Below are 461,373 nucleotides of genomic sequence, written 5' to 3' on the forward strand. Positions count from 1 at the left end.
GCCAACGATACAGAAGAAGGCCGTCAGCGAAATCGACGGGTTGAGTTTATGATTATCAATAAATAGGCAGACGTAGTGTTTTGCTACGTCAGTGGAGACGGGTCAGTCCAGACCGGGCCGTTTAAAGGCGCGTGCGTCGGGGAAAAATGTTTCCCACTCGCGACGTTGCCGGCTTAGCAAGGCCATTAGCTCCAGTAGCCCGTCGGTTTTTTCGGGTACGTATTGAATAATCGTCTGCCAGGCAAGTAATGATCGATCGATACTGACTAATATCAGCTTTATTTTGCCCAGGTAATAGTTCTGCAGCTGAGTATCATCCACAGGGTCCTGTAAAGCCCGAACAACTGATTGTGCTTTAACTGGAATTAGCGTCCGATACCACCGAATCATATCCCAGGCATCTTTTAACGCTAATAGCAGCGGCATAACGTTTTCCTGAGTGCGTAAGCCTAATTCTACTTCACGTATCTGCTGCTGCCCGATCTGCTCCAACAGATTCTTCTCTTCTTTTAGCCAGAGTCCACTTTGCTGCAAATAGTCTTTAGCCAAGTTCGTAAGCGCGTGATGCTTATTGGCAGGGAAGCCAATGGCGTTATACTCTAGCTGTTGAGCCTGATCCTCGGTTGGCCGTTCAGTACCGGAGAAATCCTGCTTGCGGCTTAAATTCTCTACGTATTGCTTGGTCAGGTTCAAGGCTTCGGTTAATTGCTGAATCAGTTTGTCGCCCGGATTCTGTGAGTTGGCCAAACTTGCTTCTTGTTGTAGCTGAAAGCTTCGGCATCGGCGTGTTAACAAACAACGCTCACACCATGCATCACAAAAATTATAAATTCCAGCAATTAACTCCGGTTGCGTATTCATTTGCCGACTGGCATAATAGGTTATTGTTAACCAGTAAATATACGCTATAATACTGGATAAATGAAGACGTTACGCTACGTTGCAAAGAATATATGGTTAGCTAACCTTAGGCTTTAATCGGAAAAAGGATGCGTGCCGGTTGGTATTAGGCCATAATTAGCAGCAGGTGTAGGTAGGAGCCTCGGAAATTTGTTATTTGTACTTCATATCAAATGAAGAAAAGAATGACGCGTTTATATGTATGCATCCTATTTATGCTCTCGATGGGAATTTCTCTGGCACAATCACTGCCGAACCAGCCAGCTCCTCCATTAGATTCTTTGGCTAGACTATCGCAGCGATATATGAATAGTAATCAGGCCGATTCGCTCTATAGCTTAATGGGAGCTGGTTTTAAGCAGCAAATTTCTTTGGATAAATTGAAAGAGGTGCTGGGACAGCTCGGTGGTCAGGTTGGAAAATGGGTATCTATGGAGCCAAGAGGAGTTGAAGGGGAAGTCGCCCGTTACAAAGCAGTCTTTGCTTTGATGCCATTGGATTTTTACATCAGCCAGGATAAAGAAGGTAAAATTGCAACGTTTTTGTTCAAACCGTTGCAAGAATAATACCGAAATTCCCGTAGAACGGGGGATTTTACTGTAATTTTGCCAAAAACAGCGTTTATATGACGAATCCACAACAAAACCCTGACGGCTCCATTGACGTTGAACTGAGCGAAGAAATAGCCGAGGGTGTATATGCCAATCTGGCGATGATTGCCCATTCAAATAGTGAGTTTATTCTGGACTTTATCCGGTTGATGCCGGGCGTACCTAAAGCCAAGGTAAAAGCCCGTATTATTTTAACACCAGAACATGCGAAACGACTTTTAGAAGCCCTTCGGGAGAACATTAGCCGGTATGAAGAAGCATACGGTGACATTAACAGCCCTACCGATACATTTAAATTTCCAAGTGGCGGTTTTAGTGGGCCAGTAGGACAGGCATAAAGAGAGTAAGAAGAGCGCAAAAACGCTCTTTTTCTTTGCCCATTTTTGAGAAATACTTCGGAATTAGAGCTTGATGTTCAAAGAGTTTTCTGTATCTTTGCACCTCAAAATTCGGGAAGACTGTTTTTGTAAACAATTTAAAGAATGCCTACTATACAACAATTAGTGCGTAAAGGCCGCGAGAAGCTTGAATTCAAGTCGAAATCGCCTGCTTTGGACGCATGCCCACAACGTCGTGGCGTATGTACACGTGTGTACACCACGACACCGAAGAAGCCTAACTCGGCTCTTCGTAAAGTTGCCCGGGTTCGCCTGAGCAACAACAAAGAAGTTAACGCCTACATCCCAGGTGAAGGTCACAACCTGCAAGAGCACTCAATCGTTCTGATTCGGGGTGGTCGGGTAAAAGACTTACCAGGTGTTCGTTACCACATCGTTCGGGGTGCTCTGGATACGGCTGGTGTAAATGGTCGTCTGCAAAGCCGCTCGAAATATGGTGCGAAACGTCCGAAACCAGGTCAGGCTCCAGTAAAAGGAGGCAAAGGCGCGCCTGCAAAAGGTAAAAAGAAGTAAGAATTAAGTATGGTGTATGATATATGACGTGTTTTTAACGATACATCATACATTATAGATCATAGATTAAAAAACTGACTGGACGTTGGAAAGGCTACGTTCAGAGTAAGACTAAAAATCTGAAGAAATCATGAGAAAGGCGAAACCGCCCAAGCGTTACGTATTACCTGATCCTAAATTTAAGGAGGTTCTCGTAACCAAATTTGTTAACAACCTGATGTACGAAGGCAAAAAGAGCCTGGCGTACTCCATTTTCTATGACGCGCTGGACGTAGTAGCAAAACGCACGAACGAAAACGGTCTGGACACATGGAAAAAGGCATTGAATAACGTAATGCCTTCGGTTGAAGTAAAAAGCCGTCGCGTAGGTGGTGCTACCTTCCAGGTGCCAACCGAAGTACGGGCTGATCGGAAAGTCGCGGTAGGCATGAAATGGCTTATCCGGTACGCTCGTTCGCGGGGTGAAAAAACAATGGTAGACCGTTTAGCAGCTGAAATCGTTGCCGCATCGAAAGGTGAAGGAGCAGCTGTGAAAAAGAAAGATGATACGCACCGCATGGCCGAAGCCAACAAGGCGTTCTCTCACTTCCGGTTCTAAACCAATTCATAACCACATTCCCGGTGGTTACCAAATACACGAAAAGCCGCTCAACATTGAGCGGCTTTCTTAGTTTTGCAGGATATGACGACTTTAGAAAACGACCACCTTCGCGTCTCTATCCGTGCCAAGGGAGCAGAGTTAACGTCCATCTACCATAAAACAAGTGGTATCGAGCACCTTTGGCAGGCCGATCCGGGTGTTTGGGGCTGGCATGCTCCTAATTTGTTTCCCGTAGTAGGCGGTTGCCTAAACAATCAATTGCTGATCGACGGTAAGACGTATCCCATTGAGCGACACGGGTTTGTGCGGCAGTCAATTTTTGAGACAACTGAATCTACGCAAACGCACGCCGTCTTTTCGCTTACGTCCAGCGACGTAACACGTGTTCACTTTCCGTATGATTTCGAATTTCAGATCATCTATGAACTCGATGGGCCTGCGTTACGTGTTACGTATCGGGTCGTAAATGAAGATGAGAAAACGGTCTTCTTTTCGGTGGGCGCTCATCCTGCTTTTGCGATTCCTTTCCTAAAGGGAGAAGACTATGAAGATTATTACGTTGAGTTTGAGAAACAGGAGCAATTAGTAACGCATATGCTGTCGGCTTCCGGTTACTTTTCTGGTGAAACGAAACAGGTGATGACCGATGGAAACCGATTGCCATTAACCAAGCATCTGTTTAATCAGGATGCCCTAGTATTTAAAAATCTGGAATCGCGTCGGGTGGCGGTTCGGAGCAGTAAAAACAGCCATGCTGTTACGGTGGACTTTCCTGCATTTCCCTATTTGGGTATATGGGCAAAGCCGGGTGCTCCCTTCGTCTGCATTGAACCCTGGCTAGGATGCGCTGATAGCGAAGGCCCTCAAAAACCAATCGAAGAAAAAGAAGCGATTCAACACGTAGGGGAAGGAAAAGTATTTACCGCATCATTTACCATTACGATTTCATAAGAAACACTACGTAGCATAGCAATGAAAAAGCCGGGCTCAAATTCTGAGCCCGGCTTTTTCATTAATGATGCAAGAAACTCTTACCGGCTACCACCAGCCTGACCGCTCGACAACAGATTGAAGAACTGGTCCAGTTTTGGCGTAATGATGATTTCCGTACGGCGATTCTGCTGACGGCCAACCGACGTAGTGTTATCGTCTTTAGGGGCGAATTCTGAGCGTCCGCCAGCTGTCAAACGTTCTGGCGAAACACCAAATTTGGTTTGCAGCGACCGAACAACCGACGTAGCACGCAGGGCGCTCAGATCCCAGTTATCTTTAATGAAGTTCGTTGAAATAGGGACAACGTCCGTATGACCTTCAACCAGAATATCCAGCTCTTTGTGGTCATTTACGACTTTAGCCACTTTGCCCAGAACCGTTTCGGCTTTAGGCGTGATGTCGTAGCTACCTGATTTAAACAGGAGTTTGTCGGAGATCGATACGTAAACAACACCTTTTTTCACCTCAACCTGTACGTCCTGGTCGTTGATATCGTCCAGTGAGCGTTTCAGGCTCATAACCAGCGCCAGGTTAAGCGAATCTTTCCGCTGAATGCTGGCATTCAGGTTATTGGTATATTTTGTTTGCTCGTTCAGGGTTTCCAGCGATTTCTTGATGCTTTCTGCGCCTGATTTACTGACAATCGACAAATCCGACATCCGATCGAGGAGGTTGGTATTTGTCTTTTTCAGATAGTCGATCTGAGCCTGCAAATCCGATACTTGTTTGTCTTTGCCTTGCAGGTCATTGTCTTTCGCCGATAACTGAGTGCGGAGGTCAGCAGTACGCTGATCGCAGTCATTTAAAGAAGCAACAGCCTTATCTCGGGCTTCTTGTAGGGATTTGATTTCTGCCAGCCGCTTTTTACTGTTACAGGAAGAAAGCATTGCCACAGCCGCGAAAACAATCAGAACACGTTTCATACAGATGATTGTAATATTGAAGGGTAACGAAAAGTTAGGTTTCAACGAAAGACGCAGCTTACAAACGTCAATCGTTTTGCAAAAGTAATTGATTCTATCGAACGGTTTCAATACCATTATCTATGTAACACGATTCTTTTTGTATTATTTCCCGGTTAATAAAGAAATAGTGCAAAAAATGGCCGATTTTGCCTGGATAAAAAAGAATTATGAAGAAGCATTCTATAGGTAAATCCGACGTTGTTGTCAGCGAAATCAGCTTCGGCTGTATGTCGTTAACGGGCGAACCAGAGCCGCATGTGTCGTTGCTTCACAAAGCTTTTGATGGCGGTATTACGTTCTTTGACACGGCTGATCTTTACGAACATGGAGAAAATGAAAAACTGCTTGGGCGGGCATTTTCCGGGATGCGGCAACAGGTTGTAATAGCTACAAAAGTCGGTAATCAATGGCGGCCCGATGGATCGGGCTGGGACTGGAATCCAACAAAAGCCTATATTCTGACAGCGGTTGAAGAAAGTCTGAAACGGTTAAAAACCGACTACATTGATTTATATCAGCTTCACGGCGGTACGTTGGAGGATCCAATCGATGAAACAATAGAAGCCTTTGAGTTATTAAAACAGCAGGGTAAAATTCGGGAATACGGTATTTCGTCTATTCGTCCTGGCGTTATTCGAGAATGGATTCGTCGCTCGAACATCGTGAGTGTAATGATGCAGTATAGCCTACTTGATCGGCGACCAGAAGAATCCTGCCTGGCTAGTTTACACCAAAATCAGATCAGTGTATTGGCGCGGGGAAGTCTGGCAAAAGGCTTACTGGTCAATAAGCCAGCTACGGCTTATCTGAATTATACAGCTGATGACGTGCGCGAAGCTGCTAAAGCGGTAGCGCTGGTTTCAGACGAAACTCGTACCGAAACGGCTACGGCTATTCAGTTTGCATTGTACCCGCCTGTCGTAGCGTCGGCCGTTGTGGGTATACGTACCGATAAACAATTAGCTGACGCTATACGTAGTAGCAAGAGCCAACCGTTGTCTCAATCGGAATGGGAGCAATTAACCACAGCGCTTTCCCCGAACTTCTACGACCAGCATCGGTAGTTTGTTTCGGCTTCCTCCTTATTAAACAGATCTATTTATTGCTTTTATGAATAAGCTACTCACAAGTATTTTGGTCGGATTAGGTATCGCTTCCCAGGTTCAGGCGCAAAAAGAAATTATGTACATCGGTACGTATTCGCTTCGGGGCAGTGAAGGAATTTATGTATTCGAATTTGACCGAAAGGCGGGAACAATGCAACAGATACAGGCTGTTTCGAACGCGAAAAGCCCGTCTTTTCTGGCGCTGCATCCGTCCGGGAACTATCTGTATTCGGTGAATGAAGGGGCCGATAAACTAGGTGGCGTTAGTTCGTATGCAGTTGATAAAGCAACGGGTAAGCTCAATTACATGAACGGTCAGTCGTCGCTTGGTGCAGGACCTTGTCACATAAGCGTCGATAAGACCGGAAAAACGGCCTTTGTGTCTAATTATGGAGGAGGTAGTCTGGCCGTGTTGCCCATTGACGCAAACGGTAAATTAGCTGCGCCAACAGATAGCGTTCAGGATGCTGGTTCTGGGCCTAGTAAACAACGTCAGGAGAAAGCGCACGTTCACTCGGCAACGCTGGCTCCCGATAATCGGTACGTATACGTAGCAGACTTGGGCCTCGACAAGCTGAATATTTTTGAAATCGATACAAAAAATAGTACGGTTAAACCTGCTTCAACGCCTTATGCGTCGGTATCACCTGGCTCCGGGCCTCGCCATTTCACGTTTCACCCGAACGGTAAATACGCTTATCTAGTCGAAGAGCTCACGTCAACGGTGGCTGCCTTTTCCCGTAATCCTAAAACTGGTGCGTTGACAATGATACAGGATAATGTAAAAACCCTGCCCGATGATTTCACGGATAAGAATACCAGCGCCGATATTCACATTGATCCGAGCGGCAAGTTTCTGTATCAATCGAATCGGGGATATAACGCATTGGCAATTTTTGCGATTGGTAACGATGGCAAACTCACAAAAGTGGGCGATCAGCCAACGGAAGGCAAAACACCCCGCAATTTCCTGATCGATCCTAAAGGCGAGTTTGTTTTTGTGGCTCATCAGGATTCGGACAACATTACCATTTTTAAGCGGGATCAAAAAACAGGCAAGCTGACTTATACGGGGCAGTCCATTAAGGTTCCGGCTCCCGTTTGTATCATTATGGCCGCTCGGTAAGCGCGTAAGTCAGCACTGGTTTTTCGGGCGGTTTGCCAAAGAAATAACGACATCAGTGTATTTTTAGCCCAAAATCATTTAGTTATTCACCTTAAATCATAGTACTCAATGAGATATTTTCTGGCCTTTGGCCTGCTATTTACTGTGTTGGCTTTTACAGCGCCAACAAAAACGGTGAAACTCTTTAATGGTAAAGATCTAAGTGGCTGGAAAGTCTACGGTACCGAAAAATGGTACGTTGATGGCGGAGAGCTTATTTGTGAAAGTGGTCCCGACAAAGGATATGGTTATCTGGCAACCGACAAATTTTACAAGAACTTCGATTTATCACTGGAATTCAAACAAGAAGCCAATGGCAACAGTGGTGTGTTTTTTCGGTCTACGATAGAAGGCACTAAGGTTAGCGGCTGGCAGGTAGAAGTGGCTCCACCAAATCATGACACCGGCGGTATTTACGAGTCATACGGTCGGGGCTGGCTGCTCCAGATTCCCGACGAAAAAGAAAACATTCTAAAGCCCGGCGAATGGAACAAAATGCGCATTCGGGTTGAAGGCGATCATGTGCAGACATATCTGAATGGTCAGCAAATGGTTGACATGCGCGATGAGAAAATTGGCGCTGCCGATGGTTCCATTGCGTTGCAAATTCATGATGGGGGTGGTATTAAGGTCCGCTGGCGGAATCTGCAACTGAAAACTTTGTAAAAAAATGAGGCCATCATTCTATATGATGGCCTTATTCGTACAGATAAATAAAAATAGCGTGATTCTCGGCCGAGAATCACGCTATTTTTATTTATCTGTACACTATTATTTCGCTGAGTCGGCAGCAGGAACCATTTTAGTTGTATCAGAAACAACCAGCGTAGTGTCGCCACTCGTCAGGGTTTCGCTTTCAACAACGGTTGTAGTATCACCGGCAGTTGATTCAGTTTCAGCTTTTTTAGACTGGCAACCTACAGCCAACGTAAGCATGGCTGCAAAAAAGAATGCAGATTTTACGATATTCTTCATGGTAGATATGTGTGTTGGTTAACATTTTCGTCTATTAATACATTGTTGGTAATTAGGTAACCCAACTTTTATATGCAATTTTTTTTATTGTTGCCTAGACCACCGAGCTATGATGGATAGTGCATTTATGAAAGCAAATAATGGCTAAATTGAGGCTCCTGTTCTTGTACAGAATCACCTCAATACTGGAAAAGCACTCATCAATCCGTATGTCTGTTACTAGTTTACTTAGACTTTCCTTTCTATTTATCCTGGGTACTTATTCAGCCCAGTCACAGCCTACCTCGCCTGCACCCGCATTCGCTTTTGCCGAACCGAGCTTATCGCCCGATGGTGCTGAAATCACCTTCGTGTCGGGGGGCGACATCTGGACCGTACCGGCTACTGGCGGAGAAGCTCGGTTACTGGTTTCCCATCCTGATAATGAATCCCGGCCACTGTACTCGCCCGATGGAAAATACCTGGCTTTTGTGTCCTCTCGTACCGGTAATGGAGATGTGTATTTGTTAACCATCGAAACAGGAGCCATTAAGCGGCTGACGTATGACGATGGGGCTGAGATGCTCAGTGGATGGTCGAGGGATGGGAAAATGCTCTATTTTCAGTCAACCAGCCGAGACATTGCGGGCATGAATGATATCTACCGGGTATCGATTTCGGGTGGAACACCGATGGCAGTTACGGCCGATCGTTACGCGAATGAATTCTACGGGGTACCGTCGCCCGATGGAAAAACATTGGCTTTTTCGGCACGTGGCATTGCATCGAACCAGTGGTGGCGTAAAGGGCATAGTCATCTCGACGAAGCCGAGATATGGCTTTATCATATGGATTCGAAAAAAGCAGCAACGGCTTACGAGCGTGTAACGGAACCCGGTGCTAAAGAGCTATGGCCCATGTGGAGTCCCGACGGAAAAAATATCTACTACGTATCAGATCGTAACCAGGCCCAGAATTTGTGGATGCAGCCCATTGGCGGAAAACCCACAGTGCTTACTACGTTTACGAAAGGACGCGTACTGTGGCCATCCATAGCTTATGATGGGAAAACAATTGTGTTTGAGCGAGATTTCCAGCTCTGGAAATACGACGTAACCAGCCGTCAGGCGGCACCACTGTCAGTCCGTCTTCGGGGCGTAGCGGCCAGCCCGGCTGTGGAACGCCTGAAGTTATCGAACCAATTTCGGGAATTAACGCTGTCGCCGGATGGTAAAAAAGTGGCTTTCGTTGCCCACGGCGATGTGTTTGCGGCATCGTCGAAAGAGGGAGGTGAAGCAATCCGTATCAGTCATACAGCCGCCAATGAATCGCAACCTGCGTGGCTGCCCAATAGCCGTAGCCTTGTATACGTATCAACGCGCGATGGCGTAGCACATATTTATCAGTATGACGTTGCCACCCGCAACGAAACTCAATTGACAGATGGTGCCCTGGACGATGGGTCGCCCGTTTTTTCACCCGATGGCAAGTCGATGGCTTTTATTCGAAATGGACAGGAGTTACGTGTGCTGGATCTGTCAACGAAGAAAGATCGACTCCTAAAAAAGGCATACCTGGGCCGTCCGCCATTTGCCGCCAGCGGCTCGGTCGTGTGGTCGCCCGATGGGAAATGGATTGCTTTTGCCTCTTTTGGGGCAAAGACATTCCGTAATATTTCCGTGATTCCATCGACTGGTGGCGACAGTAAGCCCGTTAGTTTTCTGGCCAACACGTTCGGTGGTAATGTAAGCTGGAGCCCTGATGGAAAATATATTCTGTTTAGCACCACCCAACGTACTGAAACGGCCCAGATTGCCCGGATTGATCTTATTCCTCGTCCTCCAAAATTCCGGGAAGATCAGTTTCGCGATCTATTCAACGAAGAAATTCCGAAAACGCTAAAACCCTCGCCAGCTACAACTGCTACGTCTAAATCCCGTGATACAACGGCGCGGGCACTGGGCGATACAGCCAAATTGGGTAAGGGTGGAGCAACAACGATTGTGTTCGAGGATATCCGCCAGCGGCTTAGCCTGTTGCCGGTTGGGGTTGATGTCGATGCTCATTCGATCAGTAAAGATGGTAAAACACTGTTGATTACGGCTACGGTGGCTGGTCAGCAAAATTTATATACCTATTCGCTCGATGAGCTTGGCCGGGAGCAGAGCGTAGCGCGTCAGTTAACCTCAACAGCAGGCAGCAAAAACAGTGCTCAGTTTTCGCCGGATGGAAAAGAGATTTTTTATCTGGAACAAGGCCGTATTCAGTCTATTGCACTAGACAAACGGGAAGCGAAACCGCTGGCCGTAACGGCTGAAATGGACGTCGATTTCGGTAATGAGAAACTGGAAGTGTTCCGCCAGGCATGGGATATTCAGAACAAAGGATTTTATGACTCGACCTTTCATGGCGTTGACTGGAAAGCGATACGGGCTGACTATGAGCCCCTGGCGGCTGGCGCCCGTACACCCGATGAACTACGTCGATTGATTAGTTTAATGCTGGGTGAACTAAATGCATCTCACTCAGGCATTTCGGCTCCGGCTGGCTCCAATCAAACCACAACCGGACGTATTGGCCTGCGCTTTGACCGGGACGAGTATGAACGTAACGGCAAGCTGAAAATTACGGAAATCGTGGCGTTGAGTCCGGCGGCCCTGACTGGCTCGATCAAACCCGGCGATTACCTGCTGGCGGTGGATGGTACAGAAATCACGTCGGCTACCAACCTCGACCAGTTATTGGAAAATCAGATTAACCGTCGGATTTCGCTGATGGTAGCCTCAACAGCCACCGGTACGCCCCGCGAAATAGTGGTACGTCCTGTGAATCTGACGACTGAAAAAGGGCTTTTATACAAACAGTGGGTGCAGCAACAACGACAATACGTTGATAAAGTGAGCGGAGGACGATTGGGCTACGTCCACATGTACGATATGTCGGCTGAGTCGCTGGCGCAGTTAAGTATCGATCTGGATGCCGACAACCACGCTCGCGAAGGTGTTGTGGTTGATGTACGTAACAACAATGGCGGCTTTGTCAATGCGTATGCGCTGGACGTATTTACGCGGAAAGGGTATATGACAATGACTCCACGCGGTTTACCCGCAGCCCCGGCCCGGACACAGTTAGGGCAACGGGCGCTGGAAAGTCCCACCATTCTCGTGACGAATCAACACTCTCTGTCCGATGCAGAAGATTTCACAGAAGGCTATCGTTCGCTTAAGCTAGGTAAGGTGGTAGGCGAACCCACGGGTGGATGGATTATTTACACATCGGCGGCTCAACTAATTGATGGGTCCAGTGTACGATTGCCCTTTATCAAGATTACGGACAATGCGGGCAAAAACATGGAATTGGCTCCTCGTCCGGTTGATATTGCTGTAACGCGGCCAATAGGAGAGAGCTACTCGGAAAAAAATAGCCAGTTGGATAGGGCTGTGGCTGAATTGCTCAAAGACATAAACGAAGCAAAAGCGTCGAAGCTTAGCAGTGGGAAATAATAAAAAAGGAGAGGTGAAAACCTCTCCTTTTTTATTGATCAAGAGCCATCAGAAAGTAATTACCGTCTGCCGATTGTCCCGCACTTTTTATAGCCCAACCCTGAGCCCGATAAAAGGAGAGTGCGTTCTGGTTTTGCTGTAAGCATTTCAACGTAGCCGGCCGCCCAATTTGTGTTAAACACTGGCTTAACAAGGCTTTCCCAATACCCAATCGGGCGAAGTTGACATCAACGTATAGATTATGTACGAAATCGTCGGGAGCCCACCAGGATATAAAGCCAACAGGTTGCCCGTCGATTAGGGCAATCAATAGCCCTTCCCCCTGTGTGGCCGTGTCAAAATTGTTGAGCTGGAATATAGAAGGATCAATCCAGGTAAATGTCTGAATGCGTGTTTCCAGGTATAGTTGACGTAACGCTGGCAGAAAACTTGGTTGAATGTCGCAAATTTGCCAGTTCATAGCCTCCTGTTAGTTGCGAACACGATTGAACACGAACAGATCGCTAAAAGCCCATTTCCCATCTTTGGACTGGCCACGTTGAATAACCAATTGATCTTTTGAACGCTTTTCGTAGATAATTCGGATTGAGCCATCTTCTTTTTCGTAGAGTGCGTAATCTTTCTTGGCTTCCAGAAATTTGTAGCGATCCTGCTTATCTTTCTCTTCCTGCCCAATCAAACCAGGTTTAAAGTGTTTGACCAGCGCAATTGGGCCATTATCGGTTTGTTCAAAGATCAACATTTCGTACATAGTTACTTTGTTGTCTTTCATCATTCGAATAAACCCGGTCAGGTTGTCGCCAGCCGGCGCTATCCATACAGCATCGATTGGCCCGCCGTTAAACGTACCACGCCAATGGCCTTCTAGAAAGCTCATATCGGTTAACGTTCCGGTTTTCGATTGTGCGTTGACGCTCAGTAAGCAGAACGTAATAAACGTAAAGGTCAGAAAGAGTTTTTTCATGGGATTCGTATAAAACCATACGTTGTGGAAAGAACGAACCCGGAAGGATTTACCCGGAAGTCGCTGGTTGTTGCAAACAATACAGGAGACTCATAACTTTCCCCGCTTATTCTGTGTTATTTAGTTGACCAGTATTCAGGACATCCCGCCCAAAATATACCATGGATTTTGTAGACTATTATGCTGTGCTGGGCGTACCCAAAACAGCATCTGACGACGATATAAAAAAAGCGTATCGAAAGCTGGCCCGGAAACTTCATCCGGACCTGAACCCTAACGACCCAGAGGCTAGTAAGAAGTTTCAGCAACTCAACGAAGCCAATGAAGTATTAAGCGATCCCGAAAAACGGAAGAAATACGATCAGTACGGTAAAGACTGGCAACACGCCGAGCAGTTCGAAGAAGCCCGGCGACAACAGCAGCAGTCGCGTCAGCAGTATGCCCGGAGCGATGCAGGCGATTACGATTTTTCAGACGGATTTGGTGGAGCCGATTTCTCAGATTTTCTGTCATCCATGTTTGGGCAGGAGGGCGGTTTCCGGGGCGGTCGTCAGACTACCTTCCGTGGTCAGGATTATCAGGCCGAGCTACAGCTTACTCTGCGGGATGCGTATACCACGCATAAACAGACAATGACGGTCGATGGCAAAAACATACGTATCACCGTACCGGCAGGTATAGAAAATGGTCAGAAAATAAAGCTGGCTGGTTACGGTTCGCCGGGTGTAAACGGGGGACCAAATGGAGACTTATACATTACGTTCGTTATTGCCGACGATAGTCGTTATAAGCGTAAAGACAACGATCTGTACGTTAACGAAGAAATTGACTTGTACACGGCGCTACTAGGTGGCGAAAAGGTTATTGAAACCCTGGATGGTAAAGTGAAGGTAACCGTACCGCCAGAAACACAGAATGGGGCTAAAGTTCGTTTGAAAGGAAAAGGGTTTCCAGTTTACAAAAAAGAAGGCTCTTTTGGCGATCTGTACGTGCAATGGCAAATAAAGCTGCCGACTAATCTCACCGATGAGCAAAAAGAGCTGTTCCGAAAACTGGCGAGTATGTAATTGGTTTATGCGTGCTATTCGAAAAACCATAAACCCAAAACGATAAAACCACATTTCCATGCAACCCGACCACCTAATTGCTGTTGCCGATTTTTGCATCTATCATCATATTGAAGTCTCGTTCGTGCATTTGCTGGAGCAGCAGGGACTCGTTGAAATTATTACTATTGAACAATCCACGTACGTTCAGCCCGAGCAGTTGGGTAGGCTCGAAAAGCTGGTTCGTCTGCATCAGGATTTGTCTATTCATCCAGAAGATCTGGACGTAGTGTTTGGGTTGGTAGAACGGCTTGAAGAACTACAGGGGCAACTACAACAGCTTCAAAATCGGCTGTTTTTCTACGAGCAACTCGAACGGTAAGAATCCTAGCCATTCATAGGCGTATTGTTTTGCGAGAAAGTTGGCATGGATATGCTACGCTACGTAGTAAATTAGCGAGTTAAGTAATTTGCAGCTGCTACTATGACCTTCTTCTACAAACTAACACTGTTAACTATTCCATTTTTTTTCGTATACTCTTCCCTAATGGCTCAGTCTGTGAAGCGCACACGTGATTATGGGATTAAGCTGGGCGTGTTACCTACCGGGCAAAACAATGCCATCACTGATGTGCCGGGTGTTCGCGTAGGTCACGTAACGATCAGGCAGGGGACTACTATTCGTACGGGCGTTACGGCCATTTTGCCACATACAGGCAATCTGTTCCAGCAAAAGAGCCCAGCCGCAATTTATATCGGCAATGGATTTGGTAAACTAACGGGGTATAGTCAGATTGACGAACTCGGTACGCTGGAAACCCCAATTGTACTGACTAATACGCTAAGTGTGCCTACTGCTGCTGATGCCGTAATTGACTATACATTATCGCAAAAAGGGAATGAGGAAGTACGTTCTGTCAATACTGTTGTTGGTGAGACAAACGATGGTTTCCTGAATGATATTCGTGGGCGTCATGTGACTAAGCAACACGTTCTGGAAGCCATTCGTGCGGCTAAAACAGGCCCTGTTGAAGAAGGGAATGTGGGAGCTGGGACCGGAACGGTATGCTTTGGTTTCAAAGGCGGCATTGGTACGGCTTCCCGTAAACTACCGACGTCGCTGGGTGGCTACACGGTAGGCGCGTTGGTCCAGACCAATTTTGGCGGTGTTCTACAAATTGGTGGTGTACCAGTTGGCGTAGCGTTGGGCAAATACTCCTTCAAAGAAAAGCTCGACGGGTCTTGTATGATGGTTATACTAACGGATGCGCCACTCGATGCCCGAAACCTCAAGCGACTGGCGAAACGGGCCTTTATGGGACTGGCGCAAACGGGCGGTATTGCGTCGAACGGTAGTGGCGATTACGTCATTGCTGTCTCGACGGCGTATCAGATTCCGCACGAAACGACGAATTCATTCGATGAAATGAAACTGTTACGTAACGATAACGTGTCGCCTTTATTTATGGCTGCCATTGAAGCTACCGAAGAGGCTATCATCAATTCATTATTTGCTGCCCAGACAATGTCTGGTGATCAGGGGCATCAGATTGAACAACTCCCGGTCGATAAAGTCGTAGAACTCCTGAAAAAAGCTGGACAGGTTCGTTAATCGCCAACTCTATTCATGTTTGCTTTCTGCCACTCGCCACAAAATACCCGCTAAGGCTGCGAAGGCAAGAGCGCCCAGAAGCATATAACCTTCTTCGCCGAGCGATTCGGCCAGAGCGGGTTCCAGCGTCAAAGAAGCCAATCCATTATAAATGGATTCGTTGACGGATAATAGAGCTACTGCTACGCCGGCTAGCGCTCCACCCGCCACTAAGCCTGTCGCAAACAGGCTACCTTTACCCAGATCGGCATCTTCTTCGACAATACCTTTTCGTTTCGCATCCACCGGGGCGACGTTTCGCTCAACAATGGATTTGACTAGGCCGCCCGCAAAAATTGGTAACGTAGTAGATAAAGGTAAATATAACCCTACAGCGAACGCCAGGGCACTCACTCCGCAGAGTTCAAAAACGAACGCCATAAAAGCTCCAACCAAAACAAACTGCCAATCGAGGTTAAATGAGAGTAAGCCTTTGATAAGTGTAGCCATGAGCGTACCCTGTGGAGCCGGGAATTTGTCGGAGCCAATGGCATGCGTAATGCCTTGGGCCACCAGATCAGGGGTTGGCGTGTCCAGAATTTTGACCGTAGCACCAACGACCAATGAGGATACGATAACGCCAATAAACAGCGCCATCTGCTGATATTTAGGCGTTGCGCCTACTAAATAACCCGTTTTTAAATCCTGCGACGTTCCGCCGGCATTCGCAGCCGCTACGCAAATCATACTGCCCACCACCAATACAGCCGGTTCATAGGCTTTTCCGGTGAGGCCAAACGCAATAAAAACCAGTGCAGTGCCCATGATCGTAGCAATGGTCATTCCTGAAACTGGCGAAGAACTGGATCCGATCAGACCAACAATACGGCTGGCAACAGTCACAAAAAAGAAGCCGAACACAATGACCAGAACGGCAATTAATAGCTTGGTGATGAGGGAGTCGCCCGGAATTTGAGGTAGTATCACCATCAACGCAGCCAGAACAATACTACCAATAACCACGATACGTACGCTCAGATCCTGCTCAGTGCGGGGAGTACGGTTGCTTTCGCTTAGTGCATCTTCAGTTTCAATAGCATTAATCGATGACTTACTGAAGCTTTGCCGGAATGAAGAGACAATAGTTGGAATGGTTTTGATGAGCGTCATAAAGCCACCAGCCGTAACGGCGCCAGCGCCAATCTGCCGAATATAAGCCCGATAAATGGCTGCGGCCGTATCGGAAAAGGTATGAGTCTGCGGGTTCCAGCCGCCGGGGCCTCCAGCCGTCTGCAGATTATCCAGATAACCGAGTTTCTGGAGCTGAAGAGCTATGGTGTCGCCCGGTACCACAGACGCTAATAACGGAATCAAGCCCAGCCAGGCCAGAATGCCACCACCAACCAAAACCGCTGAAATTCGGAAGCCGATAATATAACCTACGCCTAAATATTCCGGCGTAATTTCTCCAGATACTTGAGCGGACGGGAAATAACGATTGGCTTGTTTGGTAGCCCAGACCGGGACTTCGGCCACTACGTGTAATACCTTTTGCAGAAAGGCGTAGAGTAGCGCGACCCCTAAGCCCTGATAAGCCGTTTTTGCAAAATCTCCCCCTTTTTCTCCCGCAATCAGTACCGATGCGCAAGCTGTCCCTTCGGGATACGGAAGCGTACCATGTTCCTGGACAATCAATGATCTACGTAGTGGAATCATCATCAGCGTTCCAATCAGACCGCCGAGAATAGCCAACGTTAGGATAGTCCAATAGTTAAAGAAGTCGGCTCCGCTTCCTCCCGTCAGAAACAAAAAGCCTGGCATAGTAAAGACAACTCCCGAAGCGATACTTTCGCCAGCTGATCCGGTTGTCTGGATAATATTATTTTCAAGAATGGTGGTGTTCAGGAACCGGCGTCCTAGTGAAATGGCCAGGACGGCGATAGGTATAGAAGCTGATACGGAGAGACCTGCTTTAAGAGACAGATAAACAGTGGCAGCGCCAAACAAAACGCCGAAGACTGCGCCGGTAATGATTGCCTTAAGTGTAAATTCGGCTGGCGACTCATTGGCTGACGTAAACGGTTTATGGGTGGGCGTAGGATTAGGTGTCATAACAGATCAAATTTCCTCGAAAGAAAGGAAAAAATACCGTCTGCCCCAAAGTATTGACAAAGTCTACTAGTTGGGTGTATGTTTGTAGCACAACTAGTAAGCGGGAGTAGCTCAGTTGGTAGAGCGGCAGCTTCCCAAGCTGCAGGCCGTGGGTTCGAGACCCATTTCCCGCTCATGTAAAAGCACTTCACAGTTTTCCTGTAAGTGCTTTTTGCTTTTAAACGCTGCGAGGTTTACATAGCTCCATTCAACGCTCTTCGTCTAAGGGGCAGGAATTAGTGGTGAAGCGGTTAGCAGGTTTTCAAAAAGTAAGCTTAAATCATGGCCTAACAGGTGTAGGATGGCGATTGATTTCTTTTGAGAACGATTGTCCATCCCTAATGATGAATGTGACCTTCAGCTGGACATTACTTCCTCTGGGGAAGCCGAGGTTGAACTCGTATACTAATGCCCACCACAATTGGATGAATGATCAACTGTTGCTGTTCGCTCATTAATCGCGTGAGGCCATATTCAGCCATTAATCCCGTTTGTAACTCAAATAGCTGGCTTACGGGAAGTGGTAGTCGTCGGCCGACCCCTCCCCGCAGACTGGCCAGGGTCTGACCGCTTGTTGGTGAATATAGCACCTGACTACCCAGTTCGACCATGTAACGGCCCTGTCCCAATAAGCGATACTGGCTTATACCACCACCAATCATAGACAACGCTACATTCTCAGCTACTACGTGCTTTTCCCGCACCATCTGGTACGAGTTAGATGGGGTAGACTCCATGCGGTACCGGTTCTCGTTAACTGTGTAATAGGCCCAGCGCCGAAGCTGCCCTATGGATAGGTAAGCCTGCCAGTGTTGCCAACGGACACCCCCATTAATCTGGTATCCCCAGGTAGCTGGTGAAAATGCCGCCGGGGCGTTGACTTGTGTGAGATAAGCGGTTGACGTAGATGATGTACTCATCCATTGGAAGCTGCTCAGTGGTACGGCCTCGACAAACCACTGGTTGTACTGGCGGCTGGGATGTTCGGCACCAGCAGCCGAAAGAATCACTAATTCTTCAACCGGGAGTCGGTTGGGTAATGTACGTATAGAAGAAGGTAGAGCAGAAAGTGCCCGGACTTGAAGCTGCGCAAATATTAGGGGAGAAAAAGAGGTTGCTGGCCGACTACTCAATACGTGGTTTTCGACAGTAGAATCGCTAGCAGCCTTATCCACATGTTCCACCAGATCCGCTACCCCCTGGCGATTGCTTATACCAACCACGGGAGGCAACGTAATGGGGGAGCGAGTGCCTGAAAAAGGAGCTGATTCGACGAAAGGCCGACCTGGGCGATAGAAATCTGTCAGCGGCAGGTTTGATTTAGCGCGTAAACGAAACCGGTTGGTTGGCGTCCCGTGGCGTTTGGATTGACCTTTCGCAACGTCGGATTCTGTATTGGATATAATTGGTTGATGATTCATCAGCCGCTGCTCGGCCAAAATCCCGTTAACCCGTGGGACAGTTTCGAATTTATCTAGTGACGTAGCATGCTTGGCCGGAATGGTAGGTCGACGAGCGGTAGCCCGTTCAGTATGAGTGGGGGAGGTAAGCTGAACATTGGCACTACTACTCTGGACCGACGCAGAACGGTCACTTCGGCGAATCGTATAAACCAAGACGAAGCTGAATAGCAACAACAGTACGATCCCTACTAGCCAAGTCGTCGATTTGGGCTGGTTCTGGGCTGTTAGCTGACCAAAAATACGTCGGCGTACTGAAGGCCGGGACTGAACCTCAAATTCAGCGAACGTCTGCTGCCAACGCTGGCGCAGCAGCTCATCGGGGTCTTCACCCCAAGAATTCATGTCGTTGGAGGCCATGGTGATTAATGAGTGTCAAGAGTAATTGGCGGGCCCGGCTGAAACGGGAACGGGCTGTAGCTTCGGGAACATTGATGAGCTGAGCAATCTCAGCGTGCGTATAACCTTCGATCAGGTACAAATTAACGACAAGTCGATATGCATCGGGCAGACGGGCCAGTAGACCCAGGATAGCTTCCTGATCGTAACCTGCCAGTAGCTTTAGATGATCATCGCTGCTGGGCGACTCGCTGAGGGCCTCGTAGCTAGTTAGATTTTCCTGCGGGCGGGTAACGCGGTGGTAATAATTGATCGCTGTGCGCACCACGACTGCCTTCACCCAACTGTCAGCCGACTCGGGTTTGTCCAGTTCTTCGATGTGGGCAAACACTTTAACAAAAGCTTCCTGAAAAATATCCTCGGCTTCGGCCACCGTCCGGGCGTATCGTACGCATACTCCCAGCATCCTAGCCTGGTAGCGTTCGTAGAAGGCCCGCTGTGCCCGTGGTTGCCCCTGTTGACAGCCCACGACCAGTTCGGTAAGAGTTCGGTAAGACTTATGGCCGAATAGCGCCATATAGGAGACGGGTCAGAGATGAGGGCTTCTATATATGGATGTGGAGCCGATTGTCAGTAGCTGATTGTCATAAAAGATCGACTGATAAGTTGGCCATTTTCCGAAAATAAAAACAGCCAGCCCTGGTTTTCCTTTATTAGACTCACCCGATACGTATTCAACACGCCATAAGTATGGCGAGTGGTGTAGCCGTACAAGGCTCCCGTCCGACTCAAGTCGAAACCTGCCAGTTCGGGGCGTTGCAGATACGTCTGAATAGCGGATGGTAATTGATTGACCTGCTGAATAGGTTGCGCTGTACCAGCGCTGACTGCGGCTACTAATTGCTCCGCATTATTATAGGTGAGTTCCCAGGTTTGGTTTTGTTGGCTGATCCATACCGTGTACTGCTGTTTATTATAACCCTCAACGGATATTATAGCGTAAACAAATGTTAACCCTTGATCTCGTATGGTTGACTGTATCGATTCCGGTAGATCGGTCAGCGCATTAGTTTCATAGCTGGCCTGCTGGAATGGCAGTAGTTCGGTGTAATAGAAAGGTAGACCTGAGTTCGACCGATCAATGTACCAGCGTGTCGTGTAAGTCTGTTGCTGCCAGGTGTAATCAGCGTATACGTACGAGGGCGGGCCGCTCAGGCGAGGAGTTGTGTACCATCCGGTATATTGGCGAAAACGAGGGTTGCTGAACGTACCGCCCGCGACCGCAGTTGACCTTAGAATGCGCGTGAGCGAATCGGGAAGCGATCCTTCGACTAGTTGATCAACGGTTATCAACCGCGCGGGTCCGACCAGCGCCTGGTAACGCTGTCGCTGCTGGGTAAAGGTAGACTGCCAGAGCTGATTGGCAACGAGAGTGGTAAATACGATGTTCTCCGCTTGTGGGTATTGCTGGATAAGGGCCTGACCCGTGCCTGGCGTAGGGCCAGTGTCGGGCGTTGGCTGCCGATCGGTATAGCGATTACAACTACTGGCCCAGCCGAGTAATAAGCCAATCCAGACGTATTGTTTGACAAAATTCATAGGTAATAGTCGTATCAGCGTATTCGGGCTTGACTGTTCCTAACCGCTGGCATGACTACAGACACAAAAAGTGTGTTTAACTGTTGCAGTACTCGTCCTATTTTTTTAGAAGAAATTCGCTAAGTAAAAAAATCAGTGGCGTGCAACACTTTGTTAGCCCTGGCGTGTCTATGGCCTCGACAAACAGCCGACAGCGCCTACTGACGGGCGCAGTTTTCAGTCAACATTGCCTTGGTTACTCAATTCAAGTTTTAACACGCTAAACGTTATGCGTCTACGACCTATTCCTGCTTGTCTAAGCACAGTGCTTGCTTGTACGCTACTGGCTTGCCAGTCGCCTGAGCCAGTTGACGACCTGATTACAACAGCCAAGATAGGTGCTGTTACCCAGACTAGTTCTTACCTGTTTACCGGCGCACCAGGTGTTCGTAACAGTACACTTGATGATATTACTGGTACGATGGTCGGTTCAATTGATGGGAGCCCTATTGCCTTTGGACCCGATAAATCCTTCCCATTGGAAGCCTTAACCAGCTTTACTCCCAACGAAGGTAAATCGAAGTCTATCAAACTGCATGCCCAGAATGCTCAGTACAACATCTCGATGTACTTCAACGGCCCTTTCGAAGCTGGGCGAAACTATAGAGTCTATGACCCTTCCGTTGACAATGGAGAGTCTAAGGACGATCCTTATCTTGTCATACCTTACATCCGCGTTCCAGAAGGGCAGAATGGCCGGGATATTCTCAACATAGCCGATCCCAATAATCAGCTCCGGATCAGTGCCATTACGCCTGAATACGTGGACATCGAATTCTTTTTTACGCTTAAAAAGACGGGGGCCGCTCAGGAGCGGCTGAACATACGCGTCAAAAATTTGCTTAATGAGAACATGAACCTGCGGGCGCAATCAGAGGGGGAGCCTTTCTGGGATTATACAAACATGACCCGTAAGATCGAAGCCCTGGCGTATATTCCCTGGCCAGCCGACGGTCTGAGTAATTACCTGACTCCGACGACGACACGAGTGCAGATTAATCAAACGCCCCTCAATGCGCCTATTAGCAATTTTACGTACGAAAGAGCCACTAAGCCGGTCGACTGGCAAACAATTTCGTTGTACCAAACCCGGCCGCCCCAGGAACAGGTCTACGTCGAATATGCTGCTGGAACCAATTATGCGGCTGCGGGCTGGAATCAGATTTCTATAGCCTGGCCGAACTTCACGGGGGTGGGTATCTACACGGGTGATCAGGTCAAACTTTCGTTTACCAATGCCCTCAATAATCTACAAGATAGTGACTATTGGCGGATTGCGCCTTATGCACTGGCCAGCACAACGACGAAATGGCAGGTCAACGTACAAAGCGTTACACCCGACTTGATCGAAGGCACTTACACTATTGTTGACGCACCGCTGTATGAGAAAAAAGGAGCGAACCTGCCCGCTTCGGCGAGCGTAAGCGGCCGTTTCAAAGTTGTGTATCCGCGTTAATGACTGAGCTTAAACTAGTTTTAGGATAACCCTGCTTAGCAGACAGTTCAATATTATATTATAATTGAGTTGTTGCTACGACTACAACAAGTCGATGAGTTAGGCGCTTTGAGAGCCCATCGTTGCTGGCTTAGTTCCATTTGGCCGTCCAGCAGCCTAGTGTCGTTGTAGAGGGATGGGCCGGATTCCGAATTTGAGCCCAAAACGCCAGATATAAGCCAAAAAAAGCGTATCTGTTTGTTTATCAACTACTTGAAGGCTAAAATGATCTACTAATAAATAAGCTGAACATCGTATGACGTTCAGCTTATTTATTAGTAGATCATTTTAGCCTATTTTCTCTCCATTAGTTGTTTGACTAACTCTTCCAAGTGATTGAGCTTACTTTGTTGTCGCTGTAATTCCTGTTTCATTTGAAGCTTATCCTTCTCCAACTCAATACTATACAGCGTCAACTCCTCGATCTTCTCTAGTAGCTTGGCGTCCATCTTAGCCGCATCAATACCTTGCTCGACAACCTCAGCCGCAGAAGGCAGGCCTGGTAAATGCTGATGTTTCTGTATGTATTGCTCCACCTCTGAAAGCGAACGTAGCGTGTAGTCACTCATAAACACCTTATCCGACCAGTCAGCTACGCTACGTACTGAGTAATGACCTGCAGAGGTTAACACTAGTTTACCTGTGGCGTCAACGGTGAGTAGCTTGTCTGTCGTAGTAAACTGAACAGGACTATTAGCAGTAAGTCGACTTAAGCGAACCCCGGACTCATTCTCCGTACCGCTGTTCACTTCCAGACGAGCAGTTGGTGCTGAGGTACCAATCCCGACGCTAGCCTGATTGCCTAGGATAACGGCATTACTGACGGCAACCGTAGCGCCTGCACCGATCGCCGTAGCATTCGTCAGGTTCTGCGCAATGGCATCGGCTCCGGTACCAAGCAGCGTATTGCGGGAACCACTGTCATGATTGCCCGTATTGAAGCCAATGTAAACGTTATCGTCGGTGTTGCTACTGGCTGGGCCTGCCCCATTACCGACAAACGTATTATTATTGCCAGTCGTATTCCCTCGGCCTGATGACGTACCGAAGAAGGTGTTGCCTTTGCCAGTGGTCGTTATATAGCCCGAGCGGTAGCCTACAAATGTGTTGGAATCAGCAAGGGCGTTATAGCCGGATTGATAGCCTAGGAATGTATTTCCTCCGCCGTTTATATTGCTGAAGCCTGATTTGGAGCCGATGAAGATATTATTTGAGGTTATGTTATTATAACCCGATGAATCGCCTAGCGCTATATTATAGTAACCAATTTGATTCAAAAAACCAGATTTAACTCCCAAGTAAATATTGCTGTTTCCATTTTGATTTGTGAAACCAGCATCAGTGCCTATCGACACATTATAGAAACTATATTTAGTGTTTGCGCCGGCCCTATCTCCGATATATACATTATGACCACCCGTAAAATTATTTAGACCTGCCTGAGAACCAAGGAAGACATTACTGTATCCATAGATATTCTTATTTCCAGATTGATAACCCATAAAAACATTCGAGCTTCCTGCGTTATTGTTTGCCCCCGCTTCAGCGCCAACAATTGTATTGTTTCCACCATAGTAATAATTTACACCTCCCGCCTTAGGTCCAACGAAAGTATTATTTTGTCCAGGCGTCATAGAGTTAGGAATATTGACTACATAATTAGTTTGTGCATTTATTAGTGAACTAGTAACTAACAACAAAAAAATAGCCGAGTAGAATAATTTCATATAGTAATAGATGGGATTGATTAAGTCAAAAAAAATAGCTCGCTAAGATAAGTAAATGATGAGCTCCAACCATTAATGACGCAAATCAATGATTCGGCAAGTGGTTAAACAGCCCTTAGTATAGTACGCATTCCATACAGCTAATAGCCGGGACCAACCAAAAAAACAGCCGCTTGTACCAATCCACTCCTCTGCAGTTCTTTCACTCACTTCCTTTGGATCATCAATTCACAACGATAATGATGCTTCATACCCTGATCCGATATTCTATTCTGTTCGCTATTGCTGTAGTTGTCCTTGTGCTGGCAGTACTGCTCATCAAATTGCTTGCTCATGCTATGTTGCTAGTAGCGGGCGTAGTAATGGCGTTGTACGTCTGGAAGAAATACGGCACTAAAAGCTATATGAATAACACCTTCAAGCTGTAATACTCCTTGGGTAAATGAAGATCTGACTGGCGAAATCAGCTTGCCAACTATCTTCCTGATTGGGAAAACAATTCTCTATTTTGGGTACTTATTCATTAGGGACTCCAATTAAAAGCCATATTCAAATGAGTGCGACCAACAAAGCAATTTTAGAAAAGGCAAATCAGGCTATACGTGAGGGCGACAATGAGGGTTTTCTGGCTCATTGTACCGATGATACTGAATGGATATTTATAGGTGACAGAATCTTACAAGGTAAGGAAGCGGTTCGACAATACATGGTAGAAGTCTACGCCGAGCCGCCAACATTCATGGCCGAGAATTTGATTGCCGAGGGGGATTTTGTGACTGCAATTGGTAAAATCACCCTGAAAGACGAAACGGGTGAAGCTGCTAGCTATTCATATTGTGATGTATGGCGATTTCGCGATGGTAAAATGGCTGCGTTGAAAGCATTTGTTATCAAAGACTAGTTAATCCGGTGTTCAGGCGATAGTGATCCAGGTCTAACGACGTATCAATTGATTCGTGACAGAGTAACCCAAGTCAGATTGCTATCCAACACTTAATTTGTAATCCAGGTTTTGCCTCGCTCCAAACTCTGGTTAACTGTTCAGAGTTTGCTTCCCTATTTTTCTGAAGTTAAATAAGTCTTGCTGTCGGATGGGGCTCTCCCTTCTAATTTTTGTATCTTATCGGCTGGGATTTATTGACAAGCTATGCGCGTTTTAATGACGAGCTTACATGAGAGTAAACAGGCGAAGCTTATTGATATGGGTAGCGTTGCTTATAGGCGGCTTCAAGCCCATATCCGACTTGGAAGACAACTATTATCTCCAGGCTACAGTGAATGATGATACCTATACGTTTGATGATGCAACCCTTAAAGTCTTTCGATTTACGAGAACAAAAGGGAAATTCATGTTTGAGGTGGTGGGGCCTCTCGAAATGACGGCTAAGGGGCAACGGCCCCTTACTCTCTATATGCAGTCAGTCCGTCATGACCTTGTTGGACCAGACACCATTGCTCTGACACAAGGCCGTTTTGTCAACAGCCAATCCAAAGTTTTCTCCAGAACAGATCAGCAGGGTGGAGCAGGGCGTTTAATGATCCAAAAAATTAACGACAAGAGCGTAGAAGGGGCTTTTTATATGGTACTGGACGCTAAAGACTCTGCAATAACCCGGATCAAAGGCAAGTTTAGAGCGAAACATAGTGTAATGAGACATTAGGTTAGCTGGGCCAGGTGCGGAAAACTCAGCAGGGCTTTGTTTGCACTTGACATTCATGCCTTGTAATAGTAAAGCTCAATTGTATCAGCTGTTCCATATCTGCGAAATAAAGCTGATATCCAATGGCTTTTCAGCTATTCCTCCTCTGACAGAAAGTTGGTAGTATCGATGTTAGCCTCCCCGTTCGCTTACTTTAGCCATTAGTTTGTACCTGAAGTAAGACATTGTTCAACTAAACAGGAAGGGTATAGTTGACTTCATGAACAACGGTCAATTGACCCCTAACATCTCAAGGTTATGATTCTGAAAATAGATCAACTACCCATTGAGCTCCCTCGCCCTAAAAATCCTTCGCCCAACGATGCTGCTGCTGTTCAGGAGTTGCTGGGCGGCAAGTTTGGGGAGATGTCAACCTTAATGAACTATACGTATCAATCGTTCAATTTTCGAGGACGAAAAAAACTGCGGCCTTTCTATGATCTGATCTGTAGTATCGCTGGTGAAGAATACGGTCATATTGAAGTCGTCGCGTACACAACAAACTTGTTACTGACCGGAACCAGTAAGAGAGGGTTCGATCCAACAACTACCCCGTTGGCGAATGGCGTCGATGCCCGTAATACAAGCCATTTTATTGCCAGTGGCCAGTCGGCTCTTCCCATGGATTCTATGGGCCGTTTCTGGAGCGGAGACAATGTGTTCAACAGTGGCAATTTAAAACTTGATCTGTTGCATAACTTCTTTCTGGAATGCGGAGCACGGGCTAACAAGATGCGCGTATACGAGATGGTTGATGACCCTACGGCACGTACCATGGTTGGTTATCTACTGGTGCGGGGTGGCCTTCATGTTGTGGCTTACGCAAAAGCTTTGGAGAAACTAACTGGTGTGGAAGTGACAAAGTTGTTGCCTATTCCTGATCTGAGTAATGAGGCTTTCCCCGAAGCCAAAAAGTTTATGGAGCAGAAATTGCACCTTCAGTTATATACGTTTAGTCAGGAAGACTATAAGCAGGCTGGCTTGATCTGGAATGGTCCGCATCCGGAAGACGGGCAGGAGTGTGTGGTTATAGAAGGGGCTATTCCGGGACATACGCCACCAGACCTGGATGAAGAACCTCAGTTAAATGCGCCTGGGGCGGATGACTTTGATCCTCAGATGTTTGCCGACATGGCTAAGAAGATGGGCATCAAGTACGAATATTGATTGAAAACTATTTCTTAATACCTCAAGGCCAACCCAGTATTAGGTTGGCTTTTTGGTACTCTTTTCAGCACTCGATTCATTTGCGTTAAACTCCGTAACTAAGTTTATCTAAACTCTGTTTTTGCGTTGTTTGTGAGTGCTTTATCTACTGGTAGAAGACTAAGGTTAACATCGTTAGCCTGGTTCCGAAACTAGGTTGACCGTTCGCTCAGATAATTAATCATTTCATATCTGTCATAGTTCTACTGCTCAGTTTTAGCCATCGGCATAAGCTGCAAGAGACTCCGTCAGGGTTCGCATAGCTGGCGGAGCTTTTGCTCATTCGATCACTAATTAAGACAGTTACTACTGCTATGAAACGAAAATTAATCTACTCGTTAACCCCCTTGTTTTGGGCGATTTCACTGATCTGCCTGGGCCAATATAATCCTTTCAAGGGCGCAAATCGAATAGTTATCACCACGAGCATGGCCGACAAGGAAACGTATTTGCTTATTGCTGATCAGTTAACTCAGGCGGGTATTGCTTTTACTGCAGCCGACAATGGATTACTAATACGTTCGGAGCAGCCTACATCACTTGGTAAACAACAGGCTGTATTTGAAGGTAAGCTTATGGTGAATGCAGGCTTGGTTAGCCTTTCGGGATGGGTTAGAAGAAAAGAAGAAGGAAAAAACTCCGCTACTTCTGATCGAGTTGCGCCTGTTACGTATGACACAGCGAAAAATTCGCTGCAGGGAATAGGCTTCAACTACATGGATGCTTTGGCAAAGCGATTGCAGGTTGCTTTGCACGGCGTTACGATGTATAAATACCAAAAGGAAATTTAAGCAATCTATTCGTCACCCTGACCCGGAGCTGCCTTTGCCGATGCATCGTCCAGCCCTTCAACTTGAATCCCTGTTTCTCCCCGGGTGATTTTAATGGTTGAAATGTCAGCCATTGGATTAGCCAGGAGTATAGCGTTGATTATTTGTTGACGTTGAGCATCCGTAACAGCGTCATCTGAGCCATACTGAGGGTCGATTCCTTCCATAGTAACCGGGCTTATTTATTTTTCTTCGCTTCAATCAGCTTACCAAAAACCTCCCGCTGAAAACAAACATAGTTTCGTATTTTCTGTCGTTTCTCGGGGGTCGATTCAATCCGGTGGATCTGCTCCGAGATTCGTTCGAACTCACTTTCGTACTTATCGGCCCGCTCCTGCCAAAACTCTTTTTTAGTCGTTCTCATGGTTTCTTGTTAATTAGGCAGATAAGGATACACGAATGCGATGGTATCTGCAAAGCGATTTAGTAAACGCACTCGAAGATACTATTCTTTCGTCAATATTGCAGTAAGGTTCGTCACTTGGTAATACTACGTTGAAACAAAGAAGCCAGACTCAACCCGAGTCTGGCTTACTAATAACTTCGAAAATTCCCTAAACTATACCTGCTATCAATAACCAGTACCGGCAACAGGTGTTGATTTTGCTTATTTAATGGCTATTGATGAAAACGATTACATTCGTTAGGGGAGCCTCCAATTCTTAGGCTGGAGGCATATAATGATCTTCGTGAGTATAGCCATATTCAGCCACTTTCTGGGCCCGGTAACGATATAGTTCGGGGTTTTCAGGGGCCCGCGTGTCCAGGCCATCAACGTAGCGGTTGAACATACAGAATGCTGCCGCAATCAATATCGTATCGTGAATATCGCGGTCGGTCGCGCCTTCAGCTCTGGCTTTGTCGATCTGATCTGTTGTTACGTGCTTCCCGCCCTGCTGTACGCTTCCGGCAATAGTCAATAATGCCTTCAGTTTTTCCGAAATGTCGGCATGAATATAGTCTTGTTTGACGGACTGAATCAGCGACCAGTCTGTATCGCCCAGGTGATGGCTGGCCACGGCACCATGAATGGTTTGACAGAAAAAACAGTCGTTGCGGGACGATACGTACGTACCAATCAGCTCTCGCTCTCCTTCGCTGAGGGTAGAGTCGGGATGAGTGGCGTTGCTACGTAGCAGTACGTTAACGAGATCGTTGAGCGGTCGGGCCGTTTCGGGGCTGAAGGCCATTGGTCCGCGAATACCAGGCAGACCAGGTACAAAATCAATATGAGGCATAGTGTCGTCAGGTTTAGTTCGATTTGGGTAATACGTATCCGATTGTTCCCATGCGTTCGCCCATGGCGACATAGGCATCTGGGTCGTCGGGCGTTACGGTTGCCAGACCGTCAACGTAGCGGTTATACATTGAAAAGGAAGCGGCAATAAGTACCGTATCGTGAATGTCGCCATCAGTAGCGCCTTCCGCTCGGGCAGCTGTTACTACGTCGTTGGTTACGGTCCGGGCGTCGGCCGTTACACGCTCGGCAATAGTCAGTAAGGCTCGAAGTTTAGCTGAAATGGGAGCTGTTTCTGGATTTTGCAGGGTCTGGTCAACAACAGAAGCCTGTTCACCAAATAAATAGCGTGAAGCAGCTGCGTGGCTATTTCGGCAAAAATCAGTGCAGTTCTGGTTTGATACAAACGCAGCAATTAACTCGCGTTCGGCATCCAGGAGGGTACTATCCGGAGATCCTGCACGTAGTAGGGCCTGAGCTAGTTCATAAAGCGGCTTTCCTGTGTCGGGTCGGTATATAACCAGGCTACGAATACCTGGTGCATCATTATTGAGTTGTATATGTGGCATTTTGGTATTTTTTTAATTGAGTGAAATTACCTCGCAGCATTGGCCGACGGGTTGGGAGCGGTTGGTCTGTATCGGACGAATACAGCCATCCAGGCAATCAGAAAGGCGATAGAAAAGATAAGTAACGCATTCCCGAAACCACCCAGTCCGGCTACCATCGTACCGACAAAAAAGACAGCCGTTGCCGTAAAGAAACGGCCAATATTAAAGCTGATGCCAGCCGCTGTGGCCCGAATGCGAACGGGAAACAACGCTGGGATAATACTCGATAAAGCGCCCTGGCTGATACCAAAGAACAGCGCAACCAGAGCCGTTTCGGCATAAATAACCGGCGAGAACTGACGGTTCGAGAGAAAGAGCAAAGCACAGCCACCGGCACAGCCTGCGAACGTGAGCAGGAGTGTGGTTCGAGTACCGAGACGACCAATGAGTACGCCCGACAACATACCGCCGATGATACCGCCTATACCAAGCAACATCATCGTCAGTCCGCGCTCCCGCCCACCAGCCTGACCTGCGGGCAAAAGCGACTGTACCCAGGTTGGAATCCAGGAGAACGTACCCCACAGCCCAATCAGAACCGCGCCGAAAATCACTACGCCCGTCAGCAGATTAGTCCGATCGGCAGGTGTCCAGGCTTTTTCAGAATTTGGTCGCTGACGTAGGCGTATCCAATTATCGGATTCCGGTAAGCGCACGAACATCAGTAAAGAGACCAATACCGGAATTATTCCTAGCCAGAACGCTTGACGCCACGGTACCAGGCCTGCATTGAGGCCGCCAGTGGCCACAATACCTACCGGAAACATAACGGCCAGAATACCTAGGACCACCGCCCGGCTCTTTTCTGGCCAGATTTCTGACAGATAGACGGTAGTCAGTAGCAATACACCACCTACGCCAGCGCCTGTCAAAAATCGGCAGAGTAGCATGATAGGCCAGCTAGGCGCAAAAACGGTCAGTACCATAGCTATACCGTAAAGGAACGTAACGAAAGCAACGGCCCGCGCCCTTCCTATCCGATCGCCCACTAGACCAAACAAAAGTCCACCGGCCATCCAGCCGTACAAAAAAGCAGCACTGATATAGGCTCCCACGTCGCCCAACTGAGCTTCAGAAACCGATTTTCCAAGCAGTTCCGGTATCGCAACCGGCAAAAACGTTGCCATGAGCGTAGAGGCTGTCCCGCCCAGCAAGTAGGAAAGAGAGCACAAACTAAAGGCGAACCAGTCGGCACGTAGTGTTTCCGGTTTTGTTAAGGTTGCTTCCATGGTTTTAGTGATAGACTGTGTGAATAAAAAATCACCGATAAGCGATTCACTCATTCTATCATTCACACAGTCTATCATTATTTAAGTCCCTGATCAAACACGAGTGATACGTAGTAGAGGCCGCCTACTGCCGGAGAACCATACGACTGCACGACGTACTGATTCGTCAGGTTGTTGGCGCCAAGTTTGAGCACCGTTTTTAGCGATGGCATCCGATAGTTTACCTGCGCATCGAGTAGGTGATAAGCTGGTACGGGACCCGGAATAAGCGAGTTAAACGAACCTACCCACTCAAAGCTTTCCTGCCAGTGCCACGCTACGTTAAAGCCGATATTTGGGGCAATGTTGCGATGGCCAATCGTTACGTTGGTTTTAAACCGGGGCGTGTTGAAAGCCGCTACGTTGTTAGGATCAGCGTTGCGAATATCAAACGCTGACCAGGTTCCGTTGGCCCCAATTTGATACCCACCTGTAGTCCGATACGTCAGGCCGAGTGTTGCTCCCTGGGCTGCTACTTTATCAGGAGCGTTGGTGTAAAGCTGGAAGGCCTGCACCCGACCGCTTAAAATATCCTGCGCGGCTGCCGGATTGGGTTTGCCATCTGAACCTAGCACGGGACTTTGGGGACGTAACACGACCGTGTTGAGAATGAAGTTGTTATAAACGCCGTAATAGTAATTGGCGTCAATCGACAGATTACTGCTAAGGAGTCCGCGATAACCAACTTCGAAACTATTGACGCGTTCGGGAGCAATGTACGGTACGTTCGATTTCTGCAATTTGTCCTTATTGTTCAGTACTGCCTGCTGCGGGCCTACCTTATTAACATCGGCGCCAAAGCCCGCTCCGAACTGATTTACGCTCGCGGCTGTATAGGAATTTTCATACACATCCATGCCCGCGCTGTTGCTGGGAGCCCCGCCCAAAATCGTGATAGGGCCAACATTGAGTTTGATGAATTGATCGGATGGGGTAGGGTTGCGGAAACCTGTCTGGTAACTCGCCCGGAAATGATGCCGGTCGGTTGCCGAAAATACAGCTGAAGCTCGTGGCGTGAAATAACCCGCGAAGTTCTGGTTTTTATCGTACCGGCCTGATACGGTTAGTTTAAGCTTATCGGCTAAAAACGCCTTGCTGATCTGGGCAAACGCTCCGTATTCATGATAGAGAATCCGTCCGCCTTTGTCGTCGAACAACGTACCGTTAGTGAACAGGCTATATTGTCGGAAATTGCCACCAACCAGCACTTCGGCTACGTTGTTGAGGGCTGAGGTGAGATTGTATTGACCATCGGCATGCCACATGCTTGTTTGGCTCAGAATACCAGCGCCGGCCAGCCCCTGAATAGCAGTTAGCCGGTTTTTTTGTGCTTCGTATTCGGTCGTACCGGGGAGTAGTCGACCCTGGTCAGCAAAAGAGCGGGCGGCTGTATGGTTGTTGCCTGCCACATTGGCTATGGTGCCGCCGTAAGCCGCAGCGTACCGGCTAAACCACGTATCGTCGGCTTTATCGGGTGTTACTACGTTGCCGTTCAGGTCACGAACCCATGTCCGGTTAATCTGCTGACCCAACGACCGCGTGTTATATGAGTCGTGTGAATCCTCAGCGTTGCTATACCAGCGTACAAAAAACTGCTTGCCCCGTAATTCTAGTCGGTGTTGTGTGAGCGAAAACCCATTGACCGAAAAGCGGTTAGAACCTGTATAGTTGGCGGTGCCTTTTGCGTAATTAAAGGCATAAATGGCTTCCAAGGCTGGAGTGATTCGGTAATGAAGCGCGCCATTTAGTTTTAGGCTGTACACATTATAATCAGTCAAGTCCTTCTCCAAGTATCCGGTTCGCGACACTTGTCCGGCACCCGTCAGTGTTCTGACCACCTCGTCGCCGTAAATATTCAGTCCATTACGAGCTGGATTTTGTCTCCCACGCTGCTCGACGGGCGTGGACTGGTTTACGTCGGTATAATGGGTTGCAAACCAGTCGAGCCCCCACATGTAAGACGCATTCAGTTTGAAAGCCAGCTTGTTGTTGAAGGCTTTGGCATAGCGAATCGCATGATCGTTATAAATAGCGGCTCCTGTCGGTCCGGCGTTCCGGTTGGGGTCATTGAGGTGGTTTACACCGACTTTTGCCTGAACGCTCAACCCCTGATACGTAAATGGATCTTTGCTGGTCATCAGCAACGCGCCGTTGAAAGCGGCTGGACCATACAACGCCGATGCTGCACCCGGTACAAGTTCTACACTTTCGGCATCTAAATCGCTCAGTCCGAACATATTTCCCACGGAGAATCCGAATCCGGCGGGCTGATTATCGACACCGTCAATGAGTTGCAGAAAACGGCTATTCCCGGTGCTGGCAAAACCCCGCGTGTTAATCTGTCGATAGGTCAGACCGCTCGTTACCATATCAACGCCTTTGAGGTTATTAATGCCCTCGTAGAACGTAGCGGACGGCGTTTCACGAATGCTGCGACTATCCATTTTTTCAATCGTTACGGGGGCTCTGACCAGTCGTTCTTCAACGCGTGAGGCTCCAACCACCACTTCGTCTAATTCACTGACCGATGGGTTCAGGTAAATACTGAGCGGAGCATTTGTGTCGGTTACGGTAACTGTCTGTGGTTCATAACCAATCATCGAGATACGTAGCGTAATGGGTCCTTTACGATTAGCGGAGACAGAGAAATGGCCATTGTTGTCTGTAACCGTACCCGAGGTCTGGCCTTTGGCGGTAATGGTGGCGCCAGCGAGTGGCTTGTGCGAAACAGGGTCCATAATTGATCCCGTTACGTTCACCGATTGGGCTAGTGTAAGGGTACTAATAAGCCAGAACCATGCGCAAAGCAAGGCGTACTTCTTTATGTTCATGAGTTGAAATGCTTGGTATAATTTCCGTAGCTCACACCGCGGGTAGGGCTACGTATCGATTTTATGGTAAATGATTGATCACTTTTGCGGAGCCGGATAGCCTCCTGGCGGACGATTGTAGCCCCGATTGACGATGCGGTCGCCCAGCGTGTCGTAATAGGCCGGATCGGTCGGCGTAACGGTAGCCATGCCATCTACGTACTTGTTATACAGACAAAACAGCGCGGCAATCAGTACCGTATCGTGAATTTCGCGGTCGGTAGCACCAGCGGTATGGGCACGATCAACGGCTTCCGACGTAACGGCGCGGCCAGACTTTTGCGTCTGTGCGGCAATTTGTAATAGCGCTTTCATCTTCTCGCTGATGGGAGCCGTTTCAATATCCGCTTTTACGGCAGCCGCTGTTTGGTCTTCACCCAGCAGTAAATCGGCGGCTTTGGTGTGAGCAGCGTTGCAAAAGTTAGTGCAGTTGCGCGACGAGACGAGGGCCGCAATTAATTCTCGTTCGCCCTGCGTCAACGTCGATTCGCCACGTAGCAGAATTTGGGTTAGTTCCCGAATCGGCATAGCCGTATCGAGTCGGTATTCGAGCAAGCCCGTGATGCCCGGTAAATGATCTGGTAGAGGAATATGAGGCATGATATAAGTCAATATTGGGGCAGCCATAACCGCTACGTCTGTATGGGCTGTGGTTGCCGTGGTGGTTGTTAACAAATGGAGCACACGCCGTTTTTAAACGCTTATACAGCGCTCGGAAACGGCCAGAATGATTCTGGAACCGTTCTTTTCAGAACAAGAGATGTTATTGGAGAGTGTAGGAATTCTGTTCGTTGCCGGGTGAGTGTGGAGGCATAACGCAGCTGTCTTTGGCTAAATTGAGTTTTGTAGGCCATAGCGCGTTCCTGTCGTTACGTATAGCGTTACGACAGTACGTCCAGACGCTACGTAGCGACAGACTGCGATTGCTCAAAACAAACAGTAAATCCGAATCAGGCTTCGGGCGGTGGCGATGTGACCCGTGTGGCTAGTTGACGGAGCAGAAACGGTCTTTCAGGAATGCGACTATTGTTCTGCCAGTTGGGCGAATAGAAACTGAAAGCCAGTCGTGGAGTTGGAGAATATTCTTTCAGCAGCAATTTCAGCAACGTATTGGCTTTCTTGGGGGAGTCGCTTGAGCTCGTTACGTGCTCCTGCATAAATGCCAATAAATCACTCTGCCAGAATGAATTACTTTCTGTTTGGAAACCGGCAATGTGCAACGTATCACCCTGAATGCTCATGCTTATTACCGAATAGTATTGGCCTCGGTATGTAAACCCATCCGACGTAGTGCGGCTGATTGCGTTGACATCGGGCTTGTCTTTGAGCGGGATCTGAAAATCGACGATACTATCGACAGAGCGGTATACCAGTAGTCGTTGCGAAAGGTCGTGTTCAGCCTGCCACCACGTGCCTACACATACCAGTACGTACGCTAACGTATGGTATAGGAGTAGGACCGACAAACCGATTGATATCGCTTTCTTCACGAGGATGGTTCAGGGAAAAATTTTCCAATAATAATACTAAATTCAAAACAAAGCTACGGCTCTGTCCGCTCGCCGAAACATTGATCGGTTCGAGGCCAGTTGTAGAAGATGCATTTGGTTTGAAAACAGTACGTGTAGCCTGATGCTGGTTATCGGTTAAAACGGCCTTGCTAGCCAGGAAATTGGGCTTGCTTCCCTGAAACTCCTATGTCTTCCGCCGGGTCTGTATGGCTTTGACCCACTCCTTTTCTTGGCAACGGGGGCAGGTCGCCTGTTCGGCGCTAAGCTCTTCAACCTGACCGCAATTGGTACAGGCATACTGGCCCGGTTGTGTAATGAGTAATGATTTTTGTCGGTATAATTTCGGCAGGATAGGAAGCCCCGGTTTGACTTCCTCATCCTCAAAGTAAAAGAAACTAACCTGGCCGTTAGTTTCCAAAATGGCCGTCTGCACCTGACCAACGTGCTCAATATTTTGCTGACGCATTTCGGCAAAAAACTCATCTTTGGCATATGTGTGGTCACTGGTTGCAATCAGTACAAATTGTCCGTCCTCAATAATATAGAGCGGATCGCCTTCCAGTACACTCTCAAAGCGTTCATTTTTGGCAGCTATGTACGTAATGAGCCGATAAAAGGAAAGAATAGTAATGAAGACGATAACAGCCGGCAGAATAGCATTGTCGGCGTTCACCATCGGGTCGCCCGCTGCCGAGCCTAACCCGATAATAATGGCTACTTCGAAGATAGATAGCTGTCGGATACCTTTCTTCCCTGATAATCGCAAGAACACCAGAATCAGGGTAAACATGACCAGCGTTCTCAGGACAATTTCAATGGCTAAGCTCCAGTCTAAGTCGTTAATAAAAATAGTATTCCAGTTAAAATCCATGATGCATGCGTCTGGCTGTTTGGCTGAAAGAGTGGGTAAAATAGGACTGTCGTATCATGAATTTTACGTAAAACGTAGACCAGTGAGTTTCAGTACAATATAGACTACCGAATAAACAGATTAATGTTTGTTAAAGTCTATATTCCGTGAAATTGAGATATATTTTCGAGCGGAATGGCTGATAAAGAATTTATGGATACGGGATAGGATAGAAGCTTAAACATAACTACCCGCAATCTGATTTTCCTTGGCTTAGCTGAGTCGGCGCATAGAATTAGTTGATATGACAATACGTCTATTTATTAGTCTCATACTTCTTTACAGTCATACGGCATTAGCGCAGTTTCTGCCGGGGTGGAAGCATTCGGTCGAGTCTGCCAGTATCATTGCGCCCTCAGCCAATATTCCATTTTTCTTACGTGCGAATCAAAACGGGACAATTCCCTTAAGTGGTTCGTTTAGTTCGCTGAGATTGGCTACTGTAAAAGATTATCAGACTCAAACCGATACGTTACCACATCAAAAAAAACGGTTCGACTGGGGCGTTGGGATCAAAGGTATTGCTACAATTAGTGCTCCTTCCTTGTATAAAATCCCTACCCTTCTACTGCCCGAAGCTTACCTGAAAATCAAGTGGGGCAAGGTCGAATTATTGGCTGGCAAACGTCAGGAAGTGGTTGGGTTGGGCGATACGTTGCTAACCTCCGGTTTTGTGGTTTGGTCCGGTAATGCGCTTCCTATTCCCAAAATCCAGATTCACACCCCCGATTTTGTTGAACTAGGCTTTACAAAAAAGTTACTGGCCTTTCGGGCGGGCTATGCGCATGGATGGTTTGCCAATAGCTACATACGCGGTAGTTATCTGCATCAGAAGTATCTATATGTTCGGTTGGGTAAGCCAAACTGGCGGGTGCGGGTAGTGGCTGGTCTGAATCATCAGGTGCAGTGGGGTGGCCATGCCGACTATCTGGTTGGAACTCCGTTGGCTGTTAACGGACACCTGCCAACATCGTTTCAGGATTATCTGTCGCTCATAACCGGACGTTATCCAGAGGCCTTACAAAATGACCGATTTACCGATTTTGATGGCACCAATCGAATTGGCAATCACATTGGCAGCTATGATATTGCGGTTGAGTGGCGGCAATCCGATCAAAACTGGTTATTATACCACCAGCATATATACGAAGATGCCTCTGGTCTTGCGCTACAAAATGTACCCGATGGTTTGACAGGACTTCGTTTTCAAAAGACAAAGTTGTCGTCGGCTAAGTTTCAGTTGAAACGCTGGGTTCTGGAGTGGCTTCAGACCACCAATCAGAGTGGTGATACGTTCGATCAAACGGCTCGTTATCAGGGGGCAGATAATTACTTCAATCATAGCCAATATCGCGAAGGATGGACGTATCAGGGGCGTACGATTGGGACGCCGTTTATAGCGCCCTATACCGAAATGGCGCCGGATGTTGCGAATCTGGGGGGCAGTTTTTTTCCGAATAATCGACTTACTGCCTGGTACACGGCCCTGGAAGCCGCTTTTTATAAGGGACCTACCATTCAAACCCGGCTGGCATACAGCCGAAATCTAGGGACATTCAGCAAGCCATATCCGCATCCTTTTGATCAATTTTCTGCTTCGGTAGCGGTCCGATGGGCGGTTTTGCCCGTAAAAGGTTTAGCGATAACGGTAGCTGGGGCCGTAGATGAGGGCACGCTTTTAACCCGCTCGGCAGGTAGTTGGATAAGCCTCCAAAAAACCTGGTGAGCCGTTCTCTGGTTATGACTAAATTATGCTCTGATCCAGAAAATAAAGCAATTAGCTTCTGAGACAAATCTTCAGATACTTTGTAGAAATTATCCTCTTCTTTGGTGAAGGTTGCAGATCGTGACTTTTACCACTTAACCAATTTATAGCGCTGACGATGACTGCTTTAATGACTGCGATCAACAGAAATAATTTGCCCCTTGTTGAAGAACTGATTCAGAACGGAGCCGATGTTAATGAACTGGATGGAAATCAGGATGCGCCATTAGTGATGGCGGCTTATAAGGGGTACGATAAAATTGTCAAAGCGTTATTAGAAGCCGGGGCCGACGTAACGGCGGTTGATCCGGGTATGAAAGCTACCGCTCTCCATGCCGCTGCCTATGCTGGTCGAACAGATGCGGCTAAACTCCTGATCGAACATAATATCGATATCAACAAACAGGGGCCTTATAACGGATATACGGCCTTACACGATGCCATCTGGCAGGATAATATCGACATCGTTAAATTACTGTTAGCCGCTAATGCCAATTTAAATTTGCTGTCGCACGATGGACAATCGCCCTTAGAGTTTGCTAAGGCAAAGAAGCGGAAAGAGATCATTGCCTTGATTCAGAATAAGTTAATTGGTTAGCTAACCTGCAAAATAGTACGTAGTAGCTAGGTTTAGCCGCCGAGAAATTAATTGTCGATGGCTACCGGGTTAAATTGATCTACTCTGATCAATGAGGCAAACAATGCTTTCTTTTCGGTCTGGTCACCGTGATTGAAAACTCGAAAGCTATTCCAGCCGACATAAGCTGTGTTGCTGTTGATTTCCAGATACCCCGCCGAGGACTGCCCATCCAGTTTGGGTAAATAGATAACCGTGAGCGTAACAGCAGGCTGTTGTTTAGGGTAAAATGTCCAGGTTAGCCGCATCGCATTCAGGATTACGTAACAAGATACTGTATTTACTAGTCCAGCAAACATTTTACGCTGCCGCCCTATCCTATTCTCCCAAACAAATTTGCTCGGATAGTTATTACTACTTGAAATGGGACACGGAGATATAAGTAAGTGAACGCTTGCTGCTAGGCCAGGTACTTATAAACGCGAGTCTCTGCGACAAAGGATTAAATAATCATATTTTAAGGGTAGAGAAGATCGATAGACTTACTTTTACAGGCAGATGCGTAAACTCTTTCCTCTTTTTTTTATTTGTCTGTTCGTAATCAGAGTAGAGGCCCAGAAACCGGCAGATAGCACTGTCAGTTTTTGGTCGGCCGTAACGCCAACGAAGCGTCAACCTGCTGATCCAGGCAATATTAAAGAGTTAGTTGGTTGGTGTCAGCTGCATATGAAACAGGCAGTGATTTCCTGTCCTGAGCATATCATTAACGTTGAAAAAACGAACCCGGCGCAGTGGTTTTATCCAGTCTTCAGCAACCAGTATATAAGTACACCTGCCTGTATTGAAAAGCAGCTTCGGTCAATAAACACTACGTCGGTTAACGTCTATGAGGGTAGTAATCTGGCTGCACTTATTCTGAAAGCTGCTTACTACGTGCAGCAAACTAAATATGGTACGGCACGGGAATATAGTGAGCGAGCTGTCCGACTGGCTGATTCATTACAGATTTTCCAGGGCTGGTCAAAGCTGATCTTATCACGGGCACTGTTCGGCCAGGAGACAAACTTTTCGAGGGCTTATTCGCTCCTGAATCAATCGCTGGCGCTGGCCAGGAAAGAGAACGATCCGGCTCTGGAAGCGCATGCGTTATCGGTGCTGGGCATGATTAACCGGCGCGTTTATTTTGGTGCTTCACTGAAAGCGATTCCCTATCATCAGGCCGCTCTGAAAATCGGCTTTGCGCAAAAAGATACCATTCTGATAGCGCAGGAATTGCTGGCTCTATCATTAAACTACGACGATGCCGGTCGAATTGATAAACACGTCGATTATTTGCTGCAACTGATTCCGCTGGCTAATAACAAATCGCTTCCCCGAATAAAAGCCAGGCTTTTTCTGATGACTAGCCGTTTATTACCGACGTCATTAGCGGAATTTCATGAGCCATTTGTCCGGGAAAGTATACGGTTGAGCCAGTTAGCGGGCGAACTGTTTTACGTTGAGTATGGCTACCAGGAGCTATTTGAGATACTCATGGCAAAAAATCAGACGCAGGAAGCTACTCAGGTTCTGGAGAAAATAGATTCGCTAGGTCAATTTCTGACACCACACCGATCCTATGCCACATCAACAAATCTGCTGTGGTATCAGCTGGCGAAACGTAACGGAAACGTAACAAATGCCCTGACATCACTGGAAAAAGAATATCAGACCGTAAGCCAGCGCTATCAAACGCAGAATGCTGCCGCCTTATCTCAATGGGAGGCTATTTTTCATAACCAGGAGCAAAACTTACTGCTGAAACAACAGGAAGAACAGCAGCACTTTTTAGTTATCGTTATTGTGCTGGTAACGCTGTTGTTACTAACGGCCGCCGTAGCACTCTATTTTCAGGGGCAAAGCCAACGGGCTACCCGCCATCAAATGGCCCTAACCGCTGAACAGGCCGATCAGTTGCGACAGCTCGATACGTTGAAGAGTCAGTTTTTCGCCAACGTATCCCACGAACTACGGACGCCTTTAACGCTGATTCTTGGCCCGCTCGGTAGCCTTTTAAAGCAAACTCCGCCGGTTACGCACCAGGCAGAACTTCTTCGAACAGCTGATCAGAATGCCCGTCGTTTGCTTGAGCTGGTAAACGAAATTATGGATCTGACAAAACTCGATGCCGGTAAACTGGATGTTGTCTATGACGCCGTACGAGTAAATCAGCTGATGAGTCAGATCGTGGCTAATTTTGAGTCACTTGCCCAACAGTCGGCGGTTCACTTAAAACGGCAGTTTGACACTAAACCGAATCTGCAAATTGCACTTGACGTCAATAAGTTTCAGAAGATTATTGATAACCTGCTGATCAATGCGTTTCGGTTTACGCCCTCTAACGGACAGATTACCGTAAAAACCAGCGAAACCGCAGATTGGATTCTTGTGGAGGTTCAGGATACCGGGCGAGGAATTCATCCGGGCGATCTTCCACACGTATTTGATCGGTATTTTCAAACCCAGCAGCCAGGGGCGCCCAGCGAAGGGGGCACGGGCATCGGACTGGCGCTGGCCGCCGAATTTACCAGATTGTTGGGTGGGAAAATATGGGTAGAAAGCCAATGGCAGCAGGGCGCTTGCTTCTACGTAGAAATTCCTAAGCGTATTGTAACACCATTGGTAGCTCAATTGGATCGGGATAGAGCAGACACCGATTCAGAGGCTTTACAGGGTAATTACCTTGTTGAAAAACAGATAGAAACCAGTAGAGAAAGCGTATTGCTGGTGGAGGACGATCAGAGTCTACGCCAGTATCTGACAACTATTCTTCAGCCCGCTTATACGGTGCTGACAGTTCAGAACGGTCGGGAAGCGCTTGACCTGTTGGCGTCGCAACTGCAATTGCCTGCTCTGATCATATCTGATCTGATGATGCCTGTTATGGATGGATTTCAATTATTAACCGCCCTGAAAAGTGCTGATACGTATCGACACATTCCGGTGCTGATGCTGACGGCCCGAACCGATAAGTCGGACAAATTACAGGCGTTACGTATAGGTGTAGACGATTATATCGTGAAGCCCTTTGATGAGGATGAACTGATGGCGCGTGTAACCAATCTGGTTACGCAGCTATCGCTTCGCCTGCAATCAACGACTGATAACGTACCTGAACCGATAGCGCTACCCGTAATCACATCAAGTAACGATATAAACTGGCTGGAACGGCTGGAGCGTTACGTAGAGCAGGAGCTGGGCAATTTTGATCTTACCGCCGATCTGCTGGCCGACCTGCTGTCGGTGAGTCGAAGTACGTTGTTTCGGGAAGTAAAACGGCTTACGGGGTTAACACCGGCTCAGTACATAATGGAGTCGCGGTTGCAACAAGCCCGCTTTCTTCTGGAGAATCGGAAGGTAAGTACGGTTAAAGAAGTCGCTCAGCGAGTTGGACTGCGGCAGGTGAAACATTTTTCACTTACGTTCAAAAATCGTTTCGGAAAGCTACCGTCGGAGTACCTGAAAACGGATTAGAACTAGGGTGCTGATACGATAATATACCTAATATGATACGCTGATGGGCTACATGATACGTTTGTGCCCCTAAGTTGACACAATGATCATTGAATCATGGAATAATTTTGTTGTTATAAATTCATAAAGAACAACAAGCGCGCTTCCGCTTTTATCCACATCATGGTAGTAATCTGCTACGCTACAGGCCTAATAGCCTGAGCAATGCAAACGAATCAGGAATTTTCTCTCCTCTTTTATAACTGATCCACAACTTTCCGGGAATTGCTTATGTCAACTTTACATGCTGCTGGTGTACGACACCGATTAACATTGGACGACATTGTTGTCATCACAGCAGACATCAATTACAGTTTTGTCCATCGCGTATCGGGTGTAACTCAGCTTCAGAGCCGAACCTTAAAATGGTATGCTGATCGATTCCCTGGTTTACTCCGTATTCATAAAGCTAGTTTGATCAATACCCGCCACGTTCACCATTATTTCATTGTGGGAGGTAAGCGCCCATACGGCTACCTGATTATGAAAAATGGCATGCGGTTAGACATATCGCGCCGAAACATAAGTCTGGTAAAGCAGCGGCTGGATGAAGAAAGTGCTAAACGGGATCTTTTGCTGGCTGAAGCCATAAAAGGAATAAGTTGCCCTATTATTGGCACGATGTCCCTAAGTGTTCAGGGTGTTGGCCTGCATAGTATGTAACGTTCTTGCTGATTAATAAGATTATCCACAGTCGTGTATCATGACTGTGGATTTTTTGTGGGTAATACAATCAAAATCCTCTTCGTTTGATCATTTCGTTCAACATGGAGCGTTATCTAAACATAGTCCTGTTGCGTTCCTGTAGATTAATTACGTAAAGGGAAACCTAATTTACCCCCTAGAATGAAGAAAATTGCCTTTGTTGTTCAGCGTTATGGAGTAGAAGTAAATGGAGGAGCGGAATATTTCTGTCGCATTCTGGCCGAACGGTTAACCGCTACGTATGAGGTCGATGTACTGACCAGTTGCGCACTGGATTACGTTACGTGGGCTAACTGGTACAGAGAAGAAACAACCCTGATTAATAACGTTCGAGTGCATCGCTTTGCAACAGAATATGAACGGCAGGATAAAGCAGAAGAGTATTCAAAAGTTGAAACCAAAATAAAAAAATGGTCGCGGCCGGAGGAGTGGCAGGGCTTGGGTTGGTTAAGGATGTGGGGTCGGGCACTTGTTGGAAAAACGGTTCGCCAGTATAGTAAACGATGGGCGCAGTATCAGGGCCCCTATGCACCTGGGCTGGTCGATTATCTCAAACACAACCATAAGCAGTACGATGCGTTGATTTTTATTACGTATCTCTACTACCCTACCGTAATCGGGCTGAATGTAGCACCGGAAAAGTCTATTTTTATTCCCACTGCCCACGACGAGATCCCTATTTATCTGCCTTTTTTCCAATCTGTCTTTCGAAAGCCACGCGCTATTTTATTCCTGACACCAGCAGAAAAGGACTTTGTGCATAAGCAGTTTAAGAACAGTACTATCTACAACGACATCATTGGGGTTGGCATTGAATCGCCGGAAGCGGTGTCGGAGAAATCACCCGCAGACATACTTGGCCAGAACGCCGACTACGTACTCTACATTGGCCGAATCGACGTAGCAAAAGGGTGCGACCTGCTCTTTGATCTGTTCCGACGCTACAAAGAAGCCAATCCATCCGGGCTGAAACTGGTGCTGGTAGGGCAGGCGTTTATGCCAATTCCTGATCATCCCGACGTAGTGACTGCGGGTTTTGTTGATGAGCCAACAAAAGCAACGCTGTTGGCTGGTGCTAAAGCCCTGGTGATGCCATCGCCCTACGAAAGTTTGTCGATGGTAACGCTGGAAAGCTTTGCCGCTGGTATTCCGGTTATTGCCAACGCCGATTGTGCCGTACTACGTGATCACATTGAGGGCAGCCAGGGCGGATTGTCGTACCGGAATTATGCTGATTTTGAAAAAGCCATCAATCAAATACTCACCCAGGATACGTCTATCATGGCCCAAAATGGCCGTGCGTATGTTCAGCAGTATTACACCTGGAATACCGTCTTGTCGACGTTCGACAAGACCATCGACTACGTAGTAAAAAGGCGATAAGTAGCGTTATTGCAGCACTTCGTGCATCGTGTTTAGTCGTCGATAAACGCTGTCTTTATTGCTGAGCAGCTCGAAATGGTTGCCGCGTTCAATAATTTTGCCGCCTTCCATAATCAGGATTTCGTCGGCTTCTTTGATTGTACTTAACCGATGGGCAATAACCAACGTAGTGCGGCCTTCCATCAAATTGTCCAGTGCATCCTGAACCGATTTTTCCGATTCAATATCGAGTGCCGACGTCGCTTCGTCCAGAATCAAAATAGATGGTTTTTTGAAAACGGCTCGGGCAATACTTAACCGCTGGCGCTGGCCACCACTCAGGCGAATACCCCGGTCGCCGATATTGGTATTGTAGCCATCTTCGGTTTCCATAATGAAGCTATGGGCATTGGCTATTTTGGCGGCTTCAATAACATCCTCCAGTCGGGCATCTGGTTGGCCAAGCGCTATATTATTGAAAATAGTATCGTTGAACAGAATAATCTCCTGGGTTACGAAACTCATCTGCTTGCGTAACGACTCCATCGTGAAGTCTCTTACGTCTGTACCGTCGATGGTAACGCGGCCTTTTGTTGCTTCGTAAAAACGGGGAATCAGATCGGCAATTGTTGATTTACCAACGCCGGATGGGCCTACCAGCGCTATTTTCTTTCCTTTTTCAAGCCGGAAACTGATGTTTTTAAGAACGGGCTTATCCGAATAGTTGAAGCTGACATTCTCAAAAACAATGTCGCGGTGGAAACCATTCAGCGTTTTAGCATCTGGTTTATCCTGAATGTCGACGGGTTTGTCGAGCAGTTCGAGAATCCGTTCGCCCGCAGCCTGGCCTTGCTGAATGTTGGTCAGCGCTACAACAATGGCTTTGGCGGGACGTATCACCTGCGAAAAAATGGCAATGAAGGCAATAAACGAACTGGCCTGTAAATTACTATCGCTGTTCAGAACCAGGCTACCGCCATACACAAGAATACAGGCCACCACGAATACACCGGAAGCTTCGGAAAAAGCAGGAGCTAACTCCCGCCGTTTAAAGCCTTCCAGACTCGCCTTGCGGTGGAAATCATTTTCCTGGCTGAATCGATCAACAACAAACCGGGTAGCGTTAAACGAGCGGATGATGCGCATGCCAAGCAATGTTTCGTCCATAAGCGTCAGCATCCGGCCCATGGATGCCTGTACATCCTGAGCTTCTTTTTTCAGCTTTTTCGTGACAGCGGCAATCCCAACGGCCGAAATCGGAATGATGATCAGCGTGAAGACCATTAGCTTGGCCGAAATCAGAAAGAGCGCCACGAAGTAGCCGATCAGCATATAGGGCTCCTTAAACACGACTTCAATGGAACTGCCCGCTACGCTTTCAATGGCATAAACGTCGCCATTGAGTCGGGATAGCAAATCACCTTTGTGTTCTTTCGTGAAATAACCCAGATGCAGGTGGTTGATCTTGTCGAACAGGGCTTCTCGCAACCGTTTGACCAGCAGCGTTCTGGCCTTAAGCAGGCATTGTTGGGCCAGAAACCGGAACGTATTGGTAAATACCACCGCCACCACAATCATGCCCGCCAGAAAGTAGAGCGCATGAATAGGGTTCGTGGTTTTGAAGTAATAGATAAGATGATAAAATGAATCTTTAAAATAATCGGGCGAAAACCGGAATGCTGGCATTGATTCATATTTGACAGCATCGGCCGTATTGACCGGATCGAATAAAAAATTAAGCAACGGTATGATCAACGCAAATTGAAATACGTTGAAAAAAACACTGATCAGTGTGAAAATGAAAAAAGGAATTACAAATCGTCCGTAAGGCTGGGCATACACCATCAGCCGTTTATAAATCTTCATTGGTTGAAGTTACAGTAAATAAACAAGCAAAGTACCATCACTACGTTGTCAGGCCAGCGCTCGGTAGACATCGAGGTATTTTCGGGCCGAATCTTCCCAGTTAAACGTAGCGCTGTAGGCTTTCATTGCTTCTTTTATTCGGTTACCCGCGTTGTTGTAATATTGCATTCCGGCCATGAAGTCTTCCTGCATATTCTCAAAGTCCTGGAAATAAAAGGCCATATCCTTCCCTATTTCGGGCAGGGCCGTGTGTTTCGACAGGAATACCGGTTTGCCGATCGACATGGCCTCGGTAACCGGCAGGCCAAAACCTTCGGCCAGGGATGGCATCACAACGGCCTGGCAGTTATGATAATACCAGGATTTTTCGCCTTCGGTAATTTCATTCACCAGATGCATCCGATCGTCGACCCGTAAGTCCGACGCCTGTTGTCTTAAAAAACGAGCATAGTCTTTATCCTCGTGCCGACCGGCCAGAATTAATTCGAGTTTTGGATTGGAACGTAGCAGGGGCAGAATTCGGTGCTGGTTCTTTTTGCGGGCAATAACCCCAATGTTAAACAGAAAGGGGGTTCGTGGGCGGTAGGATTCTGGCTCCAGCGCCGGTTTGGGCAAGCCATTGGTGCCATTATAGATGACATGTACCGGCTTCCCATTTGTATCACAATGGCTCAGCAGATCGTTTTTACTAAACTCGGAGATGCAGACAATAGCATCACTTCGGTCAACATTACATTGCAGATGTTTCAGACAGCGCGCTTTCTTCTCCTCCGTTTTGTCTTCGTGCAAAAAGTTAAGATCGTGAATGGTAAGCAGGACTTTTATCTTCTTATTTCGTTGTGGAATGTATTGCGAATTCTGATACGTGCTGTGCCAAACATCAAATTTGTTTAGCGAGGGCATAAAGAACTTCTGTAATGAATGTTGAGTAATGGCGGAGAGTGAAGGATCGAAGGTCGATCGTACATGCTCGGGAATAAATAACGATAACTGCTCCTGGGACGCGTTTTGCTGGATGGCTCGCCCTAAATTGAGGCAATAATAGTACAGTCCGGTATTGATGTACTTCATTCGCTCACAATCAAACACAATACGAATCATAAGGCTCTAGTTTAACATGTTGGATAAAGAAGTCTTGAAACATACCCCTATCAAAAAAGGTAACTTCTATTACAACGGTTCAAGTCTAAAACGAACCATTGTTTAGTACTAGGATACTTTATGATGAATAAGGGTTGGAGTGATCAAGGACTTCTCTGTAAAGAATACTGGTTATAGAGGGTTAATGTTGCGCAACCCCATAAAATACGATTGTAAGGTCCTGGCGTATAAATGTCTGATTTGCTGTATGTCCCGTATTATTCTTGACTGCGATCTAATGAAGTTTCCCCATTCGGGACTCTATCATTATTGCCAGAATTTAGCTCAGCATATAAATAGCGTGCTGTTGGAAGAGGAGCAGGAGTTGATGCGTATGTATCTTCCGCCAAATAAAAAATTGACGCTTACGGATGAACCCTGGCATCTGGTAGAGCGTAAGTGGCATAAGTTTTTGCAACCTTTTTTAAACGATTGCCAAGTGTGGCATGCGCCGTTTCAATCGGGACGAATTTTGCCGAACAAACGCAAATTCCCGCACCTGAAAGTGGTTCTCACCGTTCATGATTTGAATGTACTCCACGAAGGAAAACCAGAACAGGAGCAACAAAAAAGTATTGCCCGGACACAGACATTAATTGACCAGAGCGATGCGATTGTCTGTATTTCTGAATTCACGAAAAATGATCTGCTAAGCCATTGTCATACAAACGGGAAGCCGGTACATGTCATCTATAATGGACTCAATAGGAGCCCGACGTCCGTTGGAGACGTAGCGGCTTATAAACCCAATAGAGAGTTTTTATTGGGTATTGGATACCTAAACAAAAAGAAAAATTTTCATGTGCTACTCCCTTTATTACAAAGCAATCCTGATCTTGAGTTGATTATTATCGGCCATCACGACGACCCGGCTTATGTAAGCCAGATGAAGGAATGGGCGCAAAACGAAGACGTTGCTGAGCGATTACACTTGTTGGGGACCGTATCGGAAGCGGATAAGATGTGGTATCTGAGTCACTGCAAAGCCTTAGTGCACCCTTCGCTTGCCGAAGGATTTGGTTTGCCTGTCATCGAAGCGATGCAATTTGGCAAACCGGTTTTTTTATCGGATCGTACGTCGCTGCCAGAAGTAGGGGGGAAAGTGGCTTTTTATTTCACGGATTTTGAGGCTAGCACCATCCAGAATGTGTTTAAGAAGGGTATGAGTGCCTACCAGGAACAGGCATTGGCAACGGCTATAATTGATAATGCCAAACGCTTCAATTGGGATAAGAGCGCCAGGGAATACGTATCGGTGTATCGGTCGCTTATGCAATAGCCAAAAGGTAGCCTAGGGCCTGGTGTAGGCCCTCTTTGTCAATGATTGATCTTTTGTCTATCCATAATAGTCAGTATCTTGTTGTTTTTATAACCTGGCGTGCACCAATCTTGCATTGAGATAGAAATCAAAGTAGCTGATTGGGTATAAATGGTCGCTTGTTTGTCGCTCAGCTTCTACAACAGACTTATAGATTCTGTCTCTCTATGAAAATCCGCTATTGGCTCGTTGGTTGCATTTTTTGGGTAGCCTTACTAACCAGCCAATCTACGTTTGCTCAGAACAAACTAATCGATAGCTTAAAATTGACGCTTACAAAGCGATTGCACGATACAACCCGGGCTAATACGCTTTATGATATAGCCAACGCTTTTTATAAGCAGAATAAGTTCGATTCAACGACTCAGTATTTAAAACTGATGCGGTCAGTTTGTATACGTAGTCGATACGTAGCGGGTCTTGGTAACTACAATCGTCTTCAGGGAGCTATGCACATGCGCAAGGGGATGTTTGAGGAAGCGTTGGCATTTGATCAGGCTGCAATTACAGCATTTACAAAAAGTGGTAAGCTCAGACTGGTTGGGCAGGTGCATCATAACATGGGATGGCTTTATAAGACCATGGGCGAGAGTCAAAACGTAGCGGCCTATACTCGGCAGGGACTTGAGCATATGCAACAGGCTATTGCTATCAACCAGCGCCTGAATTCACTCCAGGATTTAGCCGACAACTATGTCAACCTGGGTATTCTTTATGAAGATCTTGGCGAATTCAAACAAGGTAGGGAGTGCTTTTTTAAAGCATTGGTGCTGGGTGACCAGGCGAATATTAATCCTGATGAAAATCGGGTCATTTATAATAATTTAGGTCGGAATTTCAATGCAGAAGGCGAATATCAGCAAGCTATTGCGTATCTGAACAAATCACTTCCTATTAATCTGAAACTGGACCGTAGCAGCAGTCTGGCTCATAATTATCGGAATCTGGCAACGGCTTATCTTGGATTAAAACAATCAGATAAGGCACTGCTCTATGCCGAAAAAGCCTTATTTGAGGTCAAGCGTAGCAAAGAGGTGCCCCTGTCCCGATCGGTCTATGGTGTGCTTTCGCAAGCTTACGAAGCGGCTGGGCAGTATGATAAAGCCTATAGATCGGTACTGGAGCAGAAACGGATTGAAGATACGTTGATGAGTCTGGAAAAAACGCGGACCATTACGCAGCTACAGGGTAAGTATGAGCTACAGCAGGCTCAGGAACTGGCCAAAATCAAGGCTGAACTAGAATTGGCCAAAGCAGAGCAGATTGCCAGTATTGAAGCCAATAAGACGAAACAAATTGCGGCTGTCCAACGGGAAGAAAGGCATCGGCTGGCGCAAATCAAAGCCCGGGCTGACGTAGAAAAAGCCCGCGAATTGGCCGAAATTGAGACGAAATACGAGACCCAGAAGCGATTAGAGCAGATTGCCAGCCTCGACAAGGAGAACCAGAATCGTTCTCAGCAAATTAAGTTAATGACGGGTGGCGTAGGTATATTGGTGATTCTGGTGAGTATCCTCCTGGGGCAGTACTACGTCATTCGTCGGGCTAATCGTCGGCTTTCGGTTCAGAATGAGGTTATTACGCAGCATAGCCGTGATCTGTCAAGCCAGTCGGATCAGCTACGTACGCTGATGAAGGAGCTGCACCACCGGGTGAAAAATAATCTGGCTATCGTATCCAGCTTGCTGAATTTGCAGGTAAACAGCCTCCACGATGAAAAGGCGATTCAGGCAGTTCGGATTGGGCAGCAGCGGGTTGAAGCCATGTCGTTGATTCATCAGCAATTGTACCGGACCGACCAACTGACAGTTATCAACATGGACGAATACCTGACTAGCCTGGCTGAGAGCCTGATACGGGCTTATGGCTATGACCCTGCTACGTTCAAGCTGCAGATTGATATTGAAAAACAGGAGCTAGATGTCGATATCGCTATTCCAATAGGTCTGATTGTTAATGAGTTAATAACAAATGCTTTCAAATACGCCTATCTGGAGCAGCAGGAGCCTTTGCTACGTATCGCCCTGCACGGCGATAACAGTCCCGCTCCTTCCGGGCTTGTGCTGGAGGTGCAGGATAATGGTCCCGGTATTGAAGTCAGTGATTGGCGAAAGCCTGATTCCCGGCCATCGTTTGGGAAGCGTCTGATTATGTCGCTGAGCCAGCAATTAGATGGCCATTTCGATCTGCTCAATGAAAAAGGGACCTTGTTCCGGCTGCACATTCCCACCAGCCGTTTAGTGGCCTAAATGCCTTCTGTTGTTATCCGAACGTGAGATTTTGCAAAGTACAAGACCATAAATCACTACTTTCGTGATTCGCCCCAGTTCATCAACCATGAGCCAGATCTGGCTTTTGCTGTTTACTTAGTTTTATGAAACTATTCCTTACGAGCCTGTTTGCCTGCCTGTTGATCCGGTCAGGCGTTGCTCAGACAATACGTTATGAGTTATCATTCCCCAATGCCATTCACCACGAAGCACAGATTAGTTTAACGGTCAGCCAATTGCCTGCTAAACCGGCCGTGTTCCGGATGAGCCGGTCATCACCAGGGCGGTATGCTACACACGAGTTTGGAAAAAATGTATATGATGTGCGGGCTTATGACCAGCAGGGCAAACCGCTGACAATCAATCGGACGGATGGCGATGTATACGAAGTGCCTACCCATACTGGAACCATTAACGTTATCTATACGCTGTTCGGAAACTACGCCGATGGTACGTATCTGGGTATCGATCCGCAAAGCATTCACCTCAACATGCCTGCGACTTTTTTATGGATCAAAGGATTTGATCAGTTGCCTATTGAAGTGAAATTCAATTTGCCGGACGGCAATAAGGGAGTTGTGGCTACGCAACTGATTCCTACATCGGATCGCTATACGTTTAAAGCCCCAACGTTGCAGTATTTTATGGATTCGCCCACTAAAATTGGTCAGCTGGCTATCAAGGAGTGGCAACGGACCAACGCTAATGGAAAACCTGTTACGTTCCGGGTGGCGCTGGAAGCCGACGTAGCCGATTCCGTAGCCGGTAGCTTTGCACAGAAAATAGCGCGAATCGTTGATCAGACCAAAGCAGTGTATGGCGAATTTCCCGATTATGATTATGGTAGCTATACATTTCTGGCGAGCCTGAACCCATACGTTCGGGGTGACGGAATGGAACATCGAAACTCAACTATGATTGCCCGGCCTATGGTTTTCACTGGCTCCGAAAACGTATTTGAGGTATTTGCCCATGAATTTTTTCATGGCTGGAACGTAGAGCGCATTCGCCCCAAAACGCTGGAACCGTTCAATTTTGAGAAAAGCAACATGAGCCATGAGCTTTGGTTTGCCGAAGGGTTTACGCAGTATTACGGGCAATTGCTGCTGGTTCGGGCTGGCTTTACGTCGTTAGAGGAGTACACCCGCACGCTGTCGAGCCTGTTGAATACGAAACAAAATACGCCAGGTGCGACTCGTTATTCACCCATTGATGCCAGTCATCATGCTGTTTTTGTCGATGCCGGGGTGTCGATTGATCGGACTAATTATCCGAACATGTTTACCTCATACTATACCTACGGAGCTTCGTTGGCACTGGCGCTGGATCTGGAATTACGTCAGCGTTTCAATCAATCATTAGATACGTATATGCAGGCCGTCTGGAAGCAATTCGGGAAAACAGAAGTTCCCTATACCATTGATGGTTTACAATCCGTGTTAAGCAAACTAACGAATGATGAGTTTGGCCGGTCGTTTTTTAGCCGATACATCTACGGACATGAACGGATCGATTATGCGCCCTTATTGGCTAAAGCTGGGTTTGTCGTTAAAAAAGCAAATGCTGGCCAGGCCTGGGTTGGGACAGTACGGTACACGGAGACCGATAAAGGGTTGCAGATTAGTAGCAATACTATAGTAGGAACGCCCCTATATGACGCAGGCCTGGATATTGACGACCTGATTACGGCTTTAGATGGTCAGCCAGTTACTAAAGTGGATGGGCTACGTAGCTGGCTCAGTCAGCATAAACCGGGCGATATGGGTAAAATCACGTACATCCATCGAGGACAGGAAAAAGTTGCGTCGGTGAAGTTCCTGGAAGATCCGCTACCTGCCGTCGATTTGCTGGAGAAGGCAGTCAGTGGCCTCCCGGCTGATATGCAAACGTTTCGTACTAATTGGCTGGCAACAAAAACAACCAAATAAAGTGGCGTATTTTATGTACACGGATCATGTATGAGGCAACTGGCTGCCACAAAAAAAGCCAGCCTACATGGTAGGCTGGCTTTCTATCTAGTCAGTTTCAACCTCACTCCCTATATTGAGGTATATTAGTAGTACGATAAAAGCCGCTGATGAGATTTATTTGTACTGCTTTATTGATTAGAAGGTAGGTAAAGCTTCTTGATAAGCCACGTAGTGCTATAGATTACGGACGGGTTGAGCTATGTTCCCAGAAGCTCAATAATCATGCTAGTTGTTTGCGATGAGCTATTTTGGTTCTTACGACAAGCAGTTTTATGTTAAGAAAAAGGGAAATTAAAACACCTGTCCACTATTTGTTGATACGGTAATAGTTTTGGTAAACTATTGGCCTGGGAATTGTGACGTATTGATCGAAGTGGACAATGAATCGGAGGTGGAGATACGTAAATTTAATTTCTGCCTTCATTAAACCTCTTCCTGCAACAATTGTCTGGATTAATAGGGTTGTTCAGCTGAGTGTTCTCATTAATAAAAAACATGCATCGGTCTAAGCTAATCGTAGCCTTTGTTCTAGGAAGCCTCGTGTCGTTCTCCTGGTATTTTATAGCCCTTGCTGATTGGGTACAGGATTTCAAAACGGGTATATACCATCAAAATTACATAGAATTGGCTCTAGAAACGGGTGCAATCTTACTCTATAATCTGGCCGGAATTTTCTTTTTGCGGAGGAAGACAAACCTGCTGTAAGAAAGTGAAAATGTTCGAGTCGATTCCTTTGCCTGTTTAGGAATTAACCCGAACACCTGTTAAGCTCGCGCGATCTGTTCCTGCTGCTGTTGACGAACCTGCTGGCCAATAGGTACATAATCGACCTCGCAGGGGTAACCGAACAGGCAGTTGTCTTTAATCTGCTTTGCCACACGCTCGGGCACCATCTGCTCCCAACCGTCTTCGCCAGCCTGAATCATTTCCAGTACGTGATCGGTAGAAATGTGCAGATTCTGCTCGTTGTAGTCCCGAATATCCTCAATCTTATCGTTGCGGAACAGATAGTGAAACAAAGGCTCCAGCGTTGGAGGGAGCTGGAATTCATTGCAGGTATAAATCTTGTTGTCGCGAAGGGTCGGATAAACGAAGAGTTTCACCTTTCGGCTAAACAACGTAGCAAATGATTCCAGAATACCGCCCGGCAGAAACTCGTAGTGGCCTTCTTCAAAAATGTATTCGAGGTTAGGAATACCGACTACCAGACCAATTTTTAGCCGCGTCAGTTTAGCCAGATAAGCAACCAGTTTATAATACTCCAGATAATTGGAAATCATAACTGTCTGACCCATCGAGCACAAAATATCTACCCGGTCCAGGAAGTCTTTTTCGTCAATTCCCTGATCGTTGGCTTTTAGATTATGAAGCGTAAGCTCAGCCATCGAAACCACCCGGTTCTCGTCTACATCGGGCTCCGCTTTGAACTGTTTCAAGCCATTTTCGATCATGTCCATCTGAACGTTGGTAACCGGGCGTAGCCGTCCGCGCATGACCAGAATATTCTTTTTATAAAGCGCTTCCGATGGTTGCAGTACCTGGCCATCTGGACCAAACAGGGCAGCATCCGTAAAACCATTTTTTACCAGATGCAAACTCATAAGCCGATTATCGACATCCGTGAAATCGGGGCCCATAAACCGAATCATATCAATCTGAATACGTTCTGGTGTTAAATCGTCCATCAACGACAGCACCAGCGTTTCGGGCGATTTCGCATAGTAGTAACAGCCATAAATCAGATTGACGCCAATAACGCCCAGCGCCTGCTGCTGCAGAATGTTTTCGTTATCCAGCATTTTAACGTGAATAATCACGTCGTTATAACCTCCTTGGGGGGTTAGCTGAAAACGACAGCCAATCCAACCGTGTGCATCGTTGGTTTTCTGGTAATTAAGGGCAACAACCGTATTGGCAAAAGCAAAGAACGTAGTGTCGGGGCCACGTTTTTCGGCTAATCGTTTTTCAAGAAGGCTGTATTCTTTGCTGAGCATTTTGACGAGCCGTGATTCCACTACGTAGCGGCCACTTTCTTCAACGCCATAGATCGAATCACTGAACGTCATGTCGTAGGCCGACATGGTTTTGGCAATTGTACCCGATGAACCACCAGCCTTAAAAAACATGGCTGCCGTTTCCTGACCAGCACCGATTTCGGCAAACGAGCCATAAATACGGCGGTCAAGATTGATTCGTAATGCTTTCTGCTTCGTGCCTACATTCTTCTCGTACATGGTGGTAAAAGCTTGCTTGCTGATGCTAAAATTACAGACACAAAGCTACAAAAGCCATGCCTCCGCTAGTCAAAAACGTATGTTATGGAATTGTTGTTCGCTTTTTAGATAGTATTTGTTAGACCAACGTTTAGTTTGACAAATAAAAAAGCAACCCCCTGGATTGCCTTTTTGTACTGACCGGCGAATAAGTATTACTTAACTGGTTTATCGGTCATATCGACAAACATATTACCGCCACCTGCTTTCTGATCGAGCGATGAACCAGCTTCAATAAAATTTTCATTCGTAATTACGCCACGACGGGCCGTGGTACGTGTTCCGCTGATTTGGTAGATGGCTTCGCCCAGTAAAGGCTCACTCAAGTCGCCAAAGGCTTTCATGGCATAGGCTGGCTCGCGCACCTCAACCGCAGGAGCAAAGCCGGTTGGGTAATCCGTAAAACCCTGCGAATTGGCCGACTTAAACGTTAATGGCTGCATACCCCATTTGATACGTCCGTTTGCATCAGAAATGGTGATGGAGCCAACGTTCTTACCTACCGTAGTGTTGCCGATGGTAGTTACGGTCATAAACGGCCGTAAGCCATTGATAACTAATTCGCTGGCCGATGCTGTGCTGCCTGTAGTCAGGATAAAAACGCGGTTCAGATTGCCGCCAATATTGGTCGCTTTGGTTATAAAATTCTGCGTGTTCCAGCCTGGATTATATTTTTTGTCATAATCGGCAGTAACCTTAGGATTCCATAGCTGAGTGTAGTACACTTTACCGGCTATGTTTTTGCCCACCAAACTCGCCAGATTGTTGGATGAGCTGACGTAACCGCCTGGATTATAGCGAAAGTCCAGAACTAATTCGTTAACGCCCTGCTGTTTGAACTCGCCAAATACGTTGTCGAGTTTGTTGTCGTAGGTTTTATCCGTTGGGCCGCTGCTTTTGTAAACGCCCGGATTGAATTGATTATAAACAACGTAGCCAATTTTTTTGGCCCCAATTGTATAAACGGTGTCGAGCAATACCGGATCTTCCTGAAAAACTACTTTCGTGACCTGTCTGGTTTGATTGGCATCGGTAGGAACGCCATTGACCAGGGTGCCCATCGTGAACGTCAGTACGTCGCCCGCTAACAGGCTGGAGTATGTATCTGTGGTTAGAGCCTGCCCATTCACTTTCGTGAAAATATCTCCGCGCTTGAATCCAGCCGCTGCGGCAGGTGAGCCTGGAAGTACATAAATCACTGACCCCGCAATGGTCGTTCTGGCCTGATCGAAATAATAGAGCTTGTAATCCATACCCGTTGTTTTCGATTGCCCGCCCAGCGATGCTTTCAACTCATCGGCGCTGGCCTGAATCCACGAAAAACGGTCGCGATCCCTATTCGCCGAGTTGTTACGATCGTAGAGAAGCGACAAAAAGTATTTGTCGGGCGTAAGGGTCGTATCGGTGTTGGCCGGGATTTTATCGTTCCAGAGGTAGTAATACCTCATGTTCGTTAAAATCCAGTTATTGACCTCCTGATTCGTGGCTGGTAAGTTACTTAAGGGAACAGTATCTGGGTTGTACTCTTTTTCACAGGATGTGAACAAACAAGCCGAAACTAACGTAACGAGCAAAGCAGGACGTAACGCAAGAGGGATGGTCATAAGTAATTGTTGATGCCAATGGACGTGTGCATTTATAACGTAAATACGCTAGAAATGATTTGCTAAAAGGCTGTTAATCTAAAATTTGTCGCCGAATGACTAAGCCGGAAGCATAGGTATAAATCATTACTGGTTTGCCCACTGAGGCACAACGTATACAGAGGTTTTAATCCTATACAATCTTTGTTCGCGATGCCACTAGTTGATACGTTGACTTAGGCAAAAGCGTCTTCGATATGGTTGATTCGCAGATTAGCTCCGGCTAACGTAACAGCTACAATATCGAAGCGAATATCGTGTAGCCAGTCATGGGCGAAAACGTAGTGTTCAGCGGCTTTCATAACTAGTTTGGCCTTGGTATACGAGACAAATTCTTCGGGTTGGCCGTAGCTCAGATTGCTACGTGTTTTGACTTCTACAAAAACGAGTAGTTTGCCTTTTTTAGCGATGAGATCGATTTCGGCATGTTGATACCGATAGTTTGTCGCGACAATTTCGTAGCCGTTTTCCTGTAGAAAGCGAACGGCGGCCGCTTCGCCTTGCTTGCCGGTTTCGTTGTGTTGGGCCATTGGTCGATAAGGTTACAAGTTACGAACCGAACGAAACCGGCCGTTTCCCTTGTTATAAAAGGAGCGGGAGTTCCGTGGTTTTTGGTAAAACAATGAATAGTCGAATCAATAAACAAGTTGACATTCAGGAATTAGGATTGATTGAGTACCAGGCTGCCTGGGATATGCAGGAACGCTTGTTTTCTACTATTGTTAATCAGAAACTACAGAATCGGGCTGTAGCGGTCGAAGAGCAACAGCTAACGCCAAACTATCTGCTGTTTTGTGAGCACCCACATGTCTATACGCTCGGGACTAGCGGCCATGAAAATAACCTGCTGGTTGACGAAGAACGCCTGACAACGGAACTGGGTGCTACGTTCTTTAAAATCCGGCGCGGTGGCGACATTACGTATCATGGACCAGGACAACTGGTTGGCTATCCGATTCTGGATCTGGATAATTTCTTTACCGACATTCACCGCTATATGCGATTGCTGGAAGAGTCCATTATTCTAACCCTGGCCGATTATGGTATCAGTGCTGGCCGGATTGATGGATTAACCGGCGTTTGGCTCGATCACGAAGGTGGACCAAACCCTCGCAAAATCTGTGCTATGGGCGTCAAAGCCAGCCGTTGGGTAACGATGCACGGATTTGCGCTGAACGTAAATACAGATTTGAGTTATTTTGGGCATATTGTTCCCTGTGGCATTTCCGACAAGGCCGTTACGTCGATGTCGCTCGAACTAGGACGTAACATACCGCTGCAGGAGGTGTCGGGTCGTGTTCAGCACCACATGGCCCATTTATTTGATATGATAGTAACAGAGAGGAAAGAAACCGAAGTTAAACTATTGCCTGTCGTATAGACTTTGTTTATCTTTTGCTGTTCTTCCCATCCTCTGTCGGATTTCGATTATGAAAAAAGACATTAATTTTTTGCCCGTTGAGGGCGTACAGATAGTTATTGCGCGTAAAGAAAATGAAGCCGGTGAATACGACTGGCAGGTCTTTCTGATCAACCAGAACGACGTACCGATCAAAACCGTATTTGTTACGTCGAAAGGCTATGGCCAGAAAAATGAGCAGGAGCAAAAAACGTCGACGCTCCGGCACTTTTTCACGGAAATAAATCCAGGTGCCTACGAAGTCGTTGAATCGATTATGCCCGACGTTTTTCATCTGAATAATGAATACTGGGTGAGCTATTTCATTGGCGATCAGATTTTCGACAAAAAGTTTATATTCGTGCCAGACAGTATTGTCGAAGAAAATCTCGTTACCGTACCTGCATTAGGATTGGAAGGGATTTTGCACGATTAGTTCTGCACTACTAGCTAAACCTTCCTCCAAAAGGAGAGAAGAACGATTGCCTAAAATCCTATGCCTCAAGCCGTCTCCTGGAAACGCCGACTAAAAAATTTCCTGTTTATCGATATCAAAACAGTGGCTGGAGAGCCGTCGCTGACGGCTGTAGAACCACGACTACAGCGTCAGTGGGAAGAGAAAAGCCGCTACTTCAAAAGTGAGGATGAGCTGTCGGCCGCTGGCTGGTACGACCGAAGAGCTTCTTACTACGCGGAGTTTGGTAAAATTATCTGTATCGGCGTAGGTGGTTTGTTTTTTGATGATGATGATAAGCCACATCTGAAAGTAAAGCTGCTCAGCAGTGATGATGAGGAAGCCATTCTGCAAGAATTCCTGACCATCGTGAACCGGTACCCACCCGGTGAACTGACGCTTTGCGCACATAATGGCAAGGAATTTGATTTTCCTTATCTGTCCCGGCGGTTAATGGCAAATGGGTTGCCGCTGCCACCTGCCTTACAAATTGCGGGTAAAAAACCCTGGGAGATTCCCCACAAGGATACGCTCGAACAATGGCAGTTTGGCGATAAACGTCATTTTGTTCCCCTGGATCTGCTGGCCGCCGTACTGAACATCCCGTCTCGCCCGCTCGAATGGACAGGCGACCGAACCAGTGAGGTCTATTACCGGGAACATGACTGGCCGCGCATCGAACAATATGCCCGCGACTCGATGGTTATGCTCGTGCAGGTGTATATGCGCATGGTGGGTGCCCCGCTCGTGGCCGACGAGCATATAGTCTTGAGTGACTAACGGATTACAATACACAGAGAGAAAGTGTGAGCAGGGATCACCATTATTTCTGAAACTGTGTGATATCCTTAGCTTGCTCTGTGTTTTAACCATTTTAGCTCACTTATATAGTTGAGCAATAGTATGAAAAACGGAAAACAAAATAAATATAACCGACCCGCCACCGGCAAGTCGAGTTCGGCTCGTCCGCGTGAGAAAGGTCTGGACAAACAGCAGAAAGGGCGACCTGTTCAGGAGGCAAACTCTTTTTTGGATGAATTGAAAAACGATCTGATGGCGTTTTTTCAGATTAATGATGACGATTCGTTTACCCAGGAGCAGGTTCTGGAGCATTTCGATATCTACGACCGTAAAATGAAACTGATCATTCACGGTCTTATTGGAGAACTGGTTGACGAAGGAACGCTGATCCGGCAAGCCGATGGAAGTTTCCGCGCTGATGCAGATGCTAATCTGATCGAGGGCGTCGTCGATCACGTCAATTCCCGGTTTGCCTTCGTTGTGCCTACCTCCCCGCTTGGCGGACGTGCTGATCGAGACGACGACATTTGGGTGTCGACCGAGGATCTGGCCGGTGCTGTTGATGGCGATAAGGTTCGAGTAGTTCGTTTTACGGACTCACGGAACCGAGGCCGCCGGATTGAGGGCAAAGTGGCCAGTATTATTGAACGGGGACGTACTGAGCTGGTTGGACGTATTGAAGTCTGGCCAACCTACGGATTCGTTATTGCTGATAGCAAAAAGATCTACGACGATATTTTTATTCCTAAGGAGAAATTGGGCGATGCTAACGATGGCGACAAGGTCATTGTGCGGCTAACCAAATATCCGGAAGCTTATAGCAGCAAGCAACGCTTTGAGGGCGAAGTGGTTACGGTGTTGGGCCTGGCTGGTGAAAACAATACCGAAATGCACGCTATTCTGGCGGAGTTCGGATTGCCGATCCATTTCCCGGAGGAAGTGGATCGGGAGGCAGAGGCTATTCCGACTACCATTCAGGAAAGTGAGCTGAGCCGTCGGCGCGACATGCGTAACGTAACGACGTTCACCATCGACCCCGTTGATGCGAAAGACTTTGATGATGCCTTATCGGTAGAAGTCCTGGAAAATGGAAACTATGAGATTGGGGTTCACATTGCCGACGTAACACACTACGTCAGACCTGGTTCCAGATTAGAGGAGGAAGCCTACAAGCGTGCTACGTCGGTTTATCTGGTTGATCGCGTAGTGCCAATGCTGCCTGAGAAACTGTCTAATAACCTGTGTTCACTACGTCCGAACGAAGATAAATTGACCTTTTCGGCGGTTTTTGAACTAACTCCCGACGCGAAAATTGTGGGCGAATGGTTTGGTCGGACAATCATTCACTCCGATCGGCGGTTTTCGTATGAGGAAGCGCAGGAAATCCTGAACAATAATCAGGGCGATTATCTGGCCGAACTTCAATTGCTGAACGAGCTAGCCTATAAGCTACGCGCTGAACGGTTTAAAAACGGAGCTATCAACTTCGAAACCGTTGAAGTTCGGTTTAAGCTGGATGAAAATGGGGTGCCGCTATCGGTTTACCCGAAAATACGGCAGGATACGAACAAACTCATTGAAGAGTTTATGCTGCTGGCGAATAAGCAGGTGGCTGAGTTCGTACACTCGTTGTCGAAACGGAACAAAAACGGCGAGGAGAATACGATGGTTTACCGGGTTCACGAAGGACCGGACGATCAGAAGTTACAGCAGTTTGCCGACTTTGCGGGCCGTTTGGGCTATCGACTTAAGCTTGGCGAAGGCCAATTGTCGAATTCCCTGAACCGATTCATGGATAGTATCGAAGGGAAACCCGAAGCAAATATGCTTCAGCAACTGGCGGTCCGAACCATGTCGAAAGCGCGATACAGTACTGATGATATTGGCCATTTTGGCCTGGCTTTCCGCCGATATTCTCATTTTACGTCGCCAATTCGTCGCTATCCCGATATGATGGCGCATCGTCTGCTACAACACTACCTGGACAGAGGTAAACCTGCCGAACGCGACCCGCTGGAAGAGCAGTGTAAACATGCATCGGCACGCGAGAAAATGGCAGCCGATGCTGAACGGGCCAGCATTAAGTATAAGCAGGTCGAATTCATGAGTCGGATGGAAACCGACCGTACGTTTGAAGGGGTTATTTCCGGCGTTACTGAATTTGGAATTTTTGTCGAGATCACCGAGAATAGTTGTGAAGGCCTGGTACGTATGCAGGACTTGAGCGATGACTTTTATGAGTTCGATAAAGACAATTATCGGATTATCGGGAATCGGCACAAGAAAATGTACACCTTCGGCGATCAGGTGGAGGTGAAAGTGAAAGAAACCAATCTGGCACGCCGGAGTATGGATTTTGTGCTGGTCAGCGATAAAGCTGGTCGAGTGGTGGAGTCCAAACCAAGCCGTCGGTCAGGACGACGTAGCGAAGAGCGATCATCAACCAACGCTTCATCAAAACGAAGCGGGTCATCCAGCCGCAAGGAAGGACCAGCTGCCAAAGGCCAAAACCGACGAGGAGGTCGGGGACGACGATAAAGAAACAGAAGTGGCCAATCATCAAGTTGATTGGCCACTTCTGTTTAAATACGGATTAGCCGTAAAGAAAAATTGTCATTGCGACGCAGAAGCAATCTTCGGGAGAGTGTGAATAATGTTATCTCCGAAGATTGCTCCTGCGTCGCAATGACAAAAACGTTGCATAAAAAGTAGAAGGCTCACCGTTTACTCTGATTGTCCAGGACAATGAGCGGCAGATAACTATTCCAACTCGGTTTCAGGCCTACTTCGTTTAGAAATCCCTGGGCGTAATTACCCAGTACAATGTCGACGTCGCCATCCTGATCCCAGTCCCTGGCATCCATACAAATCCAGCGGCCGTATTCCTGTATGGGAACTGTATGAGGCAGAAATTGTAGAGGCTTCTGCTGTTCGAAATAAATGAACGTCTCGGCTGGGTTATTTTTCAGGTCGCCGAAAAAGGCGATGGTTGCTACGTCCAGATCGCCATCCAAGTCAAAATCTGCCGCTACGGCTTTGCTACAGCCATTGATCGTGTAAAAGAACCGTTGCTTATACTGGTAATTTCCCTGATTCAGGAAAAGATAAAGGCCGTGAAACGGTTTTAGGATACGTGAATAATCGCTGTTATCACCACAGGTATACAGAATATCAAGCTGGCCGTCTTTATCAAAATCAATCAATTGGAAGCTTGTTGATCCATAAACCGGCGGAAAACGCAAGATGTTACGTTCCGAAAAACCACCTTTCTGATCGTTAGTGAATAGCCAGATTCCTTCGTCGGCGTGGGCAAATAAAGCCATAAAATCTAGCCAGCCATCCTTGTTGAAATCACCCGGAATAACCTGCGTAGCGCCCGGAACGGCCTTGATTACTACGTTGTCGAAGGTATGGTCTGGGCGTTGTTTAAGCCAGTATAGCCCGCCCGTATTGTGGCCAAATCCGCAAACGATCCAGTCCATTAGTCCATCCTTATTGAAATCGCCCGGCACTGATTGAACAGGGCGAGGCAGTTGTTGGGCTAACGTAGTGAGCTGGCCTTTGGGCTTATTAGCGTCAAATGCAATGACTTCGCCCACCGGCCGGTCAACGGCCTGCATGGTACCGATGCAGGTTAAGACGGTTTGCGGCATGCCTGATGCATTACGTGTAAACGTAGCCTGAACCGCAGGTGATGGTAGCTTTCTGACGAGTGTGGACTGTAATGACGAATTCCAGCGATAAAGACCTGCGCCTGTTTCGTCGCTGCTGTAGATAGTGTGAGAAACAGAATCGAAAGCAACCAGCGTTGTCGTCGCGATCTGGCTTCTGGCTTCGGCTGGTTTTATCAGGTTGAAAATAGACCAGTCATTGACTGGCTTGACCGACTGGGCTGGCTTATTAGGCTTTTCGGGGGCTAGCTCCTGATAATAAGCGACCAGTTTCGTCCACTCTTCCAGCGTGATAGCCGCATTGGCAGGCCGGTAATAGTGCGTTTTTTGCCAGACTTCCAGCCCTAACTTAGGAGCCATAGCCGGTAAAACGCGTTTGCTCCAGGTTTCTTTATCCAATGCCTCGGGTAATACCGGCAAATGGCAGGAGCCACAGTATTGCTGGGCTAATTTTTCTCCATCAGCTATGGTTGGGTCCTTCGATTTATCAGACGAACTGGTTGACGATTGACAATTCATCAATACGCTTCCGGCGCTGATGAGGAGGAGTAGGGAGCCCAAAGAAAACTTCCACATTCGGATCGATTGCTACTAAAAAGGGGCAGCATAACGACTGCCCCCTTTGTTACGATAACGTGTCAATTAATTGTACCCAGGGTTCTGTGTCAACGACGACTTACCACTTGAGGTACTCAGGTCAATTTGCCGCTGCGGAATCGGGAAATACTCGTTTTTACCCGTAAGAAATTGCCCACCCCGAATGTCAGTAGTGATGGTGCTTTCATAAGAGAAGTAAGCATTCAGCACCGTTGAGGCTGTTCCCCAGCGAACCAGATCAAAGAACCGATGGCCTTCCATAGCTAGCTCCAGCTTACGCTCGAAGTAGATGGCTTTCAGCGCACCGTCTTTGCCCAGGCTGGCAAACTTGCCCGTTGGGTATGGCACAATCTTGTAATTGGCGGCTGGTGTTGCCGTATAGCCCGCCAGCGGATCGGTTGCACTGGCGTAAGTATAAACGAAATTGACTGGGTCGGCAGCCCGCGCACGTACCAGATTAACATAAGTCTGTGCCTGTTCCAGATTGCCCAACTGAGCTTCTGCTTCAGCGGCCATAAGTAGTACGTCGGCGTAGCGGATAATATTCAGGTTTATAGCCGTGCCGGGTGCCCACGAGTGATTGTCGGCGTACTGGTCCTGGGTAGCCTGCATGTAGATATTCTTCTTCGGTGAATATGGTCCCGCATAGGTCTGACCTGGGCTCCGAACCCAGTCGGCACCCGGATGGTTGCCCCAATCCAGATAAGGAATACCCCGACGGCCAATCGTCCAGTCGATACGTGGGTCCAGATTACCGGCATCCGGCGTAAATGGCTGATTCGAAGCAACACCCTGGTCGCTTTTAACGGCGTGGCTATTGTAGTCGTCCAGATAAGGTAGCCCCGTAGCGTCGGTACGGTAGGAGTTAGCCAGATCCTGCGAGGGCTGGAAGAAACCGCAGCAACGGAACGGACTATTCCCGTAGGGGAAGTTCAGCATATCGCCCTGATTCGCACTGGCAATGGTTCCGGTTCCATCGTTAGCAACCATCTGAATCGCGAAAACAGACTCTGAGTTATTCTCGGTAGCCGCGTCGAAATTATTGTGGAATTTCGTGACTAACGCGTATTTGAGGCCATTGCTTGTAACACCCTGACTAATAATCTGATCGAACAACGCCTTCGCTTCCGAATACTTGTGCTCGTACATGTATGCTTTGGCCAGATACGAAGCTGCCGCCCATTTGTTGACCCGGCCCACATCTGATTGCGTCGTAGGCAGGTTGTCCATCGCATACTTGAAATCGGCTTCAATGTTGGGCCAGATGTCCTCCGTATTCGCTTTTGAACTGGCCGCTGTGGTTTCAACCGTTTCGTCGATCCAGGGCACCTTGTTCCACATCTTTTTCAATTCGAAATAGTAGTGGGCACGCAGGAATCGGGCCTGAGCTGTGAAGCTGGTCCGTTCGGCATCCGTTACGTCCGTAGTCTGGGCCAGGATTCGTAAGGTGGAATTGGCACGATTGACTCCTTCGTAAACGGTACGCCATTTGCCATTAAAAAAACCATTGCTCGCATCCGCCGTGAATTTAGCAATAGCGTCGATGGCGGGCTGGTCACTACCGTCACTGCCTTTGTGTGCTTCGCCACCGGCAATGCTTCCATACGTCCAGTTACTGGGCGAAGCCTGCCAGGCGTCTGATCCGGCAAGATTTAATGCCGAACCGTTGTTGTACTGACCATCCAGAGCGGCATATGCACCCGTCAATAGCGCATCGACGCCACTTTTGGTCGTTAGTGTCTGATCGCTAAGCGCACCTTGAGCCGGAATATCGAGGGTACTCTGGCAAGAATCAAAAGTTAGTCCGACGGCCGTAACTGCCAGAACTGCTATATAATGAGGAATTTTCATTGTATGTCGAGTTAAGAGAAATTAGAACGTCACATTCAGGCCAAACAGGAACTGGCGTTGGTTTGGGTAAACGCCTTCATCGATACCAAACGACGTATTGTTCGAGAAAGACTGGTTTAAACTGCCGCCCGAACTGTTGTTGGTATTCGCTGTGGTTCCAATTTCGGGGTCCAGCCCTGAATATTTGGTGATCGTGAACAGGTTGGCCGCCTGAACGTAAACGCGTAGCCGTTCAACACCCAGTTTTTTCAGTGTATTGCCGGGAAGCGTATAACCAAGCTGCGCGTTTTTAGCCCGCAAGTACGATCCATTCTCTACGAAATACGAGTTTGGTACGTTGGCTGAGCTGAACGATCCAACCGTTTCCTGGATAGGAGCCTTTGCGTTATGGTTTTCGGGCGTCCAGGAATCATATAGAGCGGTTTTACTTTTGGCACCCTGGAAATTGGCGTTGAAATCAGTCCACCACCGTACGTTGTTCCAGATGTCGTTACCCTGCGTTCCGTAGAAGAAAATGCTGAAATCAAACTGTTTGTAATTTGCCCCCAGATTCAAACCATAACTGAATTTTGGGTTCGGGTTACCCAGATACGTCCGGTCAGCGTCCGTGATCTGGCCATCACCGTTGGTATCGGCGTAACGGAAACGGCCAACTGCTACGTCGTTCTGGTAGACGGCGTTCGGATTTCCTGTAGCCTGCCGGGCCTGCGTATTGGCAGCATCGATCTCTTCCTGTGAATTCCAGAAACCGGTTGTTTTGTAGCCGTAGAACTGCCCGATAGAATGACCAACAGCGTTACGGACAATATAACTACCGTTAAACCGGCGACCTTCCTGATCGAAATAGTCGATGCCTTCGGCCAGCGAAACAATTTTGTTGTTATACGTAGTGAACGTCAACGTAGCGTTCAGTTTCAGATCGCTGGTGATGTTGAAATTGCTGGATGCAGCCAGATCAATTCCCTGGTTGCGCATTTTTGCTACGTTCACGGCCGGTGCAGTACCCAGACCGGCAGTTCCCGCCAGCTCAAGTGTGTAGAGCAGATCACGAACCTCTTTGTGGTAATAATCGACAGTCAGGTCGAGCTTCCCTTTCCACAGGCTAGCATCGAAACCGATGTTTGCATTGATGTTCTTTTCCCATTTAGCGTCAGGATTCCCAATTCGCGTACGCTGGAAGCCCAAAACGTTTGATGAATTAGAGCCTGTGACCGAGTAATAGGAGGAAGTCCGATCGCCACCATAGGTCGTGTATGCGTTGGCTGGATCAACATTCAACTGGTTCCCCATGATACCATAACCTCCACGAATTTTTAAATCATTCACCCAGGTTAAGCCGCCCATGAAACTTTCCTGCGAAACCCGCCAGCCTGCGCTGATCGCCGGAAACCAACCATATTGATAGGTCTGGAAGCGAGAAGAACCATCGCGTCGGATCGTTGCTCCCAATAAGTACTTATCTTTCAACGAGTAATCGACGCGGCCGATCAGGGAAAACAGGGCATCCGAATACCGGTTGCTGTAGTTGGTGGGTGTTCCCGCCCCGGTAGACAGATTAGTGAAATTAGGATCGAACGAAAAATAACCCTGTGTTGATCCCCCTACATTCTGACCACGGTTCTGATACGCTTCGGTACCTACGACGACCTTAAGATCGTGGGTATTGTTGAAGTTGTGCTGGTATTGAATCGTGTTGGTCCAGGTCCAGTTATAGCCACTGAATGTGTTTTCGGTATACGTGTTCGTTGTGGTGTTTTCCTGGTTTTCGTACGTAGGATACGAAAACGATCGGAAATTGCCCATGAACAATTCGCCCCCAAAACTAGAGCGAGCCGTGAAGTCTTTCAGGAAATCGATCTCCGCATACATGTTCCCAAACAATCGATTGCTGAGCCCCCGGTTATTACTAGTCCGTTGCTGAATCGCTACGGGGTTGTTCGCATTCCCAAGTCCCTGTCCATAGCCGCCCGCGTAATTTCCCATAATATCATAAACGGGAATGATGGGTTGTTCGCGGAAAGCCATACCGATGGCACTTCCTTCGGTCAGGGCGTTGATCCGTGGGTTGTCGGTCACTGAAAAAGCCAGGTTTTCGCCCACCCGAATATTTTCCCGGATATTGTACTGACTGTTTGAGCGTATCGTATAGCGTTTTAGGTACGTATTGATCAGCGTACCCTGTTGATTGAAGTAGTTAAACGAGAACAGATAGTTTCCCTGTGGGCCGCCACCGCTAACGGCCAGGTTATGGCTCGTAATGGGGGCAGGCTTGAAAATCTCATGGAACCAGTCGGTACCTGCTTTATTGGCTCTCGTAATCCGATAAAACGAGTTGTATTGATCAGCGCTGTTATAGGTTGGGTTAACATTATACAGCGAAGGGTTCACGGATGGATCGCCTTCTTTAGCGCCCTGAGGGGCTATATAATCCGGTAAGACGGGCGTTGCTCCGCTACCATACAATGGATCGTTGATAACCGCATTTGGGTCCGAATTTCGAATGGCATTGAATTTCAGTTGAGCGGTTTCCTGCGGGTTCAGCAAATTCCAGACGTTTCCGCTTTTAGGTGTTTGCACACCGTAGTAGGCGTCATACTGAACTTTCACTTTGCCGGTACCACGGCGGGTGGTGATGATAATAACGCCGTTAGCTGCCCGTGAACCGTAGATAGACGCTGAGCCGGCATCTTTCAGTACCTGCATCGACGCTACGTCGTTCGGGTTGATGTCGTTGATGTTTTGCGTAGGTACGCCATCTACAACATAGAGTGGCTGGTTATTGCCGAACGTGTTTAACCCCCGAATCCGAACCTGAGGAGCTTCACCCGGCTGGCCTGATCCCAAAACCGTTACGCCCGATGCCCGGCCTTGTAGCTGGTTCGTAATCTGAGCCGTAGGTTGTTGCTGTAATTCGGCTACGTTAACTACGGCAACCGCGCCAGTTAAGTCTTTCTTGCGCTGCGTACCGTACCCTACAACGACAACTTCGGTCAGTGATTTTACATCCGGAGCCAGTTTAATGTCGGGCAACGTAGTGCGATTGTTGATGGCAATTTCCTGCGACGTGTAGCTAATGGAGGAGATAACCAGCGTACCATTACCATCCGGTACGTTCAGCGTGAATTTTCCGTCGCCATCCGTTGCTGTTCCAACATTGTTTGAACCTTTCACCAGTACCGTCGCTCCGGGCAGACCATCGCCCTTTTCATCAAGAACCCGACCTGTGACGGTAATGGGAGGAACGGGTTTTTCGGCGTTTGGGCCGACAGACTGCGTACGTTTTAGTATGATATTCTTTCCTCCGAGTTCGTAGCTGATAGACGCTGGGCCCAGCACAGCTTCCAGTACGTCGGCCAGGCGTTCGTTCGTAAATGTAAGAGGGGCAATACGTTGCTGAGTGAAGATGCGAGGGTTATACATAAACTTCACATCGGCTTCTTTGCTAATACGATTGATGGCTTGTTCAACGGTCAGGTTAGAAAGTTGCAGGCTTACCCGCCGATTGAGTAGTTCCTGACCATACGTATCGCTCGCCTGTGCTATGGAAGCAAAGACGGTTACTACGCAAAACAGGTAAAAACTAACTCGCATAATTTTGAGCAGCCTTTGCTGCATTTGTATTCGAATTGTCATACTTTTGAATTGGTTGTCGGTTTGAATCGGCAATAAAATTCCCTTACCCTGCTTCAGGGTGCTTTTTGGAAGAGAGCAAGTGGGGAATTACTTCAGGAGTCAGTGGTGTTGCAGCATCGCTGACTCTTTTTTGTAATAGGCGCTTAGAGGTGTTTTTCGGGCATAGGCTAGAAAATTGGTTTAAGTATTTCTATTGGCATCCTTTACTAGTAATTAAGATTTTTCCATCCATCTGTTCGTACTCCGCGTCCAGCGTCTGACAGATCATATGCAGTTTTTCGAAAAGCGGTTCGTCGTCTAAAGAGGCTGTCAGATAGCAGTTTTTCATAACCTCCGAATCAAAAACAATCTCGATTCCGTACGCCTTTTCCAGCGATGAGAATACCTGCAACATGGGAGCGCCAGTAAACTCGAACATCGAACGCTGGATGGGCATGTCGAGCAGCGTAGGCGATTCAACTAATGTACGTAGCAGATGATCGGTATCCCGGTTGAAATGAACGCGCTGATTGGGGGTAAGAACAAGCCCGGTTAGTGTGTGTGATTCTTGTTTCTGAGTTCGTTCGCTGTCGGAACGTGAAAAAACAGACACCCGCCCCGTCTTGACTGTTACGTCTACCGTATGTTTCTCATACGCCCGAACGGTGAAACTGGTGCCTAATACTTTCGTGATCAGATTATCGGCGTAGACAAAAAATGGTTTGTGAGGATTCTTGGCGACTTCAAAAAAGGCCTCTCCAATCAGATACACTTCGCGCTTCGTATGGCTGTTAAAATTGCTCGGATAACTGATGCGGCTGTTGGGCTGCAGCAACACCGAACTACCATCGGCCAATAATACCAGATGAGTTTTAGTTCCTGTATTAACCACTTCCTTCATAGGAAGCTGAGCGGACGAGACCAGTTTTTTATACGTAGCGGCAGGTCTATCCTGGTACGTTGTCCAGGCGAACCAGCCTGCTAAGCATAGCACGAGCGAAGCGGCTACTAACCAGCTTGCCCGCCGATATGTCCAGAACGAGAGTTGGGATGGCTGGCCAGGTTCAGTGTCCAGCATGATTTGCTGGATGCGCTGGCCCATACTAGCCGGTGTAGGCACGAGTGGTTCGTCGTAAATAGCCAATAGCGTTTCCCTGGCCTGCATCATCAGCAGGGCTTTTGCAGGAAACATGGCTGGAAACTGATCCCACCATTCCGTGATGGACGGCGAGGCTCGTTCAAATACCCACGATCGGAATGATTCGTCTTCCAGGAAATCATGTAGCTCGAAATGATCAAATGATTTCATAGAAAAGGTCTATTTTGGGCTGTTTATATTGATATAATTAGCCGAACCTCATCCCATACCCTGTATTTGCGTTTTTTTTATTGAAATACTGCAAAAGTATTACCAGTGTTCCCGCAGAAAGTTCAGGGCTTTGTGCAGATGATTGGATACCGACTGGCGATTAATGCTCATTACCTGGGCAATGGTATCAATATCGAGCTCTTCGAAGTAACGGAGATGGAGCGCTTCCTGCTGGCGTTGAGGCAGGAGATCGATCAGGGTTTTTATCTTTCGGGCAGAGAGCTGTTCGGTTTCGATAAGAACAACAAACTCTTCGAAGTTCTGCTCAGGGGCATGGTCGAGCGCTTCGTCTTCGTCGACCCAGCCCCGGCGCTGGGTGCGCTGTAATTCCAGCAGGATTTTATGCCGAAATGACTTAAGGAGGTACTTTTTGATACTATCGGTGCCGCTAATGTGTGTTCGTCGTTCCCATATATAGACGAACATATCGTGCAGGCAATCCTCAATCAGGCCGGTGTCTTTGCTGTAGCGAGAGCCGAAACGAAACAGGGATGCATAATGAAGCGAGATGATTTGTTCAAACGCTTTGCGGTCACCAGTTTTGAATCGCTCCCAGAGCGATTCATCAGAAGAGAAGTTTGTTGATAATAATTCATTCATGACGCGCCGAGCAAATAAACCCCAAAACAACGCTTTTTTGGCTTTATTCGGTTAATAAATGCCTATGGAATGTTAAATATTAGCGTTTTATTACGTGGTTCGATTAAAATAGCGTTAGTCTTACGATTTTAAACAAATTTCTGAAGTTGTTCAGTTAGCCGATATTAACCATACATACGCAACTTATGGACGAATTTATGCAGGAGGCTATCCGTCAGGCCCAAAAAAGTTTACGTGAAGGTGGAATTCCAATCGGTTCCGCATTAATCAAGAATGGCGAGTTGGTGGCTTCGGGCCATAACAAGCGGGTTCAGGAGAACAACCCCATTCTGCACGGGGAAATGGATTGTCTGAACAACGCCGGACGAGTGGGATCGTTTAAAAATACGGTGATTTATTCGACGCTGATGCCCTGCTACATGTGTGCGGGGACTATTGTTCAGTTTAAGATTCCGAAAGTGATTGTGGGCGAGTCGCGGACATTTGCCGGAGCACGGGAGTTTATGGAGCAGCACGGTGTAGAAGTTATTGATCTGGATTTACCCGAGTGTGTTGAGATGATGAATCAGTTTATTGCTGATAAGCCGACGCTCTGGAATGAAGATATTGGCGAGCTTTAGTTTAGTAAATAAAATAAATTAAATTAGGTACATATCATTTGTTGGGTAGATTAGTTACCTTGTTTCAAAAAATAACACCGTAACGTCTACCTAATGAGATACTTCCGAATTCAATTGTTGATGGCAATAGCCATTTGCCTGTCGTTTTTAAAGACGTTTGCTCAACGCTCTGAGTATTGGCGTGAAAGACCGGGATCGTGGCTGTTAAATACCGGTGTAGGGACAACTCGCTACCTGGGTGATCTGAACGAAAGAGGTAATCTGGGACATTTGCGGCTGGGAGTCTCAGTCGGTGTTGCAGCAGCTTATCGGTTCTCCAACCGGCTGACGTTTCGGGCTGAAACACAGCTATATTTCCTGCGGGGGAGCCAGGCCGATACGTATCTGTCCTATAATAATCTATCGTTTCGTAGTCTGAATCCTGAAGTCTGGGCGGGTGTCCAGTTCGACTTTTGGCATCCCGAAGACAAAAATCATATCATCGTTCCCTATGCTATAGCTGGCTTTGGCCTGACATATCTGACGCCCAAAACCACCTATAAAGGACAAACCTACAGTCTGGCTCCGCTACGTACCGAAGGCGTTACGTATAATCGTCTGCCGCTGATTCTTCGGTACGGTATTGGTGTGCCTATTTTGGCCGGAGAACGATTCAAGTGGCATCTCGAAGGTATCTATACCCACGTAATGAGCGATTATCTCGATGATGTCAGTACTGTCTATCCAGATCGCAGCACTATGCTGCCGATCGCTGCGGCTCTGTCGGATCGGCGTTCAGAACTTGGGCTACCGCTCAATGCGGCTGGTGCCAAGCGTGGCAATAGCACGAAGCGGGATGGTTATTTCATTTTGTCGGGACGATTGATCTGGGTGATCAGTACAGCCAGGCAGCAACATTATCGTAGGAGTATTCGGGGTTAGGGTTTTGGGGCTATTTGCCTTATTTTTGACCCAAAACCCGGCAAATGCTGCCCTATCGAATGAGTCCAGCTGTATTTATTGAGGCCCTTCAACAAGAACTTCAACTTACCCAGTACGGTCAATATCCACCCGAACTTTACGATCCGATCCGGTACATTATGAGTCTGGGCGGCAAGCGAATGCGTCCGCTAATGACACTGATGTCGGCCTATCTCTTCACTGACGATTGGAAAAAAGCCGTTCGGCCCGCGCTGGCGGTCGAGGTTTTCCATAATTTCACGTTAATGCACGACGATATTATGGATCAGGCGCCACTACGTAGGGGCCAGCCAACGGTGCATGAAAAATGGAATCCAAACATTGCCATTTTATCGGGCGATGTTATGCTGGTGCGTGCCTATGAATTGATGCTGAACGTAGATGCTGATCAGTTGAAACCAGCCATGGCTCGCTTCACCCAAACAGCGGCTGAGGTTTGCGAAGGGCAGCAGATGGATATGAATTTCGAAACACGTTGGGACGTAACGGAAGCCGAATACATCGATATGATCCGGTTGAAAACCTCTGTGTTACTAGGTTACGCCCTTGAACTCGGTGGTTTGATTGGCAAGGCCGATGCCGAATCGGTCGCCCATCTTTATGAAGGTGGCGTAAATATTGGTCTTGGTTTTCAATTAAAAGACGATTTGCTGGATGTATATGGCGATCCGGCGAAATTCGGCAAACAAGTTGGGGGCGATATTATCGCAAATAAAAAAACGTTCCTACTCATAGAAGCGCTTGAGCAGGCCAGCGGCTCTGTTAAAGAAGAACTGACCGATTGGCTCAATCGCTCCGAGTTCGATAAAGCCGAAAAGGTAAAGGCCGTTACAACCATTTACGACCAATTGGGAATCCGACAAATTACAGAAGCGCGTATAAACAGCTACTTTGCAAAAGGATTGAAGAATTTCGACCAAATCAAGGCTGATGCCGCCCGCAAGGATTTTTTAATACAATTTACCCAACAGTTAATTGAACGGGAAAGCTAAAATAGTGAGTATGATATAGGATGTATGGAGTAGGATATAAATGTATACCATACATCATACATTATACGTCATATTCCATACATCATTTCTTCCATTTATGAGTATTACATTAGTTATCATATTGGTCACCGTTGGCATTAGTTTGTGGGCCTGGAACGATTACAGTATCATGGATCGCTGGGTCATGAACCCATATAAAGTGGCTAAACGGAATGAATATTACCGTTTTCTGACGTCTGGCTTCCTGCATGCCGACTGGATGCACCTGATCTTTAACATGATTAGCCTCTATGCGTTCGGGCAGTTGATGGAGCAGGTATTCGATCAGTTGTTTGGTGTGAGTGGAGCCTTGTATTACGTTGGTTTTTATCTGACTGCTATTGTCATATCAGACATTCCTACCTTTTTGAAAAACCGAAAGGATTCAGGCTATAATTCACTGGGAGCATCGGGGGGCGTATCGGCTATAATTTTTGCCGCTATTTTAATTAGCCCATTAACCAAACTATACCTGTTCATTATTCCGATCGGTATTCCCGGATTTATCTTTGGGCCAATATACCTGATGTACTCTTATTACGAGTCGCGCCGGGGTATGGGCAACGTCAACCACGATGCTCACATCTATGGCGCTTTATTTGGCATTGCCTTTATTATATTAGTTTACCCACCCGTATTACCGCAGTTTTTCGAGCAAATTGCCGGTTGGCGATTATTCTAATGCTTAGCTGAAAAAAGGCTATGTTTACTGTATTTAATCAGCCTTTTCCGGTTGAAGATTCGTTCGGGCGGCATTTCCTGAGGGCGGCATTGATAGGCCTGTTCATTGGCCTGTTTCTAATTGCCTTTCAGCCTTTTGGGCTAAATGATTGGACGACACCCCATAAACTTTGGAAACTGCTCGGTTTTGGGGGCGTTACGTTTATAGTGACAGCCTTTAACTTTATTGCTTGGCCCCGTTTATTGCCTGATCTATTCTCGGATAAACGTTGGACTGTTGGGCGTGAGATCTTAATGGCGATGCTGAACGTATTGCTGATTGCCATTGCCAACCGCTTTTATCTGGAATTTCTGATAGCGGGGGGCAAAAGCGGTATTGGCTGGGGCGGTATGCTTATTGCGACCTTCCTGATTGGTATATTTCCGGTTACGGGTGCCGTATTGTTCAGCTATATTCGCCAGCTTAAAAAGTATACTGCTGCGGCTGCGGAATTGCCAGTTCATTTACCGGAGCCTATAAGAAGTAACGGAACAGATACTGAGATTGGTGATGGCCCGGCAGCTACCATTACGTTGCTGGCTGACAACGAAAAAGATGCCATTACGTTTGCCGCAGCCGATCTCCTCTTCATCGAATCGAGCGATAATTACTGCACGGTCGTTTATCTGAAAGACGGCCCAGCCGGGCCTCGCCAACCGGTGAAACCGTTGCTACGTAGCAGTTTGAGTCGGTTGGAGAGCCAGATTGCACGGGCTCATATTGTTAGATGCCACCGCTCATACATCGTTAATCTGGATCGGGTTGAGCGAGTAACCGGTAATGCGCAGGGGTATAAACTACACTTGCTGGGCGGTCAGTTTCAAGTACCCGTAGCCCGAAAATACAACGATACGTTAGTGGCCGAACTAAAATCTTTGTAAATCGTCCCAGAGCCGGGGATAAACAGCATTTCTGTTTGTCAAACGTCCCAAAGCCTGTTCCTGGCCCCATTAACTAGCATACAATGAGTTTGTTGCCGTAGGTTTGTCTCAGTCAAACGCAACCGACATACGGTCATGAAAACGCTCATTTTTACTCTGCTGATTACGCACATCCTTACTGGTTTTACGGCTTTGCTCGTTGGTCTTGTACCCATGTTTGCCAAAAAAGGAAGCCGCCTTCATAATCTTACTGGTCTGGTCTATGTGTATTGCATGATTACCGTGGCTATCACCGCTTTGTTGCTATGCGTACTTCAGCCATTTAAAATGATGCGCCTTTTCCTGACAGGGATCGCTGTATTTAGCTTTTACCTGAGCATGTCGGGCTGGCGGGCTACCAAACAGAAAGACGGGAGAGTGACAATTCTCGATAAAGCCCTGATTTACGTAACAGCTTTGGTGAGCGTAGCGATGGTTGGCTTCGGTATCTATCTGCTGGTGTTAAACGGGCCATCCTTTTTTCCCATTCTGTTTTCGTTCTTTGGTGTGTTGACATTCACCTTTGCTGGCCGGGATATTAAGGCCATAAATCAGCCAATGGAAAAAATGCACTGGTTCTTTCAGCACTTTACCCGAATGGGAGGTTCTTATATTGCTACGTTTACGGCCGCTTTAGTAACCAATATTAGTCGAGTGCTACCCGCCAATTCACCTGAGTGGACAGCAATCGCCAGCTGGATTGCTCCGGGGATTATTGGGGGCATGCTGATTGGCCGTACTGTCACTTATTACAAGAAGAAATTTGCAGAGAAAGAAGCCAAGCAAGCGACTCCGCAATCGTTGGTTGCCTAAGTAAACTAAGCGCTACGGTTGTTCCAGATAGCAAAATATTGGCAGGAACAACCGCAGCGCTCAATACAATTAAGGTGTAGCCAGGAGAGACGTAGCCGTTGGGAGAGCAATCTCAGCCCATTGGCGCATTTGTTTCCCGGAATAATGAAGCCCGTCAGAAGCAAATTGCGATTCATCACCAGCGGCTTGGCGAGTCAGTGGTGTGATATCGACGTAAGAAACGCCTGCCGACTTGCATTCCTGCTGAGCAATAGCATTGAACGCATTTATCTCATCCGCGATTTGGTTGCGATTCCGGCCACGGGCATATGGAGAAGCACCCCAATCCGGGATCGATAACACAAAAACCCGCCCTGGCCTGCCATTGGCGAATTTGATGGCGGTTTGTAATAGATCACGAAACTCTGTCCGATAACGTTCCTGGCTTTGGCCTCTGTACTGATTATTAACACCAATCAGCAGGGAAACCAGGTCGTAGGTTTTTCGATTACCACTCGCTTTTATGGCATCCTGCAACTCAGCCGTTGTCCAGCCAGTGCGGGCAATAATATCGGGGTTTGTTACGTCGACGTTGGATTGACGTAGCAGATCTGCCAGTTGTACACTCCATCGAGCTGACTCGTCGACACTTTCTCCAATTGTATAAGAGTCGCCAAGGGAAAGGAACGAGAATTTAGCTTTTTCCGCGTCAGGGTTTGTGAGCATTGCAGAGTTATCAAGGGGTTGAACGCAGGCAAGGAAAAGCCCTGAAGTGATCGCCGTCAGAATTGGTAAGATTAAGTTTAGCATTTCATCAATATGTTGAATCCAGATTGACATAAACGGGATTTATATCAATCTGGATTCTGGCAAATCAGTGTAAGTCAGGCTAATCTTATTCTTGTTCAAGCAGAAACGCTTTGATAAACGGATCAATATCGCCATCCAGAACGGCATCGGTATTGGACGTCTGATGACCAGTACGGTGATCTTTGACGCGTCGGTCGTCCAGTACGTACGAGCGAATTTGTGAGCCCCATTCGATTTTCTGCTTACCAGCTTCTACTTCAGCGCGGGCTGCATTACGTTTCTGAACCTCAATTTCATAGAGTTTCGATTTCAGCAAACGCATAGCCACTTCCTTATTCTGGAGCTGACTACGTTCCTGCTGGCACTCAATAATTAATCCTGACGGGCGGTGACGTAAACGAACGGCTGTTTCGACCTTGTTTACGTTCTGGCCACCTGCACCACCCGATCGGAAGGTATCCCAATCGATATCGGCCGGATTAACCTCAATTTCGATAGTATCGTCCACTAATGGATAAGCAAAAACAGAGGCAAATGATGTATGCCGACGAGCGTTTGAGTCGAAAGGCGATATACGAACCAGTCGATGCACGCCATTTTCGGATTTCAGGAACCCATAGGCCAGCGGTCCATCCACTTCGATGGTTGCTGATTTGATACCAGCCGTATCTCCTTCCTGATAATCAACCTGTTTTAGGCTGTAGCCGTGTTTTTCGGCCCAACGCATATACATCCGGTACAGCATGTCGGCCCAGTCCTGGCTTTCGGTACCACCAGCACCAGCATTTATTTCGAGAACGGCGCTGAGTTGATCCTCTTCATTACCCAGCATTTTTTTAAGTTCAAGGTCTTCGAGCGTTGCTTTTACGTTCTCACCTTCCTCATCGACTTCTTCTTCGGTTACGTCGCCAGCTTCGTAGAATTCGAACAGCGTTTCAAGATCACCGAATTGGCCCATTAATTTATCGTAACCGGCGATCCAGCCTTTCAACGCCCGAACTTGTTTCATTACGCCCTCAGCACGGGCTGCATCGCTCCAGAATTCGGGTTGGAAGGTTTGTTGTTCCAGCTCGGTTAGTTGCTCTTTCTTGGAATCGTAGTCAAAGATACCCCCTCAGGGCCTCTACTCTGGCCCTCAAGTCGCTCAACTGATCAGTTGTCATGAACTTGTCGTAATGGTTAAATATTGGTTTGCTGTCTGCCAATACTGGCTAGTTACTAGTCAGTATTGGCAGACAATTCCTACAAAGATACAACAAAAGAAAGTGGGTCTGTGGTTTTGGTACTTGACCAAACGCAGGCTTAATTCGTTGAGGCTATAAAACCAAAAAACGTTGTCTTGTCTGTGAAGAGCTTCTGCAACTCACAGGAAACTAACCGAAAGTATAACGAGAGACGTTATACCCTGTCTCAACTTTTCGACCTACCTTTGCGTTCTCAAAACAGAAAGGTAGATGGGTTTAGACGTACCAGTTGTGGTCTACTGCTAAACCCATCTGCGAAATCCTGACATAACTCCAATACATAGAAAATGGCTTCACAGTACGATGTAATCGTTGTGGGTAGCGGACCGGGCGGTTATGTAGCCGCCATCCGGGCTTCGCAGTTGGGTCTAAAAACGGCCGTCATTGAGCGTGAAAACCTCGGCGGTATCTGTCTGAACTGGGGCTGTATCCCAACCAAAGCGCTGTTAAAATCAGCACAGGTTTTTGAATACATTAAGCACTCGGCCGATTATGGGATTACCATCTCGGGCGAGTCGCAGGCCGATTTTGGGGCCGTCATCAAACGGAGTCGGGGCGTTGCCGATAGCATGAGCAAGGGCGTCCAGTTCCTGATGAAGAAAAATAAAATCGATGTTATCAATGGCGTCGGTAAAGTGAAGCCTGGCAAAAAAATCGACGTAACGGCTGCCGATGGTAAAGTTACCGAATACGAAGCCAAGCATATCATTATTGCTACGGGCGGACGGGCTCGTCAGTTACCAGCCGTTCCATTCGATGGAACTAAAGTAATCGAATACCGTAAGGCAATGACGCTCGAAAAGCGTCCTGACTCGATGTTGGTTATCGGTTCAGGTGCGATCGGCGTTGAGTTTGCCTACGTGTACGCCAGCATGGGCACGAAAGTGACGATTGTTGAGTTCATGCCGAATGTAGTGCCGGTTGAAGACGAGGATATCTCGAAAGAACTCGCCAAGCAGTACAAGAAATTGGGTATCGATATCTACACCAAGTCGGAGGTGACGAAGGTAGATACGAGCGGCAAAGGCTGCAAAGTGTTTGTCAAAACGCCGGATGGCGAGAAAACCTTCGAAGCTGACGTAGTACTATCGGCGGCAGGTGTTGTGGCCAACATCGAGAACATCGGCCTGGAAGAAGTCGGTATTTCGGTTGACCGGGGCAAAATCGTAACGGACGACTATTACCGTACGAACGTTGAAGGGTACTACGCTATTGGCGACGTAACGAAAGGCCAGGCGCTGGCACACGTAGCGTCGGCGGAAGCGATCATCTGTATCGAAAAAATTGCCGGATTGCCACACGTTGAGCCACTGAATTATAACAATATTCCAGGCTGTACGTACTGTACTCCCGAAATTGCGTCGGTTGGCTATACGGAGAAAGCAGCCCGTGAAGCTGGTTATGAGCTGAAAGTGGGTAAATTTCCCTTTACGGCATCGGGCAAAGCGAAAGCCGCTGGTGCGCCTGAAGGTTTCGTGAAAGTTATTTTCGACGCTAAATATGGTGAGTTCCTGGGCGCTCACTTCATCGGTAACAACGTAACGGAAATGATTGCCGAAGTCGTGGCAGCCCGCAAGCTGGAAACAACCGGTGAAGAAATTCTGAAGGCTGTTCACCCGCACCCAACCATGTCGGAAGCCATCAAGGATGCCACCGAAGCTGCCTACGGTGAAGCGATCCATTTGTAAAAAGTTTTGAGTTTATAGTGGTTGGCGCATTAGCAAGTATCTCGCGCCAGCCATTATAAACTGAAAACTATAAACTCAAAACGTCAAAAGCCCCTGTTCTTCGTAAAAAAGCGTTGGACGGGGGCTTTTTTTAGGGCTAATTTTGTTGTATCTTGTATAGACCCGGTAAACAACTACAACGGAGAGACCTTCTGTCATGTTAAATGTTATTCAGCTATTACCCGATTCGATTGCCAATCAGATTGCTGCCGGTGAAGTGGTACAGCGCCCGGCATCGGTTGTGAAAGAATTGCTTGAAAACTCCGTAGATGCGAAGGCCAAATCCATACAGGTTATTATTCGTGAAGCCGGCCGAAATCTGATTCAGATTGTGGATGATGGCGTGGGCATGACCGAAACCGATGCCCGAATGAGTTTCGAGCGTCACGCTACGTCGAAAATTCGCTCGTCTGACGATCTGTTTCGCATTCGGACGATGGGTTTTCGGGGCGAAGCGCTGGCTTCGATTGCGGCCGTCGCGCAGGTCGAAATGCGAACCCGCCGGGCCGAGGATGAATTGGGTACGTTGATACGTATCGAAGGGTCTGATATAAAAGCTCAGGAATCCATTTCCTGTTTGCCAGGGACCAATCTGTTGATCAAAAATCTCTTCTTTAACGTTCCTGCCCGACGTAACTTCCTGAAATCGAATTCCGTTGAGATGCGTCATATTATCGACGAATTTCAGAGGGTGGCGTTGGCAAACCCTGAGGTTGGTTTTTCGCTCTTCCATAACGATCAGGAAATATATAACCTGCCTGCCGGAAAGCTCAGCCGCCGGATCATCGACATGTTTGGCAAGAGTTATCGGGAACAACTCAACTACTGTGAAGAGCAGACTCCCTACGTAACAGTACGTGGGTATATAGGCAAGCCCGAATCAGCGAAGAAAGCACGTAATGAACAGTTTTTCTTCGTTAATAATCGATATATAAAGCACAATTACCTGCATCATGCTGTTGTGGGGGCCTATGAAGGAATGCTGCCCGAAGGAAGTCATCCGTTCTATGTGCTTTTTGTCGATATAGATCCATCGCATATTGACATCAATATTCACCCAACAAAAACAGAAATAAAGTTCGATGACGAGCGATCCGTATATGCCATTATGATGGCGGCTGTTCGGAAAGCGGTTGGAATGTATAACCTGGCCCCCTCCCTCGACTTCGACTCTGACGTCAATTTTCTATCGGGCGGGCGATCATCGGGCAGCAAATCGTCAGACGATTCCAAGTCAGGCGATGTACCGTCGAGCGTTCCGCGCCCAGTTACGCCGTCCTGGATGATGGGTAGTCGTCTGGATGATAAGCCTAAAAGTGAGCGTGCTACGTTTCGAAGTGATTCGCTTGATAAAGCGGCTGGCAGTAGCTTCGATATTCCTAAAAAGCCAAGTACCGAAAACTGGCAGGCCCTATTTGACGGGTTAAGCAGTTCTCAAGACGCAAAACCCGCTGCCGAACCCGGCGACTGGCTGAATTCCGTTAAACCAGCCCCATCGACAGCATCTAATGAGGGTGCTGAAAACGAAGCGGTTACCATCGGTAGTCGGGCTAATCAGTTAGAAGCAGCGACTGTGGTTGAAGACGAAAACATTGTTCAGATTCAGAACCGTTACTTATTGGCCCCGATCAAGTCAGGAATAATGCTGATTGATCAGAAGCGGGCTCATGAGCGAATTTTGTACGAGCAGTTTCATGCCGCGCTAACGAAACGGAATGGTGTATCGCAGCAATTATTGTTTCCGAAAACCGTTACGTTAACTCCGGTTGATTTTCAACTCGCTTTGGATTTGCGGGAGGATCTCACCAATCTGGGTTTTCAATTCGATGAGCTGGGGCAGAATACGTTTGTGATTCGGGGCGTTCCTACACTAACCATGGGCGAAAACGAAGAGGAATTATTCGCAAACCTGCTGGCGCAACTTCGTGCTGAAACAGGGCGGTTAAAGTTGGATCGGGCAGAGTCGTTAGCAAGGTCATTGGCTCGCCGATCGGCCCAACGATACGTTACCCGCCTGAGCTCGACTGAACGTAAAGCCCTGGTCGATCAGTTATTTGCGTCATCGAATCCAAGTTATACGCCAGGTGGCGAACCCGTTACAACGCTCTTGACGTTGGATAAAATTGCGGGACTTTTTCGATAACAAATTAGTTAAAGAAGTAAATTGTAAAATTAAATCAGATGTTTTCTTTAACCCCCGTAGTTCGTGTTATATTGATTTTAAACGTATTAGTCTTTTTTGTTACAAATGATGCCATTATAGGACAATTTGGGCTGCATTCGTTTTTGTCGGATCGATTTAATCCGATTCAATTACTGACTCATATGTTTCTGCACGGTGGCTTTGGCCACATTTTCAGTAATATGATCGGTTTAATTGTTTTCGGACCAATGCTCGAACAATTCTGGGGTTCACGTCGATTTACGTTCTTTTACCTCTTTTGTGGGATAGGGGCCGCTTTGTTATTCTCGGGTGTAAATTACTGGGAGATGAAAGATGTAGTGGATGCTGTTCAGAATTATCGGCTGGAGCCTGGCTATGACGCGTTTTCGGCGTTTATAGATCAGCATGCCAGTTCGTATTATGATCAGTTGGTCCCTTTTATGGAAAAATTCAAGAGCTATCCGAACGATCCTAAAACGGTTCAGGACAGCCTCACTATTGTAAACCAAATAGTTGGAAGCCAGGTTAATGAGCCAATGGTCGGTGCCTCAGGAGCTATTTTTGGGGTAATTATGGCATTTGGTTTACTGTTTCCGAACACTCAGCTATTTTTATTGTTTCCTCCTATACCGATTAAAGCTAAGTACCTCGTTATTTTTTACGGAGCCTATGAACTGTACTCTGGCGTTTATAGAGCACAGACCGACAACGTAGCCCATTTTGCCCATATTGGCGGTATGTTGTTTGCATTCATTTTAGTTAAATACTGGAATTCACAGCGGAAAACTTTTTATTAGTAATGAGCGGGTTGTTCGATGACTTTCGGAACGAATTCAGTAAGCCCAACAATACGTTGGTGCAACTGATACTTGTTAACACGGTTGTATATCTGGCCGTGGTTATCCTATACGTAGTGTCGCACATAGCGAAGACTACGGATATTTACAATACGGTCATCGGTTACCTGGCTATACCGTCCTCTGTGAATGCTTTTCTACATAGGCCCTGGACGCTGCTGACGCATATTTTTGCCCATGAGGAGATCTTTCATATTCTGTTCAATATGCTGTTCCTGTACTGGTTCGGTCGGTTGATCGATGAGTATCTGGGAAGTCGGCGATTAGTAGGTCTTTATATTACGGGTGGTATTGCCGGTGGTTTATTCTTTTTGGCCATGTATAATCTGGTGCCTTATTTTCAGGAACAGGTTGGTGGACCTCCTATGCTGGGCGCGTCGGCAGCCGCTTTGTCAGTAGCCGTTGGTGCCGCTACTTTATTACCTAACTACACGTTTCATCTGCTATTCTTTGGTCCGGTTCGGATCAAATACATTGTTTTCTTCTTTGTTGTATTGTCGTTTGCCCAATCTGTTGGTCCTAATGCTGGCGGTAACCTCGCTCATCTGGGAGGTGCTTTAATGGGATTCGTTTATGTAAAACTCCTTCAGAACGGTACCGACATAGGGCGGCCTATCTACTGGGTAGTTGATACATGGAGTAATTTGTTCAAGCCAAAACCAGCCGTAAAAGTGTCGTACCGGCAACGTAGCAGTACGAGTGCTCAGGGTAGTGTGTATGCATCGGCAGGAAGCGCTTCGACGTCTATATCTACACCCGATCAGGATGAAGTAGACACGATCCTGGATAAGATTTCCCGCTCTGGTTATGAAAGTTTAACCCGTGAAGAAAAACAGAAGCTTTTCCGGGCGAGTCAACGAAATTAATAGCCCGTCTACTAAATTTTTTCTTAGCCAGAAATGATTTTAAAATCATCTACAAGCAAAGATTTATGATTTAGCCAATACCGGTTAGACTAAAAAGTAGTTACGCCTACTTATGGAATCTTTTGAAAATCTAAGCCTCTGACTCGTACGTATATGTTCCGGCGATCAGAGGCTTAGTTTATTTATAAATCTGATAAAAATACAGTACCTTCGCCCCCTGAATCAACGGGTCAACCGCCGAAGAAAAACATTGCATTGTGTACGTTTGTTAGTGTCTAACAGACGATTTACTGCTCTCTACCATGCTGATTACCCCTGGCAGTCTTCTGGCCACCATCAACACGCCTGACGATCTTCGTAAACTCGATAAATCCCGCCTGCCCCAACTCGCCGACGAATTACGCCAATTTATTATTGACGATGTATCTGTCTATGGTGGGCACTTTGGTGCCAGCCTTGGCGTGGTGGAGCTGACCGTGGCGTTACATTACGTGTTTAATACGCCCGACGATCAATTAATCTGGGACGTAGGCCACCAGGCTTATGGGCACAAGATCTTAACGGGTCGTCGCGATCGTTTTCATACCAACCGGTTCTATAAAGGACTGTCTGGTTTTCCGAAGCGGAAAGAAAGTGTGTACGACTCATTTGGTGTCGGCCACTCATCAACATCGATTTCGGCCGCATTAGGGATGGCTGTAGCCTCGAAACTTCAGGGTAAAATGCAACGGAACCACATTGCTGTGATTGGCGATGGGGCTATGACTGCTGGCGAAGCTTTTGAAGGAATGAACCATGCTGGCGCAACAGACAGTAATCTGCTGATTGTGCTAAATGATAACTGCATGAGTATCGACCCCAACGTGGGGGCTTTACGTGAGTACCTGACTGATATCACTACGTCGCAAACCTACAATAAGGTTAAAGACGAGGTGTGGAATTTGCTCGGTAAGATGAGCAAGTTTGGTAAAAGCGCTCAGGATATTGTATCCAAGATTGAGTCGGGTATCAAATCATCGTTGTTAGACCAGAGTAATCTGTTTGAATCGCTCAACCTGCGTTATTTTGGTCCAATTGATGGGCATGATATCGATCATCTGGTCAGTGTGCTGGATGATCTTAAAAATATTCCCGGCCCCAAGCTTTTACACGTACTGACCGTGAAAGGGAAAGGATACGGGCCTGCCGAAAAGGACCAGACCAAATGGCATGCACCCGGTTTGTTCGACAAGGTAACCGGTGTTATTAAGAAAAAGGTTTACGATACGCCACAGCCGCCTAAATATCAGGACGTTTTCGGTAATACGTTGGTAGAACTGGCTGAACAGAATCCACGTATTGTGGGTGTTACGCCTGCCATGCCCTCGGGATCATCAATGAATATCATGATGAAGGCAATGCCTGAACGAGCTTTCGACGTAGGCATTGCGGAACAACACGCTGTTACGTTCTCGGCTGGAATGGCTACGCAGGGCGAGGTTGTCTTCTGCAATATATACTCTACGTTCATGCAGCGGGCTTATGATCAGGTCATTCACGACGTTTGTATTCAGGAGCTTCCGGTTGTTTTCTGTCTGGATCGGGCTGGTTTCGCCGGAGCCGATGGACCTACCCACCACGGTGCGTATGATCTGGCCTTCATGCGGTGTATTCCAAACATGATTGTGGCGGCACCCATGAACGAACAGGAGCTACGTAACATGATGTTTACAGCCCAGTCTGACGAGGTGCAGCGCGGAAAACAGGCCTTCACGATTCGGTATCCGAGAGGAGAGGGTACGATGCCTAACTGGCGCACGCCCCTGGAAAAACAGGAGATTGGAAAAGGTCGCCTGATTTCTGATGGAGAAGACGTAGCGATTCTGACAATTGGCCATATCGGTAATTATGCAGTGGAAGCTACTCGGATGCTGGCTAAAGAAGGCGTGCAGCCTGCTCATTTCGATATGCGTTACGTTAAACCGCTGGACGAAGAATTGCTTCATCGGATTTTTAGCCGGTTCGATCGGATACTCACCGTTGAGGATGGTTGCTTAATGGGCGGTTTTGGTAGTGCGGTGCTGGAATTTATGGCCAATCATGGCTACATGGCCCGCGTAAAACGATTAGGCATTCCAGATGCCATTGTAGAGCATGGCGAGCAGATTGAGCTACACCATGAGTGTGGTTTCGATCCGCAAGGTATTGCCGATGCCGTTCGAGAACTACTTTTTACCGGCCGAGCAATAACGGTTTAAGATTTTTTTTTGACAGGATTACAGAATTGACAGGATTTTTCTAATCTTGTTGAGGCTGTAATCCTGTCTTTTTTATTTGTTATGAACGTATTCAAGTTTGGTGGAGCTTCCGTAAAAGATTCAGCTGGCGTAAAAAATCTGGTAGATATTGTCCGTACACAAGGGCAAGGCGCCGTGGTGGTTATATCGGCAATGGGTAAAACAACCAATTCGCTCGAAGAATTGGTACGGGCTTATATGACGCTGAAGACCACTACGTGCAAAGCCCGGTTAGAAGACATCCGTACGTATCATGAGACTATCATGAGCGAATTGATGGGCAATTTTGAACAGGCTAAGCAGACATTACGCGATCTGGACGAGATCATAAAGCAACCGCTGACAGGTACGTATGATGAAGTGTACGATCAGATTGTTTCCTTAGGGGAGGTGTTGTCGACTCAGATCGTTGCTGCCTATATGAACGCAGTGGGCGTAACGGCACAATGGACTGATGCCCGTCAGTTAATTAGTACCGATGCTACGTTTCGGGAAGGTCGTGTTGATTGGAAAGAAACGGCTAAACGCGTAACGCAAACGATCAAAAGAGGGGGCATTACGATAACCCAGGGTTTTCTAGGACAGGCGCCCAACGGGCGGACTACGACGCTCGGACGGGAAGGTTCTGATTATACAGCGGCTATTTTGGCTTATTGTCTTAACGCCGATAGTGTTACCATTTGGAAAGATGTACCGGGGGTATTGAATGCTGATCCTAAATGGTTTGATGAAACGGTGTTGCTGGAGAAAATAACGTATCAGGATGCTATTGAGTTGGCTTATTATGGGGCTACGGTCATTCATCCTAAAACAATAAAGCCGCTACAGAATAAAGGCATTCCGCTCTTCGTACGCTCGTTTCTGAAGCCTGAGGCTCCGGGCACTGTTATCGGCAACTATGAGCATCACCTGATGATTCCTTCCTTTATATTCAAGGTAAATCAGGTACTGGTGTCGTTGCATCCGAACGACTTTTCTTTTATTGCAGAAGATAATCTGAGCCGGATTTTCGGCCGATTCGCGCAGGCTGGGGTTAAGATCAATCTGATGCAGAATACAGCAATTAGCTTTTCGGTCGTAATCGATAACAACCCCGACCGTGTTCCGGCACTATTGGACCAGTTAAAGCAGGATTTTCGGGTCAACTATAATAACAATCTGGAATTGATTACGATACGTTATTACGATCAGAGTACAATTGATCGGGTGTTGGTCAACAAGAAATTATTGCTGGAGCAGAAAAGCCGTTATACCGTACAGCTAGTCGTAAAGGACTTGGGATAAACAGAAGTCTGACTTTCACAAACGCACAAAGGACACGGAGAAAAGATCATTAGCTATCCGTGTCCTTTGTGCGTTTGTGAGCGTTAAAAGCTAACTACGTAACGAATTTAAAACTTAGGGCAAGGAAGTTTTTTATCCCGCTTACGCACACCGGGCCGCCGGCCTTCTGGCTTTTCAAAGATGTAGGAAAGCGACAATTCGTGCGATCCACCACTGTTTCCGAGAGTCGAGATGGTGAAATCGTAGCTATACCCGATAGAGAATTTGTCCATTCGCCAACCGGCCAGTAAAGCAACAGCATCGTGGTTATTGATCGTTTGCTCGTATTTTTTGAAGGGAATACCCCGATAATAAGCGCCCACCGTTAGCGGAGCATAGGTCAAATAAGCGCCAATATCTAACTGATCGTATTTCCCCTGAAATTTATAGAGTACAACGGGCGAAAAACTGATTTCCCGGTCCATCTCGTCGGCCAGACCCGTGAAGCCGCCCAACGGAATACGTAGCCCGGCTTGAATCCCACCTTTAATAGGCAATCGATTTTGACCACTCACAAAGAAGCCCTGATCAGGCCGGTTAATGTGATGAGCCGAGGCTCCCAGCCAGAACCAGTCCGAATAAAACAAAGCCCCTGTCGAGAAATCCAAATATTTATTTACTGGTGAGCCACCTAACAGCATAGGGTCCTGCGAAACGCTGCCCGTAATAAACCCTTGCTCAGTGAACTGATCACCAGTAGTTAAACCAAAATAATTTACGTTCCGATTAACGTATGACCCCTGCAAACCTAAACGAATAAAAGAGGATTCGCTCACCTGAAACTGGTATGCATATTGCAACCCTATTTCGGTAGATTGAATCCTTCCTTGACCCTGGTTATCATTCTGGATCAATAAACCAACACCACTGTTAACACGATCAAAATAATGGTCTAAACCAATCATCGTTGTAACGTAGTTCGTAATGGCGGGCCATTGGTTTCGATAGTTGGCCGTAATGCGTGGAGCCAGCGCCGACCCGGCAAACGCTGGGTTCAGATAAAGCGGGGCGGCATAAAACTGGGTAAACTGTGGGTCTTGGGCGAAGGCCAGTCGACTGACCGCCAACAACAAAACCGACATCACGTATTTCTTACTCATAACGACGATATGATGGCAAAGACTAGGCCAACTTTATGATTGCAACATTCTTAACGTAAAAAGAGTATTTATTTACATAATACAATCGCTAAAATTAGCCGTATTTAAAGCGATTTTTACGGTTGGCAGACGATAAAATTTTAATGGATTGACTTCGTTTATACTAACGTAATGCCCCCGTTGTCTGTTATGCCAGGGGTCGAAATTGTGCAGGAGGGCTTATTCAGCGTTTTTCATGATAACTTTTATTAACCGTCTTCGTGTCGTTGGGCTTTGGGCCGTGCTACTGCTGCTGGCGGGAGTAACTACGTCTTGGGCACAAGCGATCAAAATTAGCGGCAAGGCATGTGTGCCTGATGTAGAGTGTGATCCTGATAGTGTAGTATTTACTGATAGTATTAGGACCGGAATAACAACTCGTGTCTGGAATTTTGGTGATGGTAACACTCTTACAACGCAAAATGATTCCATCGCAAAACATGTTTATCAACAGGCCACTACGCTTACTCCATTTACAGTCACGTTAACACGGACAATTAATGGCGTGAGTGTAGTATCCACAAGATCAATCAGAGTTGGTAATAGGCCACAATCATTCTCAAACTGGCGGACGGATACAACAATTTGTAAAGGAGAAGTAATAACCCTGGACCCTTACAACGGTAGTGAGCAAACCCGATATAATTATTTATGGTACCCCAAAGGCGATACCACACAAAGTATAAAAGTAGATAGCTCAGGATGTTATTCGGTAGAAGCTATTGACCCTATAACGGGCTGTACGTATCAGGATCGGATTAATGTTGATGTGTGCGGGGAGCAGAAACAATCGCAGGGGTCAAAGTGGTACTTTGGGGCGAACGCTGGTCTTGATTTTAGTGGGGGAGGTTCTCCGCAACCCATCACAGACGGCAAGCTGAATACGATAGAAGGATCATCGTCTATTTCAAATACCAAAGGGGTTTTGTTGTTCTATACCGACGGGATCACGATTTATGATAAAGATGGCGAACCGATGAAGTCGCTGGTTCCGGGCGATACAGGGGCTGTCCAGATTCCATTAAAAGGGAATAAAAACTCTACGCAATCGGCGCTTATTGTACCCAAGCCAACCTGCCGGGGATGTGAATACTTGTATTACGTCTATACTACGTCCGAAATTCGTGGGCAGAAAACACTGACGTATAGTGTAGTCGATATGCGTCAGAATGCAGGTAAAGGCGCTGTTGTTGAGAAAAATATTCCTTTATCTGATAAGGCAACCGAGCAATCGGCATCAGTACGTAATGACCGCGATTCAACCTATTGGGTCATATCCCGGATTTATGGAACAAACACGTTCGAAATTCGCCACCTGACTACCAGTGAAACGCCAACCGTAACGACCTACAGCGGAGGGCAGACGCTGGATTCGTTAACGAACGGAGAAGGATATATTAAAATCGGGCCTGCCGATACCACTGGTGGCAATACGGGTAATCGGCCAATGGCGGTAGTGATTCCGGGACCACCTAAAAACTCCATTGATTTGTATACGTTCAACGACTCTACGGGAGTGATGAAATTTGAACGAACGCTCGATCTGGGAGCGGCTCCGCCCAAGGCCTATGGGGTTGAATTTTCGCCCGATGGTAATAATCTATACGTAACGATGCTGGCTGATACCAATTCCGATGGCAGTCAGAAGGGCTCATCCTATATTCTCAAGTACGATCTGACGCAAAGCGATTCATTGCTGGCCTCATCCCGAACGGTAGTCGATAGCAGTACTACCCGCCAATATGGTTCGGTTCAGATCGGGCCCGATGGTAGGGTGTATGTTGCCATAAAAGGAAGTAGTACGCTAGGCGTAATCGAAAACCCAAACGGTGGGTTACTGGATAGCTTACGTTTCAATCCCGAAGGCCAAACGCTGGGCGGCAAGACAAGCCAGTTAGGTTTACCGAACCTGGTGACCAACTTTAATGAACCGTCGAGCGGGCCGGGTATTACGTATTCCGATACCTGTACTAATGCGCCAACCGTATTCCAGATCAGCCCGAACTGTCCGAAATTGAAAGAAACGTATACCGTTACGTTCGGCGATGGAAGTGCGCCTGTATCGACAACGTCTACCCAGCCTATCACCCATGCGTACGCTAATCCGGGTCAATATCCGATTAGTTTGCACATTGTTACCAGAACCAGCTCTGGTGGTATTTGTAAAGACACGCTCATTAAAGATACACTGACAATTCTCGAAACGCCCCCCGATATAAAGCTAGGAGCCGACACGGCCATCTGTAACCGGAAAGGGATTACGCTGGATATGAAAGTAAATGCTAAGCTTTACGCCTGGGTGGTTAACGGAGCCGTAAGGGGTAGGCAGCGAACCATAAAGCTGGAATTGCCGGGCTTTTACACTGTCATCGCCCTGGCCGCTAATGGAGAATGTTTTAAGAGCGATACCATCAATGTTCAGATAAAACCAGTTCCGTCGCTTAATCTGGGTCCCGATACGGTATTTTGCTATCGCACATCGGTCAATCTGACTGTGCCTCAACAAACCTGGCGGGAGTTTCAGTGGAGTAACGGCGGCAATACACGGACAATTACCGTATCGAACGCGGGAACGTACATTGTAACGGCCCGTTCTGCAGAAATTGACGGCGCTGTTTGTGAAAACTCGGATACAATCAACGTAGCAGAATTGCCCAAGGTACGGGTAGCTGCTAACCTGACGCAACCACGGTCCTGTACATCGGCTGATGGCGCTATTCTCTTAACGCCGACGCCTGCCGGCGTTTACAACTACGCCTGGACACGATCGGATGGAGCCGTTTTGCCGGGAACAACCAATCAGCAGACTGGTTTGCTGGAAGGAGGCTATAGAATCTCCGTGACCGATACATTGCATGGGTGTAAACTCGACACGGCTTTTACATTAAAATCAGCCGCCAACCAATTGGTACTGTCACCTATTGTCCGAGATGCTTTGTGTAGTACGCCTAACAGCGGAACAATCAGTCTGAACATATCCGGTGGAACTGCGGTGAGTTATATATGGCTCGATCTCAATAATAATCAGCTGGCAAATACGCCCGTGTTTGGTGCAGCTGCGCCCGGTTTGTATAACGTACAGGTAACCGATGCGAATGGATGTAAGGCGCTGGAAGATAGTATAAAAGTAGGGTTGGATAGCTCCGGCTTTGCTCGACTTGCCCCGCAGTACCTTAAGTGCATAGGCGCTAACGTAACGTTAGCGCCGGAGGATGCCCAGCAGCCCGGTAATACGTATCAATGGAGTACCGGCGACTCGTCGCCGTCCATCGTCGTAACACAGCCTGGTACGTATAGTCTGGTAGTACGTAACACGCAAACGGGCTGCGTTGGACGTAGCAGAACGCAGGTGGGCGACAGGGCGGCTCCGCCATTCTCATTACCAGCCGAAGCCGTCTTATGCGAAGGCGATCGGGGAGTGATTCAGCTTGTTGCCAACGGAGCCGCTAATTTGCGTTATTTATGGTTGAATAGGGGGGATACCACGAGGGCAATTACCGTAGATCGGATTGGTCAGTATCAGGTTGTGGTTACTGATCCGCAGGGGTGTACAGCCACTGGCGTGTCGCTCGTCATTAACAAATGCGAACCACGCGTGAACGTACCGGATGCTTTTACGCCGAACAACGACGGAGTTAACGATATGCTTCAGGTATTCTCGTCCTACGTAACCGACTATCAGCTGCGCGTCTATAATCGATGGGGGGAGGTAATATTTACGGCGCATCATCCCGACGAAAAATGGGATGGAACCTACAAGGGAATGCTGTATCCGCCCATGCTTTACCCCTACGTAATTACCTACAAAAGTGAGTCATATCCAGAGCGGGGAACGGTTGTAAAACGAGGGTCTGTCCTACTGGTCAGATAGTGTTTTTCTGCGTTTTTTTTCGTATTTTTGAAGTAAACGGTATGGCTAAAAACACGCAAAATAATGTGTGATTTTAGCCATAAACGCACTAAAACAAAACCATGCGAAACGACTTTCTGAAAGGAACGGGCGAGGGAATGTCGGCTACCGACAAAGAAATCGAACGGGCACTTCGACCGCTTTCATTCGAAGACTTTACCGGGCAGGCTAAAGTTCTCGACAATCTCGAAGTATTCGTTCGGGCTGCTATGCAGCGAGGTGATGCCCTTGATCATGTACTACTACATGGTCCTCCGGGACTGGGTAAAACAACCCTATCACATATTATCGCCAATGAACTCAATGCCAATATCAAGATGACTTCTGGTCCGGTTCTGGATAAACCCAGTGACCTGGCTGGTCTGCTGACCAATTTGCAGCCAAACGACGTACTGTTTATTGACGAGATTCATCGACTGAATCCAATTGTAGAAGAGTATCTGTATTCGGCAATGGAAGATTATAAAATCGATATTATGCTCGATTCTGGTCCCAATGCCCGAACCGTACAGATCAAACTAAATCCCTTTACGCTGATCGGCGCCACTACTCGGGCCGGAATGTTGACATCGCCATTGCGGGCGCGTTTTGGCATTAGCTGCCGTCTGGAGTATTACGACGCTAAATTGTTGACCAGCATCATTCAGCGCTCGTCGGCTATTCTGGGAACGCCTATCGACGAGCAGGGGGCTTATGAGATTGCCCGTCGTAGTCGCGGGACACCACGTATTGCTAATAACCTGTTGCGCCGGACGCGCGATTTTGCCCAGGTGAAGGGAAATGGTTATATCAACGTTGACATTGCAGAGATTGCGCTAAGTGCGCTTGATGTTGACCAGAATGGACTTGATGATATGGACAATCGAATTTTATCGACGATCATTGAGAAGTTTAAAGGCGGTCCGGTTGGCCTTTCGACAATTGCTACTGCCTGTGGCGAGGAGTCCGAAACAATTGAAGAAGTATATGAGCCTTTTTTGATTCAGGAAGGCTTTCTGAAGCGTACTTCACGTGGCCGTGAAGCCACCGAGAAAGCCTATATACACTTGGGCGTCATTCCGAATTATAAGACTGGGGAGCTATTTGGCTGATCAGGCGAGCAAAATGGAGCAAGGCCATTGAATTTGTCTGGCCTTGCTCTATAATACTAATTCAAAATTTTGCTTTTGTAGATACAGTCAATGACGTCAGAGACAGCTGAATCTACTAGGAAATAGTAAATGTTTTTTCCGCTACGTCGGATGTCTAAGATACCTTTGTCGCGCATGTTGATCAGATGATGTGAAATGAGAGACTGTTCGGCATTTAAATTTTTGTAGATTGTTGATACGTTCAGCTCTTTACTATCATTCAGCATCTGAATAATTCGTATGCGCAAAGGGTGAGCGACAGCCTTTAGCACATAGGCTGCTTTGTCTACTCGTCTTTCATCTTCTGTAGTCATTTCGGTAGCCATACAAGGACTCAATGGTTAGGTGTGCTTTATCTAAGTTAAGTTATTGAGATAATATTACTGCGGGTTAACAGGTCGTGAATGAGATATTATTTATTCAAAGGTAAAAATTGTATCCTATTATCGAATGAGGATTGGTTTATGGGCCTTTTGAATAAACACAAAGACAAATATTAATAAATATAGCCTACCTACCAAAAAGTATTTTTTGGGAAATTATACTCGCAGGCCATTATTTTCTTGTTTGCCCGCGCCAGCCAATCAGAAACACACCTATTAAAACGAATACGGTTCCCGCAACCTGCTGCCAGCTGATTTGCTCATGGAGAATCGTTGTTGCCAGGATAATAGTAAAGATGGGCCCAATGCTAGCAATGATTGATGCGTTTCCAGACCCCACTCTCTTAATCCCTTCAGCGATCATAAACGTAGGAATTACGGTAACAAAAATTCCCATACTTACCCCAAGTACATAAACAGGCAGAGGATAGCCACCAAGCTGAAGTCCGTTCTGTAAGGCGCAATGTAAAACGGTTGGAACAGTGGCTGCTATCATTGCATAGCATGTAAACTGTTGAGACCCAACTTTAGTTATCATTTGATCGCTGCCAACAAGATAAACGGCATATACCAGGCCACTTAAAAGAACCCAAAAGGCACCCAGATAGATATCTTTTTGCTGTCCTGTTTCCACATTACCCAGAAAAGCCAGCAGAATTCCGGCGTAGGTGAGCAACAGAGCTATAATCTGCAGTCGAGTTACGCGACGACCGAACCCCAGGGCGTTCATCAATAGGACAAAGGTGGGATACACAAACAATAGAATCCGCTCCAGACCTGCGGTTACATAAACAAGCCCCAAAAAATTAAAATAACTGGCCAGATAGTAGCCAGTAATACCCAATAAAGCCAGTATGATCCACTGTTTAGGGGTCAGGTGGTTAATTGGCTTTGTGCGCGAAAGACGTAACGCTATAATCACATAAAATGGGAGGGCAAACAGCATACGTAACGTCAGCAGCGAGATCGAATCAATGGGATATTGATAGGCCAGCTTTATTAGAACGCCTTTCATCGCAAAGCAAAAAGCTGCCAGAAAGACTAGAAAAGCCCCAAGCCAGTAGCGAACGCGCGAGGATTGCGGAGTCATGTAGTGAATGAATACTAACAGGGCCTGGTTATTACTACCAGGCCCTGTTGAACTTACTTCTGCCGAAAGAATAGCGTAATCGGTACGCCCGTAAAGTCAAAGTGGGCGCGAAGTTTATTCTCAAGGAATCGCTGGTATGATTCCTGAACGTACTGAGGCAGGTTACAGAAAAATACAAATGTTGGCGATGGCGTAGGAACCTGCAGCATGTATTTAATTTTTATCTGTTTCCCTTTTAGCGAGGGAGGAGGGTAGGCCTCAATTTCAGGCTGCATAGCTTCATTGAGCTTCGACGTCGTAATTTTTTTGCTCTTGTTCTCATAGACTTCCATGGCTTTTTCCATTACCTGGAAAATTCGTTGTTTTTCATGGACAGAAGCAAAAATGATTGGCACATAATCAATCGGCATCATTCGCTGAATCATTTCCTTACGGAGAACATCGGCTGTGCGGTGGTCTTTTTCAACAGCATCCCATTTATTGACCATGATAACAACGCCCTTTTTAGCCTTAACCGCCTGGCCAATAATGTTTAAGTCCTGCGCTTCGAGTCCTCGCGTAGCATCGAGCATGATAATACACACGTCCGACTCTTCCATGGCCTTAAGCGAACGTAGCGTCGAATAAAATTCGATGTTGTCAGTTATTCTGGCTTTACGCCGGATGCCTGCCGTATCGGTCAGAATAAAATCTTTTCCGTAGGCTTTATAGCGTGTATTAATAGCATCGCGCGTTGTTCCGGCAATATCCGTAACAATGCTACGATCCTGGCCGGTTAATACGTTCAGGAACGACGATTTGCCTACGTTCGGACGGCCCAGAATAGCTATTCTGGGAATACCAGCATCTGGATCAGCAACGCCATCGATCTGAAAGTGTTTGACAACTTCGTCCAGCAGGTCACCGGTACCGGTACCTGTCATTGACGAGATAGGGTAAGGGTCCCCCAGCCCCAATGAATAAAATTCAGCAGCTGCGTGCGCTCTTTCTGACGTTTCAGCTTTATTGGCAACTACGTAAACCGGTTTTTTGGAACGGCGTAACACATTCGCAAAATCCTCATCGAGTCCGGTCGGTCCGGTTTGTGTATCGACAACGAAGAGCAGAAGAGTTGATTCCTGAATGGCAATTTCAACCTGTTCCCGAATTGATTCTTCAAAAACATCTTCCGAGCCAACAACGTATCCACCCGTATCGATAACCGTAAAATATTTATCGTTCCACTCCGCCGTTCCGTAATGACGATCGCGGGTAACACCACTTTGGTTATCCATTATGGCCTGTCGCTGTTCCGTCAGGCGATTAAACAGCGTAGACTTACCCACATTTGGGCGGCCAACAATTGCAACAATATTTGCCATTTTTTGAGATGAGAAAGGGAGTAAGTAGAAAGCGATGAGTGGAAGAGTTGGTCAAACTTCCGGCTTTTCCGGTGCTTACTCCTGTAAGAATTATTCGTCGTATCCTAACCGCTTAAGCATTCGCTCTTTCTGGCGCCAATCAGGCTCTACTTTAACGAATTGTTCTAAAAATACTTTTTTGCCAAAGAAGCGTTCAAGTTCCTCGCGGGCCATAATCCCCGTCTTCTTAATCATTTTGCCGCCTTCGCCCAGCAGAATAGCTCGTTGAGTGGCTCGTTCAACCAGAATTTCAGCCTGGATAACAATTATATCTTCCTTTTCCTTAAACCCAATGATAATGACCTCACTACTATAAGGAACTTCTTTTTTGTAGTTGAGGAAAATTTTTTCCCGGATAATTTCTGACGCAAAGAAACGCTCAGGTTTATCGGTGAGTTCGTCTTTAGGAAAATAGGGCGGATGCTGGGGCAGACGACTGATGATGGCTTCGAAGACCCGGTCAATATTGAAGGCGTTGAGCGCAGAGATTGGAATAATTTCCTGGGCCTTAAAGTGTTGTTGCCAGTAGGCAATCTTTTCGTCGACCTGCTCCTGAGTAGCCTGATCAATTTTGTTGATCAGTAGCAGAATGGGGACTTCTGATTTCTGTAGACGTGCTATTACGTCGTTTTCATCATGTTGCTCGAAAATGTCGGTCACAAATAACACTACGTCCGCATCCTCAATAGAACCGCGCACAAAACTCATCATGGACTCATGAAGTTTATACTGCGGTTTGATAATTCCCGGTGTATCAGAATAAACAATCTGGAATTCCTGACCATTGTGAGTACCGTTCAGGATACCCATAATTCTGTGCCGGGTTGTTTGGGCTTTGGAAGTAATGATGGATAAACGCTCACCAACGAGCTGATTCATCAGGGTAGATTTTCCGACGTTGGGTTTTCCAACGATACTGATGAAGCCGGCCTTATGATCGGCCGGAAAATTTTGTATTAATTCTGTATTCATATCTAGGTGATCCCGCTGACTGATTTACAGCGGCTTTAGGGAACAACTATGTCGTGAGAAAAAACGTTTCCTGAAAAGAATAAACTTTTTTTGCAAAGGTACTTGTAAAAGTAAAAAGTGTTCGTACCTTTGCAGTCCCAACATCGCGGGATGGAGCAGTTGGTAGCTCGTTGGGCTCATAACCCAAAGGTCGCTGGTTCGAGTCCAGCTCCCGCTACTAAGTAAAACGCCTGATTAGCCGATAGAAAGCTGATCAGGCGTTTTTGATTTTATTCGTGGAAGTAATTGGGGATGGAAACAGATCTCCTTTGGACCAGTTGCAAAAGCTATGAAGTGTGATCCATTTCGTGCGTTACGTCAAATAATAAGATCCGTAGTTAATCGAGTGTAATACGGAGCAATCAGATCAGGTGTTGAGGTTCGAACGGCCCGCGTCGGATATAAACAGACAGCCTGAACCCCAGCCCGAGAAGCCAACATTACCAATTGATACAGCTACTTGAACTTAGCCAAAAAAGTCAAACTGTTGGCCTGCATGCCTAATCCTGCGCTCCGATCGTAGCGTCCATAGCGTAATTCAACGCTTTGCCAATGACCAATCCCCAACACGCCACCCGGAGGAGCCAACCGGATACCCATCCCGAAAAACTGACTGTGAAAGCCTGAGATATCGTAATCGCTGGTGTAATAGCGGTCAGTTGTAGCATGTTGGCCGTATGGAGCAAAATACCTCACTGCTGTCTGATTACTATAGCGGTAGAATGGACTGAGCGAGATAAATGAGGTCAGTTTAACGGGCATTTCCAGATTTACAGTATGGGCTTTCATGCCCCAGTCATCCAGATAGTAGCGGTAAAAGGTGCGAAAAATGAAGCGATCGCCGAGAAAATAGTGCAGCCGCATGCCCAGAGGCAGCTTGAATCGAGAACCAGGTAATCGTTCGACTGTCTCGGAGCCGTCGCTGAAATAAATTCGGTGAAAAGGCGTACTTAACAACCCCTGCTGAAAAGCGGGCTCTATGGTGAAAAAAGCCTGCAACCGTTTATTGATTACCTGAGAAAGCGATAACCCCAGATTATAGGAGTTACGCGGTTTGTAATCGACCGGGTCGCGGTCTCCGTGGGCTCCCGAGCCGTACCCTTCTGGTCGAAGTTCGGCGGGTAAAATCACCGTCCACGTATCAAAAAAGGCACCCGCCTTTACGCTAAACTCCCGATTGTTATCAGCCGATAATTTACTGAAGTTCAAATTGACGCCATAGGATTTGTAATCGTATTCCGTTGAATAGGCAACTGAAATTCCTTTGGTCGTACGCCGTGCATCATCGCGCATACTCCAGGAAATAGACGGATATATGTGCGTATCACTACGGGAAGCAGACGAAACAGTTAGTGGGTCGATTTGGTCGGAGGAGGCTGATGTGTAATGATCTAGGTTAAAATCAAAAACAAGACTATGCTCCCGATTCCGGCGATCGGTTGTTTTGAGTACTAAATCGAAGGATTGAGCGTAGTCGCGCAAATATTCTGAGCCGATACCACCCGTAACAGCAGAGTTTTGTCCTCCCTGTTCGTAATAGCTCGACACCAAATTCACTTCAGCGACCTGTAGTTTACGTTTTTCGTAGGTGGGTGTTTGCTGGGCTTGTCCGGCTCGCCACAAACTTAGTAGCAGCCCAACTGATAGGCAGATCTTCTTCATGCTGATAAGTACTTAATTACAGCCACAGCCGCCCCCACTTTTACCGCCGTTGGCACCTGCTGCCCCTTCGCGATAGAGATAAAAATTCTGCTCAAATTTCTCCGATTTGCGAGCCGACAATTCCATGTCAGCGTCGTTAATACGGCTTTTCTGGTATTCCTTAACGGAAACACAGCCCGACAAACCTGCCCCTAGCAGAGACATGGTGAGTAGTGTTAGGCAGGCGATTCGTTTCATCATAGATCAATCAGTACTAGTTACGGTTTTAAACTGATGCCGGTGTTATCGTTCGGATGTTGCTGGATGTGTGAATTTGGTCCTCCTCATCGATAATAATACAAGCGATGTGGTGCATTTGATTGATGAGGTGAAGGCCAACATCAACACCCATCACCATTACGGGAGTTGCCAGGGCATCTGCCAGTTCAGTATTGGGAGCAATGACTGTTACGCTCTTAATGCCTGATACGGGATAGCCTGTTTTGGGGTCAATCGTATGCGAATAGCGTTTACCGTTGATTAAAACGTATTTCTCGTAATTACCCGACGTAGCAACCGCCATATCACTGATGGTCAGGTAAGAAAATGCACGGATAGCCCCGCCCTGATTGTCAGGGTCAGCAATGCCAATTGTCCAGGGTTGACCGTTCGGTTGTTTGCCCCAGGTTGTGAGGTCACCAGCTGCGTTGACAATGCCGCTTTCTACTCCCAGCGATTGGAGGAGTCGTTTAGCCTGTTCGGCCGCATATCCCTTACCAATACCGCCAAATCCAATCCGCATCCCTTTTTCCTTCAGGAATACGGTCAAAGCGGATTCGTCCAGCACAACATGGCGGTAATTGATGAGCCGTACCAGGCGCCGAGCAGTTTTGGCGTCGGGCAACGCTGTCATGGTTGTATCGAAGTTCCAGAATCGTTTATCCAGAGAGCCATACGTAATATCAAATGCTCCCTGGGTAAGCGCTGAAAGTCGTAGTGAGCGGCTTATAAGGGCAAATACTTCCGCATCGACTTGCACTGGTCGAATACCCGCGTTTGCATTGATTTGATTCGTCTGACTCGTATCGTCGAACGTAGTGAGTAGCCGCTCAATCCGTCTGATTTCAGCCACGGCGTCAGCGAGTCGGGTATTGGCCCAATCGGTGTCTGAACTTACAACGCTAATCTCAAAACGGTTGCCCATGAGCCGTCCAAACCAGCGATGAATTCGTGTGGCTGATTCCATCTACTTCCTGTTCGATGTTACGGCCTGAATAGAAGCCATAAACGAACCTGCCGTCATCGATTGTGGATACCCATCCCATTCCTTTAGTACACGACCATCTGGTTCGAGTAATACTGTAAAAGGGAATTTCCCCTGCTTATTGTATTTCTCCGCCAGGGCTTCATTATGTGCTTCCTGAGTAGCAGCCAGTTTATTTTTGGAAAGTCTTGGAAAATCGGCCCGAACCAAGATAAGATGCTCTGAGGAAAACTCCTTAAATTCTGCCGATTCAAAAATATCCTTTTTCAATTTGATACAAGGCCCACACCAATCGGAGCCCGAAAAGTTGAGCAGTATCAATTTATGACTTTGTTCTGCCTCGGCTTTGGCCTGATCGAAGTTAACTTGCCAGCCTGGAGCTGTTGCTGTTAGTAGCGCAAGTAGCGATAACACGAAAATTTTCATTGACTTCTTATAGCTGGATTAGTGTTGATTTTTTGGTTCGTCTTAGCTGTATACGACGAGTGTAGTACCGTCAGTAGCGGTTTTGTAGACGGTTAGTCCCTTGCTACCAAAGCTATTTTTGCCCTTGCCCGTCAAATCGAACCGAGCGCCATGCTGCGTACAATAGAATTCTGTTTTGTTGAAAATGATGGCCTTTTTAGGCTCATGACTACAGGTTTGGGTAACGGCTACGTAAACGTCCGTACTAACCTGTGCTACAACAATGCCGCTTTGAGCTATGTAGCCACCTACGGTTTTTAGAGCAGTCGTTGTTGTCAGGTTGATGGTCAGCAGACGATTGGTAATCTTGCTTAAGTCAACCCCCGAACCAGCTGTCGTTGTATTCGAGGCTGGCGATGTTGTTGTGCCACTAGCAACTGTAGATGTTGTTGGTGCTGTGCTTTGCGAGCCGGGGATTGTCAGCGCATTAACAACCGTATCCTCTTCATGAATACAGGACGTCATGGCGGCCATTAGGGCAGCGCCTGTAAGCCCAAGGGATTTTAAAAAGTCAAATCGGTTCATTAGAAGAAATATAGCCAAAAGAATGTCTATTTCTCTAATACGTAATTCTACTTATCTGTGTTTCTGGGTAGACATAAAAATTCGATTAAAAATAGTTCGGTGGCTAATCCCGATAGAAGACTAAATGAAATCGTTGAATTCAATTAAGCTGAACGGCAATTTATTGAAAAGTTACCCGGTGCTGAAGAGGGGAGATAAATGCCATCTTATCTGAGAGTTTTCTACACCATCTGCCCTCAGTAACATAAAGTCTGAGCTACTTCAGTTCACAGTTAGGCATGTTAGGATAATGGGGTGGGGAGAAATCCAACATCTATCAAATTGTGTCTACTTTCGGTTGGTGGTACAATAGTAAGTAATGGATACCATGTTAGCCCCTGAATTTGTTAATACTACTTAGTTTTGAAATCGCAGTTTTTTTATGATCATTTATCTATGGGATTGATCGGGTTATCCATGTAGAGCTACAGTCAAAATCATTGCCTTATGTATATTAAGTAAAAATAGTCTGATTTATTTTTTCGAATTCTGTTTATTGTTTTCATGATAAGTAAATATATTTTCAGGGTTCACAATAAGGCTATATGGTATAAATACTTATGAGTTTATTGCCTTTTTGTAAGATTTTTAAGAGTTTTAATCTATGATTAGTCCTATTTTTGGTTTAATAAGGTAAAAAAAAGCTCTATACTCATTAATATAGAGTCAGTAGATAATTAGTGCTTTTTACTTTATCCAATTGAACAAAAACAGGATGATTTCATGAAAAGACGATTTACCGAAAAGGGGCCTCTTTGCGGACAAAGGGAGCCTTTGGGGAATAATGGAAGGCGAGTCCGACCATATACCACAGGTATACTGATTGTTTTCTGCTTATTAACGTCGATTTATTCATTTGCACAATCGAAAATTTCAGGGAAAGTTACTGACGCTCAGGGGATGTCCCTGCCAGGGGTGAGTATTCTGGTGAAAGGAACAACAACTGGTACGGTTTCATCGGCAGATGGTGGGTACACGCTGAATGTGCCTTCTAAAACTACCACGCTGGTATTCTCCTACATTGGGTTTTTAACCCAGGAAATAGGGGTTGATGGAAAAACAGAAATCAACGTAACAATGGCATCGGACGACAAAATGTTGAATGAGGTTGTTGTTGTGGGGTATGGCGAACAGAAGAAAGAAACCGTAACCGGGTCGGTTGTATCTGTTAAAGGAACTGATCTGGTAAAGTCACCGGCTGTTAACCTGACCAATTCTATTGCGGGGCGAATGCCGGGCGTTATTGCTACCAACCGTAGTGGTGAGCCTGGCTATGATGGATCGGCAATCCGTATTCGTGGATCGAACACGCTGGGTAACAATGATGCGTTGATCGTTATTGACGGAGTACCAGCCCGGGCCGGGGGTATCGATCGTCTGAACCCAGCCGATATCGAAAGTATTTCGGTCCTGAAAGATGCGTCGGCGGCTATCTATGGTTCGCGGGCGGCTAACGGCGTAATCCTGGTAACGACCAAGCGCGGTAAGACAGGCAAGCCTGAATTGTCGTATACCTTCAACCAGGGATGGGCACAGCCGACTGTTATTCCTAAAATGGCGTCAGCCGCTGAATACGCACAGTTGAACAACGAAATCAACGCCTATAACCTGCCCTCACAGTATTGGAAGCCGGCACTCGATGCGTTCAACACAACAGGGACATACACCCGCCCAGACAATGGAGCTGTGGCCAAAGCGGCCTATACGCCTGATGAAATCAAGAAGTATCAGGATGGTTCCGATCCCTGGAAATATCCCAACACGGATTGGTTCGGCGCTGCCCTGAAAAACTGGTCGCCACAGTCACGCCACACATTGCAGCTCAACGGTGGTGGTGAAAACATTAAATATCTGGTTTCTGCCAACTATCAGAATCAGGATGCTTATTACAAGAACTCGGCAACGGGCTATAAGCAGTATGATTTCCGCCTGAATCTCGATGCCAAGGTCAGCAAGCACATCAGTCTGGTAACGGGTGTCGTTGGTCGTCAGGAAAACCGCTTTTTCCCAACGGTAGGGGCAGGTGATATTTTCCGAATGCTGATGCGGGGATATCCAAATAAGCCAGCTTACTGGCCTAATGGCTTACCAGCTCCCGATATTGAAAATGGGCAGCAACCAGTACTGGTAACGACGAGTGCCACGGGTTACGATCGCGATACACGGTACTACCTGCAAAGCAATGCCACGGTGAATGTCACAAACCCCTGGGTGCCTGGTTTGAAATTTAGCGGTAGCGTTGCCCTGGACAAATATATTCAGCAGGGGAAACGCTGGCAGACCCCCTGGTACGTTTACAGCTGGGACTACACCTCCTATGATGCGAATAACCAGCCTCTTTTACAGCGCGTAGCTAAGGGGCCGGCTCAGGCTGAACTGAACCAGTACACCAACGATCAGTTCAATTCGCTGTTGTCGGGGATTTTGTCGTACGATCGGAACTTCTCGGGTGATCATGCCATTACGTTGCTGGCCGGTATCACGAAAGAGCAGGGGAACTCAAACGGTTTCTTTGCCTTCCGGAAATACTTTGCTTCAACGGCTATCGATCAACTCTTTGCCGGTGGTAGTGCCGAGAAAAACTCGGGAAATAGCCCTACGCAAACCCCACTCTGGCAGCGTGCGCGCATGAGTTATTTTGGTCGTGCTGCGTACAACTACAAAGAACGTTATCTGGTCGAGTTCCTGGGACGCTATGATGGGTCGTACATGTTCCCTGCGTCGAGCCGGTGGGGCTTCTTCCCTGGTATATCGGCAGGCTGGCGTATTTCTGAAGAAAGTTTCTTCAAGAAAGCCCTTCCAGTCGTTAGCAACCTGAAACTGCGTGCATCATGGGGGCAGTTGGGTAACGACCAGGTTTACTTCAACAATACGCTGCGGGAATATGATTACTTACCAACCTATGCTTATGGCGACGTTGTTAACGCCAACTGGGGCTACGTAATTGGTAATCAGGTAGCGCAGACGCTGTACGAAAACGGTGTGCCTAATACGTCCTTAACGTGGGAGGTGGCAAACAATGCCAACATAGGTCTGGAAGGATCGCTGCTGAACGGTAAGATTTTCTTCGAATTTGATGTGTTCCAGAATAAGCGGTCGAACATTTTATGGCGGAAAAGCGCATCTATTCCTCAAACCACGGGTGCTACGTTGCCTGCTACCAACATTGGGAAGGTTACCAATAGCGGATATGAGTTTAACGTTGGCTACAATGGTCAGGCGGGTGATTTCAAATACAGTGTAAGCGTCAATGGTGGTTACGCAAAGAACACCATTACGTTCTGGGACGAAACACCGGGAGCACCTGAATGGCAACGGTCGACCGGTAAACCCATCCCGACGGATGTCAATGACCCGAACCAGCAAAATGGAACACTGATGTACCAGTACGATGGTATTTTCTCTACACAGGCTGATATCGACGCTAACAAAATTGATTACAGCGGAGTAGGGGCCAGCACGCTACGTCCTGGCGACATGCGACTCAAGGATATCGACGGTAACGGCAAAATTGATGCTAATGACCGGGTACGGGCCGATCGGAATAACCTGCCTCGCTTCCAGGGGGGTATCAACGGAAACCTGCGCTGGAAAAACTTCGACCTGACGATTTTGTTCCAGGCGGCAACAGGCGGACAGATCTTCCTGCAAACAGAGTCGGGTACGATTGGTAACTTCCTTCAGTACAGCTACGATAACCGATGGACGGTTGATAATCCAAGCACGGTTCATCCTCGTATCGTTGACCGTAGTAACCAGTACTTCTCCAACGGAACTACCTACTGGCTCAAGAGTACGGACTACATCCGTCTGAAAAACCTGGAGCTGGGTTATACGCTGCCTGCAACGGTGGGCAATCGGATCGGATTGAGCAACCTACGGGTTTACGTGAACGCGCTGAACTTGGCAACGTACGCACCAGCTATGAAAGGATTGTTCGATCCAGAGTCGGCTGGCGGTAACGCGCAGTACTACCCGCAGTCGCGCATCATCAACACGGGTCTGTCTCTGAGCTTCTAATCAATGTGTTTAACGGCTGAGAGTCGGGGATTGATTGTGTTCGTATTGACGTAACAACTGCTGACCCTCAACCTTCAAATAAGAATCAAATGAATTATACTTTAAAAAGCCTGATTGGGGGAGTGCTGTTGGGGGCAACGCTAATCAGCTGTAACCATGACTTCCTGAACACGCAGCCCGTCGATAAAGTGTCGGGTAGCGCTGTCTGGGCAGATGCATCCTTGTCGGACGCCTTTGTAACAGATGTGTACAATGGCTTGCGGGATGGTATTCTGGATCAGATGAGCTTTGACTGCCAGACCGATAACGCCCTATACAGTTTCGGTAAGCAGGATGTAAACGAAGCCAACGTGAGCCCCTCTAATGTAGGGACTATTAAAAACACGATGGAATGGAGCCCTATGTATCAGCGTATCCGGGCCGCCAACATCGCGCTGGCTAACCTGGCTAAGCCGAAATTTGATAATTCGAACGGCATTGCTGATCGGATGAAAGGGGAGATGTATTTCCTGCGCGCCTATTATCACAATCAATTGCTACGTTATTATGGCGGTATTCCGATCATCAAAACTGCATATACGTTAAACGAAGCGGATTTTAACATTCCTCGTAATACGTATGAAGAGTGTGTAAACGCTATCGTAAGCGATCTGGATTCAGCGGCTATTCTGCTCAAAGGCAGAACAATGGCGGCTGGTCGGGCTACAATGGGAGCTGCTATGGCTTTGAAAGCCCGCGTACTGCTCTACGCAGCCAGTGATTTGCACGACATTCCAACCGCTAAAACTAAATCGAGTGTAATCGCTAGCGCTACTAATCCGGAGTTGCTGGGTTACGTTAGTGGAGACCGGGCTGCTCGCTGGCAGAAAGCAAAGGCTGCCGCCAAAGCGGTTATGGATCTGAACCAGTACGGCTACAAACTCAACCTGTCGGCCCCGGTTTCTCCGACCGAAGGCCAGCAGAACTACCTCAACTTGTCGCTGTCACGTAATGGAGGAGAAGCCGACGGTATTTTCCTGAAATACTACATCCGGGCTTCGTTCGACGATTGGGGCTCCTGGTATCCTCGTAACAACATGCCGAACGGTTACCACGGCTGGACATCCAGCCAACCGACGCAGCAACTCGTTGATAGCTACGAGATGATGGACGGTACGAAGTTCGACTGGAAAAATCCGACGCATGCGGCTGCTCCTTACGAAAACCGTGATCCTCGTTTCTACCAGTCGATTCTGTACGACGGTGCGCAGTGGAAACCACGCACGCCCGATGGCGCAGGTATCGACCCCGCCGGTCAGATTCAGATGGGCTTCTACGAAACCGGAACAGGCGGTGGAACCGTGACTGCCTATGCCGGACTTGATACACGTAACAGTACGATCGAGAACTGGAATGGTACCTGGACCGGTTACGGCATCCGTCGGTTCATGGACCCTGATCCGACGCTGGTGGATATGAATATCCGTCAGGAAGTTCCATCGATTCAAATCCGGTATACGGAAGTGGTTCTCAACTATGCCGAGGCTTGCATGGCCTTAGGCCAGGATGAAGAAGCTCGCACCTGGATCAACCGGGTTCGTTTCCGGGCGGGTATGCCAGCCATGACGGAATCAGGTGCTGCGCTGATGGCCCGTTATCAGAACGAGCGGAATGTTGAGATGCTGTTCGAAGATCAACGCTTCTACGATGTCCGTCGCTGGATGATTGCGCCAACCGCGTTGGGTAGCCAGGCCAAGATTATTGTGATTACGGGTAAGCTCAAACCGGGTAAGTCGGTAACGACCTACAAATACAGTAAGGATAACTATAGCTATACCTATAGCGTACAGGATCTGGGTGTTGGTAAGGAGAACCGCAAGTGGAATGATAAGCTTTACTTCCTGCCCATCAACCGGGATGAGATCAATCGGAACAGTAAGCTTATTCAGAATCCGGGCTACTAGTACTTGTTTATATAAGGGTTGATTCGAAATGCCAGCGCTATGTGCGCTGGCATTTTTTGACTTATTTTTCGCCAATTTATATCCTTTATTAAGCTGTGAGAACGTTTTTGTGCTGCTCCCTTTTGGTCTGTATTTTTTGGTTAAGTGCCTGTCAGAATGCTGAAAAATCGGCTGGCCCTCCTGAAGCTCCTTTATTCACGTCGTTAACGCCGGAGCAGACAGGGATTACGTTTGCCAACAATCTGACTGAAGGGTTGAATACGAACGTACTGATGTATGAATACTTCTACAACGGTGGCGGAGTGGCAGTAGGCGATCTGAACGGCGATGGCTTTGAGGATATTTATTTCAGTGGCAATATGGTGCCCAACCAGTTGTATCTGAACAAAGGCCAAACAGGATTAATGCAATTTACAGACGTAACGGCTGCTGCCGGCGTGGCTGGTCGGGAAGGCCCCTGGCGAACGGGCGTATCAATGGCCGACGTAAACGGCGATGGGCGACTTGATTTATTCGTTTGTTATTCGGGAAGTTTGCCACCATTTAAGCGAGTTCCTCAGTTATTTATCAATGAAGGCGTCGATCAACAGGGCGTTCCGCATTTTTCCGATCAGGCAGCACAGTATGGCCTCGCGAATCCGCAACAGTGTACGCAGGGCACCTTTTTTGACTATGATCTCGACGGTGATCTGGATTTGTTTTTGCTGAATCATAATCCGCGTCTTTTGCCCGTTCTCGATCCCGGCCCAACAGCTGCCTTGTTGCAGCAGAGTAACCCAGAAATTGGCGTACGGCTACTACGTAACGTAGGTAATCGCTTTGAGGACGTAACGGAGCGGTCGGGGATTAGCAGTTCGGTGTTGAGTTATGGGCTTGGGTTAGGCGTTTCTGACTTAAACGGCGATGGATGGCCTGATTTGTACATATCGAATGATTACACGATTCCTGATTATCTCTACCTGAATAATCATGATGACCGTGGCAACGGACCGACCTTTACCAACCAACTGAAAAACAGCGTTCGGCATACGTCGCATTTTTCAATGGGTAACGATGTGGCTGATGTGAATAATGATGCCCGTCCGGATATTCTGACTCTCGATATGTTGCCCGAAGATAACCGGCGGCAGAAGCTTCTGATGGCGCCCGATAACTACGAAAAGTTCAATCTAGCAGTAGAATCAGGCTTTCATTATCAGCACATGCGGAATATGTTGCAGCTGAATATGGGCGTTGAGCAGGGTATAACGGGAAACAATCAAACTGGCAAGGCCGTGCCCATCTTCTCGGAAGTGGGTCAACTGGCTGGCATATCCAATACCGATTGGAGTTGGGCTCCGTTGCTGGCCGATTATGACAATGATGGCTGGAAAGATCTATACGTAACAAACGGGTATGTTCGGGACTATACGAACCAGGACTTTTTAAAGTTTATGACCGATTACATGCGCAATCGCCCCGCTAACTTTCGGCGGGAAGACGTTTTGGAACTCGTTCATAAAATCCCATCCTCCAACGTAATGAACTATATGTTTCGGAATCGGGGGGGCGATTCGGCGGGTGACGTTACGTTCGCCAATGTTGGGTCTGCCTGGGGATTAGCTCAAGCATCGAACAGTACAGGCGCGGCTTATGCGGATCTGGACAACGATGGCGACCTGGATTTGGTGGTGAACAACACTAATCAGCCTGCCTTTATTTTCCAGAATGAAGCTCGTTCGAAATCCGCGAACCACTATCTATCTGTTCAATTGGTCGGATCAGGAGCTAACACAAAAGGGGTGGGCGCAAAGCTAACACTCTACCAGTCTGGTAAACAGCAGTATCTGGAGCAAATGCCAATACGTGGTTATCAATCGAGTGTATCGCCCCGCTTGCATTTTGGATTAGGTAAGAACGCAACAATTGATTCACTACGTATTGTTTGGCCGAAGGGTAGACAACAGGTACTTAGAGCTGTAAAAGCAGATCAATTGCTTACAATTGAGGAAAAAAACGCCCAATCGACTTATTCGCCGACCCCGAATACACCGGCTATTTTTAAAGAAGTAAAAGCGCCAATTGCATTTGCCGATCCGATCAGCTCCGTCAATGACTTTAAACGGCAGACGTTATTGGTTAATGCTCAATCGTTCAATGGCCCGTGTCTGGTAAAAGCTGATGTCAATGGCGATGGTCGCGAGGATATTTATGCGGGAGGTAGTGGCGATCAGGCGGGTGTTTTATTTATTCAGCAGGCAAATCAGCAGTTTAGCCGCTCGGCACAACCTGCCTTTGAGGCCGATAACGCCTACAGCGATGCTGACGCTACGTTCTTCGATGCCAATGGTGATGGCTTCCCTGATCTGTATGTGTGTAGCGGTTATTATGGTGATCTGTCGCTGGGCGATTCGCGTTTGCAGGATCGTCTGTATCTGAACGATGGGAAAGGGCATTTTACAAAAACTGCAGGAGCCTTGCCTGCTATGAGCACCAGTGCGGGATGCGTTCGGGCTACCGATATCAATGGCGATGGTAAGCCTGATTTGTTTGTAGGTGGGCGTGTAGTGCCGGGTCGTTATCCTGAAACACCGACCAGTTATTTACTCATCAATGAGACAACGAACGGAATTCCTCGTTTTACGGATAAAACAGCGGCACTTGCCCCTATGCTCTCGCAACTGGGTATGGTTACCGACGCGGCCTGGATAGATCTTAACAAAGACCGAAAGCCGGAACTGGTTGTTGTTGGCGAATGGATGCCGATTACCATACTCAGTTCCGACAATGGCCGCTTAACGGATCAGACCAAAACATACTTAGATAAAGACTATCGCGGCTGGTGGAATAAGGTATTAATTGATGATTTCAACAACGACGGTCGCCCAGACCTGATTGTAGGTAATCAGGGGATGAATACACAATGCCGGGCCAGCGACCAGGAGCCAGCCGAATTGTATTACAAAGATTTCGACAATAATGGCAAAATAGACCCTATCCTGTGCCTATATGTGCAGGGGAAAAGCTACCCGCATGCCACGCGCGATGAGTTGCTGGAACAGCTCGGTATGCTACGTCATCGGTTTACTAATTACGACAGCTACTCAAACGCTACGTTGACGGATGTATTCAAGAAAGAAGAAATACAGGATGCTAAACGGTTGACGGCTAATTGCTTGACAACAACAGCGTTTATGAGTACACCGAGCGGAAAACTAACTGAAAAAACGTTGCCGTTATCAGCACAGACCTCACCCGTTTTTACAATCACTTCGTTAGACTATAATCAGGATGGGCGCAAGGATTTGTTGCTATGTGGAAACACGACGCAGGTTCGTTTACGATTCGGCCGTTCCGATGCAAACAATGGGCTCCTGATGAAAGGAGACGGTAAAGGCAATTTTCAGGCTTTGCCGCAAACCCAGTCTGGCTTTGGCGTTGAGGGCGATGTCCGTTCTGTTGTATCGGTGGGAAATAACCTATTGTTTGGTATTAATCAGCGACCGCTACAGGCTTACTCTGTCCAGAAACCGTGAGTGATAAACGAGCTGGCTAAAGCGCAGTTAAAAAAGAACACTGAACCCAGTGTTCTTTTTTAACATAATCCCTTATCGTGTAGTTTACATCCATCAGTACGTTTATTCTTATCACGTATATAGGTGGTCTCCATTCGAACTACATTTACAAAAATTTGTCTATTCCTTGGGGTGCTTGCGTCTGTAACTACTGTTTCAGTTGCGCAATTGCCTGCCTCTGAATGGCCCGAACAACCAGAAATTTATTTCCCTCAGGCTCCTTTGCCGGGGCAGTGGCGCAAATCGATTGGCGCTGTTTTTACAACGACTCCGCCCGAACTGACCGAGGAAGTACGGGTTAGCGTTCCGGCTATCGACTTTCATGTTCAGCGAGGCTTAACGGAGCATTTGTTTCTGGTTGGTCGATTGCAGACGCAGATTGTTCAGAGTAATCTGGCTGTAGGATTACGTTGGGCAACCCCACTTACAAATCGATTGCATATGGCCGTTGGTTATGATCTGACCGGCTGGTTTGGCGCGCTAAAAATCAAAGACGTGTTTAACAGTCAGGCTTTTGGCGCACAAAGCTTTCCCAATCTGTCTGTTGGTTACCGATTGACAAGAGATCTGGAGTTAACCGTTAAAGGCGAAGCCATTATGGATCTCTATTATCGATCAAAGGTCGGTAACCTGGCTGTTGTGTATGATCGGCGGCAGGTAAATGGCGTTGCAGTTACGTTTATCCTCGAACAGCCATTTTATAAAGAACGTCACGTATCAGTTGGCTTCCGTGCAGCATATTCCAATTTTAACTGGCAGCTCTGGTCACTCTATGATACGTTTGACCGCAATCTGTTTTATCCTCAACTAATTTTCGGATTCATTCTGTGAAACAATACGGCATCATCGGTATCGGGTTCTTGTTGCTGCTTTTCTGGGGATGCCGGAAAGAGTACGAAGCCCCTGTGCCTTATACATTTACGAATCAGCCAGGATCGGGAAAATTCACACCCGCTATTCGCCAGGCTATGAACGGTGTTTATGGCGTAACAGATGGGGCTGGCGTGTTTGGCGATCAGGTCGTTTTAAAGTGGACTTATACGCTGGAAGGGACTGACACGACTCATTACCTTTCCGTATTTTCGGGCGTAGATGTAGCCTATTTCAACCTGGAAATTAACACAAAAGCCGATAGTCTGGCCTTATCGGGCTACTGGCGTAAGTTGACGAACACGCAAAAGGGACAGACTCGTCTTACAGTGCGGGAAAAACGGAACGGGCAGCTACAGCCTTTTTCTGGTAGTCTAACAGATGGTGATACGCTAGTGATCGATGGCGCATATGGTAATGATGATGCTGAGCCAGCTCAAAAAGTAACCTTTACGTATCGTAGGCCACTGAATTCGCGACCGTTTGCTATAATGGCACATCGTAGTGGAGGCCGAACATCCGATTTACTGCCAGCTTCCGAAAATTCGGTCGATATGATCAAGTTAGCGTCCAGGCTGGGGGCTAACGGGATTGAGATTGATGTGCGTTATACGAAAGATGGTGTGCCCATTCTGTACCACGACAATACGTTGAACTTGCGACTTGTTCAGAAAAACGGCCTGCTCGGTCCCATCGAAAATTATACGTATCAGCAGCTAAATAATCTGGTGCGGCTCATCAATGGCGAAAAAATACCGACACTGGAAGAAGCCTTGGACGCCGTTCTTAACAATACGTCGTTGGAGTTTGTCTGGCTCGATACCAAGTACATTGGGCCGATGGATAAAGTACAGGCTATTCAGCAAAAATACCGGCAGCGAGCTATTTTGGCCCGCCGGAATCTACGTATCGTAATTGGCTTACCGTCAACAGATGCTGTTGCTTCCTATCAGGCTCTAAGTGATAAAGAAAACACGCCGATTCTGTGCGAATTGGACACGGCAACTACCCGAAGCTTGAACGCCAGAATCTGGGCTCCCCGCTGGACCTTAGGTCCGCAAACGGCTGAAGTTGCGGCCATGCAGGCAGAGGGCCGGACCGTATTCGTCTGGACGCTCGATGAGCCAGAGTTTATCCGGGAGTTTATTGCGCAAAACACCTTCGACGGTATTCTGTCTAATTATTCGTCCGTTGTGGCTTATTATCACTACTCAAGCCAATAATTATGAAAAATATTTCCCACTGTATTGGCCTGATTGTTCTGCTGCTCCTGATCAATAACGTAGCAAGTGCACAGAGACGCCAACGTAGCACCGATTCGACCCGAATCCGACGTAGCTGGCGATTGGCGAATGACACAACCCGTTTTCGACGGCGATTGCCAGACTCTATTCGTACCCGACGATGGGATTATGCCCTGGTGGTTACGGCTGGAGGAGGACTTTCTTATTATGCTACTCATCTGGGCATTCCATCCAATCTGGAGCGACCCCGTATTAGCCGATTTGGTTCGCCTGCATCGCTACGGGTGATGTGGTATCCTGATCATCGGTTGCGGGTAGGCCTTGAAAGCGGTTGGACCACGATGTATAATTATCGGGGAACCGTAGCGGGCGAACGCACGCATGTCTATGTGTCAGCAGTACCTATTCTATTGGTATTTTCAATGCCTTTGGCCTGGATTAGAGGGATCGAACGAAATCTGGTTCGGCGTATGGCCGTTACGGTCGGAACGGGTGCTTACGTTAATCATTCTCAACTGGATTATGGTGGGCGCGTTCTTTCGAGTACGGTTAGTCCGGGCTGGATGGCAGGCGTTTCATACACATATCCGATTGGCCGTCGTTTTAGAGTAGCTGGGGAACTGAAATGGTTTGATGCTGTGGCAGTTAAAAACGCAGCCTTCACCGCCGAAGCACAATTGGTATGGCGAGCGTTTTCCTGGTAGATAATTGTTCATTACGATTTGCCGTTATTAGCTATAAATAGAGCGTTATGGATCAGGAAAGTCATAAAAAGGAAATTCTATTTTTGAGCGATACGCAAGCTCCTATGTGGGTTGAGCGCTTGGTATTACGTACGCATCAGAACACAAAAGCCACCACAACAATCTTTGCCGAAATTATTCGTCTGAAGCCCGACGTACTGTATTGGCTGGGCGACATTGTATCATTAGGCTATCGAAACAATAAGTGGCGAATCATTGACGAATTTCTGGCTAAATGTACAGCCGTTGGAACGGCCGTATATGCCATTATGGGTAACCACGACGTAATGGGACGGCCTAAAAAAGGTGCCCGAAATTTCCAGAAGCGTTTCCCCGAACACATTCCAACGGGTTACGTGAAAATAACGGATTCGATTGCCGTCGTGATGCTGAACTCTAACTTCAGTACACTATCCATTGCGGAGCTGGTAAAGCAGCAAACCTGGTACGAAAAGACCCTGAAAGATCTGGATGAAGACCCGGCGGTTAATGTTGCTATTGTTACGTGTCATCACGCACCTTATTCAAACAGTAAGCTGGTTGGATCATCGAAACTGGTGCAACAACGATTTGTGCCAGCCTACACGAAAGCCCGTAAAACGAAGCTGTTTATTACGGGACATTCGCACGCCTTTGAACGCTATCAGTTTGATGGAAAAGAGTTTCTGGTAATCGGGGGCGGAGGAGGGCTACGTCAGCCGCTGAACATGTCGCCCACGCGACTCCCTGACCTAGCCACTACGTATAAACCATTGTTCCATTATCTGGCGGTTCGGCGCGAAGGCGATGGACTGCGTTTAACGTCCTATTGTCTGCGAAGTGATTTTTCTGGCTTCGATCAGGGTTATCAGTTCGAGATTCCCTCCGAAGTTGAGGTGGAAGAAACGCCACTGGCCGATTAAATTCGATACGTAGCGTAGCTTCCTCAACAAAACGAAGTCCTCCAAAGATGATAAGCATTTGGGAGGACTTCGTTTTGTTGAGGAAGTATTTTCTGTTACTTATTCTTCTGCTACGTTCCCGGCACCCAGTTCCGAAAAAAGCGTTTGCCAGTATTGCGTAACCGCCGGGTTATTTTCTTTAACTGAAGCGTTGGGTTCGAAAGGTAGAACCATCGTGATTTCTGGACTGCCAATCTCATATTTTTTTAACTGTGCAGCATCGGTTTTGGCCCATTCGTCGGCCTGAGCGTTATCTTTTGGCGGTTTCACCTGAAAATCGCGCCGGGTAGCCCCTTTTACGCTCTCAATCATATCGCTCAGGTAATACACTTTCACGGTTGCACCTGTTTCATTGGCTTTGGCAATGACCGGAAGGCTGGCCCATATATCGGTTTCCTGATTCGATGAGCCCGCATTTTGAGTGACCAGCTGCTGTAAGACACGCTGACGTATCTGCGTTTTTTCGCGAGAGAGCGACATGGCGAATTCGGTTTCTGCAGTTTCTCGGTCAGTTGGACTGGCTGCCGATACGTCTTCCATTTCAGAACGTACCGTTACGTTTAGCGATCGGGCTTTCGATGTATTTTCGTGAATGAAGTAGACCTCAAGCCTGTCGCCTTTCTGGCGGATATTCTGCTCGATAATATCATTTATAGCCTGCTGATACTTCTGAGCAACAAAGGCTTTGTTGATATTGACGCTACGTGTTTTATCGAGAAAAATCAGGGTATAAATCGGCCCTTCCGTATCAACTTTAGGTTTATCGCTATCGCTGGAGCAGGCTAGTAGGGCTATCGTAAAAAAGCAGAATAAAGCCCAGTTCAGTGTGAACGTTCGTTTCATAGTATGGTGGTGCTCCATCTTACTGGTTCAAGAGTAATGTTTTCCGTAGCGTGCTATCGGCGGGAGCGTTGTGATTCCAATAATCGGTTGTTATGCTTTTCTGTAAAACGGCTCTGGTGGTCAGAAGGTTATCCCGAGTTTTATAGGTTTCTTCCCACCCCACAATTTTATGCGGGAATTGACCTTCAAAAATGATGATCAGCGTTCGGTCGTCGGTAGGGTATTCAATGGTGTATGATTTGAGAAACTTACCCGGATAAAGCACTCCTTCATAGTTGTCGATTTTGAGTTTGGCCGGTAGCGGATCAAGGCGGGCATGGCGCAGTCGAGCCGTCATTGTTCCCGGAATCAACTGAGTTTCGCCCCTGGGCAGCGCTTCGGGGTTTAAACGAATTCGGTTCCAGAGTTCGTCTTCCAGGGTTGCTTTGCTGACGGTATAGTCTTCATCGACTTCATGCTCAAAATAGGAATTGCCTTGTACGCGGTAGCTGCTATTCCTGTAGTTAAGCTGGAGATAGGTATGGCCAAGCCAATCCTGACTGGTTGTGCTGACTTTCAGTGTATTGGCGAAAGGGCCTGACCGACTATCGCCGGTGTTAATTGGGGTAAAGACGGAGGTTAGAAGCGAATGGTCGTGAAGACCCGTTGTGAATTTTTTGATGATGTTCGTTTTCAGGACCGGTATTGCTTTGTCCTTGTCCGTTACGCTTAAGGCCGTATCGAGTTCTACCTGTTTATCGGTCCGAAAGTTTACGGTTGCAAAAACCATAACGACATCGCCCGGATTTAAAACGCCATAGTCAGCCTGCTCAAGTCGATACGTATTGACTTCAGCCTTATTCGCGAACCAGTAATCCGCAAAATTGGTGGCTATTCCATTCGTTGGTGGTGGCGTGCTAGTCGTTTGCTGCTGAAAAATGGTTGCTCGCATCGCAAACGCGAATACAACAGCCAGAGCAAGGACGATCAGCAGAAAATTTTTTTGAATGAACATAGAATGCTTTCAGGTTCAACTCGGCAAAAATCAGGCAGTTTCGCTTATCTTACAACTCTTTACCAAACAATTGCCCAATCATGATACAACCTTACTCACGACTCCTGCTAATTGTTTACATTACCCTTTCTATTTTTCATTCGCTGAGGGCTCAGGTTCCCAAAGCGCCAGCGCGACACGAAGGTGATGGTCCCTTCGGAAAGCTAATTATCAGAGGTGTTACACTCGTCAACAGTACTGGGGCTCCTCCGGTGGGCCCGATGGATATTGTCGTTGAAAAAAATCGAATTGTTCAGATTCAGTCAGTTGGCCATCCAGGCGTTCCCATTGAAGAACGAAGACGCCCGAAAGCGGCTCCCGGGGACAAGGAGCTGAACTGCGAAGGAATGTATTTGATGCCGGGCTTTGTGGATATGCACGGTCATATTGGTGGGCAGGCGCAGGGCGCCAATGCGGAGTACGTTTTCAAACTCTGGCTGGCTCATGGCATCACAACCATTCGTGACCCATCGTGTGGTAATGGGCTTGATTGGGTACTTGAACATCGCGCCAAAAGTGAACGTAACGAAATTACGGCGCCACGTATCAAAGCCTACACTGTTTTTGGGCAGGGAGCTAAGGAGGCAATCAGTACGCCCGAACAGGCACGGGCCTGGGTACAACTGAACGCCAAGCGCGGAGCCGATGGTATTAAGTTCTTTGGGGCAGAGCCTGCTATATTTCGGGCCGCTCTGGAGGAAAATAAGAAACTTGGCCTTCGGTCGGCCTGCCACCATGCGCAGCTGGAAGTGGCCCGTATGAATGCGCTGGCTACGGCAAAAGCTGGTCTGACGTCATTGGAGCACTGGTATGGTTTACCGGAAGCGTTGTTCGAAGACAAAACCATTCAGAATTATCCGGCAACTTATAACTACGGTAACGAGCAGAACCGATTTGAAGAAGCGGGTAATCTTTGGCAACAAGCCGCCAAGCCCGGTACCGAACGGTGGAATAAAGTAATGGATGAGCTGATTGCCCTGGATTTCACGCTTGACCCTACATTCAATATCTACGAAGCCAACCGCGAACTGATGCTTGCCCGGCGGGCTGAATGGCATGATGACTATACAATGCCGAGTTTATGGCGTTTTTACGGTCCCAGCCGGATTTCGCATGGATCGTACTGGCACAATTGGGGAACCGAGCAGGAAGTAGCCTGGAAGAAGAATTACCAGCTGTGGATGCAATTTATCAACGAATATAAAAATCGGGGTGGGCGCGTAACAGCAGGCTCTGATTCTGGATTCATTTATCAACTCTACGGATTTGCTTATATCCGTGAGCTGGAGTTATTACGTGAAGCTGGCTTTCATCCGCTGGAGGTGATCCGTGCCGCTACATTGAAAGGAGCCGAAGCACTCGGGATGACTGATCAGATTGGCTCGGTTGAAGTGGGTAAGCTGGCCGATTTTGTAATTGTTGATCAGAACCCACTCGCCAATCTGAAAGTCTTGTACGGTACCGGCGCCATCCATCTGAACGAAAAGAACGAAGTGGAGCGTGTTGGTGGCGTAACATATACGGTGAAAGATGGTGTTGTTTATGACGCTAAAAAACTATTGGCCGATGTTCGCCAGATGGTTGCCGACGCTAAAGAGAAAGAAAATTTCGAAATAACTCAGCCAGGCGTAGCACCGAAACCTAGTAAAGTATCGGGCGGGAAGAATTAAGTTTATATATCTATTGCCTATCGCCTGAACTCATCAGAAGATGAGTTCAGGCGATTTTTAGTATAGTTGGGTAAGTAAGAGCTATTGATATTTGTGTTTTTAGGGAGAATAAAAAAGATAGGATCTATGGAAGAAATCGCATTCGCCATGAAATTGAAGCCAGGAAATGAAGCCGAGTATAAACGCCGTCACGACGAAATATGGCCCGAACTTTCGGCTGCCCTGACGGAAGCGGGTATTCGCGATTACTCTATTTTTCTGGACCGGTCGAGTGGTACGTTATTCGGCGTTCAAAAACGGCTGGAAGGCCATACTGCCGACCTGCTGCCTAGTTTGCCCGTAATGAAGCGCTGGTGGGCCTATATGGCTGACCTGATGGACACCAATCCCGATAACTCCCCCGTGGCTGTTCGGTTGGAATCGGTCTTTCATATGGATTGATTGGAGAGTAAAGAGTCATTAGCAGGGTTTTTCTTTTGTTTGATCAGTATCGGTACAATCAAGAAACTAAGACTGCTGAATAGAAGCGAAAAAGCGGTCTGGGCGGCATGTAGGAAGGTGGCCATTACTACGCTGGCAGTTTCATCCATACCATAAAGCATAAGAACCCTGCTAACCAGAAAGTGGTATGTACCGATGCCGCCTTGCGTTGGCACCGCAATACCTCCCAATGAACTCACGGTCAGAATGGTTAAAGCGGCCGAAGGTGGCAGCGACACGGTTTGGGATGATGCGAAAAATAACAGATATGTTGTTAAAAAGGCAACTACATAACTGGTTACGGTTAAAACGACAAACAGAACAGGCTTCTTTACTTTTTTAATGGACATAAAGCCCTTCGCTACGTTGTGAAGAACACCATTGATTCGCTGGACCAGTGGATGCTGGCGGTAGGCTTGGTTCTGTACTAGCGAGTAGATGAAGGCAATCCCTGCCAATACTATTCCGGCAGAACCAGCTAAAAGTAGGGTATAGCTGCCGCTCGTGTAGGCGTCAGGCAACAAGGGACTGAGTAGGTTGGTCAGGAATTGCCCTACTCGTTTAAATTCCAGAAAAAACGTTAGTGCAATCAGAATAAACAGCATTAAAATATCGATCACCCGTTCGGCAACAACCGATCCTAATCCTTGAGCTATAGGAACATTGTCAGTACGTTGCAGGGTGCCGCACCGGGTGAGTTCACCGGCACCGGGAATGATCATACTGGCCATTGCGCCCGCCAGTAATGCTATGACAGTCCTGAACAAAGAAGGGGTATAGTCCATCGCCTGAAGAGTGAGCTGCCAGCGGGAAGCCCGAACGAGATGATAGATGGCAATAGTTACGCCTGCCATGAACAACCACTGGTAATTGGCTTGCTGGAACTGGGCTGAAAGCTCGGCAATTGGAACATCTTTCAGGACGTACCACAGCAGGCCAACCGCTACTACAATCGGCACTACTTGCCGTATAAATGGGCTATTCATGTTGGCAAATTAGTGAATTTCATAAACACATTACTGAATTTTGGCAGACTGGCACGGTATTGGTAAGTTTGATTAGGTAATAGAAAGAGTACCCATAGCCCAATCAGATAGATAGTATTCTCTCATGTCAAAGAAAAGGAAAGTCCCTAATCCTATCAATGCGACCAGTCAGGTAGTTAAACCGTCTAAAACACAATCAAATTCTATTCCAGTAGAATCAACACCAACCATTCCTACCGCAATTGATGAGTCAGACCGGCCTTTTGAATTAATACGTTTCGATAAACGGGTCAAGTGGTCTATTGGCCTCTGTATCGGCCTGTTTCTGGTGTTAACACTGGCGAAGATCAACTATTCGTCGATCGGTATGTGGAACACCATTATGCCCGATGGGTCGGATGCCAAACGGGGTATTATCTCGGGTAATCCCAAACCGATACGTATGGACGAGTGGGCCATTCTAGCGCCGTTCATGCTGTCGCAGGCCAATCAGGGGTTCCCGCTCGAAAATCCAGCCATTGGTGGCGAAAAAGTAGCGCTGGTAGGCTATTTTCCTATTAATCACTTTATTTCATTCTTTAGACCCGACTATTGGGGGTTTTATCTGTTTGATGTTGATCATGGGTTTGCCTGGCGCTGGAATTTTATTTTGTGCTTTGGGCTGATTTCTGTCATGCTGGCTTTTATGCTTCTGACCCGAAATCAGTTCTGGTTATCAGTTTTAGGAGCCATCTGGCTCATTTTCTCCCCTGGGCTGGCCTGGTGGTCGTTTTTCTTACTGACTAGTATTTATTCCGGGTTTGGAATGCTGATTGCCTCGGCATACATGTTTTTTGCTACGAAAACCAGAACTATTCTGATTGCCGGTATTTTGTTTTTCTGGTGCTTCTCGATGTTCGCACTGACCTTATACCCGCCTTACCAGGTTCCGCTAGGGTATTTGCTGGTGTTTTTGCTAGTCGGTTATACCTGGCAGCATTTTAATAAAGAGTTGTTGTTCAGTAAGATTTGGCTCAAGCTAGGCGTTTTTGCAGTGGCTTTTGCCAGTATGGGGTTCATTTTCTATATGTATTACCTGGATGCCAAGTCAACGATCGACGTAATGTCCAATACGGTTTATCCGGGTAAACGTAGCGAAACGGGTGGGACAGGATTTGTGGCAAACTGGTTTTCGGAATACTACGCCGGATGGTTGCTATCTGATCAGAAATTTCCTCAGACCTGGTTGAATATCTGCGAATTATCGCATTTCATTACGTTCACACCCGTTATTGCGGTAAGTACGCTAATTTACTTTATCCGGACTAAAAAGATAGATCCTCTGCTGGCCATTATTCTGGGATACGTATTGGTTTTGCTGATCTGGATTGAAATAGGCTTTCCCGCTTTTCTGGCAAAAGCAACGTTATTAGATGTCAGTCCAACCCGTCGAACACAAATCCCCTTCGGTATCGCTAACGTGGTGCTGGCCGTACTCTACATGGGGTATATCCATGCAAAGAAGATAAAAGTAGAGGGTTCGTTAGTGGCAGCACTTTCAGTGGCGGTCATTGGCTTTATGGTTTACGCGGCCTGGCTGAATCTGGACGATGCGCAGGGCGTTTACAAATCGTATCAGTTGTTCTTACCCACGCTGTTCTTCATCGTGCTCAATTGGCTGTTGCTGCCCGTTGTCAATTTCCCGAGTAAAGAAATTGCGGTGGTTGGAGCCGTGGTTTTCTTTACTTTACCCAACCTGAAAATCAACCCGGTTGGCAAAGGAATGACGCCAATAACCGATAATGCGCTCTACAAAAAAGTACGGGAAATTCATCTTCAGGAGCCTGAGGCTCGCTGGGTTGTGCTTGGTAATCAGTATATTACGTATATCGTTACGGCAACTGGTGTTAATCAGCTCAGTGGCGTAAAAAACCAGCCCGACTTTAAAACAATGCGAGTATTAGACCCTACGGCTAAGCGAGACTCTGCCTACAACCGCTATGCTCATGCCATCTACAATACGTATATCGACCCGGTTCATCCGGATACCGTTATCATGCAGAGCAATTTTGAAGACGGTTATCAGGTAGCGCTCGATCCTTGTTCGCCTAAACTCAGAAAGCTAAACGTACGGTATATTATTTTTGATCGTACGCCACAGCCGGTAGAAATTCGATGCATGAAGCAAGTTGCAAAAATGGGTAATCTTGAAATCTATCGAACCAATGACTGACCAGATCTATGTCATAATACCAGCCTTCAATGAAGGAAAGGTTATTCGCCAGACGATACGATCGCTGGGAAATCAGTACCACATTGTTCTGGTCGATGATGCTTCGACCGACGATACGGCCAACGCTGTTCGTGATTTACCGATCTACTACGTTCGGCACGACATCAATCTTGGCCAGGGGGCAGCTTTGCAAACTGGGATGGATTTTGCTCTGCAACAAGGGGCCGATATTGTCGTTCATTTCGATGCGGATGGACAGCACAATCCAGCTGATATTGATCGGTTTATTGAAGTCCTCAAAACTCAGAAAACTGATGTGGTTCTGGGCTCAAGATTCATGCGGCAGGAGGATCTTCTGGCTATACCACGCCTAAGGCGTTTTTTGTTGCGAGTAGCCAGGGTGGTAAATGGACTGCTGACAGGTTTGTGGCTTTCTGATGCACATAATGGATTTCGGGTTATGAACAGACAAGCGCTACGTTCTATTCAGCTCAAGGAAAACCGCATGGCTCATGCCACCGAAATTCTGATGCAGGTTCGTAGAAATCGACTTCACTACATAGAATCGCCAACTCATATTATTTATACTGAATATTCTCAGGTGAAAGGGCAACGCTGGCAGGGTGCAATTGATATATTGATCGATGTGTTCATTAATAAATATTTCCGCTAATGCAGGCTGATATTCAACTTCATTTCACGCCCATACAATTACTGCTGTCTTTATTGCTGATGGTGGTCGCTGTGGCTTCATTACGGTTGTTTCGGAACCGTCTGCTATACCGTTTGTTCTTCGTTGCTATCGTTCTGACAGGTATTTTGTTTGTGACTGTGCCTGAGCTGCCTTATTACATTGCCAACCGGCTGGGTGTAGGACGGGGCGTCGATTTGGTCTTTTATTTACTGTTTACGGGGTTTCTTCTGCTAATTGCCGTATTGTACCGCCGACTGCTGCAGCATGATATTATTTTAACCCAGATTATCCGACAGAACGCTATCAAAAACTGCCGAAACAATCACGCACGCAAAGGAAGAGAAAATGTGCACTAAACATACTACAGTCGATGCCAATAAGTCGGAGTAATTCGCTCATTAGCAATGGGTTGGTTGGCAAACCACTGTTTAGGGGCAATAACGATTCGATTCGTTTCGCCATTTAACCAGGCACCCCACCAACTGAACGAACTGTTGGCAACGATGCCATGTCGGCACAGGCTCATCAGATACATATCCTGCCAGCTATCAGTGGTTTTGTTGTGATCAATGAACGTAGCGGATCCCAGTACATTCGCTAACTCCTGCCTAACCCAGGCCTGGTCGTCGGAAAACACAAAAAGATGGGCATTGGCTACCTGATCACGTAGTGATTTGACAGCCTGTCGATAATACGATACGTCGCACACTCCATGATGTTGATTTGCGGTGGCATTGGAAACATAATCGCCACGACGTATATGCACAAACGTAGCATTGCTGTGAGCCCTGATTGAATCCGCTATCCGTCTTGTTTGTTCAGAAACTGGCTTTCGAAAAATTAACTGGTTACGTAAAGCTGCTGAGACTGGCTGGAAATAAGAGTCCGACTGCCAATAGCCCAAACAAACTACATCGCTGATGTTAGGAGTAATCACATCTAACGACGTTTGAGCATTCTCCCGTAAAAAAATAGCGCTGAAACCCGGAATAAGCGCTTTACCCAAGCCGCCTAACGTATCAGCTAACGAGGCTTCACGTTGCTCGATGCCAAATACATCGAGTTCGTACTGGCGAGCCGTGTACTGACGAACTCGGGCCAGCAACCGGCTATCGAGTAAATGCCGTTCAAGTCGGAGTGGGGTTTGGAGCTGGCAGGCTAGTCTAAAGCCAAATGAATACTGGAAAAGCTGATTCCCTAATCCACCTGCAAGGATAGAAATTACCATATGTCAGACCTGCCCGAAAAAGGAATCGTTTATTTACGTTCTGCCAGAAAATTAACGGTAACGAATATCTCCAGGAACTCCGAGTAAGAGTTAATCCGGCGCAGGCCATTGCCCACAATCCGGTATAGCGTGTAGTTCGGGGAGAGAAGATGCCAGAAATCGCGGAAATACGTACGTGAGTCGATACTGGTGCCCCCAAATTCGAACTGGATAAACCGAACCCGCTGTTCGCTAATCATCTGTCTGGCTCCCTTTAAAACTGCTAATTCGTGCCCTTCAACATCAATTTTCAGTAAATCGATTTGCGTAATGCAGTTAGCAAGAGAAAACTCATCGACTGTGCTGAACGTAGAAATTTCCTGTTGAGCAAACGCTACGTTAATGTGTTGTAAGTCACGTTCATAGACGGAAGCCATTCCTGACTGTTCGGCGTCGGTAAATAGTGCTAATTCGCCACTGTGATCACTTAGACCGATGTTATGCTTTTGAACCGTTGGCTCCGGTAAATTGGTCGTCAGGGTTTGATAAGTAGCCCTCGAGGGTTCAAAACAATGTATTAAAATGGTAGATTCAATCTCGTTAAGCCACATACGGGCATATGTGCCTACGTTTGCACCTACATCGAAGATAATAGCCCTCCTGTTGTCGGAAGCTATTTTACGGCTAACATAACGAACAACGTAACGTTCGCCACTTTCATCGGTAAACGATCCTCCGCCATAATTCATGGCATAGAGTGTGAACAGATACAGCTTTTCGTAAACGGGCTGGAGCAACGTAACACGAATCGGGGCTAATAGCCATTGTAGAAATTTCTTCATTGCTTACTCTGATCGTCGGGTCATTTCAAAAATTCCGCAGCCGTAAGAACAACCAAAGTTTGTTTGTGCGGCCTCTGAATACCAGTCGGCATTTTCGACAAGTATCTCATTGTCATCAATATACGAAAAGCGATTGATAACGTAGTGAGGTTCAAATAAGTTAAGCAGGTAACGAATTGAAAAGACTCGGTGGGCGTTGTAAACGATACCCTGCGGCCCAATAGGCGATGAAAAATAAAACGTGCCGCCGGGTTTAATAATCTGCCGAATGTTGTCGAGGGCTTTGAGGTGACCATTGGCATCAATTGGGTCGCCATATCGTCCCAGCCCAAAATGTTCAATAGCGTGAAGGGCCGAGATTGAGTCGGTTGAGTGAACAAGGTCGGGCGGAAGATTCATTAAATCGGCCTGCCGAAAACTAACATTAGGAATGGCCCGGTTTAGCGGACGAATGTCAATAATTTCGATGGGTCGGAAAGTAGCCACATGCCCCACAAAGCCATCAATCCGCGACCCAATGTCCATGTGTTTAACGGGATTGTTTTTAAAGATCCGCTGTGCTACGTATAAGTCCTGCAGGAAATAATGTTTTATCAGTTCGCCACTTTCTGCATATCGGTCAAAAATAGCTGGGTAGTAGCTACGTATCGGAAAGTCGGAATGGCCGTTTAGTTGCTTTTTTAACGTAAAATAATCGTTAACATAAGCGGGAACGGCTTTAACTCCTCCCCACACGAGTTGCGAGCCAAGTTTAAGAATGCGTCCTATCATAATCTATTATGCTTTTAATACCTGACGAGCCTGGTTCATTATGCTGGTTAGAAATCGTTCGGGCAGCAGGTTAATGGCCCAGGTGATCATTACCAGTTTGATTTGGTGTGTTTTGGAAGCCTTGTAGCCAAATTCACGAACAAAACTTTCCTTTATTGCCATATTACTACGCCATTTAGCTCTCAGGTTCGTGAAAACGGTATTGGCGGTATGGATTCGGTAAGCCGTTAATGGCTCGGGCAAATTATGCATACGATATCCGTTACGTATCAGTAAAAATAAGCTGTAATAATCATTAAAATGCGGAAACCGAATCTGATACAGATCGTCTTGTAGTATGTTTCGATACATGACGGCTGGATTGGCCATCGGGAACCTCAGATAAAACTCATTGTAGATAGCATCGTGGTCGGTGGGGTACGCTCTGGAACCCGTTACGTTACCGGCTTCGTCGATGAGTGTCAACTGGCTGCCTACCATAAAAATGTCTGGATGAGCAAGCAGAAAGGTAACCTGTTTCGCTAGTCGATCGGGCGTTGCTACGTCATCGGCATCAAGTTTGGCAATGAATAGGCCGTTTGCCTGCCGGGCTGCTACGTTGCTGGCCACTTCGCCCCCATAACCCAACGGCTTCGATTCCAGAATAATCCGAATCCGATTATCGAGCCGGGCAAAATTGGCCAGTATATCCTGCGTTTTGTCGGTTGACCCATTGTCAAGGACGAGGACTTCAAAATTGGTATAGGATTGATTTAAAATGCTTTGTATGGATTCACTAATGAAACGTTCCCCATTGTAGACGGGTATAATAACCGATACTAAAGGATTGGTTTGCGTATTCATCAAGCCTGGTTCTACAATTATCGGGCCATCACTACGTTTGCCGGGGGCAGATTTTGATTTCAGGCAATCGGGGCCGCAACTAATCAGTAATGACGTAGTGAGTTTGGGTCAAGTTATAAAAATACTATGATGCCCGGCTAAACCGGGTTTTGTTTCCTGGCCTCAGTGCATCCTATACCCCTTACTCAAAATTACCCAGCAGTTTACGCTTTTTTTATATTTTTGGGCATTAATCGTAGTCCCATCTCACTATGAATCTGCTATGAAAGAGCAGATGAGGGATTATTATTGCGTTGTATGTCAGATAAAAAATCGCTGCGATTTATTGGATTGGCCATTGGTTTTGGCATCTTCCTGCTTTTACCGTTTGCCGATCAGTTTTTAGGTTTATCGTCTGGCGTCAGGCAGTCCGAAAATCGGAGGCTTGAAGGATTTCCTCGTTTTCACTGGCCGCATGTAGGTACGTTTGCTAAACAGTTTGATCGATATTACAAAGAGAATTTTGGCTTCCGTAATGCGCTATTTTACACCTATAGCCGCTGGAAATTACGGGTGCTTAACGAATCTCCCTTACCCGAAAAAGTAATAGTGGGCCACGACAATTGGCTCTATCTGGGCAACAGTTATAATAGAGTAATTGATCAGCATCGCGGCTTAATCCCTCTTTCTGCTGATTCAGCACAGATTATTGGTCAGAATCTGGTAGGTTACCAAAATCAGCTGGCCAGCCAGGGGCGAAAGTTGTATGTATTTATTGCGCCAGATTCGCACACGATTTATCCCGAATATTTGCCGAGCGAAATGCAGGTGAGCGACAGGCCATCCCGGCTTGATGTGCTGAGTCAATACGTTACACGTAATACAAACTTACCGTTTATTGATGTGCGTGATACCTTGCGGAAAGCTAAGGCTAAGCATGTCGTATATTACCAGACCGATACGCATTGGAACGACTATGGTACGCTGGTAGGCTGTGCTAGTTTGCTAAATCGCATTCATCATGATTTTGGGAATGTGCCAGCCGCTCAATTGGCTAATTACCAAATTGCTCGTACGAAAGGAGTGGGCGGGGATTTGGTACAGATGCTGATGCTGGAAAATGTTATAAAAGATAAGGTTTTTTATGACATAAAACCGCTTATATCCGTAGCCGCTCGCCAACTAGCTGAGGTGCCTGATACGGTCACGGGCCGCGCCCGTTCCGGATTCCCATCGTTGCGGTTTGCAGGGGCCAATGCCAAGGGTCCTAAATTGCTATTGATTGGTGATTCGTTCTCTCACAGCATGACACAGTTTCTGCCGGGTTATTTTCGCGAATCGTATTTTGTCCGTACGAGCCGATTCGATCCTGCCCTGGTGCAGGCAGAGCAACCTGATATTGTTGTCATCGAAATTGTTGAACGGAATCTGGACTGGCTGGCTCGGTTTTAAACACACCTGTAAATATGTTATTCAGTTCAGCGACTTTTCTCTTTTTTTATTTACCTATCTTTTTAATTGTCTATTACTGTTTGCCCCGGCGATGGCATAATGCCTTTTTATTTGGTGCCAGCCTTATTTTCTACGCCTGGGGAGAGGGAGTCGTTGTTGCCATCTTATTGTTATCGGCCGGAATTAACTACGTAGCGGGAAGCCTTATTGAACATGGGAATCGTCGGGCTGGGTTATGGCTTTCGCTGGTCGGTAGTTTATCGCTTCTTTTCTATTTCAAATACTCAAACTTCGCCATGGATACCGCCCAGGGACTGGCTAAGGCATTGGGTGTATCGGTCGCTGATAGTATGTCGCTGGCTCATATCGCGTTACCGATTGGTATCAGTTTTTATACGTTTCAGGGGATTTCATACACACTGGATATTTATTGGGGCCGAATTCGGGCTAATAAGAGTTTTTTAGATTTCGGTACGTACGTAGCTATGTTTCCGCATCAGATAGCAGGACCCATTGTTCGCTATGCCGATATTGCCCCAGAACTGGTCGAACGGTACGTTACTATTGAGAAGTTTGGCGTCGGGGCCGAGCGGTTTATCATCGGATTGGGTAAAAAGGTTCTGCTTGCCAATACGTTTGCCAAGCTTGCCGATACCATTTTTAACGCTCCCTCTGACAGCTATTCTACCTCGACAGCCTGGTTAGGAATAATTGCTTATTCCCTACAAATTTATTTCGATTTCTCGGGCTACTCCGACATGGCGATAGGCCTGGGAAAAATGGTTGGGTTCGATTTTAAGGAGAACTTCAATTATCCATACATTGCCCGGTCAATTCAGGATTTCTGGCGACGCTGGCATATTTCGCTGTCGAGCTGGTTTCGGGATTATTTATACATACCACTTGGTGGCAACCGAGGTAGCAAAGTTCGCACGTATCGCAACCTGCTGATTGTCTTTTTCGTGACCGGACTTTGGCACGGAGCCAGCTGGAATTTTATTGTCTGGGGTCTCTATCATGGCGTTTTTCAGTTGGCTGAACGAGCGGGGCTTAGCAAGCAGCTTGAGCGGGTTTGGGCACCATTGGCTCATGTGTATACCCTGCTGGTTGTTCTGATTGGATGGGTTTTCTTCCGGGCCGAAACATTGGAGGATGCTATTATTTATCTTCAAAAGATGGCGGGTGCACTGCCCGTGCCTGCGCAATCGACCATTCCTTTAGCTTATCCGATTACGTACTTCCTGAGCCAGGAGGTCGTTGGCTCGTTACTGCTGGGGTTTTTATTTGCCATGCCGGTTTATCATTCTTTTCAGCAGTTTTGGCAGCGAATCCAAATTCGTGCTGGTCTACCCATCATACGGTACGTAATGGACATGGGGTATATTATCGGCCTCTTCGGATTGTTTATTATGGCGGTTATGTATCTGGCTGCTGATACGTATAATCCATTCATTTATTTCAGGTTCTGATGCCTGCTATAGCTTCATCATACAAATTTTACCATACTGTTATGTAAATTTGCATCTTATACAGAAGCTATATTTCAATGAAGTTGAACCTTCGTTACCAGGAGTCATTCGAAGATCGTCACCACGGTCAGACTGATGCGGCTCAGTCCGAAATGCTCCAGACCATTGCAGCGACCGGCCTCTCGGTCCAATCCATCGACGAACTGATAGAACAAACGGTACCGGCAGCAATTCGGCTTTCTCGCCCACTTAATCTGCCTGAGCCTAAATCTGAAACTCAGTTCCTGACTGATTTTAAAAAGCTCGCCAGTCAAAATAAACTATTTAAATCATATATCGGCACGGGTTATTACGACACTATTACGCCTAACGTAATACTACGTAACATTCTCGAAAATCCGGGTTGGTATACGGCTTATACGCCTTATCAGGCCGAGATTGCGCAGGGGCGTCTGGAGGCATTGCTGAATTTCCAAACCGTTGTTTCTGATCTGACCGGTATGGATTTGGCCAATGCGTCGTTACTCGACGAAGGAACGGCAGCCGCTGAAGCGATGCATATGCTCTATGCCATGCGTCCCGCTTCAAAGAAGACAGCTACTACGTTCTTTGTTTCGGAGCGGTCTCATCCTCAAACCATCGACGTAGTACTGACCCGTGCTACGCCCCTTGGAATCAACGTATTGATCGGTGATCACCGTACTGTTGATTTAACGAATGGCGATATTTTTGGTCTGCTGCTTCAGTATCCAGCCTCCGATGGCGAAGTGTTTGATTATACCGATCTGTTTGCGGCTGCTCATGAACTAGGTATTACGACGGCTGTGGCTGCCGATTTGCTGGCGTTAACATTGCTGACTCCCCCGGGCGAAATGGGGGCCGATGTAGTGGTTGGTTCGGCGCAACGGTTCGGCGTGCCTATGGGCTATGGTGGACCACATGCGGCTTATTTTGCTACCCGTGATGCGTTCAAACGCCAGATTCCCGGACGTATTATCGGCGTATCGCAGGATGCCGAAGGGAAGCCTGCTCTGCGGATGGCTCTGCAAACGCGTGAACAGCACATCCGTCGGGAAAAAGCTACGTCTAATATTTGTACGGCACAGGTGCTGTTGGCGGTTATGGCTGGTAGCTATGCGGTCTATCATGGCCCAAAGCGGCTCCGGACAATTGCGGAGAAGGTGCATGGGTTGACCAACGTATTTACGACCGCGCTGCGCTGGAGTGCTCATGAGGTTTGTACCGAAAATTATTTCGATACAGTAACGGTAAAAGTTGGCGATGTTGAATCGCTCAAGAAATCGGCCCGGGCTACTCACATCAATTTACGTTACTGGCCCGATGGTGAGCGTGTTAGTGTTTCATTTGACGAAGTGAAGACGTTGGAGGACGTAACAGAACTTCTAACCGTTTTTGGCGCTAAGTGCGATTTGGAGGCCATTCTGGCTGATCTGAAAATTACCTGGCCAGAACGTCTTGTTCGGCAATCCGACTATCTGACTCATCCGGTATTCAATACGCATCATACCGAGCATGAAATGCTACGTTACCTGAAATCATTGGAGGAAAAAGACCTTTCGCTGGTTCATTCCATGATTTCGCTCGGTAGCTGTACCATGAAGCTGAATGCTACGGCTGAAATGATACCAGTTACGTGGCCTGAGATTGGTAAGCTGCATCCCTTTGTACCCAAAGACCAGGTTGCCGGATATCAGCAGATTTTTAGCGATCTCAATGATTGGCTTTGCGAAATCACGGGTTTTGCTGCCATGTCGTTGCAGCCAAATTCGGGAGCGCAGGGTGAATATGCGGGTCTGATGGTTATTCGGGCGTATCACGAAAGCCGCGGAGATCAGCACCGTACGGTTTCGTTGATTCCTCAGTCGGCACACGGTACCAACCCGGCCAGTGCCGTGATGGCCGGTATGAAAGTTGTTATCGTTAAATGCGATGAGCGCGGTAACATCGACGTAGCGGATCTGAAAGCGAAAGCTGAGCAATACAGCAACGAACTGTCTTGTCTGATGGTGACCTATCCATCAACGCACGGCGTTTTCGAAGAAAGTATTAAGGAAATCTGCGAAATCATCCATACCAACGGCGGGCAGGTTTATATGGACGGTGCTAATATGAATGCTCAGGTCGGCCTGACATCGCCTGCTACTATTGGCGCTGATGTTTGCCACCTGAATCTGCACAAAACATTCTGTATACCTCATGGTGGTGGTGGCCCTGGTATGGGGCCTATTGGTGTAGCGGCCCATCTGGCTCCTTTTCTGCCAGGGCACGCACTTGTACACACCGGTGGCGATCAGGCTATCCATGCGGTATCGGCGGCTCCATATGGATCGGCCAGCATTTTAACGATTTCGTACGCCTATATCGCGATGATGGGTGGCGAAGGGTTAACAAATGCGACGAAGCGTGCTATCCTGAACGCGAATTATATTAAGGCTCGCTTAAACGGGCATTACGAAACACTGTACTCGGGTGCCAATGGTCGGGCTGCCCACGAAATGATCGTGGAGTGTCGGCCATTTAAGGCAGCCGCTGGCGTTGAGGTTGAAGATATTGCCAAGCGTTTGATGGATTATGGTTTCCATGCGCCAACCGTCTCATTCCCGGTTGCTGGTACGTTAATGATTGAGCCAACCGAATCGGAATCGAAATCGGAACTGGATCGATTCTGCGATGCTATGATTGCCATTCGGGAAGAAATTCGGGAGATCGAAACCGGCGCGGCAGATCGGATAAATAACGTATTGAAGAATGCACCACACACCGCAACGGTGGCCCTTTCTGATACATGGGATCGACCTTATAGCCGGGAGAAAGCGGTTTATCCGTTACCTTACCTGCGAGCCCGCAAGTTCTGGCCGAGCGTAAGCCGTATCGATTCTGCATATGGGGATCGTAACCTGGTGTGCGCTTGTGTTCCGACAGAAGCATATGCTACTGAAGCTGCTGAAGAGGCTGTCGCTACACAGCAGGCATAAGCTAAACGAGCTTTCTGCTCTTAACGAAAAACCCGCCATGCAACAGTATGACGGGTTTTTTATTACTGATTTATGGAAAAAGATTGTATTCGCTGATAGCTACGCGTAGTGACTATGCACGTTGGTGAGTGGAATCTCTATCAGCAATAAAATTGCATCGTTCGATAAGGCCTCAAATTCGATAATCCCATCTTTAGGATTCACCAAAGATAACCCGTCCCGGTCGTGGAGTAATCGGTTCTGCACTTCAAAAACACCGCTAAGAACAAACACAAAAACTCCAGTTTCGGCCTGCGTTGATAACTGAAAAAAGCCCTCCTGCCGACCGCCATATTTACCTATAAGCCCCTGACTACGTTGATTCGTGAAAACAGGTACAAGCTTGTTGGTATTGTTAATGTCAAAATTGGTTTGACGTAACGTAGGGGTGAATGAAGATGTATCGGCAGCTATCCAGATGTCGAGGAAGTTAATACGTTCGTTTTCGTATGGATTGATGATCTGATAATTCATACCCGCTGCCAGTGAGACGATTTCTGCCTGTCCGGCTTCCAGAAACCCGTTACCTACGCTGCTGGTATATTCAAGACCTCCTATCAATGGAATGATGATAACATCCGTATGTTGCTCAACTCTCATATGGAGGCTGTGACCGGCCTTCAGAGTCGTGTCATTGATGAGTTGAAGCGTACCGAAAGGTTTCCGGCTTTCATCAAAATAACTCCCAAAGTTGAAGCTGTGAAAGCTCTGGAACGAGTCGAGCTGCGAACTTCCTCGCTGATCGGATAGGTAAATCTGGGCTTCTGTTTGCGTATCCATGTTTTTACGATGGTCTGGTTGCTTGTAATGACGAAATGCTCAGAAAAGGTTGTAAGTAAAGTGTGTCGGTTTCAACCTCATCACCATTCGACAAGGATTCCCGTTTGTCGCCATACGCAATCAGCAGTGCGTCGCCCAACGTATCAATCCAGGTTATCGGCTCACTATAAAAAGTAAGAGCAATTTTGTGCATGTCCTTATTGCTAACGTGTGAGCGCAGAATCTCAAATGTAAACTGCGTAAAAGGCAGGCATACTTTCCCCGAGCTATTGAGAACATCAGGTATAACTCCGTTTAACTGGCGTATATAGCCAACAGCAGCCCGGCTTGTCAGATAATGGAGCTTTTCGGCCTGCGGAACATTGTCGATGAGTTCCTGAAATGTATTGTACTTATCGTCTTTGTTATAAAGCTGAGCTTGCATATAAAACTCCATGTGCGTATCGTCGAATACATATTTATCCCAGAGCTTCTGGGACGAGGCATCGATGATTTTTCGATAACTCAGACGAATGAGGCCCTTTGTCATATGAAACTCACCCCGTTCAGAGTATGTCTCTAAACGGAGCCTTTGTTCTGTTAAGCGCTAACAACAATGGTGTGGGTTAATGTATAACCGCCCGATAAGCTGCCGGATACCGTAGCGAGTTCGTTTGTATATCCGTCGCCAAATACGTTATCGCGTTCGTTAGTCGTGTCTTGTGCCCCTTTGGTGTATCCATACGACTGGCCAGTTGTGTAGACCGTATTGCAGATGTCGTACGGAAAGGCAATCTGTGTCACCAACAATGATTTGCCTGATGCATTATAAATGTGTACATGGATGTGTGGCGCCCGTCCTGAATACCAGCCAGGAAAAATAGAAGTGAACGTAACGAGGCCATTTGAATCGGTCGTCTGACGTCCACGCAGAAAGTCAACGGATGTATAATTCGTGCTCTGCATGCCTGTCCCGCCATACTCCGAATAATTACCATCCTTATCACAATGCCATACATCAATCAGAGCGCCGGAAAGAGCCGCGCAACTTGCATTGGCATTTTTGATCGTAATATTCATCGTAAAGGCAACACCTGTACGGTCGTCGCGAATGTCTTTACGAACAAAATTAGCGGGCGATTTGGTTGGAAAGGGGCCTTCCGTTTCCGTTGGCGTAACCGTACAATTACTGGATGAGCTACCATTGGTTGATCCGGTCGACGTACTGGTGCCCGTCGATGTAGTAGGGTCAACGTCTGTACTTTTGCAGGCATTAATAGCGGCAATTCCGAGCAGGCTACCGAACCCTCTTTTCAAAAACTCTTTGCGTTCCATATCTTTTTACGATACACGTTTTGGTATTTAGTAGCTAATACGCAGAGACAAACAGGATCGTTGTATTGAATGGGCTATTTGAGGTAAATGAGAGGATTGTGCCGGTAAAATAGCCGGGCTCATAAGCTGACCAGTAGCATTGTTTAGACTTACGATCTGAATTGTTGAAAGAATTCGGTTTCGTAACTGGCACCGATGGGAATTTCGCGTCCGGCCAGAAGGATTGTTTTGTTTTGCACCGCTTCAATTCGATGTAGCGGTACAATAAAGGAGCGATGGACCCGAATAAAGCCTTCTGCTGATCGGACCGTATCAGGCAATTGTTGCAATATGGCTTTCATGGTCATCCGGCAAACTACGGGTTTGTCTTGCTGGCGGTGAATTTTTATATAATCGTCGAGCCCTTCAATGAATAGAATATCGGCTAAAGGAATCTGATAAAGCCGATAATCAGCTCGAACGTATAGGAAGGTAGGTTTACTTTCTTCTGCTTGTTGCTGCCTGAATCGATAGGCGTCCTGGGCTTTATGGACAGCCTGATCGAATCGCTCGAACGTGAAAGGCTTGAGCAGATAATCAACCGCATTAAGCGTGAAACCATCAACGGCATATTCAGAATAAGCCGTCGTGAAAATAACCAGTATAGGCCGTGGCAGAAGCTTATGAAAATCGAGACCCGACAACGCAGGCATGTTGATGTCGAGAAACAAAAGATCAACCGGAAAGTTGGTCAGATAATCTAATGCCTCATCCATGCGAACAAACGTCTTCTGTAAGTCAATAAAATCGAGCCGGCCACAAAAGCTGGCGAGTACCCGGAGGGCAGGGGGCTCATCGTCTAGGGCAATAGCGCGAATCATGTCAGCGTAAGATACAGATCGACCGTAAAGCTGGCAGGCTGGTCATTGATGACTAAACGATGCTGATTTGGATAAACCAGATCCAGACGCGTTTTCGTATTCGTCAGACCAATACCACTGCCGTTTGTAGGTAAGGTGTTTTGCGAAATATGCACTTTTTTGTTGAAAACATGGCAATGAAGTTCATCGTGTTCTACCACTAATGTGACTATAATATGAGAATCTTCGCTTGGGTTGATGCCGTATTTAAAGGCATTTTCAATGAACGAAATCAGAATCAGCGGGGCAATTTGAAAACCATTGGGCGTTCCTGTAATAGAAAAATCGACTCGGGCAGTATCATCGATACGTAGCTTTTGCAACGTAACGTAATGCGTGATATACTCCAGTTCTTTTCTTAAAGGAACCTGATTGCCGTTTGCATCCTGAATAACGTAGCGCATTAGCGCTGAGAGACGGGCAATGGCCTCAGCTGTTTTATCGGATTGCTCAATAGCCAGCGAATAAACACTGTTGAGCGTATTGAACAGAAAATGAGGGTTGATCTGCGCTTTTAAATAAGACAGTTCCGTGTTCAAACGTGCTCGTTCTGTTTCGCGCCACCGATTATTGACCCGAATCGCCAGCGACAGCAGGAAACCCGTTAAGAAAAGGAAAAAAGTCTGGCTGATTTCGGGAGGTCGGTCGGGGTGAGGGTACTTTGGCATCCGCTCAGGAAAGTGGCCTGGTGGCATGGGTGGCCGTTGGTCTGACGCAAACGGCGAGTGATGCTCCATTCGATCCGGCGGTGGCATTGACGAAGACGTAGTAAAACCTTGCCTGTTGACAATAGCGAGTGTTTGCTGAATGAGTAGAAAGCTAATCAGAATACATAGACCATAAACGACGTAGTGTTTTGCGAAGAAAAATCGGGGAATTAATACGTAATAGTTGAGGTAGAAGAAGAGAATCGTAAATACGTACGAAAGAAAAGTACGCTGTTCGTGTGAATTGTACGAAAGTTGATCTAATCGGGCAAAACCTTCATCTACAAAAAGGTAGGGCAGTGCTAAAAAAAGCAGGCAGCCAAGAACATGAATGGCGATGAGGGATAGTTTCCTGTTCATATACAATTCTGGAGGCAGAAAGGTAATGAACCCTACTCGTTCCTGAAACAGAACTCGGTAAACGGGTACTATTTGTCGGTAAACTCAGTCATAGAAAAAGCGCTCAGTTTATGACAACCGAACGCTCTAAAAGAAATGTCGTTGGAAATCTACACGACTACTGCTTCGGCAAGAACCAGTACCTTGTTTTGTAGAATTTCAACAACGCCACCGTCAACGGTGAAGGTTTGCTGACCAGACGATGACTGTACGACAATAGGTCCACGAGCCAACGTACTAACCATAGGGGCGTGATCATTCAAAACCTGAAACTGCCCTTCGCTCCCCGGAAACGTAACAGCGCTGGCTTCTCCAGAAAAGACCTTCCGGTCGGGTGTGATAATATCTAAGGTCATACTGTTCAATGATGAGTTATAAATGATGAATGATGAATAGACGTCTAAAAATCATTTATAATTCATCATTCATTTTATTACAAAGCTCCTTTTACGAAGTTGAGTACGCTAGTAAGTTGTGTTTTTGCAGCGGGCTCCGCAGCCTTGGCAACCAATCCACCCTGATCTAGTTTGCCAACTGTTCCCAGAGCAGTTGAAATCAGCGACTGGCCAGTTGACTGGGTGCCGCCACCGAGTGCCGACAAAGCACTACCGATTCCACTTAAGCCGCTGGTTAACTGGCTACCTTTGCCAAGGAGTGATCCTGCTGCCAGAATCCCTTCCAGTTTATTCCCGCCCGAAGCCAGCTTTGCCAGACTAACCGCCTTTGCTAAGGCGCCGTTGCCTAAAGCCCCAGTTGGAATCAAAGGAAGTAGCGCTTTTAGCTTGCTGGCCTGAGACAGGAGTTTATCTTTAAAGGAGGTTGGCTTTTGCTGTGCTTCGGCTTCTAGTCCGGCGATGCCAGCTTTCAACTCCTGTGTGGTTGCTGCTTTGTCTCCTTTTTCCAGAGCCGCTACTGCATTATCCAGATGGGTCGTTGATGCACTGTCCTGAAAAGAATCAGGAACAATAGAAACCTCGTTAATAGCTCCTCCTGTCAACCCCATCTCCACAAAGGACATCTCGGGTTGGGCAAAAGCCCCCGTTCCTAATACTAGGCAGAAAGGTACTATAGTGGCTGCCAGACTCAATCTAATGTGCATTTTCATAAAAACCAGACTTGTTTTTGTTGTAGCTATTAGACTTGAGAACAGAAGGTTGGTTTCTGGCATACGGTTAATAAAGCGTTAAATTATGAACCGTATGCCAGATTTATGTTTATCGCTGACCAGCTTCGCGAAGCATTTTTTCGCCTTTAGCTACTGCATCCTCAATTGTACCAACGAGGTTGAAAGCTGCTTCTGGCAGATAATCGTGCTTGCCGTCAATGATTTCGTTAAATCCTTTGATCGTGTCTTCGATCGGAACAAGTACACCTTTCAGACCCGTGAATTGCTCAGCAACGAAGAATGGCTGCGACAGGAAGCGTTGTACACGACGAGCGCGGGCAACAACCAGCTTATCTTCTTCTGATAATTCTTCCAGACCAAGAATAGCGATAATGTCCTGCAATTCTTTGTAACGCTGCAGAATCTCTTTTACGCGCTGAGCCGTGTTGTAGTGCTCATCGCCAAGGATTTCTGCTGTCAGAATCCGCGATGTAGAATCGAGTGGGTCCACTGCGGGGTAGATACCAAGCTCAGAAATTTTACGGCTCAATACCGTTGTTGCATCAAGGTGAGCAAACGTAGTAGCCGGAGCGGGGTCAGTTAAGTCATCGGCAGGTACGTAAACGGCCTGTACCGACGTAATAGAACCACGTTTGGTCGACGTAATACGTTCCTGCATGATACCCATTTCGGTAGCCAGTGTTGGCTGGTAACCTACGGCTGAGGGCATCCGGCCCAGCAGAGCTGATACTTCAGAACCTGCCTGGGTAAACCGGAAGATGTTATCAACGAAGAACAGAATGTCGCGACCGGCGCCTTCACCGTCGCCATCGCGGAAGTGTTCAGCAATAGTCAGACCTGACAAGGCCACGCGGGCACGGGCTCCAGGAGGCTCGTTCATCTGACCGAAAACGAATGTAGCCTGGCTTTTAGTTAACTCGTCAGAATCAACTTTCGACAAATCCCAGCCACCTTCTTCCATCGAGTGTTTGAACGCTTCACCGTATTTGATGATACCCGCTTCAATCATTTCGCGAAGCAGGTCATTTCCTTCACGAGTACGCTCACCAACACCGGCGAATACTGACAGACCTGAGTAGGCCTTAGCGATGTTGTTGATCAACTCCTGAATCAATACCGTTTTACCAACACCAGCACCGCCGAAAAGACCGATTTTACCACCTTTCGCATAGGGTTCGAGGAGGTCAATTACCTTAATACCAGTAAATAGTACTTCGGTTGATGTGGCCAGATCCTCAAATTTTGGTGCTGCCCGGTGAATCGGCAAGCCTGCGCCAGTGCTCTTTGGCTGAGGAATACCGTCAATCGCCTGACCTACTACGTTGAAAAGGCGTCCGCGAATTCCGTCGCCTGTTGGCATGGTGATTTGAGCTCCAAGGTCAACGACGTCTAAGCCGCGAAACAGCCCGTCGGTCGAATCCATGGCGATGGCGCGAACACGGTCTTCGCCAAGGTGCTGCTGAACTTCCAGAATTACCTCTTGACCATTCGCTTTCGTTACTTTGAGGGCGTCCAGAATAGCCGGAATCCGAGTGCCTTCGCCTTCGAAACTCACGTCTACAACTGGCCCGATTATTTGCGTAATCTTACCCGTATTGACTGCCGTTGCCGTACTCATTTATCTATGATGTAACTTATTAAAATATTGCCCATTGTTTGGGACTGCAAAAGTAGGAGAAAAACAGCGTAAGGTCAAGGCAGTGCCTAGTCATTTTCCGGTTATTTAGGTATGGAATGCATTTGGTAGTTAGGTTTTTATCCTAAGGCGCAAACAAAATGACCGTTGAGCGGATTTGTACAAAAGCTAGTTGTTACTATGTTGACCACTAATGATTAGGTAATAAATAAATAACTATTGGGTCATGACTCAGAGTTATTTATTTAAAATCGCCAATCACTCTAACTGCTACTCATTCATGCTTCAACAACGTTCCAGTGGACTTCTACTTCATATCACATCACTTCCTTCAGCCCACGGCGTGGGCGATCTGGGACCAGAAGCGTACCGCTTCGCCGATTTCCTGCATGCGTCCGGGCAAACCTACTGGCAGATACTCCCGCTGACTCCCGTAGACCCTGGGGCTGGCTTTTCGCCCTATAGCAGTCCGTCCGCTTTTGCTGGTAATACATTACTGATTAGCCTGGAAATGCTGGCCGAAGAAGGGTTATTGAGTAAGGAAGACTTGGCCGTGTTTAATGAACAGCCCGTTCAGGATGTTACCGTTAGTGAAGCCCCTTCTTCATCGGGCGACTCCGCTCCGGCTGTATTGGCCGGTCCGCTAATACTGGCGCCTTCTACGCTTCATGCTGCCTGGATCAAAAAAAGACCGCTTTTGCAGCAGGCAGCCGAAAACTTTCTACGCGATGCAACAGCAGGGCAACGTAGTGATTATGAACGATTTTGTGGCTGGCAGGCCGACTGGCTCGACGATTATGCTTTATTTACGGCTTTGCAGGAAGCCACCGGCGAACCTACCTGGATTCGCTGGGATGAAGCCATCGTTCGACGGGACCCGGCTGCGTTGGCAGAACAAAAGGAGTTATTACAGGAGCGGATAGAACTTGTGAAAGTGCTCCAATATTTCTTTTTGCGGCAGTGGAATGAGCTTATTGCTTATTGCTATAGCCGTAAAATTCATATCATTGGCGATATTCCCATTTACGTTCAGTTTAACAGTGCTGATGTATGGGCAAACCCAACCCTGTTCAAACTCGATGAAAACTTTCAGCCTCTATCGGTAGCGGGCGCTCCTCCCGACTATTTTAGTGAATATGGTCAGCGCTGGGGCAACCCAATTTACGATTGGAGTGAGCATAAACGTACTGGGTTTGCCTGGTGGATGCACCGTCTGCGCCATCAGATGTCCTTGTATAGCCTTACCCGCCTGGACCATTTTCTGGGTTTTGCTATATATTGGGAAATTCCGGCCAGCGAGCCAACGGCTAAAGTTGGCGAATGGGTAAAGGCCCCAATTGAAGATTTTATGCACGCTATGTATCGTCAGTTTGTGCATCTGCCGGTCGTTGCCGAAGACTTGGGAGCACGGACGGCCGATATGCAGCCACATCTGCGTCATTACGGAATTCCGGGAATGCGGGTGATTCAGTTTGGCTTTGGCGACGATCTGCCGACCTCGTCTCATGGGGTGCATAACCATACAGAGAACGTAGTGGCCTACTCGGGTACGCACGACAATAATACAACACTGGGCTGGTTCCGGGAATCTGATGAAGAAGTGAGGCAGCGACTGGATGACTACATCGGATTTCCTATTACCGAGGAAAACGTTGTTGATCAGATTTGCCGCCTGACCATGCAGTCGGTCGCCCGCCTGGCAATCATGCCCGTTCAGGATGTGCTGAATCTGGATGAAACGAACCGAATGAACACGCCCGGTCTGGGTGGGCGAAGCTGGCAATGGCGTCTGCAACCAGGACAGCTAACTGATGAAGCTGGCGAGAAGTTGCTTAAGTTGACGAAGATGACAGGGCGTATTGAAGGCGTTTAATAACCTATTCGCTCAAACGGCAATACTGCCGTTTGAGCGAATGACATGTAATTATACCAACTCCAGTTGTTGAATGTGCTGATCAATGAAAGCCAGTTCATCAGTGGAAAGCTTCACGGCAATGGCTTTGGCATTCTGAGTGGCCTGTTCGGCATTTCGGGCGCCTACCAAAGCTGCTGTAATGCCGGGTTGCTCAATGGTCCACCGAACAACCAGCTGGCCCAACGTGGCATTTTTCTCATCGGCGAGTGGTTTTATTTTTTCCATGAGAAGGTCAGCCTGAACGATATTCTGCTCCTTGAAGAACCGGTAACCAGCCCGATGATCACCTGCCGAAAACTGATGCCCTGGTTTGATTTTGCCCGTTAGCAATCCCCGTTCCATAGGGCTATAAGCCAAAATTCCTTTTTTATGCTCAAGGCAGTACGGAACGACGGTTTCCTTTATGGCCTGGTTAAGCATACTGAATGGAACCTGGTTGGATGCGAGTTTTACCACGGCTTCCGCTTGCTGCATCTGCTCGGCGTCATAGTTGCTGACACCCGCCTGGCGAACTTTTCCCTGTTCAATTAGTCGGACAACGGCTTCCATGCTTTCGTCAATGGGCGTCGTCTTGTCCGGCCAATGAATTTGGTAGAGATCGATATAGTCTGTACCCAGGCGTCTCAGGCTGTCTTCGCATTCTTTTATGATGCTGTCTTTTGCCGAGTATTTGTAGACATCAATGGGCTTGCCTGAATTGTCCTGACTTTTAAAGGCAAAATCACCCTTTGCCAAGTCCCATCGCATACCGTATTTAGTCAGGATCTGTATTTTATCGCGGGGAATGCCTTTGATTGCCTTACCAACTAGTTCTTCGCTTGCCCCTTGTCCATAAATCGGAGCCGTATCGATAGACGTAACGCCTAAATCATACGATGCTTTGATGGCTTCAATGGCTCCTTTGGTTTCGGTTCCGCCCCACATCCAGCCTCCGGCGGCCCAGGCTCCGAACGTAATGGCCGATACGGTCAATTCTGAATCGCCAACTTGTCTATATTCCATATGCTATACTAAAATTGAATGATACGTATCTGTAACCGGGTCTTACTAGTGGTACAAAAAAATGGTAGGGAGGTTTGGCAAAGAGAGCAGGAATTCGGATTCTGGCCGATTTTCTTAGGCAAGAATAGTCCAGGTAGTTTGCGGTCCTAGAATTCCCTTCTTACTATTATCGTTTTTGGGAGTAGTGATGATGCCACAAGGCACTAACTACCCGCTAAGCACGTTTCTGTTTCATGTCATCCTTATTTTTTTGGTCTGCGTGGCGTCGTAATTATCGGCTCACATACGTAGTAAGTCTTCTTTTGTTTGCTATTAGTCTGATTCTGTTTGCTTTATCGTGGGCTCGTGGATTGTCTAACGTTGTTCACTGGGACGTATTAAGCGAACTCAATGAGCTTCCTGTTACGTTTCAAACGTTCTCTGATGGGCTGTTGAATTATGCGGTCAACGGGAAAGCCTACACCGTATCGGAGCAATTTGTAGCATCTGCTATGGAAATCAGGCCCGCCCATGCCACTACGTTTCTGGTCGGTATTTGCTGTGCTTTCGTTTTGTTGCTGAGTGCCATAACCCGTTTTGATCGCATACGGTATTTGATCAGTATGGCCCTGCTGATTATAGGACTGGCTTTTTTTCGGTGGGAAATGCTCGAAATTCCGGGGCTTGGCGGCAATTACTTATTTCTTATCCTGGCGTTCCTGTTTGGATCGGTCAGTTATTACTTCCATGCGTTTCGGTCCGATTACCCTATCTCAGTGCGACTCCTGGCGTTTGGGAGCGTAGTGGGCCTGGTCGCTATCGGACTAGGCTTGTTGTCGCCCGTGGCATTTCCGGCCATGATTGTTGTGAGTTACGGTCTACCGGTGTTGCTGGCTATAGGAACTGGTTTTATTTTCTTTATTGCTCCGGAAATAATTGCGGGGCTGGTATGGATAACATCAGCGGGAAGATCGGAGGGTAATGCTCCGCAGATCAGCCCGCGCCGAACATTGGGAATTAATAACCTTTTGTTTATCAGCTTTCTTTATCTGCTGAATCTGGGACTGATCTGGTTGAAAAATACGCGTTCTATTGATTGGGACGTATTGGCAATCAGTCCGTTCGTGCTCTACCTGATTTCGGTCATTATTGGTATCTGGGGATTTCGTCGGTTGGTTGAACAGCAGGAGTCGATTGCCTTCCACGATTCGGGGGCGTATCTGTATCTTGGTCTGGCTTTACTCACGACGCTTACTATGGTCTATGCGTTTGTTACAGCCAACGACCCTCTGGTTGAGATGTTTGAAGACATCATCGTCTACACCCACTTGGGCATGGGCTTATGTTTTGTGGCATACGTAGTGCTGAACTTTCTGCCCATCTACCAGCAGCATTTACCGGTTTATAGAATTCTCTACAAACCAAAACGTCTTGAATTAAGCCTGTTCCGAATTGTTGGTATTGTGGTAGTAGTCGCGTTGCTGGGTTCGGGTGGACTCATTACGTTTCGACAGGCTGTTGCCAGTTATTATAACGGTCTGGGCGATTATTACACAGTTAGCAAAGAGCCTACGTCGGCTAATGCGTTTTATCAGTTGGCGCTGGAGCAGGAGTTCCAGAACCATAAATCGAACTATGCGATGGCTTCAATGGCCTTATCGCAGAATAATCAGACAGCGGCTGCTTTTTATTTCCAGCAGGCACTTTTAAAACAGCCTAATCCACAGGATTATGCAGGGCTGAGCCAGACTTATTTGCAGGCTGACCTATTTTTTGAAGCCGTTAAAACGTTGCAGCGGGGTCTCCGGGCTTTTCCCGGTAGTGGCGAACTGCAGAATAACCTCGGTTATCTCTATACTCGCACGAGTGTAGCCGATTCGGCTTATTATTACCTGAAATCGGCCGCCGACAATGCTGGTCGGGGCGAAGTGCCAGAATCGAATCTACTGGGTTTTTATGCCCGGAATCCCGCCGTTTTGCTGGCTGATTCAACGTTGGCGCAGTCGGTTAAACCATCAGGTTATGAATCGTATCAGGCGAACGCACTGGTGTTGAAAATGATTGCGCGTTCAGATACCGTATCGCCAGCCAAACCGGATTGGTTAACTACTGATGCCGTTGGCCAGGGACTAAGTGTTGGGCGATTTGCCAGCTTGTATAATTATGCGCTTAGCAATCAGCAGGCCGACACGGCGTTAACCAACGCTATCAAACGGTTAACTACCGATCCTAGCAATCAGGACTTTACAGACGATTTGTTATTGGCTCGGGCCGTAACGGAATATAATCAGCATAATTACCCCAATGCCTTCAATTTAGTCAGCCAGTTGGCAGAGGGTGATCCGAAAAGTAGTCCAACGTATCATTCGATTGCGGGTTTATGGCTGTTGGAGCAGGGATTGTATCGCCGGGCAGCCGAGCAGTTTGGCTATAACACCGATACGACGTCGATTTACTATCGGGCGATGGCATTGACTAAAGCCAGGGATTTGGCCGTAGCACAATCATTTTGGGAAGCAGCCTCTGCCAGTGATCCGACCGTATCGGCTTTAAAACAGGTACTTTACCAGGAGCGAAAACCGCAAACTGATCCAGAAAAAGCATTTTATGCCATCTACCGGATCGATGATCTGAATCGGGGTGCGTATTGGGAAACCATTCAGGACCCTAGCCTGAAAACGGTGGCTGGTGTCGCGTTGGCCGACGATTATCTTGATCAGCTTCAATGGCGAAATGCGCAGTTGGTTTTGTCGGGCCTGCCTGATTCCAGCCAGATCAGCCCTATCGCCGTTTCGGAACGGACCATTGCGGCTCTACGATTATCGGCTTTTCGCCGAAGTGTAGGGTCGGCTGAAACAATGGCCACAAAACCTATACTGCCTCAGTTTCAGGCTGAAAAAAATTACTGGTTAGCGCAAACCTACGAACGTACTCACCAGTTAGGTAAGGCGAATCAATTGTATCGTAGTGCCTTAGCCTTAGCTCCGCTGAATGCACGTATTGTTACGTCGGCAGCTCAGCTGGGCGCTCAACAGCAACGTAGCAAAGAAGCCTATGACCTGGTGATAAGAGCGCTGCCTTATAATGAAGACAATCCTGAATTACTCAAAACATACATCAGTTTGTGTCTCGATTTGCATTTATCCGACTATGCTGAGGCCGGATTGGCCAAATTGCAGCCAATTACGACGCCTGCCGATTATCAGGCGTTTCGGATAACTTATCAGGAAAAACTAGCGTCAATCGAAAAGAGTCGGCAAAAATTCCTGCAATAAGTTAGCTTTGTTAACTGCAAGCGTTTGATTGCCAGTAATTGTACAATCGATTTGTGGGAAATAGTAATAATGCTGGTATCAACGGCGAACTTCTTCTCAGATAGTATTATTTTAACGAGTCATTTTAGTACTTCCTACCGAATGGTAGCCGCTGCTACTACGTCCTAACTTCATCATACATGAATATTATCGAAACCCACAATATTGCCAGACGTTACGTAATGGGTACCGAAGTAATTGACGCTCTGAAGTCGATTACGATTAGTATTCAGAAAGGGGAGTACGTAGCATTTATGGGACCATCAGGGTCCGGTAAATCGACGTTGATGAATATTGTTGGCTGTCTGGACTCGCCTTCATCCGGGCATTATATTCTGAATGGGCAGGATGTGAGTCAGATGGGTGAAAACGATCTGGCCGAAGTACGTAACAAAGAAATTGGCTTTGTTTTCCAGACATTCAATCTGCTGCCCCGCCAAACGTCGCTGGAGAACGTAGCACTACCGCTCATTTATGCAGGATATAATAAAGCCGACCGGATTGAAAAGGCGATGTTAGCCCTTAAAAATGTGGGTCTGGAGCACCGGGCTGGTCACCGGCCCAACGAGTTATCGGGGGGGCAGCGCCAACGCGTAGCCGTTGCGCGGGCGTTGGTGAATGATCCCAGCATTTTGCTGGCCGATGAGCCAACTGGAAACCTGGATACGAAAACGTCCTATGAGATCATGGATCTGTTCGATCAGATTCACAGTAAGGGAAATACGGTGATCATGGTAACGCACGAAGAAGATATTGCCGAATATGCGCACCGTATTATTCGACTCCGTGATGGCCTGATTGAAACGGATCGAATTAATACAAACATCCGTAAAGCACATGCGTTGATGCAATCGTCAGAAGAGTGATCTTTTTTGTGCTGTATTTCTTAATATAAGCGTAGTATATTGGCCTAAAATTCCTAAAACGTATGCTCCGTAAAGTACTCATCGGCCTGTTAGCGATCTTCGTGCTTATCCAGTTTTTCCGGCCCGAAAAAAATCAGTCAGAGGGCATTTCGCCCAACGATATTTCGACAAAGTATGCCGTACCCGCTAGCGTACAGACTGTTCTAAAACGCTCCTGTTTCGATTGCCATTCGAACAACACAGTATATCCCTGGTACGATAATATTCAGCCCGTTTCCTGGTGGCTGGCCAATCACATCGAAGAAGGGAAGTCGGAGCTTAACTTCTCGGAGTTTACTACGTATCCTCCCAAAAAAGCCAGACATAAGCTGGAAGAAGTCGCTGAGGCTGTTACGGATGGCTGGATGCCTTTATCGTCTTACCTCCGAATCCATCAGGACGCAAAGCTGAAGCCTGAAGAAGCAAAACTGATTGCCGACTGGGCTAATCAACTACGTAGTCAGATACAGCTTCCTGCTGGCGAAACGGAAGAACATCATCATTAATAAATACAGCTAATTGGTACGCCATATCTTGGAGATATGGCGTACCAATTAGCTGTATTTATTAATGACTAAGCAGAAATAACGTCAGCAATGACATCGCGCCATTGCTGCATTTCTGGTACGCCGGGCTTACGTTTGCCAAAAATCAACGCAATACTATTCCCCTTTTTATCAAATAGATCGAGGCCAGTTACGATACCGTCTTTGGTGGGCTTTCGGGTTACCCAGATGCTATTAATCTGATCTTCGCGCAGATGCATATTGAAGGCTGGGTCCAGTACGTTATACCAGGGCCCCATGCTGACCAGTTTTTTAACGGTACCCGTATGAATCTGGATACAACCAGGGCTTGAGGCAAAAATCATAATCGGTAGTTCGCGTTCGGCGACCAGTTCAAATACCTTTTTCAGCTGATTGACCGAAATCTGCTCCGAATAGCCAGCCGGAGCCAGCCGTATTCCTTCTTCCCGATCCAACTTATATTTCCGGAGCAGGCCGAAAAACTCGTGTGTGTCCTGCATCGCTAACCAGGCATCCTGAAATGCCTGAACATCAACCGTCTCGTTAGCTGACTCTGCTTCTTTTTCGGGATAAGGCACCGTAACAATGGCTTCCGTTTGATCGGCGGCCAGGTATTTCTGAACAAGCGCTTCGTAGGCCGTTTCGTCAGATTGATCAGTCAGGTAGATTTTGTGTACTGCCAGACCGTCCTGATCGAAGAACTGTAAGCTCTTGCGACCATTTTCATCGACAGCAAAACCGAAATGCCAGCGCGACATAAACAGCCGCAGATCAATATCCGGACCCAGCACCAGGCCTGTCTGGTCGTTGAATGATACGTTCTCGTACACGCCTTTCCGCTCATGAACGATGTTGTCGTTACGTGTCAAGGCCATCACATAGGCCAACGTCGGTACTTCTTTAAGCAACTCACGAAAATCGCCTTCCAGTCGTTGAACGGTTTCGCCTAGTTGCGTCGCAAGCAGATCGGCTTCGCTGACACCCAGTTGTTTAGCCGCATCGCGGATTCTTGTTTTAGGGTTCTCTTCCAGGAACGTAGCCCAGCGTTCTTTGAGGCTCTGTGCTGTAATCATTGGATAATACTAGTTTGGTTAGTGACGATTAGAAAACTGATGTTGCTGTGGAATCACCATTGGGCAGTCTAGTTCGGGATGCTCAACGAGCCACACATTTAAGTTGAATACGTGCTTAATAGTCTCGACGGTGATGACTTCCTGCGGACGACCGATGGCCTCAATCCGGCCAGAACGTAGCATAACAATCTGATCGGCATACTGAGCCGCCAGATTTAGATCGTGCAGAATTACGACGGCGCAGAAGCCTTTCTGCGTGAACTCACGGGCTAATTCCAGCATCTGATGCTGGTGAAGCAGGTCCAGGCCGGTAGTCGGCTCGTCCAGAAATAAAATACCTTTGGGGACATCCCATATCTGGGCCAGCACTCGGGCTAACTGAACGCGCTGTTGCTCTCCGCCCGATAACGTAGTAAAAACGCGAGACGCAAATTCCCACATCCCCACTTTCTTAAGAGCCGTTTCGGCAACGTAGTAATCGTGGTCGGAGGGGTGAAAATCGAAGTGTGGATACCGGCCCATCAGCACTAATTCGCTGACCAGAAACGGAAAGACAACCGAATTTTGCTGCGGCAGAACGGCCCGCACCAGGGCTAGTTCTTTATCGGAATAGGCAGTAAGACTTTTTTTGTCGAGCCGTACTTCGCCAGATAAAGTGGTTAGCTCTCGTGTACAGAGTTTGAGTAATGTGGATTTCCCGGCACCATTCGCCCCAACAATGGCCAGCAGTTCGCCCGCTTTGGCCTGGAACGAAACGCCATCAAGGAGTTTTCGGTTACGTATCTGGTACGAGATGTTTCTTACTTCCAGCATATGGCTTCGTATTTAGGCGGCTGCTCGACGGCGTTCGCGGAATAAAATCCATAAAAACACAGGTGTTCCCAGTAAAGCGGTCAGGATGCCAATGGGCAGTTCGGCCGGGGCAACAATGGTCCGGGCCAGTGAATCGGCCAAGGTCAGCACAATAGCCCCGCCCAGCGCCGAACCCGTCAGGACACGGCGATGGTCAGAACCCACACCCATACGTATCAGATGAGGAATAACTAGCCCAATGAAGCCAATAATACCCGCCACAGCAACCGACGTACCGACGGCCATTGTTGAAAAAATAATGACCTGCCGTTTAATGCTTTTCAGGTTTACACCCAGCATACTAGCCTGACTCTCACCCAGCGCCAGCAAATTGAGCGACTTGGCTAATCTTGGAATACCCACCAAAGCCGCGGCCGTAAAGGGTAAAATGCTTAGCACCGATGTCCAACTGGCTCCACCTAGGCTTCCCAGGCTCCAGAACGTAATGTTACGTAGTTGTTCGTCGGTTGCCAGATAAGTCATGATGCCCGTCAAAGCACCTGATAAGGCATTAATGGCGATACCCGTAAGCAGCATTGTTGTGATCACATCTTTACCGGCCATGCGCGCTATGCGATAAACAAGGAAAGCAGTAGCACAGGCACCTGCGAAAGCAACAATAGATAGGGCATACATACCCAGCAATCCCGTCAGGGTTTGAAAAAGCTTTACTTCCAGAACAATCATCATTACCGCTGCCAAAGAAGCACCTGACGAAATACCGATCAGTCCGGGATCGGCGAGCGGATTACGGAAAAGCCCTTGAATAGCCGCTCCTGAAACCGCGAGTCCAGCACCAATCAGGAGGGCCAGACAAACACGCGGTAGGCGGATGGCCAATAAAATGGCTTCTTTAGTAGCGTCGACAGCGGCAGAATACCCCAGCGATTTGGCGAGAATCAGCCAAATTTCGTACGGACTAACGTATAAAGCTCCAATACCCACTGATACGACAATAGTAACCAGCAACGTAATAACCAGAACCGGCATAAGCCACGGATTCACAACTGTTCTGATAGCTGACGTCGGTGGCTTTTTGATCGTGGTACGAGCGTTAATTGTGGCGGCAGTGGTATTCATCAGACTCAGGCTTTGGGTTTCTGGGCTATTTTCTGGGTCAACTCCTGTAGGGCTTTTCCCAATCGGGGAGAAAAACCGGTCAGTAAGTGTCCATCCATCGTAATAATTCGGCCGTTTTTGCCCGCGTTTGTTTGAGCAATACCCTGAACTTTAGCTAGTCCCTGCGCTCCGCCCAGGCTTTCAAGCCCACTGTCGAACAGGAGAATAACATCGGGGTTGGCCGTAACGAGGGCTTCAGCGGTGAGGGGTTTATAGTTTTCGAAGCTAGACGTAGCATTGACGCCACCGGCCAGCTCAATCATTTTGTCGACCTGCGTGCCTTTGCCCGAAACCATCATCGTACCCGTACCGCGAGCGTAGATAAAAAGGACTTTCGGACTATTGATTGCTTTTTTTACCTGGGCCAGGTCGGCATCTAGTTTTTTGAGAATTGGTTTAGCCCGTGAGGGGACCTGACACGTATTGGCCACATCCTGTATCAGTTTTTTGGTGCCTGCTACGCTATATTCCTGCTGAAACGTAATGACGGCAATGCCCGCCGATTTGATCTGTTCAATGACTTCTGGCTTGGTGCCCGCATTAACGGATGTCAGCACGAGGGTTGGTTTTAGCGAAATAACACCTTCGGCCGAAATAGTCCGGTTGTGTCCTACTTTGGGCAGTTTTTGTAACGATTCTGGATATGTACTCGTCACATCAACACCAATCAGGTGCGACTGTAGACCCAGATCACATAAAATTTCGCTCACTGTACCGTCCAGCGATACAATTCGGACGGGTTCATCCTTAGGCGCTTTTGTCGCAAAAATAGCCTGGCTACTCAATAGAAGCCCGAGAATCAGACCGCCAATCCACGCTTTTAAAACAGGTATTGTTTTCATGCCTATTGTTGTTTGATGGAAAATGCACTGCCAGCATGGCTAGCAGTGCGATAAGTTGTTACGTTGTTAGGCGCCCTGCTTAACCAGTTTGAATTCGAGTTTAGGCTTACCCCGTTCGCCACCATCCTGGGTAGTGAAGCTGATAAACTTGAGTTTGTAGACGTTGCCCGCAGCATCTTTAATGACGTAGAACCGATCGGTTTTGACGCCAATAGTGCCCGTTGTGGCCCGCCAGTTTGAGCCTATTACGTGCTTATCGTTCTTGAAGGTGGTTGTGGCGATGTTGCTTTCGCCATACGCATCATACGATACCGTGCTGGTCAGAATTTCGGCTGCGGTTACTCCACCGAGGTGATTGATATAAACCTGATCGGAGAAGTAGTAGGGAATATCGTTGGCGCCATCGCTGGTTTTGTAAAGACCGCCCGTCCATTCAATGTCCCAGCGGGTTTTGGCGGGTTCTACGTCAACTACAGTGCCCGAGTCGAACGATACGTAGTTGAAGTTATAGGCAGCGTCTTTCGAAATAGAAACCGTTTTAAAGGTAGTTTCTTTAATGCCTGCGTATTGAAGGGTGTAGCCAGTGGTTCCATTACGTAATACTCTGATTTTGATCCATCCTTTGGCCGCTACGGAGCCGCCGGTGCCCCGATTAATGATAAACACTTTATTATCCGTGTCCGTAACCGAAATACCAGCTATTACGGTTTTGGTAATATCGCCTGATACGTCGTCGATTAATTTCAATCCCGCTGGGTCGAAGTTGCTGGTACTCAGCACCAGGCCAACGGTGTCGGCCGCCGTTACCTGCGTTAAATCGTTTTTAGCCAGGGCAATAGCCGCTGCTCCTGTTGTGTTGTTGATGATGACTCGGAAATCAGTCCCCGAATAGAAACCCAAATCCCAGGCTGCCCGACGTACCGACGTAGCGGAGTTATTACTCAAATCGGCAAATACAGAGTTGACAGCGCTGGAGCCGCCCGTTCCGCCATCGAGCGTTAACGTAGTGCCAGCCGAAACAATCGACGTGAACTTAACCTTGAGATCTTTGGTCGTACCAACCAGAACCGGACTCGTCGCAGACGTGATGGCAAAATCAATCGTTTCGCTACCGCTGAGGAAAAGATTATCGGCTTTGGTCAACGTAAAGGAAGCTTCGTTGCTACCAGCGGGCACCGTCAACGAAAGCGTATTGCGGGTGGTGGCTGGTGTGGTGGAAAACTGAGTTCCATACGTAATGCCGGTAGGCGTAACCTGAATCGTTACGGGCGTAGCTGCATCAACCGCCCGCGATAATTTCAGTTTAATGGTCGATGCTTTAGTGGCCGCATCCATACCTTGTTCGGCACTCTCGAACTGCACTACGTTGTCTGGTAATGGTGGATCACTTTCCTTACAGGCATTTAATGTACTGACTGCCAGAATGAGCATGCATACGATAACTCGTTTCATATAATTCAACTATTTGGGAGTGAGGTATTGATAATGAGTAATTTATGGGTTAGGTATAGCCAGTCGTAATTAGTTTTTGTACCATTGGAAGTTCAGCCCCAGAAAATAAGAGCGTCCGTAACTGACGGGCGAAGGGCCACTGGCGTTATGGGCTCCACCCGTATCGGTTGAGTTATTGGCCAGCCGGGTAATATTGAATAGATTTTTAGCCCCAGCCGTGAGCGTCAGGAATTTCGCAATGGGCTTCGTAACGGTTAAGTCGGCCCAGTGGAAAGCGGCAATCTCTGTTAACGTAGCGGTAACCTGCCCATCTGAATTGACGGTTGCCAGATAATTGGGGCGTTTGCCTGAGTACTTATAGAACAGGCTGACTTTTGTATCGATTGCTCGGAGGGTATAGGTCAGGTTGGTATTGACCTCCGGCGACCACATGAACGTAGTAAGCTGTCCGTTTGCGTAGGAGACAGTGTCGGGTGTAGCGAGCAGGTTATTGTATCGGCCAATGTAGGAGAAGCCAATCGTGGCACTCAGATCTTTCCAGTTGAATACGTTTTCTAACGTAGCGCCCGTTGTTTTAAACTTATCGATGTTAATAGTCATCGAAATTCGTGGGTCGTTTGGGTCTATGCCGTAGCTGATCAGGTTATTGAAGCTATTGTAAAAGAAGCCGAGTGTTGATTTGAACGTACGGGTTGGTTGCCAGGCCAGCGATCCGTTGAAACTGTTTGAGTTTTCTGCTTTTAGGTTAGGGTTGCCTTTAATGGAATGGCTGGCATCGAAGAAGTTAAAGTATAATTCGCGCAGGGCTGGTGAGCGGAAACCACGGGCATAGGTTAGCCTCAAATCCAGGGTAGAGGTAAGAGCAAACTTGGTGTTAAGGGAAGGAATAACCGGTGGCGCGTCGTAAACGGAGTTTTTGATAAATCGCAGACCCGGACGAATACTGATGCGAGAAGTTGGATTAAGCGTTGATGAAACAAAGAAAGCAAAGTCGTTGATGGTTGGTGAACCCTGAATTCGTGCGCCAGTAGCGCCATCCAGATTGATGTCGAGACCCGGTTGCACGGAAACGATCGATGAGGCTTTATACGAAGCCGTAACCCGATACGTCTGACTGGAAAATTTCGATACGTCCTGTTCGCCTTCGCCCAGCGATAGGGTCCGACGCCCAGTTGTTACGTCCAGAATGGTCGTTTGTGTGCGTCGCTGGTAGTCCGTGTAGGACGCCTGTGTATTTAATTGAAAACGGTCGCTTGTTTTCCAGTCGCCCTGAAGCTGATGAACGTATCGATAGGTGATGTATTTCTGGTCGCGGGCCTGGTTCGTATTGACGTTAGCAGGTCCCTCGCTTAGCAAGTTTTCTTTTAGGGCATCCAGCCGGTAGTAGATAGTTGCGTTATCGGTACGATAGCCAAGTTTACCATGTCCAAATAATTGATCTTTAGGAAGCCATTCTTTTGCACGTCCTATCGATTGCCCCTGCCAGCCGCCAAATGTATTGTTGGTAATACCCGCCGATGCGTTCCAGCCTTTTTTCTGCCACGTAACGCCTACGTTCTGAATATGCAGCCCCTGATTGGTCAGGAAGTTATAGTCCTGATTAGCCGTTTCTTCCTGAATCCGGGCAGTAATGCCTAGCTGTTCAGATCCGGGCTTTTTAGTAATAATATTGATAACGCCAGCCAACGCATCGGAGCCATACGAAACCGACATTGGCCCTTCAACAATTTCAATACGGTCAATACTATTGATATCGATCTGATTAAGACTTTCCCGAGTATCGCCCCGGTCGACCATCGGAAGGCCGTCCAGCAGAATCTTTACGTTACGTCCCGACATGCCCATCAACTGAACATCGGTTGTACCGAGAGTGAGATCGTTAGAAAAGCGAAAGCCCAGCTCGTTGTTCAGTACGCCCATTACGTTCACGGGAGCCCGTAGGCGAATGCGCTCACTATCAATTACGCGGACGTTATAAACCGACTTTTTAAGCGACTGGGGTTCATACTGACCGGTTACGACCACTTCATTTAGTTGATTGTGGCCCGGTTTCAGTTGAACCACTACTTGGGCTGGTTTGCCTTTTTCTATAGTGACTGACTGGCTATTGGTTTCATAGCCCATCATTGAGATCTGTATGTCGTGCTTGCCGGGTAGCAGGTTAGTTAGCATGAAATGCCCGTTTTTATCCGCTGCTGTTACGTTCTTGCTTCCTTTAACCCGGATTGTGGCAAATGCTGCCGGTGATCCATCAGCTACTGTTACGTTACCTTCTACAGTAGAGCCTGCCAATGATTGCGCGTTAAGTCCATTGATAGCAGGAAGTATCATTAAGCCTATATGCAGAAGAAGCCAGATAAACGTATTTTTCATAGTGATTTCTGTACAGTCACGTAAATGGGCAGATGGCTGGGTAGGCCAACATTTATTGATTTATAGTCAGTTTGTTAAGTAGGAATTCGAGCACTAATAGCACCTTTAATGAGTATGATTTATTATTTAGACTTATTAAAAATAATAGCAAAAGTAATGATTGAAGCTTTTATTGCAATATTTATTAAGACAAAATCTAAATAAATTGTGTGAGAGGCTGGGTATAACTTGCAGAAGCACCCAACAAAAAAAGTCCTGCGGGGGCAGGACTTCCTAGAAAATAAACTTTTTGGGTTTGATTGTCAGGCCTTCAACGAGATTTTACGCCCTGTTTCAGCAGCCTGATAAATTGCCTGTAGAAGTTTGACATCCCAAAGACCCTCGGCGCCAGTTATATGGTCACGGAGTGTTTTACCATCAAGAAGGTCCTTGCAGACACCATCCATATGCGTAGCCTGGTGGTTAACAACGGGCTGTTCAATAGGACCTTTGCTGGTACGTCCTTTCAGTGGGCCATAACCAAAAGCGGGTGCCAGCTCAAACCATCCTTTCTCGCAGGATGCGTATAGACGCTCAACACCAGCCGCATAGCTGGTTGTCGAATTAGAAACCGCACCGCTTGGAAACTCAAACTGCCAGAACATGGTCTCTTCGACGTCTTTGAATTTTTGTGGATCGGTTTTCGGTGCAAACTGAGCCGTCACCGAAATCGGCTCTTCGCCCGTTACGTAGCGAGCGCCCTGAATGGCATAAATGCCAACGTCCATCAGGGGACCACCGCCAGCCATACTTTTCTTTAACCGCCACTGATTCGGATCTCCACTTCGGAATCCGTCGCTGCTCTCTACGAACTTAACGGCACCAAAGACTTTTTCGCGACCTAGTCGCATCACCTCTTTCGTGAATGGTTCATAATGAAGCCGGTAACCAATAGCTAGTTGTTTATTGGCCTTTTTACAGGCATCAATCATGTTCTGGCATTCTTTTGGTGTAATAGCCATCGGCTTTTCACAGATGACGTGTTTGCCTGCTTTTGCCGCCCGTACTACGTATTCTTCGTGCATCGAGTTGGGTAATACGACGTATACTACGTCAATATCCTTGTTATCTGCAATTCGATCGAAGGTTTTGTAATCGTAAATGTTGGCTTGCGGAATGTTATACTTCTGTTTCCATTCTTCAGCTTTGGTGGGCGTACCCGTCACAATACCGGCCAGGCGGCAATATTGGGTTTCCTGCAGGGCGGGTGCCAGAAGGTTTTTGCTGTAATAGCCAAGACCAACAAGAGCAATACCGAGTTTACGTCCAGGCTGGGCCAGGTCTTTAAGATTCTTATCTAGCGTGTAGAGCCCGTTGTTCTCATGTCGAACAAATTCATTGTCGGCATACCCTAGAAAGGGAAGCGACAAGGCAGAGGCACCTGCACCCAGATTACGAAGGAATTTTCGTCGGGAGTTTAGCGGTTGATTTTTCATGAATAGCCTATGGTTGAACGCAATCATTTACTGACTCTCAAAAGGGAGCAACGATAACTTTCTACCAGTTAAGCTATTTTAAGTCGGTTTTTACAACGTTTTTCTGAATTAACGGATCGTATATAGGCTAGGGTGAGCGAGCGTTGTCTGATTCGTTGTTCATCCGTTACTATAGTCTTTCTAAATCCCTTATCTGTTATCATGAAAAACCTTTCACTAGTTGCCATTTTACTTATTTTCAATCTGCCTGTGTTTGCTCAGGTTCCATCATTTGAATTCGGACTGAAGGGAGGGCTGAATCTGTCCCGTCTGGCTCTGGAAAACAAGGACGTTCCTCAGAGCGTCAAGCCAGGGGTTAATGTAGGCGTAACGGCTACATACAACGTTACTCAGCATCTTTTTCTGCAATCTGGACTGGCTTTTTCGATGAAAGGTACAAGGGTCGAAGGGGCAGCCCCACTAGGGTTTTCAGAACGTATACTATATCCCGGTAAAGAAGCTGTTTTAACAAGTAACCAACTCTATTTGCAAGTGCCTGTTTATGTTGGCTATAAAATTGGAATATCCTCATCAACTAAACTTGTTTTGACGGGCGGTCCTTATTTTGCTCATGGCATAGGTGGCAAATCCCAACTAACGGGCGATATTATTTATGGGGATATGATTGAATATAGTACGCTGAAGGAGCCAACATTCGGTAGTCGTGGCCTTCAGTCATTCGATTATGGAATCGGTTCGGGTATTGGCGTTGAGATAGGGAGGACTATAATAGGCGTTAGCTACGAACTGGGTCTGAAGAATATTGCTCCCACAGGCCTTGTTTATTTCCCTTTTTACAATGGCAGTTATAAAAATAGAAATGCCTCACTATCTCTGGAGTACAAGTTCTAGTGGGGCACGTTTGGTACGTCAATAACTTTGTAAGGAGCTACTGGTAGGCATGTTGCTGATGAGACTGAGTCTCATCAGCAACACAAAAAAAGCTATGCGATACCAATCTGAATGTCAGTTATACAGTTTTCCTGGTTCTCAAAATCAATGACAGTATATACCTCACGAACGTTGCCAGTGCCCTGATAACCTTCCCGGTAAAGCTGAGAAAACAGGATACTATAGACCTCCTTAAAATCGCTCCAGGGGCCGGCATATGTATAAGATGCACAACGAAAGGAAGGAAATGTTTTATAGGAAAACTCGCTTGATGCTTCCCTTTCCTGAGCAATAGGCAAGGCAATTTCCAGTTGAAATTCCTGATTTTCGTCGCCACTGGCCCCTGTATAAACCCAATAAATAGGCCCCGATACGTCTAAATTAAGTCGATTGGCTTCGGCATACAGGTCTTCGGCAACCGTACGTACGTGTTGCGAGAGCGTACTTAATGTAGTCCGTGTAGTGAATGTAAGCGCCGTAAATGAATTGGTTTCCTGAACAGATAAAGCGTTTTCTGGAATCGACAGTTGCGTTGTCATAAGTATTGGAGATTGATGAATGACCACAACAAAGGTCGCCCAACGTGGTGACAGCCGTATGTCAGCAGAAAACGGGTTAGGTGTGAATTTTACCGGCTATTCGAACTGAAACAGGCGAACCATCGGCGTAGAAAACTGAAACCGGGTCTTTAGCTAAAAAAGGCACAAAGGCTTCGCCATATAAATCGGCTACGTCGGCATCCAGGTAAGCATTACGTACGTCGGCAATCTGCCAGGATACGTGTTCGACCTGATATTCATGGACTGTGGTCTCGCTCAGTTTATTATATCCCCAGTAGTGCTCAAAAATAAAGGATTCGGGGCCATCAGGTGGCATGGTTTGTAGCGTAGTGCTAACTGTTCCTCCCAGCGAATTCCAGCGGCCTTTGTGTTTCCACTCATACCGCAAGGATAACTGCTCATTATCGACTGGTACTTTTCTATGCCGCATGGGAAGCGACCGATACCGCTCGTTATATAGGGTGTTGGCAATAATGGCAATCATTGGCTTCGGTACGATCTCACTAACGAATACAACTCCGCGTTTCCAGACTTTACCATCGAAGTGTCGCACGTAAAAGCGCAGATTGACTTCTTCAAAATTGACATGCCAGGGCCACTGAATACCCAGTACGCTTGTTTCCAGGAAATTGAAACCTACCATGCTGACCAGCGCCTTTCCCTGCCATAAGTCCAGTTCAGTAGCAGGGGGTAAATGAGGTATCAATACGTAGGGACTAACTTCGTAATTCAACATCAGCAAGTTGCGCCATTGAGCGCTCAGGAATGTCCGTTTACTCATAACGTAGCATGGAGTTTTCAGGAAAACAAATTAGCCAGCCTCAAGATAAGGCTGGCTACATTAAACTAGTTGTTGATGATTATTAAAAAATGTATTTATTCTCGGCAATCATAGCATCGGCTAGTTGACGGCGGGCATCTTTGAGATTCATAGGCTCAATCTTGGTAAACCGTTTGAGCCCCATCAGCATGCCACGCAGTTCATCACCATCAGCGAATGAGGTGATGGCTGAGCGTCCGGAATTATTTACTTTTTCGACGGCTTCGTGCAGATAAACCTGGGCCATTAACTTCTGTAACGCAGCAGCGTCTTCGCCTTTTAGGCCTATTAGCTTTTCGACACGTAACAAGACAGATTCGGCCGCGTAGATTTCGATAACCATATCGGCAATGTTCATAATGATTTCCTGTTCGTCTGACAGCGTCATCATGAATTTCTGAACGGCAGCACCGGCCACCATCAGGGCGGCCTTTTTCAGATTTCGAAGCACTTTTTTCTCAGCGATGAAAAGCCCTTCTTCCTCGTCCATGTTGAAGTCAGGAATCGACATGATTTCTTTCGCAACGGCCATGGCTGGACCCATCAGATCTAGTTCGCCTTTCATGGCTCGTTTAATCAGCATGTCGACAACGAGCATACGGTTTATCTCGTTGGTGCCTTCGAATATTCGATTGATGCGGGCATCCCGGTAAGCGCGGTCCATGGGTGCATCGGCTGAGTAGCCCATACCGCCATACACCTGAACGCCTTCATCGACCACGTAATCCAATGTTTCGGAACCGTGAACTTTCATGATGGCACATTCGATAGCGAATTGTTCCAGCGCTTTGAGTTTGGCAGGACCATCTTCAGTACCTTTCGCTTTGAGGTCTTCGATCAGATCGTCGATGTTCTGGCCAGCCCGGTAGCAGGAGGTTTCGGTCGCATATACTTTTATGGCCATTTCAGCCAGTTTGTGCTTGATAGCACCAAACTGCGAAATCGATGTTTTGAACTGTTTCCGTTCATTGGCGTAGCGAACGGCATTGTTGATAACTTCTTTGGAGCCACCCACTGCTGCTATGCCAAGCTTGATACGGCCAATATTCAGAATATTGACTGCAATCTTAAATCCGTTACCTCGTTCCGACAGAAGGTTTTCAACGGGAACCTGTACATCGTTAAAGAAAATCTGACGTGTATCGGAGCCTTTGATACCCATTTTATGCTCCGGCTCGTTCATCGTGATACCCTCATACGAACGTTCTACAATGAAGGCCGAGAGGTTTTTGTCAGTCTGTCCCTGCTCTTCAATTTTGGCGAAGACAATATACACATCGGCAAAGCCACCATTGGTAATCCACATCTTCTGGCCATTCAGAACGTAGTGTTTACCATCTTCAGTGAGCTTGGCCTTCGTTTTACCCGAGTTGGCATCCGATCCAGAGTCTGGCTCAGTCAGACAGTAGGCCGCTTTCCATTCGCCGGTAGCCAGCTTAGGCAGGTATTTTGCTTTTTGGGCTTCATTACCGTAGTAAACAATCGGTAATGTGCCAATACCTGTATGAGCAGATAGCGCTACGGAAAACGAATGGCCCGCACCGGTCGTCTCGGCTACCAGCATCGATGTATTAAAGTTCATGCCGAAACCGCCGTATTCTTCTGGTACCGACGTACCCAGCAGGCCTAGTTCTCCCGCTTTATCCATTAGCGATGAGATTAGCTCTGGTGATTTGGCATTATCTATCTCATTGAGCCGTGGCCAGATTTCCCGCTCCAGAAACTCCCGGCTGCTGGCGGAAATCATTAGCTGCTCTTCAGTAAATTCTTCAGGAATAAAGACTTGTGACGCTTCAGTTTCTTTGATCAAAAATTCGCCACCTTTAATGGAAGCTTTAGGCTCTGTCGCAATCATGTCAGAAGGGGGTTTATTATGCTTGCATACTAATTTACTAACAAAGAAAGTGATTTTTTTGATAGTATGCAAGCATACTATTTTATGTTTTTTTCCAGAACAAACCGATTAATAGCTGAATTATTTTCAGTCTGTTTTGGTATATAAAGCAAATGCTGGCTAATAGACATCGCTATCAGCCAGCATCATATAGCTACTATAAATGAATTAATTTAAACGCTCAAAGATACCTGCAACGCCCTGGCCTCCACCTACACAGGCCGAAACCATGCCGTATTTCTGATCACGTCGGCGCATTTCGTTAAGAAGCTGTACCGATAATCGGGCACCCGTTGAACCGAGCGCATGGCCCAGGGCAATAGCACCGCCGTTTGGATTAATCTTATCAGGATTAAGTCCTAGTTCCTGGATCACTGCCAGCGATTGGGCCGCAAAAGCTTCGTTTAATTCAATCTGATCAATATCATCCTGTTGCAAACCTGCCTTCTTTAGCGCAATAGGTATGGCGGCTACCGGACCAATTCCCATGATTTTGGGTTCGACACCAGCCGTAGCATAGGACACCATGCGAGCCACTGGCTGTAGGTTAAGTTCATTCACCAAGCGCTCTGACATCACGATGACGAAGGCGGCTCCATCAGAAGTTTGCGATGAATTACCCGCCGTTACCGACCCGCCTGCCGCGAAAACAGGTTTTAATTTGGCCAATGCTTCAGCGTTGGTATCGGCGCGGGGACCTTCATCCTGAGAAACCGTCCAGTTGCGGGTTTTCTTTTTACCGCTTGCTGCGTCAAAATAAGTTTCACTTACATTAATAGGCACTATTTCGTTCGCAAATCGTCCTTCCTTCTGGGCTGCTAAGGCTTTCTGATGCGACTCATACGCAAACTGATCCTGGGCATCACGACTAATCTTAAATTGTTGGGCTACCTGTTCGGCAGTTAAGCCCATGCCGATGTAATAATCAGGATTCGTTTTGGCGATCTCATAGTTTAGTGCCGTTTTCCAGCCCATCACGGGCACTAGTGACATCGACTCTGTTCCACCAGCTATGATGCAGTCAGCAAGACCAGCATGGATTTTTGCCGAAGCGATGGCTATAGCTTCCAGGCCCGAGCCACAATAGCGGTTGATGGTCATGCCCGGTACGCTCTTAGGTAATGACAAAAGGGCAATGTATCGAGCAATCTGCATGCCTTGTTCGGCTTCCGGAACGGCGTTCCCAACAATGAGGTCTTCAACCTGGGCAGGGTCCAGATTGGGAACTTGCCCTAACAAATGCTTGATAACTTCAGCCGCCATATCGTCGGGGCGAGTTAGGCGGAGGCCGCCCCGAGGGGCTTTTCCTACAGCCGTGCGATATCCGGCTACAATATATGCGTCCATAAAACAGACTGTTGATTACTGGTTAAGCAGGAAACTCATTGCAATAACTCATTTTTTACGTGAATAATTACAGAATTGATCGAAAATATTATGCAAGCATACTATTATGTGGCCTGTTTAGTACGTCATAAAAGTAAATGGAATACGCCCGAATTAGTAAAATAGGAATCCCGTTCCCTTTTTGTAGTCAAAACTGATATGGTAGTGATACCTGAAACGGCTGTATGAATCGTAGAGAATTCACAAAGAATATGGGGGTAGTGATGACAGCGCTCAATCTGCCAATTTTGAAAACAACTGTCTCGGCGAAGCCTTTTGTTCGGTTGGGAGCGCCCTTGCTGGAGCGTTTCGATGGGCCAGATGAGTGGATCGCTTTGTTGAAGAAAGATCGGTACCGGGCTGCTTATTGCCCTTTGAAAACGGATGCTCCTGCCGATCAGATTAAAGCCTATCAAACAGCTGCCAAACGAGCCGATATTGTTATTGCCGAAGTTGGAGCCTGGAGTAATCCGATTAGCCCCGATGCGGATATGGCCCGTACAGCTATCAAAAAATGCATTGATTCATTAGCTCTGTCAGAAGCGATAGGCGCCAACTGCTGCGTTAATATCAGTGGGTCAAAAAACCCGGCGCAGTGGGCCGGCCCTCATAAAGACAACTTTTCTACAGCAACCTTTGATCAAATTGTAGAGGTTACCCGACGTATTATTGATGAGGTTAAACCTACACAGACCTATTTTGCGTTGGAATTAATGCCCTGGAGTTATCCAGATTCGCCGGATTCGTATTTACGGCTGATTAAGGCCATCGACCGGAAGCGGTTTGCCGTTCATCTGGACCCAATGAATATTATCGATAGTCCACGAAGTTTCTTTTCGAACAGTGCTTTAATCAAAGAGTGCTTTGCCAAGCTAGGGTCGTATATCCGAAGCTGCCATGGGAAAGACATTATCCTCAAAGAAGATGTATACACTCCACAACTGGTTGAATGTCGGCCTGGATTAGGGCAATTAGATTACACCATGTTTCTGACAGAGCTTAGCAAACTGAAAAATATTCCCCTCATGTTAGAACATTTGTCTACTATGGAAGCCTATCAGCAGGCCGCTACGTATATTCGATCAGTGGGTGATAAAGTCGGAATCGACGTTTAGCGTTTGAATTGCTAAGGCTTCAGTTGCCGTTTGAAGAAATCCCAGGATTCCAGATATACATTAATATCGTTAGGATAATCGTGTTTTCCGCCTAATACTTTTAGAAGTGTAATTTCAGGTTTTCCCTTCTGCTTGTAGGTATAGCGTTCAATAATCTTACCATCGTTGGGATCGGTATCGGGTAAGAGTTGTTTTACGGGGTCGTTTTTATAGCCTGCTAGCTCCGACCAGTAATGAAATGTTCTGTCGGTTGACCGCACCAGTCCCAGGCTGATAGCACCAGTAATTACCTCGCCACCCTGATAGGGGTTTACGGTATCATCGGTACCGTTGGTAATCATTACGGGAATTGCCAGTCGTTTTTCGGGGCAATCCAGATTATTGGTGTCGGGTAGGTTTGCGACAATGGCTGATATGGCCCGAAACCGTTCGGGTGCTGTTAACGCAAGTTTATAAGCCATATGGCCACCCCCCGACGTACCGACTACGAATATCTGTTTCGGATTGATCTGATATTTTTTTTCGAAGTAACGTATCATTTCCTCGAAAAAGGCATTGTCGTTGATATTCTTCAGGTTTGCTTCTGAGTTCGCTGTTTTACGGCATTCGTTCCAAAAGTGCTTGTAGCCATCCGGATAGACCAGCAGTATATTCTCTTTAGGTACGATCTCTTCCAGCTTTCCTGCACCCCGTCTGATACCTACTCCGTCACCACCTGAACCATGTAGGACAAACAATAATGATGCTTTTGGGCGCGCTGGCGTTAAAAAATGAAACGTGCGCTGATTTCCCTCAATCAGCAGGGAATCATTGATGAGCTGTCCTTTAACGGTATATATCCCGCTGGTCAGTAGTAGGAATAGTAGGCAAAGTCGCATATCGTAAAAATAAGTAAGCCGCTCGTTGAGCGGCTTAGTAGTCAACTAAAAGAACCATAGGTTAGAAATGGCGATCACCCGCTTCGCGCTTCCCGAGCATCACGGCTCCTACCATTGCTACCAGAAATAGTACGGATACCAACTCGAAGGGTAATATGTAGTCGCTATAGAGAAGGCCACCAAGGTGTTCAACTAAACCCGTATTTGGATTAAATGACGTATTTGAACTAACCGTGGTAACCTGCGCATTTTTGGCTCGGAAAATCGTAATCAGCATGACCATTAGCAGTCCGCCAACTACAACCGAAGCCATTTTGGTCAGGTTTGTTTTCGACTCTTCGTCTTCCCGGCGAAGGTTCAGGAACATGATGGTAAACAGGAAAAGTACCATAATAGCCCCCGCGTAGACGATGATATTAACAGCTGCCAGAAACTGCGCATTAAGCAAAATGTAATGACCAGACAGGCAAAAGAACGTAGCAATCAACGCCAGTACGCTATAGATTGGGTTACGAGCTGTTACAACACCAATTGCACTAAAAAGCGTAAGAGCCGTTAGAACAAGAAACAGATAGCCGGTTGGCGTTAATGTCTTAAAGAAATTTAGAAATTCAGTCATAGCTCAGGTAAATGTAGGACGATAGGAGGTAGGCTCGTCTACGTAGCGGCCCGTGTCAGACTCGGTTCAGTTGGGGTTGCTTTTACTTCAGAATTGTTGGCGCGAACGTAGCGATCGTCCATTTTTTCAACGAGCCGTTCTTTTCCATAAACAACTTCATCGCGTTCCATAAACACAGGAACCATGCGGTCGTGACGGAGATAAACCGCCTGCTTCGGACAAGCTTCTTCACACAGACCGCAGAAGATGCAACGTAGCATGTTGATTTCGTACACCGCTGCGTATTTCTCTTCGCGATAGAGGTTTTCTTCGCCTTTTTTGCGCTCGGCCGCTACCATCGAAATAGCTTCGGCAGGACAGGCAACCGCGCATAGACCGCAGGCTGTACAACGTTCACGGCCTTGCTCGTCGCGTTTCAGTACGTGGTGACCCCGGTAAACAGGACCCAGGTATTTCTTTACTTCTGGATATTGTATCGTTACCTTCTTTTTGAAAAGGTGGCTTATCGTGATGCCCAGACCGCTAAAAAAAGCAGGTAAGTACATCTTCTCCGCCAGCGTCATTTCTTTATTGCTGACTTGTTTGGCTCTATTCGTTAGTTGCATACGATGTGTTTGAAGATTGTGGTTTGCGGTTTGAAACGATACGTAGCGGATTCAAACCGCAAACTTCAAACATGATTTATTACGACTGTTGCGTGAGCATTTCCCGTTTGGGTGCCTTCACCGTTGTTGTTATTGCCAATACGATCATGACGATCGCAATCAACCAGCTTGCGTACTTGAAATTGAATAACAATCCGGCACCGGTAATAACAATATTCAGAATCGACAGTGGAATCAACGATTTCCAACCCAGGTTCATTAGTTGGTCGTAGCGGAAACGTGGAACCGTCCAGCGAACCCACATAAAGAAGAAAATAAAGAAGAAAATCTTCCCGAAGAAGAGAATGAACTGGATGGCCGTAGCAATATTATGGCCTGTGATGGCTCCCATCGACTTCTCTAAAGCACTTCCTACTTCATTCATGAATGGGTAATGGAAACCACCGAAGTATAGTGTCGAAATGAAGGCAGACGACACGAACATGTTGATGTATTCGGCAAACAGATAGAAACCGAGTTTCATCGAGCTATATTCAGTGTGATAACCACCAACCAGTTCCGTTTCGCACTCGGGTAAGTCGAACGGTGTACGGTTACATTCCGCAAAGGCACAGGTCAGGAATATAATGAATCCCAATGGCTGTGTAAATACGTTCCACTCAAAGAAACTAGCCTGTTCGTTCACAATAGAACGTAGCGACAGCGAGCCCGTCATCATCAGAATAGCAATGATGGACAAACCTAGCGCAATTTCGTAGCTGATATTCTGCGATGCGGCACGTATCGCACCGAGTAGTGAGAATTTGTTGTTCGAAGCCCAGCCACCGACCATAACGCCATACACGCCCAGCGATACAACGCCGAAAATGTAAAGTACGCCAATGTTTAGTTCTGTGCCCTGAAGCGGCACTTCATAACTGACTTTATCCCACATGAATCGAATGCTGTCGCCAAATGGAATAACAGCACTCGACATCAGAGCGGTCAGCATGGCTAAGCACGGGCCGAGAATAAACAGCCACTTGCTGGCCTGCGCCGGAATGAAGTCTTCTTTAAAGAACATTTTACCCGCATCTGCCAAAGGCTGCATGAGTCCCCAAACACCTGCGCGGTTAGGTCCCAGACGGTCTTGTAAAAAAGCAGCCGCTTTACGTTCTCCCCAGGTTGAGTAAGCCGCAATCAGGAGCGTTATGACGAAAAGAACCAGAATGATAATCCCTTTCGCAGATAATATGACTAGGTCCATTTTTTTAAGTTTTCAATTTTCAGTTTTCAGTTTTCAGTTTTCAGTCAGTTTATGCAACTCTTCCTGAAAACTATAAACTGCAAACTCATTTACTGTAACTTACTTAAGGTTCTGGTTCCAATGCCGAAGGTAACACTTTCGCAAAGCGTTCGGGAGCTAATTGCTCGATTTGCAACTGTGACGTATCGCGCTCATCGTGAATCTGCTTGTACTCTGCTGCGGCCAGCCGCTGACCAAACGAAGGTTTGATTGTATCGGCCCGGTACTTATTGGCTGAGATAACCGAACTGCGCGATATTTTGGTTGGACCCTCAATCGTCCAGTCGCTGGTTTTCTTCGTCTCAAAGCGGCACGTATTACAAATGAACTCAGTAACCTCGTTCCATTCATTTTTACGGGCCGTAACACGTATCACCTCTTCTCCCCGATACCAGAGCGTTACGTTGCCCGAGCAGGTTGGGCAATCGCGGTGAGCATCGACGGGCTTCGAGAACCAAACCCGACTTTTGAACCGATACGTCTTGTCGGTCAATGCACCTACCGGACATACGTCGATTACGTTGCCTGAGAAATCATTATCGATCGCTTTCTCAATGTACGTACCAATTTCAGCCGCGTCGCCACGCCCCAATACGCCGTGAACCCGCTTGTTCGTAATCTGATCGGCCGTAAATACACAGCGATAGCACAGGATGCAGCGCGTCATGTGCAACTGAATATATGGGCCTAGATCATGCTTTTCGAACGTGCGACGGTCTTCTTCATAACGTGTTGTAACCTTGCCATGATCGAATGCGAAGTTCTGCAGGTCGCACTCGCCAGCCTGATCGCAAACGGGGCAATCGAGTGGGTGATTCAACAGCAGGAACTCAACGATTCCGTTGCGAGCATCTACTACCTGCGGATTAGTCGTATTTTCTACGATCATCCCATCCTGAACGGCGGTTAAGCAGGAAGCTACCAGTTTTGGCATAGGCCGTGGGTCTTTCGCCGACCCGGCGGCAACACGTACCAGACAGGCCCGGCATTTGCCGCCACTGCCTTTCAATGGCTGATAGTAACACATGGCCGGAGGAGCCACCTCCGGACCAATTTTGCGGGCGGCCTGCAAAATGGTCGTTCCCGGCTCCACTTCGACTTCAATACCGTCGATGGTAACTTTCAACAATTGCGGCTTTACGTCTTCCATTCGCTGCTACAGCTCAAATTTTGTAATTAATAATTCGGTCGAAGGCTTCCTGCTTAATTTGCTCAGCATCGATCATCGCTGCTAGTTGTTCTGCATTGTATGCTCCTCCGAATGCCTCTTCTGCGGCTTCCTTTAGTGAAAAAGAGAATGACTCATCAATGGCAGCTTTCATTTCCTCTGGTTTTAAATAAAAGCCACCTGCGGTACGTCGTTTATTCGCTTTAAAAATACCAAATAACGCATGGTTGATAGATCGCTTCCATGAGCTTGTTATTCGGGATTCTGCTTTTTGTTTAATTAAATGAATGAGTAAAACGGCTAAAAAACTTTCAACTTTGGCAATCTTATCATCTTTAGCCATTTCATCCATTTCATCAATCAGAGTCAATGCGCCAGTATAATCCTGCTCCTCTATCAGTTTTCGCAATGTCTCTAATTCTTCCATAAAAATTTTATGGTTATACCAATGCCATTTCGCCCCGGTATACGGCACCGGGTTGAGTAGCTTCGGCTGGATGGTCAATGTGCCACTGGAACTCATCGCGGAAGTGCCGGATAGCGCTGGCTACCGGCCATGCTGCTGCGTCGCCCAATGGACAGATGGTATTTCCTTCGATTTTTTTCGCTACATCGACCAGCAAATCAATGTCTTGCTGGTGGCCGTGGCCGTATTCAATGCGATGGAGAACTTTCTCCATCCATCCAGTTCCTTCGCGGCAGGGACTACACTGACCACAGGATTCGTGATGGTAGAATCGGGAGAAATTCCAGGTGTTACGTACGATACAGGCCGTTTCGTCGAAAACAATGAAACCACCCGAGCCTAGCATGGTACCCGTTGCAAAACCACCATCCGACAGCGATTCGTAGCTCATCAGGCGTTTTTCACCATTAGCTAAGGTAAGCGCAAGGTTTGATGGCAAAATGGGTACTGATGAACCACCTGCTACGAGGGCTTTGAACTTATGACCGGGACGGATACCGCCACACCATTCATCGGCAAAAATGAAATCTTCAACTGGAACACCAAGCTCAATTTCGTAAACACCTGGCTTCCGGATATGACCCGATGCCGAAATCAATTTCGTGCCAGTGCTACGTCCGATGCCAATGGCCGCATACGCATCACCACCGTTATTGACAATCCACGACGTAGTAGCAATTGATTCTACGTTGTTAACCACCGTTGGAGACTGGTAAAGTCCTTTCACAGCAGGAAACGGTGGTTTGTTACGTGGGTTTCCGCGTTTACCTTCCAGCGATTCGAGTAACGCTGTTTCTTCACCGCAGATATAGGCACCGCCACCGGGTTGTACAACCAGTTCAAGGTCGTAACCCGAACCAAGAATATTTTTCCCCAGGAAACCTTTTGCTTTTGCTTCGGCAATGGCTTTTTCAAGGATATGAATGACATACATCAATTCACCCCGAACGTAGATGAACGATTTGTTGGCTCCCAGCGCATATGATGAAACAATCATCCCCTCAATAAGTAAGTGAGGAATCATCTTCATCAAATAGTGGTCTTTAAACGTACCGGGCTCCGATTCGTCGGCGTTGCAGACCAGATACCGTGGAACACCTTCGGGTTTGGCCAGGAAGCTCCATTTCATGCCCATTGGGAAGCCTGCTCCACCACGACCACGAACGCCAGCTTTCTTGACTTCTTCAACAATGGCGTCGGGCGTCATCGTTTTCAGGGCTTTTTCAACAGCGGTGTAGCCGCCATGTTTCCGGTAAACGTCGAATGTTTCGATGCCGGGAACGTTAATATGCTCGGTTAAAATTTTGGTAGCCATTCCTTACTTCGACAGTTCGTCAATGATTTCGTCTACGCGCTCGTTAGTCAGATTCATGTAGTATTTTTCCCGAATCTGGAAAACGGGTCCCATACCGCAGGCAGCCAGACATTCTACTTCTTTAAGTGTAAATTGCCCGTCTACTGTAGTTTGGCCTGTCTCGATGCCAAGGCGCTGCTTCAGGTGAGCCAGTACGTCTTCTCCACCCATCAGGCAGCAAGGGCCTGTGCGGCAATATTCGATGACGTGTTTACCAACCGGCTCAATATGATACATGGTGTAGAACGTAGCTACCTCATATACTTCAATTGGTTGAATATCGAGAAGTCGTGCTACGTAGTCCATACCTTCGGGGCTGGTCCAGCCTTCCTGCTCCTGTAGCAGATGAAGCAATGGCAATAAAGCCGATTTCTGCCGACCTTCGGGGTAACGTGCAATAATTTCCTCGGCTTTGGCTAACCGTTCGGGGGTGAAAACTACCGCCTTATTTTCAAGAGTCTTACTCATAGTTTAAAACTATAAACCGCTCGTTTTGCGGCCAGTGAAAACTGTGTTACGCATCCAGTTCGCCTGCAATAACATTCATGCTACTCATGATGATAATGGCATCTGACAGAGTCAGTCCCTTACACATTTCCGGATAAGCCTGGTAATAAATAAAGCATGGCCGACGGAAATGCAGACGATACGGCGCACGGCCACCATCACTAATCAAATAGAAGCCTAATTCACCATTACCACCCTCAACAGCGTGGTACACTTCGCCAACTGGAGCATCAATTTCACCCATCACAATTTTAAAGTGATAGATGAGCGCTTCCATGTTTTTGTACACTTCCTGTTTAGGCGGCAAATAATATTGTGGGGCATCAGCGTAATAGGAACCTTCGGGCAGGTTGTCCATTGCCTGCTTGATGATCCGTAAGCTCTGCCACATTTCTTCACTACGTACCATATAGCGGTCATACGTATCACCGTTCTGACCGATGGGAATATCGAACTCGAAATCATCATAAGACGAATACGGATTCATAACCCGTACGTCGTAATCGACACCAGCAGCCCGCAGGTTTGGGCCCGTGAAACCGTAGCTAAGCGCGCGTTCGGCCGTAATGCTTCCTACGTTGATCACGCGGTCCATGAAAATCCGGTTACGATTAAACAGATTTTCGAACTCCTGCAACACTTTCGGGAAACGTACCAGAAACTCACGAATCTTGCGGATGGCTGTTGGCGATAAATCACGCTCCATACCACCGATACGTCCCATATTGGTAGTCAGACGCGCACCGCAGATCTCTTCGTAGATATCGTAGATTTTTTCGCGTTCCTGGAAAACGTAGGTAAAACCGGTGAGTGCCCCAGCATCGGCACCCAAAATACCGTTACAAACGATGTGGTCGGCAATACGAGCCAACTCCATCATAATAACCCGGATATATTGTGCCCGTTTCGGAATATCGATTCCCAACAGTTTCTCCACCGTCATGTGCCATCCCATGTTGTTGATGGGGGAGGAGCAATAATTCATCCGGTCGGTAAGCGTCGTGATCTGGTAGAACGGACGACGTTCGGCGATTTTTTCGAACGCCCGGTGAATGTAGCCAACCGTTTGCTCGCCCGACACAATTTTCTCCCCATCCATCTGCAGGATGTTCTGGAAAATACCGTGTGTAGCCGGGTGAGTTGGCCCAAGGTTAAGCGTCGTGAGTTCGTTGACGTACTGAACTGGACCTTGTTCGGCTGGTAGGTTTTTGTTCGCTATATCGAGATCTTCAGAAACCATGTTAAAAGAGTTTATAGTTTTCAATTTTCAGTTTGTAGTTCGCAGAGCAGATAGAGCCGCTGAAAACGACAAGCTGGGAACCGAAAACTCTTTATCGTCCAAACAACGCGTCAATTTTATCTTCCCGAGTTGAATCTTCCAGCGGATATTCTTTGCGCATAGGGTGGTAATCCATTTCCTCCATATTCAGAATGCGACGAAGATCGGGGTGACCGTCAAAAATTACGCCAAACAGATCAAAGGTTTCCCGCTCCATCCAGTTGGCGCTGGCATACAACGTAGTGGCTGTTGGAATATGAATGTCTTCTGCTGTTAGGTAGACTTTGATCCGTAGCCGGAAATTATTGATCAGACTGTGCAGGTGATAAACAACGCAGAATTCTTTACCCGGCGAATCTGGATAATGAATGGCTGTAATGTCTGTCAAAAAACTAACCTGATACGTAGTGTGATCTTTCAGGTACGTTATCAACGGAATAATGTTCTCCCGCGTCGTTGAAAAGGTTAGCAGATTGTATGGATCATCAAAATCACGAACGGATTCGCCAAACTGATTAATTATGGTCTGCGCAACTTCCTCGTTGGTCAGCATACTGGTGGGGTGAACTAATGATTGACTAATTAGCTATTAAATACGGATTCTCGTTTATATGAGAACCCGTATTCTATACATTATTGAATATTATAGGAATTCAATAAGTGCTGATATTCTTCGGTATTACGGCGACGTAATGACTCATTTTTTGCCAGCTCCTGAATTTGCATAACCCCTTCAATGATCTGCTCGGGACGGGGAGGGCAACCGGGAACATAAACATCAACCGGAATAATTCGATCAATGCCCTGCAAAACGCTATACGTATCGAAAATACCACCGCTGGATGCACAGGCACCAATTGCCACCACCCAACGGGGCTCCGCCATTTGGAGATATACCTGTTTCACAACCGGGGCCATTTTTTTGGCAATCGTTCCAGCTACCAGCAGCATATCGGCCTGCCGGGGCGAAAAACTATTGCGTTCTGACCCAAAGCGGCCCAGATCCCAGTCGGATGCCAGCGTTGCCATGAATTCAATGCCACAGCAGGACGTAGCAAATGGTAATGGCCAGAGCGAATTTGCCCGGGCCAGCCCTATGATTTTATCGAATGAAGTGGCTGAGAAACCGGGGCCATCGTAACTCGCCGGGGCTTTCGCCAATTTAATGTCAGTTGCCATAAGAAACACGGTCCGCCGTTGCGGTTGTAGTTACCTACTAAAACAACGAATAAATATGCTCAAAGATTCATTTGTTAGGCCTTACTCCCACTTCAGTACACCCTTGCGGATAATGTAGTAGAAGCCTGCCAGTAGCAATCCCATAAACAGGACCATTTCAATAAAGCCAGTCATACCCAGCCCTTTGAAATTGACTGCCCAGGGATACAAGAAAATAACCTCTACGTCGAATAGAACGAACAGGATGGCAATCAGGAAATACTTGATCGAGATTGGTGTACGAGCATCGCCCTGAACCGGAATACCACACTCAAAAGGGTCATCTTTTTTCTGGCTATTGCGCTTGGGCCCAATCGCGTGTGTAACCACCATCGTAGTAACGATGAAACCAATGGCTAAACCTAGTTGAATGAGAACCGGCAGATAGTCGGCAGGAACGTAAGTTGCGTTCATATCACAAAGTCTGAATATCGGGGGCAAATGTAACGATAAAACCAATAGCCCATTTGTCAGCAACGGGTTCTTATCCCGAACATCATTCAAATATACGGCATAACCGTTGGTTAATCAAGATTCAACCAATTGAGCCGAAGTAGATTGCGTATTTTATACAAGAAGACCTTCTCATACGAGAAGGTCTTCTTGGCATTCCAGCGTTTTGAAAACTTTGATTAGGGGGCTACTATAATCCGTCTGGCAACATCGAACCCGGCGGCACGAACCCGAACAATATAGACACCTTGTGTAAGGCCAGATAGATCAATAGACTTCCGCTCGTTAAATAAAGGCACTGTGTATGAAGCTATTTGCTGGCCAGTGAGTGAGTAAACGTCAACCAGGGCATCCTTTAAATTTTCGATTGTTTCAACAGTTACAGTACCTGTTGTCGTTGGGTTTGGATAGACACTAACTCCGCCAGTTGTTTGATCAAATACAAATGGTTGAGGTACGCTATAGTCAGAATAGCAAGTTAAATTAGAACCGTTATTAATTGTAAACGTAGCCTTTGTCCGGGCAGAATAGTTGCCGCTTACAATCACTTTTATGACAGAGCTATTTTGAGGAATAACTTCATTGGCACGTCGCCAGTCAAATTGGTTGGTTTGTGCTCCTGTAGATGTTGGTACGGTAGCTTCGAGTGAGTAGGTCCCTACCTGCTGAACGGTTGGTGCCTGCAGTTTAGGACGTACTGTTAACGTAATAGCTGACGATTGAGCCGATTTACAACCATACACATTAATAGCCTGTACAGAATAGGTACCGGAGGTGGTCAGCGAAATAGTTTTGGTAGACACACCTGTACTCCAAAGTGGAAAGCTGCCTGCCGATGTTGTGGCTCCCAAACTTAATACAGAATCAGCGCATATTTGTTGCTGACTGGCCGCTGCCTGATTTGGTTGACTATTGAGTGTAATAGTAGGAACCGTAGGTTGAACAACTCCCTGAACGTCAATCGAAGGAGACAAATAAGTATTACCTGTGTTGTCCTTTAGCGTTGCCCGGTAAACGCCGGGTTGGGTGATCGTAATATTTTGCGTTGTCTGGCCACTACTCCATGTGTAGCTTTTGTAGGCATTGGGTAAGCTGACAGTCAGGCTATTATTAGATCCAGAGCAGACAACCCGAACAGAGGGTTGAGCAAGCGGAGTTAGCGGGCGCGAGGTGGCAAAGAAGATCGAATTTAAGCTGTTAAACCAGGCCTGGCCTAATTGTTTTAAGCCATCGCCACCAAAATGCACTTCGCCTTCGTAGCGAGGTATTTGGATATTGTCCGTAAATGGACCTGCAAAAACGTTGTTGTTATACGTATTGATCACATCGTTCTGAGCCTGAATAATGTCTTGGCTCACCTGCCCTGTATTGTAGGAGGATCGTGCTAAAACCCACGCAGGATAACGATCAGTATCGGAGCGGGTTTTATTCACCAGGTACTGCATATCATTAGCATAGGCCGTACGGGTAGAGTGAAGCGGTACGTTGTCATTTTCCCCCTGTTGCCATAAAACGGCGCGTAAACCTTGGAGAGAGCAGTAATAACGTAGAGCAATCAGAAGGTTGGCATACGGCATACCAGCTGGAAAATTTTCATTGGGAGTACCCATGGCGAAAATATTCTTCGTAACTATACCATCAGCGCTCTCCCGCCAATTTTTAATAACCGTAGCCTGCCATGCTGTATTGATGAACAATACAGGAACATTGTATTGCTTAGCAATCAGGTCGCCTAAAACACCCCAGCACCAGGCGCTTTGGCCACGGGGGCCAATCAGAGAGTTAGCGCTAAGTTGCTGGAAGCTTGGGGCCGGGGGATCGGCAAGTGAATTAGCCGCAATATTATCGTACGTAACACAATTCACACGATCATCAGCAGCGCCCACGGCCCCAAATCCCTGGAAGCCCTGTGCGTTTGATTGACCTGTTACAATAAATACCTCACCAACACCAACTTTTCGAATAACATCGCTACCAATTACAGTGCCTCCCGAAAAAGCCTGAACTTCGAGCCGGTACCAACCACCCTGTGCCCGTATTGAGCTTTGAAAAATACCGCCCTGAGGATTTCTTTGTATAGTTGCCCAATCTGTGTTTAATCCTTGTCCCGTTACTTCTGCAACAACTCTGGCCTGGACGCTATCGATGGGTTGGTAGAAGTTCCCTGATAAATAAATGGTACTAATATTATCGTTTCCTCTCTGAAATACGGCCCGACTTTCGGGATACGTAATTTTGATGACCGGAGTAGTTTGTGCCTGAACACGAAAAGATATTATTGCTACCAGCGATAGTAGAAATAATAATAATGAATAGTTGTTTCTCATGTGTCGCTTTAAATCGGTCTTGTTGTTGACAATACATTGATGATCGCAAATTGTGCAGGCACCAATGCAACAATCAGACCTTACTCAACCCTACGGTTCTAGTCTTGCACTATTTTGTTATATAGGGCGGGTAGAGCGTAGTTTTTTTGATTGAACGGTAGGTTGAGCTATAATATTATAAACCTAACAAAATTCGTTTTGAGCGGGAAAAATTCGTTCCCTGTACTTGTAGAATATAAACGCCCGCCGGAATTTCACGTAGGATGAGTTGTTTACGCTCATCGAAAATGCTGACAGTTCGGGTCGTTACCAACTGTCCATTTAGGGTATAAATTGACACTGTCGCGTTCGCGATATTTTCCTGCGTTTCAATAGTAACAACTTTGTCGGGGTTGGGGTTGGGATAGATACTTAAGCCGTTAACACTCGGGTCAATCGTGAGTGTATAAGGGACTGAGGGAAGAGAGTAACAAACAAGCGTATTGGAATAAACCTGCGACGATCTTGCCGTATAGGCTCCAGATGTTCCCGCTTTTATGATTGCTGTCTGGACAGTTAGCGAATCACTATCTCTACGCCATCTGAATAAATCGCTATTTGTTGAGCTAACAGCCTGGAGTGTAAACGTTCCTATGGCGTTGACAGAGGGTGCAGGGGGCAAAGCTCTAACTGTTACCGTTGTTGTAGTGGATTGAGGAGAAATACAGCTATTCTGATCGCGCACCTTTGCTGAGTAACCACCGGCCGTGCCCGTTGTAATACTACGTGTAGAATCTCCAGTAGACCAAAAAACAGTATAAGGTCCTTCAACGGTGAAGGTCACTCGGTCGCCATCGCAAATTTCTGGCGAACGGTTCGATAAAATCGTTGGAGCGTTTGGCAGAGGATTAACCCGAACATTTATGACTGTCGAAAAAACAGACAGGCATCCATTCTGGTCAAGCGACTGGGCTGCGTAGTTACCTGATTGAGTAACTGAGATTGTCTTTGTTGTTTGACCGTCTGACCACACGATGTTCAGTGGAGTTGTTGCGGATAGGGCTACGCTATTACCGGCGCAGAACGTAGTAGCTCCAGCAGCAGCTACAGACGGGGTTGCTGGAAGTGGATTAACCTTAACAGATACTACGTCAGATAAGACAGATGTACAACCATACACATTCTGAGTTTTAACCGAAAAGTCGCCTGATTGACTAATCGTCAGGCTTTGCACCGTTTGACCACTAGTCCATAAATAGGCTGCATCAGTGGGAGCTGAGAGCACTACGTTACGGTCTGCACAGAAGGTTGTTGAGCCACTGGCAGTGATAACTGGTTTTGCGGGAACCGGGTTCGCAACTACTGGAATCACGTTAGAAGGAGCCGAGGTACAACCGTTTTGGTCTGTTACAGTAAGACTGTATGAGCCTGACCCCGTTACGGTAATTTGTTTGGCTTTTTGGCCGTCGCTCCAGTTATACGTAACATTATTACTGGAGGCTATCAGCACCGTATTATCGCCCTGGCAAAAGGTTGTTGGTCTACTATTGGTAACTACTGGTGTGGCTGGTAGAGGATTAACAGACAGTTGCAGCGTATTTGAAATAAAGTCGCAGCCGCTCACATCTCGATACCGAACCGCATACCCGCCGGCAGTGGTCGCATTGAATGCCCGGCCAGAAGCCAGGCTTGTATTGCCCGGTTGACTAATCCATGTTACGTTATCATAGTTACTGGTCAATGCCAGTGCGCTACCTTCACAAATCGCTGGGAGACCATTATTGGCTACGCTAGCTACTGGAGTCGCTGATACGCGCACATATCCTGTAAAGCTTGTGTTACCTTTAGCGTCTTTCACTTTTGCCCGGTATAAACCAGGGCCTTTCGTAATGCTTTGTGTTGTTTCGCCAGACTCCCATTGAAAGGACGAATAGCTGCCATTAACGGTGAAGGTTAGATTATTTCCTGAACAAGCAACCGAAACAGTAGGAGCTAAAGCAGGCGGCTGAGGGGTTGAGTTTTGGAAAAAGGCATCGTTTAAACTACTATTCCACAGATTAGATACGGAAACTAACCCGTTGTAGTCAAAATGCACACCGTCGGGATCATTCAATGGAGGACGGTTTCTGGGTACTTGAACGGTATCTGTTGCCGGGCCAGCAAAAACGTTTGTTGTGGTTGAAATTACTTGGTTCTGAGCTGCAATAATATTTTGATTTGAGCCGAGTGGATCATAGTGCGAAGCTCTGGCAACCATCCAGCTAAGGGGTTTTCCGTAATCGTCCCGAGTTTGATTAATAACAAATTTTAAGTCTGCTACGTAGCTGGCCGTGCTCGTATTAAATAAATTATCGGCTTCACCCTGATGCCATAATATGGCTCTAATGCCAAGCATATTGGCATAATACTGTAAAGCCAGCTTTAGGTTTATATAGGGTTGACGAGCTGGATACGGCGAACCTCCGTAACCATAAGCTTGGCCGCCTTCGGGGGCACTATCGCTCCAGTTTCTAACCGATGTACCTTGAAAAGCAGCATTGAAAAATAAAATCGGGACATTTAAACGGCTGGCCAGCAAATCGCCAAGTCGGCCCCAGCACCAGCTTCCTGTTCCACGAGGGGCAATAAAGGAGTTGTCGTTATTATCCAGATGAGAGAACTGCGGAGTGGGAGGGTCATTAGGGAAGCCACCATCTGGAAACCTATAATTTACGCTATTGACGCGATCGTCAGTAGAAGGGGGGGCGCTTCTGTGTACACCCTGAGCGTTTGATTGTCCGGCTATGACAAAAACTTCGCCTACACCTACGCGTTCAATTGTTAGAATATCACCCACCTGCTGATCGCCATTTAGCCCTCTGACCTGAAGATCATACCAACCACCTGTGGCTGTTATGTCGCCAGCAAATATTCCCCCTGTGGGGTTTGCCTGTATGGTTGCCCATTCGGTTGAAGTGCCCTGATTATTTCTGGCTTGAACGCGAGCCTGGACGCCTGTGATCGCCGTCGTATAATAACCTGTAATGCGGAATGTGGCCTGGTTAGCACTATTTCGCTGAAAAACCGCTCGACTCGTCGGGAAGGAAACTTGAAGCTGGGCCATCGTTAATGTCGGCAGTAGGATGCTGAGAACAATACTGCAGGCCAACGAAATATTTTTCATAGCGTTTTAAGTGCGGCCAGGTTGTACCGTAAAGGCCAAATGGATCGATCTGTTTATTCAGTCGGTTCAGCAGTCGTATTTAAACACTGCCAAATGCTATCTTTTAATTCATTTAATCCTTGTTGACTGACTGCCGAAACAAATGTTACTGGTAATTTTTTGGGTAACGATTCTTTAATACGTACTAATTCGTCCGGGTCAACTAAGTCAATTTTTGAAATGGCTAATAACCGATCTTTATCCATGAGTTCGGGATTGTACTCACGCAGTTCGTTTAAAAGCGTATTATATTCTTGGCGGATATCTGCACTATTAGCTGGTATTAGAAATAGTAATACAGAGTTTCGTTCAATGTGTCTCAGGAACCGAAGTCCTAATCCTTTACCCTGTGAAGCTCCTTCTATAATACCTGGAATATCAGCCATTACGAATGACTTATACTCTCTATAGGCAACGACTCCTAAATTGGGTACAAGGGTTGTAAACGGATAATCAGCAATTTCGGGTTTGGCTGCTGAGAGAACAGATAAGAGCGTTGATTTTCCCGCGTTAGGAAATCCAACCAGGCCTACATCCGCTAAAAGCTTCAACTCTAGTACTACCCATTCTTCCATACCCGCTTCGCCAGGCTGGGCATAATCGGGTGCTTGTTGTGTCGATGACTTAAAATGAGTATTCCCTAAACCTCCGCGACCTCCTGGGAACAGAATCAGCTCTTGACCATCCTCGGTAATTTCAGCTAGTTGCTGGCCAGTATCAGGGTGTTTGGCGATTGTTCCTAGAGGAACCTCAAGAATAACATCTTCCCCTTGTGCCCCACTTCTGCGGCCACCTTCTCCTGCAACGCCATTTCCGGCTTTTACGTGTTTCCGATATTTTAAATGTAGTAATGTCCAGAGTTGGGCATTGCCCTTCAAAATAATATGTCCTCCTCGTCCACCATCGCCACCGTCAGGCCCCCCTTTCGGCGTATGTTTTTCTCGCCTAAAGTGTACCGAGCCCGCTCCGCCCGCTCCTGAACGACAATTTATTTTTACGTAGTCAATGAAATTAGATGAAGCCATATGTTTTACAGTGCCATACAGCTATCATACATACACAGAGTAGCTGTTAACGATGGAATGACCTAATTGCTTGCTTGCTGAATTTCAGCGCAGATATGGTCAAATATTGTTTCAATATTGCCGATGCCATCGATAGCGGCAAATTTTCCTTGTTGATTATAATAGCCGGCAACCGGAGCCGTCTTGTCATTGTACTCTTTTACTCGGCGACGTATTAATTCTTCATTTTGGTCGTCTGGCCGGCCAGACGTTTGTCCACGTAACAATAAGCGACGTGTTAATTCCTCATCATCGACAACCAATGCAACCATTGTTGTGATTTGAGTATTATGCTGTGCTAATAGTTGATCTAAGGCTTCCGCCTGAGGAACAGTACGTGGAAAACCGTCAAAAATAAAGCCTGCAGCAGACTGATTTTCCTGCAGCTTATTTTCAATCATGCCAATAACAACCTCATCCGGTACTAATAAGCCTTGATCCATCAGTTGCTTTGCCCGTAGGCCTAGCTCCGTGCCTGCCGCTATTTGTGAACGTAACAAATCGCCCGTAGATAAATGAACTAAGTTGTATTTAAGGATCAGTTTCTCGCTTTGGGTTCCTTTGCCGGCTCCTGGAGGGCCAAACAGTACAAGGTTAAGCATACGGCTTTTTTTAGTAGTGTCGTCTGGGTGAAAATTTGCGCCCGCAAAGTTACGATTACACTCGAAAAATAATATAAGGATTGTTGGCTAGCTAGCGCTTTTTATTAACTGGAAATCAAATAAAAAAGCGTAGATGGATCATCTACGCTTTTTTACAAACTAATCAGTTGTTTTTATTTACCTGCTGTACTTTTCTTCGCTGCTGGTTTAGCCGCTGGCTTACCTGCAGGTTTTGTCGCTTGCACAGGGGTTTCTTTAGGCCCTTCTAACGCTTTCTTAACATCGGCATCGTTCGGGCTTATTTCCAAAACTTTGTTGAAATACTCTTTGGCTTTGGCATCGTCTTTTTTCGCAATACTGAAGCCTGCGAGTGTTTTATAGGCCGTTACCTGGTAGCGAGAATAATCGGTTTTGTCGTTTGGATCTTTCTTATCCGTGGTCTGCTCAATGAACTTCAGGAAGATAGGCGTAGCTGCTTCACTAGCTTTTTCTGGGTCTTTAGAATAAGCGTAGTAGTTAGCCATTCCACTGTAGTAATAAGCAAGTGGGTATGTTTTACCATCCGCTTCGATTTTCTGAGCCATTTGCTGGAAAGCAGAGTCGGCAGTAAGATAATACTGTTGCTTCAACTGAGCTGTTTGAGCTGAATCCATTGGTGCAGCTGTACTATCGCGACCAACGCGTGGAGCATATTGGTAACTAGCCAGACCTAACCACAAATAATCGTTATTCTGCGGTTTTTTATCATGCTTAATTGTTTTGTCGTAGTAAGCTGCTGCTTTGTCAAACCGCTTCAAGTCATAATATTTCTTAGCGATTTCACGATACAAATTATCAACTGTATCTTCTGCAGCTGCTTTCTCCAGATTAATAACGCTCAGAGAGTCTCCTTCAGGAGTTGCTAACTGGCCATAAGCACGACCCAGGTATTTGTAATCATCATAGATTACTTTTTGGGGTGCTGTAGTGATAAATTTGTTCAAAGACTCAACAGCTTCGTTGTTTTTATTCAATGCCGTATAAGCCCATCCATACATCCGATCAATAATTGGGTTGTTAATTTTGCCCTTTAATTGATCAAGATATGTAATAGCACCTTGGTAATCTTCTGCAAGGAACTTATAGCGTGCTACGTCCAGTAACTGCTCTGGATCTGTTGTACCGCTTTTCTGAACGTATAGCTCATAGTTTTGGGCAGCCGATTTGTAGGCCCGAGAGTTGGCAAGAGCATCAGCGTAGGCGCGATACGTAGGGGCAAACTCTGGATCATTCTGAATCGCTAACTTGAAATATTCCTGTGCCTTGGTGTAGTTTTTACCACGTAGATAAAGACGACCAATTTTGTAGTTAGCTTCTGCCAGATTTGGCGTGATTGCTAATGCATTTTCATATTTGGAAATAGCGTTACCTCCGTCGTTTTTCAAGAAGTATGCATCACCAAGAAGCATTTCAATCTCAGCGTTCTCATTCTTTTTGTCTTTCTCATCGGCAATAGTGAGCAGACGTATTGCTTCAGCTGGATCATTTGTTTCTTCCAGAGTGTACATTTCCCCGGCGCGGATCAGAACATCCTGATTTTTGCTCTTGGTAGCTGCAACGGCGTTATCAATCAATGTTTTAGCCGCAGCACGGTCTTTTTTTGCTAATGCTACGCCGGCCAAGCCTACATTGTTTAGCTGATTTTTTGCATCTGCAGCTGCGCCTTTTTCAAAAGCTGCTTTAGCCTGATCAATTTGTCCGCTTCTGAGATAATAATAGCCTAAATAAAACTGGTTCTCAGCTGATGGTGAACTGGAGGCTAACTGGGTAAGAGTTTGGCCTGCTTTGGTAAATCGCTCAGCCTCCACGTCTTTCAGAGCGGTTTGGAGATCCTGTGCTACTAATGGAGTAGTCAGGGTAGCCCCCATGAACAGGATGGTCAACAGCGATTTTCTCTGGTTGTTCATCATGTATTTCAGGTTGGAAATTGAAAAAAAGGTTTTATGAATACTAAACAATTGACAAAACTAAAAAATTGCGGTGAAACCTAAAAACTTCCCTATTTTCTTAGATTAACCTCTCGATTATATGGTACAGAGGGCCAAAGGCCTAACTTATAGATTATAAGCGATCCGGCATCCCGAATAACGTAATTTACTAATCCACCAGCCAACCCCGGATGAGCCTCTCGACTTAGAGCGTATACCGGCCGACGTAATGGGTAACGTTGCATACCTAAGTCTTCCTGAAAAGGCTGAAAATAGTCAGCCCGCCCTGTTGGGTTATCTTTTGGTGAAACACCCATTACTCGAAGGTCTTTTGAGAGTTCTCCAGTTAGTGGTTCATCACCATCGCTAATCCAGTTAACTCCTATAAAACCTAAAGCTGATGGGTTATCACGGACAAAGTCAATAACCTCGCGATTCGACTTGGTTGTAAATATCCGTAGGTTATTTACGTCTGTAATGCCAAAGGTATTTAATACAAACTCTAAATTTGACGAATTGTTATTGTCAAATACAAGGGTTATAGGATTCGATTGACTACCGCCTGGTAACTGTGACCAGTTTTTGATTTTGCCAGAAAAAATATTTTTTAGCTCACTCATTGTAATCAAACTGTCAGTATTTGTCCGATTAATAATGAGTGCCACCCCGTCCGTCGCTAATTTAGTTGCTGATCCTACAATTTTACTCTTGTCTAAAACAGCTTGCTCTCCCTTTGTTAGGGTTCTGGTCGTAAAAGCAACTCGCGCACTATCTTGGAGCATAAGATTTATAGCTTCCTTTTCAGGACGATATACAATCTTAAAATGGGCATCAGGGTAAATACCTGAGTAAGCGGAGGTAAGCTGAGTGACTAAAGGTTTAAACGATTCGTCGGCTGCTATTACAATGGTACCTCTGGATGGGTTGTCTAATTTGGGCTTTCCATTGTCACAGCTAACAAACAATCCCGTAATCAGAACTGCCCACCAAATTCTAAATTTAGTCATTGCTTCGAAAACCTTGGTAAGCTCTATAAGCTCTGAAACTTCCATAAAGTAATAGCAGTGTTGCTAATCCATATCGGAGAAATCCTGGATCAGGAAACACTCCAAAAGACTGAGAGGAGGCTATCAGTGCGATGCCTCCTCCCAAGTATGCCAGCGAAGCTAGTACTGAAATGAATAGTGTTAGCTTCGCTGGACCTCGATTTTGTCCGCGCATAGAGTGATTTATTCCAGCGTGAAGTTGATCGGCAGGTTGTATTTTACCCGAACCGGACGGCCTGATTGTTTACCAGGACGCCATTTTGGCATGCTTTTTACAACGCGTTGCGCTTCTTCATCCGTACCAAATCCTAAGCCTTTCAGTACCTGTACGTCCTGGATACTACCATCCGTATTTACGACAAAGCTTACGAATACGCGGCCAGATATGTTAGCACGCTGTGCTGCTGCTGGATACCGGAGGTTTTTACCAAGGTACTGACCTAAAGCGGCCATACCACCTGGAAACTCTGGCTGTTGCTCAACCACCGTAAAGATTTCTTCTTCTTTAGGGGCGGCTTCTACGGCAGCTTCTACTTTAGTTGGAGCGGCTGTAGCTTCAGGAGCGGCAATTACTTCTTCTGCATTAGGATCCCCTTCCTGCGTTTTCTCAGCAGCAACAGCTTCTTTGAGTTCCTCTACAGCTGGTGGAGGAGTTTCTTCCGGCACCTCTTCATCCGGCTTTACTTCCGGTGGAAGGAATTTCACCGTGTTCACTTTTGGTACTTCTACCGGTGGTGGTGGCGGTGGTGGTGGCTCGTTCGGGTCGATAGGTGGTGGTGGAAGTTTCATTAAATCCACTTCTACCATTGCCTGTTCTTCCGGTTCTGGGGTCAAAGCTGTGATGATGGTCGGTGTTAGAACACCTAGTGTAAATAAAATACCACCAATAACTAGGGCACGAGTAACGGTCTTGGGATAGGTTTTCCGCAGATCGTAGGCACCATATGCTTTGTTCCGATTGGCAAACACGATATCATCGAGTGTTGCCTTTGCGTCTAATTCTGCCATGGTGTTATGCGTCTAATTTTACTTTGTCCTTGAGAAGCTTTTTCTCGTCTGGTGTTAACTGATCCACCAGAGCATACCGCTTCGTTTTCGTGATAGCCATTTCGTCAAGTACATCTACCATATTTTTGTAAGATGACTCTTTTGTTGGCTTAATAACTACTACGAACTTATCTGCTGGTACTTTTCTTGCATTCTCCTGAATGGCCTGACGAAAGTCATACCCATATCCAACGGTCTTTACTTCTGGTTCTTCGTTTGCGGCCTTACCGAAAATGTAATGCGCTTTATTGTCTTTCCCCAGGAAGATCGTCATTACGTTCGAAGCCTTGATAGGCTCTGTTTCCTCTTTTTGAGTTTTATCCGGCACGTTGAGCGTCATCGAAGATGGTTTGCTCAAGGTGGTGGCTAAGATGAAAAAGGTGATGAGAAGGAAGCCTAAGTCAACCATTGGCGTCATATCCACACGGGTTGACGCTTTCTTTGACCGTACCTTACCACCGTCATGCTTACCACCACCACCACCGGTGTTAATTTCTGCCATGTTTTCTTAACAGATTCGCGTGGTGAAAAATCGTTTTTGTGCAATCAATCAGGTTTCCACCCAGCAGGAGGGGCTTCTGTACCTGTAATCAGGTTGAACTTGTTGATATTTTGCGCCTGAAGCGTAGCTAATACATTTTTAAACTCAGGAAACTTAGCCAGGTTGTCACCTTTTAAAGCAATCCGAAGAGCGTTATTAGCTTTACGAGCGTTAAATACCCAATCTTTAAGTTCATTCGTTGCTCCGGCTCCGGTTGAATCTGTTGGAATACCTGGCTGTTTAATTTTTGCCTGTTGCTCCTTAGGTAGATTCAAGTATGATTTCAGCTGGCTGATAGGAAGTCCAAAGTTTGACATGAGCGCAAACTCACTTTTCTCTTTAGGAGAGAAAGTGATGCCTTTTGCTGCTGCGATGTTGTCAAGCATGGCCAGGCGGTGCTGCTGGTTATCAATACCGAAATAAACTTTTCCATCTCTGCCAAGACCAATGGTCATGATGTCGCTATCGGGAACTTTGATGCCGGAAATAGACGAGGGCGTTTCAATTGCTGCTGCATCCTGAGAGCGGAATTGCGCTGTCAGAATAAAGAATGTTAACAGCAGGAATGCCACGTCGGTCATTGCCGTCATGTCCACCGAAGAACTGGCACGTTTAATTTTAACTGCTGGCATGAGTTATTTTGTTTGCTACCTGCCCAGCCTAAGCTAAGCAGGTGATTAATTATACACTATCGACTAGTAGTGAGCAGCGAAGTTCTGCTGAATGCTCAGACCAATTTCGTCGATGTTGTAGGTCAGAACGTCAATACGGCTAGTGAAGTAGCTATACATGATCGTTGCAATAGCAGCTGTACCAATGCCAAGAGCGGTGTTTACAAGAGCTTCAGAAATACCGGTCGATAGAGCACCTGTGTCAGGCTGACCCGTAGCACCCATAGCTGCGAAAGCACGGATCATACCAAGTACCGTTCCAAGTAGGGCGATCAGTGTAGAAACCGAAGCAAGCGTAGCAATAATCGTCAGGTTCTTTTCCAGCATTGGTAGCTCAAGCGTAGTAGCTTCTTCCACTTCCTTCTGCAGAGCTACTAGTTTCTGTTCTTTGTCCAACTGCGTATCAGTAGCTAACTGTTGGTATTTTACCAGGGCTGTTTTAACAACGTTACCGATTGAACCCTTTTGCTTATCACAAGCCTGGATAGCAGATGCTACGTCATTGCGGTCAAGCGCAGCTTTTACTTTTTGTACGAAATCGTCGATTGATCCTGTACCGTTAGCGCGGCCGATCGTGATAAACCGTTCGATAGAGAACACAAGTACGGTTAAGAAACAGGTAAACAGAATTGGTACAATAAATCCACCTTTATAGACAGTACCGAAGTAATCGCCTGGTAGAGGTTCTTTTGTGTTGTCACCTTCCTGGAAGTGGCTGCCATCACCAAAGACGAACATGTACGTCAGGATACCAATCAGCAGCAAAACTGGAATTACTAATGCGGGGTTCAAGCCACCTGACTTCTTTTTTGGTGCCGCTGCTTTGGCTGGTGCTGGAGAAGGAGTTTGTGTTTTCATTGGAACTAGACTGTAGGGTTAAATTTGAAAGTTGGTTTGCCCGGTAAAAAAAGCAAAAAATTTAGACTCTTTCGGTTTGTTCAGTTAAAAATTTGAGTGAAAGCCTTCGAAACCTCTACAAAACTAAGGTTTTTCCGACGAATACAATGCAAACGTATTAGCCAAATTTTCTTTGCTCTTTACAATTTATCGACAATTAACATCATACTCCTTGTTTTATAATTCCAGTATTTTATAGATGAATTGTCCGGTAAAACCTTGTTTTTCAAGTGCCAACAGCCAAACTTCCCGATAGCTGATGTTGAGTCGCTTACGAATAGGAGGGGCCTTGTTCATAAAATAATTGTTAAGAAAGTCTTAGCAAAAAATTGTTGAATTGCTTTTAGTCTATTGATGCATCAACTTTCTGGATTCCATAAAGCAGAACAAAATTTTTTTGTTTACTGAAATCTACAGGAAGTATCTAATCGTATATAATATACGTATTGGTTGATACTAATAAAAAATTATACTTAAATAGGTTAGGGTTATCAAATAACTTAGATTATTTATACGTTTTATTTGATCAGCCCAGGTTCTTTGTAGTTTGGCAGGACACCATTCAAGATGATGATATACTTATACTGCTTTAGATTTATAACCGTATTTGCTACGTTAGGTGTAACTACGTTTGATTTTTTTCAGAAGCTTACTAGCCTATCAGAAAAATGGCCATTTGCTGGCTGGCTAACTTTTTCTATTTTACTCGATATTGTTGCCTTGACTTGTGGAGCGCTTACGACACATGCCTTATTATCACTATGGCGAGGAACCTCGTTCTGGAAGGACTTGGTCGACTATGAACCCAATCAGGCAATTATGAATTAGCTATACTTTGCTTGTAAATAACAAAAAACGGCCGAAAGGCCGTTTTTTGTTATAAAAAAAGACGCATTACTGCGTCTTAATGATTTAGTCGGGAAGGCGGGATTCGAACCCACGACCTCTTGCACCCCATGCAAGCACGCTACCGGACTGCGCTACATCCCGAATCGGAGCGCAAAAATAGCAAAGAGAGTAGAATGAACAATACTGGATGTGAAATTTCTTTCTTGTATTGCGTTCATTCTACTCTCGATCCGTTAGTTTTTACTACTTCCCTGAGTGGCAGGGGGCTGATTGGTCCGGCGCTGTTGCTGCATCGGATTCAACCCCTGCGGTCCGAAGCGCTGCTGTTTATACAGCTGGAAGCGAGTCGGTTGTGCTACACGAGGAAAGGAATTGTTTTCCGTATCAATATCTGCTATCTCCTGATAAGGATCGAGTGTCCACTGCTTTACCTTTTTAGGTGTTGCAATAACTTTTTTGATTGCTACGTCATTGAAACGCCAAATCTCGGCTGGAAACCGGGCCACTGAATCCGTGCCATCTTCAAACTCCATCCGAATAATGACGGGCATCGGTACTCCCCCTTTATTTTTCAGGGATAAGGTATAATAATTGGTACCTGCGCTCTTTTCTAAAGCACTACGTTCGCTTTCACTGAGTGAGGCCAGATAGTCCTGATATTTTTTCTTGTCGGTGTCTGTAACCGCATAAGGATCGTAGCTGTTGTAGAAGTCACGCATACTGCTATCCTGTGCCACTACTGTTTCAGCCTTTGTAGCTGCATCACGCTGTTTGCTGATAGTTCCGGCCCGACGTAGCGCTTCAGCTTTCGCTGCCGCTTTGGTTGCTACTGGATCGCCCGAGTCTACCTGAAACCAGTCCACTTCTACCAGATCCTGATCAACTGGCTCTACGCCATAAAACCAGCCTTTCCAGAACCAATCCAGGTCAACCCCTGATGCATCTTCCATGGTGCGGAAAAAGTCAGCCGGTTCGGGCGATTTGAATGCCCAGCGCCGAGCGTATTCTTTGAACGCATAATCGAATAACTCGCGACCCATTACCGTTTCCCGAAGAATATTTAGGGCTGTCGCTGGTTTAGCGTAGGCATTCGGACCAAGACTTATTACGTTGTCGGAGGAGGTCATGATAGGCGACAGTACTGATTTGTCAGACTTCATGTAGTCGACAATGTATTGAGGCTCGCCACGACGGCTTGGGAAGTTATAGTCCCATTCTTTTTCTGCAAGGTATTGGCAGAACGTATTAAGGCCTTCATCCATCCATGTCCACTGGCGTTCGTCGGAATTGACGATCATGGGAAAAAAGTTATGACCAACTTCATGAATAATGACGCCGATCATGCCCGCTTTGGTTTGCTCTGAATACGTACCGTCTGGCTCAGGACGACCACCATTAAATGAAATCATCGGATATTCCATTCCGCCACCAGACGTAGCATGACAGGAAATGGCTACTGGATAGGGATATTTAATAGTCCGATTGCCGTACGATTTTAGTGTATGTTCAACGACGCGAGTTGAGTACTGCCCCCAAAGCGGGTTGCCTTCTTTAGAATAAAAAGACATACTCCAGATTTTATGGCCATCGCCGTACACATCTGTTTGCATAGCATCCCAGATAAATTTGCGGCTGCTGGCGAAGGCAAAGTCGCGAACATTCTGGGCGTTGAACAACCAGGTTTTCTTCCCTTTTGTATCGCCAGGCTTTGCTTTTTCTGCGGCCTCTGCTTCTGCCTGTGTTACGATGACAACCGGGGTTTTCGACGTAGCGGCTTGAGCCAAACGTTTTTGCTGCGTTGCCGATAATACCTGTTTGTAGTTTTGGCATTCTCCGGTAGAGCCTACAACGTGATCGGCAGGGGCGGTAATTGCTACTTTATAGTTGCCGAAGATCAATGTGAATTCACCCTGTCCCAGGAACTGCTTGTTTTGCCAGCCGTTTACGTCATTGTAAGCGCACAAACGAGGAAACCAGTGAGCAATAAAGTAGTTGTAGTTACCATCCTTTGGAAAAAACTCCATACCGCTACGTCCGTAATACTCCGTAACGTAGTAGTTCCAGTCAACATTGAACGAATAGCTGGTACCTGGCTTCAGAGGAGCCGGTAAATCAATTCGCATCATTGTCTGATTAATGGTGTATTTCAGCGGGTTGTTCGATTTCGCATCTTTAACCGCTGTAATATTATACCCATATTTATCGCTGGCCTGCTGTTGGCTACGTTCCCGAACGGAAGTTAGATTTTGTAATTGAGTGAAACTCATTCCGTTCTCATTCACTCCTCCTGTACGTGTTACGCTCCCAATCGAACCTTTCGCAAACAGATTCTGATCGAGCTGTAACCAGATAAAACGCAGCTCGTCGGTCGAGTTGTTGTGGTATGTAACGGTTTCAGAACCTATAATTTTTTGATTCGCATCATCGAGTTCAACCTTGATGTCATAATCAGCCCGATTCTGAAAATAATCCTTCCCAGGAGCGCCAGCCGCTGTTCTGAACGTATTTGGCGTAGGGAGCATGGGGCCGAGCTGTTCAAAACGCGTATTGGCGTTTTGCGTCGGAGCGGTTGGTGCCTGAGCCAGTAAGGCAGATGACCACAGGGCCAAACCAGCTAGTAACACTGTTTTTCTCATAGTCTATTGGAAGTTAAATGCTTGGGTTAATTTTTACCAGTACCTTGTCGGGCAGGAGCCTGTTGCCGTTGTTGCTGCATCGGGTTAGGAGCACTGCTTCTTCCCTGCTGCTTAAATAATTGGAATCGAGTCGGTTTAGCCACAGGAGGAAATGAATTATCCTCCGTATTTATATCGGCTATTTCGTAGAATGGGTCGAGTGTCCATTGCTTTACTTTCTTAGGTGTTGCAATAACTTTTTTGACTGCTACGTCGTTGAAACGCCAGATTTCGGCTGGAAACCGGGCTACCGAATCGGTGCCATCTTCAAATTCCATTCGGATAATAACGGGCATCGGAATGCCTCCCTTGCTTTGTAGCGACAGCGTATAAAAGTTAGTGCCCGCTTCGGCCAGCAACCGTTCTTCGGCCGTTAGCGAAGCCAGATAGTCCTGATATTTTTTCTTGTCGTTATCAGTTACTGCGTAGGGATCGTAGCGATTATAGAAGTCGCGCATGGTGCTGTCCTGAGCTACTACCGTTTCATCTTTACTCAGCGCATCCCGCTGCTTACTGATTGTATTCATTTTACGCTGGGCTTCAGCGCGAGCGTCGGCTTTGGTAATGTCGGGGTTTTGAGAGCTGGCCTGGAACCAGTCTACTTTCACCAATGCCTGATCAACGGGTTGTACGGTATAGAACCAGCCTTTCCAGAACCAATCCAGGTCAACGCCTGATGCATCTTCCATGGTACGGAAAAAGTCAGCCGGTTCGGGCGATTTAAAGGCCCAGCGCCGGGCATACTCCTTGAAGGCATAATCAAACAACTCGCGGCCCATCACTGTTTCCCGAAGAATATTCAAGGCCGTACCTGGCTTGGTATAGGCATTTGGCCCAAAGGTATTCCCCGGAATATTGTCTGAGCTACTCATGATGGGCACCTGCTGGGTCGAATCCAGTCGCATATAATCAACGATATACTGAGGATCGATGCCATGAGCTGGGAAATCAGCATCCCATTCGAGACACGCTAGCCCTTCCAGGAACGTATTTAACCCTTCGTCCATCCACGACCATTGCCGTTCGTCGGAGTTCACAATCATGGGGAAAAAATTGTGGCCGACTTCGTGAATCACTACCGAAATCAGGAAGTTCTTGGTTCCGACCGAATACGTACCATCGGCCTCTGGACGGGCGCCGTTGAAACTCATCATTGGATATTCCATGCCACCAACGGGACCATGTACCGAGTAGGCTACCGGATATGGATAAGCAATTGTCCGGCGTGAGTAGGAACGTAGCGTGTGGGCTACCAACCGGGTTGAGTACTGGCCCCAAAGCGGATTCGCTTCTTTAGGATAGAGCGACATGGCCCAAACTCGTTTGCCTTCTACGTTTGGCTGAAGAGCGTCCCAGATAAATTTGCGACTACTGGCAAATGCGAAATCACGGACGTTATCGGCCTTATAGATCCAGGTTTTTGTTCCGGTTGGTTTGCCCTTTTCGGCCGCTTCGGCTTCGGCCTGGGTCACAATCAGAACAGGGTTTTCACCCGCTTTATCACCCTTGTTCTTCGCTTCATTCCAGCGTTTTTGCTGAGTGGGAGTTAACACCTGCGTTGCGTTTTGAAGCTCACCTGTTGCGCCAACAATATGGTCGTTCGGTGCGGTAATAGCCACTTTATAATTACCAAAAATCAGTGTGAACTCGCCACGACCCAGGAATTGCTTGTTCTGCCAGCCCGTTACGTCGTTATAGGCACATAAACGAGGAAACCACTGAGCCATTTCGTAGATGTAATTACCATCTTTCGGGAAAAACTCATAGCCAGACCGTGCTCCTACGTTTCTAACATCAACAATATTGAAATTCCAGTCTATCGAGAACGTAGCCGATTTACCTGGTGATACGGGTTGGGGCAGATCAATCCGCATCATGGTTTCATTGATGGTATATTTTATTGGTTTTCCGGCCTGATCACGGACGGAGGTAATTTTATAGCCATAATCTTTCTCGGCTAGACTTTTAGTCGCGTTTAGTTGCTGCAGGGAGGCTCCTCGTTCGGCATTGATACCACCCGTCTGCGATGTTTTGCTGATAACATCAGGACGAAACAGGTTCTGATCTAATTGTATCCACACGTAGGGGAGTATGTCGGTTGAGTTGTTGTGATACGTAATCGTTTCCGAAGCTGTAATCTTTTGATGCGCATCGTCCAGCGCTACCTTGATGTCATAATCAGCACGGTTCTGGAAATAGTCTTTTCCAGGAGCACCAGAGGCTGTTCTGAACGTATTCGGTGTTGGTAGCATGGGGCCGAGCTGCTCAAATCGCGTATTAGCTCGTTGCGACGGTGGGGTGGGAGACTGAGCCCAGGCAGACCATGTTGAAATGGTTAAACTTGTTACCAGCAAAATTATCTTTTGCATAAACAGATTTGTAGTTGTTGACTAAAGTGCTAAAAATACAAAAAAAAGAAGTTTGCTAGAATCGTATTCTGATGAATACAAAGAACATACACAGGAACGGTATATCGTTACTGCATCAACTCGCCCAAATACTCATTGTTGATGATCAATGAGAGCGCCATTCCGGCTACGATTCCAGAGATAATAAGGGTCCAGCGAAGCCTACTGCTTTGTATTACGTTAAGAATAAGGTAGGCTAGGGCTAAAACAATACTAACAATAATGAGCTGACCAACTTCCAGACCAATATTGAAGGCCAACAGCGGTTTTATAATATTGGCTTCCCGGCCCAGAAGACTACGTAGGTAATTGGAAAACCCCATTCCGTGAATCAATCCAAAGGCCATTGCCAACCCGTAACGCCATGATTGATGCGATGGTTTGGCCGTGTTACTTCGGGTTTTAGGCTCCTGAAAAAAGAAGTTGGTAATGGCGGTAATAAGAATAGTGATTGGAATGAGTAACTCAATCAGGTCCGTTTTATACGTAATGAGCTGCAATGTTGCCAGCGCCAGTGTGATAGAATGCCCGATGGTAAAAGCAGTGACCAGAATGAGCACCTGCCGCCACTGTTGTAACGTGTAAACAGCGCAGAGAGCAATCACAAAAAGAATATGGTCGTAGCCACTGGGGTCTGTAATATGATCAAATCCAAGTCTGAGGTAAATAAGAAAATCATCCATTTGCCGAAAGAAGCGTTTCGTTTGCCATGTATTGTCTTTGTCAACGTGACAATAGGCTAGTCTTTGAACCAGCCTGCATACATGACGTAGTTATTGGCTGTTCGCATAAATATCTCTTCTTGCTCAGCGGAAACCGGTTTGAGCAGTCTGGCCGGATTACCAGCATAGATAGAACCGGGGGGAACAATGGTGTTCTGGGTCACAATAGCGCCAGCCGCAATAATACTTCCAGTTCCGATTACCGCCCCGTCCATAACAATAGCGCCCATGCCAATCAGCACTTTATCTTCGATTGTGCATCCATGCACCACCGCATTATGCGCAATAGAAACGTAGTTGCCAATGGTAGTCTTATGACGTTGATACGTACAATGAATGACTGCGCCATCCTGAACATTGCAGCGATCACCAAACGTAATGGAATTGACATCGCCACGAACGACCGCATTGAACCAAACGGTGCAGTCGCGGCCCATAGTGACCTGACCAACAATGGTAGCGTTTTCAGCGAACCAGCAATTGTCGCCAAATGAAGGATGAATGCCGTTGACCGGTTTGAGTAGTGCCATACTGCAAATATATGGCCGTGGCTTGTCTTTATGGTTGATCATATACCCGGACAAGAAAAAAGGCTGACCTAAACGGCCAGCCTCTCGAGGGAAGGTTCAAAAACAACTATTTTTTATCAACCTTATCCATCATTTTATCAATAGCGTCTCCGATATCGTCAATAGTCCGATTCGTTTCGCGTTTTACCTTTTTAAAGTCATCTTCACCGGAGCGCTGTACTTTATAGTATGCGTCTGACAACTGACGACGTTTATCTTCCAGATCTTTGATACGATCCTCTCGATCTCTGCGGGCCTTGCGGCTTTCGTTTTTCACTTCTTCCTTGGCATCGTCGAGTTGATCGTCTATTTTATCCATCTGTTCCGAAATTCGATCCGAAAGATCTTTACGGTCATTGGCCAAAGGATCATTGTTCCGACTGTTGCGGTCGTTATCCCGATCCCGGCGGTCGCTACGGTCATCCCGGCGACTGTCGCGATTTTCATCCTGGCGATCGCGGTCATCCATTCGACGTTCGTCTCGCCGATTATCCCGATTGTCGTCTCTCATATTATCGCGATTATTGTCCCGATCCCGGTCGTTGTTATCCCGGTCCCGATCATTGTTGTCGCGATCCCGGTTACGTCCATCGAACAGGTTAGAAAGAACGCCCCGGTTATCCCGGTCGCGGTCATCATCCCGACGATCGCGATCGTCATAACGCCGATCTGAGTCCCGGCGGTCGTCGCGACGATCATATCTATCGGATCTGTCGTCGTCCCGGCGACTGTCGCGATTGTAATTATCGTATCTGGAATCGCGATTGTCTCTGGAATCCCGATCGTCGTAACGTCGGCTGTCTGACCGATAACCGTATGTATCGCGCGAGTCGCGGTAGTCACGGTCGTTGTAATCGTCCCGGCGGCTGTAAGACTCACGATAGTCAGAAGAACGGTCGCGATCATCGTTGCGGCTATACGAATCCCGATCGTTATAGCGATCATCGTCGTAGTTGCTTCCCGACATACGGTTTGGCCGATCGTCCCGATCCATTGAAGAGCGATATGAGTTCCGGTAAGAACCCGCTGAGTTGTAGTCGCGTGAATCGTTGCGACTCATACGATTGTCGCGAGATTCATCCCGATCCTGACGGTTACGATTTGAATAACTGTCTCGGTCATTGTCGTCATAGGTCGACCGGTCACGAGAGTCGCGGGTATTGCTCGTGCGATCTCGCTGTACCATATCCTGTCTACTATTTTTAGAATCGCCGTAGAGCCAGCTCTCAAACGAAGCGCAGGATGTTAAACTAGTAGTGGCTGCCAGCATAGCCGCTACAACCCAGGTTCTCCTTTCCATAACGTTACTGTTATTTGCGTTGGTAATGTTATACAAAGACGGTTCAAAAAACGTACCATGCCGCTTTTTGAACCGTAAGACCTCATTTAGCCGACCATTGTGGACACTATTTCCCCAAAAACTGTGGAAATAAATGACCAGTTTTATTTTGAAAAGTATATCAATGGGGAAATATAGACACACTAGTTGACTGAAAGAAAGCCAGCCCCATTGTAGCTTCTATACTCACTATTATACATCGCATCCGCTGAAACTGGTCCCAGAACGAACCGTCCTTTTGAAATTGCCCGAGCCTGATAATAGAACGTTCGCTGTGTTCCGGTCGCCTTAGTATAAAAGTTAATTCGGTCGTCACGTAAGTCAAAATGATCGGGCTGAGTGGGGTTTTTAATCCATGGCATATCACGTGCTTCGGTTAGGCGAGGGTTTTCTACTTCGAGTCCGGCGGGTAATAAATCAGTAATCACCACATTGTCTATGGTCAAACCGTTCGTGCTTGCCAGCGTTATTTTTACAACAACTAGGTCGTTTTGCCGGATCTCATGGATGGGTTTCCCATCTCGGCTTAGGAATTCCCTGCGCACGATCAGATCGTTATCTTCTTCTTTTACTTTCCCATCATCCGGAACGCCTTCGCTTTGCGTAAAATAGTAGACTGTTCCAGAACCTTTTGCCGATACGGTTAGTGGGACATTGGTCGGAACGCGTTTGATCGACAGAAAGGCGTCCTTCATCGTGCCTAACACCTGATTGCCAGCCGAAAGCGTGGCTGTGGCTGTGTTAGACGCGTTTTGCCGGGCTAGTTTTCCCAGCGACAGAAAAGCGAAAGCCGATTCCTGTGTATTCAGGTATCGGGACTGACGTACTGCGGTCGATAATTGACGGGCCAATGATGGGATTTGTAAATTATCCCGGTCGGTGTCGACCAGTGCATCCACAACAAGCGCCAGATTGCGGAGTGGCGACGCGTAGCTTCCGCCTGTCTCCCGGCTGGTTGTGTTATCGACGTATCGGTTAGGCAGTAACGTAGCAAAACTTCGGGTATCGCCAACGCGAAAGAAAGCGGCTGCCAGCAGATAACGACTGTCTGTTGTGAGTGACGCACTATTTTGCTTGTAATAGTTCATGGCCGACCGGTTCGGTTTACCCGCAATGGCCAGTGTATATAACGAATAAATAGCGGTTCGGCTGGCAATTTTCCTGACGCTACGTCCCCCCGATTCATCGTACGACGTTACGTTCTCCGTAGCCGGATTATTAGTAAAGTTGGTTAGATGGTCGATGGCCGAGCTAAGGACTGAACTTCGAACTTCGTAGCCTGCCTCCTGCGATTCCGCCAGGAAGTGGACAGCATAGGCGGTGGCCCATTCATCGACTTCGGTTTGACCGGGCCACATGGCAAATCCGCCATTCTGAGCCTGTAGTCCTTCTATTTTCTGAATAGCCTGACGAACATTGGTAGCAGGGTTCAGATCGCTGTCATTGGCGCGGACAAAATACGTAGTGGAGCCAATCTGTTTGGTCAGGTCGGCAAAATAGATTTGGGGGAATGCTTTGGATATCGTTTGTTCCAGGCAGCCGTGCGGATAACCGAGCAGATAGGATAGCTCCTTACCATATTGAGCGGCTGGAGACCGGCTTAGTGTAACGCTGGCTCGAGTTGTTCCAGGAAGAAAGCGTGTTGCGGCATCCGTTAGAGACAGTGTTTGGGTTTTTCCGCCAGCCACGCTGCCTGACAAGGTACTTTTCTGTAGCGAAGCCGCCGGGCGAACTGTAATGTCCGTTTTTTCGGTAAACGTTTCCCCAAGTCCATTAACGGTTACGGTAATAGCCCCTGGGCCTATGGCTTGCTTAGCCGAAATCCGGAACGTAGTGCGGCTTTCCCGGCCCGGCTGAATAGTTAGCTTTTGGGTTGTCAGGCTGTCAGTCGCTAACGGGCCCGTCAAACTCAGTCGGGCGGTTATGCTGGCTGGCTGCTTGGTCGTGTTGCTCAGATTTACCGGCAGCTCTACCTGATCGCCGGGCGTCAGGAAGCGTGGTACGCCCGTGCTGATCACGATCGGATCGGCTACTTTCATATTGCTGTTCGCCGACCCAAAACTGTTGTCTTTATAGGCCACGGCCATAACCCGCAGATCGCCCGAGAACTGGGGAATATCTACCGAAAATTCAGCTTCTCCGTCCGAGCCTGTATCTAGAATACCACTCCAGAGCGCTACCAGTTTCACCCGGCCGTTGCTCAGCGGATTGACCCGCCGTTCGAGATCGTAACCATCACCCCCCACGCTCGAAGAAGAACGTAGTGACAGTTCGGGATACAGAAGCGCATACAGATCGTGACTGCCAACTTCCAGCGCCCGTTTCTGATAATAAAAGCCGTGCGGATCAGGCGTTTTGAAGTTTTTGAGCTGAAGAATGCCTTCGTCAACAACGGCTACCGTGACCTGAGCATTACGAACCGTTTTAATACGTATCGTTTGTTTCGTTTTCGAGCGTGATTGTGTTGCCGCTGTAATAGCTACCGGGATTTTGGTGTCGGCGTTCTGAACCATAACGGGCGTAAAACCGTGGGCAACCGTAAGAGGAAGATTGGTGCCGTCGATTGCCCGAATGAGCGTAGCCGTTACGTAAACATTGGGCAAGTGTTCATTGCCTACCGAAAAGCTCCATTCGGCTGATTTATTGTTGGTGGTGAGCCAGTGCGATTCCAGAACGCGATTCCGTTCAATGGTTAGTAGCAACTTACCGTCAAATGGGGCTTTGACCAGTATTTTGGCTTTATCGCCAGTCTGGTAAGCAGGTTTGTCGAGGGTCATGAGTACCTGCCCTTCCTGGCTGACCTCAAACGATGACGCAGATGTACTGCCGTACCCATAGGCGTAAAAACCGGTAGCTGCGTAGTGGCTGATGGCCTCATTACTTGTTCCCGAACGACGAATCCGGATTTGATATTCGCCCGAAACTGTGGGGACGTAGCGAAATGCAGCCCGGCCCGATTTAAACAACAACGTGTTGGTATAGACCGTTTTCTCGTGTCGTTTCGTGGTGTATTTGATTTGCTCGTTCTTCTTTTCGATGACTGTCTGATAATCGTAGCGAACCACCTCAACCAGCGCCGATGCGGAGGAACGTAGCGCTCCCACCGGGTCAAGAGCAACCAGCTCAGCGGTAACGGGAGCGTTTGTCGTAACGTAACGATCGGGTAGCCGTACGCCATAAAACGTGTCCTGCGTCAAGATATCGAACCGTCGGAGTCGGTTAACAGGACGCCCGTTTTCGTCAAATACCGTAACGAAAAGTTTACCTTCCAGAATGCCTATATCCTGATAAAGAGCAGGAATCGCAAATCGTTCGGTCGCCTGCCCGTTTGCATTGGTACGTCCCTGGCGTACTTCTTTCGGGAAGGTAGTTTCATTGGGAATATCGAACGAGTAGTCCTCAAATCCTTTAGGTGCGAATACTTTCCGCTTTACCTGCAACTCCATCTCATAGGAGCGATCCGACGCTGGTGGCCCGAATAGATTCAGGGCCGTAGCCGACAACGTAATGGTTTGCCCGGCTTTGTACTGACTCCGATCTGTAAGAACATCTACTTTGATGCGATCAGGAATAAATTCCTCGACGCTGACAGGTTGCGAAGCCAGTAGTACGTTATTGGCATTCAGAATCTCGATCGTATAACTCCCTGTCACGGCTGCCGGGTCCAACGCTACGTCGGTCGTAACGGCTCCCTGCGCATTGGTCATTTTGCGAAAAGCCCGCCATTCGCGGCCATTGGGCATCAGTAAGCGGATAATTACCGGAATCTCGCCGACGCTCTGCCAGGTTTGGGAACGAATGATGGTATTGAAGTGAATCGTTTCGCCCGGTCGATAAATGTCCCGATCGCCATAGACAAAGGCATCAAAGCCAGATTCATTATCGCGTTTTCCGTCAACCTCAAATCGGGATGTTTCTACTTGCGTATCGGGCAGAAACAGGAAATTAAAATCGTCGCTGTCGGTGCTCTCCTGTCGGGCAGTGATCAGGGCAATCCTAAAGCCTGGTGCTTTTTCGGTTACTTTATCGAATCGGGCAAATCCTGTTCCGTCAGTTTTGAGCGTATAGACCGACTGATTGTTACTGCTGACGAGCGTCAATTCTACGCCTTGCAGCGGTTCGGCAGTCCGAATGGAATTGGCCCAGACCAGAACTTCCTCTTTTGTCTGATGAGCGATCAGGCCAATGTCAGAGACTGAAACGAGCTGACTGGCTTGTAGATAGGCTTCTTCTTTCGAGCCGACCGATACCAGATAAACGCCTTTGAAATTTTTGTTCTGACTGGGTAGCGCCAGATTCAGTGCCGAAACACCCCGGACTTTGGGTAGGTCAGTTGTTTCGACTGTTTTATTAACCAACACATCGCTCAAATCGCCCGATTCATCATCGCTATAACTGAACGTACCAGAAGGCCGCCATTCGCCCTGGCTGTTTTCGGCGTATTCTTCGTAACGGCCCGAACGAAGGTAGTTCAGGATGTTATTTTCATAAACCTTGGCAATTTTGATCTGTACTTTAGGGACATTTACAATCTTCAGACCAACATTTTGGGCTCCTTTCGACGAGAGATACAACGCCTTTTTAGTCGCAAACTGAATGCTGGCGGGCATTTTTCCAAAAAACAAATCCCGACTGACGGGTTCTGCCAGTTTTGTCCCCAACGTTCCCCGGATCTGATCTGTGAGCGTCAGTACGTACGTATCGGTTTCCGTAAAGTCTCCCCGAATAATAAAACCGTTTTCTGTTAATTCGGCGGTTGTTTGCACGGATGGCTGGATGGTGTAATATTGAGTCAGGTCTCCGGGTTGAAGTTCCTGCGTCGTAATTACGCGGACAACACCTTGTGATCCACCGTTGCCGCTGCTTTCAAAACTGGTTACTACGTCGGCTATGTCAATCGTGTACCGCGATGGTAGTATACCCGTTTCTTCAATAGGGTCTTTGCTCACATAAGCCGAGTTGGGGACTTTTATTCCTTTGTCTACTTTTATTAGTAAGGGCTGCTCATTTTTCTGCGCTGGTGCATTCGCTAACGTAACAGCGATAGTACTCTGCGCATCACTTTGCCCAATTTGGGTAGCTACGGCCTTATCGTCTGCCGATACGTTCAGTTTTCCTGATACCTCTGCCGAACTGACTGGATAGTTAAAATTCAGCCGAAGCTTTGCCACAGGCTGACCTGTTTCCCGCGATTTAGTCCACCAGGTTTCGGTATTGGTTAGTTGCAGATAAGGCGTGTGAAACGTAATGTCGTCACCCGACACTTTCAGATCCTTGTCTGCTGATTTTGTCAGGATAGTAGCCGTTAGCTCCGCTCGGTAATCGGTTGCCGGTTCAAAAGCAACAGCGGGTGAGAAGACCAGTTCATTAGGGGCTGTCCATTTGAATTTACCGCGAACGGCCGGAATAAAGCGAACGTATTGTGTGGAGTCCCATTGGTCCAACTGACTGGCAGGGCCAACGTTTTTATTGAAGGAGAACGTTAGATTCTGAGTCTGCTGAATTTCATCGTCAAAATTGCGCCCGACCACATTAACCTCATTGAACGACAAGCGAGAGCAGTTGAGCAGCAGAGTTGCGCAGAGTAGAGTAACTAACAGCCTGTTGGGAAGTATCAGGGAAGGGCGAGTTGTCATACGAAAAGTGGGGAATAGTCTATTCTAGACGAAAAAACCCACTCAAAATTGGTGAGCGGGTTTATATTTCGGAGAATGACTTATTGAGCGGTTGTTAACGTATCGGCGTGAATTGAATATTGACAATTTTCCAGCTTCCGTTTTGCTTGGCTGAGACAACGGAAAAGGTTACGGTATTATCAAAAGATTGGCCCTGAACATTACCCTTCGCTTTCCAGGTGCCTGTCATTACAGCCGCATCGTTGTTGTATTGCCGTATACGCGTATCAGAAACAGTGGCCGCATCAACTACTACGTATCCGCCACTAACACCCTGCATCAGCATATCGCTTTCTACGGAATGTCCGTCAAAACTGGTCAAACTAAAATCACTGGCAACGAGCTTGCCAAGTGTTGCTCCGTCTTCATCCAGGAGAGCTTTGAAGAACGCATTGCCAAGGGTCGTTGGGTCCTGATTGACATCCGCTTGCTGAGCGAACGTTGCCGTATTTAGTAAGAGGGCTACAATAAATAGTATTAGTTTCATTAGAATATGGTTGGTTTTCGGGTAGAAATGTGTTGATAACTAGTTGAAAAGCAAAATGAAGAAACTACTACTCATTCCTGATCATTACCCGCAAATCGCTGTATCGTCCTTTGTCGTCGGCGCAGGAAATTTTGAGTGGGCCGGGACGAGGTCTGAAAAAAACAGATTCAGTTGCGCTGGCTTTTCGATAGAGTTTATCATTCAGATACCAGAAAACGGTCTGCACATCGCTGGCGGTCTGGCAGCCTAATTCCAGATCAGCGGGTTGCTTGGGGTTTATAAAATAATCGCTTCCATCGTTTAGACTGGTAATGAGCGGTGCTGTTCCGCCTTGTCCGAAGACTCGCTCGCAGGCTGGGTTATGAGGAGGTACGGATTCAAATGGAATATGCTTGCTTTTGTAAAATGCGGCTATTTCGGGTGCCAGATTTGGATAAGCACGACGTATGGCACCACTATCGGGTTTGCAATGGGGGCAATAGGAAAGTGTACCTGCTACGTTGGTAAAAACAGCTTTCAGGTGCTGGCAACGCCGATAGCGCGACACGCCCATGATGCAATAGTCCGTAACAGGTTTCGTACAGAATTCGCCTGGTACGTCGCCCGTTTCGGGGCAAATTAATCGCATTGACAGATTTTGCGCTGGTTTTCGAAACCAACCGCGTGGCGAATTATAGTCAAGAGCATTAAATAGTTGAAACAGCAACGGCGTGGCTGTGTTGGCTCCGCTCAGTTCGGCCACGCCAACCCCCGAAAAGTTACCAACCCAAACCCCAATCGTATATCGTTGGTTATAGCCAATGCTCCAGGCATCCCGGCGGCCATACGACGTACCAGTTTTCCAGGCAATTCGGGGTAGATGATAGCTGTTATCGAAATTGTTGGGTAAGTCGGGGCGGGTAATTTGCGAGAGTGTATTCGTGATCAGATAAGCGGCTTCTGGGGAAAGAATGCGGAACCCTTTTTCCTGAAGTAGCTTCGTTGCTGGTTCATCACTGGTTTTCGGTACTACCGAACGTAGTGAACGTACTTCTCCGCCACTAGCCATGCCAACATATAAGCGGGTCATTTCTTCGAGCGAAACTCCGCATCCGCCCAGAATCATGGATAAGCCAAGTTCTTTTGCCTGCTTTTTGATGGTCGAAAAACCGGATTTTTGTAAGGCAGACACTAGCGTAGGCGTACCGATTTCCTTTAACAAAAATACGGCCGGAATATTTAATGAATTGGCCAGAGCAAACTCCGCTGTAACTGAACCATTGAATCGGCGGTCGTAATTGTCAGGTTCGTAGCCGCTAAAATTGGTTAGTACGTCGTTGAGCTTTGTTTTGGGCGTAATGAGTCCGGCATCGAATGCCAGACCGTACAGCAACGGTTTTAAGGCGCTGCCCGGCGAACGTATCGCCCGAACGCCATCTACCTGCCCGCCATCGAACGTATTACCAAAGTCAGTAGAGCCAACGTACGCAACGACTTCACGGGTTTGGTTATCCACAACCAGTACGGCCGAATTGTGGATATTATACGCTCTGATCCGATTTGCATAATTCTGAACCAGTCTTTCGGCTGTAGCCTGCAAGGCTGGTTGTAGTGTTGACTGAACGATTGGGCTGGTCGGATTGTCGGTCCGTAAACGTCGGGCCAGATGCGGAGCCTGTTGGGGCGCTGGGCGTCGGTAGGCGTTCAACGGTTCGTTTAGGGCGTCGTCGATAGCAGCCTCATCAAACAACTTGCTACGTCGAAAGCGATTCAGCCAGCGGTTACGCTCCTGCACAATCAGGCCATTTTTACTGCCTAACCGTAAACTCGACGGGCGGTTGGGAATAATGGTCAGCGTTGTTATTTCAGCAAGACTAAGCACTTTGGGCGGTTTCCCGAAATACAACAGCGAGGCTGATTTTAAACCTTCAATGTTGCTGCCGTACGGAATCAGATTCAGATATAACTGAAGAATCTCATCTTTCGAGAAATGAATCTCCAGCTGAACGGCCCGGAACAATTCCAGGGTTTTATTCCAGTACGTTCGTTCGCGAGGTTCAAGCAGTCGGACGGTTTGCATCGTAATGGTTGATGCCCCAGATGTTCGTCGTCCCGACAGCATATTTCGCCCAGCGGCCCGTAGCATCGCCACCGGATTGAAGCCAAAATGGTAGCGAAAGTATTTATCTTCCTTAAACAAAATAGCCTCCCGAAGAGTAGGTGTAATCTCAGTTAGTTCGGTATACATACGCCACTTATCGTCGCGGCTCAGGAAAGCGTGTAAAATAGTTCCGTCGCGGGCTGTGATTAACGTAGCGTAGGGAACATTTACGTTGACAGGAAATAAAAAATCGATGGCCAAAAATAGCCCAGAAGCCACCAAAAGAACTTTCGTTACATGGAGTTGCCAGATTCGTTTGGTGATGATGCGAACGTTTCCCAATATTGACCTACTCATCGCCTGTACTACGTAACGTATCTGCGTGCTTTGTGTGCAGAAAGTAACAACAAAAATCCAATAAATCCCTTAATCTGAGAAATATCGATTTAGACAATGATCGTTCAATTTTTTGGCGCTGCCCGCACCGTAACAGGCAGTAAACATCTAATTACCACCAATGGCGGTCGGCAGATTCTGCTCGACTGTGGCCTTTTTCAGGGGATCAATACCGACGAGCTTAATCAACAATTTGGTTTTAATCCGACCGAGGTAGATTATATGGTATTATCCCATGCTCACATCGATCATACAGGATTGATCCCCCGCCTGGTGCGTCAGGGATTCAAGGGGCCGATTTATACTACGTCGGCAACCATCGATCTGTGTGAGGTGATGCTGATGGATAGTGCTCGTATTCAGGAGCGCGATCTTGAGCGTGTGAACGAGCGACGACGGCGTCGAGGACAGCCTGAACTGGAAGCCCTATACGACGAGGAAGATGTGCAACAGGCGCTGGATCAGATGGTAGCGGTTCACTACAACGCACCGTTCGTTGTTTGTGATGAGGTGATTGGCTTATTGACGGATGCTGCTCATTTATTAGGCAGTGCGTCGGTAAGCTTAACAATTCGTGAAAAAGAGGCTGACGGAGAAATGGTGGAAAAGCATCTTTTCTTCAGTGGCGATATTGGCCGCCCTGACGATAAAATACTACGTTCGCCAGATAAATTTCCGCAGGCCGACTACATTATATGTGAATCGACGTACGGCGATAAACTCCACGAAGCAGAGCCCGATATGAAAGCGCATTTGTTACGTATCGTCCAGCAAACCTGCGTTGAAGGCCGTGGTAAGCTTATCATCCCCGCTTTTGCCGTCGACCGGACGCAGGAGTTAATTTATGCGCTGGATCAATTGTCGAGTGAAGGCCGTCTTCCGAGGCTCCCTGTTTATATCGATAGCCCGATGTCGGTGAAAGCTACGCAGGTAATTCGGGATCATGAGGAAGATTTTAACCCCGAAATACTGGCGTATATCAAAAAGGATGGTGATGCCTTTAATTTCCCAAACCTACACTACATAGCGGATGTAGAGCGTTCAAAAGCTATTAACGACAGCCGCGAACCGTGTATTATTATTGCTCCGTCGGGGATGGCCGAAGCGGGTCGGATTAAGCATCATATTAAAAACAACGTTGAAAATCCCAGTACCACTATTCTGCTGGTTGGCTACGCATCGCCGACTAGTTTGGGTGGAGCGCTGAAGCGTGGTGACAAAGAAGTTACTATTTTTGGGGATCGTTATCGGGTAGAAGCTCGTATTGAGGTTATGGACTCGTTTTCGGCGCATGGCGATTATCGGGAAATGCTTCAGTTTTTGAGTTGCCAAGACCCGGCCAGGGTTAAACGAGTATTTCTAGTGCATGGCGAATATGACAGGCAACTTATCTGGAAAGAAAAGTTGCAGGCCGCTGGATTCAGCCATGTCGACATTCCTGATATGAAAGAAAAAGTAGTCTTATAGTTGGCAGACAGATCGTTTCTGGATGCAGACATAAAAAATACCCCGGTCGTTCGGGCCGGGGTATGTAATCTTTAAAGCAATAAAAGCGTTGTCAGGTGAAGCGGACGCGCGGAACTCGTGTAAAACAACGATTTAGTACAACACGATAAACTTTGCCAAATTGGGCATAACACCAGCGTTTTAGCTGTTTTATTTCTTTAGGAATAAGCAATTTAATGGCTTTAGCCAATTCCTTTTCAAATAGGGCTTTATCAAAACTGACCTTCTGAAGGATGGTCTTGATATACTCAAGCATAGATAGCATGGTACGTCATTGTTTGGTTAAAGAAGCTTATGGACATCGAAAGAGGCTGCCTGGTACATTCTTAAACGAGCGTATAGTATCGTAACGGCTTCGCTTGTAAAATTGTTGCTCAAAAATAATAATGTTATTTGGAATATTCCGAAATTTTTTTGTATTATTTTATATTATTTCAGTTGCTGCGCTTGGGCAAGCAACTGAAAATGAAATAACTATAGAATTAGGGCAAACTAATTTTCCGATTGAACGGCCATTTACTATCTCGGTCATCATTCCGAACAGTGAAAGCCGCCCAACCATTAATTTCCCTGAGCTAACTGGCTTCATAAAAAGAGGTATATCGGCTAGCGTGACGCCAAGTGAAATTAATGGCAAAACAATTACAAATCAAGTTATTACGCAAAATTACCAGGCACAGGCACCTGGCCGATTTCGGGTTCCTGCCTTCTCCATTCAGGTAAATGACGAAACCATTCAGTCGGAAGGAACGCTGCTGGTGGTTCGCCCATCGCCCACGGCCTCGGCTCCAGCTACGTTGACTGCCATTACTCCGCCACCCAATGGATCTGCTTTCTTGTCGTTACGGACATCAAAATCGGCTATATATGCCGGTGAAAGCCTGGCTATGACCTTGTCGTTTTTTGTGGCCGACAACTATCCATACCAGCTACAGTTTATGGCGCTCGAAAAACAATTACAGGCCATTACCAAGAAGATTCATCCGGCCAATGCGTGGGAAGAGAACCTGACTATTAATGAGCTGAATCCAGTTCCCGTTGTTGTGGGCGGGAAAAAATTTCGCGAATACCGACTATATCAGTCCGTGTTCTTCCCGTTATCCAAACAAACAATAAACATACCTGCCGTATCGCTTTGGCTGGGCCGCCAGCCTGTTATTGGCCCGCCCTCATCAAAGCCCGAAACGCTTGTTCTGACCAGTAAACCCATTACTGTAACAGTACGTACTTTACCCGCCCATCCGCTACGGGGGCGAGTGCCTGTGGGAAGCTTTCGGTTAGAAGAAGGTTTGGAACGGCAACGGGTTCAGATAGGGCAAAGCGTACGCTACACATTTGGGATAACCGGTGAGGGGAATATTGCTACGTTACCCGCACCGGCTTTATTAAGTGATACAACCAGTATTGATGTGTTTCCGCCGAAGGAACGACATACTGTTTCGAACGATGGTAATACCGTGACGGGCCGAAAAGTATTCTCGTATTTTCTGGTTCCTCATCAAAATGGCTCGGTTTCGTTGATAAATCGATTCCAATGGATTTATTTCGATCCACAAACTGCCCGATACGATACGTTACGTCCAAAACTACAGCTACGTGTAGGTGGACAGGGAGAGTCGGTAACGGCCAGTTTGCCAGCCAATGATGCTTTGTCTGGCTCCATAGGCGCTGAGCAGGGAAAGCCGATGGGCGATTCCCTGTACGCTGGTATAGAATTGATGGATAGCACGGAGCAGCCAGTCAGTATTCCTGGTTTAATTCGTTCAATTGCCAATGTGTTGATTGTATTGATGCTATTAGGAATGATCTTTGTATTTTTTAAGAAGTGATGCAATCGATTTTGGGCCCTTTATTACTGAGTATGTCCAGAATCTGATGTGTAATGGTCGTTAAAGCACATGAGTAGTACCTACGGAACATTATTTAAAATTTCCACTTTTGGTGAATCGCACGGCCCGGCAATAGGCGTTGTTATTGATGGCTGTCCTGCTGGACTGGTTTTTGATACTGACTTTATTCAGAACGAACTGGATCGCCGTAAGCCAGGCCAGTCCCGAATTACAACCCAGCGCCGAGAAGCTGATGAGTTTGACGTACTGTCGGGCGTTTTTGAGGGAAAGACACAGGGGACGCCCATTGCGTTGGTGATACGTAACACCGACCAGCGTAGCAAGGATTACGGCCATATTGCTGAGCAATTTCGCCCTTCTCATGCCGATTATACGTATCAAACCAAATATGGATCGCGTGATTATCGGGGCGGAGGTCGTTCGTCGGCGCGGGAAACAGCCGCTCGGGTTGCGGCAGGAGCAGTGGCTAAACTACTGTTAGCGCAACAAGGGGTTCAGATACAGGCATACGTATCGCAGGTCGGTTCCTTGAAGCTCGATAAACCTTACACGGAGTTAAATTTAGCGCAGACCGAAGATAATGCTGTACGCTGTCCTGACCCCGAAACGGCAGAACAGATGTTCCAGTATATCGATGAAACCCGAAAAAAAGGGGATTCTATTGGTGGAATTGTCGATTGCGTTGTAACTGGTGTTCCGGTGGGTTGGGGAGAGCCGGTGTTCGATAAACTTCATGCTGAATTAGGGAAAGCCATGTTGAGTATCAACGCCGTGAAAGGGTTTGAATATGGTAGCGGTTTTGCCGGTGTAGCCCTATTCGGCTCAGAGCATAACGATGAGTTTTATACTGATGAAGAAGGTCGGGTTAGAACCAGAACTAATAAGTCGGGCGGTATTCAGGGCGGAATCAGCAACGGTGAGGCTATTTATTTCCGAACGGCTTTTAAGCCAGTAGCCACCATTATGCAGGATCAGAATAGCGTCGATATTCACGGGCAACCCGCAACGGTTTCAGGAAAAGGACGTCATGATCCGTGCGTAGTACCGCGTGCCGTACCCATTGTTGAAGCAATGGCTGCGCTGGTGCTGGTCGATATGTATCTACGTAATAAAGTTGCGCAGCTTTAAAGCAATCTTACTTTTTCTTCAGGACAGCCTGCATAATGGCATAGCCAAGGAAGCCGAAGCCAAGAGCCTGCCCCAAAATACCGAAGCTTAGCAATGAGCCAGCTATGTCTGGTTTATTGGTTTTAGCCCAGGCACCTACTAAAAGGAGAACAATGCCGATGATCCAGAATCCGGCAGCCAGCAGAACGAATTTATTTTTAATCGTGACCATAGCAGAATTAATTGATAAAGTTACTAGCTAAAATTACTTTCTGGCTCAAATTGTCTCTGGGTTTTGTAACCCCTCAAATGGTAGTCAATTTATTGCTGCCATTTTTTGTTGCTGCTCAGCCTGGCAAACTAACCCGTTTTGAGTTCCATCGGGGCTTAATGGGCACCCAGTTCGATGTCGTGTTTTATGCATCCGACAGTTTGCTGGCTCAACAGGCGTATGCTGCCGTTTCGGCCCGAATGGATTCGCTAAATCAGGTAATGAGCGATTATCTGGAAGGGTCTGAAATCAATCGTCTTTCGGCAGCGAGCGGCTCCGGACAATGGATACACGTATCGGCTGATTTGTTTCATGTTCTCCAGAAAGCTCAGACTATGGCGCGGTTGTCGCAAGGGCGGTTCGATCCAACAGTTGGCCCGTTATCTCAGCTATGGCGTCGGGCCGTTCGACGGAACGAATTTCCGACGAAAGCAACGCTACGTCAGGCCCGGCGAACAGTTGGGTATCGGCTAATGGAACTGGATAGTTTGAGCCGATCAGTACGTCTTATAAAAGCAAACATGCGATTAGATGTTGGCGGCATAGGGCAGGGGTTTGCCAATGATGAAGCAATACTGGTTTTGCGCAAATTTGGTATTCGGTCGGCGCTGCTGGATATCGGTGGCGACATTCTGGTTGGCGACCCTCCGCCCGACAATTCGGAAGGATGGCGTATTGGCATTGGCGCGGAAGAAACGGGCAAGTCCGATACGATTATTTTCCTGAAAAACTCGGCCATCACTACGTCTGGCGATACGCACCGATTCCTGAATTATAAGGGTCGGCGGTATTCACATATTATGGACCCTCGTTCTGGTTTAGGGCTCAGGCGTTTTGTCCGTGCTACGGTTATGGCGCCTGATGGCTATCAGGCCGACGCTCTGACAAAGGTGTTTAGCGTGGCAGGGATTCGGAGAAGCCGCCATTTGTTGAAAAAATTCCCTGGAGCTACACTCCTTATTCTGGAAAATAAAAACGGCCGGGCGTATACGTGGCAGTCCGCTACGTTCTAACTAATGCTGTTAAAAAAACTGTCCGCAACTGAACGTAGCATGTCCAGTTGCGGACAGTTTTTTGTTATTCATCTTTTGTAATGTGTTGATAATCAATAATCGGCTCAATTGGCACATCATTTGGCTTACTATAATCGAACAAGTGAACAACAGAAACAGAACATAACAACGATCTATAACACTAAACACAAATACTGCCATGTTAACCTTAATTAGTAAAGTAGCCGCTTCGATCCTGATTAGTGCAACAACATTCGCTAACCCTACCACGCCCAAGGCCTTACCTTTCGGAGCTAGTGCGTTCGTAACGATTGATAATCAAATTCGGGTGTCGGTTGATAAAACAGCGGAAGTGCCAGTAGTGGTACTACTACGTAATGCCGACAATAAAATCGTATTTAGCCAAAAGATTAATAAAAAAGAGGCTAAATATGCGATGAAACTAAATGTCGACGAATTAGCGGATGGAAAATATGAATTGGAAGTGAAGTCAGAAGAAGGAAGTATTCGCAAAGAGTTGAATCTGTCGACGCAACCTGCTCAAAAGACAAGCCGCTTAGTGGCGATGGAATAACCGTTATGCTTGGAAGACAAGAAAGCCTGGCCAATGTGCCGGGCTTTCTTGTCTTTAGGACGTAGCATTTGCTGGTAAGTAGATGGTAAAGATTGACCCTTCTCCCGGCTTGCTGCTGGCTGTTATGGCTCCACCATGATTGGCTACCACTTTGTCGCTGATAGCCAGCCCGATCCCCGTACCTGCAAATTGATTTTTGCCGTGTAATCGTTGAAAGACCTGAAAGATCCGATCGAGATACTTTTCGTCGAAGCCGATGCCATTGTCTGATACATTTATCTGATAATAAGTAGCCACCTTACGAGAAGGCTTAACTGAAGCGGGGAGGGTTTCAGCAGCCACTATCTGGCTCGTTACGTTAACAAAAGGCGGTACGTTGGGGCGACGAAACTTAAGCGCGTTAGTCAATAAATTCTGGAATAGCTGCTCCAGCTGCGACCGATCACCCGAAACGGTTGGTAGCGTATCGATGTTTACCGTGGCATTTACATCCTGAATTATCAGTTCTAAATCGACCAGAACATCGTTGACGATCTGATTCAGCGATACAGGACCTATGCTTTTTCGCTGGGTAGAAATGCGGGAGAAGCTCAACAGGTCTTTGATCAGCATCGACATTCGGTTGGCGGCTCCCTGCATTCTGTTGAGGTGATCAACACCGTCACCTAATCTGACTGCGTACTGATTTTTTAGTAAATCGCTGAAAGCAACAATCTTACGTAGTGGTTCCTGCAAATCATGGGAAGCAACGTAGGCGAATTGTTCCAGATTATGATTTGATCGACGTAAGTCCAGATTAGCATCTTCCAGAGCTTGCGTACGTTGTTTAACGCGGGAGTCTAATTCAGAAGCTAACTCCCGATACCGTAGTTCGTTCTCCTGGGCTAGCTGTGTAATCTTTACCAAATCAGTAACTTCAGTAACTACCTGCAAAACTCCTGTTCGTTGATCGCCTTCATAATAGGGCGTATAACTCAGATTAAAATTAGCGTTTTCAATACGTCCATTCCGATACAGATTAACGGTTTCGGCTACGCCATAATACGGTTCCCCGGTTTGGTACACGTGTCGACATCGATCAACAACTTCTTGTCCATCCAGTTCTGGCATTATTCTAAGCAGCGGTTTTCCCAGTACGTCCATCTCGCGGTTTATTAACCGTAGCATGGCCTGGTTGAGAAGTTCAATTTTTAGGTCGTCGCCTTTTACCAGTAGCATCGCTACCGGTGCCTGCTGAACCAGATTGCGCAGGCGATCTTCTGCCTGCCGGCGAGACTGCGTGAGCTGCACCTGATTGCGGACTTTGGTTAATAATTCCTGGCCTGAGAATGGTTTTACCAGATAGTCGTCGGCACCTGCTTCGAGTCCGTCAATCCGGGCTTCCTGCCCGGCCCGGGCCGATAAAAATATGAGCGGAATCTGGCTGGTGGCTGCGTTCTCTTTCAGCTGCTGCAGTAAGGCTTTCCCGTCCATAACGGGCATCATAATATCGCTCAGAATTAGCTGAGGTGTGGTGGTCTGGAGTTGCTGCCAGGCATCAGCGCCATTGACGGCAGTTTTTATAGTAAAGTATGGGTCGAGCAAGCGAGTCAGATAAGCTCGCATATCTGCATTATCATCAACAATCAGAATCGTTGTTGCTTTGTCGGTCGGTAACTCATGACTTGCCAGGGTAGATGACTCAGACGTTTGCTTTTCGTCTGACAGCATGGAACGGGCTTCCTGAAGGAATGTGTAGGCCAGACTACTAATTTCCTGGCTATGTTCAGCTTCCAGGACTTGATTAGCTGGTAAGTGAGATTTCCCAAGAGGAATACGTACGGTAAACGTACTTCCTTTGCCTTCTTCACTGTCTACCCTGATACGTCCATGATGTAAATTGACCAGTTCACTAATTAATGACAGGCCAATTCCGGTTCCTTCATAGGAGCGTCCTCCCGCATTTTCTACCCGGTGGAATCGTTCGAACATGTGGGGTAACTCCTGTTTGGGTATACCTACTCCCGAATCAGATACACGCAGAACCGCTTCTTCACTTTCGGCTGTTAACTGGACCCGAATCGTACCCTGAAGTGTGAACTTAAATGCGTTGGAAAGAAGGTTAAGCACAATCTTTTCCCACATTTCAGCGTCAGCGTAGACTGCTTCCGAAAAAGGTTTGCAATCCACAATAAACTCCAGTCCGGCTTTTTCAATTAATGATCGAAAACTGCTGGTAAGGTCAATGGTTAGTTTAACCAGGTCAACCGGACGGAACGTAGCTTTTACCCGATTGGCTTCAATACGACTGAAATCGAGCAGGTTGTTGACTAGCTTCAGTAAGCGTAAGGCATTGCGATGCGTTGTTTCAATAGGATCTTTGTAAGCCCAATTCTGGTCCTGAACAGCATTCATCAGCTCCTCCAGTGGACCTAGCATTAAGGTTAAAGGAGTACGGAATTCGTGGCTTATATTGCTGAAAAAAGCGGTTTTAGCCCGATCGATAGCCGCTAATGCTTCGGCTCGCTTTTGCTCTTCCTGATACGCATTAACGTTGGAGAAAGCCGTGCTAATGGTATTGGCCAGGAGTTCATAAAAATTAAGATAATCGTTGTCGAGAGCACGATGCGGACTGACTCCTGCCAGCAAAAAGCCATATGGTTTCTCTCTGGCTGAAATCAGAATCGGGAGAAGTAGGGCTGTATGAGGATTGTTGTCATACGGTCCGGCCTCTATGCTGCCAATCGTCTGATTGAGATTATCGATAATGACTGACGTACTGTGGTTGGAGACCCAATTTGTGCTCGAAACATCTAAGACCTGTAAGTTGTCAGGAAGAGAGGAGCCAGGTTTTAAGCCAACTGCTTGCAAGAGATGGGCTTGTTTACCATCATCCTGAAATTCATAGAATAGTAAAAAAGGCAAGTCCAGGCTAAAATCGGTCTGATCAGTGCCAAGGCTGTCATAAATAGCCTGATTGGTTTTAGCCTGACCGGTCAGGGCTGCTACATCGCGCAATACCTGTGTGCGACGGGCGCTCAGCATTTTGTCTGTTGTTTCGGTAATAGGGTGGAAAATACCGCCCACTTCGCCCGACTCATCCCGGATGGGAGCAAACGAGAAGGTCATAAAGGCTTCTTCCAGATACCCAAATCGATCGAGGAACATACGCTGATCTTTAATATAGGTACCTTCGCCCTGTTGGCCTCTGGTAAAAGCGTCGCCAACGACCGGAAGGGCAGTTTCCCAACAAATACGGAAGTTTTGCCCCATTGATTCAGGGTGTTTAGCACCGCAGATAGGGCGGTAACTGTCGTTATAGATCTGGATCGTTTCAGGACCCCAGGCGATTAGAATCGGGAAGGTGGATGATAAACAGAGGCTCACAGAAGTCCGTAAACTTTGTGGCCAGGATGAAACCGGACCCAGTGGTGTTTTAGACCAATCCATAGATCGGATTAGCTTACCCATCTCCCCTCCGCCAGCCAGAAACTGTTCTGGGGATTCTTTCTCAATCGCAATAGACATTCTATAAAAACAATCATATATTGAGTGGCATAAGGACTATGTCACTCAATGGTCTGCAAACAACCATTTCCTATCAAGATATTCAGGTAAGCAAGCTCAAAAATAAGGTTAAATATGAGATTGTTTTTATGTGATGGCTAATTCTTAGGCATTGAGAACATAAACCTGATGTACTGGTTAAAGTGATTGTAGTAAACAAAAGCAAAACCACACCTATGTTTTCACAGATGTGGTTTTGCTTTGTGCGAACCAGGTTTAGCCGCTAGGCTTGTCATGCCCCTACGTTATCCCCTATACGGTAATCGTTTTACCAGGTACCGCAATTTGGTAGAAGCCATCTTTATCGGGTAGGCTCTTAGGCATCGCATCCCAGGCCAACTTGTCGGGGAAGAGATCAATTTGCGAGTTTAGGGCTTCGTCCCACTTCACTACCTTTCCTGAATAGGTAGCCATTCGACCCATAATAGCGGTCATGGTGCTTTTAGCACCATTTTCGGCATCGGCAAATTTATATTCGCCTTTGGCAATGGCGTCGAACAACTCATCGTGCTCAATTTGATACGGGTTACCATCGCTTTTTCCATTATGCGTATAAATCGGCTGACCTTTATAATCCATCAGTATACTCTTCTGACCAAAAGAATCGACCCGGCCTTTCGTACCCAGAAACATTTCGTCAACCTTGCTGTAGGTCCCTTCGTAATGGCGGCATTGACTGTTGATAGTCGTGCCGTCGGCGTAGGTGAAGTCAACAATATGATGGTCGAAGATTTCGCCGTCGTCTTTGCCATTACGTACTTGTCGGCCACCCGTGCCCTGGCAGGAAACGGGATATCCTTTTTTCACCCAGTTTGCTACGTCGATATTATGGATGTGCTGCTCGTTAATATGGTCGCCACAGAGCCAATTGAAGTAATACCAGTTCCGCATCTGGTAGTCCATTTCGGTCTGGTTCGGCTTGCGCGGTTTATGCCAGACACCACCACTGATCCAGTACACTTGGCCGCCTACAATATCGCCCAGGGCTCCATCATGAATACGTTTAATCATTTCACGATAATTAGGCTGATAATGACGCTGTAGGCCAACTACTACGTTAAGCTTTTTCTTTTTGGCTTCTTCAGCGGCTGCCAGAACACGACGAACACCGGGCGCATCGGTAGCAACGGGCTTTTCCATGAAAATTTGCTTACCCTGCCGAACTGCTTCTTCGAAATGGCTTGGCCGGAAACCGGGAGGAGTAGCCAGAATCACTACGTCGGCCAGGGCCATTGCCTGTTTATAGGCATCAAAGCCTACAAATTTATTAGCGTCTGGTACGTTTAGTTTTGATGTTCCATCGGCTGCCTTTAAATTTTTGGCTGTCAGGAAGTTGGTGATATTTTTATAGGATTCGTCGAGACGATCGCGAAAGGCATCGGCCATCGCAACGATCTGCACGTTTTGCTTTGTACTCAAGGCCTGCTGAGCCGCACCTGTTCCACGACCTCCACAGCCAATCAGTGCTACCTTAATAGTATCGTTTACCGAAAAATGGTAGCCCGATTTACCCGTAGCTGCCTTAGAGGCAAAAGGTAGGCTACCTAGTATAGCTCCCCCTGTCAGCAGGCTGGAGGTTTTGAGGAAATCACGTCGGTTCGATTCGTTTGCCATAATTGTATGTTATATCGGTTGAAAGCTATTTACGAAAAGGCACGACTGGTGTGGATTTACTATTTGTTTGGTGGCTATCTGCTTATTACTGAATGGAGGACGTATTAAGTTTTAGAGAAGTAACAGATAAGGCTTAGTTTATTGGCTATTATTACAAATTGATAAGTCATACTTTTTGTAAAATAAATAATAGTAACGATGATGCCGGCGGAGTAGAATCCTACATACGCGAAGAAAATTTATTAATGTCAAGATTTTTTTGCACAAAAAGACTACTTATCCGTATGTTTATCGTCAAAGTAAATGTGTTGACACATTAGCCATTTCTTACCAAATTACCTATGCAAAAATCGATTACGTATTCCTTATGTTTAATAGGGCTTTTCTTTTTATGGAGTGTTAGTGCTAAAGCTCAAACACGTATTGCGGGTAAAGTAACCGCCGACGATACCAAAGAAGCCCTGGCTGGTATAAGCATTGCCGTTAAAGGCAAGGTCGTAGGTACCATTACCGACCAGAAAGGTAATTTTTCATTGACAACGAATACTCCTATTCCTTTTACAATTGCTGTTTCCTCGGTGGGGTTTCAGACGCAGGAGTTTGTCGTTAACGGCGATCGGACCGATTTCGCAATCGCTCTGAAAGAGCAGGTTACGTTAGGTCAGGAAGTAGTAGTTGCTGCGTCGCGCGTTGAGGAGAGCGTACTGAAATCGCCGGTGTCTGTCGAACGGCTGGATATCCGTTCGTTTCAGTCTACGCCATCAGCCTCGTTTTATGATGCTATTCAGAACATCAAAGGGGTTGATATGAACACGCAAAGCCTTACGTTCAAGTCGGTTAACGTGCGTGGTTTCGGCTCAAATGGTAATACGCGGGTTGTGCAAATGCTGGATGGCATGGATAACCAGGCGCCAGGCCTGAATTTTTCGGTAGGGAATATCGCTGGTGTGTCGGAGCTTGATCTGGAGAGCGTAGAACTCCTGCCCGGTGCATCGTCGGCCCTATACGGCCCTAATGCAATTAACGGGTTACTGCTCATGACATCGAAGAGTCCGTTCCAGTATCAGGGGCTTAGTGCTTACGTAAAAGGAGGGGTGATGAATGCCAGTAACCGCTCCACAGCAACGACACCTTTTTATGATGCTGCTTTTCGGTATGCAAAGGCTTTTAACAACCGGCTGGCGTTTAAAGTGGGCGTATCGTACTTGTCTGCTAAAGACTGGCAGGCTACAGACTATCGTGATCAGAGCTTTTCGAATGGCTACACGCTGGATAACGGAACGCGATCTAACAATCCCGGATACGATGGTATCAATATTTATGGCGATGCCAGTGCTAATCTTTACTCCAATCTGTTTGGCAATGGTCAGCCCGGAACGGGAGCAAATGGTACGTCACAGGTATTGGGATTGATTGCTTCTACACCGATTCCACAGGCCGGAAACCGAACTCTGCCTCAGCTAACCGGACTTACGCCACAGCAAATCTTCGACGCCATGATTCCCCGCCTGGACATTTCCAGAACGGGTTACCTGGAGAATGAACTGGTGAATTACGACGCTAAGAACCTTAAACTCAACGGAGCCCTGCACTATCGGTTAAATGATAACGTAGAGGCTATTTTGCAGGCGAACTGGGGAACGGGCACTACGGTATACACAGGAGCCGATCGCTATTATATCAAAGGCTTCAAACTGGGTCAGTACAAATTGGAGCTACGTGGTTCTAATTTCTTTGTTCGGGCCTATACGACTCAGGAACGCTCGGGCGATGCGTATGCAACCGGAACGCTTGGGCAAGGTATCAACGAAGCCTGGAGTGGCAGTGCCGCCAAGTGGTTTCCCACATTTTTTGGCACCTACGCCCAAACCGCTTTCCAGGGATATGCAGGTGCATTTCTACAAGCACTTGGTGCCGGACAAACACAGGCCGCTGCGGCTACTGCGGCACAGGCATATGCTTCCAGCCAGCAGTCAGCCTGGTTAAATTTAGCGCGTGGTACGGCTGATCAGGGCCGTTTGGTGCCGGGAACAGCAGGCTTCCAGCAGGCATTCGACGCTGTAGCGGCCAAACCAATTCCGGGCGATGCCAATGGTGTAGGAGCGCGTTTCCTCGACAAAACCAATTTGTATCATGTGGAGGGTATGTATAACTTCAACAAGCTGATTGATCCTAAACTGGTTGAGTTAATTGTTGGAGCCAACTTCCGCCGGTATGCGCTGAATTCAGAAGGGACGCTTTTTGCCCGTGACGAAAACGGGAAAGAGTTTACCATTGACGAATATGGTGCTTATGCACAGGTATCTAAAACACTCGCTGACATCTTAAAGCTGACTGGATCGCTACGTTACGATAAAAACCAGAATTTTAAGGCGCAGGTTAGCCCCCGTTTATCGGCGGTATTAACCCTGGCCAAGGTGCATAACGTTCGGGCATCGTTCCAGCGCGGATTCCGCATTCCAACAACGCAGGATCAATACATTGATTTGAACACGCCAAGTGCGCATTTGATTGGTGGTCTACCTTTATTTAAGCAGCGCTATAATTTCAGTGGCAGCCCGGTTTATACGCTTCAGTCTGTTCAGTCATTCGGAGCAGCTCTGCAAACGGGTGGTGCAGCAGCACTTCCGCAGGCGCTCGGTTTGCTAAAACCTGCTGTTGATCCTGGCTATGATCCTGAGCGTGTAGAAACGTATGAGGTCGGTTATAAAGGCTTGATCGGTAATAAGCTGTTTATCGATGCCTATTACTACTACAACCGCTTCCTGAATTTCCTGGGAACCCAGACCGTAGTGCAGGGCAAACAGCCCGTTTCGTTAACTGATCCTACGTCTACCTTGCAATTGATCAGTTCTGCAACCCGAAACGTGTATTTCTATCCAGTCAATTCAACCACTCAGATCAAAAATGCTGGTTGGGCCATTGGTCTGGATTATCTGTTACCAGGTAATTACACGATTGGGGCCAACGTATCGTCAAACTATCTGATGGACAAAGAGCAGATCCCGGTTGGTTTTGTTACGTTCTTCAACACGCCAAAATATCGTTATAACGTATCGTTTGGGAATCGGAATATTGCCGGAAGCAATTTTGGTTTCAACGTCGTTTATCGCCGTCAGGATTCATTCCTGTGGGAGGGTAGTTTTGGTAATGCCGTGGCTACGGCCCGCCAGCAGACAATCATCCCGGCCTATGGTACGCTTGATGCCCAAATCAGTAAGAAAGTACCAGCGATCAAGTCTATCCTGAAAGTAGGCGGAACCAACTTACTAGGTACGTTATACACACAATCGTGGGGGAATCCGCTGGTTGGCTCGATGTACTACGTTAGTCTGAATTTTGATCAACTATTGAACTAAGCGGTTCCTGATAACTATCAATTGGGTGGTTGCTAGCTAAAACTGGCAACCACTTTTTTTTACGCTATTCCTGATTGAAGAACGACGACGGAAAATGAAGAGTAGAATCGAACTTTTACAGCGACACTAACCGTTGCCTGTGAGTTAGGTAGGCTTTTTCCTTTACGCCATTGGTTGATTCGACATCTTCTCATCCCTCTTCGGACTCATCAGCGTCAACGGGTGATAATCTGACTTTGCCACGACGTCTTAATCTGCTTCAGGGAACCGCCCTGAACATGATCGATATGGTTGGTATTGGTCCATTTGTGGTATTGCCGCTGGTAATAAAAACACTCGGCGGGCCCCAGTTTTTGTGGGCGTGGATATTAGGAGCCGTTGTATCTGTGGTGGATGCTTTTGTCTGGTCGGAACTGGGGGCTGCTTTTCCGCAGGCTGGGGGGAGTTATAAGTTTCTCAAAATATCGTATGGCGAGCAACGTTGGGGGCGTTTACTCTCCTTTCTATATGTTTGGCAAACGCTGATTCAGGCTCCATTGGTTGTAGCGTCGGGAGCAATTGGTTTCGCTCAATATATGTCGTACCTAATGCCGCTGGATGATTGGCAGCGTAGAGCCGTTTCAGGGGGCGTTGTCATTCTGATTATTATCTTATTATACCGAAAGATTGACTCGATTGGGAAAATTGGCCTGATCATGTGGGGGGCCGTACTAATTACGCTGGGCTGGATTATTATTGGTGGATTAAGTAATCCCCAAATTCCATTATCCGAAACGTTAGGGTCGATGGGGACGGTCAGTGGGGGACTTATTGCCGCTGGGCTAGGGCAGGCATCAGTGAAGACAATTTATTGTTATTTAGGCTATTACAATGTTTGCCATCTGGGCGGTGAAATTAAAAATCCGACCCGGAATATTCCGGCGAGTATGTTCATTTCAATTGCGGGTATCGCGGGTTTGTATCTCCTGATGAATATCAGCGTTGTTAGCGTAGTGCCCTGGCAGCAGGCTCAGAATAGTGACTTTATCGTTAGTACGTTCGTAGAAACGTTATACGGGCCATCGGCCGCTAAACTGGCTACCATTTTAGTCCTGCTGGTCGCGTTTTCTTCGTTATTTGCTGTCTTACTTGGCTATTCGCGCGTTCCTTATGCCGCAGCTGCCGATGGGCAGTTCTTCCGTATTTTTGCCCGACTTCATCCTACCCGCCAATTCCCCTACGTATCGTTGTTGTTTCTGGGTGGGCTCGGCTTTGTATTCAGCCTGTTATTCAGGCTGGGCGATGTGATTACCGCTATTCTCGCCATGCGAATTGTTATCCAGTTTGTTGGACAGGCTGTAGGGTTATTGCTACTGCATCGCCGGCGAAAAGCGTCAGAGTTCCCGTTTCGAATGCCGTTATATCCATTACCTGTGTTATTGGCAATCGGCATATGGCTCTTTATTTTCTTTTCTACCGGCACTACGTTCATGCTATCGGGTTTGACCGTAATAGGCCTGGGTGTGGTGGCTTTTCTGGTATCTGCTGGCGTACGTCGCCAATGGCCGTTCAATTAACAGGATTTTGATAAAAGCTCATCAGGGAGTAATTCTCAGATCAATCCAGGCCGTATCGTCTTCTCCATTAAAATTATTGCCTGTTGGCGTAACGGATCCCGGTCTTGAATCAGGGTCGGGCGTTGGTGTTGACCAGATTTGCGCCCTGCTAACTACAGAACCACTGATGGTTGGTGTTGCGCTGAAAAGGATGAATGCTGAATTGCCAGCGTTAATCGTATTAACTGTTGCTTCAAGAATAGTGTAGCCGCTTCCGCTACCAACTATAGTTGCGCCTGACGGAGAACTGAGAAACGTAAAGCCACGTAACGTATCCCTGACCACTACAGCACTAGCTGAAGAGCCGCCCGCATTAGAAATAACAATCGTAAATGTTACCGGCTGTCCAAGTTGGGCCGTTCGTTTATCGACCATCATGGCTAAAGATAGATCGGCTTTATTAGGATCGGTTGGAGGCTGACTGGACAAAACCGCTGGTAGTGGGGTTTGATTCGGATTGGGCGAAGTAAAAACGCTACCAGCCGCACTGGATATGGTTCGAATGTCTATGGTTGCTGCATCGTCCTGCCCATCACCGGTGCCCGAATTCGGTTCTGAGTCAGGATCCAGTTGGTTACTGGCGATGATTTGGGCAGCATTGATATACGTGCCTGGTTGGGTTGGTCGCACCTGATAAACAAATGTTGCTGATGCTCCACTATTGATGGATATACCACTGCCACTGACAGCCGACCCAGAGCTAACAACACCGGCATCTGCACTGACGAAGCTTACATTTGGCGGCAATCGATTTTGCCAACTAACTCCGGTTGCCTGATTAGGGCCATCGTTTTGGATCGTAACTGAAAAATTAACTGGCTGATTGACGAGCAACGTGCGAGTGCTTGTCTGCATAGTCAGACTTAAATCGGCGGAAGCGGGTTGGGCTACCAGTAGCTGGTAATCTTCGGTTTCACCGTATAGATAAATACCGCAAGGGTCGTTCGGAACTGTATTATAGGCAACAACAACGCGTATCGTTATGGGACCAGCTGATAGACTGGATGGAAAACTGATACTTCCCGAAAAAGGCTGGTTAATTGTGGTTGGCGTTTGATATACCAGTTCATCTGACGTAAAGGCTCCATTTCGGTTAAAATCAGCCCAAATCGAAACGCCTTCCTGATACGTTGATGATAATAACGTACCGTTAAAAGAATACGATTGCCCCTGCGTAACAGTTGTTGTTACTATCGTACTGGAATTATACCCTCCAGTTGAGCAACCTAAATTCTGGCTTAGCGTAGTCCCGTTGAAAACAAAACTGCTTAGTCCATCCCCTTCTGTACAATTGGATGGGCCGTAGATGGGACGGCAACCGGGTGAAAAAACACTGGCTACACCGCTAACTCCCTGAGTGGTACTATTGGAAGGACGGACTCTGTAATAATAGGTCATCACAGCAGCTGCCGTTACGTCAGTATACGTAGTAACATTTGTACCTACACCGCCAATCGGTACAAATCCACTAGTAGATGAGGTAGAACGCTCGATGAAATACCCCATTTCGCTACTACCATTGTCCTGCCAGGTGATTACTATACTTCCATTGCTAGCAACTGCTGTTACGTTAGTTGGAGCCGCAACAGTTGTTGGCGGACAATTTAGTGTATAGGCGGTATGACTCTGACGTAGCGCTAGCCCAGCCTGTATTCGTTCATATTGACCGGGAGTGAAATCGTGTGTACAGGGAAAATAATAGGACATGATGTTCGTCATGGAAGGGACGTAGCGCTGGCCCTGAGCGTCTACCGCGCCATCGTCTTTGTAGACGTCGCAACCATTGATTCTAATAATGCTGGCTCCCGTTTTTCCATAAGGGTCGGCTGGCGTATCGCATAGCTCATCACCGGCAGTGAGGCAGTTAGCGCCGGGTCCCCGTGTCACCAATTCGTTTGTGCTTGAATTTGAATTACCGAATGTATGGTACAGACTAAAATTGTGCCCAATTTCATGGGGTAACAGTCGGTTTGCCAGGTCTACTTCATCAGCTTCGTTCAAAATAAAGGAGCGTGTCGACTGGATTGTATTATTGGGGAAATAAGCATACCCACCTAATCCGCTTTGACTGAATGCATTAACGTAGTATAAGTTCATTGCATTCAACGCATCACGGCCATTTGCCGACGTTTCAACGTAAGCCTGAAAACTGTTATAGAGCGCGTCGTTATCTATGTAATCAGGCGTTGTGCCGCAAAAATAGAACTGGATTCCACTACCGTTAAGCATATAATAGCTATTTGTTATAGCCATTACGTTGTTGAGTTTGTTTAATGTCATACCGCCTGTTCCATTGCTTCGGCGGTAGATATGTGGCTTTATCGGAACATAGGTAATCCCCGAAACAGCTGTTCCCGATGCTTGTTTCATGGTCAACGCGAACGTAGCAGCGGCATTTAAAGCCCTCAGCTCATCTCTGGTCAGATCGGGTGTAGCACAAAGGGGTGGGTCTGCTGGCGGAGTTCGTTGAGCTGATACCGTCACGCTGACTAAAAAACAGGCGCTTAGAACGAGGAGACGTATAAAGTTTACCATTACCTTTATTAAGGTTCTCAAGTATGGTATTTATTTGCCAAAATTTAATTTTTATAAATTATAAACCAATAGAAGTAAAAAGTTTCTATACTAATAATAGCTAATTTTATTTAGTTGACATTGTTAGAAAACACAATCGCTTTGGCCGTTCATGAGTTTGAATCAGAACAACCAAAGCGATACGTAATGGAATAAGCTGCTTATTTCAGCGCTTCAAACAAAATTTCGGCAGGGTGTTGAGCTTTACGTGATGTGCCATCTTTAATTTGATGGCGGCATGATGTGCCCGGAGCTGCAATAAGTACATCGGCAGGTTGCTGACGTACGGTGGGGAACAATACCAGTTCGCCAACCTGCATAGAAACCTCATAATGTTCGGCTTCATAGCCAAATGAGCCCGCCATACCGCAGCATCCTGAAGGAATCAATTGCGTTGTGTAGTTTACAGGGAGAGAAAGTGCCTTTTTACCTGGCACCAGCGATGAGACTGCTTTTTGCTGACAATGCCCATGCAGTTTAATAAGCCTTTTTTCTGACGTAAACTGATTAGACGTAATATGCCCGGCATCTGCTTCGCGAGCAATAAACTCCTCAAATGTCAACGTATTGGCGGCTAACTGTCTGGCTTCGGCCACCATCGATTCGTCGACCAGGTCGGGGTATTCATCGCGGAATGTTAGAATTGCCGATGGTTCCAGACCAACAAGCGGTGATTCGGACGTAACAATATCTTTCAGTAGCTGAATGTTACGTTCGGCCAGCGTTTTGGCGTATTTGAGCATGCCTTTCGACAGAGCCGCCCGGCCGCTTTCGCCATGCTCTGGAATGACGACGGAATAGCCCAGCCGCTCAAACAATTGAATCGCTTTCTGCCCGACTTCAACATCGTTATAATTCGTGAATTCGTCGCAGAAGAGCAGAACGGTCCTTGTTGCGTTGGTATTTTTTTCTCGGCGTTTGGCCCAGTTTTTTAACGTTGTATTACTCAAAAGCGGCATAGTACGCTCTGGATGGAAACCAACCATACGATTGGCTAGTCGCCGGAGCGAAGGCGTGCCTAGTACGCCGTTCCAGACCCAGGGAACCAACGATGCCAGCCCCGATAGCCGGGCGAAGTTGGCAATCAGTCGTGATCGAATCGGTATACCATTGCTATCGTAATACTGTTGCAGGAATTCGGCTTTAAGCTTTGCTACGTCTACGTTTGAAGGGCATTCACTCTTACAACCTTTGCAGGATAGGCACAGATCGTAGACTTCTTTGATTTCCTGATGATCGAATCGGTTTTCCTTTGGAGAGCGCGTGAGCATTTCACGTAAGATATTGGCCCGGGCGCGGGTAGTATCTTTTTCGTTACGTGTCGCCATATAGCTCGGGCACATCGTTCCACCCGATATCTGCGTTTTGCGGCAGTCTCCCGATCCATTACACTGCTCAGCATGTTGCAGAACGTTCTGGTCTTTATAGCGGAAATACGTCTTAAACTCCGGCGTTTTTTGACCGGCCTCATACCGAAGAAACGTATCCATTGGCGGAGTTTCAACGATCTTGTTGGGATTGAAGATGCCTTCCGGGTCCCAAACGTGTTTGATCTGCCGCATTAACTGATAGTTATGCGGACCAACCATCTGCGGGATAAACTCACCTCGTAGTCGACCATCGCCATGTTCTCCAGAAAGCGAGCCATCGTATTTTTTTACGAGCGTTGCGATCTCTTCGGCAATGGTTCGGTATTGTTTGTGTCCCTCTTCGGTTTTGAGGTTAATAATCGGCCGTAAGTGTATTTCTCCCGAACCAGCATGCGCATAATGCACAGCGTGCATGTTATGCTTCTGAAGAATTTCGTTGAAATCCCGAATAAAGTCGGGTAGGTCATGCACGTCAACGGCTGTGTCTTCAATAACGGCCACGGCTTTTTCATCGCCGGGCAGATTGCCTAACAAACCAAGCCCGGCTTTACGTAGCGCCCATATTTTCTTGGTGTCGTCTCCAAATAGCAATGGATAATGGTAGCCTAGTTCGGCAGTTCGTAGCTCCGACTCCATCTGCGTGGCCAGTGCTTCTATCTCAGCCCGTGTGTCACGCGAGAGATCAACCACCAGAATAATAGGAAAATGATCGGTTGGTGTTTTTTGAACGAAGAAGCTGTTCTTCCGTTGCTCGGGATTAGAATCCGCTCGTTCAAGAATAATGTCGTCAATTAATTCGACAGCGTACGGTTTGTATTTCAAAGCCACCAGCGTTGTCCGCAAGGCTTCATCAATGGAATGGCAATGAATACAAACAAGCCCACCTTCTTTGGGTGGTAAAGGCACCAGGTTTAATTTAATTTCAGTCAGGAAGCAAAGCGTACCTTCTGATCCGGCAATAAATTTAGCCATATTGAATGGCTCGCCCTCAGCAGTAAATGGCTCCATATCGAGTAGAGCATCCAGCGCATACCCAGTATTGCGCCGTTCTATTGTCCGTTTCGGGAAATTCTTTCTGATTTCCTGCTGATTGGCTGGATCGACTAAAATGGAGTTAGTTTTTAGAAGAATTTGCTCAAACAACGTAGCAGATCCATTTTTCCGACTGGCTTCACTGATCAGTTTTGTGTAATCCCAGTTGCTGGTACTACCAAATTCAACTTCAGACCCATCGGCCAGTAATGCTTTAACGGATAATGTATGTTCGCGAGTGGCCCGGTAAACGACAGAATTGGAACCGCAGGAATTATTCCCAACCATTCCTCCGATCATGGCGCGGTTGGCCGTTGATGTTTCTGGCCCGAAATAAAGGCCATATGGCTTCAGGAAAACATTCAGCTCATCGCGAACAACGCCTGGCTGAACACGTACCCATCGTTCTTCAGGGTTAATTTCCAGAATTTTCGTAAAATGCTTTGATACATCAACTATAATTCCATTTCCCACTACCTGACCCGCCAGCGACGTACCGGCGGTACGTGGTATGAGGGAGGTTTTATGCTCACGCGCGAACGCAATCAGTGTTTTGAGATCCTCAATCGTTTTGGGAATGGCTACTGCAGTAGGTACCTCACGGTAAGCTGAAGCATCGGTTGCGTAGAGGGTACGATACGTATTATCATCGTAAATATCCCCTGATAGTTGATCGGCCAGGCGCCGTATAACTTCTGAATCCATAAATGCAGAACGGTGGCAATTGCCAGAATACAGGCAAAATTAGTTTTATTCCCTCAATATTATCAGGGGCCCTTCATGAAATTACTGGGTATCTCAATTTCGGGGAAATTATATTTAGTGGTACTGTTACACTAAGGAATGGTTCTTATAATCAGATATTTATGTGAAAAATGCTTAGTCTATAAGATTGCAATAAGCGTATTTTAATAGGTATTTTAACAGTTGTTATGATACAAAATTGACCGCCAATAAGCTAATTTTAACATACCATACTTGTATTTTAGCAGGTGTATTTAGTAATTTGCCAGCTGGTTCAGGTATATGTTCTATAAATTCTGACTAAGTTTCTACAGACAAATTGACTAAGAGTCTGTTAGGTACATACTCCTATATGTTTTGGAGGTAAGGCAGAATATAGCGTACAATCTTTAACCTAAAACAACATACCATATTTTAAACTTTTTACGATAAACCTATGATGGACAAATCCTACACAAGTAGCCATTTGCGTGGCTACGTAGGTCAGGTTGAGACTTCTCAACCCCAGTCATTTAGATGGAAAGCTCTATCTGGCTTTTTGACAGTGCTGGCTATGATGTTCCTGGCGAATCAGATTGCATGGGCGCAAGGACGTACCGTAACAGGTACTGTATCGGATGCTACCGGCTCGACTTTGCCTGGAGTAAGTGTACAGGTTAAAGGAACGCAGCGCGGGACAACTACTGACGTATCGGGTAAATACACGTTGGCTAATGTTCCTGATAACGGCACATTGATATTTAGTTTCATTGGGTATACCACCCAGGAAATTGCTGTTGGGAATCAGGCTACCATTGATGTAAAATTAGCAGATGATACCAAGGCGTTACAGGAAGTAGTGGTCGTAGGGTACGGTACCCAAAAAGTGAAAGATGCAACGGGATCTGTTGCATCGCTTGGGCCTAAGGACTTCAACAAAGGTGTAATTGCTTCCCCTGAGCAGTTATTACAAGGTCGCGTATCGGGCGTACAAATTACTCCGGCAAGCGGTGAGCCAGGAGCTGGGATCAACGTATCGATTCGGGGTGCTGTATCGCTGCGGGCAGGTAATAACCCACTGTTTGTTGTCGATGGTGTTCCTCTGGATGGTGGTGATGCCGGTACGTCAACTGACTTTGGTGGTGGTACGTCACCAGCCCGTAACCCATTGAGTTTCTTGAATCCGTCAGATATTGAAAACATTTCAGTATTGAAGGATGCATCGGCCGCTGCTATCTATGGTGCTCGTGGCGCTAACGGTGTTGTGTTGATCACAACAAGAAAAGGCCGAGTTGGTCAAAGCGATCTATCATTCTCAGCGTCGTCCAGCGTAGCTTCAGCTTACAAGCGCTATGATCTGCTGACTGCTCCGCAATTTCTGGCCGGTGTTCAGGCGGCAGGTGGCGATCTGTCTGTTGTTGACCAAAAAGCGAATACGAACTGGCAGGATGAAATTTTGCGGACCAGTGTAACCCAGAATTATAACTTAGGTTTCGGTGGCGGTAACGAAAATACGCGTTACCGTTTCTCATTCGGTTACCAGGACCAGCCAGGTATCATTAAAAAAGCGGGTCAGAAGCGTATTACAGGTCGTGTCAATGCCAGCCATGATTTGTTCGATCATAAAGTGACACTGGCAGTTAATGCTACGACATCCAATGTTCAGGATGTATACGTACTGAATACGACGAACGCTGGTGCACAGGGTAACCTGATTGGAGCCGCTATCCAGGCCAACCCAACCTATCCGGTTCGGAATGCCGATGGTACCTTCTATCAACCCGGTGGTGACTTCCGGAACCCGGCAGCTCTTTTGGATTACATTAGAGACCGGGGTGTAACTAACCGTACATTGGCTAATGCAAGCATCACCTGGCAAATTCTGGATGGATTGCAGGCTAAGGCTAATTTTGCTATTGATAATTCCACTGCCGTACGGCGGACAGAAGTAGATTCTAGACTTGGCGGTAACTTTAGTATAGGAATCAGTAATAACCAGGTCAATATTCTGGGTGCTGGGGCTGCCATTATCAATAACCAATACCGGACGTCTAAACTGGTCGAATATACCCTCAACTATAATAAGAAGATAGGTAACAGTACCCTGGACGCTTTGGCTGGTTTCTCCTACCAGAACTTTAATAATCAGCAGAATACAAGTCTAGCTGCTTATTTTGGGTATAACCTGGATCTGATTAGCTATACGGATAATTTGGGGGGAGCTAACGGTTTGACTTACAAAGCGTTTGGAGCGACCTCAGATCATAGCAAAAATGATCTGCAGTCTTATTTTGGCCGGGTTAACTATAACATTCAGGATAAATATTTGTTAACGGCAACCCTGCGGGCTGATGGTTCATCACGATTCGGTATTAACAACAAATACGGTTTCTTCCCATCGTTGGCAGGTGCCTGGCGTTTGTCGCAGGAAAGCTTTGTGCCGAAGAGCATTTTCGATGATCTGAAACTACGTGCTAACTACGGTATAACAGGTAATCAGGACTTTGCTGGTGGCGTATCAAAAATCATCTTTATCCGAAATTCAGATGGTTCAACTACGCAGGATAATAACCCAAATCCAGACATCAAATGGGAGCAAAACACAACCTACGGAGCTGGTCTTGATTTCACGGTGATGAAAGGGAAGCTGAGCGGATCGATAGACTACTTCAATAAAACCACCACAAACCTGCTGTTCCAGGTGTTTTACGCACAGCCTGCTCCGGTTAACTACAGATGGGTAAACCTGCCAGGCTCAGTAATTAACAAAGGGGTTGAAGTCGTATTAAACTATCAAGCTGTTCAGAAACAAAACTTCAGCTGGGATGTATCGGCCAACGCTACCATCCTGAAGCCTATTGTGAAAGGCATTGGTACAATTGTGCCTACAGGCCCAATCAACGGCCAGGGACTATCAGGTGCCTACGCCCAAACGGTTCGCGATGGCTATGCTCCGTTCTCGTTTTACATTCCAACGTTTACTGGATTTGACTCAAATGGGTATTCTACCTATGCAGGTGGAGAAGCTGCTCCATCTTCCATTCAGGGCGATCCATTTCCTCGGCTCCGTATTGGCTTGACCAACAATTTTACGTTCGGTAAGTTTAATGCCAGCCTGTTTTTCAACAGCCAGTTTGGTGGCTATGTATACAACAACACCGCCAACGCGTTATTCTTGAAAGGAATTTTGAAAAATGGTCGTAACGTAACGAAGGACGTAGCTAGTAGCTCCGAGAATCCATTGAACTCAGGGGCTGTATCGACGCGGTTCCTGGAGAAAAGCGATTTTGTACGGTTAGCGAATGCATCGATTGGATACACGTTTACTTTACCACAGGGTGGATTTGCTAAAACCTTGAATCTATCACTCACAGGCCAAAACCTGTTATTGATTACGAAGTACACGGGGTTAGATCCTGAGGTGAACTCAATTAAAACATTGAATAACATTCCATCGTTAGCTATCGACTACACGCCATTCCCTGTACCGCGTACCGTAACGTTAGGGCTTAATGTTGGATTCTAAAAAACTGATAGTTCGAACCTTTTGTATGGCTTGTGTGGAGTAGATAGCAGCTAGAAGAAAAGGCATACATAAGGTTCGTGATTAGTCAACAACTTTTAATAAGTCAACTCATGAATTTCTCAAAATATCAAACAATCACGCTGCTGTGCACTGGCATGTTGCTCGGTACGGCAGGTTGTTCCAATCTGGATGATACGGTGCTTGGAAAGCTATCCTCTACGGAGGCTACAGGCACAGGGGGAGTGGCCATTGACCCTGCCAGTTCCTTGCAAGGTGTATACTCGGCTCTGAATTCATTTGCGGACCAGGCAAACCAGTATGCTTTGGAAGAACACTCGTCTGACGAAATGCAGGGACCGACACGGGGAACTGACTGGGACGACTTTGGGACCTGGCGTAAACTACACCAGCATACCTGGGATTCGCAGCACAACCAGATTATTGATGCCTGGAACAACCTGAATAGTGGTGTCTTTAAGGCAACGCAGACGATATCTGTAGCAAGCAACAATGCTGCTATTAAGGCAGAAGCACAATTCCTGCGCGCATTCTTCATGTTTTATGTAGTTGACCTGTATGGTCAGGTGCCTGTTCGTGAAGCTACGGATGCAGCTGATGCCAATCCAAAAGTATTGGATCGATCAGCTGCTACCGATTATATTCTTGCGGACTTAGCGGCTGCTATACCTGTATTACCTTCTGTTACGGCATCTACCAACAACAAAGCATCTAAAGAAGCAGCACAGTTCTTGTTAGCTAAAGTACTGCTCAACAAAGCTGTGTATAAGCAATCTCCTGCTACACCAGCCGGTCCATTTACATTTGCTAAGGCGGATATGGATGCTGCTATCGTTGCTTGTAATACGATTATGTCGTCAGGTAAGTTTTCGATCCAGCCTAAGGGAGGCTACTTCGATATGTTTGCGCCCGACAATACAGCCCTGTCGAAGGAGAATATCTTTGTTATCGCGAATGACAATTCATCTCAGCCTGGTAACGTGCGTAACCGTTATTACATGGGACTGCACTATAGCCAGCAACCCAGCGGCTGGAATGGCTTTACAACTTTAGCTGATTTCTACAACAGCTTCGATAAAGCGGATGAGCGTCTAGGGAAGGCGTATCCAGGCGTTACCGATAAAATTGGTACACGCGCTGGCTTCCTGGTTGGGCAGCAGTACGATGAAAAAGGTGTTGCCCTGAAAGATCGTAGTGGTAATCCGCTGGTATTTACGCCTGATGTGAATCTGTCGTATGCAACCGAAGCGAAAGGTATCCGGGTTATGAAATACGTTCCTCAGCCTGGCTTCCTGGACAACCCTTCTAATGACTATGTTTTCTTCCGTTATGCAGACGTAGTATTGATGAAGGCAGAAGCTATTCTTCGGGGAGGTACAGATCCAATGGGTCAAACGGCTGAAAAACTTGTCAATGACCTTCGGGCAAATCGTAGCGTAGCCGCTAAAACGCCAATCGATCTGAAAGCCATTCTGGCCGAACGCGGTTTTGAGCTGTATTACGAAGGCTGGCGCCGGAACGACCAGATTCGCTTTGGTACATTCCTGGACCCTGTTGACAACCGTCCTACCAAGTCAGCTGATACGAAAGTGGTTTATCCAATTCCACAACGGGCACTTGACAGTAATCCAAATCTGAAGCAAAACCCTGGTTACTAAGAGTTGCTTCCTGATATCCATTGCAAACAGCAGCCCCAGAAGGCTGCTGTTTGTTTTCCAGATGGTGGAATGAGGAGCGATACTTTTACGTTTATTCATGGATGAAACTTATTTTTTGCCTATTCTTTTTGCTTGCTTTGGCTGGCTGCCATTCAGAAAAAGCACGATTTACCCGTACAGACCCTGTTGAAACAGGCGTTACGTTTATCAATCAGCTACAGGAAACGGAACAGGAAAACGTCCTTGCTTTTGAGTATCTCTATAATGGTGGCGGTGTTGCTGTTGGCGACCTGAACAACGATGGCCTGGCTGATGTATATTTTACCGGAAATCAGGTTCCAAATAAGTTATTCATCAATAAAGGAGAGCTTCATTTTACCGATATCACAACAAAAGCGGGCGTAGCAGGCCGTGCCGGAGGGTGGAAAACGGGCGTTACGTTAGCTGACGTAAATGCTGATGGCTGGCTGGATATCTACGTTTGTTATTCTGGTTTGCGAACCGATTCGTTACGTCGCAATCAATTATTCATCAACAACCATAACCTGACATTTACAGACCGGGCTGCAGAATACGGGCTGGCCGATAGCGGCTATTCAGTACAGGCTACTTTTTTTGATTACGATCTGGATGGCGATCTCGACTGTTTTCTGATCAACCATAATCTCAAAGAGTACCAGCGCAAAGAAGCCGCAATCATGCGAACCGAGCGAGACTATAACGCAGGGGACAAACTATTTAAAAACGATAACGGCCATTTTGTGGATGTATCGGCTGAAGCTGGTGTCAAAAGTAATCCGTTGGGTTTTGGCCTGGGCGTTTCGATATCGGATCTTAACGACGATGGGTACCCTGACGTCTATGTAACGAACGATTACGTAGAGGACGATTACTGCTATATAAACCAACGTAATGGTACGTTTCGGGATGAACTGCGTGAGCGAGTAGCCCATACATCTTATTCAGCGATGGGGGCCGATGTGGCTGATCTGAATAATGATACTCGCCCGGACATCATGACGCTCGATATGTTGCCTGAAAGCAACGCGCGTCAAAAAACACTACCCTGGCCTGATAGCTGGAATGTGTATCAAGCCCAGTTACGTAATGGGTTCTGGCATCAGAATATGCGTAATATGCTTCAGATCCAGCAACCCAATGGACAGTTTGCTGAAATAGGGCAGTTAGCGGGTGTGGCCGGAACGGACTGGAGCTGGGGGGTATTACTAGCTGATTTCGATCTGGACGGCTATAAGGACATTTTTGTGAGCAACGGTATTCTGCGGGATTTCACAGATGCCGATTTTATTAAGTTTTCGGATAATTCAGCGAATTTGCCTGTGCTTGAGCAAATCAGGCAAATGCCCTCAACGCCTACTAAAAATTACATCTTCCAGAATAACCGAAACCTAACCTTTACTAATCAGCAGGTTGGCTGGGGCTTCGATGAACCGGCTATTTCAAACGGTTGTGCCTATGCTGATGTGGATAATGATGGCGATTTAGAAATCATAACCAATAACCTAAACGAACCGGCTCGCCTGTATAAAAATAACACTCAGGAAACAGCCCATGCCAACTACTTAAGTATTGCCTTGAAAGGGCCTTCTTCTAACCCATTTGGTATTGGTACTAAGCTCACCGTTACGTTCGATACACTAACACAGGTGCAGGAATATTTCCCCACGCGAGGTTTTGAGTCGTGCAGTCATGGCCATTCATTATTTGGTCTGAATGAGACCTCAAAAGCGGGACGTATTACGGTACGTTGGCCAGATGGAAAAATCCAGGTCATTGACCATGTTACACCTAACCAGCGCCTGGTAATCGATTACCGGAACGCGCATCAAGGGCAGGAACTGAGAAAAGAATCCTCGCGGACTATATTCACAGAGGTGAGTAATGCCGTCGATTTTAGTCATCAGATCGATTCGGTCAATAATTTTGATCGGCAAATTCTGTTGCCGATGCAGTATTCAGCCACTGGGCCTCGTATTGCCGTTGGTGACGTAAATAAGGATAACCTGCCTGATTTCTTTATCTGTGGAAGCGTAGTCAAGAAGGGCCAGTTATTCACACAAAAGGCTGCTGGAACTTTTGCCCAAGAGCCCATTGCCGGGCTGACGGCCCGACCTAACCAGGATGCTGTGCTGGCTGATTTCAACGGTGACAAACAGGCCGACTTATACCTAGTAAACGGCGGTTACGATGTTCGGGATGCTGCGCAAAAACAGGATCAACTTTGGTTAATGGAGAAAGGAGGGTGGATTGAAAAAGCACTACCAGCCGAAGCTGAGAATGGAAGTTGCGTAAAAACGATTGATGTGGATCGTGATGGTGATTTGGATTTGTTCGTTGGTGGCGGTATTAAATCCTTTCGTTTCCCAGCGGCCGATGAGAGTTTTCTATTGATCAACGATGGGAAAGCCAATTTCACGAAGCAGTCCTTGGGAACGCTCGGCATTGTATCCGATGCGGCTGTACTGGATGTTGACCGGGATGGCTGGCCTGAGGTGGTAGTGGTGGGCGAATGGATGCCCGTAACCGTACTGCTGAACCAGAAGGGCCAACTATCGGCCAAAAAGACAAGCGTGTATGATCAGTTGGCCGGTTGGTGGAACCGTATCGAAAAGGCGGATCTGGATGGAGATGGAGACCTCGATTTGATTCTGGGAAATCTGGGGCAGAATACCCAGATCACTGCCAGCGCCGAACAACCGGCTACGTTGACTTATGACGATTTTGATCAGAATGGCACGCTCGATTTTTTTATGAGCTATGCCATTGGAGGTAAAATGTATCCGGCCTATTCTCGGGATGAAATCTGTGAGCAAGTCCCTTCACTACGTAAGCGATTCACAAGTTACAAGGCATATGCTAATGCCAGTATCGAAAATTGCTTTGATGAACAGCAGCTCCGGCAGGCTAAAACAAGGCAGATCAATGAACTACGGACGCTGGTTCTGGAAAATAAAGACGGTACCTTTGTGCCGCATCCATTACCCCTGTCTGCCCAATATGCTCCGGTTTATGGTATTCTGGCTGATGATTTTGATCACAATGGTACAACGGATTTGCTGCTAATGGGCAATAATTCCTGCATGAGACTTCGTATTGGTAAAGTGGATGCTAATAATGGATTGTTGCTGACCAATCTGGGAAACTGGCGTTTTGCCGAACGCTCATCAGACCAAACGGGCTTATTTGTACGGGGCGATGTACGGGACATTAAAAAAGTCGGGAAGTCTATAGTGATTGGTCGCGTGAGTGAAAAAGCCATGATGTTCAAGTTAAGATAGTTGGTTGGATAAGCAAGCTAGGGGTTGCTACTGCCTAGTAATGAAAATACCGTAACAAATGAAAACAAAACTAGGCCTGATCGTAATTGCTGCATGGAGCGTATGGGCTTGTAATGGACATACGGATGAGGAGCATAAGCTATTCGAATCCCTGCCGGCTTCCGAAACAGGCGTTGACTTTATTAATCGCAGTCTAGACCGGAAAGACTTCAACATATTTAGCTACCGCAATTTCTATAATGGAGGTGGGGTGTCCATCGGTGATGTTAATAACGATGGCTTACCTGATATTTTTCTGACATCGAATTTCGAAAACAACAAGCTTTATCTTAACAAAGGCGGGCTAACGTTTGAAGACGTTACTGAGAAGGCAGGTATTACGGGCAAAAAGTTCTGGTCTACAGGCGTAACGATGGCTGATGTGAATGGTGATGGCCTGTTAGATATCTACGTCTGTAATTCCGGTAGCCGCGATGCCCGTGGTAATCAATTGTACATTAATCAGGGGGTACAGAAACGAGGCAGTGCGCCCGCTATGCCTACCTTCGTAGAAAAAGCCAAAGAGTTTGGTCTGGAAGACGGTGGTTTCTCTACTCACGCGGCTTTCTTTGATTACGATCGTGATGGTGATCTCGATATGTATTTGCTAAATAATAGCTTTACTCCGATGGATCGGCTGGGCTATGCCAATATGCGCGATACACGAGATAAACTAGGTGGCGATAAACTCTTTCGAAACAATGGCCCCAATCAGAAATTTACGGATGTCAGCGAACAGGCAGGTATTTATGGAAGCCTGATTGGATTCGGCTTGGGCATTACTATTGGAGACGTTAACAACGACAACTGGCTCGATATCTATATCTCAAACGATTTTTACGAGCGAGACTATCTCTATATCAATCAGAAAGACGGTACGTTCAAAGAAGATATCAAAAACCAGATGGGCCACATCAGCCTGTCGTCAATGGGGGCTGACGTAGCCGATATCAACAACGATGGTAATCTCGACATTTTTGTGACAGATATGCTGCCTGACGACGATTACCGGCTAAAAACCACTGGATCTTTCGATAGTTATGAGTTGGTTCAACTGAAAGAATCGCGCGATTTTTATCATCAGGATTCGCGCAATATGCTTCATTTGAACAATGGAAACGGTACCTTTTCTGAAATCGGCCGGATGGCTGGAACAAGTGCTACCGACTGGAGTTGGGGCGCCTTGCTGTTCGACATGGACATGGATGGCAACAAGGATATTTTCGTTGCGAATGGAATCTTGAAAGACCTGACCGATCAGGATTTTGTCGCGTTTCTGGCCGACAATTCCGATTTGCAATCGATGATCGAAGGAACAAGGAAGTTCGATTACAAAGAGTATGTCAATAAAATGAGTTCCAATCCGTTGCCGAACTATGCGTTCCGAAATGCAGGCGGTGGAATGAAATTTGAAAATAAGGCAGCCGAGTGGGGCTTGGGAGAGCCAAATTTCTCCAATGGTTCTGCATACGGCGACCTCGACAATGATGGGGATATGGACTTGGTCGTCAATAATAACGATTCCCCAGTGTCGATCTACAAAAACCTGTCAGTCGAGAAAGAGAAAAAGAATTTTCTACGGGTTCAACTGCACGGTGCGAGTCAGAACCTGAATGCGATAGGAGCTAAAGTTTATGTTCACCAGGGCAAGGAAACGCAGTATCTGCAACAAATGCCGAACCGGGGATTTCAGTCGTCGGTCGATTTATCGCTGATTTTCGGTTTGGGGGGCGACGTGAATGGTAAAAAGCCAGTAATTGATTCGCTGACCGTTATCTGGCCGGGCCTGGTGAGTGGATTAGACAAAAAGCAGGTAATACGTACTCCTCAAATCAACACTACGCTACAGCTCTACGCAAAAAATGCCGATCAGACTGTAGTGCAGATGCCAAAAGTACCCCAGACTCCACGGTTGTTTACCGACGTAACGGCTTCTTCCAAGCTTGATTTTACGCATCATGAGAATGACTTCGTGGATTATAATCGCGATGGTCTACTCAAGCAGATGCTGTCTCGTGAGGGTCCTGCCCTGGCTGTCGGGGATATCAATGGTGATGGATTGGACGATGTTTTTCTGGGTGGAGCGGCTGATATGCCTCGTTCGCTTTACATCCAGCAACCAGGTGGTACGTTTACCCTACAGAAACAGCCATTTTTACTGGATGCCAATTATATGGAAGACGTAGCCGCTACGTTCTTCGACGCCGATGGCGATAAGGATCTGGATCTATACATCGCTACCGGTGGTAATGAGTTCGAGGACCCAACGTATCTGGCCGATCGCTTTTACAGAAACGATGGTAAGGGAAATTTTACCTGGGATAAGAACATGCCCCGTACACTGGAAAATAACTCCTGCGTGAAAGCAGCTGATTTTGACCTCGATGGTGATCTGGATCTATTTGTCGGTAGTCGAATGGTATCGGGACAATACGGGCAGAATCCTGACCAGGTGTTATTGGTCAACAATGGTAATGGTACGTTCAGAAAAGCCACGCAGGAGCTCATGCCGTTTTCGAAAGAAATAGGGATGGTAAAAGATGCCGTTTGGGCTGATATTGACAACGATCGTTATCCTGACCTGGTGCTGGTGGGCGATTGGATGCCCATCACTATCCTGAAGAACAAAAAAGGTAAAGGCTTTGAGCGGATGGATGCTGAAACACTGGCTAATACAGGAGGTTGGTGGAATACCATTCAGGCCGCTGACCTGGATAAGGATGGCGATATCGATTTTGTGGTTGGCAATATGGGGATGAATAGCCGGATGGTAGCCAGCGAAAGCGCACCTGCCCATTTGTACGGCAACGATTTTGATCGTAACGGATCATACGAACAAATCATAACCTGTTATCGGCCCGGACCTGATGGCGAACCCCGGGAGTGCGTGATGGTGCAAAAGCCTGATCTACAGAAACGGTTGCCGTCTATCAAAACAAAATATATCAAGCACGTCGATTATGCAAAAGCTGGCTTTGAGGATATTTTTTCGGCTCAGCAACGCGAAGGAATGACCGTAAAAACCGTACAAACCGCTGAGACATCCATATTGATTAATAATGGCAATGGTACGTTTACGCGCAAAGCGTTACCAATTCAGGCGCAGACATCGCCAATTCATACCATTCTAACGGGCGACTATAATCAGGATGGCCATCTGGACATTCTACTGGCCGGAAACTTCTTCGACGTTTTGACGGAAGTAGGCCGTTATGATGCCAATTACGGGTTGTTGCTGCTAGGTGATGGGAAGCTACGTTTTACCGGGACCAAACCTGAAGAAACCGGATTTTTCGTAAAAGGCCAGGTCAGGCGCATGCAGATGGCAAAGGGTGCTAATGGAGGGCAGTTTATTATACTAGCCAAAAATAACGACCGGGCACAGATTTTTTCGGTCGCTAAAGGAAGAAAACCATGATACGTTACGTCATGCTTTTTCTGATTGGGGGCGCATGGCTGGCATCTTGTCAGAATAGCGCCAGTTCTTCGGAAAAGCCGTTGTTTCAGGTAGTCGATTCTACGAAAACTGGTATCGGGTTTGTCAACAAATTGCACAATACGGATAGCCTGTCTATTCTGGATTATCTGTATTTCTACAATGGTGGCGGGGTGGCGGCTGGCGATTTGAACAACGACGGCCTGACCGATTTATATTTTGTGTCTAATCAAGGACAGAACAAACTCTATTTGAATAAAGGAGGTCTTGCTTTCGCTGATATTACCCGCCAATCGAACGCAGGCGGCCATGCTGACTGGCAGACAGGCGTAACGATGGCCGATGTAAACGGCGACGGTTTGCTCGATATTTATGTGTGTGCTGTCAGTAAGTTTAAAGGGTTAAAAGGGACCAACGAACTCTATATAAACAACGGACCTGGTCCTGATGGGATTCCTACGTTTACGGAGCGAGCGGCTGAGTACGGACTCAATTTCGCTGGTTTCTCAACGCAGGCCGCTTTTTTTGATTATGACCATGATGGCGATCTGGACTGTTTTTTACTGAACCACGCCGTTCATACATCCCGAAGTTTTGACAAAGTGTCTACCCGTACCATTCGTGATCGAGAATCAGGCGACTACCTGTTTCGGAATATGAGCGTGGAAAAAAAGGCATTAGTCGGAGGAAATGCTATTCCTTTTGAGGATGTCAGCGAAAAGGCGGGCATTTTCGGAGCCGTGATGGGTTATGGATTAGGAGTAGCCGTAGCCGATATCAACAACGATGGTTGGGAGGATATTTACGTATCGAATGATTTCCACGAAGACGATTATTACTACGTAAATGATCACAAAGGAGGCTTCAACGAAAGTGTTCGGGAGGCATTTGCGCATACAAGCCGGTTTTCGATGGGAAATGACGTAGCAGATGTGAATAATGACGGATACCCTGATGTAGTAACGCTGGATATGTATCCGGCTGACGAGAGCGTAGAAAAGGCATCGCAGGGAGAAGATCCGCTCGATATTTACCAATACAAACTTTCCTACGGCTATATGAACCAGTATAGCCGTAACTGCCTGCAGATAAACGTAGGTGGCAAGAAATTTATGGATGTCGGGATGCTGTCGGGTGTTGCTGCAACGGACTGGAGCTGGGCACCCCTATTGGCTGATTACGATAATGACGGTATAAAGGACCTGTTCGTTGCTAATGGCATTGCCCGTCGTCCTAATAACCTGGATTACATTAAATATATCTCTGACGGTTTGCTACAGAGGCAACTGGGAACGTCATCGAAGCTGGATGAAGCTGCAATTCAGCGAATGCCTGAGGGAAAAGTCCACAATTATTTATACCGGGGTACCCCGGATATGAAGTTCGAAGATAAGTCAGAAGCCTGGGGTTTTAGTGCTCCTTCCTTATCAAACGGAGCTGCCTACGCCGATCTGGATAATGATGGCGACCTGGATTTGGTAACGAACAATATCGATGAACCGGCCAGTATCTACCAGAACGATGCGACAGTGCTATTTCCTGATAATAAACATCTGACAGTAAAATTGAAAGGAAACGCACCGAACACATTTGGCGTAGGAGCAAAGGTTATTCTAAAATATGCTGATTCACGTGGCACTACGTTGATACAACAGCTAATGCCAACCCGTGGCTTCGAGTCGTCGGTGGCTCCGGAATTGTTGTTTGGGCTTGGTAGACGTAGCACGATAGATTCGTTAATCGTTATCTGGCCGAACCAGCAGATGGAGGTTCGGAGAAACGTAAAAGCAAACCAATCCATTGTGCTGAATCAGAAGGATGCACAGCTTGACGGCAAAAATTATACGTACGCTACGTCGAACCAGATTCCGCTTTTCGCCGACGTAACGAAAACTGATTCAATCCCTTATACCCATAAAGAAAATAAGGAGTATTTTGATTTTGTGCGTGAGCCCTTAATGCCGTTTCAGGTCTCTTCAGAAGGGCCGCATCTGGCTATAGGCGACGTAAATGGGGATGGCCTGGACGATATCTACGCAGGAGGAGCCAAATGGCAAGCCGGTAGCTTACTTCTTCAACAGCCTGATGGGCGATTCCGTGCAATTCTGCAACCCGCATTTACCATCGATTCTACGTATGAGGATGTCGATGCCGTCTTTTTCGACGCTGATGGGGATAAGGATCTGGATTTATACGTAGTGTCGGGTGGTAACGAATTTTATAAACAGATGCCAGAGTTGATGGACCGTCTGTACCTGAATGATGGAAAAGGTAATTTCAGCCGTTCTGCCAATGCACTGCCGCCGATGTATGATAATAAAAGCTGTGTTCGGCCCTTTGATATTGACCAGGATGGCGACCTCGATTTGTTTGTGGGGGGACGGGTTGTAGCCTTTTCCTATGGTAAATCTCCGAACTCTTATCTGCTAATTAATGATGGGAAGGGCCATTTTTCGGATCAGACCGATAAGCTGGCGGCCGGTCTGCGGAAAGCGGGTATGGTTACTGATGCTGTCTGGGCTGATTATGATGGCGATAAAGATGCCGACTTAATTTTGGCAGGCGATTGGATGCCGATACGCATCTTCGCTAATAACAAAGGTCGATTTGAAGAAGTTGCGCCAATTACGGCCAACGACACCCCGTTGAATGGTTTTTACCAACGTATCATCGCTGCCGACTTCGATCGCGATGGGGATATTGATTTGATCGCTGGTAATTTGGGGACAAATACCAAGCTCCGTAAAACGCCCGATTCACAGTTACGGATGTGGGTGAAAGATATTGACAACAATCAGACAACTGAGCAGATTCTCGCTTATAATCGAGGAAAGCAATGGTATCCGTTAGCGTTTAAGGATGAACTGGGCAAACAAATGCCGGGCATTATCAATAAACGATTTACTGACTACGTAACGTTTGCCGGAAAACCCCTGGATGAAGTTGTAAAAGACGATGAATTAAAAGGGGCTGAAGAGTTTTCTGTCAATCAGTTTGCATCGGTTTATCTGGAAAATCAAAACGGGAAGTTTGTCGTGCACGAGTTGCCCATGCTAGCACAGGTATCTAAACTGTTTGCGCTACAGGCAATCGATATTGACCATGATGGTGATCTGGATGTGTTGGGCGGAGGCAATCAGTATGGAGTCAGTACGTATCAGGGGCGGTACGATGCCAGTTATGGACTTGTTCTTCAGAACAATGGAAAAGGTAATTTCGTGGCCCTATCTCCAATCGCTACAGGCTTCCTGCTCAATGGCGAAATTAGAGACATTCGCCCGCTCAAAACCAGTCAGGGATTGCTAATTGCTGTAGCGAGAAATGCTTCAGGTTTACAGCTATTTAAACCATTATTGATTAAATAACAACCGAGCAATTTTAGACGCATAGCTAGGAAGACCACGGTTATAATTACTCGGTTTTTTGCCGTGTTTTTCCTTAATTTTGTAGATGCCAATTGGGGATAATTCACTAAAGACCCAATTTAACTTGGTATTTGATCGTATGAAAATAATGCTTCGAGCCAGCCTGTTGCTGGCTGGCTTTATGATTTTGATTGCCGGTTGTCAGAAATCTACTTCGCCAGCCGAATACAACGCTAAAACCTCTAATCCTGAATACTATAACTCTGCGCTCAACAAACTGACCGAGGTTGTTATTCACGATATTTTTTCTCCTCCCGTTGCCAGCCGAATTTATAGTTACGCTAATCTGGCTGGTTATGAAGCACTGGTTCCATTCGATTCTCAGTATGAGTCACTGGGTGGAAAGTTAAAGCGATTTGAGGCTAGTCCGAAGCCAGACGCAGGCAAAGAATATTGTTTCCCACTATCTAGTACGCATGCGTTTTTGACGGTTGCCCGTGCGTTGACATTCTCCGTTGAATTCTACGATGAATTCGAAAAGAAATTCTACGAGCAATATAAAAAAGACGGTGTATCAGATGAGGTTTATGAGCGGTCAATGGCCTATGGCGAAGCCGTAGCCAAGCACATTCTCGATTATGCTGCCAAGGATAGCTACAAGCAAACTCGTGGGTTTAAACATACCGTAACGAACGAAGAAGGAAGCTGGGTGCCAACGCCACCGGCTTACATGGATGCGGCAGAGCCACAATGGAACAAGCTACGTTGCTGGGCAATGGATACGTGTAGCCAGTTTATGCCTCCTCGTCCACCGGCCTATAGCTTACAGAAGGGTAGCCCCTATGAAAAAGAACTGGAAGAGGTTTATCAGATCGGTAAGAATCTTGATAAGCAGAAACAGGATATTGCCTATTTCTGGGACGATAATGCGTTCGTGATGAACGTAGCAGGGCACGTTATGTATGCTAGTAAGAAAATGACGCCGGGCGGACACTGGCTGGGCATTGCCCAAACGGTAGCCCGTCAGAAAAAGCTAAACATGATGCAAACCGTTGAAGCGTATGCGCTTACATCGTTTGCCCTGAGTGATGGTTTTATTTCCTGCTGGGATGAAAAATACCGTACCAAGACGGTTCGGCCCGAAACAGTTATCAATAAACACATTGATCCTAAATGGACGCCGTTTTTGCAGACGCCACCCTTTCCAGAGTATCCAAGTGGCCATAGTGTAATCTCAACGGCAGCGGCAACGGTATTGACCCAACTCATTGGCGATAATATTGCCTTCACGGATTCTACGGAATTCCAGTATGGGCATGGTGTTCGATCGTTTAAATCATTTCAAAATGCTGCCGATGAAGCATCAGTCAGCCGGATGTATGGTGGGATTCACTACCGGGCAGCCGTGGAAAATGGGCAGGGAGAAGGCAAACAGGTTGGTGAATGGGTTATCCAAAAAATACGTACCCGGAAATCGGCAGTAGCCAGCCGATAGAGACAATTAAACAGATCGCTAAATAACCGCTCATTGAGGGCGGTTATTTTTTTTGTAACTCGTGTTAAGTTTCTGATGCGCTATGGGAAAACATGTACGAATACTGGCCGTTTGGGTCTTATTGTTTATCTGTTCCTGTGTTTATGGCCAGTCTATAAAAAACGATACGACGAAAAGGCGATTGGATAGGGAGCAATATTATCGGATAAGTCGATCTTCTGAAGACTCAGCCCGATCGATTTTTAATTTCAAGGCAGCCCCTATCTATGTTCGCACAACGCCTTTCTCAATTTATACGGGGGCCGGTAAGCCGCGTGATCGTATTGCTCAAAGCATCGAAATCGGAAAATCATTTAACGTAATCGATTTAGGTATTGCTTTTGGTCGCAATTCGCTACGTCCGGATACAACACTTTTTCTGGAGGGGCGCGTTACAATGGACGTAGCGAATTACGGGATTTTCGCGAATGAGATGACTATTGGAGCTGGTCGGGTTTTTGATAGTCAAGGGAGCTTAATGCTGGAATTAACGTATAGCATTATTGCGCAGGTTGCTCCTCGTCTGGGTATCGGTCTCACAACCGGCTACTATGATTTCAGTAACGAAATCACCGATAGCTCTAAAACATTTTATGGGATTTATCTTCGATTCGGGATAATGAGAACCGATTCGGGGGGCTTGCTGGGAGCAATCGCTCGGGGTAGAGGAAGACCCGTACGAGTAGGACGACCACATAGGCACGGACGCTAATGATTATCGTCTAGTTGCTGTTGAATCGTTTTTAGATTATCGATAATGCTCATCAGCCGGCCATTTTCTTTGCGAAGTGCGCGTTTCCCCAGAACAAAATAGGCAAACAGCATCCACGCTACGTATAGGCTAAGGGCAACTAGCTGGCCTATCAGGGGAAAGTAGCCGAGCATTTCAATGAAATATAAGCCAAAGGCTCCATTCAACAGGACGTAGTAGACCGGTAAATTAATGCGGACCATTTTTTGCCGGAAAGCATAGTACTGCTCCCACTGCGATAAGTGTTCGGTAACTGGTGCGGTTACGTCTATACGTCGCAATCGATTATACACAGTTAGGCTAATAACGCCCTGGATGGCAGGCACTAGTGATAATAAGGCCAGTGCTACGTAGGTAAGTCTTGACTGGAACGTAATAGAGCTAAAAAAGCCCATCCAGAGAATAAAGGCTGACGTAAGAAAGAGGGAGATCGCCGAAAAAAGCTGCGGGCGCTCTAACTTACGCTGATGATCGGCATTGCTTTGTTTTAATAGATCCAGATCGGGCTTGGTAACAGGAACGGCCTGTTGTTGCCAAACTTGTTTAAGTTTATCAAAATCGTCCATAGCGGTGATAAATGTCGGTTAGTTGCTGCTTGATGCGATGAATCTTTAGTCGTAGGTTTCCCTCCGAAATACCGGCAATCTGGGCGATTTCTGGGTAGGGAGTATCTTCCAGAACCAGCGAGATAATAAGGCGGTCAGTTTCCGCGAGTTGGCTGATGCAGGTGTATAGCAGACGTACCTGCTGGTCCAGTTCATTGGTTTCGTCGGTAGTCTGCTGTTCGTGATGGGGCTGAAGTTGATCTGTTGGCTGCGTACGGGCTGTTCGTAAGTGATTGAGGCAGGTGTTTACCGCAATCCGATACAGCCACGTACTCACTAGCGACTCTCCTTTGAATTTGCTTCTATTTTGCCACGCCTTTACAAACGTTTCTTGGGCTAAATCCTGGGCCTGGGCATAGTCGCCAGTGTACCCCAAACAAAGCTTTAACACCTTCGGATAATACGTTTGATAGAGTGTGTTGAAATCAGAATGTACAGTCATAATTCGCGCTGTCATTAATTTGATTCTGACAGGAAGCCATCAATCTGCCGATAAAACCATGCTGGGTCATCGTACATAATGAAGTGCTTTGTGTGTGCTACAGCGATTTTTTTATGAGGTAGTTGTTTGTATTGATCGTTCAGAATTTGCTGTGTTCTAGCTTCGCTGTTAAAATATAAGCTACCCAAGACGAGTGTAGGAGCCTCCATACTCGCGATGTCGTTACGTAGGTCTGTCGTGCTCATTTCAACAATTGTGTAGCCCAGTGTTTTTCGGTCGCTCAAGGCCGACCAATGAGCAATCTGACGGGCTCTGGTGGTATCGCTAACCTGAGAGAGCATCGACTTGGCCATATTGGCTTCATACGTATCGTTGGGTAGATTCACGAAATTCTGAGCAACCATATCAGCATTATACATAGGACTCTTACGTAACGAATCGGCTTTAACGTTTGGATTCATCATCGACGAAATGAAGGGAACACCGTCGATGCAAATAATTTTACCGGCTAAGGCTGGATGTGTACTACTAACCCAAAGGCTCATAAACGCTCCCAGGCTGTGGCCCATTAGTATGGGCTTCTTCAGGTTATGGTTCTTTATATACTGAATAATCTGGTCCCGAACGGTTTGCAATATAGGTTTCTGAATCGGTGCTACGCCCGCATAACCAGGCAACGTTAAGACATGACATTCATAACGATCTTTCAGATGGGCAACCGTCTCATTCCAGACTTCTCCACTGCAGGAATACCCTGGAATCAGGATAATGGGCTGCCCTTTACCCGTCACCGAAACGTTAAAGGAGGTTGGTTGAGCCAGCGATAAACCAACCATAGATACACATAGTAGAGCTGCAAACAAAAAAGTTTTCATGGCAATAAACACGAAGAAATGAGGTGATAAATTGCCGCGTTGGCGCCGTTGCGGTGTTAACAATCATTGGAAACGTGATTGGCTGATTTGTTACACCGAATGGCAAATTTTTTTAAATAAACTTGTAAAAGGCTGTTTATTAGGGTTGTATAATCTAATTAGCCAATTTTGTGATAATTATTTACATCCAGGAGCGTAGGAGTAATACATTGCTTTGTGAAATGGTATTATTTTTAGGGTTTATTTGATTGGAAAAACCTATGACTAGAAATCTATTTCTGTTGAGTTGCTTACTAAGCTGCTTTGTGAGCATCCATAACGCAGACGGACAGACTGACAATTCTGCCTGGCAAATTGTTGGGCAGAATATTAATCCTGCTACTTATTACGGGATCACGGTGGCTAATGGAATGATTGGGCTTGTATCGTCGCCTGAGCCGATGAAAGTAAAGGACGTTGTATTGAATGGGGCTTTCGATACGTATGGGCGAGGTCGTGTATCGAATATTCTGAAAGTGTTCAACTTCGCTAATATGAACCTGGAAGTTGATGGGCAACGTATTGGTGCCAAGGATATTAATGATTATCGCCAGACGCTTGATATGCAGAAAGCAGCTCTGACTACTACGTTTAATTACAAAGATAAAGTCAGTGTAAAGCAAACAATGCTGGCACTACGTCATCTGCCGTTTTCAGAGTTAACAATGGTTGAAATAACGGCCAGGAAGGATTGTGAGATCAGTCCGATGAGCGTTATCGAAACACCGGAAAATCTTAGAGAGGTTAAGAATTTTTATTCTGAAATAGATCGTTCGCACGTAACGATACGGTTACTGACATCAGTTGCAAAAAGCCCAACTGGCAGACATACAGTAGCGGCATCGACCAGTTTCATTTTTGAAGAGCCACACGGGCAGGAACCAGATGTTATTCACGAAGACTGGGATTATAATATGCACCTGGCCAAGTTCAAAAAGCGGCTGAAAGCAGGAGAGACGTATCGGTTTAGTGTAGTAGGTTCCGTGTCGTCTACCGCCCATACGGCTGACCCGCACAATGAAGCTGAGCGACTCACCTTGTTTGCTGCGCTTGAGCGAACAGAACGCTTATTGATGCGCCATAATGCAGAATGGACAAAGCTCTGGCAGAGTGATATTATCATAGATGGTGATCCAGATGCGCAGCGTGCTGTTCGCTCGGCTCTATATCATCTGTACTCGTTTGTTCGCGAAGGTACAGGATATAGCCTATCTCCAATGGGTTTATCAGGGCTAGGCTACAATGGGCATGTGTTTTGGGATACCGAGCTATGGATGTATCCGCCAATTCTGGTATTGAAGCCCGAAATGGCTAAGTCTATTCTGGAATATCGGTTTGAACGAATGCCAATGGCTCGTCAGAATGCTTTTAGTCATGGTTACGCGGGGGTAATGTTTCCCTGGGAGTCCGATGCCGATGGGCAGGAAGCTACTCCTGTCTGGGCGCTAACAGGCCCATTTCAGCATCATATTACAGGTTGTGTTGGCTGGGCCTTCTGGAAATATTTTGAGGTTACAAAAGATAAGGAGTGGCTTCGGACGCGTGGCTACCCTATGTTAAAAGAAGTAGCTGATTTCTGGAGTAGCCGGGTGGAACGAGAAGGCCCTGGTAAATTCCATATCAACAATGTTATTGGGGCCAATGAATGGCAGGAAAATATTGACGATAACGCCTTCACGAATGGTATGGCTAAAACGTCATTATATTATGCCATTCAGGCTGCTCAGGATTTAGGCATTGTTCCTAATCCCGACTGGAAAGTGGTTGCTGACAATATTCCGATTTTAAAATTTCCGGATGGCGTAACGAAAGAAAACCGCACATACGATGGAGTTATGATCAAGCAGGCTGATGTTAACTTATTGTCTTATCCACTTCGGATTGTAAACGACGAAAACGCTGTACGTAAAGATTTGTCTTATTACGAATCCCGTTATTCGCCTGAAGGCCCTGCCATGGGATGGTCTGTATTATCGACACTTCATGCTCGACTGAACGAGCCCGAGAAAGCTTATGATTGGTTTGTTAAGAGCTATAAGCCCAACGAAGTGCCTCCTTTTGGCGTATTGGCTGAAACCGCCGGTGGTACAAATCCCTACTTTGCAACTGGGGCAGGAGGAATGCTACAGGCAGTACTGAATGGATTTGGTGGGATTGATATCAATGAAAAGGGAATCAGTCAGCTAAAAACGAAGCTGCCATCGAAGTGGAAATCGTTAACGATTAAAGGCGTAGGGCCAGATAAAAAGACCATAGTGGTTAAATAAAGTTGGTCCTAAAAAAGCGGCAGGGTATTAAACTCATCATTTGATGAGTTTAATACCCTGCCGCTTTTTTAGGACGAAATATTATAAGATTACCATTGTGCCATCGGTAGATTAGCCGACTGTAGCTCCAGATTAACCTCTTTAGATTGAATGGCCATTTTGTTAAGAGCGATGTAAATCGTCTTAACCGCATTTTCGATACGTTTCCAACCATCTTCGCTACGTAGATCGATGCTGATCATTGTACGGTCGTTCTGAGCCATAATTGTCAAATACGTCATTGCTCCCAGAACAACGGCCGAAATCGCTTGTGTATCGGCCCCTTTCACGAACGAAAGTTGCTCAACAAGGCGTGTCATTTCTTCATCCTGAGCCTTAGCAGTTGTTTCAGCAATTGAATCGTTTTCAATAACCGTTGCTTTTAAGATCTCGCGGGCTGCTTTAAACGTGCGGAAGTAACGGTAGGTCTGAATGACTTGGCGATACCAGATACGAGCCACATCTGACTCCTGCAAAGGACGAATTTGATCAAGGACGGCTGGATTGAATACTGGGAATAATTTCCCCATTTTAACGTAGTACTCCAATAGTCCTTCCATACCGCCAAAATAACGGTAGATAAGTACTTTACTTACGTTAGCCTTTTCTGCTACACGATTGACGCCTACTCCTTCTAAACCTCGCTCAGAAATTACTTCTTCTAACGCTTCAACGATGCGCTGAGTGGTTTTAGCGCGATTACGTCTGACCTTTTCGTCCTTCTCCATGTATCTAAAATGCATTAAAATCCAAAATATTATATCAGTCTGACGAAAATAAAAAGGTATGGTCACATCAAGACCGTATAATCAATAAAAATGTAGTGAAATGAATAGTTTTTAAATACTAATAGAAGTCAAATGTTGAGTATAGATAACAAAACGTAGATAAATTATATACCGCTATTGTCTTTAGTAAAGTTGTTACGCACTGCCGAAAAGAAAAGCTTTTCTACGAGAATTAGTTACTATCTTGGCAATAATAATTATATTTTGTTTATTATACAAATAAAAGTAATATAAATGTGCTCACAGGCAGCGTATTACGTCCTGGCTATGGTACACACGAATGCATACAAAAAAAGCTGCCTAATATACATTAAGCAGCTTTTTTTGTTGCCCGAGAAGGATTCGAACCTCCACAAACAGAACCAAAATCTGTCGTCCTACCCTTAGACGATCGGGCAATTGCGAGTGCAAAGGTAATAGTTCTGATAAGTCAAAAGCAAGTGTATGCCTTAAAAAAATGTTGTTTTTTGTGGTGAAAACTTCTTTCTCGCTGACTATCAGGGTTATTATTTTTTTACACTGCGCCTACCTCAACCGATGGAGCGATCTTTTTGACCAGACCCTGCAGTACTTTACCCGGTCCACACTCAATAAATTGAGTTGCTCCGGCTGCAACCATGTTCTCCACCGACTGTGTCCAGCGTACAGGTGCCGTTAGTTGAGTAATCAGATTTTCCTTAATTGTGTACGGATCTGTTGTTGCCTGAGCATTTACGTTTTGGTAAATAGGGTAACGTGGCTCGGCAAATGTCATTGCTTCAACGGCTTTGGCAAATTCATCGCGCGCTGGCTTCATAAAGGGAGAGTGAAAGGCTCCGCCCACGGCCAGAGGAAGTACTCGTTTCGCTCCCGCTGCTTTAAGTTTCTCCCCAGCGAGCGCAATACCGGCTACGCTGCCTGAAATAACTACCTGACCAGGGCAGTTATAATTGGCTGGTACAACGACCTCTTCGGTGATTTCGGCGCAAATCTGCTCAATAACGTCGTCTGCAACGCCTAAAACGGCTGCCATGGTCGATGGCTCAATCTCGCAGGCTTTTTGCATGGCTGTAGCTCGGATAGAAGCTAGCTTCAGCCCATTTTCAAATGATAGGACGCCGGCAGCTGTCAAAGCCGATAATTCGCCTAGTGAATGTCCGGCTACCATATCGGGTGCGAATGATTCAGTTGTCAGCGCAAGAACAACACCGTGCAGCAACACCGCGGGCTGTGTGTAAATGGTTTGTTTTAATTCTTCATCAGTCCCTTCAAACATGATACGTGTTAAATCATAGCCTACTAATTGATTGGCCTGATCGAAGAGTTGACGAGCTGCTTCAGAATGTTGATAGAGGTCTAGTCCCATACCACGGAACTGTGAGCCCTGCCCTGGAAATACGTATGCTTTCATAAAAATAGAAGCCCTGCCTAGCTGGCAGGACTGTACGTTAAAGCGTATGTTGTATGTATCGAAATAGGTCGCAAAGTAACATGACTTATCACGTTTATTCAAGAAAACGCCATAGGCTCCCTGTAAACAGTTACGAATCAATCGATAGTGTCGAAAGGTATCGCTACGTTAAAAGAATCGGTATGGTTGGCTCTTTTGTCTCATTTTTAGGACGCCGGTGACAAACGATACGGGAATAAAAACTGTTATGAATACAGAGTTCAATTCTAATTTTTATTGGCTCTAGATTAGAGCTAAGTTCGGCGAAAATAGGCTTTATAGTTGTTTGCATCGGGTTTGTGCTTTAGCTTTGGTGCGCCGTTTGAATCGGCTTTTTTTCAATAGTTTACCACTAAATTTTCGTGTCATTTTACATATGGCTTGGGTAATACAAACACTATCCAGCTCCCTCGGTCGCAAGGTTATTATGTCGCTGACGGGACTTTTTCTAAGTAGCTTTCTGATTGTCCACATGGCTGGTAACCTCCAGCTCTTCAAAGGTGATAACGGACGCGCTTTCAATGAGTACACGTACTTCATGACGCACAACCCGCTTATCATTACGATCTCGTACCTGCTGTACACCTCCATTCTCGTACATGCCCTGATGGCCTGGGTCTTAACGCGCCACAATCAGGCATCGCGTCCAGTGAAGTACGCGTACTCAAAACCAGAAGCGAATAGTGCCTGGTCGTCACGTAACATGGGTATTCTGGGTACCATCCTGCTGCTGTTCATCATTATTCACATGCGGACGTTCTGGTTCGAAATGCACTTTGGGGCTGTTCCTATGGCTGAGTACGATGGAAAACAGTACAAAGACCTGTATGTGGTTGTGAAAGAAGCGTTCAGTCAGTGGTGGTACGTGTTGCTGTATGTTATCTGTATGATAGCCATGGGTTATCACTTATCTCATGGTTTTCAGAGTGGTTTTCAAACCCTTGGGATTCGCCATAAGAAGTATACGCCATTAATTGAGTTTATTGGTACATACTTTTTTGCGATCATTGTTCCGGCGATTTTTGCGGCTATGCCGATCTACGTGTTTTTACAGGTTCACCATATAATTTAATGAGTGAATTGTGAACGAGCAAATGAGTGAATATCCTGTTTGCAAACGTTTCGTCACTCATTTGTTCATTCGCTCATTCACAATTAGAAAGAATGAAACTGGAGTCTAAAATTCCCGAAGGCCCTCTCGCCGAAAAATGGGCACGGCAAAAATTTAGCTTAAAGCTGGTTAACCCAGCCAATAAGCGTAAATATGATATTATCGTAGTTGGAACAGGTCTGGCGGGAGCATCGGCTGCTGCGTCGCTGGCTGAGTTAGGCTACAACGTTAAGGCGTTCTGTTTTCAGGATAGCCCCCGGCGTGCGCACTCTATTGCCGCTCAGGGTGGTATCAATGCCGCTAAAAATTACCAGAACGACGGTGATAGCGTATTCCGGCTTTTCTACGATACCATCAAAGGGGGCGATTACCGCGCTCGTGAAGGAAATGTGTATCGGCTGGCTGAAGTTAGCGTTAACATCATCGACCAGTGCGTAGCACAAGGTGTACCTTTTGCCCGTGAATATGGCGGTCTGCTGGCTAACCGTTCGTTCGGTGGTTCGCAGGTGTCACGTACATTCTATGCACGTGGTCAGACAGGGCAGCAATTGCTGTTGGGGGCGTACTCAGCACTAAGCCGCCAGGTATCAACCGGAAAAGTGAAGCTGTACCCACGGACCGAAATGCTGGATCTGGTGGTTGAAGGTGGCAAGGCGCGGGGTATTATTACCCGTAACCTGGTTACTGGAAAAATTGAGTCTCACTCTGGTCATGCGGTGCTGCTTTGTACAGGTGGATACGGTAACGTTTTCTATCTGTCGACAAACGCTATGGGCTCAAATGCTACGGCAGCCTGGCGGGCACACAAAAAAGGAGCCGTATTTGGTAACCCTTGTTTTACCCAAATTCACCCAACCTGTATTCCTGTTTCGGGACACTATCAGTCGAAACTGACGCTGATGTCGGAGTCGCTACGTAACGATGGCCGGGTTTGGGCACCAAAATCTAAAGAAGACGCGCAGAAAATTCAGAAAGGTCAGCTGAGAGCAAACGATCTGTCTGAAGACGCACGCGATTACTTCCTCGAACGTCGTTATCCGTCGTTTGGTAACCTGGTTCCGCGCGACGTAGCGTCACGTAACGCTAAATACGTTTGCGATGAAGGACGTGGGGTTAGTAAAACCGGTTTGGCGGTTTACCTCGACTTTGCGGACGCTATCAAGCGGGATGGCAAAAAAACCATTGAAGCGAAGTACGGTAACCTTTTCGAGATGTACGAAAAAATCACCGGCGAAAATCCATATGAAACGCCGATGATGATTTATCCAGCCGTTCACTACACTATGGGTGGCCTGTGGGTAGATTATAATCTGATGACCTCCATTCCAGGGTTGTATGCGCTGGGCGAAGCAAACTTCTCCGACCACGGTGCCAACCGTCTGGGCGCTTCTGCCCTGATGCAGGGTCTGGCAGATGGATATTTCGTGATTCCTTATACCGTTGGCGATTATCTGGCCAACATCGGCCCTGCCGATAAAATCCCAGTTGATGCGCCTGCTTTCAAGGAAGCCGAAAAGAAAGTGCATGAGCAGATTGATCGGCTCCTGGCTATCAAGGGAGAGCGCCCGGTCGATGATTTGCATAAGGAATTAGGGCACATTATGTGGGAGTATTGCGGTATGGCACGTACTGCCGAAGGCCTGCAGATTGCTCGTGAAAAAATCAAAGCCCTGAAGAAGGAGTTCTGGAGCAACGTAAAAGTGCTGGGCGATTCGCAGGAAATGAACCAGGCGCTTGAGCAGGCTTCGCGTGTGGCCGACTTTATTGAACTGGGAGCGCTGATGGTTGAAGATGCGCTGAACCGGAACGAGTCTTGCGGTGGTCACTTCCGTGAAGAATACCAGACTCCCGACGGCGAAGCCCTTCGCGACGATGCCAACTACGCTTACGTAGCGGCCTGGGAATATCAGGGTGACGATCAGCCTGAACTCCTGAATAAAGAAATGCTGGAGTTCGAGAATGTTAAATTGACCCAGCGGAGTTATAAATAAACTAGTTAGTGAGTTTATGGCTTATGGTTTTCGGCCAGTAGCCTATTCTTCTGAAAACCATAAACTATAAACTAAAAACTCACCAACAATGAAAATCAACCTAAAAGTCTGGAGACAGAAAAATAGCAATACAGAGGGGAAACTGGTTGAATATCATCTGGACAACGTTTCAGAAGATATGTCGTTTCTGGAAATGTTCGACGTATTGAACGATTCTCTTACCCGCAAAGGTGAAGATCCTGTTACGTTCGACCATGACTGTCGGGAAGGTATTTGTGGTACCTGCTCGATGTACATCAACGGGCGCCCTCATGGTCCGCAGACAGGGGCGACAACCTGTCAGCTCCATATGCGTTCGTTCAACGATGGCGATACGATCGTAGTTGAGCCCTGGCGGGCGCGTGCGTTCCCGGTTATCAAGGACCTGATGGTTGATCGGTCTGCGTTCGACCGGATCATTCAGTCGGGTGGATACGTATCAGTCAATACGGGGTCGGCGCGGGATGCCAATGAAATCCTTATTCCACGTACTATTGCCGACGAGGCAATGGATGCGGCTGCCTGTATCGGCTGCGGTGCCTGCGTAGCGGCCTGTAAAAATGCGTCTGCTATGTTGTTTGTTTCGGCTAAAGTTTCGCAACTCGCCATTCTGCCACAAGGTCAGGCTGAGCATAAAGAGCGTGCCGAACGTATGGTTGCGCAGATGGACGCCGAAGGGTTCGGAGCTTGTTCATTTACGGGAGCCTGCTCAGTAGAGTGTCCTAAATCGATTTCACTCGATCACATCGCTCGGATGAATCGCGAATACTTAGGCGCTAAATTGACGTCTGACAACGCGTAATACGTAGTAATAAACACTTCGAAAGCCCGGCTTCGCGCAGAAGCCGGGCTTTCGTTTTTAGGGCTAAACCTGATTTTTGACCAAAAAGTGGTGGAGTTTAGTGCATTTCATTGGCCATGACAACCGTCGGTGTAAAAGACTGATGGCCTTGGGCTTGTTCTAGCTATCTTTTCCTGATCGATAAAAAAGAAATACGCTTCTAACTGCCATCTGTCATGTTCAAAAAAACTACCACTCAATCGGCTAAACGTAAAAAGTCTGCTCTGCGAGAGTGGTCCGATTCCATTGTCTTTGCGGTAATAGCCGCTACGTTGATTCGTTTTTTAACGTTTGAAGCCTTCGCTATTCCAACGCCATCGATGGAGCAGTCGTTGATGGTTGGCGATTATTTATTTGTTAGCAAGCTTCACTACGGTGCGCGCACACCCAAAACGCCGTTACAGGTTCCGCTCACTCATCAGAAAATATGGGGCACGAATATTCCTTCCTATAGTTCAGCTATTCAATTACCTACGTATCGTCTTCCTGGTTTTTCACACGTAAAAAATGGCGACGTAGTGGTATTCAATTATCCACCCCACAAAGACGGTGAACCGGATTATCCGACCGACTTAAAAACCGATTTTATAAAGCGTTGTATCGGTATTCCGGGCGACGTAGTGACTATTAAGCGAGGGGACGTTTATGTGAATAATAAACCATTTCCGGTACCCGTCCAATCGCAGATGAGCTATTTTATCAGGACTACAGAAGTGCTTGATGAGCGATTTTTTCGGAAGTTCAACATTGTCAATGATTTTAATTCGCCCGAAGGACCCTTCATCAACTGGCAGCCATTGGAATCGTATAATGATTCGACCAAAACCGCTACGTTGGTCGGCTACAAAGTCTACGCATCGAAAACCATCATCGATAAGTTTAAGGAGTTTGACTGGGTAAAAGGCATTGAACCACTGCTTGAGCAGCCTGGGCAGGTACAACCAGGTATTTATGGTTCATCAGCCTACAATTGGAATATAGACAATTTTGGCCCGCTTACGGTGCCCAAAAAGGGAATGACGGTTCCCATAAACAAATACACCATTGCCGTGTATGGACCCGTCATTGAGCGATATGAGGGTAACCTAAAGCCAGAAGTGACGCCAGCGGGTATTATAATTAACGGCCAGCCGATTTCTTCTTATACCTTCAAACAGGATTATTATTTTATGATGGGCGACCATCGGCATAATTCAGAAGATTCGCGCATTTGGGGCTTCGTGCCCGAGGATCATATTATTGGTAAAGCCGTCTTTGTCTGGATGTCAATTGATCCCGCTCCTGCCGATATCTGGCACAAAATTCGTTGGAATCATCTGTTTAGCCTGGTTAACTAACGTACTACGTGGCCTACCTAATCACAGAAGCTCTGCCAACAGACCAGCTGCCGAATCATCTACTATTGCTCGGCGATGAAAACCAGCAGCTAATTGATACGTATCTACCAACCTGTCAGGTTTACTTGTTGACCACTAAAGGTCAGAGCATAGGCATTTGTTTGCTGCAACGTAATGAACTTACTGCCGAGATCATGAACGTAGCCATAGAACCAACCTTTCAGGGGCAGGGATTGGGGAAAATGCTAATTAACTACGCAATTAACGTAGCGCGGCAAGAAGGCCTGGAACGACTGGTAATAAAAACGGGTAATTCAGGAATAGCCCAAATTGCGTTGTATCAGCAACTGGGGTTTGATCTGGTGGGAGTGAATTATAACTATTTTCTGGAACACTATTCGCAGGAAATCTGGGAGAACAAAATTCAATGCAAGCATCAGCTTGTTTTTACCCTAAGCCTGGGCGTGGATAACTAATGAGTTGACAAGTAAAAGAGCGGACGGCTATGAACGGTATTATTAGCAACTTGCTATTGATGGGTACCATAGCGGGTTTATTTAGTTGCGAACCTGACCAGTTTAGTGGCGTAGCGGCTGGCGCTAAAGGTCAATACGTAGTGACGGCATACATTGTAGCGGGCGATACGTTATTCTCGGCGCAATCATTGAGTTCTAAACCCGAAATCAACAGGATTGGTGTCGATAATTTTGCAATAGCCATCGAAGCAAGGGCAGCCGATCAGGCAGTACTAATAACTTCTTTTCGACGAAACGGGATTCGGTCTTCTTTCAGCAAAGACGTTAACGTTAAATTGACCAATTCTGATTATCAGTTTTCTTTGGTTGAGAATACAAATAATTCAGTCTACTATGGCCACGTTGGTCGATTTACCCGTTTTTTCTATGAACGTACAGCAGGAGGGAGCCTGTTGATTCCGCTTGCTAACTCTTCGGCAGGTATTAATCCATCCTCGTCTCTGGAGGTTATTATTATAGCGCAGCGAACCGATTAGCGGAAAAGGAATTTTGTCCTGAATGACACAAAAAATAAGGGATACTCTCAGTTGAGCATCCCTTATTTTTTGTGGTTATACCTGTTTTACGCCGTTGCACCTTCTTTCAGACGCTCGGCGTTTTCGGCGATACGTAGCTGTTCGATAAAGTCGCCAATGTCGCCATCCATAACGGCTGGCAGGTTATAAACAGTCAGGCCAATACGGTGATCTGTTACACGACTTTGTGGGTAATTGTAGGTACGGATTTTGTCGGAACGGTCGCCACTGCCAACCATCGTTTTCCGTTGCGAAGCAATCGCTTCATTGTGTTTTTGTAGCTCAATTTCGTAAAGTCGGGAACGTAACACGGTCAGCGCTTTGTCGAAGTTTTTCAATTGCGAACGTTCGTCCTGACACTGTACCACCAGACCCGTTGGAATGTGAGTCAGACGTACCGCCGAATATGTCGTGTTAACCGACTGTCCACCCGCACCCGACGAACAGAACGTATCTTTTCGAATGTCGTTCATATTCAGTTCAACGTCTACCTCTTCCGCTTCGGGCAGCACGGCTACGCTGGCCGCCGACGTATGAATACGTCCCTGGGTTTCCGTGGCTGGCACGCGCTGAACCCGGTGAACACCTGATTCAAACTTGAGCTTGCCATACACATCTTCGCCTTCTATTTCGGTGACAATTTCCTTGTAGCCGCCTGATGTTCCTTCGGTATAATCGACCAGTGACATGCGCCAGCCCATTTTTTCGCAGAAACGCTGATACATCCGGAACAGGTCGCCCGCAAAAATGGCGGCTTCATCGCCACCGGTACCGCCCCGAATTTCCAGAATAACGTTCTTACTGTCGTTCGGGTCTTTCGGAATCAGCATTTCTTTGAGCGTTTCCTCCATCGTTTCCCGACGGGGTAATAACTCATCGAGTTCAGCCTTAGCCATATCCCGGAAATCAGCGTCTTTTTCGGTTGCAATGATTTCCTTGGCATTGTCGATCTCTTCCAGTAGTTGTTTATACGCCTGATATTGCGCAACAATCTTTTCGAGGTCTTTATATTCTTTACTCAGTTTCATGAAGCGTTTCTGATCCGAAACGACCTCGGGCTGCACGATCTGCTGAGCTACTTCGTCGAAGCGTTCGCGAATGGCTTCTAACTGTTCTAACATAGTATTGGGAAGACAATAGATTCTTACTACTGAACGTAAGGCTAACTTGTTTTAGGATGGGGAGAACTACCCGCCAATGCCAGTGCCGAACGTACTGAAAAACAAAATTACAAAAATCCCCGCAGTTGGGCTTTATGTTTGTAGTATGCAACCAAGCTTGCTAGGGCATCGTTATGCTTTCAAATGACGTAACACTACGCTATTAAGTTCCTGTTTATGATACGCTCCAGTTTTTTATATGTCTTGTCAATCACCGTATTAGCTGCCTGCGGTACCGACCGCGTCCAATACACGTCTGAACTAAAACAGGAAATGGCCGATTCGAAGATCAAACGGATTACAGACGTTGATCTGAACGAAACGATTGATGATATAGGCGGTCGGGCTAGCAAAGCTATTCAGCAGGACCTGACAGCCGCTTTAGAAAAAACGACCGATCCGGCTGAGCGAGCAAAACTTTGCCAATTGCAAAGCCTGCCACGGGCTAAAGCTATTGCCGCGCAATATGCGGTCGATATTCGGCTAGTAGGGGCCGGTGATATTCAGAATAAGTCGCTCAGCCAGAAAGAGCGTGAAATTCTGGAGGCATACCTCTATAATGCTAAACAAAAGCTACCTCCTATCTCGAATATTCAGAAAGTGAATGATACGTTGTTTGTCTATAACGTAGCGCTTCCTGCCGATAGTCCAGTTTGTGAAGCTTGTTTTGGCAAGCAGGACGTACCGTTTGCGGTCTGGCGGCTGGCGTTCAGCAAACGTGAAGTCGTTCGACGAATGAATGAGTCGAAAAAGAAATAAGAAATTCGTACTACGTACTACGTTCATTGGCCCAGTCAATCAGGCGCTGGGCTGTCTGCGAAGGACAGTCTTCCTGCATAGCAATTGCGTGTGTGTGCGAACCGTTACGTTGTGAAAGGCCATGCAGGTAGGCTTTGTCGTAGTAGTCGAGCGTTAGGTCAGCCACCGTTACGTAGTCGCGATGGGCTAAAGCGTCCAGCGCATCTTTGGTTATTTTGCCGCCGAGCCGTTTCCGAATGCGTTCGGTTGCTTCGACCAACAGCTGATGATCAATTCCGGCATATTCTGAAACAAGCCGTTTTACTCTGACCGCCTTCGGTAGGTCCACAAAGGCGACTGGAGCCGTTCGCATCTGCTGCCAGAGAGGTAACGGAATAAAGCAGGAGCCAATACTCCGGCTTTCATCCTCAAGCCAGATCCGTCGATTGACATCCAGATGTCGCCATTGAGCGAATAAATCGTTTTCGAACTGCTCGTTCGACGGCTGAGCCAATTGGCCAATAGCGCCATAAGTTGAGCCTTTATGGTTGGCTAGTGCTTCTAAATCAATGACCTGTTCGCCCTGTTGGGCCAGTTCTTTCAGGATATCCGTCTTGCCACTTCCCGTTTTTCCGCCCAGGATCAGTATGTTTCGGGGTTCGGCAAAAGAGGCCAGAACGGCGTTTCGATAGGCTTTGTAGCCGCCAATCAACGTCGAAACTGTCAGGCCTGCCGTATCGAGGAGCCAGGCAAACGATCCGCTACGCATACCCCCCCGCCAGCAGTGAACGAGTACTTCCTTTTGCCGGGCATTCAGCTTTTTGGCTTGTTTAACGAAACCAGAAAGCTTCGGGCCAACAAAATCCAGACCAAGCAGAACGGCCGCATCTTTGCCTGCCTGTTTGTATTTGGTGCCGACCTGAGCTCGTTCGTCATTGTCAAAAAGCGGAATGCTTACTGCGCCGGGGATGTGGGCATGCACAAACTCGCCCGGCGACCGAACATCGATAACGGGGAGCGTTCGTGCTTTCGCCAGAAAATCGTCAACAGAGAGCTGCCTAACCATGTACCGAAACCGAGATTTAATTGATTTATCGGACTGACTTTGATTTTGTAGGGATTTATGCGTTTCAAAGAAACAAAAAAACAAAATCGGGGTGGTTATGATAACGTAACACGACAAAAAGCAAAATCAGATTAACTCCTCATTTAATCCCGATTGAGGCATCGTAAATACATTTGAATGGTATTCTCCAACCCAAAATACAGGGCGTCGCATATAAGTGCGTGACCGATAGATACTTCTTTCAGATAGGGAATCTGTTCGTTGAAATACCGGAGGTTTTCCAGGCTCAGGTCATGCCCGGCATTGAGGTCGAGACCGATTTCGTTAGCGCGTTGGGCAGCACGGACAAAAGGGGCAATGGCCGCTTCCTGATTGTCGGGGTAGTGAGTCGCGTATGGTTCTGTGTAAAGTTCAATTCGATCCGTTCCGACCGCTTTGGCTCCATCGACCATGCGTTCGTCGGCATCAACAAAAATAGATACGCGAATACCATCCGATTTGAACGTATCAACCAGTTTCCGGAGATGGTCGGCGTTACGTATCGTGTCCCAGCCTGCATTTGACGTAATGGCGTCCGGCGCATCGGGAACCAACGTTACCTGATCGGGTTTAACGCGTTTCACTAGCTCAATAAAACGATCGTCGGGATTGCCTTCAATATTGAATTCAGTTGTCACTACGTCTTTCAAATCCAGTACGTCCTGGTAGCGAATATGCCGCTCGTCGGGACGGGGGTGTACCGTGATGCCTTGTGCACCGAACCGTTCGCAGTCGATAGCCACCTGAACCAGGTTAGGATTATTGCCGCCACGTGCATTTCGGATGGTAGCAATTTTGTTAATATTTACGCTTAAGCGAGTCATCTTTTTTTGAAGAGCGAATGAGTGAAAGAGCGAATAAGTGAATTGGCTCTTTAGGTTTTGTAACTTTGCAGAAAGAATGAAGGTTCAGAATGGATACCGGGTTTATTCAGTCAATCGATCATTCACTCATTCAATCATTAAAACAATGTCTCTGAAACAACAAATTGACGCCGATATTAAACAGGCTATGCTGGCCAAAGAGCAGGATAAACTGCGGGCCTTACGGGCAATTAAATCCATGATTTTGCTCGAAGAAACCAAAGAAGGTGGCTCCGGCGAGCTGAAATCCGAAGACGAAACCCGTATTCTGACCAAAGCGGTTAAACAGCGCAAGGATTCGGCCGATATTTACCGGCAACAAAATCGTGCTGATCTGCTGGCTACTGAAGAAGCCGAAATAGCGGTTATTGAACAATATCTGCCTAAACAACTGTCGGAAGAGGAACTGAAGGAAAAGTTACAGGCCATTATTACCCGCGTTGGTGCATCGGCCCCGTCGGATATGGGTAAAGTGATGGGTGTTGCCACGAAAGAACTCGCCGGGCAAACCGATGGGAAAGCCATTTCGGCAGCGGTAAAACAACTACTACAATAATAAAATGATCGAATGAGTGACTGATCGGATGATTAAATAGATGACTTACTCGTTGTCTATTCGATCAGTCACTCATTCGATCAGTCACTCATTTAAGCATTTGAGCAGCCTCGATCTATTCATGCTAATAGCCCTTGCCTGGGGCGCTTTTAACGGGTATCGCAAAGGTCTCCTGGTCGAAATCGTTGCGATAATTGCGTTTGTTGTAGCAATGATTGTGGGGTTCAAGTTTCTGGCTTTCGGGATAGAATTACTTAGCCCATACATCAGCCGGGAACTAGCGCGTAAACTGCTGCCCTGGCTTGGGTTCTCCATCATTTTTTTTCCTACCGTGTTCATGATCAATCAGATGGGCTTTGCGCTACGTCGATCCTTGAAATATACATTACTGGGAACTTTCGATAGTGTGGCCGGAGCCATTGTTGGTCTTTTTACCTGGGTGTTTGGAATTAGTGTTATCCTTTGGTTGTTCAGCTATATGGGTGTTAAAATGCCGCCTAGCCAGACCCAAAACGCATTCCTATACCCATACATACGGCCCATCGCTCCACAGGTGATGGATAAAGCTGCCGTTTGGGTGCCAAAAGGATTAGAAGCCGGGAAGAAATGGCGGGCAGAAAATAATTAGTGAATGATTGAGTGATAGAATGATTGAATCGCTTACTCGTGCTTTTTATTCAATTATTCTATCATTCATTCAGTCAATCAGTATCAATGGAAAAACAGGATATCCGCAAATACTCCGCTGTTCAGCTCAAAGACTGGCTGGGACAGCATGGCGAACAGGGTTTTCGGGCCAAACAGATTCATGAGTGGCTATGGAAAAAATCAGCTCTGTCGTTTGAGCAGATGACCAATCTGTCGTTGTCAACGCGGGAACTATTAAACGCACATTTTGAGATTCGCCCACTGACCGTCGATCAGCAGCAACGTAGTAACGATGGTACGATCAAATCGTCGTTTCGGTTGTTTGACGGTAATCTGGTTGAAGGCGTACTAATTCCGGCGCTACGTAACGATGACCGTGGCGACGGACCATCCGACCGGATGACGGCCTGCGTGTCGAGTCAGGTAGGTTGTTCGCTGACCTGTAAGTTCTGTGCAACGGGCTATATGGACCGGAAACGAAATCTGGATGCCGCTGAAATCTACGATCAGGTTGTTGCGATCGATCGGCAGGCGAAGGAAAATTACAACGTACCGCTTTCCAATATTGTCTATATGGGCATGGGCGAGCCATTACTCAACTACAAGAACGTACTGGAATCGGTTGATCGCATTACGTCGCCCGATGGTTTAGGAATGTCGCCAAAGCGTATAACCGTTTCTACGGCCGGTATTGCCAAAATGATACGTCAGCTGGGCGACGACTCGGTGAAATTCAATCTGGCACTTTCTTTACACGCAGCGAACGATCAGAAGCGCGATCAGATCATGCCGATCAACGAAAGTAATACGTTGCAGGCGCTGGGCGATGCGTTAGGCTATTTTTATAAGAAGACGGGCACTCGTATTACGTTTGAGTACATTCTGTTCTATAACTTCAACGATACGTTGCAGGATGCACAGGAACTCTGGAAGTTTACAAAGCGGGTTCCGGCTAAAATCAACATCATTGAATACAATCCTATTGCGGAGGCTACGTTTAAAAATACCGATCCGCAAACGCTAGATAAATTCGCTGGTTTTCTGGATAGCAAAGGTGTTACGGTGAACGTTCGGCGGAGCCGGGGGAAAGATATTGATGCTGCCTGCGGACAATTAGCGGGTAAAAAGTAAGTAGCAACAGGTTTTCTAACTATTTGCTGACCTCTACTTAACAATTTGGTAATATGCCTATGGTTTGTTTGCACTACTTTTGTGGCAATCATTGGCTTACACAAGTATTGTTAGCCTACTCACAGAAGATCACCCACCTATGTTTGGATTAGAAACGGATGTTTTTATCCTCCTCTTTATCAGCTTATTCGCTGCTTGTGCTTTCGAATTTGTTAATGGTTTTCATGACACCGCCAACGCTGTAGCTACTGTTATCTACACCAACTCCTTAAAACCGACTGTGGCTGTTGTCTGGTCGGGGATATGCAATTTTACGGGCGTTTTGCTCGGCGGTATTGGCGTGGCGATGGGAATCGTGAATTTGCTTCCTGTCGAGTTGCTGGTCGATCAGAACGTTTACCATAGTGTGGCTATGGTTTTGGCGTTGCTCCTGAGTGCTATCATCTGGAATCTGGGAACCTGGTATTTTGGGTTGCCCAGTTCAAGCTCTCATACGCTGATTGGTTCTATTCTGGGCGTTGGTCTTGCCTTCTCAACCATGCCTGAGAACAAGGCTGGATCTGCCGTTAACTGGGACAAAGCGGGCGAAACAGGGCAGGCGCTGTTATTGTCGCCTTTGCTCGGCTTTAGCCTGGCTATTGTGCTGATGTTTATGCTACGTCGGTTGGTACCTGCCGAAACGAAAGATCAATTATTTAAGGAGCCCAAGAAAAATTCGGCACCGCCTTCCTGGATTCGGGGAATATTGATCGTAACCTGTTCGCTGGTTAGCTTTTTCCACGGTAGTAACGATGGACAAAAAGGCGTGGGGTTGGTTATGTTAATCCTGATCGGAATTGTACCGTTTCAGTTTGCGGTAAAATCAGATATTGATCCACGGTCGATGCAGTCTAATATTGTCGGGATCGAACAAACCATTGCCGCTTTAGATTCGAACCAACTGTCTCCCGCCAACCGGGATCGGCTGGCGCGGACTCGTACTGAACTGGCTGAACTGAAATCGATGATTAGCGCCCCGCTAGTCGATAATAAAATCCCTAATGAAGAACGCATCAATGTTCGGCGCGATTTGTTGCTCATCAACAGCAACATGAATAAAATTGCCGAAGACGAAGGGGCTAATCTAAGTTCTAACCAGTTGGCTGTTCTGAAGAAAAGCCTGAATGAAGAAACGGGTCTCCGTCGCTATACGGATTATGCCCCGTTGTGGGTTATTCTGATGATTGCTCTCTCGCTGGGGCTTGGTACAATGATTGGCTGGCGTCGGATTGTGGTAACGGTTGGTGAAAAAATCGGGAAGCAGCACCTGACTTACGCGCAGGGAGCATCGGCAGAATTGGTGGCAGCGAGTATGATCGGTCTGGCTTCAGCCCTGAAATTACCTGTTAGTACAACGCACGTTCTTTCCTCGGGTATTGCCGGAAGCATGGTTGCCAGCAAGGGGGTTAAAAACCTTCAGGCCGATACTGTTCGAAATATTGCCCTGGCCTGGGTGCTGACGCTGCCTGTCTCCTTGTTGTTATCGTTTACGCTCTATATATTCTTCCGCTGGATCTTATAAAGACCAGCTGCTCAATACGCAAAAGCCCTGTTCTGCAGGGCTTTTTTTGTGGTATTAGGAGAAGTAACCCGCCAGACACAGTTCATCCGCGAAGTTGCGCCAGTCCTGGAAACTTTTGGGTTTGGTCGTAACCTGATAAACATTCAGTTCCTGCGCTTTGGCAACAATATCAGCTCGTAAATCCTGACTGAATAAGATCATTTTTAAAGCCTGAGCGCTTGGATGCTTTTGTAGCCACTGGATGATCTGTAACCCATCGGTATCAGGCAAATAATAATCGACGACCACAAGATTGGGAAGAAGATCCGACTGGTCGATAGCTGCCCGTAAATCTGCGTCATTCGTAAAGCTTACTAATTGGCAGGTTAACCGCTCTAACCGAAAAGCACGGGTGATGATCTCAATAAGCTGAGTATCATCATCGATAAGCCAGATAGACGCATTTCGTTGCATAACACAGGTAAAAGAAAGCGGAGTTGCAATAAAACCTGTTTGTCAATTCTTGTATTAGTGTTCAACCTGATAATAGATAAAACGGTTCAGGAATCTTGTTTAACCCGTTTGTTTAATGATAAGTACTACATTTGTTTACTTTATCATATAAAATAGGATGGCTTATAGCATAGCGCAGTTATTGACGAGTAACAAGACCCGGTTATTCGATATGTGGATACAAAAGCAATTGGCAAGTGAAAGTCTTCGGGAAGATTTAATGACCGATGATGAGTTACGGGCTCAATCGCAGGAATTGGTCGATACATTGACTAGCGTGATTACGGCTGACAATATCAGCCATGTTGAGTCAACGGATTTTGATGAAGTGTTCGAAGTCCTCTCGGCTATTTCTATGTCGCGGGCCCGACAAGGATTCTCGCCCCGCGAAACAGGGTTGTATATATTCAGTCTGAAAGAAGCCATTTTCGATTTGCTTCAGGAAAATCTGGCTGATGATCCAGCAACGCTATTAGCCGAGAGCATGAAAATAAACCGACTGATGGATAGTTTCGGAATCATTACGTTCGAAACGTTTATTAAAGGCCGTGAGGACGTTATTCTTCGCCAAACAGAAGAAATTGCTGACATCTCGACACCGGTTATTCAGGTGTGGGATGGTATTCTGGCCTTGCCAATTATCGGTACGCTGGATAGTTCACGAACGCAGGTCGTTATGGAAAGTCTGCTCCAGAAAATTGTTGATACGGGTAGCGGTATTGCTATTCTGGATATATCAGGCGTGCCAGCGGTTGATTCATTAGTTGCCCAGCATCTGATCAAAACAGTGAGTGCTACGCGGCTTATGGGTGCCGACTGTATTATCAGCGGTATTCGACCCGAAATTGCCCAGACAGTGGTTCATCTGGGTATCGATTTATCGAACATCATTACGAAAGCTACGCTAGCCAGTGCGCTGAAGCATGCCTTTAGCATGAATCGGCTGGTCGTTAAACGTAGTGAAGCGGAGAAGAAGGTATTGTAGACTAATCGTGTCATGGATAAAATACCGATTCTACGAATGGGGCCGTTTTTGCTGGTTACCATTCAAATTGATTTGTATGATCGGCTGGCGCTGAATCTGGAAACAGATCTGGTCAACATGGTTCATAAGACGGGTGCTCGTGGCGTACTGATCGATATTTCGGCGGTTTCAATCGTAGATTCCTTCATGGGGCGTATTCTGGGAAATATTGCCAGTATGACTCGAGTGCTGGATGCTGAAACGGTGGTGGTTGGTATGCAGCCAGCCGTTGCTATTACGCTAATCGAACTTGGTTTGTCATTAACGGGTGTTCATACGGCCCTCGATGTTGAACGGGGGATGGCTCTTCTGCAATCAAAACTTGACCCCGATGAGGAACTGGCAAACGACAATGATAACGACGTTGAGTAAAGACAATGTGTCTATTACTCGCGAGCAAGATGTTGTTCCCTTCCGAAATCGAGTTAAGGAGCAGGCAGTACGTATTGGTATGGGCCTGGTGAACCAAACGAAGCTCATCACCGCTGCCAGCGAATTGGTTCGTAATATGATTCGCTACGCAGGGCAGGGCGAAGTGCGCATTGAGGTGGTTAGCAAAGGGCGTGAGGCTGGAATCCGGTTAATCTTTTCCGATAATGGTCCTGGTATTCCTGATATTAATCTGGCCATGCAGGATGGTTACTCAACAGGCAAGAGTTTAGGGCTGGGGCTTCCTGGCACCCGGCGTTTAGTGAACGAATTCGACATTAAAAGCACCGTAGGGCAGGGAACAACAGTGACTATTTTGAAATGGAAGAATGGATAATTCCCCACATGTACGTTTTCAGGCAACGGATCGGAGTTATCTGGCGAGTATAAAGAAAGAAGTTACGCATATAGCCGCTCAGATAGGCTTTCAGCCGCAGCGTTTGGGAGAAATTGATCTGATTGTTGCCGAAATGGCTTCTAATCTCATTAAGCATGCGGGTGGTGGAGAACTTTTAGTTCGGCATTTTCAATCTTCCGACAATGCTGGTCTTGAACTAATCAGTATCGATAACGGCCCTGGTATGGCCGACCCTGCCAAAATGATGCAGGATGGTATATCAACAACCAGTACGCTTGGGCACGGGCTGGGTTCCATTCAGCGGTTGGCCGATCAGACCCAGTTATACTCCCTTAAAGGCTGGGGAACAATTCTGCTGGCCCGAGTTTATAAAAAGACGCTGGCAGCTTCACCGGTTCGAAAAGAATTTGACTATCGTTCCATTGTGGTTGCCAAACCGGGAGAAACCGTAAGTGGCGATGGCTGCTACGTTAAATTAACCGGTTCGTGCATCAAGCTCTTTTTGGGCGACGGGCTGGGGCACGGACCAGAAGCTAATTATGCGATTCAGACAGCCATAAGTGCTTTCCGGTTCTGTCCTGATCAACGGCCTGTCGATATCATTCAACATATTCACCGGGCTACCAAAAAAACACGCGGGCTGGTAGGTTCTGTTGTCGTGTACGATAGCCAGAAAAAACAGTGGAATTGGTGTGGCGTCGGTAATATTTCAACGCGGGTTAGTAGTGCGCTACTGAACAAAAGCTTCCTGGCCTACAACGGTATTATAGGAATGAACTTGCCCGGCACTATGAATGACCATGTACTACCTGTTGAGCGGGGCCAGTTGCTCATTATGTGCTCGGATGGCATACAGTCTCGGTGGGATATTAGTCGATATACCTCTATTCAGCGATACGACCTATCTATTCTGGCGGCTGCGATTTACAAAGATTATACTCGACGTACGGATGACACATCCATATTTGTTGGGCGAGTTCAGGGAGATTATGGAGGAATTGGTTAAAGTAACGCTCGACAATGAAATGGATCTCATTGTTGCCCATAAGCGGGCTATGAAGCTGGCCGAAATGGCAGGCCTATCGCTGGCTTCTCAGACTACATTTGCAACGGCCGTATCGGAAGTTGCCCGCTATGCTATGGAGCAGGTTCCTGGCCCCATGCTGACCCTTGGTGCGGATAGTTCACTACGTAACCAGTCGCTGACGGCAGTCGTTGAAGATAAGGACTTAGTGATTACCAATCCGCTGCATCAGGGGTTGCTGTATGCCCAGCGATTGGTCGATAAGCTGGAAGTTATAAACACCGGTGTCAACAACCGGATTGTGCTCCATTATTCATTACGTATCTCGCGACGTATCAGTAATGAGCGCTTAGCCGACTGGCGATCGCAATTCAATGCCGATCAGCCGTTGTCTGCTTATGATGAAATTAAGCAGAAAAATGAACAATTACGGGAACTCGCTATGCGTTTGCAGGCGAGTGAGCATCATTATAGGCAGGTAACAAACTCGTTGCCGTTAATGATCTTCACGGTCAATGAATCAGGACAACTTCTATACGCAAACCACTGGACAACGGAGTTCACTGGCTCATCGATTCAGACGCTAAACCAAACAAAATGGTCGAAGGTCATACATCCGGATGACCAGGCAGGTTTCTGGGGGAAATGGGCGAAACAAATTGGCAATGAACGATTCTTCCAGCACGAGTGCCGGTTACGGGAAGAAGCGACACAAACTTATTTCTGGCATCTGGTTTCAGCGCAGCCAGCCAATAGCGAAAGGGATAAGTTTGCTTTGTGGACGGGCTTTGCTGTCAATATAGACGCCCAAAAAATAGTAGGGCAGACCTTGCGGGAAAATGAAGAATTGGCTCAGGCAAAAAACAAACTGGAGCAATCGCAACGCAAACTGGAAGCTACCGTTAATGAGCTAAACCAAAGTAATGATAAGCTCAGTCAGTTTGCGTATATCGCCAGCCATGACTTGCAGGAGCCGCTACGTAAGATCCAGCAGTTTGGCGATTTACTCCGATCGCGCAATACGTCGTTACCCAGCGAAGATTTATCGTATCTGGAGCGTATGCAGGCTGCCGCCGGTCGAATGTCTGTACTGATCAAAGACTTACTGAGCTACTCACGTTTATCCACTCGCCTTCGGCCATCGGCAGCGGTTTCGCTGGATCAGGTGTTACTGTCGACCCTGGAAAATCTGTCGGTAACGATCGAGGAAACCAATGCTCAGATTCAGTTGGAAGCCCTACCCACCGTGCAGGGTGATTCTTCGCAGTTAGGCCAGCTGTTTCAGAATTTAATGAGCAATGCGCTGAAGTTCCGTCAGCCTGCTATATCGCCTATCATTACGATCTCCTCGAAACGGATAACCGCTATGGACTTACCCGCTGAACTACGGTTTCTGAATAGTATGCAGGATCATTATCGGATCGACGTAGCGGATAATGGTATTGGGTTCGATATAAAATATCTGAACCGAATATTTCAGGTATTTCAGCGACTGCATACGAAGAGTGAATACAGTGGCACAGGCGTTGGATTAGCTATTTGCGAAAAAGTAGTGACTAATCATGGGGGAGCTATTACAGCTACCAGTCAGCCTGGCTTCGGAGCCACGTTTACCATATACCTTCCGGCCTGATCATTAGTTCAATTCTTTTATAGCAATACGTCGGAAGCGGTGAGCGGCATCGGGTTTCCAGGAGCCTGACATCTCAAAGGCTTCGGCTGCTTTTGAATACACTGCCGACCAGTGCGCCTGTAAACCAATCATGCCTGACGTAGCACCGGCCACAAAATCATTGACCGGCTCCGTTACGTCCCACATAAGCTCGTCGTTTACCCACAGGCGGATACGGGGAATATCGCCTTCCATCCGAATCCGAAAGGCGTTCCAGTCGTTGGTTTTCCAGACCCTGGCAATATTAGTCGCCTTAGCTCCTTTACTGACATTCATCCGTTCGCCAAGCAAATCGCCGAGGCCACCGGGTGTTGCCAGCTCTATCTGGTAAGCCATACCGCTTTCGCTGGAACGCAGAAAAATACCACCGTTGCAGAACGAATCTATTTTCGCTTCCAGATAGAGTTCAAAATTCCGATACGTTCTATCGGTTAGCAGAATGCCTCCCTGGCCGTAAGGGCGTTGTTTTAACGTAATGACCCCGTTTTCTACGTAGAAATTGCCGGTGGTTCCCTGATGAGATGTTCGACTGGTATGCCAGCCAGCCAAATCTTTTCCGTTGAAAATAGACGTAAAACCTACTGGTATTTTTTCGGGCTGAGCCTGAGCCAGATTTAGGGTAATCCCGAAAAAGAGCAGGAGGCTGATTTTTTGGAGAAACATATTCAAGATGATAGATACTGATTACTTCGCTTCCATGACAACCCGAAAGCCAACATCCCAGCCGTTGCCCGGACCGGCAGCGTGAGTCATGTACGTAGCATTTTTTACATCGCCCACAAACGACGCTCCTTTCAATACATGCTGGCTACCGGATCGGGGAGGAGTTGGGTCTGCAAAAATTTTTTCGTTGTATACATCCTGGACCCACTCCCAAACGTTACCCAGTGTATCATACAAGCCCCAGGCATTGGGTGTTTTCTGGCCAACCGGGGCCGTTGTCATAGAGCCCATCTGCGCTGATGCCCAGATCGCTTTCCAGGAAATATCGTCGTCGGCACCAGCACGAGCGGCATATTCCCACTCAAATTCGGTTGGTAGCCGATATCGATGTGTTTTATCCAGGGCGTTTAGCTTCACCAGAAATTTCTGAACGTCCTGCCACGAAACCTGCTCAACCGGATGTTGATCAGCGTTATCTTTTACTACGTTTCCTTGAAAGGCAGACGGATTCGTACCCATAACCTGCTTCCATTGCGCCTGCGTTACTTCAAATTTGCCGATGTAATAAGGTTTACGAATGGTAACTGTAAACCCATTTTTAGCATCCTGTTTAACTAGCTCCTCGGCTCGATGGTAATCGTTGCTAGTCCATGCTAAACCAGCTGTTTTTTGGGTAGTGTCGTCTGGTTTAGGCGGTTTTGGGTAAGGTGGCTGAAACCGGCCAACCATCATACTACTTGGTTTAATGAATACGAACTCCATGCCGATTGCATTCGTAAACGTAGTGGGTTGTGCAAACACACCTACTACGTTTATAAGGAGTAAAACAGGCAGGAGCAGTTCTCTGACATTCATAGGACATTCCGATTTATGCTACGTATCAACGGGGCTTATTCCAATTGGTACGTTCAGCACGGCCGAGCTTGAAAATTTCCAGTTCCTGCTGCGTCATGCCGCCCGGAATCACCGGCGTATTGGCCCGAACGTCGGCCACTTCTTTAGGCGTAACAACCGACGCATGATTGCCCAATTCGCCACTGTTTCGGATATAACTCAATACTGACGCGATCCATTTGTCGTCATTGCTGCCCATGGCGGGCATCATGTCCGTATAGGTTTTTCCGTCGACAGGTCCTTTCATGCCATTCAATAGGAGCTGAATAACCAGCGTTTTGTCGCCCCGGACGCGTGGTGAGCCAACTAGTGGAGGAGCAGGCATTTGTGAGCTGCCAGCTACGTTTATGCCTTTCCCGTCGGGACCATGACACGTAGCACAGAGTTGTTTGAAAATAGTAGCTCCGTTGGTGACCAGAGCCCGGTCGGCCGGACTTAGATTGCGGGTGCGTTCACGCTCGGCTTCCAGCATTTTCTGTGATTCGGTGAACGTAGTAAACGAGAACTGCATCAGCTCGTTCTTGGGGTTGTTCGCCAGCAGTGTTTTGACTAACTCCGTGGTACGGTTTGTTTTATGGCTACGTAGCGACAGGGCTAGTTGAACTCGGACGTCCGAACTGGGATCGTTCATGAGGGCTGCCAGTTTTTCAGTAACTTCCGAATCCTTTTTCTTCAGATAAACTTCGCTAATCCAGACAGCGGCTTTGCGTACCTGAGCATCTGAATCCGTAAAGGCTTTGAAAAGAGTTGGTTTATCGATGGCGTTCAAACCTTCCAGCGTCCAGAGGGCATGAATTCGGGCTAAGGGACCGGGGGCTTTCGCTAAGGAGGCTTGTTGGCCCGTTGCAATCTGTTTTAAAGCTGGCACGATAGACTGATCGTTACGTATCACGAGCAATAACTGAGCGTTGTCGCGCCACCAGCCGTTCGGGTGATCGAGATAGGTAAGGAGCTGTTTACTGGATTCGTTGAGCATGTTGGGCTTCTGGTTGTCGCGCTTGAAGTCGTCATGAACAACGCGGTAGATACGGCCCATTCCCCGATTTTTATACAATCCTTTCTCCTGAATGATTTTCCCTAAGTATGAACCCGGCTTTGTCCATTCGCTCTCCTGAATGATGCCGTGGTACATATCAACGATGTAAAAGCAGCCATCTGGCCCCGTGTACGTATTGATAGGCCGGAAGTTCATATCGGCTGATGCCAGCCAATCTTTTTCTTTGTAGGCATCTTCAATGTAAATCTTGCCATCGCGGTTAATCACTTTGCCCCGCTTGATGATCCGTCCAACGGGCTCGGGAATGAAATAATCCCCCTGCATATCTACTGGTAATCGGTCGCCCCTAAAAATAGACTGCCCGCAACCTGCCGTGAATTTGTTGAGTGTGTTATCTTCTTTGCGCAGGGCTTCCCGGCCACCCTGGGCATCGACGGTGCCAATAATGGGCCAGGGTTTCGTGAAATCGTCGGAGTACTGATCGGCAAAATTTAAGGCCCCATAAGCCGGGTTCTGCTGAATTTGTACGGCGGGCAGACCGGGCCCAGCTTCGGAATAAAACAAACGGCCATAGTTGTCGGTAGTCATGCCCCATTGACCAATCATGTTATCGACCAACGTATCGGCAATGAGTTTTCCATTACGGTATTTGTACCGAAGATTGTCGCGGCTGGGGTAGATCCAGTTATCAATATTCCAGAGGAAACCGCCGTTCTGGTGTTCCAGATTTCGGGAGTCCAATACGTCGTTGCGGAAGACGATCTTTTTCTCGTCGGCCTTGCCGTCGCCGTTCGTATCCCGGTAACTCCAGATGTGCTGGACATTCGTAATACCTACCAGTAATTGATCGCCAACGGGTAGAATGGTACGGGGTAAAACAAGGCTATCCACAAAAACGGTTGACTTGTCCATTTTGCCATCGCCGTCCGTATCTTCCAATAGTTTGATACGGCTGGTTGGCTCGTATTCACCGGTACCATTGGCGTCTTTCATATACGTATTCATCTCCGCTACGTACATCCGTCCGTTACCATCCCAGGCAATGGCTACGGGCTCCTGAATCATGGGTTCGCTGGCCACCAGCTCCACATGATAACCCGGCGGCAGCTGCATTTTTTTGATACTCGCTTCGGGCGATAAAGGCTCAACGGGCGGGTTCGTATCCTGAACGGCACGCGCAAAATTGCCATCAGCAGAACCTTGGGAAGACTGGCTGCAACTGGCTACCAAAAAGGAAGCTGAAAGGAAGCACAGGGGTAATAGCGAATGTTTCAGCGTTGTTGTTACGTAGGGTTTCATTGTTTTATGCTTACGACTGGTAACGATGACGTAGCGGAAAAATAGAGGCAGGTTTACTGTTTAAGGGTTTTCTTGTGTCCATACTGGTACGTCCTGGTCAATGGCCTGACGTACTTTGTTTACAATATCATCCACACTATCGTCGGCACTAAAGGTGAGCGGAGGTTTGAATTTAACGGTCAACAAGGTGTTCCGCTTCTTAAAACGAAGTCCCTTTTTGTCGAAGGCCCGACGAAATCCATTAATAACAATTGGGACAACAATCGGATCAATATTTTTAATCAGATGACCTGTGCCTTTACGAACGGGGGCATATGGTTTGGTTGTACCCTGCGGAAAGCTAACCACCCATCCATGCGCTAAGGCGCTGGCTATTTTATCATTAGCCGTAGTATCTACTGATCGTTGTACTTCCCGACCATCGGCCCGCCAGGAACGCTCTATCGTTATAGCCCCTCCCGCTGCAAAAGCACGCGGGACAAATCCTTTTTTCATGGTTTCGGAAGCCGCTACGTAGTACTGACGGGCACGTGGCCCAAACAGATAAACAGGCGGTAATAGTGTATTCTTAAAGCCCCATTTTACAGCGCAAAAGATGTGGAAAAAGGCAATAACGTCGGCGAAATAGGTTTGGTGGTTCGATAAAAACAGGACGTTGTTGATGGGCAGATTCTCGAGATGCTCCGTCCCTTCTATCTCAATTCTGTTCACAACTGTATAACGAGCATACGTAAGCCAGCCAACAATGCTGATGAGCATACGCCTAACCAGAAGCGAGTTCCCGAATGGGTCTCGTTCGAAGATGCCGAGCACATCGAGAGGCATTAGAAATTTAGGCAGATAGCTAAATTTTGTTGGCTTAATATAGTTCATTGTTGGTTAAGAAGTGTAGCTAGTAGCCGAATGTGCCTTCAATTGAGCTTTGCTACAAGAATTCCAGTGTAGTAAAGCTACTAGACTGCTACAATGTTTTCAAGAAAAAATCCAACATTGTCCTGTAAAGAAAACGCCCGAACAAGTTGTATGCAAGTTCGGGCAGAGAAAAGGAAATAAATTATTCGGTATTTTTTTAAACCGATTCTGATAAGGACATCTGGCCATAAACACTATCCCACAAAGCTATTCGTGCCTGTAGGGCCGCTTCGACGGCAAGGGTTGCTTCTTGCCATTTCTGGCTGTCAGATCCGCACAGTTCGGCGGTCATGGCTTTGGCCAGATGAGAGTGATGGTCGCCGTCTACTTCAATATGGCGCTCCAGGTAATACGTAAAGAGATTGAGCTTTTCTGGCGATTGATCACGCAGTTGCCGGACCAGCGCAATAAACATATCTGGAATCAGATCTTCCCGTCCATACGTAAAGACCGCAGCAATTTCGTGTAAGCGACCTTTGCTGATCAGCTCGAAGGTGAAATTGATGAATTGGCGGCTTCCTTCCGGGATGTTTATCGTAGCTAGGGCTTCATCCAATTGACGGCCGGAAGCTAGTTCGGCAATAAGGGTTTCCATCTGGCTGGTATTAGCACCGGCCTGCTCCATCGCTTTAAGATACAGCTCAAAATGGCTCAACCGATTTCCATCAGGATCAACATCACTTTCTTCGCCAACAACAATTTCATTGATGAGGTACCTGGTTTCTGAGTTGCCAACTGGTATCCAGGGAACGTCTACGCAGGTCAGATTTCGCTGAAGGGCTTTCAGTAGAGACATAAAATCCCAGACCGCCCAGATATGCGATTCCTGAAAGGTTCGTAAATCATCTAACGTCTTTACCGCTGTGTAGAGCGGATGGTCTGTAAGTTGCTGTCGAAGTGGTTCAACGCGGGTTGATAAAAAATTTAGTTGCTCATTCATAGTGAGTTGAAAAATAATTTGACTTTGCCATTAATCTTTTTGGCAGATGTTACGTCCAATAAACGATTGACACGTACTACTTCACGATTTATACAATTGACTGCCTATTGCCGACGCTCTACTCATTACTTTTTAGTGTCCTATTTTCATAGTCAATTTTCCCGTCATACAATGAAACGATTTGTGCTTGCCAGTGCTGTTGCACTCATACTATGCGTGTTTTCAAGTCAAACATCATACGCTCAGATTCAGGTAGGAGTTCGGGGTGGTGCTAACTGGGCATTCGCTTCCAAACCTGATTTCCTTGGTAGTTTAACCCCAACTCTACATCCGTCTCCCGGCCCAACAGGCGCTATTTTTCTGGATATTCCATTAAATGAGCGGGTTTCATTCCGGCCTGAAATCGCTTATGTACAAAAAGGTTTCGTCGTGAAAGAGGGAATGGATCTTAATTTAGGTGGATTTACGTTACCGCTGGGTGCCCGGATTGCCTATCAATCCCAAAACCTTGAAATTCCATTGTTGTTTAAAGTTAACATGACCGATGGACCTGTTCAGCCTTATCTGATTGCTGGTCCGGCTGTAGGCTACGCAATGGATGGGCGTGTTCGGACCCGAGCTACGGCCCTGATATCCACAAAACCTATCGATGTAGATGTTAATTATGGGGATATGCTCAATCGCTGGGACATAAGTGCTGTTGGTGGACTGGGTGTGTCGATGGATGCTGGCGTTGGGAAATTATTTGTAGAGGGGCGCTATACGCATGGGTTCTCACGCCAGGTGCAAGTGCCAGTTGTAAACATTAATGCCCGTAACCGGGGTGTTGCCGTATCCGTTGGCTACTCATTCCCAATCGGTGGCTACTAGTAACCATCCTGCCTTCGCTACACTACGTATTGTATCATTTTGTTGAATCAACCTGAATTAGTAAAGGCGGGGCCAGTTGGCCCCGCCTTTCTTTATAGGCTGTTAAATTGGATTTATTCGAAAATGAAGTCCATATTCTTGTCTTTGTAATCCTCGTCGTCCAACTCCAGAAACTCTTCCCAGAACGGGTCGTTGGGTAAGCCAGCCTTACACATAAGCGGCTCTTTTTTAACCGGATGAATGAAGTACAACCGACGGGCGTGAAGATAGATTTTCTTGTCGGGAACCGCCCGGTCGTAACCGTATTTTACATCGCCACGAATGGGGCAACCCATGTGCGCCAACTGCGAACGAATCTGGTGCGGACGGCCCGTAACTGGATTGACTTCGAGCAGATAATGTTCATTGATACGTCCTAGAACTCGGTAAGAAAGCTCTGCTTTCTGCGAACCCGGCACTTCGTAATCGTAGACAGTTACCTGATTTTTCTGCTCATCTTTCACGAGCCAGTTTACCAGCTTGTCGGCGTTTTTAGGTGGTTTCTGACGCACAACAGCCCAGTAGGTTTTCTGTACCTGACGTTTGCGGAAAATCTCGTTCATTCGCTCAAGCGCCTTGGAGGTACGAGCAAAAACAACAAGTCCACTAACCGGCCGGTCGAGCCGATGAACCAGGCCTAAAAAGACCTCACCGGGTTTGTTGTACTTCTCTTTTATATAACTTTTGAGCACGTCGAGCAACGTAACGTCGCCGGTTCGGTCGCCCTGAACCAGAATGCCTGGCTCTTTATTGACAATCAGCAGGTGATTATCTTCGTATATGACTTGAAATGGTTTTCTCTTCATGGTATAAGCTGAACAGCCAATGTGGCTAAACACTTGTATGTATCCGCCCGGTTATGGCTGCTAGTACGCTAGCCCGGCCTGGCTATCTATTAACTCAATAAGCTTCTTTCTCGTTCGGGAAGTCGTTGGCTTTCACATCATCTACGTAATGAGCAATGGCTTCTGTCATTACCGTGTGCAGGTCGGCATAGCGACGCAGGAACCGGGGTTTAAACTCATTATTGATGCCGAGCAGGTCGTGGAAAACCAGAATCTGCCCATCGGCGTCGGGCCCAGCGCCAATACCAATTGTTGGAATATGCAGGCTTTGGGAAACGGTTTTGGTTAGAGTCGCTGGAATTTTTTCCAGTACGACGCCAAAACAACCAATGTCCTGAAGCATGCGGGCGTCCTCGACGAGTTTTTGCGCTTCAGCCTCTTCTTTGGCCCGAACGGCATAGGTTCCAAACTTATAGATCGACTGAGGAGTAAGCCCCAGATGGCCCATAACTGGAACGCCAGCGCTTAAAATACGGACGATAGAATCCCGAATTTCCTGACCCCCTTCCATCTTTACGGCATGGGCACCCGATTCTTTCATGATTCGAATGGCCGACCGTAAGGCTTCCGATGAGTTCCCCTGATAGGATCCGAACGGGAGGTCAACAACAACCAGTGCCCGCTTGACGCCACGAACTACCGAGCTGGCATGGTAAATCATCTGATCGAGTGTAATGGGCAGGGTCGTTTCATGGCCAGCCATCACGTTCGACGCTGAATCACCCACCAGAATCAATTCAACTCCCGCTTTGTCAACCACCCGGGCCATCGAATAGTCGTAGGCGGTAAGAGCGGTAATTTTCTCACCTTTATTTTTTAACTCCTGAATGGTATGCGTCGTAACGCGTTTGATATCGGGATTATGAACAGACATTTTAGTGCCGATTGACGGTTCTGGGTACACTGGTAAATGGCTGCAAAGGTAACGCTTTTTACGGATAGGGGGTATGTTAACAGACCTGTGGAATAATCGACCCCATACGCCTGCCATCACTCAATGAGGTTGTAGCCATGACTCCGGATTGAGCTTCGTGAATTCTTTCCAGATTTGGAATTGAATTTCAGAGACGCCGTTTTTATCGGTTGCTACCGTTCCAATGGCATCGCGTGCCTTTACTTTCTGGCCCACGCGAACCGAAACATTCTTTAGTTTGGCATAAACGGTAAAATAGTCGCCATGTTGAATCGCTACTACGTTGTTCATACCCGGCATATTGGCTACGTCCTGAACAATGCCATCGTACACTGCCCGAACCCCCTCACCAGCGTTTGTCTGAATATCAACCCCCTGGTTTTCAACGTATATGCCTTTTAGGACAGGGTGAGGTTTACGGCCAAAATGATCGGAAATAAAGCCTTTGGAAACGGGCCAGGGCAATCGCGAACGAGAAGCGGTGAAGGACGATGCCAGTGCCGTTTCTTCGGTGTTGAGATTGTTGTTACGTCGTTCGTCGGGCTTTTTGGCGGTTACTTCCGGCTCATCCGGGCGTTCAACAGTTGCTACGTCGGCAGGGGCCGGTTTTTCGCCGGCCTTTTCGGCGGCTACAATCGCTTCTTCGGCCCGCTTCCGTTCGGCGGCTTTACGGGCCGCTTCGAGTTTGGCCAAACGCTCCCGCTCGGCGCGTTCTCTTGCTTCGCGTTCAGCGCGCTCTTTAGCTTCGCGCAAGACAAGACGCTTAATCATCGATTCCAACTGCCCAACAGCCCGTCGGCTAACGGCTAATTCATTTCGGAGTTCAATCTCCTTTGCACTAAGCGCCTTAACAACCTCATCTTTTTCCTCTTTTAACGTTTCCAGTTTTTTGCCTTCCTGGACTTTCGCTGCTATGGTTCCCTGCTGCTCTTTCCGTTTCCGCTGAGTTGCCTGCTGTTTACCCTGGAGCATCGATTGGATGTTATTCATCTGGCGGACCTGGCTCTGGCGGGCGTCGGAGTATTGGCGCAGGTACCGATAGCGGGCAACGAGCTGATTGAAGTTATCGGAGGCAAATAGAAAGCCTAATGGATTCACCTGCTGACGGCGTTTATCGGCCGCATAGATCATAGAACCGTATTCGTCCTTCAGTTTATCCAGGTCGCGGGTTAATCGGGTGCTGGCCTGACGAAGTTCTGCGATCTCTGATTCAGTCAGTTTCAGGTCTTTATTGAGCAGATTGATCTGTTGCGATTGGGTATTAATCTGCTGATTCAAGGCTTTTAACTGGCCAAGGCTGACTTGTTTTTCAGACGTAGTCTGAGTCAGGATTGTCCGGATTTGCCCCATTTTTTCCAGATTCTGTTTTTTTTCCTTTTCCAGCGTCTGACGATTCCGTTGCGTTTGTTGCGCCAATCCGGCTAAGGATGTAAGCCATAAGCTTAGTAATAAACCCAGGCTTATTTGGACAGGAACAGAACTAGAAAACGCGATACGTTGCATACGGTTAAAAACGAAAGTACTTACGGGCGACGCTGATAAGTGGCTGGAATGCTGAACGGGAATCCCGGATTTTTATCAATCAATTCAACCTTGCTATGTTTGATACGTAGTAAGGTCTGGTAAAACTGGCCATCCGTACGGGATTGATAATCAACGGTTACCAGGCTGGTGTAAGGAAAGAGGAAATTATTCAGTGACGTGAAATCTTCATAATCCAGGCGTAGCGTATTCTTGGTCGGCTGTTCCGTCACCATCAATTTTTTGAGCTTACGATCCTGGGTCCCGATGTAGTTTTCGACCAGCACTTTACCCTCACTTTGCCGAAGTAAGAGATAGTCCCGTTCATTTTTAATTTTCTGAGCGGGCTGTTTGGGTAAGGGCAGATTGCCAATAATCAGTGCCTGTAACAAATCAAAATTCATCTCGAAATTGAATTGTTTGCTCAATGTCGGGAAATCGTAAACAGAGTATTCTTTGTGAATCTTATCGACAATTGTAATCGAGTCTTTAGTGATTAGCCCCCGAACAGCCTCAATGCCCAGTTTTGACACGGACAGCCAGATCAGGCTGTCTTTGCGGACTCTGATATTAATGTTTGCGTTATCAATGTCCTGATTGGGGCTTTTGAACGATATTTTTGATTTGGCTGTCAGGAAACGAAAGTCGATTTCGGCTACGTGGGCACGGGCTTCATCGATACCGGGTCGATTTGGCCGGGTAGCTCCTGCGGCTGAATCAGTAGGTTGAACCGAAACTGGATTGGCGGCTACCGATGAGTCTGGCGTTACAGTGGTGGAGGCAGGTGTAGAAGCCGAGGCTGTTGGAGCCGGGCTCTTGTCTCGGGAAATAGGCCGGCGTCTACAACTTTCAGCATGTATTAAGATAGCCAGTGATAGAGCTATTAACAGGTATTTGTTCATGTGGGTAGGTTTCGGTATTTCGTTCATGACGCACTGTCAGTAGAGAATGCCATCACAAACGTCAGGCTATAGGTACGTATGGACTTATAGCTTTCCGGTGGTAATTTTTTTGTCTAAATCGGGGCTACCACCGCCCTTTGTTTTGGCTCGTTTCCATTGTTCGGCCGCTTTATCGGGCTGTCCGAGTTGAAATAAAACGTCGCCATAATGTTCAATGATCGTTCCACTAACAGCAGGATCGGCTATGGCCTTTTCCAGATACTGTTTTGCTTTGGCATAGTCTTTTGACGTATACAGCACCCAGGCATACGTATCCAGATACGTAGCGTTCGTCGGATTACGTTCAACGAGCTTTTGGGCTAGCTGTAAGGCTCGGGGCAAATTTTCTTTCCGTAGCGACAAGAAATAACTGTAGTTATTCAGTACGTGATCGTTGAGAGGGTCAACTTTCAATACTGCTTCATAAGCCTCATCCGATTTGGCATGTTCGCCAAGACCGTTGTAAGCGTCGCCCAATTGCGCGTCGATCCCTTTCTTGATTTCATTATTGGAGGTTGCCAGGAGCTTTTTACTTTCTTCCAGGGCATCAACGGCCTGTTGATATTTCCGCTTATATAGATTGGCCGAGCCATTCGAATACCAGAAGAGGCCTTGTGTGGGAAATACTTCAAGGGCTTGTTGGGAGTGTTCTAACAAACTGTCGACCTGGTTTAATTCGCCGTCCAGCTGAAGCAAAGCCCCCCAGACTTCGTAGATCGAGCCATCGATGCGGGCTGCTTTGGCGTAGGCGTCCCGTGCTTCGCTTTTTTTGCCCTGCTGCATCAACAAATCAGCTACCATGATCTGCGCTTTAGCGTCGTTTGGCGAGGTTTTGACGAGGTTCTGCGCCATCGCCAACGCGTCCTGCTGAGCGGCCGAGTTTTCGCCCGTCATGCCAACGTAGCTCGACAGGACCCGTGCCTTTAAACCAGCTTCCAGATTAGGATTGGACAGAACGAGGTTGATCTCTTTGCTGACGCGATCCGTATCGCCCTTCTTGCGATAAATGTCGGCCAGCAGCACGTGGGCCTGTGGTAAATCAGCGTTAATTTTCAGGGCTCTGTCAATCCAGTTGATAGCCTGATCGGTACGATCGTTGGCGATCAGAAGCTCAGCGCCTTCCAGCAAATAATCCGTTTCGCCGGGCTCTGATGCCACTAACTTTTCGGCTTCTTCAATCGCCTTGTCGATCTTATTCTGTTTAAGGTAGATCCGTTGTTTCTGGCGAGTAATCTCTTCGTTCAGGCCTATTTCTCGTTCTACTTTGTTGTAAGTTTCCAGTGCCTTGTCAGGCTTGTCGTCAAATAAGTAAATAGCCGCTAGCTCAATACCGTATTCAACGTTTTCGGCCCCTTTTTTCAGCAGCGCTTCGTACAGTTCTTCCGCTTCACCGTATCGTTTTTGCTTAACAAAAATTTCGGCTAGTAGAAGCGAATAGAATTTGTTGTTTTTGTCCAGGGAGTGTGCTTTAGAGGCATGGGTGAGCGCTTCCGAAACTTTATTCGTCTTTAATAACGTATTCGCCATCGAGTACTGAGCCGCAGCGTTATTCGGGTATTTCTGGAGAATCTTTCCGAACTGAGCAATCGCTTTGGCAGGTTCATCGGTCATCGTGAAACGCATGCCTTCGGCAAACATCGTTTCTTCCTCCATGCGAACCGTATTCGTGGACCCGGCTAGTTTAGCAACGGTAGAGTCTGCTTTGTCGCGCTTGCGTTGCGCTACTGCCGGGTTTGCGGCAAACCATAGCACCATGCTTAGGCAACCAGCGAAGCCAATAACTAAATGGTTAAAGTAGAATTTATATGACGTGTTCATGTTGGTCACGTGTCGTGGTGCTTAGTTAACGAAAAACGCGGCTCAACCCGTACTATTGCGACTTTAGGCTAAATAAACCTCTAAGACAAAGGTAGTTTAAAATAGCGGAATGTCGGTAATGACCAGCCAGTGGTACGAGCAACCGTAAATGGCCGGGCCATTCTGTTACGTTATTGGCAAGATCCTTGCCAGTCACTACTACTCAAATGGATTATTGTACGGGCCATTGGCTACCCAAAAATGCCCGACTATTCTACATCTGTTAGCAACGTAGCATTTCTGTAGTAGCCTCACTATCTACTGAATAGCTATCTGTTACGCTGACAGACGACGGAGGACGTAGCGGATGATACCGACCAGCCGTTATGGAGTTTGTATTAACCTTTAGTAATAAATAGAGGTTATTGGTTTGAAACATAACGATCAACTCAACGAATGGAAACCGTATATACTGCCACCGTTAGCAATATTGGTGGGCGCGAAGGAGATGTTAAATCGCTGGATGGTATTCTGGAAATGGATATCAGACGGCCTGTAGAAATGCATGGCGAAGGCGGTACTCCAAATCCAGAAATGTTATTTGCGGCAGCTTACAGCTCCTGCTACAACGGCGCTTTAATGGCTGTTGCCCAAAAGAAGAAAATCATCTTGCCCGAGCACGCTGTGGAGGTGAGTATCTCGCTCAATAAAGACGGAGAGAGTATGTTTCTATCGGGGAAAATAGTGGTGAAAGCGCCCGGTATGGAACATGCCCAACTTCAGGAACTGGCCGACACGGCACATGCGGTATGCCCTTACTCAAAAGCCGTCAAAGGCAATGTTGATATGAAAGTCGAAGTAATGGTATAAGCAATACTGGCTGGGGAACCAGATAGATGATGGCTTCCCCAGCCAGTACGTTACGTTAACTAACTGCGTCGTAAACCTGAACTCGTTCCCACAAATGAGAGCAGTTATGCACAAATGCCTCATGAATCGGATGCACCTGATACGCATCGTGCGCTGCTTTGTCATTAAAAACGAAGGTTAACGAAAAGTCGTAGGAATGATCAATAACCGGCCGACGGGTATCTGCCGGGGTGCCAATGTAGGCTGCTGATATGTCCTTAACATCTTTAAGGGTTTCGAGACCGGCGCGCAGAGCTTTATGGTCATCCTGATTCTCGGGATGTTTGAGCCAGAAAAAAACGGTATGAACGAACATTGAGGTTTATGGTTTATCGTTAACAACTTATGTTTTTGAGAATCTAGTGCATTTAGCGCTGTATTCTGAGAAACATAAGCCGAAAACTAGGAACTATACGTCAAAAACCCTGAACCGCTCAGCTAAATTTTTCCAACTGCTTCACTAATACGCCAAAATCTTTTGGATAAGGAGCAACAAACGTTTGTTCTTCGCCATCCAGCAGGCTGAACGTCAGTGAATGGGCGTGGAGCGCAACCCGTTGAATAAGCGGTAGTTCTTCGGTGCCCTGCTTCAGATTGAATTTGCGCTTCACATCAGATAGATAAACCGGGTCGCCACCGTAGGTCGGATCATTCACAATAGGCGCTTTCAGGCACATCAGGTGAACCCGAATCTGGTGCATGCGGCCCGTAATGGGCAAACATTCAACCAGCGTCGTCGTTCGATACGCCTGCAACGTATTGAAAATAGTTTCGGCCACTTTCCCTTTTTCCCGATCAATACGTACTGCTGTGCCATCTTTGATCGGCGAGATGGGTAAGTAGACAGAAACACTATCAAAATCGTGAACACCATTTGCTACAGCGTGGTAGCGTTTGGTTACTTCCCGGTGTTCAAACTGCATGGCCAGGTGCCGATACGCTTCCGGGTTTTTAGCAATGGCCAGTATGCCCGATGTTTCCTTGTCCAGGCGATGCCCAAGCTGTACATCCGGATGGTATGCTTTAGCCATTCGGATAATACTTTGCCCGCCACGGTCGGTGGTACGTTCGTCCAGCGACGCTACGTAGGGCGGCTTATTGATCAGGATGTAATCATCGTTTTCAAAAACGATGATATCTTCAAAATTTATTTTCAACGTAATATCCGACTTAGTTATATGTTGTTACGTAGTGTTTGAGGAGCTTGTATACATGAAAAACGGCCTGGCCAGTCAGGCAAGCCTCAAACGCTAAAGCAAACACAAAAAGCCTCCTCCATGCCGGAAGAGGCTCCATGAAATATCGTTCGTAAGACTATACTGACAGCGTACCGCGCTCGTATGCCTTGCGTAGAGTTGCTTCCAGACCGTTTTTGTTGATGGTCTTGATAGCTGATGTAGAAACTTTCAACGTAACCCATTCGCCAGTTGACTCGACGAAGAACCGCTTTTTCTGCAGGTTCGGGAAAAATTTACGCTTAGTTTTATTGTTAGCGTGCGAAACGTTGTTTCCTACACGTGTGCGCTTTCCTGTGATTTGACAAACTTTGGCCATTACCGTACTCGTTTTCCGTATGAGGGCGCAAAATTAGCTAATCTATTCATAATCTGCAATGTCATTCTATCTTTTTTTGAACCCATACGGGCAATGACGGCATCCATTTTGGCAACAATAGCCCCGTTTAAGGTGGTAGGAGGCCGTAAAAACGATAAAACCATCGGGAGTATAGTAGTAGTCACTGTCGGATAAGTCAGAAACTTTTTTGGATTCCTGCGCCGGTTGAGAGGGTTTGGGCATGTGCTCGAATAACTGTATTTTTGAGAAAACGGTCTGTGTAGCGTATTGGTTGCACTAGACGAAAGCCGCTGAATGAGCCATATCGATACGTATGTAGCTTCTTCATCAACCTACTTACTTTAAACTTCTTTTACTGTAGTTATGGAAACGACACTGCCAATTTCTGCCACCGACCAGGCCATGCAATTGGAATGGAACTATGGCGCACATAATTACCACCCTGTTCCGGTTGTATTGACGCGGGGTGAAGGCGTTTTTGTTTGGGACGTCGAAAAGAAACGTTATTTTGATTTTCTGTCGGCCTACAGCGCTGTTAGTCAGGGTCATTGTCATCCGCGCATTATCAATGCCATGATTCAGCAGGCTCAGCAATTAACCCTGACATCACGCGCTTTTTATAACGATAAGACTGGGCTTTGCGAAAAATACCTCTGTGACTATTTCGGCTACGACAAAGCGTTGCTGATGAATTCAGGGGCCGAAGGCGGAGAAACGGCTCTGAAACTGACCCGTAAATGGGCTTATAAAGTAAAAGGTATCCCACAGAACGAAGCTAAAACGGTTTATGCTGCCGGGAATTTCTGGGGGAGAACGCTGGCGGCTATTTCATCGTCGACAGACCCTAGCAGTACGAACGATTTTGGCCCGCTTCTGCCGGGTTATATCGTTATCCCTTATAACGACCTGACTGCTTTGGAAGAAACGTTTAAAAGCGATCCGAACATAGCCGGTTTTATGGTTGAGCCGATTCAGGGTGAGGCTGGCGTCGTTGTTCCCGACGAAGGCTATTTACGGGGCGTTCGGGAGTTATGTACAGCCTACAACGTACTGTTTATCGCTGATGAGGTGCAGACCGGAATTGGGCGCACCGGAACACGAGTTGCCTGCGATCACGAAGGGGTTAAGCCCGATTTGCTGATTTTGGGGAAAGCGTTATCGGGCGGTACAATGCCCGTATCGGCCGTGTTGACATCCGATGAGGTGATGCTGACTATCAAACCCGGCGAACATGGTAGTACGTATGGCGGTAACCCGCTGGCCTGCGTCGTTACGATGGAAGCACTGCAGGTTGTGGAAGATGAAAAACTGGCCGAGAATGCAACGGCAATGGGCAACATATTTCGTTCGCGGATGACGGCTTTGACTCAGAAAACCGATCTGGTTAAGTCGGTGCGTGGTAGAGGCTTGTTGAATGCTATCGTGATCAAAGAACGCCCTGATCTTGGATCGGAAACTGCCTGGGAAATCTGTCTGAAGTTGAAAGATAACGGATTACTGACCAAGCCCACGCACGGCGATAAAATTCGCTTTGCTCCTCCGCTGGTGATTAACGAAGATCAGATGCACGAAGCCTGCGATATCATCGAAAAAACGATTCTGGCGTTTTAAATGATAGGTAGTAATAAGTAGGGCCGGGGAATCGTCGATTCCCCGGCCCTACTTATTGATAAAGAAAACCTATTAATTAATCGCTAGCCTTGGTGCCATCCGAATTGTAGAAAACACCACCGGGGATCGGCTGGCCGTTTTTAAAGTTGGCTACGAGACGACCGCCATCGGCAAAATGATACGTTCCTTTGCCATTAGGCACATTGTTCTGAAACCAGCCTGCATATTTGTCGCCATTACGGTAGTAATAGATTCCGTAGTCGGTACGAAGATTATCCCGGAAGTTTCCTTTATACTTTACTTTGCCGTCGGCGTAGTATTCAGTGCCTTCGCCGTGCTTGTCGCCTTCTTCAAACTCGCCTACGTAGCGTTCCCGAGTAGGATAAACAAACACACCACTTCCGTCCTCACAATCGCCCGATACACAGCCTACCGTTGTTCGGGTGGTGTTGGCGGCTGGCATTTCGATGGGTCGGGATGGCTGGGTTGGGCGAGTATTAGTCGCAATCGTTTTGGGGGCTAAAACCGCCGGTGTCTTTACCGCTGATCGAGTCTTTGGGTACATGGCTTCGGCTTCCAGCCAACCTTTTCGAATCGCTTCCAGACGCGCCGGTTTGGCGGGGTGAGTCGACGTAGCATGTTCATCGCCCAGCATTTTAACGGCTACGGTGGCTTCGTCGAGTGATGCGCCCAACTGGTGCAATACAAAGCCAGAAAACCGGTCTGCTTCTATTTCTTTTTGTGGTTGACCTCCGCGTCCGTCAATGGTATGGCCCTGCAAATGATGACCAATTTCGTGCGCCATAATACTTATTGCCGACCAGTCGGTCTCGGTTTCTTCTTCAATGCCCTGCATGAAGGCTGCATCGTAGATTATAAATCGCTGACCTTTCACGACTGTAGCAAAGCAGTTGTCGGTATTGGAGCACTCCATTACCTTAAAATTCCGCATTAGGCCGATCGGCTTCAGGATTCGATCAACTACGCGCTCGGCATGGCCGTTTGAAGAGGATGCCGAGTTGCCACAAATGACCTGCGGACCGACAGTGCCACCGGTATATCGACAAATAAATGTTTCCTGATTTGGAATCTGAGCAACTGCTGGCGTAAGAAAGACCGCACTGACTAAAAGAGCGGATATTGATAGGGCCGTTTTCACAAGTATAACCGAGGAGGCAAAGCGTTCAACACGGCAGAATAACGAATAGAAGCGGGCTACTATTTTAAACAACGACCGTAAAAATCAGAAACGTGTAATGACAGGGCTGAATTAGTTGTGCCAGGGTGGATATACGTACCAGGGTTGCGCTTTAAGCCATTCATACGGTCATCGTAGGGCCACACAAAAAGTATCTCTAGTATTTCTGTAGATTTCTGAACATCGACACTAGACGGCCGTTCTACTACGTACCTGATCCATTTGATAAGCCGTGAAACACCTATGCAGTCAACTTCCATTCTCAGCGCCGAGGTAACTGTTGCGTTACCAGAGAAAAGCCTGGTTACATTAACCATCAATGGCGAAAAAAAACAGTTGGAATTAGCCCCCTGGACTACTTTACTCGATGCACTTCGTGAGTATTTGGATTTGACGGGTACCAAGAAAGGCTGTGATCATGGACAATGTGGAGCCTGTACGGTTTTGGTCGATGGCAAGCGAATCAACTCGTGTCTGACATTGGCTGTGATGAAAGAAGGCGCTTCGATCACAACTATCGAAGGGCTTGCTACCGTAGATGAGAATGCTACGGTGCAGTTACACCCCTTGCAGGACGCCTTTATTCAACACGATGCCTACCAGTGTGGCTATTGTACACCCGGACAGATTTGTTCGGCAGTTGGTTTGATGAACGAAGGCCGGGCCAAAACTACCGACGACATCCGCGAGCTGATGAGCGGGAATATATGCCGATGTGGGGCTTATCCGCACATTGTGGATGCTATAAGTGAGGTAATGCAAATCGATAAAAATTCCTGACGTTTATGAATAGCTTTTCGTATGTCCGTCCCGATGAGATCGATGTGGCCATTGATGATCTGAGTGTTCATCATGCGGCTAAATTCATCGCCGGTGGAACAAACCTTCTTGATCTAATGAAGGAAAACGTCGAGCGGCCAGCCCGACTGGTCGATATTAATCGCTTACCGTTGCAGACGATTGACGATACCGCTGAAGGAGGTCTGCGGCTGGGCGCGCTGGTAACCAATGCCGATACTGCTTATAACGAACAAGTGGAGAAACGATATCCCTTGTTGTCGCAGGCTATTCTGGCGGGTGCTTCCCCCCAGCTCAGGAATATGGCTACCAACGGTGGAAACCTGTTTCAGCGCACCCGCTGCTATTATTTTTACGATACCGATATGCCCTGCAATAAGCGGAAGCCCGGTTCTGGCTGTGGAGCAATTAATGGGTATAACCGGATACACGCCATTCTGGGTACGAGCGACAGTTGCATTGCCACTCATCCGTCTGACATGTGCGTAGCGCTACGTGCGCTCGATGCTGTCGTACACGTTTCGGGTCGTTTAGGGGAACGTACCATTCCGATGGCCGATTTCCATCGCTTGCCGGGGAATACACCACAATACGATAACACCGTTCAGCCAGGAGAACTGGTAACGGCCATTGAGTTACCGGCCAAAGGTTTTGCCGATCACTACGCGTATTTAAAACTACGGGATCGGGCATCCTATGCTTTCGCGCTGGTATCGGTAGCTGTTGGGCTGGATATAAACAATGACGGAACGATAACAGAAGCGCGTATTGCGCTGGGTGGCGTAGCTCACAAGCCCTGGCGTAGACCCGAGTCGGAAGAACAACTGGTTGGGCAATCTGCCAGCAAGGAGGTTTTTCAACTCGTTGCTGACTCAATTATCGACGGGGCCAAAGGGTATGGTCACAATACATTCAAAGTCGAACTGGCCAGACGAGCCATCGTACGAGCGCTGATGCAGGCTTCAAAACTGGAAAAGATATCATGACCCAATACATCGGAAAGCCAATCAACCGCGTTGATGGCCTGGACAAAGTGACGGGTAAAGCCCGATATGCTGCTGAATTCAACGTGCCTGAGCTGGCTTATGGCGTTGTGATTTCCAGCGCCATCACTAAAGGGAAAATAGTACGTATCGACGCTAGCGATGCCTTGAGCCTGGAGGGCGTTTTACAGGTTTTTACGCACGAAAACCGGCCTAAACTGGCCTGGTTTGATCTGAGCTATAAAGATCAGGACGCCCCACCTGGTTCGCCATTCAGGCCTTTACACGATGAAAAAATCAAATACAGTGGTCAGCCGGTCGCATTGGTGGTAGCCGAAACATACGAAGTGGCCCGGTATGCGGCTTCTCTAATTCAGATTGAGTATGAGGAGGAGGAGCACGAAACGTCTCTGGAAGCTAACAAGGATCGGGCTCGTAAACCTAAATCAGGTCTTGCCAGCGCTCTCAAACCGCCCCCGCCTAAGCCTCGCGGTGATTTTGAGGAGGTTTTCAACGCAGCGCCCGTCCGCACAATTTCCCGTTACGTTCATTCGGTCGAGCATCATAACCCGATGGAGATGTTTGCTACGACAGTTGTTTATGAGAAAAAAGGCAAGCTGACCATATACGACAAAACTCAGGGAGCGCCCAATAGTCAGCTCTACGTTTCGCAGGTGTTCAACATCCCATTCCGTGATGTTCGGGTGATATCGCCTTACGTAGGCGGAGCGTTTGGATCGGCACTCCGACCACAGTATCAGTTGTTTCTAGCTGTTCTGGCAGCCAGAGAATTAAAACGGTCGGTTCGGGTATCATTGACTCGCCAGCAGATGTTTACGTTCGGGCATCGACCCGCCACTAATCAGACGATTGCTTTGGGAGCCAATGCCGACGGTGAGATGACTGCTATGTATCACGAGGCTATCAGTGAAACGTCGCGGTTTGAAGATTATACGGAAGTCGTCGTTAACTGGAGCGGTATGTTGTACCCTCCCGAAAATGTCATACTCGACTATAAACTGGTGCCGCTCGATGTATACACTCCCCTCGATATGCGGGCGCCGGGTGGTGTAACGGGTGTGTCGGCGCTGGAATGTGCGGTGGACGAACTTGCCTATAAACTGGGAATAGATCCGCTGGAATTTCGTCTGAAGAACTACACGGAGCGAGACATGAATGAGGATCTGCCTTATTCGAGCAAAGAACTTCGCGAATGTTTTCGGCAGGGTGCTGAGCGGTTCGGATGGGCAAAACGCAATCCTGAGCCTCGCTCCATGCGTAATGGCTCTAATCTGATTGGTTGGGGAATGGCTACTGGTATTTGGGATGCGATGCAAATGCCTGCCCGAGCGGAAGCCGTATTAATGGTGAATGGAAAGCTGCGAGTCAGTAGCGCTACGGCCGATATTGGAACCGGTACGTATACCGTAATGACGCAGATTGCGGCCGATACGTTGGGTATGCCCGTTGAAGACGTACTATTTAAACTGGGTGATACCGAACTGCCTTTGGCACCAATTCAGGGAGGTTCGTGGACAGTGGCCACCGTTGGATCGGCTGTTAAAGCAGTTTGCGAAGATCTGGGGAAAACACTTTTCAAATTGGCTAAGAAGCTGCCTGGTTCGCCCTTCTCGAAAGTCGATTATCAGGATGTCGTATTTCTCGATAAGTCGATTCAGTTAAAAGCAGATTCAGCCTTACGGGTTTCGTTACAGGACGTAGTGGATTCGAATGGTGGTCGGGCGGTTCGGGAAACCTCCACGTCGTTACCTAATATGCTTCAACAACGGAAATATGCCCGAAGCGTACATTCGGCTGTATTCGCTGAAGTACAAATCGACGAAGAACTAGGAACCGTCAAGGTAACCCGACTCGTGAGTGCTATTGCTGGTGGTCGAATTATTAATCCCAAAACAGCCCGCTCTCAAATTATTGGTGGTATGGTCTGGGGAATCAGTAAAGCGCTGGAAGAAGAGAGCGTTATGGATCATCAGGTCGGTCGATTCATGAATCACAGTCTGGCTGAATACCACGTAGCGGTCAACGCAGATATTCATGAGCTGGACGTAGTGTTCGTAGAGGAAGACGATACGATCGTTAATCCACTCGGGGCAAAAGGACTGGGCGAAATAGGCATTGTTGGTGTCCCGGCGGCCATTTCGAATGCCGTTTTCCACGCTACGGGCAAGCGCATACGGGAACTGCCCATTACGTTGGATAAGTTATTATGAAATTGACAGGCCGGAAGCATTTCGCTTCCGACCTGTCGGTTTACTGTGTTATTTGAATCGCTGAACAGCCACTTTACCTTTTGCGCCAACAGCGTAGCATGTTCCTTTTGCGCAGGCAAGCGAATGAAAGCCATCGTTATCCATTTTTTGCCAGGTCTGTCCCTGGTCAGCCGAGATGCTTGTTCCCGATGGGCCAACGGCGATGATGCGATCGCCGGGCAGGAGAGAAATGGCTTCTTTCAGTCCTGGAGGGTCGGTCTGGGCGAGGAGCTGCCAGGTTTGGCCACCATCTCGTGATATAATAGCATTGGCACCTGCCAGTTGTTCCTGCTTATAGTTACCGCCCACAGCGATACCTGTTTTATCACTAAAGAATTGCATACCAAATAGGCCAGTTGCGTCGCCCGCTGGGAGGGGAGTGTTGACAACGGACCAATTTCGGCCCCGATCGGAAGAGCGAAAGACCCGGCTATTTGTTCCGCCCCCTGATGCAATCCAGACGTTACGTTTGCCCTGAGTCACAAGACTAGTACCGCTTGCCGCGAAAGCAGCTTCGTTAGGTTGCATTACGGGGAGGTTTCCTGCCGGAACAGGTTGCCAGGTTTTTCCACCGTCATCAGTGGTCAGAATAAACCATTTGCCATCAATAGGGTCGCTGAAGACAATTCCGTGTTGTTTATCCCAGAAGCTGATGCCATCAAAAAAAACGCCCTGCTGTTGAGTTTGATAGAGAAGATCCCAGGTTTTGCCCCCGTTAACTGTTTTATAAATTCGGGCCTGGCCTTTTTCGGCGGGGCCTGCACTCATGAAATAAGCTGTCTGATCATCAATAGCATGAACATCCCGAAAATCGCAGTCCTGCGCATCAGGAATCGTACCGGTCTGCCAGGTTTTTCCGCCATCGGTAGTGCGAACAAACGTACCTTTTGTCCCACCAATCCAGGCAATATCAGGACTTGACACGCTCACCGACCTAAAACTAGCGTCCGTTTGAACGGACTGGGGTTGCCACTGAGCAAAGGCTGAAGATGTTACGGAGAAAAGAGCTAGAAAAAAGCCAGTAATTCGTTTCATGGGTATACAATTGACATCCAAATGGCCTAAACAATTATGCCAGTCTGTAAACCCACCGGTCGCTTATTGTGTTTGTTTCGGTAATGTAGGCGCTGCCTGTTCGGTGGTTGCTTTCAGTCGATTAATTTCCTGTTCCAGACTGCTTGATTTGAAATAATAGTAGAGGCCAAGAATGAGAAAAATCTTGGAAAGAACAAATACCGCAATAAACGCAGGACGCCAGTATTTATGCACTCGTATGTGCGTATCATCTACTTCAACGTCGATATAATTTGGTTTGTCAGAGCTTTTATCCGAGTCTTTTTGTTTAGACTGGTCATCCTTTTCTGTTCCCCATTTTTTTATTTCTGTTTTATTGATCTGCTCCAGGATCGTATACTTAAGGGCAGGGGGAGGAGGGACCGCATTTTCTAAAAAATGACGTTCTATATCGAGCTCTAATTCCTGTAGTTGAGCCTGAATTTCTGGATCAGTGGCAGCCAGACGCTCTACCTCCTGTTTCTCGTCCTCAGACACGAGGCCAAGCAGATAGGACTCTAAAATGCCACTCGTTAGATATTGATAGTTTTTCAAAGCGAGTATATGTTGTGTTACGGTCTACGAAGATACTTAAAATAATCACGCATAGACTTCATAGCGTCTACGTATGAGATTTTTAGGCGTTCGGCAATAGCTGGAAGTTCATATCCCTGATTAAATGATAAATCAAAGATATATTTGCCCATATTACCATCTTCGACGTGACTTTGTTCAGGAAAAACTGCTCCAATTGCAGAAGAGGATACCCGATTTACGTCAAGAGCTTTTGCTCTGGCAAGCCTGATAATAGCACAGGCAGGGCTATTACTGGGCGAGGCTAAACATTGCTCTATTTGGGGCGATGCAAATAAGCTCACCAGAGCCTGTTGCGCCAGGTTTGGGTCGGGAATGATCTGGAGAATGATTCCGTAGGCCATAGCTCCGTATTGCTCATATAATCTAATACGATCAAACCTTGGGCTTATGTCTTGTGAATTGGAGTTTCCGTCTGGTTGTTGTAACACACCCATACCATGTTTAATTAGTAGCGGAGCCGTGCGGAGGCTATTATTAATACACTAAATTGGATAATAAGCGTATAGTGAATAGACTGTTGAGTATATGAAGCTAATTTAATTTGATAGCGTATTCAAATACGTTTAATTAAATGCTTCTGTAAAGCTATTTAATTAAACGATTTATATCAAGAATAGAACACTTTATTAAATGAGATGTCCGAATCAGTAATAGATTCTGGAATTAATTCTTAAGAAGGCAACTTCTGATTATTTTCTGTATCGCTGAATTATATTTTTAGTAATTAACTGATAAATCTCCGCTAATTGTGGGGCGTTTTCCAACTGAGCCAGATGACGTTCAATAGTGCTTAAATCTCCTCGTCGGGCGGGCCCTGTTTGTACATCAGCTGGATTGTCGACCGAAAGTCCCTTCTGAATAGTTTCCCGAATAATAGGACGTAACAGATCAAATTCGAGTTGCTGAGCGGTTGTCAGATCATGGGCAATCGTTAGTAGATGATTGGTGAAATTACAGGCGAAAACGGCTGCTAGGTGTAACGTACTACGTTCGGCCGACGTAATGATATAGACAATATCGCTCAACTCCTGACCCAGTTTCACCAGTATGTCTTCCGTTTCCTTATCAGTGGCTTCAACACAGATAGGAATGTCCATAAAATCCATAAACGGACGCCCTCGGGTAAATGTCTGTAACGCGTAAAAAACACCAGTCTGCACGGGTACATCGCTATAAATGGTTTCCCATCGCTCCAGTTTACTCAGCGATTGGCTGCCTGATGTATGAACAAGAATAGCATTTTCAGGAAGTACTAGCTGGGAGCAAACCGATTCAAGACTGTCGTCGGGAACGGCAAGAATAAATAGTTGGGATGGACTATCGGCAAAGTTTAAATCAGAATGCGTTCGGGCATCATACAAATTACTAACCAGTTGTCGGCTATGCTGAAGCTGTCTGCTGTAAACTTCGTTAACATGGTGCCCCGCATTTTCGAGGGCAGGAGCAAGGTGCCAGGCCAGATTTCCGGCCCCAACAAATGAAATTTCCATGGTCAAGTATAGGACATTTTAGCCGAATTCAGAATTTATTCAGGCGTAATGTCTCGTATATGGTCACCTCTATTGAGTACAAAAGCTACCTAAGCTAACAAGTGGTAACAAAAACAATAGCCCCTTGTTAATGTCGCTGATAGACTCAACGTTAGAAAAACTTTTATGACATGGAAATCACAGTCCTGATTCTGTATGGGCTGGCTTTATTGCTATTGTTTTTATACAACTGTGGCCAACTAAGCCTGATTATTATTTATCTATTTTCCGAACGCAAACGCCGGGCTGCCATTCTGCCAATTGATAACGACTCCGGTACGTTGCCATACGTAACGATACAGTTGCCGGTATACAATGAACTGTACGTAGTGGAACGATTGATCGACGCAGTAGCTCAACTGCATTACCCTAACCATAAGCTCGACATTCAGGTATTGGATGATTCTACCGACGAAACGGTACAGATTATTGCTGCCAAACTAAAAGATTACCAGGATCGGGGTTTGTCTATTGAGCATATCCGTCGACCAGAACGAAAGGGATTTAAAGCAGGGGCATTGGCTTACGGATTAGAAACCGCCAAAGGCGACCTGATCGCCATTTTTGACGCTGACTTTGTACCTGAGCCAGACTTTCTACTGAAAACCGTCCCTCATTTTCATGATCCGAAGGTTGCCATTGTGCAGACGCGTTGGGAACACCTAAATGAAGACTTTTCGCTGATGACGCAACTGCAGGCGTTTGGGCTAAATGCTCATTTTACGATTGAGCAGAGCGGACGATATGCGGCAGGTTTTTTAGCCAACTTCAACGGAACGGGCGGGGTATGGCGTAAAACGGCTATTGCTGATGCAGGGGGCTGGCAAAGCGATACGCTTACCGAGGACTTGGATTTGAGTTATCGTGCTCAGTTGCGTGGCTGGAAATTTGTTTATCGGGAAGATGTTGGATCACCGGCGGAGTTACCAGTAGCGATGAACGCCATAAAATCACAGCAATATCGGTGGATGAAAGGGGCGGCTGAGTGTGCGCGAAAATTATTTGTCAGGGTGATAAACACACCCGGTATTTCGCTGGTCATGAAGCTTCATGCCTTTTTTCATCTGTTCAGTAGCGCAACATTTATTCTGGTTCTGATTCTGGGTATCATGAGTGTGCCGCTGATCTACATCCGCCAAAGGCATCCCGAGTGGGAAGTAGTTTTCAACGTAATTAATCTGTTCCAGTTCAATTTGCTGATACTTATATCGTTTTACGGGATTCCTTTCTGGCTTCTCCAACATAAAAACAAAGCAAAACTGGCCTGGTATTTTCCTATGTACTCCTCCTTGATGATGGGTCTTTCGCTTCATAACACCATTGCAGTCATCGAAGGCTATATCGGTCGAAAAACGCCGTTTGTACGGACACCTAAATTCAATGTAAAAACGGCTCAGGATCGCTGGGATACCAATAAGTACATAGATCGTCAGTTAAGTTGGCTTACAGTGGTCGAGGGTATGCTCGCGCTGTATTTCCTGGGTGGATTAGCTCTGGCTTTCTATGTTCAGGATTTTCGGATGTTCTTTCTGCACATCATGCTGATGGTTGGGTTCGGTATGGTATGTACCTATTCACTACTTCATGCCAGTCGCCGTCCATCCGAACCAGCGGTGCAGTTAACGCCCTCCATGTCGATACAGCTATAATACAGCAGATTCAATTAAAAGAGCGGCCAGTAGCGCGCTGTTGCATAGGGTATATATTTGTAGTGAATAACCTACTTCTTATACCCTATGCGCACTGTTTACAGGTTTATTCTTCTTTTTCTTCTCTGTTCGCAACGCTTGGCATTGGCTCAGAATGGTATCGTAGTTTTTCAATCAGACTTTGGCTTGAAAGATGGCGCTGTATCGGCCATGAAGGGCGTAGCAATGGGCGTTTCAACTAATCTGAAGCTGTTTGATCTCACGCATGAGATTCCGGCGTTCAATATCTGGGAAGCAGCCTATCGGCTCCATCAAACGGTAGCGTATTATCCGAAAGGAACTGTTTTCGTTTCGGTATGCGATCCGGGCGTAGGTACCAACCGGCGTTCGGTAGTGCTCCTGACAAAATCAGGTCATTATATCGTTACGCCCGATAACGGAACGCTCACGCTCGTTGCCGAACAGTTGGGTATACAGGAAGTGCGCGAAATTGATGAAGCACTTAACCGACTGAAAAACTCCAGCGAGTCCTATACGTTTCACGGACGTGATGTATATGCTTATACCGCTGCCCGGCTGGCCTCCCATACCATTACGTTTCAGCAGTTAGGAGCAACGGTTCTGAAAGATGTAGTACGGTTACCCTATCAAAAACCCGACTATTCGGATGGTGTATTACGAGGAACAATTCCGGTGCTCGATACGCAATACGGGAATGTGTGGACCAATATTCCCCGGACCATGCTCGAAAAAATTTCGGTAAAGCCCGGTGAGATGATCCAGGTAATGATCAGGTATAAAAACGAGCTTGTATATGATAAATCGGTTCGTATGGTCAATACGTTTGGGGAAGCGCCAGAGGGTGATGACGTAGCTTATATCAATAGTTTACTGAACTTCTCAGTGGCAGTTAACATGGGTAATTTTTCTGAGAAGTATAAGGTGTTTAGCGGCCCCGACTGGACGGTTACGATCCGTAAAAAATAACAACTGCCTAAAACGCTACGTAGCATTCCAGGCAGTTGACGTTGTTTTACGATATACTATCAGCGAACCGGATCCCCAATTCGACGGGGGCGTTTTGTTTGCTGAAGTACGTAGGGCACACAGATCGAAGCCGGACAATCGCAGATCGTTGGTAACAGCGCCACCGTAACATCAGCGTGACAGCCCGATTGATTATACACCCGGATTGTATAGAATTGCGCTACCGTTGGGTTTGGTAACGTAGCACTCAGTAGACCATTGGAAGGAATCGTTCTGGCGGGTCCAGATAGTGCCGCTGTAGAATCAAACGTAGCGCCCAATGAATATTGATACGTATGAGCTGGGTTAAAATTGCTAATAACAAGCTGTCCATTATCTCTGGCACTATTCCCCAGACAAGTGCTACGTATGGCGCTGGCCTGAACGTTTGGTAGCGTATCTTCCTCAAAAATAATGGGACAGCACGAATAGTCAGGGCAGCTACTTCCGGCGTTGTCGACCTGAAGACTATAGGTACCTGGTTCTGTGACCAGTAAACTATTACTGCTCTGATCCCCAATCAAAGCCCCATTTTTATACCACCGATAGTTCGATTTTCCGGTAGGTGCTGTCAACTCGAATTGATCGCCCAGACACATCAGGATAGGAACCGATGTACAAACTTTGGCGGTATCGCCAGGAATAGTAGCTATGTTATAAAGTATACCGGTTGCGTCGACCCGTACCTGATACGTCAGTGTCAGGCTTTGTCCGGCGCTGATAGATGCTACGTTCCATAAACTGATTGGGTTGCCAGCCGTAAATGTTGTACCCGATGGTGTGCTGGCAGACTCATCGATGTATGTAAGTCCTGCGCTGAGCGAGTCTCGTACTAGTATTGAACCAACACCTGTACCTGTATTGGATAGTACAAGTTTGTAGGTTAGCAAATCGCCAACTTTGGCTATCGACCGATCGACCAGTTTGTTGAGTGTTAGCAGTGACTTACAACCTGTGGGAGCACTATAATTAGTGGTCAGTGTGCTACAGTTTGGGAGGCTAACCGTAACCGTGTGGCTTTGTCCGTCAGCGGAGAGTCCAGAAAATACCGTAGTGAATTGGCTGTCGAAACTGACGCTGGTTGAGAAAGTCCGCGTAATTCCTCCCACACTAATGGTTAACGTATCGGTTTCTTTGCTGTTCGCTACCGTTGATACAACTGTCAGGGAATACGTATCAGTTGTGGGATCGCAGCTGCTGGCAGTTATCGCTGTTGTTAAACTGCAGGGTTCGTCCGTAAATCCGAAATCGTACGTATGGTTATTCTGGCCCGCCGAATTCATCGTAAAGCTGATCGTAGGGTAACCATCTACCAGAAAGGCATCGCTATTGCTTAGCGTTTGTCCGGTATTCTGGATTCCTCTTGTTTCGCCGGTAGTGGGTGAGATTCTTGTCAACAGCAGATCGTTAACCAAGGGCGTATTGCCTAAGGAAGTAACCTTAAGGCAGTACGCTGAATCAGGATTTAACGTAACGCCGTAAATATGGCTACTTGTCGATTGCCCAGTAGCTGATGAAAAATAATAGTTTCCAGTGGCGTCGGTTACCGCTGTCGCAATAGGTGTTCCAGCGCATTTCTCATATAAGGCTACTGTTGCCCCCTGAATAGCGGGTTCGTCCGGGTCCTGTATGCCATCGCGGTTGCTGTCTTTCCAGACGTAGTTGCCTATTTCGATAGGGCTAGGATCGCAAACTGCGCTCATGCCGGTGATGGAGAAATACTTCACGTTGGTTAGGCCTACTCCGTATTTGGTTGTGCCGTTGGTCCAGTCGAAATAGCGCATACCCGACGTACTGACGCAGCCGGGGTCCGTAAAGCCAACCACTACTTCTTTTGTGCCTGGCATAATGAAAATGCCTCCATTCGCCAGGTTAACGTGGTTAAAATAGCTTTGTGCATCGCCGTATATATCGATCCCTTGCTCAAAAAACCATTTAGGACCAGCAATAGTACCTGGTCCGCCATTATCGACTGATAAGTTGGCGGGTTGGCCAGTAAAACTGTGGGCGATGAGGGCCGCACTCGTAAATGGCCCCGATTTCCGGTCTGATTCAAGCTCGAACGTTCCATCGTCCTGCCGCCAGGTACGTAGCAGATAACCTGGCTCGCGGTTCGTATCCGTCGTAAATACTTTTCGGTCGACAATTGTAAAAATGATAGACCCTGTATCATCAAAGCCAATATCATTAAAGAAAGGCTGCTTTTCGCCCGGATTGCCATCGCTTATACTGGTCCGAAAAGGGAATTTCCAGCGTGCCTGAGGGAGGTCAGTAGCCGAAAGATCCCCGATATTGAACGAAGTCAAGTCATGCGAGAATACAACTCGGCTGGCCCCCGTACTGGGGTTCAGTTCGATGATTTTGGCGTATAAGCCCGAGTTATCGCTGGAAGCTGATGCGTCGCATATACCCCCTATGTATAATTTGCCGGCATACATACGTAGCGCCGACGGCCGAAACCGCCCGTTCGTACAGTTGGCAACAGCCGCGGGAATGTCAATTTCAATCGTAGGTAGCTGACTGGTTGAGGTAAACCCTCCGGCTGGAATTGTCTGGTAGTTTATTCCCGAAATATCGAGCCGAATAAGATTGCCCTTACCCATGTTGATGATATAGAGATAACGCTCGTCTTCGCTGATCGTAATACCGCCAAACCCATATTCCCCGATGTTGTTAGTACCTGGCGAAATCGGGAATTGATTGCTGGCTTCAATGCCCATATCACTCAGTTTGGCGAGCAGCTTATACGATTTATAGGTGAAATCAGGCCCCGAGTAATCAACGGCATAAATAGCCGTAGCGCCATCTGGTGCGGGCGGAAAATCACTGAGGTTAGGACTGGATAAGGTAGTTAAAATGGCGAGTTTTTGGCGCTTGTGAATCGTTATCGCATAAGGTACGCCAATTTCATATTTAGTAAGGTCGTCCTGATGGGGCGTCAGACTACAGCTTTGACGCCCAACGGAATGGTTGTCATACGCATTGGACGCAAGCGTTACGTCGCCCCCAAAAGGAATACAACCCGCTATAATTCGGGGAATCGTACTGCCATCGGAGCCGCACTGGTTTGGTACGTAGATGCCCAGATTTATCTGGCTGTCTCCGCCTTTCGCGAATTGTACGGACGTATTGGAACCGCCACCCGCAGCACCATCATTGTAACCGGCAGGCAGTATGAACTCCAGTCGGTAGCTTACTCCCATTGCAATGCCAGAAGTGAGCGTATAATTTCCTCTATTGTCTGTGGCCTCACTGCTGATCAAAGAACCAGCCCGATACGCATTGACAACAACACCGGGAAAACCTGTTTCCAGCGCATCGCGTGACCCATTGTTATTACCATCGAAAAAGACATTTCCGGATATGGACTGGGCTGCCAGATGGCCGGAAAGGAGTAGGCATAATCCCACCAAAAAACCGATTGGCTGGAGGGAATTAGAGGGGAAAAAGGATAACCAGAAGGGGGGCTTATTGACTCTAGTGTCAAGAGGTTGTTGAGTATTTTGGTAATGAGGTGCTTGGTAGACTTTTAACATACAGATCTATAGGAAGCTTAAGGCGTAAGCCTTTTCGTCGCAAAACGTATGCCCATAAATCAGGACATGCGTAAGCGATAATCCTATCTTTCCAGGAATCTGGCTGTCTGTTAGCCGGTTAAGTCGCCCACTAAATGTTGAGTCCTTTTGCTAAAAAAAGACTTAAATAAAAGCTTCGATAATAACTAGTTACGTATTATCTGTTGCTTACGAAAGTGTGTGTAGTTCTAAAAATGAGGTGCAAAGGACGTGCCATTTTTGTAATTTAATAGATTTTAAGTTTATTAAAATGAGGGAAAATGATAAAAAATAATGTTCTAAATGGCCTATTTTATTAAAAAGTAAAGGGAAAGGTATGCCGGTTAATTAATTCGCGATAGGCGGTTGTGTCAAAAAATACTACCTGTAGGTTACTATATAAAAAAAGAAAACGCCCATTCCGCATATGCGCAGAATGGGCGTTTTGTAAATTGATTCTTACTGGCGTTCACCAAGTAGATTCAGTAGAAAAGCATACTCAAGCGCTATTTCTTTTAAAGCCTGAAAACGACCCGATGCTCCTCCATGACCAGCATCCATATTGGTGTGAAGCAGCAACTGGTTTTTATCGGTTTTCAGCGCCCGTAGTTTGGCAACCCATTTGGCCGGTTCCCAATATTGGACCTGCGAATCGTGGAGTCCAGTTGTGACCAGCAAATTAGGATACGCCTTTTTTGTTACGTTATCGTAAGGAGAATACGATAACATATAGTCGTAATACTGCTTTTGTTTGGGATTGCCCCATTCCTCAAATTCACCGGTAGTGAGCGGAATGCTTTCGTCAAGCATGGTAGTCACTACGTCGACAAAAGGTACGGCTGCCACAACACCTTTGTATAACTGAGGTGCCTGATTGATAATCGCACCCATCAACAGTCCGCCCGCGCTGCCTCCCATCGCAAACAGTTTGTCGGAGCTGGTGTATTTGTTCTTGATCAGGTATTCCGATACGTCGACAAAATCGTTAAACGTATTTTTCTTTTTCAGCATCTTGCCATCTTCATACCAGCGACGACCCATTTCCTGCCCGCCACGAATGTGGGCGATGGCATAAATAAACCCACGGTCCAGCAAACTCAGACGAGTGGAGCTAAAGCCGGGATCGGTCGAATAGCCATACGACCCGTAGGAGTACTGAAGCAGAGGTGCTGTTCCATCTTTTTTGGTTCCTTTTCGGTATACGAGAGAAACCGGAACCTGTACGCCATCGCGCGCTGGTACATAGAAGCGTTCTGATACGTAGTTGTTTTTATCAAATCCACCCAGAACCTCCTGTTGCTTCATGAGCTTTTTCTGGCGGGTGTCCATGTCGTAATCAAACGTTGAGTTAGGCGTCGTCAGCGAGGAGTAGCCGTAACGTAGTACGTTGGTATTGAAATCAGGATTATAACCGATGCCTGCTACGTAGGCGGGTTCACCAAAGTCCAGATATTCATCTGTTTTAGTCTTCTGATTGATGACACGAATGTTGGTAAGTCCAGCTTTGCGTTCGCCGAGAACAAGATGATTGACAAATACGTCCATATTGGCCAGATAAACGTCCGGGCGGTGAGCGATGACTTCTTTCCAGGCAGTCCGGTCCGCATTTTTCCCTTCCGGTACCTCCATCAGCCGAAAGTTTTCGGCTTTCCAGTTGGTACGGATATAAAACTTGTCTTTGTAATGAACAATGTCGTATTCATGGCCTTTCTCCCGAGGTAAAAATACCTTGAATTCGCCGGTGGGATTATTCGCTTCCAGTAAGCGATATTCGGTTGAGACACCATTGTGATCGCAGCCGATGGTAATATATTTTTTTGACTTCGAGCGGCCTAAACCCATGTAGAACTGATTATCGGGTTCTTCGTAGACCAGTACGTCGTTTTTAGGGTCAGTGCCTAATACGTGCCGATACACCTGATAACCAAGCAATGTTTGCGGGTCTTTTTTGATGTAAAACAGGGTTTTATTATCGGTCGCCCAGGCAAAACTGCCCGCTTCCGTATCAGGGATTGACTCCGGATAAACTGTACCCGTTTTCAGGTTCTTGATACGTAGCGTGTAGAGACGACGACTGACGGTATCTTCGGCAAAAAGGGCCAGTTCATCGTTGTCAGAGATCTCATAACCTCCGAGCTGATAATAGTTATGCCCCTTAGCCATGGCATTCCCATCGAACATGATCTCTTCGGGGCCATCCAGAGATTCCTTTTTGCGGCAATAAATAGGGTATTCTCCGCCAGTAATAAATCGGGTGTAGTAATAATACGGCCCTTCTTTGTAAGGAACAGATTCATCCTGCTGTTTGATACGGCCCTTCATTTCCTCAAACAGCTTCTCCTGCAAGCCTTTTACGGGAGCCAGCTCCTGTTCCAGATACGCGTTTTCGGCATTTAGGTATTTTATTACTTCAGGGTCTTCGCGTTCGTTCAAATAATAATAGTTGTCGATTCGCTTATGGCCGTTCGTAATCAGTTCTTTAGGTTTGATAGCGGCTTTCGGAGCCGCAACGGGAGTTGGTTGCGCTTGTGTCATGCTATACAGCGTGAGCGTGATAAAAAAAGTAAAACACGTTCGTTTCATAACAGTCCTGGGCTGCGGTTCGTTTCGGGTGATTGCTGGTAAAAATAACGGATTCTTATCAGCTGCCGAATCGGAAGCTGTCAGGACAATGAATTCTTTACGACCTTTGTCTGCTTGTTTGATGTTCTTGCCGAAAAGCTGTCATGATTGAACTCGTTGTTGCCCGTTATACCGAAAACCTGAACTGGTTACGTAACATACCGTCCAGTATTCAAAAAACGGTATATGCTAAGAACATGGCAGACATAGCAGACCAGGAGGTTATATCCCTTCCGAATATTGGCCGGGAGGCACATACGTATTTACATCATATTGTTAGCCGCTACGAATCGCTGGCCGACTGGACCGTTTTCTGTCAGGGAAAACCGTTCGATCATGCCTACGATTTTAAGAAAAGTCTGAAAGCATTCGTCGATCAGCCTGATTCAATCGGTAGTCCTACGCAGAAGCACTTTCGATGGTTAGGGCACCTGATCGACACAGATGATTGGCAGGGGGAACGGCTTTTTCGGCCCTGGAGCAAAAACGAAGACGGCCGCGGACTCGATATTCGGGGGTTCCACCGGGCGCTATTTGATGCCGATGGACCTGAACTATACACCTTTGTGTTAGGAGCCCAGTTTGCCATTCATCGGGATGCCATTCGGGCGCTACCACTGCGCTTTTATGAGCGTGCCTTGTCGGTATCCGTTACGTTTCCAGATGCTGCCCATTGTTTTGAGCGGAGCTGGGATCGGGTTTTTGGTCTTACCGGCCTCGATGCGGATTGGTTAGCCGGTCGGCAAACAGTACGCCTTAAGCCAATGAAACATCAACTACTCGAAGCGCTTTAGGACTACTATTTTTTGCGGAATTTGGAGCCGGCAAACGAACGCTTTTATTCCATAAAGTGTCTACTCTTTCGGGCCCGTAAATCAGTGGCCTTTTTGTATCTTTAGCGAAGAATCAACCCTCCTTCTATGCACCGAACGTTTTACGTGCCTCGCTTCCGGCTCGTCCTGTTCTGTATCGGCACGGCCGGCATACTCACTGCCTTTTATACCAATGTAATTTCCCTCGAAAAAGCCTTCCTGCGTATCAATGAGGAGGTTACGAAGAATAGTCGGGCCTACGAAACGCTGTCGGATGCCTCACAACGGGTGGGTCATCGGCTGACAGGGAGTCCAAACGGTACTCGTGCGGAAACCTACGCCTTTGATTTATTGTCTTCTTACGGTTTTAAAGACGTTCGTTATGAGCCGTTTGAGGTTGAAGCCTGGACGCGGGACACCGTAACCCTCTCGGTTGTTCCTAATCGGAGCGATAATTTTCGGGATGTTCAGGTTGTTTCGTTAGCCCATTCGCCCGTTGAAGCCCATGTCAAAGGCGAAATTGTGGATGTGGGCAATGGATTGGAAGGCGATTTTGCCGCCTTGAAAGATAAATTGAAGGGCAAAATAGCACTAGTTAATATTGGATTGGCGGCTCCAACAAAAGGAGCGCGTAACCTGCACCGTTCCGAAAAAACAGCACTGGCTATTCAGTATGGGGCATCTGGTGTAATTATGGTGAATCTGGTGCCGGGCAATGTATTGCTCACAGGAACGGCTTCGGTTACCGGCAAACTGATTTCTATTCCGTCTGTCTGTATCTCCTACGAAAGCGGACAGGCGCTACGTTTATGGATGCAGGAAGAAGTGAGCCCGCTTCAGGCCGTTATTGACATGACCAACACGAGTCGGAAAATCAAGGCACGTAACGTAATTGCTACGCTTAAAGGGTCAAAATATCCGGACGAAAAAATTGTCGTGGGCGGCCACCTCGACTCGTGGGATTTAGCAACCGGAGCGATTGATAACGGTATCGGGTCCTTTGCCATTATGGATATTGCCCGGACGTTTAAGGCTCTGAAGTTGAAACCTAAACGTACGATCGAGTTTGTTCTCTTTATGGGTGAAGAACAGGGGCTGCTTGGCTCAAGAGCTATGGTGGGAAATCTCAGGAAAAAAGGGCAACTGGATAAAGTGCGGTATATGCTGAATCTGGATATGACCAACGACCCCAATGGCCTGAATGCATTTGGGCGATCGGATATGGTTTCTTTCCTGACAACTGTCGGCGAAACGATGAAACGTACTGAGCCAGCCTTTGCCAATCAGATGCAGAATCAGGCCGGATTGCACTCTGATCATCAGCCATTTATGCTGGAAGGGGTGCCGGTTGTGGGTATGAACGGGCATCTGGATAGATCAGTTCTTGATTGTTACCACGCGAATTGCGACCGGATTAATCTGGTCAATGCCGATCAGCTTAAAAATACAGTTCGCTACGCGGGGATGCTACTCTATGCTCTTGCCGATGCTGATGATATTCCAGCCCGTCGACAGACCGATTCGCAAACACGCGATTTTCTGGTGGCCCAGGGGTTACGAACGCCCTTGCAAATTGCCAATGAATGGCGCTGGAAGGAATAAAGACTAGCAACTAAGTGGACAATATTGAAAGCGATGACTCTTGAAAAAAGATGTCATCGCTTCTTATTTACGGGCTATCGGTAGCAGTGAGTTTTTCGTTACTTTGTGGCTACGAATCCCTCCCCATAATGGCTAAAAATACGTTCCGTGAGCCCGCGCGGGCAGCGAAGCAGAAAAAGCAGCGACGCCGAATCTGGATGGCGTCCTGGTTGAATGATTTTATTGGTCTGGACCGATTATTTGGCGAAGACAATGCATGGCCTATTCGCCATATCGATCGAATTTTGTGGGTTACTTTCCTGCTGGTATTGTATATCGGTCTGAATCATAATGCCGAACGGCTTGTCCGGAGAATTCAGCGAACAAAAAATCAGGTCGATGAACTACGAGCGCAGGCAACCGTGCTTCGGGCTAATTTTGATAAAAGCGGTAAACAGTCTGAACTGGCCAAACGTGTAGTAGGACTCGGTTTGACGGATAGCGAGAACCCACCCCATAAAATTGTAGTCAAAAGCGATGAACATTAAGCAGGACATTATTCAGCGGGCCAACCATGTTTACTACGTAGTGATTCTGTTGGCGCTGGGCGTTATTTTTCGGCTGGTCTATGTCCAGTATTTTCAGAAATCAAAAAGTGGGAAATTCTGGCGGGAGCGAGTTGCGGCAACTGTTATTCAGCGAGATACGATCCGGGCTCAGCGGGGGAATATTTACGCGGTTGATGGAAGTTTGCTAGCTACGTCGCTACCTACCTACGTTGTTGGTCTCGACCCAACCGTGGCCAAACAGGAGTATTTTAACAACAAGAAAGATTCATTGGGCTTGCTACTATCCCGAATCTTTGGCGATCGGTCGGCCAGGGATTATACTGATATGGTAACCGACGCGCGGTCACATAAACGACGCTACGTTCCCCTAAACCGACGGCGTGTTACGTTTGAAGAACGGCAGATGATGCGTAAGTGGCCATTCTTCAGGTCGACGGCAAAAGTGGCGGCTCGGGGTGGGGTACTCCGACCTTATTATGAGCGATATCATCCATTTGATCAAATGGCCGAACGGACAATTGGCAATCTTGATGTCAGAACGGGGCGGGGATTGATGGGATTAGAAGCCAGTTTTCAACCAGCTTTGGCGGGTAAAAATGCTGTCGGGCTGGTTGAAGTCTTATCGGGTGGCGTTCGGAAACCGGTTGAAGATGGGCCCGATATGAAGCCTGAGAAAGGTATGGACCTGTACACGACCATTGACGTAAACTATCAGGACATGGCCGAAACGGCGCTACGTTCGGCGCTTGAAAAATACAATGCGGCCAAAGGGTGTGTGATTGTGATGGAAGTGGCTACGGGCGAAATCAGAGCCATTGCCAATCTGACTCGCCAGGGCGATCATTACGTAGAGAATTTTAACCACGCACTGGCTGGCCGAACAGATCCCGGATCTACGTTCAAACTGGCAACCATGATGGCTTTACTGGAAGAAAAAGCCATTTCGCTTGAACAGCCAGTGGCTACCGGGGGCGGGTCTACTACGTATCATAATTTGGTTATTAGTGATGCCAAACGAGGAGGATCGGGTACCATTACAGCCAGACAAGTTTTTGAAAAATCATCGAACGTTGGCACCCACCTGCTGATGAGAAGCTATTTCTACAGCCGGGCCGATAAATATTGTTCGTACCTACAACGATTTCATCTGACTAAGCCAACAGGAATTCATATGAAGGGGGAAGCTATTCCGGTTGTTCGGAACCCAGATATGAAAGGTTGGAGTAAGATTTCGTTAACATCCATGAGCTACGGGTACGAAATGCAGATAACGCCCTTGCAAATGCTGGCTTTTTATAATGCAGTGGCTAATAACGGGCGCTGGGTTCGTCCCATGCTTGTCAAACAAATTAAGCTTGATGAGCAGGTAGTGGAAGATAACCAGCCATACGTATTACCGGAGCCAATTTGTTCTCCTCAGACGGCCCGAAAAGCGCAGGAGCTGCTTCGTGGCGTTGTTACGCGTGGAACGGCCCGCCATATCAATAACCCTAATTATGCTATTGCCGGTAAAACCGGTACAGCCCAGAAAATCATTAATGGCAAGTATCAGGTCGGTAAATATTATACGTCGTTCATTGGTTATTTCCCTGCCGATAAACCGAAGTATAGTATGATAACTGTTGTGGATACGCCACAGGGAGATAATATTGATTTGCTCTATGCCGGCTCCGTAGCAGCCCCGGTTTTCAAAGAGGTCGCAGATCGGATTGTTGCCTACGATTATCGAATGCATGCCCCACTACGGGGTCATTCATCGGGTCCGCGCTCAACAACAGGGCTATTGGCGGGTTATGCCGATGATTTACACACTATCAGTTCTACGCTGAATATACGTAACGAACCTGCTGGCGAAGGCTGGGTTGAAACCACTGCTTCGGGGCGATGGCGATCGCGCCCGACGCGTTCGGGGCGCGTGCCCGATGTACGGGGTTTGTCGCTGCGTGATGCGGTTTACCTGTTAGAGAATAAGGGACTGCGGGTCGTAATTGAAGGTCGTGGAAAAGTTAAAGAGCAGTCTATTGATCCAGGGACTGGGACAGATGGACTGAGTTCAAAAACGATTACGATAAAGATGGGCTAGCAACAGCCAGAGCAACAATAAGAAAATTAGGTAGAACGAGCCTCAATCTGTTTTTTTGCAGTCGAAAAACGGGTATGAGGCTCGTTCATTTAGTATGCAGCTAAAAGATCTTCTTTATAAAATTCCTCTGCTGGCAACGTCGGGCAGTATGGAAACCGACATTACCAACGTAACGATGGATTCCAGAAAAGCTGGGGTTGGTAGTTTATTTATCGCTGTGCGGGGTACCGTTACCGACGGTCACAGTTTTATTGAAACCGCCATTTTACAGGGTGCTGCTGCTATTGTATGCGAAGAACTCCCTGCTGAACTGCATAAGGCAGTTGCTTACGTGCGTGTTCAGGACTCGGCAAAAACGATGGGCTTAGTGGCTGCCAATTTCTACCAGCAGCCATCCCAGAAGTTGAAGCTGGTTGGCGTAACGGGCACTAACGGCAAAACATCAGTTGCTACGTTACTTTTCCGGTTGTTCCGAGGGTTAGGTTATCGATGCGGTCTGTTATCAACGGTTCAGAATCAGATAGATGATCAGGTTATTCCGGCTACACACACAACGCCGGATGTTATTACGATCAATCAGTTGTTGACTCAAATGCTGGAAAATGGCTGCACGCATGTGTTTATGGAAGTAAGCTCACACGCGGTTGTGCAGGAACGTATTGCGGGCTTAACGTTTGCGGGAGGGATTTTTACCAATATAACCCATGATCATCTTGACTTTCACAAGACGTTCGACAATTATATCCGAGCTAAAAAAGGGTTTTTTGACCAACTGCCTGCAACGGCTTTTGCCTTAACCAACGTAGACGATAAGCGCGGTTTGGTAATGCTCCAGAACACAGCCGCCCGAAAGGAAACCTATTCTCTGCAAACGCTGGCAACGTTTAAGGGGAAAATTCTGGCCGATAGTTTATTCGGTTTGAATATGCTGGTCGATGATAAGGAAGTATGGTTTAAGCTGATCGGTCAGTTTAATGCCTACAATCTGCTGAGTGTCTATGGTGCTGCTGTGTTGCTAGGCGAAGATCCAGCCGACGTATTGATGCTCCTGTCTGGAATAACACCACCACCTGGCCGATTTGAGCAGGTGGTTTCTGAGGATAAAATTGTTGGTATTGTCGATTACGCACATACGCCCGATGCGTTGCAAAATGTATTGGAAACGATCAATGGGTTGCGCCAGGCCGATGAGCAGATCATCACCATTGTTGGCTGTGGTGGTAATCGGGACGCTGCCAAACGACCTATCATGGCCGACATTGCCTGTCGGTTTAGCAACCGGGTTATTCTAACCTCAGATAATCCACGTAACGAAGATCCAATGGCCATCCTGGAACAGATGCAGGCTGGCGTGTCGCCAATCGACTACAAGAAGACCGTAACGATTGAAGACCGGCACGAAGCTATCGAGCGGGCGGTATCGATGGCGCGCCCGCACGATATTATTTTAGTGGCCGGTAAGGGTCACGAAACCTATCAGGAAATCAAGGGGGTTAAATACGATTTTGATGACCGTGCCGTACTACGTAACGCTTTTGCGGAACGCGGAAATCAGTAACTTTGACACAATGTACACTCGTGAATGAAAGAATGATTGAACGATTGAGTATAAAGTACGGTAGCTCGGTCAATCAGTCAATCACTCAGCCATTCAATCATGCTCCCATATGCTCTATTACCTATTTCATTTTCTTGACGAACGCTACAACTTTCCCGGAGCCGGGGTTTTTCAATATATCTCGTTCCGTGCCCTGGGCGCGGTAATTACCTCACTACTCATTGCCGCTGTTTTTGGCCGGCGTATTATTGACGGTCTTCGTACTCTGCAAATTGGTGAATCGATTCGGGATCTTGGTCTGGAAGGGCAGATGCAGAAGCGTGGGACGCCAACCATGGGCGGTTTTATTATTCTGGCATCGCTACTGATTCCGGCATTGCTCTTTGCTAAACTGTCGAATGTTTACATCGTGCTAGCCCTTGTTTCAACCGTATGGACGGGATTGATTGGGTTTCTGGACGATTATATCAAAGTTTTCAAGAAGAATAAAGAAGGGCTACACGGGAAATTTAAAGTAGTTGGGCAGGTTGGTTTAGGCTTAATTGTAGGCCTAACACTCTACTTTAACGAGTACGTCAAAATACGTAAATATGCTCCCCGGCGACTTGCTACGTCCGACGTACCGGATGTGTATGTGGATATTAAATCAACGCTGACAACGGTTCCTTTCGTTAAAAATATTGATTTCGATTACAGTTCATTGCTGTTTGGACTTTTGCCGGACAGCTATACCTGGATCGTCTACGTATTGGTCTGTATTTTTGTTGTTACGTTCATTTCTAACGGTGCAAATATTACCGACGGTATTGACGGTCTGGCAGCAGGAACATCCGTTGTTATAGGGATAACGCTGGCTATATTGGCTTGGCTATCAAGTAATAAGATCGCTTCGCAGTACCTGACTATCATGTATATCCCTAACTCTGGCGAGTTGGTAATTTTTTGTGCCGCCTTTGTTGGTGCTTGTGTCGGCTTTCTGTGGTACAATTCCTACCCTGCTCAGGTTTTTATGGGTGATACTGGTAGTTTGATGTTGGGGGGAGTTATTGCTGTATTGTTTTTAGCGATTCGAAAGGAATTTATGATTCCGCTTGTTTGCGGGATTTTTCTGGCCGAAAACCTGTCTGTGATTATTCAGGTAGGCTATTTTAAGTACACCAAGCGTAAATACGGAGAGGGGCGACGAGTGTTCCTGATGTCGCCTTTACACCACCATTTCCAGAAAAAAGGCTATCACGAGGCTAAAATTGTAACCCGCATGTGGATTGTCGGTATAATTCTGGCGGTGTTGGCATTAGCTACGCTGAAGCTACGTTAATAAGGAAAACTTGGCAGGTCCTTGTTTTTCAGCACAATAACTTCTATATTTGCACTCCCGTTTTGAAGCGGGAGTGCTTTTTTGTAAGCAAATCATTAGAAATCAATTAATTAGTCTCCATAACAGTGAATACGCTCAGTTACAAAACCATCTCTGCCAACAAAGAAACGGTGCAGAAGGATTGGATTGTGGTTGACGCTCAGGGCGAAGTGCTTGGTCGGCTGGCCAGCCAAATCGCACGTCTGATTCGCGGCAAACACAAAACCAATTTTACACCACATGTTGACTGCGGAGATAACGTGATCGTGATCAACGCCGATAAGGTGCGCCTTACCGGTTCAAAGTTGACCGACAAAGTTTATGTCCGCCACACAGGTTATCCTGGTGGTCAACGGTTCGCAACGCCCCGGCTACTGCTTGAAAAGCACCCCGAGCGCATCATCGAACACGCCGTAAAAGGCATGTTGCCAAAAAATCGGCTTGGTCGTCGGTTGTATACCAACCTATACGTTTATGCTGGTGATCAACATCCGCACGAGGCTCAGCAACCTAAAGCAGTTAAATTCTAAGCATAATGGATCGTATTAATACCATTGGTCGCCGTAAAACTGCCATTTCCCGCGTTTATTTGTCGGCGGGCAGCGGGGCCATCTCGGTAAACGGAAAAGATTACAAACAATATTTTCCGACCGAAGTACTGCAAATCATTCTGAACCAGCCTTTTTCTACTATTAATGGAGTTGGCGGTTACGACGTGAAAGTGAACGTTCGTGGTGGGGGTGTAGCCGGTCAGGCAGAAGCAACTCGCATGGCTATCGCCCGTGCGCTAGTTGAACTGAACGCTGAGTTCCGTTCTCCACTTAAAAAAGAAGGTTTCCTAACACGGGATTCACGTATGGTTGAACGGAAGAAGCCAGGTCGGAAAAAAGCCCGTCGTCGCTTCCAGTTCTCGAAACGTTAATTTTGTTTATCGTTTTTGTTTATCGTTCTGGCGCTAGAGGTATTCATTAGCAGGCACAATCAATAAACCAAAAGCTTTAGACCAATAAAACTTGTCCAGACTGCCCTTAGATGATGCCGACGGGTGGTGCTGCGTACTACTAAAAAACATTTTTCATAACGGAAATGGCACAAATCGAATATAAAGACCTCCTTGACGCTGGTGTACACTTCGGTCACCTAACGCGCAAGTGGGACCCTCGGATGGCTCCGTATATCTTCATGGAGAAGAACGGTATCCACATTATTGACCTCAACAAGACGTTAGCTGCTCTGGATGAAGCGTGCAATGCTATTAAAGGTATTGTTCGTTCGGGCCGGAAAGTGATGTTTGTAGCAACGAAAAAGCAAGCGCAGGAGATCGTTTCGGAAGAAGCGCGTCGTCTGAAAATGCCATTCGTAACCGATCGCTGGCAGGGCGGTATGTTAACGAACTTTGCTACGATCCGTAAGTCACTGAAAAAAATGCAAACGCTGGACAAGATGCTGAAAGATGAGGAGACCATCAAAAGCATCGCCAAACGTGAGCGTTTAACCCGGTCACGCGAGAAAGAAAAGCTGGAGCGCGTATTGGGCGGTATTGCCGACCTAACCCGCTTGCCTGCAGCTCTTTTCGTTGTTGACGTAAAACGTGAGCACATTGCAGTTGCTGAAGCACATCGTTTAGGTATTCCTGTATTTGCTATGTGTGATACGAACTCAAACCCAGACGAGGTTGATTTCGCTATCCCAGCTAACGACGATGCTTACAAATCTATTTCTCTAATTACGCTTGCTATCGGTAAGGCTATTGAAGAAGGCCTGATGGAGCGTAAACAGGATAAAGATGATCAGCGCGTTCAGGAAGAAGAGGAAGCTAAACGCAATCAGGATCTGGCTCAGGCTAGTGCTGAAGGCGAAGACGCGCCCGAAGCGGCTTCTCCAGCTGCTGTTGCTGAAGACGAGCAGGAAGCATAAATCAGTTTACAGTTTTTAGTTTATAGTCTTCAGTTGATTAGTTCTAGAGAAGTCTGTGTTAGCCAACTGAAAACTATAAGCCGGAAACTGTAAACGTAATAATAGCCCGTAGCCAGCCGCTATGGGCTATTCTGTAACTAACGGAGCTTGTTGTTACCAGCGTGTTAGGAACAGTCAGAACTGAAAACAGAAAACTTAATAACAGAAAACTTCACTAAGATGGCAATTACCGCTGCTGACGTAAATAAGCTTCGGCAAGAGACCGGAGCCGGTATGATGGATTGTAAAAAAGCCCTTACCGAAGCTGACGGCGATTTTGAAAAAGCAAAAGAGATTCTGCGGAAGCAGGGTCAGAAAATAGCTGACAAGCGTGCCGATAATACAACCTCTGAAGGGGTAGTACTCGCCCACGTAAGTCAGGATGGTAAGAGCGGCAAAGTTGTTGCTCTGGCTTGCGAAACGGAACCTGTTTCTAAGGTAGCTGATTTCCAGAACCTCGCCATGGCTGTAATTAGCACAGCTGTTGCTACGAACGCTGCTGACAAAGCTTCGTTGTTAGCAACTCCTCAAGCTGATGGACGGGCCTTGCAAGATCATATCACTGATCTGATGGGTAAAATTGGTGAAAAAATCGACGTAGCGTCGTTTGAAACAGTTACCGCTGATCAGGTTGTTTCTTACATCCACTCAAATGGCAAATTGGGCGTTCTGGTAGGTCTTTCCAATACGAATGGTACAGACGTAACAGAAGTAGGGAAGGACATTGCTATGCAGATTGCTGCTATGAAGCCGATTGCCGTTGATAAAGATGGCGTTGATGCAACTGTAGTAGAGCGTGAAATCGAAATCGGTAAAGAGCAGGCTCGTCAGGAAGGAAAGCCTGAGGCAATGCTCGAAAAAATTGCTTTAGGAAAACTGAACAAGTTCTATAAAGAAAACACCTTGTTGAATCAGGAGTTTGTGAAAGATAATTCATTAACTATCGCACAATTACTTGAAAAGACAAGTAAAGGATTAACCGTATCAGCATTTAAGCGCGTTGCTATTGGATAATTCCTCCCAATACTTACCGTTTAGTAAACCCTGGCTAAATAGCCGGGGTTTTTTCGTTTAAATGAAATCGATAACTAATAGTTACTCGTAAGTAAGTCCATTTGTAAGCTACCATATCTTAACATTATCTACAATGGAGTACTTTTCCGATGAAGACCTTGTGCGGTTGTATGTAAATACGCAAAGTAGTAACTATTTTGAGCTTATTTATAAGCGATATTGTCGTGAAGTTCATAGAAAGTGTCTGTTATTCACGCAGGATGAAGCACAGGCAGAAGATTTAACTCAAGATATATTTTTAAAGTTAATTAGTAGACTTAATACGTATAAACAACAGGCCAAATTTTCTACTTGGTTATATAAAATTGTACGTAATCATTGTACAGACCACGCCCGTATAGTTCGTGTGAAGCAGGAAACAATAAATGATGATAATTGGGATCGGATAGCGTTTTCTATTTCGGATTCAGGGCCATCTGACGAAAAAGATAAAACAGAATGGCTAATTAGCCAGGCAATGATGATTCTTAAAACTGAGGAACAGGGATTGCTACGTATGAAATATATAGATGGAGTTAGTATCAGAGAGATTGCGGATCAGTTTGCTAGTACTCCAAGCGCGGTCAAAATGCGCTTAAAACGCTCGCGCGATCGATTTCGCCAGTTATATTATGAATTATCTTTTAGTGAAGTAATCCACGTCCCTTATAGTAATAGTTAAGAATCGTTATTACACGCCTGTAACTTACTTTTTTGTCTATATTGCTTCTCATCTACCGATAATTAAATCTTTTATGACTAAGTGAACGAATTACGTTACTTTACTTGTTTCTCGGGTCTTAAAGAGTAATACCGAATCAAATGAAACAATTTACGGACGAAGAGTTAGTCCGGTTATATGTGGAAACGCAAAAGAACGCCTATTTTGAGCGTTTATATGAGCGCTACTGTGATAAAGTTTACCGAAAATGTCTTTCCTTCACAAAAGATCCATTACAAGCTGAAGACTTAACACACGACATATTTTTAAAGCTAGTGATCAAACTTGGTGGCTTCAAAGAGCAGGCCAAGTTTTCGACATGGCTATACTCAATTACGTATAATCACTGTACAGATCATATGCGCTCTCCTCACAGGCGTACTGAGGTCTATATGGATGAGGGCTGGGAACGGCTGGATGTTGGAGAGGATGATGGTCTTGCTGAATTGGCTGAGATGGAAGCCCAGCAACTCAGGAAAGCTATGGACCAACTCGACCCAACCGAACAAAGCTTATTATTAATGAAATACCAGGATAATGTAAGTATACGTGAACTAGCTGATTTGAATGGAATTACTGAAAGCGCAGTAAAAATGCGCCTGAAGCGTACGCGTGATAAACTTCGTAAATATTACTTAGAAGGAGCCTTATTCTGGTTATTGATAGCAATAAAAGCAGTCCTGTCCATTCGCTGGCCTTTTCGATATTAAACCTAACTATAGCATATGGAGCCAAATAACCCATTTCTTGCCTTAGAAACAGACGACCAATGCCCACCACACTTAAAAGAGGAACTATTTTCCGAAATTGATTTGATTCGGGATGTTGCTACCGTGATAGAACTCTATATCGGAGATCTGTTTGGCGTGGCATCAGTTATGGCTAACCCATCTCGTTAATACCGGACTCTTTCATGCCTCAGTAACTTTATGAAGCAACTACCTAATATAACTGAAGTTTTACTAAATACATTTCAAACCCTTATTGATCAGTTCGTTGAGTTTGTACCCCGCATTCTGGGGGCTATTGTTATTTTGCTAATAGGTGTTGGCGTAGCGAGAATAATTGCATTTATTGTTCGGCGAGTACTAGCTCAGGTTGGCTTTGATAAAATAGGAAGCCGTTTAAACGAGATTAGTATTATCAAGCAGCTTAATACAGAAATAAAGCTGAGTGATATTGTTGCCAAAGTTCTTTATTATTTTATCCTGCTGGTTTTTATTACGGCATCGACAGAAACCTTAGGCGTAGCTGCTATTACAGAAATGGTTTCGTCGCTTGTTAATTTTATACCCAAAGTTATTGCGGCTGCTATTATGCTTCAGGTAGGCGTTTTATTGGCTGATACGTTACGAGGAGCTGTATATAACCTTTGCCAATCATTTAATATTTCGTCGGCTCGGCTATTGAGCATGATCGTTTTTGTCTTTTTCCTGATTATTACGATTATAAGCTCACTCGCACAGGCGGGGATTAATACCGAGTTATTGGAATCCAGTTTTAATTTAATTATTGGCGGAGGGATTTTTGCCTTTGCAATTGGCTATGGCATAGCTTCGCGAGATGTAATGGCTAATATTTTATCTTCTTTTTATTCAAGAAATAAGTATAAAGAAGGCCAAATAATTCAGATTGATGAGGTTAAGGGGGAAATTATAAAAGTGGATAGTACTTCATTAACGCTACGTACCGGTGATACTACCACAGTATTTCCTCTGCAGGTTTTACAGACGAAAAAGGTAGAAATTTTTTAATTAATTTGGATAGGCAGGTATCTTGTTGATTAGTTTCCCGTCTAAGGAAACATGAAAAACATCTTACTTACATTTATATGTTGGATGAGCCTGAGCTATGGGTTCGGGCAGGATTCTCTAAGAGCTACTACAAACTTTAAAGATACAGTAGTAGTTAAGCCCGATACGTCTTATTGGCAGAAGTCATTTAGTGGAGGTATTAACTTCAACCAGGCTTCTTTTAGCAACTGGTCGGGAGGTGGGGTCAATTCAATCGCATTAGGGGCTGTTGTTGCCGCTCGTGCTTTTTATGAAAAAGGTAAAGTTTCCTGGGATAATACGGCCGATCTTCAGCTAGGTTATGTTACGCAGTTGGGCAACACCCGAAAAGCGGCTGATCAGATCATGATTATTTCGGTTTTAGGCCAAAAAATAGCGCCTAGATGGGATTTGTTTCTGTCTGGAACATTCAATACTTTTTTTGCTCCGGGCTTCCGCTACGACAAATTGCCTGCTGACCAAACCAGGCTTAAAGTGTCTAATTTTTTTGCTCCTGCTCAGTTTACGTTTGCGGCAGGTATAGCCTACAGGCCTAACGATTGGTTTTCGTTACGTATGAGCCCTATCGCTCCCCGGTTTACTTTTCTATCGGATGATGGTGTACGCGTGCGGGAGTTAGCAGATGGTACGTTTGTTCCGGATCGGACGCAGGTAGCCTATGGCGTACAGCCTGGGAAAAGCTCAAGAACTGAGTGGCTTGCTTTTCAGCTACAGACAGTGTTGAATCGTAATTTAACGGAAAACATATCATTAAATGCCCGCTATCAGCTTTTTACCGAATACGCTCGATTAAACAATATTAATCACCGCCTTGATTTACTACTAACGGCTAAAATAAGTCGGTATTTGAGCACAAATTTTGGATTGATTGCCCTGTATAATAAAGACTTTAGTTCAGAGCTGCAGATACAGCAAACACTGGCTATTGGCCTGGTGTATAATATCAGTTCATTTCGGGTTAAAAAGGACACACAAAAAGCGGAAACCCCGCTACCAGGCCGATTTTGATTTTTATTGAGTAATCTATAGTTTCACAAGGGGTATCCTATCTTAAATCATTCAATCTAAACAAATTATCATATGCTAAAAGAATTTCGCACATTCATTGCGCAGGGAAATGTTTTGGATCTGGCGGTGGGTATTATTATTGGTGCTGCTTTCGGCAAGATTACCACATCATTAGTAGAGGATATCATTAATCCAATATTAGGTTTGGTAATTGGTGGCATTGATTTTAGCCAAATGAAGATTGTTATTAAGGAGGCTGTTGGAACAACGCCTGAAGTTGCCATACGCTATGGTAATTTCCTCAACGTGCTGATTCAGTTTTTGGTTATAGCCTGGGTGGTCTTTCTAATAGTTAAACTGGCTAATCGTGCTCGTTTGTCAAATTCATTACCGCCAAAAGAATAGACGTCAACGGAGAGAAATAAAACTAAAACTAAAAGCCCTGGCTAATGCCGGGGCTTCTTTATTTATGCGTTATTTTGCTGCTAGTTTAATCGGCTTATCGTAGTGAAAAAAATTGCAATTCTCGGTGGAGGAGAAAGTGGCGTTGGGGCTGCTTTATTGGCCCAGGCCAAAGGCTTTGATGTTTTTTTGTCGGATAAGGCAGCTTTAACAGAAAGCTATCGTGCTACGTTACAAAAGGCTGGAATTCCCTTCGAAGAAGGTCAGCATACCGAAGATCGAATCCTACAGGCTACGGAAGTGATTAAAAGTCCTGGCATACCAGAAAAAGTGCCCTTGATCCAGAAGTTAAAGGCACAGGGTACTCCCATTATCTCGGAAATTGAGTTTGCCGCACGTTATACAAACGCCAAACTTATTGGTATTACGGGAAGTAATGGTAAGACAACCACTACGTTACTCATTTATCATCTGCTTAAGACAGCTGGGCTGAATGTTGGTTTAGGTGGTAACATCGGGGATAGTTTCGCAGAGCAGGTAGTCAACAATACATACGACTATTTTGTACTCGAACTGAGTAGTTTCCAGCTAGATGATATGTATGAAACGCACCTGGATGTCATGGTTTTGCTGAATATTACACCTGATCATCTGGATCGTTATGATTACACGTTTCAGAAATATATAGATTCTAAATTTCGTATTCTCCAAAATGCAAGGCCTACTGACAAATTTATCTTTTTCCAGGAAAGCCAACCCATTCTGCACGAGCTAGTAAAGTACGATCCACAAGTTAAGCGGTTGCCAATTTCATTAGTAGAATCCGTAGCCCAGGGAGGGTATTGGGATAAGGGTTATTTAACCATTAACTACGAGTCGCAAAATTTGCGCATTGCCCAGGCTGACACTACGTTACGTGGACCTCATAATGCCATAAATATATTGGCAGCCATCCTGGCTGTAAAAGCAGTAGGAATCTCCGATGAGTTGATTAGAGAAGGCTTAAAAACATTTCAGAATGCTGCTCACCGGCTAGAACCGGCCGGGACAATTAATGGTGTCCATTTCATAAATGATTCAAAGGCAACTAATGTAGACTCTGTTTTCTATGCCCTATCCAGCATGGAAGCCCCAACGGTCTGGATTGCTGGTGGTCTGGATAAAGGAAATGATTACAGTCAGCTTGACGAGATCGTGGACCAGAAAGTAAAAGCATTAATTTGTTTGGGAGTTGATAACCATAAACTGGTAGATTACTTCAAAAATAAGGTGGCAGTGATCTATGAAACTCAGAATATTAATGAAGCCGTAGCAAAAGGCTTGGAATTGAGTCAGTCGGGAGATACTGTCCTGCTATCGCCAGCCTGTGCTAGTTTCGACTTATTCAAAAACTATCAAGATCGTGGTAATCAGTTTAAAAAGGCAGTTCAGGATTTACTGGTAGCTGATAAAGCATAACGGTAGTAAAGTAATTATTGCCCTTACCGATTATCGAATACTACTTTAAGAAAACATGGCCCTACGCAATTGGATTCGTACTCATCTCAAAGGTGATCGCCAGATATGGTGGATTGTACTGTATTTGTCAATTATGAGTGTGCTGGTCGTATATAGTGCTACCGGTACAAAAGCGTTTCGGGAATTAGATGGCAATACGGAGGTGTTCCTGATCAAGCACGGGCTACTGCTTATGCTAGGCCTGGCCTGTACTTACTTTGCTCATAATATTAACTACGTTTATTATGCACGGTTATCGAAATTTGGCTTGTGGCTGTCGATTCCATTGCTTCTTTGGGCATTCTTTAAAGGAACTAGTCTAAATGATGCGTCTCGCTGGGTAACGATCCCGATTATTAATCAAACATTTCAGCCGTCGGATTTAGCCAAGTTGGCGCTTATTTCCAACTTGGCTGCCATGCTGGCGAAGCGTCAGCGATTTATGAATGATCCGAGCGTTTTGTTTAATCTGATCCTTTGGATTGGGGTAATTTGTTCGCTCATTATTCTGTCAAATACCTCAACCGCATTACTTCTAGCCGCAACCTGCTTTCTGTTGATGTATATTGGTCGAGTACCAGTACGGTATTTAGCTTATATGGTGGGGGTTTGTGTTGTGCTTGGCGGAGCGGCCTTAATAATAGGAGAGCGCTTCGAAACGGCTAAAAGCAGGATGGTGAGTTTCATGGATTCTGATTCCGTTGTTTATCAGGTCGAACAATCGTATATCGCTCTCGCTAATGGTGGTTTGACAGGACAGGGGCCTGGTAATAGTCATCAGAGAAATACACTTCCTAACCCCTTCTCCGATTTTATTTACGCTATTATAGTTGAGGAGTATGGCCTGTTACTAGGGGGAATTCCTGTCGTATTAGCGTATATCTGGTTCTTATGGCGAGGTATAAAAGCCATTCAAAAAACAACAAGGCCGTTTGGTGGATTATTGTCGGCTGGGCTAACGTTTAGCATTGTATTTCAGGCATTTGCCAGTATTTGTGTTGCTGTAGGTTTAGCACCCGTAACAGGGCAGCCTTTGCCGTTATTAAGTATGGGAGGAACCTCGCTTATTTTCACAGGGCTGGCAATCGGTATTGTACTGAGTGTGAGTCGTGAAGACGCTGATGAAAGCAAAATATAGGCATATTTTAGTTGCGATAGTTGTAGAGCGGGTGGAATAGAGAAGCAGTCTTGATGATCAAAAAGCATGAAAGTTATTATTAGCGGTGGAGGTACTGGTGGTCATATTTATCCGGCTATTGCTATTGCCAACGAACTGAAGGTAATTGATCCTTCTGTTGATATCCTGTTTGTGGGTGCTGAAGGTAAAATGGAAATGGAAAAAGTGCCTCGTGCTGGTTATCAGATTGTAGGGTTGCCTATAGTAGGTATCAAGCGTGAACTGACGTTAGCCAACTTAGCATTTCCGTTTAAACTGGGTAGAAGTTTTGCGCGTGCTCAGCAAATTGTTCGTGATTTTCAACCCGATGTTGCTGTAGGGGTAGGTGGTTATGCTAGTGGCCCTTTGCTATTGTCGGCTTCTCTGAAGGGGGTACCCACATTGATTCAGGAACAAAATTCATACGCAGGGCTTACCAATAAAGCATTATCCCGCTGGGCCAAACGTATTTGTGTGGCTTATCCAGGCATGAATGCCTTTTTTCCTGAAGAAAAAATCAAATTAACCGGCAATCCGGTACGTAGTGATATTCAGTTTGCTGATCAGCAACTAGAAGCTGGCCGTACACTATTTAATCTTGATCCGACGCGTCCAACTCTGCTGGTAATTGGGGGAAGTCAGGGAGCTAGAACATTAAATGAAACACTAGAGGCAAATTTAACGCAATTCATAGAGGCTGGCGTTCAGGTTATCTGGCAAACGGGGGCAGCTTTTATTGAGCGTGCAAGAGCGGCTGTTGCGGCTGTCAATTCTCCCTTGGTTAAAGCGTTTGATTTTATATATGAAATGGACAAAGCCTATGCTGTGGCCAATGCTGTCGTATCACGGGCAGGAGCCTTGTCGGTCTCAGAATTATGCCTGGTCGGTCGGCCAGCCATTTTAGTCCCTTTGCCTACAGCTGCTGAAGACCATCAGACAAAGAACGCAATGAGTCTGGTTGAACGTAACGCTGCGCTTTTGGTGAATGATCGTAATGCCCGGGAGGAGTTAGTAGCTGCAGCCTTACATCTGTTAAACGATACTGATTTATGCAAACGACTAAGCACTGAAATAAAAAAGTTGGGCAAGCCGAATGCGGCCCGTGATATTGCTGAAGAAGTTATACACTTAACGAAATAAAACAGAGAGTACAGTATAAAGAGGCCGACAGCACCGATTAGTATGGTCCTGTTAACCTCTTTGCACTTGACTTCCTTATGCTAATAATGACCTTAGATCAATTTAAATACATTTATTTTCTCGGCATCGGTGGCATCGGTATGAGTGCCCTGGCTCGTTGGTTCCGCGTTAATGGTTATGACGTAGCGGGATACGATAAAACACCTACTGCGCTGACAACAGCCTTACAGGAAGAGGGAATGACTATTCATTTTCTGGAAGACGTAGCGCAGATTCCTGAAACCTTCCGGGAAAACCGAGATCAGACATTGGTCATATATACACCGGCGGTTCCCAAAACGCACCAGGAGTACATATACCTGACAGAAAACGGCTTTACCTTACAAAAACGATCCCAGGTATTAGGGTTACTGGCCGGGCAAATGAAAACCGTTGGGGTTGCAGGAACTCATGGTAAAACGACCACTTCGTCGATGGTTGCTCATATTCTTCGCCATGCCGGAGTCAATTGTGCCGCCTTTCTGGGAGGCATAACCAATAATTATGGAACTAACTTTTTATTGAATGACCCTTCTGACGATCTCCGATCCGTAGTGTGCGTCGTAGAAGCCGATGAGTTTGACCGATCTTTCTTAACACTTTTTCCAAATCTGGCTATCGTTACGTCGACGGATGCTGATCATTTGGATATTTATGGCGCGCACGATGCTGTTCTTGATTCATTCGGGAAGTTCGTTAGCCAAATAGAAGAAGGAGGAACCCTTTTCATGAAAAAGGGATTGTCATTGGCTGATAAAACAAAAGCAATCGTTGAGCAATACTCACTTAATGAGGGGGATTACTATAGTCAGAACCTGAAAGTCGAAAACGCGACATTTGTTTTTGATCTAGTCTATCCTGAAGGTACTATCCCTGCTATTCAGTTGATTGTTCCGGGGTTTCATAACGTTGAAAATGCGGTTGCTGCCAGTGCTGTCGCTTTGACGTTAGGTGTTTCGCCTACTGCCATTCGAGATGCGCTCAATACCTATAAAGGTGTACGTCGGCGGTTCGAGTACATTCTTAAAACAGACGATGCTGTGCTGATTGACGATTATGCCCATCATCCTGAAGAAGTAAAAGCCTTTTTGTCATCCGTTAAAGCACTATATCCTGATCGTGAACTGACGGCAATATTTCAGCCCCATTTGTTCACTAGAACGCGTGATTTTGCCGAAGGATTTGCCGACAGTTTATCGCTGGCCGATCAGGTTATTTTATTAGATATTTATCCCGCGCGTGAATTACCCATTGAGGGAGTATCTTCTGACTTGATTTTTCAGGCTATTCGATCTAAAAAGAAACAACAAAGCACCAAAGAAGCGGTACTCGACGTTGTGCGAGAAAAGAAACCGAAACTACTGGTTACGATCGGAGCAGGTGACATCGACCAATTATTGCCAGCTCTTAAAAGTGTCTTAAAAGACCAATAGATAAAAATATCTGAATGATGACCTAGCTTATACACAGATGTTTTCTACCTTTAAATCAAGCAAGAAGTGGTTCGTCGCAATTGGTGGGCTTTTGGGATTGTTTAGTCTCATCGCTTTTACCGAAATCCGGCATGGGCAAAAGCATGTTCGATCAGTTGTTGTTCATATTGACCAAATTGATGGGCATTCTTTTTTAACACGTCGGGACGTAACGGGTTATTTAACAAATGGAGGAGCTGATCCTGTGATAGGTAAAAACTATCAAGAGGTTGACTTTCATCAATTGGAAGAACGGCTCCAACAGCACGGACTGGTTAAAAAAAGTCAGGTTTTTCGTGACCTGACAGGCGACCTAATCGTCAGGGTTGAACAACCTCGGCCAATTGCACGGTTGATGACACCGGGAGAGCAAGTACGGGCTGTATCAGGGAAATACGTTAGTGAAGAAGGGAGGTTTTTCCCTATTTCAATGAACTATTCCGCTCGTGTTCCAATATTGACCGGCAGTTATTTTGCCAAAAATAGATCATTGACGAGTGATCGTAACCGGCCACTGCTTGAGTTGTTAAAACAGGTTTATGACGATCCGTTTTGGCGGGCTCAGATTGTGGAGTTATCGGTAGATGAGGAGGGAGAGGTTACAATGTGGCCGCAGATAGGTAACCACAAAATTGAGTTTGGATTGCCAACAGATGTGGAAGCCAAATTGAGGAAACTGAAATTGTTTTATACGAATATTCTACCGGCAAAAGGTTGGGACCGATACAGCCGGGTGAATGTTCAATATCGAAATCAAATCGTGTGCGAATGACGACGACAAGCATTGGCGACAAAATTGTAGTAGGTCTGGACATTGGTAGCACGAAAGTGTGCGCAGTTGCAGGCCGGGTAATGCGTAACAACAAAGATCTTGAAACACTGGAAGTTCTGGGGGTAGGCGAAACCCAACTGAACGATGGAGTGGCAAAAGGATCAGTGGTCAATGTCAATAATACGGTAAGCGCTATTCGTAGAGCCGTATCAGAGGCATCGAATCAGTCGAATCTGAATATTCATCTGGTAAATGTGAATTTCAGCGGGTCGCATGTACTGTCTGTTAAATCGAGTGGGAGCATTACCCGTTCGTCGTCTGGTGATGAGATTCAGATTGAAGATATCGATCATCTTCTGAGCGATATGTATCGTACATCGATCCCTGCCGACAAGGAAATTATCCACGTATTACCAATGGATTTTGTGGTTGACGGCGAAACGAATGTTAATCAGCCTGTCGGTCGGAACGGTGTTAAGTTAGGGGCTGATTTTCAGTTGATTACTGCCCAGGCTAATGCTGCAAGAAATGTACGTAAGTGTATTATTCGCAATAACTTACAGCAGGAAACGATGATGCTGTCATCCCTGGCATCGGGGCTTGCTGTATTGACCGAGGAAGAAAAGGATGCGGGGGTTGCGCTGGTCGACATCGGCGGTGGAACTACTGAGCTGGCCATCTATTACCGGGGCGTGTTACGTCACGTAGCAGTATTTCCCTGGGCTGGTAATAGCCTGACATCCGATATCCAGGCCGGTTGTAAAATCATGCCCGATCAGGCAGAACAGCTGAAGAAGCGTTTTGGCAATGCTGACCCTGGTGAATATAATATCAACGAAGTCGTGGCGGTGCCTGGTTTAGGTAACCGTAAACCCAAAGATGTCCTACTGAAAAATGTAGCCGTGATTATGGAAGATCGACTGCGCGAAATTGCTGCTTTGGTTCAGGCGGAGGTTATTCGGGCTGGCTATGAAGGTAAGCTGCTGGCTGGTATTGTACTCACTGGAGGAACAGCCCTCGTTCCCGGACTGGAACATATCTTTAGTCGGGTAACAGGAACAGAAGCTAAAGTAGGTTATCCCGAGAATCTAGAACCCAACGGACGCGCTGATCTAGTTGCCGATCCTGCCTATGCAACGGCAGTGGGGCTAGTTTGGGCTGGTTATAAAACAATAGATGATCGAATTTCTTTCATTAGTGATCCCACACGGATTAGCTATAATGAAGAAGTTGTAACGCAACCCCCCATTCGTACATATCCTTCGCCTTCTCAGCCTATACAGAGCGGGCAGGATAAGACGCAGGTAGAGCCTCCTAAAAAAGGTTGGTTGAGTTGGCTCAAGGATGCTTTGCAGCCTGTTCGGGGTAGCGAAACCGATCCTTATTAACCCACTTGTGGGTAACCGGCAACCAAGCCGGTTTAATCGTATATAGGCAGTTTTTATTACACAAAAAGATACCATCGAATAAAATGCTGAGTCAGGGCTATAGATTCGAAGTACCAGACGACAATCCAACAATCATAAAAGTTGTTGGTGTTGGCGGTATGGGCGGCAATGCTGTTAAGCACATGTTCAACCTGGAGATGAAGGATGTGAACTTCGCCATTTGTAATACGGATCGGCAGGCGCTCATGAGCAATCCTGTGCCGACTAAATTACAATTAGGTGATGGACTCGGAGCAGGAACGGAGGCAAAGGCAGGTGAAGATGCGGCTCGTGCCAGCATTGAAGAAATTCGGAATCTGTTAGCTCCCCCAACAAAGATGGTGTTTATCACCGCCGGTATGGGGGGCGGTACAGGAACTGGTGCTGCGCCAGTTGTTGCTGAAGTAGCTCGCGAAATGGGTCTGTTAACAGTAGCCGTCGTAACAGCTCCTTACTACTTTGAGGGAACCGATAAAAAAGAACAGGCGCGGGAAGGTATTGAGCGATTAAAGAAAAGTTGCGATACCGTTCTGGTCGTTCTCAATGATAAACTGGCCGAACTCTATAGCGAGTTGCCCTGGACAGAGGCCTACGCGCATGCCGATGATGTATTGGCAAATGCGGTAAAAAGTATTGCTGAGATCATTACCACGCAGGGAGATATAAACGCCGACTTTGCCGACGTTAAAAAAGTCCTTGAAGGTGCTGGACAATCCGTGATGGGTTCTGCCGAAGCCGGCGGTGAAGATCGGGCGTTAAAAGCCATCGAAGCAGCGCTAAACTCGCCACTGCTCAATGACCACGATATTCGTGGTGCTAAGCGAATTCTGTTAACTATTTCGTCTAGTAAAGAACATGCCATGAAGCTGAAAGAGCAAATGGCAATCTCGGCACATGTAGCCGAAAAAATTCAGACTGAAGCCCGGATGTTTAAGTTCGGAGCCATAACTGATAAAAATCTTGGCGAGAGCTTACGGGTAACTATTATTGCCGCTGGCTTTGATGGAACCAATGCGTTGCTGGACACGCTTGGTGCTGGGGCTAAATCAGTTGATAAATCCGAGCCAATCGTCGACGAAATAGTTGAACCTGTTGAGTTTGTTGACGAGGAGCCCGTTGTTGCGATAGAAGAACCGGTAACTAAGGAGCCAGAAAAAGAAGAACCTATTCTCCAGCCAGTAGGTATAACGGCTAAAGTTGATGGAAAACAACTGACACCAACCGGACTTAATGGAACAACCATTGTTCGGCCCGAACCATTACCTGGGTTTAAGCCAACTCAAAACGACGATGGTGGTACGTTGGTTCTGGATGAAGAAGAACGTTATGATGACGCGGAGCTAATCCGACGGAGTATAGAGGCATTTGTCAAAGGGCAGTATTCGGCTTCTGATCTCGAACGTCCAACATTTGAACGGAACAAAACGGTACTCTTTCCGATGCCTATGTTATCGGAAAATGAATTTGTTCGTTCAAAACTGAACGAGTAATTTATTAGTTCTCAATAGAAAAAGGGCTTCTGTTTGAAGCCCTTTTTCTATTGAATGCACTTCTCTGGACTATATTGTGACTTGTACTGATGTCAAAAATGAGCTGATGCTACTGGCAAACCCTGAGCGAGCGAAAGTATCTGCCTGGTTTTTTAAAACAAAACCTGGTGAATATGGCGAAGGGGATCAGTTTTTAGGCATTTCTATGCCACAGCAACACATAATTGCAAAACAATTTCGGTCATTACCAGCTGAAGAAGTAGAAAAGCTATTGCAGGAATCATTTCATGAGTGCCGAATGACTGGTTTGTTGATATGGGTATATCAGTCAAAAAAAGCCAGTTTAAGCCAGCAAAGCTTTCTAATGGATCGTTATCTGGCCAATCGACGTTACGTCAATAACTGGGATCTGGTCGATGTCACGTGTCCCTATCTTGTTGGTAATTATCTGCTTCACAATGATCGGTCTGTATTGATTGATCTTGCGCAGGAAGATCATTTATGGAGCCAGCGAATCGCTATCGTATCAACACTGGCTTTTATCCGGAAAGGCCAATTTGGGGATACATTCGCTATTGCCGACTTGTTGTTATCGCACAAACATGACTTAATCCATAAGGCAATTGGCTGGATGTTGCGAGAAATAGGTAAACGAAATATTGAGGCACTTGAAGAATTTTTACACGATAATATTCGCCAAATGCCCCGTACAGCCCTGCGTTACGCTATTGAAAAGTTTGAACCTGCCCGCCGAACGTATTATCTCACCCTGTAGATAAGGGAATTGGCCGTTGCTCTGCTTATCTTTGCGTTCCAGATTGGCGTCAATTAACAACAACCTGCTTTTAGGTGGGTTTCAACTGTAAACTTAGACTATGTCTTGGTTCGTCCGAAAAGATAAGGGTATTCAAACCCCGACCGAAATGAAGCGGGAAGCTCCCGACGGCCTGTGGTATCAATGCCCAAATTGCAAGAAAATAATGCACACGCGTGAGCATAAACTCAATGCGTATACCTGTGTTCATTGTAACTACCACGAGAAAATAGGCTCTGAAGCGTATTTCTCAATCCTTTTTGATGATAACGAGTTCGCTGAACTCGATGCCAGCATGATTTCTGGCGATCCGCTGAATTTCGTTGACACAAAAGCCTATCCCGATCGGATCAAATCGACGATGGCTAAGACCGGCCTGAGAGATGCTGTTCGTACGGCTTATGGCCCGTTGAATGGTCGAATCGTAACAATGGCTGTTATGGATTTCAATTTCATCGGAGGCTCAATGGGGTCTGTGGTTGGGGAAAAAATAGCCCGTGCTATTGACTATGCGATAAAAAACAAAACTCCATTCCTGATGATTTCGCGGTCTGGGGGTGCCCGAATGATGGAAGCTGGTTTTTCGCTGATGCAGATGGCCAAAACGTCGGCTAAACTGGCTCTTTTATCCGAAGCTAAATTGCCATACGTATCGTTATTGACCGATCCAACAACGGGGGGCGTAACCGCGTCCTACGCCATGCTGGGTGATTTTAATATTGCTGAGCCTGATTCGTTAATCGGTTTTGCTGGTCCTCGTGTCATTCGGGAAACTATTGGTAAAGACCTGCCCAAAGGATTCCAAAGCGCCGAATTCGTGCTGGAGCATGGCTTTCTGGATTTTATTGTTGACCGGAAAGATCTGAAGGATAAACTGACGAATCTGTTTCGAATGCTTGAATAGTATAGGTTACGGGGCTGAAGGGCATGGAGTAGAACTACTCGCTGCTTTATGCCCTTCAGCCCACGTCCTATGCCTATGCGTCTTGTCTCTCACCCCGTTTTATGCAACTACTACGTAACGTATCGCTGCAATGCGAGTTGTAGTTTTTGCGACATCTGGGAGCGGCCCTCTCCGTACGTTACGTTGGAAAACGCCCGTCAAAATCTACGAGACTTAAAAAAACTGGGCGTTCGGGTTATTGATTTCACGGGTGGCGAACCGCTGCTTCATCGCCAGCTTCCTGACCTCCTTCGGGAAGCGAAACAGCTGGGTTTCATTACAACCGTTACGACCAACGCCTTACTCTATCCCAAACAGGCGGAAACGCTACGTGGTCTGGTCGACATGCTGCACTTTTCGCTCGATTCGCCCATCGCAGAGGAGCATGACCGTTCGCGTGGGGTACGATGTTTCGATAAGGTTATAGAATCGATTGCTATTGCCCGAAATCTGGGCGAGCGTCCTGATATCCTGTTTACCGTTTTTGACCATAACGTACAGCAGATACGGCAACTGCACGAGGAAATTTGTTTGCCTAACGACCTGGTGCTGATCCTGAATCCAGTATTTGACTACAATTCGGTCGAAACGGGCGATCGTTTTTCGGAGGATGCACTACGTCAGATGTCGTGGTGGGGCAAACAGAAAAATGTATATCTGAATGATGCATTTGTTCAGTTACGACGGGATGGAGGCAATCATGTTGGCAACCCGGTTTGTCGGGCGGGTAGTACCACAATTGTTATTTCGCCGGAAAACAAACTAGTGCTTCCCTGTTATCATTTGGGTTTAAAAGACTTTGCTATTGATGGTCAACTCTATGAACTGTATCGATCGGATGATGTTCAGAAACTGGTAGCATTGGAAGGGCGCTTGCCGGGTTGTGAAGGTTGTGCTATCAACTGTTACATGCAGCCATCCTTTGCTGTAGAAGTCAATAAATACTGGTGGAAAGCACTGCCTAGTACGCTCAAATACAACTGGATAAAAGGAACCTGGAAACAGCTGGTATAACTATCGTTTTACTATTTTTCTGACTGTCGATTGGCCGTCAATAGTAGCTTTTAGCAAATAGACTCCCGGCGCCAGGCTACTCATACTGATGGTCTGTTCATGTTTTTGAGCTGTTTTGCCCGTGGCCAGTTGATACAATTCACGGCCATTTATAGCCAGTAATTGGGTGACAACCAGACTCGGTTTGGTCGTTTGAATAACTACCTGTAAACGATCATCTACTGGATTCGGGAACGTAGTAAAAGAGATGGACTCATCGCGATAATCGGGCAGATCCGTAACTAAGCCGCCTTCTGTAGCTGGTTCGTATGGTGGTAAACTGTCGGGTGTAACTGGCTTATCAATAACAATTAACGTAATTTCTTCGGAGGTCTGGCTCAAAAGTATCCCGTTTCTGTATTCGGAAACGGTGATGGCGACGCTAAACGGGCCTTGTTGAGTTGGGGTATCCCAGATTAACTCGCCGGTTCTACTATTCAGTTTGAAAGTACCCTGCCGAGAGAAGTCATTAGGATATTGATAGCCTGGTATTTGGCGAATGGAACAAAGGTTATTGGCCTGGGCGGTCTGTGGTTTAGCCAATAGGTATACCAGGCTGTCGCTATCAGGATCGTTGGCTTGCAGGGCAAATACAACTCGTTGTTTATTCGCAATCGTGAATCCGGTTGATGGAAGTAGGATTGACAAATCCGGAGTTTGATTGAGGGCCGAATTCACTAAAAATGTAGTCGAAAGAGAAAGCGGTACCTCAGCGTTAGAACTATTTAATACGGGGGAACGATTGATTAATGAGGTACTTATCGTATATGTTCCGGGTCCGCTGTATGTATGGTTAATGCGGAAACTATTGTAACTGATTGAGTTACCATTTAGCAATCGTCTACTCTCCCGGAATACTTCTCGGGTTTGACCGTCGCCGAGGCATAGGGTTACGCTAGTCATGGCATTGGATGCGGCTGCCCCCCTGATTTCGTCGAGATAAACAATAAGTCGTATTTCATAGGTTAATGGCCTGGAAGCTTCAGGTTTAACCTGAATATGGCCGCTAAGCAAATGGGTTGCATAGGAAGCGCAGGCACTCCAGAGAACAAGAGCTATAAGCGTAAACGTTTTCATGAAGATAATGCGAGAAAATGGTTGTGTTTGCTCTCATAACTACAGGTTGTTACTTTGTCGTATACGCATCTATTGAATGTTTTTAAACGGTATTTTCTTTCTTTTTTATGTTATACACGGCCAGTCAAACCGCTCAATTACTGACTCTTAGTTCTACATTTCAATATATTGCTACGTCGTTTGCCGATCATGTTTTCACCATCCGGCTCAATCGGCCCGAAAAGAAAAATGCCCTCAACAGGCCCATGCTTAACGAACTGGCTTTTGCCCTAACGTATGCCCACTATGCCAAGGAGGTTTGGATCGTTGTGCTGGAAGCAGCCGGGGATACATTCTGCGCTGGAATGGACCTGAAAAGTTTAGCGTCGGGTGATACCGCATCAAGTACCGTGCCTGAACCGTCAAAACCTGTCCGACTGGGAGAGTTGATGGCCAACCTGAATAAACCCTGTATCGCTAAAGTGCAGGGGCCAGTATATGCCGGCGGATTTCTGTTGGCGGGAGGAAGTACCTACGTAGTGTCTGCCGATACCGCTACGTTCTCGCTCCCCGAAGTTAAGCGCGGTTTGTTTCCATTTCAGGTGTTGGCGGTATTGCTTGATAGTATGCCTGCCAGGACAGCCCTTGATTTATGCCTTCGGGCACAAACGCTTACGGCTCCGGACGCCCAACGTCTTGGGTTAGTTACCAACGTAGTGCCAACCAATGAATTGGATCAGGCTGTTACGTTGCTGGCAGATGAACTAAAACAATTTTCGCCAACAGCCATGCAATTTGGCCTGCGAGCCTTCCAGCAATTAAAAGGCCTGCCGTTGAGCGAACAGCAGGCTTATTTACACGATCAGTTTCAACAGCTTCAGCAAATGCCCGATGCTAAAGAGGGTATGGCTGCTTTTCTTGAAAAGCGCGCACCTAGGTGGCAGGGCGACTAATTATTGCTTCGGTAAGTCCGGACAGTTCTCTTTCCGGCGCGTGTCGATAATAGTCTGGATTTTCCAACTGCCTCCAATTTTTACCAATGTAAAGGCATTCACGCCACAATGACTTTTTTTGTCCTGAAAATAAAAGACGTATGGGGTCCAGGCCGTTGCCAGGTCGCCGTCCATTTTAATGTCTATACCCGACAGCCGCTCATCCAGTGTTCCGGCTTTTGCTTTACCAATAGAATTAATAAATCCAGCAATGGCCTCGTCCCGAACCGTTACGTCGCCTTGCTTATTAATGACAGTTTGTAAGCGAGCACCTGGGTTAAACAAGGGTTTGAGCATGGTCGAATCTGCTTTTTGCATCGCCTGAAACAACGTATTTACAGTCGTTTTAATGGCGGTTTCTTCGGCATTCTGGGCAAAAAGCGCAGAGCTGTACGCTACGCTGATGAAGAGTAAAAAAGTTTTCAAGGGTTTATCTGGTTTATAGAAACGCCCTAAAAGATTAGTTCTTTTAGGGCGTAATGGTGGTTAAATGTACTGATTAACAATCATTTCGTAGAGTTCCTGTTTGCCGCTAAGCTGCTTAGGCTCTCCGTTGTTCATGGCGTACTCACGCAGATCGTCTAGCGTTAGTTCGCCTTTTTCGAAGCGGGCACCTTCGCCACTGTCGTAACTCGAATAGCGATCGGAACGTAACGCTTTGTATTTCGATTTACCTATTATTGCCTCGGCTGCAATGGCTGCTCGGGCAAAGGTGTCCATGCCGCCAATGTGTGCGATAAAGATATCTTCCAGGTCCGTTGAGTTTCTGCGGGTTTTGGCATCAAAGTTTACTCCGCCCGATTTGAGTCCCCCCGCTTCCAGAATGACCAGCATGGCTTCGGTTAGTTCATATACATCCACCGGAAACTGGTCCGTATCCCAGCCATTCTGATAGTCGCCCCGGTTAGCATCGATCGAGCCAAGCATGTTATGGTCGGCGGCTACCTGCAGTTCATGGGCAAAGGTGTGGTTGGCCAACGTAGCGTGGTTAGTTTCAATATTCAGCTCAAAATCATCCTGTAAGCCAAATCGATTCAGAAAGCCTACCACCGTAGCGGCATCGAAATCATACTGATGTTTGGTTGGCTCCATCGGCTTGGGTTCAATATAGAACGATCCTTTGAAGCCCTGCTTACGAGCGTAGTCGCGGCTGATTTGCAGAAACTTGCCCAGATGTTCCTGTTCCCGTTTCATGTTGGTGTTCAACAAAGACATATAGCCTTCCCGACCACCCCAGAACGTATAGCCCCGCCCACCTAGCTCAATAGTTGCATCGATAGCATTCTTTACCTGCCATCCACCATGAGCCAGTACGTGGAAATCTGGATTGGTAGCCGCCCCATTCATGTAACGCTCGTGTGAGAACAGGTTGGCTGTACCCCAAAGAAGTTTAACGCCGGATGCCGCCTGCTTCTGCTTGGCATAATCGACAATGGTGCGAAAATTTTTCTCAAACTCAGCGTTTGAGTTGCCTTCTGGCGCTACGTCGACATCATGGAAGCAATAGTATTCCATGCCAATTTTAGTGATGAACTCAAAGGCGGCATCCATTTTATCGTGGGCCGCAGCGAGCGGATCGTTGTTTGCATCCCAGGGGAAATGTTTAACACCAGGACCGAAGGGGTCTGCGCCAGTGCCGCAGAAGGTATGCCAGTAGGCAGTCGCAAACCGGAAAAGATCCTTCATGGGCGTGCCCAGAATTGGCCGGTTGGCATCGTAGAATTTAAAAGCAAGCGGATTGTCTGATTCCCGGCCTTCAAATTGAACCGGTTTATCTAGAAAGGGGAAATACGTTTTTTCGCCGAGAGTTAGTTTTGTAGAAGACATGTTTGTTAGGTTTAGACAAAATTATAGTCCCAAAGGTCTGTAGACCCTGGGACTATATCAACTGTTGATGGGTAAGCGGTAATAGGTCTATTTATTGAACGGGAAGAGGCACGAAGAATGCGTCTGGCTTGTCGAAGATGGGTGCATAGGAATAGCTACCGTCATACTGACGTACCGGCCCCGATATAAGCTGATTATAAGGCATTACCTTCACATCGGACGCCCAGAATTTGGTGTCGATATGGAATTCGTTTTTGAAATCCTTATCCGTAGACAGAGTCAGATAATTACGGAAGGTCAGCGGAGATTTCTCATCGCCATAAGTAAACGTATTGATATCGATTGGCTTTTTACGCTCTGGATTCCACTTGGGTTTTTCCTGAGTAACGTCTGGCGTGCCAGGCAAACGCAATGAACCGCTTGGAAGAACTAAAAATTGCTGCTTCTCTACCTTGGTCTGGGGTGGAATGAAACTGATCTGATCTTCTTTCGATATGGTTCCGGCAACCGAGCCAATCGCATACCGCCTAAACTGATAATCGGAGGTAGTTAGCTGAACCGTTGACACATCATACCAATAATCAATTTTTTCTTCGCCCACTATCAGCGATGAACGTTTCCAGTCAACGTAGAGGGGCTGGTTTAATTTATTGATGACAATCAACTGCATTTTTCCGCGCTCGCTGGCAAATTTATACCGTAACGTCAGCGTATCATTATCCAGCACAAGGCCTTCGCTGGTTGGTTTAACGTTGTTGCCACGTAACGTAACAACCTGAACATTTCGGGAGCATCCGGTTAGCAATAGTGCCAATAAAGCAAGGTAATGTATCGTTTTCATCGCCGTTTTGAGTAGGAAACAAGGTCAGTTAATAAAGAAGTAAGTTCCTCCGTTTTAACGTCATTGTCAACGTAACGAGCACACTATTTTGCCGTTTTCTGCTTTCCCGATTCTGTCATGGCGCGGTTGGATTGACGGGTCATTTTTTTGATGTATTCAACCCGTCGGAAACGTAACGCGCTCCAGTCCTCGTCAATAGCCACCATCCGAACGCCCTCGAAGCCCAGTTCGCCCAGTATAGCCCAGCCGGTATCCCGATTGAAGTCACAGGTGTATTTTCTGGATGAACCCTTGGGGTAAGCGATCCATAGGATACTATCTCCTTTTGTACGCTGTGCTAAAGCATGACTTACCGTATCAAGTTCTGCCTGATTTTTTACGAAAGCGATAACAAAGGTGCCCAACTGAATCTGCTGAGGATCGGTAACGATGGTTGCCAGTAGGCGCACCGTATCAACTACAGCCAGAAATTCGTCGGGCGCATTAATAACCGCTATCTCAGGCTGTGCCTTGTAGTTGAGTTTAGCGAGTACAGGATGCATACAAACTCAGCTAGTTACGATTCAGGATGTTCAGCCAGCGTTCGTAGGCGTTCCGGTATGCTTCCTGAGCGCGCATGTCTGGCTCAATGGTGCGAACAACATTCAGGCCAGCAAAGGCTTCGGCGGGCGTCTTGTAGTAGCCTAGTCCCAAACCAGCACCGCGAGCAGCGCCCTGCGCTCCATCCGTATTGTATAATTCAATGGCGGCTCCGGTCAGATTTGCAAGCGTATCGCGGAAAAGCGGACTCAAAAACATATTCGCTTCGCCCGCCCGGATAGTTTGCAGGCCAACGCCAACACTTTCCATAATCTGGATACCGTAGTAGAACGCAAAGACAATCCCTTCCTGAGCGGCCCGAATGAAATGCGGCAGGCCATGACGCGTTAATTGCAGCCCATGAAATGAAGCGCCTAAATCGGCATTTTCAAGAATGCGTTCTGCGCCGTTTCCGAAAGGCAAACACGTAAGGCCATCAGCTCCGACGGGCGCTTCGTGAGCCAGCGCGTTCATCGCGTCGTAGCCGATAGAACGTTGCAGAACCTGATTTCGAAGCCAGCTATTCAGAATTCCCGTGCCATTAACGCACATCAATACACCGTACCGTGGATTTTCGGCTGTGTGGCTCACGTGCAGGAACGTATTAACCCGCGATTGTGGATCATAATTCGCCTGATCGCTTACACCATACACCACGCCCGACGTACCAGCCGTAGCCGCAATCTGACCCGGCTCCAGTACATTCAGCGATAACGCGTTGTTTGGCTGATCACCAGCGCGATACGTAACGGGAGTGCCCGCTGATAGGCCCAGCTCTGCGGCAGCTGATGCCATCAGTTCGCCCTGTGGAGCGAAAGTTGGTTTTATTGTCGCAATCAGATCTGGATTGAAACCGAAATAGTCGAGTAAAAACTGGGCAGGCTGATTGGCCTGGAAATCCCAGAAAGCCCCCTCTGACAGACCCGAAGCCGTCGTAACAATGTCACCTGTCATACGGGCGGCCAGGTAATCACCGGGCAGCATAAATTTATACACCTGCGCGTAAATGTCTGGCTCATTGGCTTTTACCCAGGCAAGCTTAGCCGCCGTGAAATTGCCCGGCGAATTAAGTAGATGGTGTAACGTGCGGTCATGGCCAAGATCGTCGAAAGCCCGGTTCCCAAACGGAACGGCCCGGCTATCGCACCAGATAATGGAAGGACGTAGCACATTAAAGTCTTTGTCAACAACCACCAGGCCGTGCATCTGATAGGAAATACCAATAGCTTTTACCTCATCAGGCTTGACGTTGGCTTTGGCTAAAACAGCTTTGCTGGCCAGACAGGCGTTTTTCCACCAATTGTCGGGTTGTTGTTCGGCGAAACCCGTTTGAGGAGCTTCGATAGCCATTTCGGTCTCAGGAAAGAAGACAGAGGCAACAGCCGCACCACTATCGGCATTAACTAAACAAGCTTTAACGGACGAGCTACCCAGATCGAAGCCAAGAAAGTACATGGAAGAAGGGTTTAATTTTAGGCCCGCAAAATACGCAATCCTGCACATACATCAACGCCCGACCACTGCCTAGAACCTTTTATGCCAGTTCGGAAATCGACGCGTCTTTCTGTTTCTTTGCATTCTTAATCAAGTTGTATTGCCCCTATGAATCCAGTTTTGGATATGACCATTGACGAATTGTTCGATCAATTCGACAAATTACGCGTCCTGATCATTGGCGACGTAATGCTCGACTCCTACGTCTGGGGGCGTGTTGAACGGATTTCTCCGGAGGCACCCGTACCCGTCGTTACTGTTAATCATCGGGAGCTGCGGCTTGGGGGAGCCGGAAATGTACTGTTGAATGTACAGGCGCTGGGGGCCGAAGCAATTATTTGTTCGGTTATCGGAACCGACGAACCCGGCGATAAATTGGTCGGGGAATTGGGTGAGCGTGGGTTGAACTGTGATGGATTGATTCGGAGCAACGATCGGGTCACGACTATTAAAGAGCGGATCATTGCCGGTTCGCAGCAGGTTGTGCGGGTTGATACCGAAACGGATAAGTACATCACCGCCACTGAACGGACGCAGCTCATCACTAAAGCAAAAGAACTAATCCCGACCTGCCACGTCATTATTTTTGAGGACTACGACAAAGGCGTGTTAAGCGCAGAAGCCATTGCCGAGATTACCGATTTCGCCAACGAAAAGGGAATTCCAACCGTTGTCGATCCGAAGAAACGTAATTTCCTCTCCTACCAGAACACGACGCTGTTCAAACCCAACCTTAAAGAACTGCGCGAAGGGCTTAAACTGGATTTCGATGTTGATAAGCCGGTCGAATTTGAAGCCGCTGTTGACCAGCTAAAAGATCAGCTCAATATTAAAGGAGCACTCATTACGCTGTCGGAACGTGGTGTTTTTATTGATTTCAACGGCGAGAAGCATAAACTACCCGCTCATGTTCGGACCATTGCCGACGTATCGGGAGCGGGCGATACGGTCGTTAGTATTGCCGCCTGCTGCGTGGCGCTGAAACAATCGCCCAGCATTATAGCGGGTTTATCGAATCTGGGTGGTGGACTGGTTTGCGAATCGGTGGGCGTAGTGCCTATCGATAAGACTCAGTTGAAAGAAGAAGCCAAAGAGAGTTTATAAGTTTAGTCAGTTAGACATTCCATGTCTTCAAGACATGGAATGTCTGTTTAAGAGAGTTGCTGAAATTGGCGTTTTTACATCTCCTTGATGGCATCAACAAAGCACCGCGCTTTGTCGGGATCGGTATCAGGATAAATACCGTGACCCAGATTGGCGATGTAATGCTGATGGCCGAACGCATTCAGCATTTGTTTGGCCTCGGCCCGAATTTGCGCAAAATCGGCGTACAACACGCAAGGGTCTAAATTACCTTGCAGGACTCGGTCGGGAATGAGTTCCCGCGATTCGTGCGGGTCCATGTTCCAGTCTAAGCCTACTACGTCGCAATTTAATTGACCAATTTCCTGACGCGCAAAAAAGGCCCCTTTCGCAAACACTGTCACGGGAACAGTTCCGGCAATTAAATCACAGATTTGTTTTATATACGGTAGCGAGAATGTCCGATACTGTTCGGGGGAAAGAATCCCGGCCCAGGAATCAAAAATCTGTACCAGATCGGCGCCAGCCCGAATTTGTGCCTGTAAATAGGCAATGGTGCTGTCAGTGATTTGCTGCAGCAGCGCATGAGCGAAATCGGGATCAGTATAGAGTAGTTTCTTAGCTACCGAAAACGTTTTTGAGCCTTTCCCTTCGGTCATGTAGCAAAAAATAGTGAACGGGGCTCCGGCAAAACCAATCAGCGGTACGCGCCCATTCAACTCTTTCTTGGTCAATTTGATAGCATCCAGTACGTAGCCCAGATCGCTTTCCGCGTCTGCAACACGAAGACGACTCAGGTCGGCCATGTTACGTACCGTTTCCGGAAATACGGGGCCACGACTTTCGATCATCTCGTAGGGAAGGCCCATGGCTTCTGGAATAACCAGAATATCAGAAAAGATAATGGCCGCATCCACATCGAAGGCATCTACTGGCTGAATTGTTACTTCAGCGGCCAGTTCGGGCGTTTTGGCCAACGTAATAAAACTGCCTGCCTGCTCACGAACAGCTCTGTATTGGGGCAGAACACGGCCTGCCTGCCGCATCATCCAGACGGGAACGCGCTCGGTTAGTTCGCCCCGTGCGGTGCGCAGTAATAAATCATTCTGTAAAGTCATGGTGCAAAGATAGTCTTGAACGGCGATTCATCGGATTATCCTGATTGTCTGATTAATTTTGGGCTTTCTCATTTTTTATTGAATCGATTTGTAATGCCTTCTGTCTTTATCGATGCCGAACGAATGCGTGATCTGAATAGTGGTCTGGGTCAGGTTTGTCTGCACCTGAGCCATGAGCTTGTTCGTCAACGTCCCGATTCATGGGAGTTAACATTTCTGGTCCCCAAAGGGAAAACGGGCATTTTTGGCGATTCGGTACAGTATATAGAGGCATCGTGGCAACGAAAGCTGTGGATTCCTGGTCAATACGATCTCTGGCACTGTCTGCATCAGGATTCAGTCTACTTGCCGCTACGTTCTACCTTAATTTTAACGATCTACGATCTGAACTTTCTGGAACGTAGTGATTATTCGGCAGAGAAGAAGGCCCGTAAATTAGCCCGGCTACAGCGAAAGATCAATCGTGCTACGTTACTTACGGCAGGATCGGCCTATACGGCGTCGGTAGTTCGGGAGCACTTACGTATTCCTGAAACGTTGCCGTTAGAAGTCGTTTATACGGGGGTGGCAGTTAGCGAGCAGGACGTAGCGGCTGATGCACCTGAACCGGCCTTTTTGACTGGAAGCGATGCGCCCTTTTTTCTGTTTGTCGGTGTTATTCACCCCAAAAAGAATGTCCACACGCTTTTACCACTACTCGAAGCGTTCCCTGATTATCGACTGGTGCTGGCTGGGCCAGACCGGCATACCTATGCACAGCATGTTCGGGATCAGGCCCAGAAATTAGGGATTGCCGACCGGCTTATCATGCCCGGCGCTGTTGATGAAGAAACCAAACTGTGGCTCTATGCTAATTGTGATGCCTTTTTGTTCCCCTCTTTGTCAGAAGGTTTCGGCTTACCCGTAGCAGAAGCGATGACATTCGGCAAACCAGTATTTATCTCAAATCTGACCAGTTTGCCGGAGGTTGGCGGTAAAGAAGCGTATTATTTTGACAGCTTTGACCCGGAGAATATGGCTAAAATCGTTCATGATGGCCTGCACGATTTTGCTCAGAATCCGTTACGTCAGGAACGGTTACGGCGCCGGGCGGCTGGTTTTAGCTGGGCTAGTGTGGCTGGGGAGTACTGGAAGTTGTATAAGGAGTTGATAGATGGAAAAAGGATCTGATAGACGCTTCTGCACGTGGTTCTTGTAGTAGTACGATTGGCTTGCTGCTAAAATCAGAGTAATCCTGGAATCTGTTTAATCCCGGTTCCGGCGGTATCTTTGCAATACCAATGAAAACATACTTACGATTACTCTCATTTGCTAAACCGCTGGGCAGGTTTCTGACGCCATTCGTTTTGACGTCTCTGGTAGCCAGCGTGTTTGGTGTGTTGAATTTTACGTTGCTTATTCCCCTGCTGAGTATACTCTTCAATCAGGTAGATGCAAAGCAGGTGGCGAAGTTTCTGAGTCAGCCTGCACCGTCTTTGGCAACCATCGCTACGTCGCCAACCAAAGTCTTTAATTATTACTTCGCGCAGGTATTTCAGGAATACGGCAAAATCGGGACATTGCAGTTTGTTTGTGGCGTTATCATTCTCTCAGTCCTGCTAAGCAATTTGTTTAAGTACCTATCGATTCGGCAGCTGGAGTCATTCAAAGCCCGGATGGTGGCTACACTACGCGAAACCGTATTTAGCCGGACCTTACGGTTACACCTGGGTTTCTTTTCGAATGAGCGGAAGGGAAACCTGATCTCCCGGATTACGACGGATGTACAGGAAGTAGAAAACTCAATTGCCAATACGTTATCGGCGGCCTCGAAGGAAGTATTTTTGCTGATTGGCTACATTATTGCCCTGCTCAGCATTTCGGTAAAACTAACACTATTTGCGATCATCGTCATTCCCATTTCGGGTGGGTTTATTGCGACGCTGGTTCGTAGAATGAAACGCGACGCACAGGAAGGCCAACTGCGGTTGAGTGCTGTGGTGAGTTTGCTGGACGAAACATTTGGCGGTATGCGCGTGGTGAAAGGGTTTGTGGCCGAAGGGTTTATTCTGGACAAGTTTCGGCGCGAGAACGAAGGGTATCGGAACGCCGTACGCTCACTGGCCAATCGGCGCGAACTGGCCTCGCCCTTTTCGGAAGTGATGGGCGTAGCCGTTGTAGCAGGTATTCTGTTGTACGGTGGTTCGCTGGTGCTGAGCGGGCAATCGGATCTGACAGCCGCCGAATTCATTTCCTATATCGCTATTTTCTCGCAGGTTACGCGCCCGGCCAAAGATATATCCAATGCGTTTAGCGGATCGCAGCGTGGGCTGGCCTCGGGTGAGCGCGTATTGGAACTGATCGATACGACACCGGCGGTTCAGGACAAACCCGGCGCTACGTCGCTGGCTGGTTTTCAAAAGCAACTATCGGTCAGGAACGTATCGTTTGCCTATAATGCCGATACGCCGGTGCTACGCGACATAAGTTTCGAGCTGCCAAAAGGAAAGACGATTGCCCTGGTTGGCTCGTCGGGTGGCGGAAAATCGACCATTGCGGATTTGATTCCGCGATTCTATGATCCTACCGCCGGACAAATTCTGATCGACGGTGTCGATTTGCGCGACTGCACTATGGAGTCGTTACGTGCCCAGATGGGTATTGTAACGCAGGAGAGCATTCTGTTCAACGATACCATTTTTAATAACATTGCCTTTGGTAGTTCCGCTACAGAATCCGATGTAATGGAAGCCGCCCGGATTGCGAATGCCCACGACTTTATTATGGCTCAGCCCGATGGGTATCAGACCATTATTGGTGATCGGGGGGGCAAGTTATCAGGCGGTCAGCGACAACGGATTAGTATTGCCAGGGCTATTCTTAAAAATCCGCCGATATTGATATTGGACGAAGCGACGTCTGCGCTCGATACAGAATCAGAAAAATTAGTGCAGGAGGCCCTGACACGGTTGATGGCTAACCGCACTACGTTAGTAATTGCCCACCGCTTGAGTACGATCCAGCATGCCGATGAAATTCTCGTCGTGAATCAGGGACGTATTGTTGAACGGGGGCGGCACGACGAGCTTTTGACGCTTGACGAGGGTTTCTATCGACGATTAAGCACGATGCAGAATGTTTAGTTAATCAAACCTTTTTTGGCTTATCAATATCCCGACAGCGTAAGGTTGTCGGGATATTTTGTTTTCAGGATATTTCGGGCGTATTAATTCGATAAAAAATGGTCTAGTAGTCTAATTGGTTTGTAGGATTTTACGGATATTGTTTTTGAATTTTTATAGGTTAAATCTCTAGTGAACGGTCGATTCTTGCCCATTCACTCAATAAGCCTTCGTGTAGCTCAATACGGGCAAAAAAGCCAAATCCTTTTGGGGTGTTTTCGCGTAGTTATTGCAGTTCCTCGATGATCGGGGACTACTCCACTAAACGATTAATATTCTCAATGGAAAAACTACAAAATGACCCAACGGCAGCTCCGCAGGGCCTGACCGGGAAAGCATCGGCCGCACTGGGCCGCCGGGTATTTTTGCGTTACCTGGGTGCTACGGCAGCTGCTGGTGTAGCCCTGAGTGCCTGTAAGAATGAGATTGCTGAACCACTAGCCACTGGCTCTGCTCGCGCTGGCGATGCTATTGACCTCGGCGATATTGGTTCGAAAGATGTCAACGTATTAAACTATGCTTATGCACTTGAGCAATTGGAGGCAGCCTTCTATACTCAGGTGCTTCTGACTCCTTACGCTGGCATCAACGGTTATGAGCGGGCAATCCTAGCGGATATCCGTGATCATGAAATCGCGCACCGCGAATTGTTCAAGGCTGCGCTGGGCAGTGCTGCTATTCCTGGACTGACTCCTAACTTCAGCAGCATCAATTTCAGCAGCCGCGCATCCGTTTTAGGAACGGCACGTGTTTTCGAAGCAATTGGTGTATCGGCCTACAACGGTGCTGGTAAGTACATCACTACGCCTGATTACTTGGTACTGGCTGGTAAGATTGTTTCGGTAGAAGCACGTCATACGGCTATTATTAGCGAACTGGTAAGCCCTCAGACAACCTCGTTCTCGGGCGATGATATCGTGGCTGCAGCTTCTGGATTGGGCGAAGCCCGTACGCCCGAAGAAGTACTAACACTAGTACGGCCTTATGTTCAGGAAATTCTTAATGGTAAAAACGGACGTCGCGCATAAACATCAATAGCCATGAATCTACAAAACATACTTAATGAAATTGAAAAGGTAGATGCTGACGTGTACGAACGGCTAGACCATGTATCGCGTCGTCACGTTTTTCATAACTTCCTTAAAAAAGCGCTGACAGGCGTAGCACCCGTTGCTTTTGGCGCTATCCTGAATAAAGCGTATGCGCAAAGCAGCACGGTTGCTGATGTGCTTAATTTCGCTCTAACATTAGAATACCTTGAAGCTGAATTTTACAATAAAGGATTAGCCTCAGGTGGTCTGATCACCGGTATGGAAGGTTGGAATACGTTCCAGCAGATCGCCAAACACGAAAACGCACACGTAGCGCTGTTGAAATCAGCCCTGGGTGGTGCTGCCATTGCTAAGCCAAACTTTGACTTTACCGCCAAAGGCGCTTATCCTGACGTATTTTCTAACTATAAGACCTTTATGACATTGGCTCAGGCATTCGAAGATACGGGTGTACGGGCTTACAAAGGTCAGGCTGCTAATTTGATCAGTGCACCAGATGTATTAACAGTGGCTCTTCAAATTCACTCGGTAGAAGCCATGCACGCAGCTAAAGTTCGTTACCTGGGTGGTAGCCGGGGATGGATTATGGGTGCAATGGGCGCACCAGCCGCTGTATATGCCGGTGAGGATGTTCGGGTGCAGGGTGGCGTAGACGTAGTGAATTTAACAGGCCTTGGTACCGATCAGGTTACCGGAGCTTTTGATGAACCACTAACCAAAGCCCAGGTATTGGCTATTGCCACACCGTTCTTAGCGTAAGTAAGTGGAGTGAGTAGTTGGGTAGTTGTTGACCGGAGTTTTCGGGCAATCAACTACCCAATTATTTTTTTAAGGCTGAGTGGCTGTAACGCTACGTAGCCGCATGGTTGAGCCTTTTTCAAGATTGTTTTCCGGGTTAAGCAGGCAAATCTGATTAATGATGCCATCCCAGCCGTTACGGCCCTGGAGCGCTATTTCGTAGGTCCTGAATTGGCCATCGCCAACAATCGGGAAATCAACGTAGCGTTCGGGTACGTCGTAAAAATCGATCTCGCCGGGTTTGCGCCAGACCAGCCGGGCAGTGGTAGCTTTTGTGGTAAAGGCTGCCTGAACGTAGAGTTTCGGCAGTTCGGTAGGACGCCAGAAGACAAAGGGGCTACAGACCCGGAAATTGGCCCGCGTTGTATCCACCCGTTGCCAGCGAATCGCTAACTCATTCTGAATAGGCCAGCCTTTATCATGAACATTGTAGTAATACCAGCCCTGACGATCGGTAGTGAACCGGAAATTAGGAAGAGTTGCAGGACGGGGCTGGCTATAGGCATACTGCCGAATATCGGCCAGCGAGCCTACAATCAGTGTGTAATCGAATTCATAAACACCATTATGATCAATTTGCATGAAACCATTCGCGCTCATGTAATAACTCGTCATATCGAATTCGCCCCCAACCTGTCCTGAGCCTGACGCGAGCGTTACGAACCGAAACTGATTAGCCTGATATAAGCCAACGCCCCGCCCTTCGGTGTTGAGCAGAGCAGACCAGTTTTCGGTCGTATAATGGCTAATCATGTCATGCTCCGAAAGCTCGGTTAAAGCGCCGTTGGTGAATGGCTGAGCGCCGGTATAGGTTACCTGCCGATACCAGGGTGCATTTGTGTAGACGCATGGCATTTCCTGCGTTCGTCCATCATACTGAGTCGTATCGGCCCGCTGAACCGTAGTTCTGCTCTTCACGTGTACCGTATTGCCCTGAAGTTCGAGCCAATGTTCCATGATGCAATCGGCTGATTCATTAAAGAGCGGCCAGATAAGCGGGACCGTCTTTACGTAAAGTTTGTTCTGGCTTTGCTGGTAGCTAATAATACGGGCAGGATGATTATAATAATCGCCAGCCTGTACTGGATTCCAGCCCAGATTTCGCCAGACATAAACCGGATCTTTCCCGTTAACAGAGTATGGATATGGGCCGCCATAGAGCGAGGTTTGTAGTTGCCGGCCCAAATCATAGTTATTGATCATATTCTGAGAGCTGGTCGCTTCGGCGAGATACGTAATGGCACCCCCCATATTGAGATCGATTCCCACTTTTACTTTATCGTTAGACAGATACAAGCGCTTGGCCTCGGGGCGAGGAAATTGTCCAGGTGACGTATTGGGGTCGTTGGGGTTGGAGGTTGGTGTGTAAGGGGCAGTAGCCGGATAATCTTGCGAACAACTGAGAGTCAGAAAGCCGAACAGTACACAAACTAAATAAACGTAAGGACGAGTCATAGGCGAGTAAGCAGGTTAGCCAAAAATACCGGGGGGCAGGGCGCTTTCCAAGTATACTTATTCAGTGACCTAAGCAGGGTGGGTATGGTTGGAAGTCAGCTGTTGTAGAAAGTGCTTTGCATCCGACGGTTTTTTCAGTATAAACACCTGCCGCTCTGCCCGATACTGATTAATGACCGCCAATACCTTTGGTCGATGTGTTTCTGCATACAATAAAATCCAGCGAATAAAGAGCCAGTCCCAGTGTTCGGGGCAACCGGCCGCCATGTCGGGCCTGACCCGGCCGTAATAACTAACGATCCGTTTCACCGCCCGCCAGACACACACCCAGCGTGAATAATCCAGAAAAATAACCGTATCGGATGCGGCCAGACGTATCGGTAGGGTTGATCCATAGTTGACATCAATAATCCATTCCGATTGGCTGATCAGTTGCTGCTGAAGGGATTGTTGTGTTGGCTTATCAACCAAAACCCAGCTGGGTTGCCACAAAATGGCGTCAAGGTGAATGACGGGTAAATTCAATAAGTGCCCAAGCTGACGGGATAATGTTGATTTGCCGGCTCCTCCACTCCCTAAAATGACAATTCGCTTCACAATAAAATAATATAGCGTAAATGAATGAAAAGTGCTGTTTTGAGCTAGTAGCGCTATTCTGGAGTTGGCAGCTTACGTTTTTTTTTGACTTGTTTTCGGCTAATTAAGACTATTTCTTAAATTCTCTTTTTCCATTCCGATACAAACCCCTAATTTTGCAGGATTTTTGGCGATCCGTAACGGCCTAACGGTCAAAAAAACAACGTCGTCAACTACTATTTGTCATCATTCATCCGGGACCGCCCGGCCGAATCATCAAGGTGAATTCGCCTGCGCGGTTCATTGTCCCGCTGAACAATGCCCAAAAACGCTCAAATCCGCTCAGTTCTTATTATCGGCTCCGGTCCTATCATTATTGGTCAGGCCTGTGAGTTCGACTACTCTGGTTCGCAGGCTGCCCGCTCGCTGCGCGAAGAAGGAATTGAAGTTGCGCTGATCAACTCCAACCCGGCCACAATCATGACAGACCCGATCAATGCTGATCATGTGTATCTGTTGCCGCTGGACAAAAAGTCTATCGTTCAAATCCTGGAAAAACATCAGGAGATGGGCCGGCCAATCGATGCCGTTTTGCCAACCATGGGCGGTCAGACGGCTCTTAACCTGGCTATCGACTGCGATAAAGCCGGTGTTTGGCAAAAATACAACGTACAGATTATCGGGGTCGATATTCGGGCCATTGAAACAACCGAAGACCGTGAGAAATTTCGGCTGAAAATGCTGGAACTAGGCGTTGGTGTTTGTAAAGGTCGTACGGCGCGGTCCTTCCTGGAAGGGAAAGAAATCGCTCAGGAGATCGGCTTCCCACTGGTAATACGTCCTTCGTTTACGTTGGGTGGTACGGGTGGTGGCTTTGTTCAGCGTCCTGAAGATTTCGATAAAGCCCTTACGGCGGGCCTGCATGCTTCTCCAGTTCACGAAGTACTGGTTGAGCAGAGCGTAATGGGATGGAAAGAATATGAGCTGGAGCTGCTCCGCGATAGCGCCGGAAACTTCATCATCATTTGTTCTATCGAGAACTTCGACCCGATGGGTATCCACACGGGCGACAGTATCACCGTAGCGCCAGCCATGACGTTGCCCGATACGCTCTATCAGAAAATGCGCGATCTGTCGATCATGATGATGAACGGTATCGGTAAGTTTGCTGGTGGTTGTAACGTACAGTTCTCGGTTAATCCGGCAACTGACGACATTATTGCCATTGAGATTAACCCACGGGTTAGCCGTTCGTCGGCGCTGGCGTCGAAAGCAACCGGCTATCCGATTGCCAAGATTGCTGCTAAAATGGCTATCGGTTACAATCTCGATGAGCTAATTAACCCAATCACGGGTACTACGTCGGCGTTTTTCGAGCCTGCTATCGATTACGTAATCGTAAAAATACCACGCTGGAACTTCGATAAGTTTCCGGGAGCCGACCGCTCTCTGGGCCTACAGATGAAATCAGTGGGAGAAACGATGGGTATTGGTCGGAACTTCCAGGAGGCACTGCAAAAAGCGTGTCAGTCGCTCGAAATCAGACGTAACGGGCTCGGTGCCGACGGTCGCGAACTGACCGATCGTGAAGCACTGACCGAGAGTCTGGCGCATCCGAGCTGGAACCGTTTGTTCCATATCTACGATGCGTTTAAGGCCGGAATGTCGTTCCGTACCATTCAGCAACTGACCAAAATAGATCCCTGGTTCCTGCATCAGATTGAAGAACTGATTGAGCTGGAACGCGAAATTCAGCAATACGATCTGGACGATTTGCCACCTGAACTGCTACGCACTGCCAAGCAGAAAGGGTATGCCGATCGGCAGTTGGCCCACTTACTTCAGGTAAAAGAAAGTAAGATCTACGATTATCGTCAGGCACACAATATTCGTCGGGTCTACAAGTGCGTTGATACCTGTGCCGCTGAATTTGAGGCCAAAACGCCATACTACTATTCGACATTCAATAACCAGTTGCCCATTACGCAGGATCGGCCGGAGCCGGTATCGCAATTGCCTGGTAACGAGTCAGTACGTAGTGATCGTAAGAAGATTGTTGTTCTGGGATCTGGTCCGAACCGGATTGGTCAGGGTATTGAATTTGACTACTCCTGCGTACATGGTGTTCTGGCGGCTAAAGAAGCTGGTTATGAAACCATCATGATCAACTGTAATCCAGAAACTGTGTCTACCGACCCCGATATTGCTGACAAGCTGTATTTCGAGCCGGTTTTCTGGGAGCACGTACATGCCATTATCATGCACGAACAGCCCGAAGGCGTTATCGTGCAGCTGGGCGGACAAACTGCTCTGAAAATGGCAGAAAAGCTGACGCGCTACGGTATTAAAATTATCGGTACGAGCTGGGAAGCGCTCGATCTGGCTGAAGATCGTGGTCATTTCTCCGATATGCTCCGTAAGCTCGATATTCCGTATCCGAAATTCGGTACAGTGCGGGAAGCCGAAGCCGCTCTCGATCTGTCGCGTGAGTTAGGATTCCCGCTGCTGGTACGTCCAAGCTACGTATTGGGTGGTCAGAATATGAAAATCGTGATCAACGAAACGGAGCTGGAGCAGCATGTCATGAAAATCCTGAAGGATATTCCCGACAACAACATTCTGCTCGACCATTTCCTGGAGAACGCGATTGAGGCCGAAGCCGATGCTATCTGCGATGGCGAAGATGTCTATATTATTGGTATCATGGAGCATATCGAACCGGCGGGTATCCACTCGGGCGATTCGTATGCTGTGTTGCCTACATTTGATCTGAGTGAGAACATAATCCGTCAGATTGAAGAGCATACTAAAAAGATTGCTGTTGCGCTCAAAACGGTTGGTCTGATCAATATCCAGTTCGCGATTAAAGACGAGGTTGTTTATATTATCGAAGCCAACCCGCGCGCTAGCCGTACCGTACCGTTCATCTGTAAGGCGTATCAGGAGCCTTACGTGAATTATGCAACTAAGGTGATGCTGGGCGATAAGAAAGTGAAGGACTTCACCTTCAAGCCCGTCAAGAAAGGCTATGCGATCAAGATTCCTGTCTTCTCGTTTAACAAGTTCCCGAACGTAAACAAGGAACTTGGGCCAGAAATGAAGTCGACCGGTGAGGGAATCTATTTCATCGATGACCTAACCGACGATTTCTTCCAGAAGGTATACGCCGAACGGAATCTCTATCTGAGCCGCTAGTTTGATTAATAAGGCCTGAAAACAGTTGAGCCATGCCGAGTCGGCGTGGCTCAACTGTTTTGTTGCTATTTGCGTTTAGAAAGAAGATATTTACACTAGAAGCCTAAACAGGAAATAGTATGACTGTTGTATCTGTCGAATTGGAAGATAAGCTGGCAGTAGAATTAAAAGAAGCAGCTGAATTGCTCAAAACGGATGAAGTTGAGTTAATTCGTAAAGCTGTTACTAATTATATCCGTCAATATCGCATGGATAGAATTAGAGAAGGAGCACAACCTTATGCTGATCAGGCCGGTTTTCTAACAGAAGATGATATTTATCGGGAAATTTCCTGATTAAAGAATTCCGTTTTATTATTGCTTAAATAAAGGCAAAAAGGCTGTCCTTTTCTCTACTGGTTTCTTCATGGATGCGCCTTTGCGTTTAGCTCCTTCTACAGCGATCGTTTTTGATACGAACGTTCTGCTCTCCGCTTTCATTTTTAGAAAATTTGCTGGTGATGTCTATCAATACTGTGCCGAGCGATATTTGCTCTACAGCTCAGAATGGATGTTGGCTGAGTTATCAGAAAAGCTGGAGAGCAAAAAATTCAGGCTTCCATTGACTTTACAGGAAACTATTCTGGTACAAGTCCGAGAGGATGTACAATTAGTTTATCCTACAAATGAAATGCCCAATTATTCTCGCGATCCAGATGATAATAACGTGTTACGTCTTGCCTTATTTATAAAAGCTAACTTTATAATTACCGGTGATCGTGATCTTTTGGACTTAGGTCAGGTTGAAAAGACTGAAATTATTAGTCCCAAGCTATTTTTTGAACGATACATGATGTAGAACCATCATATAAGAAAGCCCATCTCTGCTGTAGAGATGGGCTTTCTTATACATTCAGTATTGGTTTATGGCAGAGACGTTTAAAATCCTAAGCCGAGTGCCATAGCACGTACCAGAATTGGGAAGTCGGCTACAGGTGTTGCCTGACCAGTCGACAGATTGATCTGGTACACCTTGGTCGATGGGCCGGTTAGCGCATCAACACGTAGCAAGGCGTAGGCAGCGTTGCTGGTTCCGCCGATATCAAAGCCGGTTGCGCCTTCAATATTAACGCCTAGCGGCCCAACAGCCACTAATCCGCCTGCGTTTGGTGGGTCCTGACGCACCAGTCGATCCAATTGAGAGTCGAGGTCGTACAATACCGTTGTGGTGGCTCCGGCGAAGTTATTCGTGTAAGCCGCACCTGTTATGGCGCCACTGGGGCCACTTGAGTACATTAAGTTGCCATCAACGGCCGCAACGGCTCCCGTTTCAGGATGAAGGCGTAGATTCTGGCCCGACGACGTTACCAGACGAATGCGGTCGACGGTTGGGTTAAAATCAAAACCAACATCAACGCCCATCATAGCTGGTGAGAATGGTCCTGAACCAACCATGGTTGCCATGCCATTAGACGTATTGATGGTATACAGGCGACTTGTGCTACTAACAGCGTACAACTGTCCGTTCGCAGGCCGGAAATCGATACCATAAATCATATCTTCAGGGAATAGCCCCGTCAGCGGTTTGCTTATCGGCATACCAGGCGCCATTGGATTGAAAATGACCAGATTGTTGAAGCGGTCAATCGCGTATGCAACAGGATCGGTCGGAATAGCTAGCCCAACAATACTAAAGCCTGGTAAATCGCCTAAACGCTCAGCCTGTCCGGTTGCCAGGTTGATCTGGTAAAAACCCTGGGTGATGCCGTTGATCAACGTAGCGACAGCGCTGCCATCGGGAGCAATATCGAAGCTGCCGGCACCGGCAATATCAACGCCTAATGGGCCCACTTCCACTAACGTACCATTATTAGGAGGATCCTGGCGATATAGTTTATCCGTAATGGGATCAATATCGTATAGGGTAGTTGTGGTTACGCCCGCGCGATTATTGGTATAGGCAACGCCAGAAATGGCTACGTTTGCGCCATTGATAGCTCCATCGATAGCGGCCGTAGCCCCGGTTTCGGGATGAAGACGCAGATTTTGCCCCCGGTTCGTTACCAGGCGAATGCGGTCGACGGTTGGGTTAAAGTCAAAACCAACTACATCGCCGTTGATGGCAGGCGAAAAAGGAGCTGCGCCGATAGCCGTGGCGACTCCGCTATTCAGGTTGATAGCGTAAATTCTGCTGCCATTACTTACACCGTAAAGTTGACCTGTGGCCGGACGGAAATCGATCGAGACCAGCCGTTCGTTTGTACCTAGGCCAGTGATTGTCGTTGTTCCTAACGTAACGCCTGGATTTTGCGTATTTAACTTTAATAACTGGTTATTATCGGTCAGCACGTAGAACAGAAAGTTGGCCGATAGCCGGGCACTAGACCGGGAAAAATCACTCTGCGGTTCCAGTTGAATCTGGTTCTGCTGGCAGGAATTAAGCGTTACCAGTGAGCTTACAGTGAGCAAACCGATAAGAAAACGGAGCGAGGCTTTGTGCAACATAATCGTTAAATAGAAAAGTTTTCATTGAAAAATTTTGCTAATCAAAAGCCTATACGCGCTAACTCGTAAAACGGATTGTTATGTATTAAAAAAAGATTAAAATAGTATTCAATGGTCCAAAAATTCAGTTTGTAACTGCTTGAAGATGAGAAATCTATATTAGGGTTGTAGATAGCATTAAACTATCAAACACTGGTTGTACCTAAAAAATAGCCAATAAAAAAGCGTCCCCCGTTAGAAGGGACGCTTATGAAAAGTACTACGTATCGGCCTACCGGCGGTAGCGGCTACGATATTCAGGACCAACGCCAAAACCGTAGCCGAGCGTTACGGTAACCGTTGAATTATACACATTTTGATTACCAACACCTCCTCTGATTGGCTGGCTTGTCAGGTCGGCCAGACCAAAGTTATAGCGAGCATCGATTAAAAAGCGCTGACGGGCACCCCAGCCTGGGAAGTTCAGCTGAAAACCAGCAAAGGCACCTAAATCCAGGTTTTTGAAAGCCTCAGAGTTTGTTACGTCTGGCTGATCTACACCTCCTCTTTTCTGCTTAACGATCTGGGCACTGAGTGGAATGGACAGTGCAGGGCCAAAAAACAGATTGGGCCGGAAATTCCCATTCAACGTGAGAAAGTAACGTAATGCAACGGGAATTTCTAAATAATTGGCACGCTGGGTAAACTCAACAGGAATATTCCCCGGATCTGTACCCGTGAATTTGCCACCACGCTGTGAGTAAAGAATATCGGCTGAAATGCCGAAATGATTAAGCGAGCTATACATTAAAAAAGCACCAGCCGTCAGACCTGGAGCCATTTTATAGCCCGTTACATCTCCACGAAATGTGGATAAATTTAAGCCAACACGGGGGCCGGCGCTGAATCGTTGTTGTGCATAAGTGCTTGATAGGCAAGCTAAAATAGCTACGGACAGGATGGTGAGAGAACGTAGCGAAATTGAGCGAAACATAGACTGATTGAATAAGTGATATGCCCCGTAAACGCTCAGAGTTTTATAAATGTTTTATTAAACTGAGTTGTTTTATGTACTGAATGGCGCTTTTATGATTTAAATGCTTCGAATGGAGGTGCCCTTTCGGGAATTATACGACCGAAAAACAAGGATGAAAATGATCAGATGGAGACATAACCTGTACCGTTGTTTTGGATGGCGTAACCGGTTTTAGTTTGTTAGGTCGATTCGGGGCAAAGAAAATAAAATAAATAGCCATAGCGAGCATAAACAGAATGGCTGCCGTTGTGGTCGCTATCCAGAGCGGCCATAAGCGTTTTTTAGTGGCCGATTCGTGAATGCGGTTCTGAAGGGCACTGCGTAGGCTGGCCAATTGTTCAGACGTAGGTGTGGCTGTCTGCTGCATCGCTTCCAGACCAGCCAGTGCATCGGCATAAAAGGGGTCTTCCAGCAATAGCCGCTCAACGCGGTGGCGTGCTGCCCCGCTTAAGCGACCGGCCTGATAGGCCCGCAAATCATCAAAAGTCAATTGGTCGTTCATTGTTGTTTTTACAAACAGTACCTTACGTAACTGTTCACTACGTTATTTACTCATGCAAATTTTCAGCATTCGTCGGCCGTTTTGCAAATAACTTTTCACTTGTTTTAAATCATACCCAGTCAGTTCGGCCACGTCAACGTAACTTTTCTGATCCAGATAAAATAGGGTGAGGCAGGTTCGTTGCTCATAGGGCAGTGTTTGCAGACAGGTTTCCATACGGCTTAAATCTTCCTCCAGATCCAGTAACTGGTTATCGGTTTCATCGGTACTCAGCGAAGCCATTCGATAATCTTCGGTGTCATTATCGGTGGCACCTGTAATCTGAACGGCTTTTGGGTGAGTCTGGCTTTTACGTAGCAGCATCAGGCAGTGGTTACGGGCTACACTGTGTAACCAGGGCTGAAATTGCTGAACGTCATGTTTACGAAGATCGGTAACTAACTGTTCAAATAAATGCATAACAGCATCTTTTGCCTCATCTTCATCGCGCAGATAATTGTAGCAGACAGCATACACCAGCTCCATGTGTCGTTCATAGAGTTCGCCCAGTACGGCCAGATCGCCCGTAGCACGGTAGGCTGAGATATACTCAGCGTCGGTTGTGGGTTTAGGTCTGCGGAATCGTTTCAGAAACATGCGCTGTCTGACTTCTTATCTGTTAGATGCAGTAAAGGGCCAAATTCCACACTGGGAGCCAGATTCTAGTAGTACTCTAATTCAGATACGTAGCATTCCTATCATAAACGCTCAAAATAGAGTCGTCGTTCATAACCTTATCAATCTGCTAATCGTTGAGTAAATACACTAATACTCAACGGTATGAAACGGAAAATATGGTTCGCCAGCCTGCTGGTGGGGAGTTTGATAACAGCAGGCATGGCGCAGAGTAATCAGGCGCCGGTCATGCAGCAATCAACGTCAACGGAAGATCGTCGGCAGGCTAATCCGCCCAAACCGATGCTGGAAAATTCGAATGGGCGGCAGCAACCTGCCCTAAACATGGATCAGGATACGACGCGTCCCAAAAAGCAACCCCGAAAACAACGTCGGTTACGTCCTGATTCGCTACGTAGGGGAGGAGCTACACGGGTTGATACGATCCGATAAACCGCAACTGATTAACGTTGGATTAATCTATTAGGCTGAATCAAACAAATTATGATTCCCTGAGGTCAATAATATATAGACCAACTCAACACGTTATGATTAAGCTACTAATTAGCGCTTTGCTGCTATCGGCCGGTATTGCCGTTGCGCAGACGCCATCAAAATCGACTTCGGGCGCTGCTAAATCGGCGACCAACTCGAAAACGGCAAGTTCTAGTGCTACAAAGCCATCGTCGGGATCAGTTGCGCGCTCAACCAAGCCGATTCCGAAGCCATCGCAGAAAGATAACATGGAAAGTAAAGACAATGCTATTCCGAGTTATAAGCAGGCCAAAGATGCTGGGAAATCCAGAGCCAGCTATAATTATAAGCCGCGACGTAATGCATCCGGAGCCAGGCTGGATACAATGCCGAAAAAGAATTAATAAAAGCATAGGCCGGACTACAATCCGGCCTGCTTGTCACAGACAGCATCTCGCTTTCTGTGTTTCCGAATGGCCTTGTTAGTTGCTATCGCAACACAGACAGCAAGATGCTGTCTGTGACAAGTAGGCCCTAAGTGGTTTGTATTTCTTGGTAAAGAGAATGGTTATTTTCCTTTTTCCTTCTTGCGGGCCTCCCGCTTGGCCTTTCGCTCTGCTTTGCGTTCGGCCCTTTTTTCCTTACGTTCGGCTTTGCGTTCGGCTCGTTTCGCTTTGAAGTCTTCCTTGACCGTTTTTAGCGCATCCTGAAACGTAATGTTATTGTCAAATTCTCCCCGAAATGCTTTGACGTAGGCGTTCCGTAGAACGCCAAAAACGGTTGGCCAAACGGCTGTTTCGATGTTTTCAATGGTACCGTTAAGAGGAATTCGCGTGGCTACCTGATCATGACGCTGGTTTTTGAGAACGGCCGTTCCGGCCTGGGCTACCAGCTCCGTGAAAAATTGGCCTATTGATCGCCCCTTATTCTCATTAAGTTTAAAAATTTTCATGCCTTTGGTGAGCGGTTTCACGTAGCCATTCAGCTTGCTATTCATCATCGCCAGTTCGCTATAGACACTCACCGTACCGCGTTCAAAATCGAGATTAGCGTATTCGCGGGCTAGCGGATTTAGCTTTACGAGCTGAAGTTCATTGAAACGAAGATTATAATCGAAGTCTGGTACAACCTTCAACAGATTCATGTTGGCGTTAAAGTCCATATTGCCGCCATAGCCCGGTACGTTGGCCGAAGCTACCACGGGCGATGGAAGGTTTTTATTCTTATCCTCTACGTTGCGAATGTTACGTATCTCGCCCTGAAATTGCTTCAGCGACAAATCGGCTCGTGGTTGGGTGATGAGGCTGGTTAGATTGATGGTGCCGTCAATAACGGCAAATCGGTTAATGTTTATAGGAAGCAGTTTCTTCAGAAAAGCAGTCCAATCAACTTCCACCCCCGTTTGACTACTGGATTCATTACTGCTAAACGCAAAGTTGAGTTCGGGCTGATAACATTCTACTTCGCTGACCAGCCGGCCTTTAAAGAGAGATTTCCACTCAACAGAAAGGTCGGTTTTGGGAATAAAGAGAAAAGGTTCTTTAATTTTTCCGTTGACTTTTCGAACCCGAAGTTCGTCAATCTGATAAGCACCACGGATCAGTTGAATATCAATATCTTCCACATGGCCCGTGTAGTCGCCCATGTCGGCGAGGGTCTTGTTAACGTAGCGTAGTACGAAGTAGGGCAGCAACAGCCGGGCAATAATGAGCAGGACGGCCAGGCCGATCAGGATCTTGGTAGTACGTTTCAAAGCGTTGAGTGAATTGGTGTAACGCCTTGATAAACACGCAATAGATTGAATTGGTTAATAAAAATAAGCGTGGTAGCTCCTATGTTGAGGAGGCTAACCACGCTTAGTTAACTAGGATCGGTTACCTGTTTAGCGGGCGTTGGGAGAGAACTTCCGCCCGTCGAGGGTGGTGTATTTGAAGTCAGTTGAGCCGCTGAAACGGGCATCATCGAAACGGGTACCGCGTGGAAGATGCGTGTATTTAAAGTCGGCCGGACCGTTAAAACGTGCCTGACTGAAATCGACTCTCTCATCAAATTTAGTGTATTTGAAATCGGCATAGCGCCCAAACTCTGCTTTCTGGAAAGCCGACGATTCATTGAATTTGGTGTATTTGAAATCAGCATAGCCTTTAAAATTTGATCCGCTAAAATCGGCTGCGTTTGCAAACTGGGCGTACTTAAATAGACCTGTCTCCCGGAACGTATTTCCAGTGAAAATAGCCCGTTGCCGAAAATGGGAGTATTTGAACGTAGCGTCGTCGTCGAACGTGCAGTTTTCGATCGTCACGGCTTCGTTAAAATCAGCATTATAAACCGTGTTGCTCCGGCTGAATAGTTTCCGTTCATCCGAGGCATCGGTGCGATAGGCCAGAAATTTTCCTTTGAACGTACAGTTTTTGAACGACACAGGCGCTTCGACCGTACTCAGATACTCCCGCGATTCACCGCGCCAGCTGCCTTCTTTCACCTCTCGGCGATTGGCCAGATTCGTTAAATCCAGGTCGCCGGTGATCGTAGCGTTTTGATACGTAACAGATTCTTTGCGATTGATTTTAGCAAGTATATCCTTTGCGTCGACGGTGTTCTGGGCTAGCGTTGGAGACATTGCAATGCATGTCAGTAGAAGAGAGGCCAGTAGTGTTTTCATAGGCGATTTGAACATAGTGTTTCTCTAAAGATGCTGATTGCCTGGTTGAGGTTGCATGGCTTTGTAATTAGTCGCTCTTAGTTGATTTGCCGGGTAATGGTTGGGTCCGTGATTTTATCATCGTCGGCTAGCAGGAATGCTTTGCTCAGAACAATGGATAGCATCGTATCGCCTTCAAACGGAAGAAAAACAGTGCTGGTTACCTTATCGGTACTACGGTCGGGCACGATGCAGAGATACTGATCGTTTGGCTCCATCAGAATATTGCCACTGCCCAGATGAATTTTGTAAGTACGTAGCTTTCCCTGTACCACTAAAAACTTGTCGCGGACTTCGGCAATCCGTGAAATTTTCAGACGAGGAAGTAGTCGTTCAACGGCCTGTTTGCGAGATTTGGCGAGTTCCCCCAACTCACCAAACGAATACGATTCCCAGTACGTTCGGAATTGGGTTAAGCCGCCGTCGCGCCAGTTCGGGTCATTGCCAACACTGGCAACGCCAACAAATAAATCCACATCGCGCATGATTTCGGAGAAAACCAACGCCGGAACGTCAATCAGTTGAATAGGATCGTCGTTGTTACGTCTGCTAAAACGAACCTGATCGGTTGATACGTAGAGATAAATGCCGGTGTCGTTCCAGGCACCATCGGCGTCCACTTCGCTCACCCAGAACTCGGCTTTCAGGTCGTAAGTGGGTAGCTCAATAACGGCTTTTTCGCTCTCATAGCCTTTGTCGTAAGCGCCAAGCAGGCTATATCGCCAGCCCCGCCCTTTGGCCAACGTATTGAACTGGTGCTGCTTCAGAATGTGTGCAGCCATGCGGTTGCTATACACGCGTGTGTTCAGCTCTGCATCGGTCAGCAGGTACACCTCACGAAATGCCTGTTTAAGCGGCTGTCTGATCTCATGACTGGTCAGAAAGTTTCGCCAGGCTAGTACGTTATCAACTGATTGGCCGACCGGGTGCCATAGCCGAACCAGCGTAGTGTCGTCAATCCAGTCGATGCGATTCCCGTTTAGATCGGCCCAACCTTCGTTCTGGTAGAAAACGTCGGCTGACTGTTCGCCTTTTTCAATCGTCCAGATGAGTTGCCTGGTCAGAAAACTCATTAGACCGTGTTCGGCGTAATACGTAGTGAAACGATCCCAGGTCCAGCTGCGATTAAGCACCAACGATCTGTCCAGACGGTCGCGTTGAGCTGTCGTATTCTTTGCGATGTCGGCAACCGTACTTTTCAGCGCTTTCAATTCGGTCGCCAATTCTTTCTTAACAGCAGCGGGTTCGGTTTTCAAGGATGATCCATCGGCTTTCGTCCACTGGGTTTCCACTTTACCAACGGATGTAATGGTTACTGTGGCCCGGTAGTCGCCGAAAGCTCGGGTGAAGCGTCCATTCTTCAGGCCATAGTCGGCAACGGCCATATCCTCAATCTCTTCAGTACTAACGCCCAGTTTATCGGATGCTTCCTGGATGTATTTCTCGATAAGCGCCTGCGTATTGGCCTGTTTGATACGTAGTTTCAGACGAGATAGCTGCCCCACACCCGCGATGCCCGATTGCGCCAGTACGTATAGGCAGGCATTGCCCACGCTCGCAGCGGCTGGACCCTGCCCCGGAATTTTCTGGTACGTTTTCTCTGCTACATCGTTAAGCAGTTTTATAAGTTCTGCCTCACCCTCCGCCAGTCCAGTCAGCGTCCATATCAAGCCCTTGGCGATGGTGGCGTTGATCTCGTTCAGGAACGTATTGGTTGTGTAGGAGTATTCCCGGCCGGAGTAATTATTTGTATGGGTTTGCGACTGAACTTCCGTCTGTTTGAGGGCTATTAACCCTAGTTTGGCAATTGTTGTGTAACGGTCTGTTTCGCCTAATTGCCTATATAGTTTCCGGGCTTCGTCGATGTATTTGCCGGATGGTTTGGCACCCGACGCTTTCTTGTAATGGGCTAATAAACCGTAGAGAACGTTACGTTGCTCAGGATCGGCTTCCTGTACGAATTGATTGATTGTTTTCCCAAAATGATCGCTGTCTTCCAAAATAACGGCTGGATACGTATCGGCGTCGCCCGTTGAATGCGCCAGACTGGAAAGAGCCATCTTCACGTTATCGACATCTTTTCGGCGGTAGTAGGAGGGCGAGAAAAACGTTTCGTCGTTGGTAAGTTCCTTAAGAAAGGAGATCGTTTTTTCTGTTAGCGGTTGTTTGGCTGCAAAACGCTGAAGCTGTTTGAGAATCAGTAGGATGGGAATGTTGCTGAAACTGGCTCGTTCCTGCTGCATAGCATCCCGAATGGCTGTCAGAAGCGCCACAAAATCCTGCTCCGACTCCACTACGTTGGAGCGATGCAGCGCCGACAGTAATTCATTCACATCCCACGGGTGAGCTATTTTCCGGAAGTCATAGTCGCGGATGAGCTTGTACGTGAAATCGTATCGGAACGAAGGATCTTTCGCTTTTAGGGTATCAACTAATTCTTTCCGACGCTCATTCTGCGCGTTCCAGTCGAGTTGACGAATTTGATTTAATTGGTCAAGTACGATTCGTACGGGATCAGATGAGGGAGTAGGTTGTGAGAATAATGAACTGAGTTTGTCAAGCAGGCTCATACTAAGGTCAGGCAAGTGGGTTAGCCTCCAATCAGTGGAGTAAGTTTTATAAAGCTTATGGTTGTGGTTGGACGTATGGCTATGGTTTCGTCCAGTGTTTCGGCCTGATGATTGTCGATCAAAATGAAAAATCCATTTTTCTGAAAAGCGTCCAACGCTACGTAGACCTGCTTTTCAGAGTCGATAAGGCGTTTGTTACGAATCTGATAGCCGTTAAGCACTCGTTCGGCATCGGTAGGCTGGACAAGTGCCTGAAACGTATCGGGAAGACGTTCATTATAATCGGCCACTTCATGTTCAACACGGAGTCGGATTAAGTCGGCCACCGTCAATACGTCCTGCGATACGGGAAGGTTGTAGGTATTGAGCACCTTGCCCAGGGCTGTTTCATCGTGTATGGTTATGCTTCTGGCTAGCATGAAAAAGGAGTTTATAGCGTTTGTTGTGCATTAAATAAACGCAGATAGATACAAAAACAGCCGGATTTTTTTAGTTCCGGCTGTTTTTATCACGATACATAGGAGAAAATTCGTTGGTTAATCTAACCACATGACTTTTTCATAAGCGACTTCATAATCCATTTCTTCGAGTGGTATGAGCTGGTCAAAGTGCCCGGTTTCGTCTGTCCGGACGGCGTTCCACCGGCCCGATGCATCACGTAGCAGGAGCTTGTAACCATAAAGCGGATGGAGCGTGTCGCCGTCAGTACGATGGTCCCAACCGGTTTGTAATTCAATAGCAAAGGCAATACGATCCATAACCTCAGCCATCTGATCCGACAAACTGTCTGTGCTGGCTAGTTCTTCTATCCACAGCACTAGCCCGTCGGTACCCCAGTCGAAATTTAATGGAGTAGGTGTTAGTGTGATAATTGAAGCATTCATAACCGTTTGTTTTTCAGTTGACGTATTCGTTCGACCGGCCTACGCTGTCATGTGCCAGGCTGGTGTCATTTCTACCTGATTGGTCTGTTCTTCGCGCCATTTCCGAAGCCAGAACCGATATTTTTTTCGCCCGTAGTCAATAAAACCCGGTATCGACGTAGCATCGACGGCAAAAAGCCGATGGGGCCGCTGTTTCATAATACCAATGAATACGAAACGAAACTGGCGCGTTGTATCCCATTCGTTTGAATCGGCGTAACGAAGGCCATCCAGATAAAAAGCGGCCTGCCGATCGTAATCGTAGGTGTAGCAGGATTCCAGAAATTGGGCTTGCGTCCGGGCCGATGTTGTTTTGATATCGATGATCAGTGCGTTTCGGCGTTTGGGGCTTGTATACACCATATCCAGCCGGGATTTGCAGGCAATGCCCGTGGTTGGATCGGTAAACAAAACAATACGTTCCCGCTCCGACATGCGCAGGTAGCGCTTACAGAACGTATCCTGCCGAAATTTCTGCATCAACGTATTGAGCTGTTCTGTCTGTGCTGGCTCGAGTGCATTAGGGTCGTTCCAGCCTAAACCAGTGGTCATATCGGGCAGTAACTGCTCAAGCACCGTACCGACCGATTCTGGTTCGAGCAGATGCTGGTGAAAAGCCCGCCCAAATACTTTGGTTTTTTCGGGAATGAACCGAGACGACGGCACGGACCAATAGCCCAGATGTTCTTCTTTCAGCCGTGTCAAATCCGAATTCGACACACGCGTGAGGGCACGATATTCGTCGCCCGCACTCAGCATCGGCTGAGCGGGATGTATTCTTTGTTGAGAAATCATTCGAGAAGACAAGTAAGGCCCCTTACAGAGACGTAACGTCTCTGTAAGGGGCTATAACGGAAAGTAACACTACAGCTGGCCCGTCGACAACAACTCGGGTTCTTCGGTGAGGTTGGCAAACGGATTATAGTAATTCATGGCCGTTTTGATGTTGGCAATGTCGGTAAGCGTTTCCTGCCGGAAGATCTTGACTTCCTGAGAAAACTGCTTTAACTCATTGGTTTTTTCAACGTCACCCATTTTGTAGGAGAACGTCGCTATATAGTACACGCCTTTCGGCTGTATTTTGTTATTCTCTTTCTTTTCGGCAACGGCCGTAATCACTACGTCGGCCAGGGTAAGGTCGTCATAGTAGAGCGGTTCGATGAGCCGGAAAATATTGTCGACCGAATACCCGTGGAAGAGTATGGCCGATACGCAGTTTTTATCGTCGATAAAAAAGATCTCAGCCCAGTTTTTCGTACCCATGTTTAGGATATTGTCGGTGAAGATGCGCCAGGCGATGGGCTGAAATGTCAGCGTGCGCCCTAATTTTTCTGTACCGTTGATATTGAACACCCCTTCTTTCGCATCGAAACGATACTGGCGCGGGTGACCTTCCAGGTATTTGTATCGTCGGGTGACCCCGATATTCATGACTTCGCCGGTCGATTCGTCAATCTTTTGATACGCTTTCAGTGCATTAGCGCTTTGAATTGTCTCGATTTGGTCTTTGTTTTGTGTGTTCATTAGTATTTGTTGTTTACTGTTCAAGCAGGGGGCCCATATTGCGGTCCCTTTTGCCTTTTCTGAGGGTTGTGTTTACAGACTTAAAATTACATAGTTTTGTGTAAAAAACAAGTCCGTTTTCTAACTATTTTGGCAGGGTTTTGTGGTTCTATTTTGGGCCTAAAAAACCTCCTTTCTGGCGCTTTGGGGCCAATTTTTTCTAGTTGATGAATGATGGGTCGTTTTTTACATAGATTTGTGTAAGATTTATTTATTCGCATGTCTATTCACCTCCGTTTGCAGGAACTGATTGATAAGCTGGACGTAAGCGTCCTTGAGTTTGCCCGGCAGCTTGGCGAGCATCGGGGCGAAAAAGTTTATCATATTTTACATGGTCGTCTGAAACCACGCTACGATACACTCGAAAAAATTTTGGTGGCTTATCCGCAGGTGAACGGCGACTGGCTGTTACGTGGTGAAGGAATGATGTTCAAGACCATGAATTCACCGTCGGCAGCGATCACCACAGAGGAGCGATTGCGGAATGTAGAATTTCTACTTTTTCAGCTCAATGAGCGAATGGCGTTATTGCAGCAAACAAACGATTTGCTGGTGGCTGAGATCAAACTTTTGAAACAGCAGCAGGACAACTAAAGAACAATCAATATAGGCGGCTACGTTCACCTTCTGCTGGGTTATGAGTTTACGGCCAGACCTAAACAACTGACTGCCTTTCTGGGTTATAGTGAAAAAATCACTTAACGTTATGGCAACGACATCACCATTCGATCCAGATAAAGTAGACGCTGAGTTTTATTCGAAAGACCCCGAACAGCACGGTAACTCCGACTATGGTCGGGAATCGGAAGGGGTAGGTACCAATTCCTTCCAGGACGGAACAGCCGGTATGGATATGGAATCCGACAGCATGCAGAATACACAGGATACGCGTGAAGCCAATACAGGCGTTGGCCGTTTTGGTGAGCCCAAAGGCGAACAATACGGTTCTACAGTAGAGTGGGACGTAGAGCCAGCGGTAATGAACGAGTCTGAAGAAGAAAAAGGTAGAATGATGAGCGACGAGGCCGCCGAAAAATTAAGTCAGGTGGCCGAGAACCCATCAGACGATGCCTTATTCCATCGTGCCGACGCTACGTATCTGGAAGAAGGCGATAATCCGAATGAAGGATATGACCCGCACAATGTAGGGTACGAAGGAAAAGATAAATCAAGTTCGCAATAGCAGTAAAAGTAACACACTGAACAAAGAGAGCGACCGGTCAACTAGCCGGTCGCTCTTTTTATTGTTGGTCTATATGGCTATGGTTCGGTTATGAATAGGATTCTTTCGTAAACTTGCTTTTTAATCATTCAGCCGACGGACACATCGTCCGCACCAAAGTCTTGCTTATCGAAACCCGTGCCTATGCCCGGGCGGGCCTGTTTGGCAACCCGTCTGATGGCTTTTTCGGCAAAACCATTGCCATTTCTGTTCGTAACTTCGGTGCGTCCGTAACGCTCTATCCGTCACCAGAGCTAACCATTGAGCCTCAGCAGCAGGATACGAACGTCTTTCGCAGCCTTCATCATTTACGTGATGCGGTGAGTACGTTAGGGTATCATGGCGGTGTGCCTTTGTTGAAGGCGGCCGTCAAAAAGTTTGCTGAATACTGCGAGTCTGAACAGATTCGCTTGCCTAATCAGAATTTTTCTATTCGCTACAGTACGTCTATTCCTCGTCAGGTTGGGCTGTCGGGCTCCAGCGCCATTATTGTGGCTACGTTCCGGGCGCTAATGCAGTTCTACAATGTGGAGATACCACAGCCTGTGCTTCCTAATCTGGTTCTGGCCACTGAAGCGGAGGAGCTTGGTATTACGGCTGGTTTGCAGGATCGCGTTATTCAGTGCTACGAGGGATGCGTGTACATGGATTTCGACCGGGTAACGATGGAGCGGCAGGGATATGGAACCTACGAACCAATTGACCCGCACCTGTTGCCAAAGCTATACATCGCCTATAATACTGATTTGGGTAAACAGTCGGGGCGCGTTCATAACGATATTCGGTCGCGCTGGCTAAAGGGCGAACCGCTGATTGTGGAGACGATGAACGCCATTGCTGATGTGGCTCGGGAAGCTCGCGAAGCTTTACGGGTTCAGGATATGAAATTATTAAATGAGCTGGTGAACCGAAACTTTGATTTACGGGCTCAGATCTATAATATCAGTGATCGGAACCGGAGCCTGATCGAAACGGCTCGTGCCTGTGGTGCTTCGGCTTCCTTTACGGGATCGGGTGGTTCCATAATAGGCCTCTACCGCGACGATGCCATGCTGAACCGGCTCTTTGTGGAGCTTAGAAAAATAAATGCCCGTGTCATAAAGCCATACGTTGTTTAATAATGATAGAATGAGTGAGTGATAGAATGAGTGAATAAAAGCCGCTATGACTACTATCTTATCATTCATTCTATCACTCACTCATTCTATCATTCACTCGCTCTATCATTGAAAAGATGATTAAAAAAGCTGTAATCCCCGCTGCCGGACTTGGTACCCGGTTTCTACCTGCCACGAAGGCCCAACCTAAAGAAATGCTTCCGATCATTGACCGGCCTACGATTCAGTACGTGGTGCAGGAAGCCGTCGATTCAGGAATCGAAGATATTCTGATTATTACCGGAAAAGGCAAACGGGCCATCGAAGATCATTTCGATCGTAATTTTGAACTGGAAACCCGGCTCGAAGAAAAAGAAGATCAGTTGCTGCTGGACGAAATGCGTCGGCTGTCGGACATGGCCAACTTACACTACGTTCGCCAGCGTGAACTGAATGGCCTGGGCGACGCTATCCGATATGCCAAGCACCACGTTGGCAACGAACCGTTTGCTGTTCTGCTGGGCGACACCGTTATGGACGCCGTTATTCCGGTAACACAGCAGTTGGTTGATACGTATGCGCAATATGGCTGTTCGGTGATTGCCGTTGAGGAGGTACCACACGACAAAGTGAATCGGTACGGAATTGTTGGGGGTAAATCGCTGAGCGATCGGATTCTGGAACTGGATTCATTGGTTGAAAAACCAGCCACTAACGAGGCTCCTTCCAATCTGGCTATCGCCGGACGCTACGTACTGACCCCCGAAATTTTTACGATGCTGGAGCAGACTCCGGTCGGCAAAAACAACGAAATTCAGTTGACGGATGCGCTTCTGTTGCTGCTGAAGCGCGAAAACTTATACGCTCATCGCATTGAAGGGAAGCGTCATGATATCGGCAATAAGCTCGATTTCCTGAAAACAACCGTTGAGTTTGCCCTTAAACGTCCTGAATTTGCCGATAAATTCCGGGCGTTTCTGGAAGAGATCGTTCGGAACGGTTGAGGTATTTTTTAGTGATAGTTGCCTTTACAATATCGACTACCGAACTTTTCGTTAGTAGTGTGTTCTTATAAAATTCTATAACTCATTTATCATGAAATATCTGCGCTTATCAGCTGCTGGCTTACTGGCTCTCGCGCTCACGGTTAATGTTCAAGCGGACGGGTTGCCTAAAAAAGGCAAATGGGAATCGCTGTTCGACGGAAAAGACCTTAAAGGGTGGCATGTATATCAGAAAGCCGGACAGCCCGTAACCGAAAAATGGACGGTCGATAATAGCGCCATCCACCTGGCCCAGGGAGGAGTTGGCGATCTGGTAACGGATAAAGAATACGGCGATTTTGAGCTGGAACTGGAATGGAAGATTGCGGAAGGCGGCAATAGTGGCGTCATCTACCACGTACACGAAGATCCTAAATATAAAGCTACGTACATGACTGGCCCTGAGATGCAGGTGCTTGACAATGAGCGCCATCCGGATGCTAAAAAAGGGCGTGATGGTAATCGTACGGCTGGGTCGCTATATGATATCCAGAAGCCGGTTACGCCAAATGCCGCTAAACCTGCTGGCGAATGGAACAAAGCTCGTCTGGTTATCCATAACGGTAAGGTTGAGCATTATCTGAATGGTAAGAAAACGGCCGAATACACTGCCAGCGGCCCAGAATGGGACAAGATGGTTGAGGAGAGTAAGTTTAAAGGATGGGAAGGGTTCGGTAAATACTCGACCGGGCATATTGCCTTACAGGACCACGGCGACAAAGTTTGGTATCGCAACATCAAGATTCGCGAATTATAAAAAAGTTTTCAGTTTGGAGTTTTCACGGGGCGGCCCTGTGAAAACTCCAAGCTGAAGCTATAAACTTCAAAACTGCCCATGACCACCCGCCGAACGGCCCTAAAAACCTTAACCGGTAGCGCCCTAACGCTATCCTTAACCGAATCTCTGGCCAATTCAACCCCTCAGTCCGAAACCACGATGCTAAAGCTAAAGGGACGTATCAATCACTCGGTATGTCGTTGGTGTTACAGCAAAATTTCGCTCGACGACCTCTGCAAAGCCGCCAAAGAGATGGGCATTACGTCCATTGATCTGACTGGTCCCGAAGAGTGGCCGACGTTGAAAAAGTATGGTCTGACCTGTGCGTTGCCGCAGGGAGCTGGCAAAGGCATTAACGATGGCTTTAACGATCCCAAATTTCACGATGAGCTGGTAGCCAGCTACGAGGCCATTTTTCCGAAACTCAAGGCGGCTGGCCTGAATACGGTGATCTGTTTTTCCGGTAACCGCCGGGGCATGAGCGATGAACAAGGGCTCGAAAACTGCGCGGTAGGCTTAAAGCGTCTGATGCCTAGTGCAGAGAAGCACGGCATTACGATGATTATGGAATTGCTGAACAGCAAGGTCAACCATAAAGATTACATGTGCGATCATACGGCCTGGGGCGTCGAACTTTGCAAAAAAGTTGGCTCTGAAAACTTCAAGCTGCTCTACGATATCTACCACATGCAGATCATGGAGGGTGATATTATTCGTACCATCCAGGAAAGCAGTAAGTATATAGGTCATTATCACACGGGCGGTAACCCCGGACGTAACGAAATCGACGAGACGCAGGAAATCTATTACCCTGCTATTATGAAGGCGATTGTCGATACGGGTTTCAAAGGCTACGTAGCGCAGGAATTTATCCCCAAGCGCGACCCGCTCAAGAGCCTGAAAGAGGCTGTGTTGATTTGTGACGTGTAAAAAAAGTTTATAGTTTTCAGTGCTGACGCCAGAAACTTGCTGACGCGTCAGCACTATAAACTGAAAACTGAAAACCGAAAAAGTTTGGAACCTGTTGATAGCCAGTTATTTCTGATTGTAGGAGCTGCTCTGTTTGCTATTGGGCTGGCAGTAGTATTACTCAAGCGTCATGCTATTGTTGTGTTGATGGGTATTGAGCTGATGCTCAATGCTGTCAATATTAATTTAGTTGCTTTTAGTCAATATGACCCAGATCGCCTTCAGGGACAAATGCTGAGTTTGTTCGTTATGGTGGTAGCCGCTGCAGAATCAGCCGTAGCGCTGGCAATAGTCTTACAGGTTTATCGGCATTTTCGTACCGTACAACTGGACGAGCTGAACGAATTAAAGCAATAAGCTTTTACAGTTTACAGTTTATAGTTTTCGGTTTATAGTAGCTGACGCGAGATAGTTGCTGATGCGTCAGCTACTATAAACCGAAAACAATAAACCGAAAACTGAAAACTGAACGTATGAATCCTCAGTTTGAATCAATCATCGATGGTGTCCTGGTCGAAGGGTATGGGGTTGTCGATGATTTTCTTTCTCATGATGAAGTTATAGCGCTGGCTAATCGATTACACGAGCGTCGACAGGCAGGGCAGTTTAAAGCGGCTGGTATCGGAAATCAGCAAATAACGGTTGAGAATACAATCCGGGGGGATGAAATTCTTTGGCTCGATCACGATACCGCTACACCCGAAGAAGCTGCTTTTCTGGACCGTATCGGCGAGTTTGTCGATTACGTTAATCGCACCTGTTATCTGGGATTGCGCGACTTCGAATTTCATTACGCCCTTTATCCGCCTGGTACGTTTTATAAACGCCATCTCGACCAGTTTCGGAGCGATTCTCGACGCAAGCTTTCTGTGATTTGCTATCTCAATACCGACTGGAAAGAGGAAGATGGTGGCCAGCTTGCTGTATTTCTTCCCGGAGAAACAACTGATGCAACTGAGCGAGAAATTACGATTCAGCCACTGGGTGGGCGTCTGGTTTGTTTTGAAAGCGGCCGCCTTGAACATGAAGTTAGGCCTGCCTCTCGCGAGCGGCTTAGCATAACAGGATGGCTGAAAACAGAATAAATACGTACAGTTTGTTTCCCTACGCTAGAATCGGGATATTTGCGCCCAATTAAGACCGATTCTAAATGTCTGACGACGATCCCCAGTTTCTTCTCACACTCACGGCCTTACTGCTTGGACTTCCTTTTGCTGGATTCGCGGCATTATCAGCCATGAAACGGCAGTTTGTGGGGATTACGGCTACGTTACTGACGAGTCTGGGGTTAGTCATGTCGCTGCTGGTTGCGATTAGTTTGCCCGAAGACTCCATTACATTCCGTACCGATTGGGCAACTCTGTCGGGCGTAGCGTTCGGGTTAAGCTTTCGCCTGGATGCGTTGACTGGACTTATGTTGGTGCTGGTCCATTTTGTAGCCTTGCTGGTTCAGGTTTATTCGCTGTCTTATCTCCACGATGAGCCTAAACAGTCGCGTTATTTTGCCTATCTGCAACTGTTTGTAGGTGCTATGCTGGGCATCGTTTTGTCGGGCAATTTGCTGGTGATGTATATGTTCTGGGAGTTGGTGGGGCTAGCTTCCTACTTGCTCATCGGTTTTTATTCGGATCGGCCCGCTGCGTCAGCAGCAGCTAAAAAGGCCTTTCTGATGAATCGGGTGGGCGACATCGGCTTTCTGCTTGGCATTTTTCTGGCCTATTACTACTTCGATACGCTTGAATTTGATACGTTGACGGTCGATGGCGAAAGTATCATACCTCCCACGGTTTTAGGTTTGTGTTTGTTTATGGGATGCGTGGGTAAGTCGGCTCAGTTTCCGTTATTGACCTGGTTGCCCGATGCTATGGAAGGCCCAACTCCAGTATCGGCTCTTCTACACGCTGCTACTATGGTAGCTGCCGGGATCTTTCTACTGGCGCGCATTCACCCACTGCTATCGCCCGATGCGCTGGTTGTTGTTGCGGTTATAGGAGCCATTACGTCGCTTTGGGGTGGCTATTCAGCAATTTTCCAGAACGACATCAAAAAGGTACTGGCGTTCTCAACGGTTTCACAATTGGGGCTGATGGTGGCGGCTATGGGTACTGGTAATGTGGGCGGTGCCATGTTCCATTTGTTGACACATGCGTTTTTCAAAGCCGGGTTATTTTTGAGTGCCGGAGCCATTATTCATGCTGTCGATACACAGGATATGCGTCGTATGGGCGGCTTACGTACCGCGCTGCCTAGTACATTTATTTGTTACACTGTCTGCGCGGCTGCTTTGTCGGGTCTACCGTTTCTGTCTGGGTTCTTATCGAAAGAGGCTATACTTAACGGCGCATTTGCCTGGGCTCATGTTCAGGAAAGTAGTCTATCCTATCTGATTCCATTCATTCTGTTAGGCTCATCGGGGCTGACAGCTTTCTATATGGCTCGGCAATGGCGCCTGATTTTCTTCGGAGACTATCGTAACGAGGACATGCCGCTGAGTGACGCGCATGAGCCAGATTGGTTAATGCGGGGGCCAATTGTTATGCTAACGGCGTTATCGGTGTGGTTCTGGTTCTCTATCAATCCCTTTTCGGCCCACGGAAGCTGGTTTTTCGATGTCGTGTCCGTGGAGGAAGAGACTACCATCTGGTGGCTGGCACCGGTTTCCATTGGTCTGGTACTGGCTGGCGGCTGGTTTGGTTTTCGGATGCGCGAACCTGACCGAGGCCAGCTTTACGTTCAGCTTTCGGTCAACTATGGATTTTTAGACTCGCTCTATCAGTATTTTATCATAAATCCAGCTTTAAAATTAACGACAATTCTCTACCGGGCCGACCAGCGGGTTCTGGATAGATTTGTGAATGGCGCGGGTATTTCAACGGTTGTGCTGGCTCAGTTAAGTTATGTTTTCGACCGATTTGGGGTAGATGGCTTCGTTAACGGAGCGGCTTGGTTGGCCCGACAGGCTGGGCAGCTAACACGCTCTATACAAAGCGGTCGGGTACAATCGTACATCACAACCGCCGTCGTGAGCCTATTATTGATGCTTTGGTGGCTTTTGTAGTCTAAATCGTGGCTTTGCGCTGCGTTCTATATGGTGCTTTCGTTACTTATTTTTCTTCCTGTATTCAGCGCTCTGGTCATAGCCTTGCTGCCAGATAGTCAGAAGTCTCAGTTTCGCTGGATTGCCCTGGTGGTTACGTTTGTTGAGCTGGTGCTCGCGGGCGTTGCCTACCTCAATTTTGATAAAACAATTGGTGATCCTCAACTGATTGAACAAGCCGACTGGATTACGTTGCCACTGGGTAGCCTGGGCATTGCCTCTATTGATTATCTGGTGGCGGTTGACGGATTCAGCCTGCCACTGGTTGTATTATCGGCAGCCGTTATGCTGATCGGGGTGGTGTCGTCCTGGAACATGACCCATCGGCTGAAAGCCTATTATTCACTCTACTTATTGCTGACGGGCACGATTATGGGATGTTTCGTGGCGCTGGATTTCTTTCTGTTCTTCCTGTTTTTCGAGTTCATGCTACTACCCATGTACTTCCTCATTGGGCTGTGGGGCGGACCACGTCGGGAGTACGCATCCATCAAGTTTTTTCTGTATACGTTATTGGGCTCTCTATTGATTCTGCTGATCATGATCGGGCTCTATCTGTCGGCTATGGACCCTGTCAGTACAGCCGTTGCCGCTGGTCTGGTCTCTGATCCGTCGGAAGTAACGAATGAAGTTGTTCAAGCCATTCAGACCTATCTCCAGAATAATCAGCTAAACCCTTCTCAGATTGTTCATACGTTCGATATGCGTTATCTGGCGGATGCTAATAACTACCTGCCCGATGCGTTCCTGAATCCATCGGCCGAACCCGTTCTCTGGGGCTTCCCGGTCCGTATGCTGGCTTTTTGGGCCGTATTTATTGGATTTGCGATCAAACTTCCTATTGTTCCAGTGCACACCTGGCTGCCTGATGCGCACGTAGAAGCGCCTACGCCCGTATCGGTTGTGCTGGCTGGTGTTCTGCTAAAAATCGGTGGGTACGGATTCTTACGTATTGCCTGGAACTTCTTTCCCGACGGAGGCACTGAATATGTTCGCATTCTGGCCGGACTGGGAGCCTTGTCAATCGTGTATGGCGGATTAAATGCACTGGCGCAGTCTGACGTTAAAAAGCTGATTGCCTATTCGTCAGTGTCGCACATGGGCTTTGTGCTATTGGGCATAGCCTCGCTGACGGCCGAAGGTATCAATGGAGCCATTTATCAGATGGTCAGTCATGGCGTTCTGTCGGCTATGCTGTTCCTGATCGTAGGCGTTGTGTATGATCGTACCCACGATCGACGTATCGATTCGTACCGGGGACTCATCCAGCCAATGCCTCAATATACGACCCTCACAGCGATTGCTTTTTTCGGGGCGCTGGGCCTACCGGGGTTTTCGGGTTTTGTGGGAGAACTGTTTACGCTGATGGGTAGCTTTCAGTCCAAGTGGATTCCGGGCTGGCTGACGGCTATTTCGACCACCGGAATTTTGCTGGCGGCGGCTTATTTTCTGTGGACGCTTCAACGCATGTTTTTCGGCCCGGCCTGGGTACGGCCATTCGAAGGGCAGCAAGGTATGTCGGCTACGCTACGTGATCTGACGGTTCGGGAAAAAGTAATGCTGGTGCCTTTGGGAATTATGGCATTGATATTGGGCATTTTCCCAAACCTAGTGTTTGATCTGAGCAGCGCCACGGTAGCAGATTGGTTGGTGAAATTTGCAGATCGTTAATTACCCATAATTCGTATGCCATGTCTTCGAGACATGGCATACGAATTATGGGTAGACTAGTTAGCGTATTTCCGTCGACGTAGCAGTTGCCACGTAGCGCCAACTAAGCCGATCAACACCAACGGGCCAACCAGATTGAGTGCCTGCCATCCCATACGATTGGCGTCAACGCGAATTTTGTCGAGCGGGCGAAGCGTTACGGTACGTGTCCGGGCGGCAATAACACCTTCCGGGTCGACCAGGTAATCAATCGCGTTTAAGGCAAAATCTTTATTGGCATACGTATTCCGTGTATAGCGGTCGAATCCCAGCGGATAAGGAGCGTTACGTTTGAAATCGACGTCGTTGACAATCAGGTCGCCGTCGGAACAGACCAGCACCCGCGAGGCTACTCCTTCTGCCCGAAAGCCATTGGCTCGTGGATCGCCCGGAAGAATACGATTAGCAAACAGCGACTGGAATTTACCTTCCAGCAGGCAGCCAATAATTCGAGTGCCATCGTTGTAGGTTTTGGGATCGGGCTGTTGGCGCGCTTCGTTATACGAAATCAGGGCGGGTGCTTTCAGTATTTTGGTGTAAGGAGACGTCAGCAGAAGGGGAGTTTTCTGAATACCAGCCGAACGTACCGTGTCGAGTGTGCTCACAAATCGTCCTAGAACAGCATCCAGATTACGGACAATAGGGTTTCCTGAGCTACCAAAGTTGTTCAGGAGCGGATAGAATCGCCAGGGCAGTAGCTGAATATTCGGTTTGTCGCCCATATTGCCCACGTTGAGCGGAATAGGCGCGCAATAGTAGTCTTTGACAACATCCCGATTGAGCCGCAAGCCCCATCGGAAAAATAAGTCGTCGAGGCCGAGATTGAGCGGTTGCGCGTAGGTACCTTCGTTGCTTACACTATCGACACGCTGGCCATCCACAAAAAACAGCGCCCGTCCACCTTTTACTACGTACTGATCTAATTTGAAGATTTCGTCTTCCGAAAATGTCCGGTCCGGTTTAGGTACCAGAACCACATCGAGCCCTTCAATTGGTCCGGGCTTTGTCATGTCAATAAAAAACAGATCGTAATTCTCCTGAACAGAAGCCAGCAGATCGGCAAAACGCGATGGAGGTACCTGGGTATGGCCATATAGCAAACCGACCCGCCGACGATTCCCTTCGGTCTGTGACAGTTTTCGAATGGCCGATGCTAGTTGAAATTCGACGCCTTCGTACGATTGATTAAGCTGTTCCTCTTTTGAGGCTGTTTTATTTCCCTTCAGTAACAATACGCCCGTTTCTTTGCCTTTGTAAGAAACAACCACGCCCGGAAATACGAGTTTTTCGGTACGTTTGCCGCCTTCCGTCGCAACCAGATTGGTGGGTAGCAATCCTAAGCGTTGCAGCTTGTCGATGAGTTTATTTTTATCGTCAATGCTAGTAAATGCATCGGGATTGATCGTGCGATACGTAATCTTGTTACCTGCAACGGCCTGAAATTCATCGAGTGTTTCGCGAACGGCTGTTTCCAGACGCTTAAAAGCAGGGGGTAAGTCGCCGGTCAGGTAAACGTCAATATGGACGTCGTCGGGCAGATCGGCCAGTAAGGTTTGCGTTGCTTTCGATAGGGTGTACCGTTTCTCCTGGGTTAGATCAAGACGAAAGAAAACAAACGCCGATAGGATATTAATAACAACAAGAGCTGCTACAATGAGCAGTGTGCGGAAAGAAACCAATTTCATACGGCAATATAACGAGCAACGCGGCTGTAAAGTCTTTAGAACAGCCTGTTGTGCTACGTTGGCGCTAATTTAATCGGTGAATGGGAATCGTTCGCAAAATTTCCTGTGCATCGTTTTGGGCAACGGCCGGGCTTTCGAGGTCGGAGGCTTCCATGCCCAGTTCTTTCATAATGCGGTACTGACGGGCCTCTAAAAACGTTAGTCGCGATACAACCTGATTCAGGCGGCTGGTTTGCTCGTCCTGCTTGGCCTGCAACAGGGCCACTTTTCGTTCCAGTTCATCGATTCGTTCGTGGTCAGTCATAGTGGGGGTTTATTTGCTTACATCAATTTTACATCAATTCAGGCAGAAAATGAAGCGTTTGCATTTATTTTTCATTCCTGACGCAACCCTTTTTGGCAACCCTCCGTATTGGCGGCTGAACCGGTTCAACTGTTCTTTTTATCACGCTAAAAAACACAGTTGATACAATGAAAACGTTTGTTTATAGCCGTCATTGGCTTGTAGGAATGACTTTGTTGATCGTAACACTAATGGGGTGTAAGGATGACGAAAACCCTACCACCGTGTCGGACGTATCGTTGGGCATGACCTCGTTAGGCAACGTAATGACCGGGGCTGGCGGAAAAACGCTCTACTTTTTTGCGCCCGATGTGTCGGGGGTGTCGAGTTGTTCGGGGGGCTGTAAGGAAACATGGCCCGTTTTTTACAAAGAGAATCCCTCGTTGGGGACGGGGTTGAAAGCTGCCGACTTCGCTACAATTACGCGAGCCGATGGCGATAAGCAGACAACCTACAAAGGATGGCCACTCTATTATTACAAAAACGACGCGAAAGCTGGCGACGTAACTGGGGAGAATATTGGGAATGTATGGTCAGTGGCTAAAGCGAATTACACCGTGATGCTGGCGTCGAGACAACTGGTTGGTAATGATGGTAAAAACTATACTTTTGATACCAAAGAAGGTACTGGAAGTTCCATTTTTCTGACCGATAGTCTAGGACGTACGCTTTACGCGTTTGCGCCCGACAAATTCAAGAAGAATACGTATACCAAAGCAGATTTGAGCAATAACGCTACGTGGCCCATCTTTGAAACGTCATCTACGATTGGCGAAATTCCATCCGCTTTGGCTAAAACGGATTTTGCTACGATTACGGCCGTAGGAAAAACGCAGCTGACGTATAAAGGATGGCCTCTGTATTACTTTGGGGCTGATCAGGGCCAGCGGGGAAGTACAAAGGGAGTAAGTGTACCAAGACCAGGGGTATGGCCAGTTGTGAATGCTACGTCGCCAGTAGCCCCGAATTAGTGCTTTTGATTGGGTTTGCATGTACAGGCCACGAACGATAACCTAAACTTTGTCCAACGCATCAAACATACCTGCTTTACCTGAACTGCTGGCTGGTTGCCTTCGCAACCACCGGCGCAGTCAGGAGCTGCTTTACAGGCAGTTCTATGGGTATGCCATGAGCGTTTGCCTACGATATGCTCCCACCCGTGAGGGAGCGCTGGAGGTGTTGAACGATGGTTTTCTGAAGGTATTTACCCGCCTGGATCAGTATGAGCCAACCCAGTCCTTTAAGGGGTGGCTACGGCGAATTCTGATCAACACGGCCGTGGATCATTACCGCCAGGAGGTACGTCATTTTTACCATGAAGATGTTGAACAAGCCGATCAGATCGCTGGAACCGAGTCGATAGACGCTTATAGTCAGCTTGCTCACGAAGAACTGATGCGATTAATTCAACAATTATCACCCGCCTATCGGTTGGTGTTTAACTTATATGTGATTGATGGCTTCACCCACGACGAAATAGCCTCCCAGTTGGGTATTTCCGTTGGGGCGTCGAAGTCGAACCTGGCCCGGGCGCGGGAAAATCTACGCCAGTTATTGAAACAATTGAATTACGACGAGTATGCAAGAGCTAACCGATGACCAATTGGACGGACTCTTCAGAAAGTCGGCTGAAGAGTTTGAACCACCTTATGATCCGGCGGCCTGGGAGGCTATGAAGGATCAGCTTGATGACCGGGACCGGGCTGCTTTCTGGAAAAAATGGTTGCCCTGGGGAGTGCCTTTACTGCTGCTGTTGTTGATGAGCGGAGTCTGGTATACGTATCGGCAGGTTCGGCCCGACGTAAGTAATTCTGCGAAGCCGGTAAGCACTACTAAAAAAAGTGAGACAGGCCAGCAGCGGGTGCAGTCTCCAGTAGCCTTACATTCAGGACGGCCCAAAGCGGAGCAGACAGAGCCAGTTGCTTTAGCTAGATCAGGGATTATCGTAGAAAAAAGCAAAGGTTTCTCCGCAGAACCTGCTCAAAAAGAAAGCCAGTTGATCAGTAGAAAGCAAAAGTATAGTGATGACAGATCCAGGAACGGGTCAGATAACGTACATCCACAGGTAGGTCGTAAATCGGTAATTATTACTAGAAATACTGCAACAAAGGATCACCTGACTGCGTATGAGGAGAAAGTGAACGATCGAACCAACAACTATGAGCGGAGGAATACCAGCAATAAACAATTGTCAATCCGTAAAACTGGTAGTTCATTGAGTTCACGAAACCCCCAAACGTTACAAGAGTCGCCCTTAGATCGACCATCAGATGATCTGGTCGCTGATCGGCAAGCTCGTACAGTGAATGCCGTATTGCCGTTGACTGTAGATAATCTTGGTCAATTACCTAAAATCGCTACGTTGACTATCCGACCCGCTAAGTGGAACAAATTGATAGGTTTAGCGGATCGGGACGTAACAGCGCCGGAACCTGGCGAGCCTGTGTCTATGCCGGTCTCAATGCCTGTTCTGCAACGCGGTTTTAGTGTTCGATTGGCAGTTGCGCCCGATTTAAGTGCCGTTGGTTTACAGAATTTTACGAGACCTGGTACTAACCTTGGTGCTTTACTGGAATATCGGTTATCATCCCGGTGGAGCGTTCAGACGGGCGTTATCTGGAGCATGAAGCGGTATAAAGCCGGCGGGGATCAATATGATGCTGATCTGGACTACTGGACAAAATTTCCCAAAAAACCGGAAGAAATCAGCGGGCAATGCAGCATGATTGATATTCCAATCAATGTGCGTTATGATATTGCCGTTCAGCCACGATTGGATAAGCAAGTACAGCCCAGTCGTTGGTTTGTAAGTGGTGGCGTTACGTCCTACGTTACGTTGAAAGAAGATTATTCATATACATATTCGGCTCACTCGTATGGAGTGAAGCAATGGACAGCTCCGTCGGGCGGCTACGGGTTTAGCCAGCTAAATCTGTCAGTGGGCTACGAGCGGGCGTTGGGTCGACGGTTGTCGTGGCAGGTTGAACCGTTTCTGAAGGCGCCACTGAAGGGCGTTGGGTTTTTCAAAATAGATCTTCTGAGCACAGGCGCTTTTTTATCAATTCGATACAAGCTATAACTGCGTATGGTAAACATGTACAGACTGCTTAACTAGGCGTCATTCGATGTATCTACATTTAATAACTTTCTAAAAAACACGATGATGAATCCAACGACCGATCAAATGAAGCGCGGTGAGTTTTTGCGCAGTCTGGGAATGAGCAGTGCCGCTTTGATGGCCTTTTATTGCATGGGTACTGGTTTGACTGCCTGCTCCAGTAAAAGTGATGATCCGTCGCCAGGAACGGGTTCGGGCACAACGCCCTCCACCGGCATTACCGGCAATGCAAACACATCGGCCGGAGCCATTAATTTTACCCTCGATTTAACGGATTCAAACTTTAGTAAGCTCAAAACGGCGGGTCAATACGTATTGGTCGGCAGCTTAATTGTGGCTAAAATCGCTAATGGGTCGTTCGTTGCGCTGTCTAAAGCCTGCACCCACGAAGGATCGGATGTGCAGTATCGGGTAACCCAGAATGATTTTTATTGCAATAATCACGGCTCAGAATTCAGCACAACAGGAGCCGTTGAGGTTGGCCCGGCCACCAGAGCGCTGACGCAATACAAAACAGCACTTAGTACAGACGGAAACTCGTTATCGGTAACGGCTTAAGCATGAAATATATCTTGTTGATTGTAAGTCTGCTGGGAACAGTTAGTTCATTGCAGGCACAGGACTCAACATCCGTCGGAGGTCATACTCCGACGGATACATTACCGACCAAGAACGAAGCCGATGCGCTACTGGCCGATCTTACCGACTCGTCCGAAACTCAGCCATTGCTGCCGCATAAAATGATTTTTACGCAGCGTGCACTCTGGGGCAAAAAAGGCTTGTTACGGGCTATTAATGTGGCTCCATTAACCACCGAAGGGCGCGCCCATGAACTGAAGGTTCGTCGGACAATGCTTGTGGCGCATCAGGTAGCTGGTTTTGTTACGTTGGCTGGTTTTGTAGCCCAGGGACTGCTGGGTGCCAAACTCTATAATGCAAAAGGACAGGAATACGTTGATACCAAACAGTGGCACGAACGTATGGCCGGGATCATTAACGTTACGTATGGAACGACAATGGTATTGTCGTTAGGGGCACCGCCCCCTATGATCGGAGCCAAGCGGGGATTTACGACTATCAAACTGCATAAATACCTGGCTATTGTGCATATAACCGGAATGGTGGCAACAAATATTCTGGCTCATATGATTGATTCGAATCCCGAGTTAAAACCTTATCACAGAGCAGCCGCTTACACAACGTTCGGGGCATTTGCAGCGTCGATTGTTGCTATAAAATTCTAAGCGTATGAAAAATTATCTGATTCCGAATGGCTACTGGTTAGCCATCATACTTCTTTGTGCCTTTGCGAAACCAATGGGCAAGCGCAAGTTGATGGCCGATAAAACGGCTTCGACCGTTACGTATGCTGCCAAGCACCCTATGCACAACTGGGAGGGGGTTAGCCGGGACGTGAACTGCGCCATGATCTATAACGACGACACCAAACAACCCGAGAGCATAGCCGTTTCGATTAAAGTTGCTTCATTTGATAGTGATAATAACAATCGCGATTCGCACGCTATCGAGGTGCTGGATGGCCTTACCTATCCGAACGTAACGTTTTCATGCTCCGACATCAAGGCCAACGAAAGTGGTACGTTGACAGCTAAGGGTAATCTGACGTTTCATGGGATAACAAAATCCGTTACAGTGCAGGTAACTCGCAAAGAATCAGCTGGTAAAATGATGATGTCGGGCGAGTTCCCGGTCATGCTGAGTGACTATAAAATTGAGCGTCCATCACTGATGGGTATGAAAACTGAAGATGGAATCATGCTTCGGTTTAATGTAGTATTTGCTTTGTGAATATATTGCATTCTTGATTGGGAGCCGTATAAGATTCGGTACTCCTGACCTGGATGAACTATAGTCTGGCAGATGAAACTACGCTACCTTCCTCTTTTCTTATTACTTACCAGTACGGTTTTCGCGCAAAAACTAATTTCTACCCAACGTATTCAGGCTTTTGATGCCTATGTAGAGACAGTTAGAAAACAATGGGATGTGCCGGGTTTGGCCATCACGGTCGTCAAGGATAATCAGGTAATTTTCAAAAAAGGGTATGGCGTTCGGGAACTGGGTAAGCCGGAACCCGTTGATACGCAAACCCTGTTTGCCTGCGCTTCAACGACCAAAGCCATGACCGTTACGTTGATGGGGATGCTGGTTGATGAAGGCAAACTTGCCTGGGATGATCCCGTATTGAAATACCTTCCTGAGCTTCAGTTATATGATCCCTACGTAACGCGTGCGTTGACAATTCGCGATTTGCTGATCCACGATACGGGCGTTGGGAGTACTGACTTCATGACGGGCTCCATGACCATTTCGGCCAATGAGATGTTCAGGCGTATGCAGCTGGTGAAGCCGAGCTATTCGTTCAGGGCCGGGTTTGTGTACCAAAATACGTTTTATTCGGCTGCTGGTCGAGTCATTGAACGTATCGTTGGCAAGACGTGGGCCGATTATCTGAAAGAGCGAATTTTTATGCCGCTGGGAATGACCCGGACGGCGCCGAAACGGAGCTACATCAACGACAGCAATCAAACAAAACCACATTTTGCCATTAACGACACGATTCGGGTGATCGATTACGGTACCGACAGCGAAATTGGCTCGGCGGGGGCGGTTTGGTCGTCGGCTGATGATATTAGTAAGTGGGTCATCTGTATGCTGGATAGTAGTAAATACGGCGGAGGGCGCTTGCTGAAACCCGAGACCTGGGCTGAGGTATTCAAGCCGCAAACGTTCTTCCCGGAAGATGAATACCCAACCATGCAAATCCTGAAACCAAACTGGCGAACCTACGGCCTGGGCTGGTATCAGCATGATTATAAAGGGCATAAAGTTAATTTTCATACCGGCAGTCTGGCGGGGCTAACGGCGATTATTGGCCAATTACCCGACGAAAAGCTGGGCGTTTATGTGTTCGGGAATTACGATCATGCTGAAGTTCGTCATGCGCTTATGTACAAAACGTTCGACTGGTTTGCGCTGGGTGGCAATCGTGACTGGAGCGGTGAGTTTAAAACCTTGTACGCAAATGCTAAAGAAGACGCTAAAAAAGCCCGACAAAACTTCGTTGCCGGGCGCGTGGCTAATACGAAACCGTCGTTGCCCTTGGCGCACTATGCCGGTACCTATACCAGCCCCCTGTATGGAAAGGTAGAGATTACGGTAGAGGGCGATCGGTTGTTAGTCAATGTAAATGACAATACGACCAATGCTACTTTGTCGCACTGGCACTACGATACGTTCTACGGACCCTATAAAAAAGCCTGGTATGGCAATGCGCTGGCTCAGTTTCGTCTGGGTGAGTCGGGTAAAATCGATACGTTAACTGTGGCGGGTATGACGTTTAAGCGACAATGAAATACCTGATTTAACTGATAAGTCAGGCTGTGAATATAGGTTTGCCGGAACCAAAATATAGGTTTTCCCTGATTGAGAAAGAGTTTTGCTGGCGAGACCTTTGTTACGTTCATTTCCTCTAGTTACTACCCAACATGGACGTAATCAGCCGTTTGTCAGCAGGAGGCTCAAGGTACCAACGTATTGTTCTGGCCTTGGGAGTGGGGCATGGTTTTTCGGATGCTGCGGCTGGTTACCTGATTGGCTCTTTGTCGCAGCAGTCAGATTTTTTTCAGATTGGTAGCGCCGTATTGCTCTATAATGCGTTGGCGTTTGGCGGGCAGTTGCCCGCCGGTGTCTGGATCGATCGGTTGGGCCATTATCGAAGCCCGGCCATTCTCTCGTTGCTGGGGATGCTTTTAGCCCTGGGACTACTCTATTATCAGCTTATCTGGATTTCGGTTGGTTTGGCGGGTATAAGCTCGGCCTTTTTTCATGCCGCCGGTGGCGCAACTACGCTCGTTTGTTTTCCCGGTAAAGCGCAATTTGTCGGACTTTTTTCTGCATTTGGGGTGCTTGGGCTGGCGTTGGGCGGCTGGGCCGGTGCTACACAAGTGAGTTGGTTCTGTTACGTAGTCGTAGCAGGGTTGAGCATGGTGCTGGTGGTATTACTCAACGCTACGTTTCCGCTCGGTCAGCGGCTGAACCGATCCATTGAGCGCAGGTCGCTGGATCGACACGATTACCTGATGATTGTGCTATTGATGGCGATTGCTCTTCGATCCGCTGTCTGGAATTGTCTTCAGCTGATATATAGTCATCAATACGAATGGCTGTTCTACATGGCTATAGCCGCTATGGTTGGCAAAGTGGTTGGCGGTTGGCTGACAGATCGCATTTCCTGGAAAGTATACGCACTCATTGCCTTGACAGTCGCTATTCCGGCGTTGAGCTGGGGACACCGAAAACTGGTCTGGCTGCTGCTGGGTACTGGTCTTCTGCAATCGCTGACGCCGATGAGTGTGTTGGCGTGGCAACGTATTTATCCGAATAGACCCGCAGCGGTGAGCGGTTTATCGTTTGGGTTGGCCATTGCAATTGGCGGACTTGTGTCGGTCAGTCCGCTGGCTATGTCAGGTTCTGTTCTGGCACAGCTCCTGTTGATGGGCTTACTGACGGCTGGTCTTTACTACGTCTTTCTACGTTTGTTTAGGCACGATTCAGTTTTTGACAGATAATATATTTCTAACCACATACATCATGAAAAAATACGCCCTTACTTTTCTGCTGGCCGTTACGTCGGTAGCATCAGCCTTGGCCGATGTTGTTATTGAATCGCCCGGCCCGACAAGAAGTCCCACACTAAATTATACGCTATTTGTCGGTCTGTTTGCTGTTATTCTATTGCTTATTGTGCGTAGAGTTCGTAAGCGAAAACAGCCATGAATGCTACGTTAGGCGGTAAAGCAAACAGTTATTAAGGTTCTGTTTTTGAAAAAAAGGCGCGAAACCGGACGGAGCGATGTGGATCAATCTGATAAAAACCTGGCTGATTGAAATTCCTATTTTACTCTTGTTTCTATGGCGGTACGACAAGCCCGCCCGTATTGTCGGGTTAGGTATATTGATCAGTGCGTCGACCTGGCCGTTTCTGGTTTATTATTATTCGCAGTATGGCGGAAACATCTATCTGCTTGAACTGCTCGTTACGTTGGTCGAAGCTTTTTGGATACGGTCGCTCTGGAAAACGTCCTGGCCCTTTAGCCTGCTAGTGAGCTTTGCGTGTAATGCTATAAGTTTTGGCCTCGGCTGGATGAGACTAATCTGACGATTAACTAATGGCCATTCGCTTTTTCAGGCCGCGTCGAGCCAGAATTGCACTGATCAGAAACAGCAACGAGCCCAAAAAGAAAGGAGCACCGGGCATATAGGCGGGTGCCGCCGGTGACGTAAAATACGAGAAAAGATTCGTCATAATCAGCGGGCCGAAAATAGACGTAGTGCTGGTTAAGCTGGTCAGCGCTCCCTGTAGTTCTCCCTGTTCGTTATCGGGAACCTGGTTCGAAATAATGCCCTGAATAGAAGGGCCTGCAATACCGCCCAGTGCATAAACGGTCATAAAGGCAAAGAGCATCCAGCTTTTGGTTGCTAATCCAAGTAAAATAAAGCCGACAGCGCTAAACGTTAGCCCTACATAAACAGCCCGTTGCTGACCAAGCTTGGGAATAATAATCCGGCTTAGCCCACCCTGCACGACTGCAAACGATAGGCCGATAGCTGCCAGCGACAGACCAACCGTTTTCTCGTCCCATTTGAACTTCTCCATGGTGTAGAATGTCCAGGTGCCCTGTATCGCAAAACCGGCAATATAAATCAGTACGAGCGATGCTACCATGCCCAGAATAACCGGGTATTTCCCCAGTCGCATGAGCGAGCCAACCGGATTAGCCCGCTTCCAGTCGTAAGGCCGACGTTTTTCGGGGGCCAGTGATTCGGGCAGGATCAACAAGCCATACAGAAAATTGAGCATGGTCAGACCAGCGGCAACGAAAAAAGGAACGCGTGGGCCATATTGACCCAGAAAACCACCCACGGCAGGGCCGAGAATAAAGCCTACGCCAAATGCAGCTCCAACCAGGCCAAAGTTCTGGGCTCTTTTTTCGGGGGTGCTGATGTCGGCAATATAGGCTGTTGCGGTTGTAAAGCTGGCTCCCGTTATCCCCGCCACGATCCGGCCGATAAATAACCATTCGATGGTAGGAGCAAATCCCTGAAGAATATAGTCGAGCCCGAACCCAAACAATGAAAAGAGAAGCACGGGCCGACGCCCGAAACGGTCGCTCAATCCACCCAGAACGGGCGAAAAAACGAACTGCATCAGCGCATAGGAAAAGGATAGCCAGCCGCCCCAGCTTGCCGCCTGACTGATGTTCCCATGAATAAGTTGTTCAATCAGTTTTGGGAAAACCGGAATAATAATTCCCAGCCCCGTAACATCGATCAGTAACGTAATGAAAATAAAAATAAGTGCCGGGGCAGTACGTTTGGAGGCCATAAAAAGAGGAACCGGGATTGAACGGATTGACGGATCAACCAGATTTTGTTTGATTGTAGCGCTTCTTTGAAGCGAAAACAAAATCTGGTTAATCCGTCAATCTGTTCAATCCCGGTTCAGAATTAAGCGTATGTATTCAGCATCACTGGCATAACCAGCATCAGAATGTCTTCGTTTTCTTCCTTATCAGCCGGAATCAGCAGACCCGCGCGGTTGGGAGCCGACAGTTCAAGGGAAATCATTTTTGCGCTCAGATTACTGAGCATTTCGGCCATCAGCTTAGCGTTGAATCCGATTTCCATTTCGTCGCCGTCATAATCGCAGAGCAGTTTCTCGTTGGCCTCGTTCGAGTAGTCGAGATCTTCGGCTGAGATCGCCAGCGAATTGGCTTTCAGCGATAGGCGAATCTGATGCGTAGTACGGTTGGCATAGATCATGATCCGCTTCAGCGAGTTGAGCAGATCGGTGCGGCCAATCGTCATTACGTTCGGATTGTTGGTTGGAATCGCGTTCTCGTAATCAGGAAAACGCTCATCGATCAACCGACAGATCAACTGAGTCGGGCCAAACGTAAATGAGGCATTGGCCTGGCTGAATTCGGCCGTTACCGCTACGTTGTCGGGCAGTGAAGCTTTCAGCAGTTGAAGAGCTTTACGCGGAATAATGGTAGACGTACTGGCCGATGCGTTCAGATCGGTCCGGCGATAGCGAATGAGCCGGTGCCCGTCCGTAGCCACAAACGTAGCATTGTCAGGGCTGAGCTGCAGATACACACCCGTCATGGCAGGCCGCAGATCGTCGGTGCTGGTAGCAAAAACAGTATTGTTGATCGCTCCCAACAGGACGTCCGACGGTATTTCGACCGACATATTTTTATTGACTGTTGGCAGTTTAGGGAAATCAATTGGGTTTTCACCGGAGAGCTTAAACCGACCGTTGTCGGTCAGGATCTCGGTGCCAAATGTTTCTGTATCGATATTTACCGTAACCGGTTGTTCGGGTAAACTACGTAGCGTATCGAGAAGCAGTTTGGCCGGAATAGCGATAGACCCATTTTCGGAGGCATCGACAGGAATCTGCGTTGTCATCGTGGTTTGCAGGTCCGATGCCGTTACGGTCAACGTACCATCGTCGATTCGAAACAGGAAATTTTCAAGGATCGGCACAATCGGGTTGGTCGCCACGACGCCGTTGATATTCTGGAGGTTTTTAAGGAGTACGGACGAGGAAACGATAAATTTCATGGACCAATCGTTTAAAGCTGTTCATTAATTATATAAGAGCAAAAGTAGCAAAAAAATATGGACTGAACGGCGGTTTTTTGTTTGGTCGTTCAGGAGAACCTTCGTTCCCCAAGGGGTGTTGAACAGGAAGAAGAGAATAGCCTATCCGGATTAATCTGAGGGGGCTCAAGCCAGGATAAATAAGCCTGGTTCGTATTGCATAGGATATCGAGTATGGAAACTGAAATTATTAATCGTGTTGCCAATAGTGGCCTTGTTACGCTTGATCTTGAAGAATATTATCATCCGGGTGAGCGGGTTGTGTATGACGTGAAAGACAATCTGTTTATGGGGCTGATTTTAAAAGAAAAAGATTTTCGGGCCTTTCTGAAAGAGCACGACTGGAGCCAGTATGCGGGCAAGAATGTGGCCATTACCTGCACGGAAGATGCCATTGTTCCAACCTGGGCGTATATGCTTCTTACACTTCAGCTTCAGCCCTATGCCAATTCGATCGTATTTGGTTCACTGGTTGATTTGGAAGAAAAACTTTATTTCGACGCTATTGGCCAGATTAATCCAGAGGATTATCGCGATGCTCGTGTCGTTGTAAAAGGATGTTCTAAAGTGCCTGTACCCACGGCGGCTTATGTCGAACTAACCCGAATGCTGCGTCCTGTGGTACAAAGTTTGCTGTTTGGCGAACCGTGCAGCACCGTTCCGCTCTATAAACGGCCCAAAGCATAGCGTCTTGGCTGATAGGAATTCCGTCAGTTGCAAGGGATAACTTGCATTTTTAAGTAACCTGTATATCTTTGATTGTTTACTAGTGGTTTTGTGCTTGTCTTGGCGACAGTATGCAAAGTCAGTACAACGTTCACGGATTGATATAGGCGAAATAAAGTGATCTCAGGAAAGCGATTGGCAGTAAGGTTAGCAACTGGTCAAAGTCGACGATGGGCTGTACGATTAACGGATCTAATCCTGTTGCTGCTGGCTATTGGCTGTATAGGAGCATGGTTATATTCGGTTCAGGTCGTTATTTATCTGGTTGCAATACTTCTTCTGAGCGTTGTTCGGTTCATCGTTAAACACTACGTTGAAAACTCCGCACATGCAGCGATACGTACCGACGATTTGCTGAACCGGCCGGTTATTCACGTAACGAATACGTCCATTGAGGGAATGATTCAGGGGCGGGTCGTTTTGGTGACCGGGGCGGCTGGTTCTATTGGGAGCGAATTCGTTCTCCAGCTATTGCTGCTGAAGCCGAAACAAATAATCCTGCTCGATCAGGCCGAATCGGCGTTGTATAACCTGGTTGAAAAAATCCGGCAAACAATGAGTCATGAGTTGGCTAGCACAACGCTCTCTACTCAACTAGCCAATCTGACAAACGAAACCCGAATACGACGTATCGTTGCTACGTATCAACCCGAGTTTGTGTTCCACGCAGCGGCCTACAAACACGTACCGCTGATGGAATCGCACCCCGCCGAGGCCGTACAGGTCAACATAGTAGGGACAAAAAACATCGTTGATGCGGCAATTGAGCACGGGGTGAAAAAATTCGTGCTCATTTCAACCGATAAGGCCGTTAATCCAACCAGCGTCATGGGCGCCACCAAGCGTTTTGCCGAAATGTACGTGCAGTATAGAAGCGCTCATGCCGATACCCAGTTCATGACAACGCGATTTGGGAACGTATTGGGTTCTGCTGGTTCGGTGGTATCGGTATTTTATGACCGTGTCAGAAGCCTGCCATCTGGTGCTGGAAGCGGCCGCTATGGGGAAAGGGGGCGAGGTTTTTGTATTCGATATGGGCCACCCGATACGTATCGTGGATCTGGCCCGGCGAATGATTCATCTGGCTGGTTACCGGGAAGGACGGGATATCGATATCCTGTTCACCGGTTTACGTCCCGGCGAAAAACTACGTGAAGAAGTGCTACACGTACACGAAGCAATACAACCGACCCATAATCCACAGATAAAAATTGCCCGGTTGTCTGAGCCTGACCCTGTATTGATTGAGCAGGCTTTGGTACGAATCGGCCTGGCACTGGTCAACTCCGACGACAGGCAACTGATACAGATCCTGAAGGAAACTATCCCTGAATACATTAGCAATAATTCGCCGTTTTCTAGTCTGGATGCCCTTCCGGCAGCGGTTAGTTCAGCGTAGGCGGAGCCGGGTTTGGAATCGTTAACCTACGTTTGATCTATTCCCAACGTACTGGCTTCATCAAGAGGCAGGTTTGGGTAATAGTACTATTTCTCCGTATTTTGAGGAAATAACTCATATTACTCATCCATGCTCGATTTCCGCCTGAATGTTTTCTATACTGTTGCGAAACGGCTAAGCTTTACAAAAGCGGCTGCCGAACTATACGTAACGCAACCAGCCGTAACGAAGCATATTCAGGAGCTGGAACATCAGTTTGGGATGGCGCTGTTCGATAGGCGGGGCAACCAGATTAGTCTAACATCGGCTGGTAATTTGCTCCTGAAGCATGCTGAAACCATCATGGGAACGTATCGCCAGCTGGAGTTTGATATGAATGCCCTGAAAGGTCAGCCGGGTGGTACGCTTCGGCTGGGTGCCAGCAGCACAGTAGCGCAATACGTTATTCCGCCTGTGCTGGCCCGTTTTCATGAACAGTCGGCAGATATTACCATTTCACTTCTTAGCGGTAATACCGAACAGATTGAGCAGCAATTGCTCAACAAAAATATTGATCTGGGATTAGTAGAAGGCCGAACGCATAATAGCGATATCCGGTATACGCCTTTCGTGAAAGATGAGCTAGTACTGGTTTGCCGGGCCGATCACCCGCTGGCCGACCGCGATGAAATTACACTAGACGAATTACAGTCTATACCCATCTTACTTCGGGAGCGAGGGTCGGGTTCGCTGGAAGTAATTGAACACGCTCTCCGGGGAGTTGGCCTCAAACTGACCGACCTGACCATCGAAATGCAACTGGGCAGCACCGAAAGCATTAAGTCTTATCTGGGCAGCTCGCGTTGTATGGCATTCGTATCTGTTTTTGCCGTACAGGACAAACTCCGCGCCGGTATATTGAAAGTTATTGATGTCCAGGGGCTTTCTATTCATCGGGAGTTTTATTCGATTCAGTTGCAGGGCGTTAGCGAGGGACTGCCTGATACGTTCATGCGGTTTGCCCGTCAGCATTATAAGCGTGGCTAAAAGGCGGAAATTCTACGGGCCTGCGATGGGTTATTTCGTATTTTTACCCCGAAACCCAATCATCATGCAAACATATTCTATGGCAACCTTAGCCGTCGGGCTGGCTTTAGCAACCGTATCGGTGCAGGCACAACCTCGAACCACTAAGGCCGGAGCAGCAAATAAAACCGTTTCTGCTGCTCAACTACCCGAATTCGCTATATCAAAGGCAGAAGTTGAAGCGCATACCTATTTTCTGGCTTCCGATGAATTACAGGGGCGTCGCACCGGCGAACTCGGCAATCAGGTTGCTGCCCGGTATATCGCGGAACAGTTTCGTTCGCTTGGTTTAAAAACGCCGTCTGGGCAAACCAACTATTTTCAGCCAATTGGACTAGAGAAAGTTAAAGCAGCTACGTCGGGATCACTCCTGGTCGGAAAAGATACGCTCAAACTGGGAAAAGAGCTTGTTGTGATGGCGGGGTCTGCTACCGACGTAACGGGTGAGGTCATCTACGTAGGCTACGGGCTGACTAATGGCGAAGATGGCTATAAAGGCCGCGACGTAAAAGGACGTATCGTGGTGGCGCAGGGTGGTTCGCCGGACGCGAAGGGCCCCAGCGAAATTTTTCGGGCGTCGGCCGAAAAGCGTAAACTGGCTATAGAAAAAGGGGCGGCTGCTCTTATCGAGTTGTATAGCGAATCGATTCCCTGGGGGTTTGTCAACCAGTATTTTAACCGCGAACAGATTGCCTTGCCGGTTAGTGGCGCAAACAGTAGCTCAGTGGCTCATGTATGGATAAATAATGCCAACAACCAGTATAAGCAGTTGAAAGAAGCTGGGCAAACCGTTACGCTACGTACGTCGGGGCGGCCCAAGACATCCGTTCCATCGGCGAACGTAGCGGGTATTATTGAAGGAACAGATCCTAAGCTGAAGGACGAGTACGTGATTGTATCGGCTCATTTCGATCACGTTGGTGTTGGTAAGCAGGGGGGGAGTGCCTATCAGCCCGAAGATAGTATTTTCAACGGAGCCCGCGATAATGCCTTTGGGACGGTAGCTATTCTGGAAGCAGCGAAAGCTCTGTCGATAAAGAGACCAAAACGTTCGGTGCTGGTTCTGGCATTAACGGGCGAAGAAGTGGGGCTGCTCGGAAGCCGGTATTATGCTGAGCATCCATTAGTACCGTTGAAGCAGACCATTTTTGACCTGAATTCAGACGGGGCCGGTTACAATGATACCACCATTGTGTCGGTGATTGGATTGGAACGGACGGGAGCCAGGGCAGAAATAGAAGCCGGAGCAAAATCGGCGGGGCTCAGCGTGTTTGCTGAACCAGCGCCCGAGCAGGGACTGTTCGATCGTTCCGATAACGTTAGTTTTGCTGCGAAAGGAATTCCGGCTCCTACATTCTCGGCGGGATTTAAAGCATTCGATGAGGCTATTGGTAAATACTACCATCAGGCCATTGATAACCCCGAATCGTTGGATTTTAACTACGTTCAGCGGTTTTGTCAGGCGTTTGCGCATACGGCACGACTGATTGCCGATCGGGCTACACGTCCACAATGGTCGGCGGGTGATAAGTATGAAGCCGCTGCCAAAGCCTTATATGGGCAATAAGCAGGCTAAAATGAGCGTATTAAAAGCAGCTAGTATTACCGATCAGCCTTGATAAAAACCGTTTGACGTAATTGAAAACTAAACGGCTTTCACAGGCGTTTACTTACTACTAACGACACTCAATATGTTATTCAAGTATTTATTCATCATCACCCTTGTCATTTTGTTCGTGCCGCCTGTACGCCGATTTGTCTTCTATTTATTGGTTGGGCGGCAATTGGTTAAAGAGCAAAAGCGTCAGGGCGATATTCGGGGTAACCGTCGGGAAGGAGAAATAAAAGTTGATAATCGGCCTCCGAAAGGTGGGGATTCCCGTTATTCGGGTGGAGAGTACGTTGACTACGAAGAAGTTAAGTAATAATAGATCGAAAAATAAATGAGGTGATCAAGCCAGCTTGATCACCTCATTTATTTTTCGATGGTTGTCACTTCGTGCTCTTTTTTGTAGCGCACCGCTAATCCTGTCATCATGTAGCCATTGCTGGTAGCAGAGGTGTAATACGTATAGCGAACGGCAACCAAGGCATCTGCGCCCAGTTTTTTGGCCTGTAGAGTCAGGCGGGATAGCATTAATTCTTTCTGTTGCATATCGTTTCCCCGACTTACCATCCGACGATCGGCCGACTGCCGATCCGTTAGAGGAACTTCGCCTTTTATTTCGAGATCTTCCAGTGGGTCAAATGGTCGGTCAGGCCGCTGGTTATCGTAAAATACCTCAACCGGATAGCGGACTTTGGTTTGCAAATAAGCGACTGGCTTAAAGCAACCCCAGGTTGTTAACAGCAGCAGCAGAATGACCCCTTTTTTCATTGTTGAGTTAATTGTCAAGGCCAGCCAGTACGTCAGCAACTACCTTGGGATAATACATGTGTTCGAGAACCTGTACACTGTGTGCTACGTCGTCGGGCGTATCGGTTGGCTTTACGGAGCAGTGTGCCTGGAAAATGATTTGTCCTTCATCGTATCGTTCATTCACGTAATGAATGGTGATGCCGGATTCTGTTTCGCCAGCTGCTACGACCGCTTCGTGAACAAAATGACCGTACATGCCTTTGCCGCCAAACTTAGGTAATAAAGCAGGATGAATATTAACGATTCTGTTGGGGAAGGCCTGCACGATCCGCCCTGGCATCAGCCACATAAACCCAGCGAGAACGATGAGGTCAATGTCTTGCTTTTGCAGAATAGATAGAATCTGGTCGGTTTCGTAGAACGTTTGCCGATCAAAAAGCAGTACCGGAATATGTAGTCTACGCGCCCGGTCAATGACACCCGCTTTGTGATTATTGGATACGATCAACGAAACATCTACGTCGTTATTATCGGCAAAATACGTAGCAATCTTCTCGGCGTTTGAGCCCGAACCAGAGGCAAATAAGGCAATACGTTTCAAAGTAGTAGCGGTTACTAAAGTTGCCAAAAGTACGACTTTTGCCGACAAGAAAGAATACAGGAAGTTAGATGAGAATCGTTGGCTAACGTAGTGAAACCGTCAATAAAAGACCCTCTATTCGTGAAATAAGCCTATGATTGGGTTGTTGATCAGTAGCTGAGCCACGCTTCGACTGTACGGGTAATGCAACTTTTGCCTATTTTTGTGAGTACTCGCCCGAATCCGATGCTGGCAACCAACCAACTCACGTTCGAATACGGCTCTGCGAAAAAGTTCGCATTTCCGGATGTTCATTGCGCAAATCGCGAAGCTCTACTCATCTTAGGACGCTCTGGAACGGGCAAAACAACGTTCCTGCATTTATTAGCTTTACTGCTACGTCCCAAAAGTGGTTCTGTAATTATCAATCAAACTGACCTGACCAAACTCGGCCCCGCTGAAACAGCGGCATTCCGGGCCAAACACGTCGGAATTGTTTACCAGAAACCGCACTTTGTCAGCTCATTATCCGTACTCGATAACCTGGTTCTGGCTAATTATCTGGCCGATAAAGCACAGGATAAAGAGCGGGCCCGGGAATTGGCCAGCCAATTGGGTTTTGCGGATCATCTGAATAAAAAAACAAATCAGTTGAGTCAGGGTGAGCAGCAGCGGGTTAGTATCGCCCGGGCCGTTATGAATCAGCCCGATATTATTCTGGCCGACGAGCCAACGTCGAGCCTTGATGATGACAATACTGATCGTGTTATAAAACTTCTGCGTGAACAGTCGGAACAGATTGGAGCCAGCCTGATTGTTGTTACGCACGATCAGCGTCTTAAAGATGCGTTTGAGAATCAAGTATTTCTGTAAATCACGATTGCCTTTCACGACCTATCTATGCGCAAACTTCTGCTTGCTCTTTTACTAATGCCCCTGCTGGTAATTGGCCAGAACCGTAAGAAAAAGGATTACCTCGTATCGCTGAACACACAGTTTGGAACGCTCCGGCTTGTGTTGTACGATCAGACGCCAAAACATAAAGAGAACTTCATTAAGCTGGTTAACCAGAAATTTTACGATAGCCTGTTGTTTCATCGGATTATTCCCCTGTTTATGATTCAGGGTGGCGATCCAAACTCGCGCCGGGCGAAACCCGATGAACCGCTGGGCCGGGGCGATGTTGGCTATAAAATTCCAGCGGAGTTTGTGCCGACGCTGTTTCATAAAAAAGGCGCTTTGGCGGCTGCTCGTGATAATAATCCAGAAAAAGCGTCCAGTGGCTGTCAGTTCTATATTGTGCAGGGGCGTGTCTGGAATGACGAGGAGTTGCAAAAACAAATTGCCCGTATTGAAAACATGAAAGGCCACGTTCCTTCCGACGAGCAAAAGCAGGTTTACAAAACCCTTGGTGGCGCTCCGCATCTGGACGGTAATTACACGGTATTTGGCGAAGTTATTGACGGTCTGGCTGTGATAGATAGCATTGCCAAGCAACCCAGAAACGAAATGGATCGGCCCGATCAGGACATTCGTATGACCATGAAAGGCGATTGGGTCAGGAAAAAAAAGATTACAAAGCAGTTTGGTTATAAATACTAGTAACGTACTAACCAATTGCAACACTAGGAAACTATGAAAAAACGGATTCTTCTCACGGGCGCTAACGGATTGTTAGGGCAGAAATTAGTGAGCCTGTTGGTACAAAAACCGGATGTTGAGCTGGTGGCTACGGCCAGAGGAACGAACCGGCTTCCCTTCGCGGAGGGGTATACGTACCGCCCAATGGATATTACGGATAAGCAACAAGTGCTGGAGGTTATCGGCGATGTTCGGCCAGACGTAGTTATCCACGGGGCTGCTATGACGGACGTGGATAAGTGTGAAATTCAGAAAGATGACTGCTGGGCGCAGAACGTTCATGCGGTTGAATACATCATCGAAGCGTGCAAAGCCACGAATGCTTTCCTGGTACACGTATCGACCGATTTTATTTTTGATGGTGCTGCCGGACCCTACGACGAGACCGCAGAAGCAAATCCGATCAGTTTTTATGGCTGGAGTAAGCAGGCGGGCGAATCGGCCGTAAAACATTCTGGTCTTCGCTGGGCCATTGCCCGTACTGTGCTTGTATATGGTATTGCCCACGATATGAGCCGCAGCAATATCATTCTATGGGTTAAGAAATCGCTGGAAGAAGGAAAGACTATTAAAGTCGTTACGGACCAGTGGCGGAGTCCAACGCTGGCCGAAGATTTGGCAATGGGCTGTTATCTGATTGCCGATCAGGAAGCGGAAGGAATCTTCAATATTTCGGGTAAAGAAGTACTGACGCCTTACGATATGGCTATTAAAACCGCCGATTATTTCGGCCTCGATAAATCGTTGATTACGCAGGCCGATGCATCGACGTTTACCCAGGTTGCCCGTCGCCCGCCCCGTACCGGCTTTATTCTCGATAAGTCCAGAACCGTATTGGGCTACGACCCTCATTCGTTTGAGGAAGGTATTGCCGTACTGGCTGGTCAACTGAAACAGCCAGCATGAGCCAGGTAAAACTATATGGTGTGCGCGAGCAGTTGCTGCCAATTCGCGAGCGGTTGTCAGACGTAGTGCATTCGTGCGTCGTTGACGCTTTACAGTTTCCGGCCAATAAACGCGCTCACCGATTTTTTTATCTGGACAAGGACGATTTTTACTGGCCGGAAACCGCTTCAGAACGGTACGTTATCCTGGAGTTTATGATGATGGAAGGCCGGACGGTTGAAACGAAGAAAAGACTGATTCATTTGCTCTATGAACGAGTCTGTGAGCAGCTGGATTTAGCCGTTACTGACCTCGAAATCTGCATTCTTGAAAGCCCTGCACACAACTGGGGCTTTCGGGGTATGACCGGCGACGAAATTCAGCTTAACTATACGATTACGATCTAATCAGTGACGATCCAACTCAAAGTTAAGCCAGGGAGCAAAATTGATCAGATGTTTTTCGATGCGTCGGGTCTACTGAATGCCAAAATCAAAGCACCTGCTCAGGACGGCAAGGCCAATGCCTACCTTATTGAGTTTCTCGCGAAGCAATTAGGCGTTGCCAAATCGAGCGTATCCATTGTGTCGGGGTTTACCAATCCACATAAACGCATTGCATTGGACGTAACGGAGGAAACCTACGCTCGTTTTCTGGAACGTATTGCTACGTAGTGGCAAAACGGTTGCTGCCTGGGTAAGCACAATTTACAAGGCCTCTCTCGGATAGTCATTCATAATCTTTTCCAGCATCGCTCTGGTGAGCGGTTTAGGAAGGTAGCCTTTTACGTCGTCGATCTGATTGGCTCGTTTCGTATCAGCCGAGTTAATAGACGTAGTAAGCATGAGCAAAACCAGTCTACTACGTAACGATTGGTTGAGCTGGCCATAGCGTTCAAGAAATTCGAAACCATTCATGCCGGGCATATTGATATCCAGCAGGATAACATCAGGTCGTACGTAGTCCGGATGATCCGTTTGCGCCAGATAGTCAAGACCTTTTTGCCCATTTTCTACAATTCGAACCGTATCAAATAATCCAGATTCATCAATTACTAACTGGTGTAAATAGTTATCATCGGGATCGTCGTCAATTAAGAGAATACAACGAATCGGCTTGCGCATACTGATGGACAGTTTTAATTACCTTAGGAATAGTGAAATAGAACGTAGTGCCAGTGCCCACTGTACTATCGAGCCATATATGGCCGCCATAAATCTCTACTATTTTTTTACAGGTTGCTAATCCGATACCCGTGCCGGAGTATTCGTTTCGGCCGTGAAGTCGCTGAAAAAGCTGAAAAACACGGTCGTAATACTGCTGATCAATGCCAATGCCATTATCGGCTACTGAAAAACAATACTGGTGAATTTCTTCTGTAAATCGGATCGCAATGTCAGGCGTTACGTTGGGCCGCCGGTATTTGAGGCTATTGGAAATCAGGTTTTGAAAAAGCTGCTTCAGATCGGTTTGGTGCCCCATTATGACAGGTAGCGGATCAACGTCAATCGTTGCACCACTAGCCTGAATATCAGATTGTAATTCTTCTAAAATCTCTTTTAGGACTATATTCAGGTCGACCTGGGCCAGTGCAATTTCGCTACCAACCCGTGAGAAATTGAGCAGATCATTGATTAAGCCACGCATTCGCTCGGCGGCAGCGGTCGATACGCCAATCATTCGCTGAGCTTCTCCGTCGAGATGGGGGCCATGCTTATGTTCAAGTAAGGACAGATAATTTGTGATCGTTTTTAGGGGCGACTGGAGGTCGTGCGATGCGATGTAGGCAAATTGCTGTAGCTCATGGTTCGAGCGTGTTAGTTCCTGCATCGCCAGTTGCCGAAACGCTAATTCGCGTTCATACTCTTTCGAGGTACGCAGACCAACGGCTTCATTGAAATAACGGATCAGCGCAATAACAGTTGCTATGGATACAATGCCCGTTAAAAAACGAATGAAAGCGTTTACGCGGTAGGCTGGTAGCCAGAACATGGCCGCATCGACAAGGTGGGTAAGTCCGCAAAGCAGAATGAAAGCGCCGAAAAGCCAGAAGACGCCCGAAAGAGGTACCCCTTTTTTGATTAGAATAAAACGAATGAGAATAAGCGGTATGGCCATATAAGCCAGCCAGATTGTCAGATCGGAAATTATATACAACCAGCCATGGAAGTCCGTCCATTGGCCACAATACCAGCGAGGAGGCCAGTCACTCGTATCGGTGAACCGTTGGAAAAATTCGAAGAAATCTTGCATAGAGGAAGAAGGCAGTAAATGGCAAGTTAACGGAGTATACCTTATATACGTCAATGACTTGCGTCTGGACGCATATAAGATATAAAGATAAGCAGGAATGGAACGTTTAAAGGAATCGATTGAAAAATATGCGACTTTAATCCTATGATGACTTATGATATGTTTACTTTTTCATGTGTTCGGTGATTGTTTTAAACGATGAAACCGAGCTATAATTTAACCAATATAACCAGTCCAGAAATGAAAAAACCGACAATCGTTTTGACAGTTATATCGAAACGATTGTCGGTTTGTATATACAGCAAATTTTGCTAAAACGGCAAACTATACCGCGTCTACTGGTTCGGCCATGGTTTCGGGCGCCTGCTTTCGTGGAATATAATGGCGGAAGAAACTGCTGATTTTCATTTGCAGAACGCCAAAAACGGCTTCTTTGAAAATCTTCGTCGACATTTTAGAGACGCCTTTGGTCCGATCCGTGAAAATGATCGGTACTTCTTTCAGACGGAACCCGTATTTCCAGCAGGTAAATTTCATTTCTATCTGGAACGCGTACCCTACAAATTTAATTGGGTTGTGCAGAATTACTTCCAGTACGTTGGCACGGTAGCAAACAAAACCAGCCGTTGGGTCCATGACTGACATCCCCGTAATGAACCGGACATATACGCCCGCAAAATAGGACATCAGTACTCGGCCAATTGGCCAGTTCACTACGTTAACGCCACGAATGTAGCGAGAGCCAATGGCTACGTCGGCGCGGTCAGGACCTTCGTCGGCACAGGCGTGATAAAGCTTAACCAGATCGTCGGGGTTATGGGAAAAATCGGCGTCCATTTCAAAAAGATACTGATAACCGCGCGATAATGCCCATTTAAAACCATCTATATAGGCGGTTCCCAAACCCAGTTTTCCCCGTCGTTCGAGTAAATGAAGGCGGGCGTTACGTCCCGTTCCTGAGAATTCTTCCTGTAAGTCACGGACGCACTGAGCCGTTCCGTCGGGAGAGCCGTCGTCTACGATCAATACGTCGAACGGCTCCGGTAGTGAGAATACTTTACGGATAATAGCCTCAATATTCTCTATTTCATTATAAGTTGGAATTACGACCAGACGTTCTTTCACGGACTTATTAGGAGTGTTAGTCGGTTGATACTGTACTATTCATACAACAGCAGCGCCGACGTTTTTTGTACAAAGAAACTATTAAAATTTGTTAATGAGGGTGTTTTGGCCCAACTGCCGGGCTAACTCTCTGGCTTTGCCGATACAATCTGAAAGCGATACGCCTTTGTACCAGTTGGCACATACCCGTAAATCATCGTTCTCAACGGTCTCGATGTGTTTGCGCACGGCGGCCAGGTGGCTATTATATTGTGGTATGGCTCGCTCCCAGCGCGCTAGTGTTTGAAAAACAGGTTCATCGGCCTTGATACCGAAACTTGACACCAGCTCCTGATGGACTTTGTCGTACAGAACATCATCCGGTAGCCGGGCACTTTGCGTATGCGCGCGACCACCAACCATCGTTGTGATCAGCACTTCATTATCGGGGCACCGGCCTGCGAAAACAGAGCTGCTCCAGATGTGGCCCGAAGCAAAACGACCTTCAATGGTAGGGTTCAGGCCGCCGAAACCATCAAGAGGGTGCGCTACGTCGGCCCGTTTGTAAACCGAATGAACGGCTGTCATCGGCGGGTAGTCGACCTGGTTGAGGGCATTGGCAAACGCAGGATACTGCGTAGCAACCAATCGGGCGGCTGCGTCTGTGCCGGTTGCCAGCACAAGTTTATCAACAGTCTGGATGCCTGATTTTGATTCTACCTGCCAGCCATGACTGGTTCGGCTGATACGTTGAACGGGATCACCAAGCGACAAATGGGTCAGGCTAGCCGCCAGCTTATTGGTCAGCGCCTGCATACCATCCCGGAAGCTGAACGACTGCCGCCTGCCACTACCAGATTGATTTTTGATCAGGCCACGTACTACCGAGCCGTATTCTTTTTCGTACTGAAGTAAAATGGGAAAGGTTTCTGAAACCAGAAGCTCTTCAGGATCGCCGGCATAAATACCCGCTACAAACGGAGCCAGCGCATAATCAACAATTTCACTGGAAAAACGGCGTCGAAAAAACTGGGCTAATGTTTCTCCTTCGGGCGATATGGTCTTGTTATTACGTTCGCGAAAGATGGCCAGTTTTGTTGACCAGCTAAAAAAGCCGCCGAAAAGCAGGGAGGGAGGGCCGGACGGAAGCTTGCGGTACTGCCCATTGCGAAAGATATACCGAGCTTTACTGACCGGATTACTGAAAACCAGGTCGGGCGTAAGGCCCAGCTCATCGAGCCATAGTAGTAAATCGCTGTCGCCAAGGAGCGAGTTGGGACCCAGTTCGCGCAGATAACGCTGGCCGTCAGGGCCGGTTTCCCAACGCGAACCAATATAGCCGCCTGCTCGGTCGGTGGCTTCCCAAATCTGGTAGTCGATGCCTTTTTTTTCTAATTCGTAAGCCAGCGTCAAACCAGAAATGCCCGCGCCAATAATACCAATGCTCATGACTTGGCTGGTTTAGGTTTAGGCGCTTCGGATTCTTTTTTTAGCTTTTCCACAACCTGTTTGTAAATAACTTCCATTTCGCGTGGATGCGATGAGTAGTAGCCGTAGCTCCTGGCATAAGCGGCTGTATCGACCTTAAATCGTTTGAAGATCTGTTTTTCCATATGCTTATAAGCGATATTGGACGAATCGACGGATCGTAGTCCCAGACGGCTCACCCGCGTTTCGGCCTTATGAACCTCGGTCAGGATATCGGCCATGCGGTCGCCGGGAATCAAATTGTCAGGTTTTGTATTTTGCTCTGATTGGCAGCTCGGTATCAATCCCATGCCGAGCATGAAAAGAGCCATCCAACTCGTTTGTTTAATAAGATGCCAACGCATAGTGTTTAAGCGTTAATTTTGTAAGCTAGCCCAGTTTGGGCCCATTCGGCGAATTTGCGCTAGACAAATTCATGCCCGACCTAATGCCGTTGGGCAAAGTTCGGGATTGCTTGTTTAAATAGTATAACATCAGCTTCGTATGGACGAGTTCTTAGCCCGGCTACGGAATTTTGATATTCAGATCCGAAAAGCGGTCAACTCACAGATGCGAGGGAGTTTTCGATCTGTTTTTAAGGGGTCTGGTCTGGAATTCAGTGATTTGCGTATTTATCAGTACGGCGATGATGTTCGGGCCATCGACTGGAACGTATCGTCGAAAGGGCATGGTACGTTTGTTAAAGTATTTCGGGAGGAAAAAGATCAGACCGTTTTTTTTGTGGTTGATGTGAGTGCGTCGCAGCAGGTAGGGCCTCGGCATCGCGCGAAAATAGATACGACGAAAGAGGTATGCGGAGTACTGGCTATGTCGGCCATTCGGGAGGCCAGTCATGTCGGATTATATTGCTTTTCTGACCAGAAAGAACTGTATATTAAGCCGTCGAGTACCCTAAAAACGGGTTATCAGTTGATTATGAGCCTGTTTAAGCTACAGCCCGAATCAACGCGTACGAATCTGGCCGATGCTCTTTTATTTACACTGAACCGCCTTAAACGACGTAGTGTCGTAATTTTGCTATCTGATTTTATTGATCAGGGATACGAACACAACCTAAAAGCGTTAGCCAAAAAACACGATCTGGTCGTTATTCATTTTTACGATCAGCGGGAAGTCAATTTGCCACGGTTGGGTATTATTCCCGTCCATGATGCCGAAACCAATCGAACTGTCTGGCTCAATACGTCGTCGGCTTCGTTTCGGCACCGGCTGCGGGAAACGTTTTTGCAGAACCAAACCCAGTTGGAGCGACTTTGTAAACAATATAATGCCAACTACCTGGCACTTGATTCGCAGGAAGATTTTATTCCTAAACTCATTGACCTGTTTCGCATAAGAAAATACCAGTAATTCAGAGGAGACTATTCGTGACCTGCCTACTTCGACTGCTTTTTGTTTTTTGTCTGTTCTGTGCCAGTCAAACCATGTCGCTGGTTTGGGCGCAAGCGCCCGCCAAAACCAGCGGGAGAGATCAGCGTCCATTATGGGGGCAATTTCTGACGGATAGTATCGAGATTGGGCGGCCGTTTCAGTACGCACTAACGTATCGACATTCGCCGAAAGCTGAAGTACTTTTTCCGGATACATCGCAGCATTTTTTCCCGTTTCGGGTGAAGGAGGTTAGTGTGTGGCCGACAAAAACCGTGGGCGAAGGTGCCAGAGCTGTTAGTCGCGATAGTGCGGTGTACACGCTGATATCGTTCGAAACAGATTCGATCCAGGTACTTCAGGTCCCGATTCGACTGGTAAATTCCAGCGACTGTACCTATCTGAACACGCAGATCGATACGGTATTCCTACGATCTCATTTAACAAGGCCCGTTGCCGGAACAACAGCGCCAAAGAACGTAACGCTGGCATCGGAAACCAAGTTGACCACCCTCCAGCAGCAATTCAACTACCCACTTCTGGGCGAAGCGATGGTTGGTGTGGGAGCACTGATGGTCTTAATTTACCTGCTGTTTGGCCAGACGCTACGTCGGAAATGGACGTTATATCAGCTTTATCAGGAACAACAACGGTTTATTCGAGAATACAATCGGTTAATCCAGCGACTCGATGCAAGCACGGCATCCGAAACGGCCAACCAGGCAATTGTGATGTGGAAGGCATATCTGGAACAGTTGGAAGGGCTTCCGTATGCCTCCTTAACAACTCCCGAAATTGCCGAGCGGACGGGCGATGATCGGGTGGCCGATGCTTTGCGGGAAGCCGATCGAATGATTTACGGCGGAGAGTTTTCTGTTCAGTCGTCAGAAGCATTGATTGTGCTACGTAACGTTGCCGTAGTAACGTACCAACGGCAACGGTTTATTGCCCAAACATCAACTGTAGCCGATACGTCATCTGACGCATCGGAAGAAACCGAATCAACTGTTTCATGAAACCCTGGTATTCGCTTTATTGGTTTAGCCCGGAGTTGTGGGATCAGTTTCGGTTTACCAATCCGCTGGCGCTTTATCTGATTCCGGGCATTGGGCTTCTGTTTGCGCTACGTTATTATGTGCATCGGGGCTCGCAGCAACGTTTGAACATGTCGCTGGGGGCAACCACAAATCGAAAACGAACCGCTGGCCTGTTTGGAAATCTGATTCGCATTGAACAGACCGTAATCAGTAGCCTGCGCTATTTATTGCCAATCAGCATTTTTATTGCCATGGGTATGTTGCTGATTGCCCTGGCCCGGCCGCAACTGGTTCAGACGCACCGCGAGGAGCAATCAGAAGGTATCGATATTATGCTGGCGATCGACGTATCAGAGTCGATGACCGAGAATGATATGCCGCCTACTCGGCTGGCAACGGCCCGACGAGTGGCCCAGACCTTCATCAACGGGCGGAAAAATGATCGGATTGGTCTGGTAATTTTTGCGGGCGAGGCTTTTTCACTTTGTCCACTAACAACCGATTATGCGTTGCTGAAACAATATCTGAGCCAATTGGATGCCAAAATGATCCAAACGTCGGGTACGGCTATTGGCGATGCGCTGGCCCGTTGCATTAACCGAATGCGCGATCCGGCGATGGTCGTGCAAGATTCGGCACAGTTGAAAAAGCAACGTAGCAAAGTGGTGATTTTGTTAAGTGATGGCGACAACACAGCCGGAAATCTTGATCCCGTAACGGCTGCGCGTCTGGCGAAAGCATTCGGAATTAGAATCTACACCATTGCCGTCGGACGTACTGTCGAATCGCGGACGGCGGCATCAACCATCGACGAAGGCATTTTAAAAACCATTGCCGACATTGGTAAGGGAAGTTTCTTCAGAGCGGCCGACGCAGGCCGTTTGCGAGCTGTATTCGCCCAGATTGATCGACTGGAAAAAGCGCCCGTCAGAACCATCGTTTACGAAGACGTTCAGGACTATTATCGGGTGTATATCTATTGGGGAATTTCGTTTTTATTGCTGGCTCTGTTTCTCAAGAACACAATTGCTGGCAATGTTCTGGAAGATTAACACCGTAATGATACACGAGGATTATGCTGAAATCGTATTACAACGCCGACGTTGTGGAAGCTGGGTTAGATGAAGTGGGTAGGGGGTGCCTGGCGGGGCCGGTTGTAGCGGCTGCGGTTATTTTGCCCAGAGATTATACTCATCCTATTCTGAATGACTCAAAACAGTTGACCCGAAATCAGCGGGACATGCTTCGGGAAGATATTAAGCGGGAGGCTATTGCCTGGGCGGTTGCCGAAGTTTCTCATGAAGATATTGACAAGATCAACATTCTGAAAGCCAGCTTTCTGGCCATGCATCGCGCTGTCGATGTCTTACCGACAAAGCCGGAACATTTACTCGTTGACGGTAATCGGTTTGTGCCGTACCCGATGATTCCACATACCTGTATCGTGAAAGGAGATGCTCATTATTTGTCGATTGCTGCAGCATCAATCCTGGCAAAGACGTATCGGGATGAGTTGATGGAGCAATTGGGGCTGGAATATCCGGCTTATGGGTGGGCAAAAAATGTGGGGTATCCAACGGCGGTTCATCGGGAAGCTATCCGCCAGTTCGGGCCAACCAAATATCACCGGATGAGCTTTCGACTTATTTAGTTTACTGTCCTCCATCGTCAGGAAGAATGAGGTTTTCTGCTACGTATATAGATAAGTTTTTAGTCAGAATTTAGCTTTTTGGGCGATGGTGGCAGAATAGATGATTGCTTTCGTAATTTGTCTGTCAACCCTGTATCATGTTGGGTGGTGGCGAAAAAATAGCCTTTGCCAATCTAAAGGTTAGCAAAGGCTATTATAAAAGGCTTATTGGTAAACTATGCCTGGGGGCGATCCCAGAACGCTGGCGGTTCTATGCCCAGCGTGCGTAAATAGACATAAGCTTGACCCCGATGATGGATTTCATTGTCGATCAGATAGAAAAGAAACCAGTAGATAGGCCCTTCATACAGGCCAAAAGCCTTATCCACTTCCTGAAAGCGAGCGGGAGAAATCTGTGGCCAGTAGGCATCAATTTTCTCGGTCACCCGATCCCACTGGTCTAGTACCTGCTGTTTGGTCGTTGCTTTGGGGGATTCCTCCGTACCATTTTCATAGGAAGGCCAGTTGCCTGAAATAACGCCCTGCATACTCTGATCAGCCATGTGCAGGACTTCATCAATCAGTGCCGAACAAGGTCGCATGCCGCCCAGACTATATGAAAAAAAGTGCTCATCGGGGTAGGCTTCGATCAATCGTCGGGTAAGTCCCCGGTGTCCTTGCCAATGGGCAAGAAGTTGTTGGGGGGAGAGGACGATCTGCTCTAACGTTGGGTTAAGCTGCACTGTGTTTTCCATGATCTGCTAGTGGTTGAAGTTGTCGATTAATTGACAATACAAAGAAAATCCAGGGCAGTGACAGCGGTATGTCAGTAGTGAACCTAGTCGGCAGTGATAATTAATCCAAGTAACACGATGTAGGATGTTAGCTGGAAAAAAGCTATTTCCATACACAAAGGAAACCGCTATAAATCCGACGTACTTCCTACTTTCATACGGTACGGCATAAGCCTCTGGCTTAGATTAAGCAGGAAGAGGCCAATAACAGAATCAGTGAATGTACTTATATTAGTTAAGTATCTTCCAGTGAATTATTTTCAATTTTGTCAAATAATATAATAATGACGTGCGTAAAACACCCAAGCCATAGACAGCGCTACGTCGGAAGTTGATGGACGACGCTTCGTCAAAATACTTTGTGGGGCAGGTGACTTCGCCGATCTCGTAGCCTTTATAAAAAATCTGGGCAATCATCTCGTTGTCGAAAATGAAATCATTGGAATTATTCGTTAAGTCTATACTACGAAGAACCTCCCCCGAGAAAGCCCGATAGCCTGTATGATATTCTGATAATTTCTGGTTCATTAGTAGGTTTTGCGAAAAGGTCAGAAACCGATTGGCAATATATTTATACAGAGGCATTCCACCTTTCAACGCACCCTTGCCTAAAATTCGGGACGCAAACACAACTGGGTACAGTTCGTTGCCGATAATCGAAATTATAGCTGGTAAAAGAAGAGGAGTATATTGGTAGTCAGGATGCAACATAATGACAATATCAGCTTCCAGATCAATCGCTTTGGCGTAGCAGGTTTTCTGATTGCCGCCATAGCCAATGTTTTTATTGTGCCGAATGATATGTTTTATACCCAAATTACGAGCTATTTCGATTGTATTATCCGGGCTGGCATCATCGACAAGAATAACCTCATCTACTAAATCAAAAGGAATTTCTCGGTACGTACGTTCGAGCGTTAAGGCCGCTCGGTAAGCCGGCATCACCACAATAACTTTTTTGTTGTTAAACATAGAAATTGGTAAAAGTGGACATGGGCTAAATCATTGCCCGCATGTGCAAACTGATTGAAGAGAAATAGTTAATGATTCAGTAACAGATTGGCTATTTCGACTAGTATTCGTCAAGCATCTGCTCTATGTTCGTACTAATTGATGCACCTCCCTGAATTTGGCTAAGGGTTTTTAGCCTAAACGTAGATGGCGATTGTTGGCTTGGTCAGTTATCGTCTCTAGTATCAGTGTTGTAACATGTACAATCAAGGTGGCTTTGTTGAACTCAGCTTGATCAGGTAATTAAGATTGCTAGTCATAGTACGTTTACCCGCTTACTGCTATCTTGGGTTATTGGGATATGGGCCGCAACGCTTCGTTGACGTAAGGCGCAAAGGATGGCGTAAAAAAAATAGTATACGTATGTAGCTGAATCGATCGATAAGGGTGCTTCATAACTCGCGGTAATTGCTCGCTAAGATTCTGAAAATCATCATTGGGGATAATGGATAAATCGGCATTCTCCCACTGATTTTCGGTCGGCCAGATGGTATAGTGTTTGTGGAAAAATGGAATTAGAAAATCAAATACAAACACATTGGAATGGGCGGGTATACTTTCTGCCAGTTTCTTGATAACTGCTACATCGAAAGAAGGTAGCAGCGGTTCTTTAGCCGGGTCGATGTGATGCCGAAGTAGCGTTCGCGCTATAGAGATGAGATGAAAATCGGGGCGGACATACTGAACAATCGGTAACTGAATGAACAGTAAGCAAAACCCGATCACTGTCGGCTTCCAAGCTAAGATGGCTGTTTTTCCAGCCCCAAAAAACGTCCAAAATGCTAGTATGTACGTAAACGAAAAGGCGTAGACCAGCACAAAACGAGGGGGCCAGGTTAAGGACACCAGATCGAAAAAGGCGTTAGTGCCGTAGTACGTAGCTCCCTGCACCCAGTTGGAAAGCAGCAGTGCTAGCTGCGCAATCACATAGATTAATAGCACGCTCCGGCTCTGGCGCCACTTTACCTGATAAAGCCCGTAGAGCAGCATACCCACTGAAGGTAATAGCAGCAGGGCCGTTAAGAAGAGAAGCTTCAGGTTTTTGAGAATAAACCTACGTTCGCGCATGCCTGCCGCAATAACATCCAGCGCTTGTTGTAGCCGGGGCTCTGGTTCATAAGCGTGGTTTTTATACGATAGGAAGGCCATCCCCGTGATAAAAACAATCGCCCAGCCACCCAGAACAAGCCAGAAACGCTGCTGAGTCAGCACGCCAAAAATGTTTCTTGTTCGATCGGCATGCAGATATTGAATACTCAAAAACGCCAGGTGAATAGATCCCGCCAATAGAGCTCCATCTTCTTTCACCAACACCATGAGTGCCGCCGTTATCCAGAACCAGCGGCACTCATGGATAAGCAGCGTCAAGATAAACAGTATAGAAAGCGGCAAATAGGTCAGTTCGGGATGCCAGCCGATGCCGGGATGGTCATTGAACCAGAACCAGATGGGACCAACAAGTAGAACTAGCAAAAACAACCAGCCTACCCAAGCTCTTGCTCTGTGACTGAGGTACTGCAACATCAGGCTGTAGCTAACGATTGAAAGTCCCGTTTGAACAATAAAAGCACCGTAAGCTCCGCATATGTAAATTATGGGGCCCCACAGCAGCATTAGATAGTTATTATGAATCCGGTCGCTGTAGCCCCAGACATTTTCGTACAGTAAGGGCCGGCCGTTTATCCAACTGCGGGAAGATTGCAGGAAGATATACATGTCGTTGAAAGTATAATAGAGGCCCTGAAAGCGAATAATTTTGAAGTAGAAAAATAGGAGTAAAAGTAGGCTGCTGATAGCCACCAGTATCGTCCATCTTGTTTGCATGAGTTGAGTAAGATCTGGTCCTAAAAGCCCAGACACAGAATTCAATAACTTTGTGCTCTCTATTGGGAATTTCGATGCTACAGGCTATCGCTAGGGAGCCTATGCGGTATCATAATAGGAAATAGATACCCATAACGTAGTATTTATCGGCACTCTTGATTCGCGGGCTAATTCCTCGACTATATGCCTATTTACTTCAGGAATGGGATGTGTAGGCGGATTTTTTTATAGTCAATTATACAAGAGTGAATGAGTTGGTGGGATACCGCCAACCTGGATTTTCGGCGCTGGACCGGCACTACGCCAGTGAGTTATCAGAAAGACTATTGCATTTCCCGTAAAAAAACAGCCTAATAACGATACGTATCAGGCTGTTTGGAGAAAGTGTTGTTATACGGCTTGCTGTTGCGCTGCCTGCTCTCTTAGCCTAGCGGTCGGGCGAAAACGTTCTCCATACTGATTGGCGAGCCGGTCGCAGGTGTTAACGAACGTATCGACTCCCACAAAATCGATGAACGATAAAGCACCGCCCGTATAGGCTGGAAATCCCCAACCCAGTATGGAACCAAGGTCGGCATCTAGTTTGGTACGGACAACATTTTCTTCAAAACAACGTACCGCTTCGATTGCCTGCCGATACAAAAGCCTTGTTTTGACTTCATCGAGCGATGGTTGCTGCGGAGCCAGCGGGAACAAATCAGACAGACCTGACCATAATTTTTTGCTTTTATCGGCTCCATATTCGTAAAAACCTGCTTTCGCTTTTTTACCAGCTCGACCTAGCTCGACCAGCTTTTTGGCTACCTGATAGCTGGTGTCGTCTTCTCGTATGGCTCCGTCCTGAATACCTTGCCCGGCAATCTTGTACACCAGATCCAGCGCCACTTCATCGGTAACGGCCAGTGGCCCAACGGGCATACCAGCATCTTTTCCAGCATTTTCAATCAGTACTGGATTAATGCCTTCTTTCAGGAGTTCCATGCCCTCGCCCGAATACGTACCGAAGCAACGCGACGTATAAAAGCCGCGCGAGTCGTTAACCACAATCGGGGTTTTACGAATCTTACGCGTGTAATCGATGGCAACGGCCAGGGCATAATCGGACGTTTGCTTACCCACGATGATTTCCACAAGCATCATCTTGTCGACGGGCGAGAAAAAATGAATGCCGATGAAACGATCTGATTTCGCCGACGCCTGTGCCAGACCGCTGATTGGTAACGTCGACGTATTGGAGGCAAAAACGCCCTGTTCGGCCAGAAAAGGTTCTGCTTCCTGCGTAACCGTGGCTTTTAGCTCGCGATTTTCGAATACAGCTTCAATAATCAGGTCGCAACCGTCCAGGTCTTGAGCGCTGGTCGTTAGCTTAATGAGCGATAAAATTCCGTCCGCTTTTTGCGGATCGAGTTTGCCGCGCTCCACGCTCTTCTGAAGCAGACTACGGGAGTACTCTTTTCCTTTTTCGGCGGCTTCAATCGATACGTCTTTCAGGATCACATCGATGCCTGCCTGAGCCGATACGTAGGCGATACCTGCTCCCATCATACCGGCGCCCAGAACGCCGAGTTTCTTTACCTCCGTTTTGGGGATATCCTTCGGTCGACTGGCTCCTTTGTTAGCCTCGTTCATACCCAGAAACATGGTCTGAATAAGATTTTTGGCCACTTTCGACGTAGCGACTTTTACAAAATGACGCGCTTCGATCGATAAAGCCCGGTCGATATTCACCTGCAATCCTTCGTAGACGCAGGCCATAATCTCAAGCGGAGCCGGGTAGTTACCCTTGGTCTTATCCATCATCATGGCCGTGCCTACGCCAAAAGTCTGCGCTCCGACCGCGCTTTGCACGTTGCCACCCGGAACCTTGACATTATCCTTCCCGACAATCTTGCCAGTTTTACGGTCTACTTCATCCCAGGGCTTGATCGGTTTCGGATTGGCTTCGATCCAGGCGCGAGCTTTCGCCATCATCTCGTCTGGGGTATCGGCTATGTCGTCGATCATACCCAGGCTTTTTGCTTCCTGAACGCCTACTTTTTTGCCTTCCAGAATGAGCGGTAAAGCCACCTGGATACCAAGCATACGGGGTAAGCGCTGGGTTCCGCCTGCGCCGGGTAGTAGCCCAATGGTTACCTCAACCAGCCCGATGGCTGTTTTTGGATTAGCCAAAGCAATGCGGTGATGGCAGGCCAGACAAATCTCGTAGCCGCCCCCGAGCGCGGTACCATTGATGGCCGCAACGGTCGGTTTCCCTGAGGTTTCGATACGTCGGAAAACCCGGTTTAGCTCCGACGATACCTTTAGCATATCGGTCGGATCTTTATCGTTATTCCGAAGAATCATTTTCAGATCGGCACCCGCCACGAATTCGGGTTTGGCCGACGTAATGATGATTCCTTTTACCGAGTCATCGGCAAATGCCTGTTCCAAAGCCGACTCGAAGGCAGGGATTGAGTCGTCGTTCAATACGTTCATGGGCGACGAGGTCATGGCCCACGTAATAACAGCTATGTGCTGATCGACAGCGTATTGTATCATAGTATCTTTTCTTAGTTTTCACGGGGCTGCCCATGCAGTTTTCCGTTTAGAGTTTTCACGGGGCCGCCCGAGCAGTGGCTGACGCCAGATAATTGCTGATGCGTCAGCCCCTTGAAAACTATAAACTTATAGTAGTTCGAAGATGGTGGCGATGCCCATGCCACCGCCAATGCATAGCGAAGCAAGGCCAACCTGCTTACCGCTACGTTCCAGCTCGTCGAGCAACGTAGCAGAAATGATGGCACCCGTCGCGCCAAGCGGATGGCCCAGCGCAATGGAGCCACCATTCACATTCAATTTGTTATGATCAACTCCCAGTTCATCCATGTAAAGCAGGGGAATGGCCGCAAAAGCTTCGTTCACTTCGAAAAGATCAATGTCGCTGATGGACATTCCGGCGCGTTTAAGCACTTTTTTCGTGGCCGGAATTGGGCCGGTAAGCATAATAGTTGGTTCGGAGCCAACAACGGCGAAGGCTTTGATACGAGCGCGTGGTTTTAGACCAGTCTTCTCCCCGAATTCCTGACTGCCAATCAGTACGCCAGCGGCACCATCGACAATCTGGGATGAATTTCCAGCGTGATGAACGTGATTGATTTGCGCGTATTCCGCGTATTTTAACAGAGCCAGTGCATCCAAGCCCATTTGTCCAATGGCTTCGAACGCCGGTTTTAGCTTCGCCAGACTGTCGACGGTTGTTCCAGGTCGAACGCCTTCGTCGTGGTCCACTAACGTAACGCCCAGCTCATCCTTAAACGGAATAAGCGTTTTATGGAACCGATTCGCAGCCTGTGCATCGACGGCCCGGCGATACGATTCGGCCGCAAAACGATCGACGTCCGTTCGCGAATAACCGTATTTGGTGGCAATTAAATCGGCTGATATACCCTGTGGAACAATGTTGTGATGGGCAACAATTTGTGGATTCATGAACAAGGCCCCGCCATCTGACCCCATCGGTACGCGAGACATCGATTCGACACCACCGGCAATGATCGCATCTACCTGCCCCGACATCACGTAGGCACCAGCCATGTTGATGGCTTCGAGCCCCGACGAGCAGAATCGGTTGAGCTGTACACCCGCCACGGATTCATGATAACTTGATTCGAGGACAGCTGTGCGGGCGATATCGGCCCCCTGTTCGCCAATAGGTGTTACGCACCCCAGAATAACATCGTCGATGAGGGACGTATCGAGCTGGTTCCGGTCTCGAAGTTCGCGAAGAACGCTGGTGAGCAGTTGAATGGGTTGTACCTCGTGCAGCGAACCGTCGCTTTTGCCTCGTCCACGAGGTGTTCGGACGGCATCGTAAATGAAAGCCTCTGCCATACTTGTCTATTGAAATTAGTATGCATGCATACGGTTTGATCCGTAAAGCTAAAGGCAAAAGCTGAGGAGTGCAATCGTTTTGAGGTAAAATGATAAACGAGTAGCCCGGACGTCTACGTCCGGGTGAATAAATCAGAGTTTCACCCGGACGTAGACGTCCAGGCTACTCGCTGATACGTCTTCCAGAAAAATGTAAAAATGGGCTTACTTATCCAATACCACCGTTTCGCCAATCAGGTAAGCCCCTGATTCGGTCGATAGGTTATACACCTGTTTTACGGAACGGCCTGCTGCTTCGGTGCGAACGACTTTATAAGCAGCTAGGCTGTTGGTCGTTGCATCATAGCGATACAAAACTTCACCCGCTTTTACGTCGCCCAGGGCCTTACGGCCGGTAGCCGTCAACACAGGGTGGTTTTTGGTAGCTTCGAGTAAAACCGGCGCGGTTAGGCCATTCCGATGATCAGCGGTCAACTCATTTGTAGAAGAAAGCCATACGCCAGCCAGCGTAAACTCGCCAGCATGAGCATCCACTTTGTTGACCCGTGTTGGCACCAGCGATTTTGTTTGGGCACTATATCCCATCACTACATCGCCCTTGTTGATGGCGCTGATGGCTTTCGACGAACCATCGGCCAGCGTAACAGGCGCGTCGGGAGCAAAACAGAAGTTATATTCTTCTTTTTTCTTATCACCGCCTTCGTCCGATTTACCGGCACCACCGGCTAGCAGGCCAGCCATTTCGCGGGATAAAACAAATGTCAGGGTCGACATCAGACCGGGTTCTTTTTCGCCAACGTACTTAAGATCATCAATGTAAGCATCCCAGGCCTTCCGGTCGGCCGATGCACCCGGAATAACGAACGGTTTGATGTCGTTGGTTTTGCCGTTCTGATAAATAGCCAGCAGTCCTAATTCTTTGGTGTCTTCGGCCGTAAATACTTTGTAGAGATAAATTTTACGAGTGATTCCGTCGCTGTACGTAAAGACGTAAGCAGGCCGTTCTTCGTAGCGGTCCAGAATAAAGCCACCCGATTTGAAGTAAGTGTCTTTATCCAAATTTGCGACTTTAATGGCTTTGATGGCCTTGAGCTGGTCAAGGGTCATGCTGGCGGATGCCGTTTGCGCCCAGACGCGCTGACTCAGCAATTGGGTAGCAACCGCGCAACAGAGAAAGAGGAGTACAGACAGGAAGTTATTTTTCATCGTTTCTTTTCAGGTTGGATTCGAGTTAATCAATAGAACACGGATTCGTAGGATGCTTATGATTATAGAGTTATTTGTAAAAGACCTTTTTGAGGCATTTTCTGCCTGACAGAAGACAACTTCATAATCATACGTATCATAATGATCAGCGTTCTATCGTGCGTAAAAAAAGTTATTTTTTAGTGTATTGACCCACACGTGCATGAATAGCTTCAACCGTTCGGCGGGCCGACGCAAAGGCTCCGGCCATCCAGGCAGTGAGATAGGTCGTGTGTTCGCCTGCAAAATAAATGTTGCCGTCGGGTTCCAGTAAAGCAGGATAGTATTTTTTTCGGGTAGCGTCGTCATATAAGGCCCATCCTCCTCCGCTATAGGGTGTGCGATGCCAGGCTAGCGAAAACGAATTTTCAAATTCTGTTTTATACTGCGGATGGATTTTGCCGCCTTGTTCCAGCGCTAGTTTCTCCCGGTCGGCTACCGGTAATGCGCCCACTGCTTCGGCCCGGCTATAGAAGTTGTAATAGCCAATCAGAACTCCTTTTTTGCCCTGTAAGCTAAATGATGGATACCAGATCTGGTTGACATCCATGTTGGTACGCGAGATTCCTCCGTAAATACCATCGTCTTCTTCCCAGAAACGCCGTTTGAATTGCAAACCAATTTTTCCCGTTTTCATGTAAGGAATAAAATCAGCGGCCCGTTTTACGGTGCCCGACAGGTCTGATTCAAGCGATTTGAGCATGGGTAGCGGCAAGGTGCAGACGCAGAATTCGCCGGAAATCTCCACGGGTTTTCCGTCTTTCTGATAAATGACTCTAACGCCATTCTCCGTTTTTCGTAGCTCCTTAACCGGCGCGTTGAAAATGATTTTACCGGCTAATTTTTTCTCAAATGCCTTGGGAATTGAGTCCATTCCATCAACAGGCTGGAGTAGAGTCGTTTGCTGTTCGTACGCATAATCGCCCACGTTGTAGAAAACGGGCTGCATAAAGCCTGAACGTAGCAAATCGGTAAGTCCATACGGATCGGTCAATACACCCGGTACGTTTCCGGCACCTGGATCACTTTTACTTTTGTAGCCGCGCCGGTTGGTGCCTTTATACAAATGAGCCGTATTCAGATCGCCTTCATTTTTCAGAAAATCGACCAGTTTTTCGACGTCTTCTTTTGTCAGTTGCTGATCGAGCGAGGACTGGTCAAGGGCTTTGGCCAGCAGCTCAGACGTGTAGCCGCGCATATCGTTATGATAGTCGCTGATACGCATCCGTCGATTGGCCAGATCGCCCGTTCCGCCGTCGTTATACAGGTAGGCTGACTCGTTGGCTCCGTTGAAAATCTGTAACGGAACGCCTAGTTCCCGGCAGTACTGAAGCGTAATTTCATGGTGATGCGGAATGCGGGCGGCTCCGCCATTGTAATATTGGCCTTCGCTGAACGCACAGGTTTGCGCGGCTCCACCACCCAGCTCGGTTTCTTTGGTTCCATTCCGGATTGTCCAGACCCGACCACCTGACCGCGAGCGCGCTTCAATAAGGGTACAGTCGTAGCCTAACTTGCCTAGCTCGTAAGCGGCTGTCAGACCCGCCAGACCCGCCCCTAAAATGATCACTTTTCGTCCTTTGCCGTCACTTCCTGTACCATTAGCCGATAAGTCGATGGCTGAGGCAGGGGCGGCAGGTAACATTCCCCAGGCCAGCAGACTGGCATAACTGGCACTTGTTGAGTTGATGAAGTCTCTTCGCGTCATGAAAGCTATGAGTGCCGACTGCCACCAGCCGGTGTATTACGTAGTAAAAAAGAAAACCGACCGGGGGCGGTCGGTGGTACGTTAGCCTACTACTTTCTTGAAGCCGTCGATAAAGATGGCCATCTCGTCCATAGTGCCTACGCTAACGCGACAGAAGGGTTGTCCGTTAAATTCGCGGGTCTGAATCCCAATGCCCTGTCCAAACATCTGTCCTTCAAAGGTTTTGGTCTTCATGCGAATGGGGAACAGGATGAAATTGGCCGCCGACGGAATGACTTCATACCCCATATCGGCCAGTGCCTTGGTCGTGTAGGCCCGCGCCTTCGCATTCTCGGCACGGCAATGGTTCTGCCAGGCCACATCTTTGTAGCTGGCAATACCAGCCATCAACGTAGTGATGCTAACCGCAAATTCGCCGTTGGTGTACCCACGTAGTGTTTTCAGCATCTCGGGTTGAGCAATGGCGTAGCCTAGCCGCAGTCCGGCAAATCCGTGGATTTTTGAGAACGTTCGGGCCAGGATTACGTTCTGGCCATCGGCAACCAATTTCCCAAGCTTAGGACGTTCAGCGGGTTCGTAGAAATCGATGTACGCTTCATCGATGAAAACCGGCACTTTAGGGGCTATTTCCTTGCAAAACGCTTCTAGTTCGGCAGTGGGAACAATGGTGCCGGTTGGGTTATTCGGATTGACAATATAGACTAGTTTTACGTCGGGTGTTATGGCAGCTTTGATGGCTGGCAGATCATACTTATAGTCTTTCGTCATCGGAATCGCCTTGATCTTTGCCCCAAACTTCTGAGCCCGCTGGAGCAGATCATCGTAGGTTATGGCACTAGTCAGGATCGTACCGCCATCTTTCGCAAAATATTCAGCAGCGGCCATCAGAATGTCGGATGAGCCGGGCGACATCATAATGTTCTCTGGCTTGACACCTTCATCGGGCGCAATCAATGCTTTGATCTGCGAAAACTCCATCCAGGCGTATCGGTTGCCCAACTCTGCTGACTTCATAATCGCTTCTTTGGCGCTTTGTGAAATACCGAGCGGATTTTCATTTGCCAGCAGACGTGCCTTGAGCTTAGGCATCTTATCAAATGGATCGTCGGCAAATGCAAACTCATTGGTAAACGACGAGACAAACGGAGCGTTTGGCATAGCTGCTTCGGCGGAGCTTAACCGGTTTAAACTAAAGCTGGCCGCCAGCAGGCCGCTGGCACGTAGCCAATCCCGGCGAGTTAGTTGTGATGACATGATTGCAGTATTTTTGGATTTATCTGCGATAAAATTAAAGTAAATCTGAATATAAACCCTTAGTATATAGAGTGTTGTGAAAATACGAATTAATACTAAAAAAAGCGTCCTCTAAATGAGAGCGCTCTTGATTTAATTTTATCAAATAGGTATTTTCTGAAATTTATCTATAGCTATTTTTTGAAAGGCAAAATAAACACTCACTTTGAACGTGTCTGCTTTCAATTGGCAGTTGGGTTGTCTCAGACAGCATCTTGCTGTTTTGCTAAACTGAAGTATAAATCAGACAGCAGGATGCTGTCTGAGACAACCTGGTTAGAGCCCTTACAGTGTTTTCGATTTCAGATACTTATCAAACCATTGTAGATAGCGGTCAACGCGGTCTTTCTGGTAACTCGGCACCGTAATGCCATGAAACTGACCGGGGTAAATAATCAGTTGCGTTGGGATTCCCAGCGAACGTAGTGCCTGATACATTTGCTCACTACCGGCAACCGGTACGTTAAAATCCTTTTCGCTCGCCATAAACATCGTTGGGGTTTTGATTCGGTCGGCTTTCAGGAACGGATAAGAGAGCTTCAACCATTTCTCCGTATTTTTCCACGGAGCTCCTAATTCTGTTTCATACTGATTCGTGTACATGTCGCTGCCGTACAGGCTAAGTTGCAACGAACTTCCTGCTCCGCTGGCCGCTGCTTTAAAGCGTGTATCCGTCGCAATGGTGTAGTTTGTCAGAATGCCGCCGTAGCTCCAGCCGCCAATGCCCATGTGTTCGGCATCGGCAATGCCTTTCTCCACTACGTAGTCAGCAGCGCCCAGAATATCCTGCACTTCTTTGTTACCCCAGTCAGCATAAATAGCTTTGGTATAGTCGAGGCCGCGTCCGTTACTACCCCGATAGTTAACCGCAACAACGGCATAGCCACCAGCCGCCAGCAACTGACGAGTCAAATCGAACGAAAATTCATCCTGCGATACAGGACCGCCGTGAATAAAGAAAATAGTCGGTAGTTTTTTGCCTGATGGAGCATTCGCTGGCCGAAACAGGATATTGGAGACCTGTGTACCGTCTTTACTTTTCGACGTAAAACCCTCTACTGTTGCCAGTTCCAGGGGAGCCAGGAACGTATCGTGCACGTGGGTAAGCCGACGAGGATTTCCCGACTCGATGGCGTATAGTTCGCCGGGTGTTTGCGGATCGCTGATCATCGCCACCCAGTTACTACCCGAAACGGCTTCCAGATTGCTAAACGCCTTTTGTCCGGTTGCCAGCTTCGTGAATTTGCCGTCGGCTACTACGTACTGACCCAGATACGTCTGCCGATCATCCTGTACTAATACACCGATGCTTTTGCTGTCTTTGGCCCAGGTTGGGTTTCGTACGGGTCGATCAAGACTTTTGGACAATAACGTGGGTTCGCCACCATCCTGACTGATGACGGCTAACACCGGCTGATCGTACATCAGGAAATTACCCGATGCCGTTGAGCGCAGATAAGCGATAGACTTGCCATCGGGGCTCCAGGTCGGGCTATTGTCGTAGCCAGTCCAGGTGGTGAGTTTTTTCGTGGCCGCTCCTTTCCGGGCTTCCATGACGTAGATATCGGTGTTCTGGTTGCGGTCGGGGTCGTCACTTCGATTGCTGACAAACGCCAGCTTTGTACCATCCGGCGACCAGACGGGCGAGGTTTCGTCGTAATTACCGGTCGTTAACGTATCGAGTTTTTTATCCGCTACGTCGTAAACGTATAAGTGTGACGATCCTTTTTCGATGTATCCTTTTATATCGGCCTTGAAATGGTAGCGATCCATGACGTAAGGCTTTCGAACTTTCGTTTTTGCCGAATCCGCATAGTCGGGATCGCGTAGAACCAGGGCAATTTTCTTGCTATCGGGCGACCAGACGTAGTCTTCCAGATCTGTTTTTAGGTCGGTTAGCTTTTTAGCTTCGCCACCCCGCCGATCCAAAAGCCAGATTTGCCCTTTGGTATTACCCTGCCGCGACGAAATAAAGGAAATATACTTCCCATCGGGACTGAACCGGGCTCTGGATTCGCTTTCTGGTCCGTTGGTTAGCTGCACAGATTCTTTGCCATCCCAACTGACCATCCAGAGGTCAGAGTTGCGTTTATCTTTCGTAGTGTCGACCGCCGATACGCTGTAGGTGATCCATTTTCCATCGGGAGCAACCTGTGGATCGCTGATCGTCTGTAATCGGTAGATGTCTTTCGGATTAATCGGGCGTTTTTTCGTGATTGTCTGCGCCTGGCTACCAAAGCTGGACAGTGCCAGCAACCAGATTAACAGAGAACGGTTTGTCATGAGCGTGTTTTCGAATGAAGAACGTAAACTACTTGCGTAGACTACAAATTACGCAAAAAAGCCGATGGGGCTTCCATCGGCTTTGAAAAATGGCAGTGAAGATTTTTACTTCCTATATATCCACTGAATGTTCCCAGTTACACTTGATGTACTGGAGACTGGGAATGTGTAGGGTATGGGAGTAACCTGCGCCAGCTCTTCAATATTCTTATTTTTAGAATATGTATAGGAGTCTGATGCACCTGAGTCGTATTTTAAAGTCAGAGTATTATTCGTAAATTCCCAAGTTCCTGTTCCGTCAGAAACGGCAACGTTACGGTAGTTTTCATTAAATGTATTATCAGAAAATATATCTATAGTAGAGCCTTCAGAATTCAGATAGTATAAATCTAAGGCAGCTCCATTGATACTCAGAGAGGCAGGGAAGCCAGAGGCCAATCCCCGATTTAATTCCCAGCGCCCTACAGCAGCTGGTGGCGGAGCAGGGTCATTTTTGCTACAAGAAACCAACCCCGCAAAAGAAACTACTAAGCAAAGTAGATACAAATAACGCTTCATAGACAATTGAATTTTTAAGATAATCAGGGCCTAAACACGACAAGTGTGCGTAAGCTACAAAAAAAAAGAACAGTACAATCGCCAGTACGCCAGAATCTGAGGGATTGATGCTGGAAGGCGGATAAAATTAGTAAAACGAGTTCGTTTTAGAGACTTACTACGTAGCGTCTTCAGCCCGCCAGTTCCTTCAACGCCTTCACGAACGTATCGAGTTCGGCAGTGGTGGTGTACACATGCGGAGTAACACGAATACCTTTCACAGCTGGACTGTCGATGGCTACCGTAAAGATGTTGTACTTCTCGAAGAGCGCTTTTGATAGTTCGGCGGGTTTTAGTTTGGGAATACCGACATTCGCAATGGCGCAGGAGCGTTTGGGATCACTGGGCGTATTGAGAACGATGTTGGGATGGTTTCTTACCTTGTCGGTCCAGTAGCGTTGTAGATAGCGCAGTCGGTCCTGCTTTCGTTCGATGCCAATGCTGTCGTGAAAACGAATGGCATCCTGAATGGCCAGGTCCGTAGCAACCGGATGCGTGCCGGTGTGGTTAAGTTTCCGAATGTTATCGTCCGAAAAGCTGCTATCGCCAAACATAGGCCAGAGCCCCGGAATTTTGTCTTTACGTACGTAGAGAATTCCAGCTCCTAATGGCACACCCAACCATTTGTGTAGACTGCTGGCGTAATAATCACACCCTCCCAGATCGGAAATATTGAACGCCAATTGTCCAAATGCGTGTGCGCCATCGACTATCACCTCCACGTTCCGTTTATGCGCCATTTCCGTAATCTGGCGAATCGGCATAATCTGGCCGGTAATGTTAACCAGGTGGCAAACCATCAGCAGCCGGGTTTTGGGCGTAATGGCTTTTTCGTACAGATTAACCAGCTCATCGTCGGATTGCGGATGGTTGGGTATCGAAATCATTTTGTTGACGATACCGTGTCGTCGGGCCTGGAGCCGAAACATGTCGAGCATGGCGCCATAGTCCTGCTCGGCCATCACGGCTTCGTCGCCTGCTTTCCAGTTTTGACCTGCAATCACCGTATCGAGCGATTCTGTTGTATTCCGGGTAATAATCAGTTCGTCGGCCGAACAGCCCAGCAATCGGGCCAGTTGTGTTTGCGATTCCAGCTTATCGTTAAACTGACGGGTACGCATGTAATAGGACGAAACGGCATTTACCTGTTGAATATGCTTCAGATAGCTGTCCAGCACGGGCTGTGCGGCCAGTGAGTAGTAGCCGTTTTCGAGCTGTATAAAATCGGTAGTGACCGGATACGCTGTCCGTATGGCGGCCCAAAAGCCCTCCTGATGGGCCAACGTATTGGCCGGTACGTTAGCAAACTGTGCGAATACCTGATTTAGGGTGGGCCCTTGTATAGTTGGCAGGGCCGTGGCCCCGACCATGCTTTTCAAAAATTGCCGTTTGGAGAGGTGGGACATAATAGTAAAGTTGGTAAATCGGACAGGAATGTCCGATCTACGAATTAGCGCAAATTGGGGACGGGTAATACGGGCAGCCCTTCGTTACCGTCTTCGCTAACAGCCTGTACCGCGAAATAATAGTTGTCTTTCGAGTAAGGCAGCGTCATGCCGAGTTTGGTAGTGAAGAATTTCTTCTGCCAGAATGGCCAATACGTTTCCCGCATCAATACGTAGTAACCTTTTACTTTGCCTGTCTGGGGAGCTTGCCAATAAAGCGCGGTTGAATTGGTCAGATTGCGAACATCGACTGTTACTTTCTGGGGCACGGTTGGTGATTTGGCCAGATTAGCGAGGGTTGCCAAATTGACGGCCGTATTCTTGCGGAGATATTCGAAATCCATAAACTTCGGATAGTCGCCGTATTCAACCCCATTTTCAGTACGTAGGTCCTGATGCTGGTGCTCGTAGTTTTCGTTCATTTCGGTGAGTCGGACGGCGGCAATACCGCGCTGAACGTAGGGCGTATGATCGCCACCACGCAGGTAGCGGTCGTTACGGTATACCATCACGACGTCCAGATTCTCAACGTAGCGTTCACCAATCTCTTTCAGGTAGCGGGCCAGAGTTCGCGCTTTCCCGTCATTTTCGTTGCCAAATCGCTGAATTTGCGCGATACGTCCGGTCGTATCTTTTAGCAGGCTGGCTGGCAATCCTTCACTGAAAACCCGGAGCTTCGTGTTCTCAATGATACGGGTATCACTACTGTTATTACTACCCATAATGTCGTTGTTTAGCACCGCTTCTACGTTCCATTTTTCCTTGATGGCTCGTTCCGAAAGATGTTCTGCGCCTAATAGTCCCTGCTCTTCGCCCGTCAACGTAACGAAAATAATGGTGGCGGGAAACGATGATTTGCTCATGACACGGCACAACTCAATAACGGCGGCTGTTCCTGAACCATCGTCGTTAGCGCCGGGTGCGTCCGATTCGCGGTTCATTACGTTCGTAACGCGGCTGTCCATATGGCCCTGTACGATGAAAATACGGTCATCGTTTGGATCAGTGCCTTTCAGCGTAGCCATTACGTTGCCCATATTGGCGGGTTTGTCGACCCGACGGCCATCGGGTTGTAAGGTCCACGTATCGAGCGTAGCCGTCATACGGCCGCCCGACTGTTTGGCATATTGATTAAACTTACCCAGAATCCATTGACGGGCTGCACCTAGTCCTTTTTTACCAACCTGGTCCGACGCATTCATGGGTACACTTAGCGTATGGCGTGTACCAAAACTAACCAGACCATTGATGTGCGCCCGCAGGCTGTCGGCTGAAATCTGGCTGACCAGATCCGCAATTTGTGGGTCTCGGTTAAGGATTGTTTGTGCGTTCGATAGGGGAGAAGCAAGTAGGGAGGCAATAAAAAGAGGTAGTAATGCTTTAGTTTGCATAGGTTTGATGAATTGGGTCAGCGAAGCTAACAAAAAAGCGCAAACCTGCCTAGTTTGCGCTTCGTGTGGCCATAATTGCCAATGAATAAGTTGATAAGTTTACGATCGGCCAAATAATCAGGTGGTTTACCGGCTCATGTGGGTTGCAATACCGAATGCAATCACTGACACGATCAGGCCGAACATAAACACAGAATACGACCAGCGTAACAGTTTATATTTCTTGCCAAGAACCTTACCCAGAAAGTAAATATCGCGGATCATACTCGAATACAGAAAGTCCGCGTCGTCCATCATCCGGCGCATACCCCATTCATAATCCGATAAGTCCATGCGGTAAAAGTTACCGAAAAAAAGCAGATTGGCACTTTTGTTTTCAATGTCTTCCCGGCTGAATACACCGCTCGTTACGTTCGGACGTGTGGCTAATACGGCCAGTACGGTAGCAACAACGCTGGTAACCGTAAAAATGATGGTTGGTATTGTCAGGGCGGGCCACTCTTCCAGTTTGCGAATCAGTATACTAACTACCAGCGAGATAACGATCGTATTAATCGAGATCATAATATTCGCCTTGGTATCGGCCATCGCGCTCAGCTGAAAATGATTCTGTGAGGTTACCCGAAACATCGTTTCAATACCCCGATCAGGTTTGCGGACTTTCGACGTAGCGTTGGGCAGAGGTATATCGAACAACGAAGCCGCTACGTCCTCTTTTTTGGCGTGCTTGGCCTGTTTTTCGTGCTTGTCCGGTTTCGTTACTTCGTCATCCTCATCGCCATCTTCCTCAATCTGACGGAGGAGCAAATCCAGATTTCTGGCCTGACGTGGGCCTAATACTGTTTTCCCGTAGTGCGTAAAAAATTCATGCTTTTCCAGAAACTGGGCGTTTTTCTTCCGCCATTTCTTCTTGCTGATCTTGTTGCCGTTGTGTTTCAGCTCCTGGCGTAACTGTTCGCTGAATTCCAGGAAATTCGGTGCAGCCAGATGCCCCAGATCAGCATCGCACAGCACTTCGGCCAGCCGATTTCCGTTGGGTGACTGCGGCATTTTGGTCGCTTCGATGCAGGTCAGAATGTCATCAATTCGTTTGGCCGAACGGATGTGCTCTTCCAGAAAAGGCCGCGCCAGATCGATGCCGTTATCTTCGTGATTTTCACAGCCTTTTTTGTAGCCAATATCGTGAAGCCAGGCGGCTATCAGCACCGTTTCCTGGTCCGTTTCAGACAGCCCTTCGTGATCGGCAATTTCGTTAACAAAGCCTACCACGGCCTGTGTATGAGTCAGGTTGTGGTAGGTATATTCTAAATTAAGCTGCTTAAGCAACGATTCGGCAAAAATCCGGGTTTGATGAAGCAGCGTGGTTTCCTGAACGGTCATACAAATGGAGTGACTAAACTAGCCGGTAGCAACAAGGTAACGAATAAAAACCGGATTCAGTTGCGGGGCCAGTTTTAAATTTGTTTTCTCTTTATTATTCTGAATACCAGTGGGTTTCTTGAGTGCTCATCGTAAAAAGAATGAATTAACCAATTAACTGCCATAGACGGTATGGTGCGTATCATCTTGTTATGAGATTTTTTTACTTCCTCGTTTGTCTGTTTACCGCCGGTTTCCTGGTAGCTGGTTTTAACGTATCGGCGCAGACATCGCCAACTTATAGTGTCTTTTTGCTGGGCGACGCCGGGGCACCCGCTGCGGAAGGCGATGCTGTGTTGAATGCACTGAGAGCCCAGCTTCAGGGCCTGGGTTCGAATAGTTCGCTTATCTTATTGGGCGACAATATCTACCAGTTCGGATTGCCTGATGCTGACGATCCTGATCGGGCCGACGCCGAACGACGGATGCGCCAGCAACTGGATCTGCATCGTGCATTTAGCGGCCGAATTTTCGCCATCCCTGGCAACCACGATTGGGATAAAGGTCGGCGGGATGGTTGGCAACGTATCAAAAATCAGCAGGATTTTGTGCATCAGTACCTCGGACGTAGCGACGTATTTTACCCAAACGATGGCTGTCCTGGCCCCGTTGAGATTCAGCTCTCTGATTCGTTAACGCTGGTGTTGATGGACACGCAGTATTGGGTGCATCCGTGGGCTAAACCGGGCGACGATTCGGATTGTAGCGCTAAAACCTTACCCGATTTTCTGACGCAGCTCGACGATATTCTGTTCCGAAACCGGCATCGGCGGGTAGTTGTGGCTGGCCATCATCCGATGTATAGCCACGGTGAACACGGAGCTTACTTTACACTCAAAGATCATTTATTCCCGCTGACCGATATCCGGAAGTGGCTGTATGTTCCGCTGCCCGGTATTGGCTCAATCTACCCCATTTATCGATCGGTATTTGGCAGTTTGCAGGATTTGCCAAACCCGGTTTATAAGGAAATGCGGAATGGCATGGTTGGCATTTTTAAGAAATACACCAACCTTATCTATACGAACGGGCATGATCATAACATGCAGCTTATCCGGCGCGATAGTTTGTATTACCTCACCAGTGGCAGTGGATCGAAACACACCCCCGTTAAAAAAGCAAAAGAATCACTCTTTGCGGCTGAGAAAAAAGGATTTGCCCGCCTGGATTTTGGCGAGGGCGATCAACTGACCATCTCATTTTTTACCCCCAGTGAGCAAACTCCAACGGGTGAACTGGTGTATCAGACAACCATAAAGCTGCAGCCCGATCCGTTACCAAAGCGAACCGGCATGACACAGCAGCCCGACAGCGTCCGCGTCGTGCCTGGCTTTCGTTACGTTGCCGGTCCCGTTAAGCGGTTTCTACTGGGTAATAACTACCGGGATGTCTGGACAAGTACGTTGACCGTGCCAGTGCTGAATCTGAAGAAAGAAGGCTTGGTGCCAACCGAGCGGGGCGGAGGCATGCAGACACTGTCGTTACGCCTTGTTGATCCCAAAAAACACGAATTTGCCATTCGATCCATCGAGAAATACCCAGAAAAGGCAATCCCAGAATCGCTACGTAGTGATTTAGCGAAAGACCTCGTTCAGGATCAGATTTCGGCTTCGCATCCATTTGGGGCTTTGGTGGTAGCGCCACTAGCTGAGGCTGCCGGTGTGTATCATACCAATCCAAGGATTGTTGTAACGCCCAACGACTCGACATTACGGGAGTACGAACAAACGTTTGCCAATACGTTGATGCTCTTTGAAGAACGGGCGGATGGAAACTATAAAGAAACCGGGCTGTTTGGTAACTCAACCAAGCTGTATAGTACACCCAAATTGCTCGAAAAAATACAGGACGATAATGATAATCGGGTCGATCAGCAGACTGTGCTTCGGGCGCGGTTGTTCGATATGTGGATCGGCGACTGGGACCGCCACGATGACCAGTGGCGGTGGGCGAGTTTTAAAACCGACAAAGGATTACGTTTCGAACCTATTCCGCGCGACCGCGATCAGGCGTTTTTTCTCAACGAAGGCATTTTACCAAAAATCGTGAGTCGGCGCTGGCTCATGCCGAAGTTTCAGGGGTTTGATTATACCATTCGCCTGGTGCCTGAGTTCAACAATAATGCCCGCTTTTTTGACCGTTCGTTCCTGACTGAACCGAGTCGGGCCGATTGGCGGGCTATGGCCGATACGTTGCAACGGAACATGACCGACGATGCTATTCAGAAAGCTATGGATCACCTGCCCGAACCAGCGCGAAAGCTGAGTGCCGAAACACTAACTGCTAAATTGAAGCAGCGCCGGGCAGACTTGAAACGTTACGCTGATATACAATATTGCTTTCTGGCCAAAGCCGTCGACGTAACGGGGAGCGATAAGCAGGAGCTATTTGACGTAACGCGGTTGCCAGATGGCCAGACCGACGTAGTGGTTTATAAATTGAACAAGGAAAAAGAACCAACTCAGGTTTTATATAAGCGCCGGTTCGATCCGGCCGAAACCAAAGAAGTTCGTTTATATGGCCTGGGTGGCGACGACCGGTTTGTGGTCCGGGGCTCGGCTCCGGCCGGTAGTTTGCTACGTATCATTGGTGGCAAAGGCGACGACGTAGTGACCGATAGTTCGTCGGTGCGGGGATTGTCCAGGAAAACGTGGGTGTACGATCTGCGTAAAAACACGACTATATCGGGCGGTTCGGAAATCAGAAGCCGGCTGTCGGATAACAAAGCGGTCAACAACTACGACCGAAACGCGTTTCGGTATAATCTTACCATGCCGTTGATTACTGTGCAGGCCAACCCCGACGATGGCTTATTTCTGGGCGGTGGTGTTTTGCGCCGAACGCAGGGTTTTCGTAAAGAGCCATTTGCGCAGCAGCATCGCATAACGGCTAACCATGCTTTTGCCACCAATGCGTTTAACTTTCATTACGATGGTACGTTCACCGATCTGTTAGGAAAAGCCGATCTGGTGATCAATGGCGATATTCAGGCTCCCAATTTTGTCCAGAACTTCTTTGGCATTGGTAACGAAACCGTTTTTGACAAAGAAAACCCAGTTAGTTATTACCGCGTTCGGTTTGAAAACTGGCGCTTGAATGCGCTGTTGCAGCACCGGTTAGGCAAGGCTACTTTTTTCTATGGACCATCTATCGAGCGAATCGAACTGGAGGAGAAACAGCAGAAATTTATTCAGGAATATGCGCAGAGTATTCCGAATGGCAGTCGGTTGTTTGAGCAGTTTTTTTACGGTGGGCTGAAGGCTGGCTTTACGGTCGACACGCGGGATAATGCTTTACTAACGACTCGTGGTGTATTCTGGCGAACAGCATTCACTACGTACCGGGGCTTAAATGAACAGTCGCGGTCGTTTACTCAGCTTCAGTCAGATCTGTCTTTCTATGCGTCAATCCGGCTTCCGGCCATAGTGACGATTGCCACGCGCGTAGGGACCAGCCTGAATCTGAGCGACAATTTTGAGTTTTTTCAGGCCAGTACGTTGGGTGGCTTAACCAATCTGCGCGGTTTTCGACGGACACGTTTTGCGGGCGAAAGCGCCTTTTTCCATAATCTCGACTTGCGAATGCGCCTGCTGACCATTCGGACGTATCTCTTCCCGGCCTATGCGGGCATTGTTGCTTTTAATGATGTTGGGCGTGTGTGGGTCGACGGCGAGAAGTCAAACGTCTGGCATCATGGCTACGGCGGGGGCATCTGGCTGGCTCCTTACAACACGGCTGTCATTTCAGTGTTGTATGCTATGTCACGCGAGGACCGCATTCCTATGTTACGGGTTGGTTTCTTTTTCTAACGTAGTGATGAATGGCAGGAGAGCCGGTTTTACCACCCCCAACCCCCTCCTGTTTTAGGAGGGGGTTGGGGGTGGTAAAACCCTTCTTATAGCGCTTGGTGCGAACTAAATGCCCTGTCTCACTTCGTGCTCTCCGTGCCTTTTTGGCTAATCTTTAGACGCTCATCGGATAGTCAGGATAGTTGATACAGGTCAATCTGTTCATCAACGCCTTTTACCACCGTTTTGCCCAGTGCAATTGCCGTTTCGGGCGGAGTCGTCAGCGAGTCGAATACCTCTTTCGATACCAGAAACTGGGTATGAAAAGGCTTATTGAGCTGTTCGATACGGGCCGCCAGAATCACTACGTTGCCCGTGACGGAATATTGCTGACGAGTTTCGGTTCCGATGTTGCCAACCACGGCATCGCCAATGTGAATACCAATGCCAATCGAGGTCGGAATCATCAACTCACTATCAACGGCCTGTTGTACGGCATGGAGAATCGTAAATCCGGCTTCAACGGCCACCTCTGCTGGGTTGCTTACCTCAACGGGAGCACCGAACGTAATCATGCAGCCGTCGCCCAGAAACTGATTGACAACGCCCCGATGTTGTTCAACAATGCGGATAATGATGCTGAAAAACGTATTCTGATAGTCCATGACTTCGTCGGCGGTATGGTGGCTGGCATATTTCGTGAAGTCGCGGATATCCAGAAACATAACGGCTACCCGCATGTGATGGCTTTTATAATTCCCTTTTTGTGCCAGAACCGCACGGGCAATCTCCGGCGATACCTGCTGTCCAAAGAGCGTTACGGCCTGCTGTTCGGTTTCGGTAGCCCGAATGGTATCGGTTATGCTTATTCGGATCTGAGTCGATACGTATCCGGCTGCTACGCCTGTCAGCATTAATAAAAGCCCTTTGGTGATAAACATGAAGGGCAGGTGCAGAAACAGGTCGATTTCCAGATACGGTTTCGTAAATTCTGGTTTGCTGATAAAAAAGTACAGAACGATAAACTCCAGGCCAGCTATAAAGCCCGTATAGGCTGACAGCCAGAAGTTTAACCGGAGTGTAGAGAGGATAATAAAAAAGATGTAGATGTACGCCAGCGGACTATTCAAGACCAGTAGCGAATCGAACATATGTCGGGAAACAATCAGCAGAATAAAGGATATCGATGTAATTTCGAACGTAGCATTCCCAAATTTGAACAGGGTCGGTAAGTCCTGATGGCGTGCCAGTTGCTGTTTAAGCAATCGCCGGATTCCCCACTCGTAGACGCTCATGCCTATAAAGTAGGGCATGATCGTAAGGAGCACTGGTTTAGGCAGATACTTCAGATTATCGGATTGTAGTAGGGGATGCAGAAGGGCCAGCGCAGCGGTAGCAAACAGAAACAGGGCCGATAGAACAGTGGCCCGCTGCACCTCACGTCTCAGGCTTTCATCCGAAAAGTGCTCCTGAAAATAGGATTCCATCGGTGGCTTCTGCATGGAACGGAACGGAAAAGTCATCTCATACTAAACAGGTTGATTTCAGAAATTAACACCAGCGTTTTCGGATTGATTCACCGAAACGATGCTTTCAGAATTTATAGGATACGCCCAGGCCGGGAGCTACGCTGCCCGTTAGTTGTACTGGCGACAGTGACATACCCACCCGAGGCTGACGGAGCATTTCGTTATACCGCGTAACGGCCTTGTTCACGTGGCCGTTGCCAATAACCAGGAGTGTGAGCGAAGCCCCGACGGATGTTCCGTACACAATCCAGTACGTACTGTTCGATCCATTTTTACTAAAAATCACGTAAGCCAACGTAGCAAGTGAGGTGAGTCGGCTAAGTGTATTTAAGGTTTTAAAGGTGCGAAAATGATGATTGACGGTTGGGTCGTCCAGTTCGTAGAAAGGAACCTCCAGGGCGAAGGGCGAGGATAATTTTTTGCCGCCGTAAAAATAAACCGTTCCCAGCGAAGAGGCTGCCGTACGCTCAATAGGCATCAGGTGCCCAGGTACGGGCACTGAGCGGTAATGCGACGTATCGTCGACACGCTGAGCGTGAGAATAGGTTACCAGTAAAAAGAAAAACAGAAGAGTCGTTAGTAAGGCTTTCATACGGGTAAAACGAAAATACGGGGCTGAGAGCGTCAAGGATCTTTTTTATGGTCTCGCTGTCCAAATGTATATTAGGTCGACGAGACAGAACAGGTGTTGACTTAGCCAATCCGTACACCATTTTGTGTTGGCCGTTCAGTTTGGAGCAACGTTACGGTTCCGTCGTCGTCTACAGCACCTAATACTAAACATTCGCTCATGAACGTAGCAATTTGCTTGGGCGGAAAATTAACGACGGCCACCACCTGCTTGCCAATCAGATCTGCTACGTTGTAGAGTCTGGTTATTTGTGCCGACGTACGACGGGTTCCCAGCGGGCCAAAATCAATCGTTAATTTATAGGCTGGCTTACGAGCCTGCGGAAATGGTTCGGCCGACATAATAGTACCCGTCCGAATCTCTACTTTCTCAAAATCGGCCCAGGATAACGGTTCGTTGCTCATGCTGCAAATTAGTCATCGTATACCGATATGGGATAAAAACTTTTATGAGCGGCACGCGCTTTCGCTATCAAAATAGAGTTAATAAGTTAGTCGCAATACAGTTGTGACTACCGATGAGCAGCCGCATTTCGGTCGCTATTGCCGGAATGTGTACTTTTGGTAATGGATCAGGATATACGCTGGCAGCAACGCTTTTCAAACTATAAAAAGGCCTTAGGCCAGTTTAATAAATTTATAGCCAGAGAAGAATTAAATGAATTGGAGGAGCAAGGGCTCATAAAAGCATTTGAGTATACATATGAACTAGCCTGGAAAACGCTTCAGGATTTTCTTCGGGATAAGGGTTATGTCGACATAGCTGGCCCAAAGCCGGTTATTGAGCAGGCGTTTCAGGATGGCTATATTGATGGGTACGCCTGGGTTCGTATGGGGAAAAGCCGTAATCTGACCAGCCATACCTATAATGAACAAACTGCTGATGAGATTGTCGAAGCGATTCGAGAAGAGTATGCCGATCTTTTCAGTGCGCTCTTAGAACGATTGGAAGGCGAGCAAAACAGTCAGCAATCATCCTTATTTGACAAAGAATAGCAATGCCTTACGGATTGATTGACAACGATTTAGCTCGTATAGTTGATGTGCTGGCTATGAACGGTAGAGTCGAACAGGCTGTTTTGTTTGGCTCACGCGCTAAAGGAACGCATAAGCCGGGTTCAGACGTAGATATTGCGCTGAAAGGAGCGGACCTGACTCTCAACGATTTATTGGCATTATCTGTTGCCCTTGACGAATTATGGATACCGCTTCGGGTTGATTTACTGCTTTACAACCGAATCGACGAACCTGCCTTACTGGATCATATCGACCGTGTTGGAAAAAACTTAATGTTAAGGTAGTTTGGCCAATTCGTCAGTTATGAACTGCTGGAATCGTTGCTGTAATCCCTGATAGTGATTGAGGTATTTTTCACCTTCCGGGGTTATGATGGTTCCGCCCCCTTTTTCGCCCCCCGTTTGGGTAATGACCAGTGGAACGTCGGCCTGGGTATTCATGGAGTGAATCATTTCCCAGGCTCGTTTGTACGACATTTTCATCGCCTTGGCAGCCTGATTGATAGACCCTGTCCGCTGAATGTGGCCGAGGAGTTCTAATCGTCCGATACCCATAAACCGTTCGGGGCCTTCAGTAGATACTGTTTCGAGCCAGATACGTCCATTGATGCGAAGATTCATGCCGGGTTGAGCCTTGTTACGGGGCTAAGGTACAAATTGTGTTACGTTATATCTGCGCAGCGTATCGGTTTCCCTACAATCCAGCCGATAGGGATCCCGCGTTTACTAAATAAATCGCTCAGTACGTCCGATGTATTGGCTTCCGGTTGTACCTTTCGGCCGATAGTTTTCTCGCCTTGTTCGCCCTATATCGCACTGCCTGTCTGCGACCTCGGCGAATCGTCCCCGCTATCATTACGGATATGGACAATGTCGAATTACTCTCCCGAATTCAGTTTGCTTTCACCATTGCCTTTCATTACATCTATCCGCCGTTGAGCATTGGTCTAGGCGTTTGCCTGGTCGTGATGGAAGGTTTGTATCTCAAAACAAAAGATAAAGTTTACGAAGAACTGACCCGATTTTGGGTCAGGATTTTTGCGCTCATTTTCGGTATTGGCGTTGCTACGGGCATCGTGATGGAGTTTGAGTTTGGTACCAACTGGGCTACATACTCGCGCTACGTTGGCGATATTTTCGGATCGGCGCTGGCAGCAGAAGGGATTTTTGCCTTTGCGCTGGAGTCGGCCTTTCTGGGAATTCTCTTGTTCGGCTGGAATAAGGTGAGCCCGCATGTTCATTTCATGGCGACTGTTCTTGTTGCGCTCGGTTCTATTTTTTCGGCGCTGTGGATTGTGGTTGCCAATTCGTGGCAGCAAACGCCGTCTGGCTACCGGATCGAAGGCGAGGGCATGACAGCGCGGGCAATCGTCACGGATTTCTGGGCTATGGTGTTTAACCCATCGTCAATAGAGCGCTATTCCCACGTGTTGATCGGCGCGCTGCTGGCGGGTTCGTTTCTGGTGTTGAGCGTCAGTGCCTGGTATATTCTCAAGAAACAGTACGTAGTGCATGCGCAGGCTGCCTTTCGGATTGCGCTCTGGGTGGCCGCCGTATCGTCGCTGGGGCAATTGTTCACCGGTCATAAATCGGCCGAAGTTGTTACCAAATATCAACCGGCCAAGCTGGCGGCCATGGAAGGGCACTTCGAGAAATCAGCGCCAGCCGATATGTATCTGATGGGCTGGGTCGATGCAAAAGAGCAAAAAACGACGGGTTTGAAAATTCCGGGTGGCTTATCGCTGCTGGTGCATCAGGACGTCAAGGCGCCCATTCCGGGCTTAAACAGCATCAAACCGGAAGATCGTCCAACGGCCGTCAATTTCGTTTTTCAGACGTATCATTTGATGGTGGCTATCGGCATGATGCTGATTGCGTTGTCGCTCTTCGGGTTATTTATGCTCTATCGGAAGCGCTTGTTCGAAACTCGCTGGCTAATGATTGTTTTTGTGTTTTCGGTGCTACTCCCTCAGATTGCCAATCAGGTGGGCTGGTATACGGCCGAAGTGGGTCGGCAGCCCTGGGTAGTGTACGGTTTATTGCGAACCTCAGACGCACTATCGCAGGCTGTAAAAGCCGAACACGTACTGGCCTCCCTGATCCTGTTTACGTTTATCTACGTCATGCTGTTCGCCTTGTTCGTCTATCTGCTGAACAAAAAGATCCTGCACGGCCCAGACGTAGTAGACTCTGAAGAAGAGGAAGCATCGTCGCGTATGAACCCCGTTCTTAATTGATGATTGGATGACAGAATAATTGAACAAGAATCGATCTATCGATCGGATGGTTTAGAGGCAATGCTGGACCGTAATTCAATCATTCTGTCATGCAACAATTCTATCATTTGACTTATGGAAACAGTACTTGGTATAGATCTTCCTACATGGTGGTTTTTGCTGATTGGTGCGCTGATCAGTGGGTATGGTATTCTGGACGGTTTCGATTTGGGAGCAGGTGCTATTCAACTGTTTTTTCGAAAAGAAGAAAGCCGACGTATTGCGCTCAATGCCATCGGGCCAGTTTGGGATGGCAACGAAGTGTGGCTGGTTATTGGTGCAGGCTCGTTATTTGCTGCATTTCCATTGGTATATGGCACCATTCTATCCGTGTTTTATCTGCCGTTTATTTTGTTTCTGGTGGCTATTATTTTCCGGGCGATCTCGATTGAATTTCGCAGTAAGGAGAAAATGAAATGGTGGCGGCAACTCTGGGACATCAGTTTTTGCGTGTCCAGTATTGTTATTTCGTTGCTGCTGGGCTTAATATTGGGTAATCTTATTCAGGGTATTCCGCTGAATGCAAAACATGAGTTTATTGGTCGACTGCGCGATTTTTTCAATCCCTATGCATTGCTGGTGGCTATTACGGTACTGTCGTTGTTTATGATGCATGGTGCTATGTATCTGATCATGAAAACCGAAGATCGGATTTTTGCCCGACTGACCGTCATGGCCAATAATACCAGTAAGTTCTTCATTCTGTGTTTTATGGCAACATCCATGGCGACGTTGATTTACGTACCGCACATGACCGATATTTTTAAGAGCCATCCTGAACTGTTTATCCTACCGATTGCGGCTGTTCTGATTGTTCTGAACATCCGACGTAGCATCGAAAAACGGCAATATCGACGGGGGTTTGTGTCTTCGTCGATCACTACAGCGCTTTTATTGATACTGTTTGCGATGGGTTTATATCCGAACCTGGTTCTGTCGAATGCCGATCCGCAGGGCAATATCAGTATTTACGAAGCGGCTTCGTCGACTGGTTCCTTGAAGACAATGCTCTTGATTGCCTTTATCGGTATGCCTCTAGTAGCGACGTATACTGTATTTATGTTCTGGACCTTCCGGGGTAAAGTAAAACTCGAAGAGCATAGCTACTAGCTAGTTAGATCTGGCCGTTCTCCTCTACGTAGTGCATTGACCAGATTATGCGCCCGGCGGGTTGGTTCCGGAATACGATAGCCGAATCCACGGCGGCCGCCATGGCAACGTAGCGTCAGGTCGATAGCGGTTTCCAGATCAATCAGATGACCAGGCGATACGTAGACCGGGTTGACTTTATCTTTCGTACGTAGCGCAGCACCAACCACATCGCCGTAGTGCAGCATCGGCGACCAGGAGCCACGTTGGGTCAATGGTTCATTGAATTTACCGACCAGCACGGATTTGCCACAACCGAATGTTGGCCGATTCAGAAACAGACCCGCATGCGACGCAATACCAATCCGGCGTGGATGGGCCGTGCCGTGTCCATCGAACATCACTACGTCGGGTTCCGATTTTAGCGTAGACCAGGCCTCCAGCAGCGAGGGAATTTCCCGAAACGACAACAGACCGGGGATGTAAGGAAACGACGCCGTACTAATCACGCCGGTTTCTTCTATCGTTTCCAACGTATCGAGGTCCAGGACGACAATCCCCGCATACACGGTTTCTTCGAACTTATTGAATGAAATATCGCAGCCAGCAATAGTACGGGGCGAGTTTGCCATCGGTTCAATACGTATCTGTGAGCGTAATTGCTGCTGCAAGGCGACAGCTTCGGCGGGCGTTACGTTCCAGTCGTGGAGAAGTTTGTAATGGGCCATGTGACGTTGAGAATAGGCTATTCCTTAACGTAATGACATCAAACAAGGTTTGCACCAAACACTGGCTTTTAGGCTAAGGGAAAGGCTGCTCATGAATATCCTAGAATTTAAGGATAAAAATCATCAGATTATAGGGTTTTAAGTCTGCCAAGGCGATTGGATATTTGCCATTGTATAATTTGCTGACCGACAGGTATGTTTTGACGCGGGAATCAGTAAATTACCGGTAAATAAGCCTATCTACACCTTTCTTTACATCTATCACTATGCGGGTCTTAATTGCTGAAGATCATAGAATTCTGCTAGATAGCCTTGCTATGCTTCTGTCAAGTATTGACGGTGTAGAGGTCGTGTCGAAGCATACGAATGGGAAACAGGTGCTGACCGCGCTGGAAATTGAGCCCGGTATTGATCTCGTGGTTTCTGATCTGCAAATGCCCATTATGGGTGGTATTGAGTTGACACTCCAACTTCGTGAACGTTTTCCTCATGTAAAAATCTGCCTGCTGACCGTGGCTGATCAACCCGAAGCCATCAAAGAAGCGTTACGAGCTGGTGCTGATGGATACGTATTGAAAAGCGCCGAACGTAGTGAGTTGGAAACTGCCCTGACTATGGTAGTCAAGGGCCATAAATATTACAGTGAGCAAGTACTTATGAAGCTTGCTCAGGATACTAGCCTTGAGTTTACACCAGCAACAGAAAGACCACAGCGAATAGCGATTACACAACGTGAGTTAGACGTATTAAAGCTAATCGCTCAGGAATATTCAGGTACGCAGATTGCCGAAAAGCTATTTATTAGCCCCACCACCGTTGAAACCCATCGTAAACACCTGATGCAAAAATTAGGTGTTCAAACAACGATTGGCCTGGTTAAATATGCCCTTAAATTTCAACTTGTTTAACTAAACCGTTTCACTTTTTAACTATACAAGAAATATGGCTGATGCAGCACGTCGATTTATTCAGTTACAGAGTTTTGTCGAGATTGAGTATCAGGGAGAGAAAATAACAATTACGCTTCTCAATGAACAGGGACAGCCCATTCGTGAAGCCCCTTTAACATTGCCTTATACTGCTTTTGCCGATAAGCAGGTATTCACTACAGTAATCAATAATAAGCCTGTTCATTTTATTAATGTAATGCTTGAGATTGATGATGCAGAGTATAAAAAGTTAAAAGAGCAAACACATTCTATTGCGAATTGGAGTATAACCAATGTTCGAACTTTAATGGCTGACAAAAACCCCATTAGTCGTCCGCCAAAGGTAATGAGAGCGAGTGTGGTAAGAGAGTGGGAGATGAATGAACGTGATAGTTTAGATATTGTCGGGTATGTAGCTCCGCTAGCTTAATACTTACTCTTTTTTATGATCATTGATAGTCCCGTCGAAGCCTTTAGCTTCGACGGGGATTTTTATTTGTATTGTAGTTCCTTGCTTATCAGGGTATTGGGTGGTAAAGATTCCGCCTAGCGATTCTAATCGAGTCTGAATGTTTTGTAGGCCTACTCCTGGTTTGATGTGGCTAGACGCCAGCCCTATGCCGTTATCGGAAACTGTTAAATCAACCCCTGATTTGGTTCGACACAAGGTAATATCGACCTGAGTTGCTTTTGCATGTTTGATTGCGTTGTTAATGAGTTCGAGTACAATGCTGTACATATTAAATTCAATCTCTATAGGAAGCCGTTCTGTTAAGGCTAGTATGGTGAGTGAAAATCGAAGAGCCGACGTTTTGTTTAGCTTATCGATAAGCGTACGTAGCGTTTGGCTGAGGCCTTCCTTTTCGAGTTCGGCAGGCAGAATGTTGTGCGAAATATTGCGTACTTCTGAATAAGCATTCTGGATAAGTGCCTTTACTGTTTGATAGATCGATTGCTCTGATTCGGATAAATTCTTAGGATTAATTGATTGCACACTCATATTTACCGCACTGAGCAAACTGCTTAGATTATCGTGTAGCTCAATGGCCACACGCTTACGTTCAATCGTTTGTCCTTTGAAAAGTGCGGCTTTAATTTCTTCATTCTTTCTTACCAGCTCCTGGTTGCTGTTAACGAGTTCCTGAGTACGCTCTGCCACTTTTACTTCCAGAGTTTTATTGATGTGGGCAAGTTGTTCTTGAGCATCTTCCAGTAATAGACGCTGACGGTCAATTTCCCTGTTTTTGGTTTGTAGACGCCGGTTATTGCCGAAAAGCAACGCTGTAATAAGCAGTATGGCTGCCATGCCGCTAAATAAGGCGTTGCGAGTTTGAGCCAGTTGCTGGTTTTGGTTTTGCTGAGCTAATAACTGTACCTGCTGCTTTTGCAGGGTATTCTCTTTCTGTACATTATCGTACTGGGCCTGTAATGATTCAATACGTTGTTCTGTTCGTTCTTTCGATAAACTATCTTTCAATAAGGTAAAATTTTCATGGGCTCTAAGCGCATTATCGGCTTGCCCTAATTGCTTGAAAATTTTATAGAATTTTTCTTCGGCTTCTACAACCACACTACTATTATGTACACGTAGTGCTGTTTGTTTTGCTTGCTCACAGTATAGGAGTGCAGTTTTCCATTGCTTGTACTGGCTATATAAGCTGCTGAGGTTTAGTAAAATACTTCCTTCAAGATCAATGCTGCCTGTTTTTCTTGCTAAGGCTACTGCCCGATTATAATAGTGAAGGGCTTTGGCCTTCATTTGTAATTCTTGATAGACCCATCCGATAGCGTGCAACCCTTGCGCTTCATACCATTCGTTATGTTCTCTTTGGGCAAGAGCATACAGCTCCTGATTAGTCATTAATGCGGCTGAGAGCTTGCCCTGCTCCCGATATATAGAGCCTAACACATTCAAGATCGATAGTTGAATGTAGGCATCGGGGTATTTCTTTAAAACGTTCAGACCTTGTTGGCAAAGCTGTGTTGCTTTGTCGTATTCTTTCAGGCTCGTATAAGCGTGGGCCAAGGCTCCATGAGATACGGCCATGCGCGTATACTGTTTTAGTTTTTCCGCCAGCAAAAGTGCTTTATAATGAAATTGAATGCTCTTATAGTGATCGCCTTTTATTTGATGGAGAAAGCCCGCAAATTGATAAGCATAGATCAGTTCTTTTTGTAAGGTTGGTGCCTCGCAGAGTTTGATCATCAGAGTGTTATAATGAACTGAAGAGTCTAAATTGACATCGACATAGTCATTCATGATAGCCTTTATTGACTTATAAAGGAGTGTATCTCTGGCGTAGCTATCAGGCTTTTCGTGTAGGATTGACAACTCATGCCTGAGACTATCGAACCTAGGTGTCTGCGAACAGCAGATTTGTGACAACAGGCATAAAAATAGTATCAGTTTTTTCATAAGACGGTGGATCTTAAACAAACTTACTAAGTCTCTATTGATTTCCAACCGAAGCTTTTTTAGACATAGCGCGGTACGTATATCCTAAAATTATAGGATAAAAAATCGTCATAATCAGGGATTTATGAGCAATGTCTGACTATAGACCTTTGAGGTATTCATTCTGGGGATAGACAAGAGTATAGGTAATCGCCTATGTCCAGAACCTGCCCAGTGATCTATCTGAAATAAATAAGCCATGAAATCCTCATTATCACTTCTATCCTCACTATTTTGTCTGCTTCTGATCTGGACGGCCTCCTGTAAGAAAGACCCCGATCCCGCACCCGGCGGTGGCACCACCAATCCGGGTTCGGGAACTACAACCACTGGTACCGCCAAAAGTTCGGCCAAAGCCATCACCGCCTTCGCTTTCAGTGGCTTGAACCCCGCCATTACAGCTACTATCGATGCTACGGCCAAAACCATCTCAGCCACCGTTGCGTCGGGAACGGATGTAACGAAGCTCATACCGACTATTACGGTATCGGACAAAGCCACCGTATCACCCGCGTCGGGCGTAGCACAGGATTTCTCGAAAGCTGTTACGTATACCGTAACAGCGGAGGATGGAAGTACACAGGCGTATACGGCGAATGTGACGAAGCAAGTAAATGTCATAACTTCGGCAGCAAACGATGTTGTTTATGTATGTGGTACCGATGACAAAAAGCTTTACGCCATTGATGCCAGTACGGGTAGGAAAAAATGGGAGTTTTTGTCGGGGTCGGTAGTCTATTCTTCACCGATTTATGTAGATGGTGTCGTGTATTTTGGGAGTGGTGATAAAAAAATCTATGCTGTTGATGCTGGTACGGGCGCTAAAAAGTGGGAGTATTTAGGTACTAATAACCCAAGTTTTGCTCCCACCTATGCCGATAAGGTAATTTATTTCGCAGATACCTATAACCGGTTGATTGCCCTGGATGCGAGTACGGGTACAAAGAAATGGGAGTTTACGGGCGATGATATCCTGACAAATCCAGTTGTTGATAACGGGGTAGTATATACTTCCGTAAAAGGTCGACAAGCTGTCTACGCCATCGATGCTGCCACTGGAACAAAAAAATGGCAGACAACCACTGGAGGTTCTTATGCCACCGGAGAATATTCACTTGCTGTTCAGAACGGGATTGTCTATACCGCCACGACAAATGGTAAACAGCTTCAGGCGTTAGATGCCGCCACCGGGACAAAAAAATGGGCTTTTACGATTGACGGAAATACAACCTCGGCCTCTCCAACCATATCAGACGGAGTCGTATATATAACTGACTGGACGCAAAGTCTTTACGCGATTGATGCCGCTACTGGAGCTAAAAAATGGAAATATACCTCTTTTGATTTGTCCTACGACCCTGCCGGACCAATTGTTCAGAATGGAGTCGTTTATGTAGGATTGTCAGTTGCGGTCGATGCGGCTACCGGAGCAAAAAAATGGAGTAATTCTGTTGGGACGAAGTATGACATTTCATCAGTTTTAGCAAACGGAGTCCTGTTCGGCGGAAATATTTCATCGAAGACATTATACGCTGTCGATGCCACTACGGGAGTGAAAAAATGGGAGTTTGCCTTGGGTAGTAACATGTCAAGTTCAGCCTGTGTCGTGGATAAAAGCGGAAAGGTTTATTATGGTGGCAGCAGTGGCATGGTGCAGTAATACGGCCTCATAGCTTTCCAAATTTTTCTAAAAACAGCTCCTTGTCATTTTCTCAAAACCAAACGGAATATGAAACCGTTACATTCACCCCTGTCCATTTTGTTTTGTTTGCTCCTCGTGTGGGTCGTATCCTGTAAAAAAGAAGATCCACCTGCTGCACCGGCCAAAAGCAGCGAAAAAAGCATGACGTCTTTTGTGTTCAGTGCGCTCTCGCCAGCCGTAACCGGAACTATCACTAGCAACGCCATTTCGGCCACCGTTACGTCTGGTACCGACCTAACGAAACTCGTGCCGACCATTGCCATATCAGCTAAAGCGACGGTTTCACCGGCCTCGGGCGTAGCGCAGGACTTTACTAATCCTGTGCCCTATTCAGTCACAGCGGAAGATGGTACGAAGCAAACGTATACGGTAACCGTTACGAAACTGGCCGCGCCGAAAAGCTCGGCGAAAAACATTTTGACGGTGTCGTTCGATAAAACAAGCCCAGTGGTGAAAGCAACGGTCGATACGACGGCTAAAACCGTAACGGCCTTGCTGCCCGCCGGCACCGACGTAACGAAGCTCGTGCCGACGATTACGCTTTCTGATAAAGCAACCGTATCGCCAGCGTCGGGCGTGGCGCAGGATTTTACGAAGGACGTTACGTATGCTGTTACGGCCGAAGATGGCAGCACCAAAGCGTTTACCATGAAGGCCGCTACGGACTCCTATTACTTTGCCAATATACGGATGACGGTAAACGAAGATAAAGGCATTCGATCATTGAATGACTCCTGCTTGCTGAACCTGCGCACAGGCCAGGTGTACATGCTGAAAGACGGAGCGGCCAATGCTGCCAACGTCGATTTCATTCTCAACCAGTATTGTGATATAGAATTGTATTCCCCGGCTGCAGTAATCTATTGCGGAGTTAGCTGTGGCGTTGGCAGGGTGAATGAGATAATAGTAGGCCAGAAATGGGCTTCTTATCGTAAAGGCTTTGTCGATAATGTAAGTGCGAATCAGGTTAAGGTAGGTGATTCTGGTTACGGGCAAATAGCAGCCAGTGAATGGAATAACCTGAATTTTGCCGCAGATATTACGAAACAGTTCAGTGTAGGGCGTGCTCTAGCTCTGGAGAAACTAGACGACACAGATGTCTACCTCAAAGGCCACACCAAGTTGGCCGGATCTGATAAATTTGATTGTGTTCCTGCCATTCCCTACGATCAGATGCTCTACCGATTTCTGACTCAGGAAGGCAAAAAGGGACTGATGCGCATAAACAAACACGGCAAAACGGCCAATGGTGGCTACTACGCAATCATCGACATCAAGATTGAAAAATAGAAACGTGGTTTGACTCGGTCAAAGACCAACAGGCGACGCCGAAAACCTGAGATAGAGTAGGCACTTTATTCTTCTATTCGCACAAATCCACATGAAAACGTTATCTATTTGGGCATTAGCCCTGTGTTTGGCCGTGAGCGGCTGTAAGAAAGACGACGAGACAACGACGAACCCTACACCGGCAAAACCTGCCGAGAACCCAACCGCTAAGCTGGTTGAAACGGGAAGTTATAAACTTGTTTCCCTCGATTTTTCGTCGTATAAAGGTGGAGAATACGGCTATGTATTTAGCGCGAATGCCGATGGGAAAATTACACAGTTGGGATGCCAGATGCCAGAAACGGGCGTTTATACCGTTTCATTATGGGATGATAACGCAGGCAAATTAGTACGGCAAAAGACTGTAGAACAAACCGCTCCCGCTAAGGCTACTCTCGCGACGATTGATGAACTCGTAGTCTCAAAAGATAAACGTTACGTGGTTACTGTTAATCTGACCGCAGGAGGAATACTGAAAAAGGTGTATCGACTCGATAGTGGAACCGCAACGCTCATTACGTATCCTAAAGTGGTTGGGAATGTACTGCTTGTCGCTCCAAAATATAAGTACGCTGTCAGTACGCCAACTTATCCGGATGGGACTGATCAACTTACGAATACCTTCATTTTTGGTATTCCTGATTTTACGTTCATACCGAACTGATTCGACGGGTTTTAATTTTATTGGCTACCAGTTTTCATTCCTATGAAAAAGATCCTGACTTTCCTGTTCCTGCTATTGCTTACCTATCCGCTACAGGCGCAAGCACTGCCTGAGCTTCGGCAATACGTAACCACTGGCCAGATCGAAGCCGAAATTACGACGGTTAAGAATGCTGGAAACCGATTTACGTCCTTCGGAAAATGCCTGTTACGGTATTCGGGTAATAAACTCCGGGGCAATTACCAGCAGTTGTTTAGCGACCGGAATCAATTCATAGGCAACAAGGATAATACCGGCCTGGAAATTGACCTCAGCAACGGCACCATCACTATTATTCTCAATAGCTGGGGCGGTGGCCGCGAAACGTATCAGGCTCAGGTGCAATCGAACGGTAAGCTACTGGTTTCCAACAATACGGGCTTGGTGGTTATTGTTAGCCTGGAAAAGAAAGGGCAGGCCATCGATTGATGTGAGCTAGCTTAACAATAATCATTCGTATTGCGTATATATATTACTGTTAAGAAGGTTTGGCCGGCTTTTTACTCGGTCGGTCAAATCCTGACTATTTACTTCTATGCTTACACTATCCACGTCATTTGGTGATCAACCCCTTCGAATAATTGACAATGTTCCGGCTTCGCAGCAAAGTTATCAGGATGGTTCTGCTCAGAAAGGCACGTATCAGTATGCCCTTAAAGCAGTATATGCCGATGGGGGCGAATCGCCACTGAGTGCGTTTGTGCAGGTAGTTCGGTAAGCTGTTACGTAGCGATTTTATCGGACCAGCTTTTGGTGATTTTGCTGGCGAATCAGATTGACGACAGCGTTTAGTTGTGGGTCGGTATGAGTCAACACGTCGTTTATCGTAAGAGGAACGGTGAGGTCGGGTAAAGTACCTCGGCCTTTCTGGGGCGGTGTCGGTACAGCGTTATCGTAATAAACCAGTGGGGTGGTAACCTGAATGCCGGATTTAGGGAGGTCGAGCGTAATGAAACTGCTACCGTTCCCTCCTTCATAGGCACCACCCGCTTCGACGCCGATGAAGGTCCCCACTTTATTTGCCTTCGCTACCGCCAGAAACTCCGAGGTGGTTGAGGCACTTTGGGCATCCATAAGGATATAAACCTGGCCCCGGAATCGATTGGGTTTAGGTACGTAACGCTTCGGCTCTCGGGTATCGCTGCCCTGCTTTAGCGTAAATGTACCGTCGGCTTCGGGGATCAGTTCATTTCGTATGTTTTTTCGATCAGCTTCGGACAGGTCCGAAAACTTCACGAATTCGGAACTGTCGGTGATGGCGTGTTGACGGGCGTAGTAAGCCACGGCGGTGTCGGTTTTCATCAGGTACGTAAACAGTTCGATTCCCTGACTATCCCAGCCACCGGGATTGCCACGAAGATCGAGAATCAGATTTTGAGTTTGCTTTTTGGACAGTTTCGTCATTGCTCCATCCATAAACTGCTGAAACCGCCGAATGGCCTGGTCGCCATTGCTTATGCCATTGGCTCCGAAACCATCGATTCGTAAGATAGCTGTCTGGGCCAGTGTGTCGGAAAAAGAGAGTCGCCACGGATGCTTTTGCTTTTTATTGACATACCAGTCTATCATTTGCTTGTTGATCGGGTTGCTGGTTATTGTTTTCATCATCGACGAAAAAGGCTGACCCGCAGTCGCGAACTGGATCGTATCGCCTGTCATTGTGCGAAAAGTGAACACGTATTCGTTGGGCCGATCAATGAACCAGTAATAAAATAAATTCATCAATTCTCCTTTCAGCGTGGCAGCCCGCGACGATTCAATGTAGCCATCTGTCCAGTAGTAGCGATAGAGTTGCTGCCGGATGTCCTCCAGCGGTTTACCGTTAATCGTCAGCAGTTCAAACCCAGGTTTAATGCGCTGATCGTTCGTGCCATTGAGCAGAACATACGCGCGTTGCTGCGACGGAAACATGTAAAATGGCATCATCTTCCAATTATTATGAAAATGTTTTTGCCAATTTTTTGCCGGTAAAGCGTGCGTGTGGGCGCAACGAACATCGGCTATCAGCCCGGCTATAGTCCTGAAAAATAGGTAAAAGGGCAGCGGGCGGTCGAGGCTTCGATCAATACTGTCCAGTTTAGCCTGCATGACCGATTTGGACGTATAGCGGTATAAGCCCGGATGGGTTTCTTCCAGTAATCGGCGGAGGTAACGAAAATCGGCCTGCATATCGGCAGGCTGGAGAATTTTCGTGGCTAACGTATCGGTTGCGGCCTGAACGTTGAGGAATCCAGAAGAAAAAAGCAGGATCAATAAGTAAATAGCTTTCAAGAGAGTTTATTATTTACTGGCAGTGCTTCGAATGACTTATAATCGTTTCGCTACTACGTCGCCATTTTGGTGAACAACAACCTGCGTAACACGTCCGGCATTATCCTTGTGAAAGGTCAATTGAGCGTTAACGGCCTTGAGAAAAAAATCGGTTTCGCTGGACGGAAAGATTTCAAACCGCCCCTGGCCCGTCACCGCCAAAAAAGCGTGTCCGTTGTCGAGCGTTATCGATAAAATCCGTCCGGGGGCCAGCTGATAGTTACCGACGTATTGTTTCAGAATGGCTTCGCTTACCGGAACCGTTTTATAGCTGATGGGTAGCTGAAAAGGCAGATCATGTACAACAAACGCCAGGTCTTTAATCATCGGTTCGAGCGTCGTTATATCGGAGGCATCATCAACATTGGCGAGCATAATAATGCTGATATCGTCTGCCGGGAAAAGGACGAAGAACGTAGCGTAACCCGGTAAATTACCGTTCTGAAATACGAGTTTGTTCCCCTGTCCGAACGGCGCTATTCCCCAGCCATAACCCCACATACCTTTGTTGGATGGATTGAACGTAGCGTCCAGCGATTCGGGCTTAAGAATTTGGTGATTCAGGATTGCTTTCGACCAGCGATATAAATCCGTTACGTTACTATACATACCGCCTGCTGCGTAAGAAACGGTCGAATCGATTACGGGGGTTGGCATGAGCAACGAATCTTTCCAGTACGTATAGCCAGTTGTTTTGCCCTGATTTTTTAGATTACGAAAATCAAAACCAGTCTTTGTGAGCTGTAAGGGCGTAATAAACCGCTCCCGAATAACTGACTCGAATGGTTTGCCAGTTACTTTTTCGATAATTAATCCCAGCAAAAAGTAGCCCGAGTTTGTATAGTTGACCGCTGTGCCCGGTTTGTTGGTCAGCGGTTTATCTCGAAATGTAGCGAGCATCCAGTCCTTACTAACCGGTTGGGTTAATTTAGCGCTGTCGGGGCCATACAATATGCTTTTAAAATCGTAAATGCCCGAATTGTGGAAAAACAGATGCTCTACTGTAATCTCGTTGGCGTGTGGGTAATCGGGAAAATACTTGCTCAGTTTATCCTGAACCGATAGTTTTTTTTCTTCCTGCAATTGCAGAATAGCCGCCCCTGTAAAGGTTTTGGTAATGGAGCCTAGCTGGTAGATGCTCGACGTATCGTTAGGAATGCGGGCCGATTGTTTGCGCCAGCCGTAGCCTTTCTGAAGTAGAATCTCTCCTTTTTTCGCTACCAGAACGGAGCCGTTTAGACGATGCTGACTGGCAGCCAGTGTGAGGTATTCATCTAGCTTTTCTGCCGTTGTTTTTAATGATTGCGCCGGTGCGGGAATAACCAGGCTTTGAAAGAGAAGGGAACAAATGACCCACTGGAGAATTTTCATAACGCGCATTTTTGGCGTAAAACAGCCTGAAATGCGTATGGATATCTACTCAAATCCCGATTTGAGAAGTCTTATTTCGGTGCTGCGCCACAAATTCCCGAGGAGACGTACCGGTTATTTGCTTGAATGTTCGCTGAAAGGTGGCCTGTGAGTTGAAGCCACAATCGAAAGCAATTCCGGTGAGTGTCAGGTGTTCATGGGTGGAATCGACAAGCCGTTGCTTTACTTCTTCGATCCGATATTCGTTGATAAAACTGTTAAAATTTTTGTGCAGATGCTGATTTATAACCGCCGAGATAAGTTTGGGGGCCAGTTGGGTATGTTGTCCAACTTTTTCAACCGTTAATTCGGGGTCAAGAAAGATACGGTCGGCTACCATCGCCTGTTGCAACGTAGCGACCACCTGCTTCACAGTTGTTTGGGGAATATCGGTTCCCGTTGCTTTTGTGGGTTGGGGCCCTACGTTCGTGGTCCGGATTTGTAAGTAGCCTTTGAGCCCTAGCCAATAAATGATTATAGTGATAGGTACGTAAATAGGATACCACCCAAATCGATCGAGCAGGGCATTACGTGAAGCTGGAATTATATAGGGAATCAGGTGAAGAAACCAGATGATCTGAAAGGCCAGAAATACATACACTAGCTGCCGAAGCCAACGCAATTGCGGATGCTGATCGCTGGAAACGGATGCTGTTAACAATCGTTTCGTTAGAAATAGATAAATTGTTAGTGAAGCCCAGCGGGGAATATCGACATAGGTGTTGTATTCATCCATAACAGCCCCCCAGGTTGGTCCGTTTTTCTGCTCGAAAAAGCCTAGTAGTAAGCCGCTAATAAATATCCAGCCTATCAGTGGTGCGCCTATGTCCAGAATAACAGGGTAGAAATGCCGCCTTTCTCGTTTGCTAAGCCTAAACGATGGATCAAGCACCGATTTGACGTAGAAATAGATGAGTGGTCCGAGTGGCATGGCCACGATGAGCGGCAATAACTCAACGGCAAGACCAATCCAGCGATTCGTCAGAGGAACGCTCACCGCCAGGCTCATCAGGCTGAGCAGAAAAATAAGCGGCCCCAAAAGCCGGTTCGACAGGCGGTGTCCCTTAGGATTTGTCCAGAGTAACGTTGCAAGAATAAAACCCTGCGTTGTACCCAGCAACAAGATTAGATCGAAGGGGGAAATGGTCATAGAAAGACAAAAGAGGTTGATGGGGATATGCTAGGTTACTGAACCAAAACGACTTTCACCCTTTATACCTCAAATGGATTGGGTTTATAAATTGCAAAATGCTGATTGTCAAACATCATTCAGAAGATCAATTTAACAGTTCTGCCGGGTTCTTCCGCCCGTGAATTTGATGGCTGTTGGGCTGCAAACTTTCCTTTGGGACGTGTGTCTTATTACAGGTAGCCTACCCAAGTGCAGTAGGCTAATAATTAAACCTGAAGATATCAATCATTCTCTAACAAGCCCCAAATCCATTCGACTGAATTGACCAAAACCCCATAGCTCATAAAGTGGAATCAATTTGCGCTTCTTGATTTTCAAGCAAGCAGGCATGAAATTTTCAAAAAACTGTGTCAAATCACGGATATAGGCGGAATCGAAATTTTTTATGTCGTTCGCAGTAGGCTCCTGTATTGAGAAACTTGTTTTCGATAGCTCTTTATAGAAAATTGGATCACCCTGGAGCTCTTTACTTGCCCTAATTATGGACACCCACTGTTGGTCTAATTCTTTATAAGTGAACACAAAGGTTTTTCCTAAAGTCATGACCTTAGTAATCCCTCTACCTGTATTCGTATAAATAATACTATCTGGCTTTTGCAAACATAAAGTATCATTTTTTATCATATAATAACCAAAAGCCACATGCCAATATGAATAACAAGCTTCATCTTGATAAATTTTACGTTCATATCTACCATTGTGCAGTCTGACAGTTTCCGCTGAGGAAAAAATACTTTCATTTTCGATACGTTGGTACACTTGACTAAAACTGAAGGTGGAAGAAAGGCAGATAAGAGCAGTAAGAATATATTTCATTGATATTTTTCCTAAAAGCAGATAGAACGAAAAATGTTTACCTCATTAAACAGCCTTTATATTTTCTTCATCGTTCACTCTGTCAATCGGAACCTGAGAATGAACCTACTTTATAAGACGTGAAACCTGTCGCAGGTAACCCGTCACCCAACAAATAGAAAAGGCGCAAAAAGAAAGGGCTACTACCTAAAGTATTACTCTTCCTTTTTGCGCCTGACTATAAAAAAGTCGTGTACTACGTAACAAATGCGTATTAGCAGGATTCAGAAACTTAATCGACAATCTTCACCCGAATTCTATGAGGAGCTGGCTGGTTACCGCCAAAATAAAGACCTGTGTTATAGGCAAAGGTTTTGTTATGGGTAAACGGAATGGGGGTTCCACCCAGCACCTGATAAACCTTACGATCATAATCAATCTTGATGGTCATTCGGGTGGGCTGATTAATGGCGGTTTCGGCTACTTTGAAGTCGATACGTTTCCCTTCTACGTACGCATAAGCCCCCAGATCGATACGTCCGGTTTTTGTATTATAGCGCCAGCCGACCCGTGCCCCATCGACCTGGTGCGGGGGAACGCCATCCAATGATTGATCTTTGGAGCCAACAAAACCCAGCCCGATCACTTTATTCCAGTCGTCGGCATCAACGGCGCCGATGTCGTAAATGCAACTGCTATCGAACGTTACTTCGGCGGTGATTTGGCTAGGGCTGATTAGCATCCCTACTTTACGTTTAGGCATAGGCTCATGCTCGCCCGCTTCGATAACAACCCAGTCGGAGTTGGATACCAGAAAATCGGGTACGCAGGCGCTCATGAAGAGGCACAGGCCGACAAAGAGCATTTTGGTGGCGAGTGCAGACAACCGTACCGTTATATTGAAAGGAAGCATACTATGATGAACGAAATGCGTACTGTTTTGCAAATAACGTTATAAATCCACGGAACTGTATCTCGCTTAATCAGAGCGGAGAGCTTTCAACTAAATAGAGATATTGGCTAACAGGTCAACGCTTACGAATCTATATAGTTGATTTATAACGGATAAAGCCCGTGGTAAGTTATTGCTAATAGGATTATTTTTAGCCTTATAGGCAACGTTTTTGTATCTTTCGACATCATTATCCAAACCGTTTTGTTCCTCTTTCTATGGAGTCTGTTAAGCCTGGCATGGCTGGTTGGCGTTTAGGTATTCCCGTTTATATCTATGCCGTTGTGTTCTCATCATTATGCGTATTGATGGGATTACTCTGGGATATTATGTGGCATATGAGCATTGGTCGCGATGGGCTGCTGGCTCCTCCACACGTCGTGATTTATGTAGGTGCTGTTGTCTCTGGTTTATTCTCCGCCTACCAGATTTTACAACTCACGTTCACCAAAAACCATCCGGGCCGGGTGGTATCCATTCCGTTCTGGGGTATTTTTTATGGATCATTAGGGGCTATGTTTAGCGTCTGGGGAGCGTTGGCCATGCTGACATCGGCCCCGTTTGACGATTGGTGGCACAATACGTATGGTTTGGATGTCCAGATCCTGACACCTCCCCATACAATTCTGGCTATCGGCATCATGACGGTACAGTTTGGCGCGATGGTGGGCGTACTGGCTCTGCAGAATCAGTACCGCAATCAAACACTACGTCTTGATACGGATGCCGATCGGCGGGCAACTCGTTTGAAATGGTTTTTTGCTATTGCGGCAGGATTGCTGCTGATGGTGCTTTATACGCTGATGTCGGAGTCGATGCGTAGGCATGAATCACATCACTCCCGGTACTACGTTACAGCCGCTATTATTTTTCCGTTTTATCTGCTGGCCGTCGGGCGGGCTTCTTTACTACGCTGGCCCATTACGACCATTTCGGCTATTTACATGATAGGTATGTTGCTACCCAGCTGGATACTACCTTTCTTTCCGGCTACGCCACGGCTGGGCCCGGTAATGAATCCGATCACGCATTATCAGGCGTTTCTGTTTCCGGTCGTATTGGTTATTCCTGCCCTGGGAGTTGACTGGCTGATGCATCGTTTCGAAAATCCGGCTGATGGAAAACGGAAACTGAATGATTGGTTGTTAGCCGGTATATATGGCGTAGCATTCATGGTTCTGTTGTTAGCGGTCCAATGGCCATTTGGCGAATTTCTGCAAACATCACCCTATGCCAATAACGCTTTCTTTCTGTCTAATTCCTGGACATACGATAGTAGTCCGGATTGGGAATATCGATTTGCCTACGCTCCCTGGAATCTACAGTCGCCCGCCGATTTCTTGTTTGCTTTCGGGAAAGGGCTACTCTATGCGACTCTGTCGGCTCGTGTTGGTTTGTTGTGGGGTAACTGGATGAAACGCGTTGTACGATAAGGAGAGCCTAAAGCATCAAAAATTCATGAATAACAAGACACTGAGTCATGGTAAGCTCACCAACCGGATGCTTACACTGTGGTCGTTCCTTTTCGTTTTCTTCGTTTCGATCAAGGCTGAAGCCCACGTAGGTAGTTCGGGGGTTATTGTGCAGAAACAGGTTGGCAAGTACAATTTGCTCATCAGCGTAACGCCACCCGACGTAGTACCTGGTACCGCCAAGGTTACCGTTTTTGTGGAGCAGGGACGAGTCAGCAGTATCGGTGCGCGGCCAATTTACTTCCGATCCGGCGATAAAGGAGCACCAACCCACGACGTACTAACGGCTGTTGGAACCAATCGCTACGAGGGCGATTTATGGCTCATGGATTCAGGTTCATCGAGCGTTGAACTGAGTCTGGATGGGCCGGATGGAAAGCAACAGGTTGTTGTGCCGGTCGTTGCCGTCGCTACGGCCCTGCGCGATATGCCCGCCGGAACGGGCTGGGGGTTAGCTGCCCTGGGCCTGTTGCTGATTGTAATGATCATTACCATCATTGGCGCCAGTAATGCCGATGGGGTCGTCCTGCCTGGTCAGCCAGCTCCGAAAACGCTCGGTCGTCGTCGGTTGGTTGGTATGGGCGTTGGCCTGGTTGTTGTTACGCTCATTCTGGTTGGCTGGCGTTCGTGGTGGAATAGTACGGCTGAAGACTACCGTAACCTTCAATTATATACAGCCACGCCCGTCCGTTCATCGATCAACATAGCGGATGCTCAACGAAAGTTGACGATCCAGTTTGATACAACGGGCTTTAGGAAGAAACAGATTCGAAGGCTGTTCAGCTACGTAATACCTGATCATGGTAAGTTGATGCATGCATTTCTGGTTCGTACACCGGGCCTGGGTGCGTTCGCCCATCTGCACCCCGACCGTGTTGATACGTTGCAATACACATCGGCTTTACCGCCGACCTTGCCAGGGGGCAAATACTTACTATATGCCGATATTGTGTACCGAAGTGGTTTTGCCGAAACGCTGACCGATACGGTCGACGTACCCTTTATAAAAATCAGCGCTGAAGCTGCAGCGGCTGCGAAGCCTACCGATACAGATGACAGCTGGCTGGTGACCGAGCCAATGGGCGTGAAGGCTAATGCTGTTAACGTACCGCATCTGGACAATGATATGGTTGTTTGCGGTAAACCCGGCGCCAGTGTGAAGCTGGAAGATGGTTCAACTATGCTGTGGATGGATAAGCCATCGCAGGTGCTGGAAGCCAGTAAGTTATATACGCTAAAGTTTGCTGTGGCCGATGCGCAGGGGAAAGCCGTTACGTTGGAGCCTTATTTGGGAATGGGTGGGCACGCTGCCATTCTACGCTCTGATGGTACAGTATATATCCATCTTCACCCGGTTGGTACGTATTCGATGGCAGCGGAGGGTTCGCTGGTGAACCGCATTGCCGATACCAGCCGTACGTTTCGTTTCCCGAATGCCGTTACGTTTCGGGATAGTATTGATGCCTACGTAGCAAAACTGAAAACCTTGCCCGAAGCGGAAAAAAATAAGCTGTTGATGGCCGGAATGCCTCCGATGAGCCACACCATGAAAACGAACAATATGGTTGAGTTTCCATACGCGTTTCCCCGTGCCGGTCACTATCGTATCTGGGTACAAGTGAAACGTAACGGCCGCGTTCTGACGGGTGTGTTCGATACGCAGGTCAACGAACCATTGCTTTAACGAGTAGTTTCGCGTTTTTTTTGTTTTTAGATGTATCACGGATCAACCATCCGTTCCTGTCTAAAAGCGGACTTTGTTCCGTGATACATCGACCATTTATGTCTCAATCCGTAACCCGTCGCCAGACATTGGCAACGCTCACAGCCACGCTTGGCGCATCGGTATCGCCAGCGTTAGCCTCTTCATCGGCCGCTCCTGCTGCTACGTCTCCCTTTACGCTCTGCCTGAATATGAGTACCATTCGTGGGCAAAAACTCGGCTTGGTTAAAGAGTTGGAAACTGCATCGAAGGCTGGCTTCAGGTCCGTTGAAATCTGGATTGATACGTTGCAGGAGTATATTAAATCGGGTGGAACGGTAGCCGATGTGCGGAAACGACTGGCTGACTTAAACATACGGGTTGAAAACGCCATTGGCTTTGCGCCCTGGATCATTGATGATGAAGCGGCTCGCGCTAAAGGCGTTGATCAATTAAAGCGTGAAATGGAATTGCTGGCGGAAATTGGTTGTAAACGCGTGGCGACCCCGTCAGTAGGAGCCCAATCGCCCGATGCGCCTGTTATCGACCTGAAAAAAGCGGCCGAACGGTATCGCGCCATTCTTGAAATCGGCGATAAAACCGGAGTTGTTCCTCAACTGGAAATGTGGGGTTTTTCGAAGAACCTGAGCCGACTGAGCGAAGTAATGTACGTAGCCATCGAAAGCGGCCATTCGTCGGCGCGGGTGTTGCTGGACATTTACCACATCTTCAAAGGCGGATCGAGTATCGACAGTTTGCCGTTAATCGGAAAACCAGCCATCGAGATCTTTCACGTTAACGATTACACCGCGAATATGAACAGGCAGACCATTACGGATGCCGACCGTGTTTTCCCCGGCGATGGTGTAGCGCCAATCAAAGAAACGCTGAAGCTGATTAAAGACCCCAGCAAATCCATTATTCTGTCGCTGGAAGTATTCAACAAAACCTACTACGCCCAGGATGCCCTGACGGTTGCCAAAACCGCTATGGACAAAATGAAAAAGATGGTAGCGGGGGTGTAGGAGAATGATGAATGATAAATTACGAGTTATTCTTTTTTGTAAATCATTCATCATTCATCATTCATCATTCATCATTCATCATTCATCATTCATTCCTCGTCGGCTCGTCGGTCGGCGCGAATTTCGGGAACGGTGTCGGGGTCGATAAGTCCCAGCGAAGCGGCATGTTCGGCCGCTTCGACCGTATCGGGGACTAGCAACATGGGTACGTTATAGGATTCCGTTGTTCGGATGAGTTCGCGAACGGCTTCGTCGCGACGATCTTCCGTTACGTCGCGAATGTAAATTGCTCGTATGCGGCCCGGATTGTCGCGGACAACCTGCGCATAAATTTCGGGGTCCTGCTGGCCGCTGTCGCCAATCAAAACGAACGGGAGCTGCGGATTTACAGCCATCACTTTCCTGATCATGGCGAGTTTATGCGTATGATGTGACTTTGACGATAACAACTTAGGATCGAATCCTAAATCCCGGAGCAGGATAGGGCCTTTGGGAATGCCCTGAATCCGAAAAAAGTCGACCAGCAGATCGTACAAATTCCACGGGCTGCTCGATACAAAGTAGATTGGATTGAACAACGTAGTGAGTGGTCCGCTCTGCAACGCCCGGTAAAAGGCTGCGATGCCCGGAAAAGGCAAACGGGTATAGGCATTGCCTAGAAACGTAAGCCGTGCTGTTTGCAGAATACTGGTTGCGCCCGTTACCAGCACCGTATCATCGATATCAGAAATAACCCCAAACTGGCTGTATAAGGGCGATACCATCAGGGAACCGTCTTTGATAACCGATTCGCCATTGGGTTGTACTACGTTGTCGAGCGCGTAGCGAACGGGAAACCAGGCCCGGCCCGGTGGTAAATCGTCGGGTGGGTTAATGGTTAATTCAAAATAGCCTTCGTTGTCGGTAACGGTTGTATGACTTTGGTCGAAAGCTTCGATACGTACCGTTACGCCCGGCACTTCGTCGGTTTCGAAGCGTTGATACGTAGCCACCAGATTTTGCCAGAACGTATCGTTGTCGCTGGGGGTGCTCAGGTCGCGCTGACGTAGCACTCGTCCCTTTAGCCAGACCGCCGTAGGACTTCCGAAACCCCGGTAATACACAATTTTGTAGGGCTTTTTGGCATCGAGCCGTCCAAATAGCCGGTTCTTGAGCCTGTCGAACTGAGCTTCGGCATCAGTGCTGGTATTCACTAAAAAGTCTTTCCAGGTAGTCATTGTGTTTTGGTGTTACGTATGGCTGAAATCTGGTTTTTTAACGAAGATCGTTCCTGACTTATCGGCCATACGCGGGTTTGGTGGTAACTTGCAGGCAAAATAGCGATTGACGATCTGTAAGAGAACTGGATTCTCTTTTCATTAGTAGCCACTCACTAGTTATAAAATCATGAGCAAACAAATTGTTTATACTGATCAGGCGCCTGCGCCAATCGGGCCATACAGCCAGGCCGTAAAGGTTAATGGCATGTTATTCGTTTCGGGGCAGATTGCCAGCGAATTAGCAACTTCCGGCGATATTAAGGCTGAGACTAAAAAAGTAATGGAAAATATCGGTGCTATTCTGACAGCGGCCGGTATGGACTATAGCAATGTGGTGAAATCCAGTATTTTCGTCAAAGACCTGAACAACTTCGGCGCGATCAACGACGTATATGGTCAGTTTTTTACCAGTGAGCCACCGGCCCGCGAAACCGTTGAAGTGGCTCGTCTGCCGAAAGACGTAAATGTTGAAATTTCTGTCATCGCCGTCTAAACCGGGATTTATTTGATTGTACTGATTAGCCTGATTCTGTGAAATACACAGGCTAATCGACTAATTAATCATGATGACAAAATTCTGAAAATCAATTTAATCAAATGAATTCCGGTTCAGAAATCCGCGTTCGTTTTGCCCCAAGTCCAACCGGGCCCTTGCACATTGGTGGGGTACGTACTGCGCTATATAATTACCTGTTTGCCCGTAAGATGGGCGGAAAAATGCTGCTTCGCATTGAAGATACCGACCAGAATCGGTTTGTGCCCGGTGCTGAAGATTATATTCTGGAGTCGTTACGTTGGGTCGGTATCGAAATCGATGAAGGCCAGGGCGTTGGTGGCCCACATGGACCTTATCGGCAATCAGAGCGCCGGGAAATTTACCAGAAAGAAGCTCAGCGGCTCATTGACGAAGGAAAGGCCTATTACGCGTTCGACACGGCCGAAGAACTGGACGAAATGCGTCGTCGGCTCGAAGCAGCTAATGCACCAGCCGCGCAATACAATGCTATCACGCGGATGCAAATGCGGAATTCGCTGACCATGAAACCCGAGGACGTTCGGGCACGCATGGAGGCTGGCGAACCTTACGTTATTCGTCTGAAGACACCACGTAAGGAAGAAGTCCGTCTGAACGACCTGATTCGCGGATGGGTTAATGTTCATTCGTCGGCTATTGACGATAAGGTGCTGCTGAAATCGGATGGTTTGCCAACGTATCACTTAGCCAATATTGTAGACGATCACCTGATGGGCATTACGCACGTCATCAGGGGTGAAGAATGGTTGCCATCGGCTCCCCTTCATGTGCTTTTATACCGGTATTTAGGCTGGGAAAGCACTATGCCCCAATTTGCCCATCTGCCCTTGCTGCTCAAGCCCGAAGGAAACGGGAAATTGAGCAAACGTGACGCCGATTTGGGTGGCTTCCCGATTTTTCCGTTAAAATGGACCGATCCGTTTACGGGGCAGGAAGCGCGTGGTTTCCGCGAGGACGGTTATCTGCCCGAAGCAACGGTCAACTTTTTAGCGTTGCTGGGCTGGAATCCGGGAACGGAGCAGGAGTTGTTCACCATGGAGGAGCTGATTGCTACGTTCGATATTGCGCAGGTTCACAAGGCCGGAGCGCGTTTCGATATTCAGAAAGCGAAGTGGTTCAATCACCAGTACGTTCGTCAACGCCCTGATGCCGAACTCGCACCGACGGTTCAGCAACAGGCAGAAGCCGCTGGCTTTGACTGTCCGCTGGAGAAAGCCGAGAAAATTGTGGCTCTGCTGAAAGGGCGCGTCAATTTTGCGCGTGAAATTTTTGACGAAGCGAGCACAATCTTTAACGCGCCTGCTACGTATGATGAAGCCATTGCTACGTCGAAATGGAACGACGATGCGGTGAAAGCCGTTACGGCCTTCCGCGATGCCCTACTGGCTTTTGAGGGCGATTTTGTGGCTGACAACATCAAGCATACGCTATCAGATGCCATGCAGCAGGCAGGTATCAAGCAGGGTAAAATCATGCAGGCTATGCGTCTGGCGCTGACGGGCCTTGGTGCTGGTCCTGACCTGATGCTGACAATGGAAATTATCGGCAAAGCCGAAACGATTGCTCGTTTGGAAAAGGCATTGGGTTCCTTACAAATAAGTATATGATGTAGGAAGTATGGTGTATGTTTGGAGCGATAACTTGTAAATTTTAAACCCATCGCTCCAAATTAAACCGCAGACGAATATCATTAAAAGTAAAAGCTTTGCTTTTGCCATACGTATTGTCAATCTGGAGAAATATCTCCGCAGGATAAAAAGAGAGACTACGCTGAGTCGCCAGCTACTACGAAGCGGCACCTCTGTTGGCGCTAATATCCGTGAAGGATACAACGCTGAATCAGATGCTGATTTTATTCATAAATTTGGTATCGCCCAGAAAGAATGTGACGAAACATGTTATTGGCTAGAATTGTTAAATGCGACAGACTATTTAGACGATAAGCAGTTTGCGTCTATATAGGCGGATGCGGAGGTGCTGCTCAAGATTATCAAGAGTGCCATTCTAACAAAAAAGAGAAATTGTTCTCGGTAGTATACATCATACTTCCTATATCATATATGCAATAAGCATGGCAAAAAAGAAAAATCCTGACGAAAATGATAAGCCACGCGTTCATAAAGAACTCGAAGGCTTCGATATTCAGATTAATTCCTTTGGAGAAATTACAACCAGTTTCGACATCGACCGGATTAATCAGTTTCTCAACAAAACGGTCGATGATAAAAAACTACGTCACCGTACCGATCTGAATCTGAAAGGTGAACCCGAACCCGACGAGAAAGACGAAGATTCGGATGAGGATGACCTGTTCGATGAAACGGATAATGATTTGCCCGATGACATTAATCAACGTTAAAAAAGCCCGACCCGCTAAATTGCCCGGTCGGGCTTTTTTTGTGCCGTTTATACGAATAATACATCCGGAAATACCGAGGTTTCTGTAGCTTTCGTCCACTAATCAATCGCGCCGGGTTTGCCGGTAAGCATAACCTAAAACTGCTCTTAGCAATGTATTCTCACGAAATTGACTACAAGATTATTGGTGAAGACATCCAGATTGTAGAAATCGAACTGGACCCCAACGAAACCGTTATCGCCGAAGCCGGATCGATGCTGTATATGGAAGATGGCATTACGTTCGAAACCAAAATGGGCGACGGCTCACAACCCGATCAGGGCTTTATGGGACGGTTATTTCAGGCTGGTAGCCGTGTGCTAACCGGGGAATCGCTGTTTATGACCCATTTTACCAATCGTGGGGTCGGCAAGCGGAAAGTTGCCTTTTCGGCTCCTTATCCTGGCACTGTTATGCCCATCAATCTGGCTAATGTTTTCGGTAATACGTTGATTGTGCAGAAAGACGCCTTTTTGTGCGCTGCGCTTGGTACTAAATTGAGTATTCACTTTAATCAACGATTAGGCGCCGGTTTTTTTGGAGGTGAAGGGTTCATTCTGCAGAAAATTCAGGGCGATGGTATGTCTTTTATTCATGCCGGGGGCGTAGTGATTGAACGCACGCTCTATAACGAAACGCTACGTGTCGATACGGGTTGTGTGGTAGGCTTTGAGCCTAGTATCAGTTTCGACATTCAGCGGTCGGGTGGTCTGAAAAGTATGATTTTTGGCGGAGAAGGCTTATTCCTCGCTACGTTACGTGGTTCTGGAAAAGTTTGGATACAATCGATGCCGATCTCTAAACTAGTGCAGCGTTTATCGCCCTCTGGCGGACAGGCTCACAAAGAAGGGGGCTCTGTATTAGGCCAGTTAGGTAATTTGTTTGAAGATTAAATGGGAATCAGTTCTGCGTTGAACTTGTTATCTTTGTGCGATTTTAGAGAGCAAGAAACAACAGATGGAAGTTATTTGCACGAACGATAGTTTTCCCACACCCGTACTGGCTTTTTATGCTGAGTTTGGGGTGCAGACGCCAAAGCGCGATAAGATGTACACCATTCGGCAGGTAAAACGCCACACAACAGGAGAAACCGGTGTACTACTGAACGAAATTCAAAATCCTGATGTGCCCGTCAAGCACCCGGTCATGGGCGAAGTCTGGTTTGAACCGACGTTCAATATAAACCGATTTGCTACGTTGATGGGGCAGCCTGTTCGTCAGGAAGAGCTGGAAGATGTGAACGTATAAATCAGCCTATAAAATGTCGAAAAAGCCCGGCACCAAATTGCCGGGCTTTTTCGTTTATCTGTAGCCTGGACGGCCACGTCCGGGTATGATCATTCAACCGATTACACCCGGATGTGGCCGTCCTGACTACGTTGTCCGTGATAAAATACTCGCTCATTCTGCTTAGTGGCCTCTGGCTCATGGCCTGTGGTAACGACTCGTCGGAGAATTACACGCCTAAACCAAAAGGGTACCCACGTATTGATCTGCCAACGGCAACCTACAAGCTGCTGGAGCCTACGCACCCGTATCAGTTCGAGTATAATTCAATAGCGCGCATTCTGCCCGATACGTTTGCCCGCTCGGAGCCACACTGGATTTTTATTAACTACCCCCAATACCACGCCAGTGTTCAATTGACTTATAAGCCAGTTGGGGATAATATAAATCGATTGAAGGCTATGCTGGAAGATTCGTACAAACTCGCAACCCGTCATAACATCAAGGCATACGCTATAGAAGAAAAGAAAATTCGCCTAAAATCGGGCCTGGAGGCCAGCGTTATCGATCTGGCTGGCGAGGTGCCGAGTCAGGTTCAGTTTATCACTACCGATTCGACAACTCATTTTCTGCGGGGTGCACTGTACTTCAATACCGCTACGCAGAACGATTCGCTTCAGCCCGTTATCCAATACATCCGCAAAGACATTATTCATTTGCTGAATACGCTGAAATGGCGGAAATAAGTAAAAAATCGATCAGTAATTTGCTAGCCGAATTCCTATAAAATCAACAAGGAAGTTCCAACGTATCAACCTCTTATGGAATCATAGCAGAAATAAAAGAGCTATGCGTAGGTTGATCGTTCTACTATTTTGGACTATCGTTGGGGCTGGGTGCCACAAAGAAGTTAATCCTGACTGCGTTGAGGTTCCCGTCAGATACATTACATGTTATTTGAGTTACGACCCTATTTGTGGTTGTAATGGCAAAACATACGGTAATGCCTGTGAAGCGGAAGCTTACAGCATACGATCGTACACCCAAGGAGCCTGTCGCTAAATTGGTTCATAAAAACTTCTTGCTCAATTCTTTAGGCGTGCATTTAATTTGCACTTTTGCTGAAAAGGGGACTATTGGGTTACCTGATCCAAACTAATCATTCTGGCAATGAAGACAATCTTTTTGGCAATAGGCTTCTCCGCCTTTTCCTACGGAATTCTGGCAAATCCGGTTCCGAAACACAAGGCAGTTCCGAAATACACCATCGAACAGTTCATGAAGACAATCCGATTTGGTGGTTCGGATATTTCACCTGATGAACAAACGGTATTATTTAGCAGCAATCAGGACGGGGTGTTCAATCTCTACGAAATTCCGTTCAATGGCAATGGGCAGCCAAAGCAGCTAACTGTTTCCAAAACCAACGCCATCTTTTCAATCGGATACCTGCCTGATGGGCGCATCCTCTATAGCAGCGATGAGGGTGGTAACGAACTGAGCCACATTTATTTGCGCGAGACAAATGGTGCGGTGAAAGACCTGACGACCGCCGAAAAAGCTAAATTTCAGTTTGCTGGCCTCAGCCACGACCGCAAAAGCTTCTTCTACCAGTCGAACCAGCGAGACAAATCGGCTTTTGATGTATACGAAATAGATTTGACAACATTGACGCCCAAACTGATTTTCAAGAATCCGGGCGGTTTCTTACCCGGCGATATATCGCCCGATAAACGCTACGTTGCCCTTGCGAAAACGATAACTACTACCAACGCCGATGTCTATCTGTACGATACGAAAACGAAAGAGAATAAACTGCTGACCAAACATACGGGCGATGTCAATAACGGCCCGGAGGGATTTACGCCCGATGGTAAAAAGCTGCTTTTTTCTACCGACGAAGGGGCTGAGTTTGCGTATGTGAAAGCCTATGATCTGGCTACTGGTCAAAGCGCCGTACTTGACAAAGCCAACTGGGATATTATAGCAGATTATCCGTCTTACCATGGCCGCTATCGGGTTTTGTCGGTTAATGACGATGCCCGTACAACCTTAAAAATCATTGATACACGTACTAATCAGCCAATAAAATTGCCAGCCCTCCCCGGTGGCGACATTACGGGCGTGAACATTACGGACAGCGAAAATCGCATGACGTTCTACGTCAACAGTTCTAATTCGCCCGCTACCCTTTACTCTTACGATTTTAAATCAGGGAAAGTAACTCCATTGGTACGTGGTTTAAATCCTGAAATTAATCCTGATGATCTGGTAGCGGGCGAAGTGATTCGGTATAAATCGTTCGATGGTATGACGATTCCGGCGCTGCTTTACAAGCCCAAAGACGCGAAAGCAGGCGATAAACTACCCGCGATCCTGTCTATTCATGGTGGGCCGGGTGGTCAAACGCGGCTAACGTATTCGCCATTGGTACAGTATCTGGTCAACAGCGGTTACGTAGTACTGGCCGTCAACAACCGGGGCAGTTCGGGTTACGGTAAAACGTTCTATGCGGCCGATGATCGGAAACATGGCGATGCGGATTTAAAAGATTGTGTGGCATCGAAAACGTTTCTCGCTGGTACGGGCTACGTTGATCCCGCTAAAATCGGGATCATGGGTGGTTCATACGGCGGTTATATGACATTGGCCGGCCTGACCTTCACTCCCGACGAGTTTGCCGTGGGGGTCGATATTTTTGGCGTTGCCAACTGGCTTCGTACGCTGAATAGTATGCCCGAATGGTGGGGACCACAGCGAGAAGCCATGTTTAAGGAAATCGGACACCCAAAAACAGATTCCGTTGCGCTTTACAACAAGTCACCGTTGTTTCATACGAAACGGATCAGGAAGCCGCTTCTGGTTATTCAGGGCGCGAATGACCCGCGCGTCTTAAAAATCGAATCCGATGAAATTGTGGCTAATGTGAAGCAAAATGGCGTTCCGGTTGAGTACGTTACGTTTCCGAATGAAGGGCACGGTTTTGTGAAAAAAGAAAACGAAATCACCGCCTACAAAGCCGTCAAGGAGTTTCTCGATAAATATCTCAAAGGGCCGGGGCAGTGACCATGACTAAACTTTTGTAACAATAGTTGTCTGCTCGTCCGTAATGTAATTGCAGACGAGCAGACTGTATAGACTCATCTCTTCCATGCAAACGTAGTAAAAACTGACTTTTCTTCGCTATTTATTGTCTATCAATAAGTTAGTGCTACTTCTTTAGATTCACTACGTTGCTGGTCCGCCTACAAAAAGCCCAACACAATCTCGACCGCACATTTTTTGTTAGTAAAGCCAACTGGTTGCCTTCGATAAACAACAACGACAGCAGAAGGCTCAGACTTTTATAGAGCAATTTCGGTTGTTACGTTGCCCTCATTTGCTAATAATACGACCGTTGGTGAACGTTGATGTATGGGTAATGTCAAATAATCACTAGTTTTAAAATAGCTAATAGCGCTTCTGATTACCAGGATGGTAGGAGGAAGCGTGAAAAACAGTTTACATAGACTTGTGTTGATGGCAAAATTACTTCGGTCATAATCGACGCTCGTTTGCTAAAAGCCGAAAAGATGTTTTTGTCCTGCTAACGCAGGACAAAAACATCTTTTCAAAATAACCTAAGCTATTTACACTTGAGTACTTCCCACTTATTAGTCTGGTTATAGTGATTATGAACGCTACTCGCTTGCTGCTCGTCGACGACCACCAACTGATTCTGGATAGTTTACAGTCGCTGTTGGGATCGATACCGAACGTAGAGATTGTTGGTAAGGTCAACGATAGTCGCCAGGTATTGGATCGGCTCACTCTTACACCGGCCGACATTATCGTCTGCGATTTACACATGCCCTATGTGTCGGGTATTGAACTCGCCATGCAGTTGCGCCAAAGCCATCCGCATATAAAAGTATTGTTGCTAACCATGGCCGAAGATACCAGAACGATACGGGAAGCAATCCGTATTGGAGCCGCTGGTTATATGCTAAAACGGTCGGGACGGGATGAGCTCGAAAAAGCAATAGTTGCTCTAACGCAGGGGAAACGCTATTTCAGCAGCGACATTCTGGAGCTGTTAGCCGACGAAGATGACGCTCTGGTACCTGATCATACGCCACTTGCTACGTTAACCGACCGTGAAATGGACGTACTACGTTTAATTGCCGACGAAAATCAGACACAGCAGATCGCTCAGAAACTCTTCATCAGCGTACCAACGGTTGAAACGCACCGTCGCCATCTAATGCAGAAACTCGGCGTTAAAAGCGTAGTTGGCATGGTTAAGTTTGCCATGCGGTATGGACTGGTGTCGTAAGGGGTATAATAATCTCGTTTTGCATACCGCCAGTTCTGTTTGACTCTACTGTCCAAGTGCCGCCCAATGTATCGACTCGTGCTGCTACATTCTGGAGCCCACGCCCTTCAGTACGTTGCTCGTTAAACCCCGTTCCGTTATCGCCAACGGTCAGACTTAACCGCTCTTTTGTGTGGCTGAACGTAACGTAAGCTTCGGTTGCCTGGGCATGTTTACACACATTCGTGAGCAATTCCAGACAGATACTATAAACTTCAAATTCGGTCTGCATATTCATCCGAGGCAATGTATTGGTTCCTTCCAGCAGAAAACGTACCGACGTATTACGGTTCAGTTTACCAATCAATTTTTGCAGGGCTACCCGTAGCCCTTCCTTAGCCAGTTCGTCGGGAAGCAGGTTATGCGAAAGCAGTCGAACATCGGTGTAGGCTTGGTTAATCTGCTGACTAATAGTGGTATATACACTCTGTTCAACGGGCGAAAGCTTCGATTTGTCCATCGCTTCCAGGTTCCAGCGTAGCGCCGAGAGTGTAGCTCCCAGATTATCGTGCAGATCAGCCGCTACGCGCTGGCGTTCAATCGTTTGTCCACGTACTAAAGCGGCAGTGATCGCTCGGTTTTTTTGCCGTAGCTGGCGGTTGTTGTAGAAAATATAGCTGGATAAAATAACCAGAATAACGAGGCCGATCAGCAGAAACCGCTGAATCTGCCGCTGTTTCTCAATCGTGAGCTGTGCTATTTGATCGGCCTGTGTCTGAAGTTCATACTCAGCCCGAACCGACTGAAAACGATGGTTGTTATTATCTTCATTAATGGCATCGTTTAGCTTCACAAACCATTCGTGATTCGCTAACGCCTGAGCCATGTGCCCCGTCGCTTTCTGCGCTTCATACAACACCCAATAGGCTCCCCGCTGGCCATAAAGCGACTCTTTTTGCTGACTATAGGCCAAACATTCCTTTGCTTTCGCCATAGCCCGGTCATACTGTTTTGCGGCTACAAACAGTTCGGCCTCGTGTAGCAACAATTCAGGCATCAAGTACTCTTTGCCCGTTTTATGATAATATCCGGCCGACCGGGTAAACGATTGTTCGGCCTCCCGAAACAGCTTTAAGTCGGTAAGCGCCTGACCATAATAATCATACGCATAACCAAGAGCAGCGGTATCTTTTTGTTGATAAATAGCGATAGCCTGCTCAATCATTGCTTTGGCCCGGTCGGGACGTTTTCTGGTTAATCGATAGGCATCGCCCAGTTCAACGAGCACATGAGCACGGGTCAATTGTAGAGCTGGAACGTGGTCCGACAGACGCAGGCAGGTTTCGTAATGCGGAATGGCACGGTCGTAATTATCGAGCATATCGTAGTTGTTGCCCAGCGACCGATGGAATACGCCCTTATAGTAAACATCATTCTGTTTCTCCGCCAGTTTCAGCCCTTTCAGGCCGACCCGTATGGCTTCGTAGTGACGATTGCCGATGTTGAGGCAGCTTGCTTTTCGAATCAGCGCCAATAAAACGCCCGCTTTCCACTCCCGCTGTTCGGCAAGTTGATACGCTTTTTCGAGATAAACCCGGCTGCTATCAACCGGTTCTTTCTTGACTAGTTCAAGCACAAAGTCGGCGTAAGCACGTGCCAGCAACGTATCGCGCGTGTACGTGGTGGGCTGCGCTTCGAGTTGTTGAATAGCCTTCCATTTTGCCCCAATAACGGTTTGATTTTGGGCTGATACGTATCGAATGGTCAGCACAAGCAATACGTATAGCAGATGAGTGGGTTTCATGGCTGATTAGTAGCGTATTCCGAAACGAGTCAATACAACTTAAAAGTGGCGGTTTGTTTCTGAATTCCCAGCAATTGTTCTGAAAATTCATGGTTTTCCATGAGCCACAAAATCATGGAAAACCATGAGTGAAAAGCATGGGAAACCATGACGGATGAAGCGAAGCCGTTACCCCAATTTTGTTCTGCAAATAACGCCAATGCTTTAGTCATGAACCTCACTCTTCGCCAGCAACAGATCCTGAACCTAATCGCCACTGAGTTGACAACGAGTGAAATTGCCCGCCAGCTGGGTATCAGTGTTCCAACTGTTGAAACACATCGGCGCAACCTCTTTCGCAAAGCGGGCGTAAAATCGGCAGCTGGTTTGATAAAAGAAGCCATGCGGCAGGGAATAATTTATTGATTTTCAGGATTGACATACATCCGTTTTCAGACATCATCGCTATCCATACCAATTTTTATGAAAGCCAGACCTTTGCTTCCTATTCCGTTACTGACC

393 protein-coding genes, 4 tRNA genes and 1 pseudogene (1 of these 398 cut by a window edge) are annotated in these 461,373 nt (G+C 47.2%); 204 read left to right on the plus strand and 194 right to left on the minus strand.

Translation table 11 applies throughout. From position 1 onward, the window contains the following. Nucleotides 1-66 carry the 3' portion of an OmpA family protein gene (locus GK108_RS01820; protein ID WP_163941870.1) on the plus strand. It extends 1,563 nt beyond the left edge of the window, so 66 of the gene's 1,629 nt are visible here — the last part of the coding sequence; its start codon lies beyond the left edge, outside the window; the stop codon is at nucleotides 64-66. A 36-nt stretch (nucleotides 67-102) separates the two neighbouring features. Here GK108_RS01820 and GK108_RS01825 read toward each other — a convergent pair whose 3' ends face one another. Beyond that, on the minus strand, nucleotides 103-747 hold the full coding sequence (locus GK108_RS01825; RefSeq protein ID WP_246224619.1) for a hypothetical protein: 645 nt from the start codon (nucleotides 745-747) through the stop codon (nucleotides 103-105). 326 nt (nucleotides 748-1,073) lie between these two features. On the opposite strand from GK108_RS01825, the gene GK108_RS01830 reads away from it, so the two are divergent. The 5 genes from GK108_RS01830 (at nucleotide 1,074) to GK108_RS01850 (ending at nucleotide 3,974) form a co-directional block, all read left to right on the plus strand. Next, nucleotides 1,074-1,466 (plus strand): DUF3887 domain-containing protein, encoded by a 393-nt coding sequence (locus GK108_RS01830; RefSeq protein WP_163941885.1) that lies wholly within the window; start codon nucleotides 1,074-1,076, stop codon nucleotides 1,464-1,466. A gap of 59 nt (nucleotides 1,467-1,525) precedes the next feature. Further along, complete coding sequence (locus GK108_RS01835; protein WP_163941887.1) at nucleotides 1,526-1,849, plus strand: DUF3467 domain-containing protein; 324 nt, start codon at nucleotides 1,526-1,528, stop codon at nucleotides 1,847-1,849. A 144-nt stretch (nucleotides 1,850-1,993) separates the two neighbouring features. Then, nucleotides 1,994-2,422, plus strand: coding sequence for a 30S ribosomal protein S12 (rpsL, locus tag GK108_RS01840; RefSeq protein ID WP_163941891.1), 429 nt, complete (start codon nucleotides 1,994-1,996; stop codon nucleotides 2,420-2,422). Between the two features lie 130 nt (nucleotides 2,423-2,552). After that, a complete protein-coding gene (rpsG, locus tag GK108_RS01845) occupies nucleotides 2,553-3,020 on the plus strand; it encodes a 30S ribosomal protein S7 (protein WP_163941894.1) in 468 nt (155 codons plus the stop codon). 84 nt (nucleotides 3,021-3,104) lie between these two features. After that, nucleotides 3,105-3,974 carry an aldose 1-epimerase family protein gene (locus GK108_RS01850; RefSeq protein ID WP_163941897.1) on the plus strand — a complete coding sequence of 290 codons (870 nt, stop codon included), beginning with the start codon at nucleotides 3,105-3,107 and terminating at the stop codon, nucleotides 3,972-3,974. Between the two features lie 80 nt (nucleotides 3,975-4,054). Here the strand turns inward: GK108_RS01850 and GK108_RS01855 are convergent, their stop codons facing one another. Next, nucleotides 4,055-4,939, minus strand: coding sequence for an OmpA/MotB family protein (locus GK108_RS01855; protein WP_163941900.1), 885 nt, complete (start codon nucleotides 4,937-4,939; stop codon nucleotides 4,055-4,057). A gap of 209 nt (nucleotides 4,940-5,148) precedes the next feature. On the opposite strand from GK108_RS01855, the gene GK108_RS01860 reads away from it, so the two are divergent. From GK108_RS01860 to GK108_RS01870, 3 genes are all read left to right on the plus strand, one after another. After that, on the plus strand, nucleotides 5,149-6,045 hold the full coding sequence (locus GK108_RS01860; protein WP_163941903.1) for an aldo/keto reductase: 897 nt from the start codon (nucleotides 5,149-5,151) through the stop codon (nucleotides 6,043-6,045). Between the two features lie 46 nt (nucleotides 6,046-6,091). After that, nucleotides 6,092-7,213, plus strand: a complete 1,122-nt coding sequence (locus tag GK108_RS01865; protein ID WP_163941906.1) for a lactonase family protein — start codon at nucleotides 6,092-6,094, stop codon at nucleotides 7,211-7,213. 108 nt (nucleotides 7,214-7,321) lie between these two features. Next, nucleotides 7,322-7,918 (plus strand): 3-keto-disaccharide hydrolase, encoded by a 597-nt coding sequence (locus GK108_RS01870; RefSeq protein WP_163941909.1) that lies wholly within the window; start codon nucleotides 7,322-7,324, stop codon nucleotides 7,916-7,918. Nucleotides 7,919-8,023: 105 nt separating this feature from the next. Here the strand turns inward: GK108_RS01870 and GK108_RS01875 are convergent, their stop codons facing one another. Beyond that, nucleotides 8,024-8,227, minus strand: a complete 204-nt coding sequence (locus GK108_RS01875; protein WP_163941912.1) for a hypothetical protein — start codon at nucleotides 8,225-8,227, stop codon at nucleotides 8,024-8,026. A 209-nt stretch (nucleotides 8,228-8,436) separates the two neighbouring features. On the opposite strand from GK108_RS01875, the gene GK108_RS01880 reads away from it, so the two are divergent. Next, nucleotides 8,437-11,709 (plus strand): S41 family peptidase, encoded by a 3,273-nt coding sequence (locus GK108_RS01880; RefSeq protein ID WP_163941914.1) that lies wholly within the window; start codon nucleotides 8,437-8,439, stop codon nucleotides 11,707-11,709. Between the two features lie 31 nt (nucleotides 11,710-11,740). Here GK108_RS01880 and GK108_RS01885 read toward each other — a convergent pair whose 3' ends face one another. Next, nucleotides 11,741-12,169: a GNAT family N-acetyltransferase gene (locus GK108_RS01885; protein ID WP_163941916.1), complete on the minus strand. Its 429-nt coding sequence runs from the start codon at nucleotides 12,167-12,169 to the stop codon at nucleotides 11,741-11,743. Between the two features lie 9 nt (nucleotides 12,170-12,178). Then, nucleotides 12,179-12,673, minus strand: a complete 495-nt coding sequence (locus GK108_RS01890) for a DUF6265 family protein (protein ID WP_163941919.1) — start codon at nucleotides 12,671-12,673, stop codon at nucleotides 12,179-12,181. Between the two features lie 161 nt (nucleotides 12,674-12,834). On the opposite strand from GK108_RS01890, the gene GK108_RS01895 reads away from it, so the two are divergent. From GK108_RS01895 to GK108_RS01905, 3 genes are all read left to right on the plus strand, one after another. Then, nucleotides 12,835-13,740, plus strand: coding sequence for a DnaJ C-terminal domain-containing protein (locus tag GK108_RS01895; protein ID WP_163941922.1), 906 nt, complete (start codon nucleotides 12,835-12,837; stop codon nucleotides 13,738-13,740). Between the two features lie 58 nt (nucleotides 13,741-13,798). Continuing rightward, nucleotides 13,799-14,101, plus strand: a complete 303-nt coding sequence (locus GK108_RS01900; RefSeq protein WP_163941925.1) for a chaperone modulator CbpM — start codon at nucleotides 13,799-13,801, stop codon at nucleotides 14,099-14,101. Between the two features lie 165 nt (nucleotides 14,102-14,266). Beyond that, the gene (locus GK108_RS01905) at nucleotides 14,267-15,331 is read left to right on the plus strand and encodes a DmpA family aminopeptidase (protein WP_246224620.1); all 1,065 of its coding nucleotides are present in this window, start codon (nucleotides 14,267-14,269) and stop codon (nucleotides 15,329-15,331) included. Nucleotides 15,332-15,340: 9 nt separating this feature from the next. Here the strand turns inward: GK108_RS01905 and GK108_RS01910 are convergent, their stop codons facing one another. Further along, entirely contained in the window at nucleotides 15,341-17,422 is a 2,082-nt protein-coding gene (locus GK108_RS01910; RefSeq protein ID WP_163941930.1) for an OPT family oligopeptide transporter, read from the minus strand. 100 nt (nucleotides 17,423-17,522) lie between these two features. On the opposite strand from GK108_RS01910, the gene GK108_RS01915 reads away from it, so the two are divergent. Continuing rightward, nucleotides 17,523-17,595, plus strand: a tRNA-Gly gene (locus GK108_RS01915). Nucleotides 17,596-17,829: 234 nt separating this feature from the next. Here the strand turns inward: GK108_RS01915 and GK108_RS01920 are convergent. From GK108_RS01920 to GK108_RS01930, 3 genes are read right to left on the minus strand one after another with little or no spacing between them, the layout of a single operon-like run. Further along, the gene (locus tag GK108_RS01920) at nucleotides 17,830-19,266 is read right to left on the minus strand and encodes a hypothetical protein (RefSeq protein ID WP_163941933.1); all 1,437 of its coding nucleotides are present in this window, start codon (nucleotides 19,264-19,266) and stop codon (nucleotides 17,830-17,832) included. Next, nucleotides 19,250-19,837 (minus strand): RNA polymerase sigma factor, encoded by a 588-nt coding sequence (locus GK108_RS01925; RefSeq protein ID WP_163941938.1) that lies wholly within the window; start codon nucleotides 19,835-19,837, stop codon nucleotides 19,250-19,252. Before GK108_RS01925 ends, GK108_RS01920 begins: the two co-directional genes overlap by 17 nt. Before the next feature lie 53 nt (nucleotides 19,838-19,890). Continuing rightward, nucleotides 19,891-20,859, minus strand: coding sequence for a hypothetical protein (locus GK108_RS01930; protein ID WP_163941941.1), 969 nt, complete (start codon nucleotides 20,857-20,859; stop codon nucleotides 19,891-19,893). 268 nt (nucleotides 20,860-21,127) lie between these two features. Here GK108_RS01930 and GK108_RS01935 point away from each other — a divergent pair, with 268 nt between their 5' ends. Beyond that, nucleotides 21,128-22,354 (plus strand): hypothetical protein, encoded by a 1,227-nt coding sequence (locus GK108_RS01935; protein ID WP_163941944.1) that lies wholly within the window; start codon nucleotides 21,128-21,130, stop codon nucleotides 22,352-22,354. Nucleotides 22,355-22,686: 332 nt separating this feature from the next. Here the strand turns inward: GK108_RS01935 and GK108_RS01940 are convergent, their stop codons facing one another. After that, entirely contained in the window at nucleotides 22,687-24,027 is a 1,341-nt protein-coding gene (locus GK108_RS01940; RefSeq protein WP_246224621.1) for a hypothetical protein, read from the minus strand. A gap of 332 nt (nucleotides 24,028-24,359) precedes the next feature. Here GK108_RS01940 and GK108_RS01945 point away from each other — a divergent pair, with 332 nt between their 5' ends. From GK108_RS01945 to GK108_RS01965, 5 genes are all read left to right on the plus strand, one after another. Further along, a complete protein-coding gene (locus GK108_RS01945) occupies nucleotides 24,360-24,548 on the plus strand; it encodes a hypothetical protein (RefSeq protein ID WP_163941949.1) in 189 nt (62 codons plus the stop codon). A gap of 59 nt (nucleotides 24,549-24,607) precedes the next feature. Beyond that, nucleotides 24,608-25,021 (plus strand): nuclear transport factor 2 family protein, encoded by a 414-nt coding sequence (locus GK108_RS01950; protein ID WP_246224623.1) that lies wholly within the window; start codon nucleotides 24,608-24,610, stop codon nucleotides 25,019-25,021. Nucleotides 25,022-25,292: 271 nt separating this feature from the next. Beyond that, complete coding sequence (locus tag GK108_RS01955) at nucleotides 25,293-25,781, plus strand: hypothetical protein (RefSeq protein WP_163941952.1); 489 nt, start codon at nucleotides 25,293-25,295, stop codon at nucleotides 25,779-25,781. Nucleotides 25,782-26,078: 297 nt separating this feature from the next. Continuing rightward, nucleotides 26,079-26,987 (plus strand): manganese catalase family protein, encoded by a 909-nt coding sequence (locus GK108_RS01960; protein WP_163941956.1) that lies wholly within the window; start codon nucleotides 26,079-26,081, stop codon nucleotides 26,985-26,987. A 353-nt stretch (nucleotides 26,988-27,340) separates the two neighbouring features. Then, nucleotides 27,341-27,817, plus strand: a complete 477-nt coding sequence (locus GK108_RS01965; RefSeq protein WP_163941959.1) for a hypothetical protein — start codon at nucleotides 27,341-27,343, stop codon at nucleotides 27,815-27,817. A 5-nt stretch (nucleotides 27,818-27,822) separates the two neighbouring features. Here GK108_RS01965 and GK108_RS01970 read toward each other — a convergent pair whose 3' ends face one another. The 9 genes from GK108_RS01970 to GK108_RS02010 all read right to left on the minus strand — a co-directional run bounded on the left by GK108_RS01970 (nucleotide 27,823) and on the right by GK108_RS02010 (nucleotide 36,224). Beyond that, entirely contained in the window at nucleotides 27,823-28,023 is a 201-nt protein-coding gene (locus GK108_RS01970; protein ID WP_163941962.1) for a hypothetical protein, read from the minus strand. Between the two features lie 11 nt (nucleotides 28,024-28,034). Next, complete coding sequence (locus tag GK108_RS01975; protein ID WP_163941964.1) at nucleotides 28,035-28,220, minus strand: hypothetical protein; 186 nt, start codon at nucleotides 28,218-28,220, stop codon at nucleotides 28,035-28,037. Between the two features lie 298 nt (nucleotides 28,221-28,518). Beyond that, the gene (locus GK108_RS01980; protein ID WP_163941967.1) at nucleotides 28,519-29,094 is read right to left on the minus strand and encodes a carboxymuconolactone decarboxylase family protein; all 576 of its coding nucleotides are present in this window, start codon (nucleotides 29,092-29,094) and stop codon (nucleotides 28,519-28,521) included. 13 nt (nucleotides 29,095-29,107) lie between these two features. Then, nucleotides 29,108-29,662: a carboxymuconolactone decarboxylase family protein gene (locus GK108_RS01985; protein ID WP_163941970.1), complete on the minus strand. Its 555-nt coding sequence runs from the start codon at nucleotides 29,660-29,662 to the stop codon at nucleotides 29,108-29,110. 26 nt (nucleotides 29,663-29,688) lie between these two features. Beyond that, nucleotides 29,689-30,933, minus strand: coding sequence for an MFS transporter (locus GK108_RS01990; RefSeq protein WP_170305370.1), 1,245 nt, complete (start codon nucleotides 30,931-30,933; stop codon nucleotides 29,689-29,691). Between the two features lie 77 nt (nucleotides 30,934-31,010). Next, nucleotides 31,011-33,803, minus strand: coding sequence for a TonB-dependent receptor (locus tag GK108_RS01995; RefSeq protein ID WP_163941973.1), 2,793 nt, complete (start codon nucleotides 33,801-33,803; stop codon nucleotides 31,011-31,013). 78 nt (nucleotides 33,804-33,881) lie between these two features. Next, nucleotides 33,882-34,442, minus strand: a complete 561-nt coding sequence (locus GK108_RS02000) for a carboxymuconolactone decarboxylase family protein (protein ID WP_163943741.1) — start codon at nucleotides 34,440-34,442, stop codon at nucleotides 33,882-33,884. A gap of 350 nt (nucleotides 34,443-34,792) precedes the next feature. Then, entirely contained in the window at nucleotides 34,793-35,332 is a 540-nt protein-coding gene (locus GK108_RS02005; RefSeq protein ID WP_163941976.1) for a hypothetical protein, read from the minus strand. A 205-nt stretch (nucleotides 35,333-35,537) separates the two neighbouring features. Next, a complete protein-coding gene (locus tag GK108_RS02010; protein WP_163941979.1) occupies nucleotides 35,538-36,224 on the minus strand; it encodes a DUF421 domain-containing protein in 687 nt (228 codons plus the stop codon). A gap of 283 nt (nucleotides 36,225-36,507) precedes the next feature. Between GK108_RS02010 and GK108_RS02015 the strand changes: the two genes are divergently transcribed. After that, nucleotides 36,508-37,989: a capsule assembly Wzi family protein gene (locus tag GK108_RS02015; RefSeq protein WP_163941981.1), complete on the plus strand. Its 1,482-nt coding sequence runs from the start codon at nucleotides 36,508-36,510 to the stop codon at nucleotides 37,987-37,989. A 157-nt stretch (nucleotides 37,990-38,146) separates the two neighbouring features. Beyond that, a complete protein-coding gene (locus GK108_RS02020; protein ID WP_163941984.1) occupies nucleotides 38,147-38,626 on the plus strand; it encodes an ankyrin repeat domain-containing protein in 480 nt (159 codons plus the stop codon). Nucleotides 38,627-38,673: 47 nt separating this feature from the next. Here the strand turns inward: GK108_RS02020 and GK108_RS02025 are convergent, their stop codons facing one another. Beyond that, complete coding sequence (locus GK108_RS02025; RefSeq protein WP_163941987.1) at nucleotides 38,674-38,913, minus strand: hypothetical protein; 240 nt, start codon at nucleotides 38,911-38,913, stop codon at nucleotides 38,674-38,676. A 250-nt stretch (nucleotides 38,914-39,163) separates the two neighbouring features. On the opposite strand from GK108_RS02025, the gene GK108_RS02030 reads away from it, so the two are divergent. From GK108_RS02030 to GK108_RS02040, 3 genes are all read left to right on the plus strand, one after another. Then, nucleotides 39,164-42,118, plus strand: coding sequence for a hybrid sensor histidine kinase/response regulator transcription factor (locus tag GK108_RS02030; protein ID WP_163941990.1), 2,955 nt, complete (start codon nucleotides 39,164-39,166; stop codon nucleotides 42,116-42,118). A 270-nt stretch (nucleotides 42,119-42,388) separates the two neighbouring features. Next, nucleotides 42,389-42,820, plus strand: a complete 432-nt coding sequence (locus GK108_RS02035) for a LytTR family DNA-binding domain-containing protein (protein WP_163941992.1) — start codon at nucleotides 42,389-42,391, stop codon at nucleotides 42,818-42,820. 183 nt (nucleotides 42,821-43,003) lie between these two features. Beyond that, on the plus strand, nucleotides 43,004-44,245 hold the full coding sequence (locus GK108_RS02040) for a glycosyltransferase family 4 protein (protein ID WP_163941997.1): 1,242 nt from the start codon (nucleotides 43,004-43,006) through the stop codon (nucleotides 44,243-44,245). A gap of 6 nt (nucleotides 44,246-44,251) precedes the next feature. Here GK108_RS02040 and GK108_RS02045 read toward each other — a convergent pair whose 3' ends face one another. Next, nucleotides 44,252-46,090: an ABC transporter ATP-binding protein gene (locus GK108_RS02045; protein ID WP_163942000.1), complete on the minus strand. Its 1,839-nt coding sequence runs from the start codon at nucleotides 46,088-46,090 to the stop codon at nucleotides 44,252-44,254. A 48-nt stretch (nucleotides 46,091-46,138) separates the two neighbouring features. Then, nucleotides 46,139-47,191 carry a glycosyltransferase family 4 protein gene (locus GK108_RS02050; RefSeq protein WP_163942003.1) on the minus strand — a complete coding sequence of 351 codons (1,053 nt, stop codon included), beginning with the start codon at nucleotides 47,189-47,191 and terminating at the stop codon, nucleotides 46,139-46,141. A gap of 277 nt (nucleotides 47,192-47,468) precedes the next feature. On the opposite strand from GK108_RS02050, the gene GK108_RS02055 reads away from it, so the two are divergent. The 3 genes from GK108_RS02055 to GK108_RS02065 all read left to right on the plus strand — a co-directional run bounded on the left by GK108_RS02055 (nucleotide 47,469) and on the right by GK108_RS02065 (nucleotide 52,746). Next, complete coding sequence (locus GK108_RS02055) at nucleotides 47,469-48,509, plus strand: glycosyltransferase family 4 protein (protein ID WP_163942006.1); 1,041 nt, start codon at nucleotides 47,469-47,471, stop codon at nucleotides 48,507-48,509. A gap of 206 nt (nucleotides 48,510-48,715) precedes the next feature. Continuing rightward, nucleotides 48,716-50,797 (plus strand): tetratricopeptide repeat-containing sensor histidine kinase, encoded by a 2,082-nt coding sequence (locus tag GK108_RS02060; protein ID WP_163942009.1) that lies wholly within the window; start codon nucleotides 48,716-48,718, stop codon nucleotides 50,795-50,797. 125 nt (nucleotides 50,798-50,922) lie between these two features. Then, a complete protein-coding gene (locus GK108_RS02065; RefSeq protein WP_163942011.1) occupies nucleotides 50,923-52,746 on the plus strand; it encodes a M61 family metallopeptidase in 1,824 nt (607 codons plus the stop codon). An 806-nt stretch (nucleotides 52,747-53,552) separates the two neighbouring features. On the opposite strand, the gene GK108_RS02070 is transcribed toward GK108_RS02065, so the two are convergent. The 3 genes from GK108_RS02070 to GK108_RS02080 form a co-directional block, all read right to left on the minus strand. Next, nucleotides 53,553-55,022 (minus strand): TonB-dependent receptor, encoded by a 1,470-nt coding sequence (locus GK108_RS02070; RefSeq protein ID WP_163942014.1) that lies wholly within the window; start codon nucleotides 55,020-55,022, stop codon nucleotides 53,553-53,555. A gap of 194 nt (nucleotides 55,023-55,216) precedes the next feature. After that, nucleotides 55,217-56,665 (minus strand): S41 family peptidase, encoded by a 1,449-nt coding sequence (locus tag GK108_RS02075; RefSeq protein WP_163942016.1) that lies wholly within the window; start codon nucleotides 56,663-56,665, stop codon nucleotides 55,217-55,219. Nucleotides 56,666-56,880: 215 nt separating this feature from the next. Beyond that, nucleotides 56,881-57,234 (minus strand): YraN family protein, encoded by a 354-nt coding sequence (locus tag GK108_RS02080; RefSeq protein WP_163942020.1) that lies wholly within the window; start codon nucleotides 57,232-57,234, stop codon nucleotides 56,881-56,883. Between the two features lie 92 nt (nucleotides 57,235-57,326). On the opposite strand from GK108_RS02080, the gene lipB reads away from it, so the two are divergent. The 4 genes from lipB (at nucleotide 57,327) to rnr (ending at nucleotide 61,896) form a co-directional block, all read left to right on the plus strand. Next, nucleotides 57,327-58,085, plus strand: a complete 759-nt coding sequence (gene lipB / locus GK108_RS02085; RefSeq protein ID WP_163942022.1) for a lipoyl(octanoyl) transferase LipB — start codon at nucleotides 57,327-57,329, stop codon at nucleotides 58,083-58,085. A gap of 49 nt (nucleotides 58,086-58,134) precedes the next feature. Continuing rightward, nucleotides 58,135-58,539 carry a hypothetical protein gene (locus GK108_RS02090; protein ID WP_163942025.1) on the plus strand — a complete coding sequence of 135 codons (405 nt, stop codon included), beginning with the start codon at nucleotides 58,135-58,137 and terminating at the stop codon, nucleotides 58,537-58,539. 60 nt (nucleotides 58,540-58,599) lie between these two features. Beyond that, nucleotides 58,600-59,337, plus strand: coding sequence for a ribonuclease H-like domain-containing protein (locus tag GK108_RS02095; protein ID WP_163942028.1), 738 nt, complete (start codon nucleotides 58,600-58,602; stop codon nucleotides 59,335-59,337). Between the two features lie 123 nt (nucleotides 59,338-59,460). Then, nucleotides 59,461-61,896: a ribonuclease R gene (gene rnr, locus GK108_RS02100; protein WP_163942031.1), complete on the plus strand. Its 2,436-nt coding sequence runs from the start codon at nucleotides 59,461-59,463 to the stop codon at nucleotides 61,894-61,896. Between the two features lie 179 nt (nucleotides 61,897-62,075). Here the strand turns inward: rnr and GK108_RS02105 are convergent, their stop codons facing one another. The 5 genes from GK108_RS02105 to GK108_RS02125 all read right to left on the minus strand — a co-directional run bounded on the left by GK108_RS02105 (nucleotide 62,076) and on the right by GK108_RS02125 (nucleotide 71,058). Continuing rightward, entirely contained in the window at nucleotides 62,076-63,605 is a 1,530-nt protein-coding gene (locus GK108_RS02105) for an FG-GAP repeat domain-containing protein (protein WP_163942035.1), read from the minus strand. Nucleotides 63,606-63,671: 66 nt separating this feature from the next. Beyond that, nucleotides 63,672-65,477, minus strand: coding sequence for a RagB/SusD family nutrient uptake outer membrane protein (locus tag GK108_RS02110; RefSeq protein WP_163942037.1), 1,806 nt, complete (start codon nucleotides 65,475-65,477; stop codon nucleotides 63,672-63,674). 21 nt (nucleotides 65,478-65,498) lie between these two features. After that, a complete protein-coding gene (locus tag GK108_RS02115; RefSeq protein WP_246224625.1) occupies nucleotides 65,499-69,110 on the minus strand; it encodes a SusC/RagA family TonB-linked outer membrane protein in 3,612 nt (1,203 codons plus the stop codon). A gap of 190 nt (nucleotides 69,111-69,300) precedes the next feature. After that, nucleotides 69,301-70,398 carry a FecR family protein gene (locus GK108_RS02120; protein ID WP_163942040.1) on the minus strand — a complete coding sequence of 366 codons (1,098 nt, stop codon included), beginning with the start codon at nucleotides 70,396-70,398 and terminating at the stop codon, nucleotides 69,301-69,303. A gap of 99 nt (nucleotides 70,399-70,497) precedes the next feature. Continuing rightward, a complete protein-coding gene (locus tag GK108_RS02125; protein ID WP_163942044.1) occupies nucleotides 70,498-71,058 on the minus strand; it encodes an RNA polymerase sigma factor in 561 nt (186 codons plus the stop codon). Between the two features lie 185 nt (nucleotides 71,059-71,243). Between GK108_RS02125 and GK108_RS02130 the strand changes: the two genes are divergently transcribed. From GK108_RS02130 to GK108_RS02155, 6 genes are all read left to right on the plus strand, one after another. Continuing rightward, nucleotides 71,244-71,678: a nucleoside deaminase gene (locus GK108_RS02130; protein ID WP_163942047.1), complete on the plus strand. Its 435-nt coding sequence runs from the start codon at nucleotides 71,244-71,246 to the stop codon at nucleotides 71,676-71,678. Between the two features lie 93 nt (nucleotides 71,679-71,771). Next, nucleotides 71,772-72,599 carry a hypothetical protein gene (locus GK108_RS02135; RefSeq protein ID WP_163942050.1) on the plus strand — a complete coding sequence of 276 codons (828 nt, stop codon included), beginning with the start codon at nucleotides 71,772-71,774 and terminating at the stop codon, nucleotides 72,597-72,599. Between the two features lie 59 nt (nucleotides 72,600-72,658). Next, nucleotides 72,659-73,630: a polyprenyl synthetase family protein gene (locus GK108_RS02140; protein WP_163942053.1), complete on the plus strand. Its 972-nt coding sequence runs from the start codon at nucleotides 72,659-72,661 to the stop codon at nucleotides 73,628-73,630. A 97-nt stretch (nucleotides 73,631-73,727) separates the two neighbouring features. Next, nucleotides 73,728-74,351 (plus strand): rhomboid family intramembrane serine protease, encoded by a 624-nt coding sequence (locus GK108_RS02145; protein ID WP_163942056.1) that lies wholly within the window; start codon nucleotides 73,728-73,730, stop codon nucleotides 74,349-74,351. Nucleotides 74,352-74,371: 20 nt separating this feature from the next. Then, the gene (locus GK108_RS02150; protein ID WP_163942060.1) at nucleotides 74,372-75,271 is read left to right on the plus strand and encodes a LytTR family DNA-binding domain-containing protein; all 900 of its coding nucleotides are present in this window, start codon (nucleotides 74,372-74,374) and stop codon (nucleotides 75,269-75,271) included. A gap of 135 nt (nucleotides 75,272-75,406) precedes the next feature. Next, on the plus strand, nucleotides 75,407-76,123 hold the full coding sequence (locus GK108_RS02155; protein ID WP_163942063.1) for a DUF2306 domain-containing protein: 717 nt from the start codon (nucleotides 75,407-75,409) through the stop codon (nucleotides 76,121-76,123). A 69-nt stretch (nucleotides 76,124-76,192) separates the two neighbouring features. Here the strand turns inward: GK108_RS02155 and GK108_RS02160 are convergent, their stop codons facing one another. Both GK108_RS02160 and prfB read right to left on the minus strand, forming a co-directional pair. Then, nucleotides 76,193-76,828, minus strand: a complete 636-nt coding sequence (locus tag GK108_RS02160; RefSeq protein WP_163942066.1) for an SGNH/GDSL hydrolase family protein — start codon at nucleotides 76,826-76,828, stop codon at nucleotides 76,193-76,195. Nucleotides 76,829-76,997: 169 nt separating this feature from the next. After that, a protein-coding gene (gene prfB, locus GK108_RS02165; RefSeq protein WP_163942069.1) for a peptide chain release factor 2 occupies nucleotides 76,998-78,075 on the minus strand; the annotation gives its coding sequence in 2 pieces (ribosomal slippage) (nucleotides 76,998-78,014 and nucleotides 78,016-78,075; 1,077 coding nt in all). Nucleotides 78,076-78,443: 368 nt separating this feature from the next. On the opposite strand from prfB, the gene lpdA reads away from it, so the two are divergent. The 6 genes from lpdA (at nucleotide 78,444) to GK108_RS02195 (ending at nucleotide 87,330) form a co-directional block, all read left to right on the plus strand. Further along, nucleotides 78,444-79,844, plus strand: coding sequence for a dihydrolipoyl dehydrogenase (gene lpdA / locus GK108_RS02170; protein WP_163942071.1), 1,401 nt, complete (start codon nucleotides 78,444-78,446; stop codon nucleotides 79,842-79,844). 196 nt (nucleotides 79,845-80,040) lie between these two features. Next, nucleotides 80,041-82,026: a DNA mismatch repair endonuclease MutL gene (mutL, locus tag GK108_RS02175; protein ID WP_163942073.1), complete on the plus strand. Its 1,986-nt coding sequence runs from the start codon at nucleotides 80,041-80,043 to the stop codon at nucleotides 82,024-82,026. Between the two features lie 38 nt (nucleotides 82,027-82,064). Next, nucleotides 82,065-82,844, plus strand: coding sequence for a rhomboid family intramembrane serine protease (locus GK108_RS02180; RefSeq protein ID WP_163942075.1), 780 nt, complete (start codon nucleotides 82,065-82,067; stop codon nucleotides 82,842-82,844). 2 nt (nucleotides 82,845-82,846) lie between these two features. Further along, nucleotides 82,847-83,770 carry a rhomboid family protein gene (locus GK108_RS02185; RefSeq protein ID WP_163942078.1) on the plus strand — a complete coding sequence of 308 codons (924 nt, stop codon included), beginning with the start codon at nucleotides 82,847-82,849 and terminating at the stop codon, nucleotides 83,768-83,770. 302 nt (nucleotides 83,771-84,072) lie between these two features. Further along, the gene (gene dxs, locus GK108_RS02190; RefSeq protein ID WP_163942081.1) at nucleotides 84,073-86,007 is read left to right on the plus strand and encodes a 1-deoxy-D-xylulose-5-phosphate synthase; all 1,935 of its coding nucleotides are present in this window, start codon (nucleotides 84,073-84,075) and stop codon (nucleotides 86,005-86,007) included. A gap of 81 nt (nucleotides 86,008-86,088) precedes the next feature. Continuing rightward, nucleotides 86,089-87,330: an aspartate kinase gene (locus tag GK108_RS02195; RefSeq protein ID WP_163942085.1), complete on the plus strand. Its 1,242-nt coding sequence runs from the start codon at nucleotides 86,089-86,091 to the stop codon at nucleotides 87,328-87,330. 107 nt (nucleotides 87,331-87,437) lie between these two features. Here GK108_RS02195 and GK108_RS02200 read toward each other — a convergent pair whose 3' ends face one another. Then, a complete protein-coding gene (locus GK108_RS02200; RefSeq protein ID WP_163942087.1) occupies nucleotides 87,438-88,469 on the minus strand; it encodes a PorP/SprF family type IX secretion system membrane protein in 1,032 nt (343 codons plus the stop codon). A 235-nt stretch (nucleotides 88,470-88,704) separates the two neighbouring features. Between GK108_RS02200 and GK108_RS02205 the strand changes: the two genes are divergently transcribed. Further along, entirely contained in the window at nucleotides 88,705-92,379 is a 3,675-nt protein-coding gene (locus GK108_RS02205) for a T9SS type B sorting domain-containing protein (RefSeq protein WP_212592699.1), read from the plus strand. A 101-nt stretch (nucleotides 92,380-92,480) separates the two neighbouring features. Next, the gene (ruvB, locus tag GK108_RS02210) at nucleotides 92,481-93,509 is read left to right on the plus strand and encodes a Holliday junction branch migration DNA helicase RuvB (protein ID WP_163942089.1); all 1,029 of its coding nucleotides are present in this window, start codon (nucleotides 92,481-92,483) and stop codon (nucleotides 93,507-93,509) included. 56 nt (nucleotides 93,510-93,565) lie between these two features. On the opposite strand, the gene GK108_RS02215 is transcribed toward ruvB, so the two are convergent. The 4 genes from GK108_RS02215 to era form a co-directional block, all read right to left on the minus strand. Next, nucleotides 93,566-93,874, minus strand: coding sequence for an ArsR/SmtB family transcription factor (locus tag GK108_RS02215; RefSeq protein ID WP_163942093.1), 309 nt, complete (start codon nucleotides 93,872-93,874; stop codon nucleotides 93,566-93,568). A gap of 229 nt (nucleotides 93,875-94,103) precedes the next feature. Further along, nucleotides 94,104-95,021 carry a DMT family transporter gene (locus GK108_RS02220; protein ID WP_163942096.1) on the minus strand — a complete coding sequence of 306 codons (918 nt, stop codon included), beginning with the start codon at nucleotides 95,019-95,021 and terminating at the stop codon, nucleotides 94,104-94,106. Between the two features lie 53 nt (nucleotides 95,022-95,074). After that, on the minus strand, nucleotides 95,075-96,382 hold the full coding sequence (gene der, locus GK108_RS02225; RefSeq protein ID WP_163942101.1) for a ribosome biogenesis GTPase Der: 1,308 nt from the start codon (nucleotides 96,380-96,382) through the stop codon (nucleotides 95,075-95,077). A 90-nt stretch (nucleotides 96,383-96,472) separates the two neighbouring features. Then, entirely contained in the window at nucleotides 96,473-97,393 is a 921-nt protein-coding gene (gene era / locus GK108_RS02230) for a GTPase Era (protein WP_163942103.1), read from the minus strand. A 144-nt stretch (nucleotides 97,394-97,537) separates the two neighbouring features. Between era and GK108_RS02235 the strand changes: the two genes are divergently transcribed. Beyond that, nucleotides 97,538-97,610 (plus strand) — tRNA-Met (locus tag GK108_RS02235). Nucleotides 97,611-97,888: 278 nt separating this feature from the next. On the opposite strand, the gene GK108_RS02240 is transcribed toward GK108_RS02235, so the two are convergent. The 5 genes from GK108_RS02240 to GK108_RS02260 are packed head-to-tail and all read right to left on the minus strand — an operon-like array spanning nucleotide 97,889 to nucleotide 101,327. After that, nucleotides 97,889-99,094 carry a DUF3570 domain-containing protein gene (locus GK108_RS02240; RefSeq protein WP_163942106.1) on the minus strand — a complete coding sequence of 402 codons (1,206 nt, stop codon included), beginning with the start codon at nucleotides 99,092-99,094 and terminating at the stop codon, nucleotides 97,889-97,891. A 12-nt stretch (nucleotides 99,095-99,106) separates the two neighbouring features. Then, on the minus strand, nucleotides 99,107-99,331 hold the full coding sequence (locus tag GK108_RS02245; RefSeq protein ID WP_163943751.1) for a DUF4266 domain-containing protein: 225 nt from the start codon (nucleotides 99,329-99,331) through the stop codon (nucleotides 99,107-99,109). A gap of 28 nt (nucleotides 99,332-99,359) precedes the next feature. Then, on the minus strand, nucleotides 99,360-100,319 hold the full coding sequence (locus GK108_RS02250) for an FAD:protein FMN transferase (protein ID WP_163942110.1): 960 nt from the start codon (nucleotides 100,317-100,319) through the stop codon (nucleotides 99,360-99,362). After that, entirely contained in the window at nucleotides 100,320-100,763 is a 444-nt protein-coding gene (locus GK108_RS02255) for a thioredoxin family protein (protein WP_163942113.1), read from the minus strand. A 42-nt stretch (nucleotides 100,764-100,805) separates the two neighbouring features. Beyond that, on the minus strand, nucleotides 100,806-101,327 hold the full coding sequence (locus tag GK108_RS02260) for a Rieske (2Fe-2S) protein (protein WP_163942117.1): 522 nt from the start codon (nucleotides 101,325-101,327) through the stop codon (nucleotides 100,806-100,808). 762 nt (nucleotides 101,328-102,089) lie between these two features. Between GK108_RS02260 and GK108_RS02265 the strand changes: the two genes are divergently transcribed. The 7 genes from GK108_RS02265 (at nucleotide 102,090) to GK108_RS02295 (ending at nucleotide 114,642) form a co-directional block, all read left to right on the plus strand. Next, nucleotides 102,090-105,386 (plus strand): SusC/RagA family TonB-linked outer membrane protein, encoded by a 3,297-nt coding sequence (locus GK108_RS02265; protein WP_163942119.1) that lies wholly within the window; start codon nucleotides 102,090-102,092, stop codon nucleotides 105,384-105,386. An 89-nt stretch (nucleotides 105,387-105,475) separates the two neighbouring features. After that, on the plus strand, nucleotides 105,476-107,329 hold the full coding sequence (locus GK108_RS02270; protein WP_163942122.1) for a RagB/SusD family nutrient uptake outer membrane protein: 1,854 nt from the start codon (nucleotides 105,476-105,478) through the stop codon (nucleotides 107,327-107,329). A 131-nt stretch (nucleotides 107,330-107,460) separates the two neighbouring features. Beyond that, on the plus strand, nucleotides 107,461-110,844 hold the full coding sequence (locus GK108_RS02275; RefSeq protein WP_317166483.1) for a VCBS repeat-containing protein: 3,384 nt from the start codon (nucleotides 107,461-107,463) through the stop codon (nucleotides 110,842-110,844). Between the two features lie 171 nt (nucleotides 110,845-111,015). Continuing rightward, nucleotides 111,016-111,714 carry a hypothetical protein gene (locus tag GK108_RS02280; RefSeq protein WP_317166468.1) on the plus strand — a complete coding sequence of 233 codons (699 nt, stop codon included), beginning with the start codon at nucleotides 111,016-111,018 and terminating at the stop codon, nucleotides 111,712-111,714. Then, nucleotides 111,711-112,976, plus strand: a complete 1,266-nt coding sequence (locus GK108_RS02285; protein ID WP_163942128.1) for a glycerophosphodiester phosphodiesterase — start codon at nucleotides 111,711-111,713, stop codon at nucleotides 112,974-112,976. The genes GK108_RS02280 and GK108_RS02285 overlap by 4 nt, the downstream gene beginning before the upstream one ends. A 2-nt stretch (nucleotides 112,977-112,978) precedes the next feature. Beyond that, a complete protein-coding gene (locus GK108_RS02290; RefSeq protein WP_163942131.1) occupies nucleotides 112,979-113,701 on the plus strand; it encodes a hypothetical protein in 723 nt (240 codons plus the stop codon). 47 nt (nucleotides 113,702-113,748) lie between these two features. Further along, nucleotides 113,749-114,642: a metallophosphoesterase family protein gene (locus GK108_RS02295; RefSeq protein WP_163942135.1), complete on the plus strand. Its 894-nt coding sequence runs from the start codon at nucleotides 113,749-113,751 to the stop codon at nucleotides 114,640-114,642. Nucleotides 114,643-114,741: 99 nt separating this feature from the next. On the opposite strand, the gene GK108_RS02300 is transcribed toward GK108_RS02295, so the two are convergent. Together GK108_RS02300 and GK108_RS02305 are read right to left on the minus strand one after the other, a co-directional pair. After that, on the minus strand, nucleotides 114,742-115,524 hold the full coding sequence (locus GK108_RS02300; RefSeq protein ID WP_246224629.1) for a hypothetical protein: 783 nt from the start codon (nucleotides 115,522-115,524) through the stop codon (nucleotides 114,742-114,744). 19 nt (nucleotides 115,525-115,543) lie between these two features. Beyond that, nucleotides 115,544-116,518, minus strand: coding sequence for a hypothetical protein (locus GK108_RS02305; protein ID WP_163942138.1), 975 nt, complete (start codon nucleotides 116,516-116,518; stop codon nucleotides 115,544-115,546). Between the two features lie 80 nt (nucleotides 116,519-116,598). On the opposite strand from GK108_RS02305, the gene GK108_RS02310 reads away from it, so the two are divergent. Both GK108_RS02310 and rhaM read left to right on the plus strand, forming a co-directional pair. Continuing rightward, complete coding sequence (locus tag GK108_RS02310; protein ID WP_163942140.1) at nucleotides 116,599-118,227, plus strand: amidohydrolase family protein; 1,629 nt, start codon at nucleotides 116,599-116,601, stop codon at nucleotides 118,225-118,227. A 126-nt stretch (nucleotides 118,228-118,353) separates the two neighbouring features. Further along, nucleotides 118,354-118,668, plus strand: coding sequence for an L-rhamnose mutarotase (gene rhaM, locus GK108_RS02315; RefSeq protein ID WP_163942143.1), 315 nt, complete (start codon nucleotides 118,354-118,356; stop codon nucleotides 118,666-118,668). Here rhaM and GK108_RS02320 read toward each other — a convergent pair. Continuing rightward, nucleotides 118,656-119,693 (minus strand): lysylphosphatidylglycerol synthase transmembrane domain-containing protein, encoded by a 1,038-nt coding sequence (locus tag GK108_RS02320; RefSeq protein ID WP_163942146.1) that lies wholly within the window; start codon nucleotides 119,691-119,693, stop codon nucleotides 118,656-118,658. The two genes, rhaM and GK108_RS02320, sit on opposite strands and share 13 nt — an antisense overlap. Nucleotides 119,694-119,817: 124 nt before the next feature. On the opposite strand from GK108_RS02320, the gene GK108_RS02325 reads away from it, so the two are divergent. The 3 genes from GK108_RS02325 to GK108_RS02335 are packed head-to-tail and all read left to right on the plus strand — an operon-like array spanning nucleotide 119,818 to nucleotide 122,955. Continuing rightward, nucleotides 119,818-121,905 carry a glucosyltransferase domain-containing protein gene (locus tag GK108_RS02325; RefSeq protein ID WP_246224631.1) on the plus strand — a complete coding sequence of 696 codons (2,088 nt, stop codon included), beginning with the start codon at nucleotides 119,818-119,820 and terminating at the stop codon, nucleotides 121,903-121,905. Beyond that, nucleotides 121,898-122,578, plus strand: coding sequence for a glycosyltransferase family 2 protein (locus GK108_RS02330; RefSeq protein ID WP_163942148.1), 681 nt, complete (start codon nucleotides 121,898-121,900; stop codon nucleotides 122,576-122,578). The genes GK108_RS02325 and GK108_RS02330 overlap by 8 nt, the downstream gene beginning before the upstream one ends. Further along, nucleotides 122,578-122,955 carry a DUF2304 domain-containing protein gene (locus tag GK108_RS02335; protein ID WP_163942150.1) on the plus strand — a complete coding sequence of 126 codons (378 nt, stop codon included), beginning with the start codon at nucleotides 122,578-122,580 and terminating at the stop codon, nucleotides 122,953-122,955. The genes GK108_RS02330 and GK108_RS02335 overlap by 1 nt, the downstream gene beginning before the upstream one ends. Before the next feature lie 5 nt (nucleotides 122,956-122,960). Here GK108_RS02335 and GK108_RS02340 read toward each other — a convergent pair whose 3' ends face one another. From GK108_RS02340 to GK108_RS02355, 4 genes are read right to left on the minus strand one after another with little or no spacing between them, the layout of a single operon-like run. After that, on the minus strand, nucleotides 122,961-123,827 hold the full coding sequence (locus GK108_RS02340) for an alpha-1,2-fucosyltransferase (protein ID WP_163942153.1): 867 nt from the start codon (nucleotides 123,825-123,827) through the stop codon (nucleotides 122,961-122,963). Nucleotides 123,828-123,856: 29 nt separating this feature from the next. Continuing rightward, nucleotides 123,857-124,648 carry an FkbM family methyltransferase gene (locus GK108_RS02345; RefSeq protein WP_163942156.1) on the minus strand — a complete coding sequence of 264 codons (792 nt, stop codon included), beginning with the start codon at nucleotides 124,646-124,648 and terminating at the stop codon, nucleotides 123,857-123,859. A 3-nt stretch (nucleotides 124,649-124,651) separates the two neighbouring features. Beyond that, entirely contained in the window at nucleotides 124,652-125,419 is a 768-nt protein-coding gene (locus tag GK108_RS02350; protein ID WP_163942159.1) for a DUF268 domain-containing protein, read from the minus strand. Nucleotides 125,420-125,425: 6 nt separating this feature from the next. Then, nucleotides 125,426-126,262 (minus strand): glycosyltransferase family 2 protein, encoded by an 837-nt coding sequence (locus GK108_RS02355; protein ID WP_212592700.1) that lies wholly within the window; start codon nucleotides 126,260-126,262, stop codon nucleotides 125,426-125,428. Nucleotides 126,263-126,559: 297 nt separating this feature from the next. On the opposite strand from GK108_RS02355, the gene GK108_RS02360 reads away from it, so the two are divergent. The 3 genes from GK108_RS02360 (at nucleotide 126,560) to gcvP (ending at nucleotide 132,158) form a co-directional block, all read left to right on the plus strand. Continuing rightward, entirely contained in the window at nucleotides 126,560-127,693 is a 1,134-nt protein-coding gene (locus GK108_RS02360; protein WP_163942162.1) for an alginate O-acetyltransferase AlgX-related protein, read from the plus strand. Nucleotides 127,694-127,707: 14 nt separating this feature from the next. After that, nucleotides 127,708-129,162 (plus strand): MBOAT family O-acyltransferase, encoded by a 1,455-nt coding sequence (locus GK108_RS02365; RefSeq protein ID WP_163942165.1) that lies wholly within the window; start codon nucleotides 127,708-127,710, stop codon nucleotides 129,160-129,162. A 77-nt stretch (nucleotides 129,163-129,239) separates the two neighbouring features. Then, a complete protein-coding gene (gcvP, locus tag GK108_RS02370) occupies nucleotides 129,240-132,158 on the plus strand; it encodes an aminomethyl-transferring glycine dehydrogenase (RefSeq protein WP_163942168.1) in 2,919 nt (972 codons plus the stop codon). 99 nt (nucleotides 132,159-132,257) lie between these two features. On the opposite strand, the gene GK108_RS02375 is transcribed toward gcvP, so the two are convergent. The 8 genes from GK108_RS02375 to atpD form a co-directional block, all read right to left on the minus strand. Continuing rightward, nucleotides 132,258-132,977: a pirin family protein gene (locus GK108_RS02375; RefSeq protein ID WP_163942171.1), complete on the minus strand. Its 720-nt coding sequence runs from the start codon at nucleotides 132,975-132,977 to the stop codon at nucleotides 132,258-132,260. A 4-nt stretch (nucleotides 132,978-132,981) separates the two neighbouring features. Continuing rightward, nucleotides 132,982-133,506, minus strand: coding sequence for a hypothetical protein (locus GK108_RS02380; protein ID WP_163942174.1), 525 nt, complete (start codon nucleotides 133,504-133,506; stop codon nucleotides 132,982-132,984). Between the two features lie 50 nt (nucleotides 133,507-133,556). Then, a complete protein-coding gene (locus GK108_RS02385) occupies nucleotides 133,557-134,291 on the minus strand; it encodes a dioxygenase family protein (RefSeq protein ID WP_163942177.1) in 735 nt (244 codons plus the stop codon). A 149-nt stretch (nucleotides 134,292-134,440) separates the two neighbouring features. Then, complete coding sequence (locus GK108_RS02390; RefSeq protein WP_163942179.1) at nucleotides 134,441-135,151, minus strand: LytR/AlgR family response regulator transcription factor; 711 nt, start codon at nucleotides 135,149-135,151, stop codon at nucleotides 134,441-134,443. Beyond that, nucleotides 135,148-136,257 carry a sensor histidine kinase gene (locus GK108_RS02395; RefSeq protein WP_163942182.1) on the minus strand — a complete coding sequence of 370 codons (1,110 nt, stop codon included), beginning with the start codon at nucleotides 136,255-136,257 and terminating at the stop codon, nucleotides 135,148-135,150. The genes GK108_RS02390 and GK108_RS02395 overlap by 4 nt, the downstream gene beginning before the upstream one ends. Nucleotides 136,258-136,406: 149 nt before the next feature. After that, nucleotides 136,407-136,652, minus strand: a complete 246-nt coding sequence (atpC, locus tag GK108_RS02400; RefSeq protein ID WP_163942185.1) for an ATP synthase F1 subunit epsilon — start codon at nucleotides 136,650-136,652, stop codon at nucleotides 136,407-136,409. Between the two features lie 77 nt (nucleotides 136,653-136,729). Further along, on the minus strand, nucleotides 136,730-137,401 hold the full coding sequence (locus tag GK108_RS02405) for a hypothetical protein (protein ID WP_246224632.1): 672 nt from the start codon (nucleotides 137,399-137,401) through the stop codon (nucleotides 136,730-136,732). A gap of 109 nt (nucleotides 137,402-137,510) precedes the next feature. Next, entirely contained in the window at nucleotides 137,511-139,040 is a 1,530-nt protein-coding gene (atpD, locus tag GK108_RS02410; protein ID WP_163942187.1) for a F0F1 ATP synthase subunit beta, read from the minus strand. 298 nt (nucleotides 139,041-139,338) lie between these two features. Here atpD and malQ point away from each other — a divergent pair, with 298 nt between their 5' ends. Next, nucleotides 139,339-140,931: a 4-alpha-glucanotransferase gene (gene malQ / locus GK108_RS02415; RefSeq protein WP_163942190.1), complete on the plus strand. Its 1,593-nt coding sequence runs from the start codon at nucleotides 139,339-139,341 to the stop codon at nucleotides 140,929-140,931. Nucleotides 140,932-140,982: 51 nt separating this feature from the next. Here malQ and GK108_RS02420 read toward each other — a convergent pair whose 3' ends face one another. Continuing rightward, nucleotides 140,983-141,975, minus strand: coding sequence for an aldo/keto reductase (locus tag GK108_RS02420; protein WP_163942193.1), 993 nt, complete (start codon nucleotides 141,973-141,975; stop codon nucleotides 140,983-140,985). Between the two features lie 233 nt (nucleotides 141,976-142,208). Here GK108_RS02420 and GK108_RS02425 point away from each other — a divergent pair, with 233 nt between their 5' ends. From GK108_RS02425 to GK108_RS02435, 3 genes are all read left to right on the plus strand, one after another. Next, nucleotides 142,209-145,229 (plus strand): tetratricopeptide repeat protein, encoded by a 3,021-nt coding sequence (locus tag GK108_RS02425; protein WP_163942196.1) that lies wholly within the window; start codon nucleotides 142,209-142,211, stop codon nucleotides 145,227-145,229. A 179-nt stretch (nucleotides 145,230-145,408) separates the two neighbouring features. After that, complete coding sequence (locus GK108_RS02430) at nucleotides 145,409-146,134, plus strand: ABC transporter ATP-binding protein (protein ID WP_163942200.1); 726 nt, start codon at nucleotides 145,409-145,411, stop codon at nucleotides 146,132-146,134. Between the two features lie 62 nt (nucleotides 146,135-146,196). Next, a complete protein-coding gene (locus tag GK108_RS02435; protein WP_163942203.1) occupies nucleotides 146,197-146,679 on the plus strand; it encodes a heme-binding domain-containing protein in 483 nt (160 codons plus the stop codon). Nucleotides 146,680-146,747: 68 nt separating this feature from the next. On the opposite strand, the gene GK108_RS02440 is transcribed toward GK108_RS02435, so the two are convergent. The 7 genes from GK108_RS02440 to GK108_RS02470 form a co-directional block, all read right to left on the minus strand. After that, nucleotides 146,748-147,773: a hemin-degrading factor gene (locus GK108_RS02440; protein WP_163942206.1), complete on the minus strand. Its 1,026-nt coding sequence runs from the start codon at nucleotides 147,771-147,773 to the stop codon at nucleotides 146,748-146,750. Between the two features lie 18 nt (nucleotides 147,774-147,791). Further along, nucleotides 147,792-148,586: a heme ABC transporter ATP-binding protein gene (locus GK108_RS02445; protein ID WP_163942209.1), complete on the minus strand. Its 795-nt coding sequence runs from the start codon at nucleotides 148,584-148,586 to the stop codon at nucleotides 147,792-147,794. 12 nt (nucleotides 148,587-148,598) lie between these two features. Further along, nucleotides 148,599-149,705, minus strand: a complete 1,107-nt coding sequence (locus GK108_RS02450) for a FecCD family ABC transporter permease (protein WP_163942212.1) — start codon at nucleotides 149,703-149,705, stop codon at nucleotides 148,599-148,601. A 5-nt stretch (nucleotides 149,706-149,710) separates the two neighbouring features. After that, nucleotides 149,711-150,586, minus strand: a complete 876-nt coding sequence (locus GK108_RS02455) for a heme/hemin ABC transporter substrate-binding protein (RefSeq protein WP_163942215.1) — start codon at nucleotides 150,584-150,586, stop codon at nucleotides 149,711-149,713. Nucleotides 150,587-150,652: 66 nt separating this feature from the next. Next, nucleotides 150,653-152,038, minus strand: coding sequence for an HmuY family protein (locus GK108_RS02460; protein WP_163942218.1), 1,386 nt, complete (start codon nucleotides 152,036-152,038; stop codon nucleotides 150,653-150,655). Between the two features lie 69 nt (nucleotides 152,039-152,107). Next, nucleotides 152,108-154,411 carry a TonB-dependent receptor gene (locus tag GK108_RS02465; RefSeq protein ID WP_163942219.1) on the minus strand — a complete coding sequence of 768 codons (2,304 nt, stop codon included), beginning with the start codon at nucleotides 154,409-154,411 and terminating at the stop codon, nucleotides 152,108-152,110. A 302-nt stretch (nucleotides 154,412-154,713) separates the two neighbouring features. Further along, a complete protein-coding gene (locus tag GK108_RS02470; protein WP_163942221.1) occupies nucleotides 154,714-155,886 on the minus strand; it encodes a Gfo/Idh/MocA family protein in 1,173 nt (390 codons plus the stop codon). A 201-nt stretch (nucleotides 155,887-156,087) separates the two neighbouring features. Here GK108_RS02470 and GK108_RS02475 point away from each other — a divergent pair, with 201 nt between their 5' ends. Beyond that, entirely contained in the window at nucleotides 156,088-156,777 is a 690-nt protein-coding gene (locus GK108_RS02475; protein WP_163942223.1) for a porin family protein, read from the plus strand. Nucleotides 156,778-156,869: 92 nt separating this feature from the next. On the opposite strand, the gene GK108_RS02480 is transcribed toward GK108_RS02475, so the two are convergent. The 4 genes from GK108_RS02480 to GK108_RS02495 all read right to left on the minus strand — a co-directional run bounded on the left by GK108_RS02480 (nucleotide 156,870) and on the right by GK108_RS02495 (nucleotide 161,437). Next, entirely contained in the window at nucleotides 156,870-157,355 is a 486-nt protein-coding gene (locus GK108_RS02480; RefSeq protein WP_163942225.1) for a GyrI-like domain-containing protein, read from the minus strand. Nucleotides 157,356-157,431: 76 nt separating this feature from the next. Next, nucleotides 157,432-158,157: a YqjF family protein gene (locus tag GK108_RS02485; RefSeq protein ID WP_163942227.1), complete on the minus strand. Its 726-nt coding sequence runs from the start codon at nucleotides 158,155-158,157 to the stop codon at nucleotides 157,432-157,434. A gap of 82 nt (nucleotides 158,158-158,239) precedes the next feature. After that, entirely contained in the window at nucleotides 158,240-160,051 is a 1,812-nt protein-coding gene (locus tag GK108_RS02490; protein WP_163942229.1) for an acyl-CoA dehydrogenase family protein, read from the minus strand. Between the two features lie 207 nt (nucleotides 160,052-160,258). After that, on the minus strand, nucleotides 160,259-161,437 hold the full coding sequence (locus tag GK108_RS02495) for an acetyl-CoA C-acyltransferase (protein WP_163942231.1): 1,179 nt from the start codon (nucleotides 161,435-161,437) through the stop codon (nucleotides 160,259-160,261). Between the two features lie 224 nt (nucleotides 161,438-161,661). Between GK108_RS02495 and GK108_RS02500 the strand changes: the two genes are divergently transcribed. Next, nucleotides 161,662-162,591: a sugar phosphate isomerase/epimerase family protein gene (locus tag GK108_RS02500; RefSeq protein WP_163942234.1), complete on the plus strand. Its 930-nt coding sequence runs from the start codon at nucleotides 161,662-161,664 to the stop codon at nucleotides 162,589-162,591. An 11-nt stretch (nucleotides 162,592-162,602) separates the two neighbouring features. Here the strand turns inward: GK108_RS02500 and GK108_RS02505 are convergent, their stop codons facing one another. The 31 genes from GK108_RS02505 to pbpC form a co-directional block, all read right to left on the minus strand. Further along, nucleotides 162,603-163,469 carry an alpha/beta hydrolase family esterase gene (locus GK108_RS02505; protein WP_163942238.1) on the minus strand — a complete coding sequence of 289 codons (867 nt, stop codon included), beginning with the start codon at nucleotides 163,467-163,469 and terminating at the stop codon, nucleotides 162,603-162,605. Between the two features lie 61 nt (nucleotides 163,470-163,530). Continuing rightward, nucleotides 163,531-164,088 carry an NADH-quinone oxidoreductase subunit J family protein gene (locus tag GK108_RS02510; RefSeq protein ID WP_163942240.1) on the minus strand — a complete coding sequence of 186 codons (558 nt, stop codon included), beginning with the start codon at nucleotides 164,086-164,088 and terminating at the stop codon, nucleotides 163,531-163,533. A 38-nt stretch (nucleotides 164,089-164,126) separates the two neighbouring features. Then, nucleotides 164,127-164,693 (minus strand): NuoI/complex I 23 kDa subunit family protein, encoded by a 567-nt coding sequence (locus GK108_RS02515; protein ID WP_163942244.1) that lies wholly within the window; start codon nucleotides 164,691-164,693, stop codon nucleotides 164,127-164,129. Between the two features lie 79 nt (nucleotides 164,694-164,772). Further along, the gene (gene nuoH, locus GK108_RS02520; protein ID WP_163942247.1) at nucleotides 164,773-165,939 is read right to left on the minus strand and encodes an NADH-quinone oxidoreductase subunit NuoH; all 1,167 of its coding nucleotides are present in this window, start codon (nucleotides 165,937-165,939) and stop codon (nucleotides 164,773-164,775) included. A 103-nt stretch (nucleotides 165,940-166,042) separates the two neighbouring features. Further along, entirely contained in the window at nucleotides 166,043-167,128 is a 1,086-nt protein-coding gene (locus GK108_RS02525) for a 2Fe-2S iron-sulfur cluster-binding protein (protein ID WP_163942250.1), read from the minus strand. A 13-nt stretch (nucleotides 167,129-167,141) separates the two neighbouring features. After that, a complete protein-coding gene (locus tag GK108_RS02530) occupies nucleotides 167,142-167,573 on the minus strand; it encodes a DUF29 family protein (RefSeq protein ID WP_163942253.1) in 432 nt (143 codons plus the stop codon). Between the two features lie 13 nt (nucleotides 167,574-167,586). Then, nucleotides 167,587-168,927: an NADH-quinone oxidoreductase subunit NuoF gene (nuoF, locus tag GK108_RS02535; RefSeq protein WP_163942256.1), complete on the minus strand. Its 1,341-nt coding sequence runs from the start codon at nucleotides 168,925-168,927 to the stop codon at nucleotides 167,587-167,589. A gap of 3 nt (nucleotides 168,928-168,930) precedes the next feature. Further along, nucleotides 168,931-169,434 (minus strand): NADH-quinone oxidoreductase subunit NuoE, encoded by a 504-nt coding sequence (gene nuoE / locus GK108_RS02540; protein WP_163942259.1) that lies wholly within the window; start codon nucleotides 169,432-169,434, stop codon nucleotides 168,931-168,933. A gap of 46 nt (nucleotides 169,435-169,480) precedes the next feature. After that, the gene (nuoD, locus tag GK108_RS02545; RefSeq protein WP_163942262.1) at nucleotides 169,481-170,713 is read right to left on the minus strand and encodes an NADH dehydrogenase (quinone) subunit D; all 1,233 of its coding nucleotides are present in this window, start codon (nucleotides 170,711-170,713) and stop codon (nucleotides 169,481-169,483) included. Between the two features lie 91 nt (nucleotides 170,714-170,804). Continuing rightward, on the minus strand, nucleotides 170,805-171,305 hold the full coding sequence (locus GK108_RS02550) for an NADH-quinone oxidoreductase subunit C (RefSeq protein WP_163942265.1): 501 nt from the start codon (nucleotides 171,303-171,305) through the stop codon (nucleotides 170,805-170,807). A gap of 80 nt (nucleotides 171,306-171,385) precedes the next feature. Then, the gene (locus tag GK108_RS02555; protein ID WP_163942268.1) at nucleotides 171,386-171,931 is read right to left on the minus strand and encodes an NADH-quinone oxidoreductase subunit B; all 546 of its coding nucleotides are present in this window, start codon (nucleotides 171,929-171,931) and stop codon (nucleotides 171,386-171,388) included. Nucleotides 171,932-172,012: 81 nt separating this feature from the next. Then, nucleotides 172,013-172,384: an NADH-quinone oxidoreductase subunit A gene (locus GK108_RS02560; RefSeq protein ID WP_163942272.1), complete on the minus strand. Its 372-nt coding sequence runs from the start codon at nucleotides 172,382-172,384 to the stop codon at nucleotides 172,013-172,015. 218 nt (nucleotides 172,385-172,602) lie between these two features. Beyond that, nucleotides 172,603-174,750: a T9SS type A sorting domain-containing protein gene (locus tag GK108_RS02565; protein ID WP_163942276.1), complete on the minus strand. Its 2,148-nt coding sequence runs from the start codon at nucleotides 174,748-174,750 to the stop codon at nucleotides 172,603-172,605. A 175-nt stretch (nucleotides 174,751-174,925) separates the two neighbouring features. Then, nucleotides 174,926-177,832, minus strand: coding sequence for a T9SS type A sorting domain-containing protein (locus GK108_RS02570; protein WP_246224633.1), 2,907 nt, complete (start codon nucleotides 177,830-177,832; stop codon nucleotides 174,926-174,928). 113 nt (nucleotides 177,833-177,945) lie between these two features. Continuing rightward, on the minus strand, nucleotides 177,946-178,956 hold the full coding sequence (gene obgE, locus GK108_RS02575; protein WP_163942283.1) for a GTPase ObgE: 1,011 nt from the start codon (nucleotides 178,954-178,956) through the stop codon (nucleotides 177,946-177,948). A 62-nt stretch (nucleotides 178,957-179,018) separates the two neighbouring features. After that, nucleotides 179,019-179,597 (minus strand): adenylate kinase, encoded by a 579-nt coding sequence (locus GK108_RS02580; protein ID WP_163942286.1) that lies wholly within the window; start codon nucleotides 179,595-179,597, stop codon nucleotides 179,019-179,021. 173 nt (nucleotides 179,598-179,770) lie between these two features. Continuing rightward, entirely contained in the window at nucleotides 179,771-181,444 is a 1,674-nt protein-coding gene (locus GK108_RS02585) for a tetratricopeptide repeat protein (RefSeq protein WP_394366266.1), read from the minus strand. A gap of 191 nt (nucleotides 181,445-181,635) precedes the next feature. Beyond that, nucleotides 181,636-182,616: a PstS family phosphate ABC transporter substrate-binding protein gene (locus GK108_RS02590; RefSeq protein ID WP_394366267.1), complete on the minus strand. Its 981-nt coding sequence runs from the start codon at nucleotides 182,614-182,616 to the stop codon at nucleotides 181,636-181,638. Between the two features lie 177 nt (nucleotides 182,617-182,793). After that, nucleotides 182,794-183,618 carry an energy transducer TonB gene (locus GK108_RS02595; RefSeq protein WP_163942294.1) on the minus strand — a complete coding sequence of 275 codons (825 nt, stop codon included), beginning with the start codon at nucleotides 183,616-183,618 and terminating at the stop codon, nucleotides 182,794-182,796. A 4-nt stretch (nucleotides 183,619-183,622) separates the two neighbouring features. Further along, complete coding sequence (locus GK108_RS02600; protein WP_163942297.1) at nucleotides 183,623-184,159, minus strand: ExbD/TolR family protein; 537 nt, start codon at nucleotides 184,157-184,159, stop codon at nucleotides 183,623-183,625. 44 nt (nucleotides 184,160-184,203) lie between these two features. After that, nucleotides 184,204-184,830 (minus strand): ExbD/TolR family protein, encoded by a 627-nt coding sequence (locus GK108_RS02605; RefSeq protein ID WP_163942300.1) that lies wholly within the window; start codon nucleotides 184,828-184,830, stop codon nucleotides 184,204-184,206. 63 nt (nucleotides 184,831-184,893) lie between these two features. Continuing rightward, a complete protein-coding gene (locus GK108_RS02610; RefSeq protein ID WP_163942304.1) occupies nucleotides 184,894-185,727 on the minus strand; it encodes a MotA/TolQ/ExbB proton channel family protein in 834 nt (277 codons plus the stop codon). A 955-nt stretch (nucleotides 185,728-186,682) separates the two neighbouring features. Next, nucleotides 186,683-186,756, minus strand: a tRNA-Pro gene (locus GK108_RS02615). 92 nt (nucleotides 186,757-186,848) lie between these two features. After that, a complete protein-coding gene (locus tag GK108_RS02620; protein ID WP_163942306.1) occupies nucleotides 186,849-189,251 on the minus strand; it encodes a M1 family metallopeptidase in 2,403 nt (800 codons plus the stop codon). A gap of 26 nt (nucleotides 189,252-189,277) precedes the next feature. Next, nucleotides 189,278-191,659, minus strand: a complete 2,382-nt coding sequence (locus tag GK108_RS02625) for a M1 family metallopeptidase (protein ID WP_163942309.1) — start codon at nucleotides 191,657-191,659, stop codon at nucleotides 189,278-189,280. Between the two features lie 107 nt (nucleotides 191,660-191,766). Next, on the minus strand, nucleotides 191,767-192,381 hold the full coding sequence (locus GK108_RS02630) for a HupE/UreJ family protein (protein WP_163942312.1): 615 nt from the start codon (nucleotides 192,379-192,381) through the stop codon (nucleotides 191,767-191,769). 56 nt (nucleotides 192,382-192,437) lie between these two features. After that, nucleotides 192,438-192,950, minus strand: coding sequence for a gamma carbonic anhydrase family protein (locus GK108_RS02635; RefSeq protein ID WP_163942315.1), 513 nt, complete (start codon nucleotides 192,948-192,950; stop codon nucleotides 192,438-192,440). A gap of 106 nt (nucleotides 192,951-193,056) precedes the next feature. Next, complete coding sequence (locus tag GK108_RS02640; protein WP_163942318.1) at nucleotides 193,057-194,289, minus strand: sll1863 family stress response protein; 1,233 nt, start codon at nucleotides 194,287-194,289, stop codon at nucleotides 193,057-193,059. 182 nt (nucleotides 194,290-194,471) lie between these two features. Next, the gene (locus tag GK108_RS02645; RefSeq protein WP_163942321.1) at nucleotides 194,472-199,964 is read right to left on the minus strand and encodes an alpha-2-macroglobulin family protein; all 5,493 of its coding nucleotides are present in this window, start codon (nucleotides 199,962-199,964) and stop codon (nucleotides 194,472-194,474) included. 94 nt (nucleotides 199,965-200,058) lie between these two features. Continuing rightward, a complete protein-coding gene (locus GK108_RS02650; protein ID WP_163942324.1) occupies nucleotides 200,059-200,490 on the minus strand; it encodes a nuclear transport factor 2 family protein in 432 nt (143 codons plus the stop codon). Between the two features lie 67 nt (nucleotides 200,491-200,557). Further along, nucleotides 200,558-202,927, minus strand: a complete 2,370-nt coding sequence (pbpC, locus tag GK108_RS02655; RefSeq protein ID WP_163942327.1) for a penicillin-binding protein 1C — start codon at nucleotides 202,925-202,927, stop codon at nucleotides 200,558-200,560. A 96-nt stretch (nucleotides 202,928-203,023) separates the two neighbouring features. On the opposite strand from pbpC, the gene GK108_RS02660 reads away from it, so the two are divergent. Further along, complete coding sequence (locus GK108_RS02660) at nucleotides 203,024-204,433, plus strand: MBL fold metallo-hydrolase RNA specificity domain-containing protein (protein ID WP_163942330.1); 1,410 nt, start codon at nucleotides 203,024-203,026, stop codon at nucleotides 204,431-204,433. 91 nt (nucleotides 204,434-204,524) lie between these two features. Here the strand turns inward: GK108_RS02660 and GK108_RS31205 are convergent, their stop codons facing one another. Then, the gene (locus GK108_RS31205; protein ID WP_246224634.1) at nucleotides 204,525-204,737 is read right to left on the minus strand and encodes a hypothetical protein; all 213 of its coding nucleotides are present in this window, start codon (nucleotides 204,735-204,737) and stop codon (nucleotides 204,525-204,527) included. 121 nt (nucleotides 204,738-204,858) lie between these two features. On the opposite strand from GK108_RS31205, the gene GK108_RS02665 reads away from it, so the two are divergent. Further along, nucleotides 204,859-206,301, plus strand: coding sequence for a BatD family protein (locus tag GK108_RS02665; protein WP_163942333.1), 1,443 nt, complete (start codon nucleotides 204,859-204,861; stop codon nucleotides 206,299-206,301). 69 nt (nucleotides 206,302-206,370) lie between these two features. Then, nucleotides 206,371-207,450 carry a chorismate synthase gene (gene aroC, locus GK108_RS02670; RefSeq protein WP_163942335.1) on the plus strand — a complete coding sequence of 360 codons (1,080 nt, stop codon included), beginning with the start codon at nucleotides 206,371-206,373 and terminating at the stop codon, nucleotides 207,448-207,450. A gap of 7 nt (nucleotides 207,451-207,457) precedes the next feature. Here the strand turns inward: aroC and GK108_RS02675 are convergent, their stop codons facing one another. Continuing rightward, nucleotides 207,458-207,661, minus strand: a complete 204-nt coding sequence (locus GK108_RS02675; protein ID WP_163942339.1) for a hypothetical protein — start codon at nucleotides 207,659-207,661, stop codon at nucleotides 207,458-207,460. Between the two features lie 77 nt (nucleotides 207,662-207,738). Between GK108_RS02675 and GK108_RS02680 the strand changes: the two genes are divergently transcribed. Together GK108_RS02680 and GK108_RS02685 are read left to right on the plus strand one after the other, a co-directional pair. Then, nucleotides 207,739-208,713, plus strand: a complete 975-nt coding sequence (locus tag GK108_RS02680) for an FAD:protein FMN transferase (RefSeq protein ID WP_246224635.1) — start codon at nucleotides 207,739-207,741, stop codon at nucleotides 208,711-208,713. Nucleotides 208,714-208,912: 199 nt separating this feature from the next. Next, nucleotides 208,913-209,287: a hypothetical protein gene (locus GK108_RS02685; RefSeq protein ID WP_170305371.1), complete on the plus strand. Its 375-nt coding sequence runs from the start codon at nucleotides 208,913-208,915 to the stop codon at nucleotides 209,285-209,287. Between the two features lie 54 nt (nucleotides 209,288-209,341). Here GK108_RS02685 and GK108_RS02690 read toward each other — a convergent pair whose 3' ends face one another. Together GK108_RS02690 and GK108_RS02695 are read right to left on the minus strand one after the other, a co-directional pair. Further along, nucleotides 209,342-212,794 (minus strand): ATP-binding response regulator, encoded by a 3,453-nt coding sequence (locus tag GK108_RS02690; protein ID WP_246224636.1) that lies wholly within the window; start codon nucleotides 212,792-212,794, stop codon nucleotides 209,342-209,344. A gap of 291 nt (nucleotides 212,795-213,085) precedes the next feature. Further along, on the minus strand, nucleotides 213,086-214,447 hold the full coding sequence (locus tag GK108_RS02695) for a Gfo/Idh/MocA family protein (RefSeq protein ID WP_163942342.1): 1,362 nt from the start codon (nucleotides 214,445-214,447) through the stop codon (nucleotides 213,086-213,088). A 341-nt stretch (nucleotides 214,448-214,788) separates the two neighbouring features. On the opposite strand from GK108_RS02695, the gene GK108_RS02700 reads away from it, so the two are divergent. Further along, nucleotides 214,789-217,806 (plus strand): TonB-dependent receptor, encoded by a 3,018-nt coding sequence (locus GK108_RS02700; RefSeq protein ID WP_163942346.1) that lies wholly within the window; start codon nucleotides 214,789-214,791, stop codon nucleotides 217,804-217,806. A gap of 236 nt (nucleotides 217,807-218,042) precedes the next feature. Beyond that, entirely contained in the window at nucleotides 218,043-219,362 is a 1,320-nt protein-coding gene (locus tag GK108_RS02705; protein ID WP_246224637.1) for an APC family permease, read from the plus strand. Between the two features lie 21 nt (nucleotides 219,363-219,383). On the opposite strand, the gene GK108_RS02710 is transcribed toward GK108_RS02705, so the two are convergent. Together GK108_RS02710 and GK108_RS02715 are read right to left on the minus strand one after the other, a co-directional pair. Beyond that, a complete protein-coding gene (locus GK108_RS02710) occupies nucleotides 219,384-221,885 on the minus strand; it encodes a GEVED domain-containing protein (RefSeq protein ID WP_317166472.1) in 2,502 nt (833 codons plus the stop codon). Nucleotides 221,886-222,136: 251 nt separating this feature from the next. Then, the gene (locus tag GK108_RS02715) at nucleotides 222,137-225,082 is read right to left on the minus strand and encodes an FAD-binding and (Fe-S)-binding domain-containing protein (RefSeq protein ID WP_163942354.1); all 2,946 of its coding nucleotides are present in this window, start codon (nucleotides 225,080-225,082) and stop codon (nucleotides 222,137-222,139) included. A 475-nt stretch (nucleotides 225,083-225,557) separates the two neighbouring features. Here GK108_RS02715 and GK108_RS02720 point away from each other — a divergent pair, with 475 nt between their 5' ends. The 7 genes from GK108_RS02720 (at nucleotide 225,558) to GK108_RS02750 (ending at nucleotide 242,687) form a co-directional block, all read left to right on the plus strand. Further along, the gene (locus GK108_RS02720; RefSeq protein WP_163942357.1) at nucleotides 225,558-228,626 is read left to right on the plus strand and encodes a SusC/RagA family TonB-linked outer membrane protein; all 3,069 of its coding nucleotides are present in this window, start codon (nucleotides 225,558-225,560) and stop codon (nucleotides 228,624-228,626) included. Nucleotides 228,627-228,736: 110 nt separating this feature from the next. After that, entirely contained in the window at nucleotides 228,737-230,302 is a 1,566-nt protein-coding gene (locus GK108_RS02725; RefSeq protein ID WP_163942360.1) for a RagB/SusD family nutrient uptake outer membrane protein, read from the plus strand. Between the two features lie 101 nt (nucleotides 230,303-230,403). Further along, entirely contained in the window at nucleotides 230,404-233,601 is a 3,198-nt protein-coding gene (locus GK108_RS02730; RefSeq protein WP_246224639.1) for a VCBS repeat-containing protein, read from the plus strand. A gap of 58 nt (nucleotides 233,602-233,659) precedes the next feature. After that, nucleotides 233,660-237,058 carry a VCBS repeat-containing protein gene (locus GK108_RS02735; protein ID WP_163942362.1) on the plus strand — a complete coding sequence of 1,133 codons (3,399 nt, stop codon included), beginning with the start codon at nucleotides 233,660-233,662 and terminating at the stop codon, nucleotides 237,056-237,058. Beyond that, complete coding sequence (locus GK108_RS02740; protein WP_163942364.1) at nucleotides 237,055-240,441, plus strand: VCBS repeat-containing protein; 3,387 nt, start codon at nucleotides 237,055-237,057, stop codon at nucleotides 240,439-240,441. The genes GK108_RS02735 and GK108_RS02740 overlap by 4 nt, the downstream gene beginning before the upstream one ends. Nucleotides 240,442-240,580: 139 nt before the next feature. Beyond that, nucleotides 240,581-241,936, plus strand: a complete 1,356-nt coding sequence (locus GK108_RS02745; RefSeq protein WP_163942366.1) for a vanadium-dependent haloperoxidase — start codon at nucleotides 240,581-240,583, stop codon at nucleotides 241,934-241,936. A gap of 82 nt (nucleotides 241,937-242,018) precedes the next feature. Continuing rightward, complete coding sequence (locus tag GK108_RS02750) at nucleotides 242,019-242,687, plus strand: hypothetical protein (RefSeq protein WP_246224641.1); 669 nt, start codon at nucleotides 242,019-242,021, stop codon at nucleotides 242,685-242,687. Here the strand turns inward: GK108_RS02750 and GK108_RS02755 are convergent. The 3 genes from GK108_RS02755 to GK108_RS02765 are packed head-to-tail and all read right to left on the minus strand — an operon-like array spanning nucleotide 242,684 to nucleotide 244,648. Next, nucleotides 242,684-243,292 carry a hypothetical protein gene (locus GK108_RS02755; protein ID WP_163942368.1) on the minus strand — a complete coding sequence of 203 codons (609 nt, stop codon included), beginning with the start codon at nucleotides 243,290-243,292 and terminating at the stop codon, nucleotides 242,684-242,686. The two genes, GK108_RS02750 and GK108_RS02755, sit on opposite strands and share 4 nt — an antisense overlap. Beyond that, nucleotides 243,279-243,773: an RNA polymerase sigma factor gene (locus tag GK108_RS02760; protein ID WP_163942370.1), complete on the minus strand. Its 495-nt coding sequence runs from the start codon at nucleotides 243,771-243,773 to the stop codon at nucleotides 243,279-243,281. The genes GK108_RS02755 and GK108_RS02760 overlap by 14 nt, the downstream gene beginning before the upstream one ends. 14 nt (nucleotides 243,774-243,787) lie before the next feature. Continuing rightward, nucleotides 243,788-244,648, minus strand: coding sequence for an alpha/beta fold hydrolase (locus GK108_RS02765; protein ID WP_163942373.1), 861 nt, complete (start codon nucleotides 244,646-244,648; stop codon nucleotides 243,788-243,790). 260 nt (nucleotides 244,649-244,908) lie between these two features. On the opposite strand from GK108_RS02765, the gene GK108_RS02770 reads away from it, so the two are divergent. Continuing rightward, nucleotides 244,909-246,954 carry a glycoside hydrolase family 65 protein gene (locus GK108_RS02770; RefSeq protein ID WP_163942376.1) on the plus strand — a complete coding sequence of 682 codons (2,046 nt, stop codon included), beginning with the start codon at nucleotides 244,909-244,911 and terminating at the stop codon, nucleotides 246,952-246,954. Between the two features lie 89 nt (nucleotides 246,955-247,043). Here GK108_RS02770 and GK108_RS02775 read toward each other — a convergent pair whose 3' ends face one another. From GK108_RS02775 to fabD, 3 genes are all read right to left on the minus strand, one after another. Then, nucleotides 247,044-247,721 (minus strand): TetR/AcrR family transcriptional regulator, encoded by a 678-nt coding sequence (locus GK108_RS02775; RefSeq protein WP_163942379.1) that lies wholly within the window; start codon nucleotides 247,719-247,721, stop codon nucleotides 247,044-247,046. 387 nt (nucleotides 247,722-248,108) lie between these two features. Continuing rightward, nucleotides 248,109-248,179, minus strand: a tRNA-Gln gene (locus GK108_RS02780). A gap of 116 nt (nucleotides 248,180-248,295) precedes the next feature. Continuing rightward, the gene (fabD, locus tag GK108_RS02785; RefSeq protein ID WP_163942383.1) at nucleotides 248,296-249,171 is read right to left on the minus strand and encodes an ACP S-malonyltransferase; all 876 of its coding nucleotides are present in this window, start codon (nucleotides 249,169-249,171) and stop codon (nucleotides 248,296-248,298) included. Between the two features lie 415 nt (nucleotides 249,172-249,586). On the opposite strand from fabD, the gene GK108_RS02790 reads away from it, so the two are divergent. The 6 genes from GK108_RS02790 (at nucleotide 249,587) to GK108_RS02815 (ending at nucleotide 255,541) form a co-directional block, all read left to right on the plus strand. Further along, a complete protein-coding gene (locus GK108_RS02790) occupies nucleotides 249,587-250,282 on the plus strand; it encodes a succinate dehydrogenase cytochrome b subunit (RefSeq protein ID WP_163942387.1) in 696 nt (231 codons plus the stop codon). A gap of 92 nt (nucleotides 250,283-250,374) precedes the next feature. Further along, nucleotides 250,375-252,312 (plus strand): fumarate reductase/succinate dehydrogenase flavoprotein subunit, encoded by a 1,938-nt coding sequence (locus GK108_RS02795; protein WP_163942391.1) that lies wholly within the window; start codon nucleotides 250,375-250,377, stop codon nucleotides 252,310-252,312. Nucleotides 252,313-252,400: 88 nt separating this feature from the next. Next, nucleotides 252,401-253,153, plus strand: a complete 753-nt coding sequence (locus tag GK108_RS02800) for a succinate dehydrogenase/fumarate reductase iron-sulfur subunit (RefSeq protein ID WP_163942395.1) — start codon at nucleotides 252,401-252,403, stop codon at nucleotides 253,151-253,153. 215 nt (nucleotides 253,154-253,368) lie between these two features. Next, nucleotides 253,369-254,529: a signal peptidase I gene (lepB, locus tag GK108_RS02805; protein ID WP_163942400.1), complete on the plus strand. Its 1,161-nt coding sequence runs from the start codon at nucleotides 253,369-253,371 to the stop codon at nucleotides 254,527-254,529. Nucleotides 254,530-254,537: 8 nt separating this feature from the next. Continuing rightward, nucleotides 254,538-255,005, plus strand: coding sequence for a GNAT family N-acetyltransferase (locus GK108_RS02810; RefSeq protein WP_163942403.1), 468 nt, complete (start codon nucleotides 254,538-254,540; stop codon nucleotides 255,003-255,005). 29 nt (nucleotides 255,006-255,034) lie between these two features. Beyond that, complete coding sequence (locus tag GK108_RS02815; protein WP_163942406.1) at nucleotides 255,035-255,541, plus strand: hypothetical protein; 507 nt, start codon at nucleotides 255,035-255,037, stop codon at nucleotides 255,539-255,541. A gap of 86 nt (nucleotides 255,542-255,627) precedes the next feature. Here GK108_RS02815 and prfA read toward each other — a convergent pair whose 3' ends face one another. Next, entirely contained in the window at nucleotides 255,628-256,701 is a 1,074-nt protein-coding gene (gene prfA, locus GK108_RS02820; protein ID WP_163942409.1) for a peptide chain release factor 1, read from the minus strand. Between the two features lie 216 nt (nucleotides 256,702-256,917). Between prfA and GK108_RS02825 the strand changes: the two genes are divergently transcribed. Further along, a complete protein-coding gene (locus GK108_RS02825; protein ID WP_163942412.1) occupies nucleotides 256,918-257,499 on the plus strand; it encodes a hypothetical protein in 582 nt (193 codons plus the stop codon). 10 nt (nucleotides 257,500-257,509) lie between these two features. Here GK108_RS02825 and mnmH read toward each other — a convergent pair whose 3' ends face one another. Together mnmH and GK108_RS02835 are read right to left on the minus strand one after the other, a co-directional pair. Further along, the gene (gene mnmH / locus GK108_RS02830) at nucleotides 257,510-258,544 is read right to left on the minus strand and encodes a tRNA 2-selenouridine(34) synthase MnmH (protein WP_163942417.1); all 1,035 of its coding nucleotides are present in this window, start codon (nucleotides 258,542-258,544) and stop codon (nucleotides 257,510-257,512) included. Between the two features lie 143 nt (nucleotides 258,545-258,687). Continuing rightward, on the minus strand, nucleotides 258,688-259,407 hold the full coding sequence (locus tag GK108_RS02835) for a pyridoxine 5'-phosphate synthase (RefSeq protein WP_163942420.1): 720 nt from the start codon (nucleotides 259,405-259,407) through the stop codon (nucleotides 258,688-258,690). Between the two features lie 145 nt (nucleotides 259,408-259,552). Between GK108_RS02835 and GK108_RS02840 the strand changes: the two genes are divergently transcribed. The 4 genes from GK108_RS02840 to GK108_RS02855 all read left to right on the plus strand — a co-directional run bounded on the left by GK108_RS02840 (nucleotide 259,553) and on the right by GK108_RS02855 (nucleotide 263,342). After that, entirely contained in the window at nucleotides 259,553-260,002 is a 450-nt protein-coding gene (locus GK108_RS02840) for a GatB/YqeY domain-containing protein (protein WP_163942423.1), read from the plus strand. Nucleotides 260,003-260,123: 121 nt separating this feature from the next. After that, on the plus strand, nucleotides 260,124-260,630 hold the full coding sequence (locus tag GK108_RS02845) for a CvpA family protein (protein WP_163942426.1): 507 nt from the start codon (nucleotides 260,124-260,126) through the stop codon (nucleotides 260,628-260,630). Nucleotides 260,631-260,716: 86 nt separating this feature from the next. Next, nucleotides 260,717-261,781 carry a 23S rRNA (adenine(2503)-C(2))-methyltransferase RlmN gene (gene rlmN, locus GK108_RS02850; RefSeq protein ID WP_163942429.1) on the plus strand — a complete coding sequence of 355 codons (1,065 nt, stop codon included), beginning with the start codon at nucleotides 260,717-260,719 and terminating at the stop codon, nucleotides 261,779-261,781. 139 nt (nucleotides 261,782-261,920) lie between these two features. Continuing rightward, a complete protein-coding gene (locus tag GK108_RS02855; protein WP_163942432.1) occupies nucleotides 261,921-263,342 on the plus strand; it encodes an inorganic phosphate transporter in 1,422 nt (473 codons plus the stop codon). Nucleotides 263,343-263,396: 54 nt separating this feature from the next. Here the strand turns inward: GK108_RS02855 and GK108_RS02860 are convergent, their stop codons facing one another. Continuing rightward, nucleotides 263,397-263,795, minus strand: a complete 399-nt coding sequence (locus GK108_RS02860; RefSeq protein ID WP_163942435.1) for a response regulator — start codon at nucleotides 263,793-263,795, stop codon at nucleotides 263,397-263,399. 157 nt (nucleotides 263,796-263,952) lie between these two features. Here GK108_RS02860 and GK108_RS02865 point away from each other — a divergent pair, with 157 nt between their 5' ends. From GK108_RS02865 to GK108_RS02885, 5 genes are read left to right on the plus strand one after another with little or no spacing between them, the layout of a single operon-like run. Beyond that, nucleotides 263,953-264,819: an STAS domain-containing protein gene (locus GK108_RS02865; protein WP_163942439.1), complete on the plus strand. Its 867-nt coding sequence runs from the start codon at nucleotides 263,953-263,955 to the stop codon at nucleotides 264,817-264,819. 12 nt (nucleotides 264,820-264,831) lie between these two features. Further along, nucleotides 264,832-265,230, plus strand: a complete 399-nt coding sequence (locus GK108_RS02870; protein ID WP_163942442.1) for an STAS domain-containing protein — start codon at nucleotides 264,832-264,834, stop codon at nucleotides 265,228-265,230. Continuing rightward, nucleotides 265,211-265,624, plus strand: a complete 414-nt coding sequence (locus GK108_RS02875; RefSeq protein ID WP_163942445.1) for an anti-sigma regulatory factor — start codon at nucleotides 265,211-265,213, stop codon at nucleotides 265,622-265,624. Before GK108_RS02870 ends, GK108_RS02875 begins: the two co-directional genes overlap by 20 nt. Continuing rightward, nucleotides 265,617-266,651 (plus strand): ATP-binding SpoIIE family protein phosphatase, encoded by a 1,035-nt coding sequence (locus tag GK108_RS02880; RefSeq protein WP_163942448.1) that lies wholly within the window; start codon nucleotides 265,617-265,619, stop codon nucleotides 266,649-266,651. The genes GK108_RS02875 and GK108_RS02880 overlap by 8 nt, the downstream gene beginning before the upstream one ends. Further along, entirely contained in the window at nucleotides 266,596-268,302 is a 1,707-nt protein-coding gene (locus tag GK108_RS02885) for an ATP-binding protein (RefSeq protein ID WP_246224643.1), read from the plus strand. Before GK108_RS02880 ends, GK108_RS02885 begins: the two co-directional genes overlap by 56 nt. 3 nt (nucleotides 268,303-268,305) lie before the next feature. Here GK108_RS02885 and GK108_RS02890 read toward each other — a convergent pair whose 3' ends face one another. The 5 genes from GK108_RS02890 to GK108_RS02910 all read right to left on the minus strand — a co-directional run bounded on the left by GK108_RS02890 (nucleotide 268,306) and on the right by GK108_RS02910 (nucleotide 274,046). Next, nucleotides 268,306-269,004 carry a 3-keto-disaccharide hydrolase gene (locus GK108_RS02890; RefSeq protein ID WP_163942452.1) on the minus strand — a complete coding sequence of 233 codons (699 nt, stop codon included), beginning with the start codon at nucleotides 269,002-269,004 and terminating at the stop codon, nucleotides 268,306-268,308. 21 nt (nucleotides 269,005-269,025) lie between these two features. Further along, a complete protein-coding gene (locus GK108_RS02895) occupies nucleotides 269,026-269,859 on the minus strand; it encodes a formylglycine-generating enzyme family protein (protein ID WP_163942454.1) in 834 nt (277 codons plus the stop codon). A 25-nt stretch (nucleotides 269,860-269,884) separates the two neighbouring features. Continuing rightward, on the minus strand, nucleotides 269,885-272,194 hold the full coding sequence (locus tag GK108_RS31465) for a DUF7133 domain-containing protein (RefSeq protein ID WP_163942457.1): 2,310 nt from the start codon (nucleotides 272,192-272,194) through the stop codon (nucleotides 269,885-269,887). Between the two features lie 60 nt (nucleotides 272,195-272,254). After that, on the minus strand, nucleotides 272,255-273,067 hold the full coding sequence (locus GK108_RS02905; RefSeq protein ID WP_163942459.1) for a lysophospholipid acyltransferase family protein: 813 nt from the start codon (nucleotides 273,065-273,067) through the stop codon (nucleotides 272,255-272,257). Between the two features lie 196 nt (nucleotides 273,068-273,263). Then, nucleotides 273,264-274,046, minus strand: coding sequence for a DUF3050 domain-containing protein (locus GK108_RS02910; protein ID WP_163942462.1), 783 nt, complete (start codon nucleotides 274,044-274,046; stop codon nucleotides 273,264-273,266). A gap of 171 nt (nucleotides 274,047-274,217) precedes the next feature. Here GK108_RS02910 and GK108_RS02915 point away from each other — a divergent pair, with 171 nt between their 5' ends. Next, a complete protein-coding gene (locus GK108_RS02915) occupies nucleotides 274,218-274,916 on the plus strand; it encodes a porin family protein (RefSeq protein WP_163942466.1) in 699 nt (232 codons plus the stop codon). Between the two features lie 113 nt (nucleotides 274,917-275,029). Here the strand turns inward: GK108_RS02915 and GK108_RS02920 are convergent, their stop codons facing one another. From GK108_RS02920 to GK108_RS02940, 5 genes are all read right to left on the minus strand, one after another. Next, on the minus strand, nucleotides 275,030-275,761 hold the full coding sequence (locus tag GK108_RS02920; RefSeq protein WP_163942469.1) for an RluA family pseudouridine synthase: 732 nt from the start codon (nucleotides 275,759-275,761) through the stop codon (nucleotides 275,030-275,032). Nucleotides 275,762-275,855: 94 nt separating this feature from the next. Then, the gene (gene panB / locus GK108_RS02925; protein ID WP_163942472.1) at nucleotides 275,856-276,674 is read right to left on the minus strand and encodes a 3-methyl-2-oxobutanoate hydroxymethyltransferase; all 819 of its coding nucleotides are present in this window, start codon (nucleotides 276,672-276,674) and stop codon (nucleotides 275,856-275,858) included. Between the two features lie 120 nt (nucleotides 276,675-276,794). Next, a complete protein-coding gene (locus GK108_RS02930) occupies nucleotides 276,795-278,216 on the minus strand; it encodes a murein hydrolase activator EnvC family protein (RefSeq protein WP_163942475.1) in 1,422 nt (473 codons plus the stop codon). Nucleotides 278,217-278,236: 20 nt separating this feature from the next. Then, the gene (locus GK108_RS02935) at nucleotides 278,237-279,163 is read right to left on the minus strand and encodes a DUF4292 domain-containing protein (RefSeq protein ID WP_317166475.1); all 927 of its coding nucleotides are present in this window, start codon (nucleotides 279,161-279,163) and stop codon (nucleotides 278,237-278,239) included. 57 nt (nucleotides 279,164-279,220) lie between these two features. Then, nucleotides 279,221-280,993 (minus strand): tetratricopeptide repeat protein, encoded by a 1,773-nt coding sequence (locus GK108_RS02940; protein WP_163942479.1) that lies wholly within the window; start codon nucleotides 280,991-280,993, stop codon nucleotides 279,221-279,223. Nucleotides 280,994-281,122: 129 nt separating this feature from the next. Between GK108_RS02940 and GK108_RS02945 the strand changes: the two genes are divergently transcribed. Further along, on the plus strand, nucleotides 281,123-281,278 hold the full coding sequence (locus GK108_RS02945; protein WP_163942481.1) for a hypothetical protein: 156 nt from the start codon (nucleotides 281,123-281,125) through the stop codon (nucleotides 281,276-281,278). Nucleotides 281,279-281,428: 150 nt separating this feature from the next. Next, nucleotides 281,429-281,842: an Ohr family peroxiredoxin gene (locus GK108_RS02950; RefSeq protein WP_163942483.1), complete on the plus strand. Its 414-nt coding sequence runs from the start codon at nucleotides 281,429-281,431 to the stop codon at nucleotides 281,840-281,842. 55 nt (nucleotides 281,843-281,897) lie between these two features. On the opposite strand, the gene GK108_RS02955 is transcribed toward GK108_RS02950, so the two are convergent. The 4 genes from GK108_RS02955 to GK108_RS02970 all read right to left on the minus strand — a co-directional run bounded on the left by GK108_RS02955 (nucleotide 281,898) and on the right by GK108_RS02970 (nucleotide 283,678). After that, a complete protein-coding gene (locus tag GK108_RS02955; RefSeq protein WP_163942485.1) occupies nucleotides 281,898-282,197 on the minus strand; it encodes a Dabb family protein in 300 nt (99 codons plus the stop codon). A 118-nt stretch (nucleotides 282,198-282,315) separates the two neighbouring features. Further along, complete coding sequence (locus GK108_RS02960) at nucleotides 282,316-283,038, minus strand: RluA family pseudouridine synthase (RefSeq protein ID WP_163942487.1); 723 nt, start codon at nucleotides 283,036-283,038, stop codon at nucleotides 282,316-282,318. 157 nt (nucleotides 283,039-283,195) lie between these two features. Beyond that, complete coding sequence (gene rpmB / locus GK108_RS02965) at nucleotides 283,196-283,435, minus strand: 50S ribosomal protein L28 (RefSeq protein ID WP_163942489.1); 240 nt, start codon at nucleotides 283,433-283,435, stop codon at nucleotides 283,196-283,198. Nucleotides 283,436-283,501: 66 nt separating this feature from the next. Next, nucleotides 283,502-283,678, minus strand: a complete 177-nt coding sequence (locus GK108_RS02970) for a DUF5522 domain-containing protein (protein ID WP_163942491.1) — start codon at nucleotides 283,676-283,678, stop codon at nucleotides 283,502-283,504. A gap of 141 nt (nucleotides 283,679-283,819) precedes the next feature. Here GK108_RS02970 and rocD point away from each other — a divergent pair, with 141 nt between their 5' ends. After that, the gene (gene rocD, locus GK108_RS02975) at nucleotides 283,820-285,067 is read left to right on the plus strand and encodes an ornithine--oxo-acid transaminase (protein WP_163942494.1); all 1,248 of its coding nucleotides are present in this window, start codon (nucleotides 283,820-283,822) and stop codon (nucleotides 285,065-285,067) included. A 76-nt stretch (nucleotides 285,068-285,143) separates the two neighbouring features. On the opposite strand, the gene GK108_RS02980 is transcribed toward rocD, so the two are convergent. Continuing rightward, nucleotides 285,144-286,226 (minus strand): hypothetical protein, encoded by a 1,083-nt coding sequence (locus GK108_RS02980; RefSeq protein WP_317166477.1) that lies wholly within the window; start codon nucleotides 286,224-286,226, stop codon nucleotides 285,144-285,146. A gap of 282 nt (nucleotides 286,227-286,508) precedes the next feature. Between GK108_RS02980 and GK108_RS02985 the strand changes: the two genes are divergently transcribed. Genes GK108_RS02985 through GK108_RS02995 form a run of 3 tightly spaced genes read left to right on the plus strand, consistent with a single transcriptional unit; the run spans nucleotide 286,509 to nucleotide 290,277 of the window. Further along, entirely contained in the window at nucleotides 286,509-287,045 is a 537-nt protein-coding gene (locus tag GK108_RS02985) for a (2Fe-2S)-binding protein (RefSeq protein ID WP_163942497.1), read from the plus strand. A 5-nt stretch (nucleotides 287,046-287,050) separates the two neighbouring features. Next, nucleotides 287,051-288,049, plus strand: a complete 999-nt coding sequence (locus GK108_RS02990) for an FAD binding domain-containing protein (RefSeq protein WP_163942500.1) — start codon at nucleotides 287,051-287,053, stop codon at nucleotides 288,047-288,049. Beyond that, nucleotides 288,046-290,277, plus strand: coding sequence for a xanthine dehydrogenase family protein molybdopterin-binding subunit (locus tag GK108_RS02995; RefSeq protein WP_163942503.1), 2,232 nt, complete (start codon nucleotides 288,046-288,048; stop codon nucleotides 290,275-290,277). The genes GK108_RS02990 and GK108_RS02995 overlap by 4 nt, the downstream gene beginning before the upstream one ends. Nucleotides 290,278-290,325: 48 nt before the next feature. Here GK108_RS02995 and GK108_RS03000 read toward each other — a convergent pair whose 3' ends face one another. The 4 genes from GK108_RS03000 to GK108_RS03015 all read right to left on the minus strand — a co-directional run bounded on the left by GK108_RS03000 (nucleotide 290,326) and on the right by GK108_RS03015 (nucleotide 293,456). Continuing rightward, a complete protein-coding gene (locus GK108_RS03000; protein ID WP_163942505.1) occupies nucleotides 290,326-291,351 on the minus strand; it encodes a WD40/YVTN/BNR-like repeat-containing protein in 1,026 nt (341 codons plus the stop codon). A 63-nt stretch (nucleotides 291,352-291,414) separates the two neighbouring features. Continuing rightward, nucleotides 291,415-291,924 (minus strand): hypothetical protein, encoded by a 510-nt coding sequence (locus GK108_RS03005; protein ID WP_163942508.1) that lies wholly within the window; start codon nucleotides 291,922-291,924, stop codon nucleotides 291,415-291,417. Between the two features lie 17 nt (nucleotides 291,925-291,941). Beyond that, nucleotides 291,942-292,400 carry a hypothetical protein gene (locus tag GK108_RS03010; protein WP_163942511.1) on the minus strand — a complete coding sequence of 153 codons (459 nt, stop codon included), beginning with the start codon at nucleotides 292,398-292,400 and terminating at the stop codon, nucleotides 291,942-291,944. Between the two features lie 255 nt (nucleotides 292,401-292,655). Next, nucleotides 292,656-293,456 carry a Rossmann-like and DUF2520 domain-containing protein gene (locus GK108_RS03015; RefSeq protein ID WP_163942514.1) on the minus strand — a complete coding sequence of 267 codons (801 nt, stop codon included), beginning with the start codon at nucleotides 293,454-293,456 and terminating at the stop codon, nucleotides 292,656-292,658. A gap of 170 nt (nucleotides 293,457-293,626) precedes the next feature. Here GK108_RS03015 and GK108_RS03020 point away from each other — a divergent pair, with 170 nt between their 5' ends. Together GK108_RS03020 and GK108_RS03025 are read left to right on the plus strand one after the other, a co-directional pair. Continuing rightward, the gene (locus tag GK108_RS03020) at nucleotides 293,627-295,144 is read left to right on the plus strand and encodes a cellulose synthase family protein (protein WP_163942516.1); all 1,518 of its coding nucleotides are present in this window, start codon (nucleotides 293,627-293,629) and stop codon (nucleotides 295,142-295,144) included. Nucleotides 295,145-295,231: 87 nt separating this feature from the next. Further along, nucleotides 295,232-296,131 (plus strand): SAM hydrolase/SAM-dependent halogenase family protein, encoded by a 900-nt coding sequence (locus tag GK108_RS03025; RefSeq protein WP_163942518.1) that lies wholly within the window; start codon nucleotides 295,232-295,234, stop codon nucleotides 296,129-296,131. Nucleotides 296,132-296,190: 59 nt separating this feature from the next. Here the strand turns inward: GK108_RS03025 and GK108_RS03030 are convergent, their stop codons facing one another. Both GK108_RS03030 and GK108_RS03035 read right to left on the minus strand, forming a co-directional pair. Continuing rightward, a complete protein-coding gene (locus tag GK108_RS03030) occupies nucleotides 296,191-299,706 on the minus strand; it encodes an SdrD B-like domain-containing protein (RefSeq protein WP_163942521.1) in 3,516 nt (1,171 codons plus the stop codon). A gap of 477 nt (nucleotides 299,707-300,183) precedes the next feature. After that, a complete protein-coding gene (locus GK108_RS03035) occupies nucleotides 300,184-302,307 on the minus strand; it encodes a S9 family peptidase (protein WP_163942524.1) in 2,124 nt (707 codons plus the stop codon). Between the two features lie 143 nt (nucleotides 302,308-302,450). Here GK108_RS03035 and GK108_RS03040 point away from each other — a divergent pair, with 143 nt between their 5' ends. From GK108_RS03040 to GK108_RS03160, 26 genes are all read left to right on the plus strand, one after another. Next, entirely contained in the window at nucleotides 302,451-303,140 is a 690-nt protein-coding gene (locus GK108_RS03040; protein WP_163942527.1) for a DUF3431 domain-containing protein, read from the plus strand. Between the two features lie 126 nt (nucleotides 303,141-303,266). Beyond that, a complete protein-coding gene (locus GK108_RS03045; protein ID WP_163942530.1) occupies nucleotides 303,267-304,760 on the plus strand; it encodes a M20/M25/M40 family metallo-hydrolase in 1,494 nt (497 codons plus the stop codon). 128 nt (nucleotides 304,761-304,888) lie between these two features. Beyond that, nucleotides 304,889-305,287 carry an FtsL-like putative cell division protein gene (locus tag GK108_RS03050; RefSeq protein WP_163943788.1) on the plus strand — a complete coding sequence of 133 codons (399 nt, stop codon included), beginning with the start codon at nucleotides 304,889-304,891 and terminating at the stop codon, nucleotides 305,285-305,287. Beyond that, the gene (locus GK108_RS03055; protein WP_163942533.1) at nucleotides 305,277-307,391 is read left to right on the plus strand and encodes a penicillin-binding protein; all 2,115 of its coding nucleotides are present in this window, start codon (nucleotides 305,277-305,279) and stop codon (nucleotides 307,389-307,391) included. Before GK108_RS03050 ends, GK108_RS03055 begins: the two co-directional genes overlap by 11 nt. A gap of 94 nt (nucleotides 307,392-307,485) precedes the next feature. After that, nucleotides 307,486-308,949, plus strand: coding sequence for a UDP-N-acetylmuramoyl-L-alanyl-D-glutamate--2,6-diaminopimelate ligase (locus GK108_RS03060; RefSeq protein WP_163942537.1), 1,464 nt, complete (start codon nucleotides 307,486-307,488; stop codon nucleotides 308,947-308,949). A gap of 109 nt (nucleotides 308,950-309,058) precedes the next feature. After that, nucleotides 309,059-310,267, plus strand: a complete 1,209-nt coding sequence (mraY, locus tag GK108_RS03065) for a phospho-N-acetylmuramoyl-pentapeptide-transferase (protein WP_163942540.1) — start codon at nucleotides 309,059-309,061, stop codon at nucleotides 310,265-310,267. Between the two features lie 125 nt (nucleotides 310,268-310,392). Beyond that, a complete protein-coding gene (gene rplM / locus GK108_RS03070) occupies nucleotides 310,393-310,836 on the plus strand; it encodes a 50S ribosomal protein L13 (RefSeq protein ID WP_163942543.1) in 444 nt (147 codons plus the stop codon). Nucleotides 310,837-310,841: 5 nt separating this feature from the next. Further along, nucleotides 310,842-311,228: a 30S ribosomal protein S9 gene (gene rpsI, locus GK108_RS03075; RefSeq protein ID WP_163942546.1), complete on the plus strand. Its 387-nt coding sequence runs from the start codon at nucleotides 310,842-310,844 to the stop codon at nucleotides 311,226-311,228. A gap of 164 nt (nucleotides 311,229-311,392) precedes the next feature. After that, the gene (gene rpsB, locus GK108_RS03080; protein WP_163942549.1) at nucleotides 311,393-312,223 is read left to right on the plus strand and encodes a 30S ribosomal protein S2; all 831 of its coding nucleotides are present in this window, start codon (nucleotides 311,393-311,395) and stop codon (nucleotides 312,221-312,223) included. 219 nt (nucleotides 312,224-312,442) lie between these two features. Then, the gene (gene tsf, locus GK108_RS03085; protein WP_163942552.1) at nucleotides 312,443-313,276 is read left to right on the plus strand and encodes a translation elongation factor Ts; all 834 of its coding nucleotides are present in this window, start codon (nucleotides 312,443-312,445) and stop codon (nucleotides 313,274-313,276) included. A 133-nt stretch (nucleotides 313,277-313,409) separates the two neighbouring features. Further along, complete coding sequence (locus tag GK108_RS03090) at nucleotides 313,410-313,997, plus strand: RNA polymerase sigma factor (RefSeq protein WP_163942555.1); 588 nt, start codon at nucleotides 313,410-313,412, stop codon at nucleotides 313,995-313,997. Nucleotides 313,998-314,137: 140 nt separating this feature from the next. Further along, nucleotides 314,138-314,746: an RNA polymerase sigma factor gene (locus GK108_RS03095; protein WP_163942558.1), complete on the plus strand. Its 609-nt coding sequence runs from the start codon at nucleotides 314,138-314,140 to the stop codon at nucleotides 314,744-314,746. A gap of 15 nt (nucleotides 314,747-314,761) precedes the next feature. Then, the gene (locus tag GK108_RS31060) at nucleotides 314,762-314,935 is read left to right on the plus strand and encodes a hypothetical protein (RefSeq protein ID WP_170305372.1); all 174 of its coding nucleotides are present in this window, start codon (nucleotides 314,762-314,764) and stop codon (nucleotides 314,933-314,935) included. 30 nt (nucleotides 314,936-314,965) lie between these two features. Then, nucleotides 314,966-315,790: a mechanosensitive ion channel family protein gene (locus tag GK108_RS03100; protein WP_163942562.1), complete on the plus strand. Its 825-nt coding sequence runs from the start codon at nucleotides 314,966-314,968 to the stop codon at nucleotides 315,788-315,790. 51 nt (nucleotides 315,791-315,841) lie between these two features. Then, nucleotides 315,842-316,837: a DUF3078 domain-containing protein gene (locus tag GK108_RS03105; RefSeq protein WP_163942565.1), complete on the plus strand. Its 996-nt coding sequence runs from the start codon at nucleotides 315,842-315,844 to the stop codon at nucleotides 316,835-316,837. 72 nt (nucleotides 316,838-316,909) lie between these two features. Continuing rightward, entirely contained in the window at nucleotides 316,910-317,242 is a 333-nt protein-coding gene (mscL, locus tag GK108_RS03110) for a large conductance mechanosensitive channel protein MscL (protein WP_163942569.1), read from the plus strand. Between the two features lie 96 nt (nucleotides 317,243-317,338). Further along, on the plus strand, nucleotides 317,339-318,697 hold the full coding sequence (murD, locus tag GK108_RS03115) for a UDP-N-acetylmuramoyl-L-alanine--D-glutamate ligase (RefSeq protein ID WP_163943792.1): 1,359 nt from the start codon (nucleotides 317,339-317,341) through the stop codon (nucleotides 318,695-318,697). Between the two features lie 55 nt (nucleotides 318,698-318,752). Continuing rightward, a complete protein-coding gene (locus tag GK108_RS03120; protein ID WP_163942571.1) occupies nucleotides 318,753-319,874 on the plus strand; it encodes an FtsW/RodA/SpoVE family cell cycle protein in 1,122 nt (373 codons plus the stop codon). A 66-nt stretch (nucleotides 319,875-319,940) separates the two neighbouring features. Then, a complete protein-coding gene (gene murG / locus GK108_RS03125) occupies nucleotides 319,941-321,032 on the plus strand; it encodes an undecaprenyldiphospho-muramoylpentapeptide beta-N-acetylglucosaminyltransferase (protein WP_163942574.1) in 1,092 nt (363 codons plus the stop codon). Nucleotides 321,033-321,118: 86 nt separating this feature from the next. After that, nucleotides 321,119-322,504: a UDP-N-acetylmuramate--L-alanine ligase gene (murC, locus tag GK108_RS03130; RefSeq protein ID WP_163942577.1), complete on the plus strand. Its 1,386-nt coding sequence runs from the start codon at nucleotides 321,119-321,121 to the stop codon at nucleotides 322,502-322,504. Nucleotides 322,505-322,541: 37 nt separating this feature from the next. Further along, nucleotides 322,542-323,315, plus strand: a complete 774-nt coding sequence (locus GK108_RS03135) for a cell division protein FtsQ/DivIB (protein ID WP_163942581.1) — start codon at nucleotides 322,542-322,544, stop codon at nucleotides 323,313-323,315. Beyond that, nucleotides 323,312-324,703, plus strand: a complete 1,392-nt coding sequence (gene ftsA, locus GK108_RS03140) for a cell division protein FtsA (RefSeq protein WP_212592703.1) — start codon at nucleotides 323,312-323,314, stop codon at nucleotides 324,701-324,703. The genes GK108_RS03135 and ftsA overlap by 4 nt, the downstream gene beginning before the upstream one ends. An 83-nt stretch (nucleotides 324,704-324,786) precedes the next feature. Beyond that, entirely contained in the window at nucleotides 324,787-326,232 is a 1,446-nt protein-coding gene (gene ftsZ, locus GK108_RS03145; RefSeq protein WP_163942584.1) for a cell division protein FtsZ, read from the plus strand. A 76-nt stretch (nucleotides 326,233-326,308) separates the two neighbouring features. Continuing rightward, entirely contained in the window at nucleotides 326,309-327,007 is a 699-nt protein-coding gene (locus GK108_RS03150) for a DNA alkylation repair protein (protein WP_317166478.1), read from the plus strand. Nucleotides 327,008-327,107: 100 nt separating this feature from the next. Beyond that, on the plus strand, nucleotides 327,108-327,950 hold the full coding sequence (accD, locus tag GK108_RS03155) for an acetyl-CoA carboxylase, carboxyltransferase subunit beta (protein WP_163942587.1): 843 nt from the start codon (nucleotides 327,108-327,110) through the stop codon (nucleotides 327,948-327,950). 75 nt (nucleotides 327,951-328,025) lie between these two features. Then, entirely contained in the window at nucleotides 328,026-329,003 is a 978-nt protein-coding gene (locus GK108_RS03160; protein ID WP_163942590.1) for a radical SAM protein, read from the plus strand. Here GK108_RS03160 and GK108_RS03165 read toward each other — a convergent pair whose 3' ends face one another. Continuing rightward, entirely contained in the window at nucleotides 329,004-330,119 is a 1,116-nt protein-coding gene (locus tag GK108_RS03165; RefSeq protein ID WP_163942593.1) for a T9SS type A sorting domain-containing protein, read from the minus strand. A 107-nt stretch (nucleotides 330,120-330,226) separates the two neighbouring features. Here GK108_RS03165 and GK108_RS03170 point away from each other — a divergent pair, with 107 nt between their 5' ends. After that, entirely contained in the window at nucleotides 330,227-331,051 is an 825-nt protein-coding gene (locus GK108_RS03170) for an enoyl-CoA hydratase/isomerase family protein (protein ID WP_163942596.1), read from the plus strand. On the opposite strand, the gene GK108_RS03175 is transcribed toward GK108_RS03170, so the two are convergent. The 5 genes from GK108_RS03175 to GK108_RS03195 form a co-directional block, all read right to left on the minus strand. Further along, the gene (locus tag GK108_RS03175; protein WP_163942598.1) at nucleotides 331,052-331,516 is read right to left on the minus strand and encodes a nuclear transport factor 2 family protein; all 465 of its coding nucleotides are present in this window, start codon (nucleotides 331,514-331,516) and stop codon (nucleotides 331,052-331,054) included. Between the two features lie 60 nt (nucleotides 331,517-331,576). Further along, a complete protein-coding gene (gene xylA / locus GK108_RS03180; RefSeq protein WP_163942601.1) occupies nucleotides 331,577-332,917 on the minus strand; it encodes a xylose isomerase in 1,341 nt (446 codons plus the stop codon). 91 nt (nucleotides 332,918-333,008) lie between these two features. Beyond that, nucleotides 333,009-333,758, minus strand: coding sequence for a hypothetical protein (locus GK108_RS03185; RefSeq protein ID WP_163942607.1), 750 nt, complete (start codon nucleotides 333,756-333,758; stop codon nucleotides 333,009-333,011). Between the two features lie 83 nt (nucleotides 333,759-333,841). Beyond that, the gene (locus GK108_RS03190) at nucleotides 333,842-334,300 is read right to left on the minus strand and encodes a hypothetical protein (protein WP_163942609.1); all 459 of its coding nucleotides are present in this window, start codon (nucleotides 334,298-334,300) and stop codon (nucleotides 333,842-333,844) included. Nucleotides 334,301-334,310: 10 nt separating this feature from the next. Then, nucleotides 334,311-335,792, minus strand: coding sequence for a xylulokinase (locus GK108_RS03195; protein WP_163942613.1), 1,482 nt, complete (start codon nucleotides 335,790-335,792; stop codon nucleotides 334,311-334,313). Nucleotides 335,793-335,939: 147 nt separating this feature from the next. Between GK108_RS03195 and GK108_RS03200 the strand changes: the two genes are divergently transcribed. Beyond that, nucleotides 335,940-336,935: a bifunctional heptose 7-phosphate kinase/heptose 1-phosphate adenyltransferase gene (locus GK108_RS03200; protein ID WP_163942617.1), complete on the plus strand. Its 996-nt coding sequence runs from the start codon at nucleotides 335,940-335,942 to the stop codon at nucleotides 336,933-336,935. A 74-nt stretch (nucleotides 336,936-337,009) separates the two neighbouring features. Here the strand turns inward: GK108_RS03200 and hemE are convergent, their stop codons facing one another. Further along, nucleotides 337,010-338,032, minus strand: a complete 1,023-nt coding sequence (hemE, locus tag GK108_RS03205) for a uroporphyrinogen decarboxylase (RefSeq protein ID WP_163942619.1) — start codon at nucleotides 338,030-338,032, stop codon at nucleotides 337,010-337,012. 93 nt (nucleotides 338,033-338,125) lie between these two features. On the opposite strand from hemE, the gene GK108_RS03210 reads away from it, so the two are divergent. From GK108_RS03210 to GK108_RS03225, 4 genes are all read left to right on the plus strand, one after another. After that, entirely contained in the window at nucleotides 338,126-339,202 is a 1,077-nt protein-coding gene (locus GK108_RS03210; RefSeq protein ID WP_163942623.1) for a glycosyltransferase family 4 protein, read from the plus strand. A 110-nt stretch (nucleotides 339,203-339,312) separates the two neighbouring features. After that, on the plus strand, nucleotides 339,313-341,154 hold the full coding sequence (locus tag GK108_RS03215; protein WP_163942626.1) for an ABC transporter ATP-binding protein: 1,842 nt from the start codon (nucleotides 339,313-339,315) through the stop codon (nucleotides 341,152-341,154). 320 nt (nucleotides 341,155-341,474) lie between these two features. Then, the gene (locus GK108_RS03220) at nucleotides 341,475-342,221 is read left to right on the plus strand and encodes a ferritin-like domain-containing protein (RefSeq protein WP_163942629.1); all 747 of its coding nucleotides are present in this window, start codon (nucleotides 341,475-341,477) and stop codon (nucleotides 342,219-342,221) included. A gap of 12 nt (nucleotides 342,222-342,233) precedes the next feature. Then, entirely contained in the window at nucleotides 342,234-343,004 is a 771-nt protein-coding gene (locus GK108_RS03225) for a ferritin-like domain-containing protein (protein ID WP_163942632.1), read from the plus strand. Between the two features lie 69 nt (nucleotides 343,005-343,073). On the opposite strand, the gene GK108_RS03230 is transcribed toward GK108_RS03225, so the two are convergent. Together GK108_RS03230 and GK108_RS03235 are read right to left on the minus strand one after the other, a co-directional pair. Then, complete coding sequence (locus tag GK108_RS03230) at nucleotides 343,074-344,498, minus strand: hypothetical protein (RefSeq protein ID WP_163942635.1); 1,425 nt, start codon at nucleotides 344,496-344,498, stop codon at nucleotides 343,074-343,076. A gap of 69 nt (nucleotides 344,499-344,567) precedes the next feature. Continuing rightward, the gene (locus GK108_RS03235; protein WP_163942637.1) at nucleotides 344,568-345,095 is read right to left on the minus strand and encodes a DNA topology modulation protein; all 528 of its coding nucleotides are present in this window, start codon (nucleotides 345,093-345,095) and stop codon (nucleotides 344,568-344,570) included. Between the two features lie 297 nt (nucleotides 345,096-345,392). Between GK108_RS03235 and carB the strand changes: the two genes are divergently transcribed. The 3 genes from carB (at nucleotide 345,393) to GK108_RS03250 (ending at nucleotide 349,106) form a co-directional block, all read left to right on the plus strand. Beyond that, the gene (gene carB, locus GK108_RS03240; protein WP_163942640.1) at nucleotides 345,393-348,269 is read left to right on the plus strand and encodes a carbamoyl-phosphate synthase large subunit; all 2,877 of its coding nucleotides are present in this window, start codon (nucleotides 345,393-345,395) and stop codon (nucleotides 348,267-348,269) included. 119 nt (nucleotides 348,270-348,388) lie between these two features. Continuing rightward, nucleotides 348,389-348,604, plus strand: coding sequence for an antitoxin (locus GK108_RS03245; protein WP_163942643.1), 216 nt, complete (start codon nucleotides 348,389-348,391; stop codon nucleotides 348,602-348,604). A 70-nt stretch (nucleotides 348,605-348,674) separates the two neighbouring features. Continuing rightward, nucleotides 348,675-349,106: a putative toxin-antitoxin system toxin component, PIN family gene (locus GK108_RS03250; protein ID WP_163942646.1), complete on the plus strand. Its 432-nt coding sequence runs from the start codon at nucleotides 348,675-348,677 to the stop codon at nucleotides 349,104-349,106. 80 nt (nucleotides 349,107-349,186) lie between these two features. Here the strand turns inward: GK108_RS03250 and GK108_RS03255 are convergent, their stop codons facing one another. From GK108_RS03255 to GK108_RS03270, 4 genes are all read right to left on the minus strand, one after another. After that, a complete protein-coding gene (locus GK108_RS03255) occupies nucleotides 349,187-350,752 on the minus strand; it encodes a DUF4394 domain-containing protein (protein WP_163942650.1) in 1,566 nt (521 codons plus the stop codon). A 271-nt stretch (nucleotides 350,753-351,023) separates the two neighbouring features. Beyond that, nucleotides 351,024-351,725, minus strand: coding sequence for a porin family protein (locus GK108_RS03260; RefSeq protein ID WP_163942653.1), 702 nt, complete (start codon nucleotides 351,723-351,725; stop codon nucleotides 351,024-351,026). 133 nt (nucleotides 351,726-351,858) lie between these two features. Next, nucleotides 351,859-352,269: a hypothetical protein gene (locus GK108_RS03265; RefSeq protein WP_163942656.1), complete on the minus strand. Its 411-nt coding sequence runs from the start codon at nucleotides 352,267-352,269 to the stop codon at nucleotides 351,859-351,861. Nucleotides 352,270-352,311: 42 nt separating this feature from the next. Then, on the minus strand, nucleotides 352,312-352,905 hold the full coding sequence (locus tag GK108_RS03270; RefSeq protein WP_163942659.1) for an RNA polymerase sigma factor: 594 nt from the start codon (nucleotides 352,903-352,905) through the stop codon (nucleotides 352,312-352,314). Nucleotides 352,906-353,088: 183 nt separating this feature from the next. Here GK108_RS03270 and GK108_RS03275 point away from each other — a divergent pair, with 183 nt between their 5' ends. Together GK108_RS03275 and GK108_RS03280 are read left to right on the plus strand one after the other, a co-directional pair. After that, nucleotides 353,089-353,376, plus strand: coding sequence for a hypothetical protein (locus GK108_RS03275; RefSeq protein WP_163942662.1), 288 nt, complete (start codon nucleotides 353,089-353,091; stop codon nucleotides 353,374-353,376). 95 nt (nucleotides 353,377-353,471) lie between these two features. Continuing rightward, nucleotides 353,472-353,801: a hypothetical protein gene (locus tag GK108_RS03280; protein WP_163942665.1), complete on the plus strand. Its 330-nt coding sequence runs from the start codon at nucleotides 353,472-353,474 to the stop codon at nucleotides 353,799-353,801. Nucleotides 353,802-353,965: 164 nt separating this feature from the next. Here GK108_RS03280 and GK108_RS03285 read toward each other — a convergent pair whose 3' ends face one another. The 7 genes from GK108_RS03285 to GK108_RS03315 all read right to left on the minus strand — a co-directional run bounded on the left by GK108_RS03285 (nucleotide 353,966) and on the right by GK108_RS03315 (nucleotide 361,115). Continuing rightward, nucleotides 353,966-355,150 carry a DUF748 domain-containing protein gene (locus GK108_RS03285; RefSeq protein WP_163942670.1) on the minus strand — a complete coding sequence of 395 codons (1,185 nt, stop codon included), beginning with the start codon at nucleotides 355,148-355,150 and terminating at the stop codon, nucleotides 353,966-353,968. A 129-nt stretch (nucleotides 355,151-355,279) separates the two neighbouring features. Continuing rightward, entirely contained in the window at nucleotides 355,280-356,017 is a 738-nt protein-coding gene (locus tag GK108_RS03290; RefSeq protein ID WP_246224645.1) for a pentapeptide repeat-containing protein, read from the minus strand. Nucleotides 356,018-356,136: 119 nt separating this feature from the next. After that, a complete protein-coding gene (locus GK108_RS03295) occupies nucleotides 356,137-358,668 on the minus strand; it encodes a DUF4132 domain-containing protein (protein WP_163942679.1) in 2,532 nt (843 codons plus the stop codon). Nucleotides 358,669-358,688: 20 nt separating this feature from the next. Then, the gene (locus GK108_RS03300; protein ID WP_163942681.1) at nucleotides 358,689-359,087 is read right to left on the minus strand and encodes a hypothetical protein; all 399 of its coding nucleotides are present in this window, start codon (nucleotides 359,085-359,087) and stop codon (nucleotides 358,689-358,691) included. 117 nt (nucleotides 359,088-359,204) lie between these two features. Continuing rightward, complete coding sequence (locus GK108_RS03305) at nucleotides 359,205-359,552, minus strand: hypothetical protein (protein WP_163942684.1); 348 nt, start codon at nucleotides 359,550-359,552, stop codon at nucleotides 359,205-359,207. Between the two features lie 39 nt (nucleotides 359,553-359,591). Continuing rightward, the gene (locus GK108_RS03310) at nucleotides 359,592-360,386 is read right to left on the minus strand and encodes a PD-(D/E)XK nuclease-like domain-containing protein (RefSeq protein ID WP_163942687.1); all 795 of its coding nucleotides are present in this window, start codon (nucleotides 360,384-360,386) and stop codon (nucleotides 359,592-359,594) included. Nucleotides 360,387-360,455: 69 nt separating this feature from the next. After that, nucleotides 360,456-361,115, minus strand: a complete 660-nt coding sequence (locus GK108_RS03315) for a hypothetical protein (protein ID WP_163942691.1) — start codon at nucleotides 361,113-361,115, stop codon at nucleotides 360,456-360,458. A 258-nt stretch (nucleotides 361,116-361,373) separates the two neighbouring features. Between GK108_RS03315 and GK108_RS03320 the strand changes: the two genes are divergently transcribed. From GK108_RS03320 to GK108_RS03365, 10 genes are all read left to right on the plus strand, one after another. Beyond that, nucleotides 361,374-361,748, plus strand: a complete 375-nt coding sequence (locus tag GK108_RS03320) for a helix-turn-helix transcriptional regulator (RefSeq protein WP_163942694.1) — start codon at nucleotides 361,374-361,376, stop codon at nucleotides 361,746-361,748. A 112-nt stretch (nucleotides 361,749-361,860) separates the two neighbouring features. Beyond that, nucleotides 361,861-362,337 carry a hypothetical protein gene (locus GK108_RS03325; protein WP_163942697.1) on the plus strand — a complete coding sequence of 159 codons (477 nt, stop codon included), beginning with the start codon at nucleotides 361,861-361,863 and terminating at the stop codon, nucleotides 362,335-362,337. Between the two features lie 161 nt (nucleotides 362,338-362,498). Further along, nucleotides 362,499-363,494, plus strand: a complete 996-nt coding sequence (locus GK108_RS03330; protein ID WP_163943802.1) for a mevalonate kinase family protein — start codon at nucleotides 362,499-362,501, stop codon at nucleotides 363,492-363,494. A 116-nt stretch (nucleotides 363,495-363,610) separates the two neighbouring features. Continuing rightward, the gene (galU, locus tag GK108_RS03335; RefSeq protein WP_163942700.1) at nucleotides 363,611-364,477 is read left to right on the plus strand and encodes a UTP--glucose-1-phosphate uridylyltransferase GalU; all 867 of its coding nucleotides are present in this window, start codon (nucleotides 363,611-363,613) and stop codon (nucleotides 364,475-364,477) included. Nucleotides 364,478-364,568: 91 nt separating this feature from the next. Next, complete coding sequence (locus tag GK108_RS03340; protein ID WP_163942705.1) at nucleotides 364,569-365,273, plus strand: 3-keto-disaccharide hydrolase; 705 nt, start codon at nucleotides 364,569-364,571, stop codon at nucleotides 365,271-365,273. A gap of 78 nt (nucleotides 365,274-365,351) precedes the next feature. Beyond that, nucleotides 365,352-366,224, plus strand: a complete 873-nt coding sequence (locus tag GK108_RS03345; protein ID WP_163942708.1) for a hydroxypyruvate isomerase family protein — start codon at nucleotides 365,352-365,354, stop codon at nucleotides 366,222-366,224. Between the two features lie 84 nt (nucleotides 366,225-366,308). Then, nucleotides 366,309-366,620, plus strand: coding sequence for an NADH-quinone oxidoreductase subunit NuoK (gene nuoK, locus GK108_RS03350; RefSeq protein ID WP_163942713.1), 312 nt, complete (start codon nucleotides 366,309-366,311; stop codon nucleotides 366,618-366,620). A 116-nt stretch (nucleotides 366,621-366,736) separates the two neighbouring features. Continuing rightward, nucleotides 366,737-367,348: a 2OG-Fe(II) oxygenase gene (locus tag GK108_RS03355; protein ID WP_163942715.1), complete on the plus strand. Its 612-nt coding sequence runs from the start codon at nucleotides 366,737-366,739 to the stop codon at nucleotides 367,346-367,348. A 65-nt stretch (nucleotides 367,349-367,413) separates the two neighbouring features. Beyond that, nucleotides 367,414-369,321, plus strand: coding sequence for an NADH-quinone oxidoreductase subunit 5 family protein (locus GK108_RS03360; protein WP_163942718.1), 1,908 nt, complete (start codon nucleotides 367,414-367,416; stop codon nucleotides 369,319-369,321). Nucleotides 369,322-369,351: 30 nt separating this feature from the next. Beyond that, nucleotides 369,352-371,031 (plus strand): complex I subunit 4 family protein, encoded by a 1,680-nt coding sequence (locus GK108_RS03365; protein ID WP_163942721.1) that lies wholly within the window; start codon nucleotides 369,352-369,354, stop codon nucleotides 371,029-371,031. A gap of 56 nt (nucleotides 371,032-371,087) precedes the next feature. Here the strand turns inward: GK108_RS03365 and gldG are convergent, their stop codons facing one another. Together gldG and GK108_RS03375 are read right to left on the minus strand one after the other, a co-directional pair. Continuing rightward, nucleotides 371,088-372,755 (minus strand): gliding motility-associated ABC transporter substrate-binding protein GldG, encoded by a 1,668-nt coding sequence (gldG, locus tag GK108_RS03370; protein WP_163942724.1) that lies wholly within the window; start codon nucleotides 372,753-372,755, stop codon nucleotides 371,088-371,090. Nucleotides 372,756-372,819: 64 nt separating this feature from the next. After that, nucleotides 372,820-373,059, minus strand: coding sequence for a hypothetical protein (locus GK108_RS03375; protein ID WP_163942726.1), 240 nt, complete (start codon nucleotides 373,057-373,059; stop codon nucleotides 372,820-372,822). Nucleotides 373,060-373,226: 167 nt separating this feature from the next. Here GK108_RS03375 and GK108_RS03380 point away from each other — a divergent pair, with 167 nt between their 5' ends. From GK108_RS03380 to GK108_RS03425, 10 genes are all read left to right on the plus strand, one after another. Beyond that, nucleotides 373,227-374,069 (plus strand): hypothetical protein, encoded by an 843-nt coding sequence (locus tag GK108_RS03380; protein WP_163942729.1) that lies wholly within the window; start codon nucleotides 373,227-373,229, stop codon nucleotides 374,067-374,069. A gap of 49 nt (nucleotides 374,070-374,118) precedes the next feature. After that, complete coding sequence (locus GK108_RS03385) at nucleotides 374,119-374,697, plus strand: RNA polymerase sigma factor (protein WP_163942732.1); 579 nt, start codon at nucleotides 374,119-374,121, stop codon at nucleotides 374,695-374,697. Beyond that, nucleotides 374,678-376,177, plus strand: a complete 1,500-nt coding sequence (locus GK108_RS03390; RefSeq protein WP_163942736.1) for a PorT family protein — start codon at nucleotides 374,678-374,680, stop codon at nucleotides 376,175-376,177. The genes GK108_RS03385 and GK108_RS03390 overlap by 20 nt, the downstream gene beginning before the upstream one ends. Before the next feature lie 84 nt (nucleotides 376,178-376,261). Then, entirely contained in the window at nucleotides 376,262-376,774 is a 513-nt protein-coding gene (locus GK108_RS03395; protein ID WP_163943805.1) for a QcrA and Rieske domain-containing protein, read from the plus strand. Nucleotides 376,775-376,776: 2 nt separating this feature from the next. Further along, nucleotides 376,777-377,460, plus strand: coding sequence for a hypothetical protein (locus GK108_RS03400; RefSeq protein WP_163942739.1), 684 nt, complete (start codon nucleotides 376,777-376,779; stop codon nucleotides 377,458-377,460). Nucleotides 377,461-377,464: 4 nt separating this feature from the next. Next, nucleotides 377,465-378,025: a YceI family protein gene (locus GK108_RS03405; RefSeq protein WP_163942742.1), complete on the plus strand. Its 561-nt coding sequence runs from the start codon at nucleotides 377,465-377,467 to the stop codon at nucleotides 378,023-378,025. 72 nt (nucleotides 378,026-378,097) lie between these two features. Continuing rightward, nucleotides 378,098-379,591, plus strand: a complete 1,494-nt coding sequence (locus GK108_RS03410) for a serine hydrolase (protein WP_163942744.1) — start codon at nucleotides 378,098-378,100, stop codon at nucleotides 379,589-379,591. A 134-nt stretch (nucleotides 379,592-379,725) separates the two neighbouring features. Further along, nucleotides 379,726-380,808: an MFS transporter gene (locus GK108_RS03415; protein ID WP_163942746.1), complete on the plus strand. Its 1,083-nt coding sequence runs from the start codon at nucleotides 379,726-379,728 to the stop codon at nucleotides 380,806-380,808. A 22-nt stretch (nucleotides 380,809-380,830) separates the two neighbouring features. Further along, on the plus strand, nucleotides 380,831-381,016 hold the full coding sequence (locus GK108_RS03420) for a hypothetical protein (RefSeq protein ID WP_163942748.1): 186 nt from the start codon (nucleotides 380,831-380,833) through the stop codon (nucleotides 381,014-381,016). Nucleotides 381,017-381,092: 76 nt separating this feature from the next. After that, the gene (locus GK108_RS03425) at nucleotides 381,093-381,398 is read left to right on the plus strand and encodes a hypothetical protein (RefSeq protein ID WP_163942750.1); all 306 of its coding nucleotides are present in this window, start codon (nucleotides 381,093-381,095) and stop codon (nucleotides 381,396-381,398) included. A 3-nt stretch (nucleotides 381,399-381,401) separates the two neighbouring features. Here GK108_RS03425 and GK108_RS03430 read toward each other — a convergent pair whose 3' ends face one another. Together GK108_RS03430 and dnaN are read right to left on the minus strand one after the other, a co-directional pair. After that, entirely contained in the window at nucleotides 381,402-382,625 is a 1,224-nt protein-coding gene (locus tag GK108_RS03430) for a TCR/Tet family MFS transporter (RefSeq protein WP_163942752.1), read from the minus strand. Nucleotides 382,626-382,747: 122 nt separating this feature from the next. Further along, nucleotides 382,748-383,869 carry a DNA polymerase III subunit beta gene (gene dnaN, locus GK108_RS03435; protein ID WP_163942755.1) on the minus strand — a complete coding sequence of 374 codons (1,122 nt, stop codon included), beginning with the start codon at nucleotides 383,867-383,869 and terminating at the stop codon, nucleotides 382,748-382,750. Between the two features lie 213 nt (nucleotides 383,870-384,082). Here dnaN and GK108_RS03440 point away from each other — a divergent pair, with 213 nt between their 5' ends. From GK108_RS03440 to GK108_RS03465, 5 genes and pseudogenes are all read left to right on the plus strand, one after another. Next, nucleotides 384,083-384,595, plus strand: coding sequence for a DUF2480 family protein (locus tag GK108_RS03440; protein WP_163942757.1), 513 nt, complete (start codon nucleotides 384,083-384,085; stop codon nucleotides 384,593-384,595). A 438-nt stretch (nucleotides 384,596-385,033) separates the two neighbouring features. Further along, nucleotides 385,034-386,033: pseudogene (locus tag GK108_RS31215) on the plus strand (polysaccharide biosynthesis protein). A gap of 129 nt (nucleotides 386,034-386,162) precedes the next feature. Then, the gene (locus GK108_RS03455; RefSeq protein ID WP_163942766.1) at nucleotides 386,163-387,059 is read left to right on the plus strand and encodes a LysR family transcriptional regulator; all 897 of its coding nucleotides are present in this window, start codon (nucleotides 386,163-386,165) and stop codon (nucleotides 387,057-387,059) included. A 64-nt stretch (nucleotides 387,060-387,123) separates the two neighbouring features. Continuing rightward, entirely contained in the window at nucleotides 387,124-388,665 is a 1,542-nt protein-coding gene (locus GK108_RS03460; protein ID WP_163942769.1) for a M28 family peptidase, read from the plus strand. 124 nt (nucleotides 388,666-388,789) lie between these two features. Beyond that, complete coding sequence (locus tag GK108_RS03465; RefSeq protein WP_163942773.1) at nucleotides 388,790-389,023, plus strand: DUF4834 family protein; 234 nt, start codon at nucleotides 388,790-388,792, stop codon at nucleotides 389,021-389,023. Between the two features lie 50 nt (nucleotides 389,024-389,073). Here the strand turns inward: GK108_RS03465 and GK108_RS03470 are convergent, their stop codons facing one another. Further along, nucleotides 389,074-389,475, minus strand: coding sequence for a YbjQ family protein (locus GK108_RS03470; protein WP_163942776.1), 402 nt, complete (start codon nucleotides 389,473-389,475; stop codon nucleotides 389,074-389,076). A gap of 7 nt (nucleotides 389,476-389,482) precedes the next feature. After that, the gene (purN, locus tag GK108_RS03475) at nucleotides 389,483-390,058 is read right to left on the minus strand and encodes a phosphoribosylglycinamide formyltransferase (RefSeq protein WP_163942779.1); all 576 of its coding nucleotides are present in this window, start codon (nucleotides 390,056-390,058) and stop codon (nucleotides 389,483-389,485) included. A 225-nt stretch (nucleotides 390,059-390,283) separates the two neighbouring features. Here purN and GK108_RS03480 point away from each other — a divergent pair, with 225 nt between their 5' ends. From GK108_RS03480 to GK108_RS03500, 5 genes are read left to right on the plus strand one after another with little or no spacing between them, the layout of a single operon-like run. Further along, nucleotides 390,284-390,910 (plus strand): ABC transporter ATP-binding protein, encoded by a 627-nt coding sequence (locus tag GK108_RS03480; protein WP_163943808.1) that lies wholly within the window; start codon nucleotides 390,284-390,286, stop codon nucleotides 390,908-390,910. 27 nt (nucleotides 390,911-390,937) lie between these two features. After that, nucleotides 390,938-391,639: a peptidylprolyl isomerase gene (locus GK108_RS03485; RefSeq protein WP_163942782.1), complete on the plus strand. Its 702-nt coding sequence runs from the start codon at nucleotides 390,938-390,940 to the stop codon at nucleotides 391,637-391,639. Between the two features lie 33 nt (nucleotides 391,640-391,672). Further along, the gene (locus tag GK108_RS03490) at nucleotides 391,673-392,584 is read left to right on the plus strand and encodes an SDR family oxidoreductase (RefSeq protein ID WP_163942785.1); all 912 of its coding nucleotides are present in this window, start codon (nucleotides 391,673-391,675) and stop codon (nucleotides 392,582-392,584) included. Further along, nucleotides 392,581-392,970 carry a tautomerase family protein gene (locus GK108_RS03495; protein WP_163942788.1) on the plus strand — a complete coding sequence of 130 codons (390 nt, stop codon included), beginning with the start codon at nucleotides 392,581-392,583 and terminating at the stop codon, nucleotides 392,968-392,970. The genes GK108_RS03490 and GK108_RS03495 overlap by 4 nt, the downstream gene beginning before the upstream one ends. A gap of 3 nt (nucleotides 392,971-392,973) precedes the next feature. Continuing rightward, nucleotides 392,974-393,237 carry a DUF167 domain-containing protein gene (locus GK108_RS03500; RefSeq protein WP_163942791.1) on the plus strand — a complete coding sequence of 88 codons (264 nt, stop codon included), beginning with the start codon at nucleotides 392,974-392,976 and terminating at the stop codon, nucleotides 393,235-393,237. A gap of 33 nt (nucleotides 393,238-393,270) precedes the next feature. On the opposite strand, the gene GK108_RS03505 is transcribed toward GK108_RS03500, so the two are convergent. The 5 genes from GK108_RS03505 to GK108_RS03525 form a co-directional block, all read right to left on the minus strand. Further along, a complete protein-coding gene (locus tag GK108_RS03505) occupies nucleotides 393,271-393,687 on the minus strand; it encodes a response regulator (RefSeq protein WP_163942796.1) in 417 nt (138 codons plus the stop codon). Further along, on the minus strand, nucleotides 393,653-394,816 hold the full coding sequence (locus GK108_RS03510) for a sensor histidine kinase (RefSeq protein ID WP_163942799.1): 1,164 nt from the start codon (nucleotides 394,814-394,816) through the stop codon (nucleotides 393,653-393,655). The genes GK108_RS03505 and GK108_RS03510 overlap by 35 nt, the downstream gene beginning before the upstream one ends. A 324-nt stretch (nucleotides 394,817-395,140) precedes the next feature. Further along, a complete protein-coding gene (locus tag GK108_RS03515) occupies nucleotides 395,141-395,941 on the minus strand; it encodes a polyprenol monophosphomannose synthase (RefSeq protein ID WP_163942802.1) in 801 nt (266 codons plus the stop codon). Between the two features lie 81 nt (nucleotides 395,942-396,022). Further along, on the minus strand, nucleotides 396,023-397,369 hold the full coding sequence (hemG, locus tag GK108_RS03520) for a protoporphyrinogen oxidase (protein ID WP_163942805.1): 1,347 nt from the start codon (nucleotides 397,367-397,369) through the stop codon (nucleotides 396,023-396,025). Continuing rightward, the gene (locus GK108_RS03525) at nucleotides 397,366-397,752 is read right to left on the minus strand and encodes a DUF4296 domain-containing protein (RefSeq protein WP_163942808.1); all 387 of its coding nucleotides are present in this window, start codon (nucleotides 397,750-397,752) and stop codon (nucleotides 397,366-397,368) included. The genes hemG and GK108_RS03525 overlap by 4 nt, the downstream gene beginning before the upstream one ends. 139 nt (nucleotides 397,753-397,891) lie before the next feature. Between GK108_RS03525 and GK108_RS03530 the strand changes: the two genes are divergently transcribed. The 4 genes from GK108_RS03530 to GK108_RS03545 are packed head-to-tail and all read left to right on the plus strand — an operon-like array spanning nucleotide 397,892 to nucleotide 401,464. Beyond that, nucleotides 397,892-398,758: a DUF58 domain-containing protein gene (locus GK108_RS03530; RefSeq protein ID WP_163942811.1), complete on the plus strand. Its 867-nt coding sequence runs from the start codon at nucleotides 397,892-397,894 to the stop codon at nucleotides 398,756-398,758. Nucleotides 398,759-398,775: 17 nt separating this feature from the next. Next, the gene (locus GK108_RS03535; RefSeq protein ID WP_163942814.1) at nucleotides 398,776-399,792 is read left to right on the plus strand and encodes a hypothetical protein; all 1,017 of its coding nucleotides are present in this window, start codon (nucleotides 398,776-398,778) and stop codon (nucleotides 399,790-399,792) included. Further along, nucleotides 399,789-400,865 carry a VWA domain-containing protein gene (locus GK108_RS03540; protein WP_163942816.1) on the plus strand — a complete coding sequence of 359 codons (1,077 nt, stop codon included), beginning with the start codon at nucleotides 399,789-399,791 and terminating at the stop codon, nucleotides 400,863-400,865. Before GK108_RS03535 ends, GK108_RS03540 begins: the two co-directional genes overlap by 4 nt. Nucleotides 400,866-400,888: 23 nt before the next feature. Then, entirely contained in the window at nucleotides 400,889-401,464 is a 576-nt protein-coding gene (locus tag GK108_RS03545; RefSeq protein WP_163942819.1) for a ribonuclease HII, read from the plus strand. A 215-nt stretch (nucleotides 401,465-401,679) separates the two neighbouring features. Here GK108_RS03545 and GK108_RS03550 read toward each other — a convergent pair whose 3' ends face one another. The 13 genes from GK108_RS03550 to GK108_RS03610 form a co-directional block, all read right to left on the minus strand. Then, nucleotides 401,680-402,198, minus strand: a complete 519-nt coding sequence (locus GK108_RS03550) for a DinB family protein (RefSeq protein WP_163942822.1) — start codon at nucleotides 402,196-402,198, stop codon at nucleotides 401,680-401,682. A 270-nt stretch (nucleotides 402,199-402,468) separates the two neighbouring features. After that, nucleotides 402,469-403,209 carry a glycosyltransferase family 2 protein gene (locus GK108_RS03555; RefSeq protein WP_163942825.1) on the minus strand — a complete coding sequence of 247 codons (741 nt, stop codon included), beginning with the start codon at nucleotides 403,207-403,209 and terminating at the stop codon, nucleotides 402,469-402,471. Nucleotides 403,210-403,539: 330 nt separating this feature from the next. Beyond that, nucleotides 403,540-405,072, minus strand: a complete 1,533-nt coding sequence (locus GK108_RS03560; RefSeq protein WP_163942828.1) for a glycosyltransferase family protein — start codon at nucleotides 405,070-405,072, stop codon at nucleotides 403,540-403,542. 390 nt (nucleotides 405,073-405,462) lie between these two features. Beyond that, nucleotides 405,463-407,610, minus strand: a complete 2,148-nt coding sequence (locus GK108_RS03565) for a 3-hydroxyacyl-CoA dehydrogenase NAD-binding domain-containing protein (RefSeq protein ID WP_163942831.1) — start codon at nucleotides 407,608-407,610, stop codon at nucleotides 405,463-405,465. Nucleotides 407,611-407,736: 126 nt separating this feature from the next. Beyond that, nucleotides 407,737-408,942 (minus strand): acetyl-CoA C-acetyltransferase, encoded by a 1,206-nt coding sequence (locus tag GK108_RS03570; RefSeq protein WP_163942833.1) that lies wholly within the window; start codon nucleotides 408,940-408,942, stop codon nucleotides 407,737-407,739. A gap of 204 nt (nucleotides 408,943-409,146) precedes the next feature. Continuing rightward, the gene (locus GK108_RS03575; protein WP_163942835.1) at nucleotides 409,147-410,148 is read right to left on the minus strand and encodes a Hint domain-containing protein; all 1,002 of its coding nucleotides are present in this window, start codon (nucleotides 410,146-410,148) and stop codon (nucleotides 409,147-409,149) included. A 172-nt stretch (nucleotides 410,149-410,320) separates the two neighbouring features. Beyond that, nucleotides 410,321-411,895, minus strand: a complete 1,575-nt coding sequence (locus tag GK108_RS03580; protein ID WP_163942837.1) for a flavin monoamine oxidase family protein — start codon at nucleotides 411,893-411,895, stop codon at nucleotides 410,321-410,323. Between the two features lie 81 nt (nucleotides 411,896-411,976). After that, a complete protein-coding gene (locus GK108_RS03585) occupies nucleotides 411,977-413,149 on the minus strand; it encodes a pyridoxal phosphate-dependent aminotransferase (RefSeq protein ID WP_163942839.1) in 1,173 nt (390 codons plus the stop codon). Nucleotides 413,150-413,473: 324 nt separating this feature from the next. After that, the gene (locus tag GK108_RS03590) at nucleotides 413,474-415,471 is read right to left on the minus strand and encodes an alpha/beta hydrolase family protein (RefSeq protein WP_163942841.1); all 1,998 of its coding nucleotides are present in this window, start codon (nucleotides 415,469-415,471) and stop codon (nucleotides 413,474-413,476) included. Nucleotides 415,472-415,576: 105 nt separating this feature from the next. After that, nucleotides 415,577-416,029: a lipocalin family protein gene (locus tag GK108_RS03595; protein WP_163942843.1), complete on the minus strand. Its 453-nt coding sequence runs from the start codon at nucleotides 416,027-416,029 to the stop codon at nucleotides 415,577-415,579. A gap of 170 nt (nucleotides 416,030-416,199) precedes the next feature. After that, the gene (locus GK108_RS03600; RefSeq protein ID WP_163942846.1) at nucleotides 416,200-417,474 is read right to left on the minus strand and encodes an aminotransferase class V-fold PLP-dependent enzyme; all 1,275 of its coding nucleotides are present in this window, start codon (nucleotides 417,472-417,474) and stop codon (nucleotides 416,200-416,202) included. Between the two features lie 44 nt (nucleotides 417,475-417,518). Next, nucleotides 417,519-418,904, minus strand: a complete 1,386-nt coding sequence (locus GK108_RS03605; protein ID WP_163942849.1) for a M28 family metallopeptidase — start codon at nucleotides 418,902-418,904, stop codon at nucleotides 417,519-417,521. A gap of 126 nt (nucleotides 418,905-419,030) precedes the next feature. Next, nucleotides 419,031-420,284, minus strand: coding sequence for a Pycsar system effector family protein (locus GK108_RS03610; protein WP_163942852.1), 1,254 nt, complete (start codon nucleotides 420,282-420,284; stop codon nucleotides 419,031-419,033). Between the two features lie 191 nt (nucleotides 420,285-420,475). Here GK108_RS03610 and GK108_RS03615 point away from each other — a divergent pair, with 191 nt between their 5' ends. Continuing rightward, a complete protein-coding gene (locus GK108_RS03615) occupies nucleotides 420,476-424,132 on the plus strand; it encodes a BamA/TamA family outer membrane protein (RefSeq protein WP_163942855.1) in 3,657 nt (1,218 codons plus the stop codon). A gap of 173 nt (nucleotides 424,133-424,305) precedes the next feature. Here the strand turns inward: GK108_RS03615 and GK108_RS03620 are convergent, their stop codons facing one another. The 3 genes from GK108_RS03620 to GK108_RS03630 form a co-directional block, all read right to left on the minus strand. Next, the gene (locus tag GK108_RS03620; protein WP_163942858.1) at nucleotides 424,306-425,634 is read right to left on the minus strand and encodes an adenylate/guanylate cyclase domain-containing protein; all 1,329 of its coding nucleotides are present in this window, start codon (nucleotides 425,632-425,634) and stop codon (nucleotides 424,306-424,308) included. Between the two features lie 70 nt (nucleotides 425,635-425,704). Then, on the minus strand, nucleotides 425,705-426,232 hold the full coding sequence (locus GK108_RS03625) for a hypothetical protein (protein ID WP_163942861.1): 528 nt from the start codon (nucleotides 426,230-426,232) through the stop codon (nucleotides 425,705-425,707). A 101-nt stretch (nucleotides 426,233-426,333) separates the two neighbouring features. Further along, nucleotides 426,334-426,675, minus strand: coding sequence for a tRNA-binding protein (locus GK108_RS03630; RefSeq protein WP_163942863.1), 342 nt, complete (start codon nucleotides 426,673-426,675; stop codon nucleotides 426,334-426,336). A gap of 162 nt (nucleotides 426,676-426,837) precedes the next feature. On the opposite strand from GK108_RS03630, the gene GK108_RS03635 reads away from it, so the two are divergent. Both GK108_RS03635 and GK108_RS03640 read left to right on the plus strand, forming a co-directional pair. After that, nucleotides 426,838-427,266 (plus strand): nucleotidyltransferase substrate binding protein, encoded by a 429-nt coding sequence (locus tag GK108_RS03635; protein ID WP_163942866.1) that lies wholly within the window; start codon nucleotides 426,838-426,840, stop codon nucleotides 427,264-427,266. A 2-nt stretch (nucleotides 427,267-427,268) separates the two neighbouring features. Next, complete coding sequence (locus GK108_RS03640) at nucleotides 427,269-427,571, plus strand: nucleotidyltransferase domain-containing protein (RefSeq protein WP_163942869.1); 303 nt, start codon at nucleotides 427,269-427,271, stop codon at nucleotides 427,569-427,571. On the opposite strand, the gene GK108_RS03645 is transcribed toward GK108_RS03640, so the two are convergent. Beyond that, the gene (locus GK108_RS03645) at nucleotides 427,563-427,907 is read right to left on the minus strand and encodes a winged helix-turn-helix domain-containing protein (protein ID WP_163942872.1); all 345 of its coding nucleotides are present in this window, start codon (nucleotides 427,905-427,907) and stop codon (nucleotides 427,563-427,565) included. The genes GK108_RS03640 and GK108_RS03645 overlap by 9 nt on opposite strands. Before the next feature lie 242 nt (nucleotides 427,908-428,149). On the opposite strand from GK108_RS03645, the gene GK108_RS03650 reads away from it, so the two are divergent. Continuing rightward, a complete protein-coding gene (locus tag GK108_RS03650; protein WP_163942875.1) occupies nucleotides 428,150-429,523 on the plus strand; it encodes a cytochrome ubiquinol oxidase subunit I in 1,374 nt (457 codons plus the stop codon). Nucleotides 429,524-429,637: 114 nt separating this feature from the next. Further along, nucleotides 429,638-430,672: a cytochrome d ubiquinol oxidase subunit II gene (gene cydB, locus GK108_RS03655; protein ID WP_163942878.1), complete on the plus strand. Its 1,035-nt coding sequence runs from the start codon at nucleotides 429,638-429,640 to the stop codon at nucleotides 430,670-430,672. On the opposite strand, the gene nfi is transcribed toward cydB, so the two are convergent. Then, nucleotides 430,669-431,379 (minus strand): deoxyribonuclease V, encoded by a 711-nt coding sequence (gene nfi, locus GK108_RS03660; protein ID WP_163942881.1) that lies wholly within the window; start codon nucleotides 431,377-431,379, stop codon nucleotides 430,669-430,671. The two genes, cydB and nfi, sit on opposite strands and share 4 nt — an antisense overlap. Nucleotides 431,380-431,645: 266 nt before the next feature. Here nfi and GK108_RS03665 point away from each other — a divergent pair, with 266 nt between their 5' ends. Together GK108_RS03665 and GK108_RS03670 are read left to right on the plus strand one after the other, a co-directional pair. Further along, nucleotides 431,646-432,287: a response regulator gene (locus GK108_RS03665; protein WP_163942884.1), complete on the plus strand. Its 642-nt coding sequence runs from the start codon at nucleotides 431,646-431,648 to the stop codon at nucleotides 432,285-432,287. A 34-nt stretch (nucleotides 432,288-432,321) separates the two neighbouring features. Beyond that, entirely contained in the window at nucleotides 432,322-432,738 is a 417-nt protein-coding gene (locus GK108_RS03670; RefSeq protein WP_163942887.1) for a hypothetical protein, read from the plus strand. Nucleotides 432,739-432,741: 3 nt separating this feature from the next. On the opposite strand, the gene GK108_RS03675 is transcribed toward GK108_RS03670, so the two are convergent. Next, nucleotides 432,742-434,568: a tetratricopeptide repeat-containing sensor histidine kinase gene (locus GK108_RS03675; RefSeq protein WP_246224649.1), complete on the minus strand. Its 1,827-nt coding sequence runs from the start codon at nucleotides 434,566-434,568 to the stop codon at nucleotides 432,742-432,744. Between the two features lie 394 nt (nucleotides 434,569-434,962). Between GK108_RS03675 and GK108_RS03680 the strand changes: the two genes are divergently transcribed. The 5 genes from GK108_RS03680 to GK108_RS03700 all read left to right on the plus strand — a co-directional run bounded on the left by GK108_RS03680 (nucleotide 434,963) and on the right by GK108_RS03700 (nucleotide 439,215). After that, nucleotides 434,963-436,423 carry a PQQ-binding-like beta-propeller repeat protein gene (locus GK108_RS03680; protein ID WP_163942893.1) on the plus strand — a complete coding sequence of 487 codons (1,461 nt, stop codon included), beginning with the start codon at nucleotides 434,963-434,965 and terminating at the stop codon, nucleotides 436,421-436,423. Between the two features lie 69 nt (nucleotides 436,424-436,492). Continuing rightward, nucleotides 436,493-437,755, plus strand: coding sequence for a DUF5018 domain-containing protein (locus tag GK108_RS03685; protein ID WP_163942924.1), 1,263 nt, complete (start codon nucleotides 436,493-436,495; stop codon nucleotides 437,753-437,755). Between the two features lie 91 nt (nucleotides 437,756-437,846). Then, a complete protein-coding gene (locus GK108_RS03690; RefSeq protein WP_163942927.1) occupies nucleotides 437,847-438,458 on the plus strand; it encodes a DUF4082 domain-containing protein in 612 nt (203 codons plus the stop codon). 42 nt (nucleotides 438,459-438,500) lie between these two features. Next, nucleotides 438,501-438,926 (plus strand): hypothetical protein, encoded by a 426-nt coding sequence (locus GK108_RS03695; RefSeq protein WP_163942930.1) that lies wholly within the window; start codon nucleotides 438,501-438,503, stop codon nucleotides 438,924-438,926. Between the two features lie 106 nt (nucleotides 438,927-439,032). Then, the gene (locus GK108_RS03700) at nucleotides 439,033-439,215 is read left to right on the plus strand and encodes a hypothetical protein (protein WP_163942933.1); all 183 of its coding nucleotides are present in this window, start codon (nucleotides 439,033-439,035) and stop codon (nucleotides 439,213-439,215) included. Nucleotides 439,216-439,232: 17 nt separating this feature from the next. Here the strand turns inward: GK108_RS03700 and GK108_RS03705 are convergent, their stop codons facing one another. From GK108_RS03705 to GK108_RS03725, 5 genes are all read right to left on the minus strand, one after another. Next, nucleotides 439,233-440,768 (minus strand): S41 family peptidase, encoded by a 1,536-nt coding sequence (locus GK108_RS03705; protein WP_163942935.1) that lies wholly within the window; start codon nucleotides 440,766-440,768, stop codon nucleotides 439,233-439,235. 36 nt (nucleotides 440,769-440,804) lie between these two features. Next, entirely contained in the window at nucleotides 440,805-442,178 is a 1,374-nt protein-coding gene (locus tag GK108_RS03710) for a serine hydrolase (RefSeq protein WP_163942938.1), read from the minus strand. A 49-nt stretch (nucleotides 442,179-442,227) separates the two neighbouring features. Continuing rightward, entirely contained in the window at nucleotides 442,228-443,367 is a 1,140-nt protein-coding gene (locus GK108_RS03715; RefSeq protein WP_163942940.1) for a helix-turn-helix domain-containing protein, read from the minus strand. A gap of 267 nt (nucleotides 443,368-443,634) precedes the next feature. Then, nucleotides 443,635-444,225, minus strand: coding sequence for a hypothetical protein (locus GK108_RS03720; RefSeq protein WP_163942943.1), 591 nt, complete (start codon nucleotides 444,223-444,225; stop codon nucleotides 443,635-443,637). Nucleotides 444,226-444,496: 271 nt separating this feature from the next. Then, complete coding sequence (locus GK108_RS03725; RefSeq protein ID WP_163942946.1) at nucleotides 444,497-445,117, minus strand: hypothetical protein; 621 nt, start codon at nucleotides 445,115-445,117, stop codon at nucleotides 444,497-444,499. Between the two features lie 257 nt (nucleotides 445,118-445,374). Between GK108_RS03725 and GK108_RS03730 the strand changes: the two genes are divergently transcribed. From GK108_RS03730 to GK108_RS03740, 3 genes are all read left to right on the plus strand, one after another. After that, the gene (locus tag GK108_RS03730) at nucleotides 445,375-446,589 is read left to right on the plus strand and encodes a hypothetical protein (RefSeq protein ID WP_246224651.1); all 1,215 of its coding nucleotides are present in this window, start codon (nucleotides 445,375-445,377) and stop codon (nucleotides 446,587-446,589) included. Nucleotides 446,590-446,656: 67 nt separating this feature from the next. Next, entirely contained in the window at nucleotides 446,657-448,312 is a 1,656-nt protein-coding gene (locus GK108_RS03735) for a hypothetical protein (protein ID WP_394366269.1), read from the plus strand. A 98-nt stretch (nucleotides 448,313-448,410) separates the two neighbouring features. Next, the gene (locus GK108_RS03740) at nucleotides 448,411-449,355 is read left to right on the plus strand and encodes a sugar phosphate isomerase/epimerase family protein (RefSeq protein ID WP_163942953.1); all 945 of its coding nucleotides are present in this window, start codon (nucleotides 448,411-448,413) and stop codon (nucleotides 449,353-449,355) included. Nucleotides 449,356-449,444: 89 nt separating this feature from the next. On the opposite strand, the gene GK108_RS03745 is transcribed toward GK108_RS03740, so the two are convergent. Further along, the gene (locus tag GK108_RS03745) at nucleotides 449,445-450,572 is read right to left on the minus strand and encodes an App1 family protein (protein WP_163942955.1); all 1,128 of its coding nucleotides are present in this window, start codon (nucleotides 450,570-450,572) and stop codon (nucleotides 449,445-449,447) included. A 169-nt stretch (nucleotides 450,573-450,741) separates the two neighbouring features. Here GK108_RS03745 and GK108_RS03750 point away from each other — a divergent pair, with 169 nt between their 5' ends. The 9 genes from GK108_RS03750 to GK108_RS03790 all read left to right on the plus strand — a co-directional run bounded on the left by GK108_RS03750 (nucleotide 450,742) and on the right by GK108_RS03790 (nucleotide 459,089). Beyond that, the gene (locus GK108_RS03750; RefSeq protein ID WP_163942958.1) at nucleotides 450,742-451,107 is read left to right on the plus strand and encodes a Rid family detoxifying hydrolase; all 366 of its coding nucleotides are present in this window, start codon (nucleotides 450,742-450,744) and stop codon (nucleotides 451,105-451,107) included. 104 nt (nucleotides 451,108-451,211) lie between these two features. Continuing rightward, a complete protein-coding gene (gltX, locus tag GK108_RS03755; protein WP_163942961.1) occupies nucleotides 451,212-452,756 on the plus strand; it encodes a glutamate--tRNA ligase in 1,545 nt (514 codons plus the stop codon). 82 nt (nucleotides 452,757-452,838) lie between these two features. Continuing rightward, nucleotides 452,839-453,111 carry a four helix bundle protein gene (locus tag GK108_RS03760; protein ID WP_170305379.1) on the plus strand — a complete coding sequence of 91 codons (273 nt, stop codon included), beginning with the start codon at nucleotides 452,839-452,841 and terminating at the stop codon, nucleotides 453,109-453,111. Nucleotides 453,112-453,220: 109 nt separating this feature from the next. Beyond that, nucleotides 453,221-453,508, plus strand: a complete 288-nt coding sequence (locus tag GK108_RS03765) for a hypothetical protein (RefSeq protein ID WP_163942964.1) — start codon at nucleotides 453,221-453,223, stop codon at nucleotides 453,506-453,508. A 152-nt stretch (nucleotides 453,509-453,660) separates the two neighbouring features. Then, a complete protein-coding gene (locus tag GK108_RS03770; RefSeq protein WP_163942967.1) occupies nucleotides 453,661-454,440 on the plus strand; it encodes a TIGR00266 family protein in 780 nt (259 codons plus the stop codon). Between the two features lie 64 nt (nucleotides 454,441-454,504). Beyond that, complete coding sequence (locus GK108_RS03775) at nucleotides 454,505-454,795, plus strand: hypothetical protein (protein ID WP_163942970.1); 291 nt, start codon at nucleotides 454,505-454,507, stop codon at nucleotides 454,793-454,795. A 137-nt stretch (nucleotides 454,796-454,932) separates the two neighbouring features. Further along, a complete protein-coding gene (gene gldD, locus GK108_RS03780) occupies nucleotides 454,933-455,520 on the plus strand; it encodes a gliding motility lipoprotein GldD (RefSeq protein ID WP_163942973.1) in 588 nt (195 codons plus the stop codon). Between the two features lie 424 nt (nucleotides 455,521-455,944). Continuing rightward, the gene (locus GK108_RS03785) at nucleotides 455,945-457,840 is read left to right on the plus strand and encodes a S9 family peptidase (protein ID WP_212592704.1); all 1,896 of its coding nucleotides are present in this window, start codon (nucleotides 455,945-455,947) and stop codon (nucleotides 457,838-457,840) included. 607 nt (nucleotides 457,841-458,447) lie between these two features. Further along, entirely contained in the window at nucleotides 458,448-459,089 is a 642-nt protein-coding gene (locus tag GK108_RS03790; protein WP_163942976.1) for a response regulator, read from the plus strand. Here GK108_RS03790 and GK108_RS03795 read toward each other — a convergent pair. Continuing rightward, nucleotides 459,055-460,872: a tetratricopeptide repeat-containing sensor histidine kinase gene (locus tag GK108_RS03795; RefSeq protein WP_163942978.1), complete on the minus strand. Its 1,818-nt coding sequence runs from the start codon at nucleotides 460,870-460,872 to the stop codon at nucleotides 459,055-459,057. The two genes, GK108_RS03790 and GK108_RS03795, sit on opposite strands and share 35 nt — an antisense overlap. Nucleotides 460,873-461,082: 210 nt before the next feature. Here GK108_RS03795 and GK108_RS03800 point away from each other — a divergent pair, with 210 nt between their 5' ends. Beyond that, entirely contained in the window at nucleotides 461,083-461,277 is a 195-nt protein-coding gene (locus GK108_RS03800; RefSeq protein ID WP_163942981.1) for a response regulator transcription factor, read from the plus strand. The last annotated feature ends 96 nt before the right edge of the window (nucleotides 461,278-461,373 follow it).

Origin of the sequence: Spirosoma terrae (assembly GCF_010435915.1) — a bacterium.
GTDB lineage: Bacteria > Bacteroidota > Bacteroidia > Cytophagales > Spirosomataceae > Spirosoma > Spirosoma terrae.

What these genes read in the sequence shown, in the direction of transcription:
- aroC (WP_163942335.1), top strand. Translation starts at nt 206,371, where the DNA reads ATGAGTAGTACCTACGGAACATTATTTAAAATTTCCACTTTTGGTGAA.
- GK108_RS02715 (WP_163942354.1), bottom strand. Translation starts at nt 225,082, where the DNA reads ATGGATTCAGAAGTTATACGGCGCCTGGCCGATCAACTATCAGGGGAT.
- GK108_RS02730 (WP_246224639.1), top strand. Translation starts at nt 230,404, where the DNA reads ATGAAACTTATTTTTTGCCTATTCTTTTTGCTTGCTTTGGCTGGCTGC.
- lpdA (WP_163942071.1), top strand. Translation starts at nt 78,444, where the DNA reads ATGGCTTCACAGTACGATGTAATCGTTGTGGGTAGCGGACCGGGCGGT.
- GK108_RS02640 (WP_163942318.1), bottom strand. Translation starts at nt 194,289, where the DNA reads ATGGAAAGGAGAACCTGGGTTGTAGCGGCTATGCTGGCAGCCACTACT.
- GK108_RS02865 (WP_163942439.1), top strand. Translation starts at nt 263,953, where the DNA reads ATGGCTTATAGCATAGCGCAGTTATTGACGAGTAACAAGACCCGGTTA.
- GK108_RS02395 (WP_163942182.1), bottom strand. Translation starts at nt 136,257, where the DNA reads ATGAACAGGAAACTATCCCTCATCGCCATTCATGTTCTTGGCTGCCTG.
- GK108_RS02480 (WP_163942225.1), bottom strand. Translation starts at nt 157,355, where the DNA reads ATGACAACGCAACTGTCGATTCCAGAAAACGCTTTATCTGTTCAGGAA.
- GK108_RS03375 (WP_163942726.1), bottom strand. Translation starts at nt 373,059, where the DNA reads ATGACTGACCACGAACGAATCGATGAACTGGAACGAAAAGTGGCCCTG.
- GK108_RS03305 (WP_163942684.1), bottom strand. Translation starts at nt 359,552, where the DNA reads ATGAATGCTTCAATTATCACACTAACACCTACTCCATTAAATTTCGAC.
- rpsB (WP_163942549.1), top strand. Translation starts at nt 311,393, where the DNA reads ATGGCACAAATCGAATATAAAGACCTCCTTGACGCTGGTGTACACTTC.
- GK108_RS02120 (WP_163942040.1), bottom strand. Translation starts at nt 70,398, where the DNA reads ATGAAATCATTTGATCATTTCGAGCTACATGATTTCCTGGAAGACGAA.
- GK108_RS02735 (WP_163942362.1), top strand. Translation starts at nt 233,660, where the DNA reads ATGAAAACAAAACTAGGCCTGATCGTAATTGCTGCATGGAGCGTATGG.
- rocD (WP_163942494.1), top strand. Translation starts at nt 283,820, where the DNA reads ATGGAAACGACACTGCCAATTTCTGCCACCGACCAGGCCATGCAATTG.
- GK108_RS02570 (WP_246224633.1), bottom strand. Translation starts at nt 177,832, where the DNA reads ATGGCCCAGCTTCAAGTTTCCTTCCCGACGAGTCGAGCGGTTTTTCAG.
- GK108_RS01970 (WP_163941962.1), bottom strand. Translation starts at nt 28,023, where the DNA reads ATGGAAGGAATCGACCCTCAGTATGGCTCAGATGACGCTGTTACGGAT.
- malQ (WP_163942190.1), top strand. Translation starts at nt 139,339, where the DNA reads ATGCTTCAACAACGTTCCAGTGGACTTCTACTTCATATCACATCACTT.
- atpD (WP_163942187.1), bottom strand. Translation starts at nt 139,040, where the DNA reads ATGAGTACGGCAACGGCAGTCAATACGGGTAAGATTACGCAAATAATC.
- GK108_RS03670 (WP_163942887.1), top strand. Translation starts at nt 432,322, where the DNA reads ATGGCTGATGCAGCACGTCGATTTATTCAGTTACAGAGTTTTGTCGAG.
- GK108_RS02345 (WP_163942156.1), bottom strand. Translation starts at nt 124,648, where the DNA reads ATGAAGAAATTTCTACAATGGCTATTAGCCCCGATTCGTGTTACGTTG.
- GK108_RS02305 (WP_163942138.1), bottom strand. Translation starts at nt 116,518, where the DNA reads ATGTTCATTCAAAAAAATTTTCTGCTGATCGTCCTTGCTCTGGCTGTT.
- GK108_RS03405 (WP_163942742.1), top strand. Translation starts at nt 377,465, where the DNA reads ATGAAAAATTATCTGATTCCGAATGGCTACTGGTTAGCCATCATACTT.
- accD (WP_163942587.1), top strand. Translation starts at nt 327,108, where the DNA reads ATGTCTTGGTTCGTCCGAAAAGATAAGGGTATTCAAACCCCGACCGAA.
- GK108_RS02825 (WP_163942412.1), top strand. Translation starts at nt 256,918, where the DNA reads ATGATACGCTCCAGTTTTTTATATGTCTTGTCAATCACCGTATTAGCT.
- rlmN (WP_163942429.1), top strand. Translation starts at nt 260,717, where the DNA reads ATGGAAAAACAGGATATCCGCAAATACTCCGCTGTTCAGCTCAAAGAC.
- GK108_RS03050 (WP_163943788.1), top strand. Translation starts at nt 304,889, where the DNA reads ATGGCTAAAAATACGTTCCGTGAGCCCGCGCGGGCAGCGAAGCAGAAA.
- hemE (WP_163942619.1), bottom strand. Translation starts at nt 338,032, where the DNA reads ATGACTTTACAGAATGATTTATTACTGCGCACCGCACGGGGCGAACTA.
- pbpC (WP_163942327.1), bottom strand. Translation starts at nt 202,927, where the DNA reads ATGAGTAGGTCAATATTGGGAAACGTTCGCATCATCACCAAACGAATC.
- GK108_RS02815 (WP_163942406.1), top strand. Translation starts at nt 255,035, where the DNA reads ATGAACGGTATTATTAGCAACTTGCTATTGATGGGTACCATAGCGGGT.
- GK108_RS01955 (WP_163941952.1), top strand. Translation starts at nt 25,293, where the DNA reads ATGAGAGTAAACAGGCGAAGCTTATTGATATGGGTAGCGTTGCTTATA.
- GK108_RS02695 (WP_163942342.1), bottom strand. Translation starts at nt 214,447, where the DNA reads ATGGCAAACGAATCGAACCGACGTGATTTCCTCAAAACCTCCAGCCTG.
- GK108_RS02500 (WP_163942234.1), top strand. Translation starts at nt 161,662, where the DNA reads ATGAATCGTAGAGAATTCACAAAGAATATGGGGGTAGTGATGACAGCG.
- ftsZ (WP_163942584.1), top strand. Translation starts at nt 324,787, where the DNA reads ATGCTGAGTCAGGGCTATAGATTCGAAGTACCAGACGACAATCCAACA.
- GK108_RS03355 (WP_163942715.1), top strand. Translation starts at nt 366,737, where the DNA reads ATGAATCCTCAGTTTGAATCAATCATCGATGGTGTCCTGGTCGAAGGG.
- GK108_RS01835 (WP_163941887.1), top strand. Translation starts at nt 1,526, where the DNA reads ATGACGAATCCACAACAAAACCCTGACGGCTCCATTGACGTTGAACTG.
- GK108_RS03460 (WP_163942769.1), top strand. Translation starts at nt 387,124, where the DNA reads ATGCAAACATATTCTATGGCAACCTTAGCCGTCGGGCTGGCTTTAGCA.
- GK108_RS03490 (WP_163942785.1), top strand. Translation starts at nt 391,673, where the DNA reads ATGAAAAAACGGATTCTTCTCACGGGCGCTAACGGATTGTTAGGGCAG.
- GK108_RS03545 (WP_163942819.1), top strand. Translation starts at nt 400,889, where the DNA reads ATGCTGAAATCGTATTACAACGCCGACGTTGTGGAAGCTGGGTTAGAT.
- GK108_RS02940 (WP_163942479.1), bottom strand. Translation starts at nt 280,993, where the DNA reads ATGAACACGTCATATAAATTCTACTTTAACCATTTAGTTATTGGCTTC.
- GK108_RS02330 (WP_163942148.1), top strand. Translation starts at nt 121,898, where the DNA reads ATGACTGACCAGATCTATGTCATAATACCAGCCTTCAATGAAGGAAAG.
- GK108_RS01880 (WP_163941914.1), top strand. Translation starts at nt 8,437, where the DNA reads ATGTCTGTTACTAGTTTACTTAGACTTTCCTTTCTATTTATCCTGGGT.
- GK108_RS01910 (WP_163941930.1), bottom strand. Translation starts at nt 17,422, where the DNA reads ATGACACCTAATCCTACGCCCACCCATAAACCGTTTACGTCAGCCAAT.
- GK108_RS01960 (WP_163941956.1), top strand. Translation starts at nt 26,079, where the DNA reads ATGATTCTGAAAATAGATCAACTACCCATTGAGCTCCCTCGCCCTAAA.
- GK108_RS03410 (WP_163942744.1), top strand. Translation starts at nt 378,098, where the DNA reads ATGAAACTACGCTACCTTCCTCTTTTCTTATTACTTACCAGTACGGTT.
- GK108_RS02095 (WP_163942028.1), top strand. Translation starts at nt 58,600, where the DNA reads ATGCCTCAAGCCGTCTCCTGGAAACGCCGACTAAAAAATTTCCTGTTT.
- GK108_RS02050 (WP_163942003.1), bottom strand. Translation starts at nt 47,191, where the DNA reads ATGATTCGTATTGTGTTTGATTGTGAGCGAATGAAGTACATCAATACC.
- GK108_RS01965 (WP_163941959.1), top strand. Translation starts at nt 27,341, where the DNA reads ATGAAACGAAAATTAATCTACTCGTTAACCCCCTTGTTTTGGGCGATT.
- GK108_RS02675 (WP_163942339.1), bottom strand. Translation starts at nt 207,661, where the DNA reads ATGGTCACGATTAAAAATAAATTCGTTCTGCTGGCTGCCGGATTCTGG.
- atpC (WP_163942185.1), bottom strand. Translation starts at nt 136,652, where the DNA reads ATGACCTTAGATATTATCACACCCGACCGGAAGGTCTTTTCTGGAGAA.
- GK108_RS02920 (WP_163942469.1), bottom strand. Translation starts at nt 275,761, where the DNA reads ATGAAGAGAAAACCATTTCAAGTCATATACGAAGATAATCACCTGCTG.
- GK108_RS02835 (WP_163942420.1), bottom strand. Translation starts at nt 259,407, where the DNA reads ATGACTCGCTTAAGCGTAAATATTAACAAAATTGCTACCATCCGAAAT.
- GK108_RS02340 (WP_163942153.1), bottom strand. Translation starts at nt 123,827, where the DNA reads ATGGTAATTTCTATCCTTGCAGGTGGATTAGGGAATCAGCTTTTCCAG.
- GK108_RS02580 (WP_163942286.1), bottom strand. Translation starts at nt 179,597, where the DNA reads ATGCTTAACCTTGTACTGTTTGGCCCTCCAGGAGCCGGCAAAGGAACC.
- GK108_RS03390 (WP_163942736.1), top strand. Translation starts at nt 374,678, where the DNA reads ATGCAAGAGCTAACCGATGACCAATTGGACGGACTCTTCAGAAAGTCG.
- GK108_RS03430 (WP_163942752.1), bottom strand. Translation starts at nt 382,625, where the DNA reads ATGGCCTCCAAACGTACTGCCCCGGCACTTATTTTTATTTTCATTACG.
- GK108_RS02140 (WP_163942053.1), top strand. Translation starts at nt 72,659, where the DNA reads ATGAGTCCAGCTGTATTTATTGAGGCCCTTCAACAAGAACTTCAACTT.
- dxs (WP_163942081.1), top strand. Translation starts at nt 84,073, where the DNA reads ATGCTGATTACCCCTGGCAGTCTTCTGGCCACCATCAACACGCCTGAC.
- GK108_RS03525 (WP_163942808.1), bottom strand. Translation starts at nt 397,752, where the DNA reads ATGCGTTGGCATCTTATTAAACAAACGAGTTGGATGGCTCTTTTCATG.
- GK108_RS03505 (WP_163942796.1), bottom strand. Translation starts at nt 393,687, where the DNA reads ATGCGCAAGCCGATTCGTTGTATTCTCTTAATTGACGACGATCCCGAT.
- nuoD (WP_163942262.1), bottom strand. Translation starts at nt 170,713, where the DNA reads ATGGTTTCTGAAGATCTCGATATAGCGAACAAAAACCTACCAGCCGAA.
- GK108_RS02950 (WP_163942483.1), top strand. Translation starts at nt 281,429, where the DNA reads ATGGAAACCGTATATACTGCCACCGTTAGCAATATTGGTGGGCGCGAA.
- GK108_RS02955 (WP_163942485.1), bottom strand. Translation starts at nt 282,197, where the DNA reads ATGTTCGTTCATACCGTTTTTTTCTGGCTCAAACATCCCGAGAATCAG.
- GK108_RS01925 (WP_163941938.1), bottom strand. Translation starts at nt 19,837, where the DNA reads ATGGCGCTATTCGGCCATAAGTCTTACCGAACTCTTACCGAACTGGTC.
- GK108_RS03560 (WP_163942828.1), bottom strand. Translation starts at nt 405,072, where the DNA reads ATGCAAACAAGATGGACGATACTGGTGGCTATCAGCAGCCTACTTTTA.
- GK108_RS03455 (WP_163942766.1), top strand. Translation starts at nt 386,163, where the DNA reads ATGCTCGATTTCCGCCTGAATGTTTTCTATACTGTTGCGAAACGGCTA.
- GK108_RS02935 (WP_317166475.1), bottom strand. Translation starts at nt 279,163, where the DNA reads ATGAACGAAATACCGAAACCTACCCACATGAACAAATACCTGTTAATA.
- GK108_RS03735 (WP_394366269.1), top strand. Translation starts at nt 446,657, where the DNA reads ATGCTTACACTGTGGTCGTTCCTTTTCGTTTTCTTCGTTTCGATCAAG.
- GK108_RS02875 (WP_163942445.1), top strand. Translation starts at nt 265,211, where the DNA reads ATGATAACGACGTTGAGTAAAGACAATGTGTCTATTACTCGCGAGCAA.
- GK108_RS02915 (WP_163942466.1), top strand. Translation starts at nt 274,218, where the DNA reads ATGAAACGATTTGTGCTTGCCAGTGCTGTTGCACTCATACTATGCGTG.
- GK108_RS03275 (WP_163942662.1), top strand. Translation starts at nt 353,089, where the DNA reads ATGAAACGGAAAATATGGTTCGCCAGCCTGCTGGTGGGGAGTTTGATA.
- nuoH (WP_163942247.1), bottom strand. Translation starts at nt 165,939, where the DNA reads ATGGACCTAGTCATATTATCTGCGAAAGGGATTATCATTCTGGTTCTT.
- GK108_RS03045 (WP_163942530.1), top strand. Translation starts at nt 303,267, where the DNA reads ATGCACCGAACGTTTTACGTGCCTCGCTTCCGGCTCGTCCTGTTCTGT.
- cydB (WP_163942878.1), top strand. Translation starts at nt 429,638, where the DNA reads ATGGAAACAGTACTTGGTATAGATCTTCCTACATGGTGGTTTTTGCTG.
- GK108_RS02355 (WP_212592700.1), bottom strand. Translation starts at nt 126,262, where the DNA reads ATGAATACGCAAACCAATCCTTTAGTATCGGTTATTATACCCGTCTAC.
- GK108_RS02290 (WP_163942131.1), top strand. Translation starts at nt 112,979, where the DNA reads ATGAAAAATATTTCCCACTGTATTGGCCTGATTGTTCTGCTGCTCCTG.
- GK108_RS03000 (WP_163942505.1), bottom strand. Translation starts at nt 291,351, where the DNA reads ATGAAACGAATTACTGGCTTTTTTCTAGCTCTTTTCTCCGTAACATCT.
- dnaN (WP_163942755.1), bottom strand. Translation starts at nt 383,869, where the DNA reads ATGAAATTTATCGTTTCCTCGTCCGTACTCCTTAAAAACCTCCAGAAT.
- galU (WP_163942700.1), top strand. Translation starts at nt 363,611, where the DNA reads ATGATTAAAAAAGCTGTAATCCCCGCTGCCGGACTTGGTACCCGGTTT.
- GK108_RS31060 (WP_170305372.1), top strand. Translation starts at nt 314,762, where the DNA reads ATGGAGCCAAATAACCCATTTCTTGCCTTAGAAACAGACGACCAATGC.
- GK108_RS01875 (WP_163941912.1), bottom strand. Translation starts at nt 8,227, where the DNA reads ATGAAGAATATCGTAAAATCTGCATTCTTTTTTGCAGCCATGCTTACG.
- GK108_RS03035 (WP_163942524.1), bottom strand. Translation starts at nt 302,307, where the DNA reads ATGAAACGAACGTGTTTTACTTTTTTTATCACGCTCACGCTGTATAGC.
- GK108_RS03120 (WP_163942571.1), top strand. Translation starts at nt 318,753, where the DNA reads ATGGCCCTACGCAATTGGATTCGTACTCATCTCAAAGGTGATCGCCAG.
- GK108_RS03290 (WP_246224645.1), bottom strand. Translation starts at nt 356,017, where the DNA reads ATGTCTCCAACGCTAGCCCAGAACACCGTCGACGCAAAGGATATACTT.
- GK108_RS03395 (WP_163943805.1), top strand. Translation starts at nt 376,262, where the DNA reads ATGAATCCAACGACCGATCAAATGAAGCGCGGTGAGTTTTTGCGCAGT.
- GK108_RS02185 (WP_163942078.1), top strand. Translation starts at nt 82,847, where the DNA reads ATGAGCGGGTTGTTCGATGACTTTCGGAACGAATTCAGTAAGCCCAAC.
- GK108_RS02755 (WP_163942368.1), bottom strand. Translation starts at nt 243,292, where the DNA reads ATGGACGATTTTGATAAACTTAAACAAGTTTGGCAACAACAGGCCGTT.
- GK108_RS02845 (WP_163942426.1), top strand. Translation starts at nt 260,124, where the DNA reads ATGCTAATAGCCCTTGCCTGGGGCGCTTTTAACGGGTATCGCAAAGGT.
- GK108_RS02635 (WP_163942315.1), bottom strand. Translation starts at nt 192,950, where the DNA reads ATGGCACTACTCAAACCGGTCAACGGCATTCATCCTTCATTTGGCGAC.
- GK108_RS02970 (WP_163942491.1), bottom strand. Translation starts at nt 283,678, where the DNA reads ATGCCCAAACCCTCTCAACCGGCGCAGGAATCCAAAAAAGTTTCTGAC.
- ruvB (WP_163942089.1), top strand. Translation starts at nt 92,481, where the DNA reads ATGCGAAACGACTTTCTGAAAGGAACGGGCGAGGGAATGTCGGCTACC.
- GK108_RS02770 (WP_163942376.1), top strand. Translation starts at nt 244,909, where the DNA reads ATGACTAGAAATCTATTTCTGTTGAGTTGCTTACTAAGCTGCTTTGTG.
- GK108_RS03030 (WP_163942521.1), bottom strand. Translation starts at nt 299,706, where the DNA reads ATGTTAAAAGTCTACCAAGCACCTCATTACCAAAATACTCAACAACCT.
- GK108_RS03625 (WP_163942861.1), bottom strand. Translation starts at nt 426,232, where the DNA reads ATGAAAGCCTTACTAACGACTCTTCTGTTTTTCTTTTTACTGGTAACC.
- GK108_RS03190 (WP_163942609.1), bottom strand. Translation starts at nt 334,300, where the DNA reads ATGCATCCTGTACTCGCTAAACTCAACTACAAGGCACAGCCTGAGATA.
- era (WP_163942103.1), bottom strand. Translation starts at nt 97,393, where the DNA reads ATGAATACAGAATTAATACAAAATTTTCCGGCCGATCATAAGGCCGGC.
- GK108_RS02090 (WP_163942025.1), top strand. Translation starts at nt 58,135, where the DNA reads ATGAAAAAAGACATTAATTTTTTGCCCGTTGAGGGCGTACAGATAGTT.
- GK108_RS03230 (WP_163942635.1), bottom strand. Translation starts at nt 344,498, where the DNA reads ATGACTCGTCCTTACGTTTATTTAGTTTGTGTACTGTTCGGCTTTCTG.
- rnr (WP_163942031.1), top strand. Translation starts at nt 59,461, where the DNA reads ATGAAAAACGGAAAACAAAATAAATATAACCGACCCGCCACCGGCAAG.
- GK108_RS02035 (WP_163941992.1), top strand. Translation starts at nt 42,389, where the DNA reads ATGTCAACTTTACATGCTGCTGGTGTACGACACCGATTAACATTGGAC.
- GK108_RS03210 (WP_163942623.1), top strand. Translation starts at nt 338,126, where the DNA reads ATGCCTTCTGTCTTTATCGATGCCGAACGAATGCGTGATCTGAATAGT.
- GK108_RS02860 (WP_163942435.1), bottom strand. Translation starts at nt 263,795, where the DNA reads ATGCAACGAAATGCGTCTATCTGGCTTATCGATGATGATACTCAGCTT.
- GK108_RS03400 (WP_163942739.1), top strand. Translation starts at nt 376,777, where the DNA reads ATGAAATATATCTTGTTGATTGTAAGTCTGCTGGGAACAGTTAGTTCA.
- GK108_RS31205 (WP_246224634.1), bottom strand. Translation starts at nt 204,737, where the DNA reads ATGCTATCTATGCTTGAGTATATCAAGACCATCCTTCAGAAGGTCAGT.
- GK108_RS02150 (WP_163942060.1), top strand. Translation starts at nt 74,372, where the DNA reads ATGTTTACTGTATTTAATCAGCCTTTTCCGGTTGAAGATTCGTTCGGG.
- GK108_RS02490 (WP_163942229.1), bottom strand. Translation starts at nt 160,051, where the DNA reads ATGATTGCGACAGAGCCTAAAGCTTCCATTAAAGGTGGCGAATTTTTG.
- GK108_RS02625 (WP_163942309.1), bottom strand. Translation starts at nt 191,659, where the DNA reads ATGCAAAAGATAATTTTGCTGGTAACAAGTTTAACCATTTCAACATGG.
- GK108_RS02720 (WP_163942357.1), top strand. Translation starts at nt 225,558, where the DNA reads ATGATGGACAAATCCTACACAAGTAGCCATTTGCGTGGCTACGTAGGT.
- GK108_RS03090 (WP_163942555.1), top strand. Translation starts at nt 313,410, where the DNA reads ATGGAGTACTTTTCCGATGAAGACCTTGTGCGGTTGTATGTAAATACG.
- GK108_RS02385 (WP_163942177.1), bottom strand. Translation starts at nt 134,291, where the DNA reads ATGGAACGCAAAGAGTTTTTGAAAAGAGGGTTCGGTAGCCTGCTCGGA.
- GK108_RS02855 (WP_163942432.1), top strand. Translation starts at nt 261,921, where the DNA reads ATGTTTGGATTAGAAACGGATGTTTTTATCCTCCTCTTTATCAGCTTA.
- GK108_RS02215 (WP_163942093.1), bottom strand. Translation starts at nt 93,874, where the DNA reads ATGGCTACCGAAATGACTACAGAAGATGAAAGACGAGTAGACAAAGCA.
- GK108_RS03570 (WP_163942833.1), bottom strand. Translation starts at nt 408,942, where the DNA reads ATGGCAGAGGCTTTCATTTACGATGCCGTCCGAACACCTCGTGGACGA.
- GK108_RS03695 (WP_163942930.1), top strand. Translation starts at nt 438,501, where the DNA reads ATGAAAAAGATCCTGACTTTCCTGTTCCTGCTATTGCTTACCTATCCG.
- GK108_RS02505 (WP_163942238.1), bottom strand. Translation starts at nt 163,469, where the DNA reads ATGCGACTTTGCCTACTATTCCTACTACTGACCAGCGGGATATATACC.
- GK108_RS03255 (WP_163942650.1), bottom strand. Translation starts at nt 350,752, where the DNA reads ATGTTGCACAAAGCCTCGCTCCGTTTTCTTATCGGTTTGCTCACTGTA.
- GK108_RS02105 (WP_163942035.1), bottom strand. Translation starts at nt 63,605, where the DNA reads ATGTGGAAGTTTTCTTTGGGCTCCCTACTCCTCCTCATCAGCGCCGGA.
- GK108_RS02040 (WP_163941997.1), top strand. Translation starts at nt 43,004, where the DNA reads ATGAAGAAAATTGCCTTTGTTGTTCAGCGTTATGGAGTAGAAGTAAAT.
- GK108_RS03555 (WP_163942825.1), bottom strand. Translation starts at nt 403,209, where the DNA reads ATGTTTAACAACAAAAAAGTTATTGTGGTGATGCCGGCTTACCGAGCG.
- mnmH (WP_163942417.1), bottom strand. Translation starts at nt 258,544, where the DNA reads ATGGTTAGGCAGCTCTCTGTTGACGATTTTCTGGCGAAAGCACGAACG.
- GK108_RS03470 (WP_163942776.1), bottom strand. Translation starts at nt 389,475, where the DNA reads ATGAAAAAAGGGGTCATTCTGCTGCTGCTGTTAACAACCTGGGGTTGC.
- mutL (WP_163942073.1), top strand. Translation starts at nt 80,041, where the DNA reads ATGTTAAATGTTATTCAGCTATTACCCGATTCGATTGCCAATCAGATT.
- GK108_RS03225 (WP_163942632.1), top strand. Translation starts at nt 342,234, where the DNA reads ATGAATCTACAAAACATACTTAATGAAATTGAAAAGGTAGATGCTGAC.
- GK108_RS02565 (WP_163942276.1), bottom strand. Translation starts at nt 174,750, where the DNA reads ATGAGAAACAACTATTCATTATTATTATTTCTACTATCGCTGGTAGCA.
- GK108_RS02775 (WP_163942379.1), bottom strand. Translation starts at nt 247,721, where the DNA reads ATGGAGAAGGACGAAAAGGTCAGACGTAATCGCGCTAAAACCACTCAG.
- xylA (WP_163942601.1), bottom strand. Translation starts at nt 332,917, where the DNA reads ATGTCTTCTACAAAACTAACTCTCGGCGAAAAAACGTATTTCCCCTTT.
- GK108_RS03680 (WP_163942893.1), top strand. Translation starts at nt 434,963, where the DNA reads ATGAAATCCTCATTATCACTTCTATCCTCACTATTTTGTCTGCTTCTG.
- GK108_RS02000 (WP_163943741.1), bottom strand. Translation starts at nt 34,442, where the DNA reads ATGCCTCATATTCCTCTACCAGATCATTTACCGGGCATCACGGGCTTG.
- GK108_RS02375 (WP_163942171.1), bottom strand. Translation starts at nt 132,977, where the DNA reads ATGGATACGCAAACAGAAGCCCAGATTTACCTATCCGATCAGCGAGGA.
- GK108_RS03720 (WP_163942943.1), bottom strand. Translation starts at nt 444,225, where the DNA reads ATGAAATATATTCTTACTGCTCTTATCTGCCTTTCTTCCACCTTCAGT.
- GK108_RS02620 (WP_163942306.1), bottom strand. Translation starts at nt 189,251, where the DNA reads ATGAGAAAAACAGTGTTACTAGCTGGTTTGGCCCTGTGGTCATCTGCC.
- GK108_RS02555 (WP_163942268.1), bottom strand. Translation starts at nt 171,931, where the DNA reads ATGGCAACTGACATTAAATTGGCGAAAGCCCCGGCGAGTTACGATGGC.
- GK108_RS03540 (WP_163942816.1), top strand. Translation starts at nt 399,789, where the DNA reads ATGAAACCCTGGTATTCGCTTTATTGGTTTAGCCCGGAGTTGTGGGAT.
- hemG (WP_163942805.1), bottom strand. Translation starts at nt 397,369, where the DNA reads ATGAGCATTGGTATTATTGGCGCGGGCATTTCTGGTTTGACGCTGGCT.
- fabD (WP_163942383.1), bottom strand. Translation starts at nt 249,171, where the DNA reads ATGAAAGCATACGTATTTCCAGGGCAGGGCTCACAGTTCCGTGGTATG.
- GK108_RS03665 (WP_163942884.1), top strand. Translation starts at nt 431,646, where the DNA reads ATGCGGGTCTTAATTGCTGAAGATCATAGAATTCTGCTAGATAGCCTT.
- rpmB (WP_163942489.1), bottom strand. Translation starts at nt 283,435, where the DNA reads ATGGCCAAAGTTTGTCAAATCACAGGAAAGCGCACACGTGTAGGAAAC.
- der (WP_163942101.1), bottom strand. Translation starts at nt 96,382, where the DNA reads ATGGCAAATATTGTTGCAATTGTTGGCCGCCCAAATGTGGGTAAGTCT.
- GK108_RS02195 (WP_163942085.1), top strand. Translation starts at nt 86,089, where the DNA reads ATGAACGTATTCAAGTTTGGTGGAGCTTCCGTAAAAGATTCAGCTGGC.
- GK108_RS03675 (WP_246224649.1), bottom strand. Translation starts at nt 434,568, where the DNA reads ATGAATGACTATGTCGATGTCAATTTAGACTCTTCAGTTCATTATAAC.
- GK108_RS02060 (WP_163942009.1), top strand. Translation starts at nt 48,716, where the DNA reads ATGAAAATCCGCTATTGGCTCGTTGGTTGCATTTTTTGGGTAGCCTTA.
- GK108_RS02350 (WP_163942159.1), bottom strand. Translation starts at nt 125,419, where the DNA reads ATGATAGGACGCATTCTTAAACTTGGCTCGCAACTCGTGTGGGGAGGA.
- GK108_RS02645 (WP_163942321.1), bottom strand. Translation starts at nt 199,964, where the DNA reads ATGACAACTCGCCCTTCCCTGATACTTCCCAACAGGCTGTTAGTTACT.
- GK108_RS03765 (WP_163942964.1), top strand. Translation starts at nt 453,221, where the DNA reads ATGGCAAAAAAGAAAAATCCTGACGAAAATGATAAGCCACGCGTTCAT.
- GK108_RS02110 (WP_163942037.1), bottom strand. Translation starts at nt 65,477, where the DNA reads ATGAAAATTCCTCATTATATAGCAGTTCTGGCAGTTACGGCCGTCGGA.
- prfA (WP_163942409.1), bottom strand. Translation starts at nt 256,701, where the DNA reads ATGTTAGAACAGTTAGAAGCCATTCGCGAACGCTTCGACGAAGTAGCT.
- GK108_RS03795 (WP_163942978.1), bottom strand. Translation starts at nt 460,872, where the DNA reads ATGAAACCCACTCATCTGCTATACGTATTGCTTGTGCTGACCATTCGA.
- rpsL (WP_163941891.1), top strand. Translation starts at nt 1,994, where the DNA reads ATGCCTACTATACAACAATTAGTGCGTAAAGGCCGCGAGAAGCTTGAA.
- GK108_RS02630 (WP_163942312.1), bottom strand. Translation starts at nt 192,381, where the DNA reads ATGGATGATTTTCTTATTTACCTCAGACTTGGATTTGATCATATTACA.
- tsf (WP_163942552.1), top strand. Translation starts at nt 312,443, where the DNA reads ATGGCAATTACCGCTGCTGACGTAAATAAGCTTCGGCAAGAGACCGGA.
- GK108_RS02425 (WP_163942196.1), top strand. Translation starts at nt 142,209, where the DNA reads ATGTCATCCTTATTTTTTTGGTCTGCGTGGCGTCGTAATTATCGGCTC.
- GK108_RS02725 (WP_163942360.1), top strand. Translation starts at nt 228,737, where the DNA reads ATGAATTTCTCAAAATATCAAACAATCACGCTGCTGTGCACTGGCATG.
- GK108_RS01990 (WP_170305370.1), bottom strand. Translation starts at nt 30,933, where the DNA reads ATGGAAGCAACCTTAACAAAACCGGAAACACTACGTGCCGACTGGTTC.
- GK108_RS03200 (WP_163942617.1), top strand. Translation starts at nt 335,940, where the DNA reads ATGAATCCAGTTTTGGATATGACCATTGACGAATTGTTCGATCAATTC.
- GK108_RS02295 (WP_163942135.1), top strand. Translation starts at nt 113,749, where the DNA reads ATGGATCAGGAAAGTCATAAAAAGGAAATTCTATTTTTGAGCGATACG.
- GK108_RS02890 (WP_163942452.1), bottom strand. Translation starts at nt 269,004, where the DNA reads ATGTTTCTCCAAAAAATCAGCCTCCTGCTCTTTTTCGGGATTACCCTA.
- GK108_RS02080 (WP_163942020.1), bottom strand. Translation starts at nt 57,234, where the DNA reads ATGGCCCAACACAACGAAACCGGCAAGCAAGGCGAAGCGGCCGCCGTT.
- GK108_RS02135 (WP_163942050.1), top strand. Translation starts at nt 71,772, where the DNA reads ATGAGATACTTCCGAATTCAATTGTTGATGGCAATAGCCATTTGCCTG.
- GK108_RS02160 (WP_163942066.1), bottom strand. Translation starts at nt 76,828, where the DNA reads ATGCTCACAAACCCTGACGCGGAAAAAGCTAAATTCTCGTTCCTTTCC.
- GK108_RS02055 (WP_163942006.1), top strand. Translation starts at nt 47,469, where the DNA reads ATGAAGTTTCCCCATTCGGGACTCTATCATTATTGCCAGAATTTAGCT.
- GK108_RS03725 (WP_163942946.1), bottom strand. Translation starts at nt 445,117, where the DNA reads ATGCTTCCTTTCAATATAACGGTACGGTTGTCTGCACTCGCCACCAAA.
- GK108_RS02870 (WP_163942442.1), top strand. Translation starts at nt 264,832, where the DNA reads ATGGATAAAATACCGATTCTACGAATGGGGCCGTTTTTGCTGGTTACC.
- GK108_RS03595 (WP_163942843.1), bottom strand. Translation starts at nt 416,029, where the DNA reads ATGAAGCGTTATTTGTATCTACTTTGCTTAGTAGTTTCTTTTGCGGGG.
- GK108_RS02605 (WP_163942300.1), bottom strand. Translation starts at nt 184,830, where the DNA reads ATGCCAGCAGTTAAAATTAAACGTGCCAGTTCTTCGGTGGACATGACG.
- GK108_RS03265 (WP_163942656.1), bottom strand. Translation starts at nt 352,269, where the DNA reads ATGAACGACCAATTGACTTTTGATGATTTGCGGGCCTATCAGGCCGGT.
- GK108_RS01905 (WP_246224620.1), top strand. Translation starts at nt 14,267, where the DNA reads ATGGCTCAGTCTGTGAAGCGCACACGTGATTATGGGATTAAGCTGGGC.
- obgE (WP_163942283.1), bottom strand. Translation starts at nt 178,956, where the DNA reads ATGGCTTCATCTAATTTCATTGACTACGTAAAAATAAATTGTCGTTCA.
- GK108_RS02790 (WP_163942387.1), top strand. Translation starts at nt 249,587, where the DNA reads ATGGCTTGGGTAATACAAACACTATCCAGCTCCCTCGGTCGCAAGGTT.
- GK108_RS03585 (WP_163942839.1), bottom strand. Translation starts at nt 413,149, where the DNA reads ATGTCATCACAACTAACTCGCCGGGATTGGCTACGTGCCAGCGGCCTG.
- GK108_RS03715 (WP_163942940.1), bottom strand. Translation starts at nt 443,367, where the DNA reads ATGACCATTTCCCCCTTCGATCTAATCTTGTTGCTGGGTACAACGCAG.
- GK108_RS03650 (WP_163942875.1), top strand. Translation starts at nt 428,150, where the DNA reads ATGGACAATGTCGAATTACTCTCCCGAATTCAGTTTGCTTTCACCATT.
- GK108_RS02745 (WP_163942366.1), top strand. Translation starts at nt 240,581, where the DNA reads ATGAAAATAATGCTTCGAGCCAGCCTGTTGCTGGCTGGCTTTATGATT.
- GK108_RS03105 (WP_163942565.1), top strand. Translation starts at nt 315,842, where the DNA reads ATGAAAAACATCTTACTTACATTTATATGTTGGATGAGCCTGAGCTAT.
- GK108_RS03380 (WP_163942729.1), top strand. Translation starts at nt 373,227, where the DNA reads ATGAAAACGTTTGTTTATAGCCGTCATTGGCTTGTAGGAATGACTTTG.
- GK108_RS01945 (WP_163941949.1), top strand. Translation starts at nt 24,360, where the DNA reads ATGATGCTTCATACCCTGATCCGATATTCTATTCTGTTCGCTATTGCT.
- GK108_RS02610 (WP_163942304.1), bottom strand. Translation starts at nt 185,727, where the DNA reads ATGAAAACACAAACTCCTTCTCCAGCACCAGCCAAAGCAGCGGCACCA.
- GK108_RS03360 (WP_163942718.1), top strand. Translation starts at nt 367,414, where the DNA reads ATGTCTGACGACGATCCCCAGTTTCTTCTCACACTCACGGCCTTACTG.
- GK108_RS01860 (WP_163941903.1), top strand. Translation starts at nt 5,149, where the DNA reads ATGAAGAAGCATTCTATAGGTAAATCCGACGTTGTTGTCAGCGAAATC.
- GK108_RS02880 (WP_163942448.1), top strand. Translation starts at nt 265,617, where the DNA reads ATGGATAATTCCCCACATGTACGTTTTCAGGCAACGGATCGGAGTTAT.
- GK108_RS02145 (WP_163942056.1), top strand. Translation starts at nt 73,728, where the DNA reads ATGAGTATTACATTAGTTATCATATTGGTCACCGTTGGCATTAGTTTG.
- GK108_RS02485 (WP_163942227.1), bottom strand. Translation starts at nt 158,157, where the DNA reads ATGAGTAAACGGACATTCCTGAGCGCTCAATGGCGCAACTTGCTGATG.
- GK108_RS02390 (WP_163942179.1), bottom strand. Translation starts at nt 135,151, where the DNA reads ATGATTCGCGCTATTGCCCTAGACGATGAGCCCCCTGCCCTCCGGGTA.
- mraY (WP_163942540.1), top strand. Translation starts at nt 309,059, where the DNA reads ATGCTCTATTACCTATTTCATTTTCTTGACGAACGCTACAACTTTCCC.
- GK108_RS02795 (WP_163942391.1), top strand. Translation starts at nt 250,375, where the DNA reads ATGAAACTGGAGTCTAAAATTCCCGAAGGCCCTCTCGCCGAAAAATGG.
- GK108_RS03320 (WP_163942694.1), top strand. Translation starts at nt 361,374, where the DNA reads ATGTCTATTCACCTCCGTTTGCAGGAACTGATTGATAAGCTGGACGTA.
- GK108_RS02530 (WP_163942253.1), bottom strand. Translation starts at nt 167,573, where the DNA reads ATGGAAGAATTAGAGACATTGCGAAAACTGATAGAGGAGCAGGATTAT.
- rhaM (WP_163942143.1), top strand. Translation starts at nt 118,354, where the DNA reads ATGGAAGAAATCGCATTCGCCATGAAATTGAAGCCAGGAAATGAAGCC.
- carB (WP_163942640.1), top strand. Translation starts at nt 345,393, where the DNA reads ATGCCCAAAAACGCTCAAATCCGCTCAGTTCTTATTATCGGCTCCGGT.
- GK108_RS03750 (WP_163942958.1), top strand. Translation starts at nt 450,742, where the DNA reads ATGAGCAAACAAATTGTTTATACTGATCAGGCGCCTGCGCCAATCGGG.
- GK108_RS02740 (WP_163942364.1), top strand. Translation starts at nt 237,055, where the DNA reads ATGATACGTTACGTCATGCTTTTTCTGATTGGGGGCGCATGGCTGGCA.
- GK108_RS03550 (WP_163942822.1), bottom strand. Translation starts at nt 402,198, where the DNA reads ATGGAAAACACAGTGCAGCTTAACCCAACGTTAGAGCAGATCGTCCTC.
- GK108_RS02750 (WP_246224641.1), top strand. Translation starts at nt 242,019, where the DNA reads ATGGGAAAACATGTACGAATACTGGCCGTTTGGGTCTTATTGTTTATC.
- GK108_RS02270 (WP_163942122.1), top strand. Translation starts at nt 105,476, where the DNA reads ATGAATTATACTTTAAAAAGCCTGATTGGGGGAGTGCTGTTGGGGGCA.
- GK108_RS01890 (WP_163941919.1), bottom strand. Translation starts at nt 12,673, where the DNA reads ATGAAAAAACTCTTTCTGACCTTTACGTTTATTACGTTCTGCTTACTG.
- GK108_RS03325 (WP_163942697.1), top strand. Translation starts at nt 361,861, where the DNA reads ATGGCAACGACATCACCATTCGATCCAGATAAAGTAGACGCTGAGTTT.
- GK108_RS03015 (WP_163942514.1), bottom strand. Translation starts at nt 293,456, where the DNA reads ATGGAAATTTCATTTGTTGGGGCCGGAAATCTGGCCTGGCACCTTGCT.
- GK108_RS02690 (WP_246224636.1), bottom strand. Translation starts at nt 212,794, where the DNA reads ATGTCTATTGCGATTGAGAAAGAATCCCCAGAACAGTTTCTGGCTGGC.
- GK108_RS01895 (WP_163941922.1), top strand. Translation starts at nt 12,835, where the DNA reads ATGGATTTTGTAGACTATTATGCTGTGCTGGGCGTACCCAAAACAGCA.
- gldG (WP_163942724.1), bottom strand. Translation starts at nt 372,755, where the DNA reads ATGAAATTGGTTTCTTTCCGCACACTGCTCATTGTAGCAGCTCTTGTT.
- GK108_RS03160 (WP_163942590.1), top strand. Translation starts at nt 328,026, where the DNA reads ATGCGTCTTGTCTCTCACCCCGTTTTATGCAACTACTACGTAACGTAT.
- GK108_RS03685 (WP_163942924.1), top strand. Translation starts at nt 436,493, where the DNA reads ATGAAACCGTTACATTCACCCCTGTCCATTTTGTTTTGTTTGCTCCTC.
- GK108_RS03610 (WP_163942852.1), bottom strand. Translation starts at nt 420,284, where the DNA reads ATGACCGTTCAGGAAACCACGCTGCTTCATCAAACCCGGATTTTTGCC.
- GK108_RS02075 (WP_163942016.1), bottom strand. Translation starts at nt 56,665, where the DNA reads ATGACCATCCCTCTTGCGTTACGTCCTGCTTTGCTCGTTACGTTAGTT.
- GK108_RS03700 (WP_163942933.1), top strand. Translation starts at nt 439,033, where the DNA reads ATGCTTACACTATCCACGTCATTTGGTGATCAACCCCTTCGAATAATT.
- GK108_RS02510 (WP_163942240.1), bottom strand. Translation starts at nt 164,088, where the DNA reads ATGACTGAATTTCTAAATTTCTTTAAGACATTAACGCCAACCGGCTAT.
- GK108_RS03250 (WP_163942646.1), top strand. Translation starts at nt 348,675, where the DNA reads ATGGATGCGCCTTTGCGTTTAGCTCCTTCTACAGCGATCGTTTTTGAT.
- GK108_RS03480 (WP_163943808.1), top strand. Translation starts at nt 390,284, where the DNA reads ATGCTGGCAACCAACCAACTCACGTTCGAATACGGCTCTGCGAAAAAG.
- GK108_RS02550 (WP_163942265.1), bottom strand. Translation starts at nt 171,305, where the DNA reads ATGCTGACCAACGAGGAAGTTGCGCAGACCATAATTAATCAGTTTGGC.
- mscL (WP_163942569.1), top strand. Translation starts at nt 316,910, where the DNA reads ATGCTAAAAGAATTTCGCACATTCATTGCGCAGGGAAATGTTTTGGAT.
- GK108_RS03220 (WP_163942629.1), top strand. Translation starts at nt 341,475, where the DNA reads ATGGAAAAACTACAAAATGACCCAACGGCAGCTCCGCAGGGCCTGACC.
- GK108_RS03025 (WP_163942518.1), top strand. Translation starts at nt 295,232, where the DNA reads ATGCGCACTGTTTACAGGTTTATTCTTCTTTTTCTTCTCTGTTCGCAA.
- GK108_RS03185 (WP_163942607.1), bottom strand. Translation starts at nt 333,758, where the DNA reads ATGAAAACGATACATTACCTTGCTTTATTGGCACTATTGCTAACCGGA.
- GK108_RS01855 (WP_163941900.1), bottom strand. Translation starts at nt 4,939, where the DNA reads ATGAAACGTGTTCTGATTGTTTTCGCGGCTGTGGCAATGCTTTCTTCC.
- GK108_RS02200 (WP_163942087.1), bottom strand. Translation starts at nt 88,469, where the DNA reads ATGAGTAAGAAATACGTGATGTCGGTTTTGTTGTTGGCGGTCAGTCGA.
- GK108_RS01850 (WP_163941897.1), top strand. Translation starts at nt 3,105, where the DNA reads ATGACGACTTTAGAAAACGACCACCTTCGCGTCTCTATCCGTGCCAAG.
- GK108_RS02515 (WP_163942244.1), bottom strand. Translation starts at nt 164,693, where the DNA reads ATGCAACTAACGAATAGAGCCAAACAAGTCAGCAATAAAGAAATGACG.
- GK108_RS02250 (WP_163942110.1), bottom strand. Translation starts at nt 100,319, where the DNA reads ATGGAATCAGCCACACGAATTCATCGCTGGTTTGGACGGCTCATGGGC.
- gltX (WP_163942961.1), top strand. Translation starts at nt 451,212, where the DNA reads ATGAATTCCGGTTCAGAAATCCGCGTTCGTTTTGCCCCAAGTCCAACC.
- GK108_RS03710 (WP_163942938.1), bottom strand. Translation starts at nt 442,178, where the DNA reads ATGAAAATTCTCCAGTGGGTCATTTGTTCCCTTCTCTTTCAAAGCCTG.
- GK108_RS03790 (WP_163942976.1), top strand. Translation starts at nt 458,448, where the DNA reads ATGAACGCTACTCGCTTGCTGCTCGTCGACGACCACCAACTGATTCTG.
- GK108_RS03345 (WP_163942708.1), top strand. Translation starts at nt 365,352, where the DNA reads ATGACCACCCGCCGAACGGCCCTAAAAACCTTAACCGGTAGCGCCCTA.
- GK108_RS02130 (WP_163942047.1), top strand. Translation starts at nt 71,244, where the DNA reads ATGGACGAATTTATGCAGGAGGCTATCCGTCAGGCCCAAAAAAGTTTA.
- GK108_RS03280 (WP_163942665.1), top strand. Translation starts at nt 353,472, where the DNA reads ATGATTAAGCTACTAATTAGCGCTTTGCTGCTATCGGCCGGTATTGCC.
- GK108_RS03590 (WP_163942841.1), bottom strand. Translation starts at nt 415,471, where the DNA reads ATGACAAACCGTTCTCTGTTAATCTGGTTGCTGGCACTGTCCAGCTTT.
- GK108_RS02020 (WP_163941984.1), top strand. Translation starts at nt 38,147, where the DNA reads ATGACTGCTTTAATGACTGCGATCAACAGAAATAATTTGCCCCTTGTT.
- GK108_RS02265 (WP_163942119.1), top strand. Translation starts at nt 102,090, where the DNA reads ATGAAAAGACGATTTACCGAAAAGGGGCCTCTTTGCGGACAAAGGGAG.
- GK108_RS02660 (WP_163942330.1), top strand. Translation starts at nt 203,024, where the DNA reads ATGATCGTTCAATTTTTTGGCGCTGCCCGCACCGTAACAGGCAGTAAA.
- GK108_RS03295 (WP_163942679.1), bottom strand. Translation starts at nt 358,668, where the DNA reads ATGAGCCTGCTTGACAAACTCAGTTCATTATTCTCACAACCTACTCCC.
- GK108_RS02445 (WP_163942209.1), bottom strand. Translation starts at nt 148,586, where the DNA reads ATGCTGGAAGTAAGAAACATCTCGTACCAGATACGTAACCGAAAACTC.
- GK108_RS02590 (WP_394366267.1), bottom strand. Translation starts at nt 182,616, where the DNA reads ATGGAAGTTTCAGAGCTTATAGAGCTTACCAAGGTTTTCGAAGCAATG.
- GK108_RS02600 (WP_163942297.1), bottom strand. Translation starts at nt 184,159, where the DNA reads ATGGCAGAAATTAACACCGGTGGTGGTGGTGGTAAGCATGACGGTGGT.
- GK108_RS02460 (WP_163942218.1), bottom strand. Translation starts at nt 152,038, where the DNA reads ATGAAACGAGTTATCGTATGCATGCTCATTCTGGCAGTCAGTACATTA.
- GK108_RS03100 (WP_163942562.1), top strand. Translation starts at nt 314,966, where the DNA reads ATGAAGCAACTACCTAATATAACTGAAGTTTTACTAAATACATTTCAA.
- GK108_RS02990 (WP_163942500.1), top strand. Translation starts at nt 287,051, where the DNA reads ATGAATAGCTTTTCGTATGTCCGTCCCGATGAGATCGATGTGGCCATT.
- GK108_RS01830 (WP_163941885.1), top strand. Translation starts at nt 1,074, where the DNA reads ATGAAGAAAAGAATGACGCGTTTATATGTATGCATCCTATTTATGCTC.
- GK108_RS31465 (WP_163942457.1), bottom strand. Translation starts at nt 272,194, where the DNA reads ATGAAACCCTACGTAACAACAACGCTGAAACATTCGCTATTACCCCTG.
- lipB (WP_163942022.1), top strand. Translation starts at nt 57,327, where the DNA reads ATGAATAGTCGAATCAATAAACAAGTTGACATTCAGGAATTAGGATTG.
- GK108_RS03420 (WP_163942748.1), top strand. Translation starts at nt 380,831, where the DNA reads ATGAAAAAATACGCCCTTACTTTTCTGCTGGCCGTTACGTCGGTAGCA.
- GK108_RS03245 (WP_163942643.1), top strand. Translation starts at nt 348,389, where the DNA reads ATGACTGTTGTATCTGTCGAATTGGAAGATAAGCTGGCAGTAGAATTA.
- GK108_RS02665 (WP_163942333.1), top strand. Translation starts at nt 204,859, where the DNA reads ATGTTATTTGGAATATTCCGAAATTTTTTTGTATTATTTTATATTATT.
- GK108_RS02685 (WP_170305371.1), top strand. Translation starts at nt 208,913, where the DNA reads ATGTTAACCTTAATTAGTAAAGTAGCCGCTTCGATCCTGATTAGTGCA.
- GK108_RS02010 (WP_163941979.1), bottom strand. Translation starts at nt 36,224, where the DNA reads ATGGATTTTAACTGGAATACTATTTTTATTAACGACTTAGACTGGAGC.
- GK108_RS01900 (WP_163941925.1), top strand. Translation starts at nt 13,799, where the DNA reads ATGCAACCCGACCACCTAATTGCTGTTGCCGATTTTTGCATCTATCAT.
- GK108_RS02030 (WP_163941990.1), top strand. Translation starts at nt 39,164, where the DNA reads ATGCGTAAACTCTTTCCTCTTTTTTTTATTTGTCTGTTCGTAATCAGA.
- GK108_RS01920 (WP_163941933.1), bottom strand. Translation starts at nt 19,266, where the DNA reads ATGAATTCTTGGGGTGAAGACCCCGATGAGCTGCTGCGCCAGCGTTGG.
- GK108_RS03615 (WP_163942855.1), top strand. Translation starts at nt 420,476, where the DNA reads ATGAGATTTTTTTACTTCCTCGTTTGTCTGTTTACCGCCGGTTTCCTG.
- GK108_RS01870 (WP_163941909.1), top strand. Translation starts at nt 7,322, where the DNA reads ATGAGATATTTTCTGGCCTTTGGCCTGCTATTTACTGTGTTGGCTTTT.
- GK108_RS02155 (WP_163942063.1), top strand. Translation starts at nt 75,407, where the DNA reads ATGAAAACGCTCATTTTTACTCTGCTGATTACGCACATCCTTACTGGT.
- GK108_RS02180 (WP_163942075.1), top strand. Translation starts at nt 82,065, where the DNA reads ATGTTTTCTTTAACCCCCGTAGTTCGTGTTATATTGATTTTAAACGTA.
- GK108_RS02205 (WP_212592699.1), top strand. Translation starts at nt 88,705, where the DNA reads ATGATAACTTTTATTAACCGTCTTCGTGTCGTTGGGCTTTGGGCCGTG.
- GK108_RS03340 (WP_163942705.1), top strand. Translation starts at nt 364,569, where the DNA reads ATGAAATATCTGCGCTTATCAGCTGCTGGCTTACTGGCTCTCGCGCTC.
- GK108_RS03440 (WP_163942757.1), top strand. Translation starts at nt 384,083, where the DNA reads ATGGAAACTGAAATTATTAATCGTGTTGCCAATAGTGGCCTTGTTACG.
- GK108_RS02015 (WP_163941981.1), top strand. Translation starts at nt 36,508, where the DNA reads ATGACAATACGTCTATTTATTAGTCTCATACTTCTTTACAGTCATACG.
- GK108_RS02070 (WP_163942014.1), bottom strand. Translation starts at nt 55,022, where the DNA reads ATGTACGAGAAGAATGTAGGCACGAAGCAGAAAGCATTACGAATCAAT.
- GK108_RS03620 (WP_163942858.1), bottom strand. Translation starts at nt 425,634, where the DNA reads ATGACTTTTCCGTTCCGTTCCATGCAGAAGCCACCGATGGAATCCTAT.
- GK108_RS02465 (WP_163942219.1), bottom strand. Translation starts at nt 154,411, where the DNA reads ATGAAAAATACGTTTATCTGGCTTCTTCTGCATATAGGCTTAATGATA.
- murG (WP_163942574.1), top strand. Translation starts at nt 319,941, where the DNA reads ATGAAAGTTATTATTAGCGGTGGAGGTACTGGTGGTCATATTTATCCG.
- GK108_RS03640 (WP_163942869.1), top strand. Translation starts at nt 427,269, where the DNA reads ATGCCTTACGGATTGATTGACAACGATTTAGCTCGTATAGTTGATGTG.
- GK108_RS03270 (WP_163942659.1), bottom strand. Translation starts at nt 352,905, where the DNA reads ATGTTTCTGAAACGATTCCGCAGACCTAAACCCACAACCGACGCTGAG.
- GK108_RS03300 (WP_163942681.1), bottom strand. Translation starts at nt 359,087, where the DNA reads ATGCTAGCCAGAAGCATAACCATACACGATGAAACAGCCCTGGGCAAG.
- GK108_RS03215 (WP_163942626.1), top strand. Translation starts at nt 339,313, where the DNA reads ATGAAAACATACTTACGATTACTCTCATTTGCTAAACCGCTGGGCAGG.
- GK108_RS02360 (WP_163942162.1), top strand. Translation starts at nt 126,560, where the DNA reads ATGTCAGATAAAAAATCGCTGCGATTTATTGGATTGGCCATTGGTTTT.
- GK108_RS02840 (WP_163942423.1), top strand. Translation starts at nt 259,553, where the DNA reads ATGTCTCTGAAACAACAAATTGACGCCGATATTAAACAGGCTATGCTG.
- GK108_RS03465 (WP_163942773.1), top strand. Translation starts at nt 388,790, where the DNA reads ATGTTATTCAAGTATTTATTCATCATCACCCTTGTCATTTTGTTCGTG.
- GK108_RS02760 (WP_163942370.1), bottom strand. Translation starts at nt 243,773, where the DNA reads ATGACTGTACATTCTGATTTCAACACACTCTATCAAACGTATTATCCG.
- GK108_RS02930 (WP_163942475.1), bottom strand. Translation starts at nt 278,216, where the DNA reads ATGCAACGTATCGCGTTTTCTAGTTCTGTTCCTGTCCAAATAAGCCTG.
- GK108_RS03165 (WP_163942593.1), bottom strand. Translation starts at nt 330,119, where the DNA reads ATGAAAACGTTTACGCTTATAGCTCTTGTTCTCTGGAGTGCCTGCGCT.
- GK108_RS02405 (WP_246224632.1), bottom strand. Translation starts at nt 137,401, where the DNA reads ATGAAAATGCACATTAGATTGAGTCTGGCAGCCACTATAGTACCTTTC.
- GK108_RS02985 (WP_163942497.1), top strand. Translation starts at nt 286,509, where the DNA reads ATGCAGTCAACTTCCATTCTCAGCGCCGAGGTAACTGTTGCGTTACCA.
- GK108_RS03510 (WP_163942799.1), bottom strand. Translation starts at nt 394,816, where the DNA reads ATGCAAGATTTCTTCGAATTTTTCCAACGGTTCACCGATACGAGTGAC.
- ftsA (WP_212592703.1), top strand. Translation starts at nt 323,312, where the DNA reads ATGACGACGACAAGCATTGGCGACAAAATTGTAGTAGGTCTGGACATT.
- GK108_RS02995 (WP_163942503.1), top strand. Translation starts at nt 288,046, where the DNA reads ATGACCCAATACATCGGAAAGCCAATCAACCGCGTTGATGGCCTGGAC.
- GK108_RS02910 (WP_163942462.1), bottom strand. Translation starts at nt 274,046, where the DNA reads ATGAATGAGCAACTAAATTTTTTATCAACCCGCGTTGAACCACTTCGA.
- GK108_RS02255 (WP_163942113.1), bottom strand. Translation starts at nt 100,763, where the DNA reads ATGAAAATTTTCGTGTTATCGCTACTTGCGCTACTAACAGCAACAGCT.
- GK108_RS01865 (WP_163941906.1), top strand. Translation starts at nt 6,092, where the DNA reads ATGAATAAGCTACTCACAAGTATTTTGGTCGGATTAGGTATCGCTTCC.
- GK108_RS02905 (WP_163942459.1), bottom strand. Translation starts at nt 273,067, where the DNA reads ATGAACTATATTAAGCCAACAAAATTTAGCTATCTGCCTAAATTTCTA.
- GK108_RS03195 (WP_163942613.1), bottom strand. Translation starts at nt 335,792, where the DNA reads ATGTACTTTCTTGGCTTCGATCTGGGTAGCTCGTCCGTTAAAGCTTGT.
- GK108_RS03260 (WP_163942653.1), bottom strand. Translation starts at nt 351,725, where the DNA reads ATGTTTCGCTCAATTTCGCTACGTTCTCTCACCATCCTGTCCGTAGCT.
- GK108_RS02320 (WP_163942146.1), bottom strand. Translation starts at nt 119,693, where the DNA reads ATGAATAGCCCATTTATACGGCAAGTAGTGCCGATTGTAGTAGCGGTT.
- GK108_RS03600 (WP_163942846.1), bottom strand. Translation starts at nt 417,474, where the DNA reads ATGTCCCACCTCTCCAAACGGCAATTTTTGAAAAGCATGGTCGGGGCC.
- GK108_RS03310 (WP_163942687.1), bottom strand. Translation starts at nt 360,386, where the DNA reads ATGATTTCTCAACAAAGAATACATCCCGCTCAGCCGATGCTGAGTGCG.
- GK108_RS02240 (WP_163942106.1), bottom strand. Translation starts at nt 99,094, where the DNA reads ATGAAGAAGATCTGCCTATCAGTTGGGCTGCTACTAAGTTTGTGGCGA.
- gcvP (WP_163942168.1), top strand. Translation starts at nt 129,240, where the DNA reads ATGAAGTTGAACCTTCGTTACCAGGAGTCATTCGAAGATCGTCACCAC.
- GK108_RS03530 (WP_163942811.1), top strand. Translation starts at nt 397,892, where the DNA reads ATGGACGAGTTCTTAGCCCGGCTACGGAATTTTGATATTCAGATCCGA.
- GK108_RS03800 (WP_163942981.1), top strand. Translation starts at nt 461,083, where the DNA reads ATGAACCTCACTCTTCGCCAGCAACAGATCCTGAACCTAATCGCCACT.
- GK108_RS03580 (WP_163942837.1), bottom strand. Translation starts at nt 411,895, where the DNA reads ATGACGCGAAGAGACTTCATCAACTCAACAAGTGCCAGTTATGCCAGT.
- GK108_RS03605 (WP_163942849.1), bottom strand. Translation starts at nt 418,904, where the DNA reads ATGCAAACTAAAGCATTACTACCTCTTTTTATTGCCTCCCTACTTGCT.
- GK108_RS02125 (WP_163942044.1), bottom strand. Translation starts at nt 71,058, where the DNA reads ATGAATGAATTATTATCAACAAACTTCTCTTCTGATGAATCGCTCTGG.
- GK108_RS03060 (WP_163942537.1), top strand. Translation starts at nt 307,486, where the DNA reads ATGCAGCTAAAAGATCTTCTTTATAAAATTCCTCTGCTGGCAACGTCG.
- murC (WP_163942577.1), top strand. Translation starts at nt 321,119, where the DNA reads ATGACCTTAGATCAATTTAAATACATTTATTTTCTCGGCATCGGTGGC.
- GK108_RS02765 (WP_163942373.1), bottom strand. Translation starts at nt 244,648, where the DNA reads ATGAAAACTTTTTTGTTTGCAGCTCTACTATGTGTATCTATGGTTGGT.
- GK108_RS02455 (WP_163942215.1), bottom strand. Translation starts at nt 150,586, where the DNA reads ATGAAAACAATACCTGTTTTAAAAGCGTGGATTGGCGGTCTGATTCTC.
- GK108_RS03770 (WP_163942967.1), top strand. Translation starts at nt 453,661, where the DNA reads ATGTATTCTCACGAAATTGACTACAAGATTATTGGTGAAGACATCCAG.
- GK108_RS03565 (WP_163942831.1), bottom strand. Translation starts at nt 407,610, where the DNA reads ATGATACAATACGCTGTCGATCAGCACATAGCTGTTATTACGTGGGCC.
- GK108_RS01995 (WP_163941973.1), bottom strand. Translation starts at nt 33,803, where the DNA reads ATGAACATAAAGAAGTACGCCTTGCTTTGCGCATGGTTCTGGCTTATT.
- GK108_RS02450 (WP_163942212.1), bottom strand. Translation starts at nt 149,705, where the DNA reads ATGAATACCACTGCCGCCACAATTAACGCTCGTACCACGATCAAAAAG.
- GK108_RS02470 (WP_163942221.1), bottom strand. Translation starts at nt 155,886, where the DNA reads ATGAAAAATCAACCGCTAAACTCCCGACGAAAATTCCTTCGTAATCTG.
- GK108_RS02300 (WP_246224629.1), bottom strand. Translation starts at nt 115,524, where the DNA reads ATGAAACGAACGTTCACACTGAACTGGGCTTTATTCTGCTTTTTTACG.
- GK108_RS02680 (WP_246224635.1), top strand. Translation starts at nt 207,739, where the DNA reads ATGGTAGTCAATTTATTGCTGCCATTTTTTGTTGCTGCTCAGCCTGGC.
- GK108_RS02430 (WP_163942200.1), top strand. Translation starts at nt 145,409, where the DNA reads ATGAATATTATCGAAACCCACAATATTGCCAGACGTTACGTAATGGGT.
- GK108_RS02885 (WP_246224643.1), top strand. Translation starts at nt 266,596, where the DNA reads ATGACACATCCATATTTGTTGGGCGAGTTCAGGGAGATTATGGAGGAA.
- GK108_RS01980 (WP_163941967.1), bottom strand. Translation starts at nt 29,094, where the DNA reads ATGCCTCATATTGATTTTGTACCTGGTCTGCCTGGTATTCGCGGACCA.
- GK108_RS02435 (WP_163942203.1), top strand. Translation starts at nt 146,197, where the DNA reads ATGCTCCGTAAAGTACTCATCGGCCTGTTAGCGATCTTCGTGCTTATC.
- GK108_RS03315 (WP_163942691.1), bottom strand. Translation starts at nt 361,115, where the DNA reads ATGAACACACAAAACAAAGACCAAATCGAGACAATTCAAAGCGCTAAT.
- GK108_RS02325 (WP_246224631.1), top strand. Translation starts at nt 119,818, where the DNA reads ATGTCAAAGAAAAGGAAAGTCCCTAATCCTATCAATGCGACCAGTCAG.
- GK108_RS01935 (WP_163941944.1), top strand. Translation starts at nt 21,128, where the DNA reads ATGCGTCTACGACCTATTCCTGCTTGTCTAAGCACAGTGCTTGCTTGT.
- GK108_RS03630 (WP_163942863.1), bottom strand. Translation starts at nt 426,675, where the DNA reads ATGAGCAACGAACCGTTATCCTGGGCCGATTTTGAGAAAGTAGAGATT.
- GK108_RS02420 (WP_163942193.1), bottom strand. Translation starts at nt 141,975, where the DNA reads ATGGAATATAGACAAGTTGGCGATTCAGAATTGACCGTATCGGCCATT.
- GK108_RS03425 (WP_163942750.1), top strand. Translation starts at nt 381,093, where the DNA reads ATGTGGATCAATCTGATAAAAACCTGGCTGATTGAAATTCCTATTTTA.
- rpsI (WP_163942546.1), top strand. Translation starts at nt 310,842, where the DNA reads ATGGATCGTATTAATACCATTGGTCGCCGTAAAACTGCCATTTCCCGC.
- GK108_RS03785 (WP_212592704.1), top strand. Translation starts at nt 455,945, where the DNA reads ATGAAGACAATCTTTTTGGCAATAGGCTTCTCCGCCTTTTCCTACGGA.
- GK108_RS03485 (WP_163942782.1), top strand. Translation starts at nt 390,938, where the DNA reads ATGCGCAAACTTCTGCTTGCTCTTTTACTAATGCCCCTGCTGGTAATT.
- GK108_RS03745 (WP_163942955.1), bottom strand. Translation starts at nt 450,572, where the DNA reads ATGACTACCTGGAAAGACTTTTTAGTGAATACCAGCACTGATGCCGAA.
- GK108_RS03135 (WP_163942581.1), top strand. Translation starts at nt 322,542, where the DNA reads ATGTTTTCTACCTTTAAATCAAGCAAGAAGTGGTTCGTCGCAATTGGT.
- GK108_RS03635 (WP_163942866.1), top strand. Translation starts at nt 426,838, where the DNA reads ATGGATCAGGATATACGCTGGCAGCAACGCTTTTCAAACTATAAAAAG.
- GK108_RS02475 (WP_163942223.1), top strand. Translation starts at nt 156,088, where the DNA reads ATGAAAAACCTTTCACTAGTTGCCATTTTACTTATTTTCAATCTGCCT.
- GK108_RS01975 (WP_163941964.1), bottom strand. Translation starts at nt 28,220, where the DNA reads ATGAGAACGACTAAAAAAGAGTTTTGGCAGGAGCGGGCCGATAAGTAC.
- GK108_RS03740 (WP_163942953.1), top strand. Translation starts at nt 448,411, where the DNA reads ATGTCTCAATCCGTAACCCGTCGCCAGACATTGGCAACGCTCACAGCC.
- GK108_RS03415 (WP_163942746.1), top strand. Translation starts at nt 379,726, where the DNA reads ATGGACGTAATCAGCCGTTTGTCAGCAGGAGGCTCAAGGTACCAACGT.
- GK108_RS02045 (WP_163942000.1), bottom strand. Translation starts at nt 46,090, where the DNA reads ATGAAGATTTATAAACGGCTGATGGTGTATGCCCAGCCTTACGGACGA.
- GK108_RS03170 (WP_163942596.1), top strand. Translation starts at nt 330,227, where the DNA reads ATGTTATACACGGCCAGTCAAACCGCTCAATTACTGACTCTTAGTTCT.
- GK108_RS02700 (WP_163942346.1), top strand. Translation starts at nt 214,789, where the DNA reads ATGCAAAAATCGATTACGTATTCCTTATGTTTAATAGGGCTTTTCTTT.
- GK108_RS03365 (WP_163942721.1), top strand. Translation starts at nt 369,352, where the DNA reads ATGGTGCTTTCGTTACTTATTTTTCTTCCTGTATTCAGCGCTCTGGTC.
- nfi (WP_163942881.1), bottom strand. Translation starts at nt 431,379, where the DNA reads ATGGCCCATTACAAACTTCTCCACGACTGGAACGTAACGCCCGCCGAA.
- GK108_RS02260 (WP_163942117.1), bottom strand. Translation starts at nt 101,327, where the DNA reads ATGAACCGATTTGACTTTTTAAAATCCCTTGGGCTTACAGGCGCTGCC.
- GK108_RS01930 (WP_163941941.1), bottom strand. Translation starts at nt 20,859, where the DNA reads ATGAATTTTGTCAAACAATACGTCTGGATTGGCTTATTACTCGGCTGG.
- GK108_RS02380 (WP_163942174.1), bottom strand. Translation starts at nt 133,506, where the DNA reads ATGACAAAGGGCCTCATTCGTCTGAGTTATCGAAAAATCATCGATGCC.
- GK108_RS02440 (WP_163942206.1), bottom strand. Translation starts at nt 147,773, where the DNA reads ATGATTACAGCACAGAGCCTCAAAGAACGCTGGGCTACGTTCCTGGAA.
- GK108_RS03040 (WP_163942527.1), top strand. Translation starts at nt 302,451, where the DNA reads ATGATTGAACTCGTTGTTGCCCGTTATACCGAAAACCTGAACTGGTTA.
- GK108_RS02650 (WP_163942324.1), bottom strand. Translation starts at nt 200,490, where the DNA reads ATGAAACTAATACTATTTATTGTAGCCCTCTTACTAAATACGGCAACG.
- nuoE (WP_163942259.1), bottom strand. Translation starts at nt 169,434, where the DNA reads ATGAGTAAGACTCTTGAAAATAAGGCGGTAGTTTTCACCCCCGAACGG.
- GK108_RS02065 (WP_163942011.1), top strand. Translation starts at nt 50,923, where the DNA reads ATGAAACTATTCCTTACGAGCCTGTTTGCCTGCCTGTTGATCCGGTCA.
- GK108_RS01985 (WP_163941970.1), bottom strand. Translation starts at nt 29,662, where the DNA reads ATGCCACATATACAACTCAATAATGATGCACCAGGTATTCGTAGCCTG.
- GK108_RS02895 (WP_163942454.1), bottom strand. Translation starts at nt 269,859, where the DNA reads ATGAATGTCAGAGAACTGCTCCTGCCTGTTTTACTCCTTATAAACGTA.
- GK108_RS02800 (WP_163942395.1), top strand. Translation starts at nt 252,401, where the DNA reads ATGAAAATCAACCTAAAAGTCTGGAGACAGAAAAATAGCAATACAGAG.
- GK108_RS02310 (WP_163942140.1), top strand. Translation starts at nt 116,599, where the DNA reads ATGATACAACCTTACTCACGACTCCTGCTAATTGTTTACATTACCCTT.
- GK108_RS02525 (WP_163942250.1), bottom strand. Translation starts at nt 167,128, where the DNA reads ATGGAAGACGTAAAGCCGCAATTGTTGAAAGTTACCATCGACGGTATT.
- GK108_RS03690 (WP_163942927.1), top strand. Translation starts at nt 437,847, where the DNA reads ATGAAAACGTTATCTATTTGGGCATTAGCCCTGTGTTTGGCCGTGAGC.
- GK108_RS03495 (WP_163942788.1), top strand. Translation starts at nt 392,581, where the DNA reads ATGAGCCAGGTAAAACTATATGGTGTGCGCGAGCAGTTGCTGCCAATT.
- GK108_RS03055 (WP_163942533.1), top strand. Translation starts at nt 305,277, where the DNA reads ATGAACATTAAGCAGGACATTATTCAGCGGGCCAACCATGTTTACTAC.
- GK108_RS02595 (WP_163942294.1), bottom strand. Translation starts at nt 183,618, where the DNA reads ATGGCAGAATTAGACGCAAAGGCAACACTCGATGATATCGTGTTTGCC.
- GK108_RS02245 (WP_163943751.1), bottom strand. Translation starts at nt 99,331, where the DNA reads ATGAAACGAATCGCCTGCCTAACACTACTCACCATGTCTCTGCTAGGG.
- GK108_RS02365 (WP_163942165.1), top strand. Translation starts at nt 127,708, where the DNA reads ATGTTATTCAGTTCAGCGACTTTTCTCTTTTTTTATTTACCTATCTTT.
- nuoF (WP_163942256.1), bottom strand. Translation starts at nt 168,927, where the DNA reads ATGGCTACCAAAATTTTAACCGAGCATATTAACGTTCCCGGCATCGAA.
- GK108_RS03645 (WP_163942872.1), bottom strand. Translation starts at nt 427,907, where the DNA reads ATGAATCTTCGCATCAATGGACGTATCTGGCTCGAAACAGTATCTACT.
- GK108_RS02560 (WP_163942272.1), bottom strand. Translation starts at nt 172,384, where the DNA reads ATGAACGCAACTTACGTTCCTGCCGACTATCTGCCGGTTCTCATTCAA.
- GK108_RS02115 (WP_246224625.1), bottom strand. Translation starts at nt 69,110, where the DNA reads ATGACAATTCGAATACAAATGCAGCAAAGGCTGCTCAAAATTATGCGA.
- GK108_RS02495 (WP_163942231.1), bottom strand. Translation starts at nt 161,437, where the DNA reads ATGGACGCATATATTGTAGCCGGATATCGCACGGCTGTAGGAAAAGCC.
- GK108_RS03010 (WP_163942511.1), bottom strand. Translation starts at nt 292,400, where the DNA reads ATGGGTGTGTTACAACAACCAGACGGAAACTCCAATTCACAAGACATA.
- GK108_RS03020 (WP_163942516.1), top strand. Translation starts at nt 293,627, where the DNA reads ATGGAAATCACAGTCCTGATTCTGTATGGGCTGGCTTTATTGCTATTG.
- GK108_RS03095 (WP_163942558.1), top strand. Translation starts at nt 314,138, where the DNA reads ATGAAACAATTTACGGACGAAGAGTTAGTCCGGTTATATGTGGAAACG.
- GK108_RS03730 (WP_246224651.1), top strand. Translation starts at nt 445,375, where the DNA reads ATGGAGTCTGTTAAGCCTGGCATGGCTGGTTGGCGTTTAGGTATTCCC.
- GK108_RS03575 (WP_163942835.1), bottom strand. Translation starts at nt 410,148, where the DNA reads ATGAAAAATAACTTCCTGTCTGTACTCCTCTTTCTCTGTTGCGCGGTT.
- GK108_RS01940 (WP_246224621.1), bottom strand. Translation starts at nt 24,027, where the DNA reads ATGACGCCTGGACAAAATAATACTTTCGTTGGACCTAAGGCGGGAGGT.
- GK108_RS02220 (WP_163942096.1), bottom strand. Translation starts at nt 95,021, where the DNA reads ATGACTCCGCAATCCTCGCGCGTTCGCTACTGGCTTGGGGCTTTTCTA.
- GK108_RS02335 (WP_163942150.1), top strand. Translation starts at nt 122,578, where the DNA reads ATGCAGGCTGATATTCAACTTCATTTCACGCCCATACAATTACTGCTG.
- GK108_RS01885 (WP_163941916.1), bottom strand. Translation starts at nt 12,169, where the DNA reads ATGAACTGGCAAATTTGCGACATTCAACCAAGTTTTCTGCCAGCGTTA.
- GK108_RS02025 (WP_163941987.1), bottom strand. Translation starts at nt 38,913, where the DNA reads ATGCGGCTAACCTGGACATTTTACCCTAAACAACAGCCTGCTGTTACG.
- rpsG (WP_163941894.1), top strand. Translation starts at nt 2,553, where the DNA reads ATGAGAAAGGCGAAACCGCCCAAGCGTTACGTATTACCTGATCCTAAA.
- lepB (WP_163942400.1), top strand. Translation starts at nt 253,369, where the DNA reads ATGTTCAAAAAAACTACCACTCAATCGGCTAAACGTAAAAAGTCTGCT.
- panB (WP_163942472.1), bottom strand. Translation starts at nt 276,674, where the DNA reads ATGTCTGTTCATAATCCCGATATCAAACGCGTTACGACGCATACCATT.
- GK108_RS03775 (WP_163942970.1), top strand. Translation starts at nt 454,505, where the DNA reads ATGGAAGTTATTTGCACGAACGATAGTTTTCCCACACCCGTACTGGCT.